The following is a 435,377-nucleotide window of genomic DNA, read 5'->3' as shown; positions in this document are numbered from 1 at the left end:
AAACGCCCGGTTACATTTCGAACCCGGAAGCTAAGCCTTACAGCGCCGATGGTACTGCAGGGGGGACCCTGTGGGAGAGTAGGACGCCGCCGAACAATCTTTGGAAGGACCCTTGGTCCCAGCGTTCAGCTGGGACCAAGGGTCCTTTTTTATTTATGCTTGCAGTACCGAAGACAGGAGTCACCCATGTCCACCAACTCTCCCGACGAGCGACCGGAGCGCGACCAGCGGCGACGGGACAGTGGTGACCGTGCCGACCGTGGTGGTCAGCGCGGCGGCCCGCGCCGAGACAACGACCGCGACCGCGGATTCCGGCGCGACGACCGTGCCGGTGGCCGGCCGGAGCGTGGTGGCTTCCGCGGCCGGGACGACAACCGCGGCGGTGAGCGTGGCGGTTACCGCGGCCGGGATGACGACCGCGGCGAGCGCGGCGGCTTCCGCCGGGATGACAGCCGTGGCAGTGACAGCCGTGGCGGTGACCGCGGTGGCTTCCGCCGTGACGACAATCGCGGTGGAGACCAGGGCGGGTTCCGGCGGGACGACAGCCGGGGCGGTGAGCGTGGCGGTTATCGCGGGCGCGATGACCGAGGCGGCGAGCGCGGCGGGTTCCGCCGTGACGACAGCCGTGGCGGTGACCGGGGTGGGTTCCGCCGTGACGACAGCCGTGGGGGCGAGCGCACCGACAACCGCGGGGACCGTGGTGGTTTCCGCCGTGAGGACACGCGCGGTGGTGACCGTGGTGGCTTCCGCCGGGATGACAGCCGTGGCGGTGACCGTGGTGGTTTCCGCCGGGATGACAGCCGTGGCGGTGACCGTGGTGGTTTCCGTCGCGAGGACACGCGCGATGGTGACCGCGGTGGGTTCCGGCGGGACGACAGCCGGGGCGGTGAGCGTGGCGGTTACCGCGGGCGCGATGACCGAGGCGGCGAGCGTGGCGGGTTCCGCCGTGACGACACACGCGGTGGTGACCGCGGTGGGTTCCGGCGTGACGACAGCCGTGGGGACCGCGGCGGTTTCCGCCGTGAGGACACACGCGGTGGTGACCGTGGTGGTTTCCGGCGTGACGACAATCGTGGCGGTGACCGTGGTGGTTTCCGTCGCGAGGACAGTCGGGATGGTGACCGCGGCGGGTTCCGGCGGGATGACAGCCGGGGCGGTGAGCGTGGCGGTTATCGCGGGCGCGATGACCGAGGCGGCGAGCGCGGTGGGTTCCGCCGTGACGACAGCCGTGGGGGCGAGCGCACCGACAACCGCGGGGACCGTGGTGGTTTCCGCCGTGAGGACACACGCGGTGGTGATCGCGGTGGCTTCCGGCGTGACGACAGCCGTGGGGGCGAGCGCACCGACAACCGCGGGGACCGCGGTGGTTTCCGCCGTGAGGACACACGCGGCGGTGACCGCGGTGGCTTCCGGCGCGAGGACAGCCGTGGTGGTGACCGCGGCGGATTCCGTGGACGTGACGACCGTGGACGTGACGACCGTGGACGTGACGACCGTGGGCGTGGGCCTCGGCGGGATGACCGGGGTGGACGTCCCGGTGGGTTCCGGGGGCATGACGACCGGCACGGTGGCGGGAGGTTCCGTGAGGAGCGCGACCGGGACCGGGAGCCGATCAAGCGGCTGCCGATCCCCGAGGACGTCACCGGCGAGGAGATCGACAAGGACGTACGGCAGGAGCTGCAGAGCCTGCCCAAGACGCTCGCGGAGGACGTCGCCAAGAACCTGGTGATGGTCGCCCGGCTGATCGACGAGGACCCCGAGGGCGCGTACGGCTACTCCAGGGTGGCCCTGAGGCTGGCGTCGCGTGTCGCTGCCGTACGGGAGGCCGCCGGGTTCGCCGCGTACGCGAACCAGAAGTACTCCGAGGCGCTCGCCGAGTTCCGTGCCGCGCGGCGGATGACCGGGACAGTGGAGCTGTGGCCCCTCATGGCCGACTGCGAGCGTGGGCTCGGGCGGCCGGAGAAGGCGCTGGACATGGCCGGGGCCCCCGAAGTGCACAAGCTCGACAAGACCGGGCAGGTCGAGATGCGGCTCGTCGCGGCCGGAGCCCGGCGTGACATGGGGCAGCTGGACGCGGCGATCGTGACGCTGCAGAGCTCCGAACTGGCGTCCCACTCCGTACAGCCGTGGACCGCGCGGCTGCGCTACGCCTACGCCGACGCGCTGCTCGCGGCCGGCCGGAGCGGTGAGGCGCGGGAGTGGTTCGCCAAGGCCGTGGAAGCCGACCGCGACGGCAGCACGGACGCGTCCGACCGGCTGGCCGAGATGGACGGCGTCGAGTTCGTGGACGCCCTCGGCGAGGACGAGGACGAGCGCGACACCGTCCGCGCGGACGAGGACGTCGAGGACGACAAGGACTGACGTCCGCGGCGAAGAGCGGGTGTGAAGGGGCGGGTCTCGTGGAGGCCCGCCCCTTCGGCATGGGCCATGGGCCGATCAGAGGTCGAGCGCGCGCAGGACCAGGCCGGAGGCCGGCTTCGGGCCGAACGACGTCGACTTGCGCGGCATCGTGACGCCCTGGCGCGCGAGGTCGCGGACGACGTCCTCGTGCACCGGATGCATCAGGACGGCCGTGCCGCCGTCGCGTCGCGCCTTCTCGACCGTGGCGGCCGTGTCGTGGATGTAGGCGATGTGGGCCGGGGAGTCGGGAACGCGCCAGACGTGATCGAGGAGCGTGGCGTGCAGGACCGTCGCGTCCAGGGTGCGCCAGGCCACCGGGCGGTCGACCGGGACCGTACGGGCCAGCAGATCCGCATCCGGACGGTCGACGAGATGGAAGGCACCCTCTCCGGCGAGGAGGAAGGCGTTGCCGCCCAAGGCCGCCTCCGCCAGGGCGTCCATCGCCTCGGCGAGGGGGGCGTCGAGGCTGCGGACACGGAACAGGCCGTCGAGTGCGGTCAGGGCGTCCGCGACCGGCAGCCCGAGCAGCAGGCGGTGGATGGCGCGGACGCGCAGGGGATAGCGGGCCGTGTCGACGAGGAGGACCAGGCCGTGGTCCCAGGGGCTGGGGGAGGGGTGCTCCGCGCGGAGGCGGCGGTAGGTCGCCCAGCGGTGGTGGCCGTCGGCGATGAGAGCCTGGTGGCCGGAGAGGTCCCTCCGGACCGCGGCCAGGGCGGCCGGATCGGTGACGGACCACAGACGGTGGTGGAAACCGTCCTCCGTGGTGGTCGCAAGGAGGGGTGGCTGTGCGGCCGTGCGGTCGATCAGGTCGGCGGCGGCGGTCGCGGAGCCGTCGCCGCGGTAGGTGAGGAGCAGCGGTTCCAGGTTGGCGGAGGTGGCCCGCATGAGGTCCGCGCGGTCGGCGACGATGTGCGGCATGACGTCCTCGTGCGGCAGGACCACCTGCTCGTCGGGGTCGCAGACGCGCACCGTGCCGATGATGCCGCGCTGCACCATGCCGTCGCCGTCGCGCTGCTCGTAGACGTACAGGCCGGGCTCCGGATCCGCGGTCAGGACGCCCTCGGAGCGCCAGCGGCGCAGAGTGTCGGCGGCCTGGGCGTTGCGCGCCCCGGGCGTGTCCGCCTCCGGGAGGATCAGCCGGACGATGTTGTACGGGTCGGCGGACTGGAGGTGGTGCAGGCCGTCGGGGCGGACGACGACGTCGTACGGCGGGGATGTCACGGCGGCCAGACTGCCGACCCGGTCGGGGTCGTAACGAAGGCCACGGAACGGGGTGAGTTCCAGGCCTCGGGGCGCCGTTGCTTCCGAGTGACCCGCGGTGTTCATCCCGGCATCGTACGGGTGTCGGTGGCATGGGGGATGATCGGGGGAAAACCGTCGAACGAGGAGCGATGCGGAATGAGCCGGAGCGTCAGGACGAGGCCCGAGGGCAGTGGGCAGGCCCTGAGCAAGGCGTACGACACGGCGCTGCTCGACCTCGACGGAGTGGTGTACGCGGGCGGGAACGCGATCGCCCACGCGGTCGAGTCGCTCGCGTCGGCCCGTGAGGGCGGTATGCACCTCGCGTACGTGACGAACAACGCCCTGCGCACCCCCGACGTGGTGGCCGGGCACCTGACCGAGCTGGGGATACCGGCGGAGGCCGGCGACATCATCACCTCCGCGCAGGCCGTCGCGCGGCTGATCAGTGAGCAGGTGCCGCAGGACTCCCGGGTGCTGGTGATCGGCGGCGAGGGACTACGGGTGGCCTTGCGGGAACGCGGGCTCGTGCCGGTGGAGTCGGCGGACGACGATCCGGTGGCGGTCGTGCAGGGGTACGGCGGGCCGGAGCTGCCCTGGGGACGGTTCGCGGAGGCGTGCTACGCCGTCGCGCGCGGGGTGCCGTGGTTCGCGTCCAACACCGACCTGACCATTCCCAGCGGCCGGGGCATCGCCCCGGGCAACGGCGCGGCGGTGGAGGTCGTACGGATCGCCACGGGCGCCGAGCCGCAGGTCGCGGGCAAGCCGCTGCCGCCGATGCACCGGGAGACGATCCTGCGCACGGGCGCCCGGCGGCCGCTGGTGGTGGGGGACCGGCTGGACACGGACATCGAGGGCGCGTTCAACGGCGAGGTCGACTCGCTGCTGGTGCTGACCGGGGTGACCGACGGCGCGCACCTGCTCGCCGCGCCGCCGCAGCACCGGCCGACGTATGTCGACGCCGACCTGCGCGGGATGCTCACCGGGCAGCCGGAGGTCGTCGGGGTGGGCGACGGGTTCCGGTGCGGTGGCTGGACGGCGAAGGCCGGTGCGGGAGGGCTGGAGCTGGACGGGGACGGTGGCGCGCTGGACGGGCTCCGTGCGCTGTGCGCGGCGGCGTGGACGGCGGCCGGGGACGGTGTGTGCGACCTGGACGGCGGGAAGGCCCTGGCGCGACTGGGGTGGTGAGGGAGCGACACCCGCGACCTGTGGTTCCGAACCTCGGTATCGTGATCGAATCGGCAGGGTAGGCTAACCTAACTGCGTGTTGGTCGAGAGTCCCCCCGAACAGCGCGCGGAAACCGCCCCCGCGCCCCCGAATCGCCGGGCGGTCCGTGTCCTCGGGCTGCTCGTCTCCGTGCTGATCCTGGTGCTCGTCGCAGTGGCGAGCATCGCGGTCGGCGCGAAGGAGCTGTCCCTGGAGCAGGTCTGGCACGGCCTGTTCGAGGAATCGGGCACCTATGGCGACGTCGTCGTGGCCGACAGGCTGTCACGAACCGTCCTGGGCGTGCTCGTCGGCGCCGCGCTGGGCCTGGCGGGGACGGTGCTCCAGGCGCTCACCCGCAACCCGCTGGCCGATCCCGGACTGCTCGGCATCAACGCGGGCGCGTCCGCGGCCGTGGTCAGCGCCATCACCTTCTTCGGCGTCACCTCGCTGTCCGGTTACGTGTGGTTCGCGTTCTGCGGTGCGGCGGCCGTGGGCGCGCTGGTGTGGTTCCTCGGCGGCAGCCGGGGCGCGACGCCGGTGCGGCTCGCCCTCGCCGGTACGGCCATCAGCGCGGCCTTGTACGGCTATCTCCAGGCCATCATGATCCTGGACGACGCGGCGCTCGGCAGGATGCGTTTCTGGACGGTGGGTTCGCTGGCCACGGGCGACGACTCGACCATCGAACAGGTCCTGCCGTTCCTGCTGGCCGGCTTCGTCCTCGCGCTCGCGCTCGCCCGGCCGCTCAACGCCATGGCCATGGGAGACGACACCGCCAGGGCGCTCGGCGCCAACCTCAACCGCACCCGCGCACTGTCCATGCTCGCCGCGACCGTGCTGTGCGGGGCCGCGACCGCAGCCTGCGGGCCGATCATGTTCGTCGGTCTGATGGTGCCGCACGTCGTGCGCTCCTTCACCGGGCCCGACCTGCGCTGGATCCTGCCGTACGCGGCGATCCTGTCGCCCGTGCTGCTGCTCGGCGCCGATGTACTCGGCCGGATCGTGGCCCGGCCCGCCGAACTCCAGGTCGGCATCGTCACCGCGCTCCTCGGCGGCCCGGTCTTCATCTATCTCGTACGACGGCGGAGGACGGCCCAGCTGTGAAGACCAACCGCGCGGTGCGCACTCCCGGCGGCCTCTCGGTCCGGCTGGATGTACGCGCCCTCACCGTCGTCGTGCTGCTCCTGGTCACGGCGCTCACCGCGAGCGTGGTGCTGATCGGCACCGGCGACTTCCCGATACCCGCCGCCGACGTGCTCAGGACCCTCGTCGGCGAGGGCGACGCCGGCCAGGAGTTCATCGTCACCGAGCTGCGGCTGCCCCGGGTCCTGGTCGGGCTGCTGGTCGGCGCCTCACTCGGCCTCGGCGGTGCGCTGTTCCAGTCCATCTCCCGCAATCCGCTGGGCAGTCCGGACGTCCTCGGCCTCGGGCAGGGGGCGACGGCCGGTGCGCTCACGATGATCGTGCTCTTCTCCGGCACGGCCAACCAGGTCACCCTCGGTGCGCTCGTCGGCGGACTGGTGACCGGATTCGCCATCTATGCGCTCGCCTGGAAGCGGGGCGTGCACGGATACCGTCTGGTCCTGGTCGGTATCGGTGTCTCCGCGATCGTCACGGCGGTCAACGGCTACCTGCTCACCAAGTCCGACATCGTCGACGCGGCCCGCGCGGTCGTCTGGATGACGGGATCGCTCGACGGCCGTGACTGGGACCAGGTCTGGCCCCTGCTCGCCCTGTGCGCCGTCCTCGTACCGCTGGTTCTCGCCAACTCCCGCGAGCTCAGGATGATGGAGATGGGCGACGACGTCTCGTACGCCCTCGGCGTGCGGGTGGAGCGCGTACGGCTGCTGCTGATGCTGTCGGCCGTACTGCTCACCGCGTCCGCGACGGCCGCCGCCGGACCGGTCGGCTTCGTCGCGCTCACCGCCCCGCAGCTCGCCCGGCGGCTGACCCGCTCGCCCGGGCCCAACCTGACGCCGGCCATGGTGATGGGCGCGACGCTGCTGGTCACCGCCGACTGGGTGTCGCAGCGGGCGTTCGGCGCCGACCAGTTGCCCGTGGGTGTGGTCACCGGCGTGCTCGGCGGTGGCTATCTGCTGTGGCTGCTGGTCACCGAGCGCAGGGCGGGCCGGATATGAGCACCGACACCACCGCCGGCAGAGGGCCGGACCACCGAAGGAGCACCGTGAACCGACTGTCCGCCGAGAACGTCACCCTGGCCTACGACCAGCGGGTCATCGCCGAGCAGCTGTCGGTGGAGATACCGGACAACTCCTTCACCGTGATCGTCGGGCCCAACGCGTGCGGCAAGTCGACCCTGCTGCGGGCCCTGTCGCGGATGCTCAGGCCGAGCGAGGGACGGGTCCTGCTCGACGGGCAGGTCATCCAGTCGATGCCCGCGAAGAAGGTCGCCCGGACCCTCGGCCTGCTGCCCCAGTCGTCGATCGCGCCCGACGGCATCACGGTCGGCGATCTGGTCGGCCGCGGCCGTTACCCGCACCAGGGGCTGCTGCGCCAGTGGTCGGCCGAGGACGAGCGGGTCGTCCAGGAGTCGATGGCCCATACCGGCGTGGCCGAGCTGGCGGAACGCTACGTCGACGAGCTCTCCGGCGGCCAGCGGCAGCGTGTGTGGATCGCGATGGCGCTGGCCCAGCAGACCCCGCTGCTGCTGCTCGACGAGCCGACGACCTACCTGGACATCCAGCACCAGATCGACGTACTGGACCTGTGCGCGGATCTGCACGAGGAACAGGGGCGCACCCTGGTCGCCGTCCTGCACGACCTCAACCACGCCGCCCGGTACGCCACCCACCTCATCGCCCTGCGCGCGGGCAAGGTCATCGCCCAGGGCGCGCCCAACGACATCGTCACCGCCGACCTGGTCGAGGAGGTCTTCGGGCTGCGCTGCCAGGTCATCGACGACCCGGAGACGGGGACGCCGCTGATCGTGCCGGCGGCGCGCAGGGCACGGGCGGCGGCCGGGGACCGGGGCACGGCGCGGAAGGTGGGAGCGGCAGAAGCCTCCTGAGGGCCGGAGGACGTCCGGGCGCAGAGGCCGTCCGAGCGTGATGGAGGCTTCCCGGGCGCTACAGGAGCTTCCTGAGGCGGAACAGGTCGCGCAGACCCGCCTCCACCCGCACCCGGCCCGACCCCCAGGCCCTGGCGAAGTGCAGTTCGCCGTCGACCAGGGCCACCAGGTCGTCGCCCTTCATCGCGAGTCGTATCTGCGCCTTCTCGCGCGGCGGGCCGGAGAACGTGTCGTGCACCTTGATCCGGCCGCCGGAGAGCCGGCCGGCGAAGGTCACGTCCAGGTCGGTGAGGTGACAGCTGACCGAGCGGTCCATCGCCGCGGCCGCGCGGACGTCACCCTCGGCGTGCCGCATGGTGTCCGAAAGCTTGTCGAGTGCGGTACGGCACTCCTCGATCGTGGCCATCGCGGACGACGGTACCGCAGCCGTTCGCGGTAGCGTCGGGGCATGAACGACGCAGTGCCGGAGACGGAGGGCGCGGAGCCGCCCATCGTGGAGCCGGACATCGTGGAGCCGCCCATCGTGGAGCCGGGCAGCGCGGGTCCGGAGCACGCCGGGACGCAGCCGCCGCCCGGGGACGACCCCGCCGCCCCCGCTCCCCTGAACGTGCCGCGCACCCCCACCGGCCACCCCGAGGTGGACGCCCACATGGAGCGGCTGGCCGACGCGGACCACCTCACCACGGACGGCCATGTCGGGGTGTACGAGGATGTACACCGGGGGCTGCGCGACGCGCTCACCGCGCTCGACGCCCGCCCGGGACCTCCGGCTCCCGCCGGTCACCCGACCACCCCTCAACGAGGCCCTTCGGACCACCCGTCCACCGTGGCACACGTACACAGGAGCTGAACAGAACGTGGCAGGAGTCGCACGCCGCCGTCTCGACGCGGAGCTGGTCCGCCGTAAGCTCGCGCGCTCGCGTGAGCACGCCAGCCAGCTGATCGCCGCCGGGCGGGTCAGCGTCGGCAGGACGGTCGCGACCAAGCCCGCCACGCAGGTGGAGACCGCCGCCGCGATCGTCGTCGCCGAGGACGCAGGCGACCCGGAATACGTCTCGCGCGGCGGCCACAAACTGGCCGGCGCACTCGATGCCTTCGTGCCTCGGGGACTGGTCGTCGAGGGGCGGCGGGCGCTCGACGCCGGCGCCTCCACCGGCGGATTCACCGACGTCCTGCTGCGGGCGGGGGCGGCGCACGTGGTCGCCGTGGACGTCGGATACGGACAACTCGCCTGGTCTCTCCGCAATGATGAACGCGTCACCGTCAAGGACCGTACGAACGTACGCGAGTTGACGCTCGAAGTGATCGATGGAGAGCCGGTGGATCTTGTCGTGGGGGATCTGTCCTTCATCCCGCTCGGGCTGGTGCTGCCCGCCCTGAAACGGTGCGTGACGCCGGACGCCGACCTGGTGATGATGGTCAAGCCGCAGTTCGAGGTGGGCAGGGAGCGGCTGGGCAGCGGCGGAGTCGTCCGCAGCACGCAGCTGCGTGCCGAGGCCGTACGGGGGGTGGCGGCCAAGGCCTGGGAGCTGGGGTTCGGGGCGCAGGGCGTGACGGCGAGTCCGCTGCCCGGACCCTCGGGAAATGTCGAATACTTTCTGTGGCTGCGGGCCGGGGCTCCGGAACTGGACCCGGCCGATGTTGACCGTGCAGTGGCGGAGGGGCCGCGTTGACAGAGAACCGAGCTCGTACTGTTTTCCTGCTCGCCCACACGGGGCGGCCCGCGGCCATTCGCAGCGCCGAACTCGTGGTCAAAGGACTGCTGCGCTCCGGACTCGGGGTGCGGGTGCTGGAGGCCGAGGCGCAGGACCTGCCGCTGTCGGACGAGGTGGAGACCGTCAAGGAGGCCACCCCGCAGTGCCTGGACGACTGCGAGCTGCTGATCGTGCTGGGCGGTGACGGCACGCTGCTGCGCGGCGCCGAGTTCGCCCGTGCCTCCGGCGTGCCCATGCTCGGCGTCAACCTCGGGCGGGTCGGGTTCCTCGCCGAGGCCGAGCGGGACGACCTGGACAAGGTGGTCGACCGGGTGGTGAACAAGGCGTACGAGGTCGAGGAGCGCATGACCGTCGACGTCGTCGTGCACCGCAACGGCGACATCGTGCACACGGACTGGGCGCTGAACGAGGCGGCCGTGCAGAAGGTGTCCGCCGAGCGGATGCTGGAGGTCGTCCTGGAGATCGACGGGCGGCCGGTCACCGGGTTCGGCTGCGACGGGATCGTGTGCGCCACACCGACCGGTTCCACCGCGTACGCGTTCTCCGCGGGCGGGCCCGTGGTGTGGCCCGAGGTGGAGGCGCTGCTGATGGTGCCGATCAGCGCGCACGCGCTGTTCGCCAAGCCGCTGGTGACCTCGCCGGACTCGGTACTGGCGGTGGAGGTGCTGCCGCACATTCCGCCGGGTGTGCTGTGGTGCGACGGGCGGCGGACCGTGGAGCTGCCGGCGGGGGCGCGGGTCGAGGTGCGGCGGGGGGCGGTGCCGGTGCGGTTGGCCCGGTTGCACCATGCGTCGTTCACCGACCGGTTGGTCGCGAAGTTCGCGCTGCCCGTGTCGGGGTGGCGGGGGGCGCCGCACTAAGGGGTGTCGTTCGGATCAGGCCGGCTCCGGGAAACGGCGCCTTGCAGCCGGGCCGGGCCGGGCCGAGCCGAGCGGGGTCCGGTGCGTGCAGCGGCAGAGCGGACCAGGGCGCCGGGGCGGAGCCCTGGCAAGCGACGGCAACGCGGCAGATGCGCGTGCCCCGGGGCCCGCGACCCGGGCAGGACCCGAACGACACCCCCTAGCGGTCTCGATGGGGTGGTTCCGGGGCGTCGGCGGCCGCGGGGTGTTTGTGGTCGTTCGCGCAGTTCCCCGCGCCCCTGAGCGCCTGCACCTCCGTGGGTGACAAGGGTGGGGCCGGTCGCACTCCCGGGCTTCGACCTCGTAAGGTCGGGTGCGTGTTGGAGGAGATGCGGATACGGTCGCTCGGAGTCATCGACGACGCTGTCGTCGAGCTGTCGCCCGGCTTCACCGCCGTCACCGGTGAGACGGGTGCGGGCAAGACCATGGTGGTCACCAGCCTGGGCCTGCTGCTGGGTGGACGGGCGGATGCGGCCCTGGTGCGGATCGGCGCGCGGAACGCGGTCGTCGAGGGGCGGATCGCCGTGCCCGAGGGCGCCGCGGCCGTCGTACGGGCCGAGGAGGCCGGGGCCGAGCTCGACGACGGGACGCTGCTGATCAGCCGTACCGTTTCCGCCGAGGGGCGCTCGCGAGCGCATCTCGGCGGGCGGAGCGTGCCCGTGGGGCTGCTCGCCGAGCTCGCCGACGACCTCGTGGCCGTACACGGCCAGACCGACCAGCAGGGGCTGCTGAAACTGTCCCGGCAGCGGCAGGCGCTCGACCGGTACGCCGGTTACGCGGTCGCCGTGCCGCTCGGCAAGTACGCGGAGGCGTACAAGAGGCTGCGGGCCGTCTCCCACGAGCTGGACGAGATCACCACGCGTGCGCGTGAGCGGGCCCAGGAGGCCGACCTGCTGCGCTTCGGGCTCGAGGAGATCGCCGCCGTGGAGCCCCGCGCGGGCGAGGACGTGGAGCTGGCGGAGGAGGCCGAGCGGCTCGGGCACGCCGAGGCGCTGGCGTCCGCCGCGGCGGTCGCGCACGCCGCGCTCGCGGGCAATCCGGAGGACCCCGAGGGCGTCGACGCCGGAACGCTCGTCGCGGGCGCCCAGCGGGCCCTGGAGGCCGTACGGGCGCACGACCCGGCACTGGCGGCGCTCACCGACCGGATCGGGGAGGTCGGCATCCTGCTGCGCGATGTCGCCGGGGAGCTGGCGGGGTACGCCGACGACCTGGACGCCGATCCGCTGCGACTGGCCGCGGTCGAGGAGCGGCGGGCCGCGCTCACCGGGCTGATCCGCAAGTACGGCGAGGACGTCTCCGCCGTACTGGCGTGGGCCGAGCGGAGTGCCGCGCGGCTGACCGAACTGGACGGCGACGACGACCGGATCGGGGAACTCACCGCCGAACGTGACGCGCTCCGCGCCGAACTGGGCGTGCTGGCCCAGGAGCTGACCGACGCGCGGACGGAGGCGGCGGAGCGGTTCGCGGCGGCCGTGACCGCCGAGCTGGCCTCGCTCGCCATGCCGCACGCGCGCGTGTCGTTCGACATCCGGCAGACCGAGGACCCGGAGGGCGTCGAGGTGGGCGGGCGGACGGTCGCCTACGGCCCGTCGGGCGTGGACGAGGTCGAGCTGCTGCTGGCCCCGCACCCGGGAGCACCGCCCCGGCCCATCGCCAAGGGCGCGTCCGGCGGTGAGCTGTCGCGCGTGATGCTGGCCGTGGAGGTCGTCTTCGCGGGCACGGACCCGGTGCCCACGTACCTCTTCGACGAGGTGGACGCCGGTGTCGGCGGCAAGGCGGCGGTGGAGATCGGGCGGCGGCTCGCGCGGCTGGCGAAGACGGCGCAGGTCGTGGTCGTCACGCACCTGCCGCAGGTGGCCGCGTTCGCCGACCGGCAGCTGCTGGTGGAGAAGACCAACGACGGGTCGGTCACCCGGTCCGGTGTGAAGGTGCTCGAAGGGGAGGACCGCATTCGCGAGCTGTCCCGCATGCTCGCCGGCCAGGAGGACTCCGAAACGGCGCGCGCCCACGCGGAGGAGCTCCTGGCGACGGCACGGGCGGACGGGTAGGCGTCGGCCGGTCTCGCGTGAGTGACCGCTCCCGCGTGCCGGCTTCCCTCGGACGCGCCGCCGCCCTCACCCGGGCCGCGTCGACCTCGTGCGGGTACGCCAGGGCCGGGCCGTCACCGCCGTGCTCGCGTACGGGTTTCCGGGGCTGCTGCGCCGTGACGCACGGGCCGTCGAGACCGCCGCCGTCGCCACGGAGGGCCGCGGCGGCCGTGCTGCCCGGCGACCCGGGGCAGCGCACGATGACCGGCGGCACGGGAGCACACGCGCCGGCGCGGCCCTCAGGGCGGCCGTCGTCACGGGCGCCGGACGGGCCGGGTCGCTCGCCCGTGCCGCCGCGGTGGTCGCCGCCGCGGTGTACGGGGACGAGGTGAACGCGGCGGCTCGGTCGCCGGGTGAGAGCCGAGCAGGGTCCGTCACTCGTGTGGGTGAAAGGGTGGGCCGTGTGCCGCCGGGTGGGGGCCCTCGGCGGTGCCCGAAGCGCTGTGCGGGCTGGCATGCTTGACGGAGTACGCGTAGGGACCCGCGCGGTACACCCTCTCCGCACGTTCCTTCTGTACGTTCTTCGTGACCGTCCGACCCGAACCAGGAGCCCGGCCACGTGACGCCCGTGAGCAGCCACTCACCGCACGGCCGGCCGCCGCTGCGCACCGTGCAGGTGCTGGGCGGTGGCAATGCCGCCGGCAGCGCCCATGTGCGCTCGCTGGCCGCGGGGCTCGTCGAGCGGGGCGTACGGGTCACGGTGTGCGCCCCCGCCGAGGCGGATCACGCCTACGACTTCACCGGCGTGGGCGCCGAGCACGTGCACGTGCCGCGCAGCAGCGACCCGTGTTCGGTGGCCGCGCTGCGGGCCGCGTGCACCGGTGCCGACCTGGTGCACGCGCACGGGCTGCACGCCTCTTTCCGCACCGTGCTCGCCCTGAGCGGGCGGAGCACCCCGCTCGTCGTCACCTGGCACGACCGGGCGCGCGCCGACGGTCCGCGCGCCCACTTCCTGCGCGTGCTGGAGCGGCGGGTCGTCAAGGCGGCCACCGTGGTGCTCGGGACGACGTCCGCCCTCGTCGACCGGGCGCGCCGCGCGGGAGCGCGGGACGCGCGGCTGGCCGCCGTCTCCCTCCCCGGTCCCCGCGCCTTCCCGGTGCGGGACGACCCCGACCGGCTGCGGCCCAAGGTGCGGGCCGAACTCGGCGCCATGGGCCGCCCGTTGCTCATCGCCGTCGGCTCCCTCGAACGGCACCGGGGCTACGACATCCTGCTGGACGCGGCGCACGCGTGGCGGCGGCTCGACCCCGTGCCGCTGGTGGTGCTCGCGGGGGAGGGGTCACTGCGCGGCGAACTCCAGCGGCGGATCGAGAGCGAGGAGCTGCCGGTCAGACTCCTCGGCCGGCGCGACGACCTCACCGATCTGCTCGCCGCCGCCGATCTCGCGCTGCTGCCGAGCCGGTGGGAGGCACGGTCCCCGCTCGCCCAGGCGGCCCTCCACGCGCGCGTGCCGCTCGTCGCGACCGACGTGGGCGGCATCCCCGAACTCGTCGGCGACGCCGCGGAACTCGTCCCGTACGGGAACGCGCGAGCGCTCGCCGACGCCGTCGTAGGGCTGCTGGACGACCCCGGACGCCGGGAGCTGCTCAAGGAGCGGGGCGTGCGGCAGGCCGCCGGCTGGCCCACCGAGGACGAGACGGTCGCCCAGGTGCTGAGCGTCTACGACGAGCTGACGCAGCCCCGGCCGCTGATCTGACACCGGTCCGGCGCGGGGTCACGGCACGTGCCGCCGGGCCCGCAGGGCCAGGCTCAACGCCAGGACGGTCTGCGGGTCGTCGAGGTCGGTGCCCAGCAGCTCGCCGATGCGGCCGAGCCTGTTGTAGAGCGTCTGCCGGTTCAGATGCAGTTCGCGGGCCGTCTCCGCCTTGCGCCCGGCGTGCGCCAGATAGGTCTCCAGGGTGGGCAGCAGCGGCGGTCTGGAGCGGCGGTCGTGGTCCAGGACCGGACCGATCGCGCGGTCCACGAAGGCCGCCAGGTCCGGGTGGTCGCGCAGCCGCCACAGCAGCAGGTCGATGTCCAGCCGTCGGGCGTCGTGCCAGGGGCGGTCCGGCAGCCCCTGCGCCGCGGTCGCCGTCTCCGCCGCGTGCCGCAGCCCCGTCGCCGCCGCCGCCCAGTCCCCGGCCGGCCCGACGACCACCACCGGCGGCTGTCCCCCCGGGCGCAGCGTCCCCGCGCGTTCCACCCCCGCCCGCAGCGCCGTGGCCACCCGGTCCGCGACCGACGGCCGCTCCGCCTCCGAGCGCAGTGCGAGCAGCAGCGGTACCCGCCCCTCGACCGGTCGCACGCCCAGCAGGACGGGCACCCCGAGCGCGGCGAGCTCCTCGCCCACCGCGCGGGCCAGTACCGCCCAGCCTCCTCCTTGCGGGGCCAGGACGTCGCCGGGCCGCATCACCACCGGAAGCAGCGGTCCCGCACCCGGCTTGAAGCCCAGCACGCGCGCCTGCGCGGGCGCGTCCCGAGCGGTGACACGGCCCTCGGCGAGGTCGGTGAGGAAGTCCCCGCGGCCACGCGCCGCCAGCTCCTCCTCCTGACGGGCCTGCATCAGCACCACGGCGAGGATGCCCGCCGCCCGCTCGGCAGCCATCCGGTGCACCGGCTCCGGCGTGCTGCGCACCGGCAGCAGCGCCAGACGCGCCCGTACGCCGCCGCTGCCGGGGCCGCCACCGGGCACGTCCACGAGGGCCGAACCGGCCGGCGGGTCGTCCCGGTGCCTGTCCCGCAGCCCTTCCCACACCTGGAGCGGGTCCGCGCCCTCGGGGCCCTCGCCGGCCGCGTACAGCAGCTGTCCGTCGGTGGTCTCCAGGAACACCGGGTTGCCGGTGAACCCGGCGAGGATCTCCAGGACCTGGGGGACTCCGCCGCCGCGCAGCAGCGCCTCGGTGCACCGGCGGTGCACCTCCTCCGCGCGTTGCAGCAGCGCGTAGTGACCGTTGACGATCTCGGTGTGGATCTCCTCGGTGACCGTCACGAACGGCACCTCGCGGTGCAGCTGGACCAGCGGCAGCCCCGCCGCCCGGGCCGACTCGACGAGAGCGGCGGGCAGCCGGGTGAAGCGCGGACCGAGCTCGACGACGAGGGCCGCGATGCCCCGCTCGGCCAGCGTGCGCACGAAGGCCCGCTGCTCGGCCGGCCGGGTACCGGCCCCGTATCCGGTGGTCAGCAGCAGCTCGCCGCCCTTGAGCAGCGAGGCGATGTTGGGCACCTCGCCCGCGTGCACCCAGCGCACCGTGCGCTCCAACCGGTCGGCGCCCGCCAGGACCTCCGGCAGTCCACTGCGCAGCCCGGGCAGCTCCAGCGCCCGCCGCACGGTGATCCCTGCGCCCCGGGTGTCGTATCCGCTGTCCATGACCGGGACGCTACCTGCGCGGATGTCCCCCGGACAGCCGGGGTTCGGGCGGCGGCCAAGGGGTAGGGGCGCGGCCACGGACATCGGCGTGGTCGCCCGCGGCACGGGAGGACGACAGCCCGGTCGACGAGCCGCCGCGGGTCGCAGCGGTCGCGGACCGGCTCGGATACGGCGAGGTGTGGCTCGGCGAGGGGCCGACGTGGGACGCGTTCGTGCCAGGCCGAGGCCTCGGCCACGGTCGGCGACCCCGATGCCGTCCGGACGCGGACGGACGTCCACGCGGCGGCCGGACTGGACGAGATCGCCCACGTCCCGGCCACGGCGGGCGACCCGGGGTGCGAACGCACACGGACGGCGCTCGCACCCCGGTAGCCGGGCCTCAGCCCCCGTACGCCCCGGAGGCCGTCAGGCGCAGGGCCGTGTCGATCAGGGGCACGTGGCTGAACGCCTGCGGGAAGTTGCCCACCTGGCGCTTCAGACGCGGGTCCCACTCCTCCGCCAGCAGCCCGAGGTCGTTGCGCAGCGCCAGCAGCTTCTCGAACAGCTTGCGGGCCTCGTCCACGCGGCCGATCATCGCCAGGTCGTCGGCCATCCAGAACGAGCAGGCGAGGAAAGCGCCCTCGTCGCCCGGCAGACCGTCGACGCCCTCGTCCTGTCCCTCCGTCGGGTAGCGCAGGATGAAGCCGTCGGAGGTGGACAGCTCGCGCTGGATCGCCTCGATGGTGCCGATCACCCGCTTGTCGTCCGGGGGCAGGAAGCCCATCTGCGGGATCAGCAGCAGGGAGGCGTCCAGCTCCTTGGAGCCGTAGGACTGGGTGAAGGTGTTGCGTTCCTTGTCGTAGCCCTTCTCGCACACGTCCCGGTGGATGTCGTCGCGCAGCTGCTTCCACTCCTCCAGCGGGCCGTCGGCGTCGCCGGACTCGATGAGCTTGATGGTGCGGTCGACCGCCACCCAGGCCATCACCTTGGAGTGCACGAAGTGGCGGCGCGGGCCGCGCACCTCCCAGATGCCCTCGTCCGGCTCCTGCCAGTGCTTCTCCAGGTAGCGGATCAGCTTCAGCTGGAGCAGGGACGCGTAGTCGTTGCGGGCCAGACCGGTCATGTGGGCCAGGTGCAGGGCCTCGGTGACCTCGCCGTAGACGTCCAGCTGGAGCTGGTGCGCGGCGCCGTTGCCGACCCGGACCGGGGCGGAGGTCTCGTAGCCGGGCAGCCAGTCCAGCTCCGCCTCACCGAGCTCGCGCTCACCGGCGATGCCGTACATGATCTGCAGGTTCTCCGGGTCGCCCGCGACCGCGCGCAGCAGCCACTCGCGCCAGGCGCGGGCCTCCTCGCGGTAGCCGGTGCGCAGCAGCGAGGACAGGGTGATCGCCGCGTCCCGCAGCCAGGTGTAGCGGTAGTCCCAGTTGCGGACGCCGCCGATGTCCTCGGGCAGGGAGGTGGTGGGCGCGGCGACGATGCCGCCGGTCGGGGCGTACGTCAGGGCCTTCAGCGTGATCAGCGAGCGGACCACGGCCTCGCGGTAGGGGCCGTGGTACGTACAGTGCTCCACCCACTCGCGCCAGAAGTCCTCCGTCGCCTCGAGCGACTGCTCCGGCTCGGGCAGCGGCGGCGGCTGCTTGTGCGAGGGCTCCCACGAGATGGTGAACGCGATCCGTTCGCCCGGCGCGACGGTGAAGTCCGAGTACGTGGTCAGCGACTTGCCGTAGGTCTCGACGGAGGTGTCGAACCACACGGAGTCCGGGCCCGCGACGGCGACCGTGCGCCCCTCGTGCTTGTGCACCCACGGGACCACCCTGCCGTACGAGAAACGCATCCGGAGCGCCGAGCGCATGGGCACCCGGCCGGAGACCCCCTCGACGATCCGGATCAGCTGGGGCGCGCCGTCGCGCGGGGGCATGAAATCCGTCACCCGGACCGTGCCGCGCGGGGTGTCCCACTCGGATTCCAGGATCAGTGAGTCGCCGCGGTAGCCGCGCCGGGTCGCCCTGGGCGGTTCGGCGTCGGCGGCGTGCGCGGGACCCAGCCGCCAGAAGCCGTGCTCCTCGGTGCCCAACAGGCCGGCGAAGATGGCGTGCGAGTCGAAGCGGGGCAGGCACAGCCAGTCGACTGTGCCGTCCCGGCAGACCAGGGCAGCGGTCTGCATGTCTCCGATGAGTGCGTAATCTTCGATGCGCCCGGCCACGTGCAACTCCAGTCGAACGGCCACGTCACCCCACAAGGGGGCTGTCGCTAGTGCGGTCAAGGGGTATGTGAAATACGTCGTTGAGCTGTGAGGCAAAGCAGTCGCTCAGCCGTGAATGCAAAAGCGCCAATCCTTGCTCAACGAACTGACGAGCTCACGTTGTTCCGGAACTTACGGACGGGGGTGGTGCCGTTAGGCCGGCCGGGCTCGGCAGCGATTGTCCGAGCAGGATACGACGCATGTAGATGATCTGTGTGCCGCTCCGGAGAACGCGCCTCCGCTGAACGAGTGAGCAAGGGGTGAGGGTCCGGTGTACGGGGTCACATGGGTGTCGGCGCGTGCGCGGAGCGTGGCCGGGAGCCATCCCCGCGCGGCGCTGATACGCTGGTAGCCCGTGGACCGGTGGGCGAGAAACCCCGGAACCGCACCCACAGATCGCGACCACGGGAGCCCCCTCTTGGCCATGCCGCCCAAATCCTCGACGACCAAGCACATCTTCGTCACCGGGGGTGTCGCCTCCTCCCTCGGCAAGGGGCTGACCGCCTCCAGCCTGGGCATGCTGCTCAAGGCCCGGGGCCTGCGCGTCGTGATGCAAAAGCTCGACCCGTACCTGAACGTCGACCCGGGCACGATGAACCCCTTCCAGCACGGTGAGGTGTTCGTCACCAACGACGGCTCCGAGACCGACCTGGACATCGGGCACTACGAGCGCTTCCTCGACCGCGACCTGGACGGCTCGGCCAACGTCACCACGGGCCAGGTCTACTCGACGGTGATCGCCAAGGAGCGGCGCGGCGAGTACCTGGGCGACACGGTGCAGGTCATCCCGCACATCACCAACGAGATCAAGCACCGCATCCGCCGCATGGCGACGGACGAGGTCGACGTCGTGATCACGGAGGTCGGCGGAACGGTCGGCGACATCGAGTCGCTGCCCTTCCTGGAGACCGTCCGCCAGGTGCGGCACGAGGTCGGCCGCGACAACGTCTTCGTGGTCCACATCTCGCTGCTGCCGTACATCGGCCCCTCGGGCGAGCTGAAGACGAAGCCGACCCAGCACTCGGTTGCGGCGCTGCGCAACATCGGTATCCAGCCGGACGCGATCGTGCTCCGCTGCGACCGCGAGGTGCCGACGGCGATCAAGCGGAAGATCTCGCTGATGTGCGACGTCGACGAGGCCGCCGTGGTGGCCTGCCCCGACGCCCGCTCGATCTACGACATTCCCAAGACCGTGCACGGCGAGGGCCTGGACGCCTATGTCGTGCGCAAGCTGGACCTGCCCTTCCGTGACGTGGACTGGACGACCTGGGACGACCTGCTCGACCGTGTCCACAACCCCGACCACGAGATCACGCTCGCCCTGGTCGGCAAGTACATCGACCTGCCCGACGCCTACCTCTCGGTCATCGAGGCGCTGCGCGCGGGCGGCTTCGCCAACAGGGCCCGCGTGACGATCAAGTGGGTCACCTCCGACGACTGCAGGACCCCGGCCGACGCCCACGCGCAGCTCGGCGACGTCGACGGCATCTGCATCCCGGGGGGCTTCGGCGACCGCGGTGTGCTCGGCAAGGTCGGCGCGATCCGCTACGCCCGCGAGAACCGGATCCCGCTGCTGGGCCTGTGTCTGGGCCTGCAGTGCATCGTGATCGAGGCCGCGCGCAACCTCGCGGAGATCTCCGACGCCAACTCCACCGAGTTCGACCCGGCCACCTCCCACCCGGTCATCTCCACCATGGCCGAGCAGCTCGACATCGTCGCCGGTGAGGGCGACATGGGCGGCACCATGCGGCTCGGCATGTACCCGGCCAAGCTGGCCGAGGGCTCGATCGTGCGCGAGGTGTACGACGGCAAGGAGTACGTCGAGGAGCGCCACCGCCACCGCTACGAGGTGAACAACGCCTACCGCGCGGAGCTGGAGAAGAAGGCGGGCATCCTGTTCTCCGGCACCTCCCCGGACGGCAAGCTCGTGGAGTACGTGGAGTACCCGCGCGAGGTCCACCCCTACCTGGTCGCGACCCAGGCGCACCCCGAGCTGCGCTCGCGTCCGACCCGCCCGCACCCCCTCTTCGCGGGCCTGGTGAAGGCCTCGGTCGAGCGGAAGATCTCGAAGTAACACACCCGGTTGTACGGTTGCCGGGGTGCGAACCCGCGAGGGTGCGCACCCCGGCCGCTTTTTCACGCAGGGCACACGCACGACCGCTGTATGTCGGGAAGGACAGGCATGACGATCAAGGACATCCCGGAAGAGTGGGAGATCCGGGGGACCGAGACCCCGTTCGTGGGCAACAAGACCTCCGTCCGCACCGATGACGTGGTCATGCCCGACGGAACGGTGGTCCGCCGTGACTACCAGGTCCATCCCGGGTCCGTGGCCGTCCTCGCCCTCGACGAGGCCGGCCGGGTGCTGGTCCTGCGCCAGTACCGCCACCCCGTGCGCCACAAGCTGTGGGAGATCCCGGCCGGCCTGCTCGACGTCCCCGGCGAGAACCCGCTGCACGCCGCCCAGCGCGAGCTCTACGAGGAGGCGCACGTCAAGGCGGAGGACTGGCGGGTGCTGACCGACGTCTACACCACGCCCGGCGGCTGCGACGAGGCCGTACGGATCTTCCTCGCCCGGGGGCTGTCCGAGGCCGAGGGCGACCGCTTCGAGGTCGAGGACGAGGAGGCCGACATGGAACTGGCCCGGGTCCCTGTCGCGGAGCTGGTCCGGGGCGTCCTGGCCGGTGAGCTGCACAACAACTGTCTCGTGGTGGGCGTCCTTTCGCTGGTCGCCGCCCGTGACGGAGACGGCCTGGACGCGCTGCGCCCGGCTCAGGCACCGTGGCCGGCCCGCCCGTTCGAGGCCTGAAACCACCCCCCGCCCACCCCCGTGCCCGCAATGGTGTGACGATCGGCTGATCCGATTGGGGGATGTACCCGCCGCGCTCCACCGGGAACGTCGCAGAGCGTGAACTAGGCTCTGGAAAACGCCCGATCCGGAGTCCCGGCGGGCTTGCGCGTGCGGTGGGACGGGAGTGTGGCCCGTGACGGATCAGGCGGTGGACCCAGGCGGTGTGCGGCTCGCTCAGGACGCCGCACCGGAGGGTCGATTCCTGGGCCGTACCAGGGAGTTGAAGGAGCTGCGCGCCGACATCGAGCGCGCGGGACTGGACACCCTCTCCGGCCGCAAGGCGCCCCGCGCGCGCGTGCTGCTCATCGCGGGCCGGCCGGGCTCCGGCCGGACGGCGGTGGCCGACGAACTCGTACGCCAGGTCGCCGACCGCTATCCCGACGGGGTGCTGCGCGCCCGCCTGAGCGAACCCGACGGCACGCGCGTGCCCGTCGAGCGCGCCGCGCGGGAGCTGCTCGACACGCTGGGGGCACCCGCCCCGGCAGGAGCCCCCGAGGACGATCTCACCGAGGCGCTGCGCACCGCCCTGGCCGACCGCCGGGTGGTGCTCCTGCTGGACGACGCCGCCGACGCCGAGCAGGTCGACGCGCTGCTGCCGGACAACCCGGACTGTCTGGCCGTCGCCGTCTCCTCGGGGCCGCTGACCGGCATCGCCGACGTCCGCCCCTGCACCCTCGGCGGCCTCGACACCAAGTCCGCGGTGGAGCTGCTGTCCCGGTTCACCGGGTCGGTCCGCATCACGGTCGACCCCCGGGCCGCCGAGCGGCTCGCCGAGCAGTGCCAGGGCCAGCCGGCCGCACTGGTGCTGGCCGGGGGCTGGCTCGCCGCCCGGCCCAAGGCGGCCGTCGCCGACCTCGCCAAGCAGCTGCACACGGACGCCGACCACGGCACCGTCGTCGGCCGCGTCCTCCGGCTCGTGCACGCCGCGCTGCCCGCGTCCGCGGCCCGGATGCTGCGTCTGCTCAGCCTCGCCCCGGCCGGCCTGGTCGATCCGCACACCGCCGCCGCCCTCGCCGGCTGCTCGGTGGAGACCGCCCGCACAGCTCTGGACGACTTCGTCGCCCACGGCCTGCTGCACGCCGCGGGCTCGCAGCCGCAGTACGAGGTGCCCTGCTGTCTGCACCCCCTGCTGGCCGACCTCGCCAGGGCCCATGAGCGGCCCGCCGAGCTCCAGCTGGCCCGCGCCCGCATGCTGGAGCGGACCGTCCGGCTGCTCCAGTCGTGCAGGGCGATCACCGAGACCGACAGCCCCCAGGCCCGCGAGAAGCTCCTCGGCACGCCGCGCGCCCTGCGTTTCCCCACCCCCCGGGCCGCCGCCGACTGGTTGCGCAGCCGTCGGCCCGCCCTGCTGGCCTCCGCGCGGGTCGCGGTCGCCGACGGGGAGCTGGACACCCTGGCCCGGCGCCTGATGTCCCAGCTGGTGCGGGCCATGGTGGCCCACTTCGGCACCCAGGCCGCCGCGAGCGACCTGTACGACCTCCACGGCCTGGTCCTCGACGTCGCCGAGCGCCGCCGGCTGCCCCGCGAGCGGGCGGCTGCCCTGCTGAACCTCGGTGACCTCGACGCCCGCACCGGCCGTACGTCCGATGCCCTGGCGCGCTACCGGGCCGCGCTGGACGCCGGACGCGAGGCGAACGATCCGTACGCGACCGGCCGCGCGATGGAATCCGTGGGCGGCGCCCATCTGGAGCTCGGGGACTACGCCCGGGCCGCCGACTGGTTCGGCCGGGCGCTGGCCGAGCGGCTCGCCCGGGGCGACCGCGCGGAAGCCGCCCGGCTCTACGGCCGTATCGGCGCCGCCCACACCTACGCCGGCCGCTACGGCGAGGCGCTGCGCAACTGGCGCGCGGCCGTCGCCGGGCACCGCAAGAACGGCGACGTGGCCGCACAGGCGCGGGCGCTGAGCGAACTGGCCCGGGTGCAGGAGTACGCGGGCCGGCTCGAGGAGTCGCTGCGCACCTGCCGGGAGGCCCTCGAGTGGGCACGCCGGGCCGACGACGGCCGGCTGCGGGCGGCGCTGCACCTTCGGGTCGCGGACTCCTTCGAGCGCCTCGGCGACCCCGCGTCGGCCGCGCTGCACCGGGGCACGGCCGAGCGGATTCTGGCCGAGGAGGCCCCGGAAGGCGACTCCGAGCTGGAACAAGAAGCTAACGCCTGCGAAATCCGCAGCGCTTCTGCTGAAGATTGATGCAATGAAAGGCTAGACAGCGGGAACACCTTCATTAGACTGGCTCTGCCGCACCTTCTCCTGCGGTCTCCCCCGGTGTGCCCGTGTGTGCCCGGGTATGTGTAGTGATATCCCCATACCCTCTGAGCCAAGGACCGTGATCGACGTGAAGGTCGGCATCCCCCGCGAGGTCAAGAACAACGAGTTCCGGGTGGCCATCACCCCCGCCGGCGTGCACGAGCTGGTGCGCCACGGCCACCAGGTCGTCATCGAGCGCGGCGCCGGCGTCGGCTCCTCGATCCCGGACGGGGAGTACGTCGCCGCGGGCGGGCAGATCCTGGACACCGCCGACGAGGTCTGGGGCGCCGCCGATCTGCTGCTGAAGGTCAAGGAGCCCATCGCGCAGGAGTACCACCGCCTGCGCAAGGACCAGACCCTCTTCACCTACCTGCACCTGGCCGCGTCCAAGGAGTGCACGGACGCCCTCCTGGAGTCCGGCACCACCGCGATCGCCTACGAGACCGTAGAGCTGCCCAGCCGCGCCCTGCCGCTGCTCGCGCCGATGTCCGAGGTTGCGGGCCGGCTGGCCCCGCAGGTCGGCGCCTACCACCTGATGCGCGCCAACGGAGGCCGCGGCGTGCTGCCCGGCGGGGTCCCCGGCGTGCTGGCCGGCAAGGCCGTCGTCATCGGCGGCGGCGTCTCCGGCTGGAACGCCGCGCAGATCGCCATCGGCATGGGCTTCCACGTGACCCTGCTCGACAAGGACATCAACAAGCTCCGCGAGGCGGACAAGATCTTCGGCACGAAGATCCAGACCGTCGTCTCCAACGCCTTCGAGCTGGAGAAGGCCTGCCTGGAGGCCGACCTCGTGATCGGCGCCGTCCTGATCCCCGGCGCCAAGGCCCCGAAGCTGGTCACCAACGAGCTCGTCTCGCGGATGAAGGCCGGAAGTGTCCTTGTCGACATCGCGATCGACCAGGGCGGCTGCTTCGAGGACTCCCACCCGACCACGCACGCCGAGCCGACCTTCGCGGTGCACGAGTCGGTGTTCTACTGCGTCGCCAACATGCCCGGCGCGGTGCCCAACACCTCCACCTACGCGCTGACCAACGCCACGCTGCCGTACATCGTCGAACTCGCCGACCGCGGCTGGGCGGACGCGCTGCGCCGCGACCCCGCGCTCGCCAAGGGCCTCAACACGCATGACGGCAAGGTCGTTTACAAGGAGGTCGCCGAGGCGCACGGCCTCGAGCACGTGGAACTCGCCTCCCTGCTCGGCTGAGTCGCCCGGACGGTAAGTCGACCAAGTCATCGACCGGCAAAGGCGACACGTCAACATCGGTCGTCAACGCCGCGCACCCGGCCGGACCTTGCCCGACAAGGTCCGGCCGGGTGTGTGTATGGTCACTTCACGTATCCGGTACAACTCGCCTCGAACGTAACCCTTCTACCGATTCGCACACCCGTGAAACCTGCCGTGCGACGGCCATACGCCCTTGACAGAGGGATGTTTCATTGCCGACACATCCGGCCGGGTCCGGCGGATTGTGTTGCTGCGGACGGCCGACACGCCATAGAGTCGCCAACCGTCGGCATGGTGCCACGCTGACCTGTCTAGAAGTTTCCTGGTCACCAAGGAGGTAAGACGACTTGTGAATGAGTCGACATTTACTCCCGGGGGTGGTCAACCAGGAATGCCTGCACCGGGCCAGGGGTCCGCGGGATTCGCTGCTGTCGGCTCCGTCGCAGTGCGCACCTTCGCAGCCCACCAGGGTCACCAGACAGCAGGGGTGACTCACCCAGCACACCGAAGCATGGATGGCCATCACGTGAACGCCATGGCCGGCGACGGAAGTGGCGCGCCCCACAACCATTTCGCCGACTACGACGAACTGCCCGAGGGGCATTTCTACGACCCCGACGCCGAGTACGAGCCCGATCCCGAGTACGCGGCCACGCTCGCGCCCGACGCGGCGCGTCAGCGCCGCGAGCGCATCGGCCCGACCGGACGCCCGCTGCCGTACTTCCCGATCCCGGGCCCGCTGACCGACCACGGCCCCGCGAAGATCATCGCGATGTGCAACCAGAAGGGCGGCGTGGGCAAGACCACGTCGACCATCAACCTGGGTGCCGCGCTCGCGGAGTACGGACGCCGGGTGCTGCTCGTCGACTTCGACCCGCAGGGCGCGCTGTCGGTCGGACTGGGCGTCAACCCGATGGAACTCGACCTCACCGTCTACAACCTGCTCATGGAGCGGGGCATGGCGGCCGACGAGGTGCTGCTGAAGACCGCGGTCCCCAACATGGACCTGCTGCCCAGCAACATCGACCTGTCGGCGGCCGAGGTCCAGCTGGTGAGCGAGGTCGCGCGCGAGTCGACGCTGCAGCGGGCGCTGAAGCCGCTGATGGACGACTACGACTACATCGTGATCGACTGCCAGCCCTCGCTCGGCCTGCTCACGGTCAACGCGCTGACCGCCGCCCACAAGGTGATCGTGCCGCTGGAGTGCGAGTTCTTCGCGCTGCGCGGTGTGGCCCTGCTGACCGAGACCATCGAGAAGGTCCAGGAGCGGCTCAACCCGGACCTGGAGCTCGACGGCATCCTCGCCACGATGTACGACTCGCGCACGGTGCACAGCCGTGAGGTGCTCGCGCGGGTGGTCGAGGCCTTCGACGACCACGTCTACCACACCGTCATCGGGCGCACGGTCCGCTTCCCGGAGACCACGGTCGCCGGTGAGCCGATCACCACGTACGCCTCCAACTCCGTCGGTGCCGCCGCCTATCGCCAGCTCGCCAGGGAGGTGCTCGCCCGGTGTCACGCCGAGTGAGTCTGCCCGGGGCCGACGAACTCTTCCGTACGACAGGGGGGATGGCGCTCCAGGCGTCCACGCCCAGGCGCCAGGCCAACGGCGACGCCCGCGTCCCCGCTCCCGCCGGGGAGGGCGACGCCGCGGCGGCCCAGGAGGACGCGCCGCAGTCGGTGCCCGCGCAGGGCGGCGACGGCGAGGGCGCGGAGCATGTCGCCGCGGACCGGGAGTCGGCCGAGGCCGGGGAGTCCCGCAGCCGTGGCGCGGCGGGCTCCGGGCGGCGTCAGGCGGCGCCGGACGGCGCGTCCGCGGCCCCGCGCAAGCGGGGCAGAGCGGCGGCGCGGCGGCCCAGCGGTCGCGAACGGCACGACGAGAAGATCACCGTGTACGTGTCCGCCGAGGAGCTGATGGACCTCGAGCACGCGCGTCTCGTCCTGCGCGGCGAGCACGGCCTCGCCGTCGACCGCGGCCGGATCGTCCGCGAGGCGGTCGCCGTGGTCCTCGCCGATCTGGAGAGCCGGGGAGACGCCAGCATCCTCGTACGACGCCTCCGCGGACGGTAGCGGTAGCCTGCGGAGGCCATGACCTCGAACGACGCGCCCGCCTCCACCCCCGGCGACCGGCCGCACCGCCGCCGCGCCCTGGGCCGGGGTCCGGGAGCGGTTCCGCCGTCGGAACGGCCCGCCGCGCCGACCGGGCAGGACGCCCCGCCCGGACCCGTGGCGCCGGGACCGACGGGCCGGACGCCCGCGGAGGGTGAGGAGACGGCCGATCCCGCCGAGCCCCGTGAGCGACCGGCGCAGGAGACCCCCACGTCGGCGCCCGGTGCGGCCGTGCCCGACGGGACGACGCCCCCGCCGAGGGGCGGGAGCGGCACCCCCCGGCCGGTGGACGGGCGGCCCGAGTCCGAGGAGCCGCTCGCTGCGGCCAGGACGGCCCCGGGTGCGCCGGACCGGGGTGGGGCGGCTCCGGGCGGCCCGGAGCCTCCGTCCGGGCCGGAGACGGACACGGAGCCCGGCTTCCCGCCGCGGACGCCGCCCCACGACCAGCCGGACGGATCGTCGAGGACATCGCCCCCGGACGTCGCCACGGGGCCCGCCGCCCCGCCCGCCGCCTCGCACCCCGGGCCCCCCGCCCCCGGCACGGAGCCCCGTACGGGCCTTGCGCCGGGCGGGGAGCCCCACGGCGGGGCCGGGAGGCCGGGCACGGCACCGGAGCGGCTGTCCGGCGACGCGCCGGGCACGGCCCCGGTGCGGGAGCGCCACGCGGGGGACCCGGCGTCGCCCGGGCCCGGCGGTCTCCGGCCCGGGGCGGAATCCGGGAGCGGCGGCGAGGGCGAGGACGGCGACGGCCGGTTCAAGGTCCGGCTGTCGAACTTCGAGGGACCCTTCGACCTGCTGCTTCAGCTGATCTCCAGGCACAAGCTGGATGTCACCGAGGTCGCCCTGTCCAGGGTGACCGACGAGTTCATGGCGTACATCCGGGCGATGGGGCCGGACTGGGACCTGGACGAGACGACCGAGTTCCTGGTCGTGGCGGCCACGCTGCTCGACCTCAAGGCGGCGCGGCTGCTGCCCGCCGCCGAGGTGGAGGACGAGGCCGACCTCGCCCTGCTGGAGGCCCGGGACCTGCTGTTCGCGAGGCTGCTGCAGTACCGCGCGTACAAGCGGATCGCGGAGATCTTCAGCCACCGGCTGGACGACGAGGCCCGGCGCCACCCCCGGACCGTCGGACTCGAACCGCGGCACGCCGAGCTGCTGCCCGAGGTCGTCATCGGCATCGGAGCCGAGGGTTTCGCCCGGCTCGCGGTCAAGGCGATGCAGCCCAGGCCCAAGCCGCAGGTGTACGTCGACCACATCCACGCGCCACTGGTCAGCGTGCAGGAGCAGGCCGGGATCGTCGTCGCGCGGCTGAGGGAGCTGGGGGAGGCCCGTTTCGAAGAGTTGGTGGCGGACACCGACGACACGCTGACCGTCGTCGCCCGCTTCCTCGCCCTGCTGGAGCTGTACCGCGAGAAGGCCGTCGCCCTCGACCAGGAGACCGCGCTCGGCGAGCTGACCGTGCGCTGGACCGGTGGGGACGGGGACGCCGCCCCCACCGTCACCGACGAGTTCGACCGGCCGCCCGAGCAGCCGAAGGAGGAGAGAAAGGCGTGAGCGAGAAGTCGACCGAGGTCCCCGCGGGGCTGCGCACCGTCGCGGACCTCCACCTCAAGCCCGCCCTGGAGGCGGTCCTCATGGTGGTGGACGAGCCCGCGACCGAGGAGCACCTGGCGAAGATACTGGAGCGCCCGAAGCGCCAGGTGGCGGACGCGCTGCGGGAACTGGCCGACGAGTACACCGCCCAGGGCCGCGGCTTCGAACTGCGGCTCGTCGCGGGCGGCTGGCGCTTCTACACCCGCCCCGAGTACGCCGCCGCCGTCGAGGGATTCGTGCTGGACGGCCAGCAGGCCCGGCTCACCCAGGCCGCCCTGGAGACCCTCGCCGTGGTGGCCTACCGGCAGCCGGTCAGCCGCAGCCGCGTCTCCGCCGTACGCGGAGTCAACTGCGACGGTGTGATGCGCACCCTCCTGCAGCGCGGTCTGATCGAGGAGGCGGGCACGGAACCCGAAACAGGTGCGATCCTGTACACGACGACGAACTACTTCCTGGAGCGGATGGGCCTGCGCGGTCTGGACGAGCTCCCGGAGCTCGCTCCCTTCCTCCCGGAGGCGGAGGCGATCGAGGCCGAGACCCAGGAAGCCGTGCCGTCGTTCGATCCGGACGCACCGGACCCGGACGACGGTCCCCCGACGAACACGACGACGACGGAATTCTGATGCGAAGCAGCGGCAGCGGTAAGAGCGGCGGACGCGGTAACCCCAGCGGTGCCGGCAACAACAGGGACCAGAAGCAGGGGCAGGGCCGCCCCCGCAAGCCCCGCCCCGAGGAGCGCCGCTACGACGTCGGCCCCGGAGCCACCAAGGACGGCCCCAAGTCCGGGCGTGGCGGCGCCAAGCCGTCGCCCCAGAAGGGCGGCCGGGGCCGTACCGCCCCGGCCCGTTCGCGCGAGTACGAGACGCGGATCGAGGAGCGCAACCGCGATCGGTACGCGGACAGGAAGGACGTCAAGCTCCCGAAGACCTTCCCCGGCGCCGAGCAGGAGGGCGAGCGGCTGCAGAAGGTGCTCGCCCGCGCGGGCTACGGCTCCCGGCGTGCCTGCGAGGAGCTGATCGAGCAGGCGCGGGTGGAAGTCAACGGCGAGATCGTCCTCGAACAGGGCAAGCGGGTCGACCCGGAGAAGGACGAGGTCAAGGTCGACGGTCTGACCGTCGCCACGCAGTCGTACCAGTTCTTCTCGCTGAACAAGCCCGCCGGTGTCGTCTCGACGATGGAGGACCCCGAGGGCCGGCAGTGCCTCGGCGACTACGTCACCAACCGCGAGACCCGGCTCTTCCACGTCGGACGGCTCGACACCGAGACCGAGGGCGTCATCCTGCTCACCAACCACGGCGAGCTGGCGCACCGTCTCACCCACCCCAAGTACGGCGTGAAGAAGACCTACCTCGCGCACATCGTCGGGCCCATCCCGCGCGACCTCGGCAAGCGCCTCAAGGACGGCATCCAGCTCGAGGACGGTTACGCGCGCGCGGACCACTTCCGGGTCGTCGAGCAGACCGGCAAGAACTACCTCGTCGAGGTGACCCTGCACGAGGGCCGCAAGCACATCGTGCGCCGCATGCTCGCGGAGGCCGGGTTCCCGGTCGACAAGCTGGTGCGCACCGCCTTCGGCCCGATCACGCTGGGCGACCAGAAGTCGGGCTGGCTGCGCCGGCTGTCGAACACCGAGGTCGGCATGCTGATGCAGGAGGTCGACCTGTAGGCCCCGCAGCCTCATCGACGCCCCTTCCCGCGTGGACCGGCCGAAGAACTGACAGCGGGGGGTTGTGGCCGGGACGGCACCCCTTTTATAGTCGTGATGACTATAAAAGGGGGTGCGGGTCATGGACGGCTACGACAAGTACGCGTTCGAGCCCTTCGCCGTCACCGTCGACCTCGCCGTGTTCACGATCCGCGCGGGCACGCTGCACGTGCTGCTCGTCGAGCGCGGTCAGGAGCCGTACGCCGGGCAGTGGGCGCTGCCGGGAGGGTTCGTGCAGCCGGACGAGTCCGCGGAGAGCGCCGCGCGGCGGGAGCTGGGCGAGGAGACCGGTCTGACGGATGTCTCCGGGCCGCACCTGGAACAGCTGCGGACCTACAGCGAACCGGACCGGGACCCCCGTATGCGGGTCGTGTCCGTCGCCTTCGCCGCGCTGCTCCCGGACGCGCCCGAGGCGCACGGCGGCAGCGACGCCGCGCAGGCCCGCTGGACGCCGTACGACTGCGCGCGGGGGCTCGCCTTCGACCACGACCGGATCCTCGCCGACGCGCGGGAACGTGTCGGCGCCAAGCTCGAGTACACCTGCCTCGCCACCGCCTTCTGCCCGCCCGAGTTCACGCTCGGGGAGTTGCAGCAGGTCTACGAGGCCGTGTGGGGCACCTCCCTCGACCGGCCCAACTTCCGGCGCAAGGTGCTCGCCACCCCGGGCTTCGTCGACGCCGTGCCGGGCGCCGCGCGCCTCACGGGCGGCCGGGGCAAACCGGCCGCGCTCTACCGCGCGGGCGCCGCGACCACCCTCCACCCCCCGCTGCTCCGGCCGACTCCGGAAGGACGCCCCGCATGACCACGACCACCGTCACCAAGCGCGCTGCCACGGGAGCGCTCACCGGACTCGCCCTGGGGGACGCGCTCGGCTTCCCGACCGAGTTCAACGACGTCCCCTCGATCCTCGCGAAGTTCGGCCCGTGGCGGGGGATGGACCTGCCCCGGCCCGCGATCGTCACCGACGACACCCAGATGACGCTGGCCCTGGGCAAGGGGCTGCGCACGGCGATGGACCGGGGGCTGCTCACGCCGAAGCGGCTGGCGCGGCCGGTGCGCGAGGAGTTCGTGGAGTGGTACCGCTCGCCCGAGAACAACCGCGCCCCGGGCAACACCTGTCTCAAGGCCTGCCATCTGCTGGCCCGCGAGGACCGTCCCTGGCAGGACGCCAGTCAGGTGGGCTCCAAGGGCTGCGGCGCCAACATGCGCGTCGCGCCCATCGGACTCGCCCCCGGTCTGAGTGACGAACAGCGCGCGGGCGCCGCCCAGTTGCAGTCGGCCCTCACCCACGGGCACCCCACCGCACTCGCCGCCTCCGACCTCACCGCGCACGCCGTACGGCTGCTCGCCGAAGGGGCCGAGCCGACCGGGCTGATCGGACTGCTGCGCTCCTACGCCTACGACAACCGCACCCGCTACCACGAGTTCTGGCTCGGCGACCTGTGGACCCGCGCCCAGGACCCGACCCCCGAGCACTTCATCGCCCGCGGCTGGGACGAGTGCCTGGAGATCCTCGGGCGCCTCCAGGAAGCCGTGCGCACCGTCTCGCCGGAGACCGACCCGTGTCTGGCCACCGGGGAGGGCTGGATCGCGGAGGAGGCCCTGGCGACCGGCCTGCTCTGCTTCCTCCTCTTCGTCGACGAGCCGCTCACCGCCCTGCGCCGCGCCGCCTGCACCGCTGGCGACTCGGACTCCATCGCCTGCCTGACGGGCGCCTTCGCGGGCGCGTACCTGGGTGCCGACGCCTGGCCGGCCGAGTGGGCCGACCGGATCGAGTACCGCGAGGACCTGCTGGCCCTCGGGACGCTTTGGGACGCCCGCCCCTGACCTGCGAGGGCACGTACGCGGCGGCTCACGCCAGGCGGATCGAACGTCCCTCCACCGTGATCCGCTCCTCCGGCAGCGGTCTGGTCGCCGGGCCGTGATCCACCGAACCGTCGGCGATCCTGAACCGGCTGCCGTGGCAGGCGCAGTTGATGGTGCCGTCCGCGACGGCGGCCACGACGCAGTTCCGGTGGGTGCAGATGGCCGAGAAGGCCTTGAAGTCGCCCTCCTCGGGCTGGGTCACCACGACCTTCTGGTCCTTGAAGATCGTGCCCCCGCCCACCGGGATGTCGGCGGTCGAGGCCAGCTCCTGCCCGGCGGATTCCGGCGGGGGGCCGCCCTCGCCGTCCCCGCCGCAGCCGGCGGCCAGTGCCGCCGCACCGGTCGCGAGAAGGACCGTGCGGCGCGTCGTGCGAGAGGGCATGTCGTCACTCCGGGGAAGGGGGGCGTGGAGGGAACACGGCGGTGACACAGTTCCAGCATCTCGGCAATCTTGGCACCGAAAGGGCCGAAGCCGAAGCAAATAGTGGTGAAGTGCCATCAAACGTGCATGCCGTCCTGTCTCAGCGGGCGAGCGCCCGGCACCGGCCGCGGGCGGCCTGACTACGCTGGATGACCGAAGCAGACACGCACGTCAGCAAGGAGCATCGTCGTGGCGGTACGCGCGGTCCGGGGGGCCGTCCAGTTGGAGCGGGACGAGGCCGGTCACATGGAGGAGCAGGTCGGGGCGCTGCTCACCGCCGTCATGGAGCGCAACGGCCTGCACACCGACGACCTGATCAGTCTCTGGTTCACGGCCACGCCCGACCTGCACTGCGACTTCCCGGCCGTCGCCGCCCGCAGGCTCGGCATCGTCGACGTCCCCCTGATCTGCGCCCAGGAGCTCGACATCGAGGGCGCCATGCCCCGCGTCGTCCGGGTCCTCGCGCACATCGAGTCCGACAAGCCCCGCGCCGACATCGCGCACGTCTACCTCGGCGCCGCGGCAGCCCTGCGCAAGGACATCGCCCAGTGAGAACCGCACTCGTCATCGGCACCGGACTCATCGGCACGTCCGCGGCCCTCGCGCTGTCCCAGCGGGGCGTCGTCGTCCACCTCACCGACCACGACCCGGAGCAGGCCCGTACGGCGGCGGCGCTGGGCGCCGGGACGGACGAGACGCCCGACGGGCCGGTGGACCTGGCGATCGTCGCCGCCCCGCCCGCCCACGTGGCCGACGTGCTCGCCGACGCGATGCGGCGCGGGCTGGCGCGCGGCTACATCGACGTGGCCAGCGTCAAGGGCGGACCGCGCCGTGAGCTCCAGGAGCGCGGGCTCGACCTGGCGTCCTACATCGGCACCCACCCCATGTCCGGCCGCGAGAAGTCCGGCCCGCTGGCCGCCACCGGTGACCTCTTCGAGGGGCGCCCCTGGGTGCTCACCCCGACCCGGGACACCGACACCGAGGTGCTGAACCTCGCCCTGGAGCTGGTCTCGCACTGCAGGGCCGTGCCCGTCGTCATGGACGCCGACGCCCACGACCGTGCCGTGGCCCTCGTCTCCCACATGCCCCACCTGGTGTCCAGCATGGTCGCCGCCCGCCTGGAACACGCCGAGGAAGCCGCCGTACGGCTGTGCGGGCAGGGCATCCGGGACGTGACCCGGATCGCCGCCTCCGACCCCCGGATGTGGATCGACATCCTGTCCGCGAACCCCGGGCCGGTCGCCGACCTGCTCACGGATGTCGCCGCGGACCTGGAGGAGACCGTGCGCGCCCTGCGCGCGCTGCAGTCCTCCGACGAGGACAAGCGCCGCGAGGGCTCCACGGGGATCGAGGACGTGCTGCGCCGCGGGAACGCCGGCCAGGTCCGCGTCCCCGGCAAGCACGGCTCCGCGCCGCGCGTCTACGAGGTCGTGGCGGTGCTCATCGACGACCAGCCCGGGCAGCTGGCCCGGATCTTCGCCGACGCCGGCCGCGCCGGGGTCAACATCGAGGACGTCCGGATCGAGCACGCCACCGGTCAGCAGGCCGGTCTGATCCAGCTCATGGTGGAACCCAAGGCGGCCCCGGTCCTCACCGCGGGCCTGCGGGAGAGGGGCTGGGCGATCCGGCAGTGAGACGCCGGGGCCCTTCCCCCGAAGGGCCGGATCGTCCGCTTGTCAGAAGGGTTCCGGGGAGCCAGTAATCTGGTGCGGGGCGTGTCCGCGCCCCGCACGCACCCCTCCACCGCACCAGGAAGGTGTTCCTCCGTGGAAAACGGCGCCGCCCAGCCCGTGATTGTCGCCATCGACGGCCCCTCCGGCACGGGCAAGTCGAGCACGTCGAAGGCCGTGGCGGCGCAGCTCGGCCTGAGCTACCTGGACACCGGCGCCCAGTACCGGGCGATCACCTGGTGGATGGTGCACCACGGCATCGACACCGACGACCCCACCGCGATCGCCGCCGTGGCCGCGAAGCCGGAGATCGTCTCGGGCACCGACCCCGAGAACCCGACCATCACCGTCGACGGGGTCGACGTGGCCGGGCCGATCCGCGGGCAGGACGTCACCGCCAAGGTCAGCGCGGTCAGCGCGGTTCCCGAGGTGCGGACGCGGATCACCGAGCTGCAGCGCTCCATCGCCGCCTCCGCCGTCACCGGCATCGTCGTCGAGGGGCGTGACATCGGCACCACCGTGCTCCCCGACGCCGACCTGAAGATCTTCCTCACCGCCTCCCCGGAGGCGCGGGCGGCCCGCCGCAGCGGCGAGCTGAAGGGCGCCGACCTGAACACCACCCGCGAGGCCCTGGCCAAGCGGGACGCGGCGGACTCCAGCCGCAAGACCTCCCCGCTGGCCAAGGCCGGCGACGCGGTCGAGGTGGACACCACCGACCTGACCCTGCCGCAGGTCATCGAGTGTGTCGTCACCCTCGTCGAGGAGAAGCGGGCCGGGAAGTGACCGACGTCCCATCGGTGCGGAGCGCCGAGGTCGGGCGGCGCATCGGCGTCGGCCTGATGTACGGGCTGTGGAAGCCGCGTGTGCTGGGTGCCTGGCGGGTGCCCGCGGCCGGCCCGGTGATCTTCGCCGTGAACCACTCCCACAACGTCGACGGGCCGATGGTCATGGGCGTGGCGCCCCGGCCGACACACTTCCTGATCAAGAAGGAGGCGTTCATCGGCCCGCTCGATCCGTTCCTGACCGGCATCGGCCAGCTCAAGGTGGACCGGAACACCACCGACCGCACGGCGATCTCCCGGGCGCTGGGCGTGCTGGAGCAGGGCGGTGTCCTCGGTATCTTCCCCGAGGGCACGCGCGGCGAGGGCGACTTCGCCTCGCTGCGCGCGGGGCTCGCGTACTTCGCCGTCCGCGGCGGGGCGCCGATCGTGCCCGTCGCCGTGCTGGGAAGTTCGGACCGGCCCGGACGGTTGATAAAGGCGCTGCCTCCGCTGCGCTCCCGCGTCGACGTCGTCTTCGGCGACCCGTTCGAGGCGGGCGACGGCAGCGGGCGACGCACGCGCAAGGCGCTCGACGAGGCGACCGAGCGCATCCAGAAGCAGCTCACCGCCCACCTGGAAAACGCCAGGCGCCTCACCGGGCGCTAGGCGACACTGAGTAGTGGATCACCCTGTTACGGGGTGGTCCACCGATCACCACGATGAACAACGAGGTACGGACTTCATGAACGACCACATCCAGCCCGACGGCTCGGCCGAGCACGAGCACGATCACGGGGCGCTGGGCGATGCCGAGTTCGCGGAGTTCGTGGAGCTCGCCGCGGAGGAGGGCTTCGACCTCGAGGACATCGAGGGCGCGATCGAGGCCGCCGGACACGGTCCGCTGCCCGTGCTCGCCGTCGTCGGACGTCCCAATGTCGGCAAGTCGACCCTGGTGAACCGCATCATCGGCCGCCGCGAGGCCGTCGTCGAGGACAAGCCGGGCGTCACCCGCGACCGCGTCACCTACGAGGCCGAGTGGGCGGGCCGCCGCTTCAAGGTCGTCGACACCGGCGGCTGGGAGCAGGACGTCCTCGGCATCGACGCCTCCGTGGCCGCGCAGGCCGAGTACGCCATCGAGGCCGCCGACGCGGTCGTCTTCGTCGTCGACGCCAAGGTCGGCGCCACCGACACCGACGAGGCCGTCGTCCGGCTGCTGCGCAAGGCCGGCAAGCCGGTCGTGCTGTGCGCCAACAAGGTGGACGGGCCGAGCGGCGAGGCCGACGCGGCCTACCTGTGGTCGCTGGGTCTGGGTGAGCCGCATCCGGTCTCGGCCCTGCACGGCCGCGGCACCGGCGACATGCTGGACCAGGTCCTGGAGGTCCTGCCGGAGGCCCCGGCGCAGACCTTCGGCACCGCCGTCGGCGGCCCGCGCCGGGTCGCCCTGATCGGCAGGCCCAACGTCGGCAAGTCCTCGCTGCTGAACAAGGTCGCGGGCGAGGAGCGGGTCGTCGTCAACGAACTCGCCGGCACCACCCGTGACCCGGTCGACGAGATGATCGAACTGGGCGGCAAGACCTGGAAGTTCGTCGACACGGCGGGCATCCGCAAGCGCGTCCACCTCCAGCAGGGCGCCGACTACTACGCCTCGCTGCGCACCGCCGCCGCCGTCGAGAAGGCCGAGGTCGCCGTCGTCCTCATCGACGCCGCGGATTCCATCTCGGTGCAGGACCAGCGCATCGTCACCATGGCCGTGGAGGCGGGCCGCGCGCTCGTCCTCGCGTACAACAAGTGGGACACCCTCGACGAGGAGCGCCGCTACTACCTGGAGCGGGAGATCGAGACCGAGCTCGGCCAGGTCGCGTGGGCGCCCCGGGTGAACGTCTCGGCGCACACCGGCCGCCACATGGAGAAGCTGGTCCCGGCCATCGAGACGGCCCTGGAGGGGTGGGAGACCCGGGTCCCGACGGGCAGGCTGAACGCCTTCCTCGGTGAGCTGGTCGCCGCCCACCCGCATCCCGTGCGGGGCGGCAAGCAGCCGCGCATCCTGTTCGGCACGCAGGCGGGCACCAGGCCGCCGCGGTTCGTGCTGTTCGCCTCCGGCTTCATCGAGGCGGGCTACCGGCGCTTCATCGAGCGCCGGCTGCGCGAGGAGTTCGGCTTCGAGGGGACGCCGATCCACATCTCGGTGCGGGTCCGCGAGAAGCGCGGCAAGAAGAAGTAGCGAACGACAGGCATGGTGAAGGGGCGGCCCCGATCGGGGCCGCCCCTTCACCATGCCTCGGTCAGGCGCCTCTGCGCGGGGTCGGTGGCAGTCCGGCCGGCACGTGGTGCATGCCGGAGGCGGTCCGGCCGACCGTGCCGACCCGCTGCCACTGCGGTTGCTGACCCGCGCCGTGACGGGTGCTGCTCGCCCCCGCGCCATAGGCGCCGTACGCACCGCTCACCAGGGAGGCACCGAACGACCCCGGGCTGTGGCCGCCGTACGAGCCCGTACTGTGCGGGATGTTCCCGAAGGCGGTGAAGCCCAGCTCCTCCTCACCGCTGCGGTCACCCGGCAGTGAACGGAAGGACTTGACGTACTCGGTGTACAGGGCGTCGTAGATCGGCGTGGCCGAGAGGCCGCTCCGGGAGTCCTGCGCCGGGCGCACGGGGGCGGGGACCGAGGCGAGGGACTGGCGGCGGGGAGCGTCGTATGCGTGCACGTATGTCCAAACGACCCCGTGCCGTAAGGGATGCGGCCCTTTTGTGCCTTTCGCCGACCGTGTGCCCGTCGCGTGCGGGTCGGGTCGGTCAGATGCCGGCGAGCGGCAGCGCCGCGGCGACGAGTTTGCCGTTCGCCGCCGCCTTGTCCAGCGCGTCGCGCAGCAGGTCCTCGCGCGGCTGGCGGCCGATCGAGCCGACCGGGGCCGCGAACATCAGCACCTGCTGGTGCTTGTTGGCCGCCGACCGCCAGCCGTCGGTGACCTGGAGCGGCTGGTGCGCCTGCCACCAGGCCACCGGCCGGCCGCCGTTCGGGTTCGGCTGGAGCACGGCGTGCAGTTGTCCCGCGGCGAGCAGCACCGACCAGCCGTGCAGCGCCGGGGGTACGGCCGACAGCTCGGTCAGCGGCATGAAGCCCTGCTCGATGAGCAACGGCAGGAAGTCGTCGCCGGCCCCGAGCGAACCGGGCCGCGCGACCGGCGCGGTCGGCTCGACGACCAGGGCCGGGTGCAACTCCCCGGAGATCAGGACCAGTCCGCTGGTCACCCCGAGAACGGCCTGCTCGGGCGCGACGTTCGCGGGCGCCGGCGCCGGCGTCGCGGTGTCCCCGCCGATGGCCCGCACGGCCCCCTGGAGCTGCTCCTCGGTGACCTGGACGACCTGCGAGGGCAGGCAGGTGGCGTGGGCGAAGGCGAGCACGGCGGTCTCGTCGCCGATGAACAGGACGGTGCTGGTGCGCTCCTGTCCCGGGTCGCCCGGGGTGCGGCAGGAGGTGCAGTCGTAACTGCCCGGGGCCGACGCTCCGGCGAGCAGGCGGTCTGCTTCTTCGTCGCCGATCTCGGCGCGTACCTCGTCGCTGACGTCGAGCATGCGCGGCACGGGTGGCTCCCTCGGGATGCGGTGCGTGACGAGGCCGGGTGGCTCCCGGCCCGTGGTCGGGGTGGGTCCCCGGCTCATGAAGAAGACAACGGGCGATCTGTGGCGGGAGTCACGCCCGAGGGCGAACGGAATCGAACCATCCAGCGCGCACGGTCACGGCGGGCGCGGAATCGGCCACTCACCGTCAACTGTCCGCGCGTGCACTGTGGTTGAACGGGTGAGGAGGCTCACAGGTTACCCGGCGGGGTGGTCGATAAATCCGGAAATCAGCGAATGAAGTGGGTGGCCGAAAATCGCCGATACCCGAGGTAAGGCGCAACTGGCCTGGCATGACGAGGCGTTGGTTGATCCGGGACCCTCGGGTTCCTTAGATTCCTCCGCCGTGTGCAGCGAGCACCGCTCGGGTACGTCCGCCGACCAAACCGCACAGCACCACCGCACGACCCGAAGGCGGACGGGGCGAGCGCGGCTCACACGCCTCATGGCGTGGTGAGCGGCGTTCCGTCCTGGGGGACCCCGAGTCCTTGGGAAGGGACCTACATGTCCGAATGTGCCGATAACACCCGCGACAACGCTCGCAAGACCCGTACGACGGCGGCCCTCGCCGGCGCGGCACTGCTCGCGCCCCTGGCACTGCTGGCCGCGACCGGGAACGCCACGGCGGCGGACAGCGGAGTGTGGGACCGCATCGCACAGTGCGAGAGCGGCGGCAACTGGCACATCAACACCGGCAACGGCTATTACGGCGGACTCCAGTTCTCCGGCGCCACCTGGCGCGCCTACGGCGGTACGGCCTACGCGCCGACGGCCGACCGGGCCACCAGGTCCCAGCAGATCGCGGTGGCCACGAAGGTCCAGCGCGCCCAGGGGTGGGGCGCCTGGCCGACCTGCTCCGCCCGCGCGGGGGCGTCCGGGAACGCACCCGCCGCCGGCGCGGTGACCGCGGACAAGGCCCCGTCGAGCTCCTCGACGACCTCGAAGTCGTCGCAACCGGCGCGACCGTCCGAGCCGTCGACGACGCCGGCCCGTCCGGCCGGGCACGCGGACCGGGGGGCGCCCGGCGGCGACTACACCGTCCGCGCGGGCGACACACTGAGCGCTGTGGCCGCGCGGCACGGGCTCGACTGGCAGCGCCTGTACGAGGCCAACCGGTCCGTCATCGGCCCGGACCCCGACGTGATCGTGCCCGGACAGCGTCTCGTCGTCTGAGCCGCCCCCCTCGCCCGGGACACGGCGCCCCGTCCGGTCGGCCGACCGGACGGGGCCCGTCGGCGCTCCCGGGGGTGTCGTTCGGATCGGACCGGCTCCAGGGAGCGGTGCCGGGCCCCGCTCGCCTCGGCAGGATCCGAACGACACCCCCTAACCCTGCTGTGCGGAGGTGGACCGGCCGAGTTCGCCCGCCTCCCCGGCGAACACCACCGAGCCGCGGCGCAGTACGTACACGAAGGCGGGGTGGTCGCGCAGTGCGGGCGGCAGCCGCTGCTCCGCGACGACCACGCACGCGTCGAGGGCGGCCAGCAGCGCGTAGGTGCGGGCCGCGACCGCGGGGGACATGCCCTGCGCGGGCTCGTCGACGAGCACCACGCGCGCGCGGGCGAGCAACGCCCGGGACAGGGCCAGCATGCGCTGCTCACCGCCGGAGAGCGTGCCGGCCCGGCGCTCCAGCAGCGGCCGCAGCCGCGGGTAGGCGCCGAGGGCCGGATCGGGGTCGGGCGCGGTGAGGGCGAGGTTCTCGCGCACGGTGAGGGAGCCGAACACCGCCTGGCGCTCCGGCACCAGGCACAGTCCGCGCCGGGCCCGCTCGTACGCCGGTACGCCGGTCACGTCGACGTCGTCCCACCACACCGCCCCGCCGGACAGCGGCACGGCGCCGGCCAGCGCGCGCAGGACGGTCGTACGACCGGAGCCGTTGCGGCCCAGCAGCACGGTGAGTCCGGGGCCCGGGGCGGCGAGGGTGACGCCGTGCAGGGCCTCCAGGGGGCCGTACCGCACGCGCGCGCGGCGCAGGGAGAGGACGGTCGTGGTCATGGGCGGTTCGCCTCGCCGACGGTGTCCAGGACATGACCGGGGGGCCCGGAGGCAACGATCCGGCCCGCCGTCATCACGTGCACGACGTCGGCGAGGTCGGCCACCAGGTCCAGATCGTGCTCGACGACCAGGAGCGCCGTGCCGTCGGCGGCCAGCGCCTTGAGGATCCGGGCCAGCGCGGCGACCTCGGCGGTGTCGAGACCGGCGGCGGGTTCGTCCAGCAGGAGCACGCGCGGGCCGGCGGCGAGGGCCCGCGCGAGTTCCACCCGGCGCAGCGTCCCGGTGGGCAGCCCGGCCGCCGGCCGGGCCCGCACCGGCCCGTCCAGCCCGAGGAGTCGCAGCGTCCGCTCCACGGCGCCGGGATCGCCGCGCCGGCTCTGCTCGGCACCGACGCGCACGTTCTCGGCCACGGTCAGCGTCGGGAAGACCGCCAGCTGCTGGAACGTCCGCGCGATGCCGAGCCGGGTGCGGGCGTGCGCGGGCAGCCGCGTGATGTCCCGCCCCGCGAGCCGGACCGACCCCCGCGCGGGCCGCAGCGTCCCCGCCAGACAGTGGAACAGCGTGCTCTTACCGGCCCCGTTGGGCCCGACGACGGCCGTCACCCGCCCGGCCGGAAGGCCGAGATCCACACCGTCCAGCGCGGTGAACCCGCCGTAGCGGGCGTGCAGGGCACGGGCCTCGAGGACGTGGGGCGCGGTGGCCCCGGGTGCGGGGGCGCCGGTCGGGCGGCGTGATCCGGGGGGCGGGCCGTCCGGGGCGGCGTGGCTCCGCCGACGGCCCTCCCTGTCCCGGTACGCCGTCGCCTCCGGGGGCGGCTGCCCGCGGGCGTCTTCGGGCGACGGAGCACGAGGGGTGCCCGGGGAACCCGGGGGACCGACGCCCTCGCCCCGCGCCGCCGCGCCCTGGCCGGCGTCCCCCTGAGACAGCCCGGTCGGCGGGGCGCCGGGGGGATGTTCCGCCGTCGGAGTGGGAGTCGGAGTCGGAGTGGCGGTCGGGGGCCGGTCGAGCCGTCGGGTTGCCGCGTACAGCCCTCCCGGGGCCACCTTCCCCCGCCGGCCCGCGCCCGTCGCCGTCGCTCCCGTCGGCACCGGAGCGCGCGTCGGGGCGGGCTGCGGCCCGCGGAGCCGACGGCGCACCCGGGCACCCAGCGGTGTCGGTTCCGGTGGCCGGTCCGGCCGCAGCCGTTCCGCCGCCGCGCGCAGCGCGTCGTGGGGGCCGCCCGGGAAGCGGCCCGTCAGGACCGCCAGGACGCCGATCACGGCCGCGGCCACGCCCCCGCGCGTGCCGGCGTCCAGACCGACCAGCAGGGCCGCGGCGAGGAGTGCGCCCAGGGTGCTGTCGGCGCCCAGGACCACCACCGCGGCGAACCACAGCAGGCCCCGTACGGGGTCGTACGCGGAGGGGTCGAAGGCGCGCAGCCCCATGCCGAGCATGCCGCCGCCGAGTGCGGCCAGCGCGGCACCGCAGACGAAGGCCAGGAGTTTCAGCGACGGCACGCGGACGCCCGCCGCCCGCGCCCCGGACTCGTGGTCCCGCATCGCCGCCAGCGCACGGCCCGTACGGCCCCGGCGCAGGGCCCAGGCCGCCGTCAGCGCGCACGCCAGGAGGGCGAGCTCCAGCACGTAGTACGCGCGGTCGCCGTCGAAGCCCGCCGGGCGGTCCAGGGACAGCCCCGACGTGGCGTACGGCTGGTCGAAGACGAAGCGGCTCACGCCGACGCCCACCGCGAACGTCGCCAGTGCCGGCGCGAGCCCCCGGCGGCCGATCGCCGGCCAGCCCGTCAGCACGCCCAGCGGAGCGACCAGGACGACCGCCACCGCGAGCGCGACGAGCTCCGGCAGCCGGGGGAGGCCGGGGAAGCGACCGGCCGCGAGGAGCGCCGTGAACAGGGCGCCCAGGCCCGCGTACGCCGCCTGCCCGAGCGAGATCTGGCCGCCCCGGCCGGTGACCACCACCAGGGACAGCAGCACCACTGCGAGCGCCGGCACCTGCACCGCCGTGTGCAGATCGCGCCCGGCGAAGCCCAGCGGCAGCAGGAACAGCACCCCGGCCACGATCCAGGCGCCCGGCGGTGTCGGCAGCCGCGCGGTGGCCGTGTGCGGGAGCGCCTCGCGCGTGCCGACCCCGGGCACCACCAGGGCGGCGAACAGCAGCGCCACGACGAAGAGGTTGGCGCCTACCGCCTGGAACAGCGGCTCACCCCACCCCGACGGGTGCAGCCGCGTCAGCTGACTCTGCGCCACCCCGATGCCGAGCGCGACGGCCACCGCCACCGGCAGGCTCCGCATCCGCGCGGCGACCGCGACCGCCACCACCTCCATGACGAGCAGCGGCAGCCCGTACGGGTCCAGCCGCACGAACGGAGCCAGCAGTACGCCGGTCAGACCGGCCGTGAACGAACCGAAGGCCCAGCCCGCCGCCGCGACCCGGTCCGCGTCGACACCGGCGAGCACGGCCAGGTGCCGGTCGTCCACGACGGCCCGCAGCTCCCGCCCGAACCGCGTCCAGCGGATCACCGCCCCGACCCCGGCGGCCAGCACGGCCACCACCGCCAGCTGCCCCCACGGATCCGCCGACACCAGCACCGGCGCGTCGTCCCGCGCTCCCTGCCCCCACAGCAGCGCCGCTCCGCCCACCAGCAGCACGAACACCCCGATGGCCGCCACCAGCGTCTGCGCCGGATCGCCGCCCCGCACGGACAGCGGCCGGAACACGAACCGCTCCAGCACCACCCCGATCCCCGGCGCCACCACCAGCGTCGTCAGCGCGGCGGCCCACCACAGCGGCCAGCCCCAGTCGACCACGCAGCCGCGCAGCACATACGCGCACACCATCGCGATCGCCCCGTGCGCGAAGTTCAGCACCCCGGTCGCCCGGTACGTCACGATCAGACCGATCCCGGTGAGCGCCGCGGCGGCGCCCACCGACAGACCGGCCAGGGTCAGGTCGTACGTCAGGGAGGCCATGGGCGAGGACTTCAGCCGTCGGTCTCTTCGGCGGGTTCGCAGATCGGGCAGGGTCTGAGCTCACCGCTCGTCACGAGCTTCGCGTCCACCGCAACCGCCTCCGTCTTCCCCGCGACCAGCGGGCAGTCCGCGCGGTGCCACAGCGTCCCGCCCGGCACCCTCAGCATCTCCCCGCCGACCGCGACCGGCGCGTCGGCCGCAGGCCCCCGCGCGTCGGCGCCGGCCGGCTCCGCGGCCACCAGCAGGCCGTACAGCTCCTCCACGCGTGCGGCGGCGACCGCGCCCCGCCCCTGGGCCAGCAGCACCGCACCGGCGATGATCAGCGCGGCGCCCGGGATCGTGCAGGAGGCCAGGTAGGGCAGCTGCCGTTCGGCGTACCGCTCACCCGAGACGCCGTACCAGCCGAGGACGCACAGCACCGCACCGGCGGCGAGCACGGCCCAGCCGGCCCACAGGACGGGGTGCGCGGTCCGCTGTCGGGCTGTCCGCATCATGGCTCCCACACGTCGGGGTCTGTGGCTGTGCCTGCCCGCCCCCGGCCGAGTCGGCCGACCGGTTGCACTATGCCCCCTGCGCGCCGACCCTGAAAGCACCGGGCGCGCACGGCCCGCACCGACACCCGATTGGTGAGCCCATGGTTCTCGGCAGCGACCTCAGGTGGGGGAACGCGAGGAGGGGACACGGCCCACGGGCGGCGGGGCGGGGTACGGCGCTCACGGCAGCCCTGGTGCTGGTCCTCGGGCCGGTCCTCGCCGCGTGCGGCGACGGCGGTGGTGGCGGCGCCGGCCCGGCCCCCACGCCGACGGCGGACCGGACGACCAGCGCACCGGGCAGCGCGCCCGCCAACCGGGCGGAGGCCGAGCAGGAGGTCAAGCAGAACTGGGAGAAGTTCTTCGACCCCGCGACGTCCCTGGACGACAAGAAGAAGCTCCTGGAACACGGCCAGTTCCTGGGGCCCGTGCTCGAGGCGTTCAGCGGTGACAAGCGCGGCGGGCAGGTCAAGGCGGAGGTCACCGAGGTCTCGTTCACCTCACCGACCGAGGCGGACGTGAAGTTCGCGCTGAGTGTCAAGGGCGTCACCGCCCTCCCGGACGCCTCCGGAAAGGCCGTCGAGGACAACGGCACGTGGAAGGTGTCCGTCAAGTCCCTGTGCGCGCTGGTGCAGCTGAGCGGCGATGGCTCGCCCCCTGCCGTCCCGGGTTGCTGAGGTACTCGCCGCGGCCCTGCTCCTCGCCCTGACCGCGGCCTGCGGCAGCCGCCTGCCGGAGAGCGACTTCGAGCACGACGACCGCCGCTCGCCCGCCCCCACCCGGACCACCGGCGAACCGATCCGCGTGGGCATCGTCACCAGCGCCACCAGCCCGGTCGGCGGCGGCGCCTTCACCGGCCCGCGCGACGGCGCCAAAGCCTGGTTCGACCGGCTCAACGCGCGCGGCGGCATCGACGGACGGCCCGTCGAGGTGCGGCTGTGCGACGACGGCGGCAGCGGCGTCGGCAACAACGAGTGCGTGCACCAGCTGATCGACGAGGACGAGGTCGTCGCCCTGGTGGCCACCACCGCCCTGGACTACGCGGGCGCCTCCCGCGTCTCCCGCGCGGGCGTGCCCGACATCGGTGGCCAGCCCATCGGCGCCGCGTACGACACCTACCCGCACCTGTACAGCGTCTATGGCAGCAGCGCGCCCCGGAACGGCACACCCGGCTGGGACGGCAAGCTGTACGGCGGCACGGAGGTCTACCGCTACTTCAAGCGCGAGCACGGCGCCCGCACGGCCGCGGTCGTCTCCTACAACCAGTCCGCGTCCGCCGCCTACGCACGGCTCGTCGAACGGGGGCTGAAGGCCGAGGGCTACGAGGTCGTCACCGAACAGGTCGACTTCGCGCTGCCCAACTTCCGCGCGGTGGCCGCCGACCTGAAGGAGCAGGGCGCCGACCTGGTCTTCGACGCCATCGACGGCCACGGCAACGCCCGCCTGTGCCAGGCCATGGACGACGTCGGCGCCCGGGTCACCGCCAAGGTCACCAACGTGCAGAACTGGTCCTCCACCGTCGCCGAGCAGTACCAGGACGCGCCGCACTGCCGCAACGCCCTGTGGGCCACCGGCTCCAGCCGCAACTTCGAGGACACCGGCCACCGGGCCGTACGCGAGTTCCGGGACGCCACCGAGGGACTGACGACGCACTCCCAGTGGCAGCTGGAGGGCTGGGCCGCCGCCCGCTGGTTCACCGACGCGGCGCGGTCCTGCACGCGTACGGGCGTCACGCGCGCGTGCGTCGACGGCTACGTGAACCGCGCCGAGGGCTACACCGCCGGCGGACTGCTGCTCCCGGTCTCGTTCGAACCGTCCCCCGAGCCGCCGAGGACCAGCAGGACCTGTCTGTCCGTGGCCCGCTGGCGGGACGGCGAGGGCTGGGTCACCCAGGGCGACATGAACCGCACCTGCTTCCGGGTGCCGCAGCTGGCGTACGAGCCCTGACGCCCGCCCCCGTCGAGGACGGAAGCTGTCCGCGAGGGCTGGCAGACTTGGCCCCATGTTGGAGACCTCGGCACGCCTGCTGCGCCTGCTGTCCCTGCTCCAGGCCCACCGCGAGTGGTCCGGCGCCGATCTGGCCGACCGGCTTGGGGTCAGCGCCCGCACCGTGCGCCGCGACGTGGACCGGCTGCGCGAGCTCGGCTACCCCGTCCACGCCAGCCCGGGCACCGGCGGTGGCTACCAGCTGGGCGCGGGCGCCGAACTGCCGCCGCTGCTCCTGGACGACGAGGAGGCCGTGGCCGTCGCCGTCGGGCTGCGCACCGCCGCCGGGCAGGGCGTGGAGGGCATCGGCGAGACCTCCGTACGCGCCCTCGCCAAGCTGGAGCAGGTGCTGCCGGACCGGCTGCGCCGCCGCGTGGGTGCCCTGAACGCCTTCACCGTGCCGATGCTGCGCGGCCCCCGCGCCGACGCCGTCGACCCGGCCGTGCTGACCGAGCTGGCCCACCTCTGCCGGGACGCCGAGCGCCTGCGCTTCGAGTACCGGGGCCACGACGGCACGCCGACCCGTCGTACCGTGGAACCGCACCGCCTGGTGTGCTCCGAGCGCCGCTGGTACCTGGTCGCCTGGGACCTCGACCGCGAGGACTGGCGTACCTTCCGCGCGGACCGCATCACCCCGAGGCCGCCGCACGGGCCGCGTTTCGTCCCGCGCGAGCCGCCCGCCGAGGACCTGGCGGCCTATGTCTCCCGGGGCGTCTCCACGCGCGTGTACGCCTCACACGCCGTGATCCGCCTGCTGGTCCCGCTGGAGGAGGCCGCCGAGCGGATCTCGCCCACCACGGGGACCCTGGAGGCGGAGAGCCCGGACAGCTGTCTGCTGCGGACCGGGGCCGCGAGCCTGGACATCATGGTGATCCATGTGATGCTGCTGGGCTTCGAGTTCGAGGTCCTGGAACCGGTGGAGCTGATCGACGCCATCACAGCGGCTCATGACCGGCTTGCTCGCTCTCTGGCTCGGGCTGGGACGTCTCGGACGCGTACTGCGGATGGTTCAGGTCGAACGCCGGCGACTCCGAGCGGACCCGGGGCAGCGTCGTGAAGTTGTGCCGGGGCGGCGGACACGAGGTCGCCCACTCCAGGGAGCGGCCGAAACCCCACGGGTCGTCGACCTCCACCTTCTCGCCGTACTTGGCGGTCTTCCAGACGTTGTAGAGGAACGGCAGCGTGGAGAGGCCGAGCAGGAAGGCGCCGATGGTCGAGACGGTGTTGAGCGCGGTGAAGCCGTCCGCCGCCAGATAGTCGGCATAGCGGCGCGGCATGCCCTCGGCGCCCAGCCAGTGCTGCACCAGGAACGTGGTGTGGAAGCCGATGAACAGCGTCCAGAACTGGATCCTGCCGAGCCGTTCGTCGAGCATCTTGCCGGTGAACTTGGGCCACCAGAAGTAGAACCCGGCGAACGTCGCGAAGACGACGGTGCCGAAGACCACGTAGTGGAAGTGCGCGACGACGAAGTACGAGTCCGTCACATGGAAGTCCAGTGGCGGTGACGCCAGCAGCACCCCGGTGAGCCCGCCGAACAGGAACGACACCAGGAACCCGGTCGCCCACAGCATCGGCGTCTCGAAGGACAGCGAGCCCTTGATCATGGTGCCGGTCCAGTTGAAGAACTTCACGCCCGTCGGCACCGCGATCAGGAAGCTCATGAAGGAGAAGAACGGCAGCAGCACCGCGCCGGTGGCGAACATGTGGTGCGCCCACACCACGACGGACAGGCCCGTGATGGCCATGGTGGCGCCCACCAGCGTCAGATAGCCGAACAGCGGCTTGCGGCTGAAGACCGGGATGATCTCCGTGACGATGCCGAAGAACGGCAGCGCGATGATGTAGACCTCGGGATGGCCGAAGAACCAGAACAGGTGCTGCCACAGGATCGCCCCGCCGTTCGAGGCCTCGAAGACCTGCGCGCCGAACCGCCGGTCCGCCTCCAGCACCAGCAGCGCCGCCGCCAGCACCGGGAACGCCATAAGGATCAGGATCGACGTGAACAGCGTGTTCCAGGTGAACAGCGGCATCCGGAACATCGTCATGCCGGGGGCGCGCATCCCGACGATGGTGGCGATGAAGTTGACCGCGCCGAGGATGGTGCCGAAGCCGGCCAGCGCCAGCCCCATGATCCACAGGTCCGGGCCGAGGCCGGGTGAGAAGCGCATGCTGTTCAGCGGCGCGTAGGCGAACCAGCCGTACGCGGCCGGCCCCCCGGTCACCAGCAGTGATCCGAGCACGATCAGGCCGCCGAAGAGGAACAGCCAGTACGAGAACATGTTCAGTCGCGGGAAGGCCACGTCGGGCGCGCCGATCTGCAGCGGCATCAGCTCGTTGGCGAACCCGGCGAAACTGGGCGTCGCGAACAGCAGCAGCATGATCGTGCCGTGCATCGTGAACATCTGGTTGAACTGCTGGTTGCCGATGATCTGCAGTCCGGGCCGGGCCAGTTCGGCGCGCATCAGCAGCGCCATCACGCCGGCGACCAGGAAGAACACGAACGACGTGATCAGGTAGAGGTGGCCGATCCTCTTGTGGTCGGTGGTGGTCAGCCAGTCGATCACCACCTGCCCGCGCCGCTGCCGGCGCGTCGGCCGCGCCGCCCCGTGAACGGTCTGCGTCCCCATCGCTCGCCCCTTCGCTCATCGCGCGCCGGGCCCGCCGGAGCCCGCGCCACCTGTACCCCGGGCCCACGCCATGATGCTCGCTCCTGCGCGCGCTCCGACGAAGGGGCGTGCAGGTCGCGTGAGGGAAACGAGAATTTCTTGTGTCCATCCGCTTCCGTGATCATGCGCGGCGACGAAAGGGGAATGAGGTCCGGGGAGCCTTCCCCCGGCACTTTCCGCCGGGGTTTATCGCGGTCGCGGTGTGACACGCGGGAATTACGTTCGAATGCCTGCGGAAGGCGTACCGAACCGCCCGTACGAGTGATGATCACCGTCACGACGTCTGTCGTGATCCTGTGACAGAAGTGTGACTGCCGGGGGATCCGGTCCGCTGTTCCCGACGCGGACTTCCGCGATCACGGGCCAGGGCATAGCGTGACCGTATGGCACCCATTCCGACACCCTCCGCGGAACCCCACGACAGCCCGGACACCTATGTAGGCCTCGCCGCGGAGCGGGCGGAGCACCTCGCGCGCGAGCGCGGCTGGTCCACGGTGCGGGCGCTGCCGCCGGGGGCGATCATCACCATGGAGTACCGCGTGGGCCGGCTGAACCTCGAGGTGAAGGACGGCCGGGTGGCACGGGCCTGGAAGGGCTGACACACGGCGACGGCCCCGGTTCCCTGACGGACACCGGGGCCGTGGCGTGCGGGCCGGACGCGTGCCGCCGTCCGTGTCAGGGACGGGTCGCCGGCGTCGTGCCGCGCGGGTGACGCTCCGCGTGCGGCGGGCGGCGGCTGCCCGCCGGGGTGACCGGGGCGCGCTCCGCCCGGGTGGCGTGCGGGCCGGGCGCCAGATAGGCGGGCGACCGGCCGGCCGAACGGCCCGCGTGCAGCGGCTCGGGAGCCGGGTCCGCGCGGTCGGTGAGCGGCTTGAGCATGACCGGCTGCCCGACCGGCCCGGCCGCCGGTGCCATCCCGTTCCCCCGCACCCGCCAGCGGTCGCGCAGGTCGAGGATCCGGGCCTCGGCGCGCGCGATCACCGGCTCGAACCAGGGCAGCGCGAGCAGGATCAGCAGGCCCGCGACCCAGCCCAGGATCACATCGCTCAGCCAGTGCGTCCCGATGTAGACGGTGGACAGTCCCACGCCGAGCGAGACCACCGCGGAGAGCGCGGACAGCCAGCGGCGCGCTCTCGGCGTGGAGGCCAGATAGGCCAGGATTCCCCAGGTCACCACGGCATTGGCGGTGTGGCCGCTGGGAAATATATCGCCGCCGAGCCACATCTCGTTCGAGCCGATCTCGGTCGCGTAGTGCGGTCCCAGACGTCCCATGCCGTACTTCGCGGCGCCCACGGTGACGTTCAGCAGCAGCAGGGAGACGCCGAGGGCGAGCAGTGGGCGCAGGGTGTGCTGCCGCCAGGAGCGCCAGCCCAGCCAGGCCGCGACCATCACGGCGGTGGGCCCGCGCTGGCCGAGCACCACGTAGTAGTCGACGAAGGCGTGGATCTCGGACCACTGCTGGTAGGGGCGGAAGAACATCACCTGCCAGTCCAGCCGGACCAGCCAGGAGGTGATCAGCACGGCCCACACGATCGCCAGGTAGAAGGCCAGGGTGGCGCCGAAAAGCACCACCCGGTGCCGGCTCATCCGCGGCACGCCGATGTGAGCCGGTCGTTCCGGCTCACGATCCAGCCTGGCGAACACCCGGTCCAGACGGGTGGGCTTCCGTTCGGTACGCACCCAATCGACGTTACAGCGAGTGAGTGCGGAACCCCCTCGAATCAGCGTCTTTGTGATGACGATGTGATGTGGCATTCCTCTCAGCGGGGAGTTTATCTGCAGCGAATCCGCAATCCCCGGGCCCTGCGGCCTTCAATTCCTTTGATCATTCAGGGTGACGGTTTTATCGCGCTTATGAATTCGTTCACCGGAGCCTGGTGTGGAATTTTCCCGGTGCTCATCGGCCGTCCGGGCGGGTCAGGGCGGCCCCGAGCCGTTCAGCCAGAAGGCGCCGTACACCGCGGAGGCCAGCGCGACCGCCCCCACGACCACTGCCGACCTGGGCGTGCGCAGCCGGGCCAGGGCCAGGGCGAGGGGCAGCAGCAAGGGGAACGCGGGCAGCAGCAGACGCGGCTTCGAGCCGAAGTAGCTCGACGCGCACAGGGCGAGCGCGGTGACCACACCGGCGTACACCAGCAGGGGGAGCGGCTGGCGCTGCCGTACGCAGACCACGTACAGCCACACCAGGAGGCCGACCCCGAGCACCAGTCCGAGCCCCGCCAGGGCGGACGGGAACGACGTGAACTTCTCGGCGACGAAGCGGCCGAAGGCGTAGCCCCCGTCGAATCCGTTCCGCCATCCGGCCTGCACCTCGAGATATCCCAGCGGCCCGTCTCCGGTCCGGTGCCCGACCCACAGAACGTAACCGGCGGCGCCGAGGGGCGCGAGGAGCATGCCGAGCACCCGGCGCAGGCGGACGCCGGGGGCGCCCGGATCGCGCGGCACTCCCTCCCGCACGTGGTCACGCGGGGTAGTCGCGGGACTGCCGGCGCGTTTCCCGGTCCGCGCGCCGTCCGCAGGCACCGCGCTCCGTTCCCGCACGAAGGGGGTGCGTCGCGAGGCGACGGCGGTGACGCGTTCCCCCGCGAAGGCGGCGATCCCCGCCGCCCACACCGCCGCGACCACCGCCAGCCCCACCGGCCGGGTCAGTCCGGCCAGGCCCGCCAGGACACCCGCCGTCACCCAGCGGCCCGTCAGCACGGCGTACAGCGACCACGCGGCGAGCGCGGTGAACAGCGACTCGCTGTACGCCATCGACTGCACGATCCCGACCGGCAGCACCGCCCACAGCAGTACCGCGCACACCCCCGCCCGGCGCCCGTACACATGGTCGGCCACCGCGAAGATCCCCCAGGCCGCGGCGAGCGAGGCGAGCAGGGAGACGACGAACCCCCCGTCGGCGCGGGACAGCGGCGACACCGCCGCCACCAGCCGCTCCAGCCAGGGGAGCAGGGGGAAGAACGCCAGGTCGGAGTGCACGTCGCCGTTCGGCAGGCGTACCTCGTAGCCGTACCCCAGCTCGGCGACCCGCGTGTACCAGAGGGCGTCCCAGCGGGCGGTCAGCAGGGTGTACGCGTCCTTGCCGCGCGCCGCGCTCCACAGGGCCAGGACGACCAGGCCCAGGGCGCGCACGGCGGCGTACCCGAGGAGCGCCGGTGCTGCCCGGCGCAGTGCCCCGGGGAGGGCCGGCGCGGTGCGCGTCGCCAGATCGTTCACGGGCCCGATTATCGACGTGGCGCGGAACCGCACCGTCCGGCGGGACGCGCGCACCCGGCAAGGGAGTGGTGTATGCCACACCGATCTGTCGGATGTGTGAGAGACCCGCCACTCGACCTCCGCCCTCACTCGCGTACTCTGACGTGTCACTCGCCGTTCGTCGCACGGACCGGAGACCATCGCTCCTCTCCGGCCGAGTCACGGGGGAGTCCCCACCCCCGTGCACCCGCCGATCGCGAGGGAACATCTGGGAGGTACGTACATGTCCGGGACGACCACGGCCGCCGCAGCGCTGCGCCGTCGGGCGGCCGGGGCCGGTGCCAACCGCTGGGTGGTCCTCGTCGTCCTCTGCGTCAGCCTGCTGCTGGTCGCCGTCGACGCCACCGTGCTGCACGTGGCGGTCCCCGCCGTCACCGAGGACCTCAGGCCCGGCGCGATGGAACTGCTCTGGATCGTCGACTCCTACCCCTTGGTCTGCGCCTCGCTGCTGATCCTGTTCGGCACCCTGGGCGACCGGGTCGGCCGCAGACGCGTCCTCCTGCTCGGCTACGCCCTGTTCGGCGTCGCCTCGGGCCTCGCGGCCCTCGCGGACAACGCCCAGGTGCTCATCGCGGCCCGGGCGCTGCTCGGCGTCGGCGGCGCGATGATCATGCCGGCGACGCTGTCGATCCTGCGCCAGGTCTTCCCCGACCGGCGCGAGCGGGCGCTCGCCATCGGGATCTGGAGCGCGGTCGCCGCGGTGGGCGCGGCGGTCGGACCGCTGCTCGGCGGCTTCCTGCTGGAGCACTTCTGGTGGGGCTCGGTCTTCCTGGTCAACATCCCGTTAATGCTGGTCAGTCTCCCGGTGGGGCGGATCCTGCTGCCGGAGTCGAAGGGCGAGGGCCACGGGCCCTGGGACGTGGTCGGCGCGCTGATGGCCGCCGCCGGACTGTTCGCGGCGGTCCTCGGCGTGAAGCGGCTCGGCGGCGGCGAACCCGTGGGCAGCGCCTGGACCGTACTGCCGCTGCTCGGCGGCGCCGCACTGCTGGCCGCCTTCGTGCGCCGGCAGCGGCGGCGGGCGCATCCGCTGGTCGACCTGCGGATGTTCGCACGGCCGGCGTTCAGCACGTCGGTGGGCTGCATCGTGCTCGCGATGCTCGCCCTGGTGGGCCTGGAACTGATCGCGGCGCAGTACCTCCAGCTCGTGCTCGGCCTCTCCCCGCTGGAGACCGGGCTGCGCCTGCTGCCGCTGACCGTCGCGGCGATGGCGGCAGGGCTGGCGGGCGCGCGGATGCTGCGCAGGTTCGGCCCGCGCCGCATGGTCTGCTTCGGCTTCTGCCTGACGGCCGCCGCGGTGGTGTCCCTGACCGCGATGGGCGCACAGGACAACGCCCCGCTGCTGCTCACCGGTTTCGTCCTGCTCGGCTTCGGCCTCGAGACCACGCTGTTCGGGGCGTACGAGTCGATGCTCAGCGAGGCGCCGCAGGAACAGGCCGGCGGGGCGGCGGCGATCGGGGAGACCTCCTACCAGCTGGGCGCCGGGATAGGGATCGCGCTCCTCGGCAGCGTGATGAACGCGGCCTACGCGCCCGGCCTCTCCGGCGTGCCCGGAGTCCCCGGGCAGGCGTCCACCGCGGCGGGCCACTCACTGGGCGAGGCGTACGGGGTGGCGGAACGGCTCGGCGGGCCCGCCGGGGACGCCCTGCGGCACGCGGCGCGCCAGGCCTTCGTGCACGGGCTGCACGTGACCCTGCTGGTGAGCGCGGGTCTGCTGCTGCTCGGGGCGGCGATGGCGCTCAGGCTGCCGCGGGTGATGCAGTGCGACACGGCGGCCGTGGGAGTGCCCGCGCCGCGGGAGGCCACGGAGCACCGGGTCTCCGAGCTGAAGGTGTGAGGAGCGCCCGCCCCGGCCGGGTGGACGTGCGGGAGACCGCGTCGTAACGTCGCCCCGAGCCGTGACTAGCAGCGCTAGTTAATGTCCCGGAGTTGTCCGGAGTAGCCCCCGGAGGGTGCCCCATGTCCGCGTCCGCGAAGTTGCCCCCCTTCGACCCCGCCGACCCGCTCGGCCTCGACGACCTGCTGGAGCCGGAGGACCTGGCGATCCGGGACACGGTGCGCACCTGGGCCGCGGACCGGGTGCTGCCGTACGTCGCCGACTGGTACGAGAAGGGCGAGCTGCCCGTGATCCGGGAGCTGGCCCGGGAGCTCGGCGGGATCGGCGCGCTCGGCATGTCCCTGACCGGCTACGGCTGCGCCGGCGCGAGCGCCGTCCAGTACGGGCTCGCCTGTCTGGAACTGGAGGCGGCCGACTCCGGGATCCGGTCGCTGGTCTCCGTGCAGGGCTCCCTCGCCATGTACGCCATCCACCGGTTCGGCAGCGAGGAGCAGAAGCGGCGCTGGCTGCCCCGGATGGCCTCCGGCGAGGTCATCGGCTGTTTCGGGCTCACCGAACCCGACCATGGATCCGACCCCGCCTCGATGCGGACCTACGCCAAGAAGGACGGCGCCGACTGGGTGCTGAACGGGCGCAAGATGTGGATCACCAACGGATCCGTGGCCGGGGTCGCCGTCGTGTGGGCCCGGACCGACGACGGGATCCGCGGCTTCGTGGTGCCGACCGACAGCGCGGGGTTCTCGGCGCCCGAGATCAGGCACAAGTGGTCTCTGCGTGCCTCCGTCACCAGCGAGCTGGTCCTCGACGACGTACGGCTGCCCGCCGACGCCGTGCTGCCGGAGGTGACCGGGCTCAAGGGGCCGCTCAGCTGTCTCTCGCACGCCCGGTACGGGATCGTCTGGGGCGCCATGGGTGCCGCGCGGAGCTCCTTCGAGGCGGCCGTCGACTACGCGAAGTCACGGGAGCAGTTCGGGCGGCCCATCGGCGGGTTCCAGCTGACCCAGGCCAAGCTCGCCGACATGGCGGTCGAACTGCACAAGGGGATTCTGCTCGCCCATCACCTGGGGCGGCGCATGGACGCCGGCCGCCTGCGTCCCGAGCAGGTCAGCTTCGGCAAGCTCAACAACGTTCGCGAGGCCATCGACATCTGCCGTACGGCCCGCACCGTCCTCGGTGCCAACGGGATCTCGCTCGAATACCCCGTGATGCGGCACGCGACCAACCTGGAATCGGTGCTCACCTACGAGGGCACCGTCGAAATGCACCAGCTCGTGCTGGGCAAGGCGCTCACCGGAATCGACGCGTTCCGGTAGATCCGGCCGACCCGACCGGGGCCTCACGGGGAGGCAGGGCCGGTGAGCGGCCCTGCCTCAGCTCTGGTTGAAGAAGCCGTCCGACCGGTGCGCGGCCGGCTCCCCGCTGACGACCTCGGTGTCGGCCGGGCTGAGCAGGAACACCCGGCTGGACACGCGCTCGATGGAACCGCGCAGACCGAAGATCAGACCCGCCGCGAAGTCGACGACGCGCTTGGCGTCGGTGGCGTCCATGGCCGTGAGGTTCATGATGACGGGAACACCGTCGCGGAACAGCTCGCCGATGGCGCGGGCGTCCCGGAAGCTGTCCGGGGTCACCGTGCCGATCCGGCGGCCCTTCTCCTCGGCGACGTCCGAGGCCACCTTGACCCGAGGGTCGGTGACCCAGGCCTCCCCGGGCTCGGCACCGTCGGAGTAGTCGTCGTCGTAGTAACGCTCGTCTTCGTTGTCGTCGACGAGGCCCAGCCAGGCACTCGCCTTGCGTACCGATCCCATGGACGCCTCCTCTCACAGCGGTCTTTCTTGCTTTCCGCATCCCTATGGTCGTCCATGATGCGGAGGGCGCGCCAAGTGGATAGACGCCGCGCGGGGGGTTTGTGACGGTACTGGTGCACAGTCAATCCGTCGAGAGTCCGTGTTTCCCAAGGGTCTTGAGGTAAACGGCTGCTGACTGTGAGTGAAATATGATTCTTCCCGGCGTACGGGTGAGGAAGGGTGCGTACGGGTGAGGTGGCGCCCGATACGATGCCGCAGCTCAACGTCGCACAACTGCACGGGGGAACGTCGTGTTCGGAATGGTCAGGCCGTGTCGGCACCGGCTCGGGGAGAAGCTCACGGCCCAGTGGATGGCCCATTTGTGCGGGCTGTGCCTCGCATTGCGCGGGGATCACGGCCAGCTCGCCCGCATCGTCACCAACTACGACGGGCTCCTCATATCCGTACTGACGGAGGCTCAGGCCGAACGCGGCGACGGGGGACGGCGCACCGCGGGACCGTGCCCGCTGCGCGGCATGCGCACCGCGTCCGTCGCGCACGGCGAGGGCGCGCGGCTCGCGGCGGCCGTCTCCCTCGTCCTCGCCTCCGCCAAGGTGCGCGACCATGTCACCGACGGCGACGGGCTGCTGGCCCGCAGGCCGGTGGCGCTCGCCGCACGCCGAGTCGCCGCGAGCTGGGACCGGGCCGGTGCGCGGACCGGTTCGGACGTCGGGTTCGACACGGCCGTCCTCCTCGACGCCGTGGCCCGGCAGACCGGTGTGGAGACCCTCGCCGGACCCGGCACTGCGATCCTCACCGTCACCGAACCGACCGAGACCGCGACCGCCGCGGCCTTCGCGCACACCGCCGTGCTCGCCGGCCGGCCGCACAACGCCGGACCGCTCGCGGAGGCGGGACGGCTCTTCGGGCGCCTCGCGCATCTGCTGGACGCCGTGGAGGACAGGGACGCCGACGCCGCGTCGGGCGCCTGGAACCCGCTCACCGCCACCGGCACCCCGCTGGAGGAGGCCCGCAGGCTCGCCGACGACGCGGTGCACGGCATCCGGCTCGCGCTGCGGGAGGTGGAGTTCCGCGACGGCGGGCTCGCGCACCGGCTCCTCGTCCATGAACTGCCCAACTCCGTCCATCGTGCCTTCGGTACGGTCTCCTGTGCCCACGGAACCGGCCCTTACGCGCCCCCTGGCACCCCCGGTGGTCCCGGCGCCCCGCTGCCTCCCGAGCCGCCGCGCCGCGACCGGCGCGGAGCGCTCGCCGGCTGCGCCGTGTGGCTGGGACTCGCCTGCACCTGTCAGCTGTGCTGCGGCACCTACGAGGACCCCTGGAGCGGGGAGCGCAAGGAGGGGACCTGTGCCAACTGCGACTGCGGCGGGTGCGGCGACTGCTGCCAGTGCTGCCAGTGCTGCAACTGCGGCGGCGAGGACGGTTGCTGCGACGGCTGCGACTGCGGCTGTGACTGCGGCTGCTGAGCCGGCTGTCGCCGCGGCTGCCGAGCCGGGTGCGAGGGCGACTGCAACGGCGGCTGTCCAGCCGGGGGCCGGGCGTAGGGGTGTGGACTGTCGAGGCGCGGGCTGATCGGGCGCAGCGCAGGTCGTCCGATGGGGCGGGTTTCCGGACATCGCGAAGCTGTTCGACCGGCCGGTATGCGGCTGTGACCACGGGCGATGTGCTCCCGCGCACGGACCAAAACTCATAGATGGTTCAAAGGTTGACGTCTGAAAGGCACCCTTGCGCCGAACGGTCGGTCGGCCGAATACTCGCCCACAGCGCTTGTCAGGGGCACGGCGTGTTCGGAATCCGGGCACGCGGTTCCCTGGCTGCGCCTCACCGGGCCCACAACCCCACGAGGGCCCCCTACTTCCTTTGTGGAGGAACGAGAAGTGAGGATCAAGCGCACCACCCCCCGCAGCGGCATCTCGAGACGGACTCGGCTGATCGCCGTATCCACCGGCCTCGTGGCCGCTGCCGCGATCGCTGTCCCCAGCGCGAACGCGGCCGACACCCCGACCACCTTCAGCTCCGCCGAGCTCAAGAGCGTCAGCAGCTCGGTGCTGGAGGCCGACGTCCCGGGCACCGCCTGGGCCGTCGACAGCAAGACCAACCGGGTGCTCCTGACCGTCGACAGCACCGTCTCCCAGGCCGAGATCGCCAAGATCAAGCAGAAGGCGGGGGACGACGCCGGCGCGATCACCGTCAAGCGCACCCCGGGCAAGTTCAACAAGCTCATCCAGGGTGGCGACGCCATCTACTCGGGCAGCGGTCGCTGCTCCCTCGGCTTCAACGTGCGCTCCAGCAGCGGAGTCGACTACTTCCTGACCGCCGGTCACTGCACCGAGGGCGCGGGGACCTGGTACGGCAACTCCAGCCGCACCACGGTGCTCGGCTCGACCGCCGGTACCAGCTTCCCGGGCAACGACTACGGCATCGTGCGGTACACCGGAACCGTCAGCCGGCCCGGCACCGCGAACGGCGTGGACATCACCCGTGCGGCCACCCCGAGCGTGGGCACCACCGTCATCCGTGACGGTTCCACCACGGGCGCGCACAGCGGCCGGGTCACCGCGCTGAACGCGACCGTGAACTACGGCGGCGGCGACGTCGTCTCCGGCCTCATCCAGACCACGGTCTGCGCCGAGCCCGGTGACTCCGGCGGTTCGCTCTACGGCAGCAACGGCACCGCGTACGGTCTGACCTCCGGCGGCAGCGGCAACTGCTCCTCCGGCGGCACGACCTTCTTCCAGCCGGTGACCGAGGCCCTGAGCGCCTACGGCGTCAGCCTGACCTAGACACAGCGCGACACGGGGCCGACCCGCACCACGGGTCTCACCCGCAGCCGGCAGCACCATGAGCCCCCGCACGCAAGCGCCGTGCGGGGGCTCACCCTTGCACGGGGCACGGAGTCGCCCTCGAAGGACACACCGGGACGCGCCGGGCGGACTGGACGCGTGCGCACCCTCCGCACTCCAGCTGCGCCTGCCGCGGACCGTCGTCGCGGTCGCCGCCGAGAGGAACTACACCCTCGTCCTGCCCTTCCCGGTGGAGCTGCTGCGCTCCCTGGAACGGGCCGCCCGGCAGTCGCCGACGGCGACGGCTCCGCGGCCGGCTTCGTAGCAGGCATCGCAGTGGGGTGCCGAATCAGAGCCGGAATCAGAGCTGGATCCGGTGTCGAATCAGAGCCGGAACCAGAGCCGGATCCGGTGCGGGAATCGGTGCGGGAATCGGTGCAGGAGCAACTTCCGTCCGGTGCGTCCCGCATGGATCCGGACCCCGAGGGGTCGATTTTCGGCCATGGTCAGATCCGGCGGACCGAGCCGCCGGTTACTCGTTCGTAGCGTTTGCAGTGTGAACCGTCCCTCGTGTCCATGAACTGTCAGGACATAGGGGGCGCGCGGCCGTTGTCGTACGCGCGTCCTGAAGTCGACCTTGTGTGCTCCCTGTGGGGTTCGGAAGAGTGGGCGCCGTTCAACCGGCACGGGTGTGGCTTCTTTCGTACGCCGCCCCCGTGGCCGTACGCCTTCCGGTTCGTGAGGTCCCCACAACCTCCCGGGCCGTCCCCCCACAGGAGGACGTCAGTTGAAGCACCGACGCATATCCAGGCGACGGGCAGCCATGACCGGTGCGGGCATCGCCGCACTGGTCACCGCCGGAGTCACCTTCCAGACTGCGAACGCCAGTGAGGCCCCGGAGGACTCCGCGCCCCGGACCCTCTCGGTCACGGCGGCCGGAAAGCTCGCCTCGACGCTCGCCCAGGACCTGGGCGCCGACGCGGCGGGAACGTATTACGACGCGAAGAGCAAGAGCCTCGTGGTGAACGTGCTCGACGAGGCCGCCGCCGAGGCCGTCGAGTCGGCCGGCGCCAAGGCGAGAGTCGTGGCGAACTCCCTCGCCGAGCTGAAGAGCGCGCGCACCACCCTCCAGCAGGACGCCACCATCCCGGGTACCTCCTGGGTGACCGACCCGACCACCAACAAGGTCGTCGTCACCGCGGACCGCACCGTCTCCGAGGCCCAGTGGGCCAAGCTGACGGAGGTCGTCGACGGACTGGGCGCCAAGGCCGAACTCCAGCGCACCAAGGGGGAGTACAAGCCCTTCATCGCGGGCGGTGACGCCATCACCGGCAACGGCGGGCGCTGCTCGCTCGGCTTCAACGTGACCAAGGGCGGCGAGCCGCACTTCCTCACCGCCGGGCACTGCACCGAGGGCATCACCACCTGGTCGGACTCCTCGGGCAACGTGATCGGCGAGAACGCCGCGTCCAGCTTCCCGGACGACGACTACGGTCTGGTCAAGTACACGGCCGAGGTGGACCGCCCGAGCGAGGTGAACCTCTACGACGGCTCCAGCCAGGCGATCTCCGGCGCCGCCGAGGCCACCGTCGGCATGCAGGTCACCCGCAGCGGCTCCACGACCCAGGTGCACTCCGGCACGGTCACCGGTCTGGACGCCACCGTGAACTACGGCAACGGCGACATCGTCAACGGTCTCATCCAGACCGACGTGTGCGCCGAGCCCGGCGACAGCGGCGGCTCGCTCTTCTCGGGCGACCAGGCGGTCGGCCTCACCTCCGGCGGCAGCGGCGACTGCACCTCGGGCGGCGAGACCTTTTTCCAGCCGGTGACGGAAGCCCTCACGGCGACCGGTACGCAGATCGGCTGACCACAGCTCGTCACCACGTCCCGCCCCTCCGTCGCGGAGGGGCGGGACGTTCCCGTGTCCGCGGATGTTTGCGCAGGTGGGGAGGGGTCGGATGGAGGTCGCACATGCATTCGAAAATTGGTCTATGGTGGGGGTGAGGTAGCTGGAACAGTTGTTCGAGAGTCGGTCGGGACTCACGAGTGCGGGAGGTGCGTGTGCCGGGATTCACGCATCTGCACACCGTCTCCGGGTTCTCCCTGCGCTACGGCGCATCCCACCCGGAGCGGCTGGCCGAGCGCGCCGCCGAGCGGGGCATGGACGCCCTCGCCCTCACCGACCGGGACACGGTCGCGGGCTCGGTGCGGTTCGCCAAGGCCTGCGCGAAGGCGGGGGTGCGTCCGCTCTTCGGGGCGGAGCTGGCGGTGGCGGCTCCGGGCGCGCGCGGGGACGGGTCCGTACAGAGGGAGCGGCGCCGCACCCCGGTGCGTGGAGGTGCCTTCATCGACGAGTCGACACCCCGTGTCACCTTCCTCGCCCGGGACGGCGCCCGCGGCTGGGCGGACCTGTGCCGACTGATCTCCGCAGCCCATACCGCTGCCGGCCTCCCGCTGCTGACCTGGGACGACAACCACGCCGACGGCCTGACCGTGCTGCTCGGCCCCGACTCCGACGTCGGCCGCGCCCTCGCCGCGGGCCGCCCCGACCGCGCGGCCCGGCTGCTCGTCCCCTGGCGGGAGGTCCACGGTGACGCCCTGCGCCTGGAAACCGTCTGGCACGGGCGCGAGGGCACCGGCCCCGGCTCCCTGCGGCTGGCCGCCCGCACCCTCGGCTTCGCCGCCGAGCAGCGGATCCGCCCGGTGCTGAGCAACGCCGTCCGCTACGCCGACCCCGGCCTCGGCCCGGTCGCCGACGTCCTGGACGCCGCCCGCCGCCTCGTCCCCGTGGACCCGGCCAAAGGGCTGGACTCCGGTGCGGCCTGGCTCAAGGACGCGAACGGCATGCTGGGGGCGGCCGAGCGGATCGTGGAGGCCGCGGGCTTCCGGCGCGAGGCGGCTCTGCGGCTCCTGGAGCAGACGCAGGCCACGGCCGCCGAGTGCCTGGTCGACCCCGAGGACGACCTCGGCATGGGCAGCGTCCACTTCCCCGAGCCGCACCTCGTCGGCGCCGGCGGCCGCACCGCCCAGCGGGCGCTGGCCTCCCGGGCGGCGGCGGGCATGGTGCTGCGCGGCTACACCGGCCGCCGGGAGTACTGGGAGCGGATGCACCGGGAGCTGGACATCATCGCCCATCACGGCTTCGCCTCCTACTTCCTGACCGTCTCCCAGGTCGTCGACGACGTACGGGACATGGGCATCCGGGTGGCCGCGCGCGGCTCGGGCGCCGGCTCCCTGGTCAACCACCTCCTCGGCATCGCGCACGCCGATCCGGTGGAGCACGGGCTGCTGATGGAGCGCTTCCTGTCCAAGGAGCGGGTCGTGCTGCCCGACATCGACATCGACGTGGAGTCCGCGCGCCGGCTCGAGGTCTACCGCGCGATCATCGGCCGGTTCGGCACCGAGCGGGTCGCCACGGTCGCCATGCCGGAGACCTACCGGGTGCGCCACGCCATCCGTGACGTCGGCGCGGCGCTGTCCATGGACCCCGCCGAGATCGACCGTGTCGCCAAGTCCTTCCCGCACATCCGCGCCCGCGACGCCCGCGCGGCGCTCGACGAACTGCCCGAGCTGCGGGAACTGGCGGGGGAGAAGGAGAAGTACGGGAGGCTGTGGGAGCTGGTCGAGGCGCTCGACGCGCTCCCGCGCGGTGTCGCCATGCACCCCTGCGGCGTGCTGCTGTCCGACGCCTCCCTGCTGACCCGTACGCCGGTCATGCCGACCAGCGGCGAGGGCTTCCCCATGGCGCAGTTCGACAAGGACGACGTCGAGGACCTCGGGCTGCTCAAACTCGACGTGCTGGGCGTGCGGATGCAGTCGGCGATGGCGCACGCCGTCACGGAGGTGGAGCGGGCGACGGGGGAGCGGATCGACCTGGACGCGGTGCCGGAGGGCGACCCGGCGACGTACGGGCTGATCCGGTCCACCGAGACGCTCGGCTGCTTCCAGATCGAGTCCCCGGGCCAGCGGGACCTGGTCGGCCGGCTCCAGCCGTCCACCTTCCACGACCTGGTCGTCGACATCTCCCTCTTCCGGCCCGGTCCGGTCGCCGCCGACATGGTGCGGCCGTTCATCGAGGCCCGGCACGGGCGGGCGCCGGTGCGCTACCCGCACCCGGACCTTGAGGAACCGCTGAAGGGGACGTACGGGGTCGTCGTCTTCCACGAGCAGGTCATCGACATCGTCGCCATCATGACGGGCTGCGGGCGTGGCGAGGCGGACCGGGTGCGGCGCGGACTGTCCGACCCGGAGTCGCAGGGGCGGATCAAGGTCTGGTTCGCGCAGCGCGCGGAGGCGAACGGATACGACGCAGAAACGATTCAGCGGACCTGGGGGATCGTGGAGGCCTTCGGTTCGTACGGCTTCTGCAAGGCGCACGCGGTCGCCTTCGCCGTACCGACGTACCAGTCGGCGTGGCTGAAGGCGCACCACCCGGCCGCCTTCTACGCCGGGCTGCTCACCCATGACCCCGGGATGTACCCGAAGCGGCTGCTGCTGGCGGACGCGCGGCGGCGCGGGGTGCCCATCCTGCCGTTGGACGTGAACAAGTCGGGGGTAGCGCACAGGATCGAACTGGTGTCCGAATCAAAGGGGTCGAAGGTCTGGGGGCTGCGGCTGGCGCTCTCCGATGTGCACAACATCAGCGAGGCCGAGGCCGCGCGGATCGCCGAGGGACAGCCGTACGCCTCGCTGCTCGACTTCTGGGAGCGGGCCCGCCCCAGCCGTCCGCTCGCCGGACGCCTCGCCCAGGTCGGTGCGCTGGACGCGTTCGGCGCCAACCGGCGCGACCTGCAACTGCATCTGACCGAACTGCACCGGGGCGCCCGCGGCGGACGCGGGGACCAGCTCCCCCTGTCCGGCGGGCGGAGGACCGCCCCGGCCGGGCTGCCCGACCTCACCTCGGCGGAGAAGCTCAGCGCGGAACTGGGCGTGCTGTCCATGGACGCCTCACGGCATCTGATGGACGACCACGGCGCCTTCCTCGCCGAACTGGGCGTGGTCTCCGCGCGGCGGCTGCGCGAGGCCCGGCACGGGGAGACGGTGCTGGTCGCGGGCGCCAAGGCGGCCACCCAGACCCCGCCCATCCGCTCCGGCAAGCGGGTCATCTTCTCCACCCTGGACGACGGCACGGGCCTGGTCGACCTCGCCTTCTTCGACGACTCCCACGACGCCTGCGCCCACACGGTCTTCCACTCCTGGCTGCTGCTGGTGCGCGGGGTGGTGCAGCGCCGCGGCCCGCGCAGCCTCAGCGTGGTCGGCTCCGCCGTCTGGAACCTCGCCGACCTGCTCCAGGTGCGCCAGGAGGAAGGGCTGGAGGGAGTCGCGGCCCGGCTCGCCGAGCCGGGCGGCACCGGCACCGGGGCCGCCGGCACCGACGGTGAGGACGACGGCGCCGGTCCGGCCCGCAGACGGCTCGCCGGATCGGACGGGCGGCCCGCGCCGGCCGGTTCCGCGGCCCGGGACCCGATGGAGGACCGGAGGATCCGTATGCCCACGGGGTACGAGATGCACCCCTGGGCCGATCTGCGCCCCGCGGGCGAAGGGCCCGCGGTGGGAAGGAAGCTGTGGCACCGGAGTCCGGGGAGTGCGGGATGACCATCCTCTGCGTACGTTTCCAGCTGCCTCCGGTGTACGAGGCCGCCCTGCCCCAGCTGATCGGCCTGCTGGAGGAGTTCACGCCCGTCGTGCAGGCCCTGCCGCCGGACGCGGCGCTGGCCGATCTGCGCGGCGCCGAACGGTACTTCGGGCGCAGCGCCGTCGAACTGGCCTCGGTGATCCGGGTCCGCGCGCTCGCCCTGCACGGTGTCGACTGTGTGATCGGCGCCGGGCCGGGACCGATGCTGGCCCGCATGGCGCTGCGGGACGCCCGGCCGGGGCTGACCCGCGCGGTGTCCGAGGACGAGGTGCGGGAGTTCCTCGCCGACCGGCCCGTCGTCGCGCTGCCCGGCGTCGGCGGCAGGACCGCCCGCACCCTGTGCGAGTACGGCCTCGACACCCTCGGCCGGGTCGCGGCCGCACCGCTGTCCACGCTCCAGCGGCTGGTGGGCGCCAAGGCGGGGCGCGAACTGCAAGAGAAGGCGAACGGCGTCGACCGCGGCCGGGTCGTCCCGAACGCGGTCTCCCGGTCCCTGGCCACCGAACGCCCCTTCACCCGCGACGAGCTGGACCCCGGCCGGCACCGCCGCGCCCTGCTCTCGGCCGCCGAGGAGCTGGGAGCCCGGCTGCGCGCCCTCGACAAGGTCAGCCGCGGCCTCACCCTCACCGTGCGCTACGCCGATCGCACCGCCACCACCCGCACCCGCACGCTCCCGGAGCCGACCGCGCACTCGGCGGCGCTCACCAAGGCGGCCTACGGCCTTTACGCGGCGCTCGGTCTGCAGCGCGCCCGGGTGCGCTCGATCGCCCTGCGCGTGGAGGGGCTCGACCCCGCCGAGCAGGCCTCCCACCAGCTCACCTTCGACCCGGTGGACGAGAAGGCGCGCAGGATCGAGGAGGTCGCGGACCGCGCGCGGGCGAAGTTCGGCCCCCGCGCGGTGATGCCGGGCTCGCTGGCCGCGTAGGACCTCGGGGCTCTAAGGCCTGTCTGCTCCAGGACCTGTGCCCGTTCGATCTGTCCGAGCACCTGGCGATCGCGCTGTTCGACCGGATCGCCTTCCACGAGGTGGCCAACGCCCTCGACCCTGCCCATGCCGAGCCCACCACCTGCGCCTCGGTCGGCTGACACGTGGAGGTCTAGGGAAACGCGGCGGGGCCCTGTCCGGCCTGAGCCGCCGGACAGGGCCCCGAGACGGTTCAGCGGCCGTGCCGCCCGCCCGCCGTGCGCCGCCGGGCGGAGGCGAACAGCGCCGCCGAGCCGAGCGCCAGCGCCGCGGCGCCGCCGATCATCAGGTACGGGGTGTTGGCGTCGCCGCCGGTCTCCGCGAGGTTCTCCGCGGCTGCCCCGGCCGCCTCGGGCTGGTTGGCGGTGCCGGCGTCGGAGGCGTCCGGGGCGGTCTCGCCGTCCGCCGCGGCAGGTTGCGCCGAGGTGCCGGGGTCGTCGTCACCGTGCCCGTGGTTCTCGATGGTCGACTGGCCGGCACCCTCTTCGATCTGCTCCTGGGAAGGGGCGGACGCGGCCGGCGCCGGGGCGGCCTCCTGCGCGGGAGCGTCACCGCCGTCGGCCCCGGCTCCGCCTGCCCCGGCTCCGCCGCCTCCGAAGGTGACGTCCGAGCAGGAGTAGAACGCCTCCGGGCTGTCCGACCGCTGCCAGACCGCGTACAGCAGCTGCTTGCCGGAGCGCTCGGGAAGGGTGCCGGTGAAGGTGTAGAAGCCGCCCGCGGCGGCCGGGTCGGTGGACGTCGCCACCGGGTTCGCCAGATCCAGGTCGTCCCAGGCCAGCGGCTGTGACGGGTCGTAGCCGGGCTTGGTGATGTACACCTCGAAGGTCCCCTTGTGCGGGGCCGTCACGCGGTACTCGAAGGTGTACGAACCACTGCTCACGCTCGTCGCCGGCCAGTCGGCGCGGGCCAGGTCGAGCCCCTTGAAGGCCTCGCTGTTGGCGCTGCACAGCTTGCTGTCGGGGATGAGCTCCTGATGGCGTCCGCCCGCGTCGCCGATGCGGACGCCGTTCCAGTCGTAGAGCGCCTGGGTGCCGCCGGCCGCGACCGCAGCCCGGCACGCCGCCGACTTCGGGCTCTGAGGGCCCTCGGCGAAGCACTGCGAGACCCGGCTGACCGGGTCGCCCATCGAACCGTGCGCGGACGCCGGTGCGGCGGACAGCCCGGTCAGGGCGAGCGGAACGAGACCGACGGCGGCGACAGCGGCCTTGCGGCGTGCGGACATGGGGCAGCAACTCCTCGACAGCGATCACTGGATCGGGGTGGGGGGTGGATCCGTGGTGGGGGGTGGATCCCGTGGGGGTGGCTCAGAAACTAGCCCCAAGGAACCGGGATATCGCCTGGCGAAGGCCCGGAGGGGCGATCCTTATGGCCGCGTTAAGGGAGTGCTCAGGCTGGGATCAGGTAGGTACCGTGCGCGGTATGACAGACGACCGGATCCGGCCCGCCGTCGCCGCCGACGTCCCCGCGGTGAAGGCGGTCGTCGACGCCGCCTTCCGGCCCTACATCGCGCGCATCGGCGTCGTGCCGGTCCCCATGGAGGCCGACCACGCGGCGAACGTGGCCGCGGGCAGGGTGTTCGTGGTGGAGGCGCCGGAAGGCGGGGATCCGGCCGGTTCGGCGCGGGTGATCGGCCTCGTCGTGGTCGAGGCCCGCGCGGACCATCTCCACCTCGACGTCATCGCCGTCCACCCCGACGCGCACGGCACCGGCGTGGGACGGCGGCTGCTGGAATTCGTGGACGCGCACGCGCGTGCGCTCGGGCTGCCCGAGATCCGGCTCTACACGAACGCCCTCATGTGGGAGAACCAGAAGATCTACCCGACGTTCGGCTACGAGCTCGTCGAGCGAAGGGCCACCGGCCCGTACGACCGCCTCCACTACCGCAAGCGGCTGCTCGGGGGCCGCTGAGTTTCCACGGTCTCCGACGGCGTTCCGACGTGTTCCACGACCGGGGGCGTCAGCTGTCGGGCCACCAGGTGCGGGCGATGTCCTCGCGGACCTCCGGCCGCCCCGTGGAGCGCTCGTCGGCCTGCTCGCGGACTCGGCGGGCGTCCGTCTTCTTCAGGGGCTTGTGCACGGTGACACGGCGCATGACCGCCTCCTTCCGGGTCCACCGGGTTCCGTGTTCGCACGGAGGTGGACCTTTCGGGGGAGAGTTCCTCATCGGTCCCCTGCTGTCTGTGGCCGCTGTCACGAATCGATTGTCAGTGGCGGGTGTCACTCTTGCGCCATGAGCATCGACGGCGGTGACAGGACGGGCACGGACGGTGTCGACTGGGACGCGCGGGCGGCGTCCTTCGACGAGGAGCCGGACCACGGGCTGCGCGACCCTCAGGTGCGCGCCGCCTGGGCCGGCCGGCTGCGCACCTGGCTGCCCGGGCGGGCCGGCGACGTCCTCGACGTCGGTTGCGGCACCGGCAGCCTCTCACTCCTCGCCGCCGAACAGGGGCACCGGGTGACCGGGGTCGACCGGTCCCCGGCCATGGTGACGCTTGCCCGGGAGAAGCTCGCCGGGCGCGACGCGGTGTTCCTCGTCGGTGACGCGGCGGCGCCACCGGTCGGCGAACGGCGCTACGACGCCGTCCTCGTACGGCATGTGCTGTGGGCCCTGCCGGAACCGCGTCGTGTCCTGCGCCACTGGCGCGGGCTGCTGCGCCCCGAAGGCCGGCTGGTCCTGGTCGAGGGGGTGTGGGGGACGGTGAGCCCGGTCGGCATACCCGCCGACCTGCTCACCGCCCTCCTCGCCCCGATCGCCGGGCAGGTGCGTGTGGAGCGGCTGTCACCGGACAGGGCACTGTGGGGCCGCGACGTGGACGACGAACGCTACGCGGTGGTCGCGGTGCCGGACCGACCGGTCGGGGACCCTCACCGGAGCAGCGCGCCCCATCCGCCCTCGCGGGCCCGGGCGTCCAGTTCGTCGAGGGCGGCCACCGCGGCGGCAGCCGCCTCGGGATCCGTCGCTGCCAGGCCGCTCGCCGCGAACTCGTCCTCGTCCAGCCGCCGTACGTCCGTGCCGTCCGCGGAGACCCACAGGTCGAGGTCCAGATCCTCGACGACCAGCCGGCCGCCGGAGAGCTCGGCCGGGCGGGTGATGTCGCAGTAGTGCCCCTTGAGCGTGCCGTCGGCGGCGCGGACCTCCTTCACGGAGTACCACCGGTCACGCCAGTAGTGCTCCGTGAAGACGTCACCGGGCTCGAAGCGGACGAAGCCGAAGTCGCGCATGCCGTCTCCCGCCCAGGGGGCGCGCACGGTGACGTGGGTGCCGTCGTCGGCGAGCAGCTCGGCCGGATAACGGATCTTCATACGCCCCGCCTTGACCAGGACGACCTCCACCAGGGCCGGCCGGTCAGCCGATGTCGCGGACATGACGCACCTCCGTGGCGCAGATCTCGTAGCCGAACCACTGGTTGATCGCGATCATCGGCCCGTTGCCGGCGTCGTTGCCCGTGAACGCCTCCGTGTACCCGGCCGCGCGGGCCCGGTGCAGGGAGTCGTTCTTGGCGAGCTTGGCCAGCCCCCGGCCGCGGTGGGCACGGGCGGTGCCGGTCATGACCGTGCCGTACCGGGTACCTCCGTCCGTGCGGGCCGCGGAGAAGGCGGCGGGACGGCCGTCGACCAGCGCCACCGAGGTCAGCTCGGGGCTGAACAGCGGGTGTCGCCAGGTCTCGGCCAGCCAGGCCTCGTAGTCGGTGAACTCCGTGTCCACATCGCTCGGTTCGTCCGCCGTCGTCTCCGCGTCCAGCTCGAACAGCGGGCGCGGGTCCCCGGCGAAGTCCGACCCCTTGCGCAGCTCCACGCCGGGCGGCGGATCCTGGAGCGGTGGAAGGGCGCCGCCGGCCAGGTCCAGGCGCAGGAAGTGGGCGGCGCGGCTCGCCCGGTAGCCGTGCCGCCCGGCGAAGGCGCGGTTGCCCCGCTCGTCCAGCACCCAGGCGAACAGCCTGGTGGCCCCGTGCGCGGCCAGGTGCTCCTCGGCGGCGCGCACGAGCAGCGTCCCGGCGCCCCGGCGCGTGTGCCCGGGATGCACATACACGTTGATGTTGCCCTGGCCCGGCTCGGAGCTCTCGTGGCTCAGGTGCACCTGAGCCGTGCCGATCACCTCGCCGTCGGCCACGGCCACGAGGGGGCGGTAGTGGGCGTCGGGGTGCATATGGGTGAGGTCGTGGGCCAGGGAATCCGGAGTGACGAGGAGGAAGGGCAGCGCGGCATGCCGGACGCGGGCGAAGCCCTCGAGATCGGCGCGGGCGTCGGGACGCAGAGCGCGGACGGACACAGTCATGGAGGCGCACGCTACGGGGGACGCGCCAGGGGTGCCTCTCATTTTCCGTCGCGTGCGGGACAATCGGGCCGTGAACGTGAACATCCGGATCGACGACGGCACGCCTCCGTACGAGCAGGTGCGGGCGCAGATCTCCGAGCAGGCACGGTCGGGCGCGCTGCCCGTGGGGTACCGGCTGCCGACCGTGCGGGGGCTGGCCGAGACCCTCGGCCTCGCCGCGAACACGGTGGCCAAGGCCTACCGTGCGCTGGAGGCCGACGGAGTGATCGAGACCCGGGGCCGCAACGGCACGGTGATCGCCGCCGCGGGGTCGGCGGCGCAGAAGGAGGCCGCGTCGGCGGCACAGGCGTATGCGGAGCGGGTCCGGCGGCTGGGGCTGAGCGAGGACGAGGCGCTGGCCGCCGTGCGGGACGCCCTGCGGGTGGCTTACGGGGGGTGAGCGCGCCGGTGCCGTGCGGGTGGCTCAGGGAGGGGCGCCGTGGTGGTGGGGGCCTGGCGTCGGCCGCGGGTCGGCGGCGGCCGGTCGCGCAGTTCCCCGCGCCCCTTGGGGGGTGGCCGTTGGCTGTGGTGTCGGGTGTGCCTCCGTGGGGGTGCGGGTGACCGTCAGCTGTGCCGTGCGTGCCGCGCGGGCGAACCGCACCGCGTCGGTCACCGCTGCCGCGTTCGGGTCGTTGTTGAAGTACGCGTAGACGTCCTCGTCGGCGGGCCGGACGGTCGCGATGCGGTCGACCCAGGTCCGCAGGGACTGCCGGCCGTAGTGCGGCCAGGGGCGGGCGCGCCCCTGGTGGAAGCGGACGTAACCGAAGTCGGTGGTGCGCCACAGCGGGGTCGCGGGGCGCCCCAGCACGTCGGCCCAGCACAGGGCGGCCCCCCGGGCCTCGAGCACACCGCGCACCTGAGGCGTCCACCACGACGCGTGGCGCGGCTCGACCGCCACCCGGGTCGACGCGGGGAACCGGCGCAGGCACGCGTCCAGGAGCCCCGGGTCCGCGCGGAGGGTGGGCGGGAGCTGCAGGAGCACCGGACCGAGCCGGTCGCCCAGCCCGGCGGCGTGGCTCATCAGGCGCTCCACCGGCTCCTCGGGGTCCCGCAGCCGTTTGATGTGCGTCAGATAGCGGCTCGCCTTGACGGCGACGACGAAGCCCGGCGGGGTGCGCTCCCGCCAGGCGGCGAACGTCTCCCACGACGGCAGCCGGTAGAAGGCGTTGTTGACCTCGACGGTGGCGAACCGCGCCGCGTACTCCTCCAGCCAGAGCCGCATCGGCAGTCCGGCCGGATACAGCACCTCGCGCCAGTCCTTGTACTGCCACCCCGACGTCCCGACGAACAGGGTCATACCCTCATCAAAACACCTAGAGGTACAGCCCCGCGTCCGCGTCCCCCCGCGGTTCCGGCAGCGCCGTCGGGGACGCGCCCCGGCGCAGGGCGTACAGCTCGGCCAGGGTCGCGCCCTCGCGGCCGACGCCCTCCTCGCGGCCCAGCCAGTTCACCGCCTCCGCGCGGGTCAGCTGTCCCACCTCGATGCGGGCGAGGCAGCGGCCGGGGCGGACCACGGCCGGGTGGAGACGCTCCAGGTCCTCATTGGTGGTGACACCGACCAGCACGTTGCGGCCCTGGCCGAGCAGACCGTCCGTCAGGTTCAGCAGCCGGGACAGCGCCTGTCCGGCCGTGTGCTTGGCCTCGCCGCGGATCAGCTCGTCGCAGTCCTCGAGGAGCAGCAGCCGCCAGCGGCCCTTGCCCGCCGCGTCCTCCTCGCCGATCGCGATGTCCATCAGATAGCCGACGTCGGAGAAGAGCCGCTCGGGGTCCAGCACGCAGTCCACCTGGCACCAGTCCCGCCAGGACCGGGCCAGGGTGCGCAGCGCGGAGGTCTTGCCGGTGCCCGGCGGGCCGTGTAGTAGGAGCAGCCGGCCCGAGATGTCCTCGGGGGTGGTCTTCATCAGGCGGTCCATCGCGTGCGCGACCGGCGCGGTGTAGTTGGGCCGGATCTCGTCCCAGGTGCCGGCCGAGATCTGCCGGGTGGTGCGGTGCGGGCCGCGGCGCGGGGAGACGTACCAGAAGCCCATGGCGACGTTCTCCGGCTGCGGTTCGGGTTCGTCCGCCGCGCCGTCGGTGGCCTCGTCCAGGACCTTCGCCGCGAGTTCGGCGCTGGTGGCGGTGACGGTGACGTCGGCGCCCCGGTTCCAGCGGGACACCAGCAGTGTCCAGCCGTCGCCCTCGGCCAGGGTGGCGCTGCGGTCGTCGTCCCGGGCGAGCCGCAGTACCCGCGCGTTCGCGGGCAGCAGGGTCGCGCCGGAACGTACACGGTCGATGTTGACGGCGTGCGAGTACGGCTGCTCGCCCGTCGCGAAGCGGCCGAGGAACAGCGCGTCGACGACATCGGACGGGGAGTCGCTGTCGTCGACGTTGAGCCGGATCGGCAGTGCGTCGTGCGGGTGCGAGGACATGCCGCCATGATCGGTCACCCGGGCGCCGCGTGCACCCGGTTTCCGAGGTCGCGCGGATTGCCGCCCGTGTGTGGCCCGTCCCCGGCGTGTTCAGCCCGGCGGCCGGCGGATCAGCCGTCGGGCCTGCCGGGTGCGCCGCACCATCGCGTAGCCCTTGGTCAGGGCACGGTCCCGGGCGAAGGCGCGGGCGATGGCCCGGCCCTCGACCAGCCGCTCGAACTCGGCGGTGTCCGTCGACCGCCGCACCGTGACGCGCCGCAGGGCGTACGGCCCCTGGGCGCGGTGGGCGAGGCCGTTGCCGACGGCGAGCGCCTGGGCGTATCCCGTCTCCCGCACCGCCTCGCGCACCCGGCGGCTGGAGTAGCCGTAGGGATACGCGAACGAGGCGGGTACGGTGCCCAGCTGGTCCGAGACGATCTCCTTGCACAGGATCAGCTCGGAGCGCAGTGTGCCGTCGTCGAGCTGGTCGAGCTGCGGGTGGCTGTGGCTGTGCCCGCCGATCTCGACGCCATTGTCGGCCAGTTCGCGCACCTGGTCCCAGTCCAGCATGGTGTCCAGGCCGCCGCCGGTGTCGTACGGCCCCCGGAGCCAGCCCGTGGCGACGAACAGGGTGGCCGGGAAGCCGTGCTTGGCCAGGACGGGCAGAGCGTGCCGGTGCACGCCTTCGTAGCCGTCGTCGAACGTGACCAGGACCGGCCGCGCGGGCAGCGGGCGGCCGGAGCGCCAGTGGGCGGCCAAGCCGGCCGTGGTGACGGGGGTGAGGCCCCAGTCCGCGATCACCGCCATCTGCTCGGCGAACGCCTGCGGGGTCACCGACAGGGCGCGGGTCGCCTCGCCCGGATCGGCCGCGACCGCGTGGTACATCAGGATCGGCACGCGTACGTCAGTCACGGCCGCCCTCCGCGATCCCCACCACGGAGAAGGTGACCCCGCCCCGCCCCGCCCGCACGCTCCCCACCAGGTAGCCGCCCGCCGCCGTGAGCACCCCGGCGACGATCGCGCCCGCGCGGCCCGCGCCGCCCGGGCGGGTCAGCAGGGCGTCGCGCAGGCCCCGCACCACCCCGGCCGGCAGGACCCGCGTGGCGTACCGGCGTTCGGACTCCAGCCCCTTCTGCGCGCCGACGCTGCGGGCCACCAGCGCCTTGGACAGACCCTCGGCGTAGGTACGGGTCCGGAAGTAGCGGAAGTGCTCGCGGGCCTCGGGCACCCGGTGGTGGATCACCGCACGGTCGTCGATCAGCAGGATCGCGTCGGGCCGGGCGCGGCTGAGGCGGATGCACAGTTCCGTCTCCTCCCCGCCCAACGGGCGCTTGTTCCCGTCCCGTCCGATGCCGGTGGCGAAGCCGCCCGCCGCGTCGAAGGCGCTGCGCCGGAACGAGGCGTTGCCGCCGAGGACGTTGCGCACCCGCACCCGCCCGGGCGGCAGGCCCCGATATGTGCAGCCCACCACCCAGTCGAACTCCTCGGGGAACCAGTCGGGGCGCCGGCCCGACGCCCAGACCGGTTCGGTGCGCCCGCCGACCGCCATCACGCGCGGATCGGCGTATCCCTCGGCGAAGTGCTTCAGCCAGTCGCGTTCGGCCACGGCGTCGTCGTCGAGGAAGGCGATGATCTCGCCGCGCGAGGCGGCGATTCCGGTGTTGCGGCCGGCGGACAGGCCGCGGGGGCCCGCGTTGGCGAGCACCCGCACGTCCTCGGTCTCCTTGTACTCCTTGCCCAGACGGTCCAGGAGAGCCCGGTTGTGGTCCACGACCAGCAGGGTCTCCAGGGCCGGCCGTGACTGCGCCCGCACCGAGGCGACCGCCGCGAGGACGTCCTCCCAGCGGTCCTCGGTGTAGGCGCAGATCACGACCGAGATGCCCGGGGTTCCGGGATCGCTCAAGACACCTTCCCCCGGACCGTGTCGAGCAGCGGCGAGTGGTGCGGGCGCCGGCGCAGCGCACGGCGGTTGGAGCGCTCCTGGAGGATCACCTTCAGCACGCGGAAACCGTCGCGCACGGCCCGCAGATTGCTCGTGCCGTGGATGCGCAGGTACTCGTGGCTGGGGATCTCCTGCACCTTCAGACCCGCCTTGACGACCCGGATGTTCATCAGGGTCTCGACCTCGAAGCCGGTGCAGTCGAGGTCGATCTTGTCCAGGCAGTGCCGCCAGAAGGCGTTGTAGCCGTAGCAGAGGTCGGTGTACCGGGCGCCGAACTTGCGGTTGACGACGCCGCACAGCACCCGGTTGCCCAGCTTGCGGATGAACGTCATGTCGTCGGTGCCGCCGCCGTTGGCGAAGCGGGACCCCTTGGCGAAGTCCGCGCCGGAGACCAGCGCGGAGACGTAGCTGACGATCTCGTTGCCGTCCGCCGAGCCGTCCGCGTCGACCATCACGATGATGTCGCCGGTGCAGGCCTCGAAGCCGGAGCGCAGCGCGTCCCCCTTGCCCTTGCCGCGCTGCCCGACGACCTTGACGCCGGCCCACAGTTCGCGGGCCACCTCGACGGTGTTGTCGGTGGAGTTGCCGTCGACCAGGACCACTTCGTGGATCCAGTCGGGAAGCGTCTTGAAGACGTACGGAAGGTTCTCCGCCTCGTTCATGGCCGGTATCACCACGCTCACCGGTGGCGCGATGGCCAGGTGAGAGGAGACGGGCCGGTACTTGCCGGCGGTGGGCGGATCCTGGTCCGCGGTCGCCGGCTGCAGAACGGAACTCATGAGTCTGGTCCCTCTCGTCCGGTGGACCGCCCGCCCCTCGGGCGGCCCGGCTGTTCGTCCGGTTCGAAAGGGGGGTTCTCACCCACGGCACGACGGACGGAACCGCCCTGCACGCATGGGTGAGCTGGCAAAACTGGTCAGCCGCGGAAACGCCGGCCGCCCGCGCGGCACGGCCCGGTCACCCTTGTGGTCACCGGGCACGGCACCCCCCTACCGCGCCCCGCGCCGGTTCGTCGTGGTCCTGAGCCCTCCCCTGGAGCCACGTACTGACGGACCGGTGCGGGTGAGAACTATGACGTTATTGACGTTTGAACCTGTATGGCAAGACCTGAGCGGCGTCTCGCTTTGATCCTTGCGTGTGCTTCTTGTCCTGATGTGCGGTCGGCATGGCCGAGTTTGCCCCTCAAGGCGTCGGATGCCGGGCTTCAATGTGGCCCACCCCGTAGGGGGCGTCAAGGGTGGACCGTTCCCCCGGCCGGAATCAGGCGGAGATTGAACGTGAACAGGCCGAGTGGTGTCCGGTGTTGCAAGTTTTGACATGGACACTTCCGATCAACGCGCGTAGCCACTACAACGGATGGTGCAGCGAACCTGCTAAATGGAGGCTCCATGAGACATCTCCGCCCCATCACGTTCCTGGGCTCACTTCTCCTCGCCGTCGTCGCGGCCCTCACCGGGACCGCGGCGGCGCAGGCGGCAGAACAGGCCGCCCGCGGGCCCTACGTGGCGCTCGGCGACTCCTATTCCTCCGGAGTGGGAGCGGGCAACTACATCAGTTCCAGCGGTGACTGCAAGCGCAGCACGAACGCGTATCCCTACCTCTGGGCCGGCCTCAACTCACCCTCGTCCTTCTCCTTCACCGCCTGCTCCGGCGCCCGTACGGGTGATGTCGTCGCCGGTCAGCTCGGCCCCCTCAACAGCGGCACGAGCCTCGTCTCGATCAGCGTCGGCGGCAACGACGCGGGCTTCGCCGACGTCATGACGACCTGTGTGACCAGCAGCGACAGCACCTGCCTCGACCGCATCAACACCGCGCGGGCGTACGTGTCCTCGACGCTGCCCGGCAAGCTCAACACCGTCTACTCGGCGATCCGCAGCAAGGCCCCGAACGCCCGGGTCGCCGTGTTCGGCTACCCCCGCTTCTACAAGCTCGGCTCCGTCTGCGTCGGCCTCTCCGAAACCAAGCGGAAGGCGATCAACGACGCGGCGGACCTCCTCAACTCCGTTATCTCCCAGCGCGCCGGCGCCTACGGCTACGTCTTCGCCGACGTGCGCGGCATGTTCACCGGCCACGAGATCTGCTCCGGCAACTCCTGGCTGCACAGCGTGGACTGGACCAACATCGGCAACTCCTACCACCCGAAGGCCGTCGGTCACTCCAGCGGCTACCTGCCGGTCCTCAGCTCCGTCGACTGACCCGTCAGTTCCCGTCCGCCGAACCGGAAGCCGAACCGGAAGCCGAACCGGAAGCCGAACCGGAAGCCGAACCGGAAGCCGGACCGGAAGCCGAAGCGGAGGCCCCGCCCGTCGGGGTCTCCGTCCCGCACGTCACCGAGAACGGCACTGACGAGGAGGTCGTCCGCACCGGCTCCCGCACCTCCACCCCGATCGCGCTCCGATACGTCCCGGTCTCCGCGTACGTCGTCACGACCACCGTGTCCTGCTTCGAACGCCCGCCCCCCTCGGGGAACGACAACGTCCGCCAGCCCGGATCGGCCGCCGAACCGTCCGTGGCCACCCAGCGGTAGAAGACCTCGGCCGGCACCCGCCCCAAAGTGAACGTCGCCGTGAACGCGGGCGCCTCCCCGCTCGGCGGCGGACAGCCGCCGGAGTACTCCGTGTGCGCGCCGGTCACCGTCACCGAGACCGTCCGGGGCGGGGGAGTGCTCTCCTCACCGTCCTCCTTCTCGCTCGCGGTGGGGGAGGGGTTCCGGCCGTCCGTCTCCGACGTCCGGCCGTCGTCCTCGCTCCCGTCGTCACCGGTCCGCGCGGGCGAACTCACCTGCCCGCCGACGCCGTTGGCCTCCAAGCCGTCGTCCCCGCGATCCAGCAGCGCATACGTCAGCCCGGCCAGCGCCAGGACCAGCGCGACCACGCCCGCGACCAGGACGACGACGGTACGCCGGCTGCGCCCGGGCAGGGTGACCGTGCTGGTCGCCGTCGGCGCTCCCGTGACCGGCCTCGGGGGAGTGGGCGAGGGCGTCGTGGGGTACGGCCGGGGAGGCGCGGCCGGCGTCGGGGTGTACGGCACCGGACGCGCCGTGTCCGCGCGGGGTGTGCCGCCCGCGCCGATGACCCGCAGATCCTGTTCAGCCCCCTCCGCCGACAGCCGCTCGGCCGGATCCTTGCGCAACAGCCCTTCGATGACCGGGGTGAGCGGACCGGTTGGACGCCGAACGCGACCGCTCACGTGAGATCGCCCACGTTCTCGCGGCTCCGGACGTCCGTGCGAGCAGCGGGCGGGACGCGCGGGGCCGTAAGCTCGCAGTGATCGCCTCCGCGTCGACCCGGAGCGCGGTCGTCACCCTCGGCGGATACGAGGACCCTCCGAACGGGCGTGTGCGCCGGCTCCGGCTCATGGGCCAGGACGCGCGACCGCGCTCCCTGGGGCTTTTCGAGGGCGACACGCCCTTGGTGGCGTCCGGCCTCGACACCGCCGCGACGTCACTCGCCGTGACCGTCGAACCGGATGGCGGGTCGCCGCGATCCACGACCCGACCCATCGTCCAACTCGCCCTGAAAACGGTTGGATTCGGAGAGTAATCGCCGAGTGTTCGTCAACACCCTTATGGGGAAGGTGAATCCTGTGACCTCGATACACGAGTGCCCGGCCGGAGCGATAGGGTTACCCTGCCCGGGCCGGGTGGACTCGTACGGGTGGGGAGTGACATGGAACAGATAACAGTGCGCAGCAGGGCAAGGGTCCCTGCGATCACGTGCGGTAGCAGCGCGACCAGCTCGCGCCTCGACCGCCACCTCTCGGTTCTCGCGGGACCCGCAGTCCCGCAGCGGGAGACGGCCGAGGCGACGTCGCTCATGCGTGAGCTGATCGCGCGTGACACGGCGCACGACCGCGGCGCCAGGAGCGCGCGGGCCCGGACGAGCCGCGTCTCGCTCTTCGCCCCGCTGCGTCGGCTGCGCCGCTCCCTGTTCGGCAGCCGGTAGCGTCCGCGCCCGGACGGTCCCACCGTCCCGGCGCGGCGCTCCGCCCCCTCCGTCGTCCCCGCGGCACCACCCGGCATCCGGCGCCCCACCGCATGCCAGTACGTCCCCTCGTCGGCGCCCTCGATCCCACCCGGCAGAGGCCCGGGGGCCCGCCGACCCCTCCCCGCCCAGCGTCTCACCGCTTCCCGTGCGCGTACCGCCGCACCGCGAGCGGCACGAACACCGCCAGCAGCACCGCACACCAGGCCAGCGACCCCGCGACGGGGTGCGCCACCGGCCAGGCCGCCTCCTCCGGCACGGGGGCGTTGCCGAAGAGATCCCGCAGCGCCGTCGCCACCGCGCTGATCGGATTCCACTCCGCGACCGTGCGCAGCCCGCCCGGCAGCCCGTCGGTCGGGATGTACGCGCTGGACAGCAGCGGCAGCAGGAAGGTCGCCCCGCCCAGCTGGCCGGCCGCCTCCTCGTTCCGGGTGAGCAGACCGAGGTGGATCCCGATCCACACGCACGAGAACCGGAACAGCAGCAACAGGGCGACGGCGCCGGCCGCGTCGAGAACGGACCCCTCCACCCGCCAGCCCACCGCGAGTCCCACCAGCAGGAACGGCACCGTCCCGGCCGCCGTCACCAGCAGATCCGCCGCGGCCTGGCCCACCGGCACGGCCGCCCGGCTCATCGGCAGCGTGCGGAACCGGTCCGTCACCCCGCGGTGGACGTCCTGGGCCGACTGGAACATCCCGGTCATGACACCGCCCGCCGCCGTCGCCACCAGCAGCCCCGGAACCAGGAAGGACCGGTACGCGGCGCCCGGCACGGCGAGCGCGCTGCCGAAGACATAGCCGAAGAACAGCAGCATGCTGACCGGCATCGTCTGGGTGATGATCAGCAGCCCCGGGTTGTTCCGCATCCGCCGCAGCTGCCGGCCGAGCATCGCGGTGCCGTCGTACGCCAACGTGCTCATGCGGCACGCTCCTTGTGGTCGGTGGAGTCGGTGGAGTCGGTGGATTCGAGGGAGCGGCCGGCGAAGGCCCCGGGCCCCTCGGTCAGCCGCAGGAACACGTCGTCGAGGCTCGGGGGCCTGAGGCTCGCGTCGAGCAGCGGCACGCCCGCCGCGTCCAGCGTGCGCACCAGCTGCGGGAGGGTGAGCGTCGGATCCCTGGTGACCGCGCCGACGGCGTTGCGCTCCCGGTCGAGGGACGGCTCCGAGCCCGTCAGCCGGTCGAGCACCCCGGCCGCCGCCCCCAGCGCGCCCGGGTCCGCCACGACGACTTCGGCGTGCGCGCCGACGAGCGCCTTGAGCTGCCCCGGTGACCCGGTGTGCGCGACCCGCCCCCGGTCCACCAGGGCGATGCCGTCGGCCAGCCGGTCGGCCTCCTCCAGGTACTGGGTGGTGAGCAGCACGGTCGTGCCCTCGCCGGTCAGCTCGCGCACCGCGTCCCAGATCAGACCCCGGCCGGCCGGATCGAGGCCGGTCGTCGGCTCGTCCAGGAACAGCACCCGAGGACGCCGGATCAGGCTCGCCGCCAGGTCCAGCCGGCGGCGCATACCGCCCGAGTAGCCGGACGCCGGCCGGTCGGCCGCCTCCGTGAGCCCGAAGCGGTCGAGCAGCTCGCCGGCCCGCGCGGCCGACCGGCCCACGCGGTGCAGCCGTGCGAACAGCCGCAGGTTCTCGCGACCGGTGAGGTCGCCGTCGATCGAGGTGTCCTGCCCGGTGACGGCGATGGCGCGCCGCACGGCGGCGGCCTCCCGCACCAGGTCGTGGCCCGCGATCCGCGCGGAGCCGGCGTCGGGCCGCAGCAGCGTGGTCAGCAGCCGGACCGCCGTCGTCTTGCCCGCGCCGTTGGGCCCGAGCATCCCGCACACCGTGCCCTCGGCCACCGCCAGATCCAGCCCGCGCAGGGCATGGACAGCACCGAAACGCTTCTCCAGACCCTCACTAAGTACAGCGTACGTAGTAGTCACGGGCCGACCATAGCGCACTACGTACGCTGTACGTAACTACGATGGTGGGCGAGGTGATGACCGATGGCGGGCCGAGCGGCCGAACCCGAAGTGATCTGGGCGCGCCCCGAGCGCACCGGCCGTGGGCCGAGACCGGCGTACACGCGCGCCGACATCGCGGCGGCGGCGGTACGGATCGCCGACGCCGAGGGACTGGACGCGGTCTCCATGCGCCGCGTCGCCGCCGAACTCGGCTGCGGCACCATGTCGTTGTACAACTACGTCCCCCGCAAGGAGGACCTGTACGAGCTGATGGTGGACGCGGCCGGCGGCGAGCACGAGCTGTGGGAGCCCGGCGGCGACTGGCGCGCCGACATGCTCCGCGTGGCGCACCAGTCCCGCGCGCTGATGCACCGCCACCCGTGGCTGCCGAGGCTGATGTCACCGGTCTACGGCTTCAGTCCCAACGCCCTGCGCTACCTCGAGCACTGTCTGGCCTGCCTGGACCCGCTCCCCGCACCCTACGGCACGAAACTGGAGCTGATCGCGATGCTGAACGGCATCGTGACCACGTACGTCACCAACGAGCTGGCCACCGCCGAACGCACCCGCTCGCTGCCCTGGTCGCAGGAGCAGGAGAACGCGATGCGGATCGCCTATCTGGGCGGCCGGATCGCGACCGGTGAGTATCCGCGGATGGCGGCTGCCTTCGCGCAGGACGCGGGGCCGATCGATCTGGAGGCGGTGTTCGAGCGGGCGCTCGGGCGGATGCTCGACGGCTTCGAGCCCCGGCGCTGAGCCCCACCGGCCGTCAGAGCAGGGCGAGCTGTCCCTCCGGGCCCTCCTCGTGTGCGTCCAGTACCGAGGCGGGACGGTGTGCGGAGGGGGGCACCGGGAACACGCCCGCTGCGCGCAGCTCGGCCGGTGTGATCGGGTCGGGGACGGCCAGGGCCGCCCCCTCCGCCTGCCGGGTGCGTGATGCGGCCAGCAGGGCGAGGACCGTGATCAGCTCCAGGAGCTCCGAGGTCCAGGTCTGCGGCCAGGCAGGGGGCCGGATCGCGGCCAGGGTGCCCGGATCGGCAGGCTCCGTGCGGGCCGTGAACCACTGCTCCAGCACCCGGACGCCCCCGGCCTCGAAGTCCCAGGCCTCGGGCGGTACCGGCGAGACGCGGCCCTCGTCGAGCAGCAGCGCCTCCTCGTCACGGTCGTAGCGCAGGGTCAGCGGCCGGGAGGGCAGCGGGGCGCGCACATACGGGCGGCGCCCGCCCGGAAGCCTGGGGCGTTCGCCGTCGCGCCGCATCAGCCACAGCGTCCTGCGGCCCACCGCCACGCCCCGCTCCCACGCCTCGGTGTCGCCGGTGAGCGGCACCGAGAGCCCACCGGGCAGGGCGCGCGCAGCGGCGATCGTCCACGCCAGGACGTCCATCGGGGAGACGTCACGGCCGAGCCGGGCGGTCAGGTGCTCCGTGAGGCCCGGGGCCAGGTTGGGTTCGGTGGCGCCGGGCCGGCGGTACAGCGGGCGGACGCGGCCGGTGCGGAGCACGGGCAGCAGGGAGGTGGCGAGCAGGGGTGGACCGGTGGGGTCACTGGCGGCACGTGCCCGCGCGGTGGCCGCCTCGACGACGAAGACCTGCCGCTCGTCCGCCACCCGCCACAGCTCCGGGCGGGCCGCGTCGATCAGGCGCTGGTCGGGGATCAGCCACTGCTCGTCGAACGGGGCGTGCAGGACCCGGACCGGTTCGGGGCACGGGCCCGAGGCGCGGGCCAGCCTCTCCGTGCCGCCGCTCCGTCCCGGCAGCTGCCCGACGGCCGTGTGCGGGGTCCGGGAACGGGTCGGCTGGAACAGGGCCTCGCGCTCCGGGCCCTCGGCCTTCACCAGGGCGTCCCAACGGGCCCTCAAGGACGCCGCGTCGGGAGCCGTCGGCCACCCCCGGCCGAGCCGCGGCGGTGCGACGGACCACGGCATGAGGTCCGCCAGCAGCGGAGCGTCGTCGTGCGTCACGCTGGGCATCGTACGACCTGTGGGGGCGGGCGGATCAGGTGGCGTCCAGGGTCACCGTGAAGGAGAAGCGGTCACCCCGGTAGTTGATGACGGCCACGTCCAGCGGCCGGCCGTCGGTGTCGTAGGTGATGCCCGTGTAGTGCAGGATCGGGCTGAGCAGCGGGACCTGGAGCAGACGGGCCGTCTCCGGGTCCGCGAGCCGCGCCTCCACCGTGTCCGTGATGCGGCTGATGTCCGCCTGGACGACGTCCCGCAGCACCTTGGTCATCGGCCACCGCACCAGGTCGTCCAGGTCGATACGGGCGGCCAGTTCGGGGCGGACGTAGTTGCGGGCGTGATTGGTCGGCTCGCCCGTCTTCTCGTCGCTGCGCAGCCGGTGGTACGCCGCCACCCGCGGCACGTCCGGGAAGTACTCGGCGATGTCGGCCGGCACCGGCGCCGGACCGTGCTCCAGCAGTTCGGTCGTCATACCGGACTGCTGGGCCACGATCGCGTCCACCGAGCCCAGCAGCCGGACCGGCGCGCCCCGCCGGGCATCGGGCTCGATGAAGGTGCCGCGCCGGCGGTGACGGGTGATCAGCCCCTCGTCCTCCAGCTCCTTCAGCGCCTGCCGCATGGTCAGCACGCTCACCCCGTAGTGCCCGGCCAGCTGTTCCTCGGTGGGCAGGCGCAAGGGGTCCTGCGGCGAGCGGCCGAGGATCGAGGCGCGCAGCGACTGCGACACCTGATACCAGAGCGGCAACTTGCGGTTCAGGACGATCGAATCCGGAGCGAAGGAGGTCACGGGGCTATGCGTACCGGTCGGGGTACGGTCAGTGCAACGGGCGGAAGTGACGCTCGAGGCCCCGCCATACATGGTCGTAGTCCTGTTGCAGGTGGTCCGCGCGTGCCGCCTGGGGTGTGAGGGACACCGGCCAGCGGGTTTCGAACATGAAGGCAAGGCCGTCGTCGATCTTCTGCGGGCGCAGCTCCGCGGCGCTCGCCCTCTCGAAGGTCTCCCGGTCGGGGCCGTGCGCCGACATCATGTTGTGCAGCGAGCCTCCGCCCGGAACGAAGCCCTCCGCCTTCGCGTCGTACGCGCCCTCGATCAGGCCCATGTACTCGCTCATCACGTTCCGGTGGAAGTAGGGCGGACGGAAGGTGTCCTCACCCACCAGCCAGCGCGGGGCGAAGACCACGAAGTCCACCCCGGCCAGCCCGGGGGTGTCGCTCGGCGAGGTCAGCACTGTGAAGATCGACGGGTCCGGGTGGTCGTACGAGATGGTGCCCATCACATTGAAACGGCGCAGGTCATAGGCGTACGGCACATGGTTGCCGTGCCAGGCGACGACATCCAGCGGGGAGTGGTCGTACGTGGCCGACCAGAGGTTGCCGCAGAACTTGTTCACCACCTCCACCGGGCCCTCCACGTCCTCGTACGCGGCGACGGGCGCCCGGAAGTCCCGGGCGCCCGCCAGTCCGTTGGCGCCGATCGGGCCGAGCTCGGGCAGGCGGAACGGCGCCCCGTAGTTCTCGCACACATAACCGCGGGCGGAGTCGTCCAGGAGGTCCGCACGGAACCGCACACCACGAGGCATCAGCGCGATGTGTCCCGGCTCCACGTGCAGCGGACCGAACTCCGTGCGCAGCAACAGCCCGCCGCGCTCGGGGACGATCAGCAGCTCGCCGTCGGCGTCGCTGAAGACGCGGTCCATCGAGGCGGTGGCGTGGTACAGGTGCACGGCCATGCCCGTGCGCTGGGTGACATCGCCGTTGCCCCCCAGGGTCCACAGGCCGGCCAGGAAGTCGGTGCCCTCGGCGGGCTCCGGCAGCGGGTTCCAGCGCAGGCGGTTGGGGTCGGGCACGGTCTGGTCGAAGGGCGCGGAGTGCAGCGCTCCGTTACTCGTGCGGGTGAACGCCGGGTGGGCGGCCGACGGGCGGATCCGGTACAGCCAGGAACGGCGGTTCTCCGCCCGGGGCTCGGTGAACGCCGTGCCGCTCAACTGCTCCGCGTACAGCCCGAGCGGCGCGCGCTGCGGCGCGTTGCGGCCCTCGGGCAGGGCGCCCGGGACCGCCTCGGAGCTGTGCTCGTTGCCGAAACCGGAGAGGTATCCCAGTCCTTCGGCGGCCTTGCGCGCGTCCCCGCTCATGTTCGGTGCTCCCTTGCGATCCGATTCCTATGGAACACCGTAGGATTGCGTTTTCCCGTGCGCAAGGGGGCCGCGCGTTCCCGCCCGGTTCCGGCTGCGACTCCTCTCGGCGGAGGATCCGGAACCCGACTTGAGGGGGATTCGCGGGTTCGGACCCGTGTTCTACGCTCGCCGGCATGTCGTGGACGCGGAGCCTGGTCATCGCGCCCGCGGTCTGTGTCGCACTGCTGGCCGGATCCGCGGGCTGCGCCTCCCGTGATGCCCGGGGGCAGGGCGAGGCGTCGCCCTCACCGGCGGGCCGGCTCCTGGACGAGCGGGACAAGGAGGGGCGCCCCTTCCGCGAGGTCGACGAGAAGGGCGCGCCCCAGGTCGCCGTCGAGGTCGTACCCGACACCGACGGCGGCTGGGACGTACGGCTGCGGGTGCGCAACTTCCGCTTCTCGCCGGACGGGGCGGGCCGGCGGGCGGTGCCCGGCCGCGGTCTGGCGCACCTCGAGGTGAACGGCCACCGCGTCGCCCTGCTGCGCACCCCCGGGTACCACCTCTCCGGCCGCCTCGTCCCGCGCGGCACGCACCATGTCACCGCCCGCCTGTACGCCGACGACGGCTCGGTGTGGGCCGTGGACGGCGAGCCCGTGGAGAGCACGGCCGACATCACGGTGTCGGATCGGGAACCGGGCCCGGAACCGGGCGCGGAGCCGATCGCTGCGGCGACGGCCACCACCACCGCTGTGGCGACGGCCACCACCGCGGCGGCGACAGTCACTACCGCGGCGACGGCCGCCGCTGCGGCATCGGTACCGGTAGCGGCGGCCACAGTGGCCGGCGGACGGGTGTGCGAAACGGGCGACAGGGGGCGTAGCGGAACGCGAGGTTCACCGGGCGGTGTCGAACCGGCATGATGAGGCCCGTGCCCCAAGCGACATCGCTCCGCCGAGCGCCGGTGCAGCGGCGCAGTGCCGAACGGCTGGCCAGAATCCTCGACGCCTGCGCCGAGCTCCTCGACGAGGTCGGCTACGACGACCTCAGCACCCGTGCCGTCGCGCAGCGTGCCGGTGTGCCCATCGGCTCCGTCTACCGCTTCTTCGGCAACAAGCGCCAGATGGCCGACGCGCTGGCCCAGCGCAACCTGGAGCGCTTCGCGGAGCGGGTCACCGAACGCCTCAAGGTCACCGGTGACCGGGGCTGGGGGCATGCCATGGACGTCGTGCTCGACGAGTACCTGGACATGAAGCGCACCGCGCCCGGCTTCTCCCTCGTCGACTTCGGCAATCAGATACCCGTCGGCGCGCGCGGGGCCGAACCCAACCACCGCGTCGCCGACCGCCTCACCGATCTGCTCTCCCGCTACCTGGGCCGCGACGCCGACGACGACCTGCGCCGCGCCTTCCTCATCGCCGTCGAGACCGCCGACGCCCTCGTGCACCTGGCGTTCCGGATGACGCCCGAGGGGGACGAGAAGGTCATCGGGGAGCTGAGGGAGATGCTCCGGGCGTATCTGGCCCGGGTGCTGGACTGAGCAGCCGCGGTTCTCGTTCCCCACGACCCCTCCCCTCCGTGCATACCGGTCGGTATGCTCGGCGTCGTCCGTGCGTCACCGCTGCCGCCGTACCCGGGAGGTCCCGTGTCCCGCACCGCCCTTCGTATCTGCCCCCTGTGCGAGGCCACCTGCGGCCTGACGCTCACCGTCGACGACGGCAGGGTCACCGGCGCCCGCGGCGACCGTGGCGACGTGTTCAGCAAGGGCTTCATCTGCCCGAAGGGCGCCGCCTTCGGCGCCGTGGACTCCGATCCCGACCGGCTGCGCACCCCGCTCGTCCGCGTCGACGGCGAACTGCGCGAGGCCACCTGGGAGGAGGCGTTCGACGCCGTGGCCGCCGGGATACGGCCCGTCGTCGAACGGCACGGCCCGCACGCCGTCGGCATCGTCCTGGGCAACCCCAACGTCCACACCATGGCCGGCGGCCTCTACCCGCCCGTGCTGATCGCCGGGCTCGGTACCCGGAGCCTGTTCACCGCCTCCACGGTCGACCAGATGCCCAAGCACGTCTCCAGCGGACTGCTCTTCGGCGACGCGAACGCCATTGCCGTACCCGACCTCGACCGCACCGACCACCTCCTGCTGATCGGCGCCAACCCCCTGGAGTCCAACGGCAGTCTGTGCACCGCCCCCGACTTCCCCGGCCGGCTCAAGGCCCTCAAGGCCCGCGGCGGCACCCTGACCGTCATCGACCCGCGCCGCACCCGCACCGCCCGCCTCGCCGACCGGCACATCGCCATCCGCCCCGGCACCGACGCGCTGCTCCTCGCGGCGATGGCGTACACGCTGTTCGACGAGGGCCTCGTCGACCTGGGCGAGCGGGCGCCGCACATCCAGGGGCTGGAGGAACTCGCCGCGGCGCTGGACGACTTCACGCCCGAAGCGGCGGCCGGCGCCTGCGACGTCGACGCCGCCGGCATCCGCGCCCTCGCCCGGGAACTCGCCGCCGCCCCCACCGCCGCCGTCTACGGCCGCATCGGCAGCTGCACCGTCCCGCACGGCACCCTGGCCAGCTGGCTCGTCGACGTGCTCAACGTCCTCACCGGCAACCTCGACCGGCCCGGCGGAGCCCTCTTCCCGCAGGCCGCCACCGACAGGACGCCGCGCCCCGCCGGACCCGGCAGCGGCTTCGCCCTGGGACGCTGGCACTCCCGGGTGCGACGGCACCCCGAGGCCAAGGGCGAACTGCCGCTGTCCGCCCTCGCCGAGGAGATCGACACCGCCACTGACGAGGGCGAGCCGGTGCGCGCCCTCATCGCCGTCGCCGCCAACCCGGTGCTCTCCGCCCCGGACGGAGACCGGCTCGACAAGGCGCTCGGCTCACTCGACTTCATGGTCAGCGTCGACCCGTACCTCAACGAGACCTCGCGGCACGCCCATGTCGTCCTGCCGCCGCCCCCGCCCGCGCAGAGCCCGCACCACGACTTCGCCTTCAACACCCTCGCCGTACGCAACCAGGTCCGCTACACCCGCCCCGCTCTACCGCTGGAGGCCGGCCGCATGGCCGAGACCGAGATCCTGGCGCGGCTCGTCCTCGCGGTCACCGGGATGCACGGCGCCGACCCCGCCGCCGTGGACGCCACGGTGATCGACCGGACCCTCGGCAGGGCGACCCGGGACCCGCACTCACCGGTGCACGGCCGCGACCCGCAGGACCTGGCGTCCCTGCTCACCGGCGACAATGGCCCCGAACGCCGACTGGACATGATGCTGCGCCTCGGCCCCTACGGCGACGGCTTCGGCGCCGACCCGGACGGGCTCACCCTCGACCGGCTGCTCGCCCACCCGCACGGCATCGACCTCGGCCCGCTGCGGCCGCGGCTGCCCCAGCCGCTGAAGACCCGCAGTGGGAAAGTGGAGCTGCTGCCGGAACCGATCGCGGCCGACCTCCCGCGACTGCGCGCCGCCCTGGACGAGCGCCCCGGCGGACTCGTCCTCGTCGGCCGCCGCCATCTGCGCTCCAACAACAGCTGGATGCACAACGTGCCCGCCCTCACCGGCGGATCCAACCGCTGCACCCTGCACATGCACCCCGAGGACGCCGAAGCCCTCGGCGTCCGGGACGGGGAGCCGGTGCGGATCAAGGGCGCCGGGGGAGAGGTGACCGCGCCCGCCGAGGTCACCGACGGCGTGCGCCGCGGCGTGGTGAGCCTGCCACACGGGTGGGGTCATGATCGCCCCGGCACCCGTATGCGGCATGCCGCGGCCGAGCCCGGCGCCAACGTCAACCAGCTCCTCGACGGCAGCCTCCTCGACCCGCTGTCGGGCAACGCCGTCCTCAACGGCGTGCCCGTCGATGTGGCCCCGCTGACCGCCCCCGTGACCGAAAAGCACGAGGCTCTGACCTGAGCAAAGCTGTGACCTGGGGTTTTGCGCTTATTGCTCGCACGTCAACGTCTTGTTAACGCTGCTTTGCGGCACCTAACGTCGTCGCACCGCCGGCCCTGGTGGGATGTTCAAGGGCGAACGTTAGGTATCCATTCATGCTGACCATCCTCGGCTTCGCCATGATCGCGACCTTCCTGGTCCTGATCATGCTGAAGAAGATGTCGCCGATCGCGGCGCTCGTGCTGATTCCCGCGCTGTTCTGCGTGTTCGTCGGCAAGGGCGCGCACCTCGGTGACTACGTCATCGACGGCGTGTCCACCCTCGCCCCCACCGCGGCGATGCTCATGTTCGCGATCGTCTACTTCGGTGTGATGATCGACGTCGGTCTCTTCGACCCGATCGTCCGCGGGATCCTCAGGTTCTGCAAAGCGGACCCGATGCGGATCGTCGTCGGCACCGCGGTGCTCGCCGCGATCGTGTCGCTGGACGGCGACGGGTCCACCACCTTCATGATCACCGTCTCGGCGATGTACCCGCTGTACAAGCGCCTGAAGATGAGCCTGGTCGTGATGACCGGTGTCGCCGCCATGGCCAACGGCGTGATGAACACCGTGCCCTGGGGCGGTCCGACGGCCCGTGCGGCGACCGCGCTGAAGCTCGACGCCGGCGACATCTTCGTCCCGATGGTCCCGGCCCTGCTGGTCGGTCTGCTGGGTGTCTTCTTCCTGGCGTACGTGCTGGGTCTGCGTGAGCGCAAGCGGCTGGGCGTGCTGACGCTGGAGGAGGCGCTGGAGCAGGAGAAGGCCGAGGAGACGGAGACCGTGCTGGTCGGAGCGGGTTCCGGCGCCGGTTCCGGCAAGGGCGTCCAGCCGGCCGGCGGTTCCGGCGCCGGTACGGACGCCGACGCGACCGACGACGCCGACTTCCAGGGACTCGACCCGAACCGCCCCACCCTGCGGCCCAAGCTCTACTGGTTCAACGCGCTGCTCACGGTCGCCCTGCTCACCGCCATGATCACGGAGCTGCTGCCGATCCCGGTGCTGTTCCTGCTCGGCGCCGCGATCGCGCTCACCGTCAACTTCCCGCACATCCCGGACCAGAAGGCCCGTATCGCGGCGCACGCCGACAACGTCCTGAACGTCACCGGCATGGTCTTCGCCGCCGCCGTCTTCACCGGTGTCCTGCAGGGCACCGGCATGGTCGACCACATGGCCAAGTGGCTGGTGGAGATCATCCCCGACGGCATGGGCCCCCACATGGCCCTCGTCACCGGTGTGCTGAGCCTGCCGCTGACCTATTTCATGTCCAACGACGGCTTCTACTTCGGTGTCCTGCCCGTGCTCGCCGAGGCCGGCGCGGCACACGGCGTCTCCCCGCTGGAGATGGCCCGGGCCTCCCTCGTCGGCCAGCCGCTGCACATGTCCAGCCCGCTCGTCCCCGCCGTGTACGTCCTCGTGGGCATGGCCAGGGTCGAGTTCGGCGACCACACGCGGTTCGTGGTGAAGTGGGCGGCCCTGACCTGCCTGCTGATCCTCGGGGCAGGAGTCCTGTTCGGCATCATCTAGTCCCGGCACACCCGTACGCTTCAGGGAGGACACGATCATGGCGCCCGGTGGGAACCGCGGCTGGCTGCTCCGCCTCGTCATCGCCTTCGGCTTCGCGCAGGGCGCGGTGTCGATGGCCCGGCCCGCCGTCTCCTACCGGGCGCTGGCGCTGGGGGCGGACGAGCGGGCGATCGGTGTGATCGCGGGCGTGTACGCGCTGCTGCCGCTGTTCGCCGCCGTGCCGCTGGGCCGGCGCACCGACCACGGCCGCTGCGCGCCCCTGCTGCCGGTCGGCGTGGTGCTCATCTCCGGTGGCTGCGCGCTGAGCGGCATCGCCGGCTCGCTGTGGACGATGGCCCTGTGGAGCGGAGTGATGGGCCTCGGCCACCTCTGCTTCGTCATCGGCGCGCAGTCGCTCGTGGCGCGCCAGTCGGCGCCGCACGAACAGGACCGCAACTTCGGTCACTTCACCATCGGCGCGTCGCTCGGACAGCTGGTCGGACCGGTCGCGGCGGGGGCGTTGATCGGTGGGTCCGACATGGCCACCAGCAGCGCGCTCGCCCTGCTGGTGGCGGGGGCGGGCGGTGCGGTGGCGCTCACGTCGCTGTGGCGCATAGAGCGGCCCGGGGCCCCGAAGTCCCGTGGGGAACGGGGGGAGCGGGTGCCGGTGCGCGGCATCCTGCGCGCCCGGGGCGTGCCCGCGGGCATCATCATCAGCCTGGCGGTGCTGTCCGCGACCGACATCCTCACCGCCTATCTGCCCGTGGTCGGCGAGCACCGGGGCATCGACCCGGCCGTGATCGGTGTCCTGCTCAGCCTCCGCGCGGCGGCCACGATCGCCTGCCGGCTGGTGCTCACCCCGCTGCTGCGGCTGCTCGGCCGCACGGTGCTGCTGACCGTGACCTGCCTGCTGGCGGGGCTGCTGTGCGCGGGCGTGGCGCTGCCGGTGCCGGTCTGGGCGCTGGCCCTGATCCTGGCGGTCCTCGGCTTCTGCCTGGGAGTGGGCCAGCCGCTGTCCATGACGACGGTCGTCCAGGCCGCCCCCGCCGACGCCCGCTCCACGGCCCTCGCCCTGCGCCTGACCGGCAACCGCCTGGGCCAGGTCGCCGCGCCCGCGGCGGCGGGCCTGATCGCCGGAGTCGCGGGCGTGGCGGCCCCGTTCGTGATGCTGGGCGCCCTGCTCTTCCTCTCCGCGGGCGTCGCCCTGCGCGCCCCGTCCGGCCCGGCGCAGGACCGGCCGTCCGCACGGAGGAGCACCCGGGCCCGTCCTCGGCGCCGCACCACCCGCTGACCGCTGCCCGGCGGCCGCGTCCGTCCGGCAGGACGGCGCGACGCACACGAAGTGCGGGCCGCGCCCACTGAGCGGCGAACCGTACGCGCCCCGGGGGACCGCATGCTCCTGATCGTCCTGTCCGGTGTCCTGGTCCTCGCCGTCGGAGGGTGCGCCTGGGTCGTCCGGGCGGCCCGGGGCGGTCCGTGACGGGCGCGCGCGGGGGCGAAGGCGCCCCTGGTGGTGGGCGAGCTGATCCAGCCGGGCCGTGCGGGCGGCGCGGGACGCGGCGGCGCCGGGGACGGCCGACGGGGAGCACGGGGCGGCCCCCGCCGGGCGGAGACCCACACGCCCGCCTCACGCGCTGAATCCGGACGTCCGCTTTCTCGGGTACCGGACGGGTTCGCCGGGATCCCGCCCCGCGTCTTCCCCCGGCCGCCTACATTCCGTTAACTTCCGTGACCCAACGCCTCGTACGACCCGTACGAAGCGTTCCGACCGCGGAGCACCAGCGCCCTGATGAGCCCCCGGGGGCACCCTCATGACACGCGCCATCTCCCTGCACGACGTGAGCAAGGCCTACGCGCGAGGCATCCGCGTGGTGGACCGGCTGTCGCTGGACATCGCGCCGGGCGAGTTCCTCGTCCTGCTCGGCCCGTCCGGCTGCGGCAAGTCCACCGTGCTCCGGATGATCGCCGGGCTGGAGGACATCGACGAGGGCCGGCTCTTCCTCGACGGCGAGTACGGCAACGACCTGCCTCCGTCCGACCGGGACATGGCGATGGTGTTCCAGAACTTCGCCCTGTACCCGAGCATGACCAGCCGCGACAACATAGGTTTCCCGCTGCGCATCGAGGCACCCGGCGCCGACCCGGCCCCGCGCGTGGACGCCACCGCCCGCATGCTCGGCATCGAGGACCTCCTCGACCGCTTCCCCGCCCAGCTCTCCGGCGGTGAGCGCCAGCGCGTCGCCATGGGCCGGGCCATCGCCCGCCACCCCTCCGCCTTCCTGATGGACGAGCCGCTGTCCAACCTCGACGCCAAGCTCCGCAACCATCTGCGCGCCGAGATCTCCCAGCTCACCCGCGAACTGGGCGTCACCACCGTCTACGTCACCCACGACCAGTCGGAGGCGATGTCGCTCGGGGACCGGGTCGCCGTACTGCGCGGCGGTGTCCTCCAGCAGGTCGGCACCCCGCGCACGGTGTACTCCCTGCCGAGCAACGTCTTCGTCGCCGCCTTCATCGGCACCCCGCGCATCAATCTGCTGCGCGGCCTGGTCCGCGCCCCGCTGGACGGCGCGATGACCATCAGCCTGGGGAAGCAGTTCCTGCGGCTGCCCGAACCCCTGTCCCTGGACCACCAGTTGCTGCGGGTGCAGCAGGGCCGCGAGGTCATCGTGGGTCTTCGCTCCGAGGCCGTACGGATCGCCAAACCGGCCGCCGCGCGCCCCGGCGAGGTGGTGCTCACCGGCCTGGTGGAGCACCTGGAGTTCCAGGGCCACGAGGTCCTCGTCCACTTCGACACCGGCTCCCGTCCCGCCGTCGTGCCCGAACTGGAGGCCCCACGTCCGCGCCCCGGCCGCCCGGCCCGGCGCCGCCGCCGCGACGGCACGGTCCTGGACCGCCTGCGGGAGAAGGCGGGTGCCCTGCGGGCCGGGCCCGTGGTGACGCCTGACCGGCCCGATCCGGCCGTCCCGGCGCCCGCCTCCTTCGAGCCGCGGGTTCCCGGTGACCTCGTCGTCCGCACCACCCCCGACATACGCCTCCGGTACGGCATGCAGGTACCGCTCCTCGTCGATCTCGCCCACCTGTTCGTCTTCGACCAGAACGGCGAACGCATCTGCCCGAACCCGGCGCGGCTGCCCGATCTGGAGGAGTGACACCGGCGCGCGGGCGTCCCTCTGGCGCGGAAAAACTAACACCGCTAGTTTAGAAGTCGCAGAGGACGCCCCGCCCCGGAGGAAGCGCGATGAAGGCATACGACGGCATGTACATCGACGGCGCCTGGCGCCCCGCCGCGGGCCCGGACGTGATCGAGGTCGTGAACCCGGCCGACGAGCAGGTGATCGCCACCGTCCCCGCGGGCACCGCGGAGGACGTCGACGCCGCCGTGCGCGCCGCCCGTGCCGCCCTTCCCGCCTGGGCCGCCACCCCGCCCGCCGAGCGCGCCGCCCGCCTGGCCGCCCTCCGGGACGTGCTCGCGGCCCGGCAGGACGAGATCGCCGGGACGGTGACCGCCGAACTCGGCTCACCGCCGAAGCTGTCGCAGGCCGTCCACGCCGGGGTGCCGATCGCCGTGGCGGGTTCGTACGCCGAGCTGGCGGCGGCGTACGCCTTCGAGGAGCGGACCGGCAACTCGACGGTCCTCCACGAGCCGGTCGGTGTGGTCGGCGCGATCACCCCCTGGAACTACCCCCTCCACCAGATCGTCGCCAAGGCCGCCCCGGCCCTCGCGGCCGGCTGCACCATCGTCGTCAAGCCCGCCGAGGACACCCCGCTGGTGGCCCGGCTCTTCGCGGAGGCCGTGCACGAGGCCGGGATCCCGGCGGGCGTGTTCAACCTCGTCACCGGCCTCGGCCCGGTGGCCGGCCAGGCCCTCGCCGAGCACCCGGGCGTCGACCTGGTCTCCTTCACCGGCTCCACCGCCGTGGGCCGCCGGATCGGCGCGATCGCCACGGGCATGGTCAAGAAGGTCGCCCTCGAACTCGGCGGCAAGTCCGCCAACGTCATCCTCCCCGGCGCCGACCTGGCCCGCGCGGTCAACGTCGGCGTCGCCAACGTCATGTCCAACTCCGGCCAGACGTGCAGCGCCTGGACCCGCATGCTGGTCCACCGCGACCAGTACGACGAGGCCGTCGAGCTCGCCGCGACCGCCGCCGCGAAGTACGGCGACCGCATCGGACCGCTCGTCAACGCCAAGCAGCGCGACCGCGTGCGCGCGTACATCGAGAAGGGGGTCGCCGAGGGCGCCCGGCTGGTCGCGGGCGGGCCCGAGTCCCCGCGCGAGCGGGGCTACCACGTCAGCCCCACGGTCTTCGCCGACGTCACCCCGGAGATGACCATCGCCCAGGAGGAGATCTTCGGCCCCGTCCTGTCGATCCTGCGCTACGAGGACGAGGAGGACGCCCTGCGCATCGCCAACGGCACCGTCTACGGCCTGGCCGGCGCCGTCTGGGCCGGCGACGAGGCGGAGGCGGCGGCCTTCGCCCGCCGGATGGAGACCGGCCAGGTCGACATCAACGGCGGCCGTTTCAACCCCCTCGCGCCCTTCGGCGGGTACAAGCAGTCCGGCGTGGGCCGCGAACTCGGCGTGCACGGCCTGACCGAGTACCTCCAGACCAAGTCCCTCCAGTTCTAGGGGAGTCGTGAACGTCATGGCCGTACGTGCCGCCGTCCTGCCCGCCGTCGACGCCCCGCTGGAGATCACCGGGATCGACCTGCCCGGACCCGGCCCCGGCCGGGTCCGCATCCGGCTCGCCGCCGCCGGGGTCTGCCACTCCGACCTGTCCCTGTCCAACGGCACCATGCGCCTGCCCGTCCCGGCCGTCCTCGGTCACGAGGGCGCCGGTACGGTCGTCGCCGTGGGAGAGGGCGTCACCCATGTCGCACCCGGTGACGGCGTGGTCCTCAACTGGGCCCCGTCCTGCGGCGCCTGCCCCGCCTGCGCGCGCGGCGAGGTCTGGCTGTGCGCGAACGCCCTGGCCGGCGCCGCCGAGGTGCACGCCCGCCGCACCGACGACGGTACCGACCTGTACCCCGGCCTGAACGTCGCCGCGTTCGCCGAGGAGACGGTGGTGCCCGCGTCCTGCGTCCTGCCCGCACCGGACGGCGTCCCGCTCACCGACGCCGCCCTGCTGGGCTGCGCGGTGCTCACCGGCTACGGCGCGGTCCACCACGCCGCGAAGGTCCGACCGGGCGAGACGGTCGCGGTCTTCGGCGTCGGGGGAGTGGGTCTCGCCGCCCTCCAGTCGGCCCGGATCGCGGGCGCGTCCACGATCGTCGCCGTCGACGTCTCCCCGGCCAAGGAGGGGCTCGCCCGCTCCGCCGGTGCCACCGACTACCTCGTCGCCTCCGACACCACCGCCCGCGAGATCCGCGCCCTCACCGGCAAGGAGGGCGTGGACGCGGCCGTCGAGTGCGTCGGCCGCGCGACCACCATCCGTACGGCCTGGGAGTCCACCCGGCGCGGCGGACGCACCACGGTCGTCGGCATCGGCGGCAAGGACCAGCAGGTCACCTTCAACGCCCTGGAGATCTTCCACTGGGGCAGGACCCTGTCCGGCTGTGTCTACGGCAACTCCGACCCCGCCCGGGACCTCCCGGTGCTCGCCGACCACATCAGGGCCGGCCGCCTCGACCTGGGCGCCCTGGTGACCGAGCGCATCACCCTGGACGGCATCCCGGCCGCCTTCGACACCATGCTGGCGGGCAAGGGCGGACGGGCCCTGGTGGTCTTCTAGCCCGAACGGCCACGGGCCCCGGCCCCTTCACGGGCCCCGGCCCCTTCACCTTGGGTTCAAGGGGTCGTCGCAACACCGCCTGGTTTAGGTGGTGAGTAGATCACGTAGACGCTCGGCTGGGGTATCCCAGCCGAGCGTCTTGCGTGGGCGGCCGTTGGGTTCTTGGGCGACGTGTTCGAGGTCTTCGGGACTGTGGACGCTCAGGTCGGTGCCTTTCGGGAAGTACTGGCGCAGGAGTCCGTTGGTGTTCTCGTTCGAGCCGCGTTGCCAGGGCGAGGCCGGGTCGCAGAAGTAGACGGGCATGTCGGTGGCCATGCTGAACTGCTTGTGGCGTGCCATCTCGCTGCCCTGGTCCCAGGTGAGGGAGCCGCGCAGGTGGGCGGGCAGGGTCTGGATGGTGCGGACGAGCCCGTCGCGGACGGTCTCGGCCCCGGTTCCGTCCGGCCGGGCGTGCTCGGGCCGAGTCCCGGGCCCCTCCGGGCGGGCCCGCGCCGAGTCCCGGGCCTGTTCGGCGCGCTCACGCCGAGCCCCGGGCCCGGTCCGGCCGAGCCTCCCCGGCCTTCCGTCAGCGCCCCGGCCGGCAGCCGCCCGAGCGCGAGCGCCCCGGCGAGTACGCGGCCCCCGCACCGCGGATGGACACGAAGACGGAGGCCCAACAGCACGACGGTGACGCCGGCCGCACAGAACGCGAGCACCTCCGCGCGCCGGGCGGGATTCGAGGCGGGGACGTGCACCATGCTCCCGGAGGGGCAGAGGGCGGGACGCTCGCGGATTGCCGGACGGGGGCCCACGGGCCCGGTCACCGGAGGGCCTCCGACTCGATCCCCAGCAGGTCGTACAGCGCGCGTTCACCCGTCTCCGTCACCTTGACCGCCCGCTCGGAGCCGATGCGTACGCACCACCGCGCCCGAAGGGCGTGCCGGCACAGGGCGGCGCCCGCCACTCCGGCGAGGTGGGGGCGGCGTTCCGTCCAGTCCAGGCAGGCGCGGGCCAGCGGGCGACGGCCGCGGCGGTCCAGATCGATCCCGGCCGCGCCGAACCAGCGCAGTCCCGCGTCGGTGAGCGCGAACCCGGTGTCCTGGCGCAGCAGTCCCCGCGCGGTGAGGGCGTCCGTGAGGGCGATGCCCAGCCGCCCGGCGAGATGGTCGTAACAGGTGCGGCCCCGGGCCATCGCCGACCCGGCGCCCGCCTGCCGCAGCGTGCGCGGGCGTTCGGCGGCACCCGGGGCGACCTGCGCCGCCAGGTCCTCCACCAGGTGCGCGACCCGCGCGTCGGCAAGCCGCACGTACCGGTGCCGCCCCTGCCGTTCCTCCGCCAGCAGCCCGCCCGCGACCAGCTTGCCCAGATGCTCGCTCAGCGTGGACGCGGCCACACCGCAGTGCCGGGCCAGCTCGCCCGCCGTCCAGGCCCGGCCGTCCAGCAGTGCCAGCAGACACGCGGCCCGGGTCTCGTCGGCGGCCAGCGCGGCGAGCCGGGCCAGCCCCGCCGCCCGGGAATCCTTCGTGGTCATGCCCTCCAGCATGCGGCAGGGACACTTCGGCGGTCACCGAAGTGTCCGCGTGCCCGCCTACGCGCTGTGCCGGGCCTGCTCGTACTGCAGGGCCAGCCCGTCCAGCAGGGCCGTCAGCCCCGTCTCGAAGGCCCGCTCGTCGATCTTCTCCTGCTGCTCGGCGAGGAGGTGGGCCTGCCCCAGGTGCGGGTAGTCGGCGGGGTCGTAGGCGCTCGCGTCGTCCACGAAGCCGCCCGCGAAGGAGCCGAGCGCGGAGCCCATGATGAAGTACCGCATCAGGGCGCCGATGGACGTGGCCTGCGCGGGCGGCCAGCCCGCCTCGACCATCGCGCCGTAGACCGCGTCGGCGAGCCGCAGCGCCGCCGGACGGCGGCCCGGACCGCGGGCGAGGACCGGGACGATGTTGGGGTGGTCGCGCAGCGCGGCCCGGTAGGACACCGCCCAGTCGTGCAGGGCGGTCCGCCAGTCCCGGCCGTCCTCGAACATCGACAGGTCGACCAGCGCGCTCACCGAGTCGGCCACCGCCTCCAGGATCTCGTCCTTGGTGCGGAAGTGGTTGTAGAGCGAGGGTCCGCTGACCCCGAGCTCCGCGGCGAGCCGGCGCGTGGAGACGGCCGTCAGGCCCTCCGCGTCCACGAGCGCACGGGCCGTCCCGACGATCCGGTCGGTGCTGAGCAGGGGCTTGCGCGGTCGGGCCATGGCGCACATAGTAGGGCTGCGAACGTAAACTAGCAGTGCTAATTTAAAGGTCCGGGATTCAACCGGAATCGAAGCGGCTTTCACATGGGGTGACTCGGTATGAACCTGGAGCTCAGCGAGGAGCAGGAGGCCGTCCGCCGGCTCGCCCGGGACTTCGTGGAGCGCGAGGTCGTGCCCCACGCCACCGCCTGGGACCGCGCCGAGGAGGTCGACCGCGGCATCGTGAAGAAGCTTGGCGAGGTCGGCTTCCTCGGGCTGACGATCGACGAGGAGTACGGCGGTTGTGGCGGCGACCACCTCGCGTACTGCCTGGTCACCGAGGAGCTGGGCCGCGGCGACTCCTCGGTGCGCGGCATCGTCTCCGTCTCCCTCGGCCTGGTCGCCAAGACGATCGCCGCCCGGGGGAGCGAGGAGCAGAAGCGGGCCTGGCTGCCGGGGCTCACCTCCGGCGCGTACGTCGGCTGCTTCGGCCTCACCGAGCCGGGCACCGGCTCCGACGCCGGCCACCTCACCACGCGCGCGGTGCGCGACGGCGACCACTACGTCGTCAACGGCACCAAGATGTTCATCACCAACGGCACCTGGGCCGACGTCGTCCTGCTCTTCGCCCGCTCCACCGACGCCCCCGGCCACAGGGGCGTCTCCGCGTTCCTCGTCCCCATGGACACCCCGGGCCTGACCCGGCGCACCGTGCACGGCAAGCTCGGCCTGCGCGGTCAGGCCACCGCCGAGCTGGTCCTCGAGGACGTGCGGGTGCCCGCCTCCGCGATGCTGGGCGAGGAGGGAAAGGGCTTCTCGGTCGCCATGTCCGCCCTCGCCAAGGGCCGGATGTCGGTCGCGGCCGGCTGCGTCGGCATAGCCCAGGCCGCCCTGGACGCGGCCGTGCGGTACGCGGGGGAGCGCGAGCAGTTCGGGAAGACCATCGCCCACCACCAGCTCGTCCAGGAACTGATCAGCGACATCGCCGTCGACCTCGACGCGGCGCGGCTGCTGACCTGGCGGGTCGCCGACCTGATCGACCGGGGGCAGCCGTTCGCCGTCGAGTCCTCCAAGGCCAAGCTCTTCGCCTCGGAGGCGGCCGTCCGCGCCGCCAACAACGCCCTGCAGGTCTTCGGCGGCTACGGCTACATCGACGAGTACCCGGCCGGCAAACTCCTGCGGGACGCCCGCGTGATGACCCTCTACGAGGGCACCAGCCAGATCCAGAAGCTGGTCATCGGCCGTGCGCTGACCGGGGTCTCGGCCTTCTGAGTACGCGTCTGAGTACCTGAGCGGATGTGGCCGCGGCCACATCCGCCGACCCTGGTCCCCATGAGCGACACACCGGTCAAGCAGCAGAGCACGGCCGCCTTCTACGGTCAGGCCGTCGCGTCCTTCGCGGTCGCCCTGGGCGCCACCGCGGTCGGTATCTTCAACCTCCGGACCGACGCATGGGTCCGTGCCTTCCTGGCCATCGCGGTCCTGTACCTCGTCACCTCCGCCTTCACCCTGGCCAAGGTCATCCGTGACCGCCAGGAGGCCGGGCACATCGTGAACCGGGTCGACCAGGCCCGCCTGGAGAAGCTGCTCGCCGAGCACGACCCCCTGCAGAAACTGTGATCGGGCAGCTCGCTAAGCGCTCGCTCACCCTCGGCGGTATGGTGTTACCCCTGCCAGTGAATGGGGTGAGCGATGAGTACGGCGCAGGAGACGGCCGACGGTGAGGCGCAGCCGTGGGGTGAGGTCACGCCCGACGCGGCCCGACGGTTGCTGCTCGCCGCCGTGGAGGCGTTCGCGGAGCGCGGCTACCACGCCACGACGACCCGTGACATCGCGAGCCGCGCCGGGATGAGCCCGGCCGCGCTGTACATCCACTACAAGACCAAGGAAGAGCTGCTCCACCGCATCAGCAGGATCGGCCACGAGAAGGCGCTGGAGATCCTGCGGACGGCGTCCCGCGCCGAGGGCGGACCGGCGGAGCGGCTCGCCGACGCGGTCAGCTCCTTCGTCCGCTGGCACGCGGGCGGCCGGACCACCGCACGGGTCGTGCAGTACGAACTCGACTCCCTGGGGCCCGAGGCCCGCGCCGAGATCGTCGGACTGCGCCGGCAGGTCAACGCCGAGGTGCGCGGGATCATCGAGGACGGCGTGCGCTCCGGCGACTTCGACGTCATGGACGTCCAGGGCACCACCCTCGCCGTGCTCTCCCTCTGCATCGACGTGGCCCGCTGGTTCAACGTCAACGGCCCCCGCACCCCCGAGGAGGTCGGCGCGCTCTACGCCGACCTCGTGCTGCGGATGGTCGGGGCCGGGGAGCCCGGCGCCGCTCAGAGGTAGTAGCGGGCCACCGACTCGGCGACGCAGACCGGCTTGTCGCCGCCCTCGCGCTCCACGGTGAAGGCCGTGGCCACCTGCACGCCGCCCGGCACCTCGTCGACGGCGGTGATCGTCGCGGTGGCGCGCACCCGGGAGCCCACCGGGACCGGGGCCGGGAAGCGCACCTTGTTCGTCCCGTAGTTGACGCCCATCTTCACGCCCTCGACGGAGATCAGCTGCGGCCCGAACAGCGGCAGCAGCGACAGCGTCAGATACCCGTGCGCGATGGTCGTCCCGAACGGCCCCGCGGCGGCCTTCTCCGGGTCCACGTGGATCCACTGGTGGTCCCCGGTGGCCTCGGCGAACAGGTCGATCCGCTTCTGGTCGACCTCCAGCCAGCCGGTGTATCCCAGCTGCTCGCCCACCGCCGCCTTCAGGTCGTCGACGGACGTGAAGATCCTCGGCTCTGCCATGTCCCGGCCTCTCGCGTCACGTAGTCGCACGCGCGTCCCTGCGCACATGCCTAAGCAACTGCTTAGCATGGTCGGCGTCGAGGCCCCTGTCAACGGACCGGGCGCCGGAGCGGGTCGGTAGGGTTCGAGGAGTGCACCGGATTCCAGAGAAGATCCACGAGCTCACGGTCGGCCAGCTCTCCGCCCGCAGCGGCGCCGCAGTCTCCGCCCTGCACTTCTACGAGTCCAAGGGCTTGATCAGCAGCCGCCGCACCCCGGGCAACCAACGCCGCTACAGCCGTGACACCCTGCGCCGGGTCGCCTTCATCCGCGCCGCCCAGCGCGTCGGCATTCCGCTCGCCACCATCCGCGAGGCGCTCGCCGAGCTCCCCGAGGGGCGCACGCCCACCCGGGACGACTGGGCCCATCTCTCCGAGGCCTGGCGCTCGGAGCTGGACGAACGCATCAGGCAGCTCAACCGCCTCCGCGACCACCTCACGGACTGCATCGGCTGCGGCTGCCTCTCCCTGGAAGGCTGCGTCCTGTCCAACCCGGACGACGTCTTCGGCGAACGCCAGACGGGCTCCCGCCTGATGGCCGAGAACGGCGCCGGACGGCGACGCGAGGAGAACCGGCGACGCGCCGGCTGAGCACGGAGTCTGCCGGAGCGGGGCGAGCGGCATGTCCCGTCGCCCGCGCACCGGCTTCGCTCACTCGTACTCCGTGCCGCCCTTCCGGGTCAGATACGCCGGGCTGACCGCCTTCGCTATGGCCCGGCCGCCGGTCACCGGGCTGTGGCGTTCGACGACAGGCCGGATCACCACGCCCTCCCGCAGATGCAGCCCCCGCCCGGACACCGTCTCCCGGCCACTGGCGATCTCCAGCACCCGCTCACTGTCGTACGGGCCCGAGAACAGCCGCGGCACCAACGGCAGCCGGCCGTCCAGCAGCTCCGCCGCGTCCAGCCAGCGCACCCGACCGTCGATCTCCGCGGAGACGTCGAACACGGCATAGCCGAGGGTGTCGCGCCGGCCGTCCGCGCCGTACGTCAGGTCCTGCACCCCCGCGCCGTACACCTCGCCGAAGATGCCGACACGCCGGGCGCCCAGCCGTGCGGCGAGGTCCGCCGCGACCCGGTCGACACCGTGACCGCGCACCGCCCGCCAGTACAGGTTGCGCGGGTCCTCCTTCAGCGCCAGCGATCTGGCACCGAAGCCCTTGGAGGAGACGTGCACCCGCTCCTCCCCGGCGACGTACGTCAGCAGGCAGGCCGTCCCGTGCAGCTTCTCGGTGAGCACCACGGGCTCGCCGGGCGTGAAGATGTCCGGGTGGCGCTGGATGTTCTCGATGTCGACCCAGCCCAGCAGGTCGGCGGCGGATTCCACCTCGCCGCCCATGGCCGTCGGGACGGGCGGTACCCACTTGGTGATGCCGAGCAGCTCCGCGAAGTCGGTGCCCTCCTCGGCGGCCCGCGCCAGGTCGGTGTCCGCGAGCGCCTTCGGCCGGCACACGATGCCCTGTGACAGCTCGCCGCGCAGCCGGATCGCCTTGACCCGGTCGTGGTTCCCGCCCGCGAGGCGGCCGGTCAAACCCAGCTCGCCGATCAGCCCGGCCGGCAGCACCGCCTGCTCGGGGATGTAGACCGCGGCATCACCCGTGCGGTAGGCGCCCTTGGCGACGACGGCCCGGTACAGGCCCACCTGGGCCAGTTCGAGGGCGTCGGCGCCCGGGTGTTCGTGGACGGTCAGGATTTCCGCGGTAACGCGCAGTGTCGACATCGGGACGGCTCCTAGGCTTCCGGGACACGTTTCATCGCCCCCACTGTCCGCGGAAGAAAACCGTGGAACGACCGATTTACCGACTGCTACGGTCGCCGGAGCCAGCGGGGGTGCGGCATTTCCCTGGCGCACCCCCGGGCCCCGACGCTTCCAGCCGTTTCCTGTCGCTCCCCGTCACTGCCTGTCGCTCAGGCCGACACCAGCAGCCTCACCCGCCGGGCGTCCGCCAGGGCTCCGGGGGTGAGCACGGGGCGGGGCACCAGGATTCCGCAGTCCGTGCAGACCGGGCCCGTGGAGGGCTCGTGATCCAGGTCGTCGCGCCACATGAGCCGTTCCCCCCGGCACACGGGGCAGGCCGTACCCGGCTCGCGCTCCAGCGCGGCGATCAGCCGCCGCAGCACCTCGGCCAGCGGCTCCCGCGGATGCACCCGCGGATCGTCGCACCAGGCCACTCCGAAACCGCCCCAGGTCAGCCGGTGCCAGTCGTCCACACTGCCCGGCCTGCGCAGCCCGTCGTGCTTCTCCTTCCTGCGGCGCTCGGCGAACTCGACCTCATAGGCCAGCCAGACCGCCCGGGCCTCCTCCAGCTCGTCCAGTGCGGCCACGAGCCGCGCCGGGTCGACGGAGCGGTCCTCGGGATCGAACCCGGCCCGCGAGCACAGATGGTCCCATGTCGCCCTGTGCCCATAAGGCGCGAACCGCTCAAGGCATTTGCGCAGCGAATAGCGCCGCAATGCCAGATCGCACCGTGGATCGCGGACCTGTCTCGCCAGACTCCGGAAACCGGCCATCGTCCTGCACCTCCGTCACACCTGCACCTGTAATCCGGTCACTTCGGCGTCGTCGAACGGACGTCGCCGAATAGACGTATCGACACGCGAATCGGCTCCATCCTTTTTTCGATGGCCCCCTCAGCCGGCCGCGACGACTCACGGGTCAACTCCCGTGATGCGTGCTTCAGTTGTGGTCGTTCCACGGGGGTACTGGCGGTAACCCGCTCCGTGCCCTCCCCGCGGGGAGGAGCCCCTTCCACGACAGTCTGAGAACTCCCCGCGGCTTCCACGGGTTCCTGAAGACCCCGCCGATATGCACACCGGTCGCCGATCTCCCGTCCGGCCGTCCGGCGCGACGGTGGCAGGTGCCGCGTCCGCGCAGGTCACAGCGCTGCTGGCGACGCCGCCGCAACGCGGACGGCGGCGGGCCGCCGTCCGCGACCCGCCGCCGTCCCCGCCGTTCCGCTCAGCGGTAGAGCAGGTACTCCCGCCGCATCCGCCGGAACGCGGCCAGCTCCTCCTGCCAGCCGCCGACCACCTCGTCCGTGTCCGCACCCGCGTCGATCATCGTGCGCACCCGGGTGGACCCGGTGAGCTTGTCGATCCAGTTGTCCGCACGCCACGCGAAGCCGCTCCACGACCGCCTGGCCGTGATCAGCAGACCGATCCCCGTCCGCACCGGATCGAACGCGTCGCGGTCGTGCACGTGGAGCTGAACGCCCCCGATGGTCTTCCCCTGGAACTTGGAGAACGTCGGCGCGAAGTACGCCTCCCGCAACCGCACGCCCGCGAGACCCAGCCCGTTCGCCTCGGCCGCCCAGCGCCCGTCGATGCCCTCCGCCCCCAGCAGTTCGAACGGCCGGGTGGTCCCGCGCCCCTCGGACAGGTTCGTGCCCTCGAACAGGCACGTCCCCGCGTACACCAGCGCCGTCTCGGGCGTCGGCATGTTCGGGCTCGGCGGTACCCACGGCAGCCCGGAGGCGTCGTGGAAGTCCGACCGCCTCCAGCCCGTCATCCCTACGGTCTCCAGCGGCACCGGCGCGGTCAGGAACTCCCCGTTGAACAGCCGCGCCAGCTCCGCCACCGTCATCCCGTGCGCCTGCGAGATCGGCTGCCGCCCGACGAAGGTCGCGAACTCCTTGTGCAGCACCGGGCCCAGTGCCGCCCGCCCGGTCACCGGGTTCGGCCGGTCGAGGACGACGAACCGCCTGCCCGCGAGCCGCGCCGCCTCCATGCAGTCGAACAGTGTCCAGATGTACGTGTAGAACCGTGCGCCGACGTCCTGGATGTCGAAGACGACCGTGTCCACGCCGGACGCGGTGAAGATGTCGGCGAGCGCCTGACCGCTCTTCAGATACGTGTCATAGACGGGCAGTCCGGTGGCCGGGTCGTCGTGACGGCCCTCGGAGCCGCCCGCCTGGGCGGTGCCCCGGAATCCGTGCTCGGGGCCGAAGACGGCGGTCAGGTCCACACGGTCGTCGGCGTGCATGACGTCGACGATGTGCCGCGCGTCCCGGGTGATGCCCGTCGGGTTGGTGACCACACCCACGCGTTGCCCGTCGAGCAGCCCGTAGCCGTCCGCGGCGAGCCGTTCGAACCCGGTCCGCAACCGCCGGCCAGTACCCTCCGCCGCCTGCCCGGAAGCGGCGTGCGAGGGTGCTGCGGAGGCCGCTACCGCGGCCGTGGTGGTGGCGAGCAGACTCCGTCTGGACAGCTTCATTCAGTGACCTCCGTGATCGCGGCGGGTGTCATGACCACGCACGCTAGCGCCCACGACCGTCCCGGGGAACGAACCGGACCGACCCCGCGCGGAACGCCTCTTCCACCTCGCATACCGACCGGTTAGTCTGACGCCGGAAGCCGCTGGGAGCCGCGTCGAAGGAGACCGATGGTGCAAGCCGTGCAGGGTGCGAAGGTGGTCGTCACGGGAGCCGGGGGCGGGATCGGAGCGGCACTCGCCCGCCGCTTCGCCGCCCAGGGGGCGCAGGTCGTCGTCAACGACCTCGACGCCGACCGCGCGAAGGCGGTCGCCGAGGAGATAGGCGGCCTCGCGGTCCCGGGCGACGCCTCCTCGATCGTCTCCGAGGCCCGTGACGCGCTCGGCGGGACGGTCGACGTCTACTGCGCCAACGCGGGCGTCGGCCGCGACGGCGGTGCGCCCGGCGATCCGCTCGACGAGCAGGGCTGGGCGCTCTCCTGGGACGTCAACGTCATGGCGCACGTCCGCGCGGCGCACGCGCTGCTCCCGGACTGGCTGGAGCGCGGCGGCGGCCGCTTCGTCTCCACCGTCTCCGCCGCCGGGCTGCTCACCATGATCGGCACCGCTCCCTACAGCGTCACCAAGCACGGCGCCTACGCCTTCGCCGAGTGGCTGTCGCTGACGTACCGCCACCGCGGCGTGAAGGTCCACGCGATCTGCCCGCAGGGCGTGCGCACCGACATGCTCGACGCCAGCGGCAGCGCGGGCGACCTGGTCCTCAAGCCGACCGCGATCGAACCGGAGGACGTGGCCGACGCCCTCTTCCGCGGCATCGAGGAGGACCGTTTCCTGATCCTGCCCCACCCCGAGGTCGCCGAGTACTACCAGGCCCGCGCCACCGAACCCGACCGCTGGCTGGCCGGCATGAACCGTATCCAGCGGCAGTGGGAGGCGACCCGGTGACCGGCTCCCGCTACGCGACCCGGCCCTGGCTGGCCCTCCTCACCGACGTCCAGCGCGCCCCCGTCGACCCCGCCGACTCCCTGGTGCACGCCCTGCGCCGCGCGGCGGCCGAGACCCCCGACCGCCCCTTCCTCGCCTACTTCGACGGCCGCCTGACCTACCGGGAGGCCGACGACCTCAGCGACTCCGTCGCCGGTCACCTCGCCGCGCGCGGCCTGGAACGCGGCGAGCGGGTGGCGATCCTGCTCCAGAACTCCCCGCTCTTCGTGCTCGCCCTGCTCGGCGCCTGGAAGGCCGGGGCGGTGGTCGTGCCCGTCAACCCGATGTACAAGTCGGGCGAGGTGAGCCACGTCCTGCGGGACGGCGACGTGGCCGCGCTGATCTGCTCCGACCGGGCCTGGGAGTCGTATCTGCGCGACACGGCGGCCGACTCCCCGGTACGGATCGTGCTCACCGGCTGCGAGCTGGACTTCCAGACCCGGGGCGACACGCGCGTGCTGACCTTCGACCGGCTCCCGCAGGCCCCGGACGCCGACGACCTGACCGCCGTCGCCCGTCAGGGCCACCGGGCGCCCGAGAACCGCGACCCCGTCACCACGGACACGGCGCTGATCAGCTACACCTCGGGCACCAGCGGCACCCCCAAGGGCGCCACCAACACGCACCGCAACATCATGTACAACGCCGAGCGGCAGCGCACCGGCCTGGGTCTGCCCGAGGCGCCTGTCTACTTCGCGCTCGCGCCCCTGTTCCACATCACCGGGATGGTGTGCCAGCTCGGCGCCTGTCTGAACAGCGGGGGCACGCTCGTGCTGGCGTACCGCTTCGACGCGGGCACGGTGCTGGACGCCTTCGCCGAGCACCGGCCGCACTACACCGTCGGCCCGTCCACCGCCTTCATGGCGCTGGCCGCCCATCCCGCCGCGAGCCGCGACCACTTCTCCTCCTTCGAGGTGATCTCCTCCGGCGGAGCCCCGCTGCCGCCCGCCCTGGTGGAGAAGTTCCGGGCCGGCTTCGGACCGTACATCCGCAACGGCTACGGCCTGACCGAGTGCACCGCCCCCTGCGCCTCCGTACCGCCGCACCTCGAGGCGCCCGTGGACGAGGCCTCCGGGACGCTGGCCGTCGGCGTCCCCGGGCCCGACACCGTCGTACGGATCGTGGACGACCGGGGCGAGGAGGTGCCCTTCGGCGAGCAGGGCGAGATCGTGGTGCGCGGGCCCCAGGTGGTGCCCGGGTACTGGGGACGGCCCGACGCCACCGCCGAGACCTTCCCGGACGGCGAACTGCGCACCGGCGACATCGGCTTCATGGACCCCCAGGGCTGGCTGTACGTCGTCGACCGCAAGAAGGACATGATCAACGCGTCCGGCTTCAAGGTGTGGCCGCGCGAGGTCGAGGACGTCCTCTACACGCACCCGGCGGTCCGCGAGGCGGCCGTCGTGGGCGTGCCCGACGGGTACCGCGGGGAGACCGTCAAGGCCTTCATCAGCCTGCGCCCCGGGGCCGAGGCGGACCCGGCCGAGCTCGCCGCGTACTGCAAGGAGAGACTGGCCGCCTACAAGTATCCGCGTCAGGTGGACATCCTGCCGGACTTGCCGAAGACGGCCAGTGGCAAGATCCTCCGTCGGGAACTGCGTTCCCTGACCCACGACGACTAGCAGCGACACGAAAGGCGGGTGGCGGCAGTGCCCAGGACCACGGACGGGGACGGCACTCCGGTGCCGCAGCGGCTCCTGGCCGCCGCCACCCGGCTCTTCGCCGAGCAGGGCTACGACCGCACCTCGGTGCAGGAGATCGTCGAGGCGGCCGGCGTCACCAAGGGGGCGCTGTACCACTACTTCGGCTCCAAGGACGACCTGCTGCACGAGGTGTACGCGCGCGTGCTGCGCGTCCAGCAGGAGCGCCTGGACGCCTACGCGGACGCCGACGAGCCGATCGAGAAGCGGCTGCGCGGCGCGGCGGCCGACGTCGTCGTCACCACGATCGAGAACCTCGACGACGCGTCGATCTTCTTCCGCTCCATGCACCACCTCAGCCCGGAGAAGAACAAGCAGGTGCGCGCCGAGCGCCGCCGCTACCACGAACGCTTCCGCGCGCTGATCGAGGAGGGCCAGCAGGCGGGCGTCTTCTCCACGGCGACCCCGGCCGATCTGGTCGTCGACTACCACTTCGGCTCCGTGCACCACCTGTCGACCTGGTACCGCCCCGACGGTCCGCTCAGCCCGCAGGAGGTCGCCGACCACCTGGCCGACCTGCTGCTGCGGGCCCTGCGCCCATGAGGTGCTCCCGGCCGCCCCTCGGGTGATCGAGCAGGGCCGCCGCCGCGGGGTTGCGCGGCCGTGGTCCGCGCCCGGCCGGCACCACCGTGCGCCCGGGATCCGGCTGCCGGACTGACGCACGGCAGCCCCGCCCGCTCACCGATCGGCCCGGCCACCGCCGCCACCGGGCAGTTCCCGCGCGTCCGGGCGCGGGCGGCGGCGGTGAAGCTGCCCTCGGTGACCACCGCCATGAAAGGGCGGAGCTGACGGATCTCCAACCATCTACAGGTACTTCTTCAGCTCCCGCCGTGCCAGGGACCGCTGGTGCACCTCGTCCGGGCCGTCGGCGAGCATCAGGGTGCGGGCACCCGCGTACAGCTCGGCCAGCGGGAAGTCCTGGCTGACCCCGCCCGCGCCGTACAGCTGGATCGCCCGGTCGAGGATGCCGACGACCGTGCGCGGTGTGGCGATCTTGATGGCCTGGATCTCGGTGTGGGCGCCCCGGTTGCCGACCGTGTCCATCATCCAGGCCGTCTTCAGCACCAGCAGCCGCACCTGCTCGACCGCCACGCGCGCGTCGGCGATCCAGTTCTGCACCACGCCCTGCTGCGCCAGCGCCTTGCCGAAGGCGCTCCGGGACACGGCACGGCGGCACATCAGCTCGATGGCCCGCTCGGCCATGCCGATCAGCCGCATGCAGTGGTGGATCCGGCCGGGTCCGAGCCGGGCCTGGGCGATGGCGAAGCCGCCGCCCTCCTCACCGATCAGGTTCGACACCGGCACCCGCGCCTGGTCGAAGATCACCTCGGCGTGACCGCCGTGGTAATGGTCCTCGTAGCCGAAGACCTGCATGGCGCGCTTGATCGTGACGCCCGGAGTGTTCCGCGGGACGAGGACCATGGACTGCTGACGGCGGAGGTCCGCCCCGTCCGGATCGGTCTTCCCCATCACGATGAAGATCGCGCAGTCCGGGTGCATCGCCCCGGAGATGTACCACTTGCGTCCCGTGATGACGTACTCGTCGCCGTCCCGCTCGATGCGCGTGGTGATGTTGGTGGCGTCCGAGGAGGCCACCTCCGGCTCGGTCATCGCGAACGCCGAGCGGATCTCACCGGCCAGCAGCGGCTCGAGCCACTGCTTCTTCTGCGCCGCGTCGCCGAACTGCGCCAGCACCTCCATGTTCCCCGTGTCGGGCGCGGCGCAGTTGGTGACCGTCGGCGCCAACTGCGGGGAACGGCCCATGATCTCGGCGAGCGGGGCGTACTGGAGGTTGGTGAGCCCGGCACCGTACCCGCCGTCGGGCAGGAACAGGTTCCACAGTCCCTGCCTGCGGGCCTCGGCCTTCAGTTCCTCCACCACGGGGACGGTCTCCCACGGGGAGGCCGCCCGCTCGCGCTGCTCGTGGGCGACCTGCTCGGCGGGATACACGTACTCGTCCATGAAGGCGAGGAGCTTGGCGCGCAGCTCCTCCGTGCGCGCGTCGAACGCGAAGTCCATGTCCTGTCAGCCTTCCTGAAGAGTCGTCAGACCGTGCTCGATGAAGACGGGGACCAGATCGCCGATGCGGTCGAAGCCCCGCCCGACCGTCTGGCCCAGGGTGTAGCGGTAGTGGATGCCCTCCAGGATCACGGCGAGCTTGAACCAGGCGAACGCCGTGTACCAGGACACCGCGGAGACGTCGCGCCCCGAACGCTCGGCGTACCGCTCGATCAGCTCGGCCGGCGTGGGGTGGCCGGGAGCCTCGGCCGTCGTGGAGACGGGGGAGTCCGGCGCGCCCAGCGGCATGCTGTACATCACCAGCAGGCCGAGGTCGGTCAGCGGATCGCCGAGGGTGGACATCTCCCAGTCGAGAATCGCGTTGATCCGGTCGTCCTCACCGATCAACACGTTGTCGAGGCGGTAGTCGCCGTGCACCACGGCCGGTGCGGGGGAGTCGGGCAGCTCCCGCCCGAGCGCGGCGTGCAGCTCGTCGATCCCGGCCAGCTCCCGGTTGCGGGAGGCGTCGAGCTGCTTGCCCCAGCGCCGCAGCTGGCGGTCCAGAAAGCCCTCGGGCCGGCCGAAGTCCGCCAGCCCCACCTCGCCGGGATCCACCCCGTGCAGCTCGACCAGCGTGTCCACCAGGTTCAGCACGGCGTCCCGGGTGCGCCCCGGACCGAGCGGGACGAGCTGGTCCGCCGTGCGGTACGGGGTGCCCTCGACGAACTCCATGACGTAGAAGGGCGCCCCGAGCACCTCCTCGTCCTCGCACAGCAGCACGGTGCGCGGCACCGGCACGGCGGTCGGGTGCAGCGCGCTGATCACCCGGTGCTCGCGCCTCATGTCGTGCGCGGTGGCCAGGACATGGCCGAGCGGGGGCCGCCGTACGACCCACCGCGCGGTGCCGTCGGAGACCGCGTAGGTGAGGTTCGACCTGCCGCCCTCGATCAGCCGGCCGGAGAGCGGGCCGTTCACCAGGCCGGGCCGCTCCCGTTCCAGCAGGCCGCGCAGCCGGTCGAGATCGAGTCCGGGCGGGTGGTCGGTGCTCATCATCGCTCCTACGGGCAGGCGAACAAGTACCCGCTCATGATGCCGACCGGTCGGTATGCCGTCCAGGGTGGCGGCGAAACGTGATCGGGGCCACGATAGGTGCTCGCCGTGGCCGCCGGCGGCCCCGACCGCCACGCGAACGGCGTATATCGGGCCATTCGGCTTGCACGGGAGGGCCGTACCCCAGAGGGTCGGACCCATGAAGGCGATCAGCTACTCACGGTACGGCGGCCCCGAGGTGCTCGGACTCGGGGAGGTCGAGGACCCCAGAGTCGGCCCCGACTCGGTGCTGGTGAAAGTGCGGGCGGCGGCCGTCAACCCGGTCGACTGGAAGTGCCGCGAGGGCTATCTGGACCAGACGCTCCAGGCCGTCTTCCCGGTCGTTCCCGGCTGGGACCTCTCCGGTGTGGTCGTCCGGCCCGGACCCGCCGTCCCGGAGTTCGCCGCCGGCGACGAGGTCATCGGCTATGCGCGGGAGGACGTCCTCTGCCGGGGCACCTTCGCCGAGTACGTGGCGGCGCCGGTGCGCGCCCTCGCGCGCAAGCCGCGCAACCTGTCCTTCGAGGAGGCGGCCGGTCTTCCCCTCACCGGGCTCACCGCGTACCAGGTGCTGCACCGCGTCCTCGAGGTCAAGCGGGGCGAGACCATCCTGGTGCACGCCGCCGCCGGCGGGGTCGGTTCCATCGCCGTCCAGATCGCCGCCCACCTCGGCGCCCGGGTCATCGGCACGGCGAGCGCGCACAACCACGACTTCGTCCGCCAACTGGGCGGGGAGCCCGTGAGTCACGGCGAGGGCCTGGCCGAGCGGGTGCGGGGGCTGGCCCCCGAGGGCGTGGACGCGGTGTTCGACGTGGTCGGCGGCGACGCGCTCAAGGTCTCCGCGAACCTCCTCGCTCCCGAGGGCCGCCTGGCGTCGATCACCGACCCCGAGGTGGTGGGCTACGGCGGCCGGTACTGGTTCGTCCGCCCCGACCCGCAGGACCTGCGGCGCCTGTCCGAACTGGCGGAACAGGGCGTGGTGAGCGTGCACGTCTCGCGGACCTTCCCCCTGGCACAGGCAGCGGACGCCCACCGCCTGAGCCAGGAGGGCCGCACCCGCGGCAAGATCGTCGTGACGGTGACCGAGGACGACCACTGACATCTCAGCCCGTCCGGTGGTCGAGGGCGAGGCAGGCTCTTGGCGCCGAACGGGGTTCCGGGGGCGGAGCCCCAGGGACGGGAAGGGGCGGCGGGGGCGAGACCCACTCCCCGTCGCCCCGCGGGGTCACCCCTGGAGGACAAGGGCCGCCCCGCACACCGCCATCACCACCGTGCACAGCACCGCCGCACCCGCACGCCGAGGCACCAGTGCCCCCGGCACACGCGAAGCCGCCAGAACACGGATCCGCCGATGGGCGATCCGCAGAATCCCCAGCCAGCAGACGCAGCACACGGCACCCGCGACGATCCCCGCCACCGTCCCCCCGCCGGCCAGAGCCGTCTTCCCGGCGAGCAGGGCCACCACCGTGCCCGACAACGTCGTACGCCGCCACGCCAGCCGTGTCCGCTCCGGCTGCAGCCCGGGATCCCGGTCCGGCACCTGACCCGGCGGCCCGTTCACGGGTCCGTTCACCCTTCCCATCCGACGAGCACGACGACGACCATCACCACGGCCACGACCGCGACGACCATGCTCAGCAGCGCCGGGAACCGGGACACCGGCAGATCCTCGCCACGCCGCATGGCCCGCTCGCAGCGCACCCAGTGGTTGACCGCGCGCAGCGCGCACAGGACGCCCGCGGCGAGCAGCGCCAGCGCGAGCCCGACCCGCCAGCCCCAGCGCAGGTCCGGCAGGAACTGGTCCACGGCGAAGCCGCCGCCGATCAGGGCGAGCGCGGTACGCAGCCAGGCGAGGAACGTCCGTTCGTTCGCGAGCGAGAACCGGTAGTCGGGTGTCCCGCCCTCCTGCCGCACCTCCTCGGGCGCGAACCACAGCCGGATGTTCCGCACGAAGTCGGTCACGCCGTGCACCCCGGCTTCCCGGACGACGGGGCGGGCCCCGACCGGTGCGCCTTGAGCCGTTCGTACGCCGCCAGCCCGTCGGGCGTCCACTCCCACTCGCCCAGACGCCGCTCCAGCTCGGCCTCCGACAGGAAGTCGTGCCAGGCCACCTCCTCGGCCTGCGGCCGCACCGGCAGATCGCAGCGGACCTCGTACACCGCCGACCACCAGCTGTGACCGGCCCCGTCGTCGTACCGGAACGTGAAGAGGTGCACGGGACGCGGCAGACCGCTCACGCCCAGTTCCTCCTCGGCCTCCCGCAGCGCCGCCTCGTCGTAGCCCTCGCCCGCGCCGACGACTCCGCCGACGAACATGTCGTACAGAGAGGGGAAGACCAGCTTGGACGAGGTGCGCCGGTGGACGAAGATCCGGCCCCCGGCGTCCCGGACCAGGATGAACGCACAGCGGTGGCGCAGCCCCCGCGCGTAGGCCTCACCGCGAGGAGACCGCCCGATCACCCGGTCGTTCTCGTCGACGATGTCGATGATCTCGTCAGCACTCATACGGCCATCCAAGCAGGGCCCCCGTCCACGCCCGGCGCGAGATCCCGCGCCTCGGCGAGCTGCTCCAGCGTGTCGAGGGCCCCCGTCCACGCCCGGCGCGAGATCCCGCGCCTCGGCGAGCTGCTCCAGCGTGTCGAGGGCCCCCGTCCACGCCCGGCGCGAGAACGACGGCTCACCCCACCCGTACGTCCGCAGGCCGCGCCCGCCCCACTGTTCCCTTCGGCATCGCGGGATGCATGCCCAGCAGCACGATGCCCCCGACCACCGCCGCGAGCCCGCCCGCCTCCCAGGTCAGCGCGCCCGCGTCGGTGCGCAGCCGGTCGCCGAGGAAGCCGACGCCGCAGGCGATGCCGGCCAGCGGCTGGGCCGCGGTCAGGGCGGGCAGGGACATCCGCAGGGGAGCGGTCTCGAAGGCGCTCTGCACCAGCACCAGCCCGGTCACCCCGAGCGCCAGCACCGCGTACGGCTGCCATCCGGTCAGCAATTCCGCGAAGCCGCCCTCGGCCAAGCGCTGCCCGCTCACCCGGGTCAGCGCGTCCTGCACGCCGTACAGCAGCCCCGCGGCCAGCGCCAGCAGAATCGGGCCCACGGTCAGCCGTGCCCGCTTGGCGCACCCCGTGAGCAGCAGGGCCAGCCCCACCATGCCGCCGATGATCAGCCAGTGCCGCAGCGGATCGGTGAACGCGTGGCCGCCACTCGGCTCGCCCGCGACGACGAACGCGGTCACTCCACCCGCGAGCAGCGCGAGCCCCGCCCAGCCCTGGCGGCCCAGCGGCTGCCGGGTCTGATGGCGGGAGAGCGCCAGCGCGAACAGCAGGTTCGTCGCCAGCAGCGGCTCCACCAGGGACAGCTCACCGTGGCCGAGCGCGGTGGCGCCGAGCGCCATGCCGGCCACCATGAGGGCCATGCCGCCCAGCCAGCGGGGCACCTTCATCAGGTCGAGAAGGAGCCGAGGGGAGAGGAAGTCGCCGATCGGAGCCCGCTGCGCCGCGTTCTGCTGGAGCACGAAACCGAAGCCCAGGCAGCACGCGGCACTCACGGCGAGTACCAGTACCGGAACCGACACGCTGCGTACCTCGATGATCATGCGGAGTGACGGACGCGTAGGGGTCGACTCTAGCCGCCGCCCGCCCGCCGCGCCTCCGTCCGCGGGCGCGGGAAAACGTCTGTTCCGTCACGTCGCCCGGGTGGCGTCTCGGCCCCGGGCCACAAGTCAACTGCCTGTCACTGCAGTTGACGCGTGTAAGGCACCGGGCGCCCTTGACGCGCTTCGTTGGCTGGCGGTTTGCTGTGAGTGATCGGCTCATGGCCGTCGGCAGCCGACCACTGCCGTACCGACCGCCCGCCGTGAGCGGAGCCACAAGAAGAGCGCGTGAGGAAGTCCCGCGGTGCCCCCACCCCCGCCCTCCCTCGGCCGTGCCCGCAGACGAGCGGCACAGGCCTTCGACGAGGCCCTCGACGACGCCGAACTCGTCGCCGCGCGGACCGCACTGGCACAGGGCCGATGGCAGGACACCCGCGCGCTGCTGGTCCGGACGGGGGACGACTGGGACCGCCGGGGCCACCGGCTGACGGTGCTCGCCCGGGAGTCGTACTGCGCGGCCTGGGCCCGCGAGTGGCTGCTCGCCGAGCCCGAGTCCGGCGACGCGTCCGCGCTGCTCGCCCTCGCCCAGGTGCGGCGCGCGCTGCGCGGCAAGGACAAGCCCGCCCGCGCCCGCGAGGCCTGCCGCGAGGCGGCGGAGCGCGTGCCCGCCGACCCCACCCCCTGGCTCGGACTGCTCCTGCTGGAGTGCGCCCAGGGGGCCGAGGGGGACGTGGTGCGGCTCTTCGAGCAGGTCCGCACCCGGTACGCGGACCACCACCACGCCCACCACCTCGTGGTCGCCTGGCTCGCGGAGCGTCGCGTGCGGGCGGGCCCCGACCCGCTGCACGAGGTGTACGACTTCGCCAACTGGGCCGCCGAGCAGGCACCCGCCGACTCACCGCTGGCGATCCTGCCGGTCGTCGCGCACGCCGAGCGCTACCGCACCCTGGCCGTCGCCGGGCACGAACCCCCCGACCCGGTCGCCTCCGGCCACTGGGTCGGCCGCCGCGCCCGGCAGGTGATGAAGGTTGCCTTCGACTGGTGGCTGGAGTGGGAGCACGAAGGCCATCCGCGCCGCCTGGTCGACCTGAACTTCCTCGCCCACGCCAAGGTCTGCGAGGGCCGGGGAGCCGAGGCAGCCGCCCTCTTCCACCGCATCGGCGACCACGTCACCGACGCCCCCTGGTCCTACCCGGACCGTGACGCCCGTACCGCCTTCCGTACCGCCCGCGCCGCCGCCCTGGGCACGGCCTGACCAGCCCCACCCCCCTGCACCCCCCGCAACCACAACCGACCCAAGGACGGTCTCGAGATGACGACGGACAGTTCGAGCACCAGCAGAGTCACGGCCGACGGCATCAGCACCTTCAAGGGGCAGGAGCGCGCCCTGCGCGCCGACCGCCTCGGCACGGGGGGCCTGCTGCTCTCCGTCCTCGCCGCGACCGCTCCCCTCATGGTGGTCGCCGGTGTCATGCCCACAACATTCGCGGTGATGGGCATCGTCGGTCAGCCGCTGCTCTTCGTCCTCCTCGGCGTCGTACTCGTCCTGTTCAGCCTCGGCTACGCCGAGATGAGCCGGCACGTCCACAACGCCGGCGCCTTCTACGCCTACATCTCCCGCGGGCTCGGCGGCACCGCGGGCGCGGGCGCCGCCCTGGTCGCGCTCGTCGCCTACAACGCGCTCCAGGTCGGCATCTACGGCATCTTCGGCTTCGAGGTCTCCGGGCTCTTCGCCACCTACGCCGACCTGGAGGTCGCCTGGTGGATCCCGGCGCTCGCGGCCGTGCTCGCCGTCGGCGCGCTGGGCTGGCTCAAGATCGACGTCAACGCGCGCGTCCTCGGCGTCCTGCTGGTCATCGAGGTGCTGCTCGTCGTCGTCTTCGACATCGCCGCCATCGCCGATCCAGGCCAGGAGGGCCTGTCACTGCACGCCTTCAATCCGGACACGCTCTCCGGCGCCGGCGTCGGCACCGCCCTGTGCTTCTGCATCGCCGCCTTCCTCGGCTTCGAGCAGGCGCCCGTGTACGCGGAGGAGACCAGCAGGCCGCACGTCCTCGTCCCGCGCGTGATGTTCCTCGCGGTCACCGGCGTCGCCGTCTTCTTCGCCATCAGCAGCTGGGCGCTCACCGTCGCCACCGGCCCCTCCGGGATCGTCGGCACCTCGCGGGAGCAGAGCGCGGGACTGCTGTTCTTCCTCACCGAGGACCGGCTCGGCGGCACCTTCACCGACGTCCTGCACGTCCTGTTCGTGACCGGCATGTTCGCGGCGATGCTCAGCTTCCACAACGTCGTCGCCCGCTACGCCTTCGCCATGGGCCGCGAGGGCCTGCTGCCCGCCGCCTTCGGCCGCACCACCGGTACCAGCGGGGCCCCCGGCACCGGCTCGCTGCTCCAGACCGTCATCGCCGCCGTGCTCGTCCTCGCCTTCGCGCTCACCGACGACAAGCCGACCGGCGACCCGACCGCGCCCGTCCTGCACCTGTTCACCTGGGGCGGCAACATCGGCGCGCTCGGGGTGATCGTGCTCATGGCCATCGCCTCCCTGTCCGTCGTCGTCTTCTTCATCCGGCGCGGCGCAGCGGGCGCGCAGGCCGGGCGGCTGGTCACCTCGGCGCTGGCGGGCATCGCCCTGGTGGTGATCGCCGGCTACACGGTCAAGGACTTCGACGTGCTGGTCGGCGCGGGCCCCGGCTCCTCCCTGAGCTGGGTCCTGCCCGGCGTCATCGGTCTCGCCCTCGTCGTCGGCCTGGTCCAGGGCGAGGTCCTGCGCGCCCGCGCCCCCGAGGCGCACGCCCGCATCGGGCTCGGCAACGAGGCGTTCCAGCTGGAGAAGGAGGCCGAGCGCGCCTCGTAGAGCGCGGCGGTTACGGAACTCTGACGGGCACCCGCGATCCCTGGCCCGGCGGGGGCGCGGGTGCTCGAATGGAGAGGTGAACTCCGAACAACCGCCGGACCCCCCGGACGAGCAGGGCACGAGGGACGAGCGGGACCAGCGACAACACGAGCGGGACCAGCAGGACCGGCGGGGTGAGCGGGACCAGCGGGACGCACGGGACGAGCGGGGCAAGCCCATCGGCCGCCGAGTCTTCCTCGGCACCCTCGGCCTGGGCGCCCTCGGCGTGCTCACCGCGCCCACCGTCCAGCGCGGCCTGGACTCCTTCCTCGCCGGAGCCTCCGACAGGGACCCCACCGGCCTGACCGGACTGCTGCCGAACGGCGGCGGCTTCCGCTACTACTCGGTCACCTCGTCCGTCCCGCGCAAGAACGCCGGCACCTATCGCCTCACCGTCGACGGCCTCGTCGACCGCCCCGCCGCTTACACCCTGGCCGAGCTGAGGGCCCTGCCGCAGACCCGGATGGTCCGTGACGTCCAGTGCGTCACCGGCTGGCGCGTGCCGGACACGCCGTTCGAGGGGGTGCGCCTGTCCCGGCTCCTGGACGCCGCGGGAGTGCGCCCCACGGCCGGGGCGGTGCGCTTCACCTGCTTCGACGGCGCGTACTCCGAGAGCCTCACCCTCGACCAGGCCCGCCGCGCGGACGTCCTGGTCGCCCTGCGCATGCAGGACGAGGACCTCGGCCACGCGCACGGCGGCCCGGTCCGCCTCTATGTGGCACCCATGTACTTCTACAAGTCCGCCAAGTGGCTCTCCGGTATCACCGTCACCGAGGACGTCGAACCCGGCTACTGGGAGGAGCGCGGCTACGACGTCGACGCCTGGGTCGGCCGCTCGAACGGACGCGACGATGAGCCCACGCGCTGACGCCCCGCCCGCCGCCACCGGCGTACGGCGCTTCGGCCGCGCCGAACGCTGGGTGCACCGCACCACGGCCGCGCTGATGGGCGTCTGCGTGTGCACGGCGGCCTGCCTCTACGTCCCCCAGCTCGCCCAGCTCGTGGGCCGGCGCGCCCTCGTCGTCACCGTCCACGAGTGGTCCGGCCTCGCCCTGCCCGTTCCCGTCCTCGCCGGTCTCCTCTCCCGTGCCCTCCGCGCCGACCTGGGCCGTCTGAACCGTTTCGGCCCGCACGACCGCAGCTGGCTGCGGGCCGCCCTGCGCCGCGACAAGCGGCCCTCGTCCCGGCCGGCCGGCAAGTTCAACGCCGGACAGAAGCTCTACGCGGCCTGGATCGCGGGCGCCACCCTGGTGATGCTGGGCACCGGACTGCTGATGTGGTTCACCCACCTCACCCCGCTGGTGTGGCGGACCAGCGCGACCTTCGTCCACGACTGGCTGGCGCTGACCATCGGGATCGTCCTCGCCGGGCACATCGGCATGGCCCTGGCGGACCCGGAGGCCCGGCGCGGCATGCGCACGGGTTCGGTCCGCCGGGAGTGGGCGGAGCGCGAGCATCCGCTGTGGCGTCCCTGACGGCTTCGGAACCCCGCTGGTACGACGAGACCCACCCGCCCCTCGACGAGGAACGGGTGGGTCATGGCTGCCGTGCGCCCGGGCGCCCGGCTAGATGATCAGCGACAGCAGCAGGACCAGGGCTCCGGCGACCACCGAGATGATCGTCTCCATGACCGACCAGGTCTTGATCGTCTGCCCGACGTTCAGCCCGAAGTACTCCTTCACCAGCCAGAAACCGGCGTCGTTGACATGGCTGAAGAACAGCGAACCGGCACCTATGGCCAGTACCAGCAGGGCGGCGTGCGTGGTCGACATGTCGGCCGCGAGCGGCGCCACCAGACCGGCCGCCGAGACGGTCGCCACGGTCGCCGAACCGGTCGCCAGCCGGATCGCCACCGCGATCAGCCAGGCCAGCAGCAGCGCCGGGATCGACCAGTCCTCGGAGATGTCCAGGACCATCCGGCCCACGCCGGTGTCGATGAGCGTCTGCTTGAAACCGCCGCCCGCGCCGACGATCAGCAGGATGCCCGCGATCGGCGCGAGCCCCTTCTCGACCAGCTGCGAGATGCGCTCCCGGCTGAACCCGGCGGGCATGCCCAGCGTGAAGATGCCGACCAGGACGGCCGCGAGCAGGGCGATCAGCGGGGAGCCGACCACGTCGAAGACCCGCTGCACGGTGTTCTCGGGGTCGTCGATCACGATGTCGACCAGCGCCTTGGCCAGCATCAGCACGACCGGCAGCAGAATGGTGGCCAGCGTCGCGCCGAAGCCGGGACGCTTCTCCAGGTCCTCGGAGGGCCGCTGCGGGATCATCCGCTCCGGGGCCGGGACGTCCACCCAGCGGGCGGCGTACCTGGAGAACAGCGGACCGGCGATGACCACCGTCGGTATGGCGACGAGCACGCCCAGGGCCAGCGTCACGCCGAGGTTGGCGCCGACCGCGTCGATGGCGATGAGCGGGCCGGGGTGCGGCGGCACCAGACCGTGCATCACGGACAGACCGGCCAGCGCCGGGATGCCGATGCGCATCAGGGAGTAGTTGCCGCGCTTGGCGACCATCAGCACCACCGGGATCAGCAGTACCACGCCGACCTCGAAGAACAGCGGCAACCCGATCACCGAGGCGATCAGCACCATCGCCCACGGCATCGAACGGCCACTGGCCCGGTCGAGGATGGTGTCGACGATCTGGTCGGCGCCGCCGGAGTCGGCGAGCATCTTGCCGAGGATCGCGCCGAGGGCGATCAGGACACCGACACCGGCGACGGTGGAACCGAGCCCGGTGCTGAAACTGGTGATCACCTTGTCCAGCGGCGCCCCGGCGAACGCGCCGAGCGCCAGTGACCCGATGGTCAGCGACAGGAAGGCATGCAGTTTGAACTTGGTGATGAGCAGGACGATGACGGCGATGCCCGCCAGGACGGCGATGCCCAGCTGAGCGTGGCCGGCCGAGGTGATCGGCTCCGCTGCGTCCGCTGCCAGCACCTCGACGCTGAGTCTGGTCACGGTGGTTCCCTTGCGTGTACGGGGGTTGGGGAGGGACCGGGGAGGTGGGGGCGCCCCGGGGAAATGGGTCCGGTCAGGGACCTACGGGGTCGGCTCGGGGAGCGCCGCCAGGGCGGTGTCCGCCCGTTCGGTGATCTCCTCGGGGGTGCCGGTCACCTCCACGGCGACTCCCGCCTCGTCCGGCTCCAGTGGCTGGAGCGTGGCGAACTGGGAGTCGAGCAGTGCCGTGGGCATGAAGTGCCCCTGCCGGTGCGACATCCGGTCCTCGATGAGCGCGCGGTCACCGGTGAGGTGCACGAAGACCACGCCGGGCGCGGCGGCCCGCAGCCGGTCGCGGTACGACCGCTTCAGCGCCGAACAGCTGACCACCCCGCCGAGACCGGCCCGCCCGTGCGCCCAGTCGCCGATGGCGTCCAGCCAGGGCCACCGGTCGTCGTCGGTGAGCGGGGTGCCGGCCGACATCTTGGCGATGTTGGCCTGCGGGTGGAAGTCGTCGCCCTCGGCGTAGGGAACGCCGAACCGGGCGGCGAGCAGGGGACCGATGGTGGTCTTGCCGGTGCCCGCGACGCCCATGATCACGACGACATGGGGGGTGTTCATCGCTGCCTCACTGTCTGCTGTCTTCGTCGACACGAGATGTCGACGACACTGAAGCTCATTAGATACGACGAATTCAAGAGCCTGTGACATATAAGTCTGACTTTTTGTTCCCGTGATCCGCCCCGTACTCTGAGTGCATGAGCACCACGGGCCGGGGGCTGCACGGCCGCGTACTGGACACCCTCGGCCCCGAGATCACCGCAGGCGCATACCCGCCCGGGAGTGTCCTTCGCACCGACGAGCTCGCACAGCGCTTCGACGTGTCGCGTTCCGTGATGCGCGAGGTGGTCCGCGTCCTGGAATCCATGCGCCTCGTCCAGTCCCGGCGACGCGTCGGCGTGACGGTCCTGCCGGCCCGCGAGTGGAACGTCTACGATCCCCAGGTCATCCGCTGGCGGCTGGCCGGCGCGGACCGCCCCCGCCAGCTGCGCTCCCTGACGGTGCTGCGCTCGGCGATCGAACCCGTGGCGGCGGGCCTGGCCGCCCGCAACGCCACCGCCGAACAGTGCGCCGACCTCACCGAGTGCGCCCTCGGCATGGTCGCCAACTCACGCGGTCACCGGCTGGAGGGATACCTCTTCCACGACGTGGCGTTCCACCGCGTGATCCTGACCGCCTCGGGCAACGAGATGTTCGCCCGCCTCGGCGACGTCGTCGCCGAGGTGCTGTCCGGCCGCACCCACCACGAAGTGATGTTCGAGGACCCCGACCCGGCCGCCGTCACCCTGCACGTCCAGCTCGCGGAGGCGGTCCGCGAACGCGACGCCGCCCGTGCGGAGAAGCTGACCCGCGAGATCACCGAGGGCGCCCTCCAGGAACTGGACGTCCTGGCGCCCTAGCTAGGGCCAGTCCGACCATTCGCGTCGTCGCCCGCAGGGCGGCCTCGCGGCGTCAGGTGCTCTCGGCGTGCCGGGCGTAGAGCCTCGTACGGGATGTACTCGGCTCTGCGCCCGGTGCGGCGACAGTGCGTGCTTGGCGTCGCGAGGCAGGCGGACATTGTCAGACAGGCCCGGGCGGAGCCGCCGGCTAGCTCAGGAAGTCCCCGTCGACGTACACCCACGCCCCGTCGGCCCGCTCGAACCGGCTGCGCTCGTGCAGCGAGCCGCCCCGGTAGGAGGCCCGGAAGGTCACCGTCCCCGTGGAGTGGAAGGCCGTTCCGCCGTCCGTGCCCAGGATCTCCAGACCGGTCCACCGCATCCCGGGATCGAGGTCGACCCGCTCCGGCCGCGTCCGGGGATGCCAGGTCCGCAGCAGATACCCGGCGTCCTGCCGCACGAAGGCGCAGTACCGCGACCGCATGAGCCGCTCGGCGGTGGGCGCGGCGGCGGCTCCCGTGTGGAAGCGCCCGCAGCAGGCCTCGTACGCCTCGGGGAGCCCGCAGGGGCAGGAACGAGTGGTCATGGTCAGCCTCCGCGACAACGCCCGAGGGCCGCGACCTCGTGGTCGCGGCCCTCGCGCTGCATGTGTCCGAGGGGGGACTTGAACCCCCACGCCCGATAAAGGGCACTAGCACCTCAAGCTAGCGCGTCTGCCATTCCGCCACCCGGACAAGGTGTCTGTCGCGCGGGTTTCCCCCCGCAGCGACGACGTAAACATTACCAGGTGTTCCGGGGTGGCCGATCACCCCCGCCCGAGCGCGCCGCCGCGTGAACGGCGTATGACGGGCGGGGCCGGGTCTTGGGGTGCGCGTGTCGGGGAGAGAGGATGAGGACGACCCGCCGGCGGGGACGACCCACCGGCGGCGGGCACCAGCAGGGACATCGGCAGCGGGAGGAAGCACGTGAGCGAGACGGACACGGCCAGGAGCGTCACCGGTGAGGACGAGGTCGTGGACCTCTGCCGCGAGCTGATCCGGATCGACACCAGCAACTACGGCGACCACTCGGGCCCCGGCGAGCGCAAGGCGGCCGAGTACGTCGCCGAGAAGCTCGCCGAGGTGGGCCTGGAACCGCAGATCTTCGAGTCGCACCCGGGACGCGCCTCCACGGTGGCCCGGATCGAGGGCGAGGACCCCTCGCGGCCCGCGCTGCTCATCCACGGCCACACCGACGTCGTACCGGCCAACGCGGACGACTGGACCCACCACCCCTTCTCCGGCGAGATCGCCGACGGATGCGTCTGGGGGCGCGGCGCCGTCGACATGAAGGACATGGACGCGATGACCCTCGCGGTCGTCCGCGACCGGCTGCGCAGCGGACGCAAGCCCCCGCGCGACATCGTCCTCGCCTTCCTCGCGGACGAGGAGGCCGGCGGCACGTACGGCGCCAAGCACCTGGTGCGCGAGCACCCGGAGCTGTTCGAGGGCGTCACCGAGGCGATCGGCGAGGTCGGCGGGTTCTCCTTCACCGTCAACGAGAAGCTGCGCCTGTATCTCGTCGAGACCGCCGAGAAGGGCATGCACTGGATGCGGCTCACCGTCGACGGCACCGCCGGCCACGGCTCGATGACCAACGACGACAACGCCATCACCGAGCTGTGCGAGGCGGTCGCCCGCCTCGGCCGGCACAAGTGGCCGGTCAGGGTCACCAAGACGGTACGGGCCTTCCTGGACGAGCTGTCCGACGCGCTCGGCACCGAGCTCGACCCGGAGAACATGGAGGAGACCCTCGCCAAGCTCGGCGGGATCGCCCGCATGATCGGCACCACGCTGCGCAACTCGGCGGCCCCCACGATGCTCGGCGCCGGCTACAAGGTCAACGTCATCCCCGGCCAGGCCACCGCGCACGTCGACGGCCGCTTCCTGCCCGGCTACGAGGAGGAGTTCCTCGCCGACCTCGACCGGATCCTCGGCCCGCGCGTGAAGCGCGAGGACGTGCACGCGGACAAGGCGCTGGAGACCGACTTCGACGGCAGGCTCGTCGACGCGATGCAGAGCGCGCTGAGCGCCGAGGACCCGATCGCGCGGGCCGTGCCGTACATGCTCTCCGGCGGCACCGACGCCAAGTCCTTCGACGACCTCGGCATCCGCTGCTTCGGCTTCGCGCCGCTGAAGCTGCCCCCGGAGCTGGACTTCGCGGGCATGTTCCACGGGGTGGACGAGCGGGTCCCGGTGGACGGTCTCAAGTTCGGCGTGCGGGTGCTCGACCGCTTCCTGGACGCGTCCTGAGAGGGTTACCTGATGAACCAAATAATCGTGCAGGCGTGCGGAGTTGACCGGGAAGAGTGAATGCGACCATAAGCTCGTAGCCTCATTACTCCCTCCTCGTTACCCGTGATGTGATCCGCGGCTTTGGATCGCTTTGCCAACAAGGAGGAATAATGATCAAGAAGGTCGTCGCTGTCGCGGCTGCTACCGGTGGTCTGGTTCTCGCGGGCGCGGGCCTGGCTTCCGCCCACTCGGGTGCCCAGGGTGCCGCCGTGCACTCCCCGGGTGTCGTTTCCGGCAACGTCGTTCAGGTCCCGGTGCACGTGCCGGTGAACGTCTGCGGCAACACGGTCTCCGTGATCGGGCTGCTGAACCCCGCCTTCGGCAACACCTGCATCAACCAGTGACGTTGTGCCTCGCCCTGCAAGGGCATGCCCTCTGAGGGTTTGAGCCCGTCGGCCCCGGAGCGCGAGCCATGCGCTCCGGGGCCGACGGTTCTGTGAATACGTCGGAACACCGGGAATCCGCGGAACGCAATTCCCGGCACCAGGTCGAAGGCAGGGATTTCAGCAATGCGACAGGTCACCCGCAAGGGCCTGATGACCATGGCGGGCGCCGCCGGCGTGCTCGCCGCCGCGGGCGGGGCCGCCCACGCCCACTCCGGCGCGACGGGCGTCGCCAGTGGCTCGCCGGGCGTGCTCTCCGGGAACACGGTGCAGGCGCCGGTGCACGTGCCGGTCAACGTCTGCGGCAACACGGTCAACGTCGTCGGCATCCTCAACCCGTCCGTGGGCAACTCCTGCGCCAACCAGGGCGGCTCCTCCTCGGACGGGTACGGCGACTCCGGCGACCACGGCGGCTCGCACGCCGACGGCCGGACGAGCGATTCGCCCGGCGTGGGCTCCGGCAACCAGATCCAGGCACCGATCCACGTCCCGGTGAACGTCTGCGGCAACAGCGTCAATGTCCTCGGCGCCGGCAACGCCACCGAGGGCAACGACTGCGCGAACGGCGGCTCCGGCCACGAGACGCCGGGACAGCCCGGCGACCCGGGCCACCCCGAGCAGCCGGAGCACCCCGGCGACGAGCCGGGTACCCCGAGCACCCCGGGCACCCCGGGCACGCCGGGCGACCGGACCCCGCCCGGCTCCTCGCACGGCAACGAGCCGGGCGCCCACTTCGTGGCCCTGCCCGAGGCCGACGCACAGCTCGCCCGGACCGGCAGCGAGATGCCGATGGGCCTCGTCCTGCCGGTCGGCGCGGGCGCGCTGCTCGCCGGCGCGGTCCTCTACCGCAAGGCACGGGCCGCTGCGTGACCCAGAACACACGGAGCGGACCCCGCGACCGCGGGGTCCGCTCCGTTCTGTGAGGGGGTCGGGGCCGCCCGGGCTCACCAGGTGGCGCGCACCTGGCGGATGATCCGCCGCCGCAGCCGCACCCTGCGACTGCCGTCACGCATCAGCGTCAGGCGGTACAACTCCCAGTGACCGTACTCTGCGTGGTCCGTCAGCAGACGTGCCGTTTCCTTGCGGGACACCCCGCGCGGCACGTACACGTCGACAAATTCGTATTCCGGCATCGCATCTATTGTGCGGGTCGGCCCCCGGTACGGATAGCGTCTGCACTATGTCTGATGCTGCGCAGCCCACCGCTGCCGAGGTACGCGCCGCCGCCGAGGCGGTCAAGACCGCGCTCGACCGCCACCTGGCCGCGGTCGAACGCCGGTCGGGGGAGGACGACCCGGCCGTCTACGAGGCGTTCAACGAGCTGGCCGCGGCCGCGGAGGCGTACGACGAACTGCTCTACGACCGCTACGACGAGGTCACACCCTTCGAGATCCCCAGCGCGGAGGAGGCGCTGCCGCCGTACACCGGCCCCGAGGAACCGAACGCGCTCAGCGTGCTGATCCGCCGCGACTACACGGTCGCGGAACCACAGCGGCTGCTCGGGCACGCGCAGCGGATCGAGGCGGCGGACGACGAGGGCTCGGACGCCTCCGGCACCGTCCACGGCGCGCTGGGCCTCCTGTTCGGCGAGTTCGAGCCGGACGAGATCGCCTCCCGGCACAAGGAGTTCGGCCTCGAGGAGGGCGACTCCACGCTCTGGGTCACGGCATCGGACGAACCGGCGGAACCCGGCGAGTGGCTGGAGGCGCCGTTCGAGCAGGTGGATCCGCAACAGGTGGTGTGCCGCTTCGACGTCAGCGCGGTCTTCGACGAGGAACTCGAGGACGACACCGACGACGACGAACTCGAGGACGGGCCGGACCCGAGCCTGGACGAGGACGAGGATCTCGAGCCACTCGACGCGGACCGCTGACCGCACCCGTCCCGCATGCCGACGGCGGCACCCCCGGTGCCGCCGTCGGCGTAAGCGGCGCCCCTCAGCCGTCCGCCGCCGGGACCTGCGGCGCCAGCAGCACCGGCAACCGCGTCGTCCGCGGCTTGGCCGCCACCTCGGACACGGCCCGCGGCAGCGCCTGCTCCACACCGTGGACCACGGACAGATGCCGGTCGGCCCGGCTGAACGCCGTGTACACCCAGGGCCGGCTCAGCGCCTGCACGGCGTCACCGGGCAGCACCACGACCACCGCGGGCCACCGGCAGCCGACCGCCTGGTGCGCGGTCAGCGCCCACCCGTGGCGCACGGACTGCTCCACCCGCTCCCTCGGTACGACGATCTCCTCGCCCCCGCACACCAGGTGCAGCCCCTCACCATCGGCCTTCGTCACACGGCCGGGCAGCGTACGTCCCGGAGCGGGGGAGTAGGCCACCCGGTCGCCCGGGTCGAACCCCCCGAAGCGCCCCGGCCCCGGATTGAGCCGCTCCTTCAGCGCCGCGTTCAGCGCCCGCGTACCCACCGCACCCCCGTGCCCCGGGGTGATCACCTGCGTCTCCTCGGCAGGCACCCCGATCGCGCGCGGCACCGAGTCGGCCACGAGCTGCACGGTCCGGTGCACGGCCTCTCCCGCGTCCCGCACCGGCACGATCACGACTTCCTTGCCGGGCGCCGCCACCTGGTTCAGCTCGCCCACACCGATCCCGGAGACCAGCTCCCCCAGCGGCCCGGGATCCGGCCGCCGCGAGGCGACCTGCGGGCAGACCCGCGCCGCCAGCAGATCCGCGAACACCCGCCCGGGCCCCACCGACCACAGCACCCCCGGATCACCGGCCAGCACCAGCCGGGCGCCGTCCGGCAGCGACTCCGTCACCAGCGCGGCGGCCTCGACGTCCAGCTGCGGAGCGTCGAGCACCACCAGCAGATCCACGTCCAGCGCCCCGTCGGCGTCGCGTCCCGGCCCCTCGGCACCGGAGAGCAGCCCGGCGACCGTGGCGACACCCGCACCCTCGGCCAGGGCCGCGAACCGCTCCCGCCCGACCGGACTGTGGGTGGCGGCCCAGGCACGCAGCCCGAGAGCGCGCGCGGCGGTCAGCAGCGCCGCCGGCTCGGCCAGCGATGCCTCCCCACCGGTGTGCAGCACCAGCCCGTGCCCGGCGACCGCGCGGATCAGCTCACCCGCGGAGCCCTCCGCCGAGGCGGCCGCGCGCTCCCACTCCTCACCGGCACCGTCCTGCTTGGGCACGGAGTTGACCAGCCGGGCGAGACCGTCGGCAAGGCTCTCCTCGGCCAGCGCGTACCGCTCCAGTCCCACCAGCACCCGGACCGGCCGCTCCGCTTCCTCCTCCCCGGCGTCCCCCTGCGGAGCCGGAACCCCGGCTTCCGCGATGGGGTCCTGGAAGACGAGCACGTCCCCTTCCGAGATGGCGTTCTGCACGGCTCCTTCGGAATCCGGCACCCCCTGCCGCCCCAGCGCCGTGGCCAGCGCGGACATGTCCAGAGCGGTGTGCCCGGCCAGCGCCGCCTGCTCCAGCAGCCACACGGTGACCGCCCGCCCCCGCCGCTCGTCGTCCGGCCCGGTCCCGGAGCCGAGGAGGGCCCGCGCGAACCCGTCGGCCTGCTCGGGCCGCACACCGGCAACCCGCAGCAACTGCCAGGGATCGGCGCGCAGCACCTCCGCGCCCCCCTCGCCCAGCACGACGGCGGCCTGCGCGGCGAGCCCTTCCGGCGCACCCCCCTGGGCCAGCACCCCGCGCATCTCCTCGACGGCGCCGGCGGCGGGAACCACCTCGCCCGGGGGCACCGCGGACGGCCGCCGCACCGGCTCGGGAGCGGGCCGCCTCGGCGCGGGCCCGGCCTCCTCGAACACCGGGGCGGCCGGCTTCTCACCGCTCTCCACGGCCCGCACGGCGGCAAGGAGATCGGCCGCCCTGCCGCTGAGCTTGCCGCCGGCCTCGATCGGCTCCTGCCGCTCCGCCTTCCGCCGCTCGATCCGCTCCCGCTCCGCTCGCTGCGCGGCCAACTCGGCCTCGGCCTCGGACACCCGCGCGCCCTCGGCGGGCTTACCGTCCGCGCTTTCCGGCTCGGCGCCCTCCGTGGTCTCGGGCGGCTCGGTGCTCACAGCGTGCTCCAGTCGTGATCGGGATAGTGGTGCACGGGCGCCGACACATCGTCGAGCGCCCGGCAGATCTCGTCAGGAAGACTAAGGGCCTCCACTGACAATGCCGCCGTGAGCTGCCGCGCGTTGCGCGCGCCGACGATCGGAGCGGCCACGCCGGGCCGGTCGCGGACCCACGCGAGCGCCACCTGCAGCGCGGTCACGGCGAGCCCGTCCGCCGCCGTCGTCACCGCGTCCACGATCCTGCTCGCCGTGTCGTCGAGATACGGCTCGACGAACGGCGCGAGATGCTCCGAGGCCGCCCGGGAGTTCGGCGGGGTGGCGTCGTTGCGGTACTTGCCGGTCAGCACGCCCCGCCCGAGCGGAGAGGACGGCAACAGTCCGATCCCCAGATCGAGGGCCGCGGGCAGCACCTCCCGCTCCACGCCCCGCTGCAGCAGCGAGTACTCCATCTGCGTACTCGCCAGCCGCGTCCGCGCCCCCGGCACGGCCAGCTGCCAGGTCGCGGCCTTGGCCAGCTGCCAGCCGCAGAAGTCGGCGACACCGGCATACCGCGCCCGCCCGCTGCCGACCGCGATGTCGAGCGCCTGGAGCGTCTCGTCCAACGGGGTGGCGGGGTCGTAGGCGTGGACGTGCCACAGGTCGACGTAGTCGGTGCCGAGTCGCGCCAGCGAGGCGTCGAGCGCGGCGAGCAGATGTCCGCGCGAGCCGTCGACCCGGCGTTCCGGGTCGGGCACGCTCCCGGCCTTCGTGGAGATGATGAGGTCCCGGCGCGGCACCAGCCCCTCCATCAGCCTCCCGAGCAGGTACTCGGCCTCTCCGTCGCCGTACACGTCCGCGGTGTCGACGAGGGTGCCGCCCGCTTCCCAGAACGTCTTCAAGAGGTCCGCGGCGTCGTGCTCGTCGGTGTCCCGACCCCAGGTCAGAGTCCCGAGCCCGATGCGGGACACACGCAGGCCGGTACGGCCGAGATGCCTCTGCTCCATGAACGCCGAGATTACTGGCCAGAGCCTGAGGTGTGGGGGCCCTGTGGACAACGGAATTCCGAGCGGCGGCGGCGCCGCCCGGAAGGGGGTGTCCGGTCGCCCGGTGCCGGTGTGGGCCGGGGGTGGTTGCGCAGCCCGGCGCTCACGGGGTGCCGCCGCACCCACCCTCCCCCCTTTCGGCTCCGCTCGAGAGGGGGACCCCCTTCGCCCCAGCGGCACGACCGCCCGCGGCAGGCGGCAGTGACTGCCCGCGGTGGGCGGCCGTAGCTGTCCGCGATGGGCGGCAATGGCCGCGTACGGCGCGAAGGGGACGGGGCGGGGGTGTCCGCCCGCAGTGGCCGGCGCGTCCGCACCCCCCGCTTCTCAAGTGACCCATTCCGCGCCGGTCCGAGGACGGACACCCCCGACCCGGCCCCGCCCCACCCACCACCCACAGGCGCTACACGCCCCCACCGGACCGAACGCTGCGCCGCAGGCATCCCCCCGACCACCGGAGGTATATGGTCTCCGCACAAGCGACGTTACTGATCGGTAAGGGGAGACGGCCATGCAGCTAGGGATCAACCTCGGCTACTGGGGCGCCGGAATGGACGCCGACAACCTCGCCGTGGCTCAGGAGGCCGACCGCCTCGGATACGCGGTCTGCTGGGCCGCGGAAGCCTACGGCTCCGACGCCGCCACCGTACTGACCTGGGTCGCCGCCCAGACCCAGCGCATCGACGTCGGCTCCGCCATCTTCCAGATCCCCGCCCGCCAGCCCGCGATGACCGCGATGACCGCCGCCACGCTCGACTCCCTCTCCGGCGGCCGCTTCCGCCTCGGCCTCGGCGTCTCCGGCCCGCAGGTCTCCGAGGGCTGGTACGGCGTCAAGTTCGACAAGCCCCTCGCCCGCACCCGCGAGTACGTCGAGATCATCCGCAAGGCCATGACCCGCGAACGCCTGTCCCACGACGGCGAGCACTGGACCCTCCCCCTTCCCGGCGGCCCCGGCAAGCCCATCAAGCTCACCGTGCACCCCCAGCGCGAGCACATCCCCCTCTACATCGCCGCGATCGGGCCGAAGAACCTCGAACAGACCGGCGAGATCGCCGACGGCGCCCTGCTGATCTTCCCCTCCGCCGACCACCTCGAGGACACCGCCGTCAGGCACCTCCGCGCCGGCCGCGAGAAGGCCGGCAAGACCCTCGACGGCTTCGACATCTGCCCCACCGTCCCCCTCGCCGTCGGCGACGACAAGGACGTCACCACCCTCGCCGACACGTTCCGCCCCTACACCGCGCTGTACGTCGGCGGCATGGGCAGCCGCAAGCAGAACTTCTACAACCAGCTCGCCCGGCGCATGGGCTACGAGCAGGAGGCCGCCGAGATCCAGGACAAGTACCTGTCCGGCGACAAGCAGGGGGCCGCCGAGGCCGTCCCGCACGACCTGATCGACAAGACGACCCTTCTCGGCTCGGTGGACCGCATCGCCGACCGGATGAAGGCCTACGCCGCCGCCGGAGTCACCACCCTCACCCTCGCCCCGGCGGGCTTCACGCTCGACGAGCGCCTGGCATCGCTCCGCGCCGGCACCGAGGCCCTGGAACGCGCCGGCCTCGCGTAGCCCACGGCCGCCTCACGTACTCCCCACGGCCGTGGTGGGGGCTCGGGGGCACTCCCCGCCACGGCCGTCACCCACGACAACGCCCGTCGGCCCCCACGGTTACGCCCTTCGGCGTGCTCCGCGCATGCCCGGACGCACCCCCACGCGTACTTCTTTCGGCGGAGTTGTCGGACACACCTGTTGCCGCCCCGCGGCCCGCGCACTTGACTCGTTCTTTGCGGAAGTACGGACGTGCGGAACTGCGGACGTGCGGAACTGCGGAAGCCCGCGGAGAGGTGGCCCACCATGCTTTCGGCCAGGAGTCTGTTCCAGGAGATCCTCGACGACGACGAGTCCTTCGCCCTTTTCTGCTCCATCGCCGCGAGCGGCGAGTCCCAGGGCGGCTGGGAGAACGCCCGCATCGCCGCGCTGGTCCCCGAGACCCAGCACCACCTCGCTGCGAAGATCACCCGGCACGGCGCCGACGAGGACAAGCACGGCCGCATCTTCAACGCCCTGATGAAGAAGCGCGGTGTGCGACCCGTCCCGGTCCCGCCCGAGACCGACTACACGATGCTCCTCGAACAGAATGGCATCGGCCTGGCCCACGGCCGGCTCAGCCGCGACGAACCCCTCACCGTGCAGGACGTCGTCACCTACCTCGCCCACAGCAGGGTCACCGAACAACGCGCCTCCGAACAGATGGACCTGTTCCGCAGACACTTCGCCGACCACCCCGACCTCGGCCGCGCGGTCAGGATGATCTCCCGCGACGAGGACAACCACCTCGCCTACTGCCACGAGGAACTGCTGCGCTTCGCGTACGCCGGACACGGCCGTGCGATCCAGCGCACCCTGCGCGCGTGCGCGCTCGCGGAGATTCGCGTCTACCGGGACGTCAGCCTCGCGGTGATGGCCCACATGGGCCGCATCCTCGGCTGGTCCAGGCCCAAGGCGGCGGTCCTCGCGGCGGGCATCCACGCGGTGTACGCGTACGAACGCCTGGGCGGCTGGCGCCGCATGGTCTCCCTCAAGATGCCCGAACGCCGCAACGCCCTGGGCGGCCCGGCCGACCCGCACCCCGGATTCGCCTGACCACGACCACGCCTACAACCACCCCCGCCGCTTGAACAACCGGTACAGCAACACCTCCAGGAGGGCCATCACCACGATCACCACCGGATACGACCACCCCCACCGCAGCTCCGGCATGTGCTCGAAGTTCATGCCGTAGATCCCCGCGATCATCGTGGGGACCGCGGCCATGGCAGCCCACGCGGAGATCTTCCGCATGTCGTCGTTCTGCCGCACGCTCATCTGGGCCAGATGAGCCGAGAGGATGTCCGAAACCAGCCGGTCGAGCCCCTCGACGGACTCGTTCACACGGGTGAGGTGATCGTGCACGTCGCGGAAGAAGGGCCGTGCCCTGTCCTCCACGAACGGCACCCCCGCCCCGAACGTGCCCACACCCGCGAGCCGCGTCATCGGCATCGCCAGCGGCCCGGTCGCCCGCCGGAACTCCAGGATCTGCCGCTTGAAGTTGTAGATGCGTGACGCGGTGTGCCGGGAACCGCCCCCGTCGGGGGAGAACACCTCGGCCTCCAGTTCCTCCAGGTCGGTCTGCAGCTCGGTCGCCACGTCGAGGTAGTGGTCGACGACGGCGTCGGCGACCGCGTACATCACCGCCGTCGGCCCCTTGCCGAGCAGCTCCGGCTCCCGCTCCAGCCGGCTCCGTACGGCCTTGAGCGGAGCGCCCTCGCCGTGCCGTACGGTCACCGCGAACGAGTCACCGAGGAAGATCATGATCTCCCCGGAGGAGACGGTGTCGCTCCGCGGCTCGTACACGACCGGTTTGAGGACCAGGAAGAGGGAGTCGTCGTACACCTCCAGTTTGGGCCGCTGATGGGCTTTGAGGGCGTCCTCGACCGCCAGCGGGTGCAGGGAGAACTCCTGCGAGACCAGGTCGAACTCGTCCGCCGTCGGCTCGTGCAGCCCGATCCAGACGAACCCTCCCGCCGATCGCGCCTCGTCCAGCGCGTCGGAGAAGTCCTCGGGCCCCTCCGACCGCCGGCCCTCCCGGTAGATGGCACAGTCGACGATCACGAAGAGCCCTCTCCCTCCATACGACGGACACCGCACGCGTGCGTGCGCCTACCCTGGGCGGCATGCCAACGTTGCTCCTGGTCCGGCACGGACGCTCCACCGCCAACACCGAGGGACTGCTCGCCGGCTGGACGCCCGGCGTCGCCCTCGACGACCGCGGGGCCGCGCAGGCCGCCGCACTGCCCGGGCGGCTCGCCGAGCTGCCGCTCTCCGAGATCGTCACCAGCCCGCTCCAGCGCTGCCAGGAGACGCTCCGGCCGCTGCTGGACGCCCGGCCCGGCCTCACCGTCCACACCGACGACCGCATCGGCGAGTGCCACTACGGCGACTGGTCGGGCCGCAAACTCGCCGAACTCCAGGACGAGCCCCTGATGCAGGTGGTGCAGGCGCACCCGTCGGCGGCGGCGTTCCCCGGCGGGGAGTCCATGCGCGCGATGCAGACTCGCGCCGCCGAGGCGGTGCGTGAGTGGAACGCGCGCGTGGAGCGCGATCACGGTGCCGACGCCGTCTATCTCATGTGTTCGCACGGCGACATCATCAAGTCTCTCGTCGCGGACGCACTCGGACTTCATCTCGACCTCTTCCAGCGGATTGCCGTTGAACCGTGTTCCATCACCGCGATCCGTTACACACGGCTGCGGCCCTTTCTCGTCCGTCTCGGCGACACCGGCGACTTCACGTCCCTGGCGCCGCGCGAGGAACCGCCGGCCGACGACGCCACGGTCGGGGGCGACGCGGGCGCACCGTGATCGTCGGCCGCAGTAGGGTGAAGCGATCGCAGTTGCGCTCCCGTTTCGAACAGCCTCCCGTTCCCACAACTCTCAATGGAGACAGGACGTGTCCCGTCAGGTGTTCCTCTACGACCAACCGGAACGTTTCGTGGCCGGTACGGTCGGGCTGCCAGGGCGCCGTACGTTCTTCCTCCAGGCCTCCGCCGGCTCCCGGGTGACCAGCGTGGCCCTGGAGAAGACCCAGGTCGCGGCGCTCGCCGAGCGGATGGACGAACTGCTCGACGAGGTCGTACGCCGCAGCGGCGGCAGCGCCGCGGTGCCCGCCATGGCACCGACCGAGATCCATGACACCGCCCCGCTGGACACCCCCGTCGAGGAGGAGTTCCGCGTCGGCACCATGGCGCTCGCCTGGGACGGCGAGGAGCAGCGCATGATCGTCGAGGCGCAGGCCCTCGTCGAACTGGACGCCGACTCCGAGGAGGACCTCGCCGAGGCCGAGGAGCAGCTGCTGCAGGACGAGGAGAACGGGCCGCCGATGCTCCGCGTCCGCCTCACCGGCGCGCAGGCCCGGGCCTTCGCCAAGCGCGCCCTCGATGTCGTCAACGCCGGGCGGCCGCCGTGCCCACTGTGCAGCCTCCCGCTCGACCCGGAAGGACACGTATGTCCGCGCCAGAACGGATACCGCCGCGGAGCGTGACGACCGCCGACCCGGCCGCCGCCGTGCTGCTCGCCGAGGGCGAGCTGACCGTGCGCGGACGCATCCGTGAGGCGTCGAACGCCGCGCTGTACTGCACCGTGACGTACGAGGACCGCGAGGCCGCGTGCGTCTACAAGCCGGTCGCCGGGGAGCGGCCCCTGTGGGACTTCCCCGACGGGACGCTCGCCGGGCGCGAGGTCGCGGCGTACGAGGTCTCCCGGGCGACCGGGTGGGGGCTGGTGCCGCCCACCGTGCTGCGGGACGGCCCGTACGGCGAGGGCATGTGCCAGCTGTGGATCGAGACGGCGCCCGGCGCGGAACTCCTCGCGCTGGTGGACGCCGAGGAGCCCGAGCCGGGCTGGAAGGCGATCGGCTTCGCGGAGGTCGGCGAGGGCCGTACCGCCCTGCTCGTGCACGCCGACGACGAACGGCTGCGCCGGGTCGCCGTGCTCGACGCGGTGATCAACAACGCCGACCGCAAGGGCGGGCATCTGCTGCCCACCGCGGACGGCCTGCTGTACGGCATCGACCACGGCGTCACCTTCAACGTCGAGGACAAGCTGCGCACGCTGCTGTGGGGCTGGGCGGGGGAGCCGCTGACCGAGGAGGCGCTCGGCGTCCTCAAGGGCCTCCGAAAGGCCCTCACGGACGCCGGCCCCCTCAGCACCGTCCTGACGCCCCTGATCACCCCCGCGGAGATCGACGCCACGCGTGCGCGCGTCGAGGCGTTGCTCACCTCCGGCGTCCACCCGGAGCCCGGCGGGGAATGGCCCGCCATTCCGTGGCCGCCGGTCTGACCGAGGCGCATAGCACGTCGGGCGGCCCAGCGCAAGGGTGCCTTCCCGGTCATCCGGGCCGCTCCGGTTCGTATCTGGAACCGCGGTCCGGTTAGGCTCAGGGCATGCATGCCTGGCCCGCTTCCGAGGTCCCCGCCCTGCCCGGTCAGGGCCGCGACCTGAGGATTCACGACACCGCGACCGGGGGCCCGATCGTCCTCGACCCCGGTCCCGTCGCCCGTATCTACGTCTGCGGCATCACGCCGTACGACGCCACCCACATCGGACATGCGGCGACGTACAACGCGTTCGACCTCGTGCAGCGCGTGTGGCTCGACACGAAGCGGCAGGTGCACTACGTCCAGAACGTCACGGATGTCGACGACCCGCTGCTGGAGCGGGCCGACCGGGACGGCCTGGACTGGGCCGCGCTGGCGGAGCAGGAGACCGCGCTCTTCCGCGAGGACATGACCGCCCTGCGGATGCTGCCGCCCCGGCACTACATAGGCGCCGTGGAGGCGATACCCGGCATCGTCCCGCTCGTCGAGCGGCTGCGTGATCTCGGCGCGGCCTACGAGGTGGACGGCGACATCTACTTCTCCGTCGAGTCCGACCCGCACTTCGGCCAGGTCTCCCACCTCGACGCCGCCGCGATGCGGCTGCTGTCCGCCGAGCGCGGCGGCGACCCGGAACGTCCGGGCAAGAAGAACCCGGTCGACCCGATGCTCTGGATGGCCGCCCGTGAGGGCGAGCCGAGCTGGGACGGCGGCTCGCTGGGCCGGGGCCGGCCCGGCTGGCACATCGAGTGCGTGGCCATCGCCCTCGACCACCTCGGCATGGGCTTCGACGTCCAGGGCGGCGGCTCCGACCTCGTCTTCCCCCACCATGAGATGGGTGCCTCGCACGCCCAGGTACTCACCGGCGAGTTCCCCATGGCCAAGGCGTACGTCCACGCCGGCATGGTCGCCCTGCACGGCGAGAAGATGTCCAAGTCCAAGGGCAACCTGGTCTTCGTGTCCGCGCTGCGGCGCGACGGCGTGGACCCGGCGGCGATCCGGCTGGCGCTGCTCGCCCATCACTACCGCGCCGACTGGGAGTGGACCGATCAGGTCCTCCAGGACGCCGTGACCCGCCTGGACCACTGGCGTGCCGCGGTCTCCCGCCCCGACGGCCCGCCCGCCGAGACGCTGGTCGAGGAGATCCGCGAGGCGCTCGCGAGCGACCTGGACGCCCCGGCCGCCCTGGCGGCCGTCGACCGCTGGGCCGTGCTCCAGGAGGAGAGCGGCGGCACGGACACCGGCGCGCCCGGTGTCGTCTCCCGCGCGGTGGACGCCCTGCTCGGCGTCGCGCTGTGACCGGTGGCGCACGCCGTGACCGGCCGCGCACACGAAGAAGGGGCGTACCGTCCGAGGACGGTACGCCCCTTCTTCGTGTGCGCGGTCCCGTTCAGTCCTCCGACGATTCCTCGCCGTCCGTGCCCTTGCCCGTATCGGTGTCCGTCTCCGTCTCCGCCTCCGGCTTCGGTGGCTTCGGCGGACGGGAGCGACCGCCCGGAGTGTCCCGCCGAAACGGCGTACCGTCCGAGCCGTCGGCCGTGGCGTGCCCGCCGGGCGGCCCCGACGCGCCGTCACGGCGCCGCAGATACCGCTCGAACTCGCGGGCGATCGCCTCGCCCGACGCCTCCGGCAGCTCGGCGGTGTCCCGGGCCTCCTCCAGCGTCTGGACGTACTCGGCCACCTCGCTGTCCTCCGCGGCCAGTTGGTCCACACCCAGCTGCCAGGCACGCGCGTCCTCGGGCAGCTCGCCCAGCGGGATGCGCACGTCGATCAGGTCCTCCAGCCGGTTCAGGAGGGCCAGCGTGGCCTTCGGGTTGGGCGGCTGCGACACGTAGTGCGGCACCGCCGCCCAGAGCGACACCGCCGGGACACCGGCGTGCGTGCACGCCTCCTGGAGGATGCCGACGATGCCCGTGGGCCCCTCGTACTTGGTCTCCTCCAGATCCATGCGACGGGCCAGGTCCGGGTCGGACGTGGTGCCGCTGATCGGTACCGGACGGGTGTGCGGGGTGTCACCGAGCAGCGCGCCCAGCACGACCACCAGTTCCACACCGAGTTCGTGCGCGAAGCCGAGGATCTCGTTGCAGAACGAGCGCCACCGCATGGACGGTTCGATGCCGCGCACCAGCACCAGGTCACGCGGCTTGTCGCCGCCGACCCGGACCACCGACAACCGCGTCGTCGGCCAGGTGATCTTGCGGACCCCGCCGTCCATGAACACCGTGGGGCGGTTCACCTGGAAGTCGTAGTAGTCCTCGGCGTCCAGCGCCGCGAACACCTCGCCCTTCCACTCCCTGTCCAGATGCGCGACCGCGGTGGAGGCGGCGTCACCGGCATCGTTCCAGCCCTCGAACGCGGCCACCATGACCGGGTCGATCAGCTCGGGAACCCCCTCGAGCTCGATCACCCAGCGCCTCCTTCCGACGTGCCCTCGCGTACGCCCCAACCTTACGGCGTGCCCGCGGGGCGCCCGCAGCCCCCTCACAAGGGGAGTGCCCCCATCACTGCCCCGTCGGGCACCGTCGAACACCCCTCGGTGATCGCGGAGCACCCGGGGCGGAACGCACCGTTCACAGTGTGGAGCGCAGCCACTGTTCCACGCTCGCGATGTGCACCGTCGCCCAGGACCGCGCCGCCTCGGCGTCCCGGTCCCGCAGGGCGGCGAGGATGGCCCGGTGCTCGCGCAGGGTGCGCACGACCGCGTCCTCCTGGGTCAGGCCGCGCCAGATACGGGCCCGGGTGGTGGGGCCTGACAGACCGTCCAGCAGGGAACACAGCACGGAGTTGCCGGAGCTGCGCACGATGCCCCGGTGGAAGTCCAGGTCCGCGGCGACCAGGTCCTCCACCGACGGCTGCTCGCCGAGCGCGTCCAACTGCTCCGTCAGCGCGTCCAGTTGCTCCTCGTCGATACGGGTCGCCGCGAGGGCCGTCGCGGCCGGCTCCAGGATGCGGCGTACGGCGAGGAACTCCAGGACCGTGTCGTCGCGGTGGAAGTCGACCACGAAACTCACCGCCTCCAGCAGGAGTTGCGGGTCGAGACTGGTGACGTAGGTGCCGTCGCCCTGCCGCACGTCCAGGATGCGGATCAGCGACAGCGCCCGCACCGCCTCGCGCAGGGAGTTGCGGGACAGCCCCAGCTCGGCGGCGAGCTCGCTCTCCTTGGGCAGCCGGGCGCCGGGACGCAGCGCGCCGGAGACGATCATTGTCTTGATCTTCTCGATCGCCTCGTCGGTGACTGCCATGACCGGCCTCCTGGCTCGGACGTCCGATGTATCCCGCTCATTATGCGGGCCTGCGCAGGTCAGCCGGATCGGCTCGGCCCGACCGGGTGCCGTGGTCGGTCTGCGGACACCAGGAGAAAAGGGGCGGCTCCGTCGGCGCGGAGTCGCCCCTCTTCCCCCACCGGCTCCGGTACGCAGGAGCCGGGGGACCCTCGGTCACTTCTTGTCGAGCAGGTCCTGGACGCGGGCGCGGATCTCGTCCGTGGCCAGACCCCGGATCGTCAGGGTGGTGCGGCGGCGCAGCACGTCGTCCGCGGTCTCGGCCCACTCGTGGTCCCGGGCCCAGACGACCTGCGCCCAGATCTCCGGGGCGTCCGGGTGGACGCGCTGGGCGAGCGCCGGGTCGTCGTTGGCCATGCGGGCGATGTCGAAGGCCAGCGAGCCGTAGTGGGTGGCCAGGTGCCTGGCGGTGTCCGCCGCCATCCGCGGGCCGGGCGCCGGACCGTCGACCAGCAGCCGGTGGGCGACCGCGCGCGGGTTGGCGACACCCGGCAGCGGCAGCTTCTTCGGCAGCGCTGAGACCGGCTCGAAGTCGTCGCCCAGCGGGTGCCCCGGCAGCGCCTGGAGCTTCTGCATCACCGTACGGCCGATGTGCCGGAACGTGGTCCACTTGCCGCCCGCGACGGACAGCATCCCGCCCCGGCCCTCGGTCACGACCGTCTCGCGCTTGGCCTTGGCCGTGTCCCCGGGCCCGCCCGGCAGCACCCGCAGACCCGCGAACGCGTACGTGATCAGATCGCGGTCGAGCTGCTGGTCGCGGATGGAGAACGCGGCCTCGTCGAGGATCTGGGATATGTCGTCGTCGTTGACCGCGACGTCCGCCGGGTCGCCCTCGTACTCCTCGTCGGTCGTGCCGAGCAACAGCATGTCCTCCCAGGGGAGGGCGAAGGTGATCCGGTACTTGTCGATCGGCGTGGCCAGCGCGGCCTTCCAGGGGGAGGTCCGCTTCAGGACCAGATGCGCGCCCTTCGACAGCCGGATGGACGGCGCGGCATCGGGGTCCTCCAGACGGCGCAGGTGGTCGACCCACGGCCCGGTCGCGTTGAGCACCAGCCGGGCGTTCACGCCGAACTCGTCGCCCGAGAGCCGGTCGCGCAGCTCGGCGCCGGTGACCCGGCCCTTGGTGAAGCGCAGGCCGGTGACCTCGGCGTGGTTGAGGACGACCGCGCCCGACTCGGCCGCCGCGCGGACCGTCATCAGCGCCATGCGCGCGTCGTTCATCTGGTCGTCGCCGTACACGGCCACGGCCTTGAGGTTCTCCGTGCGCAGTTCCGGCACGTCCTGCGCGGCCTTGGCGGGGGAGAGCAGGTGCCCGACGCCGTCGCCGAAGGCCGACAGCGCCGAGTACGCGAAGACACCGGCCCCGAGCTTCGCCGCGCCGTGCGGCCCGCCCTTGTACACGGGGAGGTAGAACGTGAGCGGGTTCGCCAGGTGGGGGGCGACCTGGCGGGAGACCGCGCGGCGCTCGAAGTGGTTCTCCGCCACCAGCTTCACCGCGCCGGTCTGCAGGTACCGCAGGCCGCCGTGGAGCAGCTTGGAGGAGGCGGAGGAGGTGGCGCCGGCCCAGTCACCGGCGTCCACCAGAGCCACCCTGAGGCCGGACTGCGCGGCGTGCCAGGCGGTGGAGATGCCCAGGATGCCGCCGCCGATCACGAGAAGGTCGTACGACGCCTTGGAGAGCTGCTCCCGGGTCTCGGCCCGGCTCGGGTTCGAGCCGGAGGCCGGGTGCGTCCCCAGGGCAGGCACGGACTGCAGGGCGGACTGAGTGGTCATCGCGGTTCTTACTCCTCGTCCTCGAGCCAGCCCATGGTCCGCTCGACGGCCTTGAGCCAGCTCTTGTACTCACGGTCGCGGGTCTCCGCGTCCATGCGGGGGGTCCACTCGGCGGCCCGCCGCCAGTTGGCGCGCAGGTCGTCGGTGCTGTTCCAGAAGCCGACGGCGAGGCCGGCGGCGTAGGCGGCGCCGAGGCAGGTGGTCTCGGCGACCATCGGGCGCACCACGGGGGCGTCCACGAAGTCGGCGAGGGTCTGCATCAGCAGGTTGTTGGAGGTCATGCCGCCGTCGACCTTGAGGGCGGTCAGCTCCACACCGGAGTCCTTGGTCATGGCGTCCGCGATCTCCCGCGTCTGCCAGGCGGTGGCCTCCAGCACGGCGCGCGCGAGGTGCGCCTTGGTGACGTACCGGGTCAGGCCGGCGATCACACCGCGGGCGTCGGAGCGCCAGTACGGGGCGAACAGACCGGAGAAGGCCGGGACGAAGTAGGCACCGCCGTTGTCCTCGACCGAGAGCGCGAGGGTCTCGATCTCGGCGGCGGTGGAGATCAGGCCCATCTGGTCGCGCATCCACTGCACCAGAGAACCGGTGACGGCGATCGAGCCCTCCAGGGCGTAGACCGTGTCCTGGTCGCCGATCTTGTAGCCGACCGTGGTCAGCAGGCCCGAGTAAGAATTGATGATCTTGTCACCGGTGTTCATGACCATGAAGGTGCCGGTGCCGTAGGTCGACTTGGTCTCGCCCTCGGCGAAGCAGGTCTGGCCGAAGAGGGCCGCCTGCTGGTCGCCGAGCGCGGAGGCGACCGGGATGCCGCCGAGCAGGTCGCCCAGCTTGCCGCCCTTGATCTCGCCGTAGACCTCGGCGGAGGAGCGGATCTCGGGGAGCATCGCCGTCGGGACGCCGATGGACTCGGCGATCCTCTCGTCCCACCGCATGGTGTGCAGGTTCATCAGCAGGGTGCGGGACGCGTTGGTGACGTCGGTGACGTGGTGGCCGCCGTCGACACCACCGGTCAGGTTCCAGATGACCCAGGTGTCCATGGTGCCGAAGAGGATGTCGCCCGCCTCGGCGCGCTCCTTCAGGCCCTCGACGTTGTCGAGCAGCCAGCGGGCCTTGGGACCGGCGAAGTAGGAGGCGAGGGGAAGGCCGGTCTCGCGGCGGAAGCGGTCCTGGCCGACGTTGCGGCCGAGTTCCCTGCACAGGGAGTCGGTGCGGGTGTCCTGCCAGACGATGGCGTTGTGGACCGGCTCACCGGTGTTCCTGTCCCACAGCACGGTCGTCTCGCGCTGGTTGGTGATGCCGATGGCCTTGATGTCGTCGCGGGTGATGCCGGCCTTGGCGACGGCTCCGGCGACGACCTCCTGCACGTTGGTCCAGATCTCGGTGGCGTCGTGCTCGACCCAGCCCGGCTTGGGGAAGATCTGCTCGTGCTCCTTCTGGTCGACGGAGACGATGCGTCCGTCGCGGTCGAAGACGATGCAGCGGGACGAGGTGGTGCCCTGGTCGATGGCGGCGATGAAAGGGCCGGCGGTGTGGGCGTCGGTCACTGTGGGCTCCTGGGTGTTCCTTGGTTACGGGGCTGTACGTACGGCGCTTCTACAACTCTCGGCGTTCGAGGCGACCTGGTCACCTCTACGCGAAGGCGACGTTGTAGAGGCCGGCCGCGAGGGCGCCGCCGATCAGCGGACCGACCACCGGGATCCAGGCGTAGGACCAGTCGGAGCCGCCCTTGTTGGGCAGCGGCAGCAGCGCGTGCACGACGCGCGGGCCGAGGTCACGGGCCGGGTTGATGGCGTACCCGGTCGGGCCGCCCAGCGACAGACCGATCGAGACGACCACGAGCGCCGTGATCAGACCGCCCAGCACGCCCAGGCCGTTGCCCGCGTCGTTCAGGCCCTGGGTGAGGATGGCGAGCAGCAGCACGAAGGTGCCGATGATCTCCGTGGCGAGGTTCTGCGCCGTGTGCCGGATCTCCGGGCCGGTGGAGAAGATGCCGAGGACGGGGCCCGCGCCCTTCTCCTGCGCCTCGACCGCCTTGGCGGTGGTGGTCTGCGCGCCCGGACCGCCGACGATCTCCCTGTCGGTGAGGTGCGCCTGGAACTGGCCGTAGTAGGCGACCCAGACCAGAGCCGCACCGATCATCGCGCCGAGGAACTCTCCGGCGAAGTAGACCGGAACGTTGCTCCACTCGCCGTCCTTGACGGCGAGCGCCACGGTCACGGCCGGGTTGAGGTGGGCGCCCGAGAGCGGCCCCGCGATGTACACCGCCGTCATGACGGCGAAGCCCCACCCGAAGGCGATGGCGAGCCAACCGGCGTTACGGGCCTTGGAGGCCTTCAGCGTCACGGCGGCACAGACGCCGCCGCCGAGCAGGATGAGTATGGCGGTACCGATGGTCTCGCCGATGAAGATGTCGGAGCTGGACACCCGCGACTCCTTTGTCCTTCGTCCAGGGAGCCGACCCCCGGGTCCCACCGGGGATTGGCGCCCTCAGGGGTGAGAGCGATGCCGGCCCTTGGCGTTGTCACACTCTAACGCGTATTGCCGGTAAGTGTTCGACAATGCCGACCGATGGACGGGAGTCTTGCCCGGTGCCACGGATGCGTCAAGAGTTTGGTTATCGAAAGCGCGATCGTTATTGATCGCCATGAGCCATCGATCTTCGGGGCGGTTCCGAAGAATGTGCTCCGTACCCGGTGAGTCCCTCTCGGGGCACGGCTGAGGCCGGAACGCCGTCGGCGTTCCGGCCCTCGTCCGCGTTCCGCTCAGAACCGCCCGGCGCCCAGATCCCGCGACACCGCGCGGGCGCAGTCCCGTACCGCCGCGATCAGCTCGGACCGCAGCTCGCCGTCCCGGCGCAGCCGCTCCACCGCGCCCGTGATGCCGACCGCGCCGACCGGCATCCGGCGCCGGTCGTGGATGGGGGCGGCGACGGAGGCGACACCCTCCCAGGTCTCCTCCACGTCCGCCGCGTAGCCGCGCGCGCGGGTGAGGTCGAGGAGGTGTTCGAAGCCGTCCAGGTCGCACACGGTGCGGTCGGTGAACGCCTTGCGGTCGGCCTCCAGGGCCTCGCTGTGGGCCACCGGGTCGTACGCCGACAGCACCTTGCCCAGGGCCGTGGAGTGCAGCGGCTGCATGGCCCCTATCTCCAGGACCTGCCGGCTGTCGTCGGGCCGGAAGACGTGGTGCACGATCAGCACGCCCCGCTGGTGCAGCACGCCCAGATAGACGCTCTCGCCGCTGGAGCGGGCCAGGTCGTCCGTCCATACCAGGGCGCGCGCCCGCAGCTCGTGGACATCCAGGTAGGTGGTGCCCAGGCGCAGCAGCTCGGCGCCCAGCTGATAGCGCCCGGAGGCCTCGTCCTGCTCGACGAACCCCTCCTGCTGGAGGGTGCGCAGAATGCCGTGGGCGGTGCCCTTGGCGAGGCCCAGCGACGAGGCGATGTCCGACAGGCCGAGCCGCCGCTCGCCACCCGCGAGCAGCCGCAGCATCGCTGCCGCCCGTTCGAGCGACTGGATGTTCCGTGCCATCGCCGTACTGCCTCCGTCCCCTTCGGCCGTCGACCCGCGACCGCCGCTGCCGCTGTTCGGCATTGCCGAACACTACCGGTCGATGCCGACCTCTCGCTAATGGTCGGGCGTGATCGGTTCCGCCACTCCTACTCCGTACACCGACGGTCGGCCATCCTCGTCCGGCCCGTGGACGCCCTGAACATCAGGACGCGGTCCCCGATACCCTGACGGCGTGCGCCCCGCCGGGAAGGCTCGAACAGGAGCTTGCCGGGCAGCCGCAAAGCCGACAGCCGTCGCACCTGAGGGAGCCCCTTTCATGGCCTCGTTGCCGCTGACCCCTTCCGCCGACAGCCGGACCCGTGTGTCCGCGCTCCGTGAGGCGCTCGCCACCCGAGTGGTGGTCGCCGACGGAGCCATGGGCACCATGCTCCAGGCACAGGACCCGACTCTCGAGGACTTCGAAAACCTCGAGGGCTGCAACGAGATCCTGAACCTGACCCGCCCGGACATCGTCCGTTCGGTCCATTCCGAGTACTTCGACGCCGGTGTCGACTGCGTCGAGACGAACACCTTCGGCGCCAACCACTCCGCCATGGCGGAGTACGACATCGCCGACCGGGTGTACGAACTGTCCGAGGCCGGCGCGCGCATCGCCCGCGAGGTCGCCGACGAGCACGCCGGCCGCGACGGCCGCACCCGCTGGGTCCTCGGTTCGGTCGGCCCCGGCACCAAGCTGCCCACCCTCGGACACATCACCTACACCACGATCCGCGACGGCTACCAGGCGAACGCCGAAGGCCTGCTGGCCGGCGGCGCCGACGCGCTGATCGTGGAGACCACACAGGACCTGCTCCAGACCAAGGCGTCCGTCCTCGGTGCCCGCAAGGCCATGGAGGCGACCGGCGTCGAGGTGCCCCTGCTGGCCTCCATGGCCTTCGAGACCACCGGCACCATGCTGCTCGGCTCCGAGATCGGCGCCGCGCTCACCGCGCTGGAGCCGCTGGGCATCGACATGATCGGCCTGAACTGCTCCACCGGCCCGGCCGAGATGAGCGAGCACCTGCGCTATCTCACCCGCCACTCCCGCATTCCGCTGCTGTGCATGCCCAATGCCGGACTGCCGATCCTCACCAAGGACGGAGCCCACTTCCCGCTCGACCCCGAAGGACTGGCGGACGCGCAGGAGAACTTCGTCCGGGACTACGGCCTGTCCCTGGTCGGCGGCTGCTGCGGCACCACCCCGGAGCACCTGCGGCAGCTCGTGGAGCGTGTGCGCGGGGTGACGCCGCCGGAGCGCGACCCCCGTCCCGAGCCCGGCGCCGCCTCCCTCTACCAGAGCGTGCCCTTCCGCCAGGACACCTCCTATCTGGCGATCGGCGAGCGCACCAACGCCAACGGTTCGAAGAAGTTCCGTGAGGCGATGCTCGAGGGCCGCTGGGACGACTGCGTGGAGCTGGCCCGCGAGCAGATCCGCGAGGGCGCGCACATGCTCGACCTGTGCGTGGACTACGTCGGCCGCGACGGCGTCGCCGACATGGAGCAACTGGCCGGCCGCTTCGCCACCGCCTCCACGCTGCCGATCGTGCTGGACTCCACCGAGGTCGACGTGATCCGCGCGGGCCTGGAGAAGCTGGGTGGCCGCGCGGTGATCAACTCGGTGAACTACGAGGACGGCGACGGCCCCGAATCGCGGTTCGCGAAGGTCACACAGCTGGCCAGGGAGCACGGCGCGGCGCTGATCGCCCTGACCATCGACGAGGAGGGCCAGGCCCGCACCGCCGAGAAGAAGGTCGAGATCGCCGAGCGGCTGATCACCGACCTCACCGGGAACTGGGGCATCCACGAGGAGGACATCCTCGTCGACTGCCTGACCTTCACCATCTGCACCGGGCAGGAGGAGTCCCGCAAGGACGGGATCGCCACCATCGAGGGCATCCGCGAGCTCAAGCGCCGCCACCCGAAGGTGCAGACCACACTGGGCCTGTCGAACATCTCCTTCGGTCTCAACCCGGCCGCGCGGATCCTGCTGAACTCGGTCTTCCTCGACGAGTGCGTCAAGGCCGGCCTGGACTCGGCGATCGTGCACGCCTCCAAGATCCTGCCGATCGCCCGGTTCAGCGAGGAGGAGGTCACCACCGCCCTCGACCTGATCCACGACCGCCGCCGCGAGGGCTACGACCCGCTGCAGAAGCTCATGCAGCTCTTCGAGGGCGCCACCGCGAAGTCGCTGAAGGCCGGCAGGGCCGAGGAACTGGCCGCGCTGCCGCTGGAGGAGCGCCTCAAGCGCCGCATCATCGACGGCGAGCGCAACGGCCTCGAACAGGACCTGGACGACGCCCTGGGGGAGCGGCCCGCGCTCGCCATCGTCAACGACACCCTCCTGGACGGCATGAAGGTCGTCGGCGAACTCTTCGGCTCCGGCCAGATGCAGTTGCCGTTCGTGCTCCAGTCCGCCGAGGTGATGAAGGCGGCCGTGGCCCATCTCGAGCCGCACATGGAGAAGACCGACGAGGCGGGCAAGGGCACCATCGTGCTCGCCACCGTGCGCGGTGACGTGCACGACATCGGCAAGAACCTGGTCGACATCATCCTGTCGAACAACGGCTACAACGTGGTCAACCTGGGCATCAAGCAGCCGGTCTCGGCGATTCTCGACGCCGCGCACGAGCACAGGGCCGACGTGATCGGCATGTCCGGGCTGCTGGTCAAGTCCACGGTGATCATGAAGGAGAACCTGGAAGAGCTGAACAGCCGCGGACTCGCCGCCGACTTTCCGGTCATCCTCGGCGGGGCGGCGCTGACCCGCGCCTATGTCGAGCAGGACCTGCACGAGATCTACCAGGGCGAGGTGCGCTACGCCCGCGACGCCTTCGAGGGCCTGCGCCTGATGGACGCCCTCATCGGCATCAAGCGCGGCGTGCCCGGCGCCCAGCTGCCCGAACTCAGGCAGCGCCGTGTCCGCGCGGCCACCGTGGAGGTCGAGGAGCGCCCCGAGGCCGGCCATGTCCGCTCCGACGTCGCCACCGACAACCCGGTGCCCGAGCCGCCCTTCCGGGGCACCCGCGTGATCAAGGGCATCCAGCTCAAGGAGTACGCGAGCTGGCTCGACGAGGGCGCCCTGTTCAAGGGCCAGTGGGGTCTGAAGCAGGCCCGCACCGGGGACGGACCGACCTACGAGGAGCTCGTCGAGACCGAGGGCCGGCCGCGACTGCGCGGACTGCTGGACCGGCTCCAGACGGAGAACCTGCTGGAGGCGGCCGTCGTCTACGGCTACTTCCCGTGCGTCTCCAAGGACGACGACCTGATCGTCCTGGACGAGCAGGGCAACGAGCGCACCCGCTTCACCTTCCCGCGCCAGCGCCGCGGCCGCCGCCTGTGTCTGGCCGACTTCTTCCGCCCGGAGGAGTCGGGCGAGACCGATGTCGTGGGTTTCCAGGTCGTCACCGTCGGCTCCCGCATCGGCGAGGAGACCGCTCGGATGTTCGAGGCCAACGCCTACCGCGACTACCTCGAGCTCCACGGCCTGTCCGTGCAGCTGGCCGAGGCCCTCGCGGAGTACTGGCACGCGCGCGTGCGCTCCGAGCTCGGCTTCGCCGGGGAGGACCCGGCCGCGATGGAGGACATGTTCGCCCTGAAGTACCGGGGCGCCCGTTTCTCCCTCGGCTACGGCGCCTGCCCCGACCTGGAGGACCGCGCCAAGATCGCCGACCTGCTCCGGCCGGAACGCATCGGCGTCCACCTCTCCGAGGAGTTCCAGCTGCATCCGGAGCAGTCCACGGACGCCATCGTGATCCACCACCCGGAGGCCAAGTACTTCAACGCCCGCTGAGGCCCGAAACGCCGCTCCACAGGTCTCACCAGGCGTTCGCGTCCCGCACGACGTACACTGGTCCGTCCACTGCAGGCCGGTTCCCTTCGTGGGAACCGGCCTGATCGTCCCCCAAGGAGGTACGTGGATGACCAGTACGGTCCCCGCGCTCGGAACCCTTACGGAGGAAGGCTCGGCACTCCAGGCCGTGCTTCTCGACATGGACGGCACCCTGGTGGACACCGAGGGTTTCTGGTGGGACGTCGAGGTAGAGGTCTTCGCCTCCCTCGGCCACACCCTCGACGACTCCTGGCGCCATGTGGTGGTCGGCGGTCCCATGACCCGCAGCGCCGGCTTCCTCATCGAGGCGACAGGGGCCGACATCGGCCTCGCCGAGCTGACGGTGCTGCTCAACGACGGTTTCGAGGACCGTATCGACCACGCCCTGCCGCTGATGCCGGGCGCCGCGCGACTGCTCGCCGAGCTGTCCGAGTACGAGATCCCCACGGCGCTCGTCTCCGCCTCCCACCGGCGCATCATCGACCGGGTGCTGACCACGCTGGGCCCGCAGCACTTCGCGCTGTCGGTCGCCGGTGACGAGGTCCCGCGCACCAAGCCGCACCCCGACCCGTATCTCGCGGCCGCCGCCGGGCTCGGTGTGGACCCCCTGCGGTGCGCCGTCGTCGAGGACACCGTGACCGGTGTCACCGCCGCCGAGGCCGCGGGCTGCCACGTCGTCGCGGTGCCGTCGGTGGGCCCGATCACGCCGGCCGCCCGGCGGACCGTCGTGCCCTCGCTGGAAGTCGTGGACCTGACATTCCTGCGCGGCCTGATGACGGAAATGCGCTAGGCGTTCACCCAGCGTGCAGCGGTGTTACCGCCGGAATTCCGGCCACTCGGTCCGGGTGACGGGCTCTTAGGTCCGAAAGAATTCGCTCCGGTTCCAGTCCGCTGAATTCCGGTGCACCGCACCCGTTTTCGCGTGTGATGTTCACCACAGGAAGGGGAGTCGACAACGATGTCCACCTGTGCCGTCCGCCCCATTTCGGAGGTGGTCGGTGCGCCCTTGTGTCCCGATTGATGAGAAGCTGCACTATTCCTTCCCCGGTCACCTTTGTCGATCCGTTCACACCCGGTTCCACTGCGTGATGAGCCCTCAACTCCGGCGGCTGCGAACCCCCGTGCGGGCGCGGACTAATGTCATCGCGAGAACCTCGCCCCCATCCCCGTGATCCGCTGCAACAACCCCTGCGTGCGGGATACACGGAGTCGACAGTCCTGGAGAAACTCGAGCATGAACCGCAAGACTTTGGTGCTGGCGGCCGCGATGGGCCTGCTCGCCCCCGTGCTCGCCGCCTGTGGCGACAGTGAGGGCGGGAGCGGCGACGGCGACGGGATCGTCGTGGGCACCACGGACCGGTTCACCGCATCGGAGGAGGCCCCCGCGCCCCTCGACCCGGCCTACGCCTACGACATCGGTACCTGGAACATCCTGCGGCAGACCGTGCAGACCCTGATGGTCCAGCCCCGCGGCGACGGCGAGCCGGTGCCCGATGCCGCCGAGACCTGCGGATTCACCGACGCCGGCAACGAGCGCTTCAGCTGCACCCTGCGCGACGGCCTGAAGTTCGCGAACGGCGACGCGATCACCGCGGCCGATGTGAAGTTCTCCATCGACCGCGCCCGTGCCATCAAGGCCGACAGTGGCGTGTTCGCCCTGCTGTCCACCATCGACACCGTCGAGACGCAGGGCGACCGCGAGGTCATCTTCCACCTCAAGGTCGCCGACGCCACCTTCCCCTACAAGCTGTCCACCCCGGTCGCGGGCATCGTCAACCCGGACGACTACGAGGACGGCAAGCTGCGCGAGGGCTTCGAGGTCGACGGCTCCGGCCCGTACGTGCTGGAGAGCGAAGTCGAGAACGACGAGCTGGTCCGGGCCACCTTCACCAAGAACCCCTCCTACAAGGGCGCGTTGAAGGTGAACAACACCAAGGTCGAGATGGTCTCCTTCGAAGACGCCGACGCCATGGGCGACGCGCTGGAGAAGGCCGACGTCGACGTCATGACCCGCAGCATGTCGCCGGACCAGGTCCGCGAGCTCGGCAACGCCACCGACGGCGAGATCGACCTCGTCGAGTCGCCGGGACTGGAGATCCGCTACCTGGCCTTCAACACCGAGGCCGAGACCGTGAAGGACAAGGCCGTCCGCCAGGCGATGGCCCAGCTCATCAACCGCGGCGAACTGGTCGGCAAGGTCTACGGATCCCAGGCGGAGCCGCTGTACTCGGTGGTCCCCGCGGGCATCACCGGCCACTCCAACGCGTTCTTCAACAAGTACGGCGAAGCGAACACGGCCAAGGCCCGCGTACTGCTGGAGAAGGCCGGCGTCAGCACCCCGGTGAAGCTCACGCTGCACTACACGACCGACCACTACGGTCCCGCCACCAAGGCCGAGTTCGAGCAGCTGAGCAAGCAGCTCAACGACAGCGGCCTGTTCGAGACCGACATCAAGGGCGCCCCCTGGTCCACGTTCCGCCCCGCCGGGCAGAAGGGCAAGTACGACGTCTACGGCATGGGCTGGTTCCCCGACTTCCCGGACGCCGACGGCTTCATCGCGCCTCTCTTCGACGAGAACAACTACCTCAACTCGCCCTACGCCAACGCCCAGATCCGCGAGGACCTGATCCCCGAGTCGCGCCGCCAGGCCGACCGGCTGTCGGCCTCCGACAGCCTGACGGAGATTCAGGACATCGTCGCCATCGATGTCCCGGTGCTGCCGCTGTGGCAGGCGAAGCAGTACATCGCCGCGCGCGACGACATCACCGGAACCGCCTACATGCTCAACTCCTCCTCGTCCCTCCAGCTCTGGGAGCTCGGCCGCGGCGTCAGCGGCTGACGGACCGAGAGCGACGACGCCACCGGCACGACGAGGGCGCCCTCCCCGATGGGGAGGGCGCCCTCGTCGTGGCGCGACACCGGCCGCGCTACTGCGCGCCGGGGCGCACCAGCCCGCTCTCGTAGGCGTACACCGCCGCCTGCACGCGGTCGCGCAGCCCCAGTTTGGTCAGCACATGACCGACGTGCGTCTTCACGGTGGTCTCGCTGACGAACAGGTCGGCGGCGATCTCCGCGTTGGACAGCCCGCGCGCCACCAGCTTCAGCACCTCGACCTCACGCTCGGTCAGCGTGTGCAGCGTGTCCGGAACCGGCTCGTCACCGGACGGCAGATGCGTGGCGTACTTGTCCAGCAGCCGGCGCGTGATGCTCGGCGCGAGCATCGCCTCCCCGGCCGCCACCACGCGGATCGCCTGCACCAGCTCGTTGGCCGGGGCGTCCTTCAGCAGGAAGCCGCTGGCGCCCGCCCGCAGGGCCTCCACCACGTACTCGTCGAGATCGAACGTCGTCAGCACCAGCACCTTCGCCGGCCCGTTCCGTTCCGGCCCGGTGATCTGCCGGGTCGCCTCCACCCCGTCCATCCGCGGCATGCGGATGTCCATGAGCACCACATCGGGCTGCAGCGCCCGCACCTGGTCCAGGGCCTGGAGGCCGTCACCGGCCTCGCCGACGACCGCGAGGTCCTGCTCGGCCTCCAGGATCATCCGGAAGCCGGTACGCAGCAGCGGCTGGTCGTCGACCAGTAGGACGCGGATGGCCACGTAAGTCTCCTTCGCTAGTCCGGCCCCATTCTGCCCTGTTGGGCCCCGCCGGACTCAGCCGCCCTCACCGGCAGCGGGTACGGCGGAGGGGTGCCGCCGAACTCCGGACAGTGCGCCTGGTGGTCGCACCAGCCGCACAGCTTCGTGGGCCGCGGCCGCCAGTCACCCGTCTCGGTCGCCAGCCGGATCGCCTCCCACAGCGCGAGCAGCTTGCGCTCCACCCGCTCCAGATCGGCGAGAACGGGGTCGTAGGTCAGCACATCACCACTGCCGAGATACACGAGCTGGAGCCGGCGCGGGATCACCTTCTTCAGCCGCCACACCACCAGGGCGTAGAACTTCATCTGGAACAGCGCGCCCTCGGCGTACTCCGGCCGGGGGGCCTTGCCCGTCTTGTAGTCGACGATCCGCACCTCGCCGGTGGGCGCCACGTCCACCCGGTCGATGATGCCGCGCAGTCTCAGCCCGGAGTCCAGCTCCGCCTCGACGAACAGCTCCCGCTCGGCGGGCTCCAGCCGGCTCGGGTCCTCGAGCGTGAACCAGCGCTCGACCAGGGACTCGGCCTGCGCCAGCCAGCGCGCGAGCCGCTCGCCCTCGGGGTCGTCGGCGAACAGCTCCACGACCTCCGGGCGGGACTCGCGCAGCCGGTCCCACTGACCGGGGATCAGGGCCTTGGCCCGCGGCGCGGTGCGCTCGGCAGCCGGGGCGTCGAAGAGGCGCTCCAGCACCGCGTGCACCAGGGTGCCCCTGGTCGCCGCCTCGCTCGGCTTCTCCGGCAGCCGGTCGATGACCCGGAACCGGTACAGCAGGGGGCACTGCATGAAGTCACCGGCACGCGAGGGCGACAGCGAGGCGGGCGGTATGGCGGTGGCCCCGGTCACCACGACCGTATCCACTGCCCCGTCCGCTGTGATCGCCTTGCTGTCGGGCCGCGCCGCGCCCTCGGTGCTCGTCTCCATGCCCACAGACCTTACGGCCCGCAACTGACAACGCGGAGTGATCGCGTGATCGAAGGCGATGCGGGGGAAGGAGGGGGACAGACAGGGGTGCCGGGGCGGAAGGGGCGGCGAGCGCCGCATACCATCGACTCGAGACCCTCCCGTCCGGCAGGCGCGGGAGACGCAGCGACGAGGGGACACCGGTGGACGTAAGCGGCGGGCGCGGGCAGCCGCGGTCCGGCAACGACGAGTCGGCCGAACACCCGGGGCCCCGGGTCCCGGCCACCGACGACGCCGGCGAACACCCCACGACCGCGTCCGAGCCCGCCGACCGCAGGCCCCCCTCGCCCGAGGAAACCACGGTGCCCGACGCCCCCGAGCCCGGCAACGAGAACCCCACCCCCGAGGCCCCACCGGCCACCGGAGCCACGACACCCCCCGACCAGGGGGCCCACACACCCTCCGGTGCCCGGACCGGTCCGTCGGCCGAGCCGGGCTCGGACACCCCGCCTGGGCCACCGGTGAGCCCGCCGGCGCAGGACGGCGCCCGCGCGGCAGGCGCGGGGGCAGCCGCTCCCGGTGCCGAGGACGGTGCCCCCGCCGGCGGGACGACGCCCGGTGCGGGGGGCACCCCGGCCGACGGCCGCCGTATCGAGGGAACCGGTCCCCGTGCCACCGGACACGGCCCCGCCGACGACGGACCCCCGGGCGGTGCGCCGGCGTCCCACCGCCGCGGCGGGCGTCCGCCCGCCCGCTCCGGTGCGGATCGGGCGGCCGGGTCGCCCAAGCCGCAGGAGAGCCGGCGCGGCGGGCTGCTGATGGGGCGGCCGTTCGGGGTGCCCGTCTATGTGGCACCCAGCTGGTTCCTCGTCGCCATCCTCATCACCTGGGTGTTCGGCGGACAGATCGACCGGGTGCTGCCCGAGCTCGGCGCCGCCAGCTACCTGGTCTCCCTGTTCTTCGCTGTGGCGTTCTACGCCTCCGTGCTGGTCCACGAGCTCGCCCACACGCTCGCCGCCCTCCGTTTCGAACTCCCCGTGCGCCGCATCCAGCTCCAGTTCTTCGGCGGCGTGTCCGAGATCGAGAAGGAGGCCGAGACACCCGGGCGCGAGTTCGTGCTGGCCTTCGTCGGCCCGCTGCTCTCCCTCGTGCTGTCCGGCCTGTTCTATCTGGCGCTGCTGGCCGTCGACCCCAGCAGTGTCCCCGGCGTCCTGCTGGCCGGCCTGATGGTCTCCAACCTCATCGTGGCCGTCTTCAACCTCCTGCCCGGCCTCCCCCTCGACGGCGGGCGCATGCTCCGCGCCGTCGTCTGGAAGATCAGCGGCAAGCCGATGACCGGCACCATCGCCGCCGCCTGGGTCGGCCGCGCCCTGGCAGTCGCCGTCCTGATCGGCCTCCCGCTGCTCACCCAGTCCGGGGCCCTCGGCTCCGACGCCGTGGACAACGTCGGCATGGACACCGTGCTGGACGCCCTGCTCGCCGCCATCCTGGCCGCGATCATCTGGACCGGCGCCGGCAACAGCCTGCGCATGGCCCGCCTGCGCGAACACCTCCCCGAACTGCGTGCCCGCACCCTCACCCGACGCGCGGTGCCCGTCGAGAACGACACCCCCCTCTCCGAGGCCCTGCGCCGGGCCAACGCCGCCGGCGCCCGCGCCCTGGTCGTCGTCGACCCCGACGGTGTACCCCTCTCCCTGGTCCGCGAGGCCGCCATCGTCGGCGTACCCGAACACCGCCGTCCCTGGGTCCCGGTCAGCGGACTCGCCCAGGACCTCACCGACGGCATGCGCGTCTCCGCCGAACTCGCCGGGGAGGACCTCCTGGACGCCCTGCGCGCGACCCCCGCGACCGAGTACCTGGTGGTCGAGGAGACCGGGGAGATCTACGGCGTACTCTCGGCGGCAGACGTGGAGCGGGCCTTCGTGAAGGCCATGGCGCGGCCCAGCTGACCGCGCGCCCCAAGGGGCGCGGCGCCGCATCGATGAGCGGCTCCGCCGTGGGCCCGACCGGCCACGAACCACCCGCACCTCCCGCACCCACCGGCAGTGGTCGGCGGCCCCTGCGGGGACGGGTAGGCTGGTCACATGTCCGAACCGACCGGTGCCGCCCGCAGGCGCGGGCCCTTCAAGGTCGGGGACCAGGTTCAGCTGACCGACCCCAAGGGCCGCCACTACACGTTCACGCTCGAGGCCGGGAAGAACTTCCACACCCACAAGGGTTCCTTCCCCCACGACGAACTGATCGGCGCTCCCGAGGGCAGCGTTGTCCGCACCACCGGGAACGTCGCCTACCTCGCGCTGCGCCCCCTGCTCCCCGACTACGTCCTGTCCATGCCCCGCGGGGCAGCCGTCGTCTACCCCAAGGACGCGGGGCAGATCCTCGCCTTCGCCGACATCTTCCCCGGCGCGCGCGTCGTGGAGGCCGGTGTCGGCTCCGGCTCGCTCAGCAGCTTCCTGCTGCGCGCCATCGGCGACCAGGGCATGCTGCACTCCTACGAGCGCCGCGAGGACTTCGCCGACATCGCCCGGCAGAACGTGGAGCGCTACTTCGGCGGCCCGCACCCCGCCTGGCAGCTCACCGTCGGCGATCTCCAGGACAACCTGTCCGACACCGACGTCGACCGCGTCATCCTCGACATGCTCGCCCCCTGGGAGTGCCTGGAGGCCGTCTCCAAGGCACTCGTGCCCGGCGGCATCCTGTGCTGCTACGTCGCGACCACCACCCAGCTCGCCCGGACCGTCGAGTCCATCCGCGAGATCGGCTGCTTCAACGAGCCGACCTCCTGGGAGACGATGATCCGCAACTGGCACATCGAGGGCCTGGCCGTCCGCCCGGACCACCGGATGATCGGCCACACCGGCTTCCTGCTCACCGCGCGCCGCCTCGCCGACGGTGTCGAGCCGCCCATGCGCCGCCGCCGCCCCGCCAAGGGCGCCTACGGCGAGGACTACTCCGGCCCCAACGCCGACGGAGGCACCGCCCGCTGACGCGGCCCGTCACCCGCACAACGCACAGGCGTCGTGGCGCAGTTCCCGGCAACCGCTCGGAACTGCGCCACGGCGCCTTCGCCTTGACGCGACGGGAGAACCACAACCCCCTCCGGTTCCCCGGCACCGGAACCGCACACCCCCCGCCGTTCCCTCCGTACTGTGACGTGTGGCACGATGCTGGCCACCCCCACCGGCACAGCCCTCACAGGAGACACTCCTCGTGCAGCCTTCCGCCGTCCCGGAGCTCGCCCACACGCACACCCGCCCCATCCACTGGGTCGCCACCGCCACGGCAGTCGCCGGCGTCGTCGCCCTGTCCGCGGTCCTGCAGCCCGGCGCCGCGACCGCGGCCCCGACGCCCGGCCCGCAGACGAAGAACGCTCCGGCGCACGCCGCCCCGCCCGACCCCGCGGCCGTCCAGTTCCCTCTCGAGTGCGGCCCGGTGAAGGCCGTGGTGAAGAAGAAGGCATCCGGCGACCTGGACGGGGACGGGCGTCCGGAGACCGTGGCGGTGGTCCACTGCGACGCCCCGATGGGCACCCCGCCCGACGGCGTGTACGTCCTCACCCAGGCCGCCGCCGGCAGCGCCGAACCGCGCCTGGTCGCCACCCTCGTCGACCCCGAGGACCGCACCAACGTCGACGACTTCGCCCTGCGTGACGGGGAAGTCACCGCCACGCTCCTCGGCTACTCGTCCGCCGACGTGCCCAGTTGCTGCCCCGATGTGCGGGAGAGCGTGAAGTGGCGGTGGGAGAACGGCGCGTTCGCACGGTCCACGCCGTCCGGCGCCAAGAGCGTATGACCCGCGCGCGGGCGTGCGGGGAGGCGCGCGCGCCAGAGTATGAGAAATCAGACAGTCGTGACGCGCCGTGTCATATCGGTCACCCGGCGTCCGGCCCGTACACCTCGACGCTGTCCGAAACGCGACGGACGTGGATGCACTCGCCCGGACACTCCTTCGCGGAGTCGATCACGTCCGTGAGGAGCGGCAGCGGTACGGGCGTTGTCGCTCCCTTGTCCTGCAACAACTCGTCCTGCGGGCTCTTCACATAGGCCAGACCGTCGATGTCCAGCTCGAAGACCTCGGGCGCGTACTGGGCGCAGATGCCGTCGCCGGTACACAGGTCCTGGTCGATCCAGACCTCCAGGGCCTCGCCGTCGACTTCGGCCTCCTGCTGCACGCTCATCTCTCCTGCCGTTTCCTGCGTCGAGCCGAGCGGGAATCCGGCCAGCTCTGACGGGTGTTGAACACTTCGACCCTACCTTCGCCTGGGTTCCAATCATCATCGGTGGGTATTCCCCTGGCGTGAGGGAGAGCGCAAGGGTGAAGATCGGACACACCCCGACCGTCTTTGTGATCTAGGGGTTTCAATCGACACCCGCCCAGGTAGGGTCTGGAAGCGTCCAGCTCCCCTTGGAGGAGGTGAGGACCGTGGCAGCCCACGACGACGACATGAACCGCGGCATCCGCCCGGGACGCGGGTCCGACGACCCGGCCGGGCAGATCGCCTACCTTGAGCAGGAGATCGCCGTCCTGCGACGTAAGCTCGCCGACTCTCCGCGACACACGAGGATTCTCGAAGAGCGGATCGTCGAGCTGCAGACCAACCTGGCCGGCGTGTCCGCCCAGAACGAACGACTCGCGGGCACGCTCCGTGAGGCCCGCGATCAGATCGTGGCCCTCAAGGAGGAGGTCGACCGGCTCGCACAGCCCCCGGCCGGCTTCGGAGTCTTCCTCGTGGCGAACGAGGACGGTACGGCCGACATCTTCACCGGCGGCCGCAAGCTCCGGGTGAACGTGAGCCCCAGCGTCGAGCTCGACGAGCTCCGGCGCGGGCAGGAAGTGATGCTCAACGAAGCGCTCAACGTGGTCGAGGCCATGGCGTTCGAGCGCGTCGGCGACATCGTCACCCTCAAGGAAATCCTCGAGGACGGCGAGCGGGCCCTGGTGCTCGGGCACACCGACGAGGAGCGGGTGGTGCGGCTCGCCGAGCCGCTGCTGGACGTCACCATCCGCCCCGGCGACGCCCTGCTCATGGAGCCCCGCTCCGGATACGTCTACGAGGTCGTCCCCAAGAGCGAGGTCGAGGAACTCGTCCTCGAGGAAGTCCCCGACATCGGCTACGAGCAGATCGGCGGCCTCGGCAACCAGATCGAGGCCATCCGCGACGCGGTCGAGCTGCCGTACCTCTACCCGGACCTGTTCAAGGAGCACGAACTGCGGCCGCCCAAGGGCGTGCTGCTGTACGGACCCCCCGGATGCGGTAAGACGCTCATCGCCAAGGCCGTCGCCAATTCGCTGGCCAAGAAGGTCGCCGAGGTCACCGGCCAGGCCGCCGGCAAGAGCTTCTTCCTCAACATCAAGGGCCCCGAGCTGCTGAACAAGTACGTCGGCGAGACCGAGCGGCAGATCCGCCTGGTCTTCCAGCGGGCCCGGGAGAAGGCCAGCGAGGGCACACCCGTCATCGTCTTCTTCGACGAGATGGAGTCCCTCTTCCGCACCCGTGGATCCGGCGTCAGCTCGGACGTGGAGAACACCATCGTCCCGCAGCTGCTCGCCGAGATCGACGGCGTGGAGGGCCTGCAGAACGTGGTCGTGATCGGCGCCTCCAACCGCGAGGACATGATCGACCCCGCCATCCTGCGGCCCGGCCGGCTGGACGTGAAGATCAAGATCGAGCGTCCGGACGCCGAAGCGGCCAAGGACATCTTCGGCAAGTACCTCACCGAGCGCCTCCCGCTGCACGGCGACGACCTCACCGAGCACGGCGGCGACAGGTCCATGACGGTCCAGAGCATGATCCAGACCGCCGTGGAGCAGATGTACGCCGAATCCGAGGAGAACCGCTTCCTGGAAGTCACCTACGCCAACGGCGACAAGGAAGTCCTGTACTTCAAGGACTTCAATTCCGGCGCCATGATCGAGAACATCGTGGGCCGCGCCAAGAAGATGGCGATCAAGGACTTCCTGGAGAAGAGCCAGAAGGGCCTTCGCGTCTCCCACCTGCTCCAGGCCTGCGTGGACGAGTTCAAGGAGAACGAGGACCTGCCCAACACCACCAACCCGGACGACTGGGCCCGCATCTCCGGAAAGAAGGGCGAGCGGATCGTGTACATCCGTACGCTCATCACCGGAAAGCAGGGTGCCGACACCGGACGATCCATCGACACGGTGGCGAATACCGGTCAGTACCTGTAAAAGCCAGGGCGGCTGCGGGTGCCCTCAGCGGGTACCCGCAGCCGACTGCTTTTCGGGGACACGGCTGGAGCAACAGCAATGACGCAAATGATCTCCCCACCAGCGCAAAGGCGTTCTAGGCTCTTCCGTACCGCCGAGTCGCGCAGTGCGGGGACGGGCACCGCACACGCACCGGAGCGCCAGCGGTACAGCAGCGCCCCCGACCGGGGACGCCGCCGGGCAAGGAGGGCCGCATGACCGTACGGCGAGTAATGGGCATCGAGACGGAGTACGGGATCTCCGTCCCCGGCCACCCCAACGCCAATGCCATGCTCACCTCGTCCCAGATCGTGAACGCCTACGCGGCGGCGATGCACCGGGCCCGCCGGGCCCGCTGGGATTTCGAGGAGGAGAATCCGCTGCGCGACGCGCGAGGCTTCGACCTCGCCCGTGAGGCCGCCGACGCCAGCCAGCTCACCGACGAGGACATCGGTCTGGCCAACGTCATCCTCACCAACGGCGCGCGGCTGTACGTGGACCACGCACACCCCGAATACAGCGCCCCGGAGGTCACCAACCCGCGCGACGCCGTCCTGTGGGACAAGGCCGGCGAGCGGATCATGGCCGAGGCGGCGGAACGGGCCGCCCAGCTTCCCGGTGCCCAGCCGATCCACCTGTACAAGAACAACACCGACAACAAGGGCGCGTCCTACGGCACGCACGAGAACTACCTGATGAAGCGGGAGACCCCCTTCTCGGACATCGTGCGCCACCTGACGCCCTTCTTCGTCTCCCGCCAGGTCTTCACCGGCGCCGGCCGCGTCGGCATCGGCCAGGACGGTCACGAGCACGGCTTCCAGCTGAGCCAGCGTGCGGACTACTTCGAGGTCGAGGTGGGCCTGGAGACCACCCTGAAGCGTCCGATCATCAACACGCGGGACGAGCCGCACGCGGACGCGGAGAAGTACCGCCGGCTGCACGTGATCATCGGAGACGCGAACCTGTCCGAGATCTCGACGTATCTGAAGCTGGGGACGACGGCCCTGGTCCTGTCCATGATCGAGGACGGGTTCATCGCGGTGGACCTGGCGGTCGACCAGCCGGTGCGGACGCTGCACCAGGTCTCGCACGATCCGACGCTGAAGCGGCTCGTCACGCTGCGCAGCGGCCGCACTCTGACCGCGGTCCAGCTCCAGATGGAGTACTTCGAGCTGTCCCGCAAGTACGTGGAGGAACGGTTCGGGGCGGATGCCGACGAGCAGACCAAGGATGTGCTGGCCCGCTGGGAGGACACGCTCACGCGGTTGGAGAACGACCCGATGAGCCTGGCCGGGGAGCTGGACTGGGTCGCGAAGCGGGAGCTCATGGAGGGCTACCGGCGCAGGGACGGCCTGGACTGGGACGCTGCCCGGCTGCACCTGGTGGACCTGCAGTACGCCGACGTACGCCCCGAGAAGGGCCTGTACAACCGTCTGGTGGCCCGGGGCCGGATGAAGCGGCTGCTGGACGAGGGCGAGGTCGAGCGGGCCCGCACGAGCCCTCCGGAGGACACCCGCGCGTACTTCCGCGGGCGGTGCCTGGAGCAGTACGCGGACGACGTGGCGGCGGCCTCCTGGGACTCGGTGATCTTCGATCTGCCGGGCCGGGACTCGCTCCAGCGCGTCCCAACCCTGGAACCGCTTCGCGGAACGCGTAATCACGTCAAGGAGCTCCTGGACCGCTGCCGGACGGCGGAAGACCTGGTCAGGGTGCTGTCCGGGGGGTGAGCCGGGGGCGAGCGGGTACCTGCGGGTACGCGGGAAGGGCCGGCCGGACAGGGTGGAAAATCCCGGGTCCGGGAATCATCGAGGTGGTCCCCGTACGTTGGAGCAACTGCGGGGGCATTGTCGGACCCGGCTTGTAGGGTCTGATCTTGACCGAGCAAGTGTGTCGGGCGAACCGAGCGGGGTGAGGGTGATGGCGACCAAGGACACCGGCGGCGGACAGCAGAAGGCCACCCGGTCCACCGAGGAGGTCGAGGAGCAGGCGCAGGAGGCGCAGGCTTCGGAGGAGCTCAAGGAGCGTCACGAGAAGCTGAGCGATGACGTGGACGACGTCCTCGACGAGATCGACGATGTCCTGGAGGCCAATGCCGAGGACTTCGTGCGGTCGTTTGTTCAGAAGGGCGGCCAGTAGCCTTCGGCTCGAAGGTTGCGGGGGCGTCCGAGGTGAGAGTCGATGGTCGCGCGGAGCGCTGTTCGTGGTGCGGGCTGAGCCGGCCGCGGGCAGCGTTCGCGCTGCGGAGGATGCTGCGGGGAATGCCTGAAAGCCTCTCCCGTATATGTGGATCATTGCCGTAGGACGGGTAGGGTCCGTGGCGTACTGTGCTTCAACTGCAATTCGGCCATCGGCAAGTTGGGAGATGATCCCGACGCTGTTCGTCGGGCAGCCGCCTACCTGGAAGGAACTTCGTGGAAGCGAACACTCGTGGCACCGGGCGTCTGCCGGCTGCCTTCCTCACGCCAGGGTCTTCCTCCTTCATGGACTTCCTCTCCGAGCACCAGCCGGAACTGCTGCCGGGCAAGAGGACGTTGCCGCCCGTGCAGGGCGCGATCGAGGCGCCGCACGGCACGACCATCGTCGCCGTCACGTTTCCCGGTGGTGTGGTTCTCGCCGGTGACCGGCGGGCCACCATGGGGAACGTCATCGCGCAGCGGGACATCGAGAAGGTGTTCCCGGCGGACGAGTACTCGGCGGTGGGCATCGCCGGTACGGCGGGGCTGGCCGTGGAGATGGTGAAGCTGTTCCAGCTGGAGCTGGAGCACTTCGAGAAGGTCGAGGGCGCGCAGCTGTCGCTGGAGGGCAAGGCGAACCGGCTGTCGACGATGATCCGCTCGAATCTGGGCATGGCCATGCAGGGCCTGGCCGTGGTTCCGCTCTTCGCGGGGTTCGACGTGGACCGCGACAAGGGCCGGATCTTCTCCTACGACGTCACGGGCGGGCGTTCCGAGGAGCAGGGGTACGCCGCCACCGGTTCCGGGTCGATCTTCGCGCGCGGTGCGATGAAGAAGCTGTTCCGGAATGATCTGAGTGAGGCCGAGGCCACCACGCTGGTGGTGCAGGCGCTGTATGACGCGGCAGACGACGACTCGGCGACCGGTGGTCCCGATGTCGCCCGCCGGATCTACCCGATCGTCACCGTGATCACCGAGGACGGCTACCGCCGGCTCTCCGAGGACGAGGCGTCCGACATCGCCCGGTCCGTGCTGGAGCGGCGGCTGGAGCAGCCGGATGGTCCGCGGGCCGCGCTGCTGTAGGCCGCGGGCGGTGCGGGCGTTGTTGTTCAGGGTGGTCCAGTGACTTCGACAGAAAGGGACGGATAACCGGTGTCCACGCCGTTCTATGTCTCACCTCAGCAGGCGATGGCCGACCGGGCGGAGTACGCCCGTAAGGGCATCGCGCGTGGCCGCAGCCTGGTCGTGCTGCAGTATGCCGACGGCATCGTGTTCGTCGGCGAGAACCCGTCCCGTGCGCTGCACAAGTTCAGCGAGATCTATGACCGGATCGGCTTCGCCGCGGCCGGTAAGTACAACGAGTACGAGAACCTGCGGATCGGGGGCGTGCGGTACGCCGATCTGCGGGGTTACACCTACGACCGGGACGATGTGACCGCCCGGGGCCTGGCGAACGTGTACGCGCAGACGCTGGGCACGATCTTCTCCAGCGTGGGGGAGAAGCCGTACGAGGTGGAGCTGGTGGTCGCCGAGGTCGGGGAGACCCCGGAGGGGGACCAGATCTACCGGTTGCCGCACGACGGCTCCATCGTCGACGAGCACGGCTCGGTGGCGGTGGGGGGCAACGCGGAGCAGATCAGCGGGTACCTCGATCAGCGGCACCGGGACGGGATGACGCTGGCGGAGGCGCTGAAGCTGGCGGTGCAGTCGCTGTCGCGGGACACCAATGGCAGTGAGCGGGAGATTCCCGCGGAGCGGCTGGAGGTGGCGGTACTGGACCGTACGCGGCCGCAGAAGCGGAAGTTCAGGCGGATCGGGGGGCGGCAGCTGGCGCGCCTGCTGGAGGGCGGGGGCGCGGAGACGGCGTCGGAGGCGGACGCGGATGCGGAGACCGAGTCCGGGGGCGACGTCGAGTAGGGCCATGCCTGCGGTGCGGCGTTCGGTTCGGTAGGGGTGCGCGTTGTCTGCCTGCGGCGCAGCGTTCCGTTCGGTGGGGGCGTGTGTAGCGCCTGTGGGTGGTGGGTGGGGCGGGGCCGGGTCGGGGGTGTCCGTCCTCGGACCGGCGCGGAATGGGTCACTTGAGAAGCTCGGGGTGCGGACGCGCCGGCCACTGCGGGCGGACACCCCCGCCCCGTCCCCTTCGCGCCGTACGCGGCCACAGCCGCTACTGCGGACAGCTACGGCGGCCCACCGCGGGCAGTCACTGCCGCCAACCGCGGGCAGTCGTGCCGCTGGGGCGATGGGGGTTCTGTCGCTCGAGCGGAGCCGAGGGTGGGGGAGGGTGGGCGCGGGGGCATCCCGTAAGCGCCCGGGCCGCGCAACCACCACCCGGCCCGCCCCCACACCCGGGGTCACCAGCCGACGCCGGGTCTGCCCCCACCGTGCGGAGCCACCCGTCAGCGTGGGGCCCGGCCCGTGGATCCCCTCACCACCAGGTCGACCGGGATGTCACCCGCCTCGGGCGTGCGGTGCTCCAGGACTGCCAGCAGGGCCCGCATACCCCGTTCACCGAAGAGCTCCGCGTCCAGACGGACCGTCGTCAGCTCGGGGTCGATCGCCGTCGCCAGGGCCAGGTCGTCCAGCCCCGTGACGGAGAGGTCCTCCGGGATGCGCAGCCCCAGGCGGCGGGCCGCCTTGTACGTGCCGGCCGCCAGCTGGTCGTCGTCGCAGACGACCGCCGTGGGGCGGTCGGGGAGCGCCAGCGCGGCCTCCGCCGCGCTTTCCGCACCCCTGATGGAGATGGGGGATCTCGTCGTGCGGAGGGACGTGCCGGTGACTGCCCGCAGCCGGGCCGCCAGTTCGCGCGCCCGCACCTCGAAGGTCCAGGACGCCACCTCCGCCGCCAGGTGGAGGAAGTGGCGGTGGCCCAGGCCGAGGAGGTGGTCGGTGACCTGACGGACACCGTCGGCGATGTCGAGGTTGACCGTGGCCGCGCCCGTGGTGCCGGCGGGGTCGCTGTCCAGCATCACCAGGGGGAGCTGGTCGCCGCGGATCGCGGTGAGGGCGTCGGCGGCCATGGAGGAGGCGATGACGCCGTCCAGGGCGGCCTGGGCGGAGGCGAAGGGGTCGCGGGCGGGTCCGATGCCTTCGGGGGAGGGGTAGAGGACCACTCCGAAGCCGTACTGCGAGGCGACTCGGGCGGCTCCCGTGTAGACGCCCGCGAAGAACTCCGTGGTGAGGGCCGGCACGACCAGGAGAACCGTGCGGGTGCGCCCCAGGCGGAGATTGCGGGCGGCGAGGTTGGGGCGGTAGCCCAGGGTGCGGGCGGCCTCGCGGACGCGCTGTGCCGTGGCCTCGGAGACCCGGCCGCGCCACTTGTCGCCGAGGACCAGGGAGACCGCGGCCTGGGATACGCCGGCGGCCTGGGCGACGTCCCGGCTGGTGGGGCGGGTGCTGGCTCGTGGCACCGTCGGCCGCTCCTTCGTCTGGACTGGTGAACAGCGGACATGGTACGTATGGAGTCGTTGGTTATACGTAACACTTCGATGTTCCCGGCCGAGGCCGGGCGATGAGTGGAGGGGCCGGGATGGCCACGGGATACCTGGAACTCCTCCGGGCACGGCACGCCACCCGGCTGCTCGTCGGCACGCTCGTGGGACGGTTGCCCAATGCGACCGCCCCCATCGCGATCGTGCTGTTCGTGCGCGCGGAGGGCGGTACGTACAGCCTGGCCGGTGCGCTGGCGGCGGTGTACGGCGTGGCCAATGCCGTCGGGCAGCCGGTGCTGGGGCGGCTGGTGGATCTGCGGGGGCAGCCGCGGGTGCAGCTCCCGGCCGCCGTGCTGTCGGCGCTGGCGATGGCGGTGTTCGCCTTCGTGGGGACCGGACCGGGGGCGGTGGCCTGGGGCGCCGTGGCCGCCGCGGGGCTCTTCACGCCGCCCCTGGAGGGCGGGCTGCGGGCCCTGTGGTCCTCGGTGCTGCACAAGGAGGATCAGGTGCACCGGGCGTACGCGATGGACGCCGTGGCCCAGGAGGTGATGTTCACCGTCGGGCCGCTGCTCGTGACGGTGTGCGTTTCATTGTGGTCGGCCCAGGGAGCTCTGCTGGTGGTGAACGCCGTGGGGGTGCTGGGTGCCCTGTCCGTGGTCGTCTCGCCGCCCTCGCGGGCCTGGCGGTCGGCGCCGCGCGAGGCGCACTGGCTGGGCGCCCTGCGCTCGCCGGGGCTGCTCGCGCTGCTGGGTGCCTTCCTGGCCGTGGGCATCGCGCTGGGGTCGATCACCGTGGCGGCGGTGTCGTACGCGGACGAGCACGGCGGTGACCACGTGTACGGCTGGATGATGGCCGGCATCGGTCTCGGTGCGCTCATCGGCGGTGCGGCGTACGGGGCGCGGCAGTGGACCGGTGAACCCGCGCGGCGACTTCAGGTGCTGGTGGCCCTTCTGGTGGTCTGTTACCTGCCGCTGATGCTGGTGCCGGGCCCGGTGGCCATGACATTGCTCACCGTGGTCGCCGGTCTGTTCCTCGCGCCCGCCATCGCCTGCGCCTTCGTCCTGGTCGACCGGCACGCGCCGCGCGGGACGGTCACGGAGGCGTTCTCCTGGCTGGTGACGACCTTCACCGTGGGCGCGTCGCTCGGAACGGGCCTCACCGGCCCGGTGGTCGAGGCGGGCGGGGCGTTGTGGGGATTCGCCGTGCCCGGCCTCGCAGGCGGCGTGTCGCTGGTGGTTTTGATCGCCACCGGGCGGGTAATGGCAGTTCCGGCCGGGAGAGGGATGGTTGCGGCTCGTTCGGAAAATGATCCGAACCGTGCCCCCGAACCCCGTTTCAGGTCGGGGGATCGGGCGTAATGTTCCCTCATGGACCGCCGCATTTTCGGGCTGGAGAACGAGTACGGCGTCACGTGCACGTTCAGGGGACAGCGCCGCCTGTCGCCTGACGAGGTGGCGCGGTACCTCTTCCGCCGTGTCGTGTCATGGGGCCGAAGCAGCAATGTCTTTCTGCGAAACGGCGCCCGCCTCTATCTCGACGTCGGGTCACATCCCGAATACGCAACGCCGGAATGTGACAACGTGACCGAGCTGGTCACCCACGACAAGGCCGGCGAGCGCATTCTCGAGGGACTCCTGGTGGACGCGGAACGACGCCTGCACGAGGAGGGAATCGCGGGCGACGTCTACCTCTTCAAGAACAACACCGACTCCGCCGGCAACTCCTACGGCTGCCACGAGAATTACCTGGTGGCCAGGCACGGGGAGTTCTCGCGGCTCGCGGACATCCTCATTCCGTTCCTGGTGACGAGGCAGTTGCTGTGCGGCGCCGGCAAGGTGCTGCAGACGCCGCGCGGCGCCGTGTACTGCGTCAGCCAGCGGGCCGAGCACATCTGGGAGGGCGTCTCCTCGGCGACGACCCGCTCGAGGCCCATCATCAACACCCGCGACGAGCCGCACGCGGACGCCGAGCGCTACCGCCGCCTGCATGTGATCGTGGGCGACTCGAACATGTCCGAGACGACCATGCTGCTCAAGGTCGGCGCCACCGACCTGGTGCTGCGCATGATCGAGGCGGGCACCGTGATGCGCGACCTCACCCTGGAGAACCCGATCCGGGCGATCCGCGAGGTCAGCCACGACATCACCGGCCGGCGCAAGGTGCGCCTGGCCAGCGGCCGGGAGGCCTCCGCACTCGAGGTGCAGCGCGAGTACTACGAGAAGGCGCTGGACTTCTGCGAGCGCCGGGGCATCCGCACCGGCACCGTCGAGCAGGTGCTGGAGCTGTGGGGCCGCACACTGGACGCGATCGAGGCGGAGGACCTCGACCGCATCGGCACCGAGATCGACTGGGTCATGAAGTACAAGCTCCTCGAGCGGTACCGGGCCAAGCACAACATGACCATGTCGCATCCCCGGGTCGCGCAGATAGACCTCGCCTACCACGACATCCACCGTCGGCGGGGCCTGTACTACCTGCTGGAGAAGAAGGGACAAGCCGCCCGGATCTGCGATGATTTGAAGATCTTCGAGGGTAAGTCCGTTCCGCCGCAGACCACTCGGGCCCGGCTGCGGGGCGACTTCATCCGGCGGGCCCAGGAGCAGCGCCGCGACTTCACGGTCGACTGGGTGCACCTCAAGCTCAACGACCAGGCTCAGCGCACCGTGTTGTGCAAGGACCCGTTCCGTTCGGTGGACGAGCGGGTGGAGAAGCTGATCGCCGGAATGTGAGGGACGCGTTCCGCCAGGGGATGCCGAAATCCCCGGAACGTGACACGGGCGCCGTACGTTACACCGTGCGGCGCCCTTCTCACGCCGTAGAGTTGCGCGGACGCCATCCACAAGATCGACGATTACGAGGCCCCCACCGTGCGCCGACGCTCACTTCTCATTGCCGTTCCCGCTGGACTGGCCACCCTCGCCGCGTGCGGCGACGACAAGTCCGACTCGGGCAAGGCCAGCGACAGCGCTTCGCCCTCGGCGCCGGAGACGGGCGCGGCGCCGCCGCCCAAGATCGTCGACGGACCGCTGCCGGCGATCACGGCGGGCACGAAGTTCGGCGAGAAGCCGACGGTCGCCAAGGGCAGCGGTGACCCCTCCGACCAGCTCGCGGTCAAGACGGTCATCGCGGGCAGCGGCAAGACGGTCGCCGAGGGCGACTTCGTCGTGGCCCACTACCTCGGCCAGGTGTGGAACACCGCGAAGGTCTTCGACAACTCGTACGACCGCAAGACCCCGCTGGCGATCCAGCTCGCCCAGGGCAGCATCATCGACGGCTGGCGGTACGCGCTGACCGGCAAGAAGACCGGCAGCCGCGTCCAGATGGCCGTCCCGCCCACGTGGGGGTACGGCGAGCAGGGCAACCAGCAGGCCGGTATCAAGGGCACCGACACGCTGGTGTTCGTGGTCGACATGCAGGACGCGTTCAACGCCAAGAGTTCCGCCAAGGGCTCCGAGGTGGCCCAGGACAACACCGACCTGCCCAAGGTCGGCACCAACACCGACGGCAAGGCGCCCTCCGTCGAGGTGCCCGACGCGGACGCCCCGAAGAAGCTCGTGTCGAGCTATGTCATCGAGGGCGACGGCGAGGAGGTCGGCGCCGAGAGCAGCGTCCTCGTGCAGTACAAGGGCGTGCTGTGGGACGGCGGCAAGGAGTTCGACTCCACGTACGGCCGGGGACAGCTGACGTCGTTCTCGCTCCAGCAGGTCGTCAAGGGCTGGGCGCAGGGGCTGACCGGCAAGAAGGTCGGCAGCCGGGTCCTCATCGTGATCCCGCCGGAGCTGGGCTACGGCGACCAGCCGCCGCAGGGCAGCGGCATCAAGAAGGACTCCACGCTGGTCTTCTCGGTCGACATCCTCGCGAAGCTGTGACGCCGTGAGGATGTAAGACTGTGCGTGTTCGCCTTTCCGCAGACAAGCAGGAGCGTAAGACGTGAGCATCGACAAGCCCGAGATCGACTTCCCGGGCGGCGAGCCCCCGGCGGACCTCGAGATCAAGGACATCTGGGAGGGCGACGGCGAGGTCGCGAAGGCGGGCCAGACCGTCACCGTGCACTACGTCGGTGTCGCCTTCAGCACGGGCGAGGAGTTCGACGCCAGCTGGAACCGTGGCACCCCCTTCCGCTTCCCGCTGGGCGGCGGCCGGGTCATCAAGGGCTGGGACCAGGGCGTGCAGGGCATGAAGGTCGGCGGCCGTCGCCAGCTGACCATCCCCGCCCACCTCGCCTACGGCAACCAGAGCCCGGCCCCGGCGATCAAGCCCGGCGAGACCCTGATCTTCGTGGTCGACCTGCTCGGCGTCTGATCCGATCGAAGTCGATCATCCAGGGCCCATGCCTGTCCGGGCATGGGCCCTCGGCTTTTACCGCGCCACCCCGGAGCGGTACGGTCATCGGTCGTAAGCACCATAGGGAGGCGAAGCGCGTCGATGGCCATTGCCAAGGCCGAGCGGCTGATGAATCTGGCGCTGTGTCTGCTCGGGACGCGGCGGCCGCTCAGCAAGCGCGAGCTGCGCGATTCCATCGAGGCGTATGTCGAGGCGGTCAGGCCGGGCAGCGGCGCGGCGGGCTCGGACGACTCCTTCAACCGCATGTTCGAGCGCGACAAGGACGATCTGCGCGAACTCGGACTGGTCATCGAGACCGTCGAGAACCTCGACGGCGAGACCGGCTATCTGGCCCGCCGTGACAGCAACCGGCTGCCGCCCATCACCCTCGACGCCGAGGAGGCCGCCGCCCTCGGACTCGCCGCCAAGGTGTGGCAGCAGGCGCGGCTCGCCGGAGCGGCCAGCGGAGCCCTGCAGAAGCTGCGCGCGGCAGGCCTCCCCGAGGACGTCGACCCGTACGGGGCCCATGGCGCGCTGGAGCCGCGCATCCCCGTGCACGAGGCCGCGTTCGAGCCGCTGATGCTGGCCCTGCGCGACCGCCGCCCGGTCGTCTTCGACTACCGCAAGGCCAACGCCGCACAGCCCGGGCAACGGCATGTCGAGCCGTGGGCGCTGGAATGCTGGCGCGGTCACTGGTACCTGGCCGGCTGGGACCGTGACCGGGGCGCCGAGCGGGTCTTCCGGCTCTCCAGGATCACCGGCAAGGTGCGCTCGCGCAGTGGCCGGTTCACCGTCCCGGTGCCGGACGTCGTCACCGTCCGGGAGACCGTGGCGAGCTGGGCCGGGGAGAGCGCCGACCGTTCGGCGCGGATCCGGCTGCGTTCCGACGCCGGTTACCCCCTTCGGGCGAAGGCCACCGCGGTGCGGGAACTCGGCGAGGGCTGGGACGAGTTGGAGATTCCGTACGGGCACGGCCTGGATGCCTGGCTGGTGGAGTTCGGGCCGGACGTGGTGGTCCTGGAGCCCGCCGAGCTGCGGGCCGACGTGGTGGACCGGCTGCGCGCCGTGGCCAAGGGCTGAGGGGGAGCGGACACAACGTGGCAGGCAAACCGGTCAGGCCCTCGAACGCCATCGACCAGACCCGTCGGATGCTCTCCCTGGTGACGTATCTGCGGGAGCGCCCCGGCGCCCGGATCGAGGACGTGGCGCGCGCCTTCGGGATCACCGAGGACGAGCTGGTCTCCGACCTCGATGTGCTGCCCATGTGCGGCACCAGCTTCCGCGGCGGCGACCTGCTGGACATCGACACCGACGGCGAGCGCATCTGGTGGCACAATCCGGCCGCTCTCGGCGCGGAGGCGGCCGAGCCGCTGCGGCTCGCCGCCGACGAGGCCACCGCCCTGCTGGTGGCCGCCCGCGCCGTGGCCACGCTGCCCGGACTGCGGGAGAGCGACCGGCAGGCGCTGCTGCGCGCCACCGCCAAGGTGGAGACCGCGGCCGGAGAGGCGGCCGGTGCGAGCTCCCGGCTCTCGGTGACGTTCGAGTCCGAGGGCGGCGTCTTCGCCGACGTCGACCGGGCCATCGCCGAGCGCCGCAGACTGTGGATCCGCTACTACTCGCCGGCGCGCGACGAGGTCACCGAGCGGGAGATCGACCCCATCCGCCTGGTCAGCGTCGGGCACACCTATGTCGAGGCCTGGTGCCGCCGCTCCGAGGCGCGCCGCACCTTCCGCCTCGACCGGGTCGCCGAGATCAGGATCCTCGACGAGCCGTCCGCGCCGCCCGAGGTCGAGCTGCGGGACCTGTCGGAAGGGCTGGTGCAGCCCGCGGCCGAGGACCCGGAGGTCGTCGTCGAGGTCGCGCCGGGCGGGCGCTGGGTCGCGGAGTACTACCCGCACGACAGCGCGGAGGAACTGCCGGACGGCGGGCTGCGGATCATCCTGCGCACGCCCGACCCGGCCTCGCTCAGGCGGCTGGCCCTGCGGCTCGGCCGTGACGGCCGCATCGTCGAGCCGCACGAGCTGGCCGACAGCGCCCGGCAGGCCGCCCGCGAGGCGCTGGCGGCGTACGACGGGGTCGAGGCGGCCGGATGAGCGCACCGCACCCGGTGCGGCACGGGCAGCCGGTCCCCGATGGGCGGCCGGTGCCGCAGAGGCAGCCGCGGCTTGACGGGCGGCCGGCGCTGGGCGGCCGGCTGCTTCCGGACCGGCAGTTACCGCCCGATGGGCGGCTCGTGCCGTGCGGGCAGCCGGAGTTCGATGGGCTGTCTGTGCCGGACGGGTCACCGGTACCGGCGGGGCAGGACGACAGGCAGGAGCGAGGACTGTGAGTGAGTCGGCGACCCCTGGAGTGCGGGGCATGACGGCGGCGTCCGCGTTCGCCGGGATGACAAGTGTGGCCCCGGTCGTGTTCCGGGCGGGCTGCCCGGACTGCCGGGAGCGCTTCGAGCTCACCGCGAGCGCGCTGCGCCTGGCCATCGGCGCCAGCAACCGCACCACCTTCTACTCCTTCACCTGCCCCGAGTGCGGCGCGGCCGTCCGCAAGCCGGCGGGGGAGCGGATCGTCGAGCTGCTGACCGGCGGCGGGGTCCGGACGCTGCGGCTGCACTCGACGGTCTAGGCTCGCCCTCATGTTCTGGCCGATGTTCGCGGTTGCCGTGGGGTTCCTGGGTCTACTGGTGCTCGGGGTGCTGGCCGTCCGGGTCTTCGTCGAGGCGGAGCGGCTCGGCAGACAGGTGACGGACTCCGCGCGCCGCATCAGCCGGGCAGCGGAGGACCTGGAGCGTGCGGCGACGGGTGCGGCCCGTTCCGCCGAAGCGCTCTGAGCTGCACCGGCGTCCTTTCCACGCCGTTCCGGCCCGCTTCGCCCTGTCACCTTGCGGGCCCCGACAGGTACGCTGCTGATCGCGGCCCGGAGAACGAGGCCCGGACCGCGGACGGGAGTACGCACGGGGATTGCCTCACGTTTACCCCCGAGCGTTACGATCGCTGACAACACGACCGTTCGGACACATGTCCGACCGGTCGGACAGCACCCACCCCAGCAGCCTCGGTGAGAAGGTAAAGACTTATGTTCGGAAGGCTCGGCGCTCCCGAGATCATTCTCATCCTCGTCGTCATCATCCTGCTGTTCGGCGCGAAGAAGCTTCCGGACATGGCGCGGTCGCTCGGCAAGTCCGCTCGCATCCTCAAGAGCGAGGCCAAGGCGATGAAGGAGGACAAGTCCTCCGCCCCGGCCGACCCGCCGGCCACCGGCGAGCAGCAGCCTCCCTCGCAGCGCACCATCCAGGCCGCCCCCGGTGACGTGACCAGCTCCCGCCCGGTCACGGAGCCGACGGACACGACCAAGCGCTGACGCAGGGCCGGTGAACTCCGGCCCGCCGCACGAGATGGGAACGTGGGTTGCTCAAGTCTGCCCGCAAGAAGGAGAGGGATCCCGAGGGACGGATGCCCCTCGCGGAGCACCTTCGTGAGCTCCGCAACCGGCTCGCGAAGGCACTGCTGGCCATCGTGCTGGTGACGGTCGTCGCCGCCTTCTTCTACAACGAGATCATCAACTTCTTCACCGAGCCGGTCCTCAAGTCCGTCGGGTGCAAGCAGTCCTTCGAGGAACTCGCGCGCGCCAAGGACGACGCGGATCCGTGCGCGCAGATCACGATCAACGGTCTGCTCACGCCGTTCACGCTGGCGCTGAAGGTCTCCCTGATGGCCGGTGTCGTACTGGCCTCGCCGGTCTGGCTGTACCAGCTGTGGGCCTTCGTCGCCCCGGGGCTGCACCGGCACGAGAGGAAGTACGCCTACGGGTTCGTCGCGACGGGCTTCCCGCTCTTCCTCGTTGGCGCCTACTTCGCGTACGCGGTCCTGCCGACCACCGCCGAGGTGCTCATCACCTTCACGCCGTTCGGCGTCGACAACCTGCTGCCGCTGGACGACCTGCTCGACCTCGTCACGCGCATGGTGGTCGTCTTCGGCCTCTCCTTCGAGCTGCCCCTGCTGCTGATCATGCTCAACTTCTCCGGAGCACTGACCGGCAAGCGGATGCTCGGCTGGTGGCGCGGGATGATCATGGGCATCACGCTGTTCGCGGCCATCGCCACGCCGAGCACCGACCCGCTGACCATGATGGCGCTCGCCGGTCCGATCTGGATCCTGTACTTCGGCGCGGTGGCCGTGTCCCTGCTCAACGACCGCCGCAGGCGTCGCATGGAGGCGCTGGGCCCCGCCGACGACGAGGCGTCCGAGCTGGATCTCACCCCCGAGGACATCGACCCGGTGGAACCGGTGGCCGCCCTGCCCGAGCAGGCGACCAAGGACCGGGTCAACGGTTATGACGACGTGACCTGAGGATCGGCTCACAGCTCGTAAGGTCGCTTCCGTGACCAGCGAGATCACCCTCTTCGTCAACCCCACCGCGGGCCGCGGCCGGGGCGCCCGCGCGGCGCGGCCGGCCGCTTCCGCGTTGCGGGACGCCGGTTTCTCGGTACGGACGATCCTCGGTGAGAACGCCGAGGACGCGGCGGCCCGCGCGCGTGCCGCCGTCGCGGACGGCACCGGCGCCCTGATCGCCGTCGGAGGCGACGGCATGGCGAACCTGGCCCTGCAGGCCGTCGTCGGCACCGGAACCCCGCTCGGGCTGGTCGCCACGGGTACCGGCAACGACTTCGCCCGCGCCCTCGGCATGCCGCTGCGGGAACCGGCCGCCGCGGGCCGGATGATCGCCGACGCCCTCAAGTGCGGCCGGGTGCGCGACATCGACCTCGGACGGGTCGGCGACCGCTGGTTCGCCACCGTCCTCGCGTCCGGCTTCGACTCCCGGGTCAACGACCGCGGCAACCGGATGCGGCTGCCCGCGGGGCGCTTCAGGTACGACCTCGCCATGGTCGCCGAGCTCGCCGCCTTCCGTCCGTTCCCCTACCGGATCACCCTCGACGGCGGCGACGTCCACGAGGTCGAGGCGACGCTGGTCGCCGTCGGCAACGGATCGTCGTACGGCGGCGGCATGCGGATCTGCCCCGGCGCCGATCTCACCGACGGGCTGTTCGACATCACGGTGGTCGGGGACTGCGGCCGGGCCACGCTGCTGCGGGTCTTTCCGGCGGTGTACCGGGGGACGCATGTCGAGCATCCCGAGGTCACCGTCTTCCGCGCGGCACGGGTGGAGCTCGCCGCGGCGGAGATCACCGGGTACGCGGACGGCGAACCGCTCGGGCCGCTGCCGCTGAGCGCGCACTGCGTGCGCGGAGCCGTGCGGGTCGTGGGCCCCTGAGCTGGGCGGTTCCCCCGTCGCACCGGAGCCGATCCGGATAATGATCGTCCTGTTGTCGGTGCGGCCCGGTACGCTCGAAGGCACGATGACAGAGGACCTCTCACCGGCCGAGCGGTACGCGGCAGCACGCAGGCGCGCTGCCGAGCAGGCCACCGCGCTCGCCTCCTTCCGCGAGATGTACGACTTCGGCCTCGACCCCTTCCAGATCGAGGCCTGCCAGGCGCTCGAGGCGGGGAAGGGCGTGCTGGTCGCGGCGCCCACCGGCTCCGGCAAGACGATCGTGGGCGAGTTCGCCGTCCATCTCGCCCTGGGGCAGGGCAAGAAGTGCTTCTACACGACACCCATCAAGGCGCTGTCGAACCAGAAGTACGCCGATCTGTGCCGCCGTTACGGCACCGACAAGGTGGGCCTGCTCACCGGCGACAACAGCGTCAACTCCGACGCCCCCGTGGTCGTGATGACCACCGAGGTGCTGCGGAACATGCTGTACGCCGGTTCACAGACCCTCCTCGGCCTCGGCTACGTGGTGATGGACGAGGTGCACTACCTCTCCGACCGCTTCCGTGGTGCCGTCTGGGAGGAAGTGATCATCCACCTCCCCGAGTCCGTGACCCTGGTGTCCCTGTCGGCGACGGTGTCGAACGCCGAGGAGTTCGGCGACTGGCTGGACACCGTCCGTGGCCACACCGAGGTGATCGTCTCCGAGCACCGGCCGGTGCCGCTGTTCCAGCACGTGCTCGCCGGGCGCCGGATCTACGACCTGTTCGAGGAGGGCGAGGGCCAGAAGAAGGCCGTCAACCCGGACCTCACCCGGATGGCCCGCCTGGAGGCGAGCCGCCCGTCCTGGGGCGACCGCAAGCGCGGGCGGGGCAACATGCGCGAGGCCGACCGGGAGCGCGAGCGCAGACAGCGCTCGCGCGTGTGGACGCCGAGCCGTCCCGAGGTCATCGAGCGGCTGGACGCCGAGGGCCTGCTGCCCGCCATCACCTTCATCTTCAGCCGCGCCGCCTGCGAGGCCGCCGTCCAGCAGTGCCTGTACGCCGGACTCCGGCTCAACGACGAGGAGGCGCGGGCCCATGTCCGCGCCCTGGTCGAGGAGCGCACCGCCTCCATCCCGGCCGAGGACCTGCACGTCCTGGGCTACTACGAGTGGCTGGAGGGCCTGGAGCGCGGCATCGCGGCCCATCACGCGGGCATGCTGCCGACGTTCAAGGAGGTCGTCGAGGAGCTGTTCGTCCGCGGTCTGGTGAAGGCCGTGTTCGCCACCGAGACCCTGGCCCTCGGCATCAACATGCCCGCCCGCTCGGTGGTGCTGGAGAAGCTCGTCAAGTGGAACGGCGAGCAGCACGCCGACATCACCCCCGGCGAGTACACCCAGCTGACCGGCCGGGCCGGCCGGCGCGGCATCGACGTCGAGGGCCACGCGGTCGTGCTGTGGCAGCGCGCGATGAACCCCGAGCACCTGGCGGGGCTGGCCGGCACCCGTACGTATCCCCTGCGCTCCAGCTTCAAGCCGTCGTACAACATGGCGGTCAACCTGGTCGAGCAGTTCGGCCGGCACCGCTCGCGCGAACTGCTGGAGACCTCGTTCGCACAGTTCCAGGCGGACAAGTCGGTCGTGGGCATCTCGCGGCAGGTGCAGCGCAACGAGGAGGGGCTGGAGGGCTACAAGGCCTCCATGACCTGCCACCTCGGCGACTTCGAGGAGTACGCGCGGCTGCGCCGCGAGCTGAAGGACCGGGAGAACGAGCTGGCCCGGCAGGGCGCGGTGCAGCGGCGCGCGGAGGCCGCCGTCGCGCTGGAGAAGCTGAAGCCGGGCGATGTCATCCACGTGCCCACCGGCAAGTACGCGGGGCTGGCGCTGGTCCTCGACCCGGGGCTGCCCGCGGGCCGCACCAACGGCCACCGCGGCATCGAGTACCACGACGGTCCGCGCCCGCTGGTGCTGACCGCCGAGCGGCAGGTCAAGCGGCTGGCGTCGATCGACTTCCCGGTGCCGGTCGAGGCGTTGGAGCGGATGCGGATCCCGAAGTCCTTCAACCCGCGCTCCCCGCAGTCCCGTCGGGACCTCGCCTCCGCCCTGCGCACCAAGGCCGGGCACATCGCGCCGGACCGGCACCGCAAGAAGCGCTCCGAGGCGGCCGACGACCGGCAGATCGCGCGGCTGCGCAAGGCGCTCCGGGCACACCCCTGCCATGGCTGCCAGGACCGTGAGGACCACGCCCGCTGGGCCGAGCGGTACCACCGGCTGGTGCGCGACACCTCGCAGCTGGAGCGGCGCATCGAGGGCCGGACCAACACGATCGCCCGCACCTTCGACCGTATCGTCGCGCTGCTGAGCGAGATGGACTATCTGCGCGGCGACGAGGTCACCGAGCACGGCAAGCGGCTGGCCCGGCTGTACGGCGAACTCGACCTGCTGGCCAGCGAATGCCTGCGCGAGGGCGTCTGGGAGGGGCTTGCCCCCGCCGAACTCGCCGCCTGCGTCTCGGCGCTGGTGTACGAGGCCCGGGTCGCCGACGACGCGATGGCGCCCAAGCTGCCCTCGGGCAAGGCGAAGGCGGCACTCGGCGAGATGGTCCGCATCTGGGGGCGGCTGGACGCGCTGGAGGAGGACTTCCGGATCAGCCAGACCGAGGGCGTGGGCCAGCGCGAGCCCGACCTCGGCTTCGCCTGGGCCGCCTACATGTGGGCCTCGGGCAAGGGCCTGGACGAGGTGCTGCGCGAGGCGGAGATGCCCGCCGGTGACTTCGTGCGCTGGTGCAAGCAGGTCATCGACGTGCTCGGCCAGATCTCGGCCGCCGCGCCCGCCACCGACGGCTCGACGGTCGCCAGGAACGCCCGCAGGGCGGTGGACGCGCTGCTGCGCGGCGTGGTGGCCTACTCCTCCGTGGGGTGACCCACCCGGCGACGTCCGGGGGTCGATCCCTCGGGCGCCGCACCGCCGAAAGCCCGGCGCGCTCCCGGCGCGCCGGGCTTTCGCGTCCCCCGCGCCCCCACCGGGAGCATCACCGGCCGACTTCCTGGGCAGGATCAGCGGCGCAGGGCTTTCCTCACCCGTGACGGTGAGTGGTTTTCGTACGCGCGTGCACGGTGACGGTCTGTGTTCGAACGGGCGCACACCGTTTAAATGACCCGAGCGTACTCCTGCCCCAAAGGTCATTTCCGGCACTTGCTGAATATGACATGGCGATGATCCTGCCGGACTAAGCTCGCCCGCAGCGCACCGAGTTGAGATGAATTCGTGCGCTTGTTCCCCTATGCGCATGTTTCCGACCGTCAGTCGATTCGCTTCAGAGGGCTCACATGGCGAGTGTCCACCTTCCTTACGCACGCGTGCTGTTGTTGCCGGCCATAGTGATGGCCGCGGCGACCGGAGCCGCCGTCGCCCTGGTGACGGAGCCCGCCCGGATCGCCGTCGGCGTGTGCGGTGCCGTCGCGACCCTGCTCGTGACCGCCGCCGCGACCGAGGCGGTGCGCCGCGGCCGTGTCCTGCGGGACGCGCGCGCCGAGTACGACCGTCACCGTGCGTATCTGGAGGCGCGGATCGCCGCCCACGACACGGAGACGGACTACTTCTCCCGCCACGTCGTTCCCACGGCCCTGGACTACCTCCACAGCGGACACGACGCCGACGAGGTGCTCCGCCACCTTCCCCGGCTCAACCCGGCCTGGCGCGATCTGCCGAAGTACCAGACCGACATGCTCAAGACGATGCTGACGATCATCGACGAGGAGGAGACCCTGCGCGATTCCGCCCAGCGTTCCTTCGTCAGCATCGCCCGCCGCGTCCAGGCGATCGTCCACCAGCAGGCCAAGGAACTCCGCGAGATGGAGGAGGACCACGGCCGCAACCCCGAGGTCTTCGACGACCTGCTGCGCATCGACCACGGCACCGCGCTGATCGGCCGTCTCGCCGACTCCATCTCCGTCCTCGGCGGCGGCCGTCCCGGACGCCAGTGGCCCAAGCCCGTCGCGCTCTACAGCGTGCTGCGCGGCGCCATGTCGCGCATCCTCGAGTACCGCCGCATCGACCTGAAGTCGATCGCCAAGGTCAACATCAAGGGCATCTACGTCGAGCCGGTCATCCACGCCGCCGCCGAGCTCCTCGACAACGCCACCCGCTACTCACCGCCGACCTCCAAGGTGAGCGTCACCGCCACGGAGGTGCAGACCGGCGTCGCCATCGAGATCGAGGACGCCGGCGTCAGCCTCGACGAGCAGGCCCGGGCCCGGATCGAAGGGATCCTGGAGCAGGCCCAGAGGGGCGTCGACCTCCAGGAGATCGGGGCGAACCCGCGCCTCGGCCTCGCCGTCGTCGGCCGGCTCTGCACCGCGTTCAACATGCAGGTCTCGCTGCGCGCCTCCGCCTACGGCGGCGTCCGCGCCGTCCTCATCGTGCCGAGCGAGATGATCACCGACCAGCCCGGCGTCGGCCTCGCCCACGGCATCGGGGCGACCGCCGTGCCCCGCCCGGTCGACGCCCTCCCCGGCCCCGAGCGCACCCCCAAGAGGCGCCGCCCCACCAGCCCCCGCATCCCCGACACGGTCGCCATGGAGGACGACGTCCCCGAGGTCACCGAGTGGACCGCGGGCGGCCTGCCGCAGCGCCGCAGCAGGGTGAAGACCCCGCTGGCCCAGCGGTACGCCGAGCAGGCGGCCGCCGAACGGGCCGAGCGGGAGGCCGCGGAGCGCGGCGAGGAGTACCACGACATCTGGGCCAGGCCCGAGCCCGAGAAGAAGAAGCGGAACGACCGTGAACCCGGGCTGTGGGTCGACGCCTTCTGGGAGGGCCTGAAGAAGGACCTCGACCCGGGCGTCCACCCCACCGACTTCACCCGGAACCCGACCGCCTACCTGCATCTCATCAACGAACCGGCCCGCACCGAGGCCGATGACGAGGGGGACCTCAAGTGATCCAGCAACGAGCGAACTTCGACTGGATGCTCAAGGAGCTCGCCGACGGCGTACCCGGCGTCGAGATGATCGTGGTGCTCTCCGCCGACGGCCTGCGCATCGCCCGCTACGGCGGCGACCCGGACGCCGCCGACCGGGTCGCCGCGGCCTGCGCGGGCGTACAGAGCCTCGCCGGGGCCGTCGCCCAGGAACTGCCGCACGGCGACGGCGAGATGAAGCTGGTGCTCATCGAGATCAACGAGGGCTACTTCTATCTGATGGCGGCCGGCGCCAACGCCTATCTCGCGGTGCTCTCCGACATGACCTGCGAACCCGGCCGGATGGGCGGCATGATGCGCGACCTCGTCGTCCGCATCGGCGCCCATCTGACCAGTCCGCCCCGACGGAACGGGCAGACCGTATGACTCCTCCGCGACGCCAGAGGCGCTTCCCCCAGGGTGACCCCCCTCCGCGACCGGCCGAACCGGCCAGGAAGGAGGGCGAGGGCGGCAATCCGGAGCGGCTGTACGTCGTCGCCGGTCCGGACGGCGAACGTGCGGACCTCGACCTCGTGACGCTGATCGTGGCGCGCTCCCCGGACCCCCCGCCCTCCGCCACCCCCGAGCAGGCGGCGCTGCTCCGGCTCTGCGTCGCCCCCCTGTCCGTGGCCGAACTGTCGGCCTACCTCAGCCTGCCGTTCAGCGTGGTGACCGTGCTGCTCACCGAGATGCTGACGGCGGAACTGGTGCAGGCGCGTTCCCCGATCGTACGGAAGGCGCTCCCGGACCGTTCCCTTCTCGAAGCGGTGATGCATGGACTTCAAAGGCTCTGACACCATTGCGGGCCCACGGGCCGAGGACCAGTTGCCGCACACGGCACAGGCCGCGGTGAAGATCGTGATCGTGGGCGGATTCGGGGTCGGCAAGACGACCATGGTCGGCTCGGTCAGCGAGATCAAACCGCTGACCACCGAGGAGACCATGACGCAGGCCGGCATCGGGGTCGACGACAACTTCGGTTCCGCCTCCAAGACGGCCACCACGGTCGCCATGGACTTCGGCCGCATCAAGATCACGGACCAGCTGGTGCTGTACCTCTTCGGCACCCCGGGCCAGGAGCGCTTCTGGTTCCTGTGGAACGGCCTGTTCGAGGGGGCGCTCGGCGCGGTCGTCCTGGTCGACACCCGGCGTCTCGAAGTCAGCTTCGACGTGATGGGGCGGCTGGAGGAACGCGGCGTGCCGTTCGTCGTCGCGGTCAACTCCTTCCCGGACGGACCGCGTTACCCGATCGCGGATCTGCGGTCCGCCCTCGACCTGTCCGAGCACATCCCCATCGTGGAGTGCGACGTCCGGCGCCGGGCCTCCAGCCGTGACGTCCTGATGACCCTGATGCGGTTCCTGCACTCGCTCGCCATGACGGGCTCGCTCACCTGATCCACGGGATCCGTCCCGTTCCCCAGACCGCTGCCTTCCCTTTTCGGAGCGACCACTGTGACGCCTGAATCCCACTCCCTGACGGGAGACACCCCGACCGGAACGGACGGCCTCCGGCCCGGTCCGCCCCCCGGCTGCCCCGCGCACGGCCTGGGCCCCGGAGGGCTGAGCCGGCTGCACGAGTCGGACGACCTGAAGAAGCTGTACGAGAAGCTGCGGGCCGAACACGGCGCGGTGGCGCCCGCGCTGCTCCACGACGACGTGCCGGTGTGGGTGGTCCTCGGCCACGCCGAGAGCCAGCAGATGCTGCGCACCCCCGGGCAGTACGGTCGCGACACCCGCATCTGGTCCCCGCTCAGGGAGGGCATGGTCAAGCCCGACCACCCGCTGATGCCGCACATCGCCTGGCAGCCGATCTGCGCCTTCGCCGAGGGCGACGAGCACAAGCGGTTGCGCGGCGCCATCGACGCCGCCGTGGCGACCATCGACTTCCGCACGCTGCGCCGGCACATCAACCGCAGCGTCCAACGCGTCGTCAACGGGTTCTGCGAGGACGGCGAGGCCGACCTCGTCGGCCAGTACGCCGAGCATCTGCCGATGGCCGTGATGTGCCAGATCCTCGGCATGCCCGACGAGTACAACGACCGGATCGTCGAGGCCGCCCGCGACATGATCAAGGGCACCGAGACCGCCATCGCCAGCAACGCGTACATCGTCGAGATCCTGGGCCGCCTCACCGCCCGCCGCCGCGCGGAGCCGTTGAACGACTTCGCCAGCCACCTCGTCACCCACCCGGCCGGACTGACCGACGAGGAGGTCAGGGAACACCTCAGGCTGGTGCTCATCGCCGCCTACGAGACCATCGCCAATCTCCTCTCCAACGTGCTGCGCCAGGTGCTGATCGACCCGCGCTTCCGCGCCCAGCTCAACGGCGGCCAGATGACCGTGCCGGAGGCGGTCGAGCAACTGCTCTGGGACGAGCCGCCGTTCAGCACCATCCTCGGCTACTTCGCCAAGCAGGACACGGAGCTCGGCGGACAGCGCATCCGCAAGGGCGACGGACTGCTGTTCGCGCCCGCGCCGGCCAACGTCGATCCACGCGTACGCCCCGACCCAACCGCCGACATGCAGGGCAACCGCTCACACCTCGCCTTCGGCGGCGGCCCGCACGAGTGCCCGGGTCAGGACATCGGCCGCGTCATCGCCGAAGTCGGCGTCGACGCGCTGCTCATGCGGCTGCCCGACGTCGAACTGAGCATCCACGAGGACGATCTGTACTACACCGAGTCCATCGCCTCACGGCACCTCGTGGAGCTGCCCGTCCACTTCACCCCCCGGCCGCCGCAGGACGTGATGCAGCGGCCGAGCCACGAGAACGATGCGGCGCCGCAGCAGGACTGGCACATCGGCGCCGCCCGGCCGGGGACCGTGCCGGACCCCGCGCCCCCGGTGTCGCCCGCGCCGCGCTTCGAGCCGCCCGCCGCGCAGCCCCTTCCGGTGCCGCCGCCCCCGACGGTGGCGGAACCGGTCCCGCCGCGGAACGCCTGGCAGCGCTTCCTGCGCTGGTGGCGCGGTTACTGACCGGCGGCCCACGCCTCGTACGAGGTCCAGGCCGCGAGCACCCGGCCGCTGGCGAACCGGTGCTCCACGCCCGTCACCGGGTCGGTGAACTCCAGCGTCCGGGCCAGCAGTTGCAGCGGGCGCCGGAAGTCACCGGCCGGGACGGGGCCGGTCACCTCGGGGTACAGCGGATCACCGAGGATCGGCACACCGAGGGCGTTCATGTGGACCCGCAGCTGGTGGGTCTGCCCGGTACCGGGCACCAGCCGGTAGCGGCCGAGGCCGTCCGGCCGGTGGGCGACGAGTTCCACGCGGGTCAGCGCGTTCGGCTCGCCCTCGACCTCCCGGGCGGTCAGCACCCCGCGCTCTTTCACGATCCGGCTGCGGACGGTCCGGGGCAGCTCCAGCGCCGGGTCGTACGGGGCGACGGCCTCGTACTCCTTGCGCACCAGCCGGTCGCGGAACAGCGTCTGGTACGCGCCCCGCTCCTCGGGCCGGACCGTGAACAGCACCAGGCCCGCGGTGAGCCGGTCGAGGCGGTGGGCGGCGCCCAGCTCCGGGACGCCCAGCTCACGGCGCAGCCGGGCCAGCGCGGTCTGGGTGACGTGGCTGCCGCGCGGGGTGGTGGCCAGGAAGTGGGGCTTGTCGACGACGACGATGTGCTCGTCCCGGTGGACGACCTCCAGCGGGAAGGGCACCGGCACCTCCGCGGCCGGCTCCCGGTGGAACCACAGGAACAGGCCGGGTGCGTACGGCGTGTCCGCCGGTACGGCCCGCCCGTCCGCCCCGACGATCAGCCCCGCGGCGAACATCCCGTCGACGACACCGGCCCCGGCCGACAGCCGCTGCACCAGATGGTCCCGCACCGTGGCCCACTGACCCCCGGCGGGCAGCCGCACCCGCACCGGGTCCACCCCCTCGCGCTGCGGCAGGGGAGCGGGCGGGATCGGGCGTCTGCGTCTCACAGCGAGCAAGGGTATGAGGCGGGCCGCGAGACCGGTGCTACGCGTCCGGAGCGGCCGTACCGGGCGGGTTCTCGTGGCCGGCCGCCCGTTTCAGCCGGGCCTCGACCTCCTGGCGTGGCACGGCCTCGGCTCGCGCGTATTCGGTCACCGCGATCCGGACGTCGCGGGCGAGGTCGCGCCAGGCCCGCCAGGCGGTCTCCCAGGTCGCGGTCTGGCGACCGCTCCACTTGGTCCGGGTGGGAGGACCGTAGGCGTCCCGCAGCCGGCGTACCCGGGCGTGAGCCTCGTCCGCCGCGCGCTGCTTGGCCACGAGCTCGTCGAAGGTGTGTGCCACGCGCCCGGATCCTGCGGCAGCCGCACGCCGTCGGCGGCTCGCCACGCCGACCGGGCCGGGGTGGCGGGCCCTGGTTCACCCGGTCGGCGCCTCGGACGAGGTCAGGCGGAGGCCCGCACGTCCTCCTGCTCGGCCTCGATGCGGGCGTTCCACTCGCGCTTGGAGGCCTGCCAGCCGTCCTCGTTGTGGCCGAGCCGCCAGTAGCCGGAGATCGACAGGTCCTCGCGCGCGATGCCGCGCTCCACCCGCAGCAGTCGGCGCAGCTCCTTCACGAAGTGGGCCTCGCCGTGGACGAAGGCATGCACCCGGCCCTCGGGGAAGTCGAGCGCGCGGACGGCCTCCACCAGCGCCTCGCCGACGGGGCGCCCGCCGCGGTGCAGCCAGCGGACCTCCACGTCGGAGTCGATCTTCTGCTCCTCCTCGGGGCCGGCGATCTCCACGAAGGCGTACGCCCTGGAGCGGCGCGGCAGTGCCTCCAGGGAGCGGGCGATCGCGGGCAGCGCGCTCTCGTCGCCGACGAGCAGATGCCAGTCGGCGGACGGGTCCGGGGCGTAGGCGCCGCCGGGGCCCAGGAACCGCACGATCTCGCCGGGCCGGACGCTCGCCGCCCAGGGACCGGCCAGGCCCTCGTCGCCGTGGATCACGAAGTCCAGGGTCAGTTCCCGGTGCTCGGCGTCCCACTGGCGCACGGTGTAGGTCCGCGTCACCGGCCACTGCTCGCGCGGGAACTCCTCGCGGATGCGCTGCAGGTCGAAGGGCTCCGGGTAGGTCACCCCCGCGGCCGGGAACAGCAGCTTGACGTAGTGGTCGGTGCAGGTGTCCGCGACGAGGCCGGCGAGGCCCTCGCCACCGAGCACCACGCGCTGCATGTGCGGGGTCAGCCGCTCGGTGCGGACGACCTCGGCGGTGTGCGGCGTGCGCGGTGAGCGTCCCGGTCGCTCTGCCATGAGGGGCCTCCCAGCTGTCACAGTTAGGTTTACCTAAGTTAGCACCTCGATCTCGGCCGACGCCTCATCGGAGAACGGGCCGTTCGGTTCGGCACGGTGTGCGGCTCACGCCGTGAGGGTCGTCAGCAGGCGCTGCAGCGAGCCGCCCAGGCCCCAGCGGGCGGCCAGGGACTCCACCGCCGCGGGGTCGCGCGGCGTGCGCGGCAGCGCCGTGTCGACGTCCGGGAGCGGGACGTCGTCCGCGACCCGGACGACCTTGGGGGCGACCGCGAGGTACGGCCGCGCCAGATCCAGGCGCTTGCGCTGCGACGGTGTGAGCCTGGCCTGCCGGTCGTCCACGGCCGCCAGGATCCCGGCCAGATCGCCGAACTCGGCGAGCAGTTTGGCCGCCGTCTTCTCCCCGATGCCGGGCACACCCGGCAGGCCGTCGCTCGGATCACCGCGCAGCAGCGCCAGATCCGCGTACCCCCTGCCGTCCACCCCATACTTCTCGCGCAGCGCCGCCTCGTCGGTGACCTGGAGCGTGGCGACGCCCTTCAGCGGATACAGCACCCGCACCCCGCGCGCGTCGTCCACCAACTGGTACAGGTCGCGGTCGCCGGTGACGATGTCGACCGGTCCGGTCGCCCGGGCGGTGAACGTGCCGATCACGTCGTCCGCCTCGTACCCGGCGACCCCCACGCGGGCGATGCCCACCGCGTCGAGCACCGCCTCGATGACCGGGACCTGCGGCGACAGCGTGTCGGGCACCTCCTCCTCGTCCGGGCCCGCCGGGTGTTCCTCGGCGACGCGGTGTGCCTTGTAGGAGGGGATCAGCTCCACCCGCCAGTGCGGGCGCCAGTCGGCGTCCATACAGGCCACCAGGTGGTCCGGGCGGTGGTCCTTGACCAGGCGGTCGATGAAGTCGAGCAGTCCGCGCACGGCGTTCACCGGTGTGCCGTCCGGGGCCCTGACGGACTCCGGGACGCCGAAGTAGGCGCGGAAGTACAGGGAGGCGGTGTCGAGGAGCATCAGTCGTCCGGTCACGTCCCGCATCATGCCGCACGCCACCGACAGTGCCCCGAAGGAAAGAGACCCGTGCCCCGAAGAAAAGGACCCGGCGCGTGATGCGCAACGAGTTGCGTAACGCGCCCACGCTGTGAGGCATCACACCAACACGTTTGCTCCGTGCGAAAGCGGGGAGGCGCGGCCCCGGAGCGATGCCGGTTACAGATTCAACCTGTTTTGGACCGCGTGAGCCGTCCGCCGGGCGTCGCTTCCGTCATTTGCCGTCGAGACAAGAGGTACGCGTGTCATCCAGGCTTGAGGCCGAGCATCTGTACAAGGTGTTCGGCAGACGACCGGACCAGGCGGTCGAACGACTGCGCCACAAGAAAGCGGACCGGGAGGAGCTGCGCGCCGACGGCATCACAGCCGCCGTCATCGACGCCTCCTTCACCGTGGAGCCGGGCGAGATCTTCGTCGTCATGGGCCTCTCGGGCTCGGGCAAGTCCACCTTGCTGCGGATGCTGAACGGCCTGCTGGAGCCGACCGCCGGACACGTGCGCTTCGACGGTCAGGACCTGACCGCGCTGCCCGACCGGGAACTGCGCCAGGTCCGTTCCAAGAAGATCAGCATGGTCTTCCAGCACTTCGCGCTGTTCCCGCACCGCAGCGTTCGTGACAACGCCGCGTACGGACTCGAAGTGCAGGGCGTGCCCCGCGCCGAGCGCGAAGCCCGCGCCGACGAGGCGCTCGCCCTGTGCGGCCTGGCCGGCTGGGAGAAGTCGTGGCCCGACGAGCTGTCCGGCGGCATGCAGCAGCGCGTCGGTCTCGCCCGCGCGCTCGCCACCGACGCGGACCTGCTGCTGATGGACGAGTCGTTCAGCGCGCTCGACCCGCTGATCCGCCGCGACATGCAGGACCAGCTGCTGGAACTGCAGCAGACCCTGAAGAAGACCATCGTCTTCATCACGCACGACCTCAACGAGGCCATGCGCCTGGGCGACCGCATCGCGGTGATGCGCGACGGCCGCATCGTGCAGATCGGCACCGCGCAGGACATCCTGATCCGGCCCGCCAACGACTACGTCGCCTCCTTCACCCAGGACGTCGACCGCTCCCGTGTGCTCACCGCCGGCGCGGTGATGGAGTGCGAGGTGCGCGGCGACGAGGCCGACTGCGGCTGCGAGACCGCGACACCCGACACGCCGTTCACCGACCTGTGCGCGATCAGCGCCCGCGTGCCGCACCCGGTGGCGGTGCTCGACAAGGAGCGCGCACTCGTCGGCGTCGTGCCCCGGCAGCGCCTCGTCGGCTTCCTCGGTGACGAGGAGTCCGACCCCGGCGTCTGCGACACCCCGCGGGGCAAGGGCGGCGAGAAGGTGATGGCCCGTGCCTAGGATCCCGCTCGGCGACTGGGTCAACAGCACCGTCGACTGGCTGCTCGCCAACGTCACCTGGCTGTTCGACTTCTTCAAGGCCGTCTTCACCGGCGCCTACGACGGTGTCAACGCCGTCCTCCAGGCCCCCGAGCCGCTGCTGCTCGCCGGCATCTTCGCGGTGATCGCCTTCTGGCTGCGCGGCACCTTCGCCGGTGTCCTCACCTTCGCCGGATTCGCCTTCCTGGACTCCCTCGAACTGTGGGAGGACTCGATGGTGACGCTGGCGCTGGTCATCGTCGCCACGGTGATCGCGCTGGTCATATCGGTGCCGGTGGGCATCTGGGCGGCCCGCTCGGACCGGGTCAGCGGATTCGTCCGGCCGATCCTGGACTTCATGCAGACGCTGCCCGCGATGATCTACCTCATCCCGGCCATCCTGTTCTTCGGGACCGGTCCCGCCCCGGGCATCGTCGCCACCCTGATCTTCGCGCTCGCCCCGGGCGTGCGCATGACCGAGCTGGGCATCCGCCAGGTCGACAAGGAACTGGTCGAGGCCGCCGAGGCGTTCGGCACCACCCCCCGCAACACCCTGCTGCGCGTCCAGCTGCCGCTGGCGCTGCCCACGGTGATGGCGGGCGTCAACCAGGTCATCATGCTCGGCCTGTCCATGGCCGCGATCGCCGGCATGGTCGGCACCGGCGGACTCGGCGGCGCGGTCATCGAGTCCATCGGCCAGCTCAACATCGGTCTCGGCTCCGAGGCCGGTATCGCCATCGTCATCCTGGCGATCTACCTGGACCGCATGACCAGCGCCCTGGGCACCCAGGTCTCACCGCTCGGCCGGCGCGCCGCCGCCAAGGCACGTGCCGCGCAGGGGCTGAAGATCTGGTCCTACCGGCCCCGCCCGCAGGTCGCCGTGATCGGCGTCGTCGTCCTCGCCCTGGTCGCGGGCGGCATGGGGATATTCGGTGGTGACGCGGGCGGCTCCGGCACCACCGCCGACGGCAAGAACGTGGGCAACGGCAAGAAGATCACCATCGGCTACATCCCGTGGGACGAGGGCGTCGCCTCCACCTTCCTGTGGAAGGAGATCCTGGAGCAGCGCGGCTTCGAGGTCGAGGCCGAGCAGTTCGAGGCCGGCCCGCTCTACACCGCCCTCGCGCAGGGCAACATCGACTTCCAGACGGACGCCTGGCTGCCCACCACCCACGAGGCGTACTGGAAGAAGTACGGCAAGCAGCTCGACGACCTCGGTGCCTGGTACGACGAGACGTCGCTGGAGCTGACCGTCCCGGCGTACATGAAGGACGTCGACTCCCTCGAGGACCTGAAGGGCAAGGCGGACCTCTTCGGTGGGAAGATCACCGGCATCGAGTCCAGCGCCGGCATGATGGGCCTGCTCAAGAGCAAGGTCCTCAAGGAGTACGGCCTGGACAAGGAGTACAAGGTCGTCGACAGCTCCACGCCGGCGATGCTGGCCGAGCTCAAGCGGGCCTACAGCAAGAAGGAACCGGTCGTCGTCACGCTCTGGTCGCCGCACTGGGCGTACAGCGACTACGACCTGAAGAAGCTGAAGGACCCCAAGGGGACCTGGGGCGAGGGCGACGGCGTGCACACGCTGTCCCGCAAGGGCTTCGCCGGCGAGAACCCCGCCGTCGGGAAGTGGCTGAAGGACTTCTCGATGACCGAGAAGCAGCTCACCGGCCTCGAGGCCGAGATCAACAAGGCCGGGAAGGGCAGGCAGCAGGACGCCGTCCGCTCCTGGCTGAAGGACAACCCCGGCCTCGTCGACGAGCTGGCCCCGGTCGGCTCCGGCTCCGGCTCCGCCCCCGCCGAGGCGAAGCGGCCGCTGGACATCGCCTGGTTCCCCTGGGACGAGGACATCGCCGTCACCTACCTGTGGAAGAACGTCCTGGAACGGCGCGGCTACAAGCTGAACCTCAAGCAGATGGACGTCGGCCCGGTCTACACCGGCCTCGCCTCCGGGGATCTCGACCTCAACTTCGACGCCTGGCTGCCCTACGCGCAGAAGAACTACTGGGACAAGAGCAAGGACAGACTCACCGACCTCGGTACCTGGTACGAGCCGACCTCGCTGGAGATCGCCGTCCCCTCGTACGTCAAGGACGTCAAGTCCCTGGAGGACCTCAAGGGCAAGGCGGACCTCTTCGACGGGCGGATCATCGGCATCGAGCCGGGCACCGGTGAGATGAACCTGGCCAAGACCAAGGTGCTGCCGGGCTACGGCCTGGACAAGGAGTACGAGGTCGTCGACGGTTCCACGCCGGCGATGCTGGCCGAGCTCAAGCGCGCCTACGCCAAGAAGGAGCCCATCGCCGTCACGCTGTGGTCGCCGCACTGGGCGTACAGCGAGTACGAGCTGACCAAGCTGAAGGACCCCGAGAAACTCTTCGGCGAGGGCAACACGATCCGCACCATCGCGAGCAAGAAGTTCCCCGAGCAGTACCCGCAGCTCACGAAGTGGATCAAGGGCTTCCATATGAGCGAGGACGAGCTCGGCACCCTGGAGGCGGAGATCAAGGACCGCGGCCAGGGCCACGAGGAGGAGGCCGTCGCCGCCTGGCTCGAGGAGCACCCGGAGATGGTGGAGCGGATGACCCCGCAGTAGTCCGTGGCACCGCGGCGACCGACGATCCCGCGGGCGACCGCAGTACCGGCAAGCCCACGAGGGGCGGGCCCGGAACCGCACCCGACGGTGCGGCCGGGCCCGCCCCTCGGGTCATCTTCGAGCCGGTCGTGTCCCGAGCCGCGCGGGAACACGACAGGGATCCGGACAACCACGGAGCGCGATGTCCTCCCCGAACTTCCCCGTGACCTTCCGCCGGGCCCGAGGAACAATGGCGAGAACACCCCGTATCGCACGCACGGGGAACCGAGGGGCCCGTCGGGCGGCCGGCGCGAACTGTGAGGTGGGCACCGCTCGCGTATGACGGCGACGTGACAGGCTTCTGAACGGTTTGCCGAACCTGCGTAGGGTGCAGACAACTCGACAGAAGGAGTGCGCCGCGAGATCGGCGCACGGGGCGCGGGACAATCGGCGAAGGAGGGAGCCGGAGCGATGGGCGACCACAAGGAACAGCCCCTGCGGGTGGGCGCGGCCGTGCGACGACGACGCCGTGCGCTGGAGCTCACCCTCGCCGTCGTGGCCGAGCGCAGCGGCCTGTCGGTCCCGTTCCTGAGCCAGATCGAGAACGAGCGCGCGCGTCCCAGCCAGAGCTCACTGGAGAAGGTCGCGGACGCCCTGCGCACCACCGCCGTGGAGCTCCTGGCCGCCGCCGATCCGGCGTGCAGCGTGGACGTCGTCCGCGCCGAGGGGGCCGGCGGCGAGCCGGTGCCCGATCCGCAGGTGCGTTCCCTGGTGCGCGGTCACCACCAGATGCACGCCTCGGAGTTCACCGGCGACCACGACGCCGGCCGTGAACTGCAGTTCCGCAACGACCAGTTGATGTACGTGGCGGACGGCGCCGTGGAGATCGAGGCGGAGGGCCGCGCGTACCGCCTGGGCCGGGGCGACACCCTGTACCTCACCGGAGGCGTCCGGCACCGCTGGCGGGCCACGGTGCCGGAGACGCGGCTGCTCGTCGTCGCCGTCGCCGATCACATCGAGGCGGTGCGGGACAAGCCGCGCCGATGAGTCCGGCCAGGATCGTCTCCCTCGTCCCGTCGCTGACGGAGGCGGTGGCGCTCTCCGCCCCCGGCTCCCTGGCCGGCGCCACGGACTGGTGCACGCATCCGGCCGGGCTGGACGTCGTGCGCGTCGGCGGTACGAAGAATCCGGAGGTGGACCGGATCATCGGCCTCGCCCCCGATCTGGTGATCGCCAACGAGGAGGAGAACCGCGAGCCCGATCTGGCGGCCCTGCGCGCGGCGGGCCTGGAGGTGCTGGTGACGGAGGTGCGGACGCTGCCGCAGGCCTTCCGCGAGCTGGCCCGGGTACTCATGGCGTGCGGGGTCACGGCGCGGCCCCGGTGGCTGGACGGGGCCGAGGCCGCCTGGGACGCCCTGTCCGCGCCCCCGGAGGCGAGGACGGCCGTCGTGCCGGTCTGGCGGCGGCCCTGGATGGTGCTGGGCCGGGACACCTTCGCGGGCGACCTGCTGTCCCGGCTCGGCGTCGGCCATCTGTACGCGACCCACCCGGAGCGTTATCCGCGCATCCCGCTCGACGCACTCCGCGCGGCGGAACCGGACCTCGTCGTGCTCCCCGACGAGCCGTACCGCTTCACCGCCGACGACGGCCCCGAGGCCTTCCCCGGGGTGCCCTGCGCGCTGGTCAGCGGGCGGCATCTGACCTGGTACGGGCCGTCGCTGGCCGAGGCACCGACGGTGCTGGACCGGGCCCTGCGAGCAGCGCGCCGCTGACCAGACCGCGCACGGTGTGCAGCGTGGCGGTGGCCCAGGCGGCGACGAGGAGGGCGTAGAGGAGGACGGTCAGCCCGTCGTAGACGAGGAGCCCGGTGTGCCGGGACAGGGCCGCGGCGCCGGTGACACAGGTGCCGACCGGGAAGGTGAACGACCACCAGGTCATCGAGAAGCGCATCCCCTGGCGGCGGGCCCGCACGACATGGGCGGTGGCGAGGCAGAGCCACAGCAGCGCGAAGCCCGTCACGGGTACCCCGTACAGGACGGCGAGGAGCCCGAAGCCCTGGTCGTACGGTGCCGGTACGACACCGGGGGCGACGTCCGCGAACGCGCCGACGGCGGTGGTGGACTGGCCCAGCGGGCCGAGCACGAGGAACAGCGTCGGGGTGAGCGCGAGCGGCAGCGGGCCGCCGGTGATCAGCCGGGCGAAGACCAGGGGCAGCATCAGCAGGGTCGCGAGCAGGCTGAGCCCGAACAGCGCGAAGCAGGCGAGCAGCAGGGTCTCCCGGGGCTGCCCCGGCGGCAGGTGCGGCACCAGACGCGGCCCGAGGGCGGCGGACACCATGGGCGCGACCAGGGGCAGGAGCCACGCGGGCGTCGCCTGCTCGGGGGTGAGGCGGTGGTGTACGGCCATGAGGTACGGGACGGCCACGGCGGCCGCCAGCCCGACGGCCGTACCGGCGGTGAACAGCACGGCGTCCAGGGCGACGGCCGGACCGGGCCCGATCCAGTCCCGCCCGACGGAGAGCGCGCCGCCGCCGACGGCCAGCAGGGCCATGGACGGACAGCCGTGGAACGGGGCCACGGCCGGGTCGAGCAGATGGGCACGGGCCTGGTCGCGGTGGTGGGCCCAGTGCAGGGCGCGGGCGGCGAGCAGGGCCAGCAGGAGGACCAGGGACAGGGCCCAGACGGCGGTGAGGGCGGTGCGCAGGCCGGGAACCCGCACGGGGAGCACGGCACCCGAGGCGGCCACGACGGCGGTGCCCATGACGCAGGCGTACCAGTTCGGTCCGAGGTGACGGACGGGTGTGGTGAGCCGGGGTCGTGCGGTGGTGAGGACCATGGTCATACGGTCGTACCGGGGGAGGGGCGTCACCAGGGACTTTGCCCCTATGGCCGCATAAGCTGGCCTTATGAGCAGGACGGAAGATCACGCCGACGACCGGCCGGTGAGCACCGGATCCCTGGCCCACCGGGTGCCGGATCTCGGGGCGCTGGAGCTGCTGCTCGCGGTGGCGCGGCTGGGGAGTCTGGGCGGAGCGGCGCGGGAGCTGGGCATCACCCAGCCCGCGGCGAGCAGCCGGATCCGGTCCATGGAACGGCAGCTCGGGGTGGCCCTGGTCGACCGCTCACCGCGGGGATCGCGGCTGACCGACGCGGGAGCGCTGGTCACCGACTGGGCGGGGCGGATCGTGGAGGCGGCGGAGGCGTTCGACGCGGGCGCGCAGGCGCTGCGGGACCGCAGGGACTCGCGGCTGCGGGTGGCGGCGAGCATGACGATCGCCGAGTACCTGCTGCCGGGCTGGCTGCTCGCGCTGCGCGCGCAGCGGCCGGACACGGCGGTGTCGCTGCTCGCCGGGAACTCGGCGGCGGTGGCGGAGCGGCTGGTGTCCGGGGAGGCGGACGTGGGCTTCGTGGAGGGGCTGACGGTGCCGGCGGGGCTGGACTCCGCGGTGATCGCCCACGACCGGCTGATCGTCGTGACGGCGCCGACGCATGCCTGGGCGCGCCGCAGGCGCCCGCTCGCCGCGGAGGAACTGGCGACCACCCCCCTGATCCTGCGGGAGAAGGGCTCCGGCACCCGCCAGGTCCTGGACTCCGCCCTGGGCGGGCTGGCCCGCCCGCTGATAGAGCTGTCCTCCACGACCGCGGTGAAGGCGGCGGCGGTCAGCGGGGCCGGCCCGGCGGTCCTCAGCGAACTGGCCGTCGGCGAGGAACTGGCGATGCGCCGCCTGGTCCGCATCCCCGTCAACGGCATCGCCCTCGCCCGCGACCTGCGCGCGGTCTGGCCCACGGGCCACCGCCCCACGGGCCCGGCGAGAGAGCTGCTGTCCCTGACCCGCGCCTGAGACCAGCCGCCCCTGTCGTGGCGACCGAAGCCACCGGCCCGGCGTCCGGCGCGTGGGCGGGGCGCCGCCGCCCGGCCCTGGGACGCGGGAGCCGCTGTCCGCGGTGCGGCCGGTACGGTCGGTACGGCGGTACGGCCGGTCGGGGTGCGGGTGGTGTCGGCCGGTTCGCGGGTCGTGGGCCTGGGGCCGCTTTTCGCGTCCGGGGGGTGGCCCGGAGCCGGATGTCCGGCGTTCGGTGTCGGCCGGCTCCTGGGGTGCGAGGTGCGGGTGCGGGTGTGGCCGGTCGGGGTGCGGGTGGTGTCGGCCGGTTTTCGGCGGCATTGCCTGCCTGGCGGGTCGGCTGCCCGTGCCGGCGGGGCGGTCGTGGTCGTGCGGGCGGGGGTCAGGGGGCGGCGTTCGGCTTCCGGTGCGGGGGCCGGGCCCAGGGTGCGGCCCGCCGGTGTGCGGGTGGTGTCGACCGGTGGGCGCGGTGCGAATCCGGGTGTCACGGGGCCGGCGGTGTCCCGGTGTCTTCGGCGGTAGCCGCCGGACGGGGCCGGGCGGCGGCGACCAGTGCCCGTATCACCCGCAGGTCGTCACCCATCTCGGGGTGCCATTGGACGCCCACGGCCCAGCCGGACGCGGGCAGCTCGATCGCCTCCACCGTGCCGTCCTCCGCGTGGGCCGACGGGATCAGGCCCTCGCCGAGGCGGTCCACCGCCTGGTGGTGGTAGGTCGGCACGGAGGTCTGCTCCGGGGCGAGGGCGCCGTAGCGCGTGCCCGGTACCGGCTTGACCGGGTGACGGCCGAAGACGCCCGGCACCTCCGCGTGGCCGTCGATGTGCTGGACGAGGGTGCCGCCCAGCGCGACGTTCAGCAGCTGCATGCCGCGGCAGATCCCGAGCAGCGGGATCCGGCGGTCCAGGGCCGCCCGGATCAGGGCGAGTTCCCAGGCGTCCCGAGCCCGGGCGGGCGGCCCGGTGCGCGGGTCGGACTCGGCGCCGTAGCGGACCGGCTCGACATCGGGGCCGCCCGCGATGACCAGGCCGTCGAGCCGGGCCACGGTCGGCGCGGCCTGCTCCGGCGCGTCCGGCGGAAGCATCGCGGCCAGTCCGCCCGCCCGCTGCACCAGCCGCGGATACCCGGCCGGCAGCAGCGCGGCGTCCAGTTGCCACACGCCCCAGCGCACACCGGACTCCGCGTACGTGCTGATGCCGATCAGGGGCCTGGCCGCCATGCCGCACCTCCCTTTTCCTCAGTCCCGTGACAACTCTGCCTCGGCCGCCGCCAACGCCGCGAATTCCTCCTCCGGCGCCTTCGCCACCAGATGCCTGCGGCTGTACAGGCCGAAGTACGCCACGGCCACGATGTACACGGCCAGCGCGATGAACGCCGCCGTCACGTCCACCAGGAACGTCGCCACCAGCGCCGCACAGGCCAGCACCAGCGCCACCGAGGAGGTGAGCACACCGCCGGGCGTGCGGTACGGCCGCGGCAGTTCCGGCTCGCGGCGGCGCAGCACGATGTGGGAGAGCGACATCAGCGCGTACGAGATCGTCGCGCCGAAGACGGCGATGTTCAGCATGCGCGCGCCGTTGCCCGTCCCGGCGGCCAGCGCGAAACCGATCGCGCCGGGCACGAGCAGCCCGAGGTACGGCGCCTTGCGGCTGCTGGTGAGGGACAGGAACCTCGGCAGATAGCCCGCGCGGGACAGCGCGAACAGCTGGCGCGAACCGGCGTAGATCAGCGAGAAGAACGAGGCGACCAGCCCCGCGAGGCCCGCGTAGTTCACGACCCGGCTCAGCGTCGTCGCCTCGCCGTCCGGCTGGAGCGCCTCCACCAACGGGTTGCCCGCCTCCTGCACCGCGGCCGGCCCCCGCGCCCCGGCCGCCGCGACGAAGGTCACCACGGCCAACACCACCAGGATGCCCATGGACCAGCGGATCGCCCTCGGCAGCGTACGGGCGGGATCCCTGGTCTCCTCGGCGGCCAGCGGTACGCCCTCCACGCCCAGGAAGAACCACATGCCGAACGGGAACGCCGCCCAGATGCCGAGCAGCCCCATCGGCAGCCAGGAGTTCGCGCCGAACGCCGAGGAGTCCACGGGGATGTCGTCCAGCGACGAGGCGTCGAACTCGGGCAGCGCCCCCAGGGCGAAGACGATCAGCGCCGCCACCGCGATGCCCGTGACGACGAAGCTGAAGCGCAGCGCCTCGCCGACGCCCCACAGATGGATGCCGATGAAGATCACGAAGCAGGCCAGGTACACCGGCCAGCCGGACTCCAGCCCGAACAGGCCCAGGGACTCGACGTAGTCGCCGATGAAGATGGAGATGGCGGCGGGCGCGAGAACGTACTCGATGAGGATCGCCGTACCGGTGAGGAACCCGCCCCACGGGCCGAGCGCCCGGCGGGCGAAGCCGTAACCGCCGCCGGCCGTGGGCAGGATCGAGGACAGTTCGGCGAGGGCGAAGACCATGCAGGTGTACATGGCGCCCATCAGCACCAGGGCGATCGCCAGGCCGCCGAAGCCGCCCTCGGCCAGGCCGAAGTTCCAGCCCGAGTAGTCACCGGACACGACGTAGGCGACGCCCAGCCCGGTCAGCAGCAGCCAGCCGGCGCTGCCGCGGCGCAGTGTCCTGCGCTCCAGATAGTCGTCCGCCGCATCGGCGGGTTCACGGGACGCGGATGGAAGGCTCACGGGGCGACTCCCCAGGGGGCTGCGGCGAGGAAGGGGGCAATGGAACGGATCCAGACCTTTGTGGGCCCATACCTTCGTGGCGTGAACGGTGTGAGCGCAAGCCCCGTGCGTTGAGCCGCGGTAAACCCTGCCCCGGTCCGAGGCGCGTCACGCCCTCACGACCTCACGACCTCACACCCCCCGTGTCCGTAACACCTCCCGTGTCCGTAACACCTCCTGTGTCCGTAACACCTCCTGTGTCCGTCACACCCCCCCCGTGCCCGTCACACCCCCCGTGCCCGTCACGCCCTCACGCCAGGAACCCCCGCAGCAGCGCCGCCGTCCCCGCGCAGTGCTCGCGCATCATCTCCCGCGCCCCGTCCGCGTCACCCTCCAGCACCGCCTCGACCAGCGCGGCGTGCTGGCGCTGCGAGTGCTCCAGGTTGCGCACCAGCAGCGGGATGCAGTCCAGCAGGTCGTTCACCGTCGCCCGCACCGCCGCGTACTGCGCGGTCAGCGTCGGCGAGCCGCACAGCTCGGCCAGGGTGAGGTGGAAGAGGGTGTCCAGCCGCCGGTAGTCGCCCAGGGGCGCGTCCCGCGTGCCGGACAGCGCCTCGCGCAGCCGCGCCGCCTGCTCGTCCGTCAGCCCGTGCGCCGCGCACAGCCCCGCCGCGCCGACCTCCAGCACCTCCCGGAAGCGCAGCACGTCCTCGATGTCGATCTCGGCGATCCGCCGCCGCAGCTCCGCCTCGCCCGTGTCCGTCGGCCGGGGCAGCACGAACGTGCCGCCGTACCGGCCGCGCCGCGACTCCACCAGTCCCTGGTCCTGGAGCACCTTCAGCACCTCGCGCAGCGTCACCCGGCTGATGCCCAGCCGCTCCGCCAGCTCCCGCTCGGCCGGCAGCCGCTCCCCGCCCGGCACCAGGCCCAGCCGCACCACCTGCAGGATCTGCTCCAGCGCCTCCTCGAAACCGTTGCCCGCGCGGACCTGCCGCAGCACCGGTGCCAGGCGGTCACCGACCGCGCCGACCGCTTCTTCCGGCATATGGCCGTGCCCCCTTCCCAAGCAATGGTTCTCCGCAATACCTTATGGCTCCCGGCTGACCGAAGAAGCCCGAGGAGGCTCTCCCGTGGCAGACCGCACACCCCCGCTCGGTGTCGAGGAGCTGCACGCCCTCGTCGCCGGCGGTGAGATCGACACTGTCGTCCTGGCCTTCCCCGACATGCAAGGGCGGCTCCAGGGCAAGCGGTTCGCCGCCCGCTTCTTCCTCGACGAGGTGCTCCGGCACGGCACCGAGGGCTGCAACTACCTGCTCGCCGTCGACGCCGACATGAACACCGTCGACGGCTACGCCATGGCCTCCTGGGAGCGCGGCTACGGTGACTTCGCCATGCACGCCGACCTCACCACCCTGCGCCGCGTGCCGTGGAACGAGGGCACCGCCATGGTGATCGCCGACCTCGCCTGGGACGACGGCTCCCCGGTCGTCGCCGCACCCCGCCAGATCCTGCGCCGCCAGCTGGACCGTCTGACCGAGCTCGGACTCACCGCCCAGGTCGGCACGGAGCTGGAGTTCATCGTCTTCAAGGACACCTACGAGCAGGCCTGGGACGCGGGTTACCGCGGCCTCACCCCGGCCAACCAGTACAACATCGACTACTCCGTGCTCGGCACGGGACGCATCGAGCCGCTGCTGCGCCGTATCCGCAACGAGATGGCCGGGGCCGGCCTCACCGTCGAATCCGCCAAGGGCGAGTGCAACCCCGGCCAGCACGAGATCGTCTTCCGCTACGACGAGGCCCTGGTCACCTGCGACCAGCACGCGATCTACAAGACCGGTGCCAAGGAGATCGCCGCCCAGGAGGGCGTCTCGATCACCTTCATGGCCAAGTACAACGAGCGCGAGGGCAACTCCTGCCACATCCACCTCTCTCTCGCGGACGCCGACGGCACCAACGCCATGGCGGGCACCGAGCGGGACCCGGGCGGCATGTCCGAGGTGATGCGGCACTTCCTCGCCGGGCAACTCGCCGCGCTCCGCGAGTTCTCCCTGCTCTACGCCCCGCACATCAACTCCTACAAGCGGTTCCAGCCCGGCTCCTTCGCCCCGACCGCCGTCGCCTGGGGGCGCGACAACCGCACCTGCGCCCTGCGCGTGGTCGGCCACGGCCGCTCCCTGCGCTTCGAGAACCGGCTCCCGGGCGGCGACGTCAACCCGCACCTCGCCGTCGCCGGCATGGTCGCCGCAGGCCTGTACGGCGTCGAGCAGAAGCTGGAGCTGCCCGAGCCCTGCCCCGGCAACGCCTACACCGCCGGCTTCGAGCACGTCCCCACCACCCTGCGCGAGGCCGCCGAGCTGTGGGAGAACAGCGCGATCGCCAAGGACGCCTTCGGCGACGAAGTCGTCGCCCACTACCGCAACATGGCGCGCGTCGAGACCGACGCCTTCGACGCCGCGGTCACCGACTGGGAGCTGCGCCGCTCCTTCGAACGCATGTGAGGCCCTTCTTGTCCGACCAGTCCCCTGAACTCCAGGTACGCAACCCCGCGACCGAGGAGGTGATCGCCACCGTCCCGGCCGCGACCCCCGCCGACGTCGACGCCGCCGTCGCAGGCGCCACCCGGGCGCAGACCGCCTGGGCCGCCCTCGCCCCCGGCGACCGGGCCCGGCTGCTGCGCCGGTTCGCCGCCACCGTCGACGAGCACATCGACGAACTGGCCCGTCTGGAGGTCCGCGAGGCCGGCCACACGATCGGCAACGCCCGCTGGGAGGCCGGCAACGTCCGTGACCTGCTCGACTACGCGGCCGGGGGAGTGGAACGCCTGACCGGGCGCCAGATCCCGGTCCCCGGCGGGGTGAACCTCACCTTCCTCGAACCGCTCGGCGTCGTCGGGGTGATCGCCCCCTGGAACTTCCCGATGCCCATCGCGGCCTGGGGCACCGCGCCGGCGCTCGCCGCGGGCAACGCCGTCCTCCTGAAACCCGCCGAGACCACCCCGCTCACCGCCCTGCGCCTGGCCGAACTCGCCCTGGAGGCCGGGCTCCCCGAAGGCCTGTTCCAGGTGCTTCCCGGACACGGCCCGGTCGCCGGCGACGCGCTCGTCGAGCACCCCGGCGTCGCCAAGATCGTGTTCACCGGGTCGACGGCCGTGGGCAAACAGGTGTGGGCCAAGGGCTCGGCGCACCTCAAGCGCGTCACCCTGGAACTCGGCGGCAAGAGCCCCAACATCGTCTTCGCCGACGCCGACCTGGAGACCGCCGCGTCCGCCGCTCCCATGTCCTTCCTCGACAACGCCGGCCAGGACTGCTGCGCCCGCACCCGCATCCTCGTCCAGCGTCGCGTGCACGACCGGTTCCTGGAACTCCTCGCGCCGGCGATCGAGTCCGTCCGGGTCGGCGACCCGGCCGACGAGAACGTCCAGATGGGCCCGCTGATCTCCCGGACCCAGCTCGACCGGGTCCGCTCCTACGTCACCGGCGACCTCGACGGCATCCGGGGCAAGGCCCCCGAAGGCCCCGGCCACTGGTTCCCGCCCACCGTCCTCACCGGCGTCGACCCCCGCGCACGCGTCGCCGTCGAGGAGGTCTTCGGTCCCGTCGCCGTCGTCCTCCCCTTCGACGACGAGGCCGACGCCGTACGCCTGGCCAACGCCACCGACTACGGCCTGTCCGGTTCGATCTGGACCCGGGACGCCGGCCGCGCCCTGCGCGTCTCCCAGGCGGTCCGCGCGGGCAACCTGTCCGTCAACTCCCACTCCAGCGTCCGCTACTGGACCCCCTTCGGGGGGTTCAAGCAGTCCGGCGTCGGGCGCGAACTCGGCCCGGACGCGCTGGCCGCCTTCACCGAAACCAAGAACGTCTTCATCAGCACGGAGGCCTGACCGCTCATGAGCGAAGAGAACATCTGCCGCCGCCTGGTCGGCCGTACCGCCGTCGTCACCGGCGCGGGCAGCGGCATCGGCCTGGCCACTGCCCGCCGGCTCGCCTCCGAGGGAGCGCACGTGGTCTGCGGCGACGTCGACGCGGCACGCGGCAAGGCGGTCGCCGAGGAGACCGGCGGGATCTTCGTGAACGTCGACGTCACCGACCCCGAGCAGGTGGAGACCCTGTTCCGGACCGCGTACGACACCTACGGCAGCGTCGACATCGCCTTCAACAACGCCGGGATCTCCCCGCCCGACGACGACTCCATCCTGGAGACCGGGCTCGACGCCTGGAAGCGCGTCCAGGAGGTCAACCTCACCTCCGTCTACCTGTGCTGCAAGGCCGCCATCCCCTACATGCGGCGCCAGGGCAAGGGCTCCATCATCAACACCGCGTCCTTCGTGGCCAGGATGGGGGCGGCCACCAGCCAGATCTCGTACACCGCCTCCAAGGGCGGCGTCCTCGCCATGTCCCGGGAACTCGGCGTGCAGTTCGCCCGCGAGGGCATCCGCGTCAACGCCCTGTGCCCGGGCCCGGTCAACACCCCGCTCCTCCAGGAGCTGTTCGCCAAGGATCCCGAGCGCGCGGCCCGCCGGCTGGTGCACATCCCGCTCGGCCGGTTCGCCGAGGCCGAGGAGATCGCCGCCGCCGTCGCCTTCCTGGCCAGCGACGACTCCTCCTTCGTCAACGCCACCGACTTCCTGGTGGACGGCGGAATCTCGGGGGCGTACGTCACACCGCTGTAGCGCGCGTCCTACAGTGCCGGGATGAGCATGACGCCCCCGCCCGGCTGGTACCCGGACCCGCACGCCCCGCACCTGGAACGCTGGTGGGACGGCACGGCCTGGACCGAGCACCGGCGCGCACCCCAGGCCCCCGCCGGTCCGGTGCCCCCGTCACCGGGCGGCGCCGCGGACGCCGGCGGGACCGGCCGCGCCAGGGCGGTCGCGCTCACCACCGCGGCGGCCGTGCTCGTCGCCGCGGTCGTCACCGGCGCCGTGTTCCTCGGCGGGGACGGCGGCGACCCGGAGGCGGGGGCCGGCCCCGAGGCCACCACCGCGGCCCCCGCCCCGCAGACCCCGTCGCCGTCCACCTCCGAGTCCCCGACCGCCGACCCGGGCGTGGTCGAGGACCAGCTCAACGGCATCACCTTCCCGCTCCCCGACGGCTGGGTCCCGCCCGAGCACGTGGCCGAGGACGATGTCGTCATGACCACGAGGGCACCTACGACTGCCCCGGCGAGGGCACCGTCTGCCGCCACGGCCTCGTCATCTCCCGCACGGTGACCGGCGGCGACGGGAAGTCGCCCCGGCTGCTCGCCGAGGAGGACATCCCCGACGCGGCCGACGAGGCCTTCGACCGCGACCCGGTCGGCGACCGCCCCTACGGCGGCATCGAGTCCCACGAGGTCGTGAAGTCGGGCCAGGTCGCGGTGGCGGGCCGGGCCGGGTACTTCGTGCGCTGGCGCGTCACCACCGCCGAGGGACCCGGCGGCTACGTGCAGTCGCTGGTCTTCCCGTCCAGCGTCGGCACCGAGTCCCCCGTCGTCGTCCGCTACGTCTTCGACGCCGGCGAGGACGGCCCGCCCCTGGCCGACATGGACCGCATCACCGAGGGCATCCGTTCGGTCACCGACGCGGCCTCCGGCGGCGGCGTCGGCAGCAGCATCGGCCCGGCCAACTGAGCCCCTACAGGAAGGTGCGGCCCTCGCCGCGGTACGTGGGCACGGTCGCCGTCACCCTGTCGCCCTCCACCAGGTGCAGCGCGTCGAACCGCTCGCACAGCTCGCCCGCCTTGGCGTGCCGGAACCACACCTTGTCGCCGATCAGCAGATCGTCGGCCGGTGAACCCAGCAACGGCGTCTGCACCTCCCCGGGCCCCTCCTGCGGGTCGTAGCGCAGTCCCTCGGGCAGATACGGCACCGGCAGCCGGTCCGCGCCGGGCGCGCCGGACGCCGGGTACCCGCCGCCCAGCACCGTCACCACACCCACCCCCGGCCGCCGTACGACGGGCAGGGCGAACAGGGCCGACGGGCGTCCGCTGAACGACGTGTAGTTGTCGAACAGCCGCGGCACGTACAGTCCCGACCCGGCCGCTATCTCCGTGACCGCGCCCTCCGCGGCGGTGTGCTGCACACTGCCCGTGCCGCCGCCGTTGACGAACTCCAGATCCGGTACGACCTCCCGCACCGCCCGCACCACCGCCGCGCGCCGCTCGGCGAGTTCACGGCGCGCGGCGGCCTGCATCAGCCGCACCGCGCGGGACCGCAGCGGCCGACCGGCCACCGCGTCGCCGACCCCGGCCACATGACCCTCGTACGCCATGATCCCCACGACCCTGAACCCGGGGCGTCGGGCCACCGCGCGCGCCAGGTCGGCGACCTGGGCGGGGGAGTGCAGCGGCGAACGCCGGGCGCCGACCCGCACCCGCCCGCCGAACAGCTTCAGGGAGGTGTCCAACTCCAGGCAGACCCGCACCACTTCACCGCCGCCCGCGCGCGCGGCGTCGATCAGGTCCAGCTGCGCGGGATCGTCGACCATGACGGTGACGGCGGCGGCGAGTTCGGGGTCGGCGGCGAGTTCGGCGTACCCGGCGCGGTCGGCGGACGGGTAGGCCAGCAGGACGTCGTCGAAACCGGAGCGGGCCAGCCACAGGGACTCGGCGAGGGTGAACGACATGACGCCCGCGAAGCCCTCCCGGGCCAGTGTCCGTTCGAGCAGCGCGCGGCAGCGGACGGACTTGCTGGCGACCCGGACCGGCTTGCCGCCGCCTCTGCGGACCAGGTCGTCGGCATTGGCGTCGAAGGCGTCCAGATCCACGAGGGCGAGAGGGGCGTCGAGCTGGGCGGTAGCCCGGTCGAAACGGGCCCGGTCGGCGGAGCGCGCAGTCATGAGCGCAGCCTGCCAGACGGGATTACCGCAGGGTAGGGGGACGTTCCGGGCAGATGCCGCGGCCGTGCGGACTGGTTCCCGTTCGAGCGGGACCACGCCGTAGAGTGACGCGCACGCACGGCGGAACGGGGCCGGCCCGGGGTCCGGGCGGGATGACGCGTCGTCCGTGCGGGTATCTGTGCCCGGGACGAGTCCGTGCCGGGCCCCTGGCAGGAGATCACCGGCCCGCGGACGAGGACGGCCCGGGCACGAGGAAACGGGGGGTGCATGAGCACGGAAGCGCGGCGCGCCCCCCTTCCCCCGCGTCCCACCGTCCCTCCCCGCCCCGCGCACCCGCCGCACCCGGCCGCCGCCAGCACGGCGGACCGGGACCGCCACGAGCCGGCCCCGTCCCCCGCGGACGCGGCCGTCCCCCGCGGCCGGACCTCCGGCGGCTCCGGCGCGTTCGACGTCCGGGAACCGGTGACCCCGCCGACCGGCGACACCGACCGCGCGGCCACCGGGCCGGTTGATCGCGCGCCGGGTCCCCGAGGGCTGACCTCGGGCGGCTCCGGCACGTTCGGTGGACGCGCGTCGGCGGATCTGCCGGCCGGGTCCGGAGAGCCGGGGTCCGGGGGCGGCACGGGTGCCGCCTCCGCGGCCTGTGACGGGGCCGCCGGGACTTCGCTGCCCGGGCCGCGTTCCTCCCGCTCCGGCGGCGACGCGACCCCGCCCCCGCCGCCGCGCGCCTCCGCCCGCTTCCCCGACACGCCGCCCACCGTCGGCCGGGGCATGCCCTCCCCGGACGCCCCGCCCGCCGTACCGCCGCAGCCCGCCCACCGGCCCACCGCACGCGGCACGGGCGCCCCTCCCGCGACCTCCCGCACCCCTGAGACCCCGTCGGAGACCACCACCCGCCTGCGGGCCGTCCCCGCCGACCCGGCGGCCCGGCCGGGCGAGCCGTCCCCGGTGCCGCCCGTCCCGCCCGGGCGGCCGACGCCCGGACCACGCGGGGCGGACCCGGCGTACGCGCCCCCCGGCCCTCCCGACCCCGCGCTCTCCTGGAGCGCGCCCATGACGCCGGGCCGTACCCCCGCGCCCGGGCGGCGGCCCGTCGTGACGTTCGGGGAGCCGGAGGGCTACGACGCGGAGGCACGGCCCCGCCCGCTCGGGCGGCGGAGCCGGTCACAGGTCGTGGCGGCCGCCGCCTGCCTCGTTCTCGGAACAGGGCTCATCAGCGGTGCCGTCGTCGGCAGCCGGCTCGCCGGCGACTCCGACGGGACCGTGGCCCGCGGAGGCTTCGCCGCCGCCGGGGACATGTGGCACAACGTCCCCGTCGACCAGCTGTTCCCGCCCACCGTGCGGGGCAGGGGCGCGGGCCCCGGCGACGCCGACCGGTCCTGGACCCGTATCGCCGTGGCCCCCGACAGCGGCTGCGACGGCGCCTTCGACCCCCTGCTGCGCAAGGCCCTCGCCCCCGTCGGCTGCGAGCGCCTGCTGCGCGCCAGCTACACCGACGCCACCCAGAGCCACGTCACCACCGTCGGCCTGCTGTTCACCAAGGCCGACGCCGCCGGCATGGCCTCGCTCGCCCGCCGTTTCGACAGGGAACGCCTGGACCGCCGTACCGACCTGATGCCCCTGCCGTACGCCGCGAAGGGCACCGTCGCCGCCGGCTTCGGCGCCGAGCAGCGTGCCTCCTGGGTGATCTCCGTCCTCACGGACGCCCCCGTCGTCGTCTACGCCGTCTCCGGGTGGGCCGACGGCCGGGCCGCCGGCACCCCGCAACCCGCCGAGGATGCCATGGAGTCCGGCGCCACCACCGCACCCGCCCAGGCCGGCCTCGGCCACGAGGCACAGGGCCTCGCCGACCGTGTCGAACGCGGTCTGCGCAAGAAGGCGGGCACCGCCACGGAGCGGCCCTCATGAGGCCGGCCGGCAGCAGGCGTCCCGCCGCGGCCCTCGGCGTCCTCCTCGCCGCCACGCTCGTGCTGCTCCCCGCCACCACCGCGTACGCCGACGGCATCCGCGCCCGGCAGTGGTCCCTGGAGGCCATGCACACCCAGGAGGCGTGGCAGACCACCAAGGGCGAGGGCGTCACCGTCGCCGTCCTGGACACCGGTGTCGAGGCCGACCACCCCGACCTCGACGGCAACGTCCTCACCGGCGAGGACCTGGTCGGCTTCGGCGCGAGCGAGGGTGACCGCGCATGGGCCCGGCACGGCACCGCCATGGCCGGGATCATCGCCGGCCACGGACACGGCCCGGGCAACGCCGACGGCGTCATGGGCATCGCACCCGAGGCCAAGATCCTCCCCGTCCGGGTGATCCTGGAGGACGGCGACCCCTCCCGCGCCAAGGCCCGCAGCACCCGCGGCAACGCCCTCGCCGAGGGCATCCGCTGGGCCGCCGACCACGGCGCCGACGTCATCAACCTCTCCCTCGGCGACGACTCCGCCTCCGCGCACCCCGAACCCGGCGAGGACGAGGCCATCCAGTACGCCCTGCGCAAGGGCGTGGTCGTCGTCGCCTCCGCCGGGAACGGCGGCGAGAACGGCGACCACGTCTCCTACCCGGCCGCCTACCCGGGCGTCATCGCCGTGACCGCCGTCGACCGCTACGGCACCCGCGCCCCCTTCTCCACCCGCCGCTGGTACGCCACGGTCAGCGCCCCCGGCGTCGACGTGATCATCGCCGACCCCGATCACAAGTACTACGAGGGCTGGGGCACCAGCGCCGCCGCCGCGTTCGTCTCCGGCGCCGTCGCCCTGGTCAAGGCGGCCCACCCGGAACTGACCCCGGCCCAGGTCAAGCGGCTCCTGGAGGACACCGCCCGCAACGCCCCGGCCGACGGCCGCGACGACTCCCGCGGCTTCGGCTTCATCGACCCGGCCGCCGCGATCGAGGCCGCGGGCCGCCTGAAGCCGGAGGGCCTGAACTCGGCGGCCTACGGCGAGAGGTACTTCGGCCCCGGCCCGGACACCGCCGAGTCCGACGACGACACCGCCGCCTGGGCGGCCCCCCTGGCCGGTGGCGCAGGCGGTGTGCTGCTGGTGGCCACGGTGGTCCTGTGGCGCGGCCGCCGCACCCACGGCGAGGACTTCTAGGGCCTCGCGCCTCTCGGCCCCTTGCGGCCTCGCGCGCACCCTCACCCGATCACGACGTAGGACGCTCAGCCGGCGGGCGCGGGGCGCTCCTCGAACGCCGCCCGCCGCTCGGGCCGCCGCTCCACCAGCGTGACGCCCAGCGCCTTGGTGGCGTTGCCGTCGGGCAGCACCGCCATCAGGCACGCCCGCCCGCCGGCCGTGACGCGCCCGACGCCGTGCACGACCCACGGTCCGGTCGCGTCGCGCGGCAGCCAGCCGTTCTTCACGGCCCACGCCGTGCCCGCGTCCGCCACGGCCGGCACGCCCCACGCCTGCTCCGGGACGACCTGCTCCATCAGTCCCCGTACATACGCCCGCGCGTCCCGCCCCACCGCCGTCTCCCTCCGCCGACGCTGGCGGCCGTGGACCCGGCCGCCCGCGTCCGAGCGTGTCACGGACGGCCGCTAAGGTCGGTGACCGTGGCGAACAAGAACATTCCCGACCCCGGCTTCCGCGACGACGACGGCTCCGCCGACCCCCGGCTGAGCGCCGCGCTCGCCGCGTGGGCCGAGGACGGCTCCGCCGTCGGTCCCGTCCTGGAGGCACTCAAGGGCGCCCGGCTCCTCGTCCCCGTGGTGGCCGTCCTCGGCGAGGTCGAGGAGGACGAGAACGGACTGCGCCGCGAGAAGACCAGCGACATGGCCGTCCCCACCCTCAAGGCGGGACACCGCACCGCGCTGCCGGCCTTCACTTCCACCGACTCGCTCGCCCGCTGGGACCCGGCGGCCCGCCCCGTCGCCGTGCCGCTGCACCAGGCGCTGCAGGCCGCCGCGCACGAGAAGGCGGACACGGTCGTCCTGGACCTGGCCGGTCCCGTGCCGTTCGAACTGACCGGCCCCACGCTGCTCGCGCTCGCCGAGGGCCGCACGAGCACCGACCCGCTCGCCGACCCGGCCGTCGTCGAGGCCGTACGGGCCGCGGTGGCCGCCGAGCCCGCCGTGCTGCGCGCCCACCTCGGACCGGGACAGGCCGACGGCACCCTCGCCCTCGTCCTCGACCCGGCCGCCGCCGCCGCCGAGGCCGCCCGCGCGATGGCCCGGCGGCTGGCCGCCGACGAAACACTGAGGGCCCGCCTGGTACGCGGCCTCGACCTGGCAGTCCTGCCGGCCGAGGCGACACCACCGGGCGAGCCCCTGTACGTACGTACTCCCTGAAGACCTAGCCGTAGATCGGGCCCGTGTACTTCTCGCCCGGGCCCTGACCCGGCTCGTCCGGGACGAGCGAGGCCTCGCGGAACGCCAGCTGCAGCGACTTCAGGCCGTCGCGCAGCGGGGCCGCGTGGAACGAGCTGATCTCGGTCGTGGAGGCGTCCAGCAGACCGGCCAGCGCGTGCACCAGCTTGCGCGCCTCGTCCAGGTCCTTGAACGTGTCGCCCTCCTCGGTCAGACCGAGCTTCACGGCGGCGGCGCTCATCAGGTTGACGGCGACCGTCACGATCACCTCGACCGCCGGGACCTCGGCGATGTCGCGGGCCATGGCGTCGAAGTCGGGGTTGCCGGGCGTCTCGGGGGTGTCCGAGGGGGAGGTCTCACTCATGCCCCACACGATAGGGGCAGGCGGGCGTCCCTCTGACAGCAGGAGGCGGGAGACAGCCGGTTAGCGCACCTCCCCGGGAGCTGCTAACCTTGTGTAACGACCGGTCGGACCCGTATGCCTCGCGGCTAGCGAGCCCGGCCCACAAGTGGAGGCTTTCGAACTCCCACCTGGCTGCCCTCAGGGCGGCGGGTCACCGGTCAGGCGGTCCCGCTCGGCGGCGATCCGCCCGAAAGCGCGCCCCGCGTTCACCGTGGTGGTGCTCCGGTAGTTCGAGGAGCCCCGCCTGTGATCGTCCGGGGCATTTTTTCTGCTTCGGCGCGGTTAGGTCTAACGAATAAAGACGTTACGCGGCTGTCCGCCAGACCGTCGCGTGGTGCTATCGAGGAGGATCCATCAGCGCCGAGCCCCGCATCAACGACCGGATTCGCGTTCCCGAGGTGCGACTTGTCGGTCCCAGTGGCGAGCAGGTGGGCATCGTTCCCCTGGCCAAGGCACTGGAGCTTGCCCAGGAGTACGACCTCGACCTCGTCGAGGTAGCGGCGAACGCCCGTCCGCCTGTGTGCAAGCTCATGGACTACGGGAAGTTCAAGTACGAGTCGGCCATGAAGGCCCGTGAGGCGCGCAAGAACCAGGCGCACACGGTCATCAAGGAGATGAAGCTCCGGCCGAAGATCGACCCGCACGACTATGACACCAAGAAGGGTCACGTCGTCCGGTTCCTCAAGCAGGGCGACAAGGTCAAGATCACGATCATGTTCCGTGGTCGCGAGCAGTCCCGGCCGGAGCTCGGTTACCGGCTGCTGCAGCGGCTCGCGGAGGATGTCCAGGACCTCGGGTTCATCGAGTCGAACCCGAAGCAGGACGGCCGCAACATGATCATGGTTCTCGGTCCGCACAAGAAGAAGACCGAGGCGATGGCCGAGGCTCGCCAGGCGCAGGAGGCCCGCAAGGCGGAGGCGAAGGCCAACCCCGGCCGTTCGATGAACGCCGCGGACCCCGACGCCGCGAACGCCGACGCTCCGGCCGAGGCTTCCGCCGAGGCGTGACCCCGGGGGACGCAAGTCCCCAGGACGTAACCGACACAAGTACGACGCTCCACCGTGCCCGGTTTTCGCGACCGGGCACCGGAGCGCCACCGACGAGGAGAGAACGGCGCTATGCCGAAGAACAAGTCGCACAGCGGTGCCAGCAAGCGCTTCAAGATCACCGGCTCCGGCAAGGTGCTCCGCGAGCGTGCCGGCAAGCGCCACCTGCTCGAGCACAAGTCGTCCCGCGTGACGCGTCGCCTCACCGGCAACGCCGAGATGGCCCCGGGCGACGCCGCGAAGATCAAGAAGCTTCTCGGCAAGTGACGCCCCGGCGCGCGAGCGCCGTACGCACGTCAGACCGGGACCCAATCGATTTCGGGCCGTGTGGGCACAACCACGGCCCCGCTACAAGGAGTTAACAAGTGGCACGCGTCAAGCGGGCAGTCAACGCCCACAAGAAGCGCCGGGCGATCCTCGAGCAGGCCTCCGGCTACCGCGGTCAGCGTTCGCGCCTGTACCGCAAGGCCAAGGAGCAGGTCACCCACTCGCTGGTCTACAACTACAACGACCGCAAGAAGCGCAAGGGTGACTTCCGCCAGCTGTGGATCCAGCGCATCAACGCCGCCGCCCGCGCCAACGGCATCACGTACAACCGCTTCATCCAGGGTCTGAAGGCCGCGAACGTCGAGGTCGACCGCAAGATCCTGGCCGAGCTGGCCGTCAACGACGCCACCGCCTTCGCCGCGCTCGTCGAGGTCGCCCAGAAGGCGCTCCCGGCGGACGTGAACGCGCCCAAGGCCGCGTGATCGCCGCGTCGGCCTGAAGCCGACGTGACCGAAGGACCCGCAGGCTCGACAGCTTGCGGGTCCTGCTGTTGCCGTTCGTCGGCCGTCGATCCGCTGCGGGCGTGTCGTGGCCGCTCGCGCCCACACGGCGGAGCCGCGTGTCGAACAGCCCCGCGCCCCTGCGGAGTCGAGGTGCCGCCCGCTCCAGGGCGGTGGCATCCCGTCCGCGCCGGCGGGTGACACCGCTGCCGTGGCCCAAGAACGCCGCACCTCGCGATTCTCCCGGAAGTGAAGAAGAAGATGCCCCCCGTCGGCCCCGAGCTGATCTCCTCCCGGTCCTCCCGTGTCGCCGCCGCGCGGCGGCTCGGCAAGCGGAACTTCCGGGGCAAGGAGCGGCTGTTCCTCGCCGAGGGGCCGCAGGCCGTGCGGGAGGCCGCCGCGCACCGTGCCGGGGACGGCGCCACGCTCGTCGAGCTGTTCGCCACGCCGGAGGCCGCCGAGCGGTACGCCGACATCGTCGGCGGCGCCCGGGACGCCGGGGCCCGCGTCCACCTCGCCTCCGAGCAGGTCGTCGCCGACATCTCCACCACCGTCACCCCGCAGGGACTGGTCGGTGTGTGCCGGTTCCTGGACACGCCGTTCGAGCGGATCCTCGCCGCCCGGCCCCGCCTCGTCGCGGTCCTCGCGCACGTACGCGACCCCGGGAACGCCGGTACCGTGCTGCGGTGCGCCGACGCCGCCGGAGCCGACGCCGTCGTCCTCACCGACGCCTCCGTCGACCTGTACAACCCCAAGGCCGTACGCGCCTCCGTCGGCTCCCTGTTCCATCTGCCCGTCGCCGTCGGCGTCCCCGTCGAACGGGCCGTGACGGGACTGCGGGAGGCGGGCGTGCGGCTGCTCGCCGCGGACGGCGCCGGTGACCGGGACCTCGACGACGAGCTCGACAAGGGCACCATGGGCGGGCCGACCGCCTGGGTCTTCGGCAACGAGGCCTGGGGGCTGCCCGAGGAGACCCGCGCGCTCACCGACGCCGTCGTGCGCGTCCCGATCCACGGAAAGGCGGAAAGCCTGAACCTGGCCACCGCCGCCGCCGTATGTCTCTACGCGTCGGCGCGTGCACAGCGCGCCGACGGAGGGTGCCGCTCCGTCACCGGGAACCCTGGGCCTGCCTGACGATTTCCCGCCTGCCCCGCGGCGTACGGCGGGAAAATGTCAGGCAGGCCCTAGTAGGGTGACCAGCTCGGGGACCCTCCCCCAAGCTCTCGGCAGGGCTCGAGCACGGGGCGCCCCGAGGACGTTCCGAGAGGTGGGGTACGGGGATGAGCGTCGGCACGAGCAGCGCACCGGGAGCACAGCGGGATGCGCGCCCGCCCGCGCCCCGGCCCGGTGATCTCGCCGAACTCGGCATCGACCCCGACCAGCTGCCCGACGGGCTCGTCGTCGCCGACGAACACGGACGGGTGATCTGCTTCAACGCGGCAGCCGCCCGCATCACCGCCGTCCCCGCCGAGCGGGCCCTCGGACGGAGACTGGAGACGGCCCTGCCGTTAGAGGACCTGGAGGGCCGCCGCTGGTGGCAGCTCACCGACCCCTACGGCGGCCTCGCCATCCGGGTGGGCCAGCCCGAACGCAACCTGCTGCTCCCCGGCGGACGCGAGGTCCTCGTCTCCGCGCGCTACGTCCGCACCCGGCCCACCGGACCGGTCCGCCGCGTCGTCGTCACCCTGCGCGACACCGAGGCCCGGCGCCGTACCGAGCGCAGCCACGCCGAGCTGATCGCCACCGTCGCCCACGAACTGCGCTCCCCGCTCACCTCCGTCAAGGGCTTCACCGCGACCCTGCTCGCCAAGTGGGAGCGGTTCACCGACGACCAGAAACGGCTGATGCTGGAGACCGTCGACGCCGACGCGGACCGTGTCACCCGCCTCATCGCCGAGCTGCTCGACATATCCCGCATCGACTCCGGGCGCCTGGAGGTGCGCCGCCAGCCCGTCGACATCGGCGCCGCCGTCGGACGGCACATCCAGGCCTACGTCGCCGCCGGGCAGCGCGCCGACCGGTTCCTGCTGCGGGTGCAGCACCCGCTGCCCGACCTGTGGGCCGATCCCGACAAGGTCGACCAGGTGCTGAGCAACCTGCTGGAAAATGCGGTGCGGCACGGCGAGGGAACGGTCACGATCGACATCACGCCCTCGGCGTCCCCGCGAGAACGGGAGAACGTCGAGAACGCGGCCACGTCGGTCACCGTGAGCGACGAGGGTCCCGGCATCCCGGAGGAGTCCATGAACCGCGTCTTCACCCGCTTCTGGCGTGGCAGCAAGCGCGGCGGGACGGGCCTCGGGCTGTACATCGTCAAGGGCATCGTCGAGGCCCACGGCGGCACCATCACGGTCGGGCGCGCCCCCGGCGGCGGCGCCCAGTTCCGATTTACGTTGCCCGTGGCGGCACCGGCGTATCTCACCTGAGACGTCCCAGGACCCCACGGGCGCGTTCGCGTTCCCTCACCCCGTTAGACTCGGCCTTTGGCACCTTTGCGTCCCGAGGACGAAAGCCGCGACGACGAACGACGCGACGACGAACGATTCGTCCACGAGTCGATGACGGGGACCATCAGCCAGCCAATCGGAAGCACGGGAAGAGATGTCGGCACCGAATAAGTCGTACGACCCTGTCGAGGTCGAGGCGTTGAAACCGGAAGAGATCGAGCGCATGCGGGACGGGGCGCTCGCCGCCTTCGCCGCCGCGGACTCCCTCGACGCGCTCCACGAGGCCAAGGTCGCCCACACCGGCCCCACCTCCCCGCTGGCCCTCGCCAACCGCGAGATCGGCGCCCTGCCGCCGCACGCCAAGGCCGACGCCGGCAAGCGGGTGGGCCAGGCACGCGGTGCCGTGAACAAGGGGCTCGCCGCCCGCCAGGCCGAGCTGGAGGCCGAGCGCGACGCGCGCGTCCTGGTCGAGGAGGCCGTGGACGTCACGCTGCCCCACGACCGCGTGCCGGCCGGCGCCCGCCACCCGCTCACCACGCTCTCGGAGCGCATCGAGGACATCTTCGTGGCCATGGGCTACGAGGTCGCCGAGGGCCCCGAGGCCGAGGCCGAGTGGTTCAACTTCGACGCCCTCAACATCGGCCCGGACCACCCGGCCCGAGGCGAGGCCGACACCTTCTTCGTCCAGGGCCCCGACGGCGGCACCGAGTCCGGCGTCGTGCTGCGCACCCACACCTCGCCCGTGCAGATCCGCTCCGCGCTCGACCGCGAGCTGCCGGTCTACGTGATCTGCCCCGGCCGCGTGTACCGCACCGACGAGCTGGACGCCACGCACACCCCCGTCTTCCACCAGGTCGAGCTGCTCGCCGTGGACGAGGGTCTGACCATGGCGGACCTCAAGGGCACGCTGGACCACATGGTGCAGTCGCTGTTCGGCGAGGAGATGAAGACCCGGCTGCGGCCGAACTTCTTCCCCTTCACCGAGCCGAGCGCCGAGATGGACATGCTCTGCTACGTCTGCAAGGGCGCGTCCGTCGGCAACCCCGACCGGCCCTGCCGCACCTGCTCGTCCGAGGGATGGATCGAGCTCGGCGGCTGCGGCATGGTCAACCCGCGGGTGCTCGTCGCCTGCGGCGTCGACCCGGAGAAGTACAGCGGATTCGCCTTCGGGTTCGGCATCGAGCGGATGCTGATGTTCCGCCACAACGTCGAAGACATGCGAGACATGGTCGAGGGTGACGTCCGGTTCACCCGGCCGTTCGGGATGGAGATCTGATGCGGGTCCCGCTTTCCTGGCTGCGGGAGTACGTCGACCTGCCGGCCACCGAGACCGGCCGCGACGTGCAGGCCAAGCTGATTTCGGCCGGCCTGGAGGTCGAGACCGTCGAGCACCTCGGCGCCGACCTCAAGGGCCCCCTCGTCGTCGGCCAGGTGCTGACCATCGAGGAGCTGGAGGGCTTCAAGAAGCCGATCCGCTTCTGCACGGTCGACGTGGGCCGGGCCAACGGCACCGGTGAGCCGCAGGAGATCGTCTGCGGCGCCCGCAACTTCGCCGTCGGCGACAAGGTCGTCGTGGTGCTCCCCGGGGCCACGCTGCCCGGAGGCTTCTCGATCGCCGCCCGCAAGACCTACGGCAAGGTCTCGCACGGCATGATCTGCTCCACCGACGAACTGGGCATGGGCGACGACGGCACGCACGGCATCATCGTGCTGCCCCCGGAGACCGAGGTCGGCAAGGACGCCATCGAGCTCCTCGAACTGGTCGACGAGGTCCTGGACATCGCCGTCACCGCCAACCGCGGCGACTGCCTGTCCATCCGCGGCGTCGCCCGCGAGGCGGCCATCGCCTACGGCCTGCCGCTGCGCGACCCGGCGCTGCTCGACGTGCCCGGTCCGAACGCCTTCGGCTACCCGGTGAAGGTCTCCGACCCCGCCGGCTGCGACCGCTTCACCGCCCGTACGGTGACCGGCCTGAGCCCCGAGGCACGCTCCCCGATCTGGCTCCAGCGGCGGCTGCAGAAGGTGGGCATGCGCCCGATCTCGCTCGCCGTCGACGTCACCAACTACGTGATGATGGAGCTGGGCCAGCCGCTGCACGCCTACGACCGCGGCCTCGTCCAGGGCGCCCTCGGCGTGCGCCGGGCCGAGGAGGGCGAGAAGATCGTCACCCTCGACGGCGTCACCCGCACCCTGCACGCCGAGGACCTGGTCATCACCGACGACCGCGGCCCGATCGGCCTGGCCGGTGTCATGGGCGGCGCCGACACGGAGATCGCCGACCACGACGACACCGAGAAGTCCACGGCCGACGTGGTCATCGAGGCCGCCCACTTCGACGCGGTCTCCATCGCCCGCACCGCACGGCGCCACAAGCTGTCCTCGGAGGCCTCCCGCCGCTTCGAGCGCGGCGTCGACCCGCAGGCCGCCGCTGCCGCCGCGCAGCGGACCGTCGACCTGCTGGTGCTGCTCGCCGGCGGCACCGCCGAGGCCGGCGTCACCGAGGTCATCGCCCCGAGCGCGCCGCACACCATCAGCGTCCCGGCGGACCACCCGGACAAGGTCGCGGGCGTCGCGTACGGCCGGGAGACCGTCGTACGCCGCCTCCAGGAGGTCGGCTGCGACGTGTACGGGCAGGACGAGCTGATCGTCACCGTGCCGTCCTGGCGGCCCGACCTCACCGACCCGAACGACCTGGCCGAGGAGGTCATCCGGCTGGAGGGCTACGAGAACCTGCCCTCCACGCTGCCCAGGCCCCCGGCGGGCCGCGGCCTCACCACCCGGCAACGGCTGCACCGCCGCGTCGGCCGCGCCCTGGCCGGCGCCGGATACGTCGAGGCGCTGAACTACCCGTTCGTCAGCGAGCAGGTCTTCGACCAGCTCGGCCTGGACGCGGACGACCCGGCCCGCCGCGTCGTCAGGCTGGTCAACCCGCTCAGCGACGAGGAACCCGCGCTGCGGACCTCGCTGCTGCCCGGCCTGCTCGGCGCGCTGCGCCGCAACGACGGCCGGGGCTCGCACGACCTCGCCCTCTTCGAGACCGGCCTGGTCTTCCACCCGCGCGACGAGCGGAAGGTCGCCGCGAACCTGCCCGTCGACCGGCGCCCGAGTGAGGCCGACCTCGCCGCACTGGACGCCGCGCTGCCCGACCAGCCCCGGCACGTCGCCGTCGTGCTGGCCGGCGCCCGTGAGCAGGCCGGCTGGTGGGGCAAGGGCCGCCCGGGCGACTGGGCGGACGCGGTCGAGGCCGCCCGGACCGTCGCCCGTGAGGCCGGCGCCGAGCTGGGCGTCCGCAAGGGCCAGTACGGGCCGTGGCACCCGGGGCGCTGCGCCGAGCTCACCGTCACCGTCGACGGCGCCGAGCGCGTCATCGGCCACGCCGGTGAGCTGCACCCGCGCGTCCTGAAGGCCCTGGGCCTGCCCGCGCGCAGCTGCGCGATGGAGCTGGACCTGGACGCCGTGGAGCGGGTCGGCCACGACACCCCGCAGGCCCCGGGCATCTCCACCTTCCCGGTCGCCACGCAGGACGTCGCGCTGGTCGTCGACGCGTCCGTGCCCGCCTCGGAGGTGGAGGCCGCGCTGCGCGAGGGCGCCGGCGCCCTGCTGGAGTCCATCCGCCTGTTCGACGTGTACGAGAACGCCGAGCAGCTGGGCGAGGGCCGCAAGTCGCTGGCGTACGCGCTGCGGTTCCGCGCGAGCGACCGGACGCTGACCGTCGACGAGGCGTCGGCGGCCCGCGAGACGGCGGTCGCCCTGGCGGGTGAGCGCACCGGAGCCGTCCTGCGGGGCTAGAGGGCCTGTCCGACAATTCCCGCCTGCCTCGCGACGCCATGCACGCACTCGCGCCGCACCGGGCGCAGAGCCGAGTACATCCTCCAGTACGAGGCTCTACGCCCGGCACGCCGAGAGCACGCACCTGACGCCGCGAGGCCGCCCTGCGGGCGGCGACGCGAATGGTCGGACTGGCCCTGGTTCCCGGACTGTGAGGGGTGTGGGAGGCGTGTGGCACGCCTCCCACACCCCTCATGTCTCTCGGCACGCCGGTCACCTCACTCGTTCGGGTGACTATTCGAGGTGATACGTCCGGATCGGGTGATGCGGTCGACAGAATCGGACCGGCCTCTCGAGGCCGGTCTGCGCTGTCCGGGCCTGAATGGGGGGCCATCGGCATGATCCGCTTCAAGCCTGGGGCTCCCCGCTGGGTGCCACCCAAGTTCCTGTCACGGGTGCCCACCCTCGCGGTGCCCGCGGCCTGGGGCGCCGTCGCGGTCGCCTACCGGATGACCTGCCCGCTCGCCCACGACGACGCCCTCGGGGCGCGCCTCGTCAGCAGCGCCGTCATGTGCGCCGTCGTCACCGGGCTCGTGCTGCACGTCCGGCGAAGGCTGCAGCGCGAACTGCGGCGGGCCCGCCGGATCGCGGACGCCGCGCAGAGCGTGCTGCTGCCGCCGCCGCCCCCGCGCGTCGACGGGCTGGCCGTCGCGGCGGTCCACCTGTCCGCCGACCGGGGGGCCCGGATCGGCGGCGATCTGTACGAGGTGGTCGCCACCGAGCACGGCGTACGGGCCGTCATCGGTGACGTCCGCGGGCACGGGCTCGGTGCCGTGCGGACCGTGGCCGCCGTCCTGGGCAGCTTCCGTGAGGCCGCCCACGACGAGGCGGAACTGGCCGGTGTGCTGCGCCGGCTGGAGCGGGCGATGGCCCGGCACCTGCGGGAGCGGGCCCACGGCGAGCCCGACCCGGCGGGCGCCGCCTCCGACGGCCCGGCCGGCGAGGAGTTCGTCACCGTACTGCTGCTGGAGATCCTCCCGGACGGGGAGGTGTGGGCCCTGAACTGCGGGCACCCCTGGCCGCACGTGCTGACCGGCGCCCGGGCCGAACCGCTCGCCCGCGCCGACCCGCTCCCGCCGCTCGGCCCGTTCCCGCTGCCCGCCGACCTCGCCACGGTCCCCTGCGGGCGCCTGCTGCCCGGCGACGCCCTCGTGCTGCACACGGACGGGGTCGAGGAGGCACGGGATGCCGAGGGCAGGTTCTTCCCGCTGCGGGACGTCCTCACCGAGGCCGCGCGCGAACATCCGCTCACGCCCCAGTCCGTGCGGCGCACGGTCCTCGCGGCCCTGCTGCGGCACACGACCGGCCCGCCGAAGGACGACGTGGCCCTGCTGGTCCTGCGCAACGAGCGTCCGTCCCGCCGTGCCCGGCCGGGGGCCCGGGGAACCGCGCGACCGGCCGCCGTGGACCTGCACCCGACCGATCACCTGCAGTTCCCCGCGTGACCGGCGCTGCCGCGCGCGCCGTCCGCCCCGCCACGGAGTGTCGGGCAGGCAGCCGGGCGGACGGCGCGCGAACGGGCCGCCGCACTGTACGAGGGGGAGCCGGCGGCCCGGCCGGCCTCTTTCGAGGCAATTCAGTCAAGCCGTTGGAGACTCTCCGCGACAGTGCGCGCACACTGTGGATTCGAGCACTCCGTTCACACCCCGTGTGAACGGGCAGCCACTAATCTGTCGGCACCGAGCCACCGGGGGGCCTCATGCAGCCCAATACTCTGCTCGACGCGATCCTGGACGAGGCCGGGATCTCGCACGCGGGCCTGGCCGCGCACGTCAACCAGGCGGGACGAGCGCGTGGCCTGGCCCTCAGGTACGAACACACCGCCGTGGCGCGGTGGCTGAAGGGGCAGCGGCCCCGGGGACGGGTGCCGGACCTGATCTGCGAGGTGCTCGCCGCCCGGCTGCACCGCCCGGTCACCCTCGACGACGTCGGGCTCGGCGTGCCCGGCGAACCGTCCGCCCCGCACACCGGCTCGCTCTCCGGGTTCGTCGAGCGGGCCACCGCGCTGTGGCGCTCCGACCAGCAGCGCCGCCCGCACCTCCTCGGCGCCCCGGCGGTCACCGGAACGCCCGCCGTGCTGCCCGTCTGGGAGTGGGAGAACCCTCCCGAGGACGTGGACGTCTCCCGCGGCGGCCGGCACCGGGTCACCGCCGGCGACCTCGACATGCTGCGCGCCGCCCGCACCCACTACGAGCAGATGTACCGCAAGGCGGGCGGCATGGCGACCCGCGCCCGGATCGTCGGTTTCCTCACCGCCGAGGCCGCCCCGCTGCTGCGCGGCAGCTACACCGATGCCACCGGCCGCCAACTGCACCGCGCCACCGGCGGCCTGGTGGCCGTCGCCGGCATCTGCGCGTACGACTCGGACGCCCACGGCCTCGCCCAGCGCTACTTCCATCAGGCGCTCCGGCTGGCCAAGGCCAGCGGCGACCGGGGACTGGGCGCCTATGTGATCGCGCTGCTCGTCAACCAGTCGCTGTTCATGCGCGAGTACCGGCAGGCCGTCGCCTTCGCGGAGGCCGCGCTGCGCGCCGCCGGCACCCACATCACCCCGGCGCTCGCCTCCGACCTGTACGCGATGCAGGCCAAGGCGTACGCGCACCTGGGCGACGGCACGAGCGCGCTGTCCTGCATCCGGCGTGCCGAGCGGAGCGCCGAGCGCATCCGGCGCGGACACGAGCCCGACGAGACCGGTTATGTCCAGCCCGGCCTGGTCAATGTCCAGGTGGCGGAGGCGCTGCTCAGCCTCGGTGAGATCGCGGCGGCCGGGGAGCACGCCGCGGCGGCCGTGGACAACCCCGCGCACGACCGGGGCCGGGTGCACCGGCTGGCCATGCTGAGCACCATCGAACTGCGCCGGGGCAATGCCGACAAGGCGGTGGCCATCGCGGTGCAGATGGCGGAGCAGGCCCGGGGAATGGAGTCGCAGCGGCTGCGCGACCGGCTGCGCGCGGTGCGTGAGCACCTCGTGCGCAGCGGCTGCGCGGGTACGGCCGACGCGGCCGAACTCATCGACGGGGCACTGCGCGTACCGCTGTAGCACGCGAGCGGTTCGGGGACGCCCGGGCCCGACGCGCGCCTCCGGCGCGCCTTCCGTTGCGCCGCGGGCGGCCTCCCGTGCGCCTGCTGCCGGACCGCTGCGGCTGCGATATTGCCACTTACTCGGCGGAAGGTGGCAGAACCATGCAGTGGACGAAACAGAACGAACAAACCGTGTACTCAAACCGCTGGTTCAGCGTGAATCTCGCGGATGTCGAGCTGCCGGACGGCCGACATCTCGACCACTTCCTCATACGGCTGCGGCCCGTCGCCGTGGCCACGGTGGTGAACGAGGCCAACGAGGTCCTCCTGCTGTGGCGCCACCGTTTCATCACCGACAGCTGGGGGTGGGAACTGGCGGCGGGCGTGGTCGAGGACGGCGAGGACATCGTCCGGGCCGCCGCGAGGGAACTGGAGGAGGAGACCGGCTGGCGGCCGGGGCCCCTGCACCACCTGATGAGCGTGGAGCCGTCCAACGGCCTCACCGACGCCCGGCACCACATCTACTGGGCCGACGAGGGCGAGTACGTCGGACACCCGGTGGACGACTTCGAGTCGGACCGCCGGGAGTGGGTGCCCCTCAAGGTGGTCCCCGACCTGGTCGCCCGCGGCGAGGTCCCGGCCGCCAACATGGCGGCCGCGTTACTCATGCTGCACCGTCTCAGGATCTGACGACGGGGGCCCGGCCCCTCGAAAGGCTCACCAGGTGCCGGGCCCCCGTCGAGCGGTGCTCCCGGCCGTCAGGCGTAGGTGTAGAAACCGGAGCCGCTCTTGCGGCCCAGCCGGCCCGCGTCGACCATGCGCTGGAGCAGCGGGGGAGCGGCGTACAGCGGCTCCTTGTACTCCTCGTACATCGAGTACGCGACCGAGGCCACCGTGTCCAGGCCGATCAGGTCGGACAGCTTCAGCGGGCCCATCGGGTGGGCGCAGCCCATCTCCATGCCGTTGTCGATGTCCTCGCGGCTGGCGATGCCCGACTCGAACATCCGGATCGCGGAGAGCAGGTACGGGATCAGCAGCGCGTTCACCACGAAGCCGGAGCGGTCCTGGGCGCGGATGGCGTGCTTGCCCAGCAGCTTCTCGGTGAAGACCTGGGCGCGGCTCAGCGTGCCCTCGGAGGTGGTGAGCGCCGGGATCAGCTCGACCAGCTTCTGCACCGGGGCCGGGTTGAAGAAGTGGATGCCGATGACGTGGTCCGGCCGCGACGTGGCGACCGCCAGCTTCACCAGCGGGATGGAGGAGGTGTTGGAGGCGAGGATCGCGTCCGGCCGGGTCACCACCTGGTCGAGCACCTGGAAGATCTCGGTCTTGACCTGCTCGTTCTCGACCACGGCCTCGATCACCAGATCACGGTCGGTGAACTCGCCGAGGTCCGTGGTGAAGCTCAGCCGGGCCTGCGTGGCCGCCAGCTCGTCCTCGCCGATCTTGCCGCGCTCGGCCGCCTTCGACAGGGAGTTGAACAGCCGGGTCCGGCCGATCTCCAGCGCTTCGCCGGTGGTCTCGGCGACCTTGACGTCCAGTCCGGCCCGGGCGCACACCTCGGCGATCCCCGCGCCCATCTGACCGCAGCCCACCACTCCGACGCGTTCGATGTCGGTCACATCGTCCCTTTCCGCTTTCCGGCGGCTCGCCTCATGGGCGCTCCGCGTCCCTTCGGCTCGCGCGCATGCGCTGCTTACGGCTGTGGCAGGTCCGCCGGGTCCCGGTGCCTGCTCCGTTCGTGCACGTTACTCCGAAGTATCAATGATCGATCGCGGGGGTGGGGCATCCTGGCCCCCGAGGCGGTCCGTTGACCAGGCGGTCCGGCGGGGTGTCCAGGGGGGCGCGATGGGGCGGGTGTCACGCAGGGCGTTCACGATGGCGGCGCTGGCCGCGCCGGCGACGGTGTCGCAGGCGTCCGCCGCGCCGGGGCGCCGCGTGGTGCCGGCCGCGGCGGCCGGCGAGATGCGCGGCATGTGGGTGGCCACCGTGACCAACCGGGACTGGCCCTCCCGGCCGGGGCTGAGCGCCGCCGAGCAGCGTGCCGAACTCATCGCCCACCTCGACGCGGCCGTCCGCGCCCGGCTCAACACCGTGGTCTTCCAGGTGCGGCCGACAGCCGACGCGCTGTGGCCCTCCCCCCACGAGCCGTGGTCGCAGTACCTGACCGGCATCCAGGGGCGGCATCCCGGCTGGGATCCGCTCGGCACGGCCGTCGCCGAGGCCCACGCCCGCGGTCTGCACCTGCACGCCTGGTTCAACCCGTACCGCGTCGCCCTGCACGCCGACCCCGCCCGGCTCGCCGCCTCCCACCCGGCCCGCCTGAACCCCTCCTGGGTCGTGACGTACGGCGGCAAGCTGTACTACGACCCGGGGCTGCCCGAGGTCCGCGCCTTCGTCCGGGAGGCGATGCTCGACGCGGTACGCCGTTACCCCGTGGACGCGGTCCACTTCGACGACTACTTCTACCCGTACCCCGTGGCCGGCCAGACCTTCGACGACGACCTCGCCTACGACACCCACGGCGGCGCCTTCCCGGACCGGGCCGCGTGGCGGCGGGACAACGTCGACCGGCTGGTGCGCGAGACGGCCGCCGGGATCAGGGCCATCCGGCCCGGCACCCGCTTCGGCATCAGCCCCTTCGGGGTGTGGCGCAACGCCGAGACCGACCCCCTCGGCTCGGACACGCGCGCGGGCGTGCAGACGTACGACGATCTGCACGCGGACACCCGTACGTGGGCCCGGGAGAACTGGATCGACTACATCTGCCCGCAGCTGTACTGGAACATCGGCTTCGCCGCCGCCGACTACGCCGCGCTGCTTCCCTGGTGGGCCGAGGTCGTCCACGGCTCCGGGACGCGGCTGTACGCGGGGGAGGCGCTGTACAAGGCGGGCGATCCGGCACAGCCCGCGCCCTGGCAGGACCCCGCCGAGCTCTCCCGTCACCTCACGCTGGCCGAGACGTACCCGCAGGTGCGCGGGCACGTCTTCTTCGCCGCCCGTGAGGTGACGGCCGATCCGATCGGGGCGATGGCGCGGGTGGTCGCCGACCACTACCGCCGGCCGGTGCGGCCCCCGCGCTGATCTACCGCCGTTGCGTCGTCCTGTGCCGGATCTCGGTGTCGGGGCCGGGCGAGCACACGCCCTCGTGTCCGTCCTCGAAGCGGACCCGGTAGGGCGGGTTCCCTCCCTGGCCCATCACTTCGACGATCTCGCCGACCTTGTCGTGCTGGCCGACCACCCTGCCGTGCTGGACAAGCTGGTCACCCTCGGTTGCGCGCATCGGGGCCTCCTCACCATGTGCGGGAGCAGCGGTCCGTGTCCTCGAGTCTACGGCGGAGCACGCCGCCCGGCAGCGGGCCGCACGGCCCCTCAGCCGCGTGCCCGCTGAGTGACGGCGATGCACACCAGCACCGCCGCGGCCGTCAACGGGGCGGCCACCGGCAGGTGCTCGTTCAGCAGCAGCACCGACCACACCAGTGTGAGCAGCGGCTGGGCCAGCTGCAACTGACTGGCCTTGGGGATGCCGATGGCCGCCATGCCCCGGTACCAGACGATCAGCCCGGCGAACTGCGAACCCGCCGCCACCCACAGCAGTCCGGTCACGCTGTGGGCGGTGAGCGTCACCGGCTCGACGGTCAGCGCGATCGCGGCGGCGGGCACGGTGAGCGGCAGACACAGCATCAGCGCCCAGCCGATCACCTGCCAGCCGGGCATCACCCGGGCCAGCCTGCCGCCCTCGGTGTATCCGGCCGCGCACACCAGCAACGCCGCGAACAGGTACAGGTCGGCCGTGGTGAGCGCGCCGCCGCTCTGCTGCACGGTGAACGCCACGACGGCGGCGGCTCCGGCGAGCGCCGCCACCCAGAAGGTGCGCGAGGGGCGGGAACCCACGCGCAGGGCGGACAGCAGCGCCGTGGTCAGCGGGAGCAGGCCCACCACGACGGCGGCGTGCGCGGTGGTCGAGGTCTGCAGCGCCAGGGTGGTCAGCATCGGGAAGCCGAGCACCACCCCGGCACCGACCACCGCCAGCCCGGGCCAGTGGTGCCGGGCCGGCGGCACCACCCGCCCCCATGCTCGGCTTCGCTCGCCCGGGGGCGCCCCCACGGCGAGCAGACAGCCGCCCGCCATCAGCGCCGCGAGCACACTGCGCACGGCCACCAGCGACCAGGGCCCGAAGCCCTCGAGGCCCCAGGCGGTGGCCGGGAAGGTGAGGGAGAAGGCGATGACGCCGAGGGCGGCCTGGAGGGTGCCGAGACCGCGACGGTCCCGGGCTGCGGGGACCGCTATCGCAGGGGTGGTAGTAGCGCTACTCTGTGCTCTCATGTATGAGCGTAGCAGCGTCGGTGAACTGGCGGATCAGCTGCGGCAGGAGATCGACCGCTACTCTCCTGGTGGGAAGCTCCCGTCGAGTCGCGCTCTGGTGGACCGGTTCCGGGTGAGCCCCGTGACCGTCTCCCGGGCGCTGGCGCGGCTCGCCGCGGAGGGTCTGGTGGTCACCCGGCCCGGCGCCGGCGCCTTCCGCGCACAGCCCCGGGCGTCGGCCGCTCCCGTGGGCGACACCTCCTGGCAGGAGGTCGCCCTCAGCGCGGACGGCGCCGCCGACCTGGTCCCGCGCTCGGTGGACGCCTCCGGGGTGCTGGTCTCGCTGGCCGCGCCGCCGCCCGGGGTGATCGAGTTCAACGGCGGCTATCTGCATCCCTCCCTGCAGCCGGAGCGGGCGATGGCGGCGGCGCTGTCCCGGGCCGGGCGCCGGCCGGGCGCCTGGGGGCGGCCGCCCGTGGAGGGACTGCCGGAGCTGCGCGAGTGGTTCGCGCGCAGCGTCGGGGGGCCGGTCACGGCGGCGGGCGTGCTGGTCACCTCGGGCGGGCAGTCCGCGCTGACCACCGCCCTGCGCGCGCTCGCCCCGCCGGGCGCCCCCGTACTCGTCGAGTCGCCCACCTACCCGGGCATGCTGGCCATCGCCCGCGCGGCCGGGCTGCGCCCGGTGCCCGTCCCCGTGGACGCGGACGGCGTACGGCCCGCACTCCTCGCCGACGCGTTCAAGGCGACCGGCGCCCGGGTCTTCGTCTGCCAGCCGCTGTTCCAGAACCCGACCGGTGCCGTACTCGCGCCCGAGCGGCGCGGCGAGGTGCTGCGGATCGCCCGCGAGGCGGGCGCGTTCGTCGTCGAGGACGACTTCGTGCGGCTGCTGGTGCACGAGGACGCGGGCCCGCTGCCGCGCCCGCTGGCCGCCGACGACCCCGACGGGGTCGTGGTGCACGTCTGCTCGCTGACCAAGGCGACCTCGCCCAGTTTCCGGGTGAGCGCCCTCGTCGCGCACGGTCCGGTGCTGGAGCGACTGCGGGCCATCCAGGTCGTCGACACCTTCTTCGTGCCCCGGCCGCTCCAGGAGGCCACGCTGGAACTCGTCGGCTCGCCCGCCTGGCCGCGCCATCTGCGCGCGATCTCGACCGCGTTGCGGACCCGCCGGGACACGATGACCGCCGCGCTCCGCCTGCACCTGCCCGAAATCGCCCTGCCGCACATCCCGTCCGGCGGCTACCACCTGTGGCTGCGGCTGCCCGACGGCACCGGCACCTCCGGGGCCCCCGGCCCCGGGGGAGAGTCCGCCCTGACCGCGGCAGCCCTGCGCGCGGGCGTCGCCGTCACGCCCGGCCGCCCCTACTTCAGCGCCGAGCCCCCGGCCGGGCACCTGCGGCTGAGCTTCGCGGCGGTGGCCGGTACGGAGGAGATCGCCGAGGGCGTACGGAGGCTGCGCGGCGCCTGCGACGAGGTACGGGGACAACGGGGATAACGGTTCGACGCCGTACGGCGCGAGCTGCGAGTATCCCCGCCATGACCGATACCGCGCACCTGCCCGAGGGCTACGAGATCTCCACCGACCGCGCCCGGATCGACGCCGGGCGGGTGCACCACTGGCTGTCCACCGACGCGTACTGGGCCCTGGGCCGCACCCGGGAGCAGCAGGACCGGGCGATCGAGGGCTCGCTCAACTTCGGTGCCCACGACACGGCCTCGGGGGAGCAGGTGGCGTACGCCCGGGTCGTCACCGACCGGGCGACCTTCGCCTGGCTGTGCGATGTGTACGTCGACCCGTCGGTGCGGGGCAAGGGCCTCGGCACGGCATTGGTGGCGGCCGTGCGGGAGGAACTGCGGCCCTGCGGGCTGAAGCGCGTCCTGCTCGCCACGCACGACGCGCACGGTGTCTACGCGAAGCTCGGTTTCCGCCCGCTGGACCGGCCCGACCACTACATGGCGCTCGACTCCGCGTGAGGACGGCGGGGCGGCGTTCCGGGCGGCTTGTCCGCCGCGTCCCTACCAGCCGGTAAGTCCGTGGCCACCTTGCGTGATGGCGCGGCGGCACCCCTTGACCCGTTCCCTCCGGCGCCTGACCATCGCCGCATGGCACTTCGGGTCACCTTTGTCGCCGCCGCGGGGAGCTCCTCCGCGCTCGCCGAGCGCTTCGAGGACGTCCGGCCGCTGGACCAGGCCGGCTGGAACGAGGTGCGACAGGTCGCCCATGAACTGCTGCCGCTCGCGGCGGCCGATCTGCGCTACTGCTCACCGGCCCCGCGCAGCCGCGCCACCGGAGACGGTCTCGGTTACGCGCCGCTGGTGCAACTCGCCCTGCGGGATTGCGACATGGGCCGCTGGCGGGGCCTGACCCTGGGCGAGGCGATGGCCCGGGAGCCGGAGGCCGTGGACGCCTGGCTCGCCGACCCGCGGTCCACCCCGCACGGCGGGGAGTCGCTGCTGGACTTCATCGGCCGCGTCGGCGGCTGGCTGGACACGCGGCCGGTCGAGGACGGCTGCCGGGTCGTCGCCGTGGCCGAGCCGTCGGTGATCCGCGCGGCTCTGGTGTACGTGCTCAAGGCGCCGCCCGCCACGTACTGGAACATCGACGTCCGCTCGCTGTCGGCGGTCGGTGTCGCCGGCCTCCCGGGCCGGTGGAACCTGCGCCTCGAAGGCGTCTGCGCTCAGCCCACGCGCGCGTAGTCGGTGGTGAGCTCCAGGTCCTTGGCGGGACCGCGCACCCGCCAGATGGACCGCCAGTGGTCCGCGTCGCGAACGGTGAACTCGCCCCGGTAGAGGTCCGCGGAGCAGGGGTGGTCGGCGACGTACCGGCCCGTGCCGAGATCCAGGTCGTGGAACGGGCGGCCGTCCGCGAACCGCACGTCCGCCGTGCCGCCCGGCCCCCGAAGGAAGTGCAGGGTCCGCTCGGCGGGCCGGGTGACGCCCCGCCAGGTGAAGTCGCCGGACTCCCGCTGGAGCAGACCGCCGCCCTCCAGCGGCCCGAAAACGACGGTTCCCTCGAAGCGCCCCCGGTCGCCGCTCGCCAGGTCCCGCACGGTCCGTTCCGCCCGCCAGCGGCCGCTCAGGTAGTCCAGTACATCGGGCACTGGCCAGAACTCGCCCATCGCCGCCCCGTTCTCCGTGGTCGTTCGCCGGCGCACGACCCATTGACGTGCTCCTGTCTCCTCCCTATCTTGCCGTTCGAAGTGCTGACCAACGGTCGAGATGTCGAACAACTCCTAGTGTCACCCACTCCCAGAGAGAGCCGTGGAGTATCCATGTCACGCACCGCCCGAAGCCGCACCCGCCTCAGACTCGGTCTCACCGCCACCGCGCTCCTGACGGCCGCCGCCCTCGTCCCCGCTCCCGCGCACGCCGAGGACGTCACCGACTACACGATCACCGTCGATCCGGACGCCGAGGGCGCGGCGATCGACGACACGATGTACGGCGTCTTCTTCGAGGACATCAACCGGGCCGCCGACGGCGGTCTGTACGCCGAGCTCGTGCAGAACCGGTCCTTCGAGTACTCCACCGCCGACAACGGCTCCTACACGCCCCTGACCTCCTGGGCGACGAGCGGCACGGCCGAGGTGGTCAGCGACTCCGGACGGCTGAACGAGCGCAACCGCACCTACCTCGCACTGGGCGCCGGTTCCTCCGTCACGAACGCCGGCTACAACACCGGAATGCGTGTGGAGGAGGGCAAGCGGTACGACTTCTCGGTGTGGGCCAGGGCGGAGAGCGGCACCACCCTCGCCGTCACGCTGAAGGACGCCGCCGGCCCGCTGGCGGACGCCCGCCGGGTGGCCGTCAAGGGCGGCTGGGCCCAGTACGAGGCCACGTTCACCGCGTCCCGCACCAGCAACCGCGGCCGTCTCGCCGTCGCCTCCTCGGGCGCCGCGGCGCTCGACATGGTGTCGCTCTTCCCGCGCGAGACCTACAAGAACCAGCCGGGGGGTCTGCGCAAGGACCTCGCCGAGAAGATCGCCGCCCTGAAGCCCGGCTTCGTGCGCTTCCCCGGCGGCTGCCTGGTCAACACCGGCTCCATGGAGGACTACAGCGAGTCCTCCGGCTGGCAGCGCAAGCGCTCCTACCAGTGGAAGGACACGATCGGCCCGGTCGAGGAGCGCGCCACCAACGCCAACTTCTGGGGCTACAACCAGAGTTACGGCCTCGGCTACTACGAGTACTTCCGCTTCGCCGAGGACATCGGCGCCATGCCCCTGCCCGTCGTCCCCGCGCTGGTCACCGGCTGCGGCCAGAACAAGGCCACCGACGACCCGGCACTGCTGGAGCGGCACATCCAGGACGCCCTCGACCTGATCGAGTTCGCCAACGGCCCGGCGACCTCCACCTGGGGCAAGGTCCGCGCCGAGATGGGCCACCCCAGGCCCTTCGGGCTCACCCACATCGGCGTGGGCAACGAGGAGAACCTGCCGCGGGAGTTCTTCGCCCGCTTCCAGCGGTTCCGGGCCGCCATCGAGGCGAAGTACCCGGACATCACGGTCGTCTCCAACTCCGGCCCGGACGACTCCGGCACCACCTTCGAGACCGCCTGGCAGCTCAACCGCGAGGGCAAGGTCGACATGGTCGACGAGCACTACTACAACAGCCCGCAGTGGTTCCTGCAGAACAACGACCGCTACGACTCCTACGACCGGAGCGGCCCGAAGGTCTTCCTCGGCGAGTACGCCTCCCAGGGCAACGCCTGGAAGAACGGCCTGGCCGAAGCGGCGTTCATGACCGGCCTGGAGCGCAACGCGGACATCGTCGAGCTCGCCTCGTACGCGCCGCTGCTCGCCAACGAGGACTACGTCCAGTGGTCGCCGGACATGATCTGGTTCAACAACCACGCCTCCTGGGGCTCGGCCGACTACGAGGTCCAGAAGCTGTTCATGACCAACGTCGGCGACCGCGTGGTGCCGTCGAGGGCGAGCACCACCCCGAACGTCAGCGGCCCCCTCTCGGGTGCCGTCGGCCTGTCGACGTGGGCGACGAGCGCCGCGTACGACGATGTGCAGGTGACCGCCGCCGACGGCACCACGCTGCTGAGCGACGACTTCTCCGGTGACGCCGCGCAGTGGACCCACAGCGGCGGCGGCAGCTGGAGCGTCCGGGACGGCCAGTACGTCCAGACCGACGAGGCCGCCGAGAACACCCTGGTGACGGCGGGCGACCCGGCCTGGCACGACTACGACCTCCATGTGAAGGCCACCAAGAAGGCCGGCAAGGAGGGCTTCCTCGTCGCCTTCGGCGTCAAGGACACCGGCAACCACTACTGGTGGAACCTCGGCGGCTGGAACAACACCCAGTCCGCCGTCGAGCAGGCCACGGACGGCGCCAAGTCGACGCTGATCTCCAAGGCCGGGTCGATCGAGACGGGCCGCGCCTACGACATCGACATCAAGGTGCGGGGCCGCCAGGTCACCCTCTACCTCGACGGTCGGGAGTGGGGCGGCTTCACGGACGACAAGCCGGCCGAGCCGTTCCGCCAGGTGGTCACCGAGGATGCCCGCACGGGTGAGCTGATCGTCAAGGTCGTCAACGCCCAGCCGGCCGAGGCCCGCACGGCGATCGACCTGGGCGGCGCGAAGGTCGCGTCCCGGGCCCGCGTCACCACACTGGCCGCCGACGCGGAGGCGGTCAACACCGAGACGGACTCCCCGGTCACCCCGGTGACGTCCACCTTCCGCGGGGTCGCGAACGAGTTCACGTACACGTTCCCGGCGCACTCGGTGACGTTCCTGAGGATCGCACGGCGATAGCGGAGCGGAACGCGGGCCGCCGTCCGGGAGACGGCGGCCCGCCCCCGGCGCCGACCGGGCACGATCGCGGCGCGGCCATGGTCGGGCCGAGGGCGAGACGCGGGACCGGCGGACCGGTGCCGTGGGCGCGGGGCAGCCGGCAGGCGTTGCATAAGTCTGCACCCATGCGTATAGTCATGCCTTCGAGGAGGAGGTTTCATGACCGTACGTGCGGCAGTGGCCGGAGCGAGCGGGTATGCGGGCGGCGAACTGCTGCGCCTGCTGCTCACCCACCCCGAGGTCGAGATCGGTTCCCTCACCGGCAACTCCAACGCCGGCCAGCGGCTCGGCGCGCTGCAACCGCACCTGCTGCCGCTCGCCGACCGCGTCCTTAAGCCGACCACGCCCGAGGCCCTCGCCGGCCACGACGTCGTCTTTCTCGCGCTGCCCCACGGGCAGTCGGCGGCCGTCGCCGAACAGCTCGGTCCGGACGTGCTCGTGATCGACATGGGGGCCGACTTCCGGCTGCGGGACGCCGCCGACTGGGAGCGGTTCTACGGCTCCCCGCACGCCGGCACCTGGCCGTACGGCCTGCCCGAACTGCCGGGTGCACGCGCCGCGCTGGAGGGGACCAAGCGCGTCGCGGTGCCCGGGTGCTACCCGACCGCCGTCTCGCTGGCCCTCTTCCCGGCGTACGCGGCGGGACTCGCCGAGGCGGAGGCCGTGATCGTCGCCGCGTCCGGCACGTCCGGTGCGGGCAAGACGCCCAAGGCGCACCTGCTGGGCTCCGAGGTCATGGGCTCCATGTCGCCGTACGGCGTGGGCGGCGGGCACCGCCACACCCCCGAGATGATCCAGAACCTCGGCGCGGCCGCGGGCGGGCGGGTCCGCGTCTCCTTCACCCCCACCCTCGCCCCGATGCCGCGCGGCATCCTCGCCACGTGCAGCGCGAAGGCGCTCCCCGGCGTCACCGCCGAGTCCCTGCGCGCCGCCTACGAGAAGGCCTTCGCGGACGAGCCCTTCGTCCACCTGCTCCCCGAGGGCCAGTGGCCCGCCACGGCGTCCGTCAACGGTTCGAACGCCGTTCAGGTGCAGGTCGCGTACGACGCGGACGCGGGCCGGATCATCGCGATCAGCGCCATCGACAACCTGACCAAGGGCACCGCGGGCGGTGCCCTCCAGAGCATGAACATCGCCCTGGGTCTCGACGAGACCACGGGGCTGACGACGATCGGAGTTGCGCCGTGAGTGTGACGGCAGCAAAGGGATTCACGGCGGCGGGCATCGCCGCCGGGATCAAGGAGAACGGCAACCCCGACCTGGCCCTCGTGGTCAACAACGGCCCCCGCCGCGCCGCCGCCGGCGTCTTCACCTCCAACCGCGTCAAGGCCGCGCCCGTGCTCTGGTCCGAGCAGGTCCTCAGGAGCGGGCAGCTGTCGGCCGTGGTCCTCAACTCCGGCGGCGCCAACGCCTGCACCGGACCGAAGGGCTTCCAGGACACCCACGCCACCGCCGAGAAGGCCGCCGAGGTGCTGGGGACGGGCGCGGGCGACATCGCCGTCTGCTCCACCGGGCTCATCGGCGTCCTGCTCCCCATGGACAAGCTGCTCACCGGCGTCGAAACGGCCGCCGCCGCGCTGTCCGAGCACGGCGGCGAGAAGGCCGCCATCGCCATCAAGACCACCGACACCGTGCACAAGACGTCCGTCGTGACCAAGGACGGCTGGACCGTCGGCGGCATGGCCAAGGGCGCGGGCATGCTCGCCCCCGGCCTCGCCACCATGCTCGTCGTCCTCACCACCGACGCCGACCTCGACAGCGCCACCCTGGACAAGGCGTTGCGCGCCGCCACGAAGGTCACCTTCGACCGCGTCGACTCCGACGGCTGCATGTCCACCAACGACACCGTGCTGCTGCTCGCCTCCGGCGCCGCCGGGGTCACCCCCGGGTACGAGGAGTTCGCCGAGGCCGTACGCACCGTCTGCGACGACCTCGGGCAGCAGCTCATCCGCGACGCCGAGGGCGCCAGCAAGGACATCAAGGTCGAGGTGATCAACGCCGCGACCGAGGACGACGCCGTCGAGGTGGGCCGCTCCATCGCCCGCAACAACCTCCTGAAGTGCGCCCTCCACGGCGAGGACCCCAACTGGGGGCGTGTCCTGTCCGCCATCGGCACGACGCGGGCCGCCTTCGAGCCCGACCGGCTGAACGTCGCCATCAACGGCGTCTGGGTGTGCAGGAACGGCGGCGTCGGCGAGGACCGCGAGCAGGTCGACATGCGCTACCGCGAAATCCACATCGTCGCCGACCTCGCCGCCGGCGAGCAGACCGCCACCATCTGGACCAACGACCTCACCGCCGACTACGTCCACGAGAACAGCGCCTACTCCTCATGACCACCACGCGTAAGCACACCGCGCTGCCCAAGGCACAGATCCTCATCGAGGCCCTGCCCTGGCTCACCCGGCACCACGGGAAGACCGTCGTCATCAAGTTCGGCGGAAACGCCATGGTGGACGAGGACCTGAAGGCCGCCTTCGCCCAGGACGTGGTCTTCCTGCGGCACGCCGGCCTCAAACCGGTCGTCGTGCACGGCGGCGGCCCGCAGATCAGCGCCGCGCTCGACCGGCACGGCATCGTCAGCGAGTTCAAGGCCGGCCTGCGCGTCACCACCGAGGACGCCATGGACGTCGTACGGATGGTGCTGGCCGGGCAGGTGCAGCGGGAGCTGGTCGGGCTGCTCAACCAGCACGGACCGTTCGCCGTCGGCCTCACCGGAGAGGACGCGCACACCCTCACCGCCACCAAGCACCGGCCCCGGATCGACGGCGAGCCGGTCGACATCGGGCGGGTCGGCGAGATCACCGACATCGACACGGGCGCGATCGAGGCGCTGCTCGCCGACGGCCGCATCCCGGTCGTCTCGTCGATCGCCCGCAGCCAGGACGACCACCACGTCTACAACGTCAACGCCGACACGGTGGCCGCGGCACTCGCCGCCGCGCTGGGCGCCGAGACCCTCATGGTCCTCACGGACGTCGAGGGACTCTACGAGGACTGGCCGAACTCCGACGAGGTGATCAGCCGCCTCACCGCGTCCCAGCTCGAGAAGCTCCTGCCGGAGCTGTCCTCGGGCATGGTGCCGAAGATGGAGGGCTGTCTGCACGCCGTACGCAACGGCGTGACCACCGCCCGTGTCATCGACGGCCGGGTCCAGCACTCGATCCTGCTGGAGATCTTCACGGACGAGGGCATCGGCACGATGGTCGTGCCGGACGAACAGGGGGAGTCGTGAGCAACGTCGCGGGTAACGCCGTGGGCAACGCCGGTGGCAGCGCCGTCGGCAACCAGGAACTCACCGCCCGGTGGCAGGGCGCGCTCATGAACAACTACGGCACCCCGCGGCTGCCGCTCGTGCGCGGCGAGGGCGCGCGGGTGTGGGACGCCGACGGCAAGGAGTACGCCGACTTCGTGGGCGGTATCGCGGTCAACGCGCTCGGCCACGCCCACCCGGCGGTCGTCGAGGCGGTCGGCCGGCAGATCGCCTCCCTCGGCCACATCTCCAATCTGTTCGTCGCCGAACCGCCCGTCGCGCTGGCCGAACGGCTGATCCAGCTCTTCGGCCGCGAGGGCCGGGTCTACTTCTGCAACTCGGGCGCCGAGGCGAACGAGGCCGCGTTCAAGATCGGCCGGCTGACCGGGCGGGCCCACATGGTCGCCACCGACGGAGGCTTCCACGGCCGCACCATGGGTGCCCTCGCGCTGACCGGCCAGCCCGCCAAGCGGGAGCCGTTCCTGCCGCTGCCCGGGGACGTCACGCACGTCCCGTACGGCGACGCCCAGGCGCTGGCCGCCGCGGTCACCGAGGACACCGCGCTGGTGATCATCGAGCCGATCCAGGGCGAGAACGGGGTAGTGATGCCCCCGCCCGGTTATCTGAAGGCGGCCCGCGCGATCACGGCGGCCACGGGTGCGCTGCTCGTCCTCGACGAGGTGCAGACCGGTGTGGGCCGTACCGGGACCTGGTTCGAGTACCAGGCCCACGAGGGCGTCCTGCCGGACGTCGTCACCCTCGCCAAGGGGCTCGGGGGCGGACTGCCGCTCGGCGCCACCGTCGCCTTCGGACGCGCGGCCGACCTGTTGCAGCCCGGCCAGCACGGCACGACCTTCGGTGGCAACCCGGTCGCCTGCGCCGCCGGACTCGCCGTTCTCGACACCATCGCGAACGACGGCCTGCTGGAGAACGTCAAGCGGCAGGGCGAGAAACTGCGCGACGGGGTCGAGGCCCTCGGCCACGCCTTGATCGGCCATGTCCGTGGCTCGGGTCTCCTCCTGGGTATCGTGCTCACCGAGCCGCTCGCGCCCCAGGCGCAACAGGCGGCTCAGGACGCCGGATTCCTCGTGAACGCGCCCGCCCCCGATGTCGTACGGCTCATGCCGCCGCTGACCCTCGGGGACGACGCGGTGGACGCCTTCCTCGGGGCGCTGCCCGGCATCCTGGACGAGGCCGGCAGGGCGGGCGGGGAAGGACGATCCGGAGAATGAGACGACGATGAGCCAGGAGCAGGACCAGGGTCAGCAGGCCGGGCCTGCCGTGCCGCAGACGCGCACCGCACGCCACCGCAGGATCGTGGACATCCTCAACCGGCAGCCGGTGCGCTCGCAGAGCCAGCTGGCGAAGCTGCTCGCCGACGACGGGCTGAGCGTCACGCAGGCGACGCTCTCCCGGGACCTGGACGAGCTGAACGCGGTGAAGATCCGCAACACCGACGGCGACCTCATCTACGCGGTGCCGAGCGAGGGAGGGTTCCGCACCCCCCGCGCGCCGCTGGGAGGGTCCGCCAAGGAGGAGCGGATGCGGCGGCTCTCCCAGGAACTGCTGATCTCCGCGGAGGCCTCGGCGAACCTCGTCGTCCTGCGTACCCCGCCCGGCGCGGCCCAGTTCCTCGCCTCGGCCATCGACCAGGCGGAACTGCACGACATCCTCGGCACCATCGCCGGCGACGACACGCTGCTGCTGATCAGCAGGGAGGCGACGGGTGGGCAGGCGTTGGCCGACCACCTGCTGCGGTTGGCCCAGAACGGGCACTGAAGGGGGCGGGACGGTGGTGCGCCGGCTGCCGTCGAGTCCGTGGCCGGTCGCGCGGTTCGCCGCGCTCCCGAGGGAGTCGCCGTGCAGCCGTCGGTGGCTGCGGGCCGTCGTGCCTCCCCTCCCCGTGCCTGGAGGCACTCCCGCGAACGCGGGCGGGTGAACCGTCGCCTCAGCCCAGGCGGGCAGCCAGCCCTCCGGTGCACCGGACTTCGTCTCCCGCCGTGATGAGCAGGCCTTCGACGTCCGGCAGGGACTCCAGCCACCGCGACCCCTCCCGCGACCCCATCGCGAACGCCGCCGTGGCCCAGCAGTCGGCCCAGGTCAGACGGGGGGCGACGACCGTCACGGCGACGAGGTCGGTGACCGCGGAGCGGCCGGTGCGGGGGTCGACGATGTGATCGCCGCGTTCGGCGGTACCGGAGGTGGCCACGGCCAGTTGGTCCGCGCCGGCGGCGGAGACGACGGCGGCGAGGCCGCCGGGCCGCAGCGGGTCCGACACGCCGACCCGCCAGGGCCGGTCCGCTCCCGGCGCGCCCAGCAGCTGGACGTCGCCGCCGCCGTTGACGCTCACGCCCGTCGCGCCGGCCTCGGCGAGCCGCCGTGCCGCCCGCTCGGTGGCCCAGCCCTTGACGATCCCGGTCGGATCGAGACGGCCCCGGTAGCGGGGGCTGAACCAGCCGTCGCTGATCCGCTCCGCCTCCGCGGCCAGCTCCAGCACCTCGGCGACCTCGGGATCGCACTCCCCGACGGTCAGCTCGCCGCGCGCCAGCCGGGACATCTGGCTGTCCTCGCGGTACGTGCTGAACACCTCGTCGACGCGGTGCAGCCCGGCGACCGCCTCCTCCAGCGCCGCGCGCACCACAGCGGGAACCCCGCCGCGGACGTCGAGCGAGAAGACGGTCCCCATCGTCTCGTCCGTATGACGCACCGTCGCGGGAGCCTCGGAGGGTTCGGTCACCGTGTCAGCCACCGGCCCGGTCCAGCGCCGACTGGAGTGACTGTCTGTACCCGGCGCTGGTGTAGGTGGCCCCCGACACGGCGTCGATCTCCGCGCTCTGCGCCGAGACGGCCGCCTGGTTGAGTTGGGGGACGGCGTGGGAGGTGATGCGGTCGCTCCGGCCGCCCTTGGGCGCCTGGACCGCCTCGGCCCGGGTGATCTTCCCGCCGCTCACCGTCAGACGGACCTGCACCGCGCCGTACTGGGTCCGTGCCGCCGCCCCGGTGACCGTGCCGTCGCCCATGGCCTGGGCGCCGCCCTGCGGGGACTGGGCCGCCGCGGGCGGGGCCGCGCCGCCGGCCGCGGCGGCCGAGCCCGGATCGGACGCGGGTTTGAGCGACAGCAGCAGCACGATCCCGGAGACGGTGGCGGCGGTCGCGAGCACGGCACGCCGGACGGGGTGACTCTTCCTCATCGCTTCTCAAGCTCCTGATGGGTGTGGATGACCCGTCGCTCACATCTCGAACGACTCGTGATGGATGCGGCGGGCGGGAACCCCGGCGCCGCGCAGTGCCTCGTACACCGACTGCGCGAACCCGGGCGGCCCGCACAGGAAGACGTCGTGGCGGTCGACGTCCGGGATCTTCCGCCGCAGGCTCTCCGCCGAGATGTCGGGGCGCGCACCGTCGGGGCTGTTCACCGCGTACATCAGCCGCGCGCCGCGCTCCTCGGCGATCGTGGCCAGCTCGCCCCACAGCGCCAGGTCCTGCGTGCTGTTGGCGCGGTAGAGCAGCGTGATGTCACCGGAGGCGCCGGGCAGCGTCTCGAACAGCGCCCGCATCGGGGTGATGCCCACGCCGCCCGCGACCAGCAGCACCTTGCCCCGGCTGCGGCGCTGAGCGGTCAGCGCCCCGTACGGTCCCTCCGCCCACACGCGCGTGCCGGGCTCCAGCTCGCGCAGCCGGGAGCTGTGGTCGCCGATCGCCTTCACCGTGATGCGCAGCATGTCCGGGCGGGGCGCGGCCGACAGCGAGTACGGGTGGGAGCTGAACCGCATGCCGGGCGCCAGGAACCGCCAGCGGAAGAACTGACCGGCCTCCGCGCCCATCCGGTGCAGTCTGCGCCCGCCGATCAGCACGGACACGATGCCCGGCGTCTCCTCGATGACCGCCTCGACCCGCATGCGGTGCCGCGTGTTCAGCCGCAGCGGGGTGATGATCCGGTACCACAGGACCAGCGCGGTCACGGCGCCGTACAGCCCGTACCAGAAGGTCTTCGCGGCCGGTTCGACGGCGAACTCGTTTCCGGTGGTGATCTGGTGCCAGAACGTCAGATAGGCCACCGCGTACGTCAGCAGGTGTACGTGGTACCAGCCGTCGTACGGCAGCCGGCGCCGGATCGGACCGATGGAGATGACGGCGATCACGAGGAGCAGACCCGTGCCGATGGCGGCCTTGCCCATGTCCGGCAGCGTGTTGACGGAGGTGACGGTCTGCTGCACGACGTCGCCGAGGGTCCTGCCCGCCTGGCGGGCGTAGCCCCACATGATGAGGAAGACATGGGCGAGCACCAGGCAGACGGTGTACCGGCCGCTCATCGCGTGCCAGCGGGCGACCCGGTCCGAACCCACCCGGCGTTCCAGCGCGGGCACCCGCGCCATCTGGAGCACCACCAGGGCCATCAGATAGCCGGCGAGCAGACCGGTGATCCGGCCCGCGGCGACGATCTGCCCGGTGGTGCCGGCGATGGACGGTGTGTTGTGCCACCACAACCACAGGACGGCCACCGCGCCCGCCGCCACGGCGAGCAGCAGGGGGACGGCGGGGGAGCGGCGCGGACGGATGCGGCGCATCGTCTGGCGGCGGGCGGCACGGCCGCCGGCGAGCGTGGTGGTCACGGTTCCTCCGTGGGGACTTGACCCTTGGCCCACAGATACGTGCCGTCACGCGGGAGCGTTCAGCGGGGTCCGGCCCCGCTCGGCGCCTCAGTACCGGGTGATCGCCGTGCGCCCGCTCCTCGTCCCGACCGCGAGGTGCGGGTCCCGCGCCGGATCGGCCCAGCGCAGGATCTTTTGCATCGCGTCCTTCGGCACGGACACGCATCCGGCCGTCGCCCCGCGCCCGTTGACGTGCAGGAAGATCCCGGCGCCCCGGCCGCGCACCGGTCGGCGGTAGTTGAAGTCGACGACGAGGGCGTGGGCGTACTGCGCGCGGTAGCCGATCAGGTGCTCGGCCTCGGCGGCCCGGCAGTCGGCCGCCCGGGGTTCGGTCCAGCGGTTGTAGAAGCGGGAGTCGTCGTCCTGGCACCACCAGGAGTCCCGGCGTACGGGGCGGTAGCTGTACGCCGTCCCGCGCGGTGCCGCCTCGATGCCGAAGGCGTACGGCAGGCCGTACAGCCCGGTCGGTGTCGTGTGCGTGCCCTGCCGTCGGGCCGCGCCCTCGGTCAGCCCCTTCGCCCCGAAGCGGGCCGGCGCGGAACCGGCCGCCACCCAGCGGCCGCCCTTCAGGTCCCACCAGGTGACCGTGCCGGAGGTCGAGCCCGTTCCCGGCGCCACCGCGGTGATCAGTTGGCTGCCGCCCCCGGTGTCCGCCATCCGGGCCGGCAGCGGCGGGGACGGCTGACCGGCGCCGAGCACGAGCAGGGACAGGGAGACGACTGTGGCGGCGGGGGCGACACCTGGGCGCATGGCTCAGACCGTAGACGGGGGCAGAGGCAACGGCAGCCCGGGTAGTCCGTCCAGGCTGGTCGCGATGTGCTCCTTCTTGCGGAAGTACGCGTCGAGCGAGGCGTCGTCCTCCCGCGCGAACCGCTTCCCGTGCAGGTCCCGGTCGCTCTCGTAGGCCATGAAGGGCACCGCGTACCCGCAGGTGTCCCGGATCAGTTCGGCCGTCACGACGACGACGGCGCGCAGGCCGTGCGTGGTCGGGTCGATGTCCGGGAAGCGGGTGAGCAGTTCCCCGAAGCGGGGGTCGTCCCGGAACACGGGCTCGCCGCGGCCGTGCACGCGCACGATGTTCGGCGGCCCCTGGAAGGCGCACCACATCAGGGTGATGCGGCCGTTCTCCCGCAGATGGGCGATGGTCTCGGCGTTGGAGCCGGCGAAGTCGAGGTAGGCCACCGTGAGCTCGTCGAGGACCACGAAGGACCCCTTGAGTCCCTTGGGGGAGAGGTTGACCGTGCCGTCGGCGGACAGGGGGGCGGTGGCGGTGAAGAAGACCGGCTGTTCCTCGATGAACGTGCGGAGGCGGCCGTCTATGCGCTCATAGGTCTTTCCATGTCCAACGATTATGGGACCAAATCTTTCGCCTGTCTAAGGAATTCCGGGAGTCGTCGAGGGATATCCATGGAGAGGCGGATTGACGAATCATGCGGACTCCTGCATACTCATGCATGTCAGCGAATGCACTGTGAGGAGAAACCCGTGACCGAGCGCGTCGTACTCGCCTACTCAGGCGGTCTGGACACCTCCGTCGCCATCGGCTGGATCGCCGAGGAGACGGGCGCCGAGGTCATCGCCGTTGCGGTCGACGTCGGCCAGGGCGGCGAGGACCTGGACGTCATCCGCAAGCGCGCGCTCGCCTGCGGTGCCGTCGAGGCCGAGGTCGCGGACGCCAAGGACGAGTTCGCCGAGGAGTACTGCCTCCCGGCGATCAAGGCCAACGCCCTCTACATGGACCGCTACCCGCTGGTCTCCGCGCTGTCCCGGCCGACGATCGTCAAGCACCTCGTCGCCGCCGCGCAGAAGCACGGCGCCACCACCGTCGCCCACGGCTGCACCGGCAAGGGCAACGACCAGGTCCGCTTCGAGGCCGGCATCGTCGCGCTCGCCCCCGACCTCAAGTGCATCGCCCCGGTCCGCGACTACGCCATGACCCGCGACAAGGCCATCGCCTTCTGCGAGGCGAAGGGCCTGCCGATCGCGACCACCAAGAAGTCCCCGTACTCCATCGACCAGAACGTCTTCGGCCGCGCCATCGAGACCGGCTTCCTCGAGGACATCTGGAACGCCCCGATCGAGGACATCTACGAGTACACCCAGAACCCGGCCGCCGAGCGCGAGCCCGACGAGGTGATCGTCTCCTTCAAGGAGGGCGTCCCCGTCGCCATCGACGGCAAGCCCGTCACCGTGCTCCAGGCGATCCAGCAGCTCAACGAGCGCGCCGGCGCCCAGGGCATCGGCCGGATCGACATGGTCGAGGACCGCCTCGTCGGCATCAAGTCCCGCGAGGTCTACGAGGCCCCCGGCGCGATCGCCCTGATCACCGCCCACCAGGAGCTGGAGAACGTCACCGTCGAGCGCGAGCTCGCCCGCTACAAGCGCCAGGTCGAGCAGCGCTGGAGCGAGCTGGTCTACGACGGCCTGTGGTTCTCCCCGCTCAAGCGCGCCCTGGACGGCTTCGTCAACGAGGCCAACCAGCACGTCACCGGCGACATCCGGATGACCCTGCACGGCGGCCGTGCGGTCGTCACCGGCCGGCGCTCCGAGTCGTCGCTGTACGACTTCAACCTGGCCACCTACGACACGGGCGACACCTTCGACCAGGCCGCCGCCAAGGGCTTCATCGACATCTACAGCCTGTCGTCGAAGATGGCGGCCAAGCGGGACCTCGCGTAGCTCGCGGGCGACTGACGACCCCTCGCACGCACTAGCCTGACTGCCGCCTCTCCACGCGACCGTGGGGAGGCGGTGGCACATCCGGAACCCTCGAGGAGCAACGCAAGTGAGCAGCAACAGCGGTGACGTACGGCTCTGGGGCGGCCGTTTCGCCGACGGTCCCGCCGAGGCCCTGGCGAAGCTGTCCGCGTCCGTCCACTTCGACTGGCGTCTCGCCCCCTACGACATCGCCGGTTCGCGTGCCCACGCGCGCGTGCTGCACACGGCGGGGCTGCTCACCGAGGACGAGCTGACCCGCATGCTCGCCGGACTCGACCAGCTGGAAGCCGACGTGGCGTCCGGCGACTTCACCGGCACCATCGCCGACGAGGACGTGCACACCGCCCTGGAGCGGGGCCTGCTGGAGCGGCTCGGCCCGGACCTCGGCGGCAAGCTGCGCGCCGGACGGTCGCGCAACGACCAGGTGGCCACCCTCTTCCGCATGTACCTGCGGGACCACGCCCGCACCATCGGCGCTCTGATCGCCGACCTCCAGGACGCGCTGGTCGGCCTCGCCGAGGCCCACCCGGACGTGGCCATGCCCGGCCGCACCCACCTCCAGCACGCCCAGCCGGTGCTCTTCGCCCACCACGTCCTCGCGCACGTCCAGGCGCTGTCCCGGGACGCCGAGCGGCTGCGCCAGTGGGACGAGCGCACTGCCGTGTCGCCGTACGGCTCGGGCGCGCTGGCCGGATCCTCCCTCGGCCTCGATCCCGAGGCGGTCGCCCGCGACCTCGGCTTCGAGCACGGCAGCGCGGCCAACTCCATCGACGGCACGGCCTCCCGGGACTTCGTCGCCGAGTTCGCCTTCATCACCGCGATGATCGGCGTCAACCTCTCCCGGATCGCCGAGGAGGTCATCATCTGGAACACGAAGGAGTTCTCCTTCGTGACCCTGCACGACGCCTTCTCCACCGGCTCGTCGATCATGCCGCAGAAGAAGAACCCGGACATCGCGGAGCTGGCGCGCGGCAAGTCGGGCCGGCTGATCGGCAACCTGACCGGCCTCATGGCGACCCTCAAGGCGCTGCCGCTGGCGTACAACCGCGACCTCCAGGAGGACAAGGAGCCGGTCTTCGACTCCATCGACCAGCTGGAGGTCCTGCTGCCCGCGTTCACCGGCATGATGGCCACGCTCACCGTGCACCGCGAGCGCATGGAGGAGCTGGCCCCGGCCGGATTCTCCCTCGCCACCGACATCGCCGAGTGGCTGGTCAAGCAGGGCGTGCCGTTCCGCGTCGCGCACGAGGTGGCCGGCGAGTGCGTCAAGGCCGCCGAGGCAGAGGGCAAGGAGCTGGACCAACTGACCGACGAGCAGTTCGCGAAGATCTCCGCCCACCTCACCCCCGAGGTGCGCACCGTCCTCGACGTCCCCGGCGCGCTCGCCTCGCGCAGCGGCCGGGGCGGCACGGCGCCGGACGCGGTCGCCGTCCAGCTCGCCGAGGTCAAGGCGGACGTGGCGGTCCAGCACACCTGGGCGAACGCCAAGAAGTAACCCACCGGGTGGCACGTGGGCATCGCGGGTTACGTTGGTCGACAGCCGCAAGGAGCCGACCGAACGGAGCCCGCGATGCCCTTCGCCCGCCTCGCCTCAGTGACGACGCCCACCTGCCACATCGGCCTGGGCCTCGCCGCCGTCGGCCGTCCCGGCTACATCAACCTCGGCCGGGACCACGACCTCGGGGAGAACCGCAGCGTCGAGGCGCTGCGCACCCGCACGCATGAACTCCTCGACGCCGCCTACGCCCAGGGCGTGCGCTACTTCGACGCCGCCCGCTCCTACGGCCGCTCCGAGGAGTTCCTCGCCGGCTGGCTGCAGAACCGGCCCGACGTCGACGACGTCGTCATCGGCAGCAAGTGGGGTTACACCTACACCGCCGACTGGTCCGCCGACGCCGAGCGGCACGAGGTCAAGGACCACTCCCTCGCGGCGTACGAGCGTCAGCGCGCCGAGACCGACACCCTGCTCGGGGACCGTCTCGACCTCTACCAGATCCACTCGGTGACCCCCCAGAGCCCCGCCCTCACCGACAAGGAGCTGCACGCCCGGCTCGCGGAGGCGGCGGCCCGGGGGATCACCGTCGGCTTCTCCACCAGCGGCCCGGCCCAGGCGGACGCCATCCGCACCGCCCTCGCCGTCACGGTCGACGGCGAGCCCCTCTTCCGTACCGTCCAGTCCACGTACAACGCGCTGGAGACCTCCGCCGGGCCCGCGCTCGCCGAGGCGCACGACGCCGGACTCACGGTGATCGTCAAGGAGGGCATGGCCAACGGCCGGCTGGCCGGCCCGGGCGCCCCCGAGGCGCTGCGGGCCGTCGCCGAGGAGACCGGGCTGGGCTGTGACGCCATCGCCCTGGCGGTCGTCCTGCGGCAGCCGTGGGCCGGTGTCGTGCTCTCCGGCGCGGCGACCTCCGCCCAGCTCGCCTCCAACCTGCACGCCGCCGTCGTCGACCTCACCGACGACCAGCTGTCCCGCCTCGCCGGCCTGGTCGAGGAACCCCGGGCCTACTGGGAGCGGCGCGGACAGCTGCCCTGGCACTGAGCACCCGGGGGCCACTCTCACGAGCACGAGCACGAGCACGAGCACGAGCACGAGCACGAGCACGAGCACGAGCACGAGCACGAGCTCGAGCTCGAGCCATGAGACGCGCACGCAGCGCATGAGACGTTGGCGTCTCATCCGAGGTACGGTTGTCTCATGGCTGTCGATCGTGACCATGTGCTGCGCAGCGCCGCCGCCCTGCTGACCCGTAAATCCACCGCGACCATGGACGAGGTCGCCAAGGCCTCCGGAATCAGTCGCGCCACGCTGCACCGGCAGTTCGCCGGACGGGACGCGCTCATCCGGGCGCTGGAGGCGCTCGGGATCGCGGAGTGCGAGGCCGCCCTGGACGCGGCCCGGCCCGACGAGGGACCCGCCGGTGACGCCGTGCGCCGTCTGGTCGCCGGGATCGAACCGCACGCCCCGCTGCTCGCCTTCCTCTACACCGAGAACCAGCTGTTCGAGGGCGAGGAGCAGAACGCAGGCTGGGCCAGGATCGACGAGCGCGTCACCGCGCTGTTCCGGCGCGGCCAGTCGAGCGGGGAGTTCCGTATCGACCTCACCCCCGCCTGGCTCACCGAGGCCCTCTACGGACTGCTCGCCTCCGCCGCCTGGGCGGTGGCCGAGGGCCGTGTCGCGCCCAAGGACTTCACCCACATGATCACCGAACTGCTGCTCGGCGGCGCCCGACGCCCGGACAGCCCCGCACCGTCGGGACGGGGGAAGAGCTCATGACCAGCGCCCTGCGACCGGAGACCACGACCGAGGCGGTGCGGCGGCCGGGTCGGTGGCTCGCGCTGTCCGTCCTCGTGCTCGCCGTGCTGCTGGTCGCCGTCGACGCGACCGTCCTCGGCCTGGCCACCCCGTACATCAGTGAGGACCTCGAACCCACCGGCAGTCAGCTGCTGTGGATCGGGGACGTCTACTCGTTCGTGATCGCCGGTCTGCTCGTCTCCATGGGCAGCCTCGGCGACCGCATCGGCCGCAAGCGGATCCTGCTGTACGGTGCCACCGCGTTCGGCGCGATATCCGTGCTCAACGCCTACGCCGGCACGCCCGAGTCGATGATTGCCGCGCGGGCCCTGCTCGGTGTCGCCGGCGCCACCCTGATGCCGGCCACCCTCGCCCTGATCCGCAACCTCTTCCACGACCCGCGCGAACGCAGTCTCGCCGTCGGCGTCTGGGGCGCCGCCGCCTCCGCGGGCGCCGCGGTCGGGCCCGTCGTCGGAGGCTTCCTGCTCGAACACTTCTGGTGGGGCTCGGTCTTCCTGATCAACCTGCCCGTGATGGCCGTCCTGGTGGTCGTCGGCGTCAAGCTGCTCCCCGAGTCCCGCAACCCGGCCCCCGGCCCGTGGGACCTGACCAGTCTCGTACTGTCACTGGTCGGCATGGTCGGTGTCGTGTACGCGGTGAAGGAGACCGCGACGCACGGCGTCGGCGCGTCCGCCCTGGCCGCGGGGCTGCTGGGCGCGGGTGCCCTGTACGGATTCGTCCGCCGTCAGCTGACCCTCCCGGTCCCGTTGCTGGACATGCGGCTGTTCAAGCACCGCGGTTTCAGCGGCGCCGTACTGGCCGATCTGCTGAGCATCCTCGGACTGTCCGGGCTGGTGTTCTTCCTCTCGCAGTATCTGCAACTCGTGCAGGGGCGGCGCCCGTTGGAGGCGGGGCTGGCCGAACTTCCCGCAGCGATCGGCGCGGTGGTGGCCGGACTGGTCGCGGGCCGGGCCGCCCGGCGGTTCTCGGTGCGCTCGGTCGTCGCCGGCGGACTGGCCGCCGTCGGTCTCGCGCTGGCCGCGCTGACGGTGATCGGCCAGTCCACCGGTTATCCCCTGCTCGGGGCGGCGCTGCTGGTGGTCGGGGCCGGCGCCGGTTTCTCGTTCACCGTGACGGCCGATGTGATCCTCTCCAGCGTGCCCAAGGAACAGGCGGGCGCCGCCTCCGCCGTCTCCGAGACCGCGTACGAACTCGGCGCGGCCCTCGGCATCGCCGTACTCGGCTCCATCGTGACCGGTGTCTACCGCGGCTTCGACGGCCCCGCGGGCACGCCCGCCGCGGCGCACGAGTCGCTGGGCGGAGCCGTCGAGGCGACCGCCGGCCTGCCCGCCCACATCGCGCTGCCGATGCTCGACGCGGCCCGCCAGTCCTTCGTCGACGGCCTCGCCCTCGCCGCGGGCACCGGAGCGGCGGTCCTGCTGGCGGCGGCGGTAGCGGCCTGGTTCATGCTCCAGGGCCAAAAACTGGACGACCGCCCCCAGGGGCACCTGGGAGCCAACGCCTGAACAGCCCACCCCAGGGGGCGCGGGTCAACAGGAAGCCAACGCCTGGACAGCCCACCCCGAGGGGCGCGGGGAACTGCGCGACCAGCCACACCCCCCGCACCCGCGGCAGCACCCCAGCCAACCCCCGCCCTCGCCCCCCGCTCAGGCCGGCGCCCAGCGTCTACGCGGCCTTCGCCTTGCTGGCGTACATGTCGACGTACTCCTGGCCGGACAGCCGCATCACCTCGGTCATCACCGAGTCGGTGACCGCGCGCAGGACGTAGCGGTCGCGGTCCATGCCGTCGTAGCGGGAGAACTCCATCGCCTCGCCGAAGCGGACCGTGACCTTGCCCGGCCGGGGCAGACCCGCGCCGCCAGGCTGGAGCTTGTCCGTGCCGATCATGGCGAACGGCACGACGGGCGCACCGGTCATCAGAGTGAGCCGGGCGATGCCGGTACGGCCCCGGTACAGACGGCCGTCGGGGGAGCGGGTGCCCTCCGGGTAGATGCCGAAGACCTTGCCCTCCTCGAGCACCCGGCGTCCGGTCATCAGCGCCGCCACCCCGCCCCGGCCGCCGTCGCGGTCCACCGGGATCATGCCGACGCCGGTGAAGAACCAGGCCATCAGCCGGCCCTTGAGGCCCTTGCCGGTGACGTACTCGTCCTTGCCGATGAAGAAGACCTGGCGGTCGCAGACGAGCGGAAGGATCATCGAGTCGATGAACGTCAGGTGGTTGCCGGCCAGGATCACCGGACCGTCGCCCGGGATGCGCTCCGCGCCCTCCACCTGTGGGCGGAACATCAGGCGCATGATCGGTCCGAGCACTGCCTTGATGAGCGCGAAGCGGGACAACGGGCCCTCCGGTTCGAAGCGGACGTCGGTGAATGCCGTACGAGTCTGTGCAGGTGAGGACATTACTCGCGGCCCGGGGGGTTGCGCACATCGGGCTCATGTGAGTTCACCCGCGTCTTACGCACTTTTGACCCTGGTTCATCTGCGGTGGCCCGCCCGTGGGCGGCGCGAAACGCGGCCGTCGCACTGTGACGGAACTCGCCCGGACCCGCACACCGCACGGGTTCCCCCGTCCGCCCGGCCCAATCGGACGATCCGTCACATGCCCCCCGCAATACGACAGACGTGCGCCTGGGGTACATCATCCGTATGAGGGACGTACGCCATGGAACGTCACCCGTGTGTTCGGCCCGGGGTCTCCCGTCCGTCATCCACGCGCACCTACGATCGGCCCGCACCGGACGAGGCGACAGCAGGAGGCGCTCATGGCAACGCGGGAGTCGAACGAACAGACGGGCGGAACCGGACGGCGGGCCCTCCTCGGTGCGGCGGTGCTCGGCGCGTCCGGAACGGTCCTGGGACTGGGCGGCACGGCGAGAGCCGCCGGCGCCCGCCGCGGCGGCGGCCGAGGGCTGAAGAGCCTGCCCGTCCCGACGATCGTCGGGCACCGAGGGGCCAGCGGCTACCGCCCCGAGCACACCCTCGGCGCCTACCAGCTCGCCCTCGACATGGGCGCAACATCGTCGAGGCCGGTGACCTCGTGCCCACCAGGGACGGCCACATCGTCTGCCGGCACGAGCCGGAGATCGGCGGCACCACCGACGTCGCCGACCACCCCGAGTTCGCCGGCCGCCGCACGACCAAGACGCTGGACGGCGTCGCCGTCACCGGCTGGTTCACCGAGGACTTCACCCTCGCCGAACTGAAGCGGCTGCGCGCCGTCGAGCGCATCCCGGCCAACCGCCCGCACAACACCCTGTACGACGGCCGCTGGGAGATCCCCACCTTCGAGGAGGTGCTGCGCTGGCAGGACGAGCAGACGCGCAAGCGCGGCAAGCAGGTCTGGATCTACCCCGAGACCAAGCACCCCACCTACTTCCGCGATCTCGGCCTCGGCCTGGAGGAGCGGGTGGCGAAGCTGCTGCGCGAGTACGGCAAGGACGGCCGGAACGCGCCGGTCGTCCTGCAGTCGTTCGAGCCGACCAGCATCCAGCGGCTGCGCAGGCTCGTGGACAACCCGCTCGTGGTGCTCCTGTCCGGCGCCAACAGCCGCCCCTGGGACTTCGTCGAGTCCGGCGACCCGCGCACCGTCGCCGACCTCATCACCCCCGAGGGCCTGAAGGAGATCGCCTCCTACGCCCAGGGCATCGGTCCCACCCTCGACCTGGTCATCCCGCGCGACGCGAGCGGCAGGCTCACCGAGCCGACCACCCTGGTCCGCGACGCCCACCGGGCGGGCCTCATCCTGCACCCCTACACGATGCGCAACGAGAACCCCTTCCTGCCCGCCGACTTCCGCAAGGGCACCGACCCCGACGCCTACGGCGACGTCTTCGGCGCCTACCGGGCGTACTTCGCCACCGGCATCGACGGCGTCTTCACCGACAACCCGGACACCGGGCTGCTGGCCCGCGAGGACTTCGTCAACGACTGACACCCTTCGCCCCGGTCGGGGTGAAGTTCGGGCCGCCCCGGGCAACCCTGCCCGGGGCGGCCGAGTCGTTGCGCGTATGACACCTGAGCCGGTCACGGCGCACGAGCTGGTCGACTCCCTCCGTCCGCTGCTCCTCGCGGAGGCCGCCGCCGAGGCGCCCGGCTCGGGGGCCGAACCGGGCGACCTGGAACAGGCGGTCTGGCTCCGCCTCCTGGAGCGCCTCGACGCCGACGGCCCGCCGTCCGACCCCCCGGTCTGGCTCCGCCGGGCCGTCCGCGCGGAGGTCCGCCGCAGCCGCCGCACCGCCCGCCGCGAAAGAGGGCTGACCGGCGAACCCGCCGACGACGGCCGTCACGACCCCGAACGTCTCGCGCTCACCGCCGCCCGCCGCCGCGCCCTGCTGGACGCCGTGCGGCGGCTGCCCGGCCGCTGCCCCCGGCTGATGGAGGCCCTGCTGTCCCCGCGCGACCCGACATACGGGGAAATCGCTGGGGAGTTGGGTATGTCACAGGGCAGTATCGGTCCGGAACGTTCCAGATGTCTGGGATGTCTGCGGCGTTTGCTCACACGGGAGGTTGCGGCGCGCTGAGGACGGGGATAGGAGTGAGGGACGACAGGTGATCAGGTGAGCGGGAGGCATGCGCACATGGGCATGAGCGTGACCATCTCCGAGGCGGCCGAGCAGGACGCGGAGCAGATCTTCAGGTTGCAGTACCTGTGCTTCCAGAGCGAGGCGGCGCTCTACGGCAACTACCGCATCGACCCTCTCGTCCAAACCCTCGACTCGGTCCGCGAGGAGGTCGCCGCCGACTGCGTCTTCGTCGCCCGCCTCGGTGACGAGATCGTCGGCTCGGTGCACGGCCAGATCTCCGAGGACGGCACCGCCGCGATCGGCAAGCTCTGCGTCCACCCCCGCCTCCAGGGGCACGGCATCGGCGCGCGTCTCCTCAGGGCGGCGGAATCCGCCCTCGCCGGCGAGCGCGGCGCCAGGACGTTCCGGCTGCACGCCGGGCACCGCAGCGAGAGCAACCTGCGGCTCTACAGCAAGGTCGGCTACCAGCGGGTGGGCACGTCCCAGGGCTCGGACGGCGTACCGATGATCGTCCTGGAGAAGCAGGCGGAGGCCTACGCGACGACCGCCTGATCAGGCCGCGGGCCGCCTCGGCCGCGCCGTGCGCAGCCAGTACACGGCGGTGAGGGGCAGCAGCACGGGAATGAAGAGGTACCCCATCCCGTAGTCCGACCACACGGTCGCGTCGGGGAAGGCGGACGGATCCACCAGCGTCCAGGTGCCGACGGTCAGGACGCCCACGAGCTCGGCGGCGCAGCACACCAGCGCCGCCCTGCGGGCCGCCTCCCCGCCGCGGACCAGGGTGTAGGTGATGAAGCCGTAGACCACTCCGGCCAGCGCCGACAGGGAATAGGCGAGCGGGGCCCGGTCGAACTCGGTGGCGATCTGGTACGCGGAGCGCGACACGGCGCCGACGACCATCACCCCGTACAGCCACACCAGCAGCAGTCCGGGCCCGCCGATCAGCCGTGTCCGGTCCGGCTTCTGCCGCGTCGCGGCCATCTCAGCCTCCCCAGATGTCGTAGAGCCGCACCTCGAGCACGGCCAGCACGACACCGCTCGCGGCGACCGTCACCGATCCCCAGCGGCTGCGCTCGCCCAGCGACAGGAAGCCGGCCGCCGGGACGCACGCGAACGCGCCGAGCAGATACGCCACGAAGATCGTCGTGCCCTGCTCCGGTTTCTCGCCCCGGGCCAGCTGCACGATCCCGACGATCAGCTGGACCAGCGCCAGCAGCGTGACCACGGCCATCCCGATGAAGTGCCAGTCCTTCGTCGGCTGATCACGGTAGGCGGCCCACCCGCACCAGGCACCGAGGAGCAGCGCGGCGACACCGGTCACCACCGTCAGGACATCAAGCATGGCAGCGACTTTATTACGTCGGAAACGCCCCGCCGCGTTCGCCCCCGCAAGCATCCGGGCCGGCGTCCTTGCGGCCTCGTCGCCGGGCAGCGGACCGCTCGCCCCGAAGGCGCTCACCCGGGACCTCGTGCCGTGACGACCACGGGCGGGCGCGGGTCCGGCGCGGTCCGGCGCACCCGTAGGGTCGACCGCATGACGATCCACGCACAGGCCCTGCTGTTCGACAACGACGGAACCCTTGTCTCCTCCCTGCTGTCCGTGCGGCGCTGCTGGACGCGGTGGGCCGAGGAGTTCGGCATCACGGCCGAGGAGTTCGGGCGGGTCGAGCTGCACGGGCGGCCGGCCGCGGAGATAGCCGCCGACCTGCTGCCCGCCGATGTCGTGCCGGAGGCCGTCGCGCGGATCGAGGACCTGGAGGTGGAGGACGTGCCCAACGACGGTGTGCGCCTGCTGCCGGGGACCGAGGACTTCCTCGCGGCGCTGCCCGCCGAGCGCTGGGCCGTGGTGACCTCCGCCACGCGGCGACTGGCCGAGGCCCGCCTCGACGCCGTCGGCATCCTGCCCAAGACCCTGGTCGCCGCCGACGACATCACCCGGGGCAAGCCGGACCCCGAGCCCTACCTCCTCGCCGCCCGCATCCTCGGTGTCGACCCCGCCCGCTGTGTCGTCTTCGAGGACGCCCCGGCCGGACTCCAGGCCGGCCGCGCCGCCGGCATGACCACCGTGGCCTTGGCCACAACCCACCGGGCCGACGAGCTGACCGCCGACCTCGTCGTCGAGGACCTCTCGGCCCTGTCCGCACTGGTCACGGACGCGGGAGTGGAGATCTCCGTACGCCGCTGAGGCGCACGCGCCGGTGTCCACGGCTGTCCACTATCCGGACAGCCGTGACCGGGTCAGGTCCGAACGTCTGCTTTACTGATCGCATGACCACGACGAGCGACCGCACCGCTGCGACCGAGGCGACCCTGACGCCCGGTGCTCGTTGTATGTGTCAGTGCCGAATGCGCGCCTTCTAGAGGGCCCCCGCACCAGCTGAGCCTCGCGCCCCGAAGCGAGAGCCCGCTCATGTCCGGCCGCATGCGCCGCATACGCGACTGAGCCACGCCCCCGCGCGCACGTTCCTCCTCCACGGCTTCCTCCGCCGCCCGCGAGATCCGTGCGCCCAGGCTGCTTTCGACCCTGAATGCCTCGTGCCCGGCGCCCACGACGCGCCGCGCACTCGACAGTGACGGAAACCCCACGTGATCACCACTACGGGCCTCACGAAGGTCTACCGCTCCCGCGGCCGCGAGGTCACCGCCCTGGACGGCGTCGACCTGCACGTTCGCGAGGGCGAGGTCTACGGCGTCATCGGCCAGTCCGGTGCCGGCAAGTCCTCCCTCATCCGCTGCGTCAACCTGCTGGAACGCCCCACCTCGGGCACGGTGACCGTGGCCGGCCAGGACCTCACCGCGCTCGCCGGCCGCGGTCCGCGCGCCGGCCGGGAGCTGCGGCAGGCGCGCAGCCGCATCGGCATGGTCTTCCAGCACTTCAACCTGTTGTCCTCCCGCACGGTGCAGGACAACGTCGAGCTCCCGCTGGAAATCCTCGGCACATCAGGGAAGGAACGTTCCAGCAGGGCGCTGGAGCTGCTCGACCTGGTCGGCCTCGCCGACAAGGCCAAGGCCTACCCCGCCCAGCTGTCCGGCGGTCAGAAGCAGCGGGTCGGCATCGCCCGCGCGCTGGCCGGCGACCCCAAGGTGCTGCTCTCCGACGAGGCCACCAGTGCCCTCGACCCCGAGACCACCCGCTCGATCCTCGCGCTCCTGCGCGACCTGAACCGGCAGCTCGGACTCACCGTCCTGCTCATCACCCACGAGATGGACGTCGTGAAGTCGATCTGCGACTCGGCCGCCCTCATGGACAAGGGCCGCATCGTCGAGTCCGGCACGGTCACCGAACTGCTCGCCACCCCCGGCTCCGAACTGGCCGCCGCGCTCTTCCCGGTCGGCGGCGAGGCCTCCGGCGACGACCGCACCGTCCTCGACGTCACCTTCCAGGGCGAGAGCGCGACCCAGCCGGTCATCTCCCAGCTGTCGCGCACCTACAACATCGACATATCGATCCTCGGCGCAGCCATCGACACCGTGGGCGGCCTGCAGGTCGGCCGGATGCGCATCGAACTGCCCGGCCGCTACGAGGACAACGTCGTGCCGATCGGCTTCCTGCGCGAACAGGGACTGCAGATCGACGTGGTGCACCACGAACAGTCGCCCGCGCTGGTGAAGGAGGGGGCCAAGTGACCTGGTCCACGATGCAGCCGCTGCTCGAACAGGCCTGTACCGAGACGCTGGTGATGGTCGGCTGGTCCACCCTCATCGCCGTCGTCGGCGGCCTCCCGCTCGGCGTCCTGCTCGTCCTCACCGACAAGGGGGGACTACTGCAGAACACCGTGGTGAACAAGGTCATCGGGCAGATCGTGAACATCGGCCGCTCGCTGCCGTTCATCATCCTCATGGTCGCCCTGATGAACTTCACCCGCTGGGTCACCGGCACCACCATCGGCAGCGAGGCCGCGATCGTGCCGCTCGCCATCGGCGGCATCCCCTTCTTCGCCCGGCTCGTCGAGACGGCCGTGCGCGAGGTGGACCACGGACTCGTCGAGGCCGTGCAGGCGATGGGCGGCAACACCTGGACCATCGTCCGCAAGGTCCTCGTCCCCGAGGCGCTGCCCTCGCTGATCGCCAGCACCACCACCACGATCATCGCGCTGATCGGCTACTCGGCCATGGCCGGCACCGTCGGCGGCGGCGGACTCGGCGACCTCGCCGTCCGCTACGGCTACCAGCGCTTCGACACCGGCCTGATGTGGATCACCGTCGCGATCCTCGCCGTGGTCATCTCGCTCATCCAGTTCGCCGGCGACTACGCCGCCCGCGCCCTGCACCGCCGCGGCGGCCGCTCGGGCTCCTCGCCAAGGCTGCGGCTGCTGAAGGCCAAGGAGCCCGCCGCGGCCGACGTCAGCAAGGTCGCCTGACTCCCCCCAGGACTCCCCGTCTCACACAAGACCGGGTCGCACCACCAAGGAAAGGCACTTTTCGTGCGTAACACCGCCAAGATCACCACCGCCGTCCTCGCCGCCGGAGCCCTCACCCTCGGGCTCACCGCCTGCGGCTCGGAGCAGGACGCCGCCTCCGACACCTCCGGCCCGCTGATCGTCGCCGCGAGCCCCGTGCCGCACGCCGAGATCCTGACCTTCGTCAAGGACAACCTCGCGGAGAAGGCCGGCCTCGACCTCGAGGTCAAGGAGTTCACCGACTACGTCACGCCGAACACGGCGACGGAGGACGGCTCGGTCGGCGCCAACTTCTTCCAGACCCAGCCGTACCTCGACGACTTCAACAAGAAGAACGGCACCCACGTCGTGTCCGTCGTCGACGTGCACCTGGAGCCGCTCGGCCTGTACTCGCACAAGGCCGACAAGGCCGAAGAGCTCAAGAGCGGTGCGACCGTCGCGATCCCCAACGACACCGTCAACGAGGGGCGCGCCCTGCAGCTGCTCGCCGCCAACGGGCTCCTCACCCTCAAGGACGGCGTCGGCACCGCGGCGACCCCCGCGGACATCACCAAGAACCCGAAGAACCTGAAGTTCAAGGAGCTGGAGGCCGCCCAGACGCCGCGCTCCCTGGACGACGTCGACGCCGCGGTCGTCAACGGCAACTACGCCATCGAGGCCGACCTCAAGCCCGCGAAGGACGCCCTGGTCCTCGAGTCCGCCAAGGGCAACCCGAACAGCAACCTCCTCGCGGTCAAGGAGGGCAACGAGGACGACCCGCGCGTGAAGAAGCTCGCCGAGCTCCTCACCTCCCCCGAGGTGAAGAAGTTCATCGAGGACAAGTACGCCGGTTCCGTCCTCGCCTCCTTCTGATCCGCCTTCCTCCGGTCCGGCACGCCGGCCACTCACGGGGTCCACTCCGCTGCAGGGAGTGGACCCCGTCGTGCGGTTCGGTGCTTTCATGCTGCATGCTGGGCAGTTCAGCAGCACCCGACGGTCTCTCAGGTTACGGAGCGGCGCATGACGAGCACCTTCCCCAACATCTCCATCAGCACGGAGCGGTTGGTGCTGCGTCCCCTCGACACGGACGACGTCCCCGCCCTCGCCGCGATGATGAACGACGACCAGGTCGCCGCCTGGACCGACGTCCCCCAGCCGTTCACCGAGCAGGCCGCCCACGGCTGGATCACCGAGCACGCCCCCGCGGAGCGCGAGGCCGGCCGCGGACTCGACCTCGCCGTCACCGAGTTCCTCACCCAGCGCCTGGTCGGCATCATCCAGCTGACCAAGACCAACTGGCACGTGCGGTCCACCGAACTGTCGTACATCATCGCCCCCTGGGCGCGCGGCGAGGGCTACGCCTCCGAGGCCGCGCTCGCCACCGCCCAGTGGCTCTTCGGCGACCAGAGACTCGAACGCATCGAACTGCGCACCGCCGCCGACAACACCGCCTCCCAGCAGGTCGCCCAGAAGATCGGCTGCATCAGCGAGGGCGTGCTCCGCAACGCCTGCATAGCCCACGTCCGCACCGACGACGGCGGCTGGAGCGACATACGCACCGACTTCATCGTATGGAGCCTGCTGCCCGAGGACATCGAGGGCGCGGACGGACACCTGGCCGACACCAGCGGGTTCACCGGCTACACGGACTGGAACTGACCTCCCGGGGACCCGCCGCCCGCGATACCGCCGCAGCGGTTCATGGCCGCACCAGGTAACCTCAGCAAACCCGCCCCAGGGCGGGACAGCCGACGACGACCTGCGAAAACCCCAGGAGACTGACGACGATGGCGGACCGGGTCACGGTGATCGGCTGGGACGGCTCGCCGCTGACCGCCGCGGCACGCGCCGCGCTGGGCGCCGCCACGCTGGTGGCCGGCGCCTCCCACCACCTGGCACTGCCCGAGGTGCCCCCGGGCGCCGAGCGCATCCGGCTCGGGTCCGTCGTCCTCGCCGCCCGCCGCATCGCCGCCCACCGCGGCACGGCGGTCGTCCTCGCCGACGGCGACCCCGGCTTCTTCGGTGTCGTACGGACCCTGCGCGCACCGGAGTTCGGCCTGGAGGTCGAGGTCGACCCCGCCGTCTCCTCGGTCGCCGCCGCCTTCGCCCGTGCCGGAATGCCGTGGGACGACGCCCACGTGGTGGTCGCGCACCCGCGCACCCTGCGCCGCGCGGTGAACGTATGCCGGGCCCACACCAAAGTGGCGGTCCTCACCTCGCCCGGCGCCGGCCCCGCGGAACTGGGGCTGCTCATGGAGGGCATCCACCGCACCTTCGTCATCTGCGAGGAACTCGGCACCGAACGCGAACAGGTCACCGTCGTCACCTCGGACAAGGCCGCCGACCACACCTGGCGCGACCCCAACGTGGTGATCGTCATCGGCGGACCGGTCGGGGCGGGCGAGTCCGGCGGCTGGATCGCCGGACGCGACCCCGCCGGCGGCCCGCGCGGCTGGTCGCTGCCGGCCGAGGAGTACGGCGGCGAACTCGGCGAGGGCGAGCGGGAACCGCTGCGCACCTCCCAACTCGTGCGGCTCGGACCGAGGCTCGGCGACCTCGTCTGGGACATCGGCTGCGGCAGCGGCGCCTTCGCCACCGATGCCGCCCGCGCCGGCGCCGCCGTCATTGCCGTCGACAGCGACCCGCGCGCCTGCGCCCGCACCGACTCCACCGCCCGACGGCACGGCGTCCAGCTCCAGATCGTCCACGGCACCGCCCCGCACGTACTGGAGAACCTCCCCGAGCCGGATGTCGTCCGGGTCGGCGGCGGGGGAGCGGCCGTGGTCTCCGCGGTCGCCGACCGCCGCCCGCAGCGCATCGTCGCGGACGCCGCGACCCGCGACGCGGCCGAACTCATCGGCCGGACCCTGACGGAGCACGGCTACGAGGTCGAGTGCGCCCTTCTCCAGTCCGTCGAACTCGACACCCGGGCCTGGACGGAGAAGGAACGGAGCGTCGCGTTCCTGCTCAGCGGGGTGCTGCCCGCGCGCGGCAACTGATCCGGTAGCCGTCCCCGTGATCGGGTTGTCGTACCGCGCGCGGTAGGCTGGCCGATCGTTGTACCGCACTCGGACACCCGGCGCTTCGTCGGTCAATGTCCCAGAAAGCGCGCCCGTTTTGAGGTGTGTGTGGTACGGCAGAACCGGAGGACGCGCAACGTGGCGCAGTCCACAGCGGAACCGTCGCCGATCAAGCTGACGCGACGGCCGTGCGGCCGCGACAATGCCAGTGAATGGCTTTGTCGCCTTTTTCGGACGGGCCGTTCGTGCCGCTGGGGACGCACGCTCGTTCTTCAGTGTGGGGCGGTCGGTGCGCCGTTCCGGGTGAGCTGGTCGTAGGAGCACTAACCGATGGGCGAGGGGTACGCATGACCGACACCGGCCAGGTCCCGGGCGAGGGACTGCCGGAGAACGCAGGCATGGTGGAGCAGCCGGGCGTCCCCGCGCCCGGCACGTACACCTACCTCTCCGACAGTCCGGCCAGTCCGGCCGAGGACGAAGACCTCTTGCTGCCCGGCGCCCAGGGCGCCTGGGGCAACGAGATCGCCCCGCCCCCGCCCGAGCCGGTTGTCGAGACCGTGCACGAGCCGGGCCCGCACGAGATGGCCGGCCGCGACAGCGGCTCGGTCGACCTCGGCGGCGTCCGGCTCCCCGACCCGCCGCAGTCGGCGTCGGCCGCGCCGCGCCGCCCGCTGCACCTCGGCCCGCCCATCCCCGACCTCTCCGCCGGCCCGGTCCGCTCCCTCGCCGACCGCGGCCCCGCGGACCTGCCGGCCCGTCAGGCCGGCCCGCCGACCCTCGGCCCCGAGTACCTCGACGTCCCGCGCGCGCGCGAGGCGGCGGCTCCGCAGGCAGCGGCGCCCTGGGGCGCGCAGGCCACGGTGAGCGCGGGGGCGGCGGCTGCGGAAACGGTTGTTCCGTCGCCGGAGCCGGTGGACGCGGCACAGGCGGTCGTCACCCGCGTGGCCACGGAGGCGGTCGCCGCGCAGGACACCGAGGGTGCGGCCGGGGACTTCGGCCATGACGCCCCCGTGGGCACCGGCGCTGCCGAGGCCGCGACACCCCACGCCGTCCCGGGCACCCCCGTCGGGGTGGTGGACCACACCCGGCCCACCGCCCCCGCCGCCGAGCCGGGCCACGCCCCGGAGCCCGAGGCGCCGCAGGCCACCGTGCCGGGCCACGCCCCGACGATCGAGGCGTCCGCCCCGGGGGCCGCGCCGTCCACGCAGGCCGCTGTGTCGGAGCAGGTCCAGGGGCCGGAGGCATCCCAGGTGCCGGGCGCGGCGCCCGCCGCGGAAGAGTACGTGCACGGGGCCGCCGCGCCGCAGGCCGAGCCCGTCGCGGGAGCACCGGAGTACGCACAGCCGCCCGCTGCGCCGCAGGCCGAGCAGATGGCGGGAGCCGACGCCGCCGCGCCGGGGACCGTCCGGACGGCCGACGCGTCCCAGGCGCCCGCGACCGAGCCGTCCGCGCAGGCCGCTGTTCCGGAGGAGGCCCAGGGGCCGGAGGTCGCACAGGATCCGACGGCGGATTCGGCCGCGGCGGAACACCCGCAGGGGCCCGACGCGCCGCAGGCCGCCGGGACGCCGGATGCCGAAGTCGCTGCGGCGGAACACGTCCAGGCGGCGGAGCACGTCCAGCCGGCGGAGGCGTCCGGAGAAACCGAGGCACCCGCGCCCGCGACCGTGCCGTCCACGGAGGCCGCTGTTCCGGAGCACGCCCAGGAGACCGGGGAGAGTGCGGGCGCTCAGGTACCGGGCGCGGAGGCCGCGACGCCGGAGGATGCGCAGGGCCCTGCGTCCCGGGCCGCTCAGGCACCGGCCTCCGAGGCCACCGTGCCGGAGCACACCGTGGAGGCGCAGATGCCCACGCCGGGCGCCGAAGCTGCCGCATCGGAGCACGCCCAGGAGACCGAGGCGGCCTCGGGCGCCCAGGTACCGGACGGGGACGCCGCGACGCCAAAGGACGCCCAGGGACCGGCGGCGCCGCAGGCCGCTCGGGAACCGGGGGACGAGGTCATCGTGCCGGAGCACCCCCGGGACGCGGAGGAGACGCAGGCCCCCCACGGGCCGGGCGCCGACGCGCTCCCCGAGACCTCCGCCGCGGAACCGGACACCACCGCGCCCGTTGCCGCCGCGCCCGCGGCAGTTCCCGGCCCGGCCGCCACGGTCGAGGCGGACACGGCTCAGGCCGTCCCGGAACCGGCCGACGCCGTCGCACCCGCCCCCGGGACGGCGGGCGACGAAGCCCCCGAGGGGATCCCGGCCGAGGCACCCACGACCCAGACCCCGGCCCCGGCCTCCGCCGGCCCGGAGGCACTGCACGCTCCCGAGGAAGCGGTCGACGCCGCAGCCACCGCGGCTTCCGCTGCCGTCACCGAGCCCGTGCCCGGCCCCGACCCGGACGCGTCCGACCCGTCCGCCGTCACCACCGCACCCGAGACCGACACGGCGCCGTCCGCGCCGGCCACGGCGGACACGCATCCGGTCCAGGGCCCCCAGCAGACCCCCACCACGCCCCTCCCCGGCACCGTCCCCCTGGAACCCGACCCGGACCAGCCCCTGGGGCAGTTCGTCCCCGTGGACGGCACCGTGCCCACCACACCGCATCTCGCGCCCACCCCACCGCGAGGCGTGACCGTACCGGCCCCGCCGGACGCCGAGTCGGCGCAGAGCCCGGAGGACCTGGACACCCTGGGCGCCGGCGTGGGGGCGGAAGGGGAAGACCAGGCCGAAGCACAGGCCGAAGCGGCACCGCCCGCCGGCCCGGCCGCCCCCGGCTACGACGACGCCGAGCGCGAGGCCGTGCTGAAGGTCATGCGCGAGCGCCGGGACATCCGCAACGGCTTCCGCGGCGACCCCATCCCGCACGAGGTGCTGCTCCGCGTCCTGGAGGCCGCCCACACCGCGCCCTCCGTCGGCCACTCCCAGCCCTGGGACTTCGTCGTCATCCGCTCCGCCGAGACCCGGCGCAGCATGCACGAACTGGCCATGCGCCAGCGCGACGCCTACGCCAAGTCCCTTCCCAAGGGCAGGGCGAAGCAGTTCAAGGAACTGAAGATCGAGGCCATCCTCGACACCCCCGTGAACATCGTCGTCACCGCCGACCCGACGCGCGGCGGCCGGCACACCCTCGGCCGCCACACGCAGCCGCAGATGGCGCCGTACTCGTCCGCGCTCGCCGTGGAGAACCTCTGGCTCGCCGCACGCGCCGAGGGCCTCGGCGTCGGCTGGGTCAGCTTCTTCGACGAGCGCGAGATGGTCCGCGTCCTCGGCCTGCCCGAGCACCTGGAGGTCGTCGCCTACCTGTGCGTGGGGTACGTCGACGAGTTCCCGGACGAGCCCGAGCTGATGCAGGCCGGCTGGTCCAAGCGCCGCCCGCTGTCCTGGGTCGTGCACGAGGAGACGTACGGCCGTCGCGCCCTGCCCGGAGAGGAACCCCACGACCTGCTTGCCGAGACCGTCGCGCACATCCGCCCGCTGGACGCCAAGGCGCTCGGCGAGGCGTGGGAGCGCCAGAAGCGCATGACCAAGCCCGCCGGCGCGCTCGGCATGCTGGAGATCATCTCCGCCCAGCTGTCCGGACTGTCCCGTCAGTGCCCGCCGCCGATCCCCGAGCCCGCGGCCGTCGCGATCTTCGCAGGCGACCACGGGGTGCACGCCCAGGGCGTCACCCCCTGGCCGCAGGAGGTCACGGCCCAGATGGTCGCCAACTTCCTCGGCGGGGGAGCGGTCTGCAACGCCTTCGCCGCGCAGGTGGGCGCCGAGGTCTGCGTCGTCGACGTGGGCGTCTCCTCCGACCTCCCGGCCACGCCCGGTCTGCTGCCGCGCAAGATCCGCGCCGGCACGTCCGACATGACCACCGGCCCCGCGATGACCCGCGAGGAGGCCAAGAAGGCCATCGAGGTGGGCATCGAGACCGCGCGCGACCTGGTCGCGGCCGGCAACAAGGCCCTGCTGACCGGCGAGATGGGCATCGCGAACACCACCGCGTCCGCCGCCCTCATCTCCGTCTTCACCGGCGCCGACCCGGCCGAGGTCACCGGCCGCGGCACCGGCATCAACGACGAGACCCTCGCCCGCAAGACGGAGGTCGTGCGCCGCGCCCTCGACGTCCACCAGCCGGATCCGGCCGACCCCATCGGCGTCCTGGCCGCAGTCGGCGGCTTCGAACACGCGGCCATGGTCGGCCTGCTCCTCGGCGGGGCGTCGCTGCGTACGCCGGTCATCCTGGACGGCGTGAGCGCCGGCGCCGCCGCCCTGGTGGCCCGGGCCATCGCCCCCGAGGTCCTGGCCGCCTGCATCGCGGGGCACCGCAGCGCCGAGCCCGGTCATGTCGCCGCCCTCAACAAGCTGGGCCTGCGCCCCCTGGTCGACCTCGACCTGCGGCTCGGCGAGGGCACCGGCGCGCTGCTCGCCCTGCCGCTGGTGCAGAGCACGGCGCGGGCCATGCACGAAGTGGCGACGTTCGACTCGGCGGGCGTCACCGAGAAGTAGCGTCCGGACCGGGGCGGGTACCCGCGGCGCACCGTCGCCGTCCGGCCCGCCCCGCCGTACGCTGAACACCCCCTCTAGAATCCGCACGTCAGGGCTGCTCCAGTGCCGTAGCGCCCCACGCACGCCGCCCGTACGAGGAGCCGCACCCTCATGGCCGAACACCCCGCCTACCCCGTGGGCCTCCGCCTCACCGGCCGCCGAGTGGTCGTGCTCGGCGGTGGACAGGTCGCCCAGCGCCGCCTCCCCGCCCTCATCGCGGCCGGCGCGGACGTCCTCCTGGTGTCCCCCGGGGCGACCCCCTCCGTCGAGGCCATGGCCGACGCGGGCGAGATCACCTGGGAGCGGCGCGGCTACGCCGACGGCGACCTCGCGGACGCCTGGTACGCCCTGATCGCGACCAGCGACCCCGAGGCCAACACGCGGGCCTCCGCCGAGGCCGAGCGCCACCGTGTCTGGTGCGTCCGCTCCGACGACGCCGACCGGGCCACCGCCTGGACCCCGGCGACCGGGCACAGCGAGGGCGTCACGGTGGCCGTCCTCACCACCGACGCCAAGGGCCGCGATCCCCGTCACACCGCCGCCATCCGCGACGCCGTGGTCGAGGGTCTGCGCGACGGCACCCTCGTCGCCCCGCACCACCGCACCCGCACCCCGGGCGTCGCCCTCGTCGGCGGCGGTCCCGGCGACCCGGACCTGATCACGGTGCGCGGCCGCAGGCTGCTCGCCGAGGCCGATGTCGTCATCGCCGACCGGCTCGGCCCGCGCGACCTGCTCGCCGAACTCCCGCCGCACGTCGAGGTGATCGACGCGGCGAAGATCCCCTACGGCCGGTTCATGGCCCAGGAGGCCATCAACAACGCGCTGATCGAGCACGCCCGGCAGGGCAAGTCGGTGGTCCGGCTCAAGGGCGGCGACCCCTACGTCTTCGGGCGCGGCATGGAGGAGCTCCAGGCGCTCGCCGAGGCGGGCATCCCGTGCACCGTCGTCCCGGGCATCTCCAGCTCCATCTCGGTCCCGGGCGCGGCCGGCATCCCGGTCACCCACCGCGGTGTGGCGCACGAGTTCACCGTGGTCAGCGGTCATGTCGCCCCCGACGACGAGCGTTCCCTGGTCGACTGGCCGTCCCTGGCGAAGCTGACCGGCACCCTGGTGGTGCTGATGGGCGTCGACAAGATCGGCCGGATCGCCGAGACCCTGGTCGCCCACGGCAAGTCCCCCGACACCCCGGTCGCCCTCGTCCAGGAAGGGACCACGGCCGCGCAGCGCCGGGTCGACGCCACCCTCGCCACGGTCGCCGGGACGGTCGTCGCGCAGGAGGTCAGGCCGCCCGCCGTCATCGTCATCGGCGAGGTCGTCGCCGTGGGCCGGCCCGGGGCGGTGTGACATGGCCGAACTCATCACCCTCGACGACCCCGACGACCCCCGTCTGTACGACTACACGGGCCTGACCGACGTGGAACTGCGCCGCAAGCGCGAACCCGCCGAGGGCCTGTTCATCGCCGAGGGCGAGAAGGTCATCAGGCGCGCCGGGGAAGCGGGCTACGCGATGCGGTCGATGCTGCTGTCGGCGAAGTGGGTCGACAGCATGCGGGACGTCATCGACCGGGCAACCGCCCCGGTGTACGTCGTGGATCCCACGCTGGCCGAACAGGTCACCGGCTACCACGTGCACCGCGGCGCGCTCGCCTCCATGCGGCGCGAACCGCTGCCCACCGCGGCCGACCTGCTCCGGACCGCCCGCCGAGTGGTGATCATGGAGTCGGTCAACGACCACACCAACATCGGCGCCGTCTTCCGCTCCGCCGCCGCCCTCGGCATGGACGCCGTCCTGCTCTCCCCGGACTGCGCCGACCCCCTCTACCGCCGCAGCGTCAAGGTCTCCATGGGCGCGGTCTTCTCCGTGCCGTACGCGCGTGTGGACACCTGGCCCAAGGGTCTGGACGCGGTCCGCGAGGCGGGCTTCACCCTCCTCGCCCTCACCCCCGACGACAAGGCCCGGTCCCTCGACGAGGTGGCGCCCCACCGCATGGACCGTGTGGCGCTGATGCTGGGCGCGGAAGGGAACGGCCTGTCCACCCGGGCCCTGGCCGCCGCCGACGAGTGGGTCCGCATCCCGATGTCCCACGGCGTCGACTCCCTCAACGTGGGCGCCGCGGCGGCGGTCGCCTTCTACGCGGTGGCGACGGGCCGCCCCCAGGAGTAGGGGCGAGCAGGAGGGGGGTGTGCTCTCAGCCGTCCTGTTCCCGTGCCGCGACGTACCGCTCGTACATGGGCTCGTCCTCGGGCAGCGATGTGTACCCGCCGCCGGCGACCCGCTCCTGCTCCCGTACGCCGCCGTCGCCGCCGAGGCCGCGTGAGGGTCCCTGGCAGCCCTGTACCAGCGCGATACCGAGGGCGACCACCAGCGTCACGACGACGAACACGAACAGCCGCTGCCGGAGCAGCCGCGGATTGGCAGGCCGCAGGCCGGTCCCGGTCGGCCGGGACCGCGGACGCCGGGCACCGGTGCCGGACCGGGTCGTGTTCCGGGACGCCGGTGCGGGCCGGGACCCCGACCGGGACGGCGTACCACCGCGCGGGGAGCCGTCGCGTGAGGAGCCCCGGCGCGAAGCGGGCACGCTCCGGTTGTTCCGCCCGGAAGACGGCACGCTGCCCTTGGGAGCGGGACCGCGCCCGCCCGGCCCACCGCGTGGCGCAGGAGTGCCCTGGCCCCCCGGCCGGCGCTGCGCGCGCTCCGGGTAGGTGTCCGCGAGGCGGCCGGTGGGCCGCTCCGCCTCGGCGCCGCGCGGCGCCGGCGGACGGACGTCGGCGAGGCCCTGGGCCTCCCGGGCCGCGATCTCCTTGAGCCGCAGCGACAGTTGGAGCGTGCTGGGCCGCTCCTCCGGGTCCTTCGCCAGACAGGCGCGGACGAGCGGGGCCAGCGCGTCCGGGACGCCGTGCAGTTGCGCCTCCTCATGCACGACGCGGTACAGCATCACCTCGGAACTGCCGTGCCCGAAGGGCGAGTCGCCCATCGACGCGTAGGCGAGCGTGGCGCCCAGCGAGAACACGTCCGTGGCGGGGGTGACGGCGGCGCCGCGCACCTGCTCCGGGGCGAGGAATCCGGGCGAGCCGACCGCCGTGCCGACGTGCGTGAGCGTCGAGGCGCCGGTCGCCCAGGCGATGCCGAAGTCGATGATCCGCGGCCCCTTCGGGGACAGCAGGATGTTGGACGGCTTGAGGTCCCGGTGCACCACACCGGCCTCGTGGACCGCGACCAGCCCCTCGGAGAGGGCCGCGCCGACGGCGGCGACCTCGGCGGCGCAGAGCGGCCCCTCGTCGGCGACCTTGTCGTGCAGCGACGGCCCGGGCACGTACTGCGTGGCGAACCACGGCCGGTCCGCGTCGAGGTCGGCGGCCACCAGCCGGGCCGTACAGCCCCCGCGGATGCGCCGTGCCGCCGAGACCTCACGCGCGAACCGCGAGCGGAACTCCTGGTCCTCCGCGAGGTCCGGCCGGATGACCTTCAGCGCGACCCGCTGCCCCTTCTTGTCGGAGCCCAGGTACACCACGCCCATCCCGCCCGCGCCGAGCCGTCGGTGAAGCCTGAAAGAGCCGACGACGCGCGGGTCCTCGCGCCTCAGGCGCATCATCGCCATGTTCATCCCCGCTGCCCGGTCCTGTGACGTGCCACAGCTTACGTTTCCACGGCCGCCCGTGCGCAGAGGCCGCGCCCTCTCGAACCGATCGATTGTCAGTGCCCGGTGGGACACTGGAAGAGTGGTCAGGGAGCGCGTGAGCAGGCCGGGTTCACGCGGCGCGTGATCCCAACCATCCGACACCGAAGGGGGATTGATCGCGTGAAGGGTGATCGTGTGGAGATCGTCGTGGACGCGGGGGACACGACGCGTACGTACGAGGTCGTGGCGAGCAGGGCCGGGCGCCGGGTGGAGACGGCGGTGCGCCGAGGAGTGGTCGAAGTGAGCGAAGTCACCCGAACCGGGGCCGTGGTGCGGACGGCCCGTTTCATGGCGAACCGGGTACTCGCGCTGGTGGAACAGCCGATACCGCGGGAGGAGAGCTCGGAGAAAGCCGGACAGAGCGGGCGGCCCTTCCGGGATGTCCCTGAGACGTAGGACCCCCTCTCCACCCAGGGGAGTACACGGCGGGTCATGGCTCATCCTCCGGGAGGCCCGGAAATCGGTACGAGGGCATGACGTCCGGGAAGCGCCGGGCGCCTAGATTTGAGGTCAAGCGGCGGGTGCAGCACTCGTCCCCCGAGGTCAGACGCCCGCCGCTGCCAAAGACAACAGAAACGGTCAGGAGAGGGACCATGGCCCACACGGCACCGCGGACAGAGATCCGCACGCGGGAACGCGGCGAGGGCCGTCGCCACCCGCTGGTGGCGACGCTGATGGCCCTTCCCCTGGCGGTCCTGCTCCTCCTCGTCTTCGACGGGTGGGAGACGGTGACCACACAGGCGTCGTCCGTGGGTGAGATGCTGGGGCGCTGAGCGGCGACCCCAGGCCCGGAAGAGCGGTCCGGGCGGGGACATCCATCCATGAAACCCCGTGGGGACGGGGGTGCGGCGGACGGCAGAAAATGCCGGCGCAGCTGGGGAGCTGCGCCGGCATTGCCGTGTCCGCACGTCACTGCGGGCGGTCGTGCCTCCCCGGTACCCCAAGAGCTCGGGAGGTGCCTTCGCAGTGGCACGGGTGGGCGCAAGCGGCGCGCCCCGTGAGCGCCGGGATGCACAACCCGCCCCCGGTCCCCACCCCTGCCGGTCACCCTCCACGTACGCTCCCCCCAGACCGACCTCCCAGGGAGCCAAGTGACCCCCGACCCCCTCCTCCCCGAACTCACCGCCCGCGCCAGGCGCATGGCCCACAGCCGCACCCCCACCTGCCCCTGCGGAGCCACCCGCACGCTTCTGCACCGCCCCGATGCCACCGTCGTCCGCCACGCCGACACCGTCGCCAAGGCCCACCCCCCGGGCACGGACCCCGCCGACCTGGCCCTCCGCCTCACCGCCGCCGCGCAGCACCCGGACGTCTTCCTGCGCCCGCTCAGCCCGACGCCGGTCGCCCTGCACGGCCGCCTGGTGACCTTTTGGCCGTACGGCACCCCCGTGGACCCGGACGACCCCGACGCCGCCCCCTGGGAATCCGCCGCCACCCTCCTCGCCCGCCTGCACCGCACCCCCGTCCGTGGGCCGTTGCCCACGATGCGCGGCCCGGCCAAGGCCGCCCGTGCCCTCGCCCGCCTGCGTGCCATCGGCGACACCCCGCCCGCCGCCGTCCCCGTGCTGCGGGCCTGGGCCACCCTGCCCGCCTGGGCCCGCGCCGAAGCGCCCATGCCCGACACTTCCACCGCCCTGTGCCACGGCGATCTCCACCTGGGCCAGCTCGTACGCCTCCCCGACGGCCCGTGGCGGCTGATAGACGTCGACGACCTGGGCGTGGGCGTCCCCGCCTGGGACCTCGCGCGTCCGGCGGCCTGGTTCGCGTGCGGGCTCCTCCCGGCGGAGGAATGGGCGCGTTTCCTCGACGCCTACCGCGCCGCGGGCGGACCGGCCGTCCCCGCCGACGCCGACCCATGGGCCGTACTCGACGTCCCGGCCCGAGCCCTCACCGTGCAGACCGCCGCCCGGATGATCACCAAGGCCGTGGTGGAGCGGCGGCTCCTGGACGAGGTGGAGCAGTCCGTGGTCGACGCCTGCGAGCGCATGGTCACCCTCCCGCCGCGGGAGCGCCACGAGTTCGGGAAGTAGGGTGCAACCGACTGCAGCCGGACAGAGTCTGTCCTGGCGAAACGTGAAGCAGGGCCGACCGGCGAGGAGTTGAACCGATCATGCAGTGTCCCAAGTGTCGTGCGCCGATGCACACCTACAACCGCAACGGCGTTCAGATCGAGCAGTGCAGCGGGTGCCGAGGCATCTTCCTCGACTACGGCGAGCTGGAGTCGCTGACCCGTCTCGAGTCCCAGTGGTCCCAGCCCGCGCCGCCCGCCCCGCCCGCCGCCCCGCAGGCGTACCCGGCGGCTCCTGCCCCGCAGCCTCCCGCGTGGGGCGCGGCCCCGCACGGCGGCCACTACGGTCACCGCCGGCACAAGAGCTTCGGGCACATGCTGTTCTCGTCCTGAGGACTCCGGTCGTTCCCAGGATCCCCTGATCCTGGGAACGACCGAACCCCCGGCCGCTGGCGCGGCCGGGGGTTCGGTGGGGTGTGGACGATACTGGGATTGAACCAGTGACCTCTTCCGTGTCAGGGAAGCGCTCTCCCGCTGAGCTAATCGTCCTCGGGACCACGATCACTCCGGGGAGCGGATCATGGGCACTGCGTGCGCGATACTGGGATTGAACCAGTGACCTCTTCCGTGTCAGGGAAGCGCTCTCCCGCTGAGCTAATCGCGCGGGGGATCCGAAGATCCAGTGGACGATACTGGGATTGAACCAGTGACCTCTTCCGTGTCAGGGAAGCGCTCTCCCGCTGAGCTAATCGTCCTTGGAGGTGGAGACGGGATTTGAACCCGTGTAGACGGCTTTGCAGGCCGTTGCCTCGCCTCTCGGCCACTCCACCAGGAGTGCAGGGGGCCGGGAAGCCCCCTCTTCCTGCGAGCGGACGACGAGGTTCGAACTCGCGACCTCAACCTTGGCAAGGTTGCGCTCTACCAACTGAGCTACGTCCGCCTGTCGTTTCGGTCGGCTTGCGCGTCCCGGCGACGAACTGAACTCTAGCGGATTCCGGGGCCAGCACAAAAACCCGTTTGTGCAGCGTGCTGCGCTGCGCCTGCTCACGTCTGTGCCCGCGGCGTCGTGACGGACATGACCGGGTCGCCCGAAGTGCCCCCGCCATAGACTCGTCGCGTGCCTGACCTCCCGCCTCTCGCCCGCTTCGGCGACCGTGTCGCCACCGGCCTCCTCGACGTCACCGACGACCCGGCAGCCCTGGACTCCCGGGGTTTCTGGGCCGTCTGCGCGGATTTCGAGGGCCGTTTGACCTGCGCCCGCTTCCGTGACGTACGGGAACAGCCGGTTCCCGCGCCGGGCGGCTGGCGAGGGCCGGCGGTTGGTGACTGGACGTCGTCGCTCGACCGCGCCGCGTACACGGCGGCCGTCCGCCGCGTCCGCGAGCACATAGCCGCCGGCGAGGTCTACCAGGCGAACCTCTGCCGCATCCTGTCCGCGTCCGTGCCGGACGACGCCGACGTGGATGCCCTCACCGCCCTGCTGGCCCGGGGCAACCCGGCTCCGTATGCAGGAACGATTCGCCTGCCCGGGTACGGCGTGGAGATCGCCACCGCGTCGCCGGAGCTGTTCCTGCGCCGCGACGGGCGGGTCGTGGAGTCCGGGCCGATCAAGGGCACCGGACGCACGGAGGCGGACCTCCTGGAGAAGGACTACGCCGAGAACGTCATGATCGTCGACCTGGTCCGCAACGACATCGGGCGGGTCTGCGCCACCGGCACGGTCACGGTGCCCGATCTGTGCGCCGTCGAGAAGCACCCGGGACTGGTCCACCTCGTGTCGACGGTGCGGGGCGAGCTGTGTGCCGACGCCGGATGGCCGGAGCTGCTCGCGGCGGCCTTCCCGCCCGGCTCGGTCACCGGCGCGCCCAAGTCGAGCGCCCTGCGGATCATCGACGCGCTGGAGACGGCGCCCCGCGGCCCGTACTGCGGCGGCCTCGGCTGGGTCGACGCCGACCGCGGCACCGGCGTGCTGGCGGTGGGCATCCGCACCTTCTGGATCGACCGGGACGCGGGCGGCGGCGCCGTGCTGCGGTTCGGCACCGGCGCCGGGATCACCTGGGGCTCCGACCCCGAGGGGGAGTGGCGGGAGACCGAACTGAAGGCCTCCCGGCTGCTCGCGGTAGCGTCGGGAACGTACCAGGTGAGTGAAGGGACCAAGAGGTGAAGATCTGGCTCGACGGCGGGCTGCAGGACATCGAGTCCGCCCGCGTCTCCGTCTTCGATCACGGACTGACCGTGGGCGACGGCATCTTCGAGACGGTGAAGGCCGTGGACGGCCGGCCGTTCGCGCTCACCCGGCACCTCGACCGGCTGACCCGGTCGGCCCGGGGACTCGGGCTGCCCGACCCCGACCTCGACGAGGTCCGCCGCGCCTGCGCCGCCGTCCTCGAGGCCAATCCGATGCCGCTCGGCCGGCTGCGCCTCACCTACACCGGCGGTCACGGCCCGCTCGGCTCCGACCGCGGCGGGCACGCCCCGACCCTCGTGGTCGCCCTCGGCGAGACCACCCGCCGCCCCGACTCCACCGCCGTCATCACCGTCCCCTGGACGCGCAACGAGCGCGGCGCGCTCACCGGCCTGAAGACCACCTCGTACGCCGAGAACGTCGTCGCCCTCGCCCGCGCCCGCGAACGGGGAGCCTCCGAGGCGCTGTTCGGCAACACCGTCGGACAGCTCTGCGAGGGCACCGGGTCGAACGTCTTCGTCGTCCTCGACGGCGAACTCCACACCCCGCCGCTCGCCTCCGGCTGCCTCGCCGGCATCACCCGCGCCCTCGCCGTCGAGTGGACCGGCGCCAAGGAGACCGACCTGCCGCTGGACGTCCTGCGGGGGGCCGAGGAAGTCTTCCTCACCTCCACCCTGCGCGACGTCCAGGCCGTGCACCGCGTCGACGACCGCGAACTGCCCGGCGCCCCGGGCCCGGTGACCGCCAAGGCCATGCGGATCTTCGACGAGCGCTCCGGGGCCGACCTCGATCCGTGACCGTCCCGAAATTCGGCTGATCCTGGGCGCGGCACCGGGTAGAACACCGGTGATGACCACCACCCTGCGGCCGACCGAGCCGCTTCAGCAGAACCCCGACGGCACGCGTTCGCGCCGCTACCAGGTGTGCGTGAACAGCCGTCCCGTCGGGGCGGTCCACCTCGGCACGCATCCCGTCTTCGGTGAGGCCGTGGCCCGGATCATGAGCCTGCGCATCGAGGAACCGGACCGCCGGCGCGGCCGGGGCACGGTGGCCGCGCTCGCGGCCGAGGAGGTGGCGCGCGGCTGGGGCTGCCGCCGTATCGAGGCGACGGTCCCCGCCGACTCCGGCACCGCCCTCGGCCTCGCCACGGCGCTCGGCTACGTGGTGCGCAACCGGAACATGGAGAAGACCCTCGGGGACACCCCACCCGCCCTCCCGGAGGGCAGCGCGGCCCGCCCCATGACGGAGGCCGAGTTCGGGCCCTGGATGGCCAAGGGCCAAGAGGACTACGCGCGGGACTGGACCGAGCGCGGGGTGCCGGAGGCCGAGGCGCGCGCCAAGGCGGCGAAGGACCACGCCGTCCTCCTGCCCGAGGGCCGCGCCACCGGGGACATGCTCTTCAGCGTCCTCGAACACGAGGGCACCCCCGTGGGCACCCTGTGGCTGGCGGTGCGGGGGGAGCAGGCCTTCGTCTTCGACGTCCTGACCGACGCCGCCCACCGCGGCCGGGGCCACGGACGCACCCTCATGCTGCTCGCCGAGGCCCAGTCGATCGCCGCGGGCAAGCGGGTCATCGGCCTCAATGTGTTCGCGGGCAACACCCCGGCCGAGCGGCTCTACGACTCGCTCGGCTACGGCACGACGCAGTACTCGGTGTACAAGGCGCTGGTGTAGCCGTCGTACACGGCGCCGGTGCAGCCGCCGGAGGGCTCCCGGAGCGCTCACGAAGGAGACCCTCGCGTCGGCCCTCGGTGTCGGCCCTGGGATCAGCCCTCCCGCTCGGCCAGCAGCCGGTCGGCGATCTCCTCGACGCGCTCGCGCAGCCCCTCCTGGCTCTTGCCCCCGTCGAGGCGCTCACCGCCGATGACATACGTCGGGGTGCCGGTCACGCCGATCGCCTTGCCCTCGGCCTGGTCGGCGTCCACGATCAGGATGTGCCGTCCGTCGATCAGCGCGGTGTCGAACTCCTCGGCGTCCAGGCCCAGTTCTCCCGCCACCTCGACCAGGAACTGTTCGCCGCGCCGGTCCAGCTCCTCGACCTGGTCCAGCACGGCCTCGACGTACGGCCATCCCCGCCCCTGCTCCAGCGCCTCCTCGGCGGCCTGGGCGGCGGCGAAGGCGTGCCGGTGCTTCTCCAGCGGGAAGTGCCGCAGCCGCAGCTCCAGACGGTCGCCGTAGCGTGCCCGCAGGGCGCGGAGGTCGTCGAGGGAGGTTCGGCAGTCCGGGCACTGCAGCTCGCACCAGACGTCGAGGACGGGGGCGGCCGGGCGGACGGGGGAGTCACTCATGGTCACAGTCTCCCAGTCCCGTCCCGGACCACCCAATCCGACCTCTCGCTCCGTTCCCCGGCCTGTCCGGCGTTCCGAGGGCCGCTCACCCTCCGGCCCCGGTCTTACCGGGACCTGCGGATGACCCGACCCGGAGATGTCCCTGATGTCCGGCCGGAGCATGGCCCGGCGGGGTCCGGCGGGTGCAGGATGGAAGGGACGACGTGCCCGTCGCGACCGCACCCTGCCTGGAGGACCGGATGATCGCCGAGACAGTCTGCTCAGCCGTCTCCGCGGCAGGCCTGGGCATCGCCGTGATCACGGCCTACCGCAAACGCTTTCTCGCGGCGGCCCGCATCGCCGCCTACTCGCTCGTCCCCGTCGGCCTGGTGATGACCGGCGTCGTGGACTGGCTCGCCGACACCGCCTTCAGTCCGACGGCCTGGGCGGGCTTCGCGGTGCTGGGCCTGTCCTGGGTGCTGTTCGCGACCACACGCACCGTGGAGCGCCGGCGCGGCGGCAGCCGCAAGGAGCGCAAGGCGGCGAGGACGGCGACCGCACCCGAGGCGGTGGCCCCCCGGGCCTCGGCGCCCTCCCTGGGCCAGGGGACCCGTCCGGCGACCCGCCCGGCGCCCGCCTCCCGGGGCGACGACGACTTCAGCGACATCGAGGCCATCCTCAAGAAGCACGGCATCTGACCGCGCCGCGCCGCACCGTGAGTGACCGGGCGAAGACCAGCAGAAACGTCACAGGGCGTACCCGGAGCGCCCGGAAGTGATCACAACCCGAACCGTAGATCGCGGATTCGACGACCTGGCATGCTTTCCGTGAGCGGTGATCGCGTCGGGTGCTTCCGATGCGTCATCATCGCCGCGAGATGCTGGACACGAAACAGAGCGATGCCGCGCCGCAGCAGGACGAGCCGCGCGGATGCCTCTTCGCCCTTTCCCAGCCACCGCTGATGATCTTCCTTGCGGTGATCGGGTGTCTGCTGCTCACGGCTGCCCTGCACGACCTGCTGTGGCTGTGAGCCGTACCCGCGGTACCCGGCGTCACCCGTCGGGACCGCGTCGGCACGGCATCGAGAGGGCTCCCCGCCCGCCCCGGCCGCGCCCGGCAGGCGGCCACCCGGCCGGTCAGCCCGCCGCCTCCTTGCGCCGCGCCCGGTAGGCGGCGACATGCAAGCGGTTGCCGCAGGTGCGGCTGTCGCAGTAGCGGCGCGAGCGATTGCGGGAGAGATCGACGAAGGCGTGCCGGCAGTCCGGGGCCTCACAGCGCCGCAGCCGCTCCTGCTCCCCGGCGACGACGAAGAACGCCAGCGCCATCCCGCAGTCGGCGGCCAGGTGGTCGGCCACGGAGGCGCCGGGCGCGAAGTAGTGCACATGCCAGTCATAGCCGTCGTGATCGGTGAGCCGGGGAGTGGTCCCCGCGGCCGCGATCAGCTCGTTGATCAGCCCGGCGGCCCCTCGGGCATCCGGGGCGGCGAAGACCGCAGCGAACCGGGAGCGGATCTTGCGGACCGCGGCCAGGTCGAACTCCGTGAGCACCCCGACCTCGCTGACCTGGTGCTGCCGCACGAAGACCTCGAGAGCCGCGACATCCGGCAGTCCGTCGGGCGTGTCGTCCTCCGGCGCGGTGTTCACCAGATCCACCACGGTGTCGAGCGCGCACCGGGTGTCGTGGGTGATCAGCACGATTCGCTCCCTGGCCTGGGGGGTCGGGCGGGCGCCCGCCGATGCTGGCCGATGGTAGTGGCTCCGGCGTGCACCGCACCTCCCCTGCTCCGCACATGGCTTCGAATCCAACGCCGGAACACCCGCCGACGTTCCCGGTCACCCGGCTCCGCCCGGCCCGGCCCGGAACGGCCCGTGCGGGAGGCGCACAGCACAACGGCGCCACCCGCGGAACCCCGCGGCGTCGGCGCCGGTGCGTGTGAGCCGTATACGGCTGTCCGTATGCGGTTGTCCGGGCCCGCGCCGTCTCCCCGAGTCGACGGCGCCGGGCTGCCTTGTGGCTCTCGCCTAGCTTTCCGCCAGGATGTGCGAGAGCTCCTGGTCGAGATCGAAGTGCCGGTGTTCCGTGCCGGGAGGCACGGCGGCGTCGGTGCGCTTCAGGAAGGACTCCAGAGCCCGTGCCGGGGCCTCCAGCAGGGCCTCTCCCTCCGGCGAGCTCAGGGCGATGCAGACGACGCCCTGACCGTGGCTGCGCGACGGCCAGACGCGGACGTCGCCGGTGCCCGTGGGGCGGTGAAGTCCCTCGGCGAGGAGGTCGCGGGCGAACACCCACTCGACGGTCTCCTCGGCTCCGGTGTGGAAGGTGGCGTGCACGGCGTAGGGGTCGGCCGTGTCGTACCGCAGGCCTGCGGGGACAGGCAGGGAGGACTCGCTCGACACAACGAGGCGCAGGTGCAGCTCGCAGCTGACCGTGGTGTTCATAAGCGCCAGGGCCTTTCGCTCAGTGTGCGCTCGGGGATTCGCACGTCGGCGAAATCGACATGCCACCTACGGTGCCGTTGTAAACCCCTCTGAGTGTTTTGCGTGTGTTTACGTAACTCTTCCGGCCGAGAGATCGTTCGCGGCCTGCGTCCATTCCGGTGGTGTGTTTCGCTCGGGTAGTGTTTGGCTGTATGAACACGGGGAGTAGCAAGCCTGGCGAGGCCGCCGTGGCGGCTCACGGGGCGACACGTGACGAGGGCGGGAGCCGGGACGAGCGGGGGCTCGGCTCGAGGGCGCCGGAATTCGTCAAGGCGCGGCGCGCGCTGCATCTGAGCTGGCAGGTCGGGGTCTTCATAGTCGGCCTCGCGGTCGTGGTGGCCGGCGTCATCATGCTGCCGCTGCCCGGTCCGGGGTGGGTCGTGATCTTCGGCGGCATGGCGATCTGGGCGACCGAGTTCGTCTGGGCCCAGCTGGTGCTGCGCTGGACCAAGCGCAAGGTCACCGAGGCGGCTCAGCGTGCGCTGGATCCCCGGGTGCGGCGCCGCAACATCATCCTGACCTCGATCGGTCTGGTGATCATGGCCGTGCTGGCGGGGATCTACCTGTGGAAGTTCGGTCTCGTGATGCCCTGGAAGATCAAGGACCAGTGATCCGCGGAGGGGGCGGGCGACCCCCGTCCCCGCTGGTCACGGCACCCCCTGACATGGGGTAATGTTCTTCCTGCGTCCGGGCGATTAGCTCAGTGGGAGAGCGCTTCGTTCACACCGAAGAGGTCACTGGTTCGAACCCAGTATCGCCCACCGGATCACAAGGCGGCCCGGCTCACGACTCGTGAGCCGGGCCGCCTTGTCGTATGCGCCCGGCACTCGTCCGATGCGGGCCCGGGGGTGGCCCGGCCGTTCCGCTTCCGGTCGCCTTCATCCAACCGTAACCTTCCGCGGCGTCCCCACCGGCCGGCCCCTCGGTGTTCGGTCGGTCGGCCGCGGGGCGTCGACCTGGGGGTTTGCGTCAGGGCCCGACCCTGCGCCCGAGATTGCCGCCGCTGTCACCGGGCCCGGGCGGCCATGAATTCCTGTCCGAATCATTGACGTGCCCGTAGGCCCTCCGTAACTTGTGGCAGCAAGCGCTTACTTGAAACGATTCATGAGGCGGAAGCGAACGTCGCGGGAGGCTCGAATGCAGCAGGGCAGGAATGTGGAGAGGCGGACGATCCTCAAAGCGGCGGGGGCCTCGCTGGCCGTCGCGGGGCTGGGTGCGACGGCCACCGCCTGCGGTGGCGGCAGCGGCTCGGGAGACGGAACGACGACGATCCGTTACGCGTGGTGGGGTGGCGAGCCTCGTACCATCGCCATCAAGAAGACGATCGCGCTCTTCGAGAAGAAGTACCCGAAGATTAAGATCAAGCCTGAATTCACCGACTACGAGGCGTTCTGGGAGAAGTTCCAGACCCAGGCTTCCGGCGGGAATCCGCCGGACGTTTTCCAGAATGCGGTCGGCTTCCTGCGCAAGTACGACAAGCGCGGTGTTCTGCTGGATCTCAAGGCGCAGGCGGACGCCGGGAATCTGAGACTGGACAACTTCCGCAACGGCGTTCTGGCGAACGGTCAGGTCGACGGCAAGCAGATCGCCGTCCCCGTCGGCGCCAACACCATGTCCCTCGTCATCGACCTCAACGCCTTCGAGAAGGCCGGCGTGAAGCCGAAGTTCGGCTGGACCTGGGACGAGTACTTCGACGGGCTCCAGACGATCCAGGACAAGCTCAAGATCGCCGGCGACACCGGGTACTTCAGCATCATGTACCTGTACGACCTCTACCTGCGTCAGAACGGCAAGGCCTTCTTCACGGACACCGACCTCGGTTTCACCGAGGACGATCTGACGCAGTGGTGGGAGGACGGCTACAAGCGTGTGCGGTCCGGGCTCGTCGCCGATCCGAAGAAGGTCGAGCAGGCCAAGCCCAAGTCAGCGCTCTCGGCGGGCCTCGCGGCGTCCGAGTTCACCTGGGACAACTTCTCCATCCGCTACGAGGGCGAGGGCGAGTCGGACTACGGGCTCGCGCCGATCCCCACCACGGACGGCAAGGCCACCGGTCAGTACCTCGGTTCGCTGATGCTGAGCGCCTTCTCCGGGACCGAGCATCCCAAGGAAGTCGCCCAGTTCATCGACTTCATGGTCCACGACCCCGAGGTCGGCGAGATCATGGGCTACGACCGAGGCATCCTCGCCACCACCGAGCAGTACGACGCGTTCAAGCCCACCGACGCCAACAACCAGGGCGTCGCGGCCTACGAGGAGGAGGTCGCCGAGGCCGGCGTCCTGGGCAAGATCACCCCGCATCCGTCCGGTGCCGACGTCATCGAGGCGGCGTTCCTGCGCATCGGTGGCGAGGTCGCCCAGGGCAAGAGCAAGCCGGCCGAGGCCGCCAAGGCACTGTTCAACGAGGCCAAGGCCGCGTTCGCCGGCTGAGGGGACGTACCACCATGACGCTCGTCAAGGATGCGCCCGTGCGTCCGGCCGGGAAGCGGTCCGCCGCTCCCGCCGCCGGGCGGCGCGGACGGCGCCGCGAGAATCTCGCCGGCTATCTCTTCATGTCGCCGTGGATCGCGGGGTTCCTGCTGCTCACGGCGGGGCCGATGATCGCGTCGCTGTACTACGCGTTCACCAGCTACAACCTGTTCACGCCGCCCCAGTGGGTGGGGCTGGACAACTTCACGACGATGTTCCAGGACCCGCGCTGGCAGAAGTCGGTCGAGGTCACGCTCACGTACGTCGTCGTGGCGACGCCTCTGAAGCTGCTGCTCGCGCTCGGCGTCGCGCTGCTGCTGGCGCAGAAGCGGCGCGGACAGGGCCTGTACCGGGCCGCGTTCTACATGCCCTCGCTCATCGGTGCCAGCGTCTCCGTCGGCTTCGTGTGGCGGGCGCTGTTCTCCGACGACGCGGTCGTGGACCGTACGCAGAAGATCTTCGGTCTCGACGTGGGCGGCTGGATCGGCAACCCGGACTACGTCATCTACGCCTTGGTGGCCCTGAGCATCTGGCAGTTCGGCGCGCCCATGGTCATCTTCCTGGCCGGCCTCAAGCAGGTCCCGCAGGAGCTGTACGAGGCCGCCGAGGTGGACGGGGCCGGTCCGCTGCGGCGGTTCTGGAACATCACGCTGCCGATGATCTCCCCGGTGCTGTTCTTCAACGTGCTGCTGGAGTCCATCCACGCGTTCCAGGTGTTCGGCTCCGCCTACGTCGTCTCCGACACCCGGTGCGGGCCCGCCGACGCCACGCTCGTCTACACCTGTTACCTCTACCAGAAGGGCTTCAAGGAGGCCCAGATGGGCTTCGCCTCCGCGATGGCCTGGACGCTGGTGGTCGCGGTGGCGCTCGTCACGGCGGTCCTGTTCTGGTCGCAGAAGAAGTGGGTGCACTACGAGGAGGCCGCCAAGTGACCAGTGCCACCAGCCCTGCCCTGCCCACCGCGAACGAGCGGCGGCGCTCCGGATCGATCGCCTGGCACGTGGGCGCGCTCGTCGTCCTCGCGGTCGTCCTCTATCCCGTGATCTGGGTGGTCGGCGCCTCGTTCAAGCCGAGCAAGGACATCATCGCCAGCCTCGACCTGCTGCCCACCGAGCCGGTCTGGGCGAACTTCTCCGGGCTCGCCGACGGCATCTCCGGCATAGCCATCAGCAGCTTCTTCTGGAACTCGCTGATGTACGCGGGCCTCGCCGTGGCCGGTGTCGTGCTGTCCAGCTCGCTGACCGCGTACGCCTTCGCCAAGATCCGGTTCGCCGGGCGGAACGTGCTCTTCACGCTCATGATCGGCACACTGCTGCTGCCCTACCACGTGCTGCTCATCCCGCAGTACGTGCTCTTCCGCAACCTGGAGCTCACCGACACCCTGGTGCCGCTCGTCGCGGGCAAGTTCCTGGCCACGGAAGCCTTCTTCGTGTTCCTGATGGTGCAGTTCATGCGCGGACTGCCCAGGGAGCTGGACGAGGCCGCCAAGCTCGACGGCTGCGGGCACCTGCGCACCTACTGGTCGATCGTGCTGCCGCTGAGCCGGCCCGCGATCATCACCAGCGCGATCTTCACCTTCATCAACGCCTGGAACGACTTCATGGGGCCGTTGATCTACCTCAACACCCCCGAGAAGTACACCGTCTCCCTCGGCCTGATGATGTTCCGGGACCAGGAAGGCATCTCCAACTACGGCAGCATGATCGCGATGTCGCTGGTGGCGCTGGTGCCGGTCATCGCCTTCTTCATGGCCTTCCAGCGCTACCTCATCGACGGTATGGCGACCTCCGGACTGAAGGGCTGAGGCGGTCACCATGGCGCAAGCACGCGTGAAAGCCCGCGCTCCGCGCAAGGAGTCCGTGTTCGGCGAGCGCTTCGCGGTCTTCGCCGAGTGCCTGCTCACCGGCGTGTGGATCGCCGTGGCCTGCCTCGGGGTCGTCACCTATCCCGCGGCCTTCGCCGCCGGCGCGCGTCATCTGCGCCGTCGTACGACCCATCAGGTCGGCGGCGCGCGGGAGTTCGTCGCGGACTTCCGTACGGCCGTGCGCGGCGGGTGGCTCGTCGGGCTCGCCGGGTGGGTGGTGGCCGGCGCGGTCTGGGTGGACGTGCAGGCCGCGCGGGCCGGGATTCCCGGTGGGCCGCTCGTGGGGGCCGTCGGCGTCTTCGCGCTGATCGGTGCCGCCGTGGCCCTGCTGCGAGCGTCCGCCGTCTGGGCGCCCGGCGTGGCCTGGCGGGCGTCGCTCGCGGACGCCGGGCGGCAAACCGTTCTCGATCCCGCCGGGTCCTTCCTGGTCGTCTGCGGGATGGCCGTGGTGGCCCTGTCCGCCTGGTACATCGCGCCGCTGGCGGTTCCCGTCCTCGGGGCCGTCGCCGCCGCGGCCGTCGCCGTGGAGGAGCGCTACCGGCACCGCTGACGGGCGGTGCCCCCCTCGTTCGAGGTCGGCGCTTCGGCGCCGCGCCTCTGTCTGTCATGCCCTTGACACAACCTTGCCCCTCGCACGGAAAGGAAAGGCCATGTCCCCCATCCCCCGCAGATCCCTTCTCAAGGCGGCCGCCGTCGCCGGAGCCGCCGCCCAGTTCAGCTGGGCCCTGGGAACGCAGAACGCCGCCGCCGCACCCCGGGCCGAGGCCGCCGACGCGGACCCCGTGACCCTGGACTGGCTGGAGGACGGCGGCCTGGGCGCCGCGCCCGGCTCCACCGTCGGCGTGCCGTGGCCCAAGGGAGCCCACCAGGAGGACCAGACCTTCGCACTGACCGACGCCGACGGACAGTCCGTCCCCGTCCAGTCCTGGCCCCTCGCCTACTGGCCCGACGGCTCCCTCAAGTGGACCGCCCACGCGGTGAGTTCGGGCTCGGGCAAGCTCAGCCTGACCACCGGGGCACCCGCCGCACCGGAGAAGAAGGTCACCGTCGACAAGAGAGGCGGCACGATCGACGTCTCCACCGGTGTCATCACGGCCAGGATCGGCACCTCCGGCGCCACCCTCGTCAAGTCGGTGACCCGCGGCTCCACCGAGATCGCCCGCGACGGCCGCCTCGTCGTGCTGCGCCAGCCCGAGTTCGAGGACGGCGACCAGACCACCGTCCGCACGGAACGCTTCGACGGCGCCATCGCCGAGGTCACCGTCGAACAGGAGGGCCCGGTCCGCGCGGTCGTCCGCATCGACGGCAAGCACCGCAGGGGCAGCCGCGGCTGGCTGCCGTTCTCCATCCGCCTCTACTTCTACGCGGGCGCCGACTCCTTCCGCATGGTGCACACCATCACCTACGACGGAACGCAGGAACCCGGCAAGGCGAGCGGCGACTTCGTGCGCGGCATCGGCGTCCGCTTCTCCGTGCCCCTGCGCGACGAGTCCTACGACCGGCACATCCGCATCGGCGGCGAGGGCACCGGCCTGCTGCGCGAGGCCGTCAAGGGCATCACCGGACTGCGCCGCGACCCGGGCATCGCCGTGCAGCAGGCCCAGTTCGAGGGCAGGAAACTGCCCGACCCGTCCACCTGGGACCAGCGGGTCACCACCCGCCTGCAGTACATCCCCGAGTGGGGCGACTACACCCTCTCCCAGCTCTCCGCCGACGGCTTCGCCCTGCGCAAGCGCACCAAGAAGGGCTACGGCTGGATCGGCGCCGGCGGCGGACGGCGCGCCTCCGGCTTCGGCTACGTCGGCGGGGTCAGCGGCGGCCTCTCCTTCGGCCTGCGCGACTTCTGGGAGAAGCACCCCGCCCAGCTCGACATCCGCGGTGCCCACACCGACGAGGCCGAGGTCACCCTCTGGCTCTGGTCGCCCGAGGCACAGCCCATGGACCTGCGCTTCTACCACGACGGCATGGGCCAGGACACCTTCCCCGAACAGCTCGAAGGCCTCAACATCACCTACGAGGACTACGAGCCCGGGTTCGGCACCCCCTACGGCATCGCCCGCACCTCCGAACTCCTCTTCTGGGCCAACGCATCCACCCCGAGCGCCGAGAGGCTCGCCGAACAGGTCGAGGCCGTCCGCGTCCTCCCGCAGCTCGCCGCCCCGCCCGAGCAGCTCATCACGGCGGGCGTCTTCGGCAAGGGCCTGTACTCCGAGCCGGACCGCTCCACCCCGGCCAAGGCGAAGATCGAGGACCACCTCGACTTCCTCTTCACCTACTACAAGGACCAGGTGGAGCAACGCCGCTGGTACGGCTTCTGGGACTACGGCGACATCATGCACACCTACGACACCGTCCGCCACCAGTGGCGCTACGACGTCGGCGGCTACGCCTGGGACAACTCCGAACTCTCACCCGACCTGTGGCTCTGGTACGCGTACCTGCGCTCCGGCCGCGCCGACATCTTCCGCTTCGCCGAGGCGATGACCCGCCACACCGGCGAGGTCGACGTCTACCACCTCGGCAAGTGGGCGGGCCTCGGCACCCGGCACGGCGTCCAGCACTTCGCCGACAGCGCCAAGCAGCAGCGCATCGCCAACACCACCTACCGGCGCTACTACTACTTCCTCACCGCCGACGAACGCGTCGGCGACCTCATGCGCGCCAACGTCGACTCCGACGAGACCTTCCTCGCCCTGGATCCCCTGCGCAAGATCCGCACCGAGCCGTACACCCCCGACCGCAACGCCCTGTCCGTCGGCTTCGGCACCGACTGGAGCGGACTCGTCTCCGCCTGGCTCACCGAGTGGGAGCGCAGGGGCCCGAAGTGGGAGAAGGCCAGGGCCCGCGTGCTCTCCACCATGGAGACCATCGCCGCGCAGCCCAACGGCTTCGTCCAGGGCAGTGGCCTGTACGACCTGGACACCGGGAAGTTCGCCGTCGCCGGCACCCCGAAGGTCGAGGTCTCCCACCTGTCGGCCGTCTTCGGCCTCAACGAACTCTGCGCCGAACTCATCGACCTGGTCGACATGCCCGCGTTCGACGAGGCGTACTACGACTACTGCCGCTACTACAACGCCACCAAGGCCGAGCAGACCGCACGCTACGGCTCCCACTTCGGCAGCCTGATCCTCTTCCAGGGCCACTCCCGCCTCGACGCCTACGCCGCCGTCCGGACCGGCGACACGAAGCTGGCCGCGCGGGCCTGGGAGAAGTTCTACGACTCCGACGGCTACAAGGAGTCGGCGCCCTGGAAGACCGAGAAGGTGGGCGGCCCGACGGCCCTGGTCGCGGGCAGTGAGGCCACCTGGGTCTCCACCAACGACACCGCGCTCTACGGCCTCGCCGCCATCGAGAACCTGGCGCTGCTGGGGGACCGGATGCCGTGACGGCACATCCCGGGCGCGGGCGGGCAGACTCCGTCCATGGACTGGAACCATTACCGCTTCCGCAGTCTGTGGACCCTGCCCGCGCCCGCACCGGTGGTCCACCGCGCCCTGGAGCGGATCGAGGACTACCCCCTGTGGTGGCCCCAGGTGCGGGAGGTCACCCGGCTCGACGACGCCGGCGGGACCGCACGGATCCGCTCCCTCCTCCCGTACGACCTGTTCCTCACCCTGCGGGAGGGGCGGCGCGATCCGGCGGCCGGGGTGCTGGAGGTCGTCCTCTCCGGCGATCTCGCCGGCTGGGCCCGCTGGACCGTCACCGCGCGGGCGACGGGCGGCTGCCTCGTCCGCTACGACCAGGAGGTGGACGTCCGCAAGCCGCTGATGCGCCGGCTCGCCGTGCCCGGACGGCCCCTCTTCCGCCTCAACCACGCCCTGATGATGCGCTCGGCGCGGCGGGGACTGGCCGCCCACCTGGAAGCGGTTTGAAGGAAGCCTCCCCGGACCTGTATGGTTCAGTGCGTTCCCGGGCGATTAGCTCAGTGGGAGAGCGCTTCGTTCACACCGAAGAGGTCACTGGTTCGAACCCAGTATCGCCCACGATGTCGATGGCGGCTCGTGCCTGCAGAAAGCGCAGGCCGAGTCGCCATCGTCCGTTTCCGCGCGGCTTCGCCGCGCGCGGCGGGGCTCCGCCCCCGCACCCCGCCTGTGCGCACCCGGGCTCGAAGGCTCACGCCGCCGCCGGCAGATCCGGACGCAGTGGCCAGGCCGGGTCCACCACTTCCTCGGTGCCATTGCGCGCGAACCACGCCTGGAGCCCCCGGGCCTGCGCCGCGTGCCACACCGCCTGCAGGGTGTGCAGCTCACCGGGGGACAGCCGCTCCAGCCGGGACGCGAAACGGCGCCCGACCGCCCGGGTGACCTCCAGCGCGGCCACCGCGTCCGCCGCCGCGTCGTGCGCCCCCTCCAGCGGAACGCCGTAGTGCGCGCACAGATCGGTGAGGGTGCGGCGGCCCTTGCGATAGCGGTCCAGGTGCCTGTCGAGCACCCACGGGTCCAGCACCAGCAGGGGCGTCCGCTCGAACCAGCGGCCCAGCGACGACGCGCGGTGACGGCGCAACTCCCGGTCCAGCAAAGTGAGATCGAACGGCGCGTTCATCACCACCACCGGCCGGCCCACCATGGCCTGCTCGGCCAGCGCCTGCGCCATCTCGTACATCACCGGCGCCGGCCAGCGGCCGTTGCGCTGCAGATGCTCCTCCGTCAGCCCGTGCACCTCCGTCGCCGCGGCGGGCACCGGCACCCCCGGGTTCACCAGCCAGCGGGTGACCCGCGGCCGGGTGCCCGGGGCGTCCTGGACGACGAGCGCGGCCGACACGATGCGGTCGGCCTCGACGTCCACACCCGTCGTCTCCGTGTCGAAAGCGGCCAGCGGCCCTTCGTACCAGCACGCCATACCCATCAACCCCTCGTTCACCATCAGCAGTTGACGCACCGTCCACTGCCCGATCCGGTGATACCCGGGCTGTTTGCGCCGTACGCCGGAAGGAGACAACAGGAGTACGGGTCCTCGCAGTTCAGCGACCCGCACCGGGGACACGATCGTTTCGGAAGGCTGTTGGTCATGGCCATCGCGCAGCCCGAACGGGGCGGGCTGCTGCCGGAGCGCACGCCACCCTCTCGCGGCACCCTCGCCACCACCGCCTGCATGGAGACCCTGCAGGTCGGCTATCTGCACGCCGTCGCGGCAGCCGCCGGCTGCTCACTGTCCCAGCCCTTCCCGGACAACGGCATCGACTGGCACGTCAGCCACAGTGCCGCCGGGCACACCGTCGACGACGAGGTCACCATCAAGGTGCAGCTGAAGGCGACCTACCAGGTCGCCCCGAGCCCGCCGGGCCGCTTCTTCTCCTTCACGCTCGACAACGCGCACCTGGCGAAGCTCGCCCGCACCCCCGTCTCGGTGCACAAGATCCTGGTCGTGATGATCGTGCCGCGCTCGCAGGACGACTGGCTGCGCGCCGGCCACGACCGGCTCGACCTGCGGCACTGCTGCTACTGGACCAACCTCGCCGGACATCCGGTCACCGGCCGCACCCGCACCACCGTGCGGATCCCCACCTCACGCATCTTCGACGACCGGGCGCTGTGCGAGATCATGACGCGGGTCGGGACGGGAGGAAAACCGTGACGCACCGCCCGACCGGCGAACCCCTCAGGGCCGTACGCCCGCACCCCGCCGACGCCGCCTTCGACGGCCGGCCGCCCGGGCCCGCCGACATCGACCCCGCCGTGCTCACCGCCCTCCTGCACCGGCACGGCTGGCAGCGGCGCGGCGGCGCCGCCGGACGCTACGGCCGCTGGACCCCGCCCGGACCGGGCACCGGCACCAGCCTGCTCGTGCCGGAGAGCCGTGCCTTCCCCGACAGCGAGGACCTGCTCACCGAGGCCCTGCTCGCGCTGTCCCGCAGCGACTCGCCCTCCGCCCGCGAGATCCTGCTCTCCCTCGCCGTCCCCAGCGACGAGATCCACTGGTGGCGCGACATACCGGCAGGACCCGGCGGCGCCACCCCCTGGACCGCGGAGGAACAACTGCGCTCCGCCGCCCGCAGGACCCTGCTCGCCGCCGCGCTCGCCACCCGCGCGCGGGCCGGATTCCACGGCGCCCGGCACCGCCGCTCGGCCGCGGCCGCACTGGAGAGCGTCCTGGTCGGTCCGGCGCCGGGCGGCCGTCTGCTGACCGCGTTCGCCCCCGTCACCACCGGCCGCTCCCTCGCCGTACGCCTCCACCAGGCCCTGCACGCCACCCGTGAGGCCATCGACTACCGCCGTGCCACCGGCGGCATGGACGCGTTCGACACGGCCGTCGCGGTGGGGGTCAGCCACGAGCTCACCGAGGCCCTCGTCGCCCTGGTCCGGGGCACGGAGGGCGCCCGGATCGGCGTGGCCTGGGCCCCGGCGGCCGGTGTGCCCGAGGGCTGCGCGGCCGCCGCGGAACCCGTCGAGTTCTCACCCGGCGACCTCCCCGTCCTGCGCGAGGCCGGCCGGCGCTACCGGCGCGCGGAACCGTCCGTGCCGGTGCGGATCACCGGCGCCGTGGTGCGGATGCACCGGTCCGGACCGCGCGGCGAGGGCACGGTCCGGCTGCGCGTACTCGCCGGGGCCGAGATCGGCCACGTCCGGATCACGCTCGGCGAGGAGGACTACCGCATCGCCGGGCACGCGCACCTCGTCGGGCTGCCGGTGCGGGTGCGCGGGCGGCTGGAGAGCCGGGGCGGCTTCCGCCGGCTCACCGGGGCCGGTGAGCTGGTACCGGTGCAGGTCGACGAGGCCGAACGGGACCGGCTGATGAAGGCACTCCAGGAGCACCTGGACTTCTTCGGCGAGGCCTGCGGCCCGCACTGCGGAGACTGATTTCGCGGAGGGCGGGCCCGGGTCGGTACGATCGCACCCATGCGTGCGCTCCGGTATGGCGCCGCGACCACACCCTTCAGTCAGGAGAGACCGGTGTCAGACGTCCGTGTGATCATCCAACGCGATTCCGAGCGGGAAGAACGCGTGGTGACGACGGGCACTACGGCCGCCGAGCTCTTCGCCGGCGAGCGCTCGGTCGTCGCCGCGCGCGTGGCCGGTGAGCTCAAGGACCTCTCCTACGAGGTCGAGGACGGCGAGACCGTCGAGGCAGTGGAGATCTCCTCCGAGGACGGTCTGAACATCCTGCGCCACTCCACCGCGCACGTGATGGCCCAGGCCGTGCAGGAGCTGTTCCCCGAGGCCAAGCTGGGCATCGGCCCGCCGGTGAGGGACGGCTTCTACTACGACTTCGACGTGGAGAAGCCCTTCCACCCCGATGACCTCAAGGCCATCGAGAAGAAGATGCAGGAGATCCAGAAGCGCGGCCAGCGCTTCTCGCGCCGTGTCGTCACCGACGACCAGGCCCGCGAGGAGCTCGCCGACGAGCCGTACAAGCTGGAGCTGATCGGCCTCAAGGGCTCCGCCTCGCACGACGACGGTGCGGACGTCGAGGTCGGCGCCGGCGAGCTGACGATCTACGACAACCTGGACGCCAAGACCGGCGAGCTGTGCTGGAAGGACCTCTGCCGCGGTCCCCACCTGCCCACCACCCGGAACATCCCGGCGTTCAAGCTGATGCGCAACGCGGCCGCCTACTGGCGCGGCAGCGAGAAGAACCCGATGCTCCAGCGCATCTACGGCACGGCCTGGCCGTCCAAGGAGGAGCTGAAGGCGCACCTGGAGTTCCTCGCCGAGGCCGAGAAGCGCGACCACCGCAAGCTGGGCAGCGAGCTCGACCTGTTCTCCATCCCGGAGCAGATCGGCTCCGGACTCGCCGTCTTCCACCCCAAGGGCGGCATCGTCCGCCGGGTCATGGAGGACTACTCGCGGCGCCGCCACGAGGAAGAGGGCTACGAGTTCGTCTACACCCCGCACGCGACGAAGGGGAAGCTCTTCGAGACCTCGGGCCACCTGGACTGGTACGCCGACGGCATGTACCCGCCCATGCAGCTCGACGAGGGCGTGGACTACTACCTCAAGCCCATGAACTGCCCGATGCACAACCTGATCTTCGACGCGCGCGGGCGGTCGTACCGGGAACTCCCCTTGAGGCTCTTCGAGTTCGGCACGGTCTACCGCTACGAGAAGTCGGGCGTCGTGCACGGCCTGACCCGCGCCCGCGGCTTCACCCAGGACGACGCGCACATCTACTGCACCCGCGAGCAGATGTCCGGGGAGCTCGACAGGACCCTCACCTTCGTCCTGAACCTGCTGCGCGACTACGGTCTGACCGACTTCTACCTGGAGCTGTCCACCAAGGACCCGGAGAAGTTCGTCGGCAGCGACGAGGCCTGGGAAGAGGCCACCGAGACGCTGCGCCAGGTCGCCGAGAAGCAGGGCCTGCCGCTGGTCCCGGACCCGGGCGGCGCCGCCTTCTACGGCCCGAAGATCTCGGTGCAGGCCAAGGACGCCATCGGCCGCACCTGGCAGATGTCGACCATCCAGCTCGACTTCAACCTGCCGGAGCGCTTCGACCTGGAGTACACGGCCGCGGACGGCTCCAAGACCCGCCCGGTCATGATCCACCGCGCGCTGTTCGGCAGCATCGAGCGGTTCTTCGCGGTGCTGCTGGAGCACTACGCGGGCGCGTTCCCGGCGTGGCTGGCGCCGGTGCAGGCGCTCGGCATCCCGATCGGCGACGCGCACGTCGAGTACCTGGAGAAGTTCGCCGACGCGGCCCGCAAGCAGGGCCTGCGCGTCGAGGTCGACTCCTCCTCGGACCGGATGCAGAAGAAGATCCGCAACGCCCAGAAGCAGAAGGTGCCCTTCATGGTCATCGCGGGCGACGAGGACATGGCGAACGGCGCCGTCTCCTTCCGCTACCGCGACGGCTCGCAGGAGAACGGCATCCCCGTCGACGAGGCCATCGCCAAGATCGCCAAGGTCGTCGAGGAGCGGACGCAGGTCTGACCGCGCGGACGGCTCACAGGCCCCCGGGAGCGATCCCGGGGGCCTTTTCCGCGGGCCCCCGGCGACGCCATATGCTGCACGCATGACGAGTGAGCCGGAGCAGCAGTGGGGAGTGGGCACGCAGGACGCGTTCCAGCGTCTGTGGACACCCCATCGGATGGCGTACATCCAGGGCGAGAACAAGCCCAGCGGCCCGGGCGCCGACGACGGCTGCCCCTTCTGCGCGATCCCGGCCAAGTCCGACGAGGACGGTCTGGTCCTCCGGCGCGGTGAGCGGGTCTACGCGGTGCTCAACCTGTACCCGTACACCGGCGGCCACCTGATGACGGTGCCGTACCGGCACGTGGCCGACTACACGGACCTCACCGTGGAGGAGACGGCGGAGCTCGCCGAGCTGACCAAGCAGGCGATGACGGCGCTGCGTACGGCGTCGGGTGCGCACGGCTTCAACATCGGCATGAACCAGGGCACGGTCGCGGGCGCCGGCATCGCCGCCCACCTGCACCAGCACATCGTGCCGCGCTGGGGCGGCGACACGAACTTCATGCCGGTGGTCGGACACACGAAGGTACTGCCGCAGCTGCTGGCGGACACCCGCAAGATGCTCGCGGAGGCGTGGCCGGCCTAGGTGTATTGCCCTGTCTGACAGTTCCCGCCTGCCTCGCGACGCCATGCACGCACTCTCGCCGCACCGGGCGCAGAGCCGAGTACATCCCGTACGAGGCTCTGCGCCCGGCACGCCGAGAGCACGCACCTGACGCCGCGAGGCCGCCCTGCGGGCGACGACGCGAATGGTCAGACCGGCCCTAGCCGCGGCCGGCGCCCCGGCCGCCGGGTGCAGGTGCGGGCGCGGGGGTGGGACACGCAACCCGGCGCTGACGGGGTGCCGCCGCGCCCACCCGTGCCGCTCCGGCGGCACGGGTGGGCGCGGTTCGCGACCCCCTACGCGTCGTAGACGTCGGCCGTCTTCGGCGCAGCATCCTGTACCGCCGCGCTCAGCGACGACGACCGCGCGCCGAACTTCTCGGTGTCCACGCCGTTCTCCCGCAGCACCTTGATCGCAGCGGCGTGCACCACCCGCAGCACCGGCGTCGCCGCACGCAACGCGTCGTCCGCCATGAACCGGTGCCGCCACGGCTTGTCCGCCCACGCGTGACGCAGACCGAACGGCTCGGGCAGGCTCAGCTTGCCGCCGAGCCAGTACAGCAGCGGCGGATACCAGGTCAGCGGTGCCCTGGCGGCCAGGCGTACCACCTCGTCCGAGTCGACCAGTGGGAGCTTCACCTTCCGGGTCTCCCAGAACTTGACCGACTTCTGGACCACCTTCTCCTTGGCCGCGGGCCCGCTGGTGAACAGCGAGTGCACCGGCCCCAGCGCGTGCCCGGTCACCTCGATGCGCAGCGTCTCGTGCAGCACGGTCACCGTGATCAGCATGGTGATCACCAACTGGCCGTCCCACAGCGTCCACTGCACGCCCAGGTAGTGCCGGTCGCCCGCTCCGAACTGCTGCTTGTTGCAGATGTCCTGTATGGCGTGCGACTTGATCTGGTACGCCTCGACGTCCGTGCCCTCGGGCCGTGACACCGACGTGGCGTTCTCCCCGATCGGCGTGACGATCCAGTGCCGTATCGACGGCTTGGGAAAGCCTCCGGTGTGCAGCGGACCACGCTCCAGCATCCGCAGCCGGTCGTGGATGGACTTGATGACGTCCCAGCTGCGGAACGGGTGGATCTCCCGGTCCGCGTCGGCCGGCACCAGATCCTCGGCGAGCTGCCAGCTGCCCCAGCGCGTGCCCATGCCGAGTATGCCCTTGGGCCCGGCGTAGAACACGGAGTTGGACTGCTGCTCGGCGCTGAGCCGGGCCAGGGACTGACGCAGTTGCTCGGCCGCCGTCTCGCCGGGGCTGCTCGGCACCGCCTCGGGCACCTTGGCACCGACGCTGCTGCCGGAGAGCAGGCTGCTCCAGCGCTCCCGCAGGTCCTTCGCGGTGCGTTCGCAGATCTGCTTGGCCCAGAACCAGCCCACCACCGGGGCGATCACCGACGCGCGCGCGTACCACCCCCAGAACCCGTCGAACGGCATGCGGATCAGGAACAGCACGGCGAGGGCGCCCACCGCGAGCAGCAGGGTGGTGGCGAGCATGCCGGCCCGCTTGTCCTCGCGCCTGGCCATCGTCGTACGGATCTGGAAGACCAGCAGCCACACGAGGAGCCCGGGCAGGAACAGCAGCCCGCACAGGACCATCACGGCGCTCAGCCAGTTGTCGCGCTCCCGGCGGATGCGGTGCGCCGCGAGCGCGTGCTCCACCACCACCTGCGGCTGGGTGCCGAAGGACTGGATGAGCGGAGCGCGACCGGAGCCCAGCATCCGGTCGATGACCGCCCGGGAGAACGCCTCACCCAGGTTCGGCCGGAACAGCGCCAGCCTGGGCTTGCTGACGGCCGACTTGTGCCATTCGTTGTTGGCCTTGAGTATCTCCTCGGCCTCGTTGTCCCGATAGGCCGCCGAGGCCAGCGCGAACGTCGGCGTCTGCCCCTCGTCGCCCGTGCGCGGTACCTGCGGACCGAAGAACTCCGCGTAACCGCTCTCAACGGTCATTCCCGCCCCCGATCGCCGCGACTGTCGTCATGCGGCCTTCCCGACTTCCGTGCTGCGCACACCTGTTGATCAGGTCTTCAGCGTATCCGCAGCCACCGCCGTCCGTCGGCGGAAGGCCCAAGCCGCCCGCCGGTACGGAGTGAAGCGTTCCGAAGTTGTCCGGAACGAGGCGCGTGCGCGGGCGCCCGCCGGGTGTCCCCGCGGGCGCCCGGAGCCGACTAAGAGGCCTTGCGCGCCTCTTCCTTGACCCGTTCCGCGACCTGGGGCGGCATGGGCTCGTGTCGCGCGTACCGACGGCTGAAGCGGGCGGTGCCGTGCGACAGGGAGCGCAGGTCGACGGCGTAACGGCCGATCTCGATCTCCGGGACCTCGGCCTTGACGAGGGTGCGGCCGCCGGCCGTCTGCTCGGTGCCGAGCACCCGGCCGCGCCGGCCGGACAGGTCGCTCATGACGGCGCCGACGTAGTCGTCACCGACCAGGACGCTCACCTCGGCCACCGGCTCCAGCAGATGGATCTTCGCGTCCGAGGCCGCTTCCCGCAGGGCCAGCGCGCCCGCCGTCTGGAACGCGGCGTCGGAGGAGTCCACCGAATGCGCCTTGCCGTCGAGGAGGGTCACGCGTACGTCGATCAGCGGATGCCCGGCGACGACGCCCTTGCCGGCCTGGGCCCGTACGCCCTTCTCGACCGAGGGGATGAACTGCCGCGGCACGGCGCCGCCGACCACCTTGTCCACGAACTCGATGCCCGAGCCGTTCGGCAACGGCTCCACCTCGATCTCGCAGATGGCGAACTGACCGTGCCCGCCGGACTGTTTGACGTGCCGGCCGCGCCCGGTGGCCCTGCCGCCGAACGTCTCCCTGAGCGACACCCGGTGCGGTACGACGTCGACCTGGACGCCGTAGCGGCTGCGCAGGCGTTCCAGGGCCACGTCCGCGTGTGCCTCGCCCAGGCACCACAGCACCACCTGGTGGGTGTCCTGGTTCTGCTCCAGCCGCATCGTCGGGTCCTCGGCCACCAGCCGGGCCAGGCCCTGCGACAACTTGTCCTCGTCCGGTTTGCTGTGCGCCTGGATGGCCAGCGGCAGCAGCGGATCGGGCATCTCCCACGGCTCCATGAGCAGCGGCTCGTCCTTGGCGGACAGGGTGTCGCCGGTCTCCGCGCGGCCGAGCTTCGCCACGCACGCGAGATCGCCCGCGATGACGTGCGACACCGGCCGCTGCTGCTTGCCGAACGGTGTGGACAGGGCGCCGATCCGCTCGTCGACGTCGTGGTCCTCGTGGCCCCGGTCGGCCAGCCCGTGCCCGGAGACATGGACGGTCTGGTCGGCCCGCAGGGTGCCGGAGAAGAGCCGGATCAGGGAGAGCCGGCCGACGTAGGGGTCGGAGGAGGTCTTCACGACCTCCGCGACCAGGGGCGCGTCGGGGTCGCACGGCTTGAGCTCGCGCGGCCTGCCGTCGACCGTGGTCACACGCGGGGTGCCGTGCTCCAGCGGGGTCGGGAAACCGCCGGTGATCAGCTCGAGCAGCTCGACCGTGCCGAGCCCCTGGCGGGCGCCCTCGGCGGCGGGGGCGGAGGCCAGGACGGGGAAGAACGCCCCGCGCGCTACCGCCCGCTCCAGGTCCTCGACCAGCGTCTCGACGTCCACCTGCTCGCCGCCGAGGTAGCGGTCCATGAGGGTCTCGTCCTCGCTCTCGGCGATGATCCCCTCGATCAGCCGGCTGCGGGCCTCCTCGATCAGCGGCAGCTGCTCCTCGCCGGGCTCGGACTCCTTGCGCTCGCCCGTGGAGTAGTCGAACAGCTTCTGCGACAGCAGTCCGATCAGGCCGGTCACGGGCGCGTGCCCGTCGGGCCCGGCCGGTCCGTGCAGCGGCAGGTACAGCGGCAGCACGGCGTCGGGGTCGTCCGCGCCGAAGGTCTCCGCGCAGACCCGCGTCATCTCGTCGAAGTCGGCGCGGGCCGCCTCCAGATGCGTGACGACGAGGGCGCGCGGCATGCCGACGGCCGCGCACTCGTCCCACACCATGCGGGTCGGGCCGTCCACGCCGTCCGAGGCCGAGACGACGAAGAGGGCCGCGTCCGCCGCCCGCAGACCGGCCCTGAGTTCCCCGACGAAGTCGGCGTATCCGGGGGTGTCCAGTAGGTTGACCTTGATGCCGTCCCATTCGAGCGGCACCAGCGAGAGCTGCACGGAGCGCTGCTGCCGGTGCTCGATCTCGTCGTAGTCGGAGACGGTGCCGCCGTCCTCCACGCGGCCCGCCCGGTTCACCGCTCCCGCGCTCAGCGCGAGAGCCTCCACCAGAGTCGTCTTGCCCGATCCGGAGTGGCCGACCAGCACCACATTCCGTACGGACGCGGGGTGGTCGGCCGCCTGTGCCCTGCCGGCGGCTCCGGGGTGTGTACGCGCCTTGTCGCCCATGGTCCTGCCTCCCGTGCACGGTGAGGTCACTGTGGGCGCGGACCCGCGGAATCCGCGTGCGGTGCGGCTCCGGCGACGCCCGCGGTCATTCGAGCTTTCCACTCCCGTCACGGCGCGTCCATACGAAGGACGTGATCGCGGCGTGCCGCCCTGCTCACGGCGGTGCCGGCCGCGGCTGCGGCGGGGCTCGGCGGCGGCGCCCGGGTGCCCCGCCGTCGGCCACGCGCGCGCGTGGCTACGATTGGGCCCGCCGGGTGGCCAGCAGGGGCCGCGCGGCCACACCGACCCTCGGGAAGGCCATGCTGAACAAGTACGCGCGTGCATTCTTCACGCGTGTCCTCACACCGTTCGCCGCGTTTCTCATCCGGCGGGGGGTCAGCCCCGACACGGTCACCCTCATCGGCACCGCGGGTGTGGTCGCGGGCGCGCTGGTCTTCTACCCCATGGGCGAGTTCTTCTGGGGCACGGTCGTGATCACCCTGTTCGTGTTCTCCGACCTCGTCGACGGCAACATGGCCCGCCAGCTGGGGCGCTCCAGCCGCTGGGGCGCCTTCCTGGACTCCACCCTCGACCGGGTCGCCGACGGGGCGGTCTTCGGCGGTTTCGCCCTGTGGTACGCGGGCGGCGGCGACGACAACGTCCTGTGCGCGGTGTCGATCTTCTGCCTCGCCAGCGGCCAGGTGGTGTCGTACACCAAGGCGCGCGGCGAGTCGATCGGCCTGCCGGTCGCCGTCAACGGGCTGGTCGAGCGAGCCGAACGGCTGGTGATCTCGCTGGTCGCGGCCGGTCTCGCGGGCATGCACGCCTTCGGTGTGCCCGGCATCCAGTACCTGCTGCCGGTCGCCCTGTGGATCGTGGCCGTCGGCAGCCTGGTCACGCTGATCCAGCGGGTCGTCACCGTGCGCCGGGAGTCCGCCGAGGCGGAGGCCGCGGAACGGCAGGAGCCCCAGGGGAGCGAGGCCGCGAAGTGAGCGCGCAGGATCGGCTGACCGACGCCCTGTACGGCGCCGGCTGGAGCACGGTGAAGCGACTGCCCGAACCGGTCGCCGTCCGTCTCGGCCGGACCATCGCCGACCTCGCCTGGAAACAGCGCGGCGAGGGCGTGCTCCGGCTGGAGAGCAACTACGCGCGGGTGGTGCCCGATGCGAGCCCCGCGCGGCTCGCCGAGCTGTCCCGCGCGGGCATGCGGTCGTATCTGCGCTACTGGATGGAGTCCTTCCGGCTGCCCGCCTGGAGCACCGAGCGCATCGCGGCCGGCGTCGACGTCGAGGGCATGCACCACGTGACCGACGGCCTGGCGGCCGGCAAGGGCGTCATCGTCGCGCTGCCGCACCTCGCCAACTGGGATCTCGCCGGCGCCTGGGTCACCACCGCGCTCGGCATACCGTTCACCACCGTCGCCGAGCGCCTGAAGCCGGAGACGCTGTACGACCGGTTCGTCGCCTACCGCGAGAGCCTCGGCATGGAGGTGCTGCCGCACAGCGGCGGCTCCGCCTTCGGCACCCTGGCCCGGCGGCTGCGCGGCGGCGGACTGGTCTGCCTGGTCGCCGACCGTGACCTGTCCGCCTCCGGCGTCGAGGTCGACTTCTTCGGCGAGCGGGCCCGGATGCCGGGCGGCCCCGCGCTGCTCGCCCAGCACACCGGGGCACGGTTGCTGCCGGTGACCCTCTGGTACGACGATTCGCCGGTGATGCGGGGCCGGGTCCACGCACCGGTCGAGGTCCCCGAGTCGGGTACGCGCCCCGAGAAGACGTCTGTCATGACACAGGCGCTCGCCGACGCCTTCGCCACGGGGATCGCCGACCATCCGGAGGACTGGCACATGCTGCAGCGCTTGTGGATCAAGGACCTCGACCCCGCGCGGGACCCCGCGACGGACCCCGAGAACGACCGGAAGGGGACCTCGTGAGGATCGGCATCGTCTGCCCGTACTCCTGGGACGTACCGGGGGGTGTCCAGTTCCACATCCGGGACCTGACCGAGTACTTCATCCGCCTCGGCCACGAGGTGTCCGTGCTCGCCCCGGCCGACGACGACACCCCGCTGCCGCCGTACGTCGTCTCGGCGGGCCGCGCGGTGCCCGTGCCGTACAACGGGTCGGTGGCCCGGCTCAACTTCGGTTTCCTGTCGGCCGCGCGCGTGCGGCGCTGGCTGCACGAGGGCGCGTTCGACGTCGTCCACATCCACGAGCCGACCTCGCCCTCGCTCGGCCTGCTGACCTGCTGGGCGGCCGAGGGACCGATCGTCGCCACCTTCCACACGTCCAACCCGCGCTCCCGGGCCATGATCGCCGCGTACGCGATCCTCCAGGCCGCCCTGGAGAAGATCAGCGCGCGGATCGCGGTGAGCGAGTACGCCCGCCGCACCCTCGTCGAGCACCTGGGCGGGGACGCGGTGGTCATCCCGAACGGCGTCGACGTCGACTTCTTCGCCCGTGCCGAACCGAAAGCCGAGTGGCAGGGCGACACCATCGGCTTCATCGGCCGGATCGACGAGCCCCGCAAGGGCCTGCCGGTGCTGATGAAGGCCCTGCCCAAGATCCTCGCCGCCCGCCCGCAGACGCGGCTGCTGGTCGCCGGCCGCGGCGACGAGAAGGAGGCGGTCGAGCCGCTGCCCCGGGAGCTCCGCTCGCGCGTGGAGTTCCTCGGCATGGTCAGCGACGAGGACAAGGCCCGCTTCCTGCGCAGCGTCGACCTGTACGTGGCGCCGAACACCGGTGGCGAGAGCTTCGGCATCATCCTGGTCGAGGCGATGTCCGCGGGCGCGCCGGTGCTCGCCTCCGACCTGGACGCCTTCGCCCAGGTCCTCGATCAGGGGTCGGCGGGCGAGCTGTTCGCCAACGAGGACGCGGACGCGCTCGCCGAGGCGGCCGTGCGGCTCCTCGACGACCCGGAACGCCGCGCGGGGCTGCGCGAACGCGGCAGCGCCCACGTCCGCCGCTTCGACTGGTCGACGGTCGGCGCGGACATCCTGTCGGTCTACGAGACGGTGACGGCGGGCGCGGCGGCGGTGGCGGCGGACGACCGCGCGACGGGACTGCGCGCCCGGTTCGGGCTGGCCCGGGACTGACCCGGCCGTCGGCCCGCCCGGAGCCCGAGGCAGCGGCTGCGCGGGCTGGAGGGGGCAGGGGAGCGGCCCCAGGCACGGAATCCGCGGCCGGCGGTACTAGCCTTGCCGCCCGTGACCGCAACCCTCATCTGGATCCTCGTCGCCCTCGTCGCCATCGGCCTCTATCTGAGCTGGACGGCCGGACGGCTGGACCGGCTGCACGCCCGGATCGACGCCGCCCGTGCCGCGCTCGACGCACAGTTGCTGCGCCGTGCCTCCGTCGCCCAGGAACTGGCGACCTCGGGCGTGCTCGATCCGGCCGCCTCGATCGTGCTGTACGAGGCGGCGCACGCCGCGCGGCAGGCGGTCGAGGAACAGCGCGAGGTCGCCGAGAGCGAGCTGAGCCAGGCGCTGCGCGCGGTCTTCGGCGACGCGCATCAGGTGGACGCGGTCAGAGAGGCGCCCGGGGGAGTGGAGGCGGCGTCGGAGCTCGCCGAGGCGGTCCGCAGGGTGCCGATGGCCCGCCGCTTCCACAACGACACCGTACGGGCGGCACGGGCGCTGCGACGGCACCGCAAGGTGCGCTGGTTCCGGCTGGCGGGACACGCGCCCTTCCCGATGGCCTTCGAGATGGACGACGAGCCGCCGGCCGCCCTGATCGAGCGGGCGGCCTAGGTGTTCTGTCCCGGGAGGTTGTGGACGGGTGAGCCAGGTCTCGGTTGAGGGATCTTGAAATGGGTGAGGGCCTTCCGGTTCGGTGTGGATTGCGACGTCTACACCAACCAGAAAGGCCCTCGTGCCCCACCGTAATGCACCCCTGACCGAGACCGGCCGGCTGCGCCTGGCCCGCTGCGTGGTCGAGGACGGCTGGCCCCTGCGCCGGGCCGCCGAGCGCTTCCAGGTCTCGCCGACCACCGCCCAACGATGGGCCGAGCGGGATCCGGTCACGCGCCAGGCCGCCACCGACCGAAAAGGATCCACCGCCTTCCCATTGGCCCTTGCTGTGGACTGGTCCGTTCACGTTTCCTCGGTGCTGCAGAAACCCCCTCTTTCCCCTCAGCGAGGTCATCCGTGTCCAGCACGCTCTCCGAAAACCAGGGTCCCGAGACCGGCACCGCGCGCGTGAAGCGCGGCATGGCCGAGCAGCTCAAGGGCGGCGTGATCATGGACGTCGTCACGCCGGAGCAGGCGAAGATCGCCGAGGACGCCGGCGCCGTCGCCGTCATGGCCCTGGAGCGGGTCCCGGCCGACATCCGCAAGGACGGCGGCGTGGCCCGCATGTCCGACCCGGACATGATCGAGGGCATCATCGACGCGGTCTCCATCCCGGTGATGGCCAAGTCCCGCATCGGCCACTTCGTCGAGGCCCAGGTGCTGCAGTCCCTCGGTGTCGACTACATCGACGAGTCCGAGGTCCTCACCCCGGCCGACGAGGTCAACCACTCCGACAAGTGGGCGTTCACCACCCCCTTCGTCTGCGGTGCCACCAACCTGGGCGAGGCCCTGCGCCGCATCGCCGAGGGCGCCGCCATGATCCGCTCCAAGGGCGAGGCCGGCACCGGCAACGTCGTGGAGGCCGTGCGCCACCTGCGCCAGATCAAGAACGAGATCGCCCGGCTGCGCGGCTACGACAACAACGAGCTGTACGCCGCCGCCAAGGAGCTGCGCGCCCCGTACGAGCTGGTCAAGGAGGTCGCCGAGCTGGGCAAGCTCCCGGTCGTGCTGTTCTCCGCCGGCGGTGTCGCCACCCCGGCCGACGCCGCGCTGATGCGCCAGCTCGGCGCCGAGGGCGTCTTCGTCGGCTCCGGCATCTTCAAGTCCGGCGACCCGGCCAAGCGCGCCGCCGCCATCGTGAAGGCCACCACCTTCTACGACGACCCGAAGATCATCGCGGACGCCTCCCGCAACCTGGGCGAGGCCATGGTCGGCATCAACTGCGACACCCTCCCCGAGGCCGAGCGCTACGCCAACCGCGGCTGGTAACCCCCTCATGACCGAAGCACCTGTCATAGGCGTCCTGGCTCTCCAGGGCGACGTACGGGAACACCTCATCGCCCTGGCCGCGGCCGACGCCGTGGCCAGGCCGGTGCGGCGCCCCGAGGAACTCGCCGAGGTCGACGGCCTCGTCGTCCCGGGCGGCGAGTCCACCACGATCTCCAAGCTGGCCGTCCTGTTCGGGCTGATGGAACCCCTGCGCGCACGCGTGCGCGACGGCATGCCCGTCTACGGCACCTGCGCCGGCATGATCATGCTCGCCGACAAGATCCTCGACCCCCGCTCCGGTCAGGAGACCGTCGGCGGCATCGACATGATCGTGCGCCGCAACGCCTTCGGACGGCAGAACGAGTCCTTCGAGGCCGCGGTCGGTGTCAAGGGCGTCCCGGGCGATCCGGTGGAGGGCGTCTTCATCCGGGCCCCCTGGGTGGAGTCGGTCGGTGCCGGGACCGAGGTCCTCGCCGAGCACGACGGACACATCGTCGCGGTCCGTCAGGACAACGCTCTGGCCACGTCGTTCCACCCGGAACTGACCGGCGACCACCGCGTGCACGGCCTGTTCGTCGACATGGTGCGGGCGAAGCGGACAGCCGAGTCCTTGTAGGATTCCTGCGTTCGTTGCAGAGCTGGGTTACGCGAAGGAGACAGGCAGATGTCCGGCCACTCTAAATGGGCCACGACGAAGCACAAGAAGGCCGTGATCGATGCCAAGCGCGGCAAGCTCTTCGCGAAGCTGATCAAGAACATCGAGGTCGCCGCGCGTATGGGCGGTGTCGACCTGGAGGGCAACCCCACCCTCTACGACGCCGTTCAGAAGGCCAAGAAGCAGTCGGTGCCGAACAAGAACATCGACTCCGCCATCAAGCGCGGTGGCGGTCTCGAGGCCGGTGGCGCCGACTACGAGACGATCATGTACGAGGGCTACGGTCCGAACGGCGTCGCGGTGCTCATCGAGTGCCTCACCGACAACCGCAACCGTGCCGCCTCGGACGTGCGTGTCGCGATGACCCGCAACGGCGGCTCCATGGCCGACCCGGGCTCGGTGTCGTACCTGTTCAACCGCAAGGGCGTGGTGATGGTCCCCAAGGGCGAGCTGAGCGAGGACGACGTCCTCGCCGCCGTCCTGGACGCGGGCGCCGAGGAGGTCAACGACCTCGGTGAGTCCTTCGAGGTGCTCAGCGAGGCCACCGACCTGGTCGCCGTGCGCACCGCTCTGCAGGACGCCGGGATCGACTACGACTCCGCCGAGGCCAACTTCGTCCCGACCATGCAGGTCGAGCTGGACGAAGAGGGCGCCAAGAAGATCTTCAAGCTGATCGACGCCCTGGAGGACAGCGACGACGTGCAGAACGTCTTCGCCAACTTCGACGTGAGCGACGAGATCATGGAGAAGGTCGACGCCTGACGCCGCCGCGGGCTTCAGCAGGCTCGACGGGCCGACGGGACGCTCCCGTCGGCCCGTTCCCTTGCCGGGCGTTGTCGGTGGCACCCGATAGCCTGCACAAACAGGCGATCGAAAGGCAGGGGTTGGCGTTGCGTGTGCTGGGGGTGGACCCGGGGCTGACCCGGTGCGGTGTCGGTGTCGTGGAGGGCGTCGCCGGACGGCCGCTCACCATGCTCGGCGTGGGAGTGGTCCGCACGCCGGCGGACGCCGACCTCGGCCACCGCCTCGTCGCCGTCGAGCAGGGCCTCGAACAGTGGCTGGACGAGCACCGGCCCGAGTTCGTCGCCGTGGAGCGCGTCTTCAGCCAGCACAACGTCCGTACGGTGATGGGCACCGCCCAGGCCAGCGCCGTCGCCATCCTGTGCGCCTCCCGCCGCGGCATCCCCGTCGCGCTGCACACCCCCAGCGAGGTCAAGGCCGCCGTGACCGGTTCCGGCCGTGCCGACAAGGCACAGGTCGGCGCCATGGTCACCCGGCTGCTGCGGCTCGACGCGCCGCCGAAGCCCGCCGACGCCGCCGACGCCCTCGCGCTCGCCATCTGCCACATCTGGCGCGCCCCCGCCCAGAACCGGCTGCAGCAGGCCGTCGCCCTGCACGCCGCGCAAGCCCCGCGGACAGCGCGAGTCCCGCGGACAGCGCAAGCCCCGCGGACTCCGCAAGCCCCGCACGTCTCGAATACCCCCCACACATCGAAAGGCCGTACGGCATGATCGCCTTCGTCAGCGGCACGATCGCCGCCCTCGCGCCCGACGCCGCGGTGGTCGAGGTGGGCGGTGTCGGCATGGCCGTCCAGTGCACGCCGAACACGCTGTCCACGCTCCGCGTCGGCAAGCCCGCGAAACTCGCCACCTCCCTCGTCGTCCGCGAGGACTCCCTGACCCTGTACGGCTTCACCGACGACGACGAGCGCCAGGTCTTCGAACTGCTGCAGACCGCCAGCGGCGTCGGACCCCGGCTGGCCCAGGCGATGCTCGCCGTGCACACCCCCGACGCCCTGCGCAGAGCCGTCTCCACCGGGGACGAGAAGGCGCTGACCGCCGTCCCCGGCATCGGCAGGAAGGGCGCCCAGAAGCTGCTCCTGGAGCTGAAGGACCGCCTCGGCGAGCCGGTCGGCGCCCCCGCCGTCGGCGCACCCGTCACCACCGGCTGGCGCGACCAGCTGCACGCCGCCCTGATCGGCCTCGGATACGCCACCCGCGAGGCCGACGAGGCCGTGTCCGCCGTGGCGCCCCAGGCGGAGGCCGCCGAGGGCACTCCGCAGGTGGGGCAGCTGCTGAAGGCGGCCCTGCAGACGCTGAACCGCGCCCGATAGCCCGTACGGAGAGCTGAGGCATACGCACATGAACTGGGACGACACGACCGACGCCGCCGCCGACGAGCGGCTGGTGGGCCCTGTCGCCGACCGCGAGGACCAGGCCGTGGAGGCCGCCCTGCGCCCCAAGGACCTGGGCGAGTTCATCGGCCAGGAGAAGGTCCGCGAGCAGCTCGACCTGGTGCTGCGCGCCGCCCGGGCGCGCGGGGCCACCGCCGATCACGTACTGCTCTCCGGTGCCCCCGGCCTCGGCAAGACCACCCTCTCGATGATCATCGCGGCCGAGATGGAAGCCCCCATCCGCATCACCTCGGGCCCGGCGATCCAGCACGCCGGCGATCTCGCGGCGATCCTCTCCTCCCTCCAGGAGGGCGAGGTCCTCTTCCTCGACGAGATCCACCGCATGTCCCGGCCCGCCGAGGAGATGCTCTACATGGCGATGGAGGACTTCCGCGTCGACGTGATCGTCGGCAAGGGCCCCGGCGCCACCGCCATCCCCCTCGAACTGCCCCCCTTCACCCTGGTCGGGGCCACCACCCGGGCCGGCCTGCTGCCGCCCCCGCTGCGCGACCGCTTCGGCTTCACCGCGCACATGGAGTTCTACGAGCCGGGCGAGCTGGAGCGGGTCGTCCACCGTTCGGCGAGCCTGCTCGACGTGGAGATCGACCCGGCGGGCGCCGCCGAGATCGCCGGCCGTTCCCGCGGCACCCCCCGCATCGCCAACCGCCTCCTGCGCCGTGTCCGCGACTATGCGCAGGTCAAGGCGGACGGCCTGATCACCAGGGACATCGCCGCCGCGGCCCTCGCGGTCTACGAGGTCGACGCCCGCGGCCTGGACCGGCTGGACCGGGCCGTGCTCGAGGCGCTGCTCAAGCTGTTCGGCGGCGGACCGGTCGGTCTGTCCACGCTCGCCGTCGCGGTGGGGGAGGAGCGTGAGACCGTGGAAGAGGTGGCGGAACCCTTCCTGGTACGGGAGGGCCTGCTCGCCCGCACCCCGCGCGGGCGGGTCGCCACCCCGGCGGCATGGGCCCATATCGGCCTGACGCCGCCCCGCGCACAGGCCGCCGGAAACGGACAAGGGGACCTGTTCGGGGCGTGACGGCGAGCACGATGGCCCAGGCAGGAACGTCGGTGCCATGCTGAGCGTTGTTCCCTGCGCGCGGACTCGCTTAGACTCCGCCGATGCCACCGTTGTCGGCGGCATCGCATACCCCCAACCATCAGGCCGTTCACCATCGCGGTCGTGTGAAGGAAGTTCCGACCCGTGAGTCTCCTGACCCTCCTCCCGTTCATTGTGCTCATCGGGGCCATGTTCCTGATGACCCGGTCGGCCAAGAAGAAGCAGCAGCAGGCCATCGACATGCGGAACCAGATGCAGCCCGGTTCCGGAGTCCGCACCATCGGGGGCATGTACGCCACGGTCAAGGAGGTCAGCGAGGACACGGTCCTCCTCGACGCCGGCCCGGGTGTGGAGCTGCTGTTCGCCAAGAACTCGATCGGTGCCGTCCTGACCGACGAGGAGTACAACCGCATCGTCCACGGCATCGAGCACGACCTGAAGTCCGACGCCGACATCGTCCCCGACGACGCCTCTTCCCTCACCGAGACCGACGACTCCTCCGACGCTGCCGCCGCCTCCGACGACACGCCTGTCGACCTCGGCAAGAAGGACGCGGCCGACGAGCCGGCCGACGCCGACACCACCGACCAGGCCAGGGCGGACGCACAGTCGAAGAAGTCCGACGGCGACTCCGAGGCGAAGTAGTCGTGTCCCGGGGTGCGCGGGTGCGGCCCGCGCACCCCGGGACATGCCCAGCTCGCACGGAATCCCGACACCATGTCATGGCCGCCCGCTCCTTGACCCGGGGCGAGGCGGCCCGAGAGGGAGTACGAGAAGGTGGCAGCACCTAAAAAGGGCGGGAACGCGGGCGCCCAGAGCAAGCCGTGGCGCTCGCTGGCCCTGATCCTGATCGCCATCGTGGCGCTCACGGGGGGCATGTTCGCATCCGGGCACACCACTCCGCGTCTCGGTATCGATCTGGCCGGTGGTACGAGCATCACGCTGGCGGCGGTCCCGGAGGCGGGCCAGGAGTCCGCGATCAACAAGACCAACATGGACACGGCGGTCTCCATCATGGAGCGCCGTGTCAACGGTCTCGGTGTCTCCGAGGCGGAGGTCCAGACGCAGGGCACCCGCAACATCATCGTCAACATTCCCAAGGGCACGAACTCCAAGCAGGCCCGGGAACAGGTCGGCACCACCGCGAAGCTCTACTTCCGTCCCGTCGTCGCCACCGAGCTCGCCGGCGGCGGCGCCGCTCCCACGCCCAGCGCGACCAGCGAGGGCTCGGAGCAGGACTCCGGCAAGGACAAGGCGACCGACACGGCCACGGAGAAGGCCACCGACGGCTCGTCCCCGTCCGCCTCCGGCAGCCCGTCGTCGAGCGCCACCACCCAGGGCCGCGCGGTCACCGACGCCCTGAAGGCCGACGAGACGCCGTCCGCCTCCGCGAGCGGTGCCGCCGGCGACAAGGCCAGCCCCTCCCCCTCCGCGACCGGCGGCACCTCCGGCGACGCGGAGAACAAGCTGCAGGCCCAGTACGCCGCGCTCGACTGCACCAAGGAGAGCGTCCGCGCCACGGCCGGTGACGGTGCCAAGTCCACCGAGTCGACCGTGGCCTGCGGCCAGAACTCCCAGGGCCAGTGGCAGAAGTACATCCTCGGCCCGGCGGCGGTCGACGGCACGGACGTCGACGATGCCCAGGCCGTCCTGAACACGCAGACCGGTGCCGGCTGGACCGTCACCATGGACTTCACGGACAAGGGCGCCAAGAAGTTCGCGGACATCACCGGCCAGCTCGCCCAGAAGCAGTCCCCGCAGAACCAGTTCGCCATCGTCCTGGACGGCGAGGTCGTCTCCGACCCGTACGTCAGCCAGGCGCTGACCGGCGGCAACGCCGAGATCTCCGGCAACTTCAACCAGCAGTCCGCGCAGGACCTGTCGAACATGCTGTCCTACGGTGCCCTGCCGCTGACCTTCCGCGAGGACAGCGTCACCACCGTCACCGCCGCCCTCGGTGGTGAGCAGCTGAAGGCCGGCCTGATCGCCGGTGCCATCGGCCTCGCGCTGGTCGTCCTCTACCTGCTGGTCTACTACCGCGGCCTGTCCTTCATCGCGGTCCTGTCGCTGCTGGTCTCCGCGGCTCTCACCTACGTGATCATGTCGCTGCTCGGCCCGACCATCAATTTCGCGCTGAACCTGCCGGCCGTGTGCGGTGCCATCGTCGCGATCGGTATCACGGCGGACTCGTTCATCGTGTACTTCGAACGGGTCCGGGACGAGATCCGCGAGGGCCGCACCCTGCGTCCCGCCGTGGAGCGGGCCTGGCCGCGGGCCCGGCGCACCATCCTCGTCTCGGACTTCGTGTCGTTCCTCGCCGCCGCCGTGCTCTTCATCGTCACCGTCGGCAAGGTCCAGGGCTTCGCGTTCACGCTGGGCCTGACCACCGTGCTCGACGTCGTGGTGGTGTTCCTCTTCACCAAGCCGCTGCTGACGCTGATGGCCCGACGGAAGTTCTTCGCGAGCGGCCACAAGTGGTCCGGTCTCGACCCGAAGGCCCTGGGCGCCAAGCCGCCGCTGCGCCGCACCCGCCGTCCCGTCCGCCCGGCCGCCGGCCCCGTCGACCCGAAGGAGGCGTGAGAGATGTCGAAGCTCGGCAACCTCGGCGCCCGACTGCACCACGGCGAGGTCGGCTACGACTTCGTCAAGAACCGCAAGATCTGGTACGGCATCTCCATCCTGATCACCATCACGGCCATCCTCGGCCTGACGGTGCGCGGCCTCCACATGGGCATCGAGTTCCAGGGCGGAGCGGTCTTCACCACCCCGAAGAACATGAGCGTCTCGGTCGCCACGGCCGAGGGGTACGCGGAGGACGCCTCCGGCCACGACGCCATCGTCCAAAAGCTCGGCGACGGCAGCATGCGCATCCAGGTCGCGGGCATCGACACCAACACGTCGGACAAGATCAAGGACACGCTCGCCGAGGACCTCAAGGTCGACGCCGAGCAGATCAACGCGGAACTGGTCGGTCCCAGCTGGGGTGAGCAGATCGCCAACAAGGCCTGGCAGGGCCTCGGCATCTTCCTCATCCTGGTCGTGCTCTATCTGGCGATCGCCTTCGAGTGGCGCATGGCGCTCGCCGCGTTCGTCGCGCTGATCCACGACATCACCATCACGGTCGGCATCTACGCCCTCGTCGGCTTCGAGGTCACACCGGGCACGGTGATCGGTCTGCTGACCATCCTCGGCTACTCGCTCTACGACACGGTCGTGGTCTTCGACAGCCTCAAGGAACAGACCAGGGACATCACCAAACAGACCCGCTGGACCTACAGCGAGATCGCCAACCGCTCCATCAACAGCACCCTGGTCCGCTCCGTCAACACCACGGTGGTCGCGCTGCTGCCCGTGGGGGGCCTGCTGTTCATCGGTGGCGGTGTCCTCGGCGCCGGCATGCTGAACGACATCTCGCTGTCCCTGTTCGTCGGCCTCGCCGCCGGTGCGTACTCCTCGATCTTCATCGCCACCCCGCTCGTCGCCGACCTCAAGGAGCGCGAGCCGGCGATGAAGTCACTGAAGAAGCGCATCCTGGCCAAGCGGGCCCAGGAGGCGGCCACGGGCGAGTCCGAGGACAGCGCGGTCTCCGACGAGGACTACGGCGACGAGCCCGAGGACGCCGCACCCGCGGTCGTCGGCCCGCGCAACCAGCCGTCCTCCCGCGGCCGAGGCCGCGGCCGTCCCTCCGGGAAGCGCCGATGACGGAAATCGCCGACCTCTCGACCCTGCTGCTCAGCCGCATCCGGGACGTGGCGGACTACCCCGAGCCGGGCGTGATGTTCAAGGACATCACCCCGCTCCTGGCGGACCCCGCGGCGTTCGCCGCGCTCAGCGACGCCCTGGCCGGCATCGCCCGGAGCACGGGCGCCACCAAGGTCGTCGGCCTGGAGGCCCGGGGCTTCATCCTCGGCGCCCCGGTCGCCGTCCGCGCGGGCCTCGGCTTCATCCCCGTACGCAAGGCGGGCAAGCTCCCCGGAGCCACCCTCAGCCAGGCGTACGACCTGGAGTACGGCTCCGCCGAGATCGAGGTCCACGCGGAGGACATCTCGGCGGACGATCGCGTCCTGGTGGTCGATGACGTCCTTGCCACCGGAGGCACTGCCGAGGCGTCGGTCCAGCTGATCCGCAGGGCGGGCGCCGAGGTCGCGGGCCTCGCCGTGCTGATGGAGCTCGGTTTCCTCGGGGGCCGCGCCCGTCTGGAACCGGCCCTGGCCGGCGCTCCGCTGGAGGCGCTGCTCACGGTCTGACCGGCGACGGCACAGACACACAGCCCCTGACCACCCCACGCAGGCGGACCCGGAGGAATCCGGCGTCCGCCTCGTGCGTTTCCGGGGTAGACGGTCTTCACACAGCTCCGCGGGCGATCCGCCGGCGTTGCATGGCTACCATGGGGTTTCCGGAGCCTGACCGGGGGACCCGGATCGCGCACGAGGAGTCCTCTTGCCAGACGAGGCCCAGCACCTGACCGCCGCCAAGCCCGAGTCCGCCTCGGCGGCCGCGGCGAAGCCCGCGCCGAGCGCGCCCCAGGCGACGAACGACACCCGCGGGCCGGTCCAGCATGCCCAGGCCGCCCCCGTCGACAAGCCCGAGCAGCCGCGCCCCAAGCCGCCCCCGCCCGAGCGCTCCGCACCCGCGGTCCGCCCGAACACCGGACAGCCCGCCCGCTCCGGCTCCTCCAACCGTGTCCGTGCCCGCCTCGCCCGGCTCGGCGTGCAGCGCGCGAACCCGTACAACCCGGTGCTGGAGCCGCTGCTGCGGATCGTGCGCAGCAACGACCCCAAGATCGAGAACGCCACGCTCCGCCAGATCGAGAGCGCCTACCAGGTCGCAGAGCGCTGGCACCGCGGCCAGAAGCGCAAGAGCGGCGACCCGTACATCACGCATCCGCTCGCCGTCACCACCATCCTGGCCGAGCTCGGCATGGACCCGGCGACCCTGATGGCCGGACTGCTGCACGACACGGTGGAGGACACCGAGTACGGCCTGGAGCAGCTCCGCCGCGACTTCGGCGACACCGTCGCCCTCCTCGTCGACGGTGTCACCAAACTGGACAAGGTCAAGTTCGGTGAGGCCGCGCAGGCCGAGACCGTGCGCAAGATGGTCGTCGCCATGGCCAAGGACCCCCGGGTCCTGGTCATCAAGCTCGCAGACCGCCTGCACAACATGCGCACCATGCGCTACCTCAAGCGCGAGAAGCAGGAGAAGAAGGCGCGCGAGACCCTGGAGATCTACGCGCCGCTCGCCCACCGCCTGGGCATGAACACCATCAAGTGGGAGCTGGAGGACCTCGCCTTCGCGATCCTCTACCCCAAGATGTACGACGAGATCGTCCGCCTGGTCGCCGAGCGAGCCCCCAAGCGCGACGAGTACCTCGCGATCGTGACCGACGAGGTCCAGCAGGACCTGCGCGCGGCCCGCATCAAGGCGACCGTCACCGGCCGCCCGAAGCACTACTACAGCGTCTACCAGAAGATGATCGTCCGCGGCCGTGACTTCGCGGAGATCTACGACCTGGTGGGCATCCGCGTCCTCGTGGACACCGTCCGCGACTGCTACGCGGCCCTCGGCACGGTGCACGCGCGATGGAACCCGGTCCCCGGCCGGTTCAAGGACTACATCGCGATGCCCAAGTTCAACATGTACCAGTCGCTGCACACCACGGTCATCGGCCCCGGCGGCAAGCCCGTCGAGCTGCAGATCCGCACCTTCGACATGCACCGTCGCGCCGAGTACGGCATCGCCGCGCACTGGAAGTACAAGCAGGAGGCCGTCGCCGGCGCCTCCAAGGTCCGCACCGACGCCCCCCGCTCGTCCGGCAAGGACAAGGACGCCATCAACGACATGGCGTGGCTGCGGCAGCTCCTGGACTGGCAGAAGGAGACCGAGGACCCCGGCGAGTTCCTCGAGTCGCTGCGCTTCGACCTCTCCCGCAACGAGGTCTTCGTCTTCACACCCAAGGGCGACGTCATAGCGCTCCCGGCGGGTGCCACCCCGGTCGACTTCGCGTACGCGGTCCACACCGAGGTCGGCCACCGCACCATAGGGGCGCGGGTCAACGGCCGTCTCGTACCGCTCGAATCCACCCTCGACAACGGCGATCTGGTGGAGGTCTTCACCTCCAAGGCCGCCGGCGCCGGCCCCTCCCGCGACTGGCTCGGGTTCGTCAAGTCCCCGCGCGCCCGCAACAAGATCCGCGCCTGGTTCTCCAAGGAGCGCCGCGACGAGGCGATCGAGCAGGGCAAGGACGCCATCGTCCGCGCGATGCGCAAGCAGAACCTGCCGATCCAGCGCATCCTCACCGGCGACTCGCTGGTCACACTGGCGCACGAGATGCGCTACTCGGACATCTCCGCGCTGTACGCGGCGATCGGCGAGGGCCATGTCTCCGCGCAGAACATCGTGCAGAAGCTGGTCCAGGCGCTCGGCGGCGAGGAGGCGGCCAGTGAGGAGATCGACGAGACGGTCCCGCCGGCCCGCGGCCGCAGCCGCAAGCGCCGCTCCAGTTCCGATCCGGGCGTCATCGTCAAGGGTGTCGAGGACGTGTGGGTCAAGCTGGCCCGCTGCTGTACGCCGGTGCCCGGTGACCCGATCATCGGCTTCGTGACCCGGGGCAGTGGCGTGTCGGTGCACCGCAGTGACTGCGTCAACGTCGACTCGCTGTCCCGCGAGCCCGAGCGGATCCTCGAGGTCGAGTGGGCGCCCACCCAGTCGTCGGTGTTCCTGGTCGCCATCCAGGTCGAGGCCCTGGACCGCTCCCGGCTGCTGTCGGACGTCACGCGCGTGCTGTCCGACCAGCACGTCAACATCCTCTCCGCGGCCGTCCAGACCTCCCGCGACCGAGTCGCCACCTCCCGCTTCACTTTCGAGATGGGCGACCCCAAGCATCTCGGGCACGTCCTGAAGGCCGTACGGGGCGTGGAGGGCGTCTACGACGTCTACCGCGTGACGTCGGCCCGCAACCGCACGTAGGACACACCGACCCGCGCGCAGGACACACGAAAGCGGGACACACGAAAGCGGGGCTCCCGTACCGAGGTACGGGAGCCCCGCTTTTTCACCTTCGAGCCGACCTCAGCCGCCGAACTCCTGCAGACCCTTCAGCGCCTGGTCCAGCAGGGCCTGGCGGCCCTCCAGCTCCCGCCCGAGCTTCTCCGCCTTGGCGGTGTTGCCCTGCGCCCGAGCCTGCTCGATCTGGCCCTTCAGCTTGTCCACGGCGGCCTGGAGCTGGCCGGTCAGACCCGCGGCACGCGCGCGTGCCTCCGGGTTCGTCCGGCGCCACTCGGCCTCCTCGGCCTCCTGCAGGGCCCGCTCCACGGTGTGCATCCGGCCCTCGACCTTCGGGCGGGCGTCCCGCGGCACATGGCCGATGGCCTCCCAGCGCTCGTTGATCGCGCGGAACGCCGCCCGCGCGGCCTTCAGATCCGTGACCGGCAGGAGCTTTTCGGCCTCCCCGGCCAGCTCCTCCTTGAGCTTGAGGTTCTCGGCCTGCTCCGCGTCCCGCTCGGCGAAGACCGAGCTGCGGGCGGCGAAGAAGACGTCCTGGGCGCCGCGGAAGCGGTTCCACAGGTCGTCCTCGTGCTCGCGCTGCGCGCGGCCCGCGGCCTTCCACTCCGACATCAGCTCGCGGTAGCGGGCGGCCGTCGGCCCCCAGTCCGTCGAGCCCGACAGCGACTCGGCCTCGGCGACCAGCCGTTCCTTGGTCCGGCGGGCCTCCTCGCGCTGCGCGTCCAACTGCGCGAAGTGCTGCTTGCGCCGCTTGGAGAACGCCGAGCGCGCGTGCGAGAACCGGTGCCACAGCTCGTCGTCGGACTTGCGGTCCAGGCGCGGCAGGCCCTTCCAGGTGTCCACCAGGGACCGCAGCCGCTCACCGGCAGCCCGCCACTGGTCGGACTGCGCCAGCTCCTCCGCCTCGACGACCAGCGCCTCCTTGGCGTGGCGCGCCTCGTCGGACTGCTTGGCCCGCTGCGCCTTGCGCTCCTCGCGACGCGCCTCCACCAACTCCACGAGCTTGTCCAGCCGCTTCCTGAGGGCGTCCAGGTCACCGACCGCGTGATGGGCGTCGATCTGCTCACGCAGGTGCCCGATCGCGGTCTGCGCGTCCTTGGACGACAGGTCGGTGGTCTTCACTCGCTTCTCGAGGAGGCCGATCTCGACAACCAGGCCCTCGTACTTGCGCTCGAAGTAGGCCAGCGCCTCATCGGGAGAGCCGGCCTGCCAGGAACCGACGACCTGCTCGCCGTCGGCCGTACGCACGTACACGGTCCCCGTCTCGTCGACGCGGCCCCACGGGTCGCTGCTCACAGCGCCTCCTCCACATGATGCCGTCGAGGGGCCTCGAAGCTCCCCCGGGCATCGTCCACAGTTTCGTCACGGCCAACATAGGCGACCGACGGGATGCCTGTCCGCATCCCGCGCGACCGAACTTCCGCAGTTGGGGGTCAGGATTTGGAGACGGCCGCCTTGTCGATCACGACCGTCGCGTTGGGTGCTCCGTCGCCCGCTCCGGTGCTCTCCCCGGCACCGGCGATCTTCTTCAGCACCTTCATGCCGGCCTCCGAGATGGTGCCGAACGGTGTGTAGCTGGGCGGAAGCTGGCTGTCCTGGTAGACCAGGAAGAACTGGCTGCCGCCACTGTCCTTCTGCCCGGTGTTGGCCATGGCGACCGTGCCCGCCGGGTAGATGTTGTCCTTCAGGCTTTTGTCCTTCAGGTTCTCGTCCGGGATCGTGTAGCCGGGACCTCCGGTGCCGGTGCCCGTCGGGTCACCGCACTGCAGCACGTAGATGCCGTTCGTGGTGAGCCGGTGGCACTTGCTGTGGTCGAAGTAGCCCTTCTTCGCGAGGAAGTCGAAGGAGTTGACGGTGTGCGGTGCCGCCGACGCCTTCAGCGCCACGTCTATCGCGCCACAGGTCGTGTCGAGCTCCAGGGTGTACTTCGCCGACTTGTCGATGGACATCGCCGGCTCCTTCTTCCAGGTCTCCGACTTGACCTTGCCCTCGGCGGGCTTGTCGCACGGGTCGGGCGCCTTGCTCGGCGCCGAGGCGCTCGGCGTGACCTCCGCGTTCGCGTTGGTCTTGTCGTCGTCCTGCTTCAGCGTCCCGGTCGTGTACAGCGCGAGGCTGCCCACGAGGACCACACCGAGCACGGACGCGATCACCGAGTTGCGGATCCGCGACTTGCGCCGCGTTTCGGTGCGCCGCTGCTGCTGCCGCAAGAACTTCTCCCGGGCGAGCTGACGCCGCCGCTGTTCCTGGCTGACCACCGGGTTGTCTCCTCATGCGTCTCGTGTGCCGGCCGGTACGCGTGCGTGCGTGCGGTGAGCCGACCGCCTGCGTGTGCCCCGTACCGTATATGGGTTCGCTGAGGAATCGGCAGCGCCGGTAGGCTCTGACCACGGGCGCAGCCCCGTCGCAAGCCTCCCGTATCGACACAACGAAGGACGATCGTGCTCATTGCCGGGTTCCCCGCCGGGGCCTGGGGGACGAACTGTTATCTCGTCGCCCCCGCCGCCGGTGAGGAGTGCGTGATCATCGACCCCGGCCACCAGGCCGCCCCCGGAGTCGAGGAGGCGGTCAGGAAGCACCGGCTCAAGCCCGTCGCCGTCGTCCTCACCCACGGCCACATTGACCACGTCGCCTCGGTCGTCCCGGTGTGCGGAGCGCACGGCGTACCGGCCTGGATCCACCCCGAGGACCGCTACATGATGAGCGACCCCGAGAAGGCGCTGGGCCGCTCCATCGGGATGCCCCTGATGGGCGAGCTGACCGTGGGGGAGCCGGACGACGTTCACGAACTGACCGACGGCACACGGCTGGAACTGGCGGGTCTGGAGCTGACGGTCGCGCACGCGCCGGGCCATACCAGGGGGTCGGTGACCTTCGGCCTGCCCGAGGCGGCGGACATCCCGCCGGTCTTCTTCTCGGGCGACCTGCTGTTCGCCGGCTCCATCGGACGCACCGACCTGCCCGGCGGTGACATGGCCGAGATGCTCGACTCGCTGGCCCGCGTGTGCCTGCCGCTCGACGACTCGACCGTGGTGCTGTCCGGCCACGGCCCCCAGACGACCATCGGCCAGGAGCGTGCCACCAACCCGTATCTGCGGCAGGTGGCGGCAAGCCGCCGGGATCCCGGCGCGGATGTGGACGCTCCCCGACGAGGAATGTGACGAGAGACTTCGTGAGCACCTTCAAGGCCCCCAAGGGCACGTACGACCTGATCCCGCCCGACAGCGCCAAGTACCTCGCCGTCCGTGAGGCGATCGCCGCCCCGCTGCGCAACTCCGGCTACGGCTACATCGAGACGCCCGGCTTCGAGAGCGTCGAGCTGTTCGCACGCGGTGTCGGCGAGTCCACCGACATCGTGACCAAGGAGATGTACGCCTTCGAGACCAAGGGCGGCGACCGGCTCGCCCTGCGCCCCGAGGGCACGGCCTCCGTGCTGCGCGCCGCCCTGGAGGCCAACCTGCACAAGGCCGGCAACCTCCCGGTCAAGCTCTGGTACTCCGGCTCGTACTACCGCTACGAGCGCCCCCAGAAGGGCCGCTACCGCCACTTCTCCCAGGTCGGCGCCGAGGCGATCGGCGCGGAGGACCCGGCCCTGGACGCCGAGCTGATCATCCTGGCCGACCAGGCGTACCGCTCGCTGGGCCTGAGCGACTTCCGCATCCTGCTCAACAGCCTGGGCGACAAGGAGTGCCGCCCCGTGTACCGGGACGCCCTGCAGGACTTCCTGCGCGGCCTGGACCTGGACGAGGACACCCTGCGCCGCGCGGAGATCAACCCGCTGCGCGTCCTGGACGACAAGCGGGAATCGGTACAGAAGCAGCTGACCGGCGCGCCGCTTCTGCGGGACTACCTCTGCGACGCCTGCAAGGCCTACCACGAGGAGGTCCGTGAGCTGATCTCGGCTGCGGGCGTGGCCTTCGAGGACGACCCCAAGCTGGTGCGCGGCCTGGACTACTACACGCGCACCACCTTCGAGTTCGTCCACGACGGTCTCGGCTCCCAGTCCGCCGTGGGCGGCGGCGGCCGCTACGACGGCCTGTCCGAGATGATCGGCGGCCCCGCGCTGCCGTCCGTCGGCTGGGCCCTCGGCGTCGACCGCACGGTGCTGGCCCTGGAAGCGGAGGGCGTCGAGCTCGGACTCCCCGCCACCACCAGCGTGTTCGCGGTGCCGCTCGGTGAGGAGGCCCGCCGGGTGCTGTTCGCGAAGGTCACCGAGCTGCGCAAGAACGGCGTGGCCGCCGACTTCTCGTACGGCGACAAGGGATTGAAGGCCGCGATGAAGGCCGCCAACCGCTCGGGCGCCCGCTACGCCCTGGTGCTGGGCGAGCGCGACCTCGCCGAGGGCGTCGTCCAGCTCAAGGAGATGGAGTCCGGCGAGCAGACGGCGGTCGGCATCAACGAGATCGTGGCGGAGCTGGAGTCACGGCTCGGCTGATCCCTCCCGCGACCATCGAGGCGCCGGATGCCCACGGAGGGCACCGGCGCCTTCGCGCGTCAACGTGCGAACGCGGCTCCCCCGGCCGGATGAACCCGGGGGAGCGTATGTGCGGCCGTCCCCCAGGCGTCGGCCGAAACCGAACGCCCACGGGCGAACGCCGGTATGTCCTTATGCCCGCACAACGGCGCATGCACAGCCCCGTACGGCACAATGGCCCCTGCCCGAAGCAGGTCCACACTCCTCCAGTGACGGAATCGGCGTGATGAGCAAGACGACAGTCAGGGACGTCGACATGCAGCCCGAACCCTCGCCCTCGCCGGAACGCACCGCCCCCGCGCCGCGCACCGAGGGCGCGAGCCGGGCGTTCGCCCTGCTCCTGGTGATCACCGGCGCGGCCGGTGTGCTCGCCGCCTGGGTGATCACGCTGGACAAGTTCAAGCTGCTCGAGGCCAAGGTCAAGGGCGAGACGTTCGTCCCCGGGTGCAGCCTCAACCCCGTCGTCTCCTGCGGCAGCGTGATGGAGAGCGACCAGGCCTCCGTCTTCGGCTTCCCCAACCCGATGCTCGGCCTCGTCACCTACGGCATCGTCGTCTGCGTCGGCATGAGCCTGCTCGCCCGGGCCCGCTTCCCGCGCTGGTACTGGCTCACCTTCAACGCGGGCACGCTCTTCGGCGTCGTCTTCTGCGCCTGGCTGATGGTCCAGTCCCTCTACCGGATCAACGCCCTGTGCCTGTGGTGCTGCCTGGCCTGGGTCGCCACGATCATCATGTTCTGGTACGTGACGTCGTTCAACGTCCGTCAGGGCTTCCTGCCCGCCCCGGGCTGGCTGAAGAGCTTCTTCGGCGAGTTCACCTGGGTCCTGCCGGTCCTGCACATCGGCATCATCGGCATGCTGATCCTGACCCGCTGGTGGGACTTCTGGACCGGCTGATCGCCCCGCGACGGACTGTCGGTGCGGTGCCTTAGGGTTTCAGCGTGGAGCCCGACCTGTTCACCGCCGCAGCAGAAGAACGCCAGGAGAAGGACCCGACCGGCAGCCCCCTGGCGGTCCGGATGCGCCCGCGCACCCTCGACGAGGTGGTGGGCCAGCAGCATCTGCTGAAGCCCGGCTCCCCCCTGCGCAGACTGGTCGGCGAGGGAGCCTCGGGCCCCGCGGGCCCCTCCTCGGTGATCCTGTGGGGGCCGCCCGGCACCGGCAAGACGACCCTGGCCTATGTCGTCTCCAAGGCCACCAACAAGCGTTTCGTCGAACTGTCGGCGATCACCGCGGGCGTCAAGGAGGTCCGCGCGGTCATCGACGGCGCCCGCCGCGCCTCCGGCGGGTACGGCCAGGAGACCGTCCTCTTCCTCGACGAGATCCACCGCTTCAGCAAGGCCCAGCAGGACTCCCTGCTCCCGGCCGTGGAGAACCGCTGGGTCACCCTGATCGCCGCGACCACCGAGAACCCGTACTTCTCGATCATCTCCCCCCTGCTCTCCCGGTCCCTCCTGCTCACCCTCGAGCCGCTCACCGACGACGACATCCGGGACCTGCTGAAGCGTGCGCTCACCGACGAGCGGGGCCTGAAGAGCGCCGTCACCCTCCCCGAGGACACCGAGAACCACTTCCTGCGCATCGCCGGCGGTGACGCCCGCCGCGCGCTGACCGCGCTGGAGGCCGCCGCGGGGGCCGCGCTCGACAAGGGCGAGCCGGAGATAACCCTGGTCACCCTGGAGGAGACGGTCGACCGGGCGGCGGTGAAGTACGACCGCGACGGCGACCAGCACTACGACGTCGCCAGCGCCCTGATCAAGTCCATCCGCGGCTCCGACGTCGACGCCGCCCTGCACTACCTGGCCCGCATGATCGAGGCCGGCGAGGACCCGCGCTTCATCGCCCGCCGGCTGATGATCTCCGCCAGCGAGGACATCGGCCTCGCCGATCCCAACGCGCTGCCCATCGCGGTCGCCGCGGCCCAGGCCGTCGCCATGATCGGCTTCCCCGAGGCCGCCCTGACCCTCAGCCACGCCACCATCGCCCTCGCCCTCGCCCCCAAGTCCAACGCGGCCACCACCGCGATCGGCGCCGCCCTGGACGACGTACGCAAGGGACTGGCCGGGCCCGTGCCGCCGCATCTGCGCGACGGGCACTACAAGGGCGCGGCCAAACTGGGGCACGCGCAGGGGTACGTGTACCCGCACGACCTGCCCGAGGGCATCGCCGAACAGCAGTACGCGCCGGACGCCCTGAAGGACCGCTCCTACTACGAGCCCACCCGGCACGGCGCGGAGGCCCGGTACGCGGACGCGGTGGAGTGGACCAGGAAGCACCTGGGTCGGAAGCGGTCCTGACCGCCCTGTAGACTTTCCCGCAGTGCTGCGTCCCGTGTCCGGCTCCGGTCGGCGCCTCAGGCGGGACATCCAGCCGGATCCTTCGATCCAGGAGCGTCGCGCACCGTCGTAGGTGTCGCGGGCAGCCCACCACCACCCGTCAGTTCCGGGACCGGTCGGTGGGCCGTTCGTGTGCTGCACGTATGTGCCCAGACCAGGGGAGCGGCTGCCTGACACGTCCCTCGTGGACCTGTCGGGAATTCCCCCGGCTGCGGATGCGACCTCCCGTAACCCTGAGGCAGCCGAAAAGGAAAAGGAAAAGAAGTGGCGAACCAGTCCCGCCCCAAGGTCAAGAAGTCGCGTGCCCTCGGCATCGCGCTGACCCCGAAGGCCGTCAAGTACTTCGAGGCCCGTCCGTACCCGCCCGGCGAGCACGGCCGTGGCCGCAAGCAGAACTCGGACTACAAGGTCCGTCTGCTGGAGAAGCAGCGTCTGCGCGCGCAGTACGACGTGTCCGAGCGCCAGCTCGTCCGCGCCTACGAGCGTGCCTCCAAGGTCCAGGGCAAGACCGGTGAGGCCCTGATCATCGAGCTGGAGCGTCGTCTCGACGCCCTGGTCCTGCGTTCGGGCATCGCCCGCACGATCTACCAGGCCCGCCAGATGGTCACCCACGGCCACATCCAGGTCAACGGCAAGAAGGTCGACAAGCCCTCCTTCCGTGTCCGCCCGGACGACGTCGTGCAGGTGCGTGACCGCAGCAAGGAGAAGACCCTCTTCACGATCGCTCGTGAAGGCGGCTTCGCCCCCGACGGTGAGACCCCGCGCTACCTCCAGGTGAACCTCAAGTCCCTGGCCTTCCGCCTGGACCGTGAGCCGAACCGCAAGGAGATCCCGGTGATCTGCGACGAGCAGCTCGTCGTCGAGTACTACGCCCGCTGACCCCAGCAGGCACGCGGTATCCCGGCCCGCCGTCTCCCCGCCCCACAGGGCGGGCGAGGCGGCGGGCTCTTCTTCACCCGGTACCGGAGCCGTTTCCCTCCGCGCCGGCGCTCGCGCACTGCGCACCGGAGCCCCACGCGACTGCGCCGGCCGCGGACGGTAATCCGGTACGGAGTCGCGTCACCGGCGCGATAGGCTCGGTCACACGACTTTCTCGATGTTCAGGCGCGTTTCAAGGGAGCGGGTGCACACAGTGTCCGGTGGCGAGGTGGCCGGAATCCTGGTGGCCGTCTTCTGGGCGATCCTGGTCTCCTTCCTCGCCGTCGCGTTGGCGAGGCTGGCCCAGACGCTCCGGGCGACCACCAAGCTCGTGGCGGATGTGACCGATCAGGCCGTCCCGCTGCTGGCCGATGCCTCCTCGGCGGTGCGTTCCGCGCAGACCCAGATCGAACGGGTCGACGCGATCGCCTCCGACGTCCAGGAGGTCACCTCCAACGCCTCCGCGCTGTCGACCACCGTGGCCTCGACCTTCGGCGGCCCCCTGGTCAAGGTCGCCGCCTTCGGCTACGGCGTGCGCCGGGCCGTCAGCGGCCGCAAGGAAGACGCCCCGGCCAAGGCGTCGAGGCGTACCGTGATCGTGGGCCGTACCGTCCCGGGCGCGCGGCGGGACAAGCGGACCCGGGGAAAGAGGGACTGACCCAGCGATGTTCCGCCGAACGTTCTGGTTCACCACCGGCGTCGCCGCCGGCGTGTGGGCCACCACCAAGGTCAACCGCAAGCTCAAGCAGCTGACGCCCGAGCACCTCGCCGTGACCGCGGCGAACAAGGCGATCGAGGCTGGCGGCCGGCTCAAGGACCGCGCCGTGGACTTCGCGCTCGAGGTCCGCGACAACATGGCCCAGCGGGAGGCCGAACTGGGCGACGCGCTCGGGCTCACCGCCCCCGTCGACCGCCAACTCCCCGCGCCCCGGAGCTACGCCGTCATCGAGAACCGCAACAGCCCCAAGTACGTCGAGGGCCCGACGCCCAAGCCGACGTACCCGACGTACCCGTACAACCGGAATGAGGACCACTGATGGAGTCGGCCGAGATCCGCCGCCGCTGGCTGAGCTTCTTCGAGGAGCGCGGGCACACCGTCGTCCCTTCGGCGTCGCTCATCGCGGACGACCCGACTCTGCTGCTCGTCCCGGCCGGCATGGTGCCCTTCAAGCCCTACTTCCTGGGTGAGGTCAAGCCGCCCTTCGACCGCGCCACGAGCGTGCAGAAGTGCGTGCGTACGCCGGACATCGAAGAGGTCGGCAAGACCACCCGGCACGGCACGTTCTTCCAGATGTGCGGCAACTTCTCCTTCGGCGACTACTTCAAGGAAGGCGCCATCAAGCTCGCCTGGGAGCTGCTCACCAGCCCCCAGGACAAGGGCGGTTACGGCCTCGACCCCGAGCGGCTGTGGATCACCGTCTACGAGGACGACGACGAGGCCGAGCGCATCTGGCACGACGTCGTCGGTGTCCCGTCCGAGCGCATCCAGCGTCTGGGCAAGAAGGACAACTACTGGGACATGGGCGTCCCCGGCCCCTGCGGCCCCTGCTCCGAGATCAACTACGACCGCGGTCCCGAGTTCGGCGCCGAGGGCGGCCCGGCCGTCAACGACGAGCGGTACGTGGAGATCTGGAACCTCGTCTTCATGCAGTACGAGCGGGGCGAGGGTCCGGGCAAGGACTACCCGATCCTCGGTGACCTGCCGAGCCAGAACATCGACACGGGCCTCGGCCTGGAGCGGCTCGCCATGATTCTGCAGGGCGTGCAGAACATGTACGAGATCGACACCTCCATGGCCGTCATCAAGAAGGCCACCGAGCTGACCGGCGTGGCCTACGGCGACGCCCATGCCTCGGACGTCTCCCTGCGTGTGGTCACCGACCACATGCGCACCTCCGTCATGCTCATCGGTGACGGCGTCACCCCCGGCAACGAGGGCCGCGGCTACGTGCTGCGCCGGATCATGCGCCGCGCCATCCGCAACATGCGCCTGCTCGGCGCCACCGGTCCGGTCGTCAAGGACCTGGTCGACGTCGTGATCGAGATGATGGGGCAGCAGTACCCCGAGCTGATCACCGACCGCGAGCGCATCGAGAAGGTGGCCCTCGCCGAGGAGAACGCCTTCCTCAAGACGCTGAAGGCCGGCACCAACATCCTCGACACCGCCGTCAGCGACACCAAGGCCGCCGGTGGCACCGTGCTGCCCGGCGACAAGGCCTTCCTGCTCCACGACACCTGGGGCTTCCCGATCGACCTCACCCTGGAGATGGCCGCCGAGCAGGGGCTCTCCGTGGACGAGGACGGCTTCCGCCGCCTGATGAAGGAGCAGCGGGAGCGCGCCAAGGCCGACGCCCAGTCCAAGAAGACCGGCCACGCCGACCTCGGCGCCTACCGCGAGATCGCCGACCGGGCCGGCGCCACCGACTTCATCGGCTACACCGACACCGAGGGCGAGTCCACCGTCGTCGGCATCCTCGTCGACGGCGTCTCCTCCCCGGCCGCCACCGAGGGCGACGAGGTCGAGATCGTCCTCGACCGCACCCCGTTCTACGCCGAGGGCGGCGGCCAGATCGGCGACACCGGCCGGATCAAGGTGGACTCCGGGGCCGTGATCGAGGTCCGGGACTGCCAGAAGCCGGTCCCGGGCGTGTACGTCCACAAGGGCGTCGTCCAGGTCGGCGAGGTCACCGTCGGCGCCAAGGCCCACGCCGCCATCGACGGCCGCCGCCGCAAGGCCATCGCCCGCGCCCACTCGGCCACCCACCTCACCCACCAGGCCCTGCGCGACGCGCTCGGCCCGACGGCCGCCCAGGCCGGTTCCGAGAACCAGCCCGGCCGCTTCCGCTTCGACTTCGGCTCCCCGTCCGCCGTACCGCAGACGGTCATGCTCGATGTCGAGCAGCAGATCAACGAGGTGCTCGCCCGCGACCTCGACGTACGCGCCGACGTCATGGGCATCGACGAGGCCAGGAAGCAGGGCGCCATCGCCGAGTTCGGCGAGAAGTACGGCGAGCGCGTCCGGGTCGTCACCATCGGTGACTTCTCCAAGGAGCTGTGCGGCGGCACCCATGTGCACAACACCGCCCAGCTCGGCCTGGTGAAGCTGCTCGGCGAGTCCTCGATCGGCTCCGGTGTGCGCCGTATCGAGGCCCTCGTCGGCGTGGACGCCTACTCCTTCCTCGCCCGCGAGCACACGGTCGTCAACCAGCTCACCGAGCTGCTCAAGGGCCGCTCGGAGGAGCTCCCGGAGAAGGTCTCCGCCATGCTCGGCAAGCTGAAGGACGCCGAGAAGGAGATCGAGAAGTTCCGCGCCGAGAAGGTGCTGCAGGCCGCCGCCGGTCTCGCCGAGTCCGCCAAGGACGTCCGCGGCATCGCCGTCGTCACCGGGCAGGTCCCGGACGGCACCACCGCCGACGACCTGCGCAGGCTCGTCCTCGACGTGCGCGGCCGCATCCAGGGCGGCCGGGCCGCCGTCGTCGCCCTGTTCACGGTGAACAACGGCAAGCCGCTGACCGTCATCGCCACCAACGAGGCCGCCCGTGAGCGCGGCCTCAAGGCCGGTGACCTGGTGCGTACCGCCGCCAAGACGCTCGGTGGCGGCGGTGGCGGCAAGCCGGACGTCGCCCAGGGCGGTGGCCAGAACCCGGCCGCCGTCGGCGAGGCCGTCGACGCCGTCGAGCGGCTCGTGGCGGACTCGGCCAAGTGAACGAGCGCGAGGACGGAGCCGTGGACGGTCCGGTGATGCGCCGCGGCCGCCGTCTCGCGATCGACGTCGGGGACGCCCGCATCGGGGTCGCCTCGTGCGACCCCGACGGGATCCTCGCCACTCCGGTCGAGACCGTCCCCGGCCGGGACGTCCCGGCCGCGCACCGCCGGCTGCGGCAGCTCGTCGAGGAGTACGAGCCGATCGAGGTCGTCGTCGGTCTCCCTCGCTCCCTCAAGGGGGGCGAGGGTCCGGCCGCCGCCAAGGTCCGCGGCTTCACCGAGGAACTGGCCCGCATGATCGCGCCCGTTCCGGTGAGACTCCTCGACGAGCGGATGACGACGGTGACGGCGAGTCAAGGGCTGCGCGCCTCGGGCGTGAGGTCCAAGAAGGGGCGTTCCGTCATCGACCAGGCGGCCGCTGTGATCATCCTTCAGCAGGCGCTGGAATCCGAAAGGGTGTCAGGCAGACCGCCTGGTGAGGGCGTCGAAGTGGTTGTCTGATCGCGATACGGTAACGTTCCGCGCGATGCGATGGTGTTCGAACAGCCACCGCACAGCAAGAGGTGGAACGGCAGCCGGGGTTCCAGGTGGCCGGGCGACCGCCGCCTCGCGGCTCTAGGGGATCGATGACTGAGTATGGCCGGGGCCAAGGCTCCGAACCGTGGCATCCGGACGACCCGCTGTACGGGGACGACGGATGGAGAGGACAGCAGGCCGAGCAGGGCCGGCACTCCTCCTACGACGGCCAGCCGCAGCACTATCCGCAGCAGCCGCAGACGCAGCAGCAGTACGGCGACTGGGGCACGGGCGAGCGCGACGGCTACGGCGGGCAGCAGTACCCGCAGTACGACCAGCAGTACGCGTCTCAGGAGCAGCCGCAGTACGACCAGAACGGCTGGCCCGTCGGCACCCACCCGCAGGACCCGTACGCCGGCGCCCCGGCGGACCCGTACGGGCAGCAGACCGGGACGTACGGCGGGGAACAGGCCGACTACTACGGGTCCCCCGATGCCTACCCGCCGCCCGAGCCGCCCAGCCGCCGCCGCACCGAACCCGAGCCGGAACCGGACTGGGACCCGGGACCCGATCAGGGTGAACACGCCTTCTTCGCGGGCGGTGGCGACGACGACGGCGACCAGGAGCCGGGCGACCGCCGTGGGCGCGGGGAGCGCCGGGGCCGGGGCGGCAAGGAGAAGCAACGACGCAATGGCTTCGCCTGCCTCGTGGTGGTTCTGGTCTTCGGCGGCGGTCTAGGCGGTATCGGGTACTTCGGGTACCAGTTCTACCAGGATCGTTTCGGCAGCGCCCCGGACTTCGCGGGGGCCGGCAACGGCGAGCAGGTGACCGTCACGATCCCCGCGGGCTCGGGCGGGTTCGCCATCGGCCAGGAGCTCAAGAAGATGGGCGTGGTCAAGAGCGTCGACGCCTTCGTCGCGGCTCAGTCCGCCAACCCGCAGGGCAAGACCATCCAGGACGGCGTCTACACGCTGCAGAAGGAGATGTCGGCCGCGAGCGCGGTCGAACTGATGCTCAGCCCGAAGAGCCGCAACAATCTGATCATCGCCGAGGGCAAGCGCAACGGCGCCGTCTACGAGCTGATCGACAAACGCCTCGGAGTGGAGCAGGGCACCACGGCCAAGGTCGCCGAGACCAAGTGGAAGAGCCTCGGCCTGCCCGACTGGGCCGCGAACCACGGGGACGTCAGGGATCCGCTGGAAGGCTTCCTCTACCCGTCCAGTTACGCCGTCGCCAAGGGCCAGAAACCCGAGGCCGTGCTGAAGCAGATGGTGGCCCGGGCCTCCGAGAAGTACGCGGAGCTGGACTTCGAGGGGAAGGCGGAGGGTCTCGGTCTGGAGGGGCCGTGGGAGCTGGTGACGGTCGCGAGCCTGGTACAGGCGGAGGGCAAGACCCACGACGACTTCCGCAGGATGTCCGAGGTCATCTACAACCGTCTCAAGACCACCAACACCGAGACGAACCAGTTGCTCCAGTTCGACTCGACCTTCAACTACCTGAAGGGCGAGAGCAATATCGACATCAGCGAGTCCGAGATCAACAGCAACAAGGACCCGTACAACACCTACACCAACAAGGGCCTGCCTCCAGGTCCCATCGGCAACCCCGGTGCGGAGGCCCTGCAGGCGGCGCTGAATCCCACGGACGAAGGCTGGATCTACTTCGTGGCCACCGACGGCGTGAACAAGACAGAGTTCGCCAGGACCCACGACGAGTTCCTGAAGCTGAAGGACAAGTTCAATGCCAGCTAGGCCCGCGGCCCGACGGGCGGCCGTTCTCGGCGCGCCGATCGCCCACTCGCTCTCCCCGGTGCTGCACCGCACCGCGTATGCGGAGCTGGGGCTCGAGGGCTGGACGTACGACCGCTTCGAGGTCGACGAGAAGGGGCTGCCGGGCTTCTTCGAGACGCTGGGCCCGGAGTGGGCGGGACTGTCGCTGACCATGCCGCTCAAGCGGGCGGTCATCCCGCTGCTCGACGGGATCAGCGAGACGGCGGCCTCCGTGGACGCGGTCAACACCGTCGTCTTCTCCGAGGACGGCCGCCGGACCGGCGACAACACCGACATCCCCGGCATGGTCGCCGCCCTGCGCGAACACGGGATCGAGAAGGTGGAGTCCGCGGCGGTCCTCGGCGCGGGCGCCACCGCCTCGTCCGCGCTGGCCGCGCTGGCCCGGGTCTGCTCGGGCGAGGTCACCGCGTACGTCCGCAGCGAGGTCCGCGCCGCCGAGATGCGGCAGTGGGCCGAGCGGCTCGACGTCGCGGTGCGCATCGCCGACTGGGACGACGCCGAGCGGGCCCTGAACGCCCCGCTGGTGGTCAGCACCACCCCGGCCGGCGTCACGGACACGCTCGCCCGGGCCGTCCCGGAGCGCCCGACGGCCCTCTTCGACGTGCTCTACGACCCGTGGCCGACGGTCCTCGCCGCCCGCTGGTCCGCGTACGGCGGCGCCGTGGTCAGCGGGCTCGACCTGCTGGTGCACCAGGCGGTGCTCCAGGTGGAACAGATGACGGGGTGTTCACCGGCCCCGCTGGAGGCCATGCGAAAAGCGGGCGAGCGGGCCCTCGCCGCCCGATAGGGCCTGTCTGACCATTCACGTCGTCGCCCGCAGGGCGGCAGGCGGGAATGGTCAGACTGGCCCTAGGATTCACCTTCGGTTCCGCAGGGGGCGGAACGAGGGAGGGGATGGCGTTCCATGTCCGCAGGCATGCCGCTGGCGTCGGTGAAGTCGCAGATATTCGAGTCCGTGCTGGGCTTCCTGCCCGACTGGGTGCAGATCACGGTGCTGGCGCTGATCGTGCTCGCCGTCGTGGTGTCCTGGGCCGTCAAGGTCAAGCGCAAGATCGCGCACCGTCGAGCCGTCCGCACCGGGCAGCCGATCCACGCGGCCGCCCAGTACGGCCAGGGGAGCGGCGCCGACCATCTGGGCCAGTACGCCCCGCAGCGGCAGGGCAGCGGGGCGGACCACCTGGGGGCGTACGCGCCGCAGGCCGACCGGCAGCAGAGCGGCTCGGACTTCCTGGGCGCCTACGCGCCCCAGCGGCGCCAGGGCGGCGGCCCGGCCTGATTCCCCCGCCGCCCGGCCCGTGATCGCGCCCGTCCGCCTGATGGACCGGCCGCCGGATCCGTCGCCCGGACGTGGGAGGATCGGAGGTGGCGGACCGGGGCCCGCGCACCCCGTCACGCCACAGCCGTACGCGAAGAGGCGCGTACGCAGGGCAGTACCGGGGCGCGAGCACGGAGGAGCACCGTTGAGCAGGTTGCGCTGGCTGACCGCGGGGGAGTCCCACGGTCCCGCACTCGTCGCGACGCTGGAGGGGCTGCCCGCCGGCGTGCCGATCACCACGGACATGGTGGCGGACCACCTCGCGAGGCGGCGGCTGGGCTATGGGCGCGGTGCCCGGATGAAGTTCGAACGCGACGAGGTCACCTTCCTCGGCGGCGTCCGGCACGGCCTCACCCTCGGCTCCCCGGTCGCGGTCATGGTCGGCAACACCGAATGGCCGAAGTGGGAGCAGGTCATGGCGGCCGACCCGGTCGACCCGGAGGTGCTGGCCGGTCTGGCGCGCAACGCCCCGCTGACCCGGCCCCGCCCCGGCCACGCCGACCTCGCCGGCATGCAGAAGTACGGCTTCGACGAGGCCCGGCCCATCCTGGAGCGGGCGAGTGCCCGGGAGACCGCGGCCCGCGTGGCGCTGGGCGCGGTGGCCCGGTCATACCTGAAGGAGACGGCCGGCATCGAGATCGTCTCGCACGTGGTCGAGCTGGCCGCGGCGAAGGCGCCGTACGGCGTGTACCCGACGCCCGCCGACGTGGAGCGGCTGGACGCCGACCCGGTGCGCTGTCTGGACGCGGACGCCTCGAAGGCGATGGTCGCGGAGATCGACCAGGCCCACAAGGACGGCGACACCCTCGGCGGCGTGGTCGAGGTGCTCGCGTACGGCGTCCCGGTCGGCCTCGGCTCGCACGTCCACTGGGACCGGCGCCTCGACGCCCGGCTGGCCGCCGCCCTCATGGGCATCCAGGCCATCAAGGGCGTCGAGGTCGGCGACGGCTTCGACCTGGCGCGGGTGCCCGGTTCCAAGGCGCACGACGAGATCGTCGCGACCGACGAGGGCATCAAGCGCGCCTCGGGCCGCTCCGGCGGTACCGAGGGCGGACTGACCACGGGTGAGCTGCTGCGGGTGCGGGCGGCTATGAAGCCGATCGCGACCGTGCCGCGGGCCCTGAAGACGGTGGACGTCGTCACCGGTGAGGAGACGGCGGCCCACCACCAGCGCTCCGACGTGTGCGCCGTGCCGGCGGCCGGGATCGTCGCCGAGGCCATGGTCGCCCTGGTCCTGGCGGACGCGGTGGCGGAGAAGTTCGGCGGCGACAGCGTCACCGAGACCCGCCGCAACGTGCGGTCGTACCTCGACCACCTGGCCATCCGGTGAGCCCGCTGATCGTGCTCGTCGGCCCGATGGGCGTGGGCAAGTCCACCGTCGGGCAGCTGCTCGCCGAGCGGCTCGGCGTCGGCTACCGGGACACCGACGACGACATCGTCGCCGGTGAGGGACGCACCATCGCCGACATCTTCGTCGACGACGGCGAGAGCGCCTTCCGCGCGATCGAGAAGCGGGCGGTGCGCACCGCGCTCACCGAGCACGACGGCATCCTGGCCCTGGGCGGCGGCGCGATCCTCGACGCCGACACGCGTGCGCTGCTCGCCGGAGAGCGGGTCGTCTACCTGTCGATGGACGTCGAGGAGGCGGTCAAGCGCACCGGCCTCAACGCGGCACGCCCCCTGCTCGCGGTCAACCCCCGCAGGCAGTGGCGCGAGCTGATGGAGGCCCGGCGGCACCTGTACGAGGAGGCCGCCACGGCCGTCGTGCCCACGGACGGACGTACGCCCGAAGAGGTCACCGAAGCCGCCTTGGACGCACTGGAGTTGAAGGAAGCATGAGCAGCGAGGCAGTGACAAGGATCCACATCGGCGGCACGGCGGGCACCGACCCGTACGACGTCCTGGTGGGCCGTCGACTCCTGGGCGAACTCGGCGGGTTGATCGGGTCCAAGGCCAAGCGGGTCGCGATCGTGCACCCCGAGTCGCTGGCCGAGACCGGTGACGCGCTCCGCGCCGACCTGGCCGGACAGGGCTACGAGGCGATCGCCATCCAGGTGCCCAACGCCGAGGAGGCCAAGACCGCCGAGGTCGCCGCCTACTGCTGGAAGGCGCTCGGCCAGTCCGCCTTCACCCGCACCGACGTCATCGTCGGCGTGGGCGGCGGAGCCACCACGGACCTGGCCGGATTCGTCGCCGCGACCTGGCTGCGCGGAGTGCGCTGGATCGCCGTCCCGACCACCGTGCTCGCCATGGTGGATGCCGCGGTCGGCGGCAAGACCGGCATCAACACCGCCGAGGGCAAGAACCTGGTGGGCGCCTTCCACCCGCCCGCCGGTGTGCTGTGCGACCTCGCCGCGCTGGACTCCCTCCCGGTCAACGACTACGTGTCGGGGCTCGCGGAGGTCATCAAGGCCGGCTTCATCGCGGACCCGGCGATCCTGGACCTCATCGAGGCCGACCCGCAGGCCGCCCGCACCCCGGCCGGCCCGCACACCGCGGAGCTCATCGAGCGCTCGATCAGGGTCAAGGCCGACGTCGTGTCGTCCGACCTGAAGGAGTCGGGCCTGCGGGAGATCCTCAACTACGGTCACACCCTCGGCCACGCCATCGAGAAGAACGAGCGCTACAAGTGGCGCCACGGGGCGGCGGTGTCGGTGGGCATGCACTTCGCCGCCGAACTGGGCCGTCTGGCGGGCCGTCTCGACGACGCCACCGCCGACCGCCACCGCACGGTCCTCGAATCGGTCGGGCTGCCGCTGCACTACCGCTACGACCAGTGGCCCAAGCTGCTGGAGAACATGAAGGTCGACAAGAAGTCACGCGGCGACCTGCTGCGCTTCATCGTCCTCGACGGCCTCGCCAAGCCCACGGTGATGGAGGGACCGGACCCGGCCGTGCTGCTCGCCGCGTACGGCGAAGTGGGGGAGTAGTCCCGGGGATTGGCGTTCGCCTCGCCGTGACGGGCACTCATCACCGCCCCCGGCCGTTCACACAACGACGGCAGGGGGCGGTACCGTTCGGTAGCGCGCGGGGTACCTCCCTGCTGTCAGCGCCCCAACGCCTGTACGAGACGGAGTGGCACCGGATGCAGCACGCAGTGGGTTCTCCGCTGCCGCCGCCCCATCAGCCGGGGCACGGACCGGCCGTCGGCTGGTCACCGGCCGCACACCACCCGGGCCAGCACCCGGGAGCGCACCAGGGACCAGCCCCTGCGCCCGTGCCGCCTCCGGCACCGGGCTATCCCGCACCTCCGCCCGGGCCCCTCGCGGGCCCGCGGCACGCCTCCATGCCCCCGCCGCCGGACACCACCGGCCATGTGTCACTGCCGCCCGGCGGCCCCGTCGCCATGCCGAGCCCCCCGCAGGCCCCCGCGGCACCCGACCCGGCCGGCACGACCATCGCCGTGCTGCTCATAGGGCCCGCGGGCGCCGGCAAGACGAGCGTGGCCAAGTACTGGGCGGACCATCGCCGGGTCCCGACCGCCCACATCAGCCTCGACGACGTCCGCGAGTGGGTCCGCTCCGGTTTCGCCGACCCGCAGTCCGGGTGGAACGACAACTCCGAGGCTCAGTACCGCCTCGCCCGCCGCACCTGCGGTTTCGCGGCGCGCAACTTCCTCGCCAACGGGATCTCGTGCATCCTCGACGACGCGGTCTTCCCCGACCGCCCGGTCGTCGGCCTCGGCGGCTGGAAGCGGCACGTGGGCCCCGGCCTGCTGCCCGTGGTCCTCCTGCCGGGCCTCGACATCGTCCTGGAACGCAACGCGGAACGCTCCGGCAACCGCCGCCTCAGCGACGAGGAGGTCGCCCGCATCCACGGCCGTATGGCCGGCTGGTACGGATCGGGACTCCCCATCATCGACAACTCACAGCTCGACATACCGGAAACGGCCCGCATCCTGGACGACGTCCTGGCCAGGTCAATCGCGAGCCCCCCGCAGTGGTAACCGCCGGCCTGCGCGTCCGACCGAGTGCGCGGCGCGTCGGCGTCCGTACCACCCGCGTCCGCGCTGTCAGGGGACCGCTGCGCCCACCCTCCCCCACTCCCGGCTTCGCTCGAGCGGGGAGACCCCCATCCCCCCAGCGGCACGACTGCCCGCACCTGGGTCGGCGTGGTCTTTCCTACCCGCGGTCGGCCACTGCCACGACGCTCCCGCAGCCGCCGACGCACCGGAGCGGGGCGTGGTGGTGCGGCGGAGCCCGCCGCTTACCCGGTCCCGGCCGGCGTTCACCGTGTCGGCACGGGAAGGGCGCGACCGCGGCGGGCTCGCCGCACCACCACGCCCCCGACCCACCAGCGCAGCCGAACGCGCCGCACCCCCAGCCGAACGCGTCGCGCGCAGTCGCCGAACGCGCCGCAGCCGCAGCCGAACGCGTCGCGCGTAGTCGCCGAATGCTCCGCAGCCGCAGCCGAACGCGTCGCGCGCAGTCGCCGAACGCGCCGCAGCCGAACGCGTCGCGCGCAGTCGCCGAACGCTCCGCAGCCCCAGCCGAACGCGTCGCGCGCAGTCGCCGAACGCCCCGCAACCCCCACTCGGCAACCCCCACTCGGCCCCGCTCGACCGGCGACATCCAGCCACCGCTCCTACGCTCGAATCATGTCAGAGGTCTACGCGGTCCGCCGGACGCGGCTACGGGAATGCTGCAACGCGGCCGGCAGCGCGGCGGCGCTGGTGTCCAGGCCCGCCAATGTGCGCTACCTCGCCGGTGCCGCCCCCGAGGGCGCCGTGCTGTTGCTGGGCAGGACCGAAGACCTGCTGGTGTGCGCCGGTCCGCCCGACGACCGGTCACCGCACAACCGGCCCGACGAGGCGCTGCGCCTCCACCTCGTGCCCGGCATCGGCGGTGACCCCGCCGTCGCGGCCACCGGCCTCGCCGTCGGCCAGGGTGTCGACTCCCTCGCCGTCGAGGAACACCATCTGACCGTGGCCCGGCATCGCGAGATCCGTTCGGTCGCCCCCGGGCTGCGCCTGACCGGCATCGCCGGCGCGGTCGAACAGCTGCGGGTGGTCAAGGACGAGGAGGAGATCTCCTGTCTGCGCATCGGCGCGGAGATCGCCGACCAGGCCCTCGGCGAGCTGCTGGAGTCCATCCTCGTCGGCCGCACCGAACGGCACCTCGCCCTCGAACTCGAGCGGCGCCTGGTCGACCACGGCGCCGACGGTCCCGCCTTCCCCACCTCCGTCGCCACCGGCCCGAACGCCGGGCGGCCCGGTCACCGGCCCACCGACCGGCGCGTCGAGGAGGGGGACTTCCTCTCCGTCTGCCTCGGCGCCACCTACCGCGGCTACCGCTGCGAGATCGGGCGCACCTTCGTCATCGGCACGGCCCCCGCGGACTGGCAGATCGAGCTGTACGACCTCGTCTTCTCCGCCCAGCGCGCCGGACGCGAGTCCCTCGTACCCGGCACCGCCTGCCGTGACGTGGACCGCGCGGCCCGTCAGGTGCTGGACTCCGCCGGGTACGCCGAAGCCCTCCCGGTGATCACCGGTCACGGCGTCGGACTCGAAATTCACGAGGACCCTCAATTGACCCCTGCGGCCATGGGTAAACTGGACGCTTGTGTGCCGGTCACCGTCGAACCGGGGGTCCACCTCCCGGGCCGGGGCGGAGTCCGGATCGATGACACGCTCGTCGTACGCCCCGAGGCGGACGGCGGACCCGAGCTACTCACCATCACGACCAAGGAGCTGCTCGCGCTCTAGCCTCGCGCTGCGCGCCTGCCCCCGGGTCGTCCACGTCAGTCCAGTCCAGGAGATTCCGCAACCGTGGCTTCCACGAACGACCTCAAGAACGGCATGGTGCTCAAGCTCGAAGGCGGCCAGCTCTGGTCCGTCGTCGAGTTCCAGCACGTCAAGCCCGGCAAGGGCCCGGCCTTCGTGCGCACCAAGCTCAAGAACGTGCTCTCCGGCAAGGTCGTCGACAAGACCTTCAACGCCGGCGTCAAGGTCGAAACGGCCACCGTCGACAAGCGCGACATGCAGTTCTCCTACATGGACGGCGACTACTTCGTCTTCATGGACATGGAGACCTACGACCAGCTCATGGTCGACCGCAAGGCCGTCGGCGACGCCGCCAACTTCCTCGTCGAGGGCTTCACGGCCACCGTCGCCCAGCACGAGGGCGAGGTGCTGTTCGTCGAGCTGCCGGCCGCCGTCGAGCTGACCATCCAGGAGACCGAGCCGGGCGTCCAGGGCGACCGCTCCACCGGCGGCACCAAGCCGGCCACCCTGGAGACCGGTCACCAGATCCAGGTCCCCCTCTTCATCACCACCGGTGAGAAGATCAAGGTCGACACCCGCACCAGCGACTACCTCGGCCGGGTGAACAGCTAACCGTGGCTGCCCGCAACACGGCACGCAAGCGCGCCTTTCAGATCGTCTTCGAGGGCGACCAGCGCGACGTCGACGTCCTGACGGTCCTCGCGGACTGGATCCGGCACTCCCGGACCGACACCCGGCAGCCGCCGGTGAGCGAGTACACGATGCAGCTCGTCGAGGGCTACGCGGAACACGCGCAGCGCATCGACGAACTGATCGCCCAGTACTCGGTCGGCTGGACGCTCGACCGGATGCCGGTCGTCGACCGCAGCATCCTGCGTCTGGGCGCCTACGAGCTGATCTGGGTCGACGAGACCCCGGACGCGGTCGTCCTCGACGAGATGGTGCAGCTGGCGAAGGAGTTCTCGACGGACGAGTCCCCGTCCTTCGTGAACGGCCTCCTCGGCCGGCTCAAGGAACTCAAGCCGTCCCTGCGGCGCGCATAGCGCCGCAGCGTCCCGCCGGCACGGGCTGGACGGGGCGCCGTGGGAGTGCGGCAGGACAGCGTCCGCGGAGCGGACGTGGCCGGCCGCGCCCACACGGCGGAGCCGCATGACGGCACAGCCCGCGCCCCTGTCGGGGCGTTGCCCCTACGGCGTGGAAAAAACCGCCGGGGTGGCCCGAACCCATGAGGTTCCGGCCACCCCGGCGGTACGTTTCTGCGTAACCGGCGGAGCGCTGCGGCGCTCAGCCCTCCTCGTGCGAGGCCACCGCGCGACGCGCGTCCGCGTCCAGGACGCCCCAGCTGATCAGCTGCTCGGTGAGGACCGAGGGCGACTGGTCGTAGATGACGGCGAGGGTGCGCAGGTCGTCCTGGCGGATCGAGAGCACCTTGCCGTTGTAGTCACCGCGCTGGGACTGGATCGTCGCCGCGTAGCGCTGCAGCGGGCCCGCCTTCTCGGCCGGCACCGTGGCCAGCCGCTCCAGGTCCAGGACCAGCTTCGGCGGCGGCTCGGCGGCGCCGCCCGGGGTCGTACCCGGCAGCAGCTCCTGCACCGGGACGCCGTAGAAGTCCGCCAGCTCCGCGAGGCGCTGCACGGTCACGGCGCGGTCGCCACGCTCGTACGAACCGACCACCACCGCCTTCCAGCGGCCCTGGGACTTCTCCTCGACACCGTGGAGGGAAAGGCCCTGCTGGGTGCGGATCGCCCGGAGCTTCGCCCCGAGCTGTTTGGCGTATTCGCTGGACATATAGCTCCCCGGCACTGTGTCGACGCGGCTGGCTGGTTTCCATGCCGCGCGGCTGGTAACTCACTGTGAGGTTACGCAGCGTTACTCTCGTGCGTCAAGCCGAATGGTCCACACCGACTCTTCCGTGGTAGCGAAGATCGGTTACGCCATTGGAGTGAAGGGGGGTGTCGTTCCGGCAGGATGGCGACCTGATAGCCTGAACGACGCAATCCGACGTCCTTTAAGGTCCGTCCCGTGAGGCGGAGAAGGAGGTCCGTTTCACATGGACACGCAGCAGTCCGATGCGCGGCCCGTTCTCGAAGGCCCCGACATCGCGCGGGTACTGACCCGCATCGCCCACGAGATCGTCGAGCGCGCCAAGGGCGCCGAGGACGTGGTGCTCCTGGGCATTCCGACCCGAGGTGTCTTCCTCGCCCAGCGGCTCGCCGTCAAGCTCGAACAGATCACCGAGCGCAAGGTCCCGGTCGGCTCCCTCGACATCACCATGTACCGCGACGACCTGCGCATGCAGCCGCCGCGTGCGCTGGCCCGCACCGAGATTCCCGGTGACGGCATCGACGGCCGCCTCGTCGTCCTCGTCGACGACGTGCTCTTCTCCGGCCGCACCATCCGCGCCGCCCTCGACGCGCTGAACGACATCGGGCGCCCCCGCGCGGTGCAGCTCGCCGTCCTCGTCGACCGCGGCCACCGCGAACTGCCCATCCGCGCCGACTACGTCGGCAAGAACCTCCCCACGTCGTTGCGGGAGACGGTCAAGGTCCTGCTCGCCGAGGAGGACGGTCGCGACACCGTGCTGCTCGGCGCGAAGCAGCCCGCCCAGTAGCACATCGGGCGTGCGCCGACGGCGTGCGCCGACGGCGTGCGCCGGCTCGGCACGCCCTCGCGCGTACCCGTCTGCCCGATCTCGCCTCAATGAACTGCCTTACGGAGCCTGACAGATGCAGCGTCATCTCATCTCGGCCGCCGACCTCACCCGCGACGACGCCGTCCTGATCCTCGACACCGCCGAGGAGATGGCCCGGGTCGCCGACCGGCCGATCAAGAAACTGCCCACCCTGCGCGGCCGGACCGTCGTCAACCTCTTCTTCGAGGACTCGACGAGGACCCGGATCTCCTTCGAGGCCGCGGAGAAGAGGCTGTCCGCGGACGTCATCAACTTCTCCGCCAAGGGCTCCAGCGTGTCCAAGGGCGAGTCCCTCAAGGACACCGCCCAGACCCTGGAGGCCATGGGCGTCGACGCCGTGGTCATCCGGCACGGCGCCTCCGGGGCCCCATACCGCCTGGCCACCTCCGGCTGGATCGACGCCCACGTCATCAACGCCGGGGACGGCACCCACCAGCACCCCACCCAGGCCCTGCTCGACGCCTTCACCATGCGGCGCCGGCTCGTCGGCCGGGACGCCGGGCTCGGCCAGGACCTCGCCGGCCGGCGCATCACCATCGTCGGCGACGTCCTGCACAGCCGCGTCGCCCGCTCCAACGTCGACCTGCTGCACACCCTCGGCGCCGGGGTCACCCTCGTCGCCCCGCCGACCCTGCTGCCGGTCGGCATCGACACCTGGCCGTGCGAGGTCTCCTACGACCTCGACCGCACGCTGCCCAAGTCCGACGCCGTGATGATGCTGCGCGTCCAGCGCGAGCGGATGAACGCCGCGTTCTTCCCCACCGAGCGCGAGTACTCGCGGCGCTACGGCCTCGACGGCGACCGCATGGCGCGGATGCCCGAGCACGCCATCGTGATGCACCCCGGCCCGATGGTCCGCGGCATGGAGATCACCGCCGAGGTCGCGGACTCCGACCGCTGCACCGTCATCGAGCAGGTCGCCAACGGGGTCTCCATCCGGATGGCCGTCCTGTACCTGCTGCTGGGCGGCGCCGAGTTCGCCGCGAAGAACGCGCCCGCCGTCACCCCCGCCCGTACCACCGAGGAGAAGTAAGAACCATGAGCAAGATCCTGATCCGTGGTGCGAAGGTGCTCGGCGGGGAGCCGCAGGACGTCCTGATCGACGGCGCGACGATCGCGGCCGTGGGCCGTGACCTGCCGGCCGACGGCGCCGAGATCGTCGAGGCGGGCGGCAAGGTGCTGCTGCCGGGCCTGGTCGACCTGCACACCCATCTGCGCGAGCCGGGCCGCGAGGACTCCGAGACCGTCCTGACCGGCACCCGCGCGGCGGCGAGCGGCGGCTACACGGCCGTGTTCGCCATGGCCAACACCTTCCCGGTCGCCGACACCGCCGGCGTCGTCGAGCAGGTCTGGCGGCTCGGCAAGGAGCACGGCTACTGCGACGTGCGGCCCATCGGCGCCGTCACCGTCGGCCTGGAGGGGCACAAGCTCGCCGAGCTGGGCGCCATGCACGAGTCCGCGGCCGGTGTCACCGTCTTCTCCGACGACGGCAAGTGCGTCCACGACGCCGTGATCATGCGCCGGGCGCTGGAGTACGTGAAGGCCTTCGACGGCGTCGTCGCCCAGCACGCCCAGGAGCCGCGGCTGACCGAGGGCGCCGAGATGAACGAAGGCGTCGTCTCCGCCGAACTGGGGCTCGGGGGCTGGCCGGCGGTCGCCGAGGAGTCGATCATCGCCCGGGACGTGCTGCTCGCGGAGCACGTCGGCTCCCGCGTCCACATCTGCCACCTGTCCACGGCGGGCAGCGTCGAGATCGTCCGCTGGGCCAAGTCCCGCGGCATCCGCGTCACCGCCGAGGTCACCCCGCACCACCTGCTCCTCACCGACGAGCTGGTGCGGACGTACGACCCGGTCTACAAGGTGAACCCGCCGCTGCGCACGGAGCGGGATGTCACGGCGCTGCGCGAGGCGCTCGCCGACGGCACGATCGACATCGTCGCCACCGACCACGCCCCGCACCCGCACGAGGACAAGGACTGCGAGTGGGCCGCGGCCGCCATGGGCATGGTCGGCCTGGAGACCGCGTTGTCGGTGGTCCAGGAGACCATGGTCGACACGGGCCTGCTGGACTGGGCCGGCGTCGCCGACCGCATGTCCTTCCAGCCCGCGCGCATCGGACGGGCCGAGGGCCATGGCCGTCCCGTCTCGGCAGGTGAGCCCGCCAACCTCACCCTCGTCGACACGGCATACCGTGGCTCCGTGGACCCCGCGGGCTTCGCCTCGCGCAGCCGCAACACCCCGTACGAGGGCCGCGAGCTGCCGGGCCGTGTCACGCACACCTGGCTCCGGGGCAAGGCCACGCTCGTCGACGGGAAGCTCACGTGACACCTGTAATCCTGCTGGCCGCCGGGAAGGAATCGGCGGAAGTGACCGACTGGGCCGCCCGGATCGGCTGGGTCGTCGGCCTCGCCCTGTTCGTCGCGCTCGTCTACTGGCTGATGCGCGAGGGCTGGAAGTGGCGCGGCACGCTCCAGGGCGACCTGCCCGAGCTGCACGGCGCGCCGGACGACCCCGGACCGGCGAAACTGACCCTGAGCGGCCGCTACCACGGCTCGACCACCGCCGGTCAGTGGCTCGACCGCATCGTGGCGCACGGCCTGGGCACCCGCAGCCGGGCCGAGCTGACGCTCACCGAGGCGGGACTGGACGTCGTACGTCCCGGCGCGGACGACTTCTTCGTCCCCGCGCAGGCGCTGCGCGGCGCCCGGCTCGACAAGGGCATCGCCGGCAAGGTCCTCACCGAGGGCGGTCTGCTCGTCGTCACCTGGGCGCACGGAGAGCGGCTGATCGACTCCGGCTTCCGCTCCGACCGGGCGGCCGAGCACAACGAGTGGGTCGAGACCCTCAATCAAATGATCAACAAGACGGAAGGCGCACGATGACAACCTCCACCAGGGGAACCGCCAAGGTTCCCGCCGTACTCGTCCTGGAGGACGGCCGGATCTTCCGCGGCCGTGCCTACGGGGCGGTGGGGGAGACCTTCGGCGAAGCGGTGTTCTCCACCGGCATGACCGGCTACCAGGAGACTCTCACCGACCCGTCGTACCACCGCCAGGTCGTGGTGATGACGGCCCCGCACGTCGGCAACACCGGCGTCAACGACGAGGACGCCGAGTCCAAGCGGATCTGGGTCTCCGGCTACGTCGTGCGCGACCCCGCGCGCGTGCCGTCCAACTGGCGCTCGCGGCGCTCGCTGGACGACGAACTCGCCGCGCAGGGTGTCGTCGGCATCAGCGGCATCGACACCCGCGCGCTCACCCGGCACCTGCGGGAGCGCGGCGCCATGCGCGTCGGCATCTTCAGCGGCGACGCCGTGCGCGACGACGCCGCGCTGCTCGCCCGCGTCCAGGAGGCGCCCCAGATGAAGGGCGCCGACCTGTCCGCCGAGGTCGCCACCACCGAGCCGTACGTCGTCCCCGCGATCGGCGAGAAGAGGTTCACCGTCGCCGCCGTCGACCTCGGCATCAAGGGCATGACCCCGCAGCGCATGGCCGAGCGCGGCATCGAGGTGCATGTGCTGCCCGCCACGGCGACCGTGGAGGACGTCTACGCCGTCGACCCGGACGGTGTCTTCTTCTCCAACGGCCCCGGCGACCCCGCCACCGCCGACCACCCGGTCTCCGTGATGCGGGGCGTCCTGGAGCGCGGCACCCCGCTGTTCGGGATCTGCTTCGGCAACCAGATCCTGGGCCGCGCCCTCGGCTTCGGCACCTTCAAGCTGAAGTACGGCCACCGCGGCATCAACCAGCCGGTGCAGGACCGTACGACCGGCAAGGTCGAGGTCACCGCGCACAACCACGGCTTCGCCGTCGACGCCCCGCTGGACCAGGTCTCCGACACGCCGTTCGGCCGTGCCGAGGTGTCCCACGTCTGTCTGAACGACAACGTGGTCGAGGGCCTCCAGCTGCTCGACCGGCCGGCCTTCAGCGTCCAGTACCACCCCGAAGCGGCAGCGGGCCCGCACGACGCCGCGTACCTGTTCGACCGCTTCGTTTCCCTGATGGAGGGCCAGCGTGCCTAAGCGCACCGATATCCAGTCCGTCCTGGTCATCGGCTCCGGCCCGATCGTCATCGGCCAGGCCGCCGAGTTCGACTACTCCGGCACCCAGGCGTGCCGCGTCCTGCGCGCCGAGGGCCTGCGGGTGATCCTCGTCAACTCCAACCCGGCGACGATCATGACCGACCCGGAGATCGCCGACGCCACCTACGTCGAGCCGATCACCCCCGAGTTCGTCGAGAAGATCATCGCCAAGGAGCAGCCGGACGCCCTGCTGCCCACCCTGGGCGGCCAGACGGCCCTGAACACCGCGATCTCGCTGCACGAGAACGGCGTCCTGGAGAAGTACGGCGTCGAGCTGATCGGCGCCAACGTGGAGGCGATCCACAAGGGCGAGGACCGCGACCAGTTCAAGCTGGTCGTCGAGGAGGTCCGCAAGAAGATCGGGCACGGCGAGTCCGCCCGCTCGGTCATCTGCCACTCCATGGACGACGTCCTCGCCGGCGTCGACGAGCTGGGCGGCTACCCGGTCGTCGTCCGCCCCTCCTTCACCATGGGCGGCGCAGGCTCCGGCTTCGCGCACGACGAGGACGAGCTGCGCCGCATCGCCGGCCAGGGCCTCACCCTCTCGCCGACCACCGAGGTGCTCCTGGAGGAGTCCATCCTCGGCTGGAAGGAGTACGAGCTGGAGCTGATGCGCGACAAGCACGACAACGTGGTGGTCGTCTGCTCCATCGAGAACTTCGACCCCATGGGCGTGCACACCGGCGACTCGATCACCGTCGCGCCGGCGATGACGCTCACCGACCGCGAGTACCAGGTCCTGCGCGACATCGGCATCGCGGTCATCCGCGAGGTCGGCGTCGACACCGGCGGCTGCAACATCCAGTTCGCGGTGAACCCCGAGGACGGCCGCGTCATCGTCATCGAGATGAACCCCCGCGTGTCGCGTTCCTCGGCGCTCGCCTCCAAGGCGACCGGTTTCCCGATCGCCAAGATCGCCGCCAAGCTCGCCGTCGGCTACACCCTCGACGAGATCCCCAACGACATCACGCAGGAGACCCCGGCCTCCTTCGAGCCGACGCTCGACTACGTGGTCGTCAAGGCGCCCCGGTTCGCGTTCGAGAAGTTCCCGAGCGCCGACTCCACCCTCACCACCACCATGAAGTCGGTCGGCGAGGCCATGGCCATCGGCCGCAACTTCACCGAGGCGTTCCAGAAGGCGCTGCGCTCGCTGGAGAAGAAGGGCAGCCAGTTCACCTTCGTCGGCGCGACGGGCGACAAGGACGAACTGCTGCGCGAGGCGGTCCGCCCGACCGACGGCCGTATCAACACCGTCATGCAGGCCATCCGCGCGGGCGCCACCCCGGAGGAGGTCTTCGAGTACACGAAGATCGACCCGTGGTTCGTCGACCAGCTCTTCCTCATCAAGGAGATCGCCGACGAGCTGGCCGGGGCGCCCGAGCTGACCGCCGACCTGCTCGGCGAGGCCAAGCGGCACGGCTTCTCCGACCAGCAGATCGCCGAGATCCGCGGCCTGCGCGAGGACGTCGTCCGCGAGGTCCGGCACGCGCTGGGCATCCGCCCGGTCTACAAGACGGTCGACACCTGCGCCGCCGAGTTCGCCGCGAAGACGCCGTACTTCTACTCCTCCTACGACGAGGAGAGCGAGGTCGCGCCGCGCGAGAAGCCCGCGGTGATCATCCTGGGCTCCGGCCCCAACCGCATCGGCCAGGGCATCGAGTTCGACTACTCCTGCGTCCACGCCTCCTTCGCGCTGAGCGACGCCGGGTACGAGACCGTGATGGTCAACTGCAACCCGGAGACCGTCTCCACGGACTACGACACCTCCGACCGGCTGTACTTCGAGCCGCTCACCCTGGAGGACGTCCTGGAGATCGTCCACGCCGAGCGGCAGGCCGGACCGGTCGCGGGCGTCGTCGTCCAGCTCGGCGGCCAGACCCCGCTGGGCCTGTCGCAGGCGCTGAAGGACAACGGCGTGCCGATCGTCGGCACCTCCCCGGAGGCCATCCACGCCGCCGAGGACCGCGGCGCCTTCGGCCAGGTCCTCAAGGAGGCCGGCCTGCCGGCCCCCAAGCACGGCACCGCCACCACCTTCGCCGAGGCCAAGGCCATCGCCGACGAGATCGGCTACCCGGTCCTGGTCCGGCCGTCCTACGTGCTGGGCGGACGCGGCATGGAGATCGTCTACGACGAGACCCGGCTGGAGTCCTACATCGCCGAGTCCACGGAGATCAGCCCCTCCCGGCCGGTTCTGGTCGACCGGTTCCTCGACGACGCCATAGAGATCGACGTCGACGCCCTCTACGACGGCGAGGAGCTGTACCTCGGCGGCGTCATGGAGCACATCGAGGAGGCCGGCATCCACTCCGGCGACTCGGCGTGCGCCCTGCCCCCGATCACGCTCGGCGGCTTCGACATCAAGCGGCTGCGCGCCTCCACGGAGGCCATCGCGCGCGGTGTCGGGGTGCGCGGCCTGATCAACATCCAGTTCGCGCTGGCCGGGGACATCCTCTACGTCCTCGAGGCCAACCCGCGCGCCTCGCGCACCGTCCCCTTCACCTCGAAGGCGACCGCCGTGCCGCTGGCGAAGGCCGCCGCGCGGATCTCGCTGGGCGCCACCGTCGCCGAGCTGCGCGCCGAGGGCCTGCTCCCGGCGACCGGGGACGGCGGCGAGCTGCCGCTGGACGCGCCGATCTCCGTCAAGGAGGCCGTGATGCCGTGGTCCCGCTTCCGGGACATCCACGGCCGCGGTGTCGACACCGTCCTCGGCCCGGAGATGCGCTCCACCGGCGAGGTCATGGGCATCGACTCCGTCTTCGGCACGGCGTACGCCAAGTCGCAGGCCGGCGCCTACGGACCGCTGCCCACCAAGGGCCGCGCCTTCATCTCGGTCGCCAACCGCGACAAGCGCTCGATGATCTTCCCGGCGCGCGAGCTGATGGCGCACGGCTTCGAGCTGCTCGCCACCTCCGGCACGGCCGAGGTCCTCAAGCGCAACGGCATCAGCGCCACCGTCGTGCGCAAGCAGTCCGAGGGCACCGGACCGAACGGCGAGAAGACCATCGTCCAGCTCATCCACGACGGCGAGGTCGACCTCATCGTCAACACCCCGTACGGCACCGGCGGCCGCCTCGACGGCTACGACATCCGTACGGCCGCCGTGGCGCGCTCCGTGCCGTGTCTGACGACGGTCCAGGCGCTCGCCGCCGCGGTCCAGGGCATCGACGCGCTCAACCGCGGGGAGGTGGGCGTCCGCTCACTCCAGGAACACGCGCACCATCTGACCGCGGCCCGCGCCTAGCACCCCGAGGGGGACACCGGAAACGGTGTCCCCCTCTTCATGAGGACACCATGTACAAGATTCTCTTCACTCTGCTCTTCCGACGGATGGACCCGGAGCAGGCCCACCACCTGGCCTTCGGCTGGATCCGTCGCGTCGCGCGGGTGCCCGTGCTGCGTACCTTCGTCGCCGCGGTGCTCGCCCCCCGCCACAAGGAGCTGCGCACCGAGGCCCTCGGGCTGCGCCTGCACAGCCCCTTCGGCCTCGCCGCCGGCTTCGACAAGAACGCCGTCGGCATCGACGGCATGGCGATGCTCGGATTCGACCACGTCGAGATCGGCACCGTGACCGGTCAGCCGCAGCCCGGCAACCCGAAGAAGCGGCTGTTCCGCCTGGTCGCGGACCGTGCGCTGATCAACCGCATGGGCTTCAACAACGACGGCTCGCTGGCCGTCGCCGCCCGCCTGGCCTCCCGCACGCCCGTCTTCAGGACGGTCGTCGGCGTCAACATCGGCAAGACCAAGGCCGTACCGGAGAGCGAGGCGGTCGCGGACTACGTGACGTCCGCCGAGCGGCTGGCGCCGTACGCGGACTACCTGGTGGTCAACGTCTCCTCGCCGAACACGCCGGGGCTGCGCGATCTGCAGGCCACCGAGGCGCTGCGCCCGCTGCTCGCCGCCGTCCGCGAGGCCGCCGACCGTGCGGTCCCCGCCCGCCGGGTGCCGCTGCTGGTGAAGATCGCCCCCGACCTCGCCGACGAGGACGTCGACGCGGTCGCCGACCTGGCCGTGGAACTCGGTCTGGACGGCATCATCGCGACGAACACCACCATCGCGCGCGAGGGACTCGGCCTGACGTCCGGTCCCGCCGTCGTCGAGGAGACCGGAGGCCTGTCCGGCGCGCCCCTCAAGGCACGCTCCCTGGAGGTCCTGCGCCGCCTCTACGCGCGCGTGGGCGACCGGATCACCCTGGTGGGCGTCGGCGGCATCGAGAACGCCGAGGACGCCTGGCAGCGCATCCTGGCCGGTGCCACGCTGGTCCAGGGCTACAGCGCGTTCATCTACGAAGGCCCCTTCTGGGGCCGCGCCATGCACAAGGGACTCTCCGCCCGCCTGCGCACGAGCCCGTACGCCACGCTCGCCGACGCGGTGGGCGCCGACGTGAGGAAGACGGCATGACTGGTCTCGAACCCTTCGGCGCCCGTCTGCGCCGCGCGATGGACGAGCGCGGGCCGCTGTGCGTGGGCATCGACCCGCACGCCTCCCTGCTGGCCGAGTGGGGCCTGAACGACGACGTGGCGGGCCTGGAGCGGTTCAGCCGCACGGTCGTCGAGGCGGTCGCGGGCCAGGTCGCCGTGCTCAAGCCGCAGAGCGCCTTCTTCGAGCGCTTCGGCTCGCGCGGCGTCGCCGTGCTGGAGGACACCGTGCGGGAGGCGCGGGCGGCCGGGGCGCTGGTCGTCATGGACGCCAAGCGCGGGGACATCGGCTCCACCATGGCCGCCTACGCCGCGTCCTTCCTGCACAAGGACGCGCCCCTGTTCTCCGACGCGCTCACCGTCTCGCCGTACCTCGGCTACGGCTCGCTGAGCCCGGCCGTGGCGCTGGCCCGGGAGAGCGGCACCGGGCTGTTCGTGCTCGCGCTGACGTCCAACCCGGAGGGCGGCGAGGTCCAGCACGCGGTCCGCGCCGACGGACGCACCATCGGGGCCACCATGCTCGGTCACCTGGCCCTGGAGAACGCCGGCGAGGAGCCCCTGGGGTCGTTCGGCGCCGTGGTCGGCGCGACGCTCGGCGACCTGTCCTCGTACGACCTGGACATGGGCGGCCCGATCCTCGCGCCCGGCATCGGCGCCCAGGGCGCCACGGCGGCCGATCTGCCGGCGGTCTTCGGGAGCGCGGTGCGCAATGTCGTGCCGAACGTCAGCCGGGGTGTGTTGCGCCACGGTCCCGACACGGTCGCTCTGCGTGACGCCGCGGAGCGGTTCGCGGAGGAGATCCGGGCCGCCGTGACGCCGGCCTGAACCGGCCGACGAGGGATTCCGTGGTCGCCGGACTCTGGATACATCCTCAAATCCAGGGCAGTATGTCTTAAATGTCTGGCCTGACGGAGGCTGACCAGGACTTTTCCGCAGTTCTCGCTGACTCCGGCGGAGTTGGCCGCTAGTCTCCGACGGAGAGTGAACGGGCGACTGTGTTGCTCGTGGCTCCTCAGGTGTGGGGCGACTAGGTTCCTCACCGGTCCGTATCCGACAGTTCGACATCCGAGGTGACGTAGGCGTGGCTCTTCCGCCCCTTACCCCTGAACAGCGCGCAGCCGCGCTCGAAAAGGCCGCCGCGGCTCGCCGGGAGCGGGCCGAGGTCAAGAATCGACTCAAGCACTCCGGCGCCTCCCTGCACGAGGTCATCAAGCAGGGCCAGGAGAACGACGTCATCGGCAAGATGAAGGTCTCCGCCCTGCTCGAGTCGCTGCCGGGCGTGGGCAAGGTCCGCGCCAAGCAGATCATGGAGCGACTGGGCATCTCCGAGAGCCGCCGCGTGCGCGGTCTCGGTTCCAACCAGATCGCCTCCCTGGAGCGCGAGTTCGGCAGCACCGGCTCCTGAGTCCCGAGCACTGCGGGATTCCTGGAATAATCGCTGCATGAGTGAACGTCCGCGGCTGACCGTGCTCTCCGGCCCCTCCGGGGTCGGCAAGAGCACGGTCGTCGCCCATATGCGCAAGGAACACCCCGAGGTCTGGCTCTCGGTGTCGGCGACGACCCGCAAGCCCCGCCCGGGCGAGCGGCACGGAGTCCACTACTTCTTCGTCACCGACGAGGAGATGGACAAGCTGATCGCCAACAGTGAGCTGCTGGAGTGGGCCGAGTTCGCCGACAACCGTTACGGCACTCCTCGCGCGGCGGTGCTGGAGCATTTGGAGGCGGGTGTGCCCGTGCTGCTGGAGATCGACCTCCAGGGCGCGCGGCAGGTCCGTGAGTCCATGGCCGAGGCCCAGCTGGTGTTCCTGGCTCCGCCCTCCTGGGAGGAGCTCGTGCGCAGGCTCACGGGCCGGGGCACCGAGTCGCCCGAGGTCATCGAGCGTCGTCTGGACGCCGCCAGGACCGAACTGGCGGCCGAGCCGGAGTTCGACACCACCCTGGTCAACACCTCCGTCGAGGGTGTGGCCCGCGAGCTGCTAGCCTTGATGAACGTCGTGTGATCGTGAGTGATCGTTCAGCGATCATGCAGACTGCATCTTTCCCATCCATCGGAAGGTAGAGCGTGTCCTCTTCCATCTCCGCGCCCGAGGGCATCATCAACCCGCCGATCGACGAGCTCCTCGAGGCCACGGACTCGAAGTACAGCCTCGTGATCTACGCGGCCAAGCGGGCCCGCCAGATCAACGCGTACTACTCGCAGCTCGGCGAAGGCCTGCTCGAGTACGTCGGTCCCCTCGTCGACACCCATGTCCACGAGAAGCCGCTCTCGATCGCCCTGCGCGAGATCAACGCGGGACTGCTGACCTCCGAGGCCGTCGACGGCCCCGGGCAGTAAGTCGTATCAGCAGCTTGTAGCTGACTTTTCCACAGGCCCGGCAGCACGTCTGCCGGGCCTGTGGTGTCTCATGGGGTTGGTCGAAGGTTTCCGAGGTCCGGGGAGAGACGGTGGACAAGCCGAAGGTCGTTCTGGGGGTCAGTGGTGGCATCGCCGCGTACAAGGCCTGTGAGCTGCTCAGGCGGCTGACGGAGTCGGGGCACGACGTCCGCGTCGTACCCACCGCCTCCGCGCTGCACTTCGTCGGCGCCGCCACCTGGTCCGCGCTCTCCGGCAACCCCGTCTCCACCGAGGTCTGGGACGACGTCCACGAGGTGCCGCACGTCCGGATCGGGCAGCACGCCGACCTGGTGGTCGTCGCCCCCGCCACCGCGGACATGCTGGCCAAGGCCGCCCACGGCCTGGCCGACGACCTCCTCACCAACACCCTGCTCACCGCCCGCTGTCCAGTGGTCTTCGCCCCCGCCATGCACACCGAGATGTGGGAGCACCCGGCCACCCAGGAGAACGTGGCGACCCTGCGCGCGCGGGGCGCCGTCGTCATCGAACCGGCCGTCGGCAGGCTCACCGGCGTCGACACCGGCAAGGGCCGGCTGCCCGACCCGGGCGAGATCTTCGAGGTCTGCCGCCGGGTGCTGGCCCGCGGCGTCACCGCACCGGACCTCCGGGGGCGGCACGTCGTCGTCAGCGCCGGAGGCACCCGCGAGCCCCTCGACCCGGTCCGCTTCCTCGGCAACCGCTCCTCCGGCAAGCAGGGCTACGCCCTCGCCCGCACCGCCGCCGCGCGGGGCGCCCGCGTCACCCTGATCGCGGCCAACGCCGTGCTGCCCGATCCCGCCGGCGTGGACGTCGTTCCCGTGGGGACGGCCGTGGAACTGCGCGAAGCCGTCCTCGGCGCCGCAGCCGACGCGGACGCGGTGGTCATGGCCGCGGCCGTCGCCGACTTCCGCCCGGCGGTCTACGCGGCCGGGAAGATCAAGAAGAAGGACGGCCAGGAGCCCGCGCCCATCACCCTGGTGCGCAATCCGGACATCCTCGCAGAGATCTCCGGCGATCGGGCGCGCGCCGGACAGGTGATCGTCGGCTTCGCCGCCGAGACCGACGACGTGCTCGCCAACGGCCGCGCCAAGCTGAAGCGCAAGGGCTGCGACCTGCTGGTGGTGAACGAGGTGGGGGAGCGAAAGACCTTCGGCTCCGAGGAGAACGAGGCCGTGGTGCTGGGCGCCGACGGCAGTGAGACGCCCGTCGCGCACGGGCCGAAGGAGGCCCTGGCCGACATCGTGTGGGACCTGGTGGCCGAACGCCTCGGATGAGCGATCCGGTGTCCGTCCGATGCGCCGAAACCCCGCCCGCGGGGGCGTGGCGCCTCTGGTCAAGCCCGCCCCGCATGGGCAGAATGCCCGTGCCGCAGGTCACAGCACTCTCGCGAGGCGAGACAGGGGGACCCGTGGTGGAGCGCGACCGATAAACTGTTTCACGGACGGCGTCGGGTGCAGCCCCCGCCGTTCGCCAATGATCAGCCAGCAGCCGCTGCAACCCCAGGGAGCATTGTGTCCCGTCGTCTGTTCACCTCGGAGTCCGTGACCGAGGGTCACCCCGACAAGATCGCTGACCAGATCAGCGACACCATTCTCGACGCCCTGCTCCGCGAGGACCCGACCTCCCGGGTCGCCGTCGAGACCCTGATCACCACCGGCCTGGTGCACGTGGCGGGTGAGGTCACCACCAAGACGTACGCGGACATCGCGACGCTGGTGCGCAACAAGATCCTGGAGATCGGCTACGACTCGTCGAAGAAGGGCTTCGACGGCGCCTCCTGCGGCGTCTCGGTGTCCATCGGCGCGCAGTCCCCGGACATCGCGCAGGGTGTCGACGCCGCCTACGAGGCCCGCGTCGAGGGCGACGAGGACGAACTGGACCGACAGGGCGCCGGCGACCAGGGTCTGATGTTCGGCTACGCGACGGACGAGACGCCGACGCTGATGCCGCTGCCGGTCTTCCTCGCGCACCGCCTGTCCAAGCGCCTGTCCGACGTGCGCAAGAACGGCACGATCCCCTACCTGCGTCCGGACGGCAAGACCCAGGTCACCATCGAGTACGACGGCGACAAGGCGGTCCGTCTGGACACGGTGGTCGTCTCCTCCCAGCACGCCTCCGACATCGACCTGGAGTCGCTGCTCGCCCCCGACATCCGCGAGTTCGTCGTGGAGCCGGAGCTGAAGGCGCTGCTGGACGAGGGCATCAAGCTGGAGACCGAGGACTACCGTCTGCTGGTGAACCCCACCGGCCGGTTCGAGATCGGTGGCCCGATGGGTGACGCCGGCCTGACCGGCCGCAAGATCATCATCGACACCTACGGCGGCATGGCCCGCCACGGCGGCGGCGCGTTCTCCGGCAAGGACCCCTCCAAGGTGGACCGCTCGGCGGCGTACGCGATGCGCTGGGTCGCCAAGAACGTGGTCGCCGCGGGCCTGGCCACCCGCTGCGAGGTCCAGGTGGCGTACGCGATCGGCAAGGCCGAGCCGGTCGGCCTGTTCGTGGAGACCTTCGGCACCGCGAAGGTCGAGACCGAGCGGATCGAGAAGGCCATCGACGAGGTCTTCGACCTGCGCCCGGCCGCCATCATCCGCGACCTCGACCTGCTGCGCCCGATCTACGCCCAGACCGCCGCCTACGGCCACTTCGGCCGTGAGCTGCCCGACTTCACCTGGGAGCGCACCGACCGCGTGGACGCGCTGCGCAAGGCGGCGGGGCTGTAGGCCCCACCCCGCGTCTGCCCGAGGCCCGGCGCCCTTTCGACCTTTCGAGGGGCCGGGCCTCGGTGTGTCCGGGGCCCGGCCCGGCGGACATGCCCGCGCACGCCGTACGGGAGAGCCCTGCGGTGGGAGCGCGGCGGCGTCCCGGCCGGTTGCGAAGGGCGCGGATACTTCCGGGTGAACCCCTCGCAGGTTCGAATCCCGCTGCCGGTCCGGGACCGGTATGGCCCAGTGGCCCAAGGCACAAGCGCCGTCGGGCGTTCGTGATCCGTACCCGGGCCGACCTCGGGCCCGGCGCCGCTGTCCGTCGTGTTTGGTAAGAATGCAAGCGTGAGCAGCGAGAACGGACGACCGGACGGCGGCGCGGAGGGTGCGCCGCCCGAGCAGCTCGCGCTCATTCGGGAGAGCGTGCGCAAGGCCAAGGCGCCTCGCGCCAAGCCGCGGACCTGGCGGGGCGCCGCCCTGGCCGGGCACCTGCCCGTCGCCCGGGTCCTCGTCGACAAGGGCGTGCTCCATCTCGACCGCTACTTCGACTACGCCGTGCCCGAGGAGCTGGACGCCGACGCCCAGCCCGGGGTGCGGGTGCGGGTGCGGTTCGGGGCCGGACGACACCGGGTGCGCGAGGGGCGGCGCGAGGGGGGCGGACTGATCGGCGGATTCCTCGTCGAGCGGCTCGCCGAGTCCGACTACTCGGGGCCCCTGGCGGCGCTGGCCCAGGTCGTCTCGCCCGAGCGGGTGCTCAGCGAGGAGCTGCTGGGGCTCGCCCGGGCGGTCGCCGACCGGTACGCGGGCAGCCTCGCCGACGTCCTCCAGCTCGCCGTGCCGCCGCGCAACGCACGCGCCGAGCAACGGCCCTCGCCCGCCCCGCTGCCGCCGCCCCCGGCGCCCGGTCCCGGTTCCTGGGACCGGTACGAGCAGGGGCCGGCGTTCCTGGAGTCACTGGCCTCGGGCGGCGCCCCGCGGGCCGTGTGGAACGCGCTGCCGGGGCCGGGGTGGAGCGAGGAACTCGCCCGGGCCGTCGCGGCGACCCTGGCCTCCGGGCGCGGCGCGCTGGCCGTCCTGCCGGACGGACGGGCCGTGGCCCGTGTCGACGCCGCGCTCACCGAACTGCTGGGCCAGGGGCGGCACGCGGTGCTCACCGCCGACGCCGGGCCGGAGAACCGGTACGCGCAGTGGCTCGCCGTGCGGCGGGGATCCGTACGGGCGGTCATCGGGACGCGGGCGGCGATGTTCGCCCCGGTGCGGGACCTCGGACTGGTCGCCGTGTGGGACGACGGCGACGACAGCCACAGCGAGCAGCACGCCCCGCAGCCGCATGCCCGTGAGGTGCTGCTGCTGAGGGCGGCGCAGGACAAGTGCGGCTTCCTGCTGGGCAGCTGGAGCTGCACCGTGGAGGCCGCCCAGCTCGTGGAGACGGGCTGGGCCAGGCCCCTGATCGCCGCGAGGGAGCGGGTCCGGGCCGCCGCACCGCTGGTGCGGACCGTCGGGGACGGGGATCTCGCGCGCGACGAGGCCGCACGAGCGGCGCGGCTGCCGACGCTCGCCTGGCAGGCCGTCAGGGAGGGACTGCGGCACGGGCCGGTGCTCGTGCAGGTGCCCCGCCGCGGATATGTGCCGCGGATGGCGTGCGCCAACTGCCGGACACCGGCGCGGTGCCGGCACTGCGCCGGGCCGCTCGAAGCGCATGGTTCCGACGACCTGCGGTGCGGCTGGTGCGGTCGCGAGGAGAGCGGCTGGCACTGTCCCGAGTGCGGCGGGTTCCGGTTGCGGGCCCAGGTGGTGGGGGCCCGGCGCACCGCCGAGGAGCTGGGCCGGGCGTTCCCGGCGGTTCCGGTGCGGACCTCGGGGCGCGAGCATGTGCTGGACACGGTGCCGGGAGCGCCCGCGCTGGTGGTGAGCACACCGGGTGCGGAGCCGGTGGCGGAGGGCGGCTACGCGGCCGCGCTGTTGCTGGACGGGTGGGCCATGCTGGGCCGGCCCGATCTGCGGGCCGGGGAGGACGCGTTGCGCCGCTGGATCGGTGCGGCGGCGCTGGTCCGTCCGCAGTCGGCGGGCGGCACGGTGGTGGTGGTCGCCGAACCGACGCTGCGGCCGGTGCAGGCGCTGGTGCGCTGGGATCCGGTCGGGCACGCGGTGCGGGAACTGGCCGAGCGCGCCGAACTGGGGTTCCCGCCGGTGTCGCGGATGGCGTCGGTGTCGGGGCCGGGCGGGGCGGTGGCCGAGTTCCTTCGCGCGGTCGAACTGCCCGCGCGGGCCGAGGTGCTGGGGCCGATCCCCCTGCCGGTCATCCCGGCGGGTCGCCCACGACGGCCGGGAGCGCCGCCTCCGGGTGAGCCGTGGGACCGCGCCCTCATCCGCGTCCCCCCGGGCACCGGCGCCGCCCTGGCGGGCGCCCTGAAGGCCGCGCAGGCGGCCCGGATGGCCCGGGGCGGAGACGAGGCGGTGTGGGTACGCATCGACCCACCGGACATCGGCTGAGGCCGCCGCCGGGCTCGGGCGCGGGCGGGGTGTTCGGCCGGGGTACGTCACCCCGAGCAAGCCGCGTCGGCACTGTGGGTGCCGTGGGGGCCGGTCGGCGACTTACCGGACATCGGCGCAGGCCGCCGCCGGGCTTGGGCGCGGGTGGGGTGTTCGGCCGGGGTACGTCACCTCGAGTGGAACCGCGTCGGCACTGTGGGTGCCGTGGGGGCCGGTCGGCGACTTACCGGACATCGGCGCAGGCCGCCGCCGGGCTCGGGCGCGGGTGGGGTGTTCGGCCGGGGTGCGTCACCTCGAGTGGAGCCGCGTCGGCACTGTGGGTGCCGTGGGGGTCGGCTGGCGACCCACCGGACATCGGCTGAGGCCGCCGCCGGGCTTGGGCGCGGGTGGGGGATGCGGCCGGGTGCGTCACCCCGAGCAAGCCGCGTCGGCACTGTGGGTGCCGTGGGGGCCGGTCGGCGACTTACCGGACATCGGCGCAGGCCGCCGCCGGGCTCGGGCGCGGGCGGGGTGTTCGGCCGGGGTACGTCACTCCGAGCAAGCCGCGTCGGCACTGTGGGTGCCGTGGGGGCCGGTCGTCGGCGCGCCCTGGTGCGGGCGGCGTCGGCCCGGGACGACGCGTGGGACGACCGCGCCCTCCCGGGGCGGTGCGCCGGGAGGGCGGGGGCGGTGGAGGCTCAGCCGTTGCGGGGGGCGGGGAAGGCCGTGGGGCGTGGTTCGTCGCGGAGGGACGGGCTGCCTGCCGTGGGCTGGGTCGGCATGGAGCGGGCCGCCGGGACCGTCGGCACCGTGGAGACACCGGCGCCCACATTGACCGTGCGGGCGCCCGACGACTCGGGAGCGCGCTCGGCCTCCCCGGCCGCCGACGCCTGCGCGGCGGCCCGGCGGGCGCCGTAACGGCGGTGCACCGCCTGTTTGGTGACTCCGAGCGCGGAGCCCACCGCGTCCCATGAGAAGCCCAGTGAGCGGTCGAAGTCCACGGCCGCCGTGACCAGGGTCTCGACACTGTCCCGCAGCTCCTGGGCGAGACGGACCGTCGGGGCGGGGGCACGTCCGTAGACGACGAAGCCCGTGGACGGGCCGGAGCGGCGCGGGCGGTAGACATTGCCCAGCTGCGCGGTGAGCGTGCGCAGCGCGTCCACCTGCCGGCGGACCCGCTCGATGTCCCGCACCAGCAGGTGCAGGCTGGCCCGAGCCTGGGCGTCGTGGGTTGCGTGGTCGGCCATGAACAAGCCTCTCGAACCGGCGTTGGAAGAAATGAGCCCGTCGCGGGGCCCGTTGGTCAACTCTCTCTTGACCAACGCGGATCCGCCCCGCGAGTCACGGGGTGGGGGCGTGGCGGCATATGCGTACGCCCCCGGGCGGGGTCCCGCGCCGCGGCCTTCGGCCTTGTACGGCGCCCCATACACTGGTGCGTTGCCCCACCGACCCCGCCCGAGAGGCCCGAAGCACCCCATGAAGCTCGTCTTCGCCGGTACCCCCGAGGTCGCCGTTCCCGCACTGGACGCTCTTCTCGCCTCCGGGCGGCACGAGGTGGCCGCCGTCGTCACGCGGCCCGACGCGCCCGCCGGACGGGGACGCAGGCTGGTCGCCTCCCCGGTCGCCGAGCGGGCGGAGGAGGCCGGGATCGAGGTGCTGAAGCCGGCCAGGCCCAGGGACCCCGATTTCCTGCAGCGGCTCGAGGAGATCGCTCCGGACTGCTGCCCCGTCGTCGCCTACGGCGCCCTGCTGCCCAGGGCGGCCCTCGACATCCCCGTCCGGGGCTGGGTCAACCTGCACTTCTCGCTGCTGCCCGCCTGGCGCGGCGCCGCGCCCGTGCAGCACGCCATCATGGCGGGCGACGAGATCACCGGCGCCGTCACCTTCCTCATCGAGGAGGGCCTCGACTCCGGGCCGGTCTACGGCACCGTCACCGAGCAGATCCGCCCCACCGACACCAGCGGAGACCTGCTCACCCGGCTCGCCTTCGCGGGCGCCGGGCTGCTCGCCGCGACCATGGACGGCATCGAGGACGGCACCCTGAAGGCCGTACCGCAGCCCGCGGAGGGCATCAGCCTCGCCCCCAAGGTCACCGTCGAGGACGCCCGCGTCGACTGGCACACCCCCGCCCTGCGCGTCGACCGCGTGGTGCGCGGCTGCACCCCCGCGCCCGGCGCCTGGACCACCTTCCGGGGCGAGCGGCTCAAGCTCGTCCAGGCCGCCCCCGTACCGGAGCTGACCGACCTCGCGCCCGGGCAGCTGTCCGTCGGCAAGAACAACGTGTACGTGGGCACCGGTTCGTACGCCGTGGAGCTGCTGTGGGTGCAGGCCCAGGGCAAGAAGCCGATGCGGGCGGCGGACTGGGCGCGCGGGGTGCGGATCGCCGCCGGGGAGACCGTCGGCGGATGACGCCGCACACGCGGCGGCCGGCCCGACGACGTAGGCTGGACCGCGCACTTCACCCCACTTCCGGAGCACCTTTTTCGTGAGCGACCAGCCCCGTCGGCCCCGCAAGCCGGCCAAGCCCTACCGCCGGCCCAAGAAGGACCCCGTCCGCATCCTCGCCTTCGAGGCCCTGCGGGCCGTGGACGAGCGGGACGCGTACGCCAACCTCGTCCTGCCCCCGCTGCTGCGCAGGGCGCGCGAGAGCGAGGACTTCGACGCCAGGGACGCGGCGCTCGCCACCGAGCTGGTGTACGGCACGCTGCGCCGCCAGGGGACGTACGACGCGGTCATCGCGGCCTGTGTCGACCGGCCGCTGCGCGAGGTGGACCCGCCGGTGCTGGACGTGCTGAGCCTGGGCGCGCACCAGTTGCTGGGGACCCGCATCCCCACGCACGCCGCCGTGTCCGCCTCCGTCGAGCTGGCCCGGGTGGTGCTGGGCGACGGACGGGCGAAGTTCGTCAACGCCGTGCTGCGCAAGATCGCGCAGCACGACCTCGACGGCTGGCTGGAGCGGGTCGCGCCGCCCTACGACGACGATCCCGAGGATCATCTCGCCGTCGTGCACTCGCACCCCCGCTGGGTGGTCTCCGCACTGTGGGACTCCCTCGGCGGTGGACGCGCCGGCATCGAGGAGCTGCTGCGGGCCGACAACGAGCGCCCCGAGGTCACGCTCGTCGCCCGCCCCGGCCGGGCCACCACCGGCGAACTGCTCGACGAGGAGGCCGCGGTGCCGGGGCGCTGGTCGCCCCACGCGGTCCGCCTCACCGAGGGCGGGGAGCCGGGCGCCGTCCCGGCGGTCGCGCAGGGCCGGGCCGGAGTGCAGGACGAGGGCAGCCAGCTCGTCGCGCTCGCGCTCGCGGCCGCGCCCGTCGAGGGCCGCGACCGGATGTGGCTGGACGGATGCGCCGGGCCGGGCGGCAAGGCCGCGCTGCTCGCGGCGCTCGCCGCCCAGCGGGGCGCCGTACTGCTCGCCTCCGAGAAGCAGCCGCACCGGGCCGGGCTGGTGGCCAAGGCACTGGCCGGCAACCCCGGCCCGTACCAGGTCGTCGCCGCCGACGGAACGCGGCCCCCGTGGCGGCCCGGCAGCTTCGACCGCGTGCTGGTCGACGTGCCGTGCACCGGTCTCGGTGCCCTGCGCCGCCGCCCCGAGGCGCGCTGGCGGCGCCGGCCGGAGGACCTGGACGGCTTCGCCCCGCTCCAGCGCGGGCTGCTGCGCACCGCCCTGGAGTCCGTGCGGGTCGGCGGTGTCGTCGGCTACGCGACCTGCTCGCCGCATCTCGCGGAGACCCGGGCCGTGGTCGCCGACCTCCTCAAGCAGTTCCCGGACGCCGAACTGATCGACGCCCGTCCGCTGCTGCCGGGCGTTCCGGATCTGGGCGAGGGGCCCGACGTACAGCTGTGGCCGCATCTGCACGGGACCGACGCGATGTATCTGGCGCTCATCCGCCGGACCGGCTGACGCCCGTCCCGGGCGCCGTCACCTCGGCGGCGCCGTCCTCGCGGGCCAGCCGGTGGGGCCACCACACCCGGGGGCCCACGTCCAGGAACAGGGACGTGACCAGCACCGACCGCACGATGAAGGTGTCGAGGAGCACGCCCAGCGCTACCGCGAAACCGATCTCGGCGAACGCCACCATGGGGAGCGTGCCGAGCGCGGCGAAGGTGCCGGCCAGGACCAGACCCGCCGACGTGATCACGGCGCCCGTGGCGGCGAGACCGGTGACCACGCCCGGCCGGGTGCCCCGGCGGGTGGCCTCCTCGCGGATACGGGTGGTCAGGAAGATGTTGTAGTCGATGCCCAGGGCCACCAGGAAGACGAAGACGAACAGCGGGAAGTCGGTCGACTCGCCCGCGTAGCCGAACACGTACCGGAAGGCCGGCGCGCTGAGACCGAGCGCCGCCGCGAACGACAGGATCACCGTCGCGATCAGCAGCAGCGGGGCCGTCAGGGCGCGCAGCAGGACGCACAGGATCAGCAGGACCACGACCAGCACCAGCGGGATGATCAGCACGTTGTCGTGGGTGGTGGCCTCGTCCATGTCCAGCAGCGCCGCCGTGCCGCCGCCCACCCGGGCGTCGGCGTCCGGCACCGCGTGCACGGCGTCCCGGACCCGCTCCACCGTCTGTTTCGCCGCCTCGCTGTCCGCCGGGGCGGTCATGGTGGCCTCGAAGAGCACCGTGCCCTCGAAGGACGCTCTCGTGCCCGGCGGCAGGCCCAGGGACTCCGGGACGACCCCCTGAGTGCCGGCGACGGCGCGGCCCACCCGCTCGGCCTGCGCCTGGTTGGCGACGACCACCAGCGGATCGCCGCTGCCCGCCGGGAAGTACCGTGCGGACACCTCCTGGCCGGTGATCGAGTCGGGCTTGCCGGTAAACGCGTCCGCGTTGCCGATGCCCTCCGCGCGGAGCTGGATCAGGCCCAGCGAGCAGATCGCCAGCACGGCCGCGGTCACGCCCCAGACCATGCGGGGTCGGCGGGCGATCCGGCGGCCCGTACGGGCCCACGCGCCCCGCTCGGTCGGGTCGGGGGCGCCGTGGTGAGGAATCACCGGCCAGAAGATCCACCGGCCGCACACCACCAGCAGTGCGGGGAACAGCGTGAGCATGGCCAGCAGGGCGACCGCGACGCCGATCGCGGCGACCGGGCCGAGGCCGCGGGTGGAGTTCATCTCGGCGGTCAGCAGCACCAGCAGGCTCAGCACGACGGTCGCGCCGGAGGCGAGCACCGCGGGGCCCGCCCGGTGCAGGGCCAGCGCCATCGCCTCGTGCCGGTCCGTGTGCCGGCGCAGCTCCTCCCGGTAGCGGGCGACCAGCAGCAGGGCGTAGTCGGTGCCCGCGCCGAAGACGAGCACCGTGAGAATGCCGGCGCTCTGCCCGTTCACGGTCAGGCCCGCGTGCTCGGCGAGCAGATAGACCAGGGCCTGCGCGGTGAACAGCGCGCAGATCACCGCGAGCAGCGGGACCAGCAGCAGGGTCGGGCTGCGGTAGGTGATCAGCAGCATCACGACGACCACGGTCATCGCGGACAACAGCAGCGTCGAGTCGATGCCCTCGAACGCCTCGGCGAAGTCCGCCGACGTGCCGCCCGGTCCCGTGATGTGCACGGCGAGCCCGTCGCCGCCCTCGCCGACGCCGTCCCGGACGGATGCGACCGCGGGCCCGATCCGTTCCCAGCCCCGCTCGTCCATCGTGATCGGCACGAGGATCTGCGCGGCACGCGGGTCGGTCCGGCGGTCGTAGACCGGGCCCCGGGTCTCGTCGCCCCTGATGCCGTGGCCGCTCAGCCGCTCGAGCCGGGCCACGTCCCCGGCGATCCGCTCCCGGTCGGCGGCCGTCAGACCGCCGTCCCGGGCGTAGACCACGATCGCGGGGATCTGCTCGGGCCGGAAGTCCTCGGAGATCTTCAGGACCTGGGTCGATTCGGCGGACCCCGGCAGCCAGGACGCGGCGTCGTTGTCCTGCGCGTCGGTGAGCTTCTGCGCGAGCGGCGCCGTCAGAAACAGCATCACCAGCCACAGAACCAGCACCAGCCACTTGGCCCGCCGTCCGCAGACCAGATGCGCGACGCCTCGTTCGCCCGTCATGGAGACCTCCGCGGCAGCGCCGGTACGCACCGACGTCCCGGTACGGGACCGGTGAGGGCAACTCCCGCAGGGCATGGCAGTCTTAATCCATGGCCGTGCAGATCAACCCCAGCATCCTGTCCGCCGACTTCGCTCGTCTCGCGGACGAGGCGAAGGCGGTCGAGGGAGCCGACTGGCTCCATGTCGACGTCATGGACAACCATTTCGTCCCGAACCTCACGCTCGGCGTGCCGGTCGTGGAGTCGCTCGCCCGTGCGACGGACACTCCGCTGGACTGCCATCTGATGATCGAGGCCCCCGACCGGTGGGCGCCCCAGTACGTGGAAGCGGGGGCCGGTTCCGTCACCTTCCACGTCGAGGCGGCCGCCGCGCCCGTGCGGCTCGCCCGGGAGATCCGTGCCAAGGGCGCCCGCGCCTCCATGGCGCTCAGGCCGGCGACCCCCATCGAGCCGTACGAGGACCTGCTCCCCGAGCTCGACATGCTGCTGATCATGACGGTCGAACCGGGCTTCGGGGGTCAGGCGTTCCTCGACATCATGCTTCCGAAGATTCGCCGCACCCGCGAGTTGATCAAAAAGCACGGTCTGGAGCTCTGGCTCCAGGTCGACGGCGGGGTCGCGGCGTCCACCATCGAGCAGTGCGCCGACGCCGGCGCCGACGTCTTCGTCGCGGGTTCCGCCGTGTACGGGGCGTCGGACCCGGCCGAGGCGGTACGTGCATTGCGCAACCAGGCCGAGGCCGCCACGGGCAAGGCGTCGTGGGCATGCGACCACTGAGCGTCAGGAACGTGAACGGCTCCCGGCAGGGCTGATCGACCGCGCCGGATCTGCAAGGATGAACGGCGAATCCAGAGTGTGAACAGCAGTGAGGAGATCGCCGTGTCGGGTATGTCGGCGGGCCGGTCAGCCATGCGGATGGGACCCGCTGAGCTGGTGCAGGCGGCGGCCATGGCCCGCCGCTTCTACCTCGAGGGGAAATCCAAGATCCAGATCGCCGAGGAGTTCGGCGTCAGCCGCTTCAAGGTGGCCCGGGTCCTGGAGACCGCCCTCGAACGGGATCTCGTGCGCATCGAGATCCGCGTGCCGGCCGAGCTGGACGCCGAGCGCTCCGACGCGCTCCGCGCCCGGTACGGCCTCAGGCACGCCGTCGTGGTCGAGTCCCCGGCCGAGGCCGCGGAGACACCCGACCCCGAGAACCTGGGAGAGGTGGCCGCCGACCTGCTCGCCGAGCTGGTCAACGAAGGGGATGTGCTCGGCCTGGCCTGGGGCCGGTCCACCATCCACATGGCGGCGGCCCTGGACCGGCTGCCGCCCTGCACGGTCGTGCAGCTGACGGGCGTGTACGACGCCGGGACCGCCGAGCGCGGCTCTGTGGAGGCCGTGCGGCGCGCCGCGCAGGTGTCGGGCGGCGACGCCCACCCCATCTACGCGCCGATGCTGCTGCCGGACGCGGCCACCGCGGAGGCGCTGCGCCACCAGACCGGGATCGCGCGGGCCTTCGAGTACTTCGACAAGGTCACGGTCGCCTGTGTCTCCATCGGTTCCTGGGAGCCGGGCATCTCCACGGTGCACGACATGCTCAGCGACGAGGAGCGGGCGCACTACGCCTCCCTCGGTGTCGCCGCCGAGATGTCCGCGCACCTCTTCGACGCCGAGGGGCGCCGGGTCGGCCGGGACCTGGGGGAGCGGTGCATCACGGTCAAGACCGACCAGCTCCGCCGGGTCCCCGAGGTCGTCGCGATCGCGGGCGGACAGCGCAAGGGGCCCGCGATCGACGCCGTACTGCGCTCCGGGCTGGTCACCAGCCTGGTGACGGACACGTCGGCCGCGGACTATCTGATGACGGCGGGCCCCGGCCCGAGGTCCGCCCTCAACCGCGCGGACCCGGATGGACCCTGACAAAGGGTGAGGCGGGGGCGGGCCTGGCAGCATCGGCCGCAGGGTGCCGCGACAGGCCCTGTGCCCCCGTCTCCCGGCCTGCCTGCTCGTCCTGCCGGCCGGCTGCTCCCCGGCCGACGGCGGGGCGGCCGGCCGCGCGGGCCGAGGGCATGGCCACCGTCCGGGAGGCCCGCCTGCCCGCCGAGGCCCGGCGCACGCTGGACCTCGTCGACGCGGGCGGCCCCTTCCCGTACGAGCCGGACGGCGCCGTCTTCGGGAACTTCGAGGGCCTGCTGCCCCGGCGGCAACGCGGCTCCTACCACGAGTACACGGTGCGCACGCCGGGCTCGGCCGACCGCGGGGCCGGCGCATCGTCACCGGGCGGGGCGGCGAGACCTACCGCACCGACGACCACTACGCACCCTTCACGGCGGTACTGAGATGACGTACGACCTCACGGACCGGCTCGTGGTCACCCTGGACCTCGACGGGGTCACCGACAAGGCGGGCCTGATGGACCGCTGCGCCCGCGCCCTGGGGCTGCCCGACTGGTTCGGCCGCAACTGGGACGCCCTCGTGGACTCCCTCGCCGACCACACCGTCTGGCCCGAGGGCGCCGTGGAGCGGGGCCTGCTGATCGTCGTACGCGGCTGGAAGCCGTACGCGGCGGAGCGTGCCGAGGAGTGGGCGACCGCCCAGGAGGTGTTCGCCGAGGCGGCGGACCGGACCGCTTCGCTCACCGTGGCGCTGGCCCTTGGAGGATTCTCCGAGCAGGGCTCTGACCAGCCTGGATGATCCGCCCGGGGCTGGCGTACCGGTCGACATGGGACAATGAAGTACGTGCTCTTCCCCCTGGCTGACCTGTCCGGGGGCCACCTCTGATCGACTGGGATGTGCAGCACGTGCGTTTCCTCAACGACATCCAGCCCGCGTACGACCTGACGTACGACGACGTCTTCATGGTGCCGAGCCGCTCCGCGGTCGGCTCGCGGCAGGACGTGGACCTCAGCTCCCAGGACGGTTCGGGCACCACCATCCCGCTCGTCGTCGCCAACATGACCGCCATCGCCGGGCGCCGCATGGCCGAGACCATGGCCCGGCGCGGCGGCCTCGTGGTGATACCGCAGGACATCCCGATCGAGGTCGTCACCGAGGTCGTCTCCTGGGTGAAGAGCCGCCACCTGGTGCTGGACACCCCGATCGTGCTGGCCCCGCACCAGACCGTCGCGGACGCGCTCGCCCTGCTGCCCAAGCGCGCGCACAACGCGGGCGTCGTCGTCGACGGCGAGTACCGCCCGGTCGGCGTGGTCACCGACACCGACCTGTCCGGCGTGGACCGCTTCACCCAGCTCGCCGAGGTCATGTCCCGGGACCTGCTGCTCATCGACGCCGACCTGGACCCGCGACAGGCCTTCAACACCCTCGACGGCGCCAACCGGCGCTACGCCCCCGCCGTCGACAGGGAGGGCCGCCTCGCGGGCATCCTCACCCGCAAGGGCGCCCTGCGCGCCACCCTGTACACACCGGCCACCGACGCGAACGGGCGGCTGCGCATCGCCGCCGCCGTCGGTATCAACGGCGATGTCGCGGGCAAGGCCCAGCAACTGCTGGAGGCGGGCGTCGACACGCTCGTCATCGACACGGCGCACGGGCACCAGGAATCGATGATCAGCGCGCTGAAGCTGGTCCGCGACCTCGACCCGCGGGTCCCGATCGCCGCGGGCAACGTCGTCGCCGCCGCGGGCGTCCGCGACCTCGTCGAGGCCGGCGCGGACATCGTCAAGGTCGGCGTCGGCCCCGGCGCCATGTGCACCACCCGCATGATGACCGGCGTCGGCCGGCCGCAGTTCTCCGCGGTCCTGGAGTGCGCGGCCGAGGCGAAGAAGTACGGCAAGCACGTGTGGGCGGACGGCGGTGTCCGCCACCCGCGCGACGTGGCGATGGCGCTCGCGGCCGGCGCGTCCAACGTGATGATCGGCTCCTGGTTCGCCGGGACCTACGAGTCCCCGGGCGACCTCCAGCACGACGCCGACGGCCGCCCCTACAAGGAGTCCTTCGGCATGGCCTCCGCGCGTGCCGTGCGCAACCGCACCTTGGAGGAGTCCTCCTACGACCGTGCCCGCAAGGGCCTGTTCGAAGAGGGCATCTCCACCTCCCGCATGTTCCTCGACCAGTCCCGCCCCGGAGTCGAGGACCTGATCGACTCGATCATCGCGGGCGTCCGCTCCTCCTGCACCTACGCCGGAGCCGGCTCGCTGGAGGAGTTCGCCGAGAAGGCCATCGTCGGCATCCAGAGCGCCGCAGGCTACGCCGAGGGCAAGCCGCTGCACGCCAGCTGGAGCTGACGGCCCTCCGAGGCGCACGGCCCCCGCCGATCCCGCACACCGGGAAGCGGGGGCCGCGGCACGTGCGCGCCCCCTTCCCCGGCGAGCGTTTCCCCGACCGGCGTCGCCCGCACCGGTCGGCAGTGCCCGCGCAACGAACTCCCGCCCTGCCGCCAGGAACGCAATGATCTTGCGGAGGTGCGCAAGGTTGCTGCATTTCAGCAGCAACGTCCGACCTCGTAGGGTTACGCGCTGTACGTGGTGCGGCTCGGACCCCGCCCGACGGGTCCCGGCTGTCGCGGGACGCCGTCCGTCCCTGCCGCGCGAGACCGGCAGGACGAAGGAGTCAGCGCGTGCTCGACCAAGGCGCACCCCCGCACAACGGCGGTCCCGCCGCCCCTCCGTCCCCGGGCCCCGGCGCGCGCCTGATGCGTCGCAAGCCCGTGGAACACCTGGTGGCCCAGGGTGGCCAGGGCGAGGCGGCTCCCTGCGCCGCACCCTCGGACTGTGGCAGCTCACCATGATCAGCATCGGTGCCACCCTCGGCACCGGCATCTTCGTGGTCCTCGGCGAGGCCGTCCCCAAGGCCGGTCCGGCGATCACGCTGTCCTTCGTCATAGCAGGTCTGACGGCTCTCTTCTCCGCCCTCTCCTACGCCGAACTGGCGGGCACCATCCCGGTCTCCGGCTCCTCCTACTCGTATGCGTACGCAACGATGGGTGAGCTCGTCGCCTGGGTCTGCGGCTGGTGCCTGGTGCTGGAGTACGGCGTGTCGGTCGCCGCCGTCGCGGTCGGCTGGGGCGAGTACCTCAACGAGCTGCTCGACGGCACCATCGGCGTCACCATCCCGGCCGCCCTCTCCGCCCCGCCCGGCGACGGCGGCGTCTTCAACCTGCCGGCGCTGATCGTGGTCCTGCTCGCCATGGCGTTCCTGATGGGCGGCGCGCGTGAGTCGGCCCGCGCCAACACGATCATGGTCGGCGTGAAGATCGCCGCACTGGTGCTGTTCTGCGCCATCGGCGTCCAGGGCTTCCGCTCCGGCAACTACGACAACTTCATGCCGCTCGGCATGGCCGGCGTCAGCGCCGCCGGGGCGACGCTCTTCTTCTCGTACATCGGCTTCGACGCCGCCTCCACCGCCGGTGAGGAGGCGAAGAACGCCCAGCGCGACCTGCCGCGCGCCATCATGCTGTCCCTGGTCGTGGTGACCGCGTTGTACGTCCTCGTCGCCGCGGTCGCCGTCGGTGCGAAGCCCTGGGAGGACTTCACCGACTCCGAGGCCGCGCTCGCCCAGATCATGCGCGAGGTCACCGGCCAGACCTTCTGGGGCACCCTGCTGGCGTTCTGCGCCGTCGTCGCCATCGCGAGCGTGGTCCTGACCGTGCTCTACGGCCAGACCCGCATCCTGTTCGCCATGTCCCGGGACGGGCTCGTACCCAAGGCGTTCGCCAAGGTCCACCCGAAGACCGGCACGCCCCGCACCAACACCCTGATCGTCTCCCTCTTCTGCGGTGTGCTCGCCGCCGCCGTTCCGCTCGGCCGGCTCGCCGACGCCACCAGCATCGGCACCCTGTTCGCCTTCGCGCTGGTCAATGTGGCGGTCGTGGTGCTGCGCCGGACGCGGCCGGACATGCCCCGCACCTTCCGCGTGCCGCTGTCGCCGGTGCTGCCCGCCCTCGGCTTCGCGTTCTGCGTGTGGATGATGGGCAGCCTGTCCACCATCACCTGGGTGGTCTTCGGCGTCTGGATGGCCGTCGGGCTCGTGTTCTACTTCGTATACGGCCACCGGCGCTCCCGGCTCGCCGCCCCGGCCCCATCAGAAGCGAAGTGAACCACCCGCAGTGCTGAACGATCTCGACGAACGCATCGTGCACGCCCTCGCCGAGGACGCCCGCCGCTCCTACGCGGACATCGGCCAGCTGGTCGGCCTGTCCGCGCCCGCCGTGAAACGGCGTGTGGACCGGCTGCGCGCCACCGGGGCCATCACCGGATTCACCGTCCGGGTGGACCCGGCCGCCCTCGGCTGGGAGACGGAGGGGTTCGTCGAGATCTACTGCCGCGGCAACACCTCCCCGGAGACCATCCAGCGGGGTCTGGAGCGCTACCAGGAGGTCGTGGCCGCCTCCACCGTCACCGGCGACGCCGACGCGGTCGCCCAGGTCTTCGCCTCCGACATGCGCCACTTCGAACGGGTACTGGAACGCATCGCCGGCGAGCCGTTCGTCGAGCGGACCAAGTCCGTGCTGGTGCTCTCACCGCTGCTGCGGCGGTACTCGTCGGGTTCGCCCACCTAGTGGGCGCGGGATCGAGGAAAGGCGGGGCGGATCCGCTCCGGCCCGTCTAGCATGACTGTCATGACCTGGCGACATTGATCCACCAGCCGCGCCTCCCGAGGGCCGCCCCGGGCGCCGTACGTCCTCCACGTCCGGTGTCCGAACCGCCCCTACGGGAAGGCCTCATGACTTCCACGCCCACGCGTGTGTCCGACGTCCGCGTCCGACGGCTGACCACCACGCTGTACGGCTACGCGTTCCTCGAAGACTTCATCCTGCTCTACCCGGTGTACGCGCTGCTGTTCAGCGACACCGGTCTCACGGTCTGGCAGATCTCGTCCCTGTTCGCCCTCTGGTCGGTCACCGGCGTACTCCTCGAGCTCCCCTCCGGTGCCTGGGCCGACGCCGTCTCGCGCCGGCTGCTGCTGTGGCTCGGCCCGCTGCTCACCGCCGCCGGCTTCGCCCTGTGGGTGCTCGTCCCGTCGTACGGCGCCTTCGCCCTCGGCTTCGTGCTGTGGGGCGCCGGCGGGGCGCTCGGCTCCGGTGCGCTGGAGGCGCTGGTCTACGACGAACTGGAGCGGCTCGACGCGGCCGACCGCTACGCCCGGGTGATGGGCCGGGCCCGCGCGGCCGGGCTGGTCGCCGTGATGGCGGCGATGGGACTCGCCGGCCCCGTGCTCGCCTGGGGCGGCCACCGTGCCGTCGGCGCCGCCAGCGTGCTGGTGTGCCTGCTGACGGCGGCGGTCGCCGCCCGGTTCCCCGAGCACCGCTCCCCGGCGGCCGGACACGAGAGCTGGACGGCGACCCTGCGCGCCGGACTCGCCGAGGCCCGCGCCGACCGGTCCGTACGCGGGGCGCTGCTGCTCGTCGCGGCCGTGAGCGCCGTGTGGGGCGCCCTCGACGAATACACGCCCCTGCTGGTCCGGGGCACCGGTGTCGCCGACCAGACGGTTCCCTATCTGCTCCTGCTGGTCTGGGCGGGCGCCACCGCCGGAAGCCTGCTGGCCGGAGAGGGGGAGCGGCTCGGCACGGCCGGACTGGCCGCCCTGCTGGCCGGCGCCGGCCTCGCCCTGGCCGTCGGCGCCCTCGACGGCACCCCGGCGGGACTGGTCCTCGTCGCCCTCGCCTTCGGCGGCTTCCAGGCGGCGACCGTGCTGGCCGACGCACGGCTCCAGCGGCGCATCGAGGACGGCGGACGGGCCACCCTGACGTCGGTCGCGGGACTGGGCACGGAACTGGCGACGGTCGCCGTCTTCGGCGGCTACGCGCTGATCGCCTCGGGGAGCGCCCACAGCACCGCCTTCGCGGTGTTCGCGGTGCCGTATCTGGCGACGGCGGTGCTGCTGCTCGTCGGGGTCAGAGCTCGGGCCGCCAAGGCACGACCGTGAAGTCGCCCGCGCCCCGCTCCACCCGCTCGAACGGGGCCGGGCTCACGCACGGGGGCGGCTGAGCCGTCCCGGCCGGGCTGCCGGTCGCGGCCCGGCGGTCGCCCCGTGCCGCTGACGGAGGCGGAAGCCGTCGCGGCGCCCGCCCGCACCGGTGGTGAGCGGCAGTGCGGCACCGGGCAGGGCGGCTCCCGTGCGCCGCGTACGGCGATTCCCGGCGGTCGTCACGGTGGTCGTCATGATGCCCCTCACCGCAGGTGAGACGGACGGCCACCGCTGTCCCGGCGCCGCACCCGCCGCACAGCGCACCCGGGGCGGGCGCTTGCCCCGGGTGCGACTCGGCGCGGAACCGGGCCATGACGAGGGCCGCGCAACGAATCGCCGCCCACCCCCGCGCAGACGCAACGAACCGCTCACCGGCGCGCAACGGCTGCTCCTTGTCCGGCCGAGCCGGCCGACCGTACCGTCTATCCGGCCCCCAGAAACCCCCCGCGTACCGGTGAGGAACACGCATGCGCACCGCCCTGCTCCAGAGCTCCGGACGGCCCGGATCCGTCGTCGGGAACCTCAAGGTCCTCGACGAGGCGGCCGGCCGCGCCGCCGCGGCGGGCGCCGGGCTGCTCGTCACCTCGGAGCTGTTCCTGACGGGGTACGCGATCGGCGACGCCGTCGACCGGCTCGCCGAGCCCGCCGACGGCGACGCCGCCGACGCGGTCGCGGAGACGGCCGCACGGCACGGCCTCGCCGTCGCCTACGGCTATCCGGAACGCGCCGGCGACACGGTGTTCAACTCCGTCCAGCTCGTCTCCGCCGACGGCACCCGCCTCGCGAACCACCGCAAGACCCACCTCTTCGGCTGCTTCGAGCGGGACCACTTCACCCCGGGAGACCGGCCCGTCGTCCAGGCCGAGCTCGACGGCCTCACCGTCGGCCTGATGATCTGCTACGACGTCGAGTTCCCGGAGAACGTGCGCGCCCACGCGCTGGCCGGCACCGACCTCCTCCTGGTGCCCACGGCGCAGATGCACCCGTTCCAGTTCGTCGCCGAGTCCCTCGTACCGGTGCGGGCGTTCGAGAACCAGATGTACATCGCGTACGTCAACCGGGTGGGTCGGGAGGGCGAGTTCGAGTTCGTGGGTCTGTCCACGCTGGCCGGCCCCGACGGGATCGCCCGCGCCCGGGCCGGCCGCGCGGAGGAACTCGTCCTCGCCGACGCCGACCCCGTCCTCCTCGCCGCGTCCCGCGAGAACAACCCGTATCTGCGGGACCGCCGCCCCGGCCTCTACGGCTCCCTCGTCTGAACCCCGCTCCGCCCGAAGCCCGTCCCGCAAGGAGTCCGCACCCCATGACGTCCACGGTGCCCAACGCCGTCGAGCACACCGACGAGCAGCAGCCGCCGATCACCATGTTCGGCCCGGACTTCCCGTACGCCTACGACGACTTCCTCGCCCACCCGGCGGGTCTCGGGCAGATACCGGCGACCGAGCACGGCACCGAGGTGGCGGTCGTCGGCGGCGGCCTGTCCGGCATCGTCGCCGCCTACGAGCTGATGAAGATGGGCCTCAAGCCGGTCGTCTACGAGGCCGACCGGATCGGTGGGCGGCTGCGGACCGTGGGCTTCGACGGGTGCGACGCGTCCCTGACCGCCGAGATGGGAGCGATGCGCTTCCCGCCGTCCTCCACGGCCCTCCAGCACTACATCGACCTCGTGGGACTCGAGACCCGTCCCTTCCCCAACCCCCTCGCCGAAGCGACGCCCTCGACGGTGGTCGACCTCAAGGGCGAGTCGCACTACGCGGAGACGGCCGACGACCTCCCGCAGGTCTACCGGGACGTCGCCGAGGCGTGGAACAAGTGCCTGGAAGAGGGCGCGGACTTCTCCGACATGAACCGCGCCATGCGGGAGCGGGACGTGCCGCGCATCCGTGAGATCTGGGCGAGGCTCGTCGAGAAGCTCGACAACCAGACCTTCTACGGCTTCCTGTGCGACTCCGAGGCCTTCAAGTCCTTCCGGCACCGTGAGATCTTCGGCCAGGTCGGCTTCGGCACCGGGGGTTGGGACACCGACTTCCCCAACTCCATCCTGGAGATCCTGCGGGTCGTCTACACCGAGGCCGACGACCACCACCGCGGCATCGTCGGCGGCTCCCAGCAACTGCCGCTCAGGCTCTGGGAGCGCGAGCCGGAGAAGATCGTCCACTGGCCCTACGGCACCTCGCTGAAGTCCCTGCACGTCGACGGCGAGCCCCGCCCGGCCGTGACCCGGCTGCACCGCACCGCGGGCAACCGCATCACGGTGACGGACGCCAACGGCGACATCCGCACCTACGAGGCGGCCGTCTTCACGGCCCAGTCCTGGATGCTGCTCTCCAAGATCGCCTGCGACGACTCGCTCTTCCCGATCGACCACTGGACCGCCATCGAGCGCACCCACTACATGGAGTCCAGCAAGCTCTTCGTCCCCGTCGACCGGCCGTTCTGGCTGGACAAGGACGAGGAGACCGGGCGGGACGTGATGTCGATGACGCTCACCGACCGCATGACCCGCGGCACCTACCTGCTCGACGACGGCCCGGACCGGCCCGCCGTCATCTGCCTCTCCTACACCTGGTGCGACGACAGCCTGAAGTGGCTGCCGCTGTCCGCGAACGAGCGGATGGAGGTCATGCTGAAATCGCTCGGCGAGATCTATCCCAAGGTCGACATCAGGAAGCACATCATCGGCAACCCGGTGACCGTCTCCTGGGAGAACGAGCCCTACTTCATGGGCGCGTTCAAGGCCAACCTGCCCGGTCACTACCGCTACCAGCGCCGCCTGTTCACCCACTTCATGCAGGAGGGGCTGCCGGAGGACAAGCGGGGCATCTTCCTCGCCGGTGACGACATCTCCTGGACGGCGGGCTGGGCCGAGGGCGCCGTCCAGACCGCGCTGAACGCGGTCTGGGGCGTCATGCGTCACTTCGGCGGCGAGACCGACCCGACCAACCCGGGCCCCGGCGACGTCTACGACGAGATCGCCCCCGTGGTACTGCCCGAGGACTGAGCAGCCTCTCGGATCCCGGCGGCTGCCCGCGCCTTGCCGTACACCGCGGCGGCCACGTCCTTGGGCTCCTGGGCGTCGCGCGTGGAGCCCCGCACGGTCCCGGAGCGGCCGGATCAGTCCGGCAGCGGGGTGAGCAGCATGCGGCCGGCGAAGCCCACCGCCGTGTCCAGGCGCTCGGTGAACTCTCCGGCGACGTCCGGCAGCCGGCGCAGGGCCCACAGGGCACGGGCCGTGGTCCAGGCGGCGTCCCGGGCGCGCTCCAGGCTCCACGCGCCGACCAGATGGGTCAGTGGGTCGGCGATCCGCAGCAGCTCGGGGCCCGGCGTCAGCTCTTCGCGGATGCGTTCCTCCATCGAGACGAGGAGGTCGCCCACGCGGTCGAACTCGTCCTCCAGATCGACGGGTTCGCAGGAGAGCGTACGGCAGGTGTCCACGACGGCGAGCGCCAGGTCGTGCCCGATGTGCGCGTTGATGCCCGCAAGGGCGAACTGCAGGGGACGTACTCCCGGATGGCGGCGGAACTGGAACAGCGGGCGCCAGCAGGCCGGTGGCCGCCGCTCCTGGAACACCGCGTCGACCGCGGCCAGATAGCGCTCCGCGAACCGCACGTCCAGCGCGATCGCCGCCCGCGTGTCCGCGAACCGGCCGGCGTCGATGCGCCGGTCCACGGCCCGCGTCACGGCGAGGTAGACACGGTTGAAGACCGCGACCCCGTCCCCCGCGGGCAGGACCGCGTCGAGGGCGCGCATGCGGGAGATGACCCGGTCCACGGAAGTGAGGACTTGTTCGTATTGCGCCATGAGCGCAGAGTCGCACCTTTAGGCTGGTACGAGTGGCGGCGGGCCCGACGCTTCCCCGGAACGGGGGAACGCGCCCGCCGTGGGGGAGGGGGAGCAACACGGTGTCAGGCTCGCGTGCCCAGCGGCTGGCCGCGCGAAGGGCGGAGCGCAGACGCGCCGCCCGGCGCCACGCGATGGTCGCGGCGGCCTCCGTGGTGGTCGCGGTCGGCGCCGCCACCGGGATGATGTCGGCGGTCGGTGACGGAGGCGGCTCGGACCGGGCCCGCCCCGGGGTGACCGCGTCGCCGCGCCTGGAACCGCTTCCCGCCGTGCCGTCGCCCTCGCCGTCGGCGACGAAGTCCCCTTCTCGCGAGGCCGGTCCGGGCGAGGAGGAGAAACAGAAGGAGAAGGAGAAGGCGAGCCCCGAGCCGTCCGCGTCCCGGACCGAGAAGAAGCGGCGGACCACCCCGGTGTCCACCCGTCTCTACCGCCACCCCGACTCCCAGGTCCTCAACTGGCTGCGGGCCAACCCCGACGACCCGCGCCGGGCGGTCATAGAGTCCCGGATCGCCGACCAGCCGGCGGCCGTGTGGTTCGCGGACCACTCCCCGGACTCCATCACGTCCCGGGTGCGTGCGGTGGCGTCCGGCGGTGCCGCGCAGGGCCGGACGCCGGTCCTCGTGCCGTACGCGATACCCGACCGGGACTGCGGCGGGCACTCCCAGGGCGGGGCGCCCGATCTAAGCGCCTACGACGCCTGGATCGACCGGTTCGCCGCCGGGCTGGGCACCGGCGAGGTCATCGTGATCCTGGAGCCCGACTCGATCGCCCAGTCCGCATGCCTCTCGGCCGGGCAGCGCGCCGACCGGTTCGCCTCGCTGGCCCGCGCCGGGCGAGTGCTGAAGGAGGCGAATCCCCGGGCGCGGGTCTACTTCGACGCCGGGCACTCCGGCTGGCACGCGCCCGCGAAACAGGCCGGCTGGCTCCGGCAGGCCGGGGCCGCTTCGGCCGCCTCCTCCGACGGCATCTTCAGCAACGTCTCCAACTTCCACGGCACGGCCGACGAGATCGCCTACGACCGGGCCGTGCTCGACGCCCTCGGCGGCCCGCCGGGTCTCGGCGCGGTGATCGACACCAGCCGCAACGGCGCCGGCGCCCCGGCCGACGGGGAGTGGTGCGACCCGGCCGGCCGCAAGGTGGGCCGGGCCCCGACGCTCAGCACCGGGGAGGCCGGGATCGACGGCTACCTGTGGGTGAAGCTGCCCGGGGAGTCGGACGGCTGCAAGGGCACGCCGGGCACCTTCACCCCGTCGTACGCCTACGACTTGGCGCGCTGAGCGTCATCGCGGTCGCCCGCGTCGTAGGAGGACATGCCCTCGTCGAGCAGGGGCTCCTGCGTCTTGAGGTGGGCGGGCGCGAAGGCCCGCAGCGCGTGGTAGCCGGTGATGACGACCAGCGTGCCGAGCGCGATACCGCTGAGGGAGAAGGTGTCGGTGAACTCCAGCGTGACGTTGCCGACGCCGATGATGATGCCCGCGGCGGCCGGCACCAGGTTCAGCGGATTGCGCAGGTCCACCTTGGCGTTGATCCAGATCTGGGCACCGAGCAGGCCGATCATGCCGTACAGGATGACGGTGATCCCGCCCAGGACACCGCCCGGGATGGCCGCCACGACCGCGCCGAACTTCGGACACAGACCGAACAGCAGGGCGAAGCCCGCGGCGGCCCAGTACGCGGCCGTGGAGTACACGCGGGTCGCGGCCATCACACCGATGTTCTCGGAGTACGTGGTGTTGGGCGGGCCGCCGACCGCGGTGGACAGCATCGAGCCGACGCCGTCGGCGGAGATGGCCGTGCCGAGCTTGTCGTCGAGGTTGTCGCCGGTCATCTCGCCGACCGCCTTGACATGCCCCGCGTTCTCGGCGACCAGTGCGATGACGACCGGCAGGGCGACCAGGATCGCCGACCACTCGAAGGACGGGCCGTGCAGGGTCGGCAGGCCGATCCAGTCGGCCCGGCCCACGCCCGACAGGTCGAGGCGCCAGTGGTCGGTGACCTTGCCGCTCGCGTCCGCCGAGTGGATCATGCCGAAGATCCGGTCGAGCGCCCAGGACAGGGCGTACCCGAAGACCAGCCCGAGGAAGATCGCGATGCGGGACCAGAAGCCGCGCAGACAGACCACGGCCAGACCGGTGAACAGCATGACGAACAGGGCCGTCCACTGGTCCTGCGGCCAGTAGGTGGCGGCGGTCACCGGCGCCAGGTTGAAGCCGATCAGCATCACCACCGCGCCGGTCACGATCGGCGGCATCGTGGCGTGGATGATCCGCGCCCCGAAGCGCCGCACCGCGAGACCCACGAGGAACAGCGCGGCCCCGACCACGAACACCGCGCCGGTGACGGTGGCGCTGGAGCCGCCCTGGGCCCGGATGACCGCGGCGACGCCGACGAAGGAGAGCGAGCAGCCCAGGTAGCTGGGCACCCGGCCGCGGGTGGCCAGCAGGAAGACGACGGTCGCGACGCCCGACATCATGATCGCGAGGTTGGGGTCCAGACCCATGAGCACCGGGGCGACGAAGGACGCCCCGAACATCGCCACGACGTGCTGGGCACCGAGGCCCGCGGTGCGCGGCCAGGAGAGCCGCTCGTCGGGGCGGACCACCGCGCCGGGGGCGGGGGTGCGTCCGTCGCCGTGCAGTGTCCAGCGGACGCCGAGATCCATGGGCTGTCGCTTTCGTCGTATGTGCAGCGTGTCCGGACCATTGTGGGGGCTGAACAGGGATGCTTCGTACACCTGGCCGGGTGCGTCCGGCGCGGCTGAGCGTCTGCTTAGGATGAGGGCGCGCCGCTGTTCGATGTAGGCGGCACTCAACCCGTACGTCCCAGGAGTCCCGCACCGTGACCGCCGAAGCCCCGCCCGCCCCCGCACTGTCGTACGGCCGGCTGATCCCCGTGACCGTCCACTTCGACGACCTCGACGCGCTGGGCCTGCTGCACAACGCCCGCTACCCGCTGCTGGTCGAGCGTGCGTGGACGGAGCTGTGGCAGGACAGGGGCGTCCGTTTCGAGGGCGACTGGGCCGCGGCCGGCGACGCCTGCAACGCGGTGAGGGAACTGCGGATCGGCTACGAGGCGCCGGTGACCCGGCCGGGCACCTACGCCGTGCACCTCTGGCTGGACCGGCTGGGCACCACCGGGCTCACCTACGGCTTCCGCTTCTGCTCGGCGGACGGGGCCGTGACCTACGCGCGGGGCAGCCGGGTACTGGTGCGGCTGGACGCCGGGACGCTGCGCCCGGCGCCCTGGAGCGAGGCGTTCAGGGCCGCGGCTCGGCAACTGCTGCGTCCGGCCGGTTGATCTTCGTACGGTCCCCCGCGCGCAGCACGCCCGCCAAGCCGGCGATGCCGCACGACAGCAGCGTCACGAGGATGAACGACACCATCAGGCTGGTCGCCTGGGCCAGCAGGCCGATCGCGCTCGGTGCGATCAGCCCCGAGGTGTACGTGATGGTCGCGACGCCCGCGATGGCCAGGCTCGGATTGGAGCCACTGCGCCCGGCGGCGGCGAAGCACAGCGGCACGACCACCGCGATGCCGAGCCCCATCAGCGCGAAGCCGCCCATCGCCATCGCCGGGTGATCCGCGACGACGATCAGCAGTCCGCCGAGGACCGCGACGACACCGCTCGTGCGGACCGTGCGCACGGCGCCGTAGCGGTCCACCACGCGGTCCCCGGCGATCCGGGCGATCGCCATGGTGAGCGTGAAACCGGTCGTGCAGGCCGCCGCGAGACCGGCCGACGTCTCCAGCTGGTCGCGCAGGTAGACCGCCGACCAGTCCAGGCTCGCGCCCTCCGCGAACACCGCGCAGAACCCGATCGCGCCGATGACCAGCGCGGAACGGGGCGGCAGCGCGAACCGCGGCGGCGGATCCTCGTCCTCGGCGGGCTGCAGATCGAGCACCCAGGTGCAGACGGTGACGCCCACCACCGTCAGGACGGCGGCCGCGAGCGCGTGGTGCAGCCGGGCGTCCGAGCCGAGGTGGGCGGCGAGCGTGCCGGCCGCCGAGCCGACCAGCGCGCCGGCGCTCCACATGCCGTGCAGCCCGGACATGATCGACTTGTCGAGGCGGTTCTCCACCTCCACGCCCAGCGCGTTCATCGCCACGTCGGACATGCCCGCCGTGGCGCCGTAGACGAACAGGGCCAGGCAGAGGGTGAGCAGGTTCGGGGCGATCGACGGCAGGACGAGCGCGAGCGTCCACAGCGCGATCAGCCCGCGCAGCGCGGTGCGGGCGCCGAAGCGGTGGCTGATGCCCCCCGCCAGCGGCATCGCGACGGACGCGCCCAGCGCGGGGAAGGCGAGCGCGAGGCCCAGCTGCCCGGCGCTCACCCCGGCGTGGTCCTGGATCCACGGGACGCGGGTGGCGAACGAACCGGTGACGGCGCCGTGCACGGCGAACACGGCGGCCACGGCATACCGCGCCCGCCTCACCTCGCGCTGTCCGTACACCACTGCACTCATCGCCCCGCCCCTCCCGGTGGTCCGTTCCCGTACGCGCCGCCGTAAACTATCAGGAACCCTGCCTGAAAGATAAGGGGCCCGGGCACCCCCGGCGTTCGTCCCGCGCCCTTCCGACGCTCGTACCGCGCACGTCCCGCACTGCCGGTCCTCGTGCGGACCGGTCCCGCCGATCTGGAAGGATCCCGGCATGGCCGCATCCCCGAGCACCGCCAGAGCCATCAACGACCGGCTCGCCCTGCGCCTGCTCCAGCGCGAAGGCCCGCTGGCCGCAGGGCAGTTGAAGCAGCTGACCGGTCTGTCCCGGCCGACCGTCGCCGACCTCGTCGAGCGACTCACCGCGGCCGGTCTCATCGAGGTGGTCGGAGAGACGGGAGAGCAGCGGCGCGGGCCCAACGCCAAGCTGTACGGGATCGTCGCGGGCCGGGCGCACCTGGCCGCGCTGGACGTCCGCACCGAGGGCGTCACCGTGGTCGTGTCGGACCTCGTCGGCGAGGTACTGGCGGAGGCCGCCGTGCCCATCACCGGGGACGCCGGGACGGGCCAGGCGGTGGAACAGGCGGTGGCGCTGGTCGAACGGACCGTGAAGGAGGCGGGCGCCGACCGGCTGCACACCGTCGGGATCGGCGCGCCGGGGCTGATCGACCCCGCGACCGGCGAACTGCGCGACTCCACGGGCCTGCCCGAGTGGCACCGCCGCCTGGTCGCCGCCCTCCAGGAACGGCTGCCCGAGGCACGCGTCAGCGTGGAGAACGAGACCAACCTCGCCGCGCTCGCCGAGCAGCGCGACGGGGCGGCCCGGGACCGGGACACCTTCGTCCTGCTGTGGCTGGGACACGGCACCGGCGCGGCCGTGATCCTCGACGGCACCCTGCGCAGGGGCGCCTCGGGCGGCACGGGGGAGATCGGCTTCCTCCCCGTCCCGGGCACCAGCGGCCTGCCGTCGGCCACCGACTGCGAGGGTGGCTTCCACTCCCTGGTGGGGGCGGCGGCGGTCGCCGGGCTCGCGGCGGAGCACGGCGTCACCGCGGAGCCCGGGGTCGATCCGGTCGCGGCGGGGGCGGTGCGGACGGCGGTCGCGGCGGCCGGACCGGCGTCCGCGCCCGCACGCTTCCTCGACACCCTGGCCGACCGGATCGCGGTGGGCGTCGCATCGGTGGTCGCGCTGCTGGACCCCGGATGCGTGGTGCTGGGCGGGGAGGTCGGCCAGGCCGGCGGCGAGGCACTCGCCGCCCGGGTCCAGGACCGCCTGACCGCCCTCTCGCCGCTGCCCGCCGAGGTCCGCCCCAGCACCCTGGGGGGCGGCGCGGTCCTGCGCGGCGCGCTGCTGACCGCCCGGGACCAGGCCCAGGACGAGCTCTTCGGAGCCCCGGAACACTGATCACCGACGCGGCGCGTTCCCGAACCGGGCCGCCAGGAACTCGTCGAACGTGCCCGTGCCGACCGCTCGCTCCGGCGTGAGGTGACCGCCGTCGCGGAACGCCTGGTAGGCCGCGCCGCGCAGGGGGATCCTCGCCACCGCGCGGCGGCGGCCCGTGGCCTTCAGATAGGCGCGGGCCAGGGAGTCGAACGTCCGCACCTCCGGGCCGCCCATGTCGTCGACGCGGCCCGCCGGAGCACCCTGGGCCAGCTCGGCCAGGCGTTCCGCGACCTCCGTGACCTCGATCGGCTGGTCCTTCACCCGGGCCGGCAGCAGGAGCACCGGCAGCTTGGCCATCCCCCGCAGGACCATGAGCAGCAGATCGTGGAACTGGGTGGTGCGCAGCACCGTCCAGCCGAGCCCCGACTCCTCGACCATCCGCTCCACCGCCAGCTTGGACTTGTAGTAGCCGAACGGCACCCGGTCGACGCCGACGATCGAGATGTACACGAAGTGCCCCACCCCGGCCCGCCGCGCCGCCGCGATCAGGTTGCGCGCGGCCTTCTCGTCGCCACCGCGCTGTGACGTCGCGCAGTGCACGATCGTGTCCGTCCCCGCGACGGCCTCGTCCAGCCCGCTCCCGCCCTCGCGCAGATCGACGGCGTACGGCTGTGCGTGCCGGCTGAGGACCCGCACCTCGTGCCCGTCCGCCCGCAGCCGCCCGGTGACGTGCCGGCCGAGCGTTCCGGTACCACCGGTCACCAGGATCGTGGTCATGCTGTTCAGCCCCTTCGGACACCGGGCACTCCCCGCCGGAGTGCCCTACGCCGGCCAGGACCGATCGGACGCCGTCGATGTGACATCGGCCCCGCGACCGGCACCCGCGCACCCGTGCGCCCGCGCCGGCCGGCGTCGTACGGAGTCCAGCTTCTCCGGGTTCGGTGCCGGGCGCACCCGCGCGTGGTGAGGCCCGGCGGCGGGCAAGGGCCGTCGTCACCGCCGCCGGGCCGGTCCTGTACGGGGGTCAGCAGGCTCCCTGGTCCCGCCAGACCCCCCATTCGCCGGTGGTGCCGGGCTCCTCGCCCCGCGTCCACCACTGCGCCTTCCAGACGTGTCCCGCGTGGGACACGACGCTGCCCCCGCCGTACGCGGTCGAGGCGCTCCAGGCCGGCTCCGCGCAGTCGCCCGGCTCACCGGGCGGCGTCGTCGGCGGGTCCGTCGGGGTGCCGGGCCCCGGCCCCACCACGGTCGTCCCGCGTGCCAGGTCCCCGGCCAGGGCGTACGTCCTCCCGCCGAAGGTCGCCGTCCAGTTCGACGGCGTGGACACCGGCAGGTGGTACACGAAGTCCAGCTCCACCGACGCGCCGGGGGCGAGCGACTGCCAGGCCGGCAGCTTCAGCGACACCCGGTGGTAGTCGCCCTTCAGGCCGCCCACGTTGCCGCCGGTGTGGTCGGAGCGGATCACCGTGGTGCCCCAGCCGGACTGGTCCTTGGCGTTGCCGGGAGCGGACGTCCCGTAGTCGAACCGGAATTCCGTGCCTCCCGGCAGGGCCGTCGACGTGTTGTTGGTGATCCTCAGCTTGGGGCCGATCGGGTAGTTGGAGTCGCCGAGCGGGAACTGCCCGAAGTCGACGCCGACGTCCAGGGCCTCGGACGGCATGTCGGTCGTCGCGCGCGTCGCGCCGTAGGGCGGGGCCGACTTGAACGCCTCGTACATCGTGGTCGTCAGCGTCGAGCCCGGCTCATACTGCCCCTCGGCCGCGTTCCAGCCGTAGTCGCCGGCCAGTTCCCACACCATCGTGCCGCCGATGCCGCGGTCCACGACGTAGTCGGCCTTCGCCCGCACGGACTGCTCGTCCTCGGTGGACAGGAACACCTTCTTCTCGGCGTTCCACAGCCAGGGCGCGACCAGCGTGGAGTCGTACTTGCGGGCGTAGGTCCCGGTCAGCTTCGTGTCGGCCGGGAAGCCGTAGTCGCTCACGTAGTCCCCGACGACGCCCTTCTCCAGGTTCTTGGCGTGCCACATCGGGTTGGAACCCGCGGGCGACTCCTTCCCGGCGGTGTCCAGGTCGTGCCAGAGGTTGTCGATCCCCGTCGCGCCGTCGCCGCACTTGGTCAGTCCGGAGCCCGCCGGGCAGTTCGTGGAGGGTGCCCTGCCCCACAGCCCGTCGGTGCCGCCGGTGACGTTCTTGAAGCCCCGCGTGTAGTACGGCAGTCCGATGTTGATGCGGCCGGCCGGCATCGAACCGCGGAAGTAGTGGTACGCCCAGTCGGTGTTGAGGTAGCCGATCCCGCCGTACTGCGAGGTCGTGTAGACGCCCGCGGCGGCCAGCTCCGCGTCCTTGCCGTCGTCGAAGAGGGAGGCGTTCGGGCCGACGTACTCGTTCCAGGCGCCGTGCAGGTCGTACGACATGATGTTGACGTAGTCCAGGTACTTCTGGACCTGGAAGGTCTCCATGCCGCGCAGCAGGTAGCCGGACGAGGGAGCCGCCACCGTCAGCAGGTAGTGCCTGCCGTCCGCCGCCCCCGCGCGGTCGAGCTTCTCGCGCAGCGTCTTCATCAGCGCGGCGTAGCCCTTGACCAGGCCGGCCCGGCGAGCGTTGGCGACGGACCGGTCGAGCGGGTTGCCCGCGTCCTTCATCGTCGTGGGGTACTCGTAGTCGATGTCGACGCCGTTGAAGCCGTACGTCCTGATGAAGTCGACCGCCGACTCGGCGAAGGTGTCGATGCCCGCCTGGTTGACCGAGCCGTCGGCGTTGGTGGCCATGGAGTAGAAGCCGCCGGAGTCCACCCGGTTGCCCGCGTCGTCGAAGTAGCCGCCGGTCTCGGCCCAACCGCCCACCGAGATGAGCGTCTTGACGTCCGGATGCTGCTTCTTGAACTTGTTCAGCAGATTGAAGTGGCCCTGGTAGGGCAGCTGCGGATCCATCCCCGCGCCGGCCACGTCCGGCCAGGTCATCCCCGTCGCCGGGTTCGTGGCGCCGTCCGGGCCGACGGAGATCTTGTTGCCCTTGTCGACGTGCGCGAACGCGTAGTTGATGTGGGTGATCCTGTCCCACGGGATGTCGGAGGCGAGGTAGGCGGGCTTTCCGTCCTTGCCGGTGCGCCAGCCGGTGAAGTAGCCGATCACCCGCCGCTGGTGGTCGGAGCCCATCTTCTCCCGCCCGGCCGAGTCGTAGACCGAGCAGTACGGGACGTCGACCCCCGGGGTCCGGTACAGGCCGTCGGGACGGCAGGACTCCTGGTCGGCGGCGTGCGAGACGGAGGCGGGCAGGGCCGCGAGCAGCAGGCCCGCGACGGCGGCGGCGGAGGCGAGCAGCGCGGGTCTCGCACCGGTGCGTGTGGGGGACGGCACAGTGGATTCCTCTCCACGGAAGTTGCGCAGACCCTAAGAGGACTAGACCATCGCGTCAATAGGTATGGACCAATTCGGCTCGTCAAGGAGCGTCGACACGAGGGGAGTTGCCCTTCGCGCGACGCTCGGCAGTCCCCGGGTCACCGCCTGTGATCCACTCCACATCCCTCGCCCGCATGGACGACGGCCGGTCGTGGCAAACTGGCCCTGTACCAGTAGCAGCGCACTCCGGGGTCGGTGAAAGTCCGAACCGGCGGTTACAGTCCGCGACCCGGTCGCCTCCAGCGGCCGGTTGACCAGGTGAAATTCCTGGACCGACGGTTAAAGTCCGGATGGGAGGCAGTGCGCGGCGGGCGGGCATCCATGCGCGCCGCCGTACCGGTTCGCCGTCGTGGTGAGCCCTGTCCGGCGTCGCTCCCGGTGTCCTCGCCCGTACTTTCTGTCGTCATCGACAGCCCCGGAGTCCGTGCCCGAAGAGGCAGGAGGACCCGGGAAGTGTTCACCGGAATCGTCGAAGAGCTGGGCGAGATCACCGCCGTCGAAAACCTCGACGACGCCTGTCGCTTCAGGCTGCGCGGCCCCGTCGTCACCCAGGGCGCCCGGCACGGAGACTCCATCGCCGTCAACGGTGTCTGCCTCACCGTCGTCGAGCACGAGGGCGACGAGTTCACCGCCGACGTGATGGCCGAGACCCTGAACCGCTCCAGCCTCGGCGTCCTCACCGTCGGATCGCGCGTCAACCTCGAACGCCCCATGGCCGTGGGCGGGCGCCTCGGCGGCCACATCGTGCAGGGACACGTCGACGGCACCGGCGAGATCATCGAGCGCACGCCGTCCGAGAACTGGGAGATCGTGAAGATCTCCCTCCCCGCGGACCTCTCCCGCTACGTCGTGGAGAAGGGCTCCATCACCGTCGACGGCATCAGCCTCACCGTCGTCGACGCCGGACCCGACTACTTCACCGTCAGCCTCATCCCCACCACCCTCGCCCTGACCACGCTCGGCACCAAGCAGCCCGGCGACCCGGTCAACCTCGAGGTGGACGTCATCGCCAAGTACGTCGAGCGGATGCTCGGGGACCGCGCCATCGGTGAGGGGGCGGCCCGGTGAACTGGCTCAACTCCGAGGCGTTCACCCTCTTCGACCAGCACATCAAGTGGTCGGACATGATCGGCAACGTCGTCGGGCTCGTCGCCCTCGCCCTCGGCTGGCGCCGCTCCATCTGGACCTGGCCCGCCCAGTTCGTCTCCGGCCTGATCCTCTTCGCGGCCTTCGCCACCGCCCACCTCTCCGGCAGCGCCGGCAAGCAGATCGTCGTCATGCTCGTCGCCGCGTACGGCTTCCGGCAGTGGAACCGCGGCCGGCAGCAGGCCCAGGACGGCTCCATCGCCGTACGGTTCGCCACCAACCGCGAACGCGTCCTGCTGGTGGGCGCCGCGCTCGTGGGCACCCTGGCCGTGGGCGGGCTGTTCACCCTGTACCCGTCCCTGTCCTGGGACCCCTGGCCGGACGCCTACATCTTCGTCGGCACGATCGTCGCCATGTACGCCCAGGCCCGCGGCATGGTCGAGTTCTGGTTCGCCTGGCTGCTCGTCGACCTCGTCGGCGTCCCGCTGAACTTCGCCAACGGCTTCGCCTTCTCCGGATTCGTCTACGTCCTCTACGGCGCGCTGGTCCTGTGGGGACTGCGCGACTGGTGGCTGCGCTCACGCGACGCGCGGCCCGCCCTGGAAGGAGCGCCGGCATGAGCGCCCACCCGTCTCCCGTCACCACCCCGAACGAGGCACTTCGCCCCGCCCCTGTGATCCCACCCACCCTGTACGGCACCGAGGACTTCGCCGACCTCACGCTCGACCCGGTCGAGAGGGCCGTCGCCGACATCGCGGCCGGCCGTCCGGTCGTGGTCGTCGACGACGAGAACCGCGAGAACGAGGGCGACCTCGTCATCGCCGCCGAGAAGGCGACCGAGGAGATCGTCGCCTTCATGATGAGCGAGTGCCGCGGCCTGATCTGCGCCCCCATGGAGGGCGAGGAACTGGACCGGCTGCGGCTGCCGCAGATGGTCGACGACAACAACGAGTCGATGAAGACCGCGTTCACCATCTCCGTCGACGCCTCCGCCGCCCACCGAGTGAGCACCGGTATCTCCGCCGCCGACCGCGCCACCACGCTCCGGCTGCTGGCGGCCGGCACCGCCGAACCCGCCGACTTCGTCCGCCCCGGCCACGTCTTCCCGCTGCGCGCCCGCTCCGGCGGCGTGCTCGTGCGCAACGGCCACACCGAGGCCGCCGTCGACCTGGCCCGCCTCGCGGGGCTGCGCCCGGCCGGCGCCATCGTCGAGATCGCCGGCGAGGACGGCCGCATGCTGCGCCTGCCCGAACTGATCCCGTTCGCCCGCAAGCACGGTCTGACGATCATCTCCATCGAGGACCTGATCGCCTACCGCCGCTCCGCCGAACCCACCGTCCGCCGCGAGGCCGAGGTCCATCTGCCCACCGCCCACGGCACCTTCACGGCGTACGGCTACCGCTCCACCGTCGACGGCGTCGAGCACGTCGCCCTCGTCCACGGCGAGATCGGCGACGGCGAGGACGTCCTCGTCCGCGTCCACTCCGAATGCCTCACCGGCGACGTCTTCGGCTCCCGGCGCTGCGACTGCGGCCCCCAGCTGGACGCCTCCCTGGACCGCATACAGGCCGAGGGCCGCGGCGTGGTGGTCTACCTGCGCGGACACGAAGGCCGCGGCATCGGCCTGGTGTCCAAGCTGCGCGCCTACGAACTCCAGGAGCGCGGCCGGGACACCCTCGACGCCAACCTCGAACTCGGCCTGCCCGCCGACGCCCGCGACTACGGCGCCGGCGCGCAGATCCTCGCCGACCTCGGCGTCCGCGGCGTCCGCCTGATGACCAACAACCCCGACAAGTCCGACGCGCTCGCCCGCCACGGCATCGAGGTCACCGGCCGCGAGCCGATGCCCGTCACCACGAGCGAGCACAACCTCCGCTACCTGCGCACCAAGCGGGACCGGATGGGCCACGACCTGCCCTGGCTGGACACGCCGACCGTGCCCGCCTGCGGCAACCAGTAAGAGAACCACCAAGGAGAGACGTGAGCGGCAAGGGTGCACCGGAACTGTCCGTACGCGACGTGGGGGACCTGCGGGTCGCCGTCATCGCGGCACAGTGGCACGAGAAGGTGATGGACGGACTGGTGGACGGCGCCCTGCGCGCCCTGCACGACCTCGGCATCGACGAGCCGACCCTGCTCAGGGTCCCCGGCAGCTGGGAGCTCCCGGTCGTCGCCAAGGTCCTGGCCGACCGCGGCTACGACGCGGTCGTCGCCCTCGGCGTCGTCATCCGCGGCGGCACACCCCACTTCGACTACGTGTGCCAGGGCGTCACCCAGGGCCTCACCCAGGTCTCGGTCGACACCGGTGTGCCCATCGGCTTCGGCCTGCTCACCTGCGACACGGAGGAGCAGGCCCTCGACCGCGCCGGACTGCCCGGCTCCAACGAGGACAAGGGCCACGAGGCCGTCACCGCCGCGGTGGCGACCGCGGCCACGCTGCGTTCCGTATCCGAACCCTGGCGGTGAGCAGTCCCCGTCACCGCGTAGGGTAAGGACCACCATGTCCAAGAAGACGTTCGAGGAGCTCTTCACCGAGCTCCAGCACAAGGCCGCCCACGGTGACCCCGCCACCTCCCGCACCGCCGAGCTGGTGGACAAGGGCGTCCATGCCATCGGCAAGAAGGTCGTCGAGGAGGCCGCCGAGGTCTGGATGGCCGCCGAGTACGAGGGCAAGGAGGCGGCCGCCGAGGAGATCTCGCAGCTGCTGTACCACGTCCAGGTGATGATGGTCGCCCGCGGCATCTCCCTCGACGACGTCTACGCCCACCTGTAGAACCGACGTTCGCGACACAGACCCCCTCACACAAAGGAAGCCGACCTCATGCTGCGCATCGCCGTCCCCAACAAGGGTTCACTGTCCGGCCCTGCGGCGGAGATGCTGCATGAGGCCGGCTACCAGCAGCGCCGCGAATCCAAGGAACTGCGGATCGTCGACCCGGAGAACGAGGTCGAGTTCTTCTACCTCCGCCCCCGCGACATCGCGATCTACGTCTCCTCCGGCCGCCTCGACATCGGCATCACCGGCCGCGACCTGCTGGTCGACTCCGGTGCCAAGGCCGAGGAGATCCTGCCGCTCGGCTTCGCCCGCTCCACCTTCCGCTACGCCACCAGGCCCGGCACGGCGAACGGCGTCACCGACCTCAGTGGCTTGACGGTCGCCACCTCCTACGAGGGCATCGTCGCGGGGCACCTCGCCGACCACGGCATCGACGCCTCCGTCGTCCACCTCGACGGCGCCGTCGAGACCGCCATCGAACTGGGCGTCGCCGACGTCATCGCCGACGTCGTCGAGACCGGCACCTCCCTGCGCAACGCGGGCCTGGAGGTCATCGGCGAGCCGATCATGACGTCCGAGGCGGTCGTCGTCCGCCGCACCGGAGGCGCCGACGAGGCCGACGAGACCGTCGAGCCCAAGGTGCAGCAGTTCCTGCGCCGTCTCCAGGGCGTCCTGGTCGCCCGGACGTACGTGATGATGGACTACGACTGCCGGGTCGAGCAGCTGGAGAAGGCCGTCGCGCTGACCCCGGGCCTGGAGTCCCCGACCGTGTCCCCGCTGCACAACGAGGGCTGGGTCGCCGTCCGCGCGATGGTCCCGTCCAAGGAGGCCCAGCGGATCATGGACGACCTGTACGACATCGGCGCCCGCGCCATCCTCACCACGGCCATCCACGCCTGCCGCCTCTGACCGGGCCCCGGAGCAACGCCATGTCGGATGTCACCCCGGACCAGCTGCCCGCCCTGCCCGTCACCTTCCGCCCGGGCCGCACCCGCACCGTGCTGCTCACGGCCGGCACCGCGCTGTTCCTGGTCATCACCCTGATCGCGCTCCTGCTGGAGCAGCTCGGCCCGGGGGAGCGGATCAGCTTCGTGTTCACCGCCGCGCTGCTGGCCGGTGTGCTGTTCCTGCTGGCCCGGCCGAAGGTCGTCGCCGACGAGACGGGTGTCACCGTCGTCAACATCGTGAGCAGGCGCCGTCTGGAGTGGGCGGAGATCCTTCAGGTGAACCTCCGCCCCGGTGATCCCTGGGTCTTCCTCGACCTCAGCGACGGCACCAGCCTGCCCGCACTCGGCATCCAGCCGGGCATCGCCAGGCAGCGCGCCGTCGCCGACGCGCGCGCCCTGCGGGCGCTCGCCGAGGCGCGTTCCACCGCGGGCCCCGAGACACCCCGGGGCTGACTCCCGGCAGGTACCTGCCGCAGTCGCCCATGTCTTGATTAATCTGGTGGGCGGAGGCGCGCCGACAGCGCCTTTGCCCCTGCCGCCCCGCCCGGTGCACAGGGGCTCCTGCTACCCGAGGAGTGACCCTCTTAGGCGATGGACGGATCGTCCTGCAGTACGTGCGCCGCCCCCTGCCGACATAGCGCGGACCCGTTCCACACGGTTCGCGCGCATGCGGAGGCGGCGGCATCATGACCACCCCTGTGCTGCTTCTCGCAGCCGCTTTCCTGCTGATTCTCGCCAACGGATTCTTCGTGGCCGCCGAGTTCGGCCTGGTCACCGTCGAGCGTCCGGACGCCGAACAGGCCGCCGCCGACGGCGACCGGCGGGCCCGCCGGGTCGTCGAGTCGCTGAGGGAACTGTCGTTCCAGCTCTCCGGCACGCAGCTCGGCATCACCATCACCTCCCTCGTCGTCGGCATGCTGGCCGAGCCCGCGCTCGCCGAACTGCTGCACGGCCCCTTCACCGGCATCGGCATCCCGGCGGGCGCCGTCCCCGGTGTCGCCGTCGCCGTCGGCATGCTGCTGGCCTCCGCCGTGCAGATGGTGATCGGCGAGCTCGTGCCCAAGAACTGGGCGGTCTCCCGCCCTCTGCAGGTCGCGCGGTTCGTCGCCGGCCCCCAGCACGCGTTCGCCCGCCTGTTCCGCCCGGTCATCGCCGGGCTGAACGCCGTGGCCAACCGTCTGGTGCGCGCCCTGGGCTTCGAGCCCGCCGAGGAGCTGGCCTCCGCCCGCACCCCCGCTGAACTCGTCTCCCTGGCCCGGCACTCCGCCCAGGCCGGCGCCCTGGAACAGGACACGGCGGATCTCTTCGTGCGCACCCTGTCCCTGGCCGAACTGACCGCGCAGCACGTCATGACCCCGCGCGTGAAGGTCAGCGCCCTGCAGTCCTCGGCGACCGCCGAGGACGTGGTCAACCTGACCCGGGCGACCGGTCTGTCCCGCTTCCCCGTCTACCGGGAGCGGATCGACGAGATCGTCGGCATGGTGCACCTCAAGGACGCCCTCGCGGTCCCCGCACGCGAGCGCCTGCGCACCCCCGTGGGCCGCATCGCCCGCCCGGCGCTGCTGGTCCCCGAGACCCTGCCCGTACGACCGCTGCTCACCCGCCTGCGCAGCGAACAGCCCATCGCGGTCGTCGTCGACGAGTACGGCGGCACGGCCGGGGTCGTCACACTGGAGGACATCGTCGAGGAGATCGTCGGCGAGGTGCGCGACGAGCACGACGGACAGGACGTCCCCGAACTCGCCGTCGCCCCGCCGGAGGACGGCAACCCGGCCTGGGACGTCGACGGCGGCGTCCGCGTCGACATCCTGCAGCGCATAGGCCTGGAGGTGCCCGAGGGCCCGTACGAGACGGTGGCCGGCCTGGTCGCCGATCTGCTCGGCCGGATCCCGGCCGTCGGCGACCGCGCGGAGCTGCCGGGCTGGCGCCTGTCGGTGCGCCGCGTCGGCCACTACCGGGCCGAACGGGTCCGCCTGGTACGAACGGCCCCGCTGCCTCTCGTGGAGGCGGCCGGATGAGCGTGCTGCAACTCCTCTTCGCCGCGCTGCTCGTGCTCGCCAACGGATTCTTCGTCGGCGCCGAGTTCGCGCTCGTGTCGGTCCGCCGCAGCCAGATCGAACCGCTCGGCACCGCCCGCGCCCGCCAGGTCCTGTACGGCCTGGAGCACCTGCCGCAGATGATGGCGGCGGCCCAGTTCGGCATCACCGTCTGCTCCCTGACCCTGGGCGCCGTCGCGGAACCGACGGTCGCCCATCTGCTGGAGCCCGTGTTCGAGTGGATGCACCTGCCGCACGGCATGATCCATCCGCTCGGCTACGTCATCGCGCTCGCCGCCGTGGTCTTCTTCCACCTCGTCATCGGCGAGATGGTCCCGAAGAACCTGGCGATGGCGGCACCCGAGAAGGCCGCGCTGTGGCTGAGCCCCGGGCTGGTGTGGTTCGCCCGGCTGTGCAAGCCGGTCACGATCGCGCTCGGCGCCTGCGCCCAGGCCATCCTGCGGCTCTTCCGCGTCGAGCCGAAGGACGAGATCGAGGCCGTGTTCACCAGCGAGCAGCTGAACCGGCTGGTGGAGGACGCCGGCCAGGCGGGCCTCCTCGACCCCGAGGAGGCCGAGCGTCTCGAGGACGCCCTGGAGCTGGGGTCCCGCCCGGTGACGGACGTCCTGCTGGACAGCGGGTCGCTGGTGACGGTCACGCCCGCGGTCACCCCGGGGGAGATCGTGGGACTCACCGCCCGCACCGGGTACTCCCGCTTCCCGGTGGCCGCGGACGGCGGCGCCTTCATGGGCTACCTGCACGTGAAGGACGTACTGGAGCTGGAGGACTCCGACCGCGCCGTCCCGCAGCACCTCTGGCGCCCCATGACGACGCTGCGGCCCGAACTCCCGCTGGACGACGCCCTCACGGTGATGCGACGCGCCGCGACGCACCTCGCCCAGGTGGCCGACGCGTCCGGCAAGGTCCTGGGCCTGGTCGCCCTGGAGGACGTACTGGAACTCCTGGTCGGCGAAGTCCGCGACCCGGCCCACCGTGAGGTGGCGGTAACGGCCCAGAGGACGAGCGGAACACCGGAGGAGGTGCCTGCGTAGCTGCGGGCAGTGGTGCCTCGGCCCCGTGCCTGAACGGCGTGGGAGGTGCCCCCCTGGACGCCACGGGGGGCGAGGGGAGTGTGTCCCCCCCCGCTCGAGCGGAGCCGAGAGCGGGGGAGGCGCCCCGCAGGCGCGGGCAAGCCCGACACCCCCCGAGGCGCCCCGGCGCCGGTGCCTCACATCGGCGTCGGATCCTGCGGGCCCCGCCCCGACAGCACCTCTCCATACGCCTGCATCAGATCCGGCAGCCGCAACGTCGCCAGATCGTCCCGCGTCAACGCCCCGGGATACACCGACAACCGCAGATCCCGGTACGCACAGCTCTTCTCGTACAGCGTCCGCAGGAACCGCCCGTTGCCCAGCTCGTCGATCCACCCCTGATCCACCACATGCCCGGCGATCGACCGCAACTCGTCCAGCGCCTCCTCGTCCCAGGCGTCCCCGTTCTCGGCGGCCAGCACCTCGCCGATCGCGGTCAGCTCCAGCGGCCGGTAGGAGGGGAAGTCCACGCGGGAGGTGAACCGGGACGACAGTCCCGGATTGGCGGCCAGCAGCCGGTCCATGCCCTCCGGGTAGCCGGCCAGGATCACCACCAGGTGGTCGCGGTTGTCCTCGGCCCGCTTCAGCAGCACCTGGAGCGCCTCGTCGCCGTAGGCGTCGCCCTTGCCGTAGCCGGAGTTGGAGAGCGAGTAGGCCTCGTCGACGAACAGGACCCCGCCGAGCGCGGAGTCGATCAGCTCGTTGGCCTTGACGGCGGTCTGCCCGAGGTACTCGCCGACCAGATCCGCCCGCTGGGCCTCCACCAGATGGTCGCCGCCGAGCAGTCCGAGGGCGTAGAAGACGCGGCCCAGGATGCGGGCCACCGTGGTCTTGCCGGTGCCGGAGGGGCCGGAGAAGACGAAGTGGCGTTTCGGCGGCTGCACCGGCAACCCCTGGCCGGACCTCAGCCGGGCCATGTTCAGCTGCGCCGACAACGCCTTGACCTGGCGCTTCACCGGCTCCAGGCCCACCATGCGCTCGAGTTCGGCAAGCGCCTCCTCCAGGAGCGCGGGGTCGGTGGGCCCCGTGGGCAGCGGAGTCCCCGAGGTACCCGCGCGCTCGCGCACCGACGGACCGGTGACCGACGGGAGGGGAGCCGGTGACGGCTCGGGCTCGGACAGCCTGAGGTCGCGGCCCTCGGTGCCGAAGAGCGGGTCGAGCATGTCGGGGCCGTCCATCATGTCCTGTCCGGCACCGGTGAGGGTGATCGCGGCGAGGTCGGCGGAATCGCCGTCGTACCCGTCGCCCTCGGCGATCGCGGCGAGCCGGGCGGCGGTGTCCATGAAGGCCGGGTCGACCCGGTGCACGGCCCGGTACAGGGGGAGCGCGGCCGCGCTGCGGCCGGTTCCCTCGTGGGCGCGGGCCAGCCAGTAGCGCAGCTCCTTGCGCTGCGGCTGTTCGCTGCGGCACCGCATCAGCGCCGCCGACAGCAGCGGTTCGGCCTGTCCGTACATCTCCAGACGCACCCGGGCCATGCCGGCGAACAGGCCCGCCTCGATGCCCAGCATCGGGTCGTCCACCAGCGGATCGGTGTGCCGGACCAGCTGCTCCCAGTCCTTGACCAGATAGGCACGGCAGGCGTGCAGGAAGCGGACCTGCGGATCGGTGTCCACCGGGGGCAGTCCGGCGAGCGCCCGGTCCAGTTCGGGGACGTGACGGCCGTCCAGCCAGTGGGAGGCGTGCGCCAGCAGCAGATCCCGGGGGCTCTCCAGCACCGGTTGCACCCACCAGCCCAGCCAGTACCAGGAGTTGAGCGCCCGACGGTGCCGGGCGCGCTGTTCGCCGAAGCGCTCGCGGTGCCGGAACATCCTGAGCAGCGCGGTCGTCGTGTCGACGCGCAGCGCGTGCAGCCCGAGCCAGCCGTCGGCCATCCCCGGGTCGATCCGCACCGCGGCCCGGAACTCCTCCTCCGCCTGCGGATAGGCGCCCATCGTGTAGGCGTCCACGCCCCGCAGCCAGGCGAGGTCGGCCGGGGCTTGCGGGCCCTGCGTGCCGAAGTCCATCACGTCCCCCACAAACCGTGCCCCCGTCGGTGTGCCGGCCGGCACCTCGGCCGTCGGCTCCCTTGGTCGAACCGCTGTGCCGCGGACCGGAGTTGCAAGGTGCGCGAAGCAGCGTCCGTAGGTCGCACCGAGGGCATCGTACCTGCGGCGGCGTCACGTCCGTAGGGTGCCGCGCACGTCAAAGGACGAGGCCGGACGGGAGAGTGCGGACCACGCTCGGTGACCCAGGGTGATCGTCATATGCCACAGAGCGGCCGGAAAATGTGAAGAGGGCAGAACGAAGCCCCCGATCACGGGGGAACAACCGGGGGCTTCGCGTCTGCGGGCGACCCCGAAGGACCGCACATTGAGAACGTAAGACCTGTACGGGCCCCCGGTCAAGCCGAGTTGGGGCACTCCGGCAACTTGTCCGGGACCGCTCTTCACAGGATCACCACATTGCGGATGACTCGTCACCGAGCGTGAGCGGAGGGGCTGATTCACCCGTCCCGGCAGGCCCGGGAAGCAACACGTATCCCTTCCGGCGCTGTCGCACCAGAAGGTCGGCGAACGGACGTGAGGGGTCGCCCGCGAAGTGCTCGCGCTCCGCGCGGACCCATCCGTCCCAGAACTCCCGCTGCTCCTCCCCGTCCCGCGCCCTCCCCCGCGACCAGGACTCCTCCCGGGGCAGGTCCATCCACAGCAGCAGCGCCAGATGCGGGCGCAGCGCCCGGCGTCCCGCGCCGACCCCCTCCACGACGACCACGGGGGCGGGCGGCAGCGGGCGGGGCGGTCCGAAGCGGCGGGTCCGCCAGTCGTACGGGGCGTAGTGCGCGGTCTCGCCGCGGCCGAGCGGTTCGATCACCTGGCTCAGCAGCCGTCCGGTCCAGCCGAACAGTTCCTCGTGACGGGCGACGTCGTCGAGCCGCAGCACGGGAGCGCCGTCCAGAACCTCCGCCAGCTCTCCGGCGAACGTCGACTTCCCGGAGCCGGCGTGTCCGTCGACACCGACGAGCCGGACCGGGCCGCAGGACGGGCCGAGCCGGCGGATACGGGCGGCGAGATCGTGAATGGCTGGTTCCCGGGGTGCTCAGAGCTGACGCAAGCACTCTAGGGCCTGTCTGACGATTCGCGTCGTCGCCCGCAGGGCGGCCTCGCGGCGTCAGGTGCGTGCTCTCGGCGTGCCGGGCGTAGAGCCTCGTACTGGATGTACTCGGCTCCGCGCCCGGGGCGGGTCCCGTTATTGGTCGAGTCCCATGTTGGTCGGCGCGGCACGGCCCGGGTGCTGGCAGGATGCGCCCGGCTGCGTTCATAGTTGGCGCACACCCGCTCCATCCGGCGGACGTACGCCGTCCGCCGGCCGTGCACTGGTCCTGTCCCGACTCCGACACCTGGGGGTCCTCCACCCATGAGCAGAGCCGAACTGCCCTCCCGCAGAACCCTCCTGGCCGCGGCGGTCGTCGCCGCCGTCGCCGGGAGCGCGGGCCCGGCGACCGCCGGGACCGTGACCGGCGGCGCCACCGACACCCCGGACGCCGGCCGGGCCGCCGCCCGCGCCGTCGACAACCGGGCCTGGACCTCGTACGCCGACTGGCGCAGCGGCACGGCCGACGGGACCCGCGCCGTCGCCGGCGCCCGCCCCGGCCTGGTGATCGCGCGAGCCGCCGGCACCACGGACTACACCGACCCGCACACCGGCCGCACGGCCCGGTGGGAGTACGCGACCTGGACCTCGCCCGTCCACCGCCTGGACGTTCCGGCCACGGAGGCGATCGCCTCCTGGAACGCGCACACCCCCGAGGGCACCTGGCTCCAGGTCGAGCTGAAGGGCACCTACTCCGACGGCACGCACAGCCCCTGGTACGTCATGGGCCGCTGGGCGGCCGGGGACCAGGACATCCGGCGCACCTCGGTGGACGACCAGAGCGACGGCCGCAGCAGCGTCTGGACGGACACCCTCGCCGTCGACGACGCGGCCTCGGGTCTGCGGGTCGTCTCCTACCGGCTGCGCCTCACCCTCCACCGCCGCCCCGGCACGGGCCTCACCCCGACCGTGTGGCGGGTCGGTGCGATGGGCTCCGACGTCCCCGACCGGTTCACCGTCCCCGCCTCCACGCCCCGTCTGGCCCGGGAACTGGTCGTCCCGCGCTACTCGCAGGAGATCCACAAGGGCCAGTACCCGGAGTACGACAACGGCGGCGAGGCCTGGTGCAGCCCGACCTCCTCGCAGATGATCATCGAGTACTGGGGCGGCCGGCTCACCGAGGAGCAGGTGTCCTGGGTCGACCCGTCCTACGCCGACCCGCAGGTCTGCCACGCGGCCCGGCACACCTACGACTACCAGTACGCGGGCTGCGGCAACTGGCCCTTCAACGCCGCGTACGCGGCGACCTTCAAGGGCCTCCAGGGCGTGGTGACCCGCCTCGGCTCCCTCGCCGACCTGGAGACGCTGATCGCGGCGGGCATCCCGGCCATCACGTCCCAGTCGTTCCGCGAGGAGGAGCTGACCGGGGCGGGCTACGGCACGTCCGGGCATCTGATGACGGTGATCGGCTTCACCGCCGACGGCGATGTGATCGCCAACGACCCCGCCTCGGACGACAACGAGGCCGTGCGCCGGGTCTACAAGCGGCGCGAGTGGGAGAACATCTGGCTGAGGACCAAGCGGTACAACGCCTCGGGCAAGGTCGTCTCCGGCACCGGAGGGGTCTGCTACCTCTACTTCCCGGCACGTTCGACCCCGAGCCAGCGAAAGGCGCTCGCGGCGGTGGGGGTGCGCTGAGCCGCTTCGTCCGGCGGGCCCCGGACGACCGGGGTCCGCCGGCGCGTGTGACCAACGTCTCGGCCGCACGAGCCACCCCCGGTGGCAAGGTGGACAGGGCCCCGGGGGGAGTCCACCGCACCACCGACACCAGCGAGAAGCCATGACCGCGAACGCAGCCACCGTCACCCGTGCCCGCACCGGCGGCCCGCAGGAGGACGGTCCGAAGATCCTCGAGCACGTCATGGGATGGACCCTCGTCGTCGTGATCGCCATGTTCGTGACCCAGCTGGGACTGCTGTGACCGGAGCCCTCGGGCTGCTGTGACCCGGCCCTCCGGTGACCTGCCATACTGCGGCGGACGTCCCGCCGCCCGCAGGAGACCTGGGTCGACAGTGAACATCAGCCGGCAGTCGGCCGTGCGCCCCGGCGCGCGCGGCACCGAGCGCTCCTCGGCGCGTCGCGCCGAACTCATCGCCATCGGACGGCGGCTGTTCGCCGACACGTCGTACGACGCGCTCTCCATGGACGACATCGCACGCCAGGCGCATGTCGCCAAGGGGCTGATCTACTACTACTTCCACTCCAAGCGGGGCTACTACCTGGCGATCGTCGAGGACTCGGTGGCCGGTCTGGTCACCCTGGCGGCGAGCGAGGGCGAGCTGCCGCCCGTGGAGCGGGTGCACCGCACCATCGACAGTTATCTGCGGTACGCCGAGCACAATCAGGCCGCCTATCGCGCGATCGTCAGCGGCGGCATCGGCTTCGACGCCGAGGTGCACGCCATCCGGGACGGTGTGCGCGAGGCGATCGTCGCGACCGTCGCCGAGGGCGCCTACGGCCGCACCGACATCGCGCCGTTGGCGCGGATGGGGCTGCTGGCCTGGGTGTGCAGCGTCGAGGGGGCCGCGCTCGCCTGGATCGACCGCGGTGACCTGCCCCGCGAGACGATGCGCGAGCTGCTGGTGAGGACGCTCGGCGGGGCCATGCGCGCCATCGAGGAACTGGACCCCGCCTACCCGGCCCCGGCGCCCGCCCGCCGCGACCGCTGAGCCGGCCGGACCCGGACGGCGCGGGGGCCGGAGGTCCCCCCGTGGAACCTCCGACCCCCCCGCGCGCTCGCAAGGACTACCGGATCGCCTTGATCAGCTCCCCGTCGGCGGTGTCGCCGCTCAGCTCCCAGAAGAACGTGCCGCCCAGACCCTGCTCGTCCTTGTAGGTCATCTTGGTCGCGACGGTCTCCGGGGTGTCATAGCTCCACCAGTCGTTGCCGCACTTGGCGTAGGCCGTGCCGGCCACCGTGCCGGTCGCCGGGCACTTGGTCTTGAGCACCTTGTAGTCGTCGATGCCCTGCTCGTACGTGCCCGCCGCCGGGCCCGTCGCGGTGCCGCCGGGTTCCGACCCCGTGACGCCGGTCCAGCCGCGGCCGTAGAAGCCGATGCCGAGCAGCAGCTTGTGGGCGGGGATGCCGAGACCCTTGAGCTTCGCGATGGTCGCCGAGGAGTGGAAGCCGGCCTTCGGGATGCCGTCGTACGAGGTCAGCGCCGAGTGCGGCGCGGTGGGACCGGCGGCGTCCCAGGCGCCGAAGAAGTCGTACGTCATCGGGTTGTACCAGTCGACGTACTGGGCGGCGCCCGCGTAGTCCGCGGCGTCGATCTTGCCACCCGCCGTGGCGTCCGCGGTGATCGCCGCGGTGACCAGGTTGCCGGAGCCGAACTTGGCGCGCAGCGCCGACATCAGGTTCCGGAAGGCGTCCCGGCCGCTGGTGTCGCAGGTGGCGCCGCAGGCGTTCGGGTACTCCCAGTCGATGTCGATGCCGTCGAAGACATCGGCCCACTTGGAGTTCTCGACCAGGTCGTAGCAGGACTGCGCGAACGCGGCCGGGTCCTTGGCGGCCTCGCCGAAGCCGCCGGACCAGGTCCAGCCGCCGAACGACCACAGGACCTTGAGGTCCGGGTGCTTCTTCTTGAGTTCGAGCAGTTGGTTGAAGGTCCCGCGCAGCGGCTGGTCCCAGGTGTCCGCCACGCCGTCCACGGACTCGGCGGCCGTGTAGGTGCGCTCGGTGGCCGCGTAGGAGTCGCCGATGGCGCACTTGCCGCCGGTGACGTTGCCGAAGGCGTAGTTGATGTGGGTGAGCTTGTCGGCCGAGCCCGATGTGTCGATGTTCTTGACGTAGTACTTGCGGTCGTAGGTGCCCCATTCGGTGAAGTACCCGATGACCTTCGAACCGGCGGCGGCCTCCTGGGCCGAGGTCGCGGCGGCCGTGGCGGTCGAGGCGCCCGCGCCGGCGAGCAGTCCGGCGCCGAGCACGGCGGCGCAGGCCGCGGACACGAGCGCCCGCAGGGTGCGGGGACGGTGGGGGGATGACATCCAGTGTCTCCTCGTGGGGGGAGGGGAAACGCGAGCCGGATTGGCATGAACGCGGTGACTCGGTCGGTGCGAAACACTAGGAGGACTAGACCAGTTGGTCAATGGTGCGGACCAATGTGGAAGGGGGGAGGGCCCGCTGGCGGTTTCTTGAAGTAAGCGGTCGTTAACTGGTGACGCGGTGCCGCCGATCGGGCATACTCACAGCGCACAGCCGCTGGTCAGCAGCTTCCGAGACCCGGGAGTGCGAGCATCGGCCAGGCACCGATACGACCCCGGCGGAGCCGCCCCCACCCAAGGCGCACGCCGATGTGCCCGAACAGGGAGGAGAGCGTCGCCATGCCCGACCGCGCCCCGCAGCCGGTGGACCGACAACTGCCCACGGACGAGGCCCGGGACCTGATCTCGCTCGTCCGCGACATCGCGCAGCGCGAGATCGCCCCCCGGGCCGCCGAGGAGGAGGACGCGGGGCGCTTCCCGCGCGAGGTGTTCACCCTCCTCTCCGAGTCCGGCCTGCTCGGCCTCCCCTACGACTCCGAGTACGGTGGCGGCGACCAGCCGTACGAGGTCTACCTCCAGGTCCTCGAAGAGCTCGCCATGGCCCGCCTCACCGTCGGCCTCGGCGTCAGCGTGCACACCCTGGCCTCGTACGCGCTCGCCTCCTACGGCGCCAAGGAGCAGCAGGCCGAGCACCTGCCCGCGATGCTCGGCGGCGGCCTGCTCGGCGCCTACTGCCTCTCCGAGCCGGCCTCGGGCTCGGACGCGGCCTCCCTGCGCACCAAGGCGGTGCGCGACGGTGACCATTGGGTGATCAGCGGCACCAAGTCATGGATCACGCACGGCGGAATCGCCGACTTCTACACCGTCATGGCCCGCACCGGCGGGGAGGGCCCGCGCGGCATCACCGCGTTCCTGGTGCCCGGGGACGCCGAGGGGCTGAGTGCCGCCGTGCCGGAGAAGAAGATGGGGATGAAGGGCTCGCCCACCGCCCAGATCCATCTCGACGGCGTCCGCGTCGGCGACGCGCGGCGCATCGGCGAGGAGGGGCTGGGCTTCGCGATCGCCCTGTCGGCGCTGGACGGCGGCCGGCTCGGCATCGCGGCCTGCGCGGTCGGCCTGGCGCAGGCCGCGCTCGACGAAGCACTCGCCTACGCGACCGAGCGGCGGCAGTTCGGCAAGCCGATCGCCGACTTCCAGGGACTGCGCTTCATGCTCGCCGACATGGCCACCCAGATCGAGGCGGGCCGCGCGCTGTACCTGGCGGCGGCCCGACTGCGCGACGCGGGGCGGCCGTTCGGCCGGCAGGCGGCCATGGCCAAGCTGCACTGCACCGACACCGCGATGCGGGTCACCACCGACGCCGTGCAGATCCTCGGCGGCTACGGCTACACCGCGGACTTCCCCGCCGAGCGCTACATGCGCGAGGCCAAGGTCCTGCAGATCGTCGAGGGCACCAATCAGATCCAGCGCATGGTCATCGCCCGCCACCTCGCGGGGCCGGAGACGCGCTGAACTGACCGAGCCCGCGCCAGGGCGCCGAGAGCCGGGTCCACTCCGGGTCGTGCCGACCGGGCAGGGTGCGGCCCCGGTCGGCCCACATCCGCATCAGATCGCGGTAGATCGGCGGATCCGGATACTGGGGCGGCGCCGGTACCGCCCCTTCCGTGGGCGGCGGCGCGAAGACACGGCGTTGACGCCCGGTCGTCGAGTACGTGGGGGTCGTCATACCTGGGCAACGCGGGAGCGACCGGACGGGTCACCAACCGCCGGAATAGAGCGTGCGTTCGCGGCCGTCCCGTACGGCGGATCCGACGACGACCGCGGACGAGGGCGGCGGACGGCGCACGTCGCCCTCGTCCGGGCAGGCGCTGGGATGGCGGGAACCGCTCAGGCGGCGTGGCGCCGCATCGACGGGACCCTGATCGGACGCGAGCCCGGACCGCCGACGTGCGAGAAGGGCTGGGTGCGCCAGTCGAGCCCCTGAGGGAGCGTCAACAGCAGGGCGGTGTCCTGCTCCTGGGGCGCGATGGACTCGTCCGCCGGCCGGGCCTCGGAGGCGCGGCGGCCGGTACCGGCGCAGACCGTGAGTCCGAACGGGTTCCACGGAGAGGCGCACAGCGCGTGCTCCGGCAGGACGTCCTCGTCCGCCAGCAGGGCGATGGGCTGAGCGCAGTCCGGGCACACGACCCGGTACATCTCGAAGGTGTCGTACGCGTCCGGTTCGTCGTCCGGGGCGTCGGGTTCGACGTACTCCGGTTCGAACTCGACGACGATCGGCTGCTGCCTCTTGGACGTGGTACGACGACCAAGGCGCTTAAGACTCTGCATTGGGTTCTCCCCCTCGGGCTGGGCCGTGAAGGCGCTGCGGCCTCGACCACAGCAAGCACTTCCCGTCCCCTCTCCGGGGTAATCACGGGAACATCACGGAGACCGTTCGAGGGGTGTGGCGTTCGTCACATGCCATGCGCAGGTGCCCCGTGCGACGCCTCCGTCCCCGTGCCGCGCGCGGCCACCCGGCACATCACGAACCGGGTATGACCTGGGCGGTTCAGGTATCGGAGGGGATCGAGCGCACTGTAGGTTCTTGCGCCATGGAGGAGCTGGACCGACAGATCGTGCAGCTGCTCGTCAAGGACGGGCGGATGAGCTACACAGACCTGGGCAAGGCCACGGGCCTGTCCACGTCGGCCGTGCACCAGCGGGTGCGCCGGCTGGAACAGCGTGGCGTCATCCGCGGCTATGCCGCGGTCGTCGACCCGGAGGCGGTGGGCCTGCCCATGACCGCCTTCATCTCGGTCAAACCCTTCGACCCCAGCGCCCCCGACGACATCGCGGACCGCCTCGCCGGCGTTCCCGAGATCGAGGCCTGCCACAGCGTCGCGGGCGACGAGAACTACATCCTCAAGGTGCGCGTGTCCACACCGCACGAACTGGAGGAACTGCTCGCGCGCGTACGCACCCTGGCAGGCGTCTCGACCCGCACGACGGTGGTCCTCTCCACGCCGTACGAGTCCCGCCCGCCCCGCGTCTGACACGCGCTCCACGGGCTGCGGGCGGCGTCCGCGCAGGGGCGGCGGGGGTGCGTGCCGCGACGCGTGGCGGTCCCGCCCCGTCGGACACGGTCGCGGGGCAGCGCCCACCGACTCCGGCCCCCGCGCGGCATCGGGTCCGGGCCGGGGCACCGGTGCCGTGCCGCACGCGTCAGGGGCGCCCGGAGCCGCCGGGGCCGGTGAGCCGGACCTGGATGCGGGGCGGGACGGGCGGCGCGCGAGACTGTGGGGCATGAGTGAACGCACCGTCCCGTCGCACACCGTCCTGCTCCGTCGCGGCGAGGTCCACAGCCCCGCCGACCCCTTCGCGACCGCCATGGTCGTCGAGCGCGGTCAGGTCGCCTGGGTCGGCTCCGAGGGCGCCGCCGACGCCTTCGCGGACGGGGTCGACGAGGTGATCGACCTCGACGGGGCGCTGGTCACCCCGGCGTTCACGGACGCGCACGTGCACACCACGGCCACGGGGCTCGCCCTCACCGGCCTCGACCTGTCCACCGCCCCTTCGCTTCAAGCCGCGCTGGCCCGCGTACGGGAGTTCGCCACCGCCCGCCCCGACGACCGGGTGCTGCTCGGGCACGGCTGGGACGCCGCCCGCTGGCCCGGTGGCCGCCCGCCGACCCGCGCCGAACTCGACGAGGCCACCGGCGGCCGTCCCCTCTACCTCAGCCGGATCGACGTCCATTCCGCGGTCGTCACCACGGCGCTGCTCGACCTCGTCGCGGACCGGGGCACCCGCGAGGACGGCCCGCTCACCGGGGACGCCCACCACGCGGTGCGCGCCGCCGCCCTGGCCGCCGTCACGCCGGCCCAGCGCACCGAGGCCCAGCGCGCCGCCCTCGCCCACGCCGCCTCCCTCGGCATCGGCACGGTCCACGAGTGCGGCGGCCCGGAGATCTCCTCCGAGGACGACTTCACCGGCCTGCTGCGGCTCGCGGCCGAGGAGACAGGCCCGCGCGTCGTCGGCTACTGGGCGGAACAGGACGTCGCCAAGGCACGGGAGCTGGGCGCGATCGGCGCGGCCGGGGACCTGTTCGCCGACGGCGCCCTCGGCTCGCACACCGCCTGCCTGCACGAGCCGTACGCCGACGCCGGCCACACCGGCACTGCACACCTGGACGCCGCCGCCGTCGCCGCCCACGTGGTGAACTGCACCGAGGCCGGTCTCCAGGCGGGCTTCCACGCCATCGGCGACGCCGCGGTGAGCACCGTCGTGGACGGCATGCGGGCCGCCGCCGACAAGCTCGGCCTCGCTCGCGTGCGGGCCGCCCGGCACCGTGTCGAGCACGCCGAGATGCTCACCCCCGAGACCATCGCCGCCTTCGCCGAACTCGGCCTGACCGCCTCCGTCCAGCCCGCCTTCGACGCCCTGTGGGGCGGTGCGGAGGGTATGTACGCCCGGCGTCTGGGACCGGAGCGGGCCCGCTCGCTGAACCCGTTCGCCGCGCTGCTGCGCGCCGGGGTCCCGCTCGCCTTCGGCTCCGACAGTCCCGTCACCCCCCTCGACCCCTGGGGCACGGTCCGGGCCGCCGCGTTCCACCGCACCCCGGAGCACCGCGTCTCGGTGCGCGCCGCTTTCACCGCGCACACGCGCGGCGGCTGGCGGGCGACCGGACGTGACGACGCGGGTGTCCTGGTGCCCGGCGCACCGGCCGACTACGCCGTCTGGCACACCGGTGAACTCGTCGTCCAGGCACCCGACGACCGGGTGGCCCGCTGGTCCACCGACCCGCGTTCCGGCACCCCGGGCCTGCCCGACCTCTCACCGGGGCGTGACCTGCCCGTCTGTCTGCGCACGGTGGTCGGCGGTCGCACGGTCTTCGTACGGCCGGGTGAGTGATCTACAGGGACGGCGCGATGACGATCATGCGCCGCGCCCCCGTCTCGCGACCTGCGGATCCTCCTCGCTGACCAGGCATGTGAACCACATTGCGCAGGTGGAACGACTGTTGACAGGCGGCCGCGGGGGGCCGGTAGGTTCGGCCGGGTCCACCACCGGACGCCCGACCGGAGTACTTCCGGCCACTCGTGTCAGCGCCGCTGGGTCAGGGACGGTGTGCCGCACCGGTGCACCGCCACTGGGAACCAGGCTCAGCGCCCGCGCCGTACGGAGGGACCGTTCCAGCCGGTCGGGGAGGTGTGACCCGGGTGGGGCCCGGGCGTTCAGTAGACAACGGCTTCAGGTCGATCCGCAGCCGGCGGATCCCGGGCCGGCCCGAAGGGCGCCGGGCCCCCATCCGCCGCCGTACGCCGTGCCCTCGTCGCGCCCGGGCGTCGGGCCCTGGACGCCGGGCCTCGAAAAAGGGTATTCCTACCCGATCTCCGGTGAACGACACCACCATACGAACGTCCTGTCACGTCATCGCAGGCCCCGGACCACTATGGTGGGACCCTGCGCACAGGACATGAAGGGGCAGCAGTGAACGACGGCGACGGGACCCTCGCGGCAGGATCCCAGGGAAGGAACTTCGGCCCGCTCGGCACGGCTTTGGTGATCATTCCGACCTACAACGAGGCGGAGAACATCAAGGCGATCGTCGGCCGGGTGCGCAAGACCGTTCCCGAGGCGCACGTTCTCGTGGCCGACGACAACAGCCCCGACGGCACGGGCAAGCTGGCCGACGAACTGGCCGTTGAGGACGACCACGTCCAGGTGCTGCACCGCAAGGGCAAGGAGGGCCTGGGCGCGGCGTATCTCGCGGGCTTCCGCTGGGGCATGGAGCACGGCTACGGCGTACTGGTCGAGATGGACGCCGACGGTTCCCACCAGCCCGAGGAACTGCCCCGCCTGCTGACCGCCCTCAAGGGCGCCGACCTGGTGCTCGGTTCGCGCTGGGTGCCGGGCGGCCGGGTGGTGAACTGGCCGAAGTCCCGTGAGTTCATCTCCCGCGGAGGCAGCCTCTACTCGCGCGTGGCGCTCGATCTGCCGCTGCGCGACATCACCGGCGGCTTCCGCGCCTTCCGCCGCGAGACCCTGGAGGGCCTCGGGCTCGAGGATGTCGCCTCCCAGGGGTACTGCTTCCAGGTCGATCTGGCCCGCCGCGCGGTCAAGGCGGGCTACCACGTCGTCGAGGTGCCCATCACCTTCGTCGAGCGGGAACTCGGCGACTCCAAGATGAGCCGCGACATCCTCGTCGAGGCGCTGTGGCGGGTCACCGCGTGGGGCGTGGGGGAGCGGGTCGGCAAGGTCCTCGGGCGCGGCGACGACAAGCAGCCCCACGCGTAGCGGCCTGGTCACCCCTTATCCCGCGCTGAGCCTGGCCCAGGCACACTGGGAGCATGACGACTGGAGCTCAGACCCCGTATCCCGTCCGGCCCCGGCGCTCCCGGCTGCGGACCTTCCTGCCGCTGAGTGTCGCCGCGTGGCTCGTTCTGGAGATCTGGCTGCTCACCATGGTCGCCGGGGCGTCGAACGGGCTGGTGGTCCTCCTGATCCTGGTGGCCGGTCTGCTCCTCGGATCGGTCGTCGTCAAGCGGGCGGGCCGACGGGCGTTCAAGAGCCTCACCGAGACGCTGCAACAGCAGCAGAACGGCGTGCCTCCCACGCCGGGACCGAACAGCGAGGGCAACGGCCTGATGATGCTGGGCGGGCTGCTGCTGGTCATCCCGGGTCTCGTCTCGGACGCGCTGGGCCTGATCCTGCTGGTGCCGCCGGTTCAGAAGGCCGTGAGCCGTTACGCCGAGCGGACCTTCGAGCGCAGGCTCCGTGAGGCCGCGCAGGGTTCCCTGGGGGACGCCTTCCAGCAGGCCCGCATGCGCCGGCCCGACGGCAAGGTCGTCCAGGGCGAGGTCATCCGGGACGAACCCGGAAGCACGTATGGGGACACGCCGCAGGGTCCGCGTCCGCCGCTGACGCGCTGAGGCGGTCGGAACCGGGCCGGCCAAGCAGGGCAAGGCCGGTTCCGGCCGAGGGAACGCAGACAGGACCGCGGGCGCCGTACCCGAAAGTACGGCGCCCGCGGTCCTATCGCTGTGCGTTGTGGTTCTGCCCAGGTCCCCTCCGGGATCAAGCCGACTTTCGGCTGTCCCGGGGGTGAACCGCGATGTTCATCGCACCGGAGCGCAGAACGGCGAGACGCTCCTCGAGGACCTCTTCGAGTTCCTCTCGGGTGCGCCGCTCCATCAGCATGTCCCAATGCGTACGCGCGGGCTTGGCCTTCTTCTCCTCGGGGCCGTCGCCGTCCACCAGGAGTGCCTGGGCACCGCAGACCTTGCACTCCCACTCCGGCGGAATCTCCGCCTCGACCGAGAAGGGCATCTCGAAGCGGTGCCCCTTCTCGCATGCGTACTCCACGGCCTGGCGGGGGGCCAGGTCGATGCCGCGGTCCGTCTCGTAGCTGGTCACCACGAGGCGCGTGCCGCGAAGAGCTCGCTCACTCATGAATCGTGCCTCCCGGGCTTGTCGCCCACAGGACAGGTGTCGCTGTCGTCGTCATCCGGTCAACGTCCGGTCGGCGGTAAAGATTCCCGTTCCGTGTCCCGTTCCGGGTCATGCGCGCCGTCGTAGCCGCAGCCTTGTCAACCAGTGCAGTACCCACCGGCGCCCGGTTTGTCACATCCGCTAGCAGATGTGACACAGCGTTTCGGCATCTTTGACGCGCAGTAACGGTACGCCTGGCAGGCCAAACGCGTACACTACAGCCCTTTCGCGCCGAGCGCTAAATCCGCTCGGGAACCGGGTTGCCCGCGTCGGCGATGGCACGGCGCACCGGCACCCGCGCGAGGAGCGCGAATCCCAGGACGAAGAAGCCCACGAGGGAGATGATCGCGTCCCGGTAGCTGCCCGTCAGCTGGTAGGTGAGCCCGAACAGCAGCGGCCCGAGCCAGCTCATCCCGCGGTCGCTCACCTCGTACGCCGAGAAGTACTCGGCCTCCTTGCCGGGCGGCACGAGATGGGAGAAGAGCGAGCGGGACAGCGCCTGACTGCCGCCGAGGACCAGGCCGATTCCGGCGGCCAGCACGAAGAACCACCCAGGTGCCCCGGCGGGCAGGAAGTACCCGGCTGCCAGGGTCAGGGTCCAGGCTACGAGGGAGCCGAGGATCGTGCGTTTGGCCCCGTACCGCCGGGCCAGCCGGCCCAGCGCGAGCGCGCCGGCCACCGCCAGGATCTGGACGAGGAGCACGGCGACGATGAGCGTCGACTGTTCGAGCCCCAGTTCCTCGGAGCCGTACACCGAGGCCTGGGAGATCACCGTCTGGATGCCGTCGTTGTAGACCAGGTACGCCAGCAGGAAGGCGAGCGTCAGCGGGTGCCGCCGCATGTCGCGGACGGTCGCCGCGAGCTGCCGGAAGCCCGGCAGGGCGGCCTCCCGCGCGGGAGCGCGGCGGTCGCGCAGCCGGCGCAGCGGCACCACCGCGAAGGCACCCCACCACAGCCCCGCCGACGCCAGGCAGATGCGCACCGCCATGCCCTCGGAGACGCCGAAGCCCTCGTGGCCGGTGTAGAGCACGAGGTTCGCGACCAGAACCAGGGCTCCGGCCGCGTACCCGAACGCCCACCCGCGCGAGGAGACCGCGTCGCGTTCCCCGGGCGGGGCGATCTGCGGCAGATAGGAGTTGTAGAGCATCATCGCCACGGACTGCGCCGCGTTGGCCACGATCAGCAGCACCCCGCCCAGCAGGTAGCGCTCGCCGCCGAGGAAGAACATGCCCGCAGTCGCCGCGGCCCCGGTGTAGGCGGCGGCCGCGAGGAGCGGCTTCTTGCGCCCGGTGCGGTCCGCGGCGGCGCCCACCAGCGGCATCACCAGCACGGCCACGATCACCGACAGGGAGACGGAGTAGGCGAAGAAGGACCCCGCGCGTACCGGTATGCCCAGCGGGTGGACGAACCCGTCCGCGTCCGCCGCCGCCTCGGCGACCGACGTCAGATAGGGGCCGAGGAACACGGTGAGCACGCTCGTGGAGTACACGGAGCACGCCCAGTCGTAGACGTACCAGCCGCGCTGCTCGCGCCGCCGCTTAGCGGCCTCGTCCCCCACCGGTGACCGCACGGTGTCGGTGTCCACCCGTGCCCCCTCGCTTCCCCGTGACCGCGCGGAGGCGGGGCACGGGGTGTCAGACCCAGATGCCGCGGTCCTCCATGACCTTGCGCAGTGTGTCGATGTGATCGGTCATGATGCCATCCACTCCCAGGTCCAGGAGCCGGTGCATCCGCTCGGCCTCGTTGATCGTCCATACATGTACCCGCAGCCCGCGCGCGTGGGCGGCCCGCACGAAGCGGTGATCGACCACCCGGATGCCCGACTGCTCCTCGGGAACCTGGGCGGCGACGGCCGACCGGCGCACCGTGGCCGGCAGCCCCCAGGACCGCAGCCGCAGGTTCAGCACGCCCCGGGTGCCGTACGAGGTGGCCAGCCGCGGGCCGGCCAGCCGCTGTGCCCGCACCACGCGGGCCTCGGAGAACGAGCCGAGGCAGATCCGGTCCCAGGAGCCGGTGCGCTCGATCAGGTCCAGAAAGGGCAGCAGGGCCGCTTCGGCCTTCACGTCGACGTTCCAGCGCACCTCGGGGAAGGTCTCCAGGAGCTCCTCGAACAGGGGGACCGGTTCCTCGCCCGCCACGCGCGCGTGCGCCACGTCGCGCCACGGCAGGTCGGCGATCCGGCCCGCGCCGTCCGTCACCCGGTCGAGGGTCGCGTCGTGGAAGGCGACCAGCCGGCCGTCACGCGTGGCGTGCACGTCGGTCTCGATGTACCGGTAGCCCGCCTCGACGGCGCACCGGAACTGCCGCACGGTGTTCTCCAGCCCGTCCGCCGCTCCGCCCCGGTGGGCGAAGGGGATCGGGCCGGGATGATCGAGGTAGGGGTGGCGTATCCGCGGGGTCACGGACGCAGTATCGCTCGCCGCGGTCGACCGGTGGCAACGACCGTGCTGCCGTCGGATGCCGAGGGAACGGCGAACGCGCGCAGGAAGAGCTGGGCGAGCGGACCGATCGCCACCGCGTACAGCAGGGTGCCGACGCCCACCGTGCCGCCGAGGACGAAGCCCGTGACCACCACCGTGATCTCGATGGCCGTGCGGACAACGCGGATCGAAACCCCGGTGCGCTGGTGCAGTCCCGTCATCAGGCCGTCGCGCGGGCCCGCACCGAAGCGCGCCGCGATGTACAGCCCGGTCGCCGCGCCGTTCAGCACGATGCCCGCCGCCAGCAGCGGCACGCGGACGGCCAGACCGTGCGCGTCCGGCACCACGGTCAGGGTCGCGTCCATCGCCGCGCCGATCACCAGCACATTGGAGACCGTGCCCAGCCCGGGCCGCTGACGCAGCGGAATCCACAGCAACAGCACCGCCGCGCCCAGGATGGTCAGCACCACGCCCATCGACAGCCCCGTCCGCTCGGACAGGCCCTGGTGCAGCACGTTCCACGGCTCGAGACCGAGCCCCGACCGCACCAGCAGCGCCGAGCTCGCGCCGTACAGCGCCAGTCCGGCGTACAGCTGGAACAGCCGTCGTGCGAGATGTCCGTGCCGGGACGAGTACCTGGCCAAAATGTGCCCCCCTGTGGTGGAAGTGGACCGATGCGTGACACCCTGTGGCTTGGCTGATGATGTTATCCATGGCCAATCAGGGGAAGGTGGACTGATTCTCATGGCCCAGTGGACCTCCGCGGTGGGCGCGGCTCAGCTCGCCCGGCTGCTCAAGTCCCAGCAGGGCGGCCCGACCGGCCCGGGAACCCGCCGTCCGCCCGCCTACCGCGCGCTCGCCGACGGCATCCGCCTGCTGGTGCTCGAGGGGCGCGTGCCGGTGGCGGCGCGGCTGCCCGCCGAGCGGGAGCTCGCCCTCGGCCTGTCCGTGAGCCGCACCACCGTCGCCGCCGCCTACGAGGCGCTGCGCGCCGAGGGCTTCCTGGAGTCGCGGCGCGGCGCGGGCAGCTGGACCGCGGTCCCGGCGGGCAATCCGGTGCCCGCGCGAGGGCTGGAACCACTGCCGCCCGAAGCGCTCGGCTCGGTGATCGACCTCGGCTGCGCCGCGCTGCCGGCGCCCGAGCCATGGCTCACCCGTGCCGTCCAGGGCGCTCTGGAAGAGCTTCCGCCGTACGCGCACACCCATGGCGACTATCCCGCCGGGCTGCCCGCGCTGCGCGCGATGATCGCCGACCGCTACACCGCGCGGGGCATCCCGACCATGCCCGAGCAGATCATGGTGACGACGGGCGCCATGGGCGCCATCGACGCCATCTGTCACCTCTTCGGAGGGCGCGGCGAACGCATCGCCGTCGAGTCGCCGTCCTACGCCAACATCCTCCAGCTGATGCGGGAGGCCGGCGCCCGGCTCGTCCCCGTGGCCATGGCCGAGGGCCTGGCCGGCTGGGACATGGACCGCTGGCGCCAGGTACTGCGGGAGGCGGCGCCCCGTATCGCCTACGTCGTCGCCGACTTCCACAATCCGACCGGTGCCCTCGCCGGCGAGGACCAGCGGCGCCGTCTGGTGGACGCGGCGCGCTCGGCGGGCACGGTGCTGATCGCCGACGAGACGATGAGCGAGCTGTGGCTCGACGCCGATGTGGAGATGCCGCGCCCGGTCTGCGCCTTCGACCCGGCCGGGTCCACGGTGATCACGGTCGGCTCGGCGAGCAAGGCCTTCTGGGCCGGGATGCGCATCGGCTGGGTGCGCGCGGCCCCCGACGTGATCCGCAGCCTCGTCGCCGCACGCGCGTACGCCGATCTGGGCACGCCGGTACTGGAACAGCTGGCCGTGAACTGGCTGTTCGGCACCGGCGGCTGGGAGCAGGCGGTGGAGATGCGACGCGCCCAGGCCCGGCAGAACCGGGACGAGCTGGTGAGCGCGGTACGGCGGGAGCTGCCCGACTGGGAGTTCGAGGTGCCGCGGGGCGGGCTCACGCTGTGGGTGCGCACCGGAGGGCTCTCCGGCTCGCGGCTCGCCGAGGCGGGCGAGCGGGTCGGCGTGCGGGTGCCGTCCGGGCCCCGCTTCGGGGTCGACGGGGCGTTCGAGGGGTACGTGCGGCTGCCGTTCACGGTGGGCGGTGCCGTCGCCGAGGAGGCGGCGGTACGCCTGGCCGCGGCGGCACGGATCGTCGAGTCGGGCGGCACGTCCGGGGCGGAGACACCGCGCACCTTCGTGGCGTAGCGCGCGACGGGGGGCGCGGCCGGGCTTTCGGCGGAGCGGAGCCGGTGGCGACCGGGCCGGGCCCGGCGCCCCCGGCGCGGACAGTCGTCCACGCGGCGGTGACGGCACCGCTCGCCGCGGTGGCCGTCGCAGGCCCCGGGGGCGGGCCGGTCAGGAAGAGGATTCCGCGACCGCCGCCTCCGTGACGTCCGCCTCCGCGGGCACGGTCTCCTTGCGCACGGTCTCCTCGGGCACGGTTTCCCTGGGCGTTGTCGTCTCGACGCCCGCGCCCGTGGCCGCCTGCTCCGCGCCCGCCTCGGCCTCGGTGGCGCCCGCCGCGGCGGGCACCTTCTCCCTCGCCGCCTTCTCCAGGTTCACGGCATCCGGCTCCACGCGTCCCGGCTCCAGCCGCTCCGGCTCCTCGTCCGCCGGAGTCGTACGGGGCGGCAGCAGGTCCAGGACCGCCTGCCGGTGGGCGTCGCTGGTCGCGTCGTCGTACGGGTCCGGTGTCGCCGGGACCTGGAGGCGGTGCACCGGCCCCACGCCCAGGCGGGCGTAGCCGCGTCCCGGGGGGACCTGATCGACGGGTGTGGTGTGCGGGGGTGCCCCCAGGACGGCCGCCAGCTGCTCCGCCGTCGCGGGACCGAGGACGACCCGCGCGCGTGTGTGCTGCCGCACCGGCTCGCCGAGGGCGTCCAGGCTGTCGAGCTGATCGGCGACGACCACGGTGACGTTCGCCGGGCGGCCGTGCCGCAGCGGGACCTGGAGCAGCGACTGGGGATCCTTGCGGTCGTCCGCGGCGGCCAGGTGGGTGAACGCGCTCGGCCGGTCCAGCAGGAGCCACAGGGGACGCCTGGTGTCCTCGGGCGGCGGGTCGCCCGCCTGATGAGCACGGTGGGCGGCGATCAGCCGGCGCTCCGTCTCCTGTGCGGCCCATTCCAGGATGGCCAGCGACCCCGTCAGACCGCACTCGACGGCGAGCACGCCGTCCCGGCCGGTCAGGCAGGCGTACTCGCCGGTGCCGCCACCGTCGACGATCACCACGTCGCCGTGGTGGAGGGCCTGCAGGGCGATGGAGCGCAGCAGGGTCGAGGTGCCGCTGCCCGGCTGTCCGACCGCGAGCAGATGGGGTTCGGTGGAGCGGATACCGGTGCGCCAGACCACGGGGGGAACGTCGCGCCGCTCCTCGCCGTGGGCGCCGTGGGTGAGCGGCAGCGTGCGCTGCACCCCGGTGGGGTCCGTGAAGCCGAGGACCGTCTCGCCCGGTGCCGTGACGAAGGGCTGGGCGGCGATGTCGGTGGGCAGGGGCGCGAGGACGCGGACCGTGAGCTGGTTGCCCTCCTCGTCCCACGCGAAGTGGTACTCGCGGCCGCGCCCCGACTTGGCGCCGAGCAGATGCTCGATCCGCGCCCGGGACTCCGGCTCGGCGTCGGTGAAGTAGGCGGGGTAGCGGATCACCAGGTGTGCGATCCGGCCCGTGCCGTCGAACTCGTACTCCGAGAAGGTCTTCGTCCAGTCGCCGCCGTGGGCGTAGAGCGGTTCGGGGTCCTCGGCGGTCGAGAAGTACGGCACCAGGGCGTCGTAGAGCGACTGCAGGCGCTGGGCCTGCGACGCGTCGGGTCCGTCGGGTGCCGACGGGGTGCGGTCCCGGCCCTGCCAGGCGGCCGCCGCCATCAGGGTGATGACGGCGAGCAGCGGACCGTACGGCGCCAGCGCCACGACCAGCACGACCGACGCCACCATGAAGAGCAGCGCGCCGCGCCTGTCCTTGGGCGTGTCGGCCCACCTGCGCCGTCCGGCCGAGGCCAGCCGGCGCAGGCCGCGCGTGATGGTGATCAGCGGGTGGAGGACATCCGTGGCGCTGTCGGCCGCCGTCCTGGCCAGCTCCCGGCTCCGGGCGAGCGGTGCGCCGCCGTTGCTCAGAATGCGGGGGAGAGGGCGCCGGGCCACTGCTGCCTCCAGACGATGCGTACGGGCGGGCGGGGTGTGGTCGGGCGGATCAGAACTTGAATCCGCCCAGGAGGCCGGCCAGGCTTTCGCCGCCCGCCTTGATGCTGGGTGCGATGGCCGTGCTGGCCAGATAGAAGCCGAACAGCATCGCCACCAAGGCGTGCGACGCCTTCAGCCCGTCCTTGCGGAAGAAGACGAAGACGACGATGCCGAGCAGGACCACGCATGAGACCGAGATGATCATGTGAGTTCTCCTGGTTTGCGGGGACAGTCACCATGAGTACTTCCAGGCTCACAGAATGTATCTATACGATAAAAGGTGCAACTGGGTGCTTTCTCGGCATTTACCCTCGGATGGTCCTGCCGTGATCTTTACCTCGGGCGCATCGGCTCATGTGTCGCGCGAGCCAGTACGCTGGCGATTCACCCGTACGGCTCTGCACCGCTCGCAGACGTACGTCCTGTCCCCGAAGCACGCAGCAGGTGCGTGTGCAGTGAGAGGTGGTCCGGCCGATGACTGAAGCCCCCGACCCCGAGGTCGTGGAGCTCGCGACCAAGATCTTCGATCTGGCCCGGCGCGGCCGGACCAGCGAACTCGTGGCCTACGTCGACGCGGGTGTGCCGGCCGACCTCACCAACGACCGCGGCGACTCGCTCGTGATGCTCGCCGCCTATCACGGCCACGCCGACGCGGTACGCGCGCTGCTGGAGCGCGGCGCCGACGCCGACCGCGTCAACGACCGGGGCCAGACGCCACTCGCGGGGGCGGTCTTCAAGGGCGAGACCGAGGTGATCGAGGCCCTCCTGAAGGGCGGCGCCGATCCGTCCGCCGGCACCCCCTCGGCCGTCGACACCGCCAGGATGTTCGGCCGTACGGAATTGCTCGACCTGTTCGGTGAGCGCTGAACGACATGCTCTGACCAGCGACGACACGGAAAACGGGGGAGGCGGTACAGGGCCGCCGAAATTTCGGTCGCGGTAGGTGTGACCGCCGGGTCATCATGACGAAGTGATTCACGGACGCGATGGCTGGGCAGGTGTTGCCGCACCGCGCGGGCCGTGATCGGTCCGCATGGGCCACCGACGAGAGGCAGAGAGAAATGGTCTACAGCAAGCAGGAAACGGCGGGCGCCCCGACGTGTTGTCACGTGGCCAGGTAAGGCACGTCCCCGGTTGCGTCGACGCTTGATATGAGGCTGTTTCCCATGTTCGATCCGGTCATAGCGCCCAGCGGTACGCTGCTCGGCCTGCTCCAGCGGGGCCGCGGCGACGGCACGCTGCACGCGCTCACCGCCCCGCGATCCGAAGCGCTCGCGGCGCTGAACCACTGTGTGCTGCGCGACCCGCGCCACGACTGGCAGGTGGAGAACCGCTCCCTCTACTACGCCCGCCTCTACCTCGATCTGCACGGCGAACTGGACGCGATCGAGGCCCATCTCTTCGACGCCGAGGACATCCTCGACACCGACGAGTCGCGCACCGGACTCGCCCTGGCCGTCCTCGGCCATCTCGCCTCCTACGGCAGGTGGGACGCCCTCGCCCTGTTGCGCAGGTACGCCGCCCACGGCACCAACTGGGCCTGGGCCCTGGACGAGCTGGCCCTGCGGGACGACGACGCGGGTCTGCGCGCCCTCGCCGCCCCGGTCCTCGCGCGGTTCGCCACCGACGCCGAGGGCGAAGCGGAACTGGCCGCCACCGTCCGCGACGCCTTCGAGCCACGGCCCTGGCGTCTGTGGGCCGACGATCCGCGCGCATCCATCGCCACACGCGTGCGTGCCGCCCAGGAGACCGGCTGTTTCGACCGCTGGCAGCGGCAGATGCGTCCCACCGGGCCCCGCCCCGGCTGGAGCGTCCAGGCCGTGTTCGAGTGGGCGCAGCAAGGCATCGAACGCGGCGCCGCGCTCCACGTCCCGGCCGCCCGCTGCCTCACCGCCGTGGCGGGCCCCGAGGACCGGCCGGAGATCGTCCGGGCCGCCAAGGACGGCACCGAGGGAGCCCGGTGCACCGCCCTGCGGTACCTCGCGGACTGCAACGACCCCGACGCCCTGCCCCTGATCGAGGGCGCCGTGGCCACCGGATCGGCGGTCGTCGTGGAGGCCGCCGTCGACGCCTTCGAACGCATGCGCAGTCTCGCCGCCGTCGACCGGGCGCGTGGCTGGGCCCGCCGGCCCGACCCGCTGGGCGCCGCCGCCGGCCGGGTCCTCGCCTGCCGGGGCGGGGTACACGACCGGGACACCGTCCTCGCGGCGCTGCGGGAGGCGGTACGGGGCGAGGGCCCCGACGCGCCCACCCTGTGGACGCTCGTCGACGGCGCCGGACGTCTCGGCATCGCCTGCGCCGCCCCCGTGCTCCGCCACATCTACCGCGAGACCGCCTCCTCCCATCTGCGGGGCCGGGCCGCCCGCGCCCTGGCCGCGACCGACCCCTCCTTCGGCACCGGCTTCGCCGTCGAGTGCCTCTGGGACTGCGAGGAGACCACCCGCGAGATCGCCGCCCGGCACGCCGAGACCGGGGACACCCGGGTCGTCGAGCGTCTGCGCCGGCTCGCCGCCGACCCGGCCGAGGAGGCCGAGGTGCAGACCGCGGTACGCAGCCGCATCGGTCCCGAGGAGACCGCCGTGTGACCCGCTCGCGCACCGCGGCATGAACGGCGGATGGCCCGCGAATCAGGTGCGTATGGATGCGGCCTGACCTGCTGGGGCCGGGGGTCCAACGCTCACGGCGCGTTCTCCGCGCGGAGAGATCCATGTTGACGTGATCACGTCCGGCGCGGCGACAACACCGGTATGCGTGTCGTCATCGTGACCGAAACCTTCCCCCCGATGTGAACGGCGTGGCCCACTGCGCGCTCCAGACCGCCCGGCACCTCGTCGAGCGCGGCCATGCCCCCGTCGTCGTCGCCCCCGCCACCGCGCCGGTACGACAGGTCGCGTCCGGGGGCTCTCGTGAGACCGCTGCCCTTCGTGGCCCTCGGGGACTCGCTGACCGAGGGGATCGGTGAGCGGGTCGGCGGCGGATGGCGGGGCTGGGCGGCGTTGCTCGCGCCGTCGCTGGGCGCGGAGCCGGCGCGGTTCACCGACCTCGCGGTGAGCGGGGCGCGGACGCGCGAGGTGCTCGAGCGGCAGCTGCCCGCCGCCCTGGCGCTGCGGCCCGGGCTCGTCTCCGTCGTCGTCGGCGTCAGCGACCCCATGCGCCGCACCCGCCGCGTTGTCGTCGGTCGCCCAGGGCTCCGCACTGGCGCCCTCCTCCGCCTTGCGGCCGCACGCACCGGACCCCGCTCGGCTCGGCCGCGAGGCGCCGTTTCCCGGAAGTCGGCCTGATCCGAACGACACCCCCTGGCCGGCCAGGGTTCAGCGGCGTCGTACGGCGATGAAGCGGACCGGGGTGCCGGGGGTCGCCTGGGCGGCGGCCGGGAGGTCGGTGGGGCGTACGACCGCGATCACCGGGTAGCCCCCGGTGGTCGGATGGTCGGCCAGGAAGACCACCGGTGTGCCGTCGGGCGGCACCTGGACCGCGCCCAGCACCAGGCCCTCGCTCGGGAGCTCCTCCGGCCTGGCCCGTTCCAGGGGCGGTCCGGTGGTGCGCAGCCCGATGCGGTTGCTGGCGGAGGACACCCGGTACGTGCGGGACGTGAGGGTCCGTACCGCGGCAGGGGTGAACCAGTCGTCGCGCGGGCCCGGGGTCACCCGCAGCACGAGCTCGTCCGGGGGCGCCGGCTGCGGGGCGACGTCCACGTGCGCGTGGCCCTCCCGCGGGGTCCCGAGGGGGAGCACCGCACCGTCCGTGACGGGGGCGGGGCCGAGGCCGGAGAGCAGGTCCGTGGAGCGGCTGCCCAGCACCGGCTCGACGGCGACCCCACCGGAGACGGCCAGATAGGCGCGTACCCCGGACGTCGCCGCCCCGACGTCGACAACGGACCCGGCGCGCACGCGTACCGGCGCCCCCCAGGCGACCGGACGGCCGTCCACGGTGACCCGGCAGGGGGCCCCGGCGACCGCCACGGTGACCGCCGAACGAGGGCGTACGGAACAGCCGTTGAGCGTCGTCTCCAGGACGGCCGCGTCCGGCGGGTTGCCGGCCAGCCGGTTGGCGAGCGCCGCCGCCGGCCCGTCCAGTGCCCCGGAGCGGGGTACGCCGAGGTGGGCGTGTCCGGGACGGCCCCGGTCCTGCACGGTGGTCAGGGCTCCCGCTCGTACGACGACGAGCGCTCGGTCCGTCATGTCGCGGGCTCCGTCGTGGCCACCGGGACGAAACGCACGCGCGTGCCGGGCGAGAGCAGCGCCGCCGGCACGCGCGCGTGGTCCCACAGCACGAGGTCGGTCGTACCGATCAGCTGCCAACCGCCCGGCGAGGAGCGCGGATACACGCCGGTGTACGGCCCCGCCAGCGCAACCGAACCGGCCGGTACCGCCGTGCGCGGAGTCGGCCGGCGGGGCACGTCGTAGCGCGACGGCAGTCCCGTGAGGTAGCCGAAGCCGGGCGCGAAGCCGCAGAAGGCGACACGGAACGCGGCGCCCGCGTGGATGCGGGCCACCTCCCGGGCGGACACACCCCAGTGCGCCGCGACCTGGGCGAGGTCCGGGCCGTCGTAGCGCACCGGGATCTCGACCGTCTGCGCCGCGCGCGGGGGCGCGGGGGGCAGTTCGCGTGCGGTCAGTTCGGCGGCCAGCCGGGCGGGATCGGACAGGCCGTCGAGCAGGACCGTGCGCGCCGCGGGAACGATCTCGCCGACCGGCAGGGAGCCCTCCGCGCGGCGTCGCAGCAGCTCCGCGTGGAGCGCCTGGGCCTCGTCGCCCGAGGAGACCTCGACGAGCAGGGCGTCCTCGCCGACGGGCAGCACCCTCATGCGAAGGCCTCCACCCGGACGCCGGACGCCTCCAGGGAGTCCCGCACCCGGCGTGCCAGTTCCACCGCGCCGGGCGTGTCGCCGTGCAGACACAGGGAACGCGCCCGCACCTCGATACGCCGCCCCGACCGGGCGTCGACCTCCCCATGACGGGCCAGGTCCAGCGAGCGTGCCACCACCGCCTTCGGGTCCGTGACCACCGCGCCCTCCTGACGGCGTGGCACCAGCGTGCCCTCGTCGGTGTACGCCCGGTCGGCGAACGCCTCCGTGACCACCGGCAGACCCGCCTTCCGGGCCACTTCCAGCAGACGTGAGCCGGGCAGGCCCAGCACGGGCAGCGTGGCGTCCGCGAGCACCACCCCGTCGACGACCGCACCCGCCTGCTCCTCGTCGCGCACGACACGGTTGTACAGCGCCCCGTGCGGTTTCACGTAGGCCACGCGTGCGCCCGCCGCGCGGGCGAACACCTCCAGGGCGCCGATCTGGTAGGCCACTTCGGCCGCGAGCTCGGCAGGCGGCACGTCCATCGCGCGCCGCCCGAACCCCGCCAGGTCCCGGTAGGAGACCTGGGCGCCGATCCGCACCCCGCGCTCGGCCGCGAGCTCGCACACCCGGCGCATGGTGGCCGCGTCACCGGCGTGGAAACCGCAGGCCACGTTGGCGCTGGTGACGACGGCCAACAGCCGTTCGTCATCGGTGAGCCGCCAGCGGCCGAAACCCTCGCCGAGGTCGGCGTTCAGATCGATCGAGGTCATGAATCCTTCGTTCTCCTTCTCGGGACACGTGCACACGCCCCGGGACCGGCATGCCACGTGGGAGGTCATGCCCCGCCGGACGTCACGCGACGCGGTACTGCTCGTCGCGGGCGTCGCCGAGGAACATCTGCCCCGGCGCGTGCGTGAGGGCGAACGGCGGACGGGAGGCCATGACCGCGGCCTGCGGAGTCACCCCGCAGGCCCAGAACACCGGGATGTCGTCGGGCTCGAAGTCCACCGGGTCGCCGAAGTCGGGGCGGCCGAGGTCGTCGATGCCCAGCCCGAAGGGTTCGCCGCAGTGCACCGGACCGCCGTGCACCGCCGGCAGCAGACTGCTCTCCCGGATCGCCGCGGAGAGGTGCCGGGGCGGCACCGGCCGCATGGACACCACCATCGGCCCGCGCAGCCGTCCCGCCGGACGGCACTGCCAACTCGTCACGTACATGGGAACGTTGCGGCCCTGCTCCACGTGGCGGACCGGAACGCCCGCCGCCGTCAACGCCCCCTCGAACGTGAAGCTGCATCCGATCAGGAACGACACCAGATCATCGCGCCAGTACGCCCGCACATCCGTCGGCTCGTCCACCAACTCGCCGTTCTCCCACACCCGGTAGCGCGGCAGATCGGTGCGCAGGTCCGCGTCCGCGGCGAGGACGGTGGTGACCGATCCGGCGTCGGTGACGTCCAGGACCGGACAGGGCTTGGGGTTGCGCTGGCAGAACAACAGCATGTCGTACGCCCAGTCGGCGGGCACCGAGATCAGATTGGCCTGGGTGTGCCCCACGGCCACACCGGCCGTGGGGCCCGCCAGCCCCTCCCGGAAGCGGGCGCGCGCGGCTCGCGGGCTCCACGCGTGCGCGTGCTCGTCGACGAGGGTCACGGGGCGGTCGTCCGTGGAGGTGGTCGGACGGTCGTCGGTGTGGCTCACTCCAGTTCCTTCCCGCGCGTCTCCGGCAGCCCCAGCAGTGCCAGCGCCGCGAGGCCGTAGCCGATGGCGCCGAAGACCAGCGCGCCGCCCACGCCCCAGCTGTCGGCCAGGAAACCGACCGTCGTGGGGAAGACCGCGCCGACGGCACGTCCGGTGTTGTACGTGAAGCCCTGGCCCGTACCGCGAACCGCCGTCGGGTACAACTCGCTCAGATAGGAACCGAAGCCGCTGAAGATCGCCGACATGCAGAACCCCAGCGGGAAACCGAGCACCAGGACCAGGGTGTCGGCGCCGCTCGGGATGTTCGTGTACGCCAGGACGCAGATCGCGGACAGCAGGGCGAACAGCCAGATGTTGCGCCGGCGGCCCAGCCGGTCGGTGAGGTAACCGCCGGTCAGATAGCCGATGAAGGCACCCGAGATCAGGAACGTCAGATAGCCGCCGGTGCCGACGACCGACAGGTCGCGCTCCGTCTTCAGATACGTCGGCACCCAGGTGGCGAGGGTGTAGTAGCCGCCCTGGACGCCGGTGGAGAGCAGCACGGCGAAGAGCGTGGTGCGCAGCAGGCCCGGGGATCCCGCCCGGCCGGGCCGGAAGATCGCCGCGAACGAGCCCTTCCGGGCGCTCTTCTCCCGCGCGGCGACCGCCTCGGGCGCGTCCCGCACACTGCGCCGCACCCATACCACGAGCAGCGCCGGCAGCGCACCGGTCCAGAACATCACCCGCCAGGCCAGATCGTCGTCGACCAGCGAGAAGACCGCCGTGTAGACGATCACGGCCAGCGCCCAGCCCACGGCCCACGAACTCTGGACGGCGCCGAGGGTACGGCCCCGGTGCCTGGCGCTCGCGTACTCGGCGACCAGGATCGCGCCGACCGCCCACTCGCCGCCGAAGCCGAGGCCCTGGAGCGCGCGGAACACCAGCAGCGTCTCGTAGTTGGGCGCGAAGCCGCAGGCCACGGTGAACACCGCGTAGGTGATCACCGTCAGGAGCAGCGCCTTCACCCGGCCGATGCGGTCCGCCAGCACGCCGGCGAGGGCGCCGCCGACCGCGGAGACCACCAGGGTGACGGTCGTGAGCAGGCCGGTCTGTCCGCTGTTCAGACCGAAGTACGCGGACAGCGTCACCATGGTCAGCGGCAGCGTGAAGTAGTCGTACGAATCCAGGGCATAGCCGCCGAACGCGCCGCCGAAGGCGCGTCGGCCCCGCGGTCCGAGCGCGCGCAGCCAGCCGAACGCCCCGTCGCCGGCGGCGTGTCGGGACGCTGCGGGGCGTGGTTCGTCGGTGAGTGCCTGCGGTGGAGGGGTCGTGCTCATGGGCACCTCGCAGAGGGAGGACGGAGCGTGCTGGAAGAAGTGAGCCGTGCCGTGCGGAGCAAGGTAGAGGATCGTTGAACGATCCTTCAATACCCATGTTGTCTCGTCCTTCCGTGTGCGATTGAATTCCGGGCATGGCAGAGCAGCTGAGCGGACTGGCCGACGACCGCGCCCTGTTGGGCCGCACCAGCACCGCCGAGCGGGTCGCGGACATCCTCCGAAGCCGGATCGCCGAGGGGTACTTCCCGCCCGGAACCCGGCTGTCGGAGGACAGCATCGGCGGCGCGCTCGGTGTCTCCCGCAACACGCTGCGCGAGGCGTTCCGGCTGCTCACGCACGAACGGCTGCTCGTCCACGAACTGAACCGGGGCGTGTTCGTCCGGGTGCTGACCGTCGAGGACGTCGAGGACATCTACCGCACCCGCCGGCTCGTCGAGTGCGCCGTCGTACGCGGTCTCGGTGACCCGCCCTACGCGCTCGGCGCGCTCGCCGAGGTGGTGGAGGAGGGACGCGCGGCGGCACGCGAAGGTGACTGGAAAGGCGTGGGTACGGCCAACATCCACTTCCACCGGGAGCTGGTGGCCCTCGCCGCCAGCGAGCGGACCGACGAACTGATGCGCAGCGTCTTCGCCGAACTGCGGCTCGCCTTCCACGTGGTGGACGAGCCCAGACGACTGCACGAACCGTACATCGCACGAAATGTCGCGATCCTGGAAGCCTTGCGGGCCGGCGACCGGGAGAAGGCCGAGCAACTCCTCGCGGCCTACCTCGACGTCTCGCTGGAGCGGGTGGTGGAGGTGTACCGGCGCCGGGTCGGGGAGGACGGGCAGGGCGGCTGAACCCGGCCTCCGCACGGCTGCGCGACGGTGGTGTGACAACCGTGACGGCGGGGCGCATCTGCCTCGTTTGGGTCGTTGTCAGATCGAGGACCTAGTCTGTGCACCGTGACTTCGCCTGCATCGACGGACAGCGTTCCGCCCCAGCTCAGCGCGGGGCCGCGGCCCGCGCCGGGCCCGGCCGCCGACGAGGGTCTGGCGCGCCGGCTGCGCGCGCTCGCGTGCACCGCGCCCCTGCACGACCTCGACGCCCGCAAGGCCAACCTGGCCGGTGAGTACTCGGTGTACGGCATGGCGGAGATCGCCCTCGCGGCCATCGACCTGGTCACGCTGAACATGGACTTCGACACGGGCGCGGACCACGACCAGATCGTCGCCCGGCTCATCCCGCGCATCGCCGCCCAGGCCCCGCGCCGTCCCGCCGCCGAGCACGAGCGGGTCGCCCGCTGGGTCATGGAGAACCTGATCAATGTCGGCAGCGTCGACCGCGGCTTCCGAGCGGTGTACGGCGTGTTCGCGGCGGACGGCACCTATGTGCGCCGAGACTACGACTTCAAGCTGATCGAGGAGGTCCCCGGACCCGGCGGCACGGTGTACCTGCGCACCACCGACGAAGCGGTCAACGTCCTGGTCGGGGCCCTGGACACCGACGTCACCAGCGCGCAGATCGCCGCCGAGGTCAAGCTGGAGGTGCTGATCAGCCGGGGCAGGCTCGCCGACGCCCAGCTCGCCGCGGAGCAGGCCCGCTACCGGACCGTGCAGTACTCCGAGACCCTGCGCCGGGCCCTGGACGCCACCCGCCGCAACGTACGCGCGGTGGACTGGCTGAGCGCCGTGCCCGACATGATCGCCGAGGCCCTCGACCATGTGGCGGACCGCTACCGCCACGAGAACGCGATCCTCACCAACATCCGCAAGGCCCGCGACGAGTCCGAGGACCCCGAGCACAAGCGCCGGGCGGCCGAGCTGGTGGACATCGTCAAGGACTGCATCCGCCGCCACACGCAGCTTCAGTCCCGGCTGCTGGAGGCCGGCCCGCTGTTCCGCGCCGAACAGGACCGGCAGGCCTTCGCCACCCCCACGTCGACCGCGGGCACGGACCTCTACGGCCACCTCCTGGCGCCCCTGCTGCCCCTGCCCGTGGAGCGGGCGGCCCGGGTCACCGACGCCTTCTTCGCCCACGGCACCGGACTGCGCACCCCGGTGTCCGTCCGGGTCGGCGACCTCGTCGAGATCCTGCTGACACCGCCCGTGGAGCGCGAGCACCTCGGCGCCGAGATGCCGGAGCCCGACCTGATCGCCACGCCTGACGACAGCCGCTTCAGCGAAGAGCAGCTGGCGGCCGCGACAGAGCTGCTCGACCTGCCGGCCGACGCCCCGCGCCGGCTGTCCGGGCTGCTCGCCGACGCCCGCCGCCAGGACCCCGAACTGCCCTACCTGGTCGCCCTGCTGGCCATTCACGCGGCCAGCCCGCCGGTCGGCACCGCCTACCGCCAGGGCGAACGGAAGCTGCTGTTCGCCGTGGACGACGGCACCGAGCTCGACGACCCCGAGTTCGGCGGAGCCGACCTCGTCGTCGGCACGGCCCTGCTGGACGCGGCGGGCATGGCCGCGGACCGCACGGAGGCGGCATGAGGGTTCCGCCGGCGGGCGGCCGCGGCTCCCCGGCGGCAGATCGCGCCGCTCCCCGCGCCCCTGAGCGAGCAGCCCGCACCGACGTTTTCAAGAGCAAGGAGTCCCGACCGTGACCGAGCACGTCGAGTGGAGTGAGCCGGAGGCCGTGGCCGCACCGGCGAGCGCCGCCGTCACGCCCGCCGACGCCGCCGACGCGGCGCGGCTTGTCGCCTTCGGCCTCCAGCCCAAGCTCCAGCCCGCCCGCGACCAGGAGTACGCGGACCTGCTGCGCCGCTACCGCGAGGACCCGCCGTTCGCACGGCTCGCCGACGCCGTCGCCACCGGCCTCGGACTGATCGTGCTGGAAGTGTCCCCGCGCGCGGGCATGGCCGTCACCGCGGCCGAGGACTCCGTCTTCGCGGTCCGCATGGGCGACTACGCGCGCCGCACCTCCGCCGACGGCGGCGACCGGTTCCTGCACGGGCTCGCCCACCTCGCCGTCGCCGCCATGGCCTTCCCCCGCCCCGAGGACCTCGCCGACGACGGCTACATCGGACGCGTCACGGTCAACGGCGTCGACGCCTTCGTCCGCCAGGCCTGCAACCGTCTCGAGCAGCGGGCCGCGGAGCAGGGCGAGAACACCGACCCGGCCAGCGACGCCCCCGGTCTCGAGGCCGCCTGGCGGATCTGGGCCAGGCGCAGCGCGACCGGCGCCACCAAGGACGCACGCCGGCTCGCCGGCTCCACCACCGGCATCGTCGCCAAGGCCGTCACCTTCCTCACCGACTCCGGCTTCCTGCAGCGCACCGGCGACGACAACGGCGGCACCTACCGCACCACGGCCCGCTACCAGCTCCAGGTGCGCGACCTGGCGGGCGGCGCCGCCATGGCCGAACTGCTGGAGCTGGGCGTCGTTCCCGTCACCGACGGCACCCCCACCCTGCTACCGCCCGAGGACACCGACGACCTCGAACTGGTCGCCGACGCCGGCCTGCCGTTCCACTCCGCCTGAACCCCCACCTCACACAGCCTCACGAGAGTCCGCCATGTACGAGCTGTCCCGGGTCCGCCTCTACTCCATCGGGCCGGCCGGTGCGCGCTACGCCGACACCGTGCTCGACCTGCGCGGCGTCGGCGGAGCAGTGCCCGACCCCGCCCCCACCCAGGCGGAGTTCTTCGAGGAGGAGCCCGTCGGCCCGCCGCGCCGGCCCGCGCCCGCCGGGGTGCTCTTCCTGGAGAACGGCGGCGGCAAGTCGGTCCTGCTGAAGCTGATCTTCTCCGTGATGCTCCCGGGCCACCGCAACACCCTCGGCGGCGCCAGCAGCGGCGTGCTGCGCAAGTTCCTGCTCGCCGACGACTGCGGCCATGTGGCGCTGGAATGGCAGCACGTGCAGACCGGGGAGTGCGTCGTCGTCGGCAAGGTCAGCGAGTGGCGGGGCCGTCAGGTCTCCAACGACCCGAGGAAGTTCGCCGAGGCCTGGTACTCCTTCCGCCCCGGCCCCGGCCTCAGCCTCGACAACCTCCCCGTCGCCGAGTCCACGGCCGTGCGCCCGCCCGGCGAGGGCCAGTCGGGCGCACGGGGACGCCGCCGCACCATGAAGGGCTTCCGGGACGCCCTCACCGAGGCCGGCAAGACGTACCCGCACCTGGAGGTGCACTGGGAGGAGATCCACGAGCGCTGGACCGAACACCTCGGCGACCTCGGACTCGACCCCGAACTCTTCCGCTACCAGCGGGAGATGAACGCCGACGAGGGCGAGGCCGCCGGTCTCTTCGCGGTGAAGAAGGACTCCGACTTCACCGACCTGCTGCTGCGAGCCGTCACCGACACCCGGGACACCGACGGACTCGCCGACCTGGTCAGCGGCTTCGGCAACAAGCTGGGCCGGCGCGCCGAGCTGATCGCCGAACGGGAATTCACCGCCGGCTCGGCCGATCTCCTCGGCCGGATCGTCGAGGCCGCCGACGCGCGCACCCGCGCGCGGGAGATCCACACCGCCGCCGAGCGCCGCACCCGCACCCTGGCCCGCCGACTCTCCGCACGCGGCGCGCAGGAACGCGTCCGCGCCGCCGACCTGGCCGGGCGGGTCACCGCCGCCGCGTACGCCGTCACCCACGCCGAGTCGGCCCGTGAGCACAGCGCGCTGATCTCCGCGGAACTCGCCTACCGCCACGCCTCCCTGGCGCTCGCCGCCGCCGAGAAGTCCGCCGCCGCCCAGAAACGCGAACTCGCCGACGCGCGCACGCTGTACTCGGCCTGGCAGGCCGCCGAGTCCGCGCTGCGCCACCGCGCCGCCGCCGACCGGGTCACACGGGTGTCCGCCGCCATCCAGGAGGCAGAGCGGGACGCGGCCCCCGCGCTGGCCGCGCGGGCCAAGGCCGCCGTCGACCTGGTGCGGGCCCTGCACGCGGCCGCGCAGAACGCCGAGAACCTCGCCAACGAGGAGGAGGAGCGGTCCGCCGCCCTCCAAGAGGTCAGCGAGACCGCCTATCGCGACTCCACCGCCGCCGCCACCGAGGCACAACGGGCCCGCAGCGAGATCGGGCACCTGCGGCAGCGGCTCACCGAGGTCGAACAGGAGACCGCCGAGGCGGTCCGGGCTGGCTGGCTCGACGACAGTGCCCCCGACGCCGACCCCGCCCGGGCCGCCCTCGCCGCGAGCGACGCGGAGAAGACGGCGGTCGCCGCCTGGGACACCGCCCGCGAGGCATCCCGCCGGGCCACCGAGCACGCGCGCGAGGCGGCCGCCGCCGAAAGCCGCGCGGAACTCACCGCGGCCCGCGCGGCGGACGCCGCCACGGCGGCCGAGCGCGCCCACGAGGGCGAGCGCCGCACCGCCGAGGCGCTCGCCGCCGAGGAGCGGCTGGCCGAACTGCTGAGCCTGCCGGGAACCTCCGGCGAAAAGCGCGCCGGCGTGCCGGGCCCCCGCACCGGCGGGGACCACGTGGCCGGCGGGGCGGCAGGCAACCGGCGCACGGCGGCCGGGAGTGACGGCACGGCGCCCGCGCATCCCCTCGGCGACGGCACCCTGACCGCCGAGGAACTCGACCGGTTCGCCGACGACCTGCGTGAACTGCTGGACGACGCCGTCTCCTCCGCCGAACGGCAGCTGTTCGACCTGCGGACCGCCGCGGCCGACGACTCCCGCATCCTCGGCGCCCTCGGTGACGGCGGGCTGCTGCCACCCGGACCGGACGTGCTGGCGACCGTCGAGTTCCTCGGCGAACACGGCATCCCGGCACTCCCCGGGTGGCGCTACCTCGCGCAGGCTGTCGACCCCGCCGACCACGCGCGGGTCCTGGCCGCCCGCCCCGAGCTGGTCGACGGCGTCATCATCACCGACCCGGGCTCCCACCTGCGCGCCCGCGAGGCGCTGAGCGACGCCGCCCTGCTGCCCCGGTCCGCCGTCGCCGTCGGCACGGCCGCCGCACTGCTCGCCCCCACCCCGGCGCCCGGCACGGACACCGGTGACGTCTTCCTCGTGCCGCCGAACCCGGCCATGCACGACGAGCACGCCGCCGACGAGGAACGGCAGGCACTGCGCGCGCGGGCGACCGAGCGGGACGAGGAGATCCGCGCGCTCGCCGCCCGGCTCGGCAAGGACCGGGAACTGGCCGCCCGGCTCTCCTCCTGGCGCACCGGCTGTCCCGCCGGACGGCTCACCGAGCTGGCCGGTACCGCGCGGGAGGCGCGGGCGTTCGCCGAGGAGGCCGAGGGCGAGCTGGCCGAGGCACGCACCGTCCGTGCGGAGGCCGAGGAGGCCGCCGCCGAGGCCGCCCAGGTCCGTGACGAGCGGCAGGATGCCGCGCAGAAGGCCCGGCGCGCGGCCGACGCCCTCGCCGGGCTCGCCTCCCGGCTGCGCGAACGGGCCGGCTGGCAGGTCAAACTGCGCGAACTGGCCGACGACGCGGCCGAGGCGGAAGCCCGCGCCCAGGCCTGCCTGGAGCGAGCGCGCGCCGCCGACGAGGACCGGCGTGGCGCCCAGCGTGCCGCCGACGACGCCCGGCGCACCGCGCGTGCGCTGCGCGCCGAGCGCTCCGAGATCGCGGGCGCCCCCGACGACGTACCCGAGGACGGCACCGGAACGCCGCAGGCGTCCCTGCCCGCCCTGCGTGAGGCGTACCGGGCCGCGTCCCAGCTGTACGAGAAGGTAGGCGTCGGCGCCGATCTGCGTGCCGAACAGGCCCGAGCGGAGAGCGACGAGAGCGCGGCCCGCGCCGAACTGGACCGGCTCAGCAACAAGGTCCGCACCCGCGCGGAACAGTTGCTCCAGTCACCCGACGGTTCCGACGGGCCCAGCCGGCAGGCCGCCGCCGTCCGGGCCGAGGAACTGGTGCAGCTGCTGGAAACCCGAATGTCCAGCGCGAGCGAACAGCTCGGGCGGCTGCGCGGCGAGGCCGAGCGGCTCGCACCCGAGGACGGGGAGGCGCACACCGAGCTCCCCGAGGAGCTGGTGCCGCGCGACGCCGAGCACGCACAAGCCCTTCTGCGCACCGCCACGACCGAACTCGCCTCCCGCAACGAGGCGTTGCACCAGGCGCGGGAGGCCCACGCCGAACTGCTCGACGCCCACCGCGCCGCCGAGGACGCGGCCGGCGGCTTCGACGAGATCGCCGCCATGCTCCGCGACCTGCTGCGCGAACACGCCCCCGAGGAGGAGCAGGAGCGGCCCGAGCCCTACCCGGGCACTCTGGACGAGGCCCGGCAGTCCGCCGCCGAGGCCCGCCGTTCGCTGCGCGGCTGCGCCGCCGACCTGTCCGCCGCCGAGTCCTCCGTGCGCGAGGCGAGCGACATCCTCGTGCGGCACGCCAACTCCACGCGCTACGAACAGGTCCGCACCCCCGCGCGCCAGCAGATCCGCGAACTGCCCGCCTCCGCGCTGCCCGAGCACGCCCAGAAGTGGGCGGACGCCTTCGCCCCCCGGCTGCGGGTACTCACCGACGAGTTGGAACAGCTGGAGCGCAACCGCGACTCGATCGTGGACCGGCTGCGGGGCCTGGTCGAGTCCGCCCTCGCCACTCTGCGTTCGGCGCAGCGGCTGTCCCGGCTGCCCGAAGGCCTCGGCGAGTGGTCGGGGCAGGAGTTCCTGCGCATCCGCTTCGAGGAACCCGACCAGGCCACCCTCACCGAGCGCCTCGGCGAGGTCATCGACGAGGCGACCCGAGCGGCCGTGAAGAAGAACTCCGATCTGCGGCGCGACGGCATGTCCCTGCTGATGCGCGGAGTCGCCGCGGCCCTCCAGCCGAAGGGCGTCGCCGTCGAGATCCTCAAGCCCGACGCGGTGCTGCGCGCCGAGCGGGTGCCCGTCGGCCAGATGGGCGACGTCTTCTCCGGCGGCCAGCTGCTCACCGCGGCCATCGCCCTGTACTGCACGATGGCCGCCCTGCGCTCCAACGACCGGGGCCGGGACAAGCACCGGCACGCCGGAACCCTGTTCCTGGACAATCCCATCGGCCGCGCCAACGCCACCTACCTGCTGGAGCTGCAACGTGCGGTCGCCGATGCGCTCGGCGTGCAGCTGCTGTACACCACCGGCCTGTTCGACACGACGGCACTCGCGGAGTTCCCGCTGGTCATCCGGTTGCGCAACGACGCCGACCTGCGGGCCGGCCTGAAGTACATCAGCGTGGAGGAACATCTGAGGCCCGGGCTTCCCCAGCAGGACCCGGCGGAGGAGGCGCACAGCGAGATCACCGCGACCCGCATGTTCAAGCGGCCCGCCCCGGCGGGTGGCTGATCAGGCGTCTTCGCCGGCCGCGGCTCAAAGGCCGTAGCCCATGCGCCGGGACAGCTCGGCCGCCGCCGTCGCCGTCCGGCTGCCCAACTCGGGCAGCCGGTCCGCGTTCAGCCGGTACACCGGACCCGAGACACTGAGCGCCGCGATCACCGTGCCGTCGTGCGCGCGGACCGGTGCCGCGACGGCCGCGAGTCCCGGTTCCAGCTCCTCCAGCGTGGCGGCGAATCCCCGCTCGATCACCGTCTCCAGCTCACCGCGCAGCGCCGACGCCCCGGTGATCGTGTGTTCCGTGAACCGGTGCAGCGGACGGGAGAGGTGACCTTCTCGAAGGACGGGTGTCATGTGGGTCAGAAACACCTTCCCTCCGGCGGTGGCGTGCAGGGGAGTGCGTCTGCCCAGCCAGTTCTGCGCCGTGACCGCCGCCGTGCCGCGGGCCTGCATGATGTTGACGGCGGCGTCGTCGTCCAGCACCGCTATGTTCACCGTCTCGCCCAGCTCGTCGGCGAGTTCCCGGCACACCGGGACGCCCTCCTGCGAGATGTCCAGCCGCACCGCCGCCGCCCCCGCGAGGCGCAGCACGCCGGCCCCCAGGTAGTACTTTCCACGGTCCTTGGCCTGGGCCACGAGCCCCCGGTTCTCGAGGACACCGAGCAGCCGGAAGGCCGTGGACTTGTGCACGCCCAGTTCACCGGCGATCTCGGTGACGCCCGCCTCGCCGTGCCGGGCGAGGATCTCCAGCACGCTCACAGCACGGTCCACCGACTGCACGGCACTCGTCGCGCCCGTACCGCTCCGCCCGGGCTGTTGCTGCGCGCGGGTCATGGCTCGGCTCACCGTCCGTCGGTCCGGTCCGGGCCGTTGCCTCTCGACCTCGATGCGGCGCCCACCCGCCCGGTAACTGTTGCGCAGGACGCGTGGTGGTGCGCCCTACGAGACATCATGGTACCGAGGGCCCCGACGGTGTCAGGAGTGCGACAACTGACCGGCTCCACCGCGTCGGCGTATTCGGGCCTGCGCCCGCTGGGCGGAGCGCTCCTGACGACGGGCGCGGCGCCGCTCGCGCCGCAGGGCCCGCGCGGTACTGCTGGGTGCGGACACCACGCCATTGCGCTGGTTCCAGACCTGGCGGGTCACCCACACGTCCAGCGCCGCCCAGGTGGCCAGGATCGTACTGGCGACGCTGCTGATGACCATGGGGAACGCCAGCCACGACTCCGCCAGCGTGCACAGGAAGGCGACCATGGCCTGAATCAGCGTTATCGCGATGATGAGCACCGCCCGTACGGCAGTCGTCCGCACCGGATCCGGCAACCGGCGCCGCCGAGCCGGCTCCTCGACCCACAGTGGCCGGTAGGTGGCCGGGTCGCGGGCGTCCACGGACCCGCCACTGCCCTGCGGGGTCGTCCGCTGCCCGCCGCCGGGCCGCCCCTCGTGCTCCGTCCCGCGCCCGGTCGCCGCGGCGCCGCGTCCGTCGGCCGCCCCGCGTTCGTCCGCGGCTCCGCCGCGCCCGCGCGGCCCGGCATCCTGCCGCTTCGTCATCTGCGCCGCCGCGCCGCCCTCGGGCGCCTCGCGCCGCTCCGCCGTGCCCATCAACGTGTCACTCCCCACCGCCGGCAGACCGCCCGCTCGTGTCCAAAGACCCGGTTGTCCAGTGGCTGCCCGGCTTGCGCTCTTCTACGCCGCCCGAGTGCGGGACACGGCTCCTGTGGCCGATTCCGCCCCCATTTCCCACAGAGAAGGACGAACGGCGCGTCCCGAAGATTCCCGAGTGGGAAGGATTCCGGCCAACCGTTCCCGCTCTTACGGGAGATGGGCACGTGGCGAGTGCCCCGGATTCCGGGAGGCAATCTCCCGCAATGGCCGGACAACTCACCATCCCCCGCCGTCGGCGCGGAACTGCAGGTTCCGGACGGCTCTTCGAGTTCACCCCGGCTCGGTAGTAGGCTCGCGCCGTTTGTTGACGCACATGTGTACCCCCGGTCGGTCGGGGGCCGAGCTGGGGGAGGCCATGCGCTTTCGCGGGAAGTCCATCCGCCGGAAGATCGTGGCGCTGCTTCTCGTGCCGCTGTTGTCCCTGACGACGATCTGGGCCTTCACCACGGCGATCACGGGCCGCGAGGCAAGCCATCTGTTCGACGTGTCGTCGGTGATGGAGGAGGTCGGCTACCCCGTCGAGGACACCGTCCGCGTCCTGCAGCAGGAGCGTCGGCAGACCCTCGTCTATCTCGCGGATCCCCGTGCCTCCGACGGACTCGCCGCACTGCGCCGCAGCCGCGCCGCCACCGACAAGGCCGTCGACAGCGTGCGTACGAACGCCGCGCATTCCGACGTGCACGAGGCCATGCACGGCGACTCCAGCGAGCTGACCGCCGTGCTGGACTCCTTCGACGGCATCGAGTCCCTGCGCCGCAGCGTCGAGGACGGCACCGTCAACCGCTTGCAGGCCCTCGACCTCTACAACCGGCTGATCGACCCGTGCTACGTCCTGCTGGCCGATCTCCACGTGATCGAAGACGTCGAGCTCGACAAGCAGTACCGCGCCCTCGTGAGCCTCGCCCGCGCACGCGAACTGCTCGCCCGCCAGGACGCCCTGCTCGGCTCCGCCCTGATCGTCGGCAAGCTGTCCCGTGCCGAACTGCGGGACATCTCCGACCTCGTGGCGCAGCGCACGCTGATGTACGACGCCGGTCTGCCGCAGTTGCCCGCGGCCGAGCGCGACCGCTACGAGAGCTTCTGGAAGAACGCCACGTCCGCTCCGCTGCGCGTGGGCGAAGAGGCCGCGATCTCCTCCGGCACCGGGCCGCCCCGCGGGATCACCGCGAAGAGCTGGGACATCGCCGCCGGCAATGTGCTCGCCGAGCTCGGCACCCTCAACGACCAGGCCACCGACCGCTACCAGGACCGCGTCCGCCCCGTCGCCATGGGCGTCATCGCCCAGGCCGTCATCGCCGGCATCCTCGGACTGGTCGCCCTCCTGGTCTCCCTCTTCCTCTCCGTCCGCGTCGGCCGCGGGCTCATCCGCGACCTGCGGCAGCTGCGCCTTGAGGCCCACGAGGCGTCCGGCGTGCGGCTGCCCAGTGTGATGCGCCGCCTCTCGGCGGGCGAACAGGTCGACGTCGAGACCGAGGTTCCGCTCCTGGAGTACGACAAGAACGAGATGGGAGAGGTCGGCCAGGCCCTCAACACCCTCCAGCGCGCCGCCGTGGAGGCCGCCGTCAAACAGGCCGAACTGCGCGCCGGCGTCTCCGAGGTGTTCGTCAATCTCGCCCGCCGCAGCCAGGTCCTGCTGCACAAGCAGCTGACCCTGCTGGACACCATGGAGCGCAGGACCGAGGACACCGAGGAACTGGCCGACCTGTTCCGACTGGACCACCTGACCACCCGTATGCGCCGGCACGCCGAAGGTCTGGTGATCCTCTCCGGCGCCGCCCCCTCCCGGCAGTGGCGCAAGCCCGTCCAGCTCATGGATGTCGTACGCGCCTCCGTCGCCGAGGTCGAGGACTACGAGCGGGTCGAGGTCCGCCGGCTGCCGAGGGTCGCCGTCACCGGACCGGCCGTCGCCGACCTCACCCATCTCGTGGCAGAACTGCTGGAGAACGCCACGGTGTTCTCCCCGCCGCACACCGCCGTCCAGGTCCTGGGCGAGCGCGTGGCCAACGGCTTCACCCTGGAGATCCACGACCGCGGGCTCGGCATGGCGGCCGACGCACTCCTGGACGCCAACCTCAGGCTCGCCGAGACCCCGGAGTTCGAGCTCTCCGACACGGACCGGCTCGGACTGTTCGTGGTCAGCCGTCTCGCCCAGCGCCAGAACGTCCGGGTCTCCCTGCAGCCCTCCCCGTACGGCGGCACCACGGCGGTCGTGTTCATCCCCGACGCCCTGCTCACGGACGACGTTCCGGACACCAACGGCATCGGCTTCCGCCTCGACCGCCCCCGGCGCCCCAAGGACCGGGAACCGGAGGACAGCCGCCGTGCCGCGCTGTCCCAGGTGCCCGTACAGCTGCCCCGGCTGCCCGCCTCGCTGCTGGACGGGCCGGTCGAACTGGAAGCCCCCGTCGACCTGGACGCCCTCGACGGCTTCCCCGGCGCACTCGGCGACGAGGACGGTGGGCGCGGCGGCCTCTTCCGCCCCCGCCGCTCCCTCACCGGCACCAGGGACGAGCGGTCCGGCCGCGGGCCCGAGCCTCATCAGCAGACCCCCGACAACCGTGAGGACACGGACCCGCAGGCGGACGACCGGATGAGTGCCCCGGTCCCGCTGGCCCGCAGGGGTACGCCCAAGCTGGTCAGCTCCCACGGGCGCCCGGTGCGTGACCAGCGCACGCGCGGGGAGGGGACGGACGAGGAGGACACGACCACCTCGTCGGCCCGCCCCGAGCCGGAAGCAGCGGCGCCGCTGCCGACTCGCCGCCGCGGGGAGGATTCCGCAGGACGCCGGGGCACCGGCCGTCCGGGGTCGGAGGCGCTGTCGCCGCTCCCCGCCCGCCGCCGAGCCGAACGGCTCTCCGCCGACCGGGAGCGCGAACAGCAGGACGCGGAGACACCCCCGCCGCTGCCCGCCCGCCGCCGGAGCCCTGCCCCCTCCCGCCCCGGGAGCGGCGCAGTGGAGCGGAACGACGCTCCCGCACCCCCCGGGCCCGTGGGCGACGATCGGCCGGATCCGCCTGCCGGACTGCCCCAGCGCGTCCGCCGCCCCGCGATCACGGCGGGTGGCCCCGACGACTCCCCGCCGGCCACGGACGGGCCGGACGCCGGCACCGCGCAGCCCGGCGGCGGATCGCTGCCGCGGCGCGTACGGCAGGCCAGCCTCGCCCCGCAGCTCAAGCGCGGTGTCGAACGGCGGAACGAGGACAGGGCCCTGCCCGTTGAACGGGACGCCGACGAAGTACGCAACCGCATGGCCTCGCTCCAGCGCGGCTGGCAGCGCGGCCGTGAGGAGAACGCCGCAGGCGACGACGCCGACAGCGGCACAGCACCACGACGAACGACAGAGGGGGACGGTCGATGACCGCACCGAAGGCCACCGGCCACAGCACGACCGACAAGGGGGAGCTGAACTGGCTCCTCGACGATCTCGTGGATCGCGTCGCCAGCATCCGCAAGGCGGTCGTGCTCTCCGGTGACGGCCTGGCCACGGGCGCGTCGAAGGACCTGACCCGGGAGGACAGCGAGCATCTGGCGGCCGTCGCCTCCGGCTTCCACAGTCTCGCCAAGGGCGTGGGCCGCCATTTCGAGGCCGGCGAGGTCCGTCAGACCGTCGTGGAACTCGACGAGGCGTTCCTGTTCGTCACCGCCGCCGGCGACGGCAGCTGCCTCGCCGTCCTGGCGGACGCCGACTCGGACGTCGGGCAGGTCGCCTACGAGATGACGCTGCTCGTGAAGCGGGTCGGTGTGCATCTGGGTGCCGCTCCGCGCACCGATGTGCCATCGGGCGGGTAGTGGGGTGACATGAGCGCTGACGGTCAGGGTGGAAACCACTGGTTCGACGACGAGGCCGGACCGGTCGTGCGCCCGTATGCCATGACGCGGGGCCGCACCACCAGTGCGGCCCAGCACCGCCTCGACCTGATCGCTGTGGTCGTCACGGAACCGCACGCGGACGATCCCGAGGCGGACCCCACGCTCTCCCCGGAGCACGTGGACATCGTCGAACTGTGCCGTGACGTCCCGCAGACGGTCGCCGAACTCGCCGCCGAACTCGACCTGCCGATCGGAGTGGTCCGGGTCCTCGTCGGAGATCTCGTGGACAGCGAATTCGTCCATGTGAACCGGCCCGTACCCCCGGCGGAACTGCCGGACGAGAGTATTCTGCGCGACGTGATCAACGGCCTCCGGGCGCTGTGACCGGCGCGGAAGCGGGGTACTGACGTGACAGGCTGGCAGTTCTGGGTCGACCGAGGCGGCACCTTCACCGACATCGTCGCGCGGCGCCCCGACGGCCGCCTGCTCACCCACAAGGTGCTGTCCGACCATCCGGCTCCGGACCGCTCCCGGCTGCCCGCGAGCCGGGGGGCCGTCGGCACCGACGCGGCGGTCGTGGGCGTCCGTGAGCTGCTGGCCGGATCCGACGCCCCCGTCGACACCGTGCGCATGGGGACCACCGTCGCCACCAACGCCCTCCTCGAGCGCAAGGGCGAGCGCACCCTGCTGGTCGTCACCCGCGGCTTCCGTGACGCCCTGCGCATCGCCTACCAGAACCGCCCCCGCATCTTCGCCCGCCGCATCGAACTGCCCGAGCTGCTGTACGAACGCGTCGTCGAGGTGGACGAACGCATCGCCGCCGACGGCACCGTCCTGCGCGCCCCGGACCTCGACGCCCTCACCGGGCCGCTGCGGCAGGCCCACGACGACGGGATCCGGGCCGTCGCCGTGGTCTGCGTGCACAGCCATCTCCACCCCGCTCACGAACAGGCGGTCGGGGAACTCGCCGCCTGCATCGGCTTCCCGCAGATCTCGCTGTCCAGCGAAGTCAGCCCTCTGATGAAGCTGGTCCCGCGCGGGGACACCGCCGTCGTCGACGCCTACCTCTCGCCCGTGCTGCGCCGCCACGTCCGGCATGTCGCGGACGCACTCGAAGGCGTACGGCTGATGTTCATGCAGTCCAACGGCGGTCTCGCCGAGGCCGGGCAGTTCCGCGGCAAGGACGCCATCCTCTCGGGACCGGCCGGCGGCATCGTCGGCATGGCCCGCATGTCGCAGCTCGCCGGATTCGACCGCGTCATCGGCTTCGACATGGGCGGCACCTCCACCGACGTCTCACACTTCGCGGGCGAGTACGAACGCGTCTTCACCACCCGGATCGCCGGAGTCCGGCTGCGCGCGCCCATGCTGGACATCCACACCGTCGCCGCCGGCGGAGGCTCGGTCCTCCACTTCGACGGCTCCCGCTACCGCGTGGGACCGGACTCCGCCGGCGCGGACCCGGGCCCCGCCTGCTACCGCCGCGGCGGCCCCCTCGCCGTCACCGACGCCAACGTCATGCTCGGCCGGATCCAGCCCGCCCACTTCCCCACGGTGTTCGGCCCGGACGGCGACCAGCCCCTGGACGCCGAACTCGTCCACGACCGCTTCGCCGTCCTCGCCCGCGAGATCCGCGAGCGGACGGGAGACGACCGCACCCCCGAGCAGGTCGCCGAGGGCTACCTGCAGATCGCCGTCGCCAACATCGCCGGAGCGGTCAAGCGGATCTCCGTACAAAAGGGCCACGACATCACCCGGTACGCCCTCACCACCTTCGGCGGAGCGGGCGGACAGCACGCCTGCATGGTCGCCGACTCCCTCGGCATCCGCACCGTCCTCGTCCCGCCCATGGCGGGCGTCCTGTCCGCGCTCGGCATCGGCCTCGCCGACACCACGGCCATGCGCGAGCGCTCCGTCGAGGCGCGTCTGGAGCCCGCCGCGATGCCCGGCGTCCACAAGAGGGCCGACGACCTGGAGACGGCGGCCCGCGCCGAACTCCTCGCCGAGGACGTCCCCGAGGAACGGATCGAGGTCACCCGTCGCGCCCAGCTCCGCTACGACGGCACCGACACCACCCTCACCGTCGAGCTGACCGACCCCGACACGATGCGGCGCACCTTCGAGGACCGTCATCGCGCCACGTACTCCTTCACGCTCGACCGCCCGATCGTCGTCGAAGCCCTCTCCGTCGAAGCCACCGGCATCACCGAACCCCCCGATCTCTCCGCCCTCGCTCCCTACGAAGGCACCCCAAGGCACAGCACCACCGCCCCGCAGACCGTCCGCCTCCATACCGGCGGCACCTGGCGCGAGGTACCCCTCCACCGCCGCGAAGACCTTCCCCCCGGCGAAACCGTCACCGGCCCGGCGATCATCACCGAATCCGGCGCGACGACCGTCGTCGACGACGGCTGGCGGGCCGCGGCGACCGACGACGGGCATCTGGTCATGGAACGCGTCGCGATCACGCAGAGTTCCGACGCCGACACGAAAGTCGACCCGGTTCGGCTCGAGGTCTTCAACAACCTCTTCATGTCCATCGCCGAACAAATGGGCGCCCGCCTCGAATCCACCGCCCAGTCCGTCAACATCAAGGAGCGCCTGGACTTCTCCTGCGCCCTCTTCGACCCCGACGGAAACCTGGTGGCCAACGCCCCGCACATCCCCGTCCACCTGGGATCGATGGGCACCAGCGTCAAGGAGGTCATCCGGCGGCGCGGCGCGGCCATGCGGCCGGGGGACACCTACGCCGTCAACGACCCGTACCACGGCGGTACCCATCTGCCCGACGTCACCGTGATCACCCCGGTCTTCGACACCGGACCCGGTGACGACACGGAGCGTGAGCGGCAGGTCCTCTTCTACGTCGCCTCACGCGGCCACCACGCCGAGATCGGCGGCATCGCCCCCGGCTCCATGCCGGCCGGCAGCCGCACCATCGACGAGGAGGGCGTCCTCTTCGACAACTGGCTGCTCACCGAGAACGGCCGCTTCCGTGAGGAGGAGACCCTCCGCCTCCTCACCGGGGCGCCCCATCCCTCCCGCAACCCGGCGACCAACCTGGCCGACCTGCGCGCCCAGATCGCCGCCAACCGCAAGGGCGTCGAGGAGGTCGGCCGCATGATCGCGAACTTCGGCCTCGACGTCGTCCAGGCCTACATGAAGCACGTCCAGGACAACGCCGAAGAGGCGGTGCGCCGGGTCATCGACGCCCTCGACGACGGCGAGTACGCCTACGAGACCGATGCGGGCGCCGTCATCCGCGTACGCGTGCGCGTGGACCGCCACGACCGCCGCGCGACCATCGACTTCACCGGCACGTCCGCACAGTTGCCCACCAATTTCAACGCCCCCTTCTCGGTCGTCAACGCGGCCGTCCTCTACGTCTTCCGCACCCTGGTCGCCGACGACATCCCGCTCAACGACGGCTGTCTGCGCCCGCTGAGGATCATCGTCCCGCCGGGCTCCATGCTGGCACCCGAGCCCCCGGCCGCCGTCGTCGCGGGCAACGTGGAGACGTCCCAGGCCGTCACCGGCGCCCTCTACGCGGCCCTCGGCGTCCAGGCGGAAGGCTCGGGCACCATGAACAACGTCACCTTCGGCAACGCACGCCACCAGTACTACGAGACGGTCGCCTCCGGCTCGGGTGCCGGAGACGGGTTCCCCGGCGCGTCGGCCGTGCAGACCCACATGACCAACTCGCGGCTCACCGACCCCGAGATCCTGGAGTGGCGACTGCCCGTCCGCCTCGAGGAGTTCGCGGTGCGCCGCGGCAGCGGCGGCGCCGGACGGTGGCGCGGCGGAGACGGGGCCGTGCGCCGCATCCGCTTCCTGGAGCCCATGACCGTCTCCACGCTGTCCCAGCACCGCAGGGTCCCCCCGTACGGGATGGCCGGCGGCGGACCGGGCGCGCGGGGCACCCACCGGATCGAACGCGCGGACGGCACGGTCACCGCGCTCGACGGAAGCGACTCCGCGGACGTCGGTCCCGGCGACGTGTTCGTCATCGAAACCCCCGGCGGCGGGGGATACGGCCCGCCGCCCGATTCCCATCAAGCAGGAGAAGAGATCGATGATCTTCGGGCGTTCTGAGCGCGGCAAGCCCCCGGTCGAGCCCGTCACGCTCAAGATCCTGGTGGCCGGTGGCTTCGGTGTGGGCAAGACCACGCTGGTCGGCGCGGTCAGCGAGATCCGACCGCTGCGCACCGAGGAACTCCTCACCGAGGCGGGGCGCCCGGTCGACGACACCAGCGGTGTGGAAGCGAAGAGCACCACCACCGTGGCCATGGACTTCGGCCGCATCACGCTCCGCGAGGACCTGGTGCTGTACCTCTTCGGCACGCCGGGCCAGGAGCGGTTCTGGTTCATGTGGGACGAACTGTCCGAGGGCGCCCTCGGGGCCGTCGTCCTCGCCGACACCCGGCGGCTGGAGGACTGCTTCGCGGCCATCGACTACTTCGAGCGGCGCTCCATACCCTTCCTCGTCGGCGTCAACTGCTTCGACGGAGCGGCGCGTTATCCCGAGGAGGACGTTCGCAGGGCCCTCGACCTCGACGACCACGTGCCGCTGGTGATGACCGACGCACGGGACCGCGAATCGGTCAAGGAAACCCTCATCGGCGTCGTCCAGCACGCCATGGCGCAGGCCGCCGAGCGCCGCCGGGCGGTCACCACCTGAGGCCACCCCGGGCCCGCGGCCCGTACTCCCGCCGACCGGAGTACGGGCCGCGGCGCACAGGGACCGCATCCGCTCAGCCGGCAGTGGCCGTCGCGCAGGGCAGGGTGCTTCCCCGGCGGAGCCCACTCCTGATAGATGCAGGAGACATGACACGACTCTCCACCACGGTACGCGGTCTGGTCACCGCCGTCGCCGCCCTGCTCACCGCGACCGCCGCGTCCGCCCCCGCCCAGGCAGAACCCGAGCCCCGAGCACCCCAGGACTTCGTGGCCCTGAACAGCGTGGACCCGACGATCATCCAGGAAATGCGGTACTTCACCCCGCACAACTTCGTGGGCGAGCGCATCGACGGCTATCGGCAGCCCCTGTGCCTCCTCACCCGCCCCGCCGCCCGGGCCCTGCACACCGCACAGCGGAAGCTGCTGCGCCAGGGCTACTCCCTGAAGGTGTACGACTGCTACCGGCCGCAGCGCGCGGTGGACCACTTCGTCCGCTGGGCCAAGGACCTCGACGACCAGGCCATGAAGACCGAGTTCTATCCGAACGTCGACAAGACCCGGCTGTTCGCCGACGGTTACATCGCGGAGAAATCCGGCCACAGCCGCGGCTCGACCGTGGACCTTACCCTCGTGAAACTCCCCGCGAGGCCGACCCGGCCGTACCACCCCGGACAACCCCTCAGCCCCTGCTTCGCCCCCAAGGACGAGCGGTTCCCCGACAACTCCGTCGACATGGGCACCGGGTACGACTGCTTCGACACCCTCAGCCACACCCTCGACCCCCGTGTCCAGGGCGAACAACGCGCCCACCGACTGCTGCTCAAGACCACCCTGGAGGACCTCGGCTACGTCAACCTCGCCGAGGAGTGGTGGCACTACACCTTCAAACCCGAGGCGTACCCGGACACCTACTTCGACTTCCCGGTGTCCCACGGGTCGCTCACCGGCCACCACTGAACGCCCTACCGGAGACGCCCCCCGAGTGATCGGATACAGTCGCGCGCGTGTCCGAAACTCAATCCTTGGTTCCCAACTCAACGCCGAACAGCCACTGTTCGAGCTGCGGCACGCCCTTCGGAGAGGGCGTCTCCGGTTGGCCGCGCACCTGCCCGGCCTGCGGCACCGTGGCCTACCGCAACCCGCTGCCGGTCGCGGTGGCCCTCCAGCCCGTGTACGACGCACAGGGCACCGCCCTGGTCGTCATCACCCGGACCATCGAGCCCGCGCGCGGGGGCACGGCCCTGCCCGGCGGATACATCGACGACCGGGAGGACTGGCGCCAGGCCGTCGTCCGTGAACTCAGGGAAGAGACCGGAATCGACGCGGCGAGCCGCGACGTCCGGCTCGCCGACGCCATGAGCTCACCCGACGGACACCTGCTGCTGTTCGGTCTCCTCCCGGAACGCCCGGCAGAGGACCTGCCGCCCTCCGCCCCCACCGACGAGACCTCGGGGCGGCACCTGCTGCGCCGCCCCGAGGAACTCGTGTTCCCCCTGCACACCCTGGCGGTACGGGCCTGGTTCGAGGGCCGTTACATCTGCCCCTGAGCGTGGCCCAGCCCGCGGACGCGCACCGGGCAGGGCGGCTCACCGACGCCGTCCCCGCACTCCCGCTCGACGACGATCCGCGGGCCCGACCACCGGACCGTGTAACGCTCGATCCCCGGCTCCTCCCACCCGTCGCCGGCATCCGGCACGACCAGCCCGCCCCCGGTCCGCCCCCGGCCGGGCGCCCACACCTCCAGCTCCGTACCGCCGTCCTCCCCCCGCACGGGAAGGACGGCGCCCGCGCGGGCGAACACCGGTATCCGCCCCAGGGGCGCGTCGACCAGCACCTGGCCCGGACCCTCGTACGCCCGCTCCGTCGCCGTGTCGTACCACCGCCCGCGCGGCAGCCGGACGGCCCGCCGCTCCGCACCCGGTTCCAGCACCGGCGCCACCAGCAGACAGTCGCCGAGCAGGAAGGCGTCCTCACAGTCGCGCACCGCGCGTTCCTCGGGCGCCGACCACCACAACGGCCGCACATACGGCGCCCCGGTACGCCGGGCAAGATACGCCAGTGTCACGAAGTACGGCAGCAGCCGCCGGCGTTCGGCGAACACCACGCGCGCGTGGTCCAGCACCTCGGCACCGAACTCCCACGGATCCCTTCCACCCGCACGCGGACCGGCGTGCGTACGGAACAACGGCAGATACGCCCCCAACTGGAGCCGGCGCAGATACAGCTCGGGCGACGACTCCCCGTTGAGCCCGCCGGCGTCCGGGCCCGAGTGGGGAACTCCGCACAGTCCGAGACCCAGTACCAGCGCCAGCGAGGCCCGCAGCCCGGCCCACCCCGTCACCGCCCCGCCCGACCACGCTCCGCCGTAACGCTGCATACCGGCCCACCCGGAGCGCGAGAACACGAACGGCCGCTCCTTGGGCGCCTGCTCGCGCAGCCCCTCGTACGCCGCCCCGGCCATGCACAAGCCGTACACGTTGTGCGCCTCACGATGGTCACCGCCCCGCCCGTCCAGAGCGTGCCGGGCCGACCGCGGCAGCGTCGGCTCCCCGAACGCCGTGAACGATGTGGGCTCGTCCAAGGTGTGCCAGAAACCGGCGAACCCCTGGGCCAGCCGCTCCGCGTACAACCCACCCCACCACTCCCGCACCCGCGGGTGCGTGAAGTCCGGAAACACCGCCTCCCCGGGCCACGAGACCCCCCGCACGACCTCCCCGGCGGCATCCCGCACGAACGCGTCCCGCCCCGCCCCCTCGTCGTACACGGGGGTGCCGGGCATCGCACCGACCGCCGGACCGACGACCGACACCAGCCGGATCCCCTCGCGCCGCAGCTCGTCCGCGAGGACCGGCAGCTTGGGGAACCGCTCCTGGTCGACGGTGAACACCCGACGGGAGTCGAAGTGGTCGACGCCCAGGTGCACGGCGTCGAGCGGCAGCCCGTGCTCGAGGTGGCCCGCGACGACCCGCCGTACCTCGTCCTCGCCGCCGAAACCCTCGCGCGCGTGCTGGTGACCGAGCGCCCACGCGGGCGGCAGCGCCGGCGCACCGGTGAGCGACGCCCAGGCGAGCAGCACGCGCGCGGGGGTGCCCACCATCACCCAGCAGCGCAACGGGCCGCCGTCCATCCGCAGCTCACTCGACCCGGCCCGGTCGTGCCCGGAACCGGCGCCTTCCTCACCCTCGCGCACCGTCACACTGCCGTCCCACGAGTTGTCGTGGAACACCAGATGCGTGCCCGCGTCGGCCACCACCGTCTGCACCGGCATCGTGATCGCGAGCGGATCGTCGCCGGGCCCGAAGGCACGGCCCGGGTCGGTGTTCCACAGCCGGTACGTACCATCCCGCAGCCGGGGACCCGACGCACGACCACCGAGGCCGAAGAAGCGGGCGTCCGCCGGCACCTCGGACCGCTGCATCCAGCGCGCGGCGCCACCGCCGACCGGCTCCCACCACCGCGGCGGCAGATCCCGCCGCAGCGACACACCCCCGGGGGTGAGGACCTCCACCGCGCCGAGCCGTGAGACGACGACCGTCATGCGCTCGGCCACCACACGCCAGCCACCGTCCTTGTCCGGCTCCAGCGCTGCCCGCGGATCCGGATCGGGGCATCGGCCCGCCAGCGCGTAGGACGGCTCGGGAGCCGCCCCGTCCCACCCCCAGAAGACGGCACCGTTCACCGCCACGAAGATCCGCAGATCCGAGCGGCTGAACCTGATCAGCCCGCCACCCGGCCCCGGCTCCACCTCCCGTACGGTCCCGGGCACACGGGCCCGTTCCGGCCCCCGCGGCGGCAGCCCGGTGGCGTCGGCCCGCCGCCTGCGCCACGCTGCTCGTACGGTACGCAACCCCTGAGCCGCCCCCACCGAACCGACCGCCTTTACAGAACGCACCAGGTCACGACCGTCCATGCTGCTCACCCTGCCATCGACAGCGCCCTCCGCGCGGGTCGTTCAACTGCCGTTCACCCGTGACCGGGCCACATCTTCACGGCACGGACTATGTGGGGGGCGCCCTGGTGTGGAAGTCGATCACGTGGCATCGTCCCTGTCAGCCGCGTCACGCGCACACCCCAGCTCGTGCGCGGAGGACGCACACGACGCGCACAGTCCGGGAGCCGCCCCATGTCGACCGTGAACCCCCAGCCGCTCTGGCAGCCGGATCCGGAACAGATCGCCCAGGCACGGATCACCAAGTTCCAGGCATGGGCCGCCGCACACCACGGCGCCCCCGCCGAGGGCGGCTACGCGGCGCTCCACCGCTGGTCGGTGGACGAGCTGGACACGTTCTGGAAAGCGGTCACGCAGTGGTTCGACGTCCGCTTCTCCACCCCCTACGCGCGCGTGCTGGGCGACCGCTCGATGCCCGGTGCCCAGTGGTTCCCCGGAGCGACCCTGAACTACGCGGAGCACGCCCTGCGCGCGGCGGCTTCCCGCGCGGACGAACCGGCTCTCCTGCACGTCGACGAGGCCCACGACCCGCATTCCGTCACCTGGGCCGAGCTGCGCCGCCAGGTCGGCTCCCTCGCAGCCCGACTGCGCGCCCTGGGCGTACGTCCGGGCGACCGCGTCAGCGGCTATCTCCCGAACATCCCGCAAGCCGTCGTCGCCCTCCTCGCCACGGCGGCCGTGGGCGGAGTGTGGACGTCCTGCGCACCCGACTTCGGTGCCCGCAGCGTCCTCGACCGCTTCCAGCAGGTCGAACCCGTCGTCCTGTTCACCGTCGACGGCTACCGCTACGGCGGCAAGGAGCACGACCGCCGCGACGTCGTCGCCGAACTCCGCCGCGAACTGCCCACCCTGCGCGCCGTCGTCCACATCCCCCTGCTCGGCACCGAGGCGCCCGACGACGCGCTGGACTGGTCCGCCCTCACCTCCGCGGACACGGAACCGGTCTTCGAGCAGGTGCCCTTCGACCACCCCCTGTGGGTGCTCTACTCCTCGGGCACCACCGGACTGCCCAAGGCGATCGTCCAGTCCCAGGGCGGCATCCTCGTCGAACACCTCAAGCAGCTCGGACTCCACTGCGACCTGGGTCCCGAGGACCGTTTCTTCTGGTACACCTCGACCGGCTGGATGATGTGGAACTTCCTCGTCTCCGGGCTCCTGACCGGAACGACGATCGTCCTGTACGACGGAAGCCCCGGCTACCCGGACACGGGCGCCCAGTGGCGGATCGCCGAACGCACCGGCGCCACCCTCTACGGCACCTCCGCCGCGTACGTCATGGCCTGCCGCAAGGCCGACGTGCACCCCTCGCGCGACTTCGACCTCTCCGCGGTCAAGTGCGTCGCGACCACCGGATCCCCCCTGCCCCCCGACGGCTTCCGATGGCTGCACGACGAGTTCGCCGACAGCGGGGCCGACCTGTGGATCGCCTCCGTCAGCGGCGGCACGGACGTGTGCTCCTGCTTCGCCGGAGCCGTACCGACCCTCCCGGTCCACATCGGCGAGCTCCAGGCACCCGGTCTGGGCACGAACCTGCAGTCCTGGGACCCCAGCGGCAGGCCCCTGACCGACGAGGTCGGCGAACTCGTGGTCACCAACCCGATGCCCTCCATGCCGATCCACTTCTGGAACGACCCCGACGGCAGCCGCTACCACGACAGCTACTTCGCCACCTATCCCGGCGTCTGGCGGCACGGCGACTGGATCACCATCACCTCCCGCGGCTCCGTCGTCATCCACGGCCGCTCCGACTCCACGCTCAACCGCCAGGGCGTCCGCATGGGATCGGCCGACATCTACGAAGCCGTCGAACGCCTCCCCGAGATCAGGGAATCCCTCGTCATCGGCGTCGAACAGCCCGACGGCGGCTACTGGATGCCGCTGTTCGTGCACCTGACACCCGGAGCCACTCTCGACGAGGACCTGCTCAGCCGTATCAAGCGGACCATCCGCGAGCAGCTCTCACCCCGCCACGTCCCCGACGAGATCATCGAAGTCCCCGGCGTCCCGCACACCCTCACCGGCAAGCGCATCGAGGTCCCGGTCAAGCGACTCCTCCAAGGCACCCCCCTGGAGAAGGCGGTCAACCCGGGATCCATCGACAACCTCGACCTGCTCGCCTTCTACGAGGACCTCGCCCGCAAGCGCGCCTGAGCCGGCCTTCCGGGTTCGCCATCGTCTCCTCCAGCCCCCATTGTCAGTGCCGCCGATTACTGTGAGTGAGCATTGATCGACTGTGCACAGGGGGAGACATGGCGTACACCGACCACCGAACCTTGCGACGCGTCCTGCGCCGCGAAATCGTCGGCACCATCGGCCTGCTGACCGACGACCACGACTTCCGCGCCATGCGGCGCTACGACAGCTTCGTCTTCGACGACCACACCACCTACCTCAACCACGTGGAAGCCGTCCTCAGGACGCGCGCACTGCAGGGCAGCCACACCACGGTCGCCCTCTTCGACCCCGAGGACTACGCCGACTTCTGCGCGAAGACGGGCCTCGACCCCGACAGTCACACCAGCCGCACACGGTTCACGGCCGCACTCGCGTCCACCGGCCCCACCGTCCCCTACGAGGGCCAACCGCTGGCCGACCTCCTGCCCACCCTCGTCGACGAGGCAGTCCGCCAGGCGACCTGGGAGTACGCGACCACGCTCCTCGCCCGCCTCGGCGCCTGCGCCTCCTGCGGCGAGGACCTGGGCCGCGCCGCCTTCGCCCGCGCCTCGCACCTCCTCGTCCGCATCCTCGACACGGCCCCACCCGGCGACCGGCACCTCGTGTGCAGCGTCTCCGGAACGGCCGAAACGCTCGTCGCCGTACTGCACGCCGACGACACCGCCGGCCGCTCGGAACTGGACGAGGCCGAGGCCCTCGAATTCACCACGGTCCTGGCCCTCGGCCTCGCCACCGGGAGCCCCGGCGGACTGGTCATGCGGATCAGCAAGCCCGGCACACCCGACCGGGTCCACGGCTGGCGACTGCGCGCCTACGGACTCGATCCCCTCACCGCCGGAGAGGTCTTCGACGCCTACTGCACCGACGCCGAATCCGGAGACCTCATCCCACCGGAGTCCAACGTCGACTACTGCGCGCCCCCCGACCTGGGAGAGGAGGGCCCGAGTCCGGCCCACCACCACTGAGCCGGACAGCGCACGAGGGGCGCCCCACCGCGGGTGGAGCGCCCCTCGGGGAAACCGACAGCCGACCGGCCGGTCCGGCTACTCGCCCGACAGCACCGCCTGAGCGGCGTTACGGGCATCCGCGGCACTGTCCGTCGCGCGGGCTGCCGCCGCGGCCCGCTCACACTGTGCCAGCGTGAACTTCGCCAGTGCCGCCCGTACATACGGAATGGACGCCGCACCCATGGAGAGGGAGGTGACACCCAGACCGGTCAGCACACACGCGAGCAGCGGGTCGGACGCGGCCTCACCGCAGACACCGCAGCTCTTGCCCTCGGCCTTCGCCGCCTCGGCGGACAGCGCGACCAGGTCGAGCAACGCGGGCTGCCACGGATCCTGCAGCCGGGAGACCGCGCCCACCTGACGGTCGGCGGCGAACGTGTACTGCGCGAGGTCGTTCGTGCCCAGCGACAGGAACTCAACCTCCTGCAGGACCGAGCGCGCCCGCAGGGCAGCCGACGGGATCTCGACCATCGCACCGAACTTCGCCCGCAGCCCCGCCTCCCGGCACGCGTCCGCGAAAGCCTTGGCGTCGGCCCGGTCCGCCACCATCGGGGCCATGACCTCGAGGTAGACGGGCAGCCCCTCGGCGGCCTTCGCCAGGGCCGTCAGCTGGGTACGCAGCACCGCGGGGTGGTCCAGCAGCGTGCGCAGACCGCGCACTCCCAGCGCCGGGTTCGGCTCGTCCGCCGGAGTGAGGAAGTCCAGCGGCTTGTCCGCACCGGCGTCCAGCACGCGCACGACGACCCGGCCCTCGGGGAACGCCTCGAGCACCTGACGGTAGGCCGCGACCTGCTTCTCCTCGGAAGGGGCCTTCTTGTTGTCGTCCAGGAAAAGGAACTCGGTCCGGAAGAGACCGACGCCCTCGGCGCCCGCCTCGACGGCGGCCGCCACATCTGCCGGTCCACCGATGTTGGCCAGCAGCGGCACCTTGTGACCGTCGGCGGTCGCACCGGGTCCGGTCGATGCCGCCAGCGCCGCCCTGCGCTCGGCCGCAGCCGCCTCGAGCTGCGACCTCTTCTGCTCGCTCGGGTCAACGAAGATCTCGCCGGTGCTGCCGTCGACCGCTATCAGCGTGCCCTCGGCGAGTTCGCCGGCACCCGGCAGGGCGACCACGGCCGGGACGCCGAGCGCACGGGCCAGGATGGCGCTGTGACTGGTGGGCCCGCCTTCCTCGGTCACGAAACCGAGCACCAGAGTCGGGTCGAGCAGTGCCGTGTCCGCGGGCGCGAGATCACGGGCCACGAGGACGTACGGCTCGTCGCTGTCCGGCACACCCGGCATCGGCACCCCGAGCAGCCGGGCGACGATACGGTTCCGCACGTCGTCGAGGTCGGCCACCCGGCCCGCGAGGTACTCACCCGCATTCGCCAGCAGCTCGCGGTACGCGGCGAACGCGTCGTACACCGCACGTTCGGCTGTGCTGCCGACAGCGATGCGCCGCTCGACGTCAGCCATCAGCTCGGGGTCCTGGGCCATCATGGCCTGCGCTTCGAGCACCGCCTGGGCCTCGCCCCCGGCGAGGTTGCCGCGGGCCATCAGATCGGCCGCCACAGCCTCCACGGCCTTGCGGGCGCGCCCCTGTTCACGCTCCGCCTCCTCCGTCGGGATCTGCTTGGCCGGCGGCTCGAGCACCGCCGTGCCCATGTGCCGAACCTCGCCGATCGCCACACCGTGGCTGACACCGACGCCTCGCAGCGTTGTCTCCATCTCACCCGTCTCCGGTAGAGCGGCGGGTCCAGCCGCCGCGTTGGTTGTCCTGGTGGCCGTCACGGACGGCGCCGCGTCACTTCCAGAGGAAGAGACTGTCGCCGGCCTTCACATCGCCGTCCTGACGAAGCTCGGAGAGAGCGTCCGCCGTGGCCTCCAGGGCCACGACCGGACAGACCGGGGACTTGCCGGCGGCCTCCACGGCGGCCGGGTCCCAGCGCACGATGCTCTGACCGCGCGTCACGGTGTCGCCCTTGTTGACGAGCAGCTCGAAGCCCTCGCCGTTGAGCTGCACGGTGTCGATACCGAGGTGGGTGAGCACGCCGTGTCCGCTCTCGTCGACGACGACGAACGCGTGCGGGTGCAGAGACACGATGACGCCGTCGACGGGGGAGACGGCCTCGGAGGGCTCCCGTACGGGGTCGATCGCGGTACCCGGGCCGACCATGGCGCCGGAGAACACGGGATCGGGCACGGACGTCAGTCCGATGGCTCGTCCTGCGAGCGGGGACGTCACGGTGGTCATGGGAAGCCTCCCAGGGGTGGAGATCTATACGGGCGCCGTCACTGCCTGTCTCCGGCGTGCTGTTCAGCAGGGTATGTCATGTGACGTACCGGTTCCGGGGGACAGGTCCAGATCCGCGGTCTAGACGAGAGGTCTAGACCACCCACCCTAATCGATTTGCACGTGGTCCGCGACCCCGTGTAGGGTTGTACCCCTGCCTGGGGATGAGGGACGCCGTCGAGTGTCTCCACCGGGCAGCAATCCAACTTGTCAGATCCTATCTCGGGGTCCCTTTCTGCGCGCCTGCAAGACGGTGGTCAGAGAGCCGGGAAAACCCTGATAAAGTCGGAGCCGCCGGAAAGGGAAACGCGAAAGCGGGAACCTGGAAAGCGCCGAGGAAATCGGGTCGGAAAGATCTGATAGAGTCGGAAACGCAAGACCGAAGGGAAGCGCCCGGAGGAAAGCCCGAGAGGGTGAGTACAAAGGAAGCGTCCGTTCCTTGA

General features: G+C 72.0%; 381 protein-coding genes, 8 tRNA genes, 1 rRNA gene, 15 pseudogenes and 1 riboswitch. Of the genes and pseudogenes, 279 read left to right on the top strand and 126 right to left on the bottom strand.

Features of this window, described 5'->3' with window-relative positions; genetic code table 11:
• The 3 genes and pseudogenes from rrf to IE178_RS35585 form a co-directional block, all read left to right on the top strand.
• A 5S ribosomal RNA gene (gene rrf / locus IE178_RS07255) occupies positions 1 to 95 on the top strand; the annotation flags it as partial.
• Positions 96 to 717: 622 nt separating this feature from the next.
• Positions 718 to 1,377, top strand: a pseudogene (locus IE178_RS36890) (tetratricopeptide repeat protein); the annotation flags it as partial.
• 243 nt (positions 1,378 to 1,620) lie between these two features.
• Positions 1,621 to 2,361 (top strand): tetratricopeptide repeat protein, encoded by a 741-nt coding sequence (locus tag IE178_RS35585; protein WP_189853291.1) that lies wholly within the window; start codon positions 1,621 to 1,623, stop codon positions 2,359 to 2,361.
• Between the two features lie 75 nt (positions 2,362 to 2,436).
• On the opposite strand, the gene IE178_RS07245 is transcribed toward IE178_RS35585, so the two are convergent.
• Positions 2,437 to 3,726 carry a DUF1015 domain-containing protein gene (locus tag IE178_RS07245; protein WP_184766155.1) on the bottom strand — a complete coding sequence of 430 codons (1,290 nt, stop codon included), beginning with the start codon at positions 3,724 to 3,726 and terminating at the stop codon, positions 2,437 to 2,439.
• Positions 3,727 to 3,798: 72 nt separating this feature from the next.
• Between IE178_RS07245 and IE178_RS07240 the strand changes: the two genes are divergently transcribed.
• The 4 genes from IE178_RS07240 (at position 3,799) to IE178_RS07225 (ending at position 7,871) form a co-directional block, all read left to right on the top strand.
• Positions 3,799 to 4,827, top strand: a complete 1,029-nt coding sequence (locus IE178_RS07240; protein WP_184766154.1) for an HAD hydrolase-like protein — start codon at positions 3,799 to 3,801, stop codon at positions 4,825 to 4,827.
• Positions 4,828 to 4,903: 76 nt separating this feature from the next.
• The gene (locus IE178_RS07235) at positions 4,904 to 5,947 is read left to right on the top strand and encodes a FecCD family ABC transporter permease (protein ID WP_184766153.1); all 1,044 of its coding nucleotides are present in this window, start codon (positions 4,904 to 4,906) and stop codon (positions 5,945 to 5,947) included.
• Positions 5,944 to 6,981 (top strand): FecCD family ABC transporter permease, encoded by a 1,038-nt coding sequence (locus IE178_RS07230; protein ID WP_193511650.1) that lies wholly within the window; start codon positions 5,944 to 5,946, stop codon positions 6,979 to 6,981. The genes IE178_RS07235 and IE178_RS07230 overlap by 4 nt, the downstream gene beginning before the upstream one ends.
• Complete coding sequence (locus tag IE178_RS07225; RefSeq protein ID WP_184766151.1) at positions 6,978 to 7,871, top strand: ABC transporter ATP-binding protein; 894 nt, start codon at positions 6,978 to 6,980, stop codon at positions 7,869 to 7,871. The genes IE178_RS07230 and IE178_RS07225 overlap by 4 nt, the downstream gene beginning before the upstream one ends.
• 58 nt (positions 7,872 to 7,929) lie before the next feature.
• Here IE178_RS07225 and IE178_RS07220 read toward each other — a convergent pair whose 3' ends face one another.
• Positions 7,930 to 8,277 (bottom strand): sterol-binding protein, encoded by a 348-nt coding sequence (locus tag IE178_RS07220; RefSeq protein ID WP_193511649.1) that lies wholly within the window; start codon positions 8,275 to 8,277, stop codon positions 7,930 to 7,932.
• 42 nt (positions 8,278 to 8,319) lie between these two features.
• On the opposite strand from IE178_RS07220, the gene IE178_RS07215 reads away from it, so the two are divergent.
• From IE178_RS07215 to IE178_RS07195, 5 genes are all read left to right on the top strand, one after another.
• A complete protein-coding gene (locus IE178_RS07215; protein WP_193511648.1) occupies positions 8,320 to 8,721 on the top strand; it encodes a hypothetical protein in 402 nt (133 codons plus the stop codon).
• A 7-nt stretch (positions 8,722 to 8,728) separates the two neighbouring features.
• Positions 8,729 to 9,544 carry a TlyA family RNA methyltransferase gene (locus tag IE178_RS07210; protein ID WP_184766148.1) on the top strand — a complete coding sequence of 272 codons (816 nt, stop codon included), beginning with the start codon at positions 8,729 to 8,731 and terminating at the stop codon, positions 9,542 to 9,544.
• The gene (locus IE178_RS07205) at positions 9,541 to 10,446 is read left to right on the top strand and encodes an NAD kinase (protein ID WP_184766147.1); all 906 of its coding nucleotides are present in this window, start codon (positions 9,541 to 9,543) and stop codon (positions 10,444 to 10,446) included. Before IE178_RS07210 ends, IE178_RS07205 begins: the two co-directional genes overlap by 4 nt.
• 368 nt (positions 10,447 to 10,814) lie before the next feature.
• Entirely contained in the window at positions 10,815 to 12,533 is a 1,719-nt protein-coding gene (gene recN / locus IE178_RS07200) for a DNA repair protein RecN (protein ID WP_193511666.1), read from the top strand.
• A 598-nt stretch (positions 12,534 to 13,131) separates the two neighbouring features.
• Positions 13,132 to 14,268 carry a glycosyltransferase family 4 protein gene (locus tag IE178_RS07195; protein WP_193511647.1) on the top strand — a complete coding sequence of 379 codons (1,137 nt, stop codon included), beginning with the start codon at positions 13,132 to 13,134 and terminating at the stop codon, positions 14,266 to 14,268.
• Between the two features lie 18 nt (positions 14,269 to 14,286).
• On the opposite strand, the gene IE178_RS07190 is transcribed toward IE178_RS07195, so the two are convergent.
• On the bottom strand, positions 14,287 to 15,918 hold the full coding sequence (locus tag IE178_RS07190) for a PucR family transcriptional regulator (protein WP_184766145.1): 1,632 nt from the start codon (positions 15,916 to 15,918) through the stop codon (positions 14,287 to 14,289).
• Positions 15,919 to 16,297: 379 nt separating this feature from the next.
• A complete protein-coding gene (locus IE178_RS07185) occupies positions 16,298 to 18,100 on the bottom strand; it encodes a glycoside hydrolase family 15 protein (RefSeq protein ID WP_184766144.1) in 1,803 nt (600 codons plus the stop codon).
• 463 nt (positions 18,101 to 18,563) lie between these two features.
• Between IE178_RS07185 and pyrG the strand changes: the two genes are divergently transcribed.
• The 11 genes from pyrG to IE178_RS07130 all read left to right on the top strand — a co-directional run bounded on the left by pyrG (position 18,564) and on the right by IE178_RS07130 (position 31,694).
• Positions 18,564 to 20,213 (top strand): CTP synthase, encoded by a 1,650-nt coding sequence (gene pyrG / locus IE178_RS07180; RefSeq protein ID WP_193511646.1) that lies wholly within the window; start codon positions 18,564 to 18,566, stop codon positions 20,211 to 20,213.
• Between the two features lie 108 nt (positions 20,214 to 20,321).
• Entirely contained in the window at positions 20,322 to 20,948 is a 627-nt protein-coding gene (locus IE178_RS07175) for an NUDIX domain-containing protein (RefSeq protein ID WP_193511645.1), read from the top strand.
• A gap of 175 nt (positions 20,949 to 21,123) precedes the next feature.
• Entirely contained in the window at positions 21,124 to 23,178 is a 2,055-nt protein-coding gene (locus tag IE178_RS07170; protein WP_193511644.1) for a tetratricopeptide repeat protein, read from the top strand.
• A 136-nt stretch (positions 23,179 to 23,314) separates the two neighbouring features.
• Positions 23,315 to 24,439, top strand: a complete 1,125-nt coding sequence (gene ald, locus IE178_RS07165; protein WP_229876201.1) for an alanine dehydrogenase — start codon at positions 23,315 to 23,317, stop codon at positions 24,437 to 24,439.
• Between the two features lie 412 nt (positions 24,440 to 24,851).
• Positions 24,852 to 25,988 (top strand): ParA family protein, encoded by a 1,137-nt coding sequence (locus IE178_RS07160; RefSeq protein ID WP_184766140.1) that lies wholly within the window; start codon positions 24,852 to 24,854, stop codon positions 25,986 to 25,988.
• A complete protein-coding gene (locus IE178_RS07155; RefSeq protein WP_193511665.1) occupies positions 25,985 to 26,530 on the top strand; it encodes a hypothetical protein in 546 nt (181 codons plus the stop codon). Before IE178_RS07160 ends, IE178_RS07155 begins: the two co-directional genes overlap by 4 nt.
• Positions 26,531 to 26,800: 270 nt before the next feature.
• Positions 26,801 to 28,123 carry a segregation and condensation protein A gene (locus IE178_RS35745; protein WP_438874352.1) on the top strand — a complete coding sequence of 441 codons (1,323 nt, stop codon included), beginning with the start codon at positions 26,801 to 26,803 and terminating at the stop codon, positions 28,121 to 28,123.
• Positions 28,120 to 28,785 carry an SMC-Scp complex subunit ScpB gene (gene scpB, locus IE178_RS07145; RefSeq protein WP_193511642.1) on the top strand — a complete coding sequence of 222 codons (666 nt, stop codon included), beginning with the start codon at positions 28,120 to 28,122 and terminating at the stop codon, positions 28,783 to 28,785. The genes IE178_RS35745 and scpB overlap by 4 nt, the downstream gene beginning before the upstream one ends.
• Positions 28,785 to 29,828, top strand: a complete 1,044-nt coding sequence (locus tag IE178_RS07140) for a pseudouridine synthase (protein ID WP_184766136.1) — start codon at positions 28,785 to 28,787, stop codon at positions 29,826 to 29,828. Before scpB ends, IE178_RS07140 begins: the two co-directional genes overlap by 1 nt.
• Positions 29,829 to 29,949: 121 nt before the next feature.
• Positions 29,950 to 30,669, top strand: coding sequence for an NUDIX hydrolase (locus IE178_RS07135; RefSeq protein WP_193511641.1), 720 nt, complete (start codon positions 29,950 to 29,952; stop codon positions 30,667 to 30,669).
• Positions 30,666 to 31,694 (top strand): ADP-ribosylglycohydrolase family protein, encoded by a 1,029-nt coding sequence (locus IE178_RS07130; RefSeq protein WP_193511640.1) that lies wholly within the window; start codon positions 30,666 to 30,668, stop codon positions 31,692 to 31,694. Before IE178_RS07135 ends, IE178_RS07130 begins: the two co-directional genes overlap by 4 nt.
• A 25-nt stretch (positions 31,695 to 31,719) precedes the next feature.
• On the opposite strand, the gene IE178_RS07125 is transcribed toward IE178_RS07130, so the two are convergent.
• Positions 31,720 to 32,115 carry a Rieske (2Fe-2S) protein gene (locus IE178_RS07125; RefSeq protein ID WP_184766133.1) on the bottom strand — a complete coding sequence of 132 codons (396 nt, stop codon included), beginning with the start codon at positions 32,113 to 32,115 and terminating at the stop codon, positions 31,720 to 31,722.
• A 228-nt stretch (positions 32,116 to 32,343) separates the two neighbouring features.
• Between IE178_RS07125 and aroH the strand changes: the two genes are divergently transcribed.
• From aroH to der, 5 genes are all read left to right on the top strand, one after another.
• The gene (gene aroH, locus IE178_RS07120) at positions 32,344 to 32,706 is read left to right on the top strand and encodes a chorismate mutase (protein WP_184766132.1); all 363 of its coding nucleotides are present in this window, start codon (positions 32,344 to 32,346) and stop codon (positions 32,704 to 32,706) included.
• The gene (locus tag IE178_RS07115) at positions 32,703 to 33,788 is read left to right on the top strand and encodes a prephenate dehydrogenase (protein WP_193511639.1); all 1,086 of its coding nucleotides are present in this window, start codon (positions 32,703 to 32,705) and stop codon (positions 33,786 to 33,788) included. The genes aroH and IE178_RS07115 overlap by 4 nt, the downstream gene beginning before the upstream one ends.
• Positions 33,789 to 33,920: 132 nt before the next feature.
• The gene (cmk, locus tag IE178_RS07110) at positions 33,921 to 34,607 is read left to right on the top strand and encodes a (d)CMP kinase (RefSeq protein ID WP_184766130.1); all 687 of its coding nucleotides are present in this window, start codon (positions 33,921 to 33,923) and stop codon (positions 34,605 to 34,607) included.
• Entirely contained in the window at positions 34,604 to 35,251 is a 648-nt protein-coding gene (locus IE178_RS07105; protein WP_193511638.1) for a lysophospholipid acyltransferase family protein, read from the top strand. Before cmk ends, IE178_RS07105 begins: the two co-directional genes overlap by 4 nt.
• A 76-nt stretch (positions 35,252 to 35,327) precedes the next feature.
• Positions 35,328 to 36,806, top strand: a complete 1,479-nt coding sequence (gene der / locus IE178_RS07100; protein ID WP_184766128.1) for a ribosome biogenesis GTPase Der — start codon at positions 35,328 to 35,330, stop codon at positions 36,804 to 36,806.
• 61 nt (positions 36,807 to 36,867) lie between these two features.
• On the opposite strand, the gene IE178_RS07095 is transcribed toward der, so the two are convergent.
• Both IE178_RS07095 and IE178_RS07090 read right to left on the bottom strand, forming a co-directional pair.
• Complete coding sequence (locus IE178_RS07095; protein ID WP_184766127.1) at positions 36,868 to 37,287, bottom strand: hypothetical protein; 420 nt, start codon at positions 37,285 to 37,287, stop codon at positions 36,868 to 36,870.
• Between the two features lie 88 nt (positions 37,288 to 37,375).
• Complete coding sequence (locus IE178_RS07090; RefSeq protein ID WP_184766126.1) at positions 37,376 to 38,164, bottom strand: DUF8842 C-terminal domain-containing protein; 789 nt, start codon at positions 38,162 to 38,164, stop codon at positions 37,376 to 37,378.
• Between the two features lie 540 nt (positions 38,165 to 38,704).
• Between IE178_RS07090 and IE178_RS07085 the strand changes: the two genes are divergently transcribed.
• The gene (locus tag IE178_RS07085) at positions 38,705 to 39,373 is read left to right on the top strand and encodes a LysM peptidoglycan-binding domain-containing protein (protein ID WP_193511637.1); all 669 of its coding nucleotides are present in this window, start codon (positions 38,705 to 38,707) and stop codon (positions 39,371 to 39,373) included.
• 150 nt (positions 39,374 to 39,523) lie between these two features.
• Here the strand turns inward: IE178_RS07085 and IE178_RS07080 are convergent, their stop codons facing one another.
• From IE178_RS07080 to IE178_RS07070, 3 genes are read right to left on the bottom strand one after another with little or no spacing between them, the layout of a single operon-like run.
• Positions 39,524 to 40,192 carry an ABC transporter ATP-binding protein gene (locus IE178_RS07080; RefSeq protein ID WP_184766124.1) on the bottom strand — a complete coding sequence of 223 codons (669 nt, stop codon included), beginning with the start codon at positions 40,190 to 40,192 and terminating at the stop codon, positions 39,524 to 39,526.
• On the bottom strand, positions 40,189 to 43,158 hold the full coding sequence (locus tag IE178_RS07075) for an ABC transporter permease subunit (RefSeq protein ID WP_193511636.1): 2,970 nt from the start codon (positions 43,156 to 43,158) through the stop codon (positions 40,189 to 40,191). Before IE178_RS07075 ends, IE178_RS07080 begins: the two co-directional genes overlap by 4 nt.
• Positions 43,159 to 43,169: 11 nt before the next feature.
• Entirely contained in the window at positions 43,170 to 43,649 is a 480-nt protein-coding gene (locus tag IE178_RS07070) for a hypothetical protein (protein ID WP_193511635.1), read from the bottom strand.
• A gap of 143 nt (positions 43,650 to 43,792) precedes the next feature.
• Here IE178_RS07070 and IE178_RS07065 point away from each other — a divergent pair, with 143 nt between their 5' ends.
• From IE178_RS07065 to IE178_RS07055, 3 genes are read left to right on the top strand one after another with little or no spacing between them, the layout of a single operon-like run.
• Complete coding sequence (locus IE178_RS07065) at positions 43,793 to 44,365, top strand: MTB12 C-terminal domain-containing protein (RefSeq protein WP_184766121.1); 573 nt, start codon at positions 43,793 to 43,795, stop codon at positions 44,363 to 44,365.
• Positions 44,334 to 45,635, top strand: coding sequence for an ABC transporter substrate-binding protein (locus tag IE178_RS07060; RefSeq protein ID WP_193511634.1), 1,302 nt, complete (start codon positions 44,334 to 44,336; stop codon positions 45,633 to 45,635). The genes IE178_RS07065 and IE178_RS07060 overlap by 32 nt, the downstream gene beginning before the upstream one ends.
• A gap of 55 nt (positions 45,636 to 45,690) precedes the next feature.
• Positions 45,691 to 46,731, top strand: a complete 1,041-nt coding sequence (locus tag IE178_RS07055; RefSeq protein ID WP_193511633.1) for a helix-turn-helix transcriptional regulator — start codon at positions 45,691 to 45,693, stop codon at positions 46,729 to 46,731.
• Here the strand turns inward: IE178_RS07055 and ctaD are convergent.
• Positions 46,616 to 48,301, bottom strand: a pseudogene (ctaD, locus tag IE178_RS07050) (aa3-type cytochrome oxidase subunit I); the annotation flags it as partial. The gene IE178_RS07055 and the pseudogene ctaD overlap by 116 nt on opposite strands.
• 422 nt (positions 48,302 to 48,723) lie before the next feature.
• Here ctaD and IE178_RS07045 point away from each other — a divergent pair.
• Positions 48,724 to 48,939 (top strand): I78 family peptidase inhibitor, encoded by a 216-nt coding sequence (locus IE178_RS07045; protein WP_193511632.1) that lies wholly within the window; start codon positions 48,724 to 48,726, stop codon positions 48,937 to 48,939.
• 76 nt (positions 48,940 to 49,015) lie between these two features.
• Here the strand turns inward: IE178_RS07045 and IE178_RS07040 are convergent, their stop codons facing one another.
• The gene (locus IE178_RS07040; RefSeq protein ID WP_193511631.1) at positions 49,016 to 50,020 is read right to left on the bottom strand and encodes a phosphatase PAP2 family protein; all 1,005 of its coding nucleotides are present in this window, start codon (positions 50,018 to 50,020) and stop codon (positions 49,016 to 49,018) included.
• 237 nt (positions 50,021 to 50,257) lie between these two features.
• Complete coding sequence (locus tag IE178_RS07035; RefSeq protein ID WP_193511630.1) at positions 50,258 to 51,556, bottom strand: glycosyltransferase family 39 protein; 1,299 nt, start codon at positions 51,554 to 51,556, stop codon at positions 50,258 to 50,260.
• Between the two features lie 262 nt (positions 51,557 to 51,818).
• Between IE178_RS07035 and IE178_RS07030 the strand changes: the two genes are divergently transcribed.
• A complete protein-coding gene (locus IE178_RS07030; protein ID WP_193511629.1) occupies positions 51,819 to 53,429 on the top strand; it encodes an MFS transporter in 1,611 nt (536 codons plus the stop codon).
• 122 nt (positions 53,430 to 53,551) lie between these two features.
• Entirely contained in the window at positions 53,552 to 54,742 is a 1,191-nt protein-coding gene (locus IE178_RS07025; RefSeq protein ID WP_193511628.1) for an acyl-CoA dehydrogenase family protein, read from the top strand.
• 57 nt (positions 54,743 to 54,799) lie between these two features.
• Here IE178_RS07025 and IE178_RS07020 read toward each other — a convergent pair whose 3' ends face one another.
• Entirely contained in the window at positions 54,800 to 55,237 is a 438-nt protein-coding gene (locus IE178_RS07020) for a cell division protein SepF (RefSeq protein WP_184766113.1), read from the bottom strand.
• Between the two features lie 290 nt (positions 55,238 to 55,527).
• Between IE178_RS07020 and IE178_RS07015 the strand changes: the two genes are divergently transcribed.
• The 7 genes and pseudogenes from IE178_RS07015 to IE178_RS35740 all read left to right on the top strand — a co-directional run.
• Positions 55,528 to 56,703, top strand: a complete 1,176-nt coding sequence (locus IE178_RS07015) for a DUF5685 family protein (protein ID WP_438874351.1) — start codon at positions 55,528 to 55,530, stop codon at positions 56,701 to 56,703.
• A 411-nt stretch (positions 56,704 to 57,114) separates the two neighbouring features.
• Complete coding sequence (locus IE178_RS07010; protein ID WP_184766111.1) at positions 57,115 to 58,020, top strand: S1 family peptidase; 906 nt, start codon at positions 57,115 to 57,117, stop codon at positions 58,018 to 58,020.
• Between the two features lie 166 nt (positions 58,021 to 58,186).
• Positions 58,187 to 58,566: pseudogene (locus IE178_RS36885) on the top strand (hypothetical protein); the annotation flags it as partial.
• 241 nt (positions 58,567 to 58,807) lie between these two features.
• On the top strand, positions 58,808 to 59,890 hold the full coding sequence (locus IE178_RS07000; protein WP_438874350.1) for a S1 family peptidase: 1,083 nt from the start codon (positions 58,808 to 58,810) through the stop codon (positions 59,888 to 59,890).
• Positions 59,891 to 60,084: 194 nt separating this feature from the next.
• Positions 60,085 to 63,618 carry a DNA polymerase III subunit alpha gene (locus IE178_RS06995; RefSeq protein WP_193511626.1) on the top strand — a complete coding sequence of 1,178 codons (3,534 nt, stop codon included), beginning with the start codon at positions 60,085 to 60,087 and terminating at the stop codon, positions 63,616 to 63,618.
• Entirely contained in the window at positions 63,615 to 64,583 is a 969-nt protein-coding gene (locus IE178_RS06990; RefSeq protein WP_184766108.1) for a DNA polymerase Y family protein, read from the top strand. Before IE178_RS06995 ends, IE178_RS06990 begins: the two co-directional genes overlap by 4 nt.
• Positions 64,584 to 64,606: 23 nt before the next feature.
• Positions 64,607 to 64,744, top strand: a pseudogene (locus IE178_RS35740) (lipase); the annotation flags it as partial.
• Positions 64,745 to 64,815: 71 nt separating this feature from the next.
• On the opposite strand, the gene IE178_RS06985 reads toward IE178_RS35740, so the two are convergent.
• Positions 64,816 to 65,844, bottom strand: coding sequence for a lytic polysaccharide monooxygenase auxiliary activity family 9 protein (locus IE178_RS06985; RefSeq protein WP_193511625.1), 1,029 nt, complete (start codon positions 65,842 to 65,844; stop codon positions 64,816 to 64,818).
• A gap of 197 nt (positions 65,845 to 66,041) precedes the next feature.
• Between IE178_RS06985 and IE178_RS06980 the strand changes: the two genes are divergently transcribed.
• Positions 66,042 to 66,530 carry a GNAT family N-acetyltransferase gene (locus tag IE178_RS06980; RefSeq protein ID WP_193511624.1) on the top strand — a complete coding sequence of 163 codons (489 nt, stop codon included), beginning with the start codon at positions 66,042 to 66,044 and terminating at the stop codon, positions 66,528 to 66,530.
• A 49-nt stretch (positions 66,531 to 66,579) separates the two neighbouring features.
• Here the strand turns inward: IE178_RS06980 and IE178_RS35735 are convergent, their stop codons facing one another.
• A complete protein-coding gene (locus IE178_RS35735) occupies positions 66,580 to 66,714 on the bottom strand; it encodes a hypothetical protein (protein ID WP_318279881.1) in 135 nt (44 codons plus the stop codon).
• Between the two features lie 138 nt (positions 66,715 to 66,852).
• On the opposite strand from IE178_RS35735, the pseudogene IE178_RS06975 reads away from it, so the two are divergent.
• Positions 66,853 to 67,464: pseudogene (locus IE178_RS06975) on the top strand (class I SAM-dependent methyltransferase); the annotation flags it as partial.
• Positions 67,465 to 67,487: 23 nt separating this feature from the next.
• Here the strand turns inward: IE178_RS06975 and IE178_RS06970 are convergent.
• Both IE178_RS06970 and IE178_RS06965 read right to left on the bottom strand, forming a co-directional pair.
• Positions 67,488 to 67,988, bottom strand: coding sequence for a ribonuclease FAU-1 family protein (locus IE178_RS06970; RefSeq protein WP_193511623.1), 501 nt, complete (start codon positions 67,986 to 67,988; stop codon positions 67,488 to 67,490).
• On the bottom strand, positions 67,969 to 68,898 hold the full coding sequence (locus IE178_RS06965; RefSeq protein ID WP_184766104.1) for a GNAT family N-acetyltransferase: 930 nt from the start codon (positions 68,896 to 68,898) through the stop codon (positions 67,969 to 67,971). The genes IE178_RS06970 and IE178_RS06965 overlap by 20 nt, the downstream gene beginning before the upstream one ends.
• A 70-nt stretch (positions 68,899 to 68,968) precedes the next feature.
• On the opposite strand from IE178_RS06965, the gene IE178_RS06960 reads away from it, so the two are divergent.
• Positions 68,969 to 69,337: a GntR family transcriptional regulator gene (locus IE178_RS06960; protein ID WP_184766103.1), complete on the top strand. Its 369-nt coding sequence runs from the start codon at positions 68,969 to 68,971 to the stop codon at positions 69,335 to 69,337.
• Positions 69,338 to 69,361: 24 nt separating this feature from the next.
• Here the strand turns inward: IE178_RS06960 and IE178_RS06955 are convergent, their stop codons facing one another.
• From IE178_RS06955 to IE178_RS06935, 5 genes are all read right to left on the bottom strand, one after another.
• Positions 69,362 to 70,234 (bottom strand): DUF72 domain-containing protein, encoded by an 873-nt coding sequence (locus IE178_RS06955; protein ID WP_193511622.1) that lies wholly within the window; start codon positions 70,232 to 70,234, stop codon positions 69,362 to 69,364.
• A 16-nt stretch (positions 70,235 to 70,250) separates the two neighbouring features.
• Positions 70,251 to 71,345: a DUF5925 domain-containing protein gene (locus IE178_RS06950; RefSeq protein WP_193511621.1), complete on the bottom strand. Its 1,095-nt coding sequence runs from the start codon at positions 71,343 to 71,345 to the stop codon at positions 70,251 to 70,253.
• Between the two features lie 90 nt (positions 71,346 to 71,435).
• Complete coding sequence (locus IE178_RS06945) at positions 71,436 to 72,236, bottom strand: polysaccharide deacetylase family protein (RefSeq protein WP_318279879.1); 801 nt, start codon at positions 72,234 to 72,236, stop codon at positions 71,436 to 71,438.
• Positions 72,229 to 73,227 carry a glycosyltransferase family 2 protein gene (locus IE178_RS06940; RefSeq protein WP_184766099.1) on the bottom strand — a complete coding sequence of 333 codons (999 nt, stop codon included), beginning with the start codon at positions 73,225 to 73,227 and terminating at the stop codon, positions 72,229 to 72,231. Before IE178_RS06940 ends, IE178_RS06945 begins: the two co-directional genes overlap by 8 nt.
• Positions 73,224 to 74,045 carry a glycosyltransferase family 2 protein gene (locus tag IE178_RS06935; RefSeq protein ID WP_193511620.1) on the bottom strand — a complete coding sequence of 274 codons (822 nt, stop codon included), beginning with the start codon at positions 74,043 to 74,045 and terminating at the stop codon, positions 73,224 to 73,226. The genes IE178_RS06940 and IE178_RS06935 overlap by 4 nt, the downstream gene beginning before the upstream one ends.
• 609 nt (positions 74,046 to 74,654) lie before the next feature.
• On the opposite strand from IE178_RS06935, the gene IE178_RS06930 reads away from it, so the two are divergent.
• Positions 74,655 to 75,461 carry an SGNH/GDSL hydrolase family protein gene (locus IE178_RS06930; RefSeq protein ID WP_184766097.1) on the top strand — a complete coding sequence of 269 codons (807 nt, stop codon included), beginning with the start codon at positions 74,655 to 74,657 and terminating at the stop codon, positions 75,459 to 75,461.
• Between the two features lie 4 nt (positions 75,462 to 75,465).
• On the opposite strand, the gene IE178_RS06925 is transcribed toward IE178_RS06930, so the two are convergent.
• Positions 75,466 to 76,455: a serine/threonine-protein kinase gene (locus IE178_RS06925; RefSeq protein ID WP_193511619.1), complete on the bottom strand. Its 990-nt coding sequence runs from the start codon at positions 76,453 to 76,455 to the stop codon at positions 75,466 to 75,468.
• On the opposite strand from IE178_RS06925, the pseudogene IE178_RS06920 reads away from it, so the two are divergent.
• Positions 76,425 to 76,808: pseudogene (locus tag IE178_RS06920) on the top strand (anti-sigma factor); the annotation flags it as partial. The gene IE178_RS06925 and the pseudogene IE178_RS06920 overlap by 31 nt on opposite strands.
• Positions 76,809 to 76,934: 126 nt before the next feature.
• Positions 76,935 to 77,210, top strand: coding sequence for a hypothetical protein (locus IE178_RS06915; protein ID WP_184766095.1), 276 nt, complete (start codon positions 76,935 to 76,937; stop codon positions 77,208 to 77,210).
• Between the two features lie 175 nt (positions 77,211 to 77,385).
• Here the strand turns inward: IE178_RS06915 and IE178_RS06910 are convergent, their stop codons facing one another.
• Positions 77,386 to 78,168 carry an ABC transporter permease gene (locus IE178_RS06910; RefSeq protein WP_184766094.1) on the bottom strand — a complete coding sequence of 261 codons (783 nt, stop codon included), beginning with the start codon at positions 78,166 to 78,168 and terminating at the stop codon, positions 77,386 to 77,388.
• Positions 78,165 to 79,169, bottom strand: a complete 1,005-nt coding sequence (locus IE178_RS06905) for an ATP-binding cassette domain-containing protein (protein ID WP_229876198.1) — start codon at positions 79,167 to 79,169, stop codon at positions 78,165 to 78,167. Before IE178_RS06905 ends, IE178_RS06910 begins: the two co-directional genes overlap by 4 nt.
• Before the next feature lie 63 nt (positions 79,170 to 79,232).
• Here IE178_RS06905 and IE178_RS06900 point away from each other — a divergent pair, with 63 nt between their 5' ends.
• Positions 79,233 to 79,946, top strand: coding sequence for a TetR/AcrR family transcriptional regulator C-terminal domain-containing protein (locus IE178_RS06900; RefSeq protein ID WP_184766093.1), 714 nt, complete (start codon positions 79,233 to 79,235; stop codon positions 79,944 to 79,946).
• A 13-nt stretch (positions 79,947 to 79,959) separates the two neighbouring features.
• Here the strand turns inward: IE178_RS06900 and IE178_RS06895 are convergent, their stop codons facing one another.
• The 3 genes from IE178_RS06895 to hmgA are packed head-to-tail and all read right to left on the bottom strand — an operon-like array spanning position 79,960 to position 83,279.
• On the bottom strand, positions 79,960 to 81,159 hold the full coding sequence (locus IE178_RS06895; RefSeq protein ID WP_193511618.1) for a type ISP restriction/modification enzyme: 1,200 nt from the start codon (positions 81,157 to 81,159) through the stop codon (positions 79,960 to 79,962).
• A gap of 25 nt (positions 81,160 to 81,184) precedes the next feature.
• Positions 81,185 to 81,934, bottom strand: a complete 750-nt coding sequence (locus IE178_RS06890; RefSeq protein ID WP_184766091.1) for a GntR family transcriptional regulator — start codon at positions 81,932 to 81,934, stop codon at positions 81,185 to 81,187.
• 28 nt (positions 81,935 to 81,962) lie between these two features.
• A complete protein-coding gene (hmgA, locus tag IE178_RS06885; protein WP_193511617.1) occupies positions 81,963 to 83,279 on the bottom strand; it encodes a homogentisate 1,2-dioxygenase in 1,317 nt (438 codons plus the stop codon).
• Positions 83,280 to 83,455: 176 nt separating this feature from the next.
• Between hmgA and IE178_RS06880 the strand changes: the two genes are divergently transcribed.
• From IE178_RS06880 to IE178_RS06845, 8 genes are all read left to right on the top strand, one after another.
• Positions 83,456 to 84,181: a hypothetical protein gene (locus IE178_RS06880; RefSeq protein WP_318279876.1), complete on the top strand. Its 726-nt coding sequence runs from the start codon at positions 83,456 to 83,458 to the stop codon at positions 84,179 to 84,181.
• A complete protein-coding gene (locus IE178_RS06875; protein WP_193511663.1) occupies positions 84,181 to 84,798 on the top strand; it encodes a TetR/AcrR family transcriptional regulator in 618 nt (205 codons plus the stop codon). Before IE178_RS06880 ends, IE178_RS06875 begins: the two co-directional genes overlap by 1 nt.
• Before the next feature lie 105 nt (positions 84,799 to 84,903).
• On the top strand, positions 84,904 to 87,168 hold the full coding sequence (locus IE178_RS06870) for a molybdopterin oxidoreductase family protein (protein ID WP_193511616.1): 2,265 nt from the start codon (positions 84,904 to 84,906) through the stop codon (positions 87,166 to 87,168).
• Between the two features lie 134 nt (positions 87,169 to 87,302).
• On the top strand, positions 87,303 to 88,712 hold the full coding sequence (locus IE178_RS06865) for a CitMHS family transporter (RefSeq protein WP_193511615.1): 1,410 nt from the start codon (positions 87,303 to 87,305) through the stop codon (positions 88,710 to 88,712).
• 37 nt (positions 88,713 to 88,749) lie between these two features.
• Positions 88,750 to 89,982 (top strand): MFS transporter, encoded by a 1,233-nt coding sequence (locus IE178_RS06860; RefSeq protein ID WP_184766087.1) that lies wholly within the window; start codon positions 88,750 to 88,752, stop codon positions 89,980 to 89,982.
• Positions 89,983 to 90,502: 520 nt separating this feature from the next.
• Positions 90,503 to 91,843, top strand: a complete 1,341-nt coding sequence (locus IE178_RS06855) for an ABC transporter ATP-binding protein (RefSeq protein WP_193511614.1) — start codon at positions 90,503 to 90,505, stop codon at positions 91,841 to 91,843.
• An 89-nt stretch (positions 91,844 to 91,932) separates the two neighbouring features.
• A complete protein-coding gene (locus tag IE178_RS06850; protein ID WP_193511613.1) occupies positions 91,933 to 93,321 on the top strand; it encodes an aldehyde dehydrogenase family protein in 1,389 nt (462 codons plus the stop codon).
• Between the two features lie 16 nt (positions 93,322 to 93,337).
• Positions 93,338 to 94,423, top strand: a complete 1,086-nt coding sequence (locus IE178_RS06845) for a Zn-dependent alcohol dehydrogenase (RefSeq protein WP_193511612.1) — start codon at positions 93,338 to 93,340, stop codon at positions 94,421 to 94,423.
• A gap of 84 nt (positions 94,424 to 94,507) precedes the next feature.
• On the opposite strand, the pseudogene IE178_RS06840 reads toward IE178_RS06845, so the two are convergent.
• The 3 genes and pseudogenes from IE178_RS06840 to IE178_RS06830 form a co-directional block, all read right to left on the bottom strand.
• Positions 94,508 to 94,861, bottom strand: a pseudogene (locus tag IE178_RS06840) (IS30 family transposase); the annotation flags it as partial.
• Positions 94,862 to 95,222: 361 nt separating this feature from the next.
• Positions 95,223 to 95,933 (bottom strand): ArsR/SmtB family transcription factor, encoded by a 711-nt coding sequence (locus IE178_RS06835; protein WP_229876196.1) that lies wholly within the window; start codon positions 95,931 to 95,933, stop codon positions 95,223 to 95,225.
• Positions 95,934 to 95,990: 57 nt separating this feature from the next.
• Positions 95,991 to 96,632, bottom strand: a complete 642-nt coding sequence (locus IE178_RS06830) for a TetR/AcrR family transcriptional regulator (protein ID WP_184766081.1) — start codon at positions 96,630 to 96,632, stop codon at positions 95,991 to 95,993.
• Between the two features lie 99 nt (positions 96,633 to 96,731).
• Between IE178_RS06830 and IE178_RS06825 the strand changes: the two genes are divergently transcribed.
• The 3 genes from IE178_RS06825 to IE178_RS06815 all read left to right on the top strand — a co-directional run bounded on the left by IE178_RS06825 (position 96,732) and on the right by IE178_RS06815 (position 98,948).
• The gene (locus IE178_RS06825; protein WP_184766080.1) at positions 96,732 to 97,883 is read left to right on the top strand and encodes an acyl-CoA dehydrogenase family protein; all 1,152 of its coding nucleotides are present in this window, start codon (positions 96,732 to 96,734) and stop codon (positions 97,881 to 97,883) included.
• Positions 97,884 to 97,943: 60 nt separating this feature from the next.
• Positions 97,944 to 98,231, top strand: coding sequence for a YiaA/YiaB family inner membrane protein (locus IE178_RS06820; RefSeq protein ID WP_184766079.1), 288 nt, complete (start codon positions 97,944 to 97,946; stop codon positions 98,229 to 98,231).
• A gap of 72 nt (positions 98,232 to 98,303) precedes the next feature.
• Positions 98,304 to 98,948 (top strand): TetR/AcrR family transcriptional regulator, encoded by a 645-nt coding sequence (locus tag IE178_RS06815; RefSeq protein ID WP_184766078.1) that lies wholly within the window; start codon positions 98,304 to 98,306, stop codon positions 98,946 to 98,948.
• On the opposite strand, the gene IE178_RS06810 is transcribed toward IE178_RS06815, so the two are convergent.
• Positions 98,939 to 99,400 carry a MaoC family dehydratase gene (locus tag IE178_RS06810; protein ID WP_193511611.1) on the bottom strand — a complete coding sequence of 154 codons (462 nt, stop codon included), beginning with the start codon at positions 99,398 to 99,400 and terminating at the stop codon, positions 98,939 to 98,941. The two genes, IE178_RS06815 and IE178_RS06810, sit on opposite strands and share 10 nt — an antisense overlap.
• 131 nt (positions 99,401 to 99,531) lie before the next feature.
• On the opposite strand from IE178_RS06810, the gene soxR reads away from it, so the two are divergent.
• Positions 99,532 to 100,029 carry a redox-sensitive transcriptional activator SoxR gene (gene soxR / locus IE178_RS06805; protein WP_184766077.1) on the top strand — a complete coding sequence of 166 codons (498 nt, stop codon included), beginning with the start codon at positions 99,532 to 99,534 and terminating at the stop codon, positions 100,027 to 100,029.
• A 60-nt stretch (positions 100,030 to 100,089) separates the two neighbouring features.
• On the opposite strand, the gene IE178_RS06800 is transcribed toward soxR, so the two are convergent.
• From IE178_RS06800 to IE178_RS06790, 3 genes are all read right to left on the bottom strand, one after another.
• Positions 100,090 to 101,157, bottom strand: coding sequence for an RNA ligase (ATP) (locus tag IE178_RS06800; RefSeq protein ID WP_193511610.1), 1,068 nt, complete (start codon positions 101,155 to 101,157; stop codon positions 100,090 to 100,092).
• Positions 101,158 to 101,345: 188 nt separating this feature from the next.
• Positions 101,346 to 101,948 (bottom strand): hypothetical protein, encoded by a 603-nt coding sequence (locus IE178_RS06795; protein ID WP_184766075.1) that lies wholly within the window; start codon positions 101,946 to 101,948, stop codon positions 101,346 to 101,348.
• A 448-nt stretch (positions 101,949 to 102,396) separates the two neighbouring features.
• On the bottom strand, positions 102,397 to 103,650 hold the full coding sequence (locus IE178_RS06790; protein ID WP_184766074.1) for an exo-beta-N-acetylmuramidase NamZ family protein: 1,254 nt from the start codon (positions 103,648 to 103,650) through the stop codon (positions 102,397 to 102,399).
• A 168-nt stretch (positions 103,651 to 103,818) separates the two neighbouring features.
• Here IE178_RS06790 and IE178_RS06785 point away from each other — a divergent pair, with 168 nt between their 5' ends.
• Genes IE178_RS06785 through IE178_RS06775 form a run of 3 tightly spaced genes read left to right on the top strand, consistent with a single transcriptional unit; the run spans position 103,819 to position 106,874 of the window.
• Positions 103,819 to 104,592 carry an SDR family oxidoreductase gene (locus tag IE178_RS06785; protein ID WP_193511609.1) on the top strand — a complete coding sequence of 258 codons (774 nt, stop codon included), beginning with the start codon at positions 103,819 to 103,821 and terminating at the stop codon, positions 104,590 to 104,592.
• Positions 104,589 to 106,253, top strand: a complete 1,665-nt coding sequence (locus IE178_RS06780; protein WP_193511608.1) for a class I adenylate-forming enzyme family protein — start codon at positions 104,589 to 104,591, stop codon at positions 106,251 to 106,253. The genes IE178_RS06785 and IE178_RS06780 overlap by 4 nt, the downstream gene beginning before the upstream one ends.
• Before the next feature lie 27 nt (positions 106,254 to 106,280).
• On the top strand, positions 106,281 to 106,874 hold the full coding sequence (locus IE178_RS06775; RefSeq protein WP_184766071.1) for a TetR/AcrR family transcriptional regulator: 594 nt from the start codon (positions 106,281 to 106,283) through the stop codon (positions 106,872 to 106,874).
• Between the two features lie 261 nt (positions 106,875 to 107,135).
• On the opposite strand, the gene IE178_RS06770 is transcribed toward IE178_RS06775, so the two are convergent.
• Together IE178_RS06770 and IE178_RS06765 are read right to left on the bottom strand one after the other, a co-directional pair.
• Complete coding sequence (locus IE178_RS06770; protein ID WP_193511607.1) at positions 107,136 to 108,350, bottom strand: acyl-CoA dehydrogenase family protein; 1,215 nt, start codon at positions 108,348 to 108,350, stop codon at positions 107,136 to 107,138.
• 6 nt (positions 108,351 to 108,356) lie between these two features.
• Complete coding sequence (locus IE178_RS06765) at positions 108,357 to 109,379, bottom strand: phosphotransferase family protein (RefSeq protein ID WP_184766069.1); 1,023 nt, start codon at positions 109,377 to 109,379, stop codon at positions 108,357 to 108,359.
• Between the two features lie 199 nt (positions 109,380 to 109,578).
• On the opposite strand from IE178_RS06765, the gene IE178_RS06760 reads away from it, so the two are divergent.
• Complete coding sequence (locus IE178_RS06760; protein ID WP_184766068.1) at positions 109,579 to 110,517, top strand: NADP-dependent oxidoreductase; 939 nt, start codon at positions 109,579 to 109,581, stop codon at positions 110,515 to 110,517.
• A gap of 126 nt (positions 110,518 to 110,643) precedes the next feature.
• Here IE178_RS06760 and IE178_RS06755 read toward each other — a convergent pair whose 3' ends face one another.
• From IE178_RS06755 to IE178_RS06740, 4 genes are all read right to left on the bottom strand, one after another.
• Positions 110,644 to 110,991: a DUF202 domain-containing protein gene (locus tag IE178_RS06755; RefSeq protein ID WP_318279874.1), complete on the bottom strand. Its 348-nt coding sequence runs from the start codon at positions 110,989 to 110,991 to the stop codon at positions 110,644 to 110,646.
• Positions 110,988 to 111,380, bottom strand: coding sequence for a YidH family protein (locus IE178_RS06750; protein WP_184766066.1), 393 nt, complete (start codon positions 111,378 to 111,380; stop codon positions 110,988 to 110,990). Before IE178_RS06750 ends, IE178_RS06755 begins: the two co-directional genes overlap by 4 nt.
• Positions 111,377 to 111,922 carry an NUDIX domain-containing protein gene (locus tag IE178_RS06745; protein WP_193511605.1) on the bottom strand — a complete coding sequence of 182 codons (546 nt, stop codon included), beginning with the start codon at positions 111,920 to 111,922 and terminating at the stop codon, positions 111,377 to 111,379. The genes IE178_RS06750 and IE178_RS06745 overlap by 4 nt, the downstream gene beginning before the upstream one ends.
• Before the next feature lie 172 nt (positions 111,923 to 112,094).
• A complete protein-coding gene (locus tag IE178_RS06740; protein ID WP_184766064.1) occupies positions 112,095 to 113,009 on the bottom strand; it encodes a DMT family transporter in 915 nt (304 codons plus the stop codon).
• 301 nt (positions 113,010 to 113,310) lie between these two features.
• On the opposite strand from IE178_RS06740, the gene IE178_RS06735 reads away from it, so the two are divergent.
• The 4 genes from IE178_RS06735 (at position 113,311) to IE178_RS06720 (ending at position 117,374) form a co-directional block, all read left to right on the top strand.
• The gene (locus IE178_RS06735; RefSeq protein WP_193511604.1) at positions 113,311 to 114,261 is read left to right on the top strand and encodes a hypothetical protein; all 951 of its coding nucleotides are present in this window, start codon (positions 113,311 to 113,313) and stop codon (positions 114,259 to 114,261) included.
• Between the two features lie 57 nt (positions 114,262 to 114,318).
• Positions 114,319 to 115,860: an APC family permease gene (locus IE178_RS06730; protein WP_193511603.1), complete on the top strand. Its 1,542-nt coding sequence runs from the start codon at positions 114,319 to 114,321 to the stop codon at positions 115,858 to 115,860.
• Between the two features lie 217 nt (positions 115,861 to 116,077).
• Complete coding sequence (locus tag IE178_RS06725) at positions 116,078 to 116,767, top strand: molybdopterin-dependent oxidoreductase (RefSeq protein ID WP_318279893.1); 690 nt, start codon at positions 116,078 to 116,080, stop codon at positions 116,765 to 116,767.
• Positions 116,751 to 117,374 (top strand): cytochrome b/b6 domain-containing protein, encoded by a 624-nt coding sequence (locus tag IE178_RS06720; protein ID WP_193511601.1) that lies wholly within the window; start codon positions 116,751 to 116,753, stop codon positions 117,372 to 117,374. Before IE178_RS06725 ends, IE178_RS06720 begins: the two co-directional genes overlap by 17 nt.
• 90 nt (positions 117,375 to 117,464) lie before the next feature.
• On the opposite strand, the gene IE178_RS06715 is transcribed toward IE178_RS06720, so the two are convergent.
• Together IE178_RS06715 and IE178_RS06710 are read right to left on the bottom strand one after the other, a co-directional pair.
• Complete coding sequence (locus IE178_RS06715; protein WP_184766059.1) at positions 117,465 to 118,862, bottom strand: GntP family permease; 1,398 nt, start codon at positions 118,860 to 118,862, stop codon at positions 117,465 to 117,467.
• An 81-nt stretch (positions 118,863 to 118,943) separates the two neighbouring features.
• Positions 118,944 to 119,462 (bottom strand): gluconokinase, encoded by a 519-nt coding sequence (locus tag IE178_RS06710; protein WP_184766058.1) that lies wholly within the window; start codon positions 119,460 to 119,462, stop codon positions 118,944 to 118,946.
• A 137-nt stretch (positions 119,463 to 119,599) separates the two neighbouring features.
• Between IE178_RS06710 and IE178_RS06705 the strand changes: the two genes are divergently transcribed.
• Entirely contained in the window at positions 119,600 to 120,301 is a 702-nt protein-coding gene (locus IE178_RS06705; protein ID WP_184766057.1) for a FadR/GntR family transcriptional regulator, read from the top strand.
• 187 nt (positions 120,302 to 120,488) lie between these two features.
• On the opposite strand, the gene IE178_RS06700 is transcribed toward IE178_RS06705, so the two are convergent.
• Both IE178_RS06700 and IE178_RS06695 read right to left on the bottom strand, forming a co-directional pair.
• Positions 120,489 to 120,863, bottom strand: coding sequence for a YchJ family protein (locus IE178_RS06700; RefSeq protein WP_184766056.1), 375 nt, complete (start codon positions 120,861 to 120,863; stop codon positions 120,489 to 120,491).
• Positions 120,864 to 120,926: 63 nt separating this feature from the next.
• Positions 120,927 to 121,011 (bottom strand) — tRNA-Leu (locus IE178_RS06695).
• A gap of 231 nt (positions 121,012 to 121,242) precedes the next feature.
• Between IE178_RS06695 and IE178_RS06690 the strand changes: the two genes are divergently transcribed.
• The 3 genes from IE178_RS06690 to IE178_RS06680 all read left to right on the top strand — a co-directional run bounded on the left by IE178_RS06690 (position 121,243) and on the right by IE178_RS06680 (position 123,863).
• Positions 121,243 to 122,568 carry a M20/M25/M40 family metallo-hydrolase gene (locus IE178_RS06690; RefSeq protein ID WP_193511600.1) on the top strand — a complete coding sequence of 442 codons (1,326 nt, stop codon included), beginning with the start codon at positions 121,243 to 121,245 and terminating at the stop codon, positions 122,566 to 122,568.
• 152 nt (positions 122,569 to 122,720) lie between these two features.
• On the top strand, positions 122,721 to 122,954 hold the full coding sequence (gene chpH, locus IE178_RS06685; protein WP_184766054.1) for a chaplin ChpH: 234 nt from the start codon (positions 122,721 to 122,723) through the stop codon (positions 122,952 to 122,954).
• Positions 122,955 to 123,119: 165 nt separating this feature from the next.
• Positions 123,120 to 123,863, top strand: coding sequence for a chaplin (locus tag IE178_RS06680; protein ID WP_184766053.1), 744 nt, complete (start codon positions 123,120 to 123,122; stop codon positions 123,861 to 123,863).
• 74 nt (positions 123,864 to 123,937) lie between these two features.
• On the opposite strand, the gene IE178_RS06675 is transcribed toward IE178_RS06680, so the two are convergent.
• The gene (locus IE178_RS06675; protein WP_004933366.1) at positions 123,938 to 124,126 is read right to left on the bottom strand and encodes a DUF5703 family protein; all 189 of its coding nucleotides are present in this window, start codon (positions 124,124 to 124,126) and stop codon (positions 123,938 to 123,940) included.
• A 47-nt stretch (positions 124,127 to 124,173) separates the two neighbouring features.
• Here IE178_RS06675 and IE178_RS06670 point away from each other — a divergent pair, with 47 nt between their 5' ends.
• The gene (locus IE178_RS06670; protein WP_184766052.1) at positions 124,174 to 124,866 is read left to right on the top strand and encodes a hypothetical protein; all 693 of its coding nucleotides are present in this window, start codon (positions 124,174 to 124,176) and stop codon (positions 124,864 to 124,866) included.
• 64 nt (positions 124,867 to 124,930) lie between these two features.
• Here IE178_RS06670 and IE178_RS06665 read toward each other — a convergent pair whose 3' ends face one another.
• Positions 124,931 to 127,006: a helix-hairpin-helix domain-containing protein gene (locus IE178_RS06665; protein ID WP_193511599.1), complete on the bottom strand. Its 2,076-nt coding sequence runs from the start codon at positions 127,004 to 127,006 to the stop codon at positions 124,931 to 124,933.
• On the bottom strand, positions 127,003 to 127,989 hold the full coding sequence (locus IE178_RS06660; RefSeq protein ID WP_184766050.1) for an aldo/keto reductase: 987 nt from the start codon (positions 127,987 to 127,989) through the stop codon (positions 127,003 to 127,005). The genes IE178_RS06665 and IE178_RS06660 overlap by 4 nt, the downstream gene beginning before the upstream one ends.
• Positions 127,990 to 128,536: 547 nt before the next feature.
• Between IE178_RS06660 and IE178_RS06655 the strand changes: the two genes are divergently transcribed.
• Together IE178_RS06655 and IE178_RS06650 are read left to right on the top strand one after the other, a co-directional pair.
• Positions 128,537 to 129,592 (top strand): LLM class F420-dependent oxidoreductase, encoded by a 1,056-nt coding sequence (locus tag IE178_RS06655; protein ID WP_193511598.1) that lies wholly within the window; start codon positions 128,537 to 128,539, stop codon positions 129,590 to 129,592.
• 285 nt (positions 129,593 to 129,877) lie between these two features.
• A complete protein-coding gene (locus IE178_RS06650) occupies positions 129,878 to 130,666 on the top strand; it encodes a ferritin-like domain-containing protein (RefSeq protein ID WP_184766677.1) in 789 nt (262 codons plus the stop codon).
• A 12-nt stretch (positions 130,667 to 130,678) separates the two neighbouring features.
• On the opposite strand, the gene corA is transcribed toward IE178_RS06650, so the two are convergent.
• A complete protein-coding gene (corA, locus tag IE178_RS06645; protein WP_184766676.1) occupies positions 130,679 to 131,674 on the bottom strand; it encodes a magnesium/cobalt transporter CorA in 996 nt (331 codons plus the stop codon).
• A gap of 62 nt (positions 131,675 to 131,736) precedes the next feature.
• Here corA and IE178_RS06640 point away from each other — a divergent pair, with 62 nt between their 5' ends.
• The 4 genes from IE178_RS06640 to mshC all read left to right on the top strand — a co-directional run bounded on the left by IE178_RS06640 (position 131,737) and on the right by mshC (position 135,233).
• Entirely contained in the window at positions 131,737 to 132,423 is a 687-nt protein-coding gene (locus IE178_RS06640) for a histidine phosphatase family protein (RefSeq protein ID WP_193511597.1), read from the top strand.
• Positions 132,424 to 132,511: 88 nt separating this feature from the next.
• Positions 132,512 to 133,102 carry a DUF3090 domain-containing protein gene (locus tag IE178_RS06635; protein WP_184766674.1) on the top strand — a complete coding sequence of 197 codons (591 nt, stop codon included), beginning with the start codon at positions 132,512 to 132,514 and terminating at the stop codon, positions 133,100 to 133,102.
• Positions 133,066 to 133,899, top strand: a complete 834-nt coding sequence (locus tag IE178_RS06630; protein ID WP_184766673.1) for an SCO1664 family protein — start codon at positions 133,066 to 133,068, stop codon at positions 133,897 to 133,899. Before IE178_RS06635 ends, IE178_RS06630 begins: the two co-directional genes overlap by 37 nt.
• A gap of 104 nt (positions 133,900 to 134,003) precedes the next feature.
• Complete coding sequence (gene mshC, locus IE178_RS06625) at positions 134,004 to 135,233, top strand: cysteine--1-D-myo-inosityl 2-amino-2-deoxy-alpha-D-glucopyranoside ligase (protein WP_193511596.1); 1,230 nt, start codon at positions 134,004 to 134,006, stop codon at positions 135,231 to 135,233.
• Positions 135,234 to 135,324: 91 nt separating this feature from the next.
• On the opposite strand, the gene IE178_RS06620 is transcribed toward mshC, so the two are convergent.
• The 6 genes from IE178_RS06620 to IE178_RS06595 form a co-directional block, all read right to left on the bottom strand.
• Positions 135,325 to 136,341 (bottom strand): PAC2 family protein, encoded by a 1,017-nt coding sequence (locus IE178_RS06620; RefSeq protein ID WP_193511595.1) that lies wholly within the window; start codon positions 136,339 to 136,341, stop codon positions 135,325 to 135,327.
• Between the two features lie 163 nt (positions 136,342 to 136,504).
• Positions 136,505 to 137,176, bottom strand: a complete 672-nt coding sequence (locus IE178_RS06615) for a FadR/GntR family transcriptional regulator (protein ID WP_184766670.1) — start codon at positions 137,174 to 137,176, stop codon at positions 136,505 to 136,507.
• A 195-nt stretch (positions 137,177 to 137,371) separates the two neighbouring features.
• Complete coding sequence (locus tag IE178_RS06610) at positions 137,372 to 138,988, bottom strand: glycerol-3-phosphate dehydrogenase/oxidase (RefSeq protein ID WP_193511594.1); 1,617 nt, start codon at positions 138,986 to 138,988, stop codon at positions 137,372 to 137,374.
• Positions 138,989 to 138,996: 8 nt separating this feature from the next.
• A complete protein-coding gene (gene glpK, locus IE178_RS06605) occupies positions 138,997 to 140,535 on the bottom strand; it encodes a glycerol kinase GlpK (protein WP_184766668.1) in 1,539 nt (512 codons plus the stop codon).
• 85 nt (positions 140,536 to 140,620) lie between these two features.
• Positions 140,621 to 141,415 (bottom strand): MIP/aquaporin family protein, encoded by a 795-nt coding sequence (locus IE178_RS06600; protein WP_184766667.1) that lies wholly within the window; start codon positions 141,413 to 141,415, stop codon positions 140,621 to 140,623.
• A 338-nt stretch (positions 141,416 to 141,753) separates the two neighbouring features.
• The gene (locus tag IE178_RS06595; RefSeq protein ID WP_184766666.1) at positions 141,754 to 142,518 is read right to left on the bottom strand and encodes an IclR family transcriptional regulator; all 765 of its coding nucleotides are present in this window, start codon (positions 142,516 to 142,518) and stop codon (positions 141,754 to 141,756) included.
• Positions 142,519 to 142,816: 298 nt separating this feature from the next.
• Here IE178_RS06595 and metH point away from each other — a divergent pair, with 298 nt between their 5' ends.
• From metH to IE178_RS06580, 3 genes are all read left to right on the top strand, one after another.
• Entirely contained in the window at positions 142,817 to 146,329 is a 3,513-nt protein-coding gene (gene metH, locus IE178_RS06590; protein ID WP_184766665.1) for a methionine synthase, read from the top strand.
• Between the two features lie 127 nt (positions 146,330 to 146,456).
• The gene (locus tag IE178_RS06585; protein WP_184766664.1) at positions 146,457 to 147,158 is read left to right on the top strand and encodes an HAD family hydrolase; all 702 of its coding nucleotides are present in this window, start codon (positions 146,457 to 146,459) and stop codon (positions 147,156 to 147,158) included.
• A gap of 444 nt (positions 147,159 to 147,602) precedes the next feature.
• Positions 147,603 to 149,207 (top strand): ABC transporter substrate-binding protein, encoded by a 1,605-nt coding sequence (locus IE178_RS06580; RefSeq protein WP_184766663.1) that lies wholly within the window; start codon positions 147,603 to 147,605, stop codon positions 149,205 to 149,207.
• 88 nt (positions 149,208 to 149,295) lie between these two features.
• Here IE178_RS06580 and IE178_RS06575 read toward each other — a convergent pair whose 3' ends face one another.
• On the bottom strand, positions 149,296 to 149,967 hold the full coding sequence (locus IE178_RS06575) for a response regulator (protein WP_184766662.1): 672 nt from the start codon (positions 149,965 to 149,967) through the stop codon (positions 149,296 to 149,298).
• Positions 149,968 to 149,981: 14 nt separating this feature from the next.
• Positions 149,982 to 150,926: a RecB family exonuclease gene (locus IE178_RS06570; RefSeq protein ID WP_193511593.1), complete on the bottom strand. Its 945-nt coding sequence runs from the start codon at positions 150,924 to 150,926 to the stop codon at positions 149,982 to 149,984.
• A gap of 182 nt (positions 150,927 to 151,108) precedes the next feature.
• Here IE178_RS06570 and IE178_RS06565 point away from each other — a divergent pair, with 182 nt between their 5' ends.
• The 3 genes from IE178_RS06565 (at position 151,109) to IE178_RS06555 (ending at position 154,697) form a co-directional block, all read left to right on the top strand.
• Positions 151,109 to 152,854 carry a site-2 protease family protein gene (locus tag IE178_RS06565; protein WP_193511592.1) on the top strand — a complete coding sequence of 582 codons (1,746 nt, stop codon included), beginning with the start codon at positions 151,109 to 151,111 and terminating at the stop codon, positions 152,852 to 152,854.
• A gap of 135 nt (positions 152,855 to 152,989) precedes the next feature.
• Positions 152,990 to 153,892 (top strand): tRNA (adenine-N1)-methyltransferase, encoded by a 903-nt coding sequence (locus IE178_RS06560; protein WP_184766659.1) that lies wholly within the window; start codon positions 152,990 to 152,992, stop codon positions 153,890 to 153,892.
• A gap of 223 nt (positions 153,893 to 154,115) precedes the next feature.
• The gene (locus IE178_RS06555) at positions 154,116 to 154,697 is read left to right on the top strand and encodes a hypothetical protein (protein WP_193511591.1); all 582 of its coding nucleotides are present in this window, start codon (positions 154,116 to 154,118) and stop codon (positions 154,695 to 154,697) included.
• A 79-nt stretch (positions 154,698 to 154,776) separates the two neighbouring features.
• Here IE178_RS06555 and IE178_RS06550 read toward each other — a convergent pair whose 3' ends face one another.
• Entirely contained in the window at positions 154,777 to 155,082 is a 306-nt protein-coding gene (locus IE178_RS06550; protein ID WP_193511590.1) for a ferredoxin, read from the bottom strand.
• Between the two features lie 245 nt (positions 155,083 to 155,327).
• Between IE178_RS06550 and arc the strand changes: the two genes are divergently transcribed.
• The 6 genes and pseudogenes from arc (at position 155,328) to prcA (ending at position 161,203) form a co-directional block, all read left to right on the top strand.
• Positions 155,328 to 157,094, top strand: a complete 1,767-nt coding sequence (arc, locus tag IE178_RS06545; protein ID WP_184766656.1) for a proteasome ATPase — start codon at positions 155,328 to 155,330, stop codon at positions 157,092 to 157,094.
• A 233-nt stretch (positions 157,095 to 157,327) separates the two neighbouring features.
• Positions 157,328 to 158,839, top strand: coding sequence for a depupylase/deamidase Dop (gene dop, locus IE178_RS06540; protein WP_359988845.1), 1,512 nt, complete (start codon positions 157,328 to 157,330; stop codon positions 158,837 to 158,839).
• Between the two features lie 190 nt (positions 158,840 to 159,029).
• Positions 159,030 to 159,248, top strand: coding sequence for a ubiquitin-like protein Pup (locus tag IE178_RS06535; RefSeq protein ID WP_184766655.1), 219 nt, complete (start codon positions 159,030 to 159,032; stop codon positions 159,246 to 159,248).
• A gap of 96 nt (positions 159,249 to 159,344) precedes the next feature.
• Positions 159,345 to 159,569 (top strand): annotated as a pseudogene (locus tag IE178_RS06530) (endonuclease domain-containing protein); the annotation flags it as partial.
• Complete coding sequence (gene prcB, locus IE178_RS06525) at positions 159,524 to 160,369, top strand: proteasome subunit beta (RefSeq protein ID WP_184766654.1); 846 nt, start codon at positions 159,524 to 159,526, stop codon at positions 160,367 to 160,369. The pseudogene IE178_RS06530 and the gene prcB, both read left to right, overlap by 46 nt.
• A 69-nt stretch (positions 160,370 to 160,438) precedes the next feature.
• The gene (prcA, locus tag IE178_RS06520; protein ID WP_184766653.1) at positions 160,439 to 161,203 is read left to right on the top strand and encodes a proteasome subunit alpha; all 765 of its coding nucleotides are present in this window, start codon (positions 160,439 to 160,441) and stop codon (positions 161,201 to 161,203) included.
• 479 nt (positions 161,204 to 161,682) lie between these two features.
• Here prcA and IE178_RS06515 read toward each other — a convergent pair whose 3' ends face one another.
• Entirely contained in the window at positions 161,683 to 162,693 is a 1,011-nt protein-coding gene (locus IE178_RS06515; protein ID WP_193511589.1) for a LacI family DNA-binding transcriptional regulator, read from the bottom strand.
• Between the two features lie 119 nt (positions 162,694 to 162,812).
• On the opposite strand from IE178_RS06515, the gene IE178_RS06510 reads away from it, so the two are divergent.
• The 17 genes from IE178_RS06510 (at position 162,813) to IE178_RS06430 (ending at position 180,212) form a co-directional block, all read left to right on the top strand.
• The gene (locus IE178_RS06510; RefSeq protein ID WP_184765527.1) at positions 162,813 to 164,072 is read left to right on the top strand and encodes an MFS transporter; all 1,260 of its coding nucleotides are present in this window, start codon (positions 162,813 to 162,815) and stop codon (positions 164,070 to 164,072) included.
• Between the two features lie 9 nt (positions 164,073 to 164,081).
• Positions 164,082 to 165,443, top strand: coding sequence for a Pup--protein ligase (pafA, locus tag IE178_RS06505; protein ID WP_193511588.1), 1,362 nt, complete (start codon positions 164,082 to 164,084; stop codon positions 165,441 to 165,443).
• 138 nt (positions 165,444 to 165,581) lie between these two features.
• Complete coding sequence (locus tag IE178_RS06500; RefSeq protein WP_193511587.1) at positions 165,582 to 166,583, top strand: FKBP-type peptidyl-prolyl cis-trans isomerase; 1,002 nt, start codon at positions 165,582 to 165,584, stop codon at positions 166,581 to 166,583.
• A 61-nt stretch (positions 166,584 to 166,644) separates the two neighbouring features.
• Positions 166,645 to 167,016: an FKBP-type peptidyl-prolyl cis-trans isomerase gene (locus IE178_RS06495; protein ID WP_184765529.1), complete on the top strand. Its 372-nt coding sequence runs from the start codon at positions 166,645 to 166,647 to the stop codon at positions 167,014 to 167,016.
• 123 nt (positions 167,017 to 167,139) lie between these two features.
• A complete protein-coding gene (locus tag IE178_RS06490; protein ID WP_184765530.1) occupies positions 167,140 to 168,117 on the top strand; it encodes a helix-turn-helix transcriptional regulator in 978 nt (325 codons plus the stop codon).
• 17 nt (positions 168,118 to 168,134) lie between these two features.
• The gene (locus IE178_RS06485) at positions 168,135 to 169,130 is read left to right on the top strand and encodes a helix-turn-helix transcriptional regulator (RefSeq protein WP_184765531.1); all 996 of its coding nucleotides are present in this window, start codon (positions 168,135 to 168,137) and stop codon (positions 169,128 to 169,130) included.
• A gap of 232 nt (positions 169,131 to 169,362) precedes the next feature.
• Positions 169,363 to 169,656: a hypothetical protein gene (locus IE178_RS06480; RefSeq protein WP_193511586.1), complete on the top strand. Its 294-nt coding sequence runs from the start codon at positions 169,363 to 169,365 to the stop codon at positions 169,654 to 169,656.
• A gap of 10 nt (positions 169,657 to 169,666) precedes the next feature.
• The gene (locus tag IE178_RS06475; protein WP_193511585.1) at positions 169,667 to 169,861 is read left to right on the top strand and encodes a hypothetical protein; all 195 of its coding nucleotides are present in this window, start codon (positions 169,667 to 169,669) and stop codon (positions 169,859 to 169,861) included.
• A 245-nt stretch (positions 169,862 to 170,106) separates the two neighbouring features.
• A complete protein-coding gene (gene tatA / locus IE178_RS06470) occupies positions 170,107 to 170,391 on the top strand; it encodes a Sec-independent protein translocase subunit TatA (protein ID WP_193511584.1) in 285 nt (94 codons plus the stop codon).
• 47 nt (positions 170,392 to 170,438) lie between these two features.
• A complete protein-coding gene (tatC, locus tag IE178_RS06465; protein WP_193511583.1) occupies positions 170,439 to 171,380 on the top strand; it encodes a twin-arginine translocase subunit TatC in 942 nt (313 codons plus the stop codon).
• Positions 171,381 to 171,411: 31 nt separating this feature from the next.
• Positions 171,412 to 172,302, top strand: coding sequence for a diacylglycerol kinase (locus IE178_RS06460; RefSeq protein WP_193511582.1), 891 nt, complete (start codon positions 171,412 to 171,414; stop codon positions 172,300 to 172,302).
• 40 nt (positions 172,303 to 172,342) lie between these two features.
• Positions 172,343 to 175,201, top strand: coding sequence for a DEAD/DEAH box helicase (locus IE178_RS06455; RefSeq protein ID WP_193511581.1), 2,859 nt, complete (start codon positions 172,343 to 172,345; stop codon positions 175,199 to 175,201).
• A gap of 407 nt (positions 175,202 to 175,608) precedes the next feature.
• Positions 175,609 to 177,219 carry an ATP-binding protein gene (locus IE178_RS06450; RefSeq protein ID WP_193511580.1) on the top strand — a complete coding sequence of 537 codons (1,611 nt, stop codon included), beginning with the start codon at positions 175,609 to 175,611 and terminating at the stop codon, positions 177,217 to 177,219.
• Positions 177,216 to 177,623: a roadblock/LC7 domain-containing protein gene (locus tag IE178_RS06445; RefSeq protein WP_145870257.1), complete on the top strand. Its 408-nt coding sequence runs from the start codon at positions 177,216 to 177,218 to the stop codon at positions 177,621 to 177,623. The genes IE178_RS06450 and IE178_RS06445 overlap by 4 nt, the downstream gene beginning before the upstream one ends.
• Complete coding sequence (locus IE178_RS06440) at positions 177,620 to 178,030, top strand: DUF742 domain-containing protein (protein WP_184765539.1); 411 nt, start codon at positions 177,620 to 177,622, stop codon at positions 178,028 to 178,030. The genes IE178_RS06445 and IE178_RS06440 overlap by 4 nt, the downstream gene beginning before the upstream one ends.
• Complete coding sequence (locus IE178_RS06435; protein ID WP_184765540.1) at positions 178,011 to 178,631, top strand: GTP-binding protein; 621 nt, start codon at positions 178,011 to 178,013, stop codon at positions 178,629 to 178,631. The genes IE178_RS06440 and IE178_RS06435 overlap by 20 nt, the downstream gene beginning before the upstream one ends.
• Before the next feature lie 57 nt (positions 178,632 to 178,688).
• Positions 178,689 to 180,212, top strand: coding sequence for a cytochrome P450 (locus tag IE178_RS06430; RefSeq protein ID WP_193511579.1), 1,524 nt, complete (start codon positions 178,689 to 178,691; stop codon positions 180,210 to 180,212).
• Here IE178_RS06430 and IE178_RS06425 read toward each other — a convergent pair.
• From IE178_RS06425 to IE178_RS06410, 4 genes are all read right to left on the bottom strand, one after another.
• Positions 180,206 to 181,156, bottom strand: coding sequence for an RluA family pseudouridine synthase (locus IE178_RS06425; RefSeq protein WP_184765542.1), 951 nt, complete (start codon positions 181,154 to 181,156; stop codon positions 180,206 to 180,208). The genes IE178_RS06430 and IE178_RS06425 overlap by 7 nt on opposite strands.
• Positions 181,157 to 181,193: 37 nt before the next feature.
• The gene (locus IE178_RS06420; protein ID WP_184765543.1) at positions 181,194 to 181,490 is read right to left on the bottom strand and encodes a hypothetical protein; all 297 of its coding nucleotides are present in this window, start codon (positions 181,488 to 181,490) and stop codon (positions 181,194 to 181,196) included.
• 101 nt (positions 181,491 to 181,591) lie between these two features.
• Positions 181,592 to 182,437: a siderophore-interacting protein gene (locus IE178_RS06415; protein WP_193511578.1), complete on the bottom strand. Its 846-nt coding sequence runs from the start codon at positions 182,435 to 182,437 to the stop codon at positions 181,592 to 181,594.
• 105 nt (positions 182,438 to 182,542) lie between these two features.
• Positions 182,543 to 183,448: a 5'-3' exonuclease gene (locus tag IE178_RS06410; protein ID WP_318279892.1), complete on the bottom strand. Its 906-nt coding sequence runs from the start codon at positions 183,446 to 183,448 to the stop codon at positions 182,543 to 182,545.
• Positions 183,449 to 183,726: 278 nt separating this feature from the next.
• Here IE178_RS06410 and IE178_RS06405 point away from each other — a divergent pair, with 278 nt between their 5' ends.
• The 4 genes from IE178_RS06405 to IE178_RS06390 all read left to right on the top strand — a co-directional run bounded on the left by IE178_RS06405 (position 183,727) and on the right by IE178_RS06390 (position 189,180).
• On the top strand, positions 183,727 to 184,818 hold the full coding sequence (locus tag IE178_RS06405; protein WP_184765546.1) for a quaternary amine ABC transporter ATP-binding protein: 1,092 nt from the start codon (positions 183,727 to 183,729) through the stop codon (positions 184,816 to 184,818).
• A complete protein-coding gene (locus tag IE178_RS06400; RefSeq protein WP_184765547.1) occupies positions 184,811 to 187,429 on the top strand; it encodes an ABC transporter permease/substrate binding protein in 2,619 nt (872 codons plus the stop codon). The genes IE178_RS06405 and IE178_RS06400 overlap by 8 nt, the downstream gene beginning before the upstream one ends.
• Before the next feature lie 450 nt (positions 187,430 to 187,879).
• Complete coding sequence (locus IE178_RS06395) at positions 187,880 to 188,455, top strand: helix-turn-helix domain-containing protein (protein WP_184765548.1); 576 nt, start codon at positions 187,880 to 187,882, stop codon at positions 188,453 to 188,455.
• Positions 188,452 to 189,180 (top strand): helical backbone metal receptor, encoded by a 729-nt coding sequence (locus tag IE178_RS06390; RefSeq protein ID WP_184765549.1) that lies wholly within the window; start codon positions 188,452 to 188,454, stop codon positions 189,178 to 189,180. The genes IE178_RS06395 and IE178_RS06390 overlap by 4 nt, the downstream gene beginning before the upstream one ends.
• On the opposite strand, the gene IE178_RS06385 is transcribed toward IE178_RS06390, so the two are convergent.
• On the bottom strand, positions 189,092 to 190,243 hold the full coding sequence (locus IE178_RS06385; protein ID WP_193511576.1) for a TDT family transporter: 1,152 nt from the start codon (positions 190,241 to 190,243) through the stop codon (positions 189,092 to 189,094). The two genes, IE178_RS06390 and IE178_RS06385, sit on opposite strands and share 89 nt — an antisense overlap.
• 70 nt (positions 190,244 to 190,313) lie before the next feature.
• Between IE178_RS06385 and IE178_RS06380 the strand changes: the two genes are divergently transcribed.
• The gene (locus IE178_RS06380) at positions 190,314 to 191,249 is read left to right on the top strand and encodes a LysR family transcriptional regulator (protein ID WP_184765551.1); all 936 of its coding nucleotides are present in this window, start codon (positions 190,314 to 190,316) and stop codon (positions 191,247 to 191,249) included.
• Positions 191,250 to 191,733: 484 nt separating this feature from the next.
• Here the strand turns inward: IE178_RS06380 and IE178_RS06375 are convergent, their stop codons facing one another.
• The 3 genes from IE178_RS06375 to IE178_RS06365 form a co-directional block, all read right to left on the bottom strand.
• A complete protein-coding gene (locus tag IE178_RS06375; protein ID WP_184765552.1) occupies positions 191,734 to 192,465 on the bottom strand; it encodes a gamma-glutamyl-gamma-aminobutyrate hydrolase family protein in 732 nt (243 codons plus the stop codon).
• An 18-nt stretch (positions 192,466 to 192,483) separates the two neighbouring features.
• Positions 192,484 to 193,929: an ethanolamine permease gene (gene eat, locus IE178_RS06370; RefSeq protein ID WP_184765553.1), complete on the bottom strand. Its 1,446-nt coding sequence runs from the start codon at positions 193,927 to 193,929 to the stop codon at positions 192,484 to 192,486.
• A gap of 289 nt (positions 193,930 to 194,218) precedes the next feature.
• Positions 194,219 to 194,953, bottom strand: coding sequence for a FadR/GntR family transcriptional regulator (locus tag IE178_RS06365; RefSeq protein ID WP_193511575.1), 735 nt, complete (start codon positions 194,951 to 194,953; stop codon positions 194,219 to 194,221).
• A gap of 85 nt (positions 194,954 to 195,038) precedes the next feature.
• On the opposite strand from IE178_RS06365, the gene IE178_RS06360 reads away from it, so the two are divergent.
• The 4 genes and pseudogenes from IE178_RS06360 to IE178_RS06345 all read left to right on the top strand — a co-directional run bounded on the left by IE178_RS06360 (position 195,039) and on the right by IE178_RS06345 (position 199,518).
• Positions 195,039 to 196,409, top strand: coding sequence for a glutamine synthetase family protein (locus IE178_RS06360; RefSeq protein WP_193511574.1), 1,371 nt, complete (start codon positions 195,039 to 195,041; stop codon positions 196,407 to 196,409).
• Positions 196,410 to 196,417: 8 nt separating this feature from the next.
• Positions 196,418 to 197,791: an aldehyde dehydrogenase family protein gene (locus IE178_RS06355; protein ID WP_184765556.1), complete on the top strand. Its 1,374-nt coding sequence runs from the start codon at positions 196,418 to 196,420 to the stop codon at positions 197,789 to 197,791.
• 6 nt (positions 197,792 to 197,797) lie between these two features.
• Positions 197,798 to 198,580: a 3-oxoacyl-ACP reductase gene (locus IE178_RS06350; RefSeq protein ID WP_193511573.1), complete on the top strand. Its 783-nt coding sequence runs from the start codon at positions 197,798 to 197,800 to the stop codon at positions 198,578 to 198,580.
• A gap of 27 nt (positions 198,581 to 198,607) precedes the next feature.
• Positions 198,608 to 199,518, top strand: a pseudogene (locus IE178_RS06345) (DUF2510 domain-containing protein).
• 4 nt (positions 199,519 to 199,522) lie between these two features.
• Here IE178_RS06345 and IE178_RS06340 read toward each other — a convergent pair.
• On the bottom strand, positions 199,523 to 200,725 hold the full coding sequence (locus IE178_RS06340; RefSeq protein WP_193511572.1) for an amino acid deaminase/aldolase: 1,203 nt from the start codon (positions 200,723 to 200,725) through the stop codon (positions 199,523 to 199,525).
• 267 nt (positions 200,726 to 200,992) lie between these two features.
• Here IE178_RS06340 and IE178_RS35730 point away from each other — a divergent pair, with 267 nt between their 5' ends.
• Positions 200,993 to 202,633 carry a hypothetical protein gene (locus IE178_RS35730; protein WP_318279870.1) on the top strand — a complete coding sequence of 547 codons (1,641 nt, stop codon included), beginning with the start codon at positions 200,993 to 200,995 and terminating at the stop codon, positions 202,631 to 202,633.
• Positions 202,630 to 203,811 carry a type VII secretion-associated serine protease mycosin gene (mycP, locus tag IE178_RS06330; protein ID WP_184765559.1) on the top strand — a complete coding sequence of 394 codons (1,182 nt, stop codon included), beginning with the start codon at positions 202,630 to 202,632 and terminating at the stop codon, positions 203,809 to 203,811. The genes IE178_RS35730 and mycP overlap by 4 nt, the downstream gene beginning before the upstream one ends.
• Before the next feature lie 65 nt (positions 203,812 to 203,876).
• On the opposite strand, the gene IE178_RS06325 is transcribed toward mycP, so the two are convergent.
• On the bottom strand, positions 203,877 to 204,245 hold the full coding sequence (locus IE178_RS06325) for a hypothetical protein (protein ID WP_193511571.1): 369 nt from the start codon (positions 204,243 to 204,245) through the stop codon (positions 203,877 to 203,879).
• A 24-nt stretch (positions 204,246 to 204,269) separates the two neighbouring features.
• Here IE178_RS06325 and IE178_RS06320 point away from each other — a divergent pair, with 24 nt between their 5' ends.
• Positions 204,270 to 205,004, top strand: a complete 735-nt coding sequence (locus tag IE178_RS06320; protein WP_193511570.1) for an SseB family protein — start codon at positions 204,270 to 204,272, stop codon at positions 205,002 to 205,004.
• Positions 205,005 to 205,008: 4 nt separating this feature from the next.
• On the opposite strand, the gene IE178_RS06315 is transcribed toward IE178_RS06320, so the two are convergent.
• Positions 205,009 to 205,386 carry a DUF1844 domain-containing protein gene (locus IE178_RS06315; protein WP_184765562.1) on the bottom strand — a complete coding sequence of 126 codons (378 nt, stop codon included), beginning with the start codon at positions 205,384 to 205,386 and terminating at the stop codon, positions 205,009 to 205,011.
• 392 nt (positions 205,387 to 205,778) lie between these two features.
• On the opposite strand from IE178_RS06315, the gene infC reads away from it, so the two are divergent.
• The 10 genes from infC (at position 205,779) to IE178_RS06265 (ending at position 217,224) form a co-directional block, all read left to right on the top strand.
• The gene (infC, locus tag IE178_RS06310) at positions 205,779 to 206,432 is read left to right on the top strand and encodes a translation initiation factor IF-3 (RefSeq protein ID WP_184765702.1); all 654 of its coding nucleotides are present in this window, start codon (positions 205,779 to 205,781) and stop codon (positions 206,430 to 206,432) included.
• Positions 206,433 to 206,543: 111 nt separating this feature from the next.
• Positions 206,544 to 206,738 (top strand): 50S ribosomal protein L35, encoded by a 195-nt coding sequence (gene rpmI / locus IE178_RS06305; RefSeq protein WP_003977225.1) that lies wholly within the window; start codon positions 206,544 to 206,546, stop codon positions 206,736 to 206,738.
• A gap of 98 nt (positions 206,739 to 206,836) precedes the next feature.
• On the top strand, positions 206,837 to 207,220 hold the full coding sequence (gene rplT / locus IE178_RS06300) for a 50S ribosomal protein L20 (protein WP_004933571.1): 384 nt from the start codon (positions 206,837 to 206,839) through the stop codon (positions 207,218 to 207,220).
• A 279-nt stretch (positions 207,221 to 207,499) separates the two neighbouring features.
• Positions 207,500 to 208,372 carry a TrmH family RNA methyltransferase gene (locus IE178_RS06295; RefSeq protein WP_193511660.1) on the top strand — a complete coding sequence of 291 codons (873 nt, stop codon included), beginning with the start codon at positions 207,500 to 207,502 and terminating at the stop codon, positions 208,370 to 208,372.
• Between the two features lie 146 nt (positions 208,373 to 208,518).
• Positions 208,519 to 209,664 (top strand): sensor histidine kinase, encoded by a 1,146-nt coding sequence (locus IE178_RS06290; RefSeq protein ID WP_193511569.1) that lies wholly within the window; start codon positions 208,519 to 208,521, stop codon positions 209,662 to 209,664.
• A gap of 175 nt (positions 209,665 to 209,839) precedes the next feature.
• Positions 209,840 to 210,961: a phenylalanine--tRNA ligase subunit alpha gene (pheS, locus tag IE178_RS06285; protein ID WP_184765564.1), complete on the top strand. Its 1,122-nt coding sequence runs from the start codon at positions 209,840 to 209,842 to the stop codon at positions 210,959 to 210,961.
• Positions 210,961 to 213,474, top strand: coding sequence for a phenylalanine--tRNA ligase subunit beta (gene pheT / locus IE178_RS06280; protein WP_184765565.1), 2,514 nt, complete (start codon positions 210,961 to 210,963; stop codon positions 213,472 to 213,474). The genes pheS and pheT overlap by 1 nt, the downstream gene beginning before the upstream one ends.
• A 377-nt stretch (positions 213,475 to 213,851) precedes the next feature.
• A complete protein-coding gene (locus IE178_RS06275; RefSeq protein ID WP_193511568.1) occupies positions 213,852 to 214,958 on the top strand; it encodes a PP2C family protein-serine/threonine phosphatase in 1,107 nt (368 codons plus the stop codon).
• Positions 214,959 to 215,212: 254 nt separating this feature from the next.
• Positions 215,213 to 216,553 carry an NsdA family TPR-like regulatory protein gene (locus IE178_RS06270; protein WP_193511567.1) on the top strand — a complete coding sequence of 447 codons (1,341 nt, stop codon included), beginning with the start codon at positions 215,213 to 215,215 and terminating at the stop codon, positions 216,551 to 216,553.
• Between the two features lie 143 nt (positions 216,554 to 216,696).
• The gene (locus IE178_RS06265; RefSeq protein WP_184765568.1) at positions 216,697 to 217,224 is read left to right on the top strand and encodes an NUDIX hydrolase; all 528 of its coding nucleotides are present in this window, start codon (positions 216,697 to 216,699) and stop codon (positions 217,222 to 217,224) included.
• 68 nt (positions 217,225 to 217,292) lie between these two features.
• Here the strand turns inward: IE178_RS06265 and IE178_RS06260 are convergent, their stop codons facing one another.
• On the bottom strand, positions 217,293 to 218,153 hold the full coding sequence (locus IE178_RS06260) for a 3-hydroxybutyryl-CoA dehydrogenase (RefSeq protein WP_184765569.1): 861 nt from the start codon (positions 218,151 to 218,153) through the stop codon (positions 217,293 to 217,295).
• A gap of 226 nt (positions 218,154 to 218,379) precedes the next feature.
• On the opposite strand from IE178_RS06260, the gene IE178_RS06255 reads away from it, so the two are divergent.
• Entirely contained in the window at positions 218,380 to 219,615 is a 1,236-nt protein-coding gene (locus IE178_RS06255; RefSeq protein ID WP_193511566.1) for a glycoside hydrolase family 10-like protein, read from the top strand.
• Between the two features lies 1 nt (position 219,616).
• Here IE178_RS06255 and IE178_RS06250 read toward each other — a convergent pair whose 3' ends face one another.
• A complete protein-coding gene (locus IE178_RS06250) occupies positions 219,617 to 219,814 on the bottom strand; it encodes a DUF1918 domain-containing protein (protein WP_184765571.1) in 198 nt (65 codons plus the stop codon).
• A gap of 89 nt (positions 219,815 to 219,903) precedes the next feature.
• On the bottom strand, positions 219,904 to 220,857 hold the full coding sequence (locus IE178_RS06245) for a DMT family transporter (protein WP_184765572.1): 954 nt from the start codon (positions 220,855 to 220,857) through the stop codon (positions 219,904 to 219,906).
• On the opposite strand from IE178_RS06245, the gene IE178_RS06240 reads away from it, so the two are divergent.
• The 3 genes from IE178_RS06240 (at position 220,856) to IE178_RS06230 (ending at position 223,530) form a co-directional block, all read left to right on the top strand.
• Complete coding sequence (locus IE178_RS06240; protein WP_193511565.1) at positions 220,856 to 222,328, top strand: aminotransferase-like domain-containing protein; 1,473 nt, start codon at positions 220,856 to 220,858, stop codon at positions 222,326 to 222,328. The two genes, IE178_RS06245 and IE178_RS06240, sit on opposite strands and share 2 nt — an antisense overlap.
• Before the next feature lie 41 nt (positions 222,329 to 222,369).
• Positions 222,370 to 222,807 carry a GNAT family N-acetyltransferase gene (locus IE178_RS06235; protein ID WP_193511564.1) on the top strand — a complete coding sequence of 146 codons (438 nt, stop codon included), beginning with the start codon at positions 222,370 to 222,372 and terminating at the stop codon, positions 222,805 to 222,807.
• A gap of 129 nt (positions 222,808 to 222,936) precedes the next feature.
• Entirely contained in the window at positions 222,937 to 223,530 is a 594-nt protein-coding gene (locus IE178_RS06230) for a histidine phosphatase family protein (RefSeq protein WP_193511563.1), read from the top strand.
• On the opposite strand, the gene IE178_RS06225 is transcribed toward IE178_RS06230, so the two are convergent.
• Positions 223,512 to 223,952 (bottom strand): DUF6314 family protein, encoded by a 441-nt coding sequence (locus IE178_RS06225; RefSeq protein WP_184765704.1) that lies wholly within the window; start codon positions 223,950 to 223,952, stop codon positions 223,512 to 223,514. The two genes, IE178_RS06230 and IE178_RS06225, sit on opposite strands and share 19 nt — an antisense overlap.
• A 153-nt stretch (positions 223,953 to 224,105) precedes the next feature.
• Between IE178_RS06225 and IE178_RS06220 the strand changes: the two genes are divergently transcribed.
• The 6 genes from IE178_RS06220 (at position 224,106) to IE178_RS06195 (ending at position 231,666) form a co-directional block, all read left to right on the top strand.
• On the top strand, positions 224,106 to 226,595 hold the full coding sequence (locus IE178_RS06220) for an alpha-L-arabinofuranosidase family protein (RefSeq protein ID WP_193511562.1): 2,490 nt from the start codon (positions 224,106 to 224,108) through the stop codon (positions 226,593 to 226,595).
• Between the two features lie 198 nt (positions 226,596 to 226,793).
• A complete protein-coding gene (argC, locus tag IE178_RS06215) occupies positions 226,794 to 227,822 on the top strand; it encodes an N-acetyl-gamma-glutamyl-phosphate reductase (protein ID WP_193511561.1) in 1,029 nt (342 codons plus the stop codon).
• On the top strand, positions 227,819 to 228,970 hold the full coding sequence (argJ, locus tag IE178_RS06210) for a bifunctional glutamate N-acetyltransferase/amino-acid acetyltransferase ArgJ (protein WP_184765578.1): 1,152 nt from the start codon (positions 227,819 to 227,821) through the stop codon (positions 228,968 to 228,970). The genes argC and argJ overlap by 4 nt, the downstream gene beginning before the upstream one ends.
• Positions 228,967 to 229,869, top strand: coding sequence for an acetylglutamate kinase (gene argB, locus IE178_RS06205; RefSeq protein ID WP_184765579.1), 903 nt, complete (start codon positions 228,967 to 228,969; stop codon positions 229,867 to 229,869). The genes argJ and argB overlap by 4 nt, the downstream gene beginning before the upstream one ends.
• On the top strand, positions 229,866 to 231,119 hold the full coding sequence (locus IE178_RS06200; RefSeq protein WP_318279867.1) for an acetylornithine transaminase: 1,254 nt from the start codon (positions 229,866 to 229,868) through the stop codon (positions 231,117 to 231,119). Before argB ends, IE178_RS06200 begins: the two co-directional genes overlap by 4 nt.
• Positions 231,120 to 231,126: 7 nt before the next feature.
• Positions 231,127 to 231,666: an arginine repressor gene (locus tag IE178_RS06195; RefSeq protein ID WP_184765580.1), complete on the top strand. Its 540-nt coding sequence runs from the start codon at positions 231,127 to 231,129 to the stop codon at positions 231,664 to 231,666.
• Between the two features lie 169 nt (positions 231,667 to 231,835).
• Here the strand turns inward: IE178_RS06195 and IE178_RS06190 are convergent, their stop codons facing one another.
• The 5 genes and pseudogenes from IE178_RS06190 to IE178_RS06170 all read right to left on the bottom strand — a co-directional run bounded on the left by IE178_RS06190 (position 231,836) and on the right by IE178_RS06170 (position 235,889).
• Complete coding sequence (locus IE178_RS06190) at positions 231,836 to 232,573, bottom strand: FAD:protein FMN transferase (RefSeq protein ID WP_318279890.1); 738 nt, start codon at positions 232,571 to 232,573, stop codon at positions 231,836 to 231,838.
• A 64-nt stretch (positions 232,574 to 232,637) separates the two neighbouring features.
• Positions 232,638 to 233,078 (bottom strand): annotated as a pseudogene (locus tag IE178_RS06185) (FMN-binding protein); the annotation flags it as partial.
• A gap of 39 nt (positions 233,079 to 233,117) precedes the next feature.
• Positions 233,118 to 234,500 (bottom strand): ferredoxin reductase family protein, encoded by a 1,383-nt coding sequence (locus IE178_RS06180; RefSeq protein ID WP_193511560.1) that lies wholly within the window; start codon positions 234,498 to 234,500, stop codon positions 233,118 to 233,120.
• A gap of 87 nt (positions 234,501 to 234,587) precedes the next feature.
• On the bottom strand, positions 234,588 to 235,289 hold the full coding sequence (locus tag IE178_RS06175) for a L,D-transpeptidase family protein (RefSeq protein ID WP_193511559.1): 702 nt from the start codon (positions 235,287 to 235,289) through the stop codon (positions 234,588 to 234,590).
• 3 nt (positions 235,290 to 235,292) lie between these two features.
• Complete coding sequence (locus IE178_RS06170; protein WP_193511656.1) at positions 235,293 to 235,889, bottom strand: pyridoxamine 5'-phosphate oxidase family protein; 597 nt, start codon at positions 235,887 to 235,889, stop codon at positions 235,293 to 235,295.
• Positions 235,890 to 236,024: 135 nt separating this feature from the next.
• On the opposite strand from IE178_RS06170, the gene IE178_RS06165 reads away from it, so the two are divergent.
• The 5 genes from IE178_RS06165 to IE178_RS06145 all read left to right on the top strand — a co-directional run bounded on the left by IE178_RS06165 (position 236,025) and on the right by IE178_RS06145 (position 242,078).
• A complete protein-coding gene (locus IE178_RS06165) occupies positions 236,025 to 237,218 on the top strand; it encodes an argininosuccinate synthase (protein ID WP_184765584.1) in 1,194 nt (397 codons plus the stop codon).
• Between the two features lie 106 nt (positions 237,219 to 237,324).
• Entirely contained in the window at positions 237,325 to 238,752 is a 1,428-nt protein-coding gene (gene argH, locus IE178_RS06160; RefSeq protein ID WP_193511558.1) for an argininosuccinate lyase, read from the top strand.
• A gap of 75 nt (positions 238,753 to 238,827) precedes the next feature.
• The gene (locus IE178_RS06155; protein WP_193511557.1) at positions 238,828 to 239,799 is read left to right on the top strand and encodes an aldo/keto reductase; all 972 of its coding nucleotides are present in this window, start codon (positions 238,828 to 238,830) and stop codon (positions 239,797 to 239,799) included.
• 156 nt (positions 239,800 to 239,955) lie between these two features.
• Complete coding sequence (locus tag IE178_RS06150; RefSeq protein ID WP_193511556.1) at positions 239,956 to 240,534, top strand: TetR/AcrR family transcriptional regulator; 579 nt, start codon at positions 239,956 to 239,958, stop codon at positions 240,532 to 240,534.
• The gene (locus IE178_RS06145) at positions 240,531 to 242,078 is read left to right on the top strand and encodes an MFS transporter (protein ID WP_193511555.1); all 1,548 of its coding nucleotides are present in this window, start codon (positions 240,531 to 240,533) and stop codon (positions 242,076 to 242,078) included. The genes IE178_RS06150 and IE178_RS06145 overlap by 4 nt, the downstream gene beginning before the upstream one ends.
• A gap of 160 nt (positions 242,079 to 242,238) precedes the next feature.
• Here IE178_RS06145 and IE178_RS06140 read toward each other — a convergent pair whose 3' ends face one another.
• Positions 242,239 to 242,910, bottom strand: coding sequence for a lysophospholipid acyltransferase family protein (locus IE178_RS06140; protein ID WP_184765589.1), 672 nt, complete (start codon positions 242,908 to 242,910; stop codon positions 242,239 to 242,241).
• A 425-nt stretch (positions 242,911 to 243,335) separates the two neighbouring features.
• Between IE178_RS06140 and IE178_RS06135 the strand changes: the two are divergent.
• The 3 genes and pseudogenes from IE178_RS06135 to IE178_RS06125 all read left to right on the top strand — a co-directional run bounded on the left by IE178_RS06135 (position 243,336) and on the right by IE178_RS06125 (position 245,648).
• Positions 243,336 to 244,504: pseudogene (locus tag IE178_RS06135) on the top strand (glycerophosphodiester phosphodiesterase).
• Between the two features lie 76 nt (positions 244,505 to 244,580).
• Positions 244,581 to 245,093 carry a sigma-70 RNA polymerase sigma factor region 4 domain-containing protein gene (locus IE178_RS06130; RefSeq protein ID WP_184765591.1) on the top strand — a complete coding sequence of 171 codons (513 nt, stop codon included), beginning with the start codon at positions 244,581 to 244,583 and terminating at the stop codon, positions 245,091 to 245,093.
• A 57-nt stretch (positions 245,094 to 245,150) separates the two neighbouring features.
• The gene (locus IE178_RS06125) at positions 245,151 to 245,648 is read left to right on the top strand and encodes a GNAT family N-acetyltransferase (RefSeq protein WP_184765708.1); all 498 of its coding nucleotides are present in this window, start codon (positions 245,151 to 245,153) and stop codon (positions 245,646 to 245,648) included.
• Here IE178_RS06125 and IE178_RS06120 read toward each other — a convergent pair whose 3' ends face one another.
• A complete protein-coding gene (locus IE178_RS06120) occupies positions 245,649 to 246,077 on the bottom strand; it encodes a hypothetical protein (protein WP_184765592.1) in 429 nt (142 codons plus the stop codon).
• A gap of 1 nt (position 246,078) precedes the next feature.
• Complete coding sequence (locus tag IE178_RS06115) at positions 246,079 to 246,438, bottom strand: hypothetical protein (RefSeq protein ID WP_184765593.1); 360 nt, start codon at positions 246,436 to 246,438, stop codon at positions 246,079 to 246,081.
• A gap of 192 nt (positions 246,439 to 246,630) precedes the next feature.
• On the opposite strand from IE178_RS06115, the gene IE178_RS06110 reads away from it, so the two are divergent.
• From IE178_RS06110 to IE178_RS06070, 9 genes are all read left to right on the top strand, one after another.
• Complete coding sequence (locus tag IE178_RS06110) at positions 246,631 to 247,281, top strand: HAD family hydrolase (protein ID WP_184765594.1); 651 nt, start codon at positions 246,631 to 246,633, stop codon at positions 247,279 to 247,281.
• A gap of 401 nt (positions 247,282 to 247,682) precedes the next feature.
• Positions 247,683 to 248,723 carry a methionine ABC transporter ATP-binding protein gene (locus IE178_RS06105; protein WP_193511554.1) on the top strand — a complete coding sequence of 347 codons (1,041 nt, stop codon included), beginning with the start codon at positions 247,683 to 247,685 and terminating at the stop codon, positions 248,721 to 248,723.
• A complete protein-coding gene (locus IE178_RS06100) occupies positions 248,720 to 249,457 on the top strand; it encodes a methionine ABC transporter permease (RefSeq protein WP_184765596.1) in 738 nt (245 codons plus the stop codon). Before IE178_RS06105 ends, IE178_RS06100 begins: the two co-directional genes overlap by 4 nt.
• A gap of 63 nt (positions 249,458 to 249,520) precedes the next feature.
• Positions 249,521 to 250,348: a MetQ/NlpA family ABC transporter substrate-binding protein gene (locus IE178_RS06095; RefSeq protein ID WP_184765597.1), complete on the top strand. Its 828-nt coding sequence runs from the start codon at positions 249,521 to 249,523 to the stop codon at positions 250,346 to 250,348.
• Positions 250,349 to 250,495: 147 nt separating this feature from the next.
• Positions 250,496 to 251,134: a GNAT family N-acetyltransferase gene (locus IE178_RS06090; protein ID WP_184765598.1), complete on the top strand. Its 639-nt coding sequence runs from the start codon at positions 250,496 to 250,498 to the stop codon at positions 251,132 to 251,134.
• A gap of 128 nt (positions 251,135 to 251,262) precedes the next feature.
• Positions 251,263 to 252,474: a precorrin-6y C5,15-methyltransferase (decarboxylating) subunit CbiE gene (gene cbiE / locus IE178_RS06085; RefSeq protein WP_193511553.1), complete on the top strand. Its 1,212-nt coding sequence runs from the start codon at positions 251,263 to 251,265 to the stop codon at positions 252,472 to 252,474.
• A 368-nt stretch (positions 252,475 to 252,842) separates the two neighbouring features.
• The gene (gene cobT / locus IE178_RS06080; RefSeq protein WP_193511552.1) at positions 252,843 to 256,970 is read left to right on the top strand and encodes a nicotinate-nucleotide--dimethylbenzimidazole phosphoribosyltransferase; all 4,128 of its coding nucleotides are present in this window, start codon (positions 252,843 to 252,845) and stop codon (positions 256,968 to 256,970) included.
• A gap of 150 nt (positions 256,971 to 257,120) precedes the next feature.
• Positions 257,121 to 258,353, top strand: coding sequence for a uroporphyrinogen-III C-methyltransferase (gene cobA / locus IE178_RS06075; protein ID WP_184765601.1), 1,233 nt, complete (start codon positions 257,121 to 257,123; stop codon positions 258,351 to 258,353).
• A 1-nt stretch (position 258,354) separates the two neighbouring features.
• Positions 258,355 to 259,173, top strand: a complete 819-nt coding sequence (locus IE178_RS06070) for a TrmH family RNA methyltransferase (RefSeq protein WP_193511551.1) — start codon at positions 258,355 to 258,357, stop codon at positions 259,171 to 259,173.
• A 25-nt stretch (positions 259,174 to 259,198) separates the two neighbouring features.
• Here IE178_RS06070 and IE178_RS06065 read toward each other — a convergent pair whose 3' ends face one another.
• Positions 259,199 to 260,614: a serine/threonine-protein kinase gene (locus IE178_RS06065; protein ID WP_184765603.1), complete on the bottom strand. Its 1,416-nt coding sequence runs from the start codon at positions 260,612 to 260,614 to the stop codon at positions 259,199 to 259,201.
• 195 nt (positions 260,615 to 260,809) lie between these two features.
• Here IE178_RS06065 and IE178_RS06060 point away from each other — a divergent pair, with 195 nt between their 5' ends.
• The 4 genes from IE178_RS06060 to IE178_RS06045 all read left to right on the top strand — a co-directional run bounded on the left by IE178_RS06060 (position 260,810) and on the right by IE178_RS06045 (position 263,090).
• Positions 260,810 to 261,085, top strand: a complete 276-nt coding sequence (locus tag IE178_RS06060; RefSeq protein ID WP_184765604.1) for a DUF8836 family protein — start codon at positions 260,810 to 260,812, stop codon at positions 261,083 to 261,085.
• Between the two features lie 197 nt (positions 261,086 to 261,282).
• Entirely contained in the window at positions 261,283 to 261,462 is a 180-nt protein-coding gene (locus tag IE178_RS06055) for a hypothetical protein (protein WP_193511550.1), read from the top strand.
• Between the two features lie 318 nt (positions 261,463 to 261,780).
• Positions 261,781 to 262,719: an aminoglycoside phosphotransferase family protein gene (locus IE178_RS06050; RefSeq protein WP_193511549.1), complete on the top strand. Its 939-nt coding sequence runs from the start codon at positions 261,781 to 261,783 to the stop codon at positions 262,717 to 262,719.
• Positions 262,720 to 262,799: 80 nt separating this feature from the next.
• Positions 262,800 to 263,090 (top strand): TFIIB-type zinc ribbon-containing protein, encoded by a 291-nt coding sequence (locus IE178_RS06045; RefSeq protein WP_193511548.1) that lies wholly within the window; start codon positions 262,800 to 262,802, stop codon positions 263,088 to 263,090.
• Between the two features lie 84 nt (positions 263,091 to 263,174).
• Here IE178_RS06045 and IE178_RS06040 read toward each other — a convergent pair.
• The 5 genes from IE178_RS06040 to IE178_RS06020 all read right to left on the bottom strand — a co-directional run bounded on the left by IE178_RS06040 (position 263,175) and on the right by IE178_RS06020 (position 263,637).
• Positions 263,175 to 263,246 (bottom strand) — tRNA-Val (locus IE178_RS06040).
• Positions 263,247 to 263,289: 43 nt separating this feature from the next.
• A tRNA-Val gene (locus IE178_RS06035) sits at positions 263,290 to 263,361 on the bottom strand.
• A gap of 19 nt (positions 263,362 to 263,380) precedes the next feature.
• Positions 263,381 to 263,452: transfer RNA gene (locus tag IE178_RS06030), tRNA-Val, on the bottom strand.
• A 1-nt stretch (position 263,453) separates the two neighbouring features.
• A tRNA-Cys gene (locus IE178_RS06025) sits at positions 263,454 to 263,527 on the bottom strand.
• 37 nt (positions 263,528 to 263,564) lie between these two features.
• A tRNA-Gly gene (locus tag IE178_RS06020) sits at positions 263,565 to 263,637 on the bottom strand.
• 177 nt (positions 263,638 to 263,814) lie between these two features.
• Here IE178_RS06020 and IE178_RS06015 point away from each other — a divergent pair.
• Genes IE178_RS06015 through IE178_RS06005 form a run of 3 tightly spaced genes read left to right on the top strand, consistent with a single transcriptional unit; the run spans position 263,815 to position 266,556 of the window.
• The gene (locus IE178_RS06015; protein ID WP_193511547.1) at positions 263,815 to 264,861 is read left to right on the top strand and encodes a chorismate-binding protein; all 1,047 of its coding nucleotides are present in this window, start codon (positions 263,815 to 263,817) and stop codon (positions 264,859 to 264,861) included.
• Positions 264,858 to 265,679 (top strand): aminotransferase class IV, encoded by an 822-nt coding sequence (locus IE178_RS06010; protein WP_184765609.1) that lies wholly within the window; start codon positions 264,858 to 264,860, stop codon positions 265,677 to 265,679. The genes IE178_RS06015 and IE178_RS06010 overlap by 4 nt, the downstream gene beginning before the upstream one ends.
• A gap of 52 nt (positions 265,680 to 265,731) precedes the next feature.
• Positions 265,732 to 266,556, top strand: coding sequence for a GNAT family N-acetyltransferase (locus IE178_RS06005; protein ID WP_193511546.1), 825 nt, complete (start codon positions 265,732 to 265,734; stop codon positions 266,554 to 266,556).
• A 92-nt stretch (positions 266,557 to 266,648) separates the two neighbouring features.
• Here IE178_RS06005 and IE178_RS06000 read toward each other — a convergent pair whose 3' ends face one another.
• Positions 266,649 to 267,170: a DsbA family protein gene (locus tag IE178_RS06000; RefSeq protein WP_193511545.1), complete on the bottom strand. Its 522-nt coding sequence runs from the start codon at positions 267,168 to 267,170 to the stop codon at positions 266,649 to 266,651.
• A 239-nt stretch (positions 267,171 to 267,409) separates the two neighbouring features.
• On the opposite strand from IE178_RS06000, the gene IE178_RS05995 reads away from it, so the two are divergent.
• Together IE178_RS05995 and IE178_RS05990 are read left to right on the top strand one after the other, a co-directional pair.
• The gene (locus IE178_RS05995) at positions 267,410 to 267,847 is read left to right on the top strand and encodes a hypothetical protein (RefSeq protein ID WP_184765709.1); all 438 of its coding nucleotides are present in this window, start codon (positions 267,410 to 267,412) and stop codon (positions 267,845 to 267,847) included.
• A gap of 179 nt (positions 267,848 to 268,026) precedes the next feature.
• Positions 268,027 to 268,179 carry a hypothetical protein gene (locus IE178_RS05990; RefSeq protein WP_167353513.1) on the top strand — a complete coding sequence of 51 codons (153 nt, stop codon included), beginning with the start codon at positions 268,027 to 268,029 and terminating at the stop codon, positions 268,177 to 268,179.
• Between the two features lie 106 nt (positions 268,180 to 268,285).
• Here IE178_RS05990 and IE178_RS05985 read toward each other — a convergent pair whose 3' ends face one another.
• Together IE178_RS05985 and IE178_RS05980 are read right to left on the bottom strand one after the other, a co-directional pair.
• A complete protein-coding gene (locus tag IE178_RS05985) occupies positions 268,286 to 268,843 on the bottom strand; it encodes a CGNR zinc finger domain-containing protein (protein WP_184765612.1) in 558 nt (185 codons plus the stop codon).
• A 327-nt stretch (positions 268,844 to 269,170) separates the two neighbouring features.
• Complete coding sequence (locus IE178_RS05980; protein ID WP_004002642.1) at positions 269,171 to 269,584, bottom strand: SsgA family sporulation/cell division regulator; 414 nt, start codon at positions 269,582 to 269,584, stop codon at positions 269,171 to 269,173.
• A gap of 191 nt (positions 269,585 to 269,775) precedes the next feature.
• Between IE178_RS05980 and IE178_RS05975 the strand changes: the two genes are divergently transcribed.
• From IE178_RS05975 to IE178_RS05935, 9 genes are all read left to right on the top strand, one after another.
• Positions 269,776 to 270,234 (top strand): TIGR02611 family protein, encoded by a 459-nt coding sequence (locus tag IE178_RS05975; protein WP_193511544.1) that lies wholly within the window; start codon positions 269,776 to 269,778, stop codon positions 270,232 to 270,234.
• Positions 270,235 to 270,312: 78 nt separating this feature from the next.
• Positions 270,313 to 270,384 (top strand) — tRNA-Val (locus IE178_RS05970).
• 376 nt (positions 270,385 to 270,760) lie between these two features.
• A complete protein-coding gene (locus IE178_RS05965) occupies positions 270,761 to 272,050 on the top strand; it encodes an ABC transporter substrate-binding protein (protein ID WP_193511543.1) in 1,290 nt (429 codons plus the stop codon).
• Positions 272,051 to 272,064: 14 nt separating this feature from the next.
• Entirely contained in the window at positions 272,065 to 273,021 is a 957-nt protein-coding gene (locus IE178_RS05960) for a carbohydrate ABC transporter permease (RefSeq protein WP_184765615.1), read from the top strand.
• On the top strand, positions 273,018 to 273,893 hold the full coding sequence (locus IE178_RS05955) for a carbohydrate ABC transporter permease (protein WP_184765616.1): 876 nt from the start codon (positions 273,018 to 273,020) through the stop codon (positions 273,891 to 273,893). The genes IE178_RS05960 and IE178_RS05955 overlap by 4 nt, the downstream gene beginning before the upstream one ends.
• A 10-nt stretch (positions 273,894 to 273,903) precedes the next feature.
• Positions 273,904 to 274,503 (top strand): hypothetical protein, encoded by a 600-nt coding sequence (locus tag IE178_RS05950; protein ID WP_193511542.1) that lies wholly within the window; start codon positions 273,904 to 273,906, stop codon positions 274,501 to 274,503.
• A 100-nt stretch (positions 274,504 to 274,603) separates the two neighbouring features.
• A complete protein-coding gene (locus IE178_RS05945; RefSeq protein ID WP_193511541.1) occupies positions 274,604 to 277,339 on the top strand; it encodes an exo-rhamnogalacturonan lyase family protein in 2,736 nt (911 codons plus the stop codon).
• Between the two features lie 36 nt (positions 277,340 to 277,375).
• The gene (locus tag IE178_RS05940) at positions 277,376 to 277,825 is read left to right on the top strand and encodes an SRPBCC family protein (protein ID WP_184765619.1); all 450 of its coding nucleotides are present in this window, start codon (positions 277,376 to 277,378) and stop codon (positions 277,823 to 277,825) included.
• Positions 277,826 to 277,864: 39 nt separating this feature from the next.
• Positions 277,865 to 277,936 (top strand) — tRNA-Val (locus IE178_RS05935).
• A 130-nt stretch (positions 277,937 to 278,066) separates the two neighbouring features.
• Here IE178_RS05935 and IE178_RS05930 read toward each other — a convergent pair.
• Positions 278,067 to 278,792 (bottom strand): 3'-5' exonuclease, encoded by a 726-nt coding sequence (locus tag IE178_RS05930; RefSeq protein WP_193511655.1) that lies wholly within the window; start codon positions 278,790 to 278,792, stop codon positions 278,067 to 278,069.
• 168 nt (positions 278,793 to 278,960) lie between these two features.
• Between IE178_RS05930 and IE178_RS05925 the strand changes: the two genes are divergently transcribed.
• From IE178_RS05925 to IE178_RS05910, 4 genes are all read left to right on the top strand, one after another.
• Positions 278,961 to 279,527: a DUF4365 domain-containing protein gene (locus tag IE178_RS05925; protein WP_184765620.1), complete on the top strand. Its 567-nt coding sequence runs from the start codon at positions 278,961 to 278,963 to the stop codon at positions 279,525 to 279,527.
• Positions 279,524 to 280,750 (top strand): hypothetical protein, encoded by a 1,227-nt coding sequence (locus IE178_RS05920; RefSeq protein WP_193511540.1) that lies wholly within the window; start codon positions 279,524 to 279,526, stop codon positions 280,748 to 280,750. The genes IE178_RS05925 and IE178_RS05920 overlap by 4 nt, the downstream gene beginning before the upstream one ends.
• Before the next feature lie 93 nt (positions 280,751 to 280,843).
• The gene (gene thrS, locus IE178_RS05915; protein WP_184765622.1) at positions 280,844 to 282,820 is read left to right on the top strand and encodes a threonine--tRNA ligase; all 1,977 of its coding nucleotides are present in this window, start codon (positions 280,844 to 280,846) and stop codon (positions 282,818 to 282,820) included.
• Between the two features lie 82 nt (positions 282,821 to 282,902).
• Positions 282,903 to 283,448, top strand: coding sequence for an HIT family protein (locus IE178_RS05910; RefSeq protein ID WP_184765623.1), 546 nt, complete (start codon positions 282,903 to 282,905; stop codon positions 283,446 to 283,448).
• Positions 283,449 to 283,762: 314 nt separating this feature from the next.
• Here IE178_RS05910 and IE178_RS05905 read toward each other — a convergent pair whose 3' ends face one another.
• Together IE178_RS05905 and IE178_RS05900 are read right to left on the bottom strand one after the other, a co-directional pair.
• The gene (locus tag IE178_RS05905; protein WP_184765624.1) at positions 283,763 to 285,418 is read right to left on the bottom strand and encodes an AbeC-like domain-containing protein; all 1,656 of its coding nucleotides are present in this window, start codon (positions 285,416 to 285,418) and stop codon (positions 283,763 to 283,765) included.
• 218 nt (positions 285,419 to 285,636) lie between these two features.
• A complete protein-coding gene (locus tag IE178_RS05900; RefSeq protein ID WP_193511539.1) occupies positions 285,637 to 287,835 on the bottom strand; it encodes an elongation factor G-like protein EF-G2 in 2,199 nt (732 codons plus the stop codon).
• Between the two features lie 299 nt (positions 287,836 to 288,134).
• On the opposite strand from IE178_RS05900, the gene pgsA reads away from it, so the two are divergent.
• The 16 genes and pseudogenes from pgsA (at position 288,135) to relA (ending at position 303,723) form a co-directional block, all read left to right on the top strand.
• Positions 288,135 to 288,806 (top strand): phosphatidylinositol phosphate synthase, encoded by a 672-nt coding sequence (gene pgsA / locus IE178_RS05895; protein ID WP_184765626.1) that lies wholly within the window; start codon positions 288,135 to 288,137, stop codon positions 288,804 to 288,806.
• Positions 288,803 to 289,744: a phosphatidylinositol mannoside acyltransferase gene (locus IE178_RS05890; protein ID WP_193511538.1), complete on the top strand. Its 942-nt coding sequence runs from the start codon at positions 288,803 to 288,805 to the stop codon at positions 289,742 to 289,744. Before pgsA ends, IE178_RS05890 begins: the two co-directional genes overlap by 4 nt.
• Complete coding sequence (locus IE178_RS05885; RefSeq protein WP_184765628.1) at positions 289,741 to 290,904, top strand: glycosyltransferase family 4 protein; 1,164 nt, start codon at positions 289,741 to 289,743, stop codon at positions 290,902 to 290,904. Before IE178_RS05890 ends, IE178_RS05885 begins: the two co-directional genes overlap by 4 nt.
• Positions 290,905 to 291,015: 111 nt before the next feature.
• Entirely contained in the window at positions 291,016 to 291,558 is a 543-nt protein-coding gene (locus IE178_RS05880; RefSeq protein WP_184765629.1) for a hypothetical protein, read from the top strand.
• A 121-nt stretch (positions 291,559 to 291,679) separates the two neighbouring features.
• A pseudogene (locus IE178_RS05875) lies at positions 291,680 to 291,820 on the top strand (helix-turn-helix domain-containing protein); the annotation flags it as partial.
• Positions 291,821 to 291,954: 134 nt separating this feature from the next.
• On the top strand, positions 291,955 to 292,866 hold the full coding sequence (pdxS, locus tag IE178_RS05870) for a pyridoxal 5'-phosphate synthase lyase subunit PdxS (RefSeq protein WP_184765630.1): 912 nt from the start codon (positions 291,955 to 291,957) through the stop codon (positions 292,864 to 292,866).
• Between the two features lie 7 nt (positions 292,867 to 292,873).
• Positions 292,874 to 293,482 (top strand): pyridoxal 5'-phosphate synthase glutaminase subunit PdxT, encoded by a 609-nt coding sequence (gene pdxT, locus IE178_RS05865; protein ID WP_184765631.1) that lies wholly within the window; start codon positions 292,874 to 292,876, stop codon positions 293,480 to 293,482.
• A gap of 48 nt (positions 293,483 to 293,530) precedes the next feature.
• Positions 293,531 to 294,283: a YebC/PmpR family DNA-binding transcriptional regulator gene (locus IE178_RS05860; protein WP_184765632.1), complete on the top strand. Its 753-nt coding sequence runs from the start codon at positions 293,531 to 293,533 to the stop codon at positions 294,281 to 294,283.
• A 128-nt stretch (positions 294,284 to 294,411) separates the two neighbouring features.
• Positions 294,412 to 295,032 carry a crossover junction endodeoxyribonuclease RuvC gene (gene ruvC, locus IE178_RS05855; protein WP_193511537.1) on the top strand — a complete coding sequence of 207 codons (621 nt, stop codon included), beginning with the start codon at positions 294,412 to 294,414 and terminating at the stop codon, positions 295,030 to 295,032.
• The gene (gene ruvA, locus IE178_RS05850) at positions 295,029 to 295,634 is read left to right on the top strand and encodes a Holliday junction branch migration protein RuvA (RefSeq protein WP_184765634.1); all 606 of its coding nucleotides are present in this window, start codon (positions 295,029 to 295,031) and stop codon (positions 295,632 to 295,634) included. The genes ruvC and ruvA overlap by 4 nt, the downstream gene beginning before the upstream one ends.
• Positions 295,635 to 295,662: 28 nt before the next feature.
• The gene (gene ruvB / locus IE178_RS05845) at positions 295,663 to 296,733 is read left to right on the top strand and encodes a Holliday junction branch migration DNA helicase RuvB (protein WP_193511536.1); all 1,071 of its coding nucleotides are present in this window, start codon (positions 295,663 to 295,665) and stop codon (positions 296,731 to 296,733) included.
• Between the two features lie 165 nt (positions 296,734 to 296,898).
• The gene (gene yajC / locus IE178_RS05840; protein ID WP_184765636.1) at positions 296,899 to 297,399 is read left to right on the top strand and encodes a preprotein translocase subunit YajC; all 501 of its coding nucleotides are present in this window, start codon (positions 296,899 to 296,901) and stop codon (positions 297,397 to 297,399) included.
• Positions 297,400 to 297,531: 132 nt separating this feature from the next.
• Positions 297,532 to 299,334 carry a protein translocase subunit SecD gene (gene secD, locus IE178_RS05835; RefSeq protein ID WP_193511535.1) on the top strand — a complete coding sequence of 601 codons (1,803 nt, stop codon included), beginning with the start codon at positions 297,532 to 297,534 and terminating at the stop codon, positions 299,332 to 299,334.
• 3 nt (positions 299,335 to 299,337) lie between these two features.
• A complete protein-coding gene (secF, locus tag IE178_RS05830) occupies positions 299,338 to 300,456 on the top strand; it encodes a protein translocase subunit SecF (RefSeq protein WP_193511534.1) in 1,119 nt (372 codons plus the stop codon).
• Positions 300,453 to 301,001 carry an adenine phosphoribosyltransferase gene (locus tag IE178_RS05825; RefSeq protein ID WP_184765639.1) on the top strand — a complete coding sequence of 183 codons (549 nt, stop codon included), beginning with the start codon at positions 300,453 to 300,455 and terminating at the stop codon, positions 300,999 to 301,001. The genes secF and IE178_RS05825 overlap by 4 nt, the downstream gene beginning before the upstream one ends.
• 193 nt (positions 301,002 to 301,194) lie before the next feature.
• A complete protein-coding gene (relA, locus tag IE178_RS05820) occupies positions 301,195 to 303,723 on the top strand; it encodes a GTP pyrophosphokinase (RefSeq protein ID WP_184765640.1) in 2,529 nt (842 codons plus the stop codon).
• Between the two features lie 102 nt (positions 303,724 to 303,825).
• On the opposite strand, the gene IE178_RS05815 is transcribed toward relA, so the two are convergent.
• Together IE178_RS05815 and IE178_RS05810 are read right to left on the bottom strand one after the other, a co-directional pair.
• Positions 303,826 to 305,055 carry a DUF349 domain-containing protein gene (locus IE178_RS05815; RefSeq protein WP_184765641.1) on the bottom strand — a complete coding sequence of 410 codons (1,230 nt, stop codon included), beginning with the start codon at positions 305,053 to 305,055 and terminating at the stop codon, positions 303,826 to 303,828.
• 137 nt (positions 305,056 to 305,192) lie between these two features.
• Positions 305,193 to 306,014 carry a peptidylprolyl isomerase gene (locus IE178_RS05810; RefSeq protein WP_184765642.1) on the bottom strand — a complete coding sequence of 274 codons (822 nt, stop codon included), beginning with the start codon at positions 306,012 to 306,014 and terminating at the stop codon, positions 305,193 to 305,195.
• 183 nt (positions 306,015 to 306,197) lie between these two features.
• Here IE178_RS05810 and IE178_RS05805 point away from each other — a divergent pair, with 183 nt between their 5' ends.
• The 19 genes from IE178_RS05805 to nusB all read left to right on the top strand — a co-directional run bounded on the left by IE178_RS05805 (position 306,198) and on the right by nusB (position 325,573).
• Entirely contained in the window at positions 306,198 to 306,917 is a 720-nt protein-coding gene (locus IE178_RS05805; RefSeq protein ID WP_184765643.1) for an MBL fold metallo-hydrolase, read from the top strand.
• Between the two features lie 11 nt (positions 306,918 to 306,928).
• Entirely contained in the window at positions 306,929 to 308,191 is a 1,263-nt protein-coding gene (gene hisS, locus IE178_RS05800; RefSeq protein WP_184765644.1) for a histidine--tRNA ligase, read from the top strand.
• A 265-nt stretch (positions 308,192 to 308,456) separates the two neighbouring features.
• Positions 308,457 to 309,125, top strand: coding sequence for a vitamin K epoxide reductase family protein (locus tag IE178_RS05795; protein ID WP_184765645.1), 669 nt, complete (start codon positions 308,457 to 308,459; stop codon positions 309,123 to 309,125).
• A gap of 44 nt (positions 309,126 to 309,169) precedes the next feature.
• Positions 309,170 to 310,525: a replication-associated recombination protein A gene (locus IE178_RS05790; RefSeq protein WP_184765646.1), complete on the top strand. Its 1,356-nt coding sequence runs from the start codon at positions 309,170 to 309,172 to the stop codon at positions 310,523 to 310,525.
• A 303-nt stretch (positions 310,526 to 310,828) separates the two neighbouring features.
• Entirely contained in the window at positions 310,829 to 311,443 is a 615-nt protein-coding gene (rpsD, locus tag IE178_RS05785) for a 30S ribosomal protein S4 (RefSeq protein WP_184765647.1), read from the top strand.
• A gap of 244 nt (positions 311,444 to 311,687) precedes the next feature.
• The gene (locus IE178_RS05780) at positions 311,688 to 312,140 is read left to right on the top strand and encodes a DUF948 domain-containing protein (protein ID WP_184765648.1); all 453 of its coding nucleotides are present in this window, start codon (positions 311,688 to 311,690) and stop codon (positions 312,138 to 312,140) included.
• 7 nt (positions 312,141 to 312,147) lie between these two features.
• Positions 312,148 to 312,519 (top strand): hypothetical protein, encoded by a 372-nt coding sequence (locus tag IE178_RS05775; RefSeq protein WP_184765649.1) that lies wholly within the window; start codon positions 312,148 to 312,150, stop codon positions 312,517 to 312,519.
• Positions 312,519 to 315,188 (top strand): alanine--tRNA ligase, encoded by a 2,670-nt coding sequence (gene alaS, locus IE178_RS05770; protein ID WP_193511533.1) that lies wholly within the window; start codon positions 312,519 to 312,521, stop codon positions 315,186 to 315,188. Before IE178_RS05775 ends, alaS begins: the two co-directional genes overlap by 1 nt.
• Positions 315,189 to 315,223: 35 nt before the next feature.
• On the top strand, positions 315,224 to 315,688 hold the full coding sequence (gene ruvX / locus IE178_RS05765; protein WP_184765711.1) for a Holliday junction resolvase RuvX: 465 nt from the start codon (positions 315,224 to 315,226) through the stop codon (positions 315,686 to 315,688).
• Positions 315,689 to 315,813: 125 nt separating this feature from the next.
• Complete coding sequence (gene mltG / locus IE178_RS05760; RefSeq protein WP_193511532.1) at positions 315,814 to 317,454, top strand: endolytic transglycosylase MltG; 1,641 nt, start codon at positions 315,814 to 315,816, stop codon at positions 317,452 to 317,454.
• Positions 317,444 to 318,280: a shikimate dehydrogenase gene (locus IE178_RS05755; protein ID WP_193511531.1), complete on the top strand. Its 837-nt coding sequence runs from the start codon at positions 317,444 to 317,446 to the stop codon at positions 318,278 to 318,280. The genes mltG and IE178_RS05755 overlap by 11 nt, the downstream gene beginning before the upstream one ends.
• Positions 318,281 to 318,397: 117 nt before the next feature.
• The gene (locus IE178_RS05750; protein WP_193511530.1) at positions 318,398 to 318,769 is read left to right on the top strand and encodes a hypothetical protein; all 372 of its coding nucleotides are present in this window, start codon (positions 318,398 to 318,400) and stop codon (positions 318,767 to 318,769) included.
• Positions 318,770 to 318,953: 184 nt separating this feature from the next.
• On the top strand, positions 318,954 to 320,138 hold the full coding sequence (aroC, locus tag IE178_RS05745) for a chorismate synthase (protein ID WP_193511529.1): 1,185 nt from the start codon (positions 318,954 to 318,956) through the stop codon (positions 320,136 to 320,138).
• A 26-nt stretch (positions 320,139 to 320,164) separates the two neighbouring features.
• Complete coding sequence (locus IE178_RS05740) at positions 320,165 to 320,647, top strand: shikimate kinase (RefSeq protein WP_184765712.1); 483 nt, start codon at positions 320,165 to 320,167, stop codon at positions 320,645 to 320,647.
• On the top strand, positions 320,644 to 321,738 hold the full coding sequence (gene aroB, locus IE178_RS05735) for a 3-dehydroquinate synthase (protein WP_193511528.1): 1,095 nt from the start codon (positions 320,644 to 320,646) through the stop codon (positions 321,736 to 321,738). Before IE178_RS05740 ends, aroB begins: the two co-directional genes overlap by 4 nt.
• Before the next feature lie 155 nt (positions 321,739 to 321,893).
• Positions 321,894 to 322,754, top strand: a complete 861-nt coding sequence (locus IE178_RS05730) for a Pro-rich N-terminal domain-containing protein (RefSeq protein ID WP_193511527.1) — start codon at positions 321,894 to 321,896, stop codon at positions 322,752 to 322,754.
• Positions 322,755 to 323,405: 651 nt separating this feature from the next.
• Positions 323,406 to 324,512 carry an aminopeptidase P family protein gene (locus tag IE178_RS05725; protein ID WP_184765657.1) on the top strand — a complete coding sequence of 369 codons (1,107 nt, stop codon included), beginning with the start codon at positions 323,406 to 323,408 and terminating at the stop codon, positions 324,510 to 324,512.
• A gap of 63 nt (positions 324,513 to 324,575) precedes the next feature.
• Positions 324,576 to 325,142, top strand: coding sequence for an elongation factor P (gene efp / locus IE178_RS05720; protein ID WP_006131211.1), 567 nt, complete (start codon positions 324,576 to 324,578; stop codon positions 325,140 to 325,142).
• 2 nt (positions 325,143 to 325,144) lie between these two features.
• Positions 325,145 to 325,573 carry a transcription antitermination factor NusB gene (gene nusB / locus IE178_RS05715; RefSeq protein WP_184765658.1) on the top strand — a complete coding sequence of 143 codons (429 nt, stop codon included), beginning with the start codon at positions 325,145 to 325,147 and terminating at the stop codon, positions 325,571 to 325,573.
• A gap of 241 nt (positions 325,574 to 325,814) precedes the next feature.
• Here nusB and bldD read toward each other — a convergent pair whose 3' ends face one another.
• The gene (bldD, locus tag IE178_RS05710; RefSeq protein WP_030166512.1) at positions 325,815 to 326,318 is read right to left on the bottom strand and encodes a transcriptional regulator BldD; all 504 of its coding nucleotides are present in this window, start codon (positions 326,316 to 326,318) and stop codon (positions 325,815 to 325,817) included.
• Between the two features lie 262 nt (positions 326,319 to 326,580).
• On the opposite strand from bldD, the gene pyrR reads away from it, so the two are divergent.
• From pyrR to IE178_RS05640, 14 genes are all read left to right on the top strand, one after another.
• Entirely contained in the window at positions 326,581 to 327,141 is a 561-nt protein-coding gene (gene pyrR / locus IE178_RS05705) for a bifunctional pyr operon transcriptional regulator/uracil phosphoribosyltransferase PyrR (protein WP_184765659.1), read from the top strand.
• Between the two features lie 115 nt (positions 327,142 to 327,256).
• Positions 327,257 to 328,255 carry an aspartate carbamoyltransferase catalytic subunit gene (locus IE178_RS05700; protein WP_193511526.1) on the top strand — a complete coding sequence of 333 codons (999 nt, stop codon included), beginning with the start codon at positions 327,257 to 327,259 and terminating at the stop codon, positions 328,253 to 328,255.
• Between the two features lie 5 nt (positions 328,256 to 328,260).
• Complete coding sequence (locus IE178_RS05695) at positions 328,261 to 329,547, top strand: dihydroorotase (RefSeq protein ID WP_193511525.1); 1,287 nt, start codon at positions 328,261 to 328,263, stop codon at positions 329,545 to 329,547.
• Positions 329,544 to 330,104, top strand: a complete 561-nt coding sequence (locus tag IE178_RS05690; RefSeq protein ID WP_184765662.1) for a PH-like domain-containing protein — start codon at positions 329,544 to 329,546, stop codon at positions 330,102 to 330,104. Before IE178_RS05695 ends, IE178_RS05690 begins: the two co-directional genes overlap by 4 nt.
• Positions 330,101 to 331,243, top strand: a complete 1,143-nt coding sequence (gene carA, locus IE178_RS05685) for a glutamine-hydrolyzing carbamoyl-phosphate synthase small subunit (protein WP_193511524.1) — start codon at positions 330,101 to 330,103, stop codon at positions 331,241 to 331,243. The genes IE178_RS05690 and carA overlap by 4 nt, the downstream gene beginning before the upstream one ends.
• A complete protein-coding gene (gene carB, locus IE178_RS05680; protein ID WP_193511523.1) occupies positions 331,236 to 334,544 on the top strand; it encodes a carbamoyl-phosphate synthase large subunit in 3,309 nt (1,102 codons plus the stop codon). Before carA ends, carB begins: the two co-directional genes overlap by 8 nt.
• Before the next feature lie 50 nt (positions 334,545 to 334,594).
• On the top strand, positions 334,595 to 335,701 hold the full coding sequence (locus tag IE178_RS05675) for a quinone-dependent dihydroorotate dehydrogenase (RefSeq protein WP_193511522.1): 1,107 nt from the start codon (positions 334,595 to 334,597) through the stop codon (positions 335,699 to 335,701).
• Complete coding sequence (pyrF, locus tag IE178_RS05670; RefSeq protein WP_193511521.1) at positions 335,698 to 336,543, top strand: orotidine-5'-phosphate decarboxylase; 846 nt, start codon at positions 335,698 to 335,700, stop codon at positions 336,541 to 336,543. Before IE178_RS05675 ends, pyrF begins: the two co-directional genes overlap by 4 nt.
• Before the next feature lie 256 nt (positions 336,544 to 336,799).
• The gene (locus IE178_RS05665) at positions 336,800 to 337,123 is read left to right on the top strand and encodes an integration host factor (RefSeq protein ID WP_003977346.1); all 324 of its coding nucleotides are present in this window, start codon (positions 336,800 to 336,802) and stop codon (positions 337,121 to 337,123) included.
• A 37-nt stretch (positions 337,124 to 337,160) separates the two neighbouring features.
• Positions 337,161 to 337,718 (top strand): guanylate kinase, encoded by a 558-nt coding sequence (gmk, locus tag IE178_RS05660; protein WP_193511520.1) that lies wholly within the window; start codon positions 337,161 to 337,163, stop codon positions 337,716 to 337,718.
• Between the two features lie 62 nt (positions 337,719 to 337,780).
• Positions 337,781 to 338,053, top strand: a complete 273-nt coding sequence (gene rpoZ, locus IE178_RS05655) for a DNA-directed RNA polymerase subunit omega (RefSeq protein ID WP_086728298.1) — start codon at positions 337,781 to 337,783, stop codon at positions 338,051 to 338,053.
• A 110-nt stretch (positions 338,054 to 338,163) separates the two neighbouring features.
• Entirely contained in the window at positions 338,164 to 339,366 is a 1,203-nt protein-coding gene (coaBC, locus tag IE178_RS05650; protein WP_193511519.1) for a bifunctional phosphopantothenoylcysteine decarboxylase/phosphopantothenate--cysteine ligase CoaBC, read from the top strand.
• Between the two features lie 237 nt (positions 339,367 to 339,603).
• Positions 339,604 to 340,812: a methionine adenosyltransferase gene (gene metK / locus IE178_RS05645; protein WP_184765669.1), complete on the top strand. Its 1,209-nt coding sequence runs from the start codon at positions 339,604 to 339,606 to the stop codon at positions 340,810 to 340,812.
• 327 nt (positions 340,813 to 341,139) lie between these two features.
• Positions 341,140 to 343,287 (top strand): primosomal protein N', encoded by a 2,148-nt coding sequence (locus IE178_RS05640; RefSeq protein WP_193511518.1) that lies wholly within the window; start codon positions 341,140 to 341,142, stop codon positions 343,285 to 343,287.
• 677 nt (positions 343,288 to 343,964) lie between these two features.
• On the opposite strand, the gene IE178_RS05635 is transcribed toward IE178_RS05640, so the two are convergent.
• Positions 343,965 to 344,513, bottom strand: coding sequence for a hypothetical protein (locus IE178_RS05635; RefSeq protein ID WP_184765671.1), 549 nt, complete (start codon positions 344,511 to 344,513; stop codon positions 343,965 to 343,967).
• Positions 344,514 to 344,742: 229 nt separating this feature from the next.
• Between IE178_RS05635 and fmt the strand changes: the two genes are divergently transcribed.
• Complete coding sequence (fmt, locus tag IE178_RS05630) at positions 344,743 to 345,675, top strand: methionyl-tRNA formyltransferase (protein WP_193511517.1); 933 nt, start codon at positions 344,743 to 344,745, stop codon at positions 345,673 to 345,675.
• Positions 345,676 to 345,751: 76 nt separating this feature from the next.
• Positions 345,752 to 347,170, top strand: coding sequence for an RsmB/NOP family class I SAM-dependent RNA methyltransferase (locus IE178_RS05625; protein ID WP_193511516.1), 1,419 nt, complete (start codon positions 345,752 to 345,754; stop codon positions 347,168 to 347,170).
• Here IE178_RS05625 and IE178_RS05620 read toward each other — a convergent pair.
• Entirely contained in the window at positions 347,151 to 349,295 is a 2,145-nt protein-coding gene (locus tag IE178_RS05620; RefSeq protein ID WP_193511515.1) for an MMPL family transporter, read from the bottom strand. The genes IE178_RS05625 and IE178_RS05620 overlap by 20 nt on opposite strands.
• 89 nt (positions 349,296 to 349,384) lie before the next feature.
• Here IE178_RS05620 and rpe point away from each other — a divergent pair, with 89 nt between their 5' ends.
• The 8 genes and pseudogenes from rpe to IE178_RS05580 all read left to right on the top strand — a co-directional run bounded on the left by rpe (position 349,385) and on the right by IE178_RS05580 (position 357,157).
• Positions 349,385 to 350,071 carry a ribulose-phosphate 3-epimerase gene (gene rpe / locus IE178_RS05615; RefSeq protein WP_184765675.1) on the top strand — a complete coding sequence of 229 codons (687 nt, stop codon included), beginning with the start codon at positions 349,385 to 349,387 and terminating at the stop codon, positions 350,069 to 350,071.
• Positions 350,072 to 350,149: 78 nt separating this feature from the next.
• The gene (locus IE178_RS05610) at positions 350,150 to 351,193 is read left to right on the top strand and encodes a sugar-binding transcriptional regulator (protein ID WP_184765676.1); all 1,044 of its coding nucleotides are present in this window, start codon (positions 350,150 to 350,152) and stop codon (positions 351,191 to 351,193) included.
• Positions 351,194 to 351,284: 91 nt separating this feature from the next.
• Positions 351,285 to 351,617 (top strand): annotated as a pseudogene (locus IE178_RS05605) (guanyl-specific ribonuclease).
• Positions 351,614 to 351,967 (top strand): barstar family protein, encoded by a 354-nt coding sequence (locus tag IE178_RS05600; protein WP_184765677.1) that lies wholly within the window; start codon positions 351,614 to 351,616, stop codon positions 351,965 to 351,967. The pseudogene IE178_RS05605 and the gene IE178_RS05600 overlap by 4 nt, the downstream one beginning before the upstream one ends.
• Before the next feature lie 107 nt (positions 351,968 to 352,074).
• On the top strand, positions 352,075 to 353,517 hold the full coding sequence (locus tag IE178_RS05595; protein ID WP_193511654.1) for a GuaB1 family IMP dehydrogenase-related protein: 1,443 nt from the start codon (positions 352,075 to 352,077) through the stop codon (positions 353,515 to 353,517).
• Between the two features lie 332 nt (positions 353,518 to 353,849).
• Positions 353,850 to 355,327: pseudogene (locus IE178_RS05590) on the top strand (amino acid permease).
• 10 nt (positions 355,328 to 355,337) lie between these two features.
• Positions 355,338 to 355,790: an Lrp/AsnC family transcriptional regulator gene (locus tag IE178_RS05585; RefSeq protein ID WP_184765679.1), complete on the top strand. Its 453-nt coding sequence runs from the start codon at positions 355,338 to 355,340 to the stop codon at positions 355,788 to 355,790.
• A 164-nt stretch (positions 355,791 to 355,954) separates the two neighbouring features.
• Positions 355,955 to 357,157 (top strand): MFS transporter, encoded by a 1,203-nt coding sequence (locus IE178_RS05580; RefSeq protein ID WP_184765680.1) that lies wholly within the window; start codon positions 355,955 to 355,957, stop codon positions 357,155 to 357,157.
• A gap of 42 nt (positions 357,158 to 357,199) precedes the next feature.
• On the opposite strand, the gene IE178_RS05575 is transcribed toward IE178_RS05580, so the two are convergent.
• Positions 357,200 to 357,394: a hypothetical protein gene (locus IE178_RS05575; RefSeq protein ID WP_193511514.1), complete on the bottom strand. Its 195-nt coding sequence runs from the start codon at positions 357,392 to 357,394 to the stop codon at positions 357,200 to 357,202.
• Between the two features lie 272 nt (positions 357,395 to 357,666).
• On the opposite strand from IE178_RS05575, the gene IE178_RS05570 reads away from it, so the two are divergent.
• Positions 357,667 to 358,455, top strand: a complete 789-nt coding sequence (locus IE178_RS05570; RefSeq protein WP_184765681.1) for a carbon-nitrogen hydrolase family protein — start codon at positions 357,667 to 357,669, stop codon at positions 358,453 to 358,455.
• A 44-nt stretch (positions 358,456 to 358,499) separates the two neighbouring features.
• Entirely contained in the window at positions 358,500 to 360,197 is a 1,698-nt protein-coding gene (locus tag IE178_RS05565; protein WP_184765682.1) for a flavin monoamine oxidase family protein, read from the top strand.
• Between the two features lie 113 nt (positions 360,198 to 360,310).
• Here the strand turns inward: IE178_RS05565 and IE178_RS05560 are convergent, their stop codons facing one another.
• The gene (locus IE178_RS05560; protein WP_193511513.1) at positions 360,311 to 360,997 is read right to left on the bottom strand and encodes a DUF5995 family protein; all 687 of its coding nucleotides are present in this window, start codon (positions 360,995 to 360,997) and stop codon (positions 360,311 to 360,313) included.
• 173 nt (positions 360,998 to 361,170) lie between these two features.
• On the opposite strand from IE178_RS05560, the gene IE178_RS05555 reads away from it, so the two are divergent.
• Positions 361,171 to 362,313: a glycoside hydrolase family 6 protein gene (locus IE178_RS05555; protein ID WP_193511653.1), complete on the top strand. Its 1,143-nt coding sequence runs from the start codon at positions 361,171 to 361,173 to the stop codon at positions 362,311 to 362,313.
• Here the strand turns inward: IE178_RS05555 and IE178_RS05550 are convergent.
• The gene (locus tag IE178_RS05550; protein ID WP_184765684.1) at positions 362,295 to 363,698 is read right to left on the bottom strand and encodes a uracil-xanthine permease family protein; all 1,404 of its coding nucleotides are present in this window, start codon (positions 363,696 to 363,698) and stop codon (positions 362,295 to 362,297) included. The genes IE178_RS05555 and IE178_RS05550 overlap by 19 nt on opposite strands.
• A gap of 176 nt (positions 363,699 to 363,874) precedes the next feature.
• Here IE178_RS05550 and IE178_RS05545 point away from each other — a divergent pair, with 176 nt between their 5' ends.
• Positions 363,875 to 364,333, top strand: coding sequence for an acyl-CoA thioesterase (locus IE178_RS05545; protein WP_193511512.1), 459 nt, complete (start codon positions 363,875 to 363,877; stop codon positions 364,331 to 364,333).
• Here the strand turns inward: IE178_RS05545 and IE178_RS05540 are convergent.
• Positions 364,293 to 365,498: an MFS transporter gene (locus IE178_RS05540; RefSeq protein WP_193511511.1), complete on the bottom strand. Its 1,206-nt coding sequence runs from the start codon at positions 365,496 to 365,498 to the stop codon at positions 364,293 to 364,295. The two genes, IE178_RS05545 and IE178_RS05540, sit on opposite strands and share 41 nt — an antisense overlap.
• Positions 365,499 to 365,685: 187 nt before the next feature.
• Between IE178_RS05540 and IE178_RS05535 the strand changes: the two genes are divergently transcribed.
• Positions 365,686 to 366,876, top strand: a complete 1,191-nt coding sequence (locus IE178_RS05535) for an ROK family transcriptional regulator (protein WP_193511510.1) — start codon at positions 365,686 to 365,688, stop codon at positions 366,874 to 366,876.
• On the opposite strand, the gene IE178_RS05530 is transcribed toward IE178_RS05535, so the two are convergent.
• Together IE178_RS05530 and IE178_RS05525 are read right to left on the bottom strand one after the other, a co-directional pair.
• Positions 366,877 to 367,632, bottom strand: coding sequence for an SDR family oxidoreductase (locus IE178_RS05530; RefSeq protein ID WP_193511509.1), 756 nt, complete (start codon positions 367,630 to 367,632; stop codon positions 366,877 to 366,879).
• Positions 367,633 to 367,879: 247 nt separating this feature from the next.
• Entirely contained in the window at positions 367,880 to 370,210 is a 2,331-nt protein-coding gene (locus IE178_RS05525) for a chitinase C-terminal domain-containing protein (protein ID WP_193511508.1), read from the bottom strand.
• A gap of 219 nt (positions 370,211 to 370,429) precedes the next feature.
• A riboswitch (FMN riboswitch) is annotated at positions 370,430 to 370,560 on the top strand.
• A 145-nt stretch (positions 370,561 to 370,705) separates the two neighbouring features.
• Here IE178_RS05525 and IE178_RS05520 point away from each other — a divergent pair.
• From IE178_RS05520 to IE178_RS05480, 9 genes are all read left to right on the top strand, one after another.
• Complete coding sequence (locus tag IE178_RS05520; RefSeq protein ID WP_184765690.1) at positions 370,706 to 371,320, top strand: riboflavin synthase; 615 nt, start codon at positions 370,706 to 370,708, stop codon at positions 371,318 to 371,320.
• Positions 371,317 to 371,958: a nicotinamide mononucleotide transporter family protein gene (locus IE178_RS05515; RefSeq protein WP_193511507.1), complete on the top strand. Its 642-nt coding sequence runs from the start codon at positions 371,317 to 371,319 to the stop codon at positions 371,956 to 371,958. The genes IE178_RS05520 and IE178_RS05515 overlap by 4 nt, the downstream gene beginning before the upstream one ends.
• Positions 371,955 to 373,298, top strand: a complete 1,344-nt coding sequence (locus IE178_RS05510; RefSeq protein WP_229875833.1) for a bifunctional 3,4-dihydroxy-2-butanone-4-phosphate synthase/GTP cyclohydrolase II — start codon at positions 371,955 to 371,957, stop codon at positions 373,296 to 373,298. The genes IE178_RS05515 and IE178_RS05510 overlap by 4 nt, the downstream gene beginning before the upstream one ends.
• A gap of 20 nt (positions 373,299 to 373,318) precedes the next feature.
• Positions 373,319 to 373,804: a 6,7-dimethyl-8-ribityllumazine synthase gene (ribH, locus tag IE178_RS05505; protein ID WP_184765692.1), complete on the top strand. Its 486-nt coding sequence runs from the start codon at positions 373,319 to 373,321 to the stop codon at positions 373,802 to 373,804.
• A 34-nt stretch (positions 373,805 to 373,838) separates the two neighbouring features.
• On the top strand, positions 373,839 to 374,111 hold the full coding sequence (locus tag IE178_RS05500; protein ID WP_004990764.1) for a phosphoribosyl-ATP diphosphatase: 273 nt from the start codon (positions 373,839 to 373,841) through the stop codon (positions 374,109 to 374,111).
• Positions 374,112 to 374,159: 48 nt separating this feature from the next.
• The gene (hisG, locus tag IE178_RS05495; RefSeq protein WP_184765693.1) at positions 374,160 to 375,023 is read left to right on the top strand and encodes an ATP phosphoribosyltransferase; all 864 of its coding nucleotides are present in this window, start codon (positions 374,160 to 374,162) and stop codon (positions 375,021 to 375,023) included.
• A gap of 20 nt (positions 375,024 to 375,043) precedes the next feature.
• Positions 375,044 to 375,514, top strand: a complete 471-nt coding sequence (locus tag IE178_RS05490) for a PH domain-containing protein (protein ID WP_184765694.1) — start codon at positions 375,044 to 375,046, stop codon at positions 375,512 to 375,514.
• Positions 375,515 to 375,747: 233 nt separating this feature from the next.
• The gene (locus IE178_RS05485; RefSeq protein WP_184765695.1) at positions 375,748 to 377,079 is read left to right on the top strand and encodes a hemolysin family protein; all 1,332 of its coding nucleotides are present in this window, start codon (positions 375,748 to 375,750) and stop codon (positions 377,077 to 377,079) included.
• Entirely contained in the window at positions 377,076 to 378,149 is a 1,074-nt protein-coding gene (locus IE178_RS05480; RefSeq protein ID WP_193511506.1) for a hemolysin family protein, read from the top strand. Before IE178_RS05485 ends, IE178_RS05480 begins: the two co-directional genes overlap by 4 nt.
• Before the next feature lie 176 nt (positions 378,150 to 378,325).
• Here IE178_RS05480 and IE178_RS05475 read toward each other — a convergent pair whose 3' ends face one another.
• Together IE178_RS05475 and IE178_RS05470 are read right to left on the bottom strand one after the other, a co-directional pair.
• Positions 378,326 to 380,191 (bottom strand): AAA family ATPase, encoded by a 1,866-nt coding sequence (locus tag IE178_RS05475; RefSeq protein ID WP_193511505.1) that lies wholly within the window; start codon positions 380,189 to 380,191, stop codon positions 378,326 to 378,328.
• A gap of 430 nt (positions 380,192 to 380,621) precedes the next feature.
• The gene (locus tag IE178_RS05470; protein WP_193511652.1) at positions 380,622 to 381,242 is read right to left on the bottom strand and encodes a uridine kinase family protein; all 621 of its coding nucleotides are present in this window, start codon (positions 381,240 to 381,242) and stop codon (positions 380,622 to 380,624) included.
• A 336-nt stretch (positions 381,243 to 381,578) separates the two neighbouring features.
• Here IE178_RS05470 and IE178_RS05465 point away from each other — a divergent pair, with 336 nt between their 5' ends.
• From IE178_RS05465 to IE178_RS05455, 3 genes are all read left to right on the top strand, one after another.
• Positions 381,579 to 382,952 (top strand): C39 family peptidase, encoded by a 1,374-nt coding sequence (locus IE178_RS05465; protein WP_193511504.1) that lies wholly within the window; start codon positions 381,579 to 381,581, stop codon positions 382,950 to 382,952.
• 142 nt (positions 382,953 to 383,094) lie between these two features.
• On the top strand, positions 383,095 to 383,235 hold the full coding sequence (locus tag IE178_RS05460; protein ID WP_184766336.1) for an SCO1431 family membrane protein: 141 nt from the start codon (positions 383,095 to 383,097) through the stop codon (positions 383,233 to 383,235).
• A 91-nt stretch (positions 383,236 to 383,326) separates the two neighbouring features.
• Entirely contained in the window at positions 383,327 to 383,983 is a 657-nt protein-coding gene (locus tag IE178_RS05455) for a TetR/AcrR family transcriptional regulator (RefSeq protein WP_184766337.1), read from the top strand.
• 76 nt (positions 383,984 to 384,059) lie between these two features.
• Here IE178_RS05455 and IE178_RS05450 read toward each other — a convergent pair whose 3' ends face one another.
• The gene (locus IE178_RS05450; RefSeq protein ID WP_193511503.1) at positions 384,060 to 385,301 is read right to left on the bottom strand and encodes a glycoside hydrolase family 18 protein; all 1,242 of its coding nucleotides are present in this window, start codon (positions 385,299 to 385,301) and stop codon (positions 384,060 to 384,062) included.
• A gap of 336 nt (positions 385,302 to 385,637) precedes the next feature.
• Between IE178_RS05450 and IE178_RS05445 the strand changes: the two genes are divergently transcribed.
• Positions 385,638 to 386,810 (top strand): acyl-CoA dehydrogenase family protein, encoded by a 1,173-nt coding sequence (locus IE178_RS05445; RefSeq protein WP_193511502.1) that lies wholly within the window; start codon positions 385,638 to 385,640, stop codon positions 386,808 to 386,810.
• A gap of 375 nt (positions 386,811 to 387,185) precedes the next feature.
• On the opposite strand, the gene IE178_RS05440 is transcribed toward IE178_RS05445, so the two are convergent.
• Entirely contained in the window at positions 387,186 to 387,626 is a 441-nt protein-coding gene (locus IE178_RS05440) for a hypothetical protein (RefSeq protein WP_184766340.1), read from the bottom strand.
• A 263-nt stretch (positions 387,627 to 387,889) separates the two neighbouring features.
• Between IE178_RS05440 and IE178_RS05435 the strand changes: the two genes are divergently transcribed.
• The 4 genes from IE178_RS05435 (at position 387,890) to fxsA (ending at position 392,206) form a co-directional block, all read left to right on the top strand.
• Complete coding sequence (locus IE178_RS05435; protein WP_184766341.1) at positions 387,890 to 388,330, top strand: Lrp/AsnC family transcriptional regulator; 441 nt, start codon at positions 387,890 to 387,892, stop codon at positions 388,328 to 388,330.
• A gap of 250 nt (positions 388,331 to 388,580) precedes the next feature.
• On the top strand, positions 388,581 to 390,185 hold the full coding sequence (locus tag IE178_RS05430) for an amidohydrolase (RefSeq protein WP_193511501.1): 1,605 nt from the start codon (positions 388,581 to 388,583) through the stop codon (positions 390,183 to 390,185).
• Positions 390,186 to 390,764: 579 nt separating this feature from the next.
• Positions 390,765 to 391,571: a polyprenol monophosphomannose synthase gene (locus tag IE178_RS05425; protein WP_184766343.1), complete on the top strand. Its 807-nt coding sequence runs from the start codon at positions 390,765 to 390,767 to the stop codon at positions 391,569 to 391,571.
• 53 nt (positions 391,572 to 391,624) lie between these two features.
• The gene (gene fxsA, locus IE178_RS05420; RefSeq protein ID WP_184766344.1) at positions 391,625 to 392,206 is read left to right on the top strand and encodes an FxsA family membrane protein; all 582 of its coding nucleotides are present in this window, start codon (positions 391,625 to 391,627) and stop codon (positions 392,204 to 392,206) included.
• Between the two features lie 145 nt (positions 392,207 to 392,351).
• On the opposite strand, the gene IE178_RS05415 is transcribed toward fxsA, so the two are convergent.
• The 4 genes from IE178_RS05415 to yczE all read right to left on the bottom strand — a co-directional run bounded on the left by IE178_RS05415 (position 392,352) and on the right by yczE (position 395,829).
• Positions 392,352 to 392,726, bottom strand: a complete 375-nt coding sequence (locus IE178_RS05415) for an RNA polymerase-binding protein RbpA (protein WP_003977404.1) — start codon at positions 392,724 to 392,726, stop codon at positions 392,352 to 392,354.
• 277 nt (positions 392,727 to 393,003) lie between these two features.
• Complete coding sequence (locus IE178_RS05410) at positions 393,004 to 394,350, bottom strand: MFS transporter (RefSeq protein ID WP_193511500.1); 1,347 nt, start codon at positions 394,348 to 394,350, stop codon at positions 393,004 to 393,006.
• Between the two features lie 49 nt (positions 394,351 to 394,399).
• Entirely contained in the window at positions 394,400 to 395,167 is a 768-nt protein-coding gene (locus tag IE178_RS05405) for a glycerophosphodiester phosphodiesterase family protein (RefSeq protein WP_193511499.1), read from the bottom strand.
• A complete protein-coding gene (yczE, locus tag IE178_RS05400) occupies positions 395,164 to 395,829 on the bottom strand; it encodes a membrane protein YczE (RefSeq protein ID WP_184766347.1) in 666 nt (221 codons plus the stop codon). Before yczE ends, IE178_RS05405 begins: the two co-directional genes overlap by 4 nt.
• 100 nt (positions 395,830 to 395,929) lie before the next feature.
• On the opposite strand from yczE, the gene IE178_RS05395 reads away from it, so the two are divergent.
• The gene (locus IE178_RS05395; protein ID WP_193511498.1) at positions 395,930 to 397,429 is read left to right on the top strand and encodes an SCO1417 family PLP biosynthesis transcription factor; all 1,500 of its coding nucleotides are present in this window, start codon (positions 395,930 to 395,932) and stop codon (positions 397,427 to 397,429) included.
• A 150-nt stretch (positions 397,430 to 397,579) separates the two neighbouring features.
• On the opposite strand, the gene IE178_RS05390 is transcribed toward IE178_RS05395, so the two are convergent.
• Entirely contained in the window at positions 397,580 to 399,358 is a 1,779-nt protein-coding gene (locus IE178_RS05390) for a P-loop NTPase family protein (RefSeq protein WP_193511497.1), read from the bottom strand.
• A gap of 49 nt (positions 399,359 to 399,407) precedes the next feature.
• On the bottom strand, positions 399,408 to 399,602 hold the full coding sequence (locus IE178_RS05385; RefSeq protein WP_193511496.1) for a hypothetical protein: 195 nt from the start codon (positions 399,600 to 399,602) through the stop codon (positions 399,408 to 399,410).
• A 269-nt stretch (positions 399,603 to 399,871) separates the two neighbouring features.
• Between IE178_RS05385 and IE178_RS05380 the strand changes: the two genes are divergently transcribed.
• The 4 genes and pseudogenes from IE178_RS05380 (at position 399,872) to IE178_RS36875 (ending at position 402,678) form a co-directional block, all read left to right on the top strand.
• Complete coding sequence (locus tag IE178_RS05380; RefSeq protein ID WP_193511495.1) at positions 399,872 to 400,264, top strand: ankyrin repeat domain-containing protein; 393 nt, start codon at positions 399,872 to 399,874, stop codon at positions 400,262 to 400,264.
• A gap of 299 nt (positions 400,265 to 400,563) precedes the next feature.
• Complete coding sequence (locus tag IE178_RS05375) at positions 400,564 to 401,982, top strand: HEAT repeat domain-containing protein (protein ID WP_193511494.1); 1,419 nt, start codon at positions 400,564 to 400,566, stop codon at positions 401,980 to 401,982.
• 162 nt (positions 401,983 to 402,144) lie between these two features.
• Positions 402,145 to 402,275: pseudogene (locus IE178_RS36880) on the top strand (glycosyltransferase family 1 protein); the annotation flags it as partial.
• A 28-nt stretch (positions 402,276 to 402,303) separates the two neighbouring features.
• Positions 402,304 to 402,678, top strand: a complete 375-nt coding sequence (locus IE178_RS36875; protein ID WP_193511493.1) for a GDSL-type esterase/lipase family protein — start codon at positions 402,304 to 402,306, stop codon at positions 402,676 to 402,678.
• 30 nt (positions 402,679 to 402,708) lie between these two features.
• On the opposite strand, the gene IE178_RS05365 is transcribed toward IE178_RS36875, so the two are convergent.
• The 5 genes from IE178_RS05365 to IE178_RS05345 form a co-directional block, all read right to left on the bottom strand.
• The gene (locus IE178_RS05365; RefSeq protein WP_193511492.1) at positions 402,709 to 403,578 is read right to left on the bottom strand and encodes a 5-oxoprolinase subunit C family protein; all 870 of its coding nucleotides are present in this window, start codon (positions 403,576 to 403,578) and stop codon (positions 402,709 to 402,711) included.
• On the bottom strand, positions 403,575 to 404,204 hold the full coding sequence (locus IE178_RS05360) for a 5-oxoprolinase subunit B family protein (RefSeq protein WP_184766353.1): 630 nt from the start codon (positions 404,202 to 404,204) through the stop codon (positions 403,575 to 403,577). The genes IE178_RS05365 and IE178_RS05360 overlap by 4 nt, the downstream gene beginning before the upstream one ends.
• Positions 404,201 to 404,959 carry a LamB/YcsF family protein gene (locus IE178_RS05355; protein ID WP_184766354.1) on the bottom strand — a complete coding sequence of 253 codons (759 nt, stop codon included), beginning with the start codon at positions 404,957 to 404,959 and terminating at the stop codon, positions 404,201 to 404,203. Before IE178_RS05355 ends, IE178_RS05360 begins: the two co-directional genes overlap by 4 nt.
• A gap of 82 nt (positions 404,960 to 405,041) precedes the next feature.
• Complete coding sequence (locus IE178_RS05350; RefSeq protein WP_193511491.1) at positions 405,042 to 405,887, bottom strand: putative hydro-lyase; 846 nt, start codon at positions 405,885 to 405,887, stop codon at positions 405,042 to 405,044.
• Positions 405,884 to 407,203: an MFS transporter gene (locus IE178_RS05345; RefSeq protein WP_193511490.1), complete on the bottom strand. Its 1,320-nt coding sequence runs from the start codon at positions 407,201 to 407,203 to the stop codon at positions 405,884 to 405,886. The genes IE178_RS05350 and IE178_RS05345 overlap by 4 nt, the downstream gene beginning before the upstream one ends.
• Before the next feature lie 134 nt (positions 407,204 to 407,337).
• Here IE178_RS05345 and IE178_RS05340 point away from each other — a divergent pair, with 134 nt between their 5' ends.
• The 4 genes from IE178_RS05340 (at position 407,338) to IE178_RS05325 (ending at position 415,391) form a co-directional block, all read left to right on the top strand.
• The gene (locus IE178_RS05340) at positions 407,338 to 408,042 is read left to right on the top strand and encodes a GntR family transcriptional regulator (RefSeq protein ID WP_184766357.1); all 705 of its coding nucleotides are present in this window, start codon (positions 407,338 to 407,340) and stop codon (positions 408,040 to 408,042) included.
• 105 nt (positions 408,043 to 408,147) lie between these two features.
• The gene (locus IE178_RS05335) at positions 408,148 to 409,674 is read left to right on the top strand and encodes a hypothetical protein (protein WP_193511489.1); all 1,527 of its coding nucleotides are present in this window, start codon (positions 408,148 to 408,150) and stop codon (positions 409,672 to 409,674) included.
• Positions 409,675 to 409,783: 109 nt separating this feature from the next.
• Positions 409,784 to 410,665: a hypothetical protein gene (locus IE178_RS05330; RefSeq protein WP_184766359.1), complete on the top strand. Its 882-nt coding sequence runs from the start codon at positions 409,784 to 409,786 to the stop codon at positions 410,663 to 410,665.
• A 34-nt stretch (positions 410,666 to 410,699) separates the two neighbouring features.
• Positions 410,700 to 415,391 (top strand): hypothetical protein, encoded by a 4,692-nt coding sequence (locus IE178_RS05325; protein ID WP_193511488.1) that lies wholly within the window; start codon positions 410,700 to 410,702, stop codon positions 415,389 to 415,391.
• Positions 415,392 to 415,415: 24 nt separating this feature from the next.
• On the opposite strand, the gene IE178_RS05320 is transcribed toward IE178_RS05325, so the two are convergent.
• On the bottom strand, positions 415,416 to 416,213 hold the full coding sequence (locus tag IE178_RS05320) for an IclR family transcriptional regulator (protein ID WP_193511487.1): 798 nt from the start codon (positions 416,211 to 416,213) through the stop codon (positions 415,416 to 415,418).
• Positions 416,214 to 416,354: 141 nt separating this feature from the next.
• Positions 416,355 to 416,981 carry a hypothetical protein gene (locus tag IE178_RS05315; protein WP_193511486.1) on the bottom strand — a complete coding sequence of 209 codons (627 nt, stop codon included), beginning with the start codon at positions 416,979 to 416,981 and terminating at the stop codon, positions 416,355 to 416,357.
• 418 nt (positions 416,982 to 417,399) lie between these two features.
• On the opposite strand from IE178_RS05315, the gene IE178_RS05310 reads away from it, so the two are divergent.
• From IE178_RS05310 to IE178_RS05280, 7 genes are all read left to right on the top strand, one after another.
• Entirely contained in the window at positions 417,400 to 420,402 is a 3,003-nt protein-coding gene (locus IE178_RS05310; protein WP_193511485.1) for a sensor histidine kinase, read from the top strand.
• Positions 420,399 to 420,833, top strand: coding sequence for a roadblock/LC7 domain-containing protein (locus IE178_RS05305; protein ID WP_184766364.1), 435 nt, complete (start codon positions 420,399 to 420,401; stop codon positions 420,831 to 420,833). The genes IE178_RS05310 and IE178_RS05305 overlap by 4 nt, the downstream gene beginning before the upstream one ends.
• Before the next feature lie 9 nt (positions 420,834 to 420,842).
• Positions 420,843 to 421,238 (top strand): DUF742 domain-containing protein, encoded by a 396-nt coding sequence (locus tag IE178_RS05300; RefSeq protein WP_184766365.1) that lies wholly within the window; start codon positions 420,843 to 420,845, stop codon positions 421,236 to 421,238.
• A 24-nt stretch (positions 421,239 to 421,262) separates the two neighbouring features.
• Positions 421,263 to 424,946: a hydantoinase B/oxoprolinase family protein gene (locus IE178_RS05295; RefSeq protein ID WP_193511484.1), complete on the top strand. Its 3,684-nt coding sequence runs from the start codon at positions 421,263 to 421,265 to the stop codon at positions 424,944 to 424,946.
• Positions 424,927 to 425,532 carry a GTP-binding protein gene (locus IE178_RS05290; RefSeq protein WP_184766367.1) on the top strand — a complete coding sequence of 202 codons (606 nt, stop codon included), beginning with the start codon at positions 424,927 to 424,929 and terminating at the stop codon, positions 425,530 to 425,532. Before IE178_RS05295 ends, IE178_RS05290 begins: the two co-directional genes overlap by 20 nt.
• A gap of 146 nt (positions 425,533 to 425,678) precedes the next feature.
• On the top strand, positions 425,679 to 426,488 hold the full coding sequence (locus IE178_RS05285; RefSeq protein WP_193511483.1) for a M15 family metallopeptidase: 810 nt from the start codon (positions 425,679 to 425,681) through the stop codon (positions 426,486 to 426,488).
• 47 nt (positions 426,489 to 426,535) lie between these two features.
• Entirely contained in the window at positions 426,536 to 427,078 is a 543-nt protein-coding gene (locus tag IE178_RS05280; protein WP_193511482.1) for an NUDIX domain-containing protein, read from the top strand.
• Here IE178_RS05280 and IE178_RS05275 read toward each other — a convergent pair.
• Complete coding sequence (locus tag IE178_RS05275; protein ID WP_193511481.1) at positions 427,063 to 429,441, bottom strand: glycoside hydrolase family 31 protein; 2,379 nt, start codon at positions 429,439 to 429,441, stop codon at positions 427,063 to 427,065. The genes IE178_RS05280 and IE178_RS05275 overlap by 16 nt on opposite strands.
• A 213-nt stretch (positions 429,442 to 429,654) precedes the next feature.
• On the opposite strand from IE178_RS05275, the gene IE178_RS05270 reads away from it, so the two are divergent.
• Positions 429,655 to 431,631 (top strand): acetoacetate--CoA ligase, encoded by a 1,977-nt coding sequence (locus IE178_RS05270; RefSeq protein ID WP_193511480.1) that lies wholly within the window; start codon positions 429,655 to 429,657, stop codon positions 431,629 to 431,631.
• A gap of 98 nt (positions 431,632 to 431,729) precedes the next feature.
• Entirely contained in the window at positions 431,730 to 432,620 is an 891-nt protein-coding gene (locus IE178_RS05265) for a DUF8829 domain-containing protein (protein WP_193511479.1), read from the top strand.
• A 78-nt stretch (positions 432,621 to 432,698) separates the two neighbouring features.
• Here the strand turns inward: IE178_RS05265 and ptsP are convergent, their stop codons facing one another.
• Together ptsP and IE178_RS05255 are read right to left on the bottom strand one after the other, a co-directional pair.
• Positions 432,699 to 434,369, bottom strand: coding sequence for a phosphoenolpyruvate--protein phosphotransferase (gene ptsP, locus IE178_RS05260; protein ID WP_193511478.1), 1,671 nt, complete (start codon positions 434,367 to 434,369; stop codon positions 432,699 to 432,701).
• Between the two features lie 76 nt (positions 434,370 to 434,445).
• Positions 434,446 to 434,895: a PTS sugar transporter subunit IIA gene (locus IE178_RS05255; protein ID WP_184766374.1), complete on the bottom strand. Its 450-nt coding sequence runs from the start codon at positions 434,893 to 434,895 to the stop codon at positions 434,446 to 434,448.
• Between the last annotated feature and the right edge of the window lie 482 nt (positions 434,896 to 435,377).

Source organism: Streptomyces griseoloalbus (assembly GCA_014650015.1).
Classification (GTDB): domain Bacteria; phylum Actinomycetota; class Actinomycetes; order Streptomycetales; family Streptomycetaceae; genus Streptomyces; species Streptomyces griseoloalbus.
Note: the sequence above shows the minus strand (reverse complement) of the source record. Positions and strands in the feature narration are given on the sequence as shown.

What these genes read in the sequence shown, in the direction of transcription:
- IE178_RS07240 (WP_184766154.1), top strand. Translation starts at nt 3,799, where the DNA reads ATGAGCCGGAGCGTCAGGACGAGGCCCGAGGGCAGTGGGCAGGCCCTG.
- IE178_RS05905 (WP_184765624.1), bottom strand. Translation starts at nt 285,418, where the DNA reads ATGACCGTTGAGAGCGGTTACGCGGAGTTCTTCGGTCCGCAGGTACCG.
- IE178_RS05345 (WP_193511490.1), bottom strand. Translation starts at nt 407,203, where the DNA reads ATGAGCACGACCCCTCCACCGCAGGCACTCACCGACGAACCACGCCCC.
- IE178_RS06880 (WP_318279876.1), top strand. Translation starts at nt 83,456, where the DNA reads ATGTCGTGGACGCGGAGCCTGGTCATCGCGCCCGCGGTCTGTGTCGCA.
- IE178_RS06410 (WP_318279892.1), bottom strand. Translation starts at nt 183,448, where the DNA reads ATGCTCCTCGACACCGCCTCCCTGTACTTCCGCGCCTACTTCGGCGTC.
- IE178_RS06830 (WP_184766081.1), bottom strand. Translation starts at nt 96,632, where the DNA reads ATGGCCCGACCGCGCAAGCCCCTGCTCAGCACCGACCGGATCGTCGGG.
- IE178_RS06065 (WP_184765603.1), bottom strand. Translation starts at nt 260,614, where the DNA reads ATGAACATGGCGATGATGCGCCTGAGGCGCGAGGACCCGCGCGTCGTC.
- IE178_RS07220 (WP_193511649.1), bottom strand. Translation starts at nt 8,277, where the DNA reads ATGGCCACGATCGAGGAGTGCCGTACCGCACTCGACAAGCTTTCGGAC.
- IE178_RS05990 (WP_167353513.1), top strand. Translation starts at nt 268,027, where the DNA reads ATGCTGGACACGAAACAGAGCGATGCCGCGCCGCAGCAGGACGAGCCG.
- IE178_RS06315 (WP_184765562.1), bottom strand. Translation starts at nt 205,386, where the DNA reads ATGAGTGAGACCTCCCCCTCGGACACCCCCGAGACGCCCGGCAACCCC.
- IE178_RS05555 (WP_193511653.1), top strand. Translation starts at nt 361,171, where the DNA reads ATGGTCGCGGCGGCCTCCGTGGTGGTCGCGGTCGGCGCCGCCACCGGG.
- IE178_RS07215 (WP_193511648.1), top strand. Translation starts at nt 8,320, where the DNA reads ATGAACGACGCAGTGCCGGAGACGGAGGGCGCGGAGCCGCCCATCGTG.
- IE178_RS05415 (WP_003977404.1), bottom strand. Translation starts at nt 392,726, where the DNA reads ATGAGTGAGCGAGCTCTTCGCGGCACGCGCCTCGTGGTGACCAGCTAC.
- IE178_RS06615 (WP_184766670.1), bottom strand. Translation starts at nt 137,176, where the DNA reads ATGGCAGTCACCGACGAGGCGATCGAGAAGATCAAGACAATGATCGTC.
- IE178_RS07125 (WP_184766133.1), bottom strand. Translation starts at nt 32,115, where the DNA reads ATGCCCTCTCGCACGACGCGCCGCACGGTCCTTCTCGCGACCGGTGCG.
- IE178_RS06865 (WP_193511615.1), top strand. Translation starts at nt 87,303, where the DNA reads ATGCTGACCATCCTCGGCTTCGCCATGATCGCGACCTTCCTGGTCCTG.
- IE178_RS05600 (WP_184765677.1), top strand. Translation starts at nt 351,614, where the DNA reads ATGACGTACGACCTCACGGACCGGCTCGTGGTCACCCTGGACCTCGAC.
- IE178_RS06745 (WP_193511605.1), bottom strand. Translation starts at nt 111,922, where the DNA reads ATGAGTGCTGACGAGATCATCGACATCGTCGACGAGAACGACCGGGTG.
- ptsP (WP_193511478.1), bottom strand. Translation starts at nt 434,369, where the DNA reads ATGGAGACAACGCTGCGAGGCGTCGGTGTCAGCCACGGTGTGGCGATC.
- IE178_RS06120 (WP_184765592.1), bottom strand. Translation starts at nt 246,077, where the DNA reads ATGGCCGCGACGCGGCAGAAGCCGGACCGGACACGGCTGATCGGCGGG.
- mltG (WP_193511532.1), top strand. Translation starts at nt 315,814, where the DNA reads ATGACTGAGTATGGCCGGGGCCAAGGCTCCGAACCGTGGCATCCGGAC.
- IE178_RS05255 (WP_184766374.1), bottom strand. Translation starts at nt 434,895, where the DNA reads ATGACCACCGTGACGTCCCCGCTCGCAGGACGAGCCATCGGACTGACG.
- IE178_RS05475 (WP_193511505.1), bottom strand. Translation starts at nt 380,191, where the DNA reads ATGGACTTCGGCACGCAGGGCCCGCAAGCCCCGGCCGACCTCGCCTGG.
- IE178_RS06220 (WP_193511562.1), top strand. Translation starts at nt 224,106, where the DNA reads ATGTCACGCACCGCCCGAAGCCGCACCCGCCTCAGACTCGGTCTCACC.
- IE178_RS06510 (WP_184765527.1), top strand. Translation starts at nt 162,813, where the DNA reads ATGGCCACGGGATACCTGGAACTCCTCCGGGCACGGCACGCCACCCGG.
- IE178_RS06875 (WP_193511663.1), top strand. Translation starts at nt 84,181, where the DNA reads ATGAGGCCCGTGCCCCAAGCGACATCGCTCCGCCGAGCGCCGGTGCAG.
- IE178_RS07075 (WP_193511636.1), bottom strand. Translation starts at nt 43,158, where the DNA reads ATGGCCTCCCTGACGTACGACCTGACCCTGGCCGGTCTGTCGGTGGGC.
- IE178_RS05270 (WP_193511480.1), top strand. Translation starts at nt 429,655, where the DNA reads ATGTCGACCGTGAACCCCCAGCCGCTCTGGCAGCCGGATCCGGAACAG.
- IE178_RS06930 (WP_184766097.1), top strand. Translation starts at nt 74,655, where the DNA reads ATGAGACATCTCCGCCCCATCACGTTCCTGGGCTCACTTCTCCTCGCC.
- IE178_RS05725 (WP_184765657.1), top strand. Translation starts at nt 323,406, where the DNA reads ATGTCAGAGGTCTACGCGGTCCGCCGGACGCGGCTACGGGAATGCTGC.
- IE178_RS07020 (WP_184766113.1), bottom strand. Translation starts at nt 55,237, where the DNA reads ATGGGATCGGTACGCAAGGCGAGTGCCTGGCTGGGCCTCGTCGACGAC.
- IE178_RS06390 (WP_184765549.1), top strand. Translation starts at nt 188,452, where the DNA reads ATGAGTCCGGCCAGGATCGTCTCCCTCGTCCCGTCGCTGACGGAGGCG.
- IE178_RS07160 (WP_184766140.1), top strand. Translation starts at nt 24,852, where the DNA reads ATGCCTGCACCGGGCCAGGGGTCCGCGGGATTCGCTGCTGTCGGCTCC.
- IE178_RS06980 (WP_193511624.1), top strand. Translation starts at nt 66,042, where the DNA reads ATGACAGACGACCGGATCCGGCCCGCCGTCGCCGCCGACGTCCCCGCG.
- IE178_RS06150 (WP_193511556.1), top strand. Translation starts at nt 239,956, where the DNA reads ATGGCTGTCGATCGTGACCATGTGCTGCGCAGCGCCGCCGCCCTGCTG.
- IE178_RS06265 (WP_184765568.1), top strand. Translation starts at nt 216,697, where the DNA reads ATGCAGTGGACGAAACAGAACGAACAAACCGTGTACTCAAACCGCTGG.
- IE178_RS06770 (WP_193511607.1), bottom strand. Translation starts at nt 108,350, where the DNA reads ATGGACTTCGCGTTCGACGCGCGCACGGAGGAGCTGCGCGCCAAGCTC.
- IE178_RS06660 (WP_184766050.1), bottom strand. Translation starts at nt 127,989, where the DNA reads ATGGAGCAGAGGCATCTCGGCCGTACCGGCCTGCGTGTGTCCCGCATC.
- IE178_RS05375 (WP_193511494.1), top strand. Translation starts at nt 400,564, where the DNA reads ATGTTCGATCCGGTCATAGCGCCCAGCGGTACGCTGCTCGGCCTGCTC.
- IE178_RS05275 (WP_193511481.1), bottom strand. Translation starts at nt 429,441, where the DNA reads ATGGACGGTCGTGACCTGGTGCGTTCTGTAAAGGCGGTCGGTTCGGTG.
- IE178_RS06350 (WP_193511573.1), top strand. Translation starts at nt 197,798, where the DNA reads ATGAGCGAAGAGAACATCTGCCGCCGCCTGGTCGGCCGTACCGCCGTC.
- pheS (WP_184765564.1), top strand. Translation starts at nt 209,840, where the DNA reads ATGTCGGCACCGAATAAGTCGTACGACCCTGTCGAGGTCGAGGCGTTG.
- IE178_RS07060 (WP_193511634.1), top strand. Translation starts at nt 44,334, where the DNA reads ATGGCTCGCCCCCTGCCGTCCCGGGTTGCTGAGGTACTCGCCGCGGCC.
- IE178_RS05550 (WP_184765684.1), bottom strand. Translation starts at nt 363,698, where the DNA reads ATGGATCTCGGCGTCCGCTGGACACTGCACGGCGACGGACGCACCCCC.
- IE178_RS05700 (WP_193511526.1), top strand. Translation starts at nt 327,257, where the DNA reads ATGCAGCGTCATCTCATCTCGGCCGCCGACCTCACCCGCGACGACGCC.
- IE178_RS06255 (WP_193511566.1), top strand. Translation starts at nt 218,380, where the DNA reads ATGGGGCGGGTGTCACGCAGGGCGTTCACGATGGCGGCGCTGGCCGCG.
- IE178_RS06815 (WP_184766078.1), top strand. Translation starts at nt 98,304, where the DNA reads ATGAGTACGGCGCAGGAGACGGCCGACGGTGAGGCGCAGCCGTGGGGT.
- IE178_RS06475 (WP_193511585.1), top strand. Translation starts at nt 169,667, where the DNA reads ATGTTCTGGCCGATGTTCGCGGTTGCCGTGGGGTTCCTGGGTCTACTG.
- IE178_RS35730 (WP_318279870.1), top strand. Translation starts at nt 200,993, where the DNA reads ATGAGCACGGAAGCGCGGCGCGCCCCCCTTCCCCCGCGTCCCACCGTC.
- IE178_RS05530 (WP_193511509.1), bottom strand. Translation starts at nt 367,632, where the DNA reads ATGACCACGATCCTGGTGACCGGTGGTACCGGAACGCTCGGCCGGCAC.
- IE178_RS06835 (WP_229876196.1), bottom strand. Translation starts at nt 95,933, where the DNA reads ATGACCACGAAGGATTCCCGGGCGGCGGGGCTGGCCCGGCTCGCCGCG.
- IE178_RS06580 (WP_184766663.1), top strand. Translation starts at nt 147,603, where the DNA reads ATGAACCGCAAGACTTTGGTGCTGGCGGCCGCGATGGGCCTGCTCGCC.
- fmt (WP_193511517.1), top strand. Translation starts at nt 344,743, where the DNA reads ATGAAGCTCGTCTTCGCCGGTACCCCCGAGGTCGCCGTTCCCGCACTG.
- IE178_RS05510 (WP_229875833.1), top strand. Translation starts at nt 371,955, where the DNA reads ATGAGCGCCCACCCGTCTCCCGTCACCACCCCGAACGAGGCACTTCGC.
- argB (WP_184765579.1), top strand. Translation starts at nt 228,967, where the DNA reads ATGACCACCACGCGTAAGCACACCGCGCTGCCCAAGGCACAGATCCTC.
- IE178_RS05975 (WP_193511544.1), top strand. Translation starts at nt 269,776, where the DNA reads ATGAACACGGGGAGTAGCAAGCCTGGCGAGGCCGCCGTGGCGGCTCAC.
- IE178_RS06910 (WP_184766094.1), bottom strand. Translation starts at nt 78,168, where the DNA reads ATGAGCACGTTGGCGTACGACGGCACCGCGATGCTCGGCCGGCAGCTG.
- IE178_RS06720 (WP_193511601.1), top strand. Translation starts at nt 116,751, where the DNA reads ATGAGCCCACGCGCTGACGCCCCGCCCGCCGCCACCGGCGTACGGCGC.
- alaS (WP_193511533.1), top strand. Translation starts at nt 312,519, where the DNA reads ATGGAGTCGGCCGAGATCCGCCGCCGCTGGCTGAGCTTCTTCGAGGAG.
- pgsA (WP_184765626.1), top strand. Translation starts at nt 288,135, where the DNA reads ATGCTGAACAAGTACGCGCGTGCATTCTTCACGCGTGTCCTCACACCG.
- IE178_RS06900 (WP_184766093.1), top strand. Translation starts at nt 79,233, where the DNA reads ATGGCGGGCCGAGCGGCCGAACCCGAAGTGATCTGGGCGCGCCCCGAG.
- IE178_RS06710 (WP_184766058.1), bottom strand. Translation starts at nt 119,462, where the DNA reads ATGAACACCCCCCATGTCGTCGTGATCATGGGCGTCGCGGGCACCGGC.
- IE178_RS06640 (WP_193511597.1), top strand. Translation starts at nt 131,737, where the DNA reads ATGCCAACGTTGCTCCTGGTCCGGCACGGACGCTCCACCGCCAACACC.
- IE178_RS06570 (WP_193511593.1), bottom strand. Translation starts at nt 150,926, where the DNA reads ATGGAGACGAGCACCGAGGGCGCGGCGCGGCCCGACAGCAAGGCGATC.
- IE178_RS05540 (WP_193511511.1), bottom strand. Translation starts at nt 365,498, where the DNA reads ATGAGTGCAGTGGTGTACGGACAGCGCGAGGTGAGGCGGGCGCGGTAT.
- IE178_RS06895 (WP_193511618.1), bottom strand. Translation starts at nt 81,159, where the DNA reads ATGCCCAGCGTGACGCACGACGACGCTCCGCTGCTGGCGGACCTCATG.
- IE178_RS05465 (WP_193511504.1), top strand. Translation starts at nt 381,579, where the DNA reads ATGAGCAGAGCCGAACTGCCCTCCCGCAGAACCCTCCTGGCCGCGGCG.
- cobA (WP_184765601.1), top strand. Translation starts at nt 257,121, where the DNA reads ATGGCCGAACACCCCGCCTACCCCGTGGGCCTCCGCCTCACCGGCCGC.
- IE178_RS05740 (WP_184765712.1), top strand. Translation starts at nt 320,165, where the DNA reads ATGGGCGTGGGCAAGTCCACCGTCGGGCAGCTGCTCGCCGAGCGGCTC.
- ruvB (WP_193511536.1), top strand. Translation starts at nt 295,663, where the DNA reads ATGAACTGGGACGACACGACCGACGCCGCCGCCGACGAGCGGCTGGTG.
- cbiE (WP_193511553.1), top strand. Translation starts at nt 251,263, where the DNA reads ATGGCGGACCGGGTCACGGTGATCGGCTGGGACGGCTCGCCGCTGACC.
- IE178_RS06275 (WP_193511568.1), top strand. Translation starts at nt 213,852, where the DNA reads ATGATCCGCTTCAAGCCTGGGGCTCCCCGCTGGGTGCCACCCAAGTTC.
- IE178_RS06595 (WP_184766666.1), bottom strand. Translation starts at nt 142,518, where the DNA reads ATGGCACGGAACATCCAGTCGCTCGAACGGGCGGCAGCGATGCTGCGG.
- IE178_RS07025 (WP_193511628.1), top strand. Translation starts at nt 53,552, where the DNA reads ATGTCCGCGTCCGCGAAGTTGCCCCCCTTCGACCCCGCCGACCCGCTC.
- IE178_RS06005 (WP_193511546.1), top strand. Translation starts at nt 265,732, where the DNA reads ATGACCACCACCCTGCGGCCGACCGAGCCGCTTCAGCAGAACCCCGAC.
- IE178_RS05305 (WP_184766364.1), top strand. Translation starts at nt 420,399, where the DNA reads ATGACCGCACCGAAGGCCACCGGCCACAGCACGACCGACAAGGGGGAG.
- IE178_RS05485 (WP_184765695.1), top strand. Translation starts at nt 375,748, where the DNA reads ATGACCACCCCTGTGCTGCTTCTCGCAGCCGCTTTCCTGCTGATTCTC.
- mycP (WP_184765559.1), top strand. Translation starts at nt 202,630, where the DNA reads ATGAGGCCGGCCGGCAGCAGGCGTCCCGCCGCGGCCCTCGGCGTCCTC.
- pafA (WP_193511588.1), top strand. Translation starts at nt 164,082, where the DNA reads ATGGACCGCCGCATTTTCGGGCTGGAGAACGAGTACGGCGTCACGTGC.
- IE178_RS06970 (WP_193511623.1), bottom strand. Translation starts at nt 67,988, where the DNA reads ATGTCCGCGACATCGGCTGACCGGCCGGCCCTGGTGGAGGTCGTCCTG.
- IE178_RS06455 (WP_193511581.1), top strand. Translation starts at nt 172,343, where the DNA reads ATGATCGTCCTGTTGTCGGTGCGGCCCGGTACGCTCGAAGGCACGATG.
- IE178_RS06230 (WP_193511563.1), top strand. Translation starts at nt 222,937, where the DNA reads ATGGCACTTCGGGTCACCTTTGTCGCCGCCGCGGGGAGCTCCTCCGCG.
- pyrF (WP_193511521.1), top strand. Translation starts at nt 335,698, where the DNA reads ATGACTGGTCTCGAACCCTTCGGCGCCCGTCTGCGCCGCGCGATGGAC.
- pyrG (WP_193511646.1), top strand. Translation starts at nt 18,564, where the DNA reads ATGCCGCCCAAATCCTCGACGACCAAGCACATCTTCGTCACCGGGGGT.
- IE178_RS05300 (WP_184766365.1), top strand. Translation starts at nt 420,843, where the DNA reads ATGAGCGCTGACGGTCAGGGTGGAAACCACTGGTTCGACGACGAGGCC.
- IE178_RS07055 (WP_193511633.1), top strand. Translation starts at nt 45,691, where the DNA reads ATGTTGGAGACCTCGGCACGCCTGCTGCGCCTGCTGTCCCTGCTCCAG.
- hisG (WP_184765693.1), top strand. Translation starts at nt 374,160, where the DNA reads ATGCTGCGCATCGCCGTCCCCAACAAGGGTTCACTGTCCGGCCCTGCG.
- IE178_RS05315 (WP_193511486.1), bottom strand. Translation starts at nt 416,981, where the DNA reads ATGGGCACGGCGGAGCGGCGCGAGGCGCCCGAGGGCGGCGCGGCGGCG.
- IE178_RS06785 (WP_193511609.1), top strand. Translation starts at nt 103,819, where the DNA reads ATGGTGCAAGCCGTGCAGGGTGCGAAGGTGGTCGTCACGGGAGCCGGG.
- IE178_RS05490 (WP_184765694.1), top strand. Translation starts at nt 375,044, where the DNA reads ATGTCGGATGTCACCCCGGACCAGCTGCCCGCCCTGCCCGTCACCTTC.
- dop (WP_359988845.1), top strand. Translation starts at nt 157,328, where the DNA reads ATGACCGTACGGCGAGTAATGGGCATCGAGACGGAGTACGGGATCTCC.
- IE178_RS06915 (WP_184766095.1), top strand. Translation starts at nt 76,935, where the DNA reads ATGGAACAGATAACAGTGCGCAGCAGGGCAAGGGTCCCTGCGATCACG.
- secF (WP_193511534.1), top strand. Translation starts at nt 299,338, where the DNA reads ATGTCGAAGCTCGGCAACCTCGGCGCCCGACTGCACCACGGCGAGGTC.
- IE178_RS06490 (WP_184765530.1), top strand. Translation starts at nt 167,140, where the DNA reads ATGGCCATTGCCAAGGCCGAGCGGCTGATGAATCTGGCGCTGTGTCTG.
- IE178_RS06235 (WP_193511564.1), top strand. Translation starts at nt 222,370, where the DNA reads ATGACCGATACCGCGCACCTGCCCGAGGGCTACGAGATCTCCACCGAC.
- IE178_RS05380 (WP_193511495.1), top strand. Translation starts at nt 399,872, where the DNA reads ATGACTGAAGCCCCCGACCCCGAGGTCGTGGAGCTCGCGACCAAGATC.
- IE178_RS07030 (WP_193511629.1), top strand. Translation starts at nt 51,819, where the DNA reads ATGTCCGGGACGACCACGGCCGCCGCAGCGCTGCGCCGTCGGGCGGCC.
- IE178_RS07130 (WP_193511640.1), top strand. Translation starts at nt 30,666, where the DNA reads ATGACCACGACCACCGTCACCAAGCGCGCTGCCACGGGAGCGCTCACC.
- IE178_RS07045 (WP_193511632.1), top strand. Translation starts at nt 48,724, where the DNA reads ATGGCACCCATTCCGACACCCTCCGCGGAACCCCACGACAGCCCGGAC.
- IE178_RS06795 (WP_184766075.1), bottom strand. Translation starts at nt 101,948, where the DNA reads ATGGCCGGTTTCCGGAGTCTGGCGAGACAGGTCCGCGATCCACGGTGC.
- IE178_RS05635 (WP_184765671.1), bottom strand. Translation starts at nt 344,513, where the DNA reads ATGGCCGACCACGCAACCCACGACGCCCAGGCTCGGGCCAGCCTGCAC.
- IE178_RS05825 (WP_184765639.1), top strand. Translation starts at nt 300,453, where the DNA reads ATGACGGAAATCGCCGACCTCTCGACCCTGCTGCTCAGCCGCATCCGG.
- IE178_RS07065 (WP_184766121.1), top strand. Translation starts at nt 43,793, where the DNA reads ATGGTTCTCGGCAGCGACCTCAGGTGGGGGAACGCGAGGAGGGGACAC.
- IE178_RS05385 (WP_193511496.1), bottom strand. Translation starts at nt 399,602, where the DNA reads ATGATCATCTCGGTCTCATGCGTGGTCCTGCTCGGCATCGTCGTCTTC.
- IE178_RS06340 (WP_193511572.1), bottom strand. Translation starts at nt 200,725, where the DNA reads ATGACTGCGCGCTCCGCCGACCGGGCCCGTTTCGACCGGGCTACCGCC.
- IE178_RS06655 (WP_193511598.1), top strand. Translation starts at nt 128,537, where the DNA reads ATGCAGCTAGGGATCAACCTCGGCTACTGGGGCGCCGGAATGGACGCC.
- bldD (WP_030166512.1), bottom strand. Translation starts at nt 326,318, where the DNA reads ATGTCCAGCGAATACGCCAAACAGCTCGGGGCGAAGCTCCGGGCGATC.
- IE178_RS05360 (WP_184766353.1), bottom strand. Translation starts at nt 404,204, where the DNA reads ATGAGGGTGCTGCCCGTCGGCGAGGACGCCCTGCTCGTCGAGGTCTCC.
- IE178_RS05580 (WP_184765680.1), top strand. Translation starts at nt 355,955, where the DNA reads ATGACTTCCACGCCCACGCGTGTGTCCGACGTCCGCGTCCGACGGCTG.
- IE178_RS05395 (WP_193511498.1), top strand. Translation starts at nt 395,930, where the DNA reads ATGGCCCAGTGGACCTCCGCGGTGGGCGCGGCTCAGCTCGCCCGGCTG.
- IE178_RS06240 (WP_193511565.1), top strand. Translation starts at nt 220,856, where the DNA reads ATGTATGAGCGTAGCAGCGTCGGTGAACTGGCGGATCAGCTGCGGCAG.
- IE178_RS07070 (WP_193511635.1), bottom strand. Translation starts at nt 43,649, where the DNA reads ATGCGGACAGCCCGACAGCGGACCGCGCACCCCGTCCTGTGGGCCGGC.
- IE178_RS06115 (WP_184765593.1), bottom strand. Translation starts at nt 246,438, where the DNA reads ATGCTTGATGTCCTGACGGTGGTGACCGGTGTCGCCGCGCTGCTCCTC.
- IE178_RS06090 (WP_184765598.1), top strand. Translation starts at nt 250,496, where the DNA reads ATGACGAGCACCTTCCCCAACATCTCCATCAGCACGGAGCGGTTGGTG.
- IE178_RS05695 (WP_193511525.1), top strand. Translation starts at nt 328,261, where the DNA reads ATGAGCAAGATCCTGATCCGTGGTGCGAAGGTGCTCGGCGGGGAGCCG.
- IE178_RS05980 (WP_004002642.1), bottom strand. Translation starts at nt 269,584, where the DNA reads ATGAACACCACGGTCAGCTGCGAGCTGCACCTGCGCCTCGTTGTGTCG.
- recN (WP_193511666.1), top strand. Translation starts at nt 10,815, where the DNA reads ATGCGGATACGGTCGCTCGGAGTCATCGACGACGCTGTCGTCGAGCTG.
- IE178_RS05445 (WP_193511502.1), top strand. Translation starts at nt 385,638, where the DNA reads ATGCCCGACCGCGCCCCGCAGCCGGTGGACCGACAACTGCCCACGGAC.
- IE178_RS05860 (WP_184765632.1), top strand. Translation starts at nt 293,531, where the DNA reads ATGTCCGGCCACTCTAAATGGGCCACGACGAAGCACAAGAAGGCCGTG.
- IE178_RS06550 (WP_193511590.1), bottom strand. Translation starts at nt 155,082, where the DNA reads ATGAGCGTGCAGCAGGAGGCCGAAGTCGACGGCGAGGCCCTGGAGGTC.
- IE178_RS06070 (WP_193511551.1), top strand. Translation starts at nt 258,355, where the DNA reads ATGGCCGAACTCATCACCCTCGACGACCCCGACGACCCCCGTCTGTAC.
- IE178_RS06800 (WP_193511610.1), bottom strand. Translation starts at nt 101,157, where the DNA reads ATGTCGACACTGCGCGTTACCGCGGAAATCCTGACCGTCCACGAACAC.
- der (WP_184766128.1), top strand. Translation starts at nt 35,328, where the DNA reads ATGAACGACCACATCCAGCCCGACGGCTCGGCCGAGCACGAGCACGAT.
- IE178_RS05325 (WP_193511488.1), top strand. Translation starts at nt 410,700, where the DNA reads ATGTACGAGCTGTCCCGGGTCCGCCTCTACTCCATCGGGCCGGCCGGT.
- IE178_RS06855 (WP_193511614.1), top strand. Translation starts at nt 90,503, where the DNA reads ATGACACGCGCCATCTCCCTGCACGACGTGAGCAAGGCCTACGCGCGA.
- IE178_RS06045 (WP_193511548.1), top strand. Translation starts at nt 262,800, where the DNA reads ATGCAGTGTCCCAAGTGTCGTGCGCCGATGCACACCTACAACCGCAAC.
- IE178_RS06845 (WP_193511612.1), top strand. Translation starts at nt 93,338, where the DNA reads ATGGCCGTACGTGCCGCCGTCCTGCCCGCCGTCGACGCCCCGCTGGAG.
- IE178_RS07190 (WP_184766145.1), bottom strand. Translation starts at nt 15,918, where the DNA reads ATGGACAGCGGATACGACACCCGGGGCGCAGGGATCACCGTGCGGCGG.
- IE178_RS06055 (WP_193511550.1), top strand. Translation starts at nt 261,283, where the DNA reads ATGGCCCACACGGCACCGCGGACAGAGATCCGCACGCGGGAACGCGGC.
- argC (WP_193511561.1), top strand. Translation starts at nt 226,794, where the DNA reads ATGACCGTACGTGCGGCAGTGGCCGGAGCGAGCGGGTATGCGGGCGGC.
- IE178_RS07080 (WP_184766124.1), bottom strand. Translation starts at nt 40,192, where the DNA reads ATGACCACGACCGTCCTCTCCCTGCGCCGCGCGCGCGTGCGGTACGGC.
- IE178_RS06450 (WP_193511580.1), top strand. Translation starts at nt 175,609, where the DNA reads ATGGCGAGTGTCCACCTTCCTTACGCACGCGTGCTGTTGTTGCCGGCC.
- IE178_RS05755 (WP_193511531.1), top strand. Translation starts at nt 317,444, where the DNA reads ATGCCAGCTAGGCCCGCGGCCCGACGGGCGGCCGTTCTCGGCGCGCCG.
- IE178_RS05900 (WP_193511539.1), bottom strand. Translation starts at nt 287,835, where the DNA reads ATGGGCGACAAGGCGCGTACACACCCCGGAGCCGCCGGCAGGGCACAG.
- IE178_RS06175 (WP_193511559.1), bottom strand. Translation starts at nt 235,289, where the DNA reads ATGCGCCCAGGTGTCGCCCCCGCCGCCACAGTCGTCTCCCTGTCCCTG.
- IE178_RS05570 (WP_184765681.1), top strand. Translation starts at nt 357,667, where the DNA reads ATGCGCACCGCCCTGCTCCAGAGCTCCGGACGGCCCGGATCCGTCGTC.
- IE178_RS05320 (WP_193511487.1), bottom strand. Translation starts at nt 416,213, where the DNA reads ATGACCCGCGCGCAGCAACAGCCCGGGCGGAGCGGTACGGGCGCGACG.
- IE178_RS06650 (WP_184766677.1), top strand. Translation starts at nt 129,878, where the DNA reads ATGCTTTCGGCCAGGAGTCTGTTCCAGGAGATCCTCGACGACGACGAG.
- IE178_RS06935 (WP_193511620.1), bottom strand. Translation starts at nt 74,045, where the DNA reads ATGAGTTCCGTTCTGCAGCCGGCGACCGCGGACCAGGATCCGCCCACC.
- mshC (WP_193511596.1), top strand. Translation starts at nt 134,004, where the DNA reads ATGCATGCCTGGCCCGCTTCCGAGGTCCCCGCCCTGCCCGGTCAGGGC.
- IE178_RS05440 (WP_184766340.1), bottom strand. Translation starts at nt 387,626, where the DNA reads ATGCAGAGTCTTAAGCGCCTTGGTCGTCGTACCACGTCCAAGAGGCAG.
- IE178_RS06820 (WP_184766079.1), top strand. Translation starts at nt 97,944, where the DNA reads ATGAGCGACACACCGGTCAAGCAGCAGAGCACGGCCGCCTTCTACGGT.
- cobT (WP_193511552.1), top strand. Translation starts at nt 252,843, where the DNA reads ATGACCGACACCGGCCAGGTCCCGGGCGAGGGACTGCCGGAGAACGCA.
- IE178_RS06965 (WP_184766104.1), bottom strand. Translation starts at nt 68,898, where the DNA reads ATGACTGTGTCCGTCCGCGCTCTGCGTCCCGACGCCCGCGCCGATCTC.
- IE178_RS05730 (WP_193511527.1), top strand. Translation starts at nt 321,894, where the DNA reads ATGCAGCACGCAGTGGGTTCTCCGCTGCCGCCGCCCCATCAGCCGGGG.
- IE178_RS05950 (WP_193511542.1), top strand. Translation starts at nt 273,904, where the DNA reads ATGGCGCAAGCACGCGTGAAAGCCCGCGCTCCGCGCAAGGAGTCCGTG.
- pyrR (WP_184765659.1), top strand. Translation starts at nt 326,581, where the DNA reads ATGGACACGCAGCAGTCCGATGCGCGGCCCGTTCTCGAAGGCCCCGAC.
- chpH (WP_184766054.1), top strand. Translation starts at nt 122,721, where the DNA reads ATGATCAAGAAGGTCGTCGCTGTCGCGGCTGCTACCGGTGGTCTGGTT.
- IE178_RS35735 (WP_318279881.1), bottom strand. Translation starts at nt 66,714, where the DNA reads ATGCGCCGTGTCACCGTGCACAAGCCCCTGAAGAAGACGGACGCCCGC.
- IE178_RS07225 (WP_184766151.1), top strand. Translation starts at nt 6,978, where the DNA reads ATGAGCACCGACACCACCGCCGGCAGAGGGCCGGACCACCGAAGGAGC.
- IE178_RS06145 (WP_193511555.1), top strand. Translation starts at nt 240,531, where the DNA reads ATGACCAGCGCCCTGCGACCGGAGACCACGACCGAGGCGGTGCGGCGG.
- IE178_RS06155 (WP_193511557.1), top strand. Translation starts at nt 238,828, where the DNA reads ATGCCCTTCGCCCGCCTCGCCTCAGTGACGACGCCCACCTGCCACATC.
- IE178_RS05795 (WP_184765645.1), top strand. Translation starts at nt 308,457, where the DNA reads ATGAGCAAGACGACAGTCAGGGACGTCGACATGCAGCCCGAACCCTCG.
- IE178_RS05945 (WP_193511541.1), top strand. Translation starts at nt 274,604, where the DNA reads ATGTCCCCCATCCCCCGCAGATCCCTTCTCAAGGCGGCCGCCGTCGCC.
- IE178_RS06440 (WP_184765539.1), top strand. Translation starts at nt 177,620, where the DNA reads ATGACTCCTCCGCGACGCCAGAGGCGCTTCCCCCAGGGTGACCCCCCT.
- IE178_RS07175 (WP_193511645.1), top strand. Translation starts at nt 20,322, where the DNA reads ATGACGATCAAGGACATCCCGGAAGAGTGGGAGATCCGGGGGACCGAG.
- IE178_RS06585 (WP_184766664.1), top strand. Translation starts at nt 146,457, where the DNA reads ATGACCAGTACGGTCCCCGCGCTCGGAACCCTTACGGAGGAAGGCTCG.
- IE178_RS05355 (WP_184766354.1), bottom strand. Translation starts at nt 404,959, where the DNA reads ATGACCTCGATCGATCTGAACGCCGACCTCGGCGAGGGTTTCGGCCGC.
- tatA (WP_193511584.1), top strand. Translation starts at nt 170,107, where the DNA reads ATGTTCGGAAGGCTCGGCGCTCCCGAGATCATTCTCATCCTCGTCGTC.
- IE178_RS05565 (WP_184765682.1), top strand. Translation starts at nt 358,500, where the DNA reads ATGACGTCCACGGTGCCCAACGCCGTCGAGCACACCGACGAGCAGCAG.
- IE178_RS05960 (WP_184765615.1), top strand. Translation starts at nt 272,065, where the DNA reads ATGACGCTCGTCAAGGATGCGCCCGTGCGTCCGGCCGGGAAGCGGTCC.
- IE178_RS06395 (WP_184765548.1), top strand. Translation starts at nt 187,880, where the DNA reads ATGGGCGACCACAAGGAACAGCCCCTGCGGGTGGGCGCGGCCGTGCGA.
- IE178_RS06195 (WP_184765580.1), top strand. Translation starts at nt 231,127, where the DNA reads ATGAGCCAGGAGCAGGACCAGGGTCAGCAGGCCGGGCCTGCCGTGCCG.
- IE178_RS06860 (WP_184766087.1), top strand. Translation starts at nt 88,750, where the DNA reads ATGGCGCCCGGTGGGAACCGCGGCTGGCTGCTCCGCCTCGTCATCGCC.
- IE178_RS06985 (WP_193511625.1), bottom strand. Translation starts at nt 65,844, where the DNA reads ATGTCCGCACGCCGCAAGGCCGCTGTCGCCGCCGTCGGTCTCGTTCCG.
- IE178_RS06250 (WP_184765571.1), bottom strand. Translation starts at nt 219,814, where the DNA reads ATGCGCGCAACCGAGGGTGACCAGCTTGTCCAGCACGGCAGGGTGGTC.
- IE178_RS05930 (WP_193511655.1), bottom strand. Translation starts at nt 278,792, where the DNA reads ATGGCGTGCTGGTACGAAGGGCCGCTGGCCGCTTTCGACACGGAGACG.
- IE178_RS06110 (WP_184765594.1), top strand. Translation starts at nt 246,631, where the DNA reads ATGACGATCCACGCACAGGCCCTGCTGTTCGACAACGACGGAACCCTT.
- IE178_RS06700 (WP_184766056.1), bottom strand. Translation starts at nt 120,863, where the DNA reads ATGACCACTCGTTCCTGCCCCTGCGGGCTCCCCGAGGCGTACGAGGCC.
- IE178_RS06730 (WP_193511603.1), top strand. Translation starts at nt 114,319, where the DNA reads ATGACGACGGACAGTTCGAGCACCAGCAGAGTCACGGCCGACGGCATC.
- IE178_RS06130 (WP_184765591.1), top strand. Translation starts at nt 244,581, where the DNA reads ATGACACCTGAGCCGGTCACGGCGCACGAGCTGGTCGACTCCCTCCGT.
- IE178_RS06810 (WP_193511611.1), bottom strand. Translation starts at nt 99,400, where the DNA reads ATGGCAGAGCCGAGGATCTTCACGTCCGTCGACGACCTGAAGGCGGCG.
- IE178_RS06765 (WP_184766069.1), bottom strand. Translation starts at nt 109,379, where the DNA reads ATGAGCACCGACCACCCGCCCGGACTCGATCTCGACCGGCTGCGCGGC.
- rpe (WP_184765675.1), top strand. Translation starts at nt 349,385, where the DNA reads ATGGCCGTGCAGATCAACCCCAGCATCCTGTCCGCCGACTTCGCTCGT.
- IE178_RS06290 (WP_193511569.1), top strand. Translation starts at nt 208,519, where the DNA reads ATGAGCGTCGGCACGAGCAGCGCACCGGGAGCACAGCGGGATGCGCGC.
- IE178_RS07245 (WP_184766155.1), bottom strand. Translation starts at nt 3,726, where the DNA reads ATGAACACCGCGGGTCACTCGGAAGCAACGGCGCCCCGAGGCCTGGAA.
- IE178_RS05340 (WP_184766357.1), top strand. Translation starts at nt 407,338, where the DNA reads ATGGCAGAGCAGCTGAGCGGACTGGCCGACGACCGCGCCCTGTTGGGC.
- IE178_RS06365 (WP_193511575.1), bottom strand. Translation starts at nt 194,953, where the DNA reads ATGCCGGAAGAAGCGGTCGGCGCGGTCGGTGACCGCCTGGCACCGGTG.
- IE178_RS05500 (WP_004990764.1), top strand. Translation starts at nt 373,839, where the DNA reads ATGTCCAAGAAGACGTTCGAGGAGCTCTTCACCGAGCTCCAGCACAAG.
- IE178_RS05995 (WP_184765709.1), top strand. Translation starts at nt 267,410, where the DNA reads ATGATCGCCGAGACAGTCTGCTCAGCCGTCTCCGCGGCAGGCCTGGGC.
- IE178_RS05265 (WP_193511479.1), top strand. Translation starts at nt 431,730, where the DNA reads ATGGCGTACACCGACCACCGAACCTTGCGACGCGTCCTGCGCCGCGAA.
- IE178_RS07085 (WP_193511637.1), top strand. Translation starts at nt 38,705, where the DNA reads ATGTCCGAATGTGCCGATAACACCCGCGACAACGCTCGCAAGACCCGT.
- IE178_RS05750 (WP_193511530.1), top strand. Translation starts at nt 318,398, where the DNA reads ATGTCCGCAGGCATGCCGCTGGCGTCGGTGAAGTCGCAGATATTCGAG.
- IE178_RS06610 (WP_193511594.1), bottom strand. Translation starts at nt 138,988, where the DNA reads ATGACCACTCAGTCCGCCCTGCAGTCCGTGCCTGCCCTGGGGACGCAC.
- IE178_RS06705 (WP_184766057.1), top strand. Translation starts at nt 119,600, where the DNA reads ATGAGCACCACGGGCCGGGGGCTGCACGGCCGCGTACTGGACACCCTC.
- IE178_RS06850 (WP_193511613.1), top strand. Translation starts at nt 91,933, where the DNA reads ATGAAGGCATACGACGGCATGTACATCGACGGCGCCTGGCGCCCCGCC.
- IE178_RS05940 (WP_184765619.1), top strand. Translation starts at nt 277,376, where the DNA reads ATGGACTGGAACCATTACCGCTTCCGCAGTCTGTGGACCCTGCCCGCG.
- IE178_RS05365 (WP_193511492.1), bottom strand. Translation starts at nt 403,578, where the DNA reads ATGACGGACCGAGCGCTCGTCGTCGTACGAGCGGGAGCCCTGACCACC.
- IE178_RS05965 (WP_193511543.1), top strand. Translation starts at nt 270,761, where the DNA reads ATGCAGCAGGGCAGGAATGTGGAGAGGCGGACGATCCTCAAAGCGGCG.
- IE178_RS06680 (WP_184766053.1), top strand. Translation starts at nt 123,120, where the DNA reads ATGCGACAGGTCACCCGCAAGGGCCTGATGACCATGGCGGGCGCCGCC.
- IE178_RS06825 (WP_184766080.1), top strand. Translation starts at nt 96,732, where the DNA reads ATGAACCTGGAGCTCAGCGAGGAGCAGGAGGCCGTCCGCCGGCTCGCC.
- IE178_RS05285 (WP_193511483.1), top strand. Translation starts at nt 425,679, where the DNA reads ATGACACGACTCTCCACCACGGTACGCGGTCTGGTCACCGCCGTCGCC.
- IE178_RS05460 (WP_184766336.1), top strand. Translation starts at nt 383,095, where the DNA reads ATGACCGCGAACGCAGCCACCGTCACCCGTGCCCGCACCGGCGGCCCG.
- IE178_RS06295 (WP_193511660.1), top strand. Translation starts at nt 207,500, where the DNA reads ATGCCCCCCGTCGGCCCCGAGCTGATCTCCTCCCGGTCCTCCCGTGTC.
- IE178_RS06760 (WP_184766068.1), top strand. Translation starts at nt 109,579, where the DNA reads ATGAAGGCGATCAGCTACTCACGGTACGGCGGCCCCGAGGTGCTCGGA.
- pheT (WP_184765565.1), top strand. Translation starts at nt 210,961, where the DNA reads ATGCGGGTCCCGCTTTCCTGGCTGCGGGAGTACGTCGACCTGCCGGCC.
- IE178_RS06380 (WP_184765551.1), top strand. Translation starts at nt 190,314, where the DNA reads ATGAGCAGGACGGAAGATCACGCCGACGACCGGCCGGTGAGCACCGGA.
- IE178_RS06990 (WP_184766108.1), top strand. Translation starts at nt 63,615, where the DNA reads ATGACCATCCTCTGCGTACGTTTCCAGCTGCCTCCGGTGTACGAGGCC.
- aroB (WP_193511528.1), top strand. Translation starts at nt 320,644, where the DNA reads ATGAGCAGCGAGGCAGTGACAAGGATCCACATCGGCGGCACGGCGGGC.
- IE178_RS06675 (WP_004933366.1), bottom strand. Translation starts at nt 124,126, where the DNA reads ATGCCGGAATACGAATTTGTCGACGTGTACGTGCCGCGCGGGGTGTCC.
- IE178_RS06245 (WP_184765572.1), bottom strand. Translation starts at nt 220,857, where the DNA reads ATGAGAGCACAGAGTAGCGCTACTACCACCCCTGCGATAGCGGTCCCC.
- IE178_RS05560 (WP_193511513.1), bottom strand. Translation starts at nt 360,997, where the DNA reads ATGGCGCAATACGAACAAGTCCTCACTTCCGTGGACCGGGTCATCTCC.
- IE178_RS05435 (WP_184766341.1), top strand. Translation starts at nt 387,890, where the DNA reads ATGGAGGAGCTGGACCGACAGATCGTGCAGCTGCTCGTCAAGGACGGG.
- IE178_RS05290 (WP_184766367.1), top strand. Translation starts at nt 424,927, where the DNA reads ATGATCTTCGGGCGTTCTGAGCGCGGCAAGCCCCCGGTCGAGCCCGTC.
- IE178_RS05775 (WP_184765649.1), top strand. Translation starts at nt 312,148, where the DNA reads ATGTTCCGCCGAACGTTCTGGTTCACCACCGGCGTCGCCGCCGGCGTG.
- ruvA (WP_184765634.1), top strand. Translation starts at nt 295,029, where the DNA reads ATGATCGCCTTCGTCAGCGGCACGATCGCCGCCCTCGCGCCCGACGCC.
- IE178_RS06790 (WP_184766074.1), bottom strand. Translation starts at nt 103,650, where the DNA reads ATGAAGCTGTCCAGACGGAGTCTGCTCGCCACCACCACGGCCGCGGTA.
- IE178_RS06955 (WP_193511622.1), bottom strand. Translation starts at nt 70,234, where the DNA reads ATGACCCTGTTCGTCGGGACGTCGGGGTGGCAGTACAAGGACTGGCGC.
- gmk (WP_193511520.1), top strand. Translation starts at nt 337,161, where the DNA reads ATGAGTGAACGTCCGCGGCTGACCGTGCTCTCCGGCCCCTCCGGGGTC.
- IE178_RS06225 (WP_184765704.1), bottom strand. Translation starts at nt 223,952, where the DNA reads ATGGGCGAGTTCTGGCCAGTGCCCGATGTACTGGACTACCTGAGCGGC.
- IE178_RS06375 (WP_184765552.1), bottom strand. Translation starts at nt 192,465, where the DNA reads ATGGCGGCCAGGCCCCTGATCGGCATCAGCACGTACGCGGAGTCCGGT.
- IE178_RS06435 (WP_184765540.1), top strand. Translation starts at nt 178,011, where the DNA reads ATGGACTTCAAAGGCTCTGACACCATTGCGGGCCCACGGGCCGAGGAC.
- IE178_RS06535 (WP_184766655.1), top strand. Translation starts at nt 159,030, where the DNA reads ATGGCGACCAAGGACACCGGCGGCGGACAGCAGAAGGCCACCCGGTCC.
- IE178_RS06190 (WP_318279890.1), bottom strand. Translation starts at nt 232,573, where the DNA reads ATGGGGACCGTCTTCTCGCTCGACGTCCGCGGCGGGGTTCCCGCTGTG.
- IE178_RS05620 (WP_193511515.1), bottom strand. Translation starts at nt 349,295, where the DNA reads ATGACGGGCGAACGAGGCGTCGCGCATCTGGTCTGCGGACGGCGGGCC.
- IE178_RS05535 (WP_193511510.1), top strand. Translation starts at nt 365,686, where the DNA reads ATGGCCGCATCCCCGAGCACCGCCAGAGCCATCAACGACCGGCTCGCC.
- IE178_RS06670 (WP_184766052.1), top strand. Translation starts at nt 124,174, where the DNA reads ATGTCTGATGCTGCGCAGCCCACCGCTGCCGAGGTACGCGCCGCCGCC.
- IE178_RS06560 (WP_184766659.1), top strand. Translation starts at nt 152,990, where the DNA reads ATGTCCGAACCGACCGGTGCCGCCCGCAGGCGCGGGCCCTTCAAGGTC.
- IE178_RS05675 (WP_193511522.1), top strand. Translation starts at nt 334,595, where the DNA reads ATGTACAAGATTCTCTTCACTCTGCTCTTCCGACGGATGGACCCGGAG.
- IE178_RS07135 (WP_193511641.1), top strand. Translation starts at nt 29,950, where the DNA reads ATGGACGGCTACGACAAGTACGCGTTCGAGCCCTTCGCCGTCACCGTC.
- IE178_RS05430 (WP_193511501.1), top strand. Translation starts at nt 388,581, where the DNA reads ATGAGTGAACGCACCGTCCCGTCGCACACCGTCCTGCTCCGTCGCGGC.
- IE178_RS06000 (WP_193511545.1), bottom strand. Translation starts at nt 267,170, where the DNA reads ATGAGTGACTCCCCCGTCCGCCCGGCCGCCCCCGTCCTCGACGTCTGG.
- IE178_RS06630 (WP_184766673.1), top strand. Translation starts at nt 133,066, where the DNA reads ATGTCCGCGCCAGAACGGATACCGCCGCGGAGCGTGACGACCGCCGAC.
- rpmI (WP_003977225.1), top strand. Translation starts at nt 206,544, where the DNA reads ATGCCGAAGAACAAGTCGCACAGCGGTGCCAGCAAGCGCTTCAAGATC.
- IE178_RS06740 (WP_184766064.1), bottom strand. Translation starts at nt 113,009, where the DNA reads ATGATCATCGAGGTACGCAGCGTGTCGGTTCCGGTACTGGTACTCGCC.
- IE178_RS05450 (WP_193511503.1), bottom strand. Translation starts at nt 385,301, where the DNA reads ATGTCATCCCCCCACCGTCCCCGCACCCTGCGGGCGCTCGTGTCCGCG.
- IE178_RS06385 (WP_193511576.1), bottom strand. Translation starts at nt 190,243, where the DNA reads ATGGTCCTCACCACCGCACGACCCCGGCTCACCACACCCGTCCGTCAC.
- IE178_RS05910 (WP_184765623.1), top strand. Translation starts at nt 282,903, where the DNA reads ATGACGAGTGAGCCGGAGCAGCAGTGGGGAGTGGGCACGCAGGACGCG.
- IE178_RS06950 (WP_193511621.1), bottom strand. Translation starts at nt 71,345, where the DNA reads ATGTCCTCGCACCCGCACGACGCACTGCCGATCCGGCTCAACGTCGAC.
- hmgA (WP_193511617.1), bottom strand. Translation starts at nt 83,279, where the DNA reads ATGAGCGGGGACGCGCGCAAGGCCGCCGAAGGACTGGGATACCTCTCC.
- IE178_RS05925 (WP_184765620.1), top strand. Translation starts at nt 278,961, where the DNA reads ATGGCCATCGCGCAGCCCGAACGGGGCGGGCTGCTGCCGGAGCGCACG.
- pdxT (WP_184765631.1), top strand. Translation starts at nt 292,874, where the DNA reads ATGACCGAAGCACCTGTCATAGGCGTCCTGGCTCTCCAGGGCGACGTA.
- IE178_RS05310 (WP_193511485.1), top strand. Translation starts at nt 417,400, where the DNA reads ATGCGCTTTCGCGGGAAGTCCATCCGCCGGAAGATCGTGGCGCTGCTT.
- metH (WP_184766665.1), top strand. Translation starts at nt 142,817, where the DNA reads ATGGCCTCGTTGCCGCTGACCCCTTCCGCCGACAGCCGGACCCGTGTG.
- IE178_RS05480 (WP_193511506.1), top strand. Translation starts at nt 377,076, where the DNA reads ATGAGCGTGCTGCAACTCCTCTTCGCCGCGCTGCTCGTGCTCGCCAAC.
- IE178_RS07140 (WP_184766136.1), top strand. Translation starts at nt 28,785, where the DNA reads ATGCGAAGCAGCGGCAGCGGTAAGAGCGGCGGACGCGGTAACCCCAGC.
- IE178_RS06270 (WP_193511567.1), top strand. Translation starts at nt 215,213, where the DNA reads ATGCAGCCCAATACTCTGCTCGACGCGATCCTGGACGAGGCCGGGATC.
- IE178_RS05575 (WP_193511514.1), bottom strand. Translation starts at nt 357,394, where the DNA reads ATGACGACCACCGTGACGACCGCCGGGAATCGCCGTACGCGGCGCACG.
- IE178_RS06415 (WP_193511578.1), bottom strand. Translation starts at nt 182,437, where the DNA reads ATGGCAGAGCGACCGGGACGCTCACCGCGCACGCCGCACACCGCCGAG.
- IE178_RS06125 (WP_184765708.1), top strand. Translation starts at nt 245,151, where the DNA reads ATGGGCATGAGCGTGACCATCTCCGAGGCGGCCGAGCAGGACGCGGAG.
- fxsA (WP_184766344.1), top strand. Translation starts at nt 391,625, where the DNA reads ATGACGACTGGAGCTCAGACCCCGTATCCCGTCCGGCCCCGGCGCTCC.
- carA (WP_193511524.1), top strand. Translation starts at nt 330,101, where the DNA reads ATGACAACCTCCACCAGGGGAACCGCCAAGGTTCCCGCCGTACTCGTC.
- ruvX (WP_184765711.1), top strand. Translation starts at nt 315,224, where the DNA reads ATGCGCCGCGGCCGCCGTCTCGCGATCGACGTCGGGGACGCCCGCATC.